Below are 461373 nucleotides of genomic sequence, written 5' to 3'. Positions count from 1 at the left end.
GGGGTAGCTGGCCACGCGCCGCCCGGTGCCGGCATCCCACTCGGTGCTGAGACCCTGGCGCCGGCCAACCTGGAGCTGACTATAGCGCTGCTGGTGCAGGCGCCGCCCATCGGGCCGGTAGGTGGTAATGCTGCCCCCAACGCCCTGTTTACGCACGACGGTGTAGTAGGCGGCCGAGTCGGGGGCGGTAGTGGGGCGGCTCGCACTGGTATAGTACGTGCGGGCCGACGACTGCCCGGCGGCCCGGGTGGGAGCCAACAGAGTACCCAGGAGCAGCGTGCTGCAAAAAAGAAGATGGCGCATGTGGAATCGGGAAGGAAGTGACATCAAACAAGCAGTTGATGCCACTTCCTCCCCGATTCCACACTGCGTTCTATGTCTGATTCTAGCACTTATTTCGCTATTGCCGAGCCCTGCCACCAAGACTGGGCCCAGATGATGCCCACCGAGCGGGGCCGGTTCTGCCAGGCTTGCCGCAAGGAAGTGCTGGACTTAAGCGCCACCGACCCGGCCACGATTCTGAGCATCCTGCGCCATGCGCCCGACGGCAGCGTGTGCGGCCGGCTGCCGGCCCAAGTACTAGCGCACAGTCGGCAGCAAGCCGAGGCCGCCGCCCGCCGCTTTCACTGGCCGGAGCTGAGCGGGGTCCGGCAGTGGCTGGCCGCAATAAGCCTGCCGCTGCTGGCGTCCTCGCCCCTGCCCGCCCGACCCGTAACAGCGCGGCCGGCCGTCGTGGCCCCTGGCCCGACCCTAACCCTACCATCCTGCGTCTCCGCATCTACGACCCGGGCACGGGCCAAGGTCTGGGCTTTGCGGCCATACAGCTCTGGTCGTCGGCAGGCACCTTGCTGCACGCCGCCCAAGCCGAAGCCGACGGTACCTTGCAGCTGCCCCTGCCGGCCGCCGACACGCTACGCCTGCTCGTGCAGGTGCCCGGTTACCATAATGCCGAAGAACTTATTCGTCCCGGAACTGCTGCCGGCACCTTGGCTATTCCCCTGCGGCCCGGCCCATCGAATTGCCCGTAGTTACCAAAGCAATGGAAGCCCCGTAGAGCACCGTACCCTAATAGTCGGGGGCATCAGTTCCTATACGGTCGTGCAAGCCACTCCGCTACAACGGGCAACCAATGCCCCGAAGCGGCTCTTTCAATGGCTGCGCCGTAAGCCCAAGTCAGAGCAGTAAGCACGCTTGGGCAGCGCGCTCTAGCAGTTAAGGTTGCGTAAGGTCAACGCAGCACTTAGTCACAACAAAGCCCTCGGGCCTCGTCCCCACGACGAGCTCCCGAAGGGCTTTGCGTTTATAGCTTATCTCTATTTATGGTTATAGCTGGGCCCGGCGAGCCTCCACCTCGGTTGTGAGCGTCACGTTTTCGGTCAGTTGCTGGGTCAGGCAGTTCAGCTCGTAGCGGCGCTTGAACTGGGCCAGCACGCCGCTGTTGCCGGTGGCCTGCTGCTGGCTGAGCACGTAGATGCGGTACTCTAGGCGCTTGTGTTCCCGCTGGTTCTTCTTTTTCGTGGGCCCGTCGGCCATGCCCGCCAGCAGGGTAGTCAGGGCATTGTACTCGGCGGTGGCTCCGGTGAGTTCGGCACTCTTCTCCGTCGCCCGGCCGTTGCCGACCAGCTGCAAATGCTGCAGCTGTGTCTGGCGGAATTGCAGCTCGGCGCGCTCTTCGGCGGCCTCAGCCAGCACCAGGTCGCAGTCGGCCACGGTGGTCAATAATTCAGTGGGGTAAGCCATTATAGTAGTAAGTAGATAAGGTGGATAAGATGCTGCGGCGTGGGGCTCCGCCAGCGAGGATAAAACGCTGCATATCAACGCGAATATATACCTGTCAGCTTATTTATTTTTACCTACCATTGCGGGTGGAGATGTCCATTCGCGAAGCTGTTCAGGTAGTCAATAGAACAGTCATGCTGAGCCCTGCGAAGCATCTCTACCGCTTCGTTGCAGGCTAATGTTTTCCTAAATTGGGCTACCATGAAACTCAAGAAGCTCAAATCAATTGGTCACAACGCTGCGCACTCGTATTTCAGCACGTTAAGCCACATAGGCCCACAATACACGTGTACTGTGTTGCATCAGTTGGCGCTGCGTAATGGCTTGTTGCAGTTGGAACTCGACGTGTTAAACGTAGAGATGCTCCCGCTCCGAAATGAGGATGTAGAGGTTTCGCTTTTGGATTTTCGGCAGCAATTCTTTGGCCTTCTTCGACAGGAGAATATTCCTGCTGAAGCTGTTACGTCATATAAGCTTGTTGTGGAACGCCTGGGCGAAAGGGCCGATGTTGTAGACTTGCGTTGTCGACCAGAACTGGTAGACATCCACGGCAAGACTCATATCTGTACTGAAGTATGGCAGAAGTATTCCGAGTCGATTGAGGTAGTGTAAGTGCAACGGAAGCGGTAGAGATGCTTCGCGGGGCTCAGCATGACCAGTACGGCTTCTCTGTTGCTTGATCACACGCTCTATACAATAACCTGTGGTTCAACGACACAGTGCGAATCCGTGCCTCTACACCCTAGGGCCCCACTCCTTCAGATACCCGGCCAGCACCGCCGCCTCGGTCCGCAGCCCGGCTAGCCGCGCCTCCAGCAGCCGGTGCTGCACGGGACTGCCCTCGCCTTCCAAAGCGCCTTCGGCCTCGGCCGTCGTGGCTGCTACCCACAGACGGTGGCGCTCGGCATCATCCGGGGCAGCGTAGCCAGCAGCTTCGGAGCAGCCCGTAGCCAGTTGAGGGCGCGCTGGGCCCGGGCCTGCCCCCTCTCCAGCCGCCGGGTGAGCTGCTGGATTTCATACTGCACGGCCGCGGCCCGGGCCTGCAGCGGGAGCAGTTCAGTTGCCGCCAGTGGCGCAGGCGGTGCGGGCGGACCGGGCAGCGGCAGGGCCTGGGTTAGCCAGGCTAAAATTATTCCGGCCGCAGGCGGCAATACCCGTTGCCCGGCTTCTATCTTCGTGACCAGGTGGCGCGACACGCCCAGGGCCCCGGCCAGTTGTTCCTGGGTAAGGCCCAGACCGGCGCGGATAAGAGCCAGGTAGTGCGGGGTGGTGGCTACGCGCATCGGACGGGCCATAAAACTGCTTGTCTCCTTATAGTTCGTTTTTCAAAATAAGGAGACAATTAGCTTGTCTCCTTATTTGCTCTTTACGGGAATTAGGAGACAAAGATTATAAACAAGGCATCATACGGCACGTTTCGGCCTTTTTAGGGAGCTACTGTCATCACTGCACGAGGATTGTAGCAGAGTCGATTAACCCGAGCCCATCATGCAGAGCGTGCGCGAAGCATCTTGCGTGCAATGGTAACTAGTGGCAACCCAACATCAGCACGCGAGATGCTTCGCGCACGCTCTGCATGATGTTCTTTTGGCGCACTGCCTTTCTACTTTGGCGCTCTGTTTCCTCATTTTGTCCTCTCCTCCTAGCATTGCTAGCTTCAGACCGCAGTTCCAGCATAGCTGACGCAGAATATTTGCGCCAACCTCGTAACATTGCAAGTGCTACCTTCTAATAATGCCATGCCTGAACCGGACAACCTCGGCCGTAAGATTCTGAGCTTCTTTATCACGGATGCCGAGCCGGCCCACCCCGGGGCGGCTCCGGGCTCCGCGATGCCTGCCGGCGCAGGCGCTCCGCCGCCCCACCCCAGCCGACCGGGCAGCACGACAGCAAGTTTGCCGAGCACCTGGCCGGCGTGTTGGCCAAGAACAACCCGGCCGGGCCCGACTACTTTGAGTTTCGCGAGACGCTGCGCAGCCTCACTAGCCTGGGGTTGAGCGAGGAAAAGCAGTTTCAAGCTGCTTGGGCCAGCTTCAAGGCCATGGGCGGGTCGGCCAACGTGACGGCGCTGACGTCCACCGGGCAGCACTACCTCACGGCCCTGAGCGCCGACCGCGACGCCTTTGCCAAGAGCGTCGAGGATGCCATCAACGAGCGGGTGGGCGGACTGCAAAAGGAACAGCAGCAGCTGCAGGCCGACAACGAAGCCCTGGCCCGGCAGCTGGCCGAGATTCAGCAGAAGCAGGCCGATAACAACGCCCGCCTGACCGCCATCGGCGGGAAATAACTGAGCAGAGCGGCCGCCTCAACCAGAACCGGCAGAACTACGAGGTGACCTACGCCCACTTCACTCAGCAGATCCAAAACGACCTGACCAAAATCGCGCAGTACTTGCGGTAGAGGTGAAGTTGTGAAATGGTGAAGTTGTGAATTTGATATTCGCACCGCGCAGTGCTGCGCCAGCAGGACGACAACCCACCATTTCGCCATTTCAGAACTTACAACCTCAGAACTTACAACTTCACCATTTCACAACTTCACAACATGGCAAATCCTGACTTTACGCAGCTTGGCGGCTCCACGGAGGCCGAGCGACGCTCCTTCTGGTCGCGCCCCGAGGGCGTGCTGGGCCTGGTGGTACTGGCCGGGCTGGTCGGCACGGGCCTGTTTTACTTTAATGAGGTGGTCAAGTTTCTCATTGAGGTAGCGCAGAATACGTTGCACCTGGCTTTTTTGCTGGGCGCGCTCGGCGTGCTCATCTTTCTGGTGACCAGCCGCGACATCCGCACCGGGCTGTTCTTTCTCTTCAAGACCCTGATGCGCAAGATTACCGGGCTCATCATTCAGCTCGACCCCATTGCCATTCTCAAAATCTACATCGAGGATCTCAAGCAGAAGCGCCAGAAGATGCAGGCCCAGATTGATACCCTGGCCGGGCAGCTGGTGAAGCTCAATAAGAAGATCAACGAGAACAACGAGGAAATCAAGCAGAAATTCGCCGAGGCTAACAAGGCCACCAGCATGGCCGCCAAGCCCGGCATGAAGGAAGCCGCCCAGCTGGCCACCATCGAGGGCGCGGGTCTGCAGCAGATGAACGAGAAGCTGCTGCCGTTGCAGCGCAACATCAAGATGGTGCTGGCCTTCATGGAAAAGGTAAACCAGAGCGCCGACTACATCATCAAGGAAACCGAAATCAAGGTGCGCCTGAAGGAAGTCGAGTACAAGATTGTAAAGGAAAGCTCGAACGCGCTGCGCACGGCCGTGAGCATCTTCAAGGGCGACCCGGATAAGAAGTTTTACTTCGACGAGTCGATGGAATACATCCAGGACGACATGAGCCAGAAGCTGGGCGAAATGAAGCGGGCCATGGATATGTCGATGGACTTTATCAACTCCGTGGACGTGCAGAACGGCATCCTCTCCGATAAGGGCGAGGCCATGCTGCAGGCCTACAACCAGGGCGAGTTCAAGCTCGTGACCCTCGACACCAAGCCCGAAATACCGGCCCCCAGCAGCTCGGAGCCTTACCCCGCCAAAGACGCCGGCTACCGCGACCTACTGAACTAAGCGCGGTCAGCACCCCTGAACGTCATGCAGAGGCATAGCCGAAGCATCTCGCGTGCTGACGTTGTTTTATCTGTCATCCTGAACGCAGTGAAGGACCTTCCTCACCTACCCCACTGTAGCTTTTACCAACGTGACAACGCCCTTGACCACGCAGTTGCCAAACAGCTTCTCACGCTGAAGAAAGCTTTTCACTGAGGGGAGGAAGGTCCTTCGCTCCACTTCGTTTTGCTCAGGATGACAGACAGCAAAAAGTGTCGTCTTGAATACTTCTACACCCCAACTCCTTAAATTCCTTTCTTCATGCAGCGTATTACTCTTGCCGGCCGGCTTATCATCACCCTCGTGGTCGTGGCCGCCGTCTACTTTGGCTTCCGCTACTTCGTGGGCAACAAGGCCGCCGCTCCCGCCACCGCGACTACCGCGCCGGTTTCGCCGGGTGCGGCCCCGGGCACCGAAGCCAGCGGCGACTACTCCACCACTGAGTCCGGCAGTTCGGCTTCTACTCAGACTTCCTCGTCGGCTACGGCAGCGGCGCCGGCGTTTACCTACGAGGCTCCGGCTCCGGTTAACGGCAAGCTCAAGGGCGTGGTAGAGCTGGGGGCCAGCGGCTTCAACTCCTTTATCGTGCGCATCGACAAAGACCGGAACTGGAAGCTGGAAAAAGCCGAGTTCGGCAACAGCCTGGTGATGGAAAACATGTCGTCGGACGACGACGTGCGCAAGGGCCTCAAGTCCTACATTGGCCAGATGCTGGACTACGGCGTGAGCGGCCGCGACATTCACTTCGTGGTCAGCTCCGGCGCTATTAAGGCCTCGGGCACGGCCAAGATTATCAAGGCCCTGAAGGATTTGAACTACGTGGTCAACACCGTAACGCCGGAGAAAGAAGGCGTGCTGGGCTTACGCTCGGTGCTGCCGGCTTCGTTTGCCGACAAGTCGTTCGTGACGGACATCGGCTCGGGCAACACCAAGATTACGTGGATGAGCGGCGGCGCGCCTAAGTCGGTGGAAACCTACGGGGCCAAATACTTCCAGGACAATGTAGCCGACGCTACCGTAGCCACCGACGTGAAAGCCAAAGCCGAGCAGGTGCCCCAGAACCTGCGCCAGACCTGCTTTATCATCGGCGGCGTGCCGTTTGAAATGGCTAAAAAGGTGCGCAACGGCAAGGAGCGCTACACCGTGCTGCAAGCCGCCGACGCCTACCAGCTCGACAACGCCAAGTCGAAAGCCGGCCTGAACATCTACAAGTCCATTGCCGAAGCTACCGGCTGCAAGCAGTTCGTCTTCGACTGGGATGCCAACTTCACCATCGGCTATTTGCTGACCTTGCCGCAGTAAACGCGGGTAATTGGTTTAATGAAAAAGGCGGGGCGCAGGCTCCGCCTTTTTTTGTGCGCTGACGCTATTCAGTTGCCAGGATGTGTTGATTGTTAATCAGAACGTCATGCTGAGCTTGTCGAAGCATCTCTACCGCTTCGTTGCCAGAGTAATCAATACCACTGCGGTAGAGATGCTTCGACAAGCTCAGCATGACCGCCTTTAAAGTCTGTTTGGCTGGTCGTCCACCCGACGGTTCAATCTGACTCTACTCCTGCTTGGGAAAGAGGCTAGCAAAGTACTGGTACAAGGCATTGAACCGCGCTGCTTGCCGTCTATTGCCCGAGTAATGTAATGGCCCAAGCCCTACCTGCACATCTTGGTCTCGCCGGAACCGGACCCAGGCGCTTACATCGTCGGTTCGAAGTGTATGATTTTTGGTTCAGCATACACTGTGTCAATATTGGATAGCTGTACCGACTCAATTGCTGCTTTAGTCAGCGCAAACAGGCTATCCGCTTGCGGGGCCGTAACGGCTGCCTCTATTGTGTCAGAAAGCAACTTTTCTCTCTGCCTTACATTCAGAACAACAAAAAAGGCTTCCCACAAACTGTGGGAAGCCTTTTTGTGAGTGTCGGTACGAACCGCGTTAGTTGTTTTCCGTCATCAGCTTATTGCCCAGCAGCTCACTCTGCGGAATAGGCCAGATGTAGAGCGGACTGGTGTTGGGCACCTCACTGATGGTGCCTTTGCCCGGAATCGTAGCATTGAAGCGCATGATATCAATGTTGCGCAGGCCCTCGGCCAGAAACTCGATGCGGCGCTCCAGCAGAATGGCGTTGACAAACTCATCGGCAGAGCTAAAGCCCGTGTACACGCCCGCCGGGTTGGAACGACCCCGCACGGCGTTGAGCAGGGCCAGGGCCTGGGCATCGCCGGGACCAGCAGTGCGCACGCGCGCTTCAGCCAGGCTCAGCAGCACCTCCGCGTAGCGGATTACCGGGGCGCGGTCGGTGAAGGGCGTGGGCGTGGGGTACTTGGTCACGTAGAAGTCGTTGCCGGCTTTCGTGACGAGGCTCGTGCGGCGCGCATCGTTGGCAGCCCAGGCAGTGGTATTAGCATAGATGCTGCCGGGGGCCGTGTTCAGGCTAAACTCACCGTTGCCCCCCAGGGTGCCGGGCGAGAAGTAGTAGCCCAACTGATTCTGGGTGCCGGGCGCGTTCTGGGCCGTGAAGGGAAACGCCAGAATGCTTTCCCCCGACTCGGTGGTACCAGGCGTAAACACAGAAGCAACGTTTGGCAGCAGGGCGTGGGCCACCCCGGTAGTCGATTTGAACGGGGCCGTAGCCGACACAATCTTATCGGCCTCCTTTACGACGTTAGCGTAATCGCCCATCGACAGGTACACGCGGGTTTTGAGGGCAATAGCCGTGTTGCGGTGGGCCCGGGAGTTGTTCAGGCCAGCCGGCGTCTGCGTCAGGGGCAGCAGCTTCTCAGCGTCGTCTAGGTCGAGCAGAATCTGCTTGTATACATCGGCTACGCTGCTGCGGGCCAAATCATTGCCGGTGTCGTCTTTCTCTGCCCGCAGGCGTAGGGGCAGGCCAGGCTTGCTGCCTTTGCCATCGGCGTAGGGCCGGGCGTAGAGCTGCAGCAGCGAGTAGTAGCTCAGGGCGCGCAGCAGCTTGGCTTCGCCCTGGTAGTACACGGCCGTGGTGGTGGCGTAATCGGCTTTGAACACGGGCGCCACAAACTTGGCTTTGTTGGCTTCGAGGCCCGCCAGAAACACGTTGATCTGGTTGATGGCCGCGTAGCCGGCGTTCCAGAGGGTCACCACGTCGTTGGCCGAGGTGGGGGTCAGCGTGTGGTTCCACACGCTCAGGCCGGTTACCCCGTTCGTATTGCGGTTGATGAAGTCGTCGGCCCGAATGTCGCCGTACACCTGGTAGCGGCCGCCCAGAAAGGTGCCGGCTTTCACAAAGGAATACATGGCATTGGCTTGCAGGTCGACGCGGGTCGGCGTGTCAAACACAACGGCATCGGAAAACTGAGTTCTCGGAATCGGGTCCAGCAGCTCTTCCTGGCAGGAGAATGTGCCCAACGCCAGAAAGGTGGAGCACACTGCAATGGTAAGTTTCTTCTTTACTAGGGTATTCATAAAACGCTGCCGTTAGAAGCCAATGTTGAAACCAACCGTGAACGTGCGGGCCTGGCCCACCGAGTTGCGGTCGACGCCGGCACCGCTGTTGGAGCTTTGCCCCGTGCCGCTGTTGGTAGAGATTTCGGGGTCGATGCCCTTGTAGCGGGTTAGCAAAGCCGCGTTTTGTACCTGCACATACACGCGGGCACTGGAAATGCTGGCCCGGGTCAGCAGGCTTGAGTTCAGGGAGTACCCCAACGACACGTTGCGCAAACGGGCAAAGTCACCTTTTTCCACGTTCGACGACATTACCAGGGCCGAGCCGTTGGATACGTTGTCGCCGTACACCACGCGGGGCCATTCGGCATTAGTATTGGTTTCCGTCCAGCGGTCTTTGATATCCACGTCGTTGTTCCAGAAGCGCTGGTCGTGCAGGCCGGATTTGGTACCGTTGTAGATGTAGTTACCGCCCGAGAACTGCACAAATATCCCCAGGTCGAAGCCTCTGTAGCGGAAGTTGTTGTCGAAGCCGCCGTACCAGGTAGGCAGCGTGGGGCCGAAGAATATGCCGTCTACCTGCTGGGTGGGGGCAGTCGTGTTCTTCCCGTCCAGCGTAGTCCAGCCCGTGCCGGTTGTGCCCTGGTGGTTGTACTGCACGATGGTGCCATCCTTTTTGCGGATCATGCGCTGGCCGTTGGCCGGGTTTACGCCCAACGATTCCACCACCTTGATTTCGCCAATGGAGCGGCCCGCTTCCGTGAAGTTCACCGTTTCGAGGCCGGAAGTGGCGGTGGCAATGCTCTGCCCTTCGAAAGCCAGGCTGAGCACCCGGTTTTTCAACGTGGTCAGGTTACCGCTCACCGTCCAGCTAAAGTTGGTTTTCTGAATGGCATTCACGCGCAGGTTTACTTCAATACCCGTGTTCTGCATCGAGCCAACGTTCGACAGAATGCGGTTGGCGTTGTCGTAGGTACCGACGGCGTCGGGGCCGGGAATGCCTTTGGACGGGGCCTGGGGCACTTCCAGAATCAGACCATCCACCAGGTTTTTGTAGTACGAAACGTCGCCCTCAATGCGGTTATCGAGTAATCCGAATGCCAGAGCAACGTCCGTTTTCTGGCTTTTCTCCCAGGTCAGGGCCGGGTTACCGGCCTTGGTGTAGTAAATGGTAGCCGCGCTGCCATACAGGCCCGAGGCATAGAGCTGCTGAGAAGCAAAGTCGTCGATGCCCTGGTTGTTGCCCACGTTGCCCATGCTACCCGTCAGCTTAAAGAAGCTGATTGGAGCCAGAAAGGACGTGTTTTTCCAGAAGCCTTCTTCCGAGAGAATGTAGCCCAGCGACGCCCCGTAGAAGTTGCCCCACTTATTGTTCTTTGCCCAGGCCGAGTAGCCGTCACGGCGCACGTTCACGGTTACCAGGTACTTTTTGGCAAAGTCGTAGTTCAGACGGCCGAAGTACGAGAGCAGGTAGTTTTCGCCCTGATAGTTGCCGGCTACGGCTACGTTGGTGAAGTTGCCTTGGAAAGTATCGAAGAAGATATCGGCGACGCCCGTGCGGCTGGCCCCCCACCGGTCGATGGTGGTGCGCTGCTGCTCATTGCCTACGAGCAGCGAGAAGTTGTGCTTCTCGCCGAAGCTGCGGTCATACTGAGCCGTATTCTGCCAGTTCCAGCGCTTGTTGGTCCGGAAGTAGTTGAGGGCCTGGCCCCCGGCCCCGGCAACGGCCGAGTAGCCGTCACCCGAAATCGAGGTGTAAAAGGCTTTGTCCTCGAAGGAAATGTTGTTGATGCCAAACGAGGTGCGCAGGTTAAGTCCTTTCAGCACTTCCCAGTTGGCATACACGCTGCCCTGCACCTCATTGCCATCCGACTGGAAGTAGTTGTTCTCCAACTCTACCAGCGGGTTGTAGTAGCCGGGGTACAGCGGTGAGCCGTTGGGGTTGGCCACCGTGTAGCTGCCCGGGTTGATGTTGGCACCCGAGCCAACGCCGTTGCCGGAAGGGTTGATGTTGTAGGTACCATCCGGGTTGCGCGGGGCAATGTTGGGGGCAGCACCAGGGGCAGGCGGCCCAGGCCACCCGTGCCGAAAGCACCGTCGGCTACCGAACCGGAGTTGGGCGCCTGGTTGCGGGTGTTGGAGTAGCCGATGCGGGTACCAATGGTGAAGCTCTTGTAAACTTTGTGGTCGAGGTTGACGCGGGCGGAGGCGCGTTTAAACTCGTTTTTATCCAGCATCCCCTTCTGGTTGGAATAACCCACCGAGGCGTAGAAGTTGGTCTTCTCGGTGCCGCCCGAGAAGTTGACGGTATTAGCGGTTGAGAAGCCCGTACGGTAGATGTAGTCGTACCAGCGGGTATCCACGGGGTTGCCGTCGGCGTCGAAGCTGGGCTTAAAGCCTTCGATGTTGGTAGCAACCGCGCCCAGGGCCCGGCGGTTGGCATTCAGGTTTCGAACGGCTTCGTTCTTGATTTCCATGTAATCAGCCGCGTTGAGCAGCTCATAGAGCCGTACCGGCTTCGACCAGCCGGCCCAGGAGTCGAGCGAAACCCGGCTCTGCCCTTTGCGGCCTTTTTTGGTGGTCACCAGAATAACGCCGCCGGCAGCCCGGGAGCCGTAGATAGCACCGGCCGAGGCGTCTTTCAGCACTTCCATGCTTTCGATATCGGCCGGGTTAAGGTTACTCAGCGGGTTGTTGGGCACGCTGCCCACGGCCGAGCTGTTGCCGGAGAAGGCCGGAATGCCGTCGATTACAATCAGCGGAGCCGAGCTCAGCGTGACCGAGTTGACGCCCCGGATTCGGATAACGGGCGGGTTGTTGAGTACCCCGTTGGGCGTGGTGATATTTACGCCCGACGCCCGACCCTGCAAGGCCTGGTCGAAGCTCTGCACCGGGGCCGCAGCTATTTCCTTGCCGCTGATGGAAGCCACGGAGCCCGTCAGGTCGCGGCGGGACTGCGTGCCATATCCCACAACAACTACTTCGCTAAGCTGCTTGGTGTCTTCGGCCAAGCGCACATTTATCCGGGCCTCACTCCCAACGGCCTGTTCCCGAGGCAAGAAGCCTACCGAGCTAACCACCAGGGTGGCACCGCTTTCCGGTACACTCATTGTGAACGTACCATCCGAGTTGGTGGAGACGCCCGTGGTAGTACCCTTTACAATAACAGTAGCCCCGGGCAGGCCATTGCCCGACTGATCAACTACCTGGCCTGAAATACTCCTATTCTGTGCCGCTACTTGTTGTAGCATCGTCACAGCAAATAGGGGTGTCATGAGTAAAGCTTTTCTCATGTAAAATGGGGTTAAGGGAGAAGGATAGGTAAAAGCACAAGCCCTAATTTATATAGTATTCTCTAAATTACATTACCCTGCCCTTCAATTAACTTCATAATGTTCTCTATTATTTTCAACAACTATTGCATTCAAACTACCATTTCTCTGCTATACCATATTTATAATATATACTATATAGAGTTAGCAAATACACTTATCCGGTTAGCAACTCGTTCCCGGCTTAGAGTCTTCTCTGCGAGCATGGGCTAGCACAACCATTGGCAAGCAGGCCGTACTTTTTTCCTAAAAAGCAATTCCCTCCCGATTCCTGTCATTACCTCAACCGTATATCGACCTTTTTATATACCTTCCCGCGTCCATTTTCTTCTCCCTATCCTTATGCTTATCCCCCGCTTATCCCGCCTGCTACCGCTGGTGTGGCTGATAGTGCTATGCGCCTGCTCCAAGTCGGGCTCCAACAGTGATTCCAGCCCGAGGGCGAGGAAATAAGTCCTTACCAAAATATCGTTTTCACCTTCGATGAGCCCCTGGGCGAAGGCCGCGTGAGCCGCTGGGACACGCTGCAATACGTGCAGTTTGAGCCCGCCGTGCGCGGCAAGTTTAAGTGGACCAGTGACCGGGAATTAACCTTCTCCCCTTCCGAGCCTTTCCGGCCCGCTACGGCCTTCGAAGTCCAGTGGAAGCCGGTGGCCTTGGAAGCACTAAAGCTTAAGAAGGAGCCCCCCCTGAGCAAAACCAAGTTTCACACCCCCGGCCTGCAGATGCACGAGCCTCAGCTGTTCTGGAGCCAGAGCCGGCGGGTGGCGGGCACGGCCGAGATGCGCGCCAACCTGCTTTTCAACTATGCCGTGAAGCCTAGTGACATTCAGCCGTTGCTCAAAATCACGCAGGACGGCAAGCCCGTAGCCTTTGAGGTCGTATCGGCGGAGGCCGACAGCATCGTGGGCGTGGCCCTGACCCAGGACGTGCGCCCAGGCTCCCCCGTGACGCTGGAGCTGGCCCCGGGCCTGCATCCCGTGGGCTCAGACCGGGCCACGACCCAGCCCCTGACGGCACAGGTAGCCGTGCCCGACCAGCAAACCCTGCTCGTGCGCGAAGTAGTAGCCTCCATCGTGGAGGGCGACCCGGTGATTACGGTACTGACCAACCAGCCCGTGTCGGCCACGGAAATCCCCGCCCTGCTCACTGTGGAACCGGCCGTGGACTACTCCGTGGAAGCCCTAGAAAGCGGCTTTACCCTGAAAGGCGGCTTTGATGTAGACAAAACCTACCAGATCAGCTTGCGCAGCGGCCTGCGGGGTTCACTGGGCGGGCAGCTGGCTGAGCCTTTCACTCAAACGGCCGCCTTCGTGGATGAGCGGCCCAGCCTGAGCTTTGCCAACGGCGACAAGGCCATGTACCTCGACGCGCTGGGCACCCGCAACCTGGGCGTGCGCATTGCCGAAATCGAGAAGGTGCAGGTCACCATTGCCAAGGTGTACGCCAACAATATTCAGCAGCTCTTGCGCGGCGGCAAGCAGTACGGCTACGACTACGACGAGGAAGGCGGCGGGGAAGAAGGCGACGGGGGCGAGTACGAAGACAAATCGTACAACTACTACGACGTGGAGCAGCTGGGCAACGTGCTGACCGAGCGCACCTACACCGTGGCCGGCCTGCCCAAGGAAAACGGCCTGCGCCTACTGAATCTGAGTTTCAAGGACCTGGAGTTTACCGGCCCCATGAAGGGCCTCTACGTGGTTAAGATTCAGGACACGGAGCGGCAGTGGCTTCAGGTGAGCAAGCTGGTATCGGTGTCGGATATTGGCCTGATTATAAAGCAGGGTAAAGCCGGCCGCACGCTAGTATTCGCCAACTCCATCCGCAATGCTACGGCGCTCAGCGGCGTGAATGTGCGCTTCGTGAGCTCCAACAATCAGGTCATCAGCAGCGCTACTACTAACAGCGCCGGCGTGGCCGTGTTCGACAGCACTGCCGCTACCAGCCGCTTCCGCCTGACGATGGTTACGGCTCAGCGCGAGTCGGACTTCACCTTCCTCAACCTGCCCACGAGCCGGGTCGAGACCTCGCGCTTCGACGTGGGCGGCCTGCAAAGCAATGCGGCCCGCTACCAGGCCTTCCTCTACGGCGACCGGGACCTATACCGCCCCGGCGACACGATTCAAACCAACACCGTGATTCGCACCGAAGGCTGGCAGGCCCCGCCGGCCAACCTGCCGGTGAAAATCCGCCTGCTGCTGCCTACGGGCAAGGAATACGCCAGCCTGCGCAAGAAACTATCCGCCGACGGCTCCTTCGAGTCGCGCTTTATTCTGCCCGCCGGCATCATGACCGGCCTCTACACCCTGGAAGTGCTGACCGGCAACGACGTGCTGCTTTCCTCGCGCCAGATTTCGGTGGAAGAGTTTATTCCTGACCGCCTCAAGGTGACGGTGAAAGCCGCGCCGACTGTGGTGGGCCCCGGCCAGACGGTAAATGCCAATATCACGGCCCTGAACCTGTTTGGCCCGCCCGCTTCTGACCGCAAGTTTGAGGTGGAGTTCTCGCTCAAGGAAAAGCCCTTTACGCCCAAGAACTACCCTGGCTACACGTTCAGCATCAACTCGGGCCAGAACCAGCCCCGCAGCTACAGCGAGGAAAGCTCCTCAATTTCCGACCGGTTCGAGAAAACCACCCGGGAAGGAACCACCGACGCCAGCGGCAAAGGCACGGCGTCCTACGAAATTCCCGGCTACGAAGACCTGGGTACTCTGGAAGGCGCGGCCTTTACCACGGTGTTTGACGAAAGCGGCCGGCCCGTAAACCGCCTGGCTACCTTCGAAGTGCAAACCCAGAGCGTGATGTTCGGGGTGCAGGACGTGCCCGAGCTGGTCAGTACCCAGCAGCCGCTGACGATGCGCTTCGTGGCCCTCACGCCCAAAGGGCAGCCCACCCGCGCCGACGCCCAGATCAAAGTGGTGCGCCTGCTGTGGGAAACCGTCATTGAGCGGCAAGGTGGCCGGTACCGCTACACCTCCCAGAAGCGCGAGCAGGCCATCCTGACCCAGAACCGCAGCATCAGCTCCGAAACCACGCTCGACTTCACCCCGGCTTCCTCGGGCGAGTACGAGGTGCGCATTGCCCGGCCGGGCGCGGCTACCTACGTGGCCAGCAGCTTCTACGCCTACGGCTACGGCGACACCCAGAGCAATTCCTTTGAAGTTAATAATGAAGGTGAGGTCACGATTGAAGCCGACAAGGAGAAATACCAGCCCGGCGAAACGGCCAAGCTCCTGCTCAAAACGCCCTTCGCCGGCCGGGTGCTCATCACTGTGGAGCGCGACAAAGTGCTCGACCATTTCTACGTGAACACCGATGAGAAGTCGGCGCGGGTGAGCATTCCGATTCGGGGCAACCACGTGCCCAACATCTACGTGACGGCCACCGCCATCCGCGAAATCACCGACAACCGCCTGCCGCTCACCGTGGCCCGGGGCTTCGTGCCGCTGACGGTGGAAAAGCCCGGCGCCAAGCTGCCCGTGGCTTTGACCGTGGCCGCCCAGAGCCGCTCCCAGACCTGGCAGACCATTGAGGCCAGCACCGCGCCCGGCGCGGCCGTCACCTTTGCCGTGGTCGATGAGGGCATTCTGCAAATGAAGGACTACCGCACACCCGACCCCTACGGCTACTTCTACCAAAAGCGCGCCCTGGAGGTGAATGCCTACGACGTATACCCCTTCCTACTGCCCGAGCTGGGCACCAGCTCCTCCGGCGGCGACGGGGCCGACCTCTCCCGCCGCACCACGCCCGTGCCCTCGCGCCGGGTGAAGCTGCTGGCCAAGTGGAGCGGGGTGCTGCGGGCCGATGCTAACGGCAAAGTGCGCTACAAAGTGCGCATCCCGCAGTTCAGTGGGGCCGTGCGCGTCATGGCCGTGGCCTACAAGGGCGACGCTTTCGGCTCGGCCGAGCAAACCATGCGCATCGCCGACCCGGTGGTTATCAGCACCAGCCTCCCACGCTTCCTCAGCCCCGGCGACACGATTGACGTACCGGTAACGCTGACGAATACGACGGGGAAGGCAGCAAAAGCTTCCGTTAGTATTACCACAACTGGTCCGGTTCAATCAATCCAAACCGGTGACGCCATGACGAATGAAGCGCGTTTTGCGTCGTTGCCAGCCAACAAGGAAACGCAGATTCGCTTCAGGCTTTTTGCCGGCCGCAGTCCTCAGACGGTTCCCGCTACCAGTATTATTGGTAATGCCTCAGTTAAAATTACGGTCAGTGCTGACGGCAGCAAGGAGCAGTTCACCGAGGTTGTTGAAATCCCCGTGCGGCCGGCTTCCCCGCTGGAAAAGGTATCCGGCTCGGGGGTAGTAAAAGGTGGTAGCAACCAGGCGTTGAACCTGAAAACGGCTTTTATTCCCTCCACCCTGCGCAGCCAACTGGTGGTGAGCCGCTCGCCGATGACGGAGTTTGCCAAGGATTTGCGCTACCTGCTGCAGTACCCCTACGGCTGCCTGGAGCAAACCGTGTCGGCGGCCTTCCCCCAGCTCTACTACGCTGACTTGACGGCCACGCTCAGCCAGAAAACCGGCAAACAGGCCAAGGGTACGCGCTTCAACCCGAACTACAACGTGCAGGAAGCCATCCGCAAAATCGAGTCCCAGCAGCTCTACAACGGCAGCCTGAGCTACTGGCCCGGCGGCGACTACGACAACTGGTGGGCCACCACCTACGCCGCCCACTTCCTGCTCGAAGCCCAGCGCGCCGGCTTCGAGGTGAACAAGGGCCACCTCGACAAGGTGCTGCAATACCTGCAGGCACGCACCCGCAAGCGCGAAACCGAGGAGTACGACTACTTCGACGTGAGCACCATTGCCCGCCGCAAGGTCATTGCCAAAAAGGAAATTCCCTACAGCATCTACGTGCTGGCGTTGGCCGGCCGTCAGGATGCCGTGGCCTTCAACTACTACAAGTCGAACCGGCAGCTGCTGGCCCAGGACTCGCGCTTCCTGCTGGCGGCGGCCCAGGCCGTGGGCGGCAACCAGAAAGCCTACCGCGACCTGCTGCCCACCACCTTCACCGAAACTGCCGCCCACCGCGCCTTCGACGGCTCGTTCTACTCCCCCATTCGCGACGAGGCCCTGGTGCTCAACTCCCTGCTCGAAGTGGACCCCGGCAATGCTCTGGTGCCCAAGCTCACCCGCCAGCTCAGCCGGCAGGTTAAGCAGGCGTCGTGGCTGAACACCCAAGAACGGGCGTTTTCGCTGCTGGCCCTGGGCAAAGTAGCCCGGCAGAACGCCAAGAGCACCGCTACAGCTTCACTGCTGGCCGATGCCAAGGAAATCGGCAAGTTCACGGGCACCGACTTGACGGTAAACAACGTGGCCAACCGCCAGGTGGCGCTGCGTACCACCGGCACCGGCAGCCTCTACTACTTCTGGGAAACCGAGGGCGTGTCGCCGCTGAACACCGTGCGGCAGGAGGATTCCTTCCTCAAAGTGCGCCGCGAGTTCCTGGACCGCAACGGCAAACCCGTCGGTACGCCTAATTTCCGGCAGAATGACTTGGTGGTGGTGCGCATCACGATTCAGTCGGCCGACGCGGCGGGCGAAGTACCCAACGTGGCCATTACCGACCTGCTGCCCGCCGGCCTGGAAATTGAGAACCCGCGCATCGGGGCCGTGCGCGACATAGCCTGGGCCACGGATGCGGCCACGCCCGACTACCTGGATATGCGCGACGACCGGATCAACCTGTTCACCACCGTCAGCACGGCGCCCAAGGCGTTCTATTACGTAGCCCGGGCCGTGTCCAAGGGCACCTTCCGCCTGGGCCCGGTCAGCGCCGACGCCATGTACAACGCCGAGTACCACAGCTACAACGGAGCCGGCGTGGTGCGGGTAAAGTAACACGTCATCCGTAGCGCGAACTGTGTAGTTCGCGCTACTAAAACTTCTCTAACAACTTCCTTTCTATGGTTAACCTACGCGTCGTTTTAATTTCTTCGCTGGTCATGCTGGTGGGCATGATTTTGTGGATGGGCTACTTCTTCTACTTCCGCACCGACGGCCGCGGCCACCTATTGCAGGAAGCAGAAAGCCCCGAAGCCGCCGCCCGCGGGCAGCAGCTCCTGGCCCGGGCCGACGCCCTTACCAACCAACAGCAGTATGACCAAGCCAAAGCTCTGCTCGACTCCCTGCGCGACGCCGATGCCAACCCCGCCATGTTTATCAGCACCGACGAGCTGATGCAACGCTTCGACACGCTGCGCGTGCGCCGCTCCCGCCAGCAGCCGGCCATGTAGCGCCGCCGGGCTTCTGAGTAGCTCAACCGCAGCCTTTTGCCTGCGGAGCCGTACATATTCCCACTACCAACACCACCGCCGGTTGCAGTTGCAGCCGGCGGTGGTGTTTATAGCCACTACCGTAACGTTCAGCTACTCTCCTTCCGCTATTCTCATGCGCATCCGCCGTTATACCGGGGCCCGCCTCCACGCTGTTCTGCTTCGCTTGGTACTTCTGCTCATCGGCGTGCTGGCCTATACTTCCCTGCAAGCCCAGGCATTACCACGCTCACCGCGGCCGACAACGGCCGGGAAACCCAGCTCAACGTGGGCGACCAGCTCGTTATCCGCCTGCCCACGGCCCAGCCCCGCTACGGGTGGCGACTCGTGCAGGCCTACCCCGGGCAGCTTATTGTGGTGAATAGCCACACCCTACCGGGCCTGAGCAGTGGGGTGCCTGGCGCTCCGGCCACCCACGAGATTCACATGCAGGCCATCGGCCCCGGGGGCTTCGACCTGACCTTTATTTCGGCCACGCCGGGCTCGGGCTACTCCCCGCTGGGCAACTACTTCCACACCTACGTCACGATAAACAAGCCCGGAGTGGCCAAAAACGTGAACGTCACTGAATATGGTAACCACGGCCGGGTCACGGTTAACAAAGGGGACCAGTTGCTCATCAAGCTCGGCACAACCGTGGGCTCGGAATACGCCTGGGAGGTAATTCCTACCGATAACAACATCGTGCAGCTGGTTGGCCAGCAAAAGGAAGAGCCCAAGAAGAGCAAGAAAAAGCCCAAGCCCGGCAGTGCCCAGGAGGTGGCTTTCCAGTTTCAGGCCCTGAACCCGGGCAAAACCACCGTGCGGTTTATCTACCGTAATACTACCGACAACGAAGCTCCACCCTCCCGCGACTTTGAGCTAGACGTAACCGTGCCCGAGCCGCCCCGCTAGCGCACTAATACCGCCCACCACCCCGTATCTTGCCGGCTCGTCCAGTGGCCGTATGGTCCTGGCTAGTTGTTGATACCTGCAATGACACGCGCGGCCCGGGCTCTGCTCCTTTTCTTCCTCTGCGTCGGCCTGCTCTGGGGCCTCGATGCCGCGTTTCCGGTGCCGCCCGCCCCGCAGTACTCGCCGCTGGTGCTGGCTGCCGACGGCTCGGTGCTGCATGCCTTTCTGAACCCGACTCAGAAGTGGCGCATGAAAACCGAGTTGCGCGAAATTACACCGGCCCTGCGCGCTACCATTATCGAGAAGGAAGACCGGTACTTCTACTACCATCCGGGCGTCAACCCATTGGCCTTGGTGCAGGCTGCCGGGCGCAACCTCTTTGGCCGGGGCCGGACCACTGGGGCCAGCACCATTACCATGCAGGTGGCCCGCCTGCTGGAGCCCAAGGAGCGGACCGTGGGCAACAAGCTGCTAGAAATGCTGCGGGCCTTGCAGCTGGAAGCCCACTACAGCAAGGCCGAGATTCTGCAACTCTACCTGAACCTGGTGCCCTACGGCGGCAACGTGGAAGGCGTGAAGTCGGCGGCCCTGATCTACTTCCAGCAGCCCCCCGACTACCTGTCTCTGGCCCAGACCGTGACCCTGGCCATCATTCCCAACCGCCCCCGGGGCTTGGTACTGGGCCAGAACAACGACGCCATCCGGCAGGAACGCAATCGGTGGCTGCGCCGCTTTCAGCAGCAGGGGTTGTTTCCGAACCAGGATATTGAGGATGCCCTGCTGGAGCCACTCGACGTGCAGCGTCACGCGGCCCCCACGCTGGCGCCCCACCTGGCGCGGCGGCTGGTGCGGCAGTTTCCGGGCCGGGCCAGCGTGGCTTCTACTTTGCAGCGCGGCAAGCAAGCCAAGGCCGAAGATTTGACCCGCAACTACGTGCGCCGCCTGCACGAGTTGGGCATTACCAACGCGGCCGTGCTGGTCGTCAACAACCGCACCCGGGCCGTAGAGGCTTACGTGGGCTCAGCCGATTTTCGGGATGCCCTCAACAAGGGTCAGAACGACGGCGTGCAGGCCGTCCGCTCACCGGGCAGCACGCTTAAGCCGTTTCTCTACGCCCTGGCCCTGGACAAAGGCTTGGTGACGCCCAAGCTGCTGCTGCCCGATGTGCCCACCAACTTTGGCGGCTACCAGCCCGAAAACTTTGACAAGCGCTGCAGCGGCGAAGTACCCCTGGACCGCGCGCTGGCGTATTCACTCAACATTCCGGCCGTGCGCGTCCTCTCCGACCTGGGCGTGCCTACCTTCACCACCCAGTTGCGGGCGGCCGGCTTCCGCACCGTGGCCCAGCGCGCCCCCCACCTGGGTTTGAGCACGATTCTGGGCGGCTGCGGGGCCACGCTCGAAGAGCTGACCAACCTCTACGTAACCCTGGCCAACGGCGGCAACTACCAGCCCCTGCAGTGGCAACACCATGAAGCTAAGCAAAGGCCGGCAGCACCCGGCACGGCGCTTTTCTCCGACGGCGCAGCTTTCCTCATCACCGACATCCTGGCCCAGCTCACCCGCCCCGACTTGCCGGTGGGCTACGAAACCAGCATCCGGCTGCCCAAGATTGCCTGGAAAACGGGCACCAGCTACGGCCGCCGCGACGCCTGGAGCATAGGCTACAACAAGGAATACACCATCGGAGTGTGGGTCGGCAACTTTAGCGGGCAGGGCAGCCCCGCCCTTACCGGCTCCGACATTGCCACGCCCCTGCTCTTCGACCTCTTCAATACGCTGGCCTATAACTCGCCCAACAACTGGTTTCAGCCGCCCGCCAGCCTCGATTTTCGTCTGGTATGTGCCGAAACCGGCCGGCCGCCGGGTGAGAACTGCCCCAACCAGCTTATCGACTACTTCCTGCCCGGCGTGTCGTCGGGGTTGCGCTGCCAGCACCAGAAGGAGGTGCTGCTCTCGGCCGACGCGCGGTATGCCTACTGCCGGGCCTGCGCCCCGGCCACGGGCTACCGGCGGGAAATGTACCCGAATCTGCTGCCCGAAGTAGCCGCTTTCCGCGAGGCCCAGGGCATTCCGTACCGGCGCCGGCCGCCCCACAATCCCGGCTGCCAGCTTGTGCGCGGGGGCCGCGAAAAGGCGCCCAGCATCATCTCCCCGCTGGCTAATACCGAGTACGTGCTCAACAAAGGCGAGCAGCAGCAACTGCTTTTGAGCTGCACCACCGACAACGAGGTGCGGCAGGTGTCGTGGTACATCAACGACCAGTTTTTGCGCACTGCACCGGCCACCGAGCGGGTATTTTTCCGCCCGCCAGCCGGGGCCCTCAAGATTTCCTGCGCCGATGACCACGGCCGCAACACCGACATCCGCATTGTGGTCAACGAGCTGTAAGCGGGCAGAAAAAGATAAGTAGCCTCCTCGATGGGCCGGCTTTGCTCAAGCTGAGGCCGGACCGAAAATGCGGTTTCCGTAGTGTCACTGAATGGACCGCTCGACTGGTTTTTTGGCTGGCAGCAGCACAGGGTGCTTCTGATTCTACAATTCTTTATTCCTTGGCTTACGGCAGTACGCGGGGTATTTTATTGTCCACAGTTTACTGCCAATTACCTCGCTGCCAGGATAGGGCTCTACTGCCCACAGGTATGATTCACCTTACCTGAAATAACGCCAAACAGGCCACTACTAGGTTTAAACACAGTAAATCGGCAGAAATTTATAGCCAAATGATATGCTCGTTATTACTTTAAGTAATACACGTAATTTATACTAACACCCGTGTGTACTTCTATCTAATAGCCTATAAAATAGTCCATTACCTGCGTTATTTTCGAGACAATAACACTTCTCCGCGTTATAACTTGCAATTATAAAATTCATGCTATTACCTTTGTACTACCAATTCTTTACCCATCAAAGGATTGTTTTTATACAGAGGCGTGGAGAGACAGGCTCAACGAAGCGCCGGCAACCATCCGCAAATGCGGAACGGTGCCAAGTCCTGACCATATAAAAACAACAACGTCGTGAAAACCTTGTCCAACGCCCGCACTATTTCGCCCACCTCCGCTGCCCTACAGCATGGATGTTGTGGCATGATGTGCTGTCGGTGTTGTTAGCCGGTCACGCCCTTTGCTTTTCCTGCCCGTGCCCCACGCTCCGCTAAGCTGAGCTGTTTTCGCACAACCCTTTTCTCGACTACCGCAGGCTAGTCTGCCTGGATTGGCACAACCCATTTGTGCGCCGGGTGCCCCGAAAGCCGGTAATTCCGCTCCGGAAAAGCCATATTCTCTTCGCATCATGCAAGTAGCCTCAGAGGCGCTGGTTTCGAGCCTGCGCCAGCAGCTCGCCGGGCGTTCTGCCCTAGAAATACTCTCGGAAGCTGCCGCGCAGTTTCCCGGCCAGGCCATTTTCTCGACCTCCTTCGGCCTCGAAGACCAGATCATTACCCACCTGATTTTCGAGCACAATCTGCCCATCAAGGTCTTTACGCTCGATACGGCCCGCAACTTCCAGGAAACCTATTCCACCTGGAATAAGACGCTGCTGCGCTACGGCAAGACCATTGAGCCCTACTTCCCCAGCAGTCGGCCGTTGAGCAACTGCTGCTTGAAAAAGGCCCCAACAGCTTCTACGAAAGCGTGGAAAACCGCAAGGAGTGCTGCGGCATCCGCAAGGTGGAGCCTCTGCGGCGCGCTTTGCTGGGCCAGCAGGCTTGGTTTACCGGCATCCGGGCCGAACAGTCGGCTAACCGGCAGGACATGCACGCGGTGGAGTGGGACGGCGGCCACCAGCTTATCAAGTTTCACCCGCTCTTCGACTGGACCTTTGAGCAGTGCTGGGACTTTGTGCACAAGCACAGCATTCCCTTCAACCCGCTGCACCAGCAAGGCTTCGTGAGCATCGGGTGCGCGCCCTGCACCCGGGCCATCAAGGCCGGGGAGGATTTCCGGGCCGGGCGCTGGTGGTGGGAAGACCAGTCGGCCAAGGAGTGCGGCCTGCACAGCACCCACAACGGCCCCGACCCGGTGGTGGAGCCGGTCAACGCTTCGACTCTGTAACGACTATCCATTCATACATCAGCGGGCAATCGGGCCTGCCGCGGCACTTTAGATTCTCTAGTATGAGTACCCCTCACTTCGATTACCTTGACCGGCTGGAAGCCGAAGCCATTCACATTCTGCGGGAAGTAGCAGGCCAGTTTGAGCGGCCGGCTTTGCTGTTCTCGGGCGGCAAAGACTCGATTGTGCTCACGCGTCTGGCCGAAAAAGCCTTCCGCCCCGGACGTTTCCCATTCCCGCTGGTGCACGTCGATACCGGCCACAACTTCCCCGAAGTGCTTAAGTTTCGCGACGAGCTGGCCGCTGAGCTGGGCGAAAAGCTCATCGTGCGCAGCGTGGAAGACACCATTAAGCGGCAGCGCCTGCGCGAGCCGGGCGGCAAGTTTCCGAGCCGCAACCCGCTGCAGACTTACACCCTGCTCGAAACCATTGAGGAGTTTCAGTTCGATGCCTGCATCGGGGGAGCCCGGCGCGACGAAGAAAAGGCCCGGGCCAAGGAGCGCATCTTCTCGGTGCGCGACGAATTCGGCCAGTGGGACCCCAAGCGCCAGCGCCCCGAGCTCTGGAACGTGTACAACGGCCGGATTCAGAAGGGCGAGAACGTGCGCGTATTCCCGATTTCCAACTGGACCGAGCTGGATGTGTGGCGCTACATTCAGCGCGAGAATATTGCCTTGCCCAGCATCTATTTCGGCCACCCGCGCACCTGCGTGGTGCTGCCCAGCGGCCAGCTTTTGGGCCTGAATGAGCACCTGCGCCTCGACGAAAACGACGAAATCGTGGAGCGGCAAGTGCGCTTCCGCACCGTGGGCGACTCGACCTGCACCGCGGCCGTGGAAAGCGACGCGGCCACCATCGACGACATCATTGCCGATCTGCTGCTAGCCAAAGTCAGTGAGCGGGGCGCCACCCGCCTCGACGACAACATCTCCGAGGCCGGCATGGAAGACCGCAAACGCAACGGCTATTTCTAAGTGGTGAAGTTGTGAGAGGTGAAGTTGCGAATCCCGCATTCCGCTTCACCTGCACGACCATTTACAATTTCACAACCTCACAATCTCACCTCATGGACCTTCTCCGATTTATCACCTGCGGCAGCGTCGACGACGGCAAGAGCACGCTGATTGGCCGTTTGCTTTACGACTCTGATTCCGTGTCCTTGGACGTACTGGCGGCCCTGGAAAACCGTCCCACCGTGCACGGCACCGTGGATTTGGCCTTGCTGACTGACGGTCTGCGGGCTGAGCGCGAACAGGGCATCACCATCGACGTGGCCTACAAGTACTTCACCACGCCGCGCCGCAAGTTTATCATCACCGACGCGCCCGGCCACGTGCAGTACACCCGCAATATGGTCACGGGCGCCTCCACTGCTGATCTGGCCATTGTGCTGGTCGATGCCCGGCAGGGCGTGGTGGAGCAGACCCGCCGCCACTCGCTTATTGCCTCCTTGGTGGGCATTCGGTACTTTGTACTGGCCGTGAACAAGATGGACCTGGTGGGCAACGAGGAATCGGTGTTCGACCAAATTGTGGCCGACTACGCTGCCATTGCCGACCAGCTCAAGCTGCCCAACGTGACGGCCATTCCCATCAGCGCTCTGCTGGGCGACAATATCGTGGCCCGCTCCAAGAATCTGGGCTGGTACACCGGCCCCAGCCTGCTGGAACACCTGGAAAGCGTGCCGGCTTTCGAAGAAGCCTCCATTGCCGAGCCACGCTTTCAGGTGCAGTTCGTCATCCGACCCCAGACCGAGGACTACCCCGACTACCGCGGCTACGCCGGCCGCATTCAGAGCGGAGAGTACCGCCGCGGCGACCGGGTCCACATCCTGCCCAGCGGCCAGGAATCGGTGATTGAGGCCATTGAGGTAGACCAGCGGGAAGTGGAAAGCGCCGCCGCGCCCCAGGCCGTCATTATTCGCCTGACCGACGACGTGGATATTAGCCGCGGCGACTCCATCGTGCCCGTGGGCAGCCAGATCCACGTGGCCAAGGAGGTGGAAGCCACCATTTGCTGGATGGACGAGCGGCCCCTGTGGCCCGGCCGCAAGCTGCTGGTGCAGCACCACTCGGCGGTGGTAAAGGCAGTGGTGTCGGCCATTACTTACAAAGTAAACGTGCGCACCTACGGCCGCGCCGCCACCGAGTCGGCCCAGCTCAACGACATCGTGGGCATCCGCCTCAAGACGGCCGCCCCGCTGGTGGTGGATTCCTATCAGCAGAACCGCGCTACTGGTGCCTTTATCCTGGTGGACGAGCTCAGCGGCGACACGCTGGCGGCCGGTATGGTGGATGCCATGCAGAACAGCTTTGTGCCCGAGCCCCTGGGCTTCACGATTTAGCCGCCGGGTTGAGCAAATAAGAACGTCATGTCGAGCCCTAGCGAGACATCTCGCGTGCTGATGTTGCCAGAGCAATCTGATTACCACGGCACGCAAGATGTCTTCCGCTGGTCGACATGACAATCATCCGAGTTCGAATCATTCATTCTCCCAACGCCATGTCCGACTTTCCCTCACCCCTGCCCCGCCTGACCGTACTCGGTGCGGGCCCCGGCGACCCGGAGCTCTTCACGCTGAAAGGTGTGCGGGTGCTGGGCGAGGCCGACGTGGTGCTCTACGACGCGCTGGCCAACAACGACCTGCTGGGCTACGTGCGGCCCGGCGCCCAGCAGATTTTTGTGGGCAAGCGCCGCGGCATGCGCAGCTACGGGCAGGACGAAATCAACGCCCTGATTGTGGACAGCGCCCGGCGCTACGGCCACGTGGTGCGCCTCAAGGGCGGTGACCCGTTCGTGTTTGGCCGGGGCCGGGAAGAAATGCTCTACGCCGAGCAGCACGGCCTGCTAACCGATTACGTGCCCGGCATCAGCAGCGCCGTGGCGGCAGCCGGCAGCATGGGCATCCCCGTCACGCACCGGGGCAGCAGTGAAGGATTTCAGGTCATTACAGCTACCACGTCCACCGGCGAGCTGTCGGCGGCCGTGACCGAAGCGGCCCGCTCGCGCACCACGACGGTCATTCTGATGGGGCTGAGCCAGCTGGCCGGCATTGTCGAAATCTTTAGCCGGCACGGCCACAGCCAAACGCCAGCCGCTATTATTCAAAACGGGACCTTGCCCACGGCCCAACTGGTGACAGGCTCGGTGGTGCAGCTGCTGGCCCGGGCGGCGGCGGCCGGAATCGGTGCGCCGGCCATTATCATCATCGGGGAAGTGGCGCGCCTGGCTAAGGCTGACGCAGCAGTGCCCGCGGTGTTTACCGAACTGCTTTCCTACGCCGAAATCGCCTGATTTCTCTTAGTGCCTGTCATCCTGCGCAGCTGCCCAGTAAACAGAAACGAAGGGCCTTTATCACCTTCATCAAAAGCCCCATTCAACGCTCCAAAGCCCTTTTGTCAGCAGGTAACAACGACTTGTCACATTAAAAATCCTCAGCGCACCATGGAGGCAGGTCCTTCGCTGGCTCAGGATGACAGACGAAAAAATACCGCCCAAAAACTCGATTTTCTTTTCCCTTCGCCATGAGCCTTCTTTCCCAAGACCAGACGCTGCCCCTGGGCCTCGACGATAACACGTTGCAGCGCCTGACTACGGGCCTCTCTGACCAGCAGCTGATCTGGCTGAGCGGCTACTTCTACGGCCGTACTTCCGCGGGGCGTAGTGAGGTGCAAAACGCAGTTCAGGCTCAGGCTGCCGCAACTGCGGGGGCACCGGCCGCGGCATCCAAGCTCACAATTCTGTACGGCTCCCAAACCGGCAACAGCAAGAAAGTAGCCCAGCAAACGGCCGAGAAAGCCAAGCAGCGCGGCGTGCAGGTTACGGTGCAGGACGTGAACGACTACGCCACCCGCTCCCTCAAAACCGAGCAGCAGCTCTTGCTGGTCGTGAGTACGCAGGGTGAGGGCGAGCCGCCGGTAGCGGCCGAGGAGCTGCACCAGTTCCTGCTCAGCAACCGCGCCCCCAAGCTGCCCGACCTGCGCTACTCGGTGCTGGCCCTGGGCGACAAAAGCTACGTGCAGTTCTGCCAGACCGGCCGCGAATTCGACGAGCGCTTGGCCGAGCTGGGTGCCCAGCGCCTGCTGGAACGGGTGGAGTGCGACGTGGATTACCAGGAAGCCGCCCAGCAGTGGGCCGACCAGGTACTTAACGTCATTGCCGCCGAAGCCAACGCGGATACCTCCAGCAGCCCGGGCTACGCCACAGAAACCTTAGTGGCGCCGGAGCCCGCGGCCTGGTCGCACCACAACCCATTTGAGGCCACGGTGCTGGAAAAGATTCAGCTCAACGGCCGCGGCTCAAGCAAGGAAACCTACCATATCGAGCTTTCCTTGGCCGACTCGGGGCTGCACTACGAGCCGGGCGATGCGCTGTCGGTGGTGCCGCGCAACGGGGAGGCGCTGGTGGCGGAAGTTCTGCAGAAAGCCCGCCTCGACGGCGCCGCGCCCATTCAGCTCTCGGGCGTGGACTTTGAGCTGGGCACGGCACTTACCCAAAAACTCGAACTCTCGGTACTAACCCGCGACGTGCTGGAACGCTACGCCGCCGCCGCTCCGCAGCACAAGCAGCTAGCCGACATCGTGACCGATATTCCGCAGTTGCAGCGCTACGTGTACGGCCGCGACGTGGCGGATCTGCTCAGCGAGTTTCCCGCCGAGTTATCGGCCGAGCAGTTGGCGGCAGTACTACGCCCCTTGCCGGCCCGGGCCTATTCCATTGCCAGCAGCCTGCTGGTTCACCCCGAGGAAGTGCACCTGACGGTGGGCGCCGTGCGCTACGCCGCCCACGGCCGCACCAAGCACGGGGTGTGCTCCTCGCACTTGGCCGACCGGCTCGAAATTGACCATACGGCCCGAGTGTTCGTGGAGCGCAACGAGTACTTCAAGCTGCCCCAGGACGCGGCCACCGACATCATCATGGTGGGTGCGGGCACCGGCGTGGCTCCGTTCCGGGCCTTTGTGGAGGAGCGGGTGGAATTGGGCGCCGAGGGCCGCAACTGGCTGTTCTTTGGCAACCCCAACTTCACCACCGACTTCCTCTACCAGACCGAGTGGCTGCAGCACCTCAAGCGCGGCACCCTGCGCCACCTCGACGTGGCCTTTTCGCGCGACCAGGCCGAGAAAATCTACGTGCAGCACCGCCTGCTGGAAAAGTCGCGGGACGTGTACGGCTGGCTCGAAAACGGGGCCCACTTCTACGTCTGCGGCGACAAGGCCCGCCTGGGTTCGGCTATTCAGGAAGCCCTGAAGCAAGTGGTACAGCGCGAAGCCGGCTGCTCGGCCGAGGACGCGGCCGACTACCTGCGCGCCCTCAAAAAGCAGCGCCGCTACCTCGAAGACGTGTACTAGCCGCCAAACGATGCCGAGCCGTGGCCCTTTGCGGCTCGGCTTTGCACACATCCAAACCGCATCATTTCCATCATGACTACTCTGGGTTGCCCGAACCGATGTTGTCGTAGCCGCGCCTGAAAACCGGGCTGCCCGCCGTACGGCCGTCCCCTTCCTACCTGCTACTGCCTTTCAATCCTGCTTTCCAGCTCATGAGAAAAATAGTTACAACTTCTATCGTGGCCCCGCTTCTGGTGGTGGCCAGTATTGCCCCGGCCTACGCCCAGGACGATATTATTGCCATCAGCGGCGTGGTGCGCGAAACCGGCACCAACCAACCCTTGCCCGGGGTGAGCATCAGCGTGAAGAACGGCACGGCCGGCGTGCTGAGCGACGCCGACGGCAAGTTTGCTTTGAAGTCGAAGCTCAAGTTCCCCTTCACCCTCGTCTTCAACATGCTGGGCTACGACGCCAAGGAGGTGGAAATCGTGAGTGCGACCAGCCCCTTGTCAGTGTCAATGTCGTCGCGAGCGGTGCTCACCAACGAGGTGGTAGTGTCGGCTTCGCGGGTGGAGGAAAGCCGGCTCCGCTCCCCGGTGGCCATTGAGAAGCTCGACATCCGGGCCATCAAGGAAACGCCCGCCCCGAGCTTCTACGACGCGCTGGAAAATGTGAAGGGCGTGCAGATGACTACCAGTTCGCTCACGTTTAAGGTGCCCAACACCCGGGGCTTCAACATTCCGAACAACTTCCGCTTCATGCAGCTCGTCGATGGCGTCGACATGCAGGCGGCCACCCTAGGCGTACCGCTGGGCAACGCCATTGGGCCCACCGAACTCGATATTGCCAGCGTGGAAATCACGCCCGGTGCCGCTTCGGCCCTGTATGGCATGAACGCCATCAACGGCATGGCCAACCTGACGACCAAAAGCCCCTTCACCTACCAGGGCCTGAGCGTGTACCAGAAGCTGGGCGTAAACCACGTGGATGGCATCGACCGGGACCCGAGCGTGCTGACCGAAACGGCCGTGCGCTGGGCTCAGGTGCTGGGCGCTTCGCAACGCTGGGCCTACAAAGTGAACGGCAGCTTTCTGCGCGGGACTGATTGGCTGGCCAATACCCAGATTGACCAGAACCCGCAGAACTTGTCGTCGGCCAACCCGCGCTTTGCCGAGCTCAGCGGAGAGCAAAACCCCGCTGCCGACCTCTGGAACCGCTACGGCGACGACAACGCCGGCAACGTGGCCATCCAGATTCCCTACAACGGCCGCACCGAAACCTTCAACGTGCGCCGTACGGGCTACTACGAGCGGGACCTGACGAACCCCATCGTGCGCAACGCCAAAGTGGACGCCAGCCTGCACTATAAGCTCACCGACAAGCTGGAGCTAAGCTACGGCTACCGCTACGGACTGATGGACGGTGTATTTCAGCGCGGCAACAAGATTCAGCTCGACGGCGTGACGGTGCAAAACCACAAGGTGGAGCTCAAGGGCCAGGACTTCACGGCCCGGGCCTATATGCTTATCGAAGACACTGGCGACTCCTACAACCTCAACCCACTGGCTCTGAACCTGGATTTGCAGAACGGGGCAACCAGCACGACCAACGTGACGGGCACCGGCACGGGCTGGGGCGACAAGTTCCGTACCGCCCTGCTCAGCCAGCTCAACGCCGGAGCTTCCCTGCCCGACGCCATGCAGCAGGCCCGCGTAGCCGCCGATGCCGGCCGCGCTGTGCCTGGCACCGCTGCCTTCAACGAGCTTAAGAGCCAGATTGTAAAAACCAATAACTGGGACAGCGGCGTGAACGTGAAGGGTGCCCCGGTGCCCGGCGGCGCGGCCCTCACCCAGCGCAGCCACACCTACCACACCGAGGCCATCTGGAACCTTGGTCAGCGCATCAGGTTTGCCGATGTGCTGCTGGGCGCCGACTCCCGCCTCTACGAAGTAATTCCAGACGGCAACAACTTCGTGGATTTCAGCAAGCCCCTGGCCGAGCGCACTCAGGCCGGCGGCCAGAACCAGTACTACAAAAAAGTAGGCGGCTTCGTGCAGGCCAGCCGGGAGCTGATCAACAACCGCCTGAAGCTGACGGCCTCGCTCCGCGCCGACTACAACCCCGAGTTTAGTCCTAAGCTTAACCCGCGGGTGGCGGCGGTGTACACGCTGGCGGCCAAGCACAACTTCCGGGCTTCCTACCAGAACGGCTGGCGCTTCCCGTCCTTATTTGAGGCCCTGTCGTTCGTCAACAACGGCAACGTGCGCCGCGTGGGTGGCCTGGCCCGCGTAAATGAAGGCCTGAACTACCTCGACAACTCCTACACCCTGGCCTCGATTTCGACCTTTAACGCGGCCGTCAACCAGGCCGTGGCCGCCGACAACAGCAGCAGCACCACCGACCAGAAACGCACCCGCGCTGCCCTGGCCAACCGCGACCTGCTGCAAGTCGGTAACCTGCCTACTGAGCAGCCCGAGCAAATCAACGCCTACGAGGTGGGCTACCGCAGCGTGCTGTTTGACAACCGCATATCGGTGGATGCCGACGCCTATTATAATGTGTACTCGGGCTTCCTGGGCCAGGTGGAAGTAAGCGTACCCAAAAACGCGGCCGGCGAACAGGTGCAGGTCGGCACCGACGACGCCGTGCTGGCCGCCCTGACCAGCAACCGCGGTGCCCGCCAGGACCGCTACCGGGTGTACACCAATGCCCTGAACAAGTACCACAGCTACGGCTCCACGCTGGGCCTGACCTATAACTTCTTCCAGAAGTTTACCGTGGGCGGCAACGTGAGCTACAACGACATTCGCGCCAACGAGCAGTCCGACATCTTCGTCACGGGCTTCAACACGCCGAAGTGGGCCACCAACCTCAACTTCGGCAACCGCGAAGTGGTGCGCAACCTGGGCTTTAATGTGGTGTGGCGCCGTCAGAGCTCCTTCCTCTGGGAAAGCCCGCTGGCCAACGGCCAGGTGCCCGCCTACCAGACCGTGGACGCTCAGGTAAACGTGCGGATTCCGGCCGTGAAAGCCACCATCAAAGTGGGCGGGGCCAACTTGCTCAACAACCGCTACATCCAGTACGCCGCCGGCCCCACCATCGGTGGCCTGTACTACGTGGCCCTAACCTTTGACAACACGGTAATCCGGTAATAGAACGACAGAAAAGAACGTCATGCAGAGCGCAGCGCAGCATCTCGCGTGCCGTGGTAATTTCAATTACTCCTGCAACGTCAGCCCGCAAGATGCTGCGCTCTGCCTGCCAACGATTTTGCGTCGGTATTCAAGCATCCTAACCCATTTCTCCTATGAAACGCCTGCCGCTGCTTACCATCCTATTGTTCCTCCTGGCCACGGCTCCGCTGCACGCCCAGAAAGAGTATGTGCGGGAGCAGCAAACCTGGCTGGGCGTATTCAACCAGACGCGCTTTTCCCAGCACTGGGGCTCCTGGACCGATTTGCACCTGCGCCTGCACGACCATTTTGTGGAGTCGGCTTTCCAGAGCGTGGCCCGCTTCGGGCTGACTTACTACCTCACCGACGACGTGCGCCTGACCGGGGGCTACGCCTACGTACACCACTTCCCCGACGGGGCCCGCACCATCGCGCAGGCCGAGCACCGGCCCTGGCAGCAGGTGCAGTGGTTCACGAAGTTCCCGAAGGCCCGGCTCATGCAGTGGGTGCGACTGGAGGAGCGGTTCCGCCGCACAATTCGCAGCAACGAGCGGCTCGACGAGTTCGACTTCAACTACCGCACCCGCTACAACGCGGCGTTGTTTGTGCCGCTTAGCAAGCGCGGTTTCGAGCCGGGCGGGGTGCAGTTTCTGCTCAACAACGAGGTGATGATGAATTTCGGCAAGGAAATCCGCCTCAATTACTTCGACCAGAACCGGCTGTTTGCCGGCCTGGTGTATCAGATTAACAAGCACGCCCAGCTGCAGGGCGGCTACATGCACTTGTTTCAGCAGCTGCCGGCCGGCAATGTGTACCGCAACCAGCACACCATCCGGCTTTTCTACTTCCACAATTTCGACTTGCGGCCCGCCGTAGCCACGGCGCCTACGCCTGCTCCTCCTTCCCCTGTAACTCCCCAACCGTAATGGCTGAGACTATCAAGCTGTCCGAAGTCGAGCACGTCAAGGGTGCCAGCAACTACCTGCGCGGCACCATCGACGAGAGCCTGCAAAACCGCGTGACGGGCGCCCTGAACCCGGACGACACCCACCTGATCAAGTTTCACGGCTCCTACCAGCAAACCGACCGGGACCTGGAAAGTGAGCGGAAGCGCCAGAAGCTCGAACCGCTCTACTCCTTCATGATTCGGGTGCGCGTGCCCGGCGGCGTGGCCTCGGCCGACCAGTGGCAGCGCATGGACGCCCTGAGCGACGCCTACGCCAACGGCACGCTCAAGCTCACCACCCGCCAGACTTTCCAACTCCACGGCGTGCTCAAGCGCAACCTGCAGCAAACCATAGCCGGCTTCAACCAGGTGCTCATGGACAGCATTGCGGGCTGCGGCGACGTGAACCGTAACGTGATGTGCAGCTCGAATCCGCAGGAATCGGAGCTGCACCGACAGGTGTACGAGGCCTCGGTAGCCATCAGCAACCACCTCACGCCCCGCACCACGGCCTACTGGGATTTGTGGCTGAACGGCGAATCGACCTACTCCAGCGCCATCAACGAGGGCGAGCAGGAAGACTTCGAGCCGATTTACGGCAAGACCTACCTGCCCCGCAAGTTCAAAATTGCCCTGGCCGTGCCGCCGACGAATGATGCCGACGTGTTTGCCAACGACATTGGCCTGATTGCCATTGAGCACAAAGGTCAACTGCTGGGCTTCAACGTAGCCATCGGCGGCGGCATGGGTATGACGTTCGGGATGCCCGAAACGTACCCGCGCCTGGCCGACGTCATCGGCTTCGTACCAGCCGAGAAAGTGGTAGACGTGTGCGAAAAGGTGCTGACCATTCAGCGCGACTGGGGCAACCGCGAAAACCGCAAGTTCAGCCGCCTCAAGTACACCATCGACAAGTTCGGCCTCGACGCCTTCGTAACCGAGCTGCACCAGCGTCTGGGCTACGAGCTGACTCCAGCCCGGCCTTACCATTTTGAAACCTCCGGCGACGCCTTCGGGTGGAGCGGCGGCAAAGACGGCCAGGCCCACGTGACGCTCTTCATCGAGGGCGGCCGGGTGTACGACAAGCCGGGCTACCTACTCAAAACCGCCCTGCGCGAAATTGCCGGCTTCCACACCGGCGAGTTTCGCCTGACCGGCAACCAGAACCTGACCATTGCCAACGTCAGCCCCAAGCACCGCAGTCGGCTGCAGGCTATTCTGGAGGAACATGGGGTGTGGAGCAAGACCGAAAAGCAGACCGCGCTGCGGCTTAACTCCCTGGCTTGCGTTGCGTTAAACACTTGTTCTCTGGCATTTGCGGAAGCCGAGCGTTATCTTCCGCAGCTCCTCGACCGGATTGACCAGGTCATCCGGGCCAACAACCTGACCGACGACGGCATCCTGATCCGGATGACGGGCTGCCCCAACGGCTGCGCCCGGCCTTACCTGGGCGAAATCGGGCTGGTGGGCAAAGCAATTGGCCGATATAACCTATACTTAGGAGCCAATCACGCTGGTGAGCGGCTCAACAAGCTCTACAAAGAGATGCTCGACGAAGACGGAATCCTGCGGGAGCTCACGCCCCTGCTCGAAGCCTACGCCGCTGAGCGTCAGCCCGCCGAGCGTTTCGGCGACTTCGTTGTTCGCCGCGGCGTCGTGGCCGCTACCACCCACGGGCAGAACTTCCACGCCTAGCCCCGGGTTCTTTCTGCTCCGCCCTCCCGCTCCCGCCTGCCCTTTCTTTCGCCAGCCAATCACCTTTCCATGACCACCTCGCCTCTTCCTACCGAAGTAGCCCTGCCGCCGCTGGCTCCGCCCGGCCCGGCCGCACCGGCGGGCAACAACCTGTTTCCCATCTTCCTCAAGCTCGAGAAGTTTCGGGTGCTGGTGGTGGGCGGCGGAGCCGTGGGCCTGGAAAAGCTGACGGCAATTCTGGGCAATAGCCCGGCTACGGCCGTTACGGTGGTCAGTGAGACGTTTCTACCCGGCATTCTGCTGCTGGCTGAGGCCCACGCGCAGGTGCAGCTGCGCCAGCACGCCTACACCCACGTCGACCTGGTGGGCCACGACATCATCTTTGTGGCCACCGACAACCCCGTGCTCAACCGCGGCATCAAGGCCCACGCCGGGGAGTTGGGTTTGCTCTGCAACGTGGCCGACACGCCCGACGAGTGCGACTTTTACCTGGGCTCCATCGTGCAGAAAGGCGACCTGAAAATTGCCATTTCCACCAACGGGAAGTCGCCCACGGTAGCCAAGCGCCTGCGTTCTGTGTTAGCCGACGCCCTGCCCAACGAGCTGCAGGAAGTGTTGCAGCACATGACCATTATCCGGGGCAAGCTAGCCGGCGACTTTGCCAATAAGGTGAAGTCCTTGAACGCCGTAACGGCCGAGCTGGCCGGCGGGCCGGCGTATGAGTCGCCGGCGGCGGCGCGCTGGCGCAAGATTGCCACGGCCTCCCTGCTGGCTTTTGCGGCCATGCTGGTCTTCAACATTCTCTCGTATTACGTTACCTGGGACCAGGTCTGGGGCGTGGCTACCAATGCCCGGATGTTTTACATCTTCGTGGCCATCGGCTTCGGCGCCCAGATTGTGGATGGTCTGCTGGGCATGGGCTACGGCGTAGTAACGGCCATTAGTCTGATGAGCATGAATATTTCGCCGGCAGCGGTAAGTGCCAGTATTCACACCGCCGAAATGTTTGCCAGCGGAGCCTCGGGCTACCACCACTACCGCTTCGGCAACGTGAACAAGAAGCTGTTCAAAGTGCTGCTGATTCCGGGCGTGCTCGGGGCCGTGACGGGAGCTTACCTGTTGTCGCGCTTCGGCGAAACCTACGGTGCCTACGTGAAACCGCTGTTGGCCATCTACCTGCTGCTGCTGGGGCTGCGCATACTTACCAAGGCCTTTACTAAGCCCGGAGCGCGCAAGAAGCACAAGAAGCTGGGGCTGCTGGCGGCCGCCGGCGGCTTCCTCGACTCCTTCGGCGGCGGCGGCTGGGGCCCTCTGGTAACCAGCACCCTGATTGCCGGGGGCCGCACGCCGCAGTACGTCATCGGCTCGGTCAGCGTCACGGAGTTTTTCGTCACGTTTGCCAGCGCCTTCACGTTTTTTGCCACCATCGGCATTACCCACTGGCAGATTATCCTGGGCTTGGTGGTGGGAGGCATAGCCGCGGCCCCGTTTGCCGCCCGCCTGGCGGGCCGCATTCCTACCCGCTGGATGTTTGTGGGCGTGGGCCTGATGGTAATTGTGTGGAGTCTGTGGGCCCTGCGCAAGCTGTTTATGTAAGCACAGGCTATTAGTACCTTCCTCGCAAGTTATTATTGCGTTATTTACCCCTGATTGCCTTGATGCAAAAGGTTATTCCAAAGCACAGGGAAGTAGTCGGCAGCCATGCTTAGCCATACGTTTGAAGTGCCTCCTGCCAAGACTGGCTCCCTGGATTACCGGCCTGCATGAGTACTACCTGCAGCAGCACCGTAGCTACAAAAGCCCCAGCAAATACCCTGGCAATACCTGCCCTTTTTAGGGGTATAAGTACCAAAGCCAATAAAGTCAGGAAGGGCAAAACCAACGCCAGCGCGTAGAAAATCAGAACACGCGCTATTTGCTCGTCAGCGGGCATGGTATCAACAGATAAACCAGTACCTCGGCCTGGTACTGGTTGCCAGTATAGGTTGCTGGGGCATACTCATGCCCTCCTAAGCTCACCGGCTATGCTATGTCGTGCCAGCCTACGCCGACTGCTGCCCGGATGCTGGCATGGGCTGGGCTTGCAGCAGCCACTCGGTAGCGGTGCCCTCATCAGTAGCATAATGCAGGCGGTAGGGCAAGGCCGACCCGCTGGGCGCCACGTGGGTGTGCCAAAAGTCCTGGGCCCCTGCCAGATGCTCCGGCGACACAAGGTAGCTTAAGTGCAAAGCTCCGCCGAAGCGGCTCGCTACCGTAGGCGCCAATTCCTCAAAAACCCACTTCGTAACGCTGGGATTAAAGCTGGGCCGGCGGCGGGCGTCAACCAGCCAGAACCGGCACTGGTGATGCTCGGCGGCCACTTCTATGGCCTGGTAGATGCGCTTGGCTTCGGTTTCTTCAACCGTATTCAGCCAACGGACCACCATAATATGTAAATCGGGACGGTACGATAAATCGACCAGTGGAGAAGGTGACAACAGGCGCATAGAGGTAGGAAGGTCGGCTCTTTCGAGCCGCATACGTAGCTGGCCCCCGTTGGGATACACTCCCGAAAAACACGCGTGCCGTGCAACCCCCGGGCCGCGCCCCGACTTTGAAACCGTTCTACCCCCGGAGCCGGGGCCGGGCGGGAAAGGGTGAAGCACCACATAACTTTTCCGCAGCACTCCGGTTTAACAGGCTTATGGCCGCCTCCGCTCCTGCTGGGATGGCTGGCAGCAGCAAAACGTGCCCGCTGCCATTTCTCTATTCGCAACGCCGCGCGCCCGGGCCCCAGACCGCCGCGCAGCCTGCACGCCGCCCTATCTTACCGCCACGGCGGGCTCCCACCCCCTCCCGCCCGGCACGCTACTCGTATTTCTGTGCTACCCTGCCCTCCGCAGTGGTCAACACCCGTGTGCGGCTCCCGCCGGAGCTGTTTAGTTTGCCCGCTATGAAAAAAAATCAACAAGCTGTCTGGTCGTTACTTGGCCTTTTTCTGCTTGCTCCTTTCCTGGGTTTGGCCCAGGCTACCGCTCCCCCCACTTCCAGCCAGTACAGCCTGGAGCAGTGCCTGCAGTTTGCCCTGCAAAACCAGCCCCTGCTACGTCAGGCCCGCATCGATGAGGAAGCCAACGAGGCCACCATCCGCATCGGAATGGCCGGCTGGCTGCCCCAGGTAAATCTCAACGCCACCGGCCAGCACTACTTTCAGCTGCCCTACACCGTGTTTCCCAATGCCGAGGGCGTCAACGTGCCCCGGCAGATTGGCCTGCGCAACACTTCTACCGTGGGCATAGGCGCCACCCAGGCTATTTACAACAACGACGTGCAGCTGGCCCTGCGCAGCGCTCGGCCCTCGCGGCAGTTCTACCAGCAGAACTCCACCACCGTGCGCATCGACGTGGTGAGCAACGTGAGCAAGGCTTTCTACGACGTGCTGCTCTCCCAGCGCCAGCTCGACGTGCTCAGTGAGGACATCGTGCGGCTTCAGCGCAGCCTCAAAGACGCCAAGGCCCGCTACGACGTGGGCATCGTGGATAAGATTGACTACAAGCAGGCCGAAATTTCGCTGAACAACTCCATCGTGGCCCGCAAGCAGGCCGTGGAGGCCATCAAGGCTAAGTCGGCCTACCTGAAGGAGCTCATGGGCCTGGCCGGACCCCAACCCCTGACCCTGCAGTACGACACGCTGCGCCTGATGCAAGACGCGGTAGTGGATACGGCCGTGGCCGTGGACGCGGCCAACCGCATTGAAGTGCAGCAATTGCAAACCCAGAAAGTGTTGCAGGAAGCCCAGATCAGCTACTACCGCTGGGGCTTTTTACCGGCGGTTTCGGCCTTCGGCAACTACAACTCGGTGTTTCAGAACAACAACTTCGGCGACTTGTACAGCCAGCGCTTCCCCAGCTCCTACGCCGGCCTGCAGCTGAGTCTGCCCATCTTCCAGGGTGGGCGGCGCCTGCAGAACCTGCGCCGCGAGCGGCTCACCGACCAGCGCATCGATCAGGACATCGTTGCCACCCGCAACCGCATCAACACCGAGTTTGAGCAGGCCCTGGCTTCCTACAAAGGCTACTACGCCGACTACCTCATCGGGCAGCGCAACCTGGCCTTGTCCAAGGAAGTGTACTCGGTGGTGGACTTGCAGTACCGCGAGGGTATTAAGACCTACCTCGACGTGATTGTGGCCCAGACCACTCTACGCACGGCCCAGCTCAACTACTACAGCGCCCTGTTTCAGGTGCTCAGCAGCAAAGTAGACCTACTGCGTGCCCAGGGCAGCCTGCCTATTGCTTATTAGTCCTCCTATCAACTGAACGGTCATGTCGACCGCCGGGAGACAGCTCGCGTGCAATGGTAATTAGATTACTCTGGCAACGTCAGCACGCGAGATGTCTCGCTTTGCTCGACATGACACAATACTCCGCTCTTCCTGCTTACCTGAATATGAAAAAAACGATTCTTGCCCTCTCCTACGCATCCGGCCTGCTGTTCTTGGCTGGCTGCGGCAACAAAGAGGCCGACAAGCCCGCCGGTCCGCCGCCGGCTACGCCCGTAACCCTGGTTTCGGCCCGCGCTACCGATGCGGTGTACTACGACGAATATCCGGCTACCGTGGTGGCCATCAATAACGTGGAGCTGCGCAGCCAGGTAGCGGGCTTCATTACCGGCATCTTCTTCAAGGAAGGCGACGTGGTGACCAAGGGCAAAACGCTCTATGAAATCGACCGGCGCAAGTACGAGGCGGCTTACCAGCAGGCTCTGGCGGGCCTGCGCAGCACCCAGGCCGTAGTACAGAACGCCAAGGTGAACCTGGACCGCTACCAGCGCCTGGCCCAGCAAGACGCCATTGCCCGCCAAATCGTCGATAACGCGGCTACCTCCTACGCCACGGCCCAGAGTCAGGTAGCAGTGGCCCAGGCGGGCGTGGCCGCCGCCCGCACCGACCTGAGCTATTCCCTGATTACGGCCCCGTTCTCGGGCCGCATCGGCATCTCGCAGGTGCGCCTGGGCTCCCAGGTTAGCCCGGGCTCGACGCTGCTCAACACCATTAGCGGCGAGGACCCGATGGGCGTGGATTTCGTGATTACCGAAAGTGACCTGGCCCGCTTTGTAGACTTGCAGCGCACCGCCGGCGGCCGCGGCGACTCTACTTTCCGCCTGGATCTGCCCGACGGCACCCGCTACGACCAGCCAGGCAAGATATTGGCCATCGACCGGGGTGTAAACCAGCAAACCGGGACCGTTCAGATTCGGGTGCAGTTCAGCAACCCCAAGCGCCAGCTCAAAGACGGCATGAGCGCCGTGCTGCGCGTGCTCAACCGGCAGTCGGGCCGCCGCCTTGTGATTCCCTTCAAGGCCGTGGTGGAGCAGATGGGCGAAAACTTCGTCTTCATCGCCGGCGACTCCAGCAAGGCCCGCCAGCGCAAGGTGCAGCTCGGCCCCCGCCTGCGCGACCAGATTGTGATTATGGAAGGCATCAAGGAAGGCGACCAAGTAGTAACCGAAGGCCTGAACCGCCTGCGCGACGGTGGTACTATCCAGGCCGGCACACCGGCTGCCGCCGCTGGTGGCCCGTCGGCGGCAGCTGGCGCCAAATAAAGCAGATCGTCATTCCGAGCCTGCGAGGAAGCTCGCGTGCAATGGTAATCTTAATTACTGCTGCGGTAGACATGCTCCTGCTATGCGGACGCCGCCAGATCCAGCGTGACGTCCTTCTCCAAAAACGCCTAACACCCTCAGCACGCGAGATGCTTCGGCTGCGCCTCTGCATGACGGTCAACCTAGTGGGCAGGCTTTTTAGCAGCACCTGCCACTCGTTAACAGCCCTATCATGATTGCAGAAACCTTTATACGGCGCCCCGTCACGGCCATTGTCACCTCCCTGGTGATTGTGCTGGTCGGGGTGCTGGCCATCCTGAGCTTGCCCGTGGGGCAGTATCCGGAGATTACGCCGCCCACGGTATCAGTGAGTGGTACCTACACCGGCGCCGACGCTCAAACCGTGGAGCAAACCGTGGCCACGCCCGTGGAAGTGCAGGTAAACGGCACGCCGGGCATGACCTACCTGCAAAGCAACAGCACCAGCAATGGGCAGATGAGCATGACGGTGAACTTCGAAGTAGGCACCGACATCAACATCGCCGCCCTCGACGTGCAAAACCGCGTGGGCATTGCCCAGCCTACCCTGCCGCAGGAAGTGCAGCGCCTGGGCCTGGTGGTGCGCAAGCGGAACCCCAGCATTTTGATGCTGGTGGCCATGTACGCCCCCAAAGGCTCCCACAACACGACTTTCCTCGACAACTACGCCAACGTCTTTATCAAGGACGCCCTGCTGCGCACCAAGGGCGTGGGCGACATCGTGAGCAGGGCCGACGACTTCTCGATGCGCGTGTGGCTTAACCCCGACAAGCTCAGTCAACTGGGCGTGACGGCTCAGGAAGTAACGGCCGCCATTCAGGAGCAGAACGCCCAGATTGCGGCCGGCTCCATCGGGGCCCCGCCCGCCCAGACCGGGCAAACGTTCGAGTACATCGTGTTCGTGAAAGGCCGCCTGACCACCACCGAGGAGTTTGGCAACATCGTGGTAAAAACCCGGCCCGACGACGGCTCGGTGGTGTACCTCAAGGATGTGGCCCGCCTGGAGCTGGGCAAGTTCAACTATGCTTCGAACTCCTTCGTGGACGGCAAGCGCGCCGCTTACCTGCTCGTGTACCAGGCTCCCGGGGCTAACGCCCTGGACACCTACGAGAACGTGGTAACGACGATGAACCAGCTGAAAAAGCAGTTTCCCACCGACCTCGACTACGTGATTCCCTTCGAGTCGGCTTCGGTGGTGAAAGTGTCCATCAACGAGGTGCTGCACACCCTGGTCGAGGCCCTGATTCTGGTAATCATCGTGGTGTACCTGTTCCTGCAAAGCTGGCGTTCCACCCTAATTCCGGTGCTGGCCATTCCGGTGTCCATCATCGGCACATTTATCTTCTTTATCCCGCTGGGCTTCACGATTAATACCCTGACCATGTTCGGCTTCGTGCTGGCCATCGGTATCGTGGTCGACGACGCCATTGTGGTGGTGGAAGCCGTGGAGCACAACATGAACGAGCGGGGCCTCTCGCCTCTGGACGCTACGCTGGCGGCCATGCGCGAGATTTCCGCCCCGTTATTGCCATTGCTCTGATTCTGGCGGCGGTATTCGTGCCCGTAGGCTTTATTCCCGGCATCACCGGCCGCCTCTACCAGCAGTTTGCCATTACCATCGCCATTTCGGTGATTATCTCGGCTTTCGTGGCCTTGTCGCTCACGCCGGCCCTGTGCGTGCTGCTGCTCAAGCCCCACAAGCGCGACGAAAACTCGACCGGCCTTGACAAGTTCTTCTACAAGTTCAACACCTGGTTTGACCGGGTGACGGGCAAGTACGGCAACGGCGTGCAGCGCGGCATCAAGAATTCGCGCCTGGTGGTCATTATCCTGCTTTGCATCGTGGCCGGCACGGGACTCCTGTTTAAGAACAAGGCCGGCGGCTTTATCCCAACCGAGGACGAAGGCCGCCTGATTGTGACCTTCAACCTGCCCGAAGCCTCCTCGACCGAGCGCACGGTGAGCACCCTAAACGAGATTATGAAGGAGCTGGGCCAGATCAAAGGCATCCGGCACTACGCGGGCTTGGGTGGTCTGAACGCGGTAAACTTCTCGTCCAAGTCGAACAGCGGCACCGTGTTTTGCCAGCTAGAGCCCTGGGAAGACCGCAAGGACAAGGAAGTACAGCTCCAGGGCCTGATTGCCACGGTCACCCAACGCCTGAGCCGCCTCAAAGAAGCCAACGTGGTGGTTATTTCCCCACCCGCTATTCCGGGCCTGGGCAACACCGGCGGCTTTAGCTTCGTGCTGCAGGAGCGTGAGGCCGGTGGCGACATCAAGAACTTCGACGCCCAGCTCCAGAACTTCCTGGGCGCCCTGCGCAAGCGGCCCGAAATTGCGGCGCCCTTCTCGTTCTTCACCGCCAACACGCCCGGCTACCAGCTCACCATCGACCGGGAGAAAGCCAAGAAGCTCGGCGTTTCCATTTCCGACATTGGCACGGCCCTGCGCACCTACTTAGGCTCGGCTTACGTGAACGACTTCACTGTGTATGGCCGCAACTTCCGCGTCGTGACCCAGGCCGACAGCATGTACCGCGCCGACATCTCGAACCTGGGCCAGTACTACGTGCGCAACTCCTCGGGTGGCATGGTACCGCTCAGCACACTCACCAGCTACAAGCGCACCGAGTCGGCCCCGCTGATTTCGCACTACAACCTGTTCCGCTCGGCCGAAATCAACGGTAATGCCGCTCCCGGCTACTCCTCCGGCGACGCCATTGCGGCCCTGAAAGAGGTGGCCGACCAGAGCCTGCCCCAGGGCTACGGCTACGAATTCTCGGGTCTGACGCGGGAAGAGCAACTGGCCAGCGGGCAAACGGTCTACATCTTCGCCCTGTCCATTGCCTTCGTGTTCCTGTTTTTGGCGGCCTTATACGAAAGCTGGTCGGTGCCCTTCTCGGTGCTGCTGGCCGTGCCCCTGGGCGCTTTCGGCGCTATTTTGGCCCTCACGTTTTTGCCCAAGCTGACCAACAACGTCTACGCCCAGATTGGTTTGATTACCCTGATTGGCTTGTCGGCCAAAAACGCCATTCTGATTATCGAATTCGCCAAAGAGCGGGTGGACAAGGGCATGCCGCTGGTCGATGCCACGCTCGAAGCCGTACGTCTGCGCCTGCGCCCCATCGTGATGACCTCGTTGGCCTTTATTCTGGGCGTGCTGCCGCTGGTATTTGCCTCCGGGGCCGGCGCCCAGAGCCGGCAAACCATCGGCTGGACGGTATTGGGCGGCATGCTCTCGGCTACGATTCTGGCTATTTTCATCGTGCCGGTGTTGTATGTCTTGATTACCCGCCTGGCCTACGGCAAAGCCAAGCTGGCCGAGATGGAAGCCAACTACAAGCCCGACGATGAGCACGGCGGCCACCACGACCAGGACCGCCTCAACCCTGGCCCCGACGACCCCAAGCTCTTGCCCGCGCATTAAGCATGGCCAAAAATAAAATGAGCCGTTAATCGTCCGTCATGCTGAGCTTGCCGAAGCATCTCTACCGCAGTGGTAATTAATTTTACTTCTACAGTAGAGATGCTTCGGCAAGCTCAGCATGACGTTCTGTTTTACCCGAACTAGATTTCCGCCCCATGCCCGATACTCCCGAAGCCTCTCTCCCCACTCCCGCTCAGTTCGATGCCCTGGTTCGCGCCCGGCGCAGCATCCAAACGGTGCAGTTCGAGCCCGGCCGCGTAGTGCCCGACGACATTGTGCAACAAATGCTGGAAAACGCCAACTGGGCCCTACCCACAAGCGCACCGAGCCCTGGCGCTTCGTGGTGTTTAAGGGCGCTGGGCTGGCAAAGCTGGCTGAGTTTCAGTCGGAGCTGTACCGGCAGCAGGCCGGCGAGTTTGTGGACGAGAAGAAAGCCCAGAAGCTGGCCCAGAATCCGCTGCTGGCCTCGCACTTTTACCTGGGCTACGTGGCCCAGCAGCCCGGCCGCAACCTGCGCAAGCCCATTGCGGAGAAAGTAACCTGGGTGACGGAGTAAGACACCACATAAAAAAAGCCCGCTGTACGCAGCGGGCTTTTTTTATGCGGCTAGACGCCGATACTTATTCGACCACGAGGCGGACGGCGTGCTGGCCGGCGCGCACCAAGTACAAGCCGGCTGGCAGCCCCTGCAAATCCAGCGGCGCAGTGCCGGCAGCAAAGCGGCGCAGCACCTGGCCTTGCAGGCTCAGTAGCTCCACCGCGGTGCTGGCCGGGGCGCCCAGCAGCTGCACCGTACCCGTAGCCGGGTTGGGCACTAGCTGTACTGTGACTGGCCCACCAGCAACGAACCGCACTGGCGAATAGCTTTCGCGCCCGTCGTTGTCCTGCTGCACGAGGCGGTAGTAAGCAGCTCCAGCTTCCTGGTCGGAATAGCTGTAGCGGTAGGCGGCAGTGCTGGTACCCTGGCCGGGCACGAAGCCCAGGCGCTGCCAGCTGCGGCCGTCGTAGGATTTCTGCACCCCAAAGCCGGCATTATTCAGCTCCTGGGCGGTTGCCCAGCGCAGCTGCACCTGCGCCGGACTGCTGCGCTGGGCCGTGAATTGTACCAGCTCCACGGGCAGCGGCTGCACCGAGAGCAGCGGGCTCACCCGGTCGAAGCGGGTGCTCAGGGTGGTGGTGCCGTCGCCGAGCTGGCCAAAGTTGTTGGAGCCCGTGCTCAGGAAGCCGAAGCCTTGTGAGGTGCGTGCCAGGGTGTGGTTCTGGCCGGCGGCTACCTGGCGCCAGTCGGTGCGGAGCGTGACTTCCTGCACGGGGCTGTTTTTTTCGACGATGGTGCCGTCGCCGAGCTGGCCGGTGCCGGTGTTATAGCCCCACGTCCACAGCGTGCCGTCGGCGCGCAGGGCGGCGGTATGATAAAAACCAGCACTGACCTGCACCCAGGTGGCAGCACCCAGCTGGGCGGGCGCATTGCGGACCGTCGTAGTGCCGTCGCCGAGCTGGCCGGAGGAGTTGAAACCCCAGGTCCAGAGCGTCCCGTTGGCTTGCAGAGCGGCGCTGTGGTTGTTGCCGGCGCTGACCTGGGTCCAGTTGGTTTCGGTACCAATCTGCACGGGGCTGCTACGCCGGTTGGTGGTGCCGTCGCCGAGTTGGCTGCCGCCGTTGTTGCCCCAGGCCCAGAGCGTCCCGTTGGCCTGCAAGGCTAGGTTGTGGTTGTTGCCGGCGCTGATCTGTACCCAGTTGGTACCGGTACCGACTCGTACTGGGCTGAGGCGTTGGGTAAGTGTTCCGTCACCGAGCTGCCCGTCGACGTTGTAGCCCCAGGTCCAAAGCGTCCCGTTGGCTTTCAGAGCCGCGCTATGGTACTCGCCGGCGCTGACCTGGGTCCAGTTGGTTTCGGTACCAATTTGTACCGGGCTGGTTTTGTCATCCTGGGTACCGTCGCCGAGGCGGCCCTGGCTGTTGTTGCCCCAGGCCCAGAGCGTGCCATCGGCGCGCACGGCCAGCGTGTGGCTGCTCCCGGTGCTCACCTGTACCCAATTGGTAGCGGTACCTACCGGCGCAGGTCGGCTGTTGGCGGTAAAGCTGGTGGTGCCGTTGCCGAGTTGGCCTCTGTTGTTGTTACCCCACATCACCAGCACCCCATTGGGCCGAATGCCGGCACTAAAGGAGCTACGCGAAGCGGCTAGGCTAAGCGTAACCAGGGCCGCATCGGCCTGCTGAGGGGTAGTTACATACCCAGGAGTCTCGTAGCCTAGCCCAAGCCGGCCGGTACCGTTGTCGCCCCAGGTCCAGAGGGTGCCATCGGCCCGAACGGCAGCCGTATTGGCACTGCCGGTGCTGACCTGCGTCCAATTAGTAGCCGTACCGATCTGCACGGGGCTGAATTCACGGGTGGTAGTACCGGTGCCAAGCTGGCCGTTGCCATTGCTACCCCAGGCCCAGAGCGTCCCATCGGCGCGCACGGCCAGCGTGTGCGTATCACCGGCACTGACTTGCGCCCAGGTACTGGTGCCGATCTGCACGGGGCTGATCCGTTGGGTGGTGGTGCCGTCGCCGAGTTGGGTATTTCCATTGCTGCCCAGGCCCAGAGGGTGCCATCGGGGCGCACGGCCATTGTATGAAAGCTGCCGGCACTGACCTGCGCCCAGGTGGCCGTGCCGATCTGGGCCGGGCTGAGTTTTCGTACGAGAGTACCGTCGCCGAGCTGACCGTAGCTATTGTTGCCCCAGGTCCACAGGGTACCGTCGGCCTGTAAGGCTACCGTGTGGGAGGCTCCGGCGCTGACCCGCGTCCAGGTGGTAGCCGAGCCGATCTGCACGGGACTGGTTTTGTTGACCAGCGTCCCGTCGCCGAGCTGACCGCTGTCATTGCTGCCCCAGGCCCACAGGGTACCGTCGGCGCGCACGGCCAGCGTGTGCGTATCACCGGCACTGACTTGGAGCCAGGTGCTGGTGCCGATCTGCACAGGGCTGGTCCGCGGGGTGGTGGTACCGTCGCCGAGCTGACCGTAGCCGTTGTCGCCCCAGGTCCAGAGCGTGCCATCGGCCCGCAAGCCTACCGTGTGGTAGAGTCCCCGCTGACCTGGGCCCAGGTGGCCGTGCCGATCTGGGCCGGGCTGAGTCTTCGTACGATGGTACCGTCGCCGAGCTGACCGAAGCTATTGTGCCCCCAGCCCCAGAGCGTACCGCTGGAACCAAGGGCCATGGTGTTTTCGGAGGAGACATCAACAGACGCCCAGGTAGTAGCGCTGCCTACCTGCATGGGAGCTGGGTGCACGGAGCCAACCGTCTTCCCGTCGCCGAGCTGGCCGAAGCTGTTGTCGCCCCAGGCCCAGAGGGTGCCATCGGCCCGCAAGCCTACCGTGTAGGCAGAACCGGTGCTAACCCGGGCCCAGGTCGTGCCGGTGCCGGTTTGTACGGGTCTGATTCTGTTGGCCAGAGTGCCGTCGCCGAGCTGCCCACCGCCATTATATCCCCATGCCCAGAGGGTGCCGTCGGCCTGCACGGCTAGCGTGTGGTAGTCGCCAGCACTGGCCTGGGTCCACGTGGTGCCCGTGCCAATCTGCACGGGGCTATTGCGCTGGGTGAGCGTCCCGTCGCCGACCTGACCGTTAAGATTGAACCCCCAGGCCCAAAGTGTCCCGTCGGCGCGCAGGGCCACGGTATGAAAGTCGCCGGCATCTACCTGGGTCCAGGTGGTAGCCGTACTGATCTGCACGGGGCTCGTTCTGCGGAAACCCGTCCCGTCGCCAAGCTGGCCGTTGCTGTTACTGCCCCAGGCCCAGAGGGTGCCATCGGCCCGTACGGCCAGTGTGTGCGCGTTGCCGGCATCTACCTGGGTCCACGTGGTGCCCGTGCCGATCTGCACGGGGAGGCTTTTATTTACCAGCGTGCCGTCGCCGAGCTGACCGTTGTCGTTGTTGCCCCAGGCCCAGAGCGTGCCGTCGGTGCGCAGGGCCACGGTGTGAAATCTGCCGGCACTAACCTGCGCCCAGGTGGCCGCCGTGCCGATTTGGGTGGGCGTAGAGCGTCGGGTGGTGGTGCCGTCCCCGAGTTGGGCGTAGTCATTGTTGCCCCAGGTCCAGAGGGTGCCATCGGCCCGCACGGCGGCCGTGTAGCCATTGCCCACGCTGACCTGTACCCAGGTAGTCGCCGTACCGGCCTGGGTTGGCGCGGTCCGGTTGGTGGTAGTACCGTCGCCGAGCTGGCCGTAGTTGTTGCTGCCCCAGGCCCAGAGCGTCCCGTCTGGATGGATAGAGGCCGTGTGGTTGTTACCGGCATCGAAGGTGCCGCTCAGCACCTGGGCTGAAGCCAGGGGCGTGAGCAGCAAGAGCCAGGCCCATACGGTTAGGGCCAGGCGAAAAGAGAAGAAGTGTTTCATGCAATAAGGATAGTGGGCATCCGTCGGATAAGCCGGCAAAGTTCTGCTAAAGAATATTGGCAACCTAGTTACCCGGGGTGTTGCGCTATTGGCTATTTCTGCTAATATTTCCAGGACTTACCGCTACCCTATCCGCCTGGCCCGGGCCCGTTACACACCGTGCTTATCCCCTGCCCCGGCCCTTTTTCTTACTATCTTCTTTCTTCTTATTATCCCATTATGTACGCCGAACGGTACGACAATCATTTCCGCCGCCTGCAAGCCTCGCGCGACACGCTGGCCACCTTTGCCGACTTCACCCTGGAGGCCCTCAAGCCCGCCGCCGTGGACAAGCTCCTGCGCGACGAGCGCCCCGCCCTGCAGGCCGCCCTCGACGCCTTCCGCGGGGGCCTGAGCGGGCGCACCACCGGCCACGGGCAGCGCCAGAGCGGCACCCAAACCGAAGACCAGGCCTTCGAAAGCCTTAAAAAGCTGGTGCAGGCTACCGACAAGAAGCTGCTCCAGCCCCGCTTCTACGACCACCCCACCGAGAAGGCCCTCTTCTACCCCGACAAGCTCAAGGGCCTGACCGAGGCTCCCAAAACCAAGCGCCTGACGCGCTTCACGGCCTACGTGCAGCAGCTGGAAAACCACCCCGACGCGGCCCTGCAGGCTGTCGGTGCCCAGGCCAAAGCTCTTCTCTCGGCCTACACTACCGCCACGGCCGTCAAGAACCAGGGTACTAAGGCCGTAAAAGACACGATATCGGCCCTGGGCCCCGATGCCCAGACCCTGGCCGACGCCCTGTGGGCCGTGCATTGCGCCGCTCTCTACGTGCACCGCCAAGAGCCCGCCAAGGCCCCGGCTTACTTCAACTACGACCTGCTGCCGAAGCGCAACACCCAGCGGACGACTAAAGGCACTAATACGCCTGCTGCTCCGGTACTGGCTGGCTAGCTCTTGCACCGGTGCAAGCTGCCTTCAGCCCGGGCGGCATACGTCCTGCACCGGTGCAGATAGGGTCCGGCCCCGTCGGTATAGGCTCTGCACCGGTGCAAGATGCCCGCAGCCCCCTCGGCAGACGTCTTGCACCGGTGCAGAGAGCCTACTGCCCCTCGGCAAGTCTTCTGCACCGGTGCAAGGACTGTTCAGCCAGGAGGTGCGGCGGGGTACTACGCACAAAAAGCCCGCCGGCTTCGTGCCGACGGGGCTTTTTGTGTGCCTATAACAGGTTGTTACGGCTTAGCTGAGCGTGTCTTTGATGTTGCCGATGATGGTGTCGGTCAGGGTCATCTGCTCGGTTTGGGCGTGGCCTTCGGGCACGGGTGGGGCCAGCTTGGGCTCCCCGCCCAGGGGCTGGGCCTTCAGGATGTGGAACTGGCCCTTGCCGTCGATGGACTGGCCTTCCGTCCAGCGGCCGGCGGGCGTGCTGCCGTCGCCTGAGTTGATGTAGGTGCTTACGAAGGCGTAGTTGAAGTCCTGCACTTCCTGAGACTGAGGGAAGGAGTTCGGGATGGGGTGAATGCCCTGCACGCCGCCCAGCTCTTCGAGCACGGCCAGCCACTGGTTCTGGTGCATCGTGTCGCGGGCAATGAGGAAGCTAAGCATGTCCTTCATGCCGGGGTCGTCGGTCATTTCCCAGAGGCGGGTAGCCAGCACGCGGCCGGTGCTTTCGGCCATTACGTTGGCGTACATGTCGGCGGCGGTGTTGCCGCTGCCTACCACCCAGGAGCCGTTGAAGGGCACCCCGTTGGCGTCGACGGCCATAGCGGCCAGGCCCGAGGAGAGGAAGTGGCGGGGGTCCATGCCACCCATCACAGCCCCGATCATCTTGTCCTTGGCCATCTCGTCCTTCAGGCTCGTGGGGGCGCCTTCCAGGTTCAGGGCCACGGCCGTGGCCAGCATCTCGATGTGGGCCATTTCCTCGGTGCCCGTTTCGAGCAGCATGTCACGGTACTTCACGGGGCCGCGGTTGCCCCAGGCTTGGAACAGATACTGCAAACACACGCGAATCTCGCCCTCGATGCCGCCAATGGCCTGCTGAAGCATGCGGGCAAACGCTGGGTTGGGCTTCTCGACCCGCACTTTGTACTGGAGTTCTCTATCGTGATAAAACATAGTGGTGAAATGGTTTTTGGTAAGAGTGCGAAACCCCGAACTGCCGGGGCTGGACTTCTTTACGGGCCCTTCTAGCCGAATAATGCCCGACAAATACGGGTTTTGCGGTTGGCTGAATACGGAATTGCCTCCGTATTAAAAACCATTATTAGCTTTTGGCTATATAAAGTTCGGGTTGCCCTTAACTTCCTGCCTCTTGCCCTGTTTTGCAGCGCCCACCAGCAGCTCAACCACGCGGCAGCGGTGGTTGCAGTCACCTTTTGCCCGCCCTGCCGACGGGCTTGACACCCTGCGTAGGCCCCGGGCTTAGGGCCGTCAGGTCGAGCAAAGCGCGACATCTAGCGGGCATTAGTATCACTTGTCCTGAGTCCAGCCAAGAACCTTATGATAGGAGCATGAAGCATCACCACCATAGTCACTCCTATCCGGTGACATCCTTGCAGACTCCGGATGGTCGGCAGGAGGCTACTGTGGTTATCCCGCCCGAAGCAAACTAAGCTAACTAGTAAAACCTACCAACCCTTACCACAGTATATACTAAAAAAGTTAGTAATTGTGATTGCAAGCTGCTACCTTAGAGTTCGAATCCAACGCCTCTGCCATGTCTGACTTTGCGTATGCCTATGCCCGCCCTTCCGCGCTGGAAACCCGTCCGGAAGGCAATTCCCTGCTGTTGTCCGCCTTTGCCGAAGAGCAGGCCGCTACTGATACCGGCTCGGCCTGCTTTTTCTGGGGCCGCCTCCGTGACTCCTGGCTGGCAGCCCGGGGCCTAAGCACCTTAGCAAAAGTAGTGGCCTCCCGCTTCGTGCCCCAGAGTGCCGCCCTGCGCGACCCTATCGTGACGGCCGGGGCCGGGCAGCTGCGCTTCGAGGCCTTTTCGTCGTGCAACGGCGTCTACGCCCGCCTCGATTTGAACTCCGAAGCCCTGGACGGAGAGTTTCTGAGCAGCGGCACCACCAACGTCGACTTCAACGAGCCCATGGTCAACGCCCTAGCCCGCATTGCCCGTACCGAGCCGGTTATCCTGTCGGTGGGCGACAAGGAAGTAACCCTGGAGCGGGCCGCCGGCAAGGTAGTGGAGCGCAAAGTGGCCCTGCCCGAGCGGTGGATCAAGGGCCTGACCAGCGTGCAGGCCTACCTGGCCTTGATGGAGGAAAAGCTGCGCCTGACCCGCGTGCAGGCCCTGCAACTGGTGCAAGGGCTGCCGGCCGGCACCGCCAAAACCGACTTTTTCCTGGTGCTGCGCGGCCCCCGCCCCAGCTTCTCGCCCGTGGGCAGCCCCGGGGCCGTGCGGGTGGGCGGCGTGCACCGGCTGCGGCTGCTGGAGGGACTGCTGCCGCTCTGCGAGGCCCTGCGCGTGTTTACCACCCCCGACGGGCAGTCCTCGGCCTTTGTGCTGGAGCTGGGCGGCGGGCAGCGGTTTCTGCTGGCCTTGTCGGCCGACGTGTGGCGGGGCTTCTCGGGGAAGGCAACCAACTCGATACCCTGATGGAGGAGCTGCCCGCCGAGTGGGTGGCGGGGGCCAACCGCCTGTTCCGCGGCAACGAGGTCTTCAACCCCAGCCTGTTTGCCCTGGAAAACAACCTAGCGCCCAACACCGTGGACCGCCTCTGCGCCAGCCTCTCGGCCATGGGTCTGCTGGGCTTCGACCTGGCCGACAACCAGCACTTCTACCGCCGCCTGCCCTTCAAGCTGAACCGCATCCTGAGTTTGAATCCCCGCCTGAAAAATGCCCGGGCCCTGCTCGACGCTGCCGACGACGTGCAGCTGGTAAGCGTGGGCGCCGGGGGCCGCACTGAGGCCCGGGTGCGGGGCACCGACGTGTGGCACACCGTGGTGGTGGGCGGCCCGGAGCCGGCCCGCTGCACCTGTCCCTGGTTTAGCGGGCATCAGGGGCAGCGCGGGCCCTGCAAGCATATTCTGGCAGCCCAAATGCGCTTTGCCTAACTACCGCCGGCTGCCTGCGGGCGGCATCTATTCCGTATTTATCTGACTGCTAACTACCTTGCCGCGTATGGCTGCTGTTGAAACATTCGAACATATTATCCGGCACCAAAGCCCCGGGAGCTGGTTCCCTTCCTGCTGGCCTTGCCCAAAACCGATGTTATTCCGGTCCGGCGCCAAACGACCAAGCTCAAGAAAGAACTGGAGGCCATCGTCCAGCTCAAGCCCAATACCTGGGGCAGCCGCATCACGCGCAACCAGAGTGTGATGCTGTTTTTGAGTGGCCTGCGCACCTATTCCCGCAAGGAAGCTCTGACCAACAACTTCACAGGCTGGTGGCCCGAGCTGACTAATGACACCCACTTCTGGCAGGTTCTGGAGCACACCCGCCCCGACTGGGTGTTTGACTGGCTACAGCGGTGGTCGACCAGCAACCAGTGGTACAAGCCCAGCTACCGGCTGCTGCGCCAGCTCGAAGACCGGCAGATTATTCCTTATGACGCCCGACTCTTCAGCACCTCGGTGCCCGGGCTGATTGGTGATATGTGCAAACCGCTGTGTGAAACCGAACCCGTACCGGCCCAGGCCGAAAAAGTCCTGGCCCAGCAGCTGAGCACCGACCCGGTGCTGCTCACCCGGGACCTGCCGCTGGTGTTCGACTTCGATTCAAGCATCGACTCCCATAGCGGCAGCGTGCAGCTGACCATGGACAAGAAGAAGTGGAACTGGAAAGAGCCCCTTACCTGGCAGACCTGGTCCGAGAAGCACCCGCGCCAGCTGATTACCTGGTTGGATATTATCCGGGAGCTGGTGCAGTCGGGCCACCTCGACCGCGCCGACCTGCTCACCCGCAGTCTGCTGGCCTTGCGCCGCGACTTCCGCCGGCCCTTGCTGACGTGGTTTAAAAACCTGTTTGAGGCCTTGCAGCCCACGGTATCCGAACGGCTGAGCCGGCAAAACGAACTAGTGGAACTGCTGGCCCACCCGCTGCCGCTGGTCGTCAACTTTGCCCTCGACCAGCTCAAGAGCCTCTGGACTGAACCTGACTTCGACGCCGCGCCGCTGCTGCTGTACGCCGAAGGGCTGATGCCCCGGCAGGATTTGAAAACGACCCTGCGGACGTTGCTGGGCGCGTTTGAAAAGCTCGTGAAGCGCCAGCCAACCCTGGCCCCGACCATCGCCCGGCTGGCCTGCCTGGCTCTGACCAATGCCGATGCCGGGGTGCAGGAGCGGGCGGCTAAGCTGCTGGCCGGCCTGCTCGGCGCCAAAAAACCCGTGCTCGATGCCGCCGAAGCCGAGGAAACAACGGCCACCATCGGCCTCTACACCGACCTGCTCAGCGCCGCCGCCCGCACTACCCTGAGCAGCTTCCTGGTAGCGGCCCCGGATTCGGCCCCAACGGCCGCGACTTACCTCCCGCTGCCCGAGTTTGTGCCCGAACTATCGGCGGCTACGGCCATTACCCCAGTAGCCGACTGGCACGAGCTGCTTTTTCTCACGGGCCAGGTGGTGCAGCACAACGAGCCGGCCGCTACCGAGCGGTGGCTCGATGGGCTGCTGCGCCTGCGCGGGCAGTATCCGGCGGACTATGCCCAGCAACTGCGTCCCTATTTATTGCAGGCCCTGCCCTGGAATCTGAAAGGCAAAACCGAAGAAGAAACCGCCACTCTGCTACGCGAGGTTAGCTTCAGCACAGGCCGCAACGGGCGGCGGGAGTTGCTGTCGGCCTTGCTTATCAGCTGGTATCAGGGCTTTACGGAAGCCCGGGTGCGGCGCGTCGGCCTGCACGACCAGCAATACAGCAACCCCGACCCGCTGTTGCGGGTAGAGCAGCAGCGCCTGGCCTCCGTCGAAGAGCAGCTCCGCGCCGGCGCGGCCACCTTGCCGCTGCTGAGCACCCCTAGCCACGCCCCGCACTGGGTAGCGCCTTCGGTGTTGGTTGAAAAGCTGCTGGCTTATGAAGCCGCCGACCGCACGCCCGACGCCGCCGACTTGGCCCTGGCCTTGGCCCGCACGGCTTTCCGGAACGAGCAGGATGCCGCCCCGGCCCGGGCGTTGCTACCACAGGTGCGGCACGCTGAGCTGCGGGCCCTGCTGAGCTGGTTTCTGGCTCCGGCCGTCGTGGTGCAACCTATGCCTCCGCTGCCGCCCGTCAGCGGGGAGGCGGTATCGGTTGTGAAGGCTGTCGTAAAGAAGTTTGGTCAGCTAAATCCTTTCCGGCAGGCCTCCTCCGACTTGCCCCCGACTCCCCTGGCCGAGGCCCTGCCCTGGCTGTGGGCCGTAGCGGGCCGTACCCGCCACCCCGCCGCCGAGCTGCCGGAGTTGCTGCCGCTGACTTCCTGCCCCGGCGTAGCAGCCCCGTGGCAGCCGCAGTGGGAGTTTGTGCAAAAGTCCAACACCTACAAGCAAACCTGGAACAAGGACCAACCGGAAGTAACCGTTGTGTGGCAGGAACTCAACGTTATTACCAAGCACCCCGATAAACGCCCGCCTTCCCCATTGCTGTTGTATTCCCAGCACGCAGGCCTGCGCCTTACCAATCAGTACTATCTATGGTCTATTGTACCGGATGTAGCGTTCCTGCTTACGCTGATGCCTAACAACCCGGCGCCGCTGCACTGGCATTTGCTACGCACTGCCTGCGCCTACCGCACAAACAATCAGGGCGGGGAAGGACGGGGCGTTGTAGAAGCTTTTCTGCACTCCCTGCTGGGCGCCGGCTCCGCCTTTGATGAAAGCACCACCGTGTTGCTAGCCATGGGCCTTGTGCACAACGCGCCGATGTGCCGGGCGCTGGCGCTGGAAGTACTGTTGTCGGCCATTGCCACGGCCCGTCTGCAGCTGGCAGCGCTGGGCGAGGCCTTGGGCAAAACCCTGGCCGTGGAGTTTGCTCCGCTGCAGCGCCTAACCGACCTGCTGGCCCAGACCCGCGCCATCGACCCACTCACCGACGACGCAGTGCGGCAGCTGCTGGATGTGCTGCTGCCAGCCCTACCCGCTGTGCCCCTGCGCAACACCCGCAAGCTCATCGAAACCTACGCCGACCTGCGGGGCCGCACCGGGCAGCCCGTACCGCCGGCCGTGCAAAGCCGCCTGCGTGAGTGGAGCACCTCGGCCACGCTGAAAAAGGCCGCCGCCAGCCTGGTTTCTGCGTAGCAAAGCCCGTATCCTCTCGTACATTTCGTTTTCAACCCTGGCTCGTTTATGAAAACGCTCGTTCTGACCGCCCTACTCGGTTTGTTTGCCCACACTATGTCTGCCCAAAGCATCATTTCGCTCTATTCGGGCACCATTCCTAACTCCATTGCCACCAACCTGCAGGAAAGCACCATGACGGTAGCCAGTGGCGGGGTGCGGGTTTCGGACGTGGTGCAGCCCACGCTGCAGGTGTTTCGACCTGCCAAGGAAAAGGCCAACGGCACGGCCGTCATTATCTGCCCCGGCGGCGGCTACGTGCGCCTAGCCATGGACCACGAAGGCACCGATGTAGCCAAGCGGCTAAACGAAATGGGCATCACGGCCTTTGTGCTCAAGTACCGCCTGCCCAACGACCAAACCCAGCCCGACAAAACCACCGCCCGCTGCTGGACGCCCAGCAGGCCCTGCGCCTAGTACGGCAGCGGGCAACGGAGTTTGGTGTTAATCCGAACCGAGTGGGCATTATGGGCTTTTCGGCCGGCGGCCATTTGGCTTCCACGGCCGGCACCCACTTCACCACCCCGGCCGGCGACACGAAGGACAATACCTCCGTGCGGCCCGACTTCCTGGTGTTGCTCTACCCCGTTATCAGCTTCACCGACAACCTGGCCCACGGCGGCTCCCGCAAAAGCCTGCTCGGCGACGCGCCTACGACCGAGCAAGTTCGGCTTTACTCCAACGAGCAGCAGGTCACGGCCCAGACGCCCCAACCTTTCTGGTGCACGCCGCCGACGACAAAACCGTGGTAGTGCAGAATAGCCTGCGTTTCTACGAAGCCTGCCTGCAAGCCGGCGTACCGGCCGAAATGCACCTCTATCCCAAGGGCGGCCACGGCTTCGGCATGAATAACAAGACCACGAAGGATAACTGGACAGACCGGCTGCAAAACTGGCTCGACGCCAATGGCTGGCTCGTCAAGTAGCGCAGGAGGCCGGTTTTCTGAAGTATAGAAGCGGCAAATCCTGCTGAGCTTTCTTTCCGTATAGGTTTTGGCACTGCGCCGGGCGGCAGCCGTACTGGCACGGTGCTTGCAAAACACCTCATCACAACTGAAGAAGTGTTTCTGAAACCTTAAAGTAGCTAGTCATGAAAAAGGTCAGTTTGATTCTCGCCCTGGTAATATTCTTCTCTGCTGTATACAGCAACCTGGCCCAGGCGCAAAACGGAAAATGGAGCCCTCAGGCTAAAGGTGCAGTTATTGGTGGTCTTGGCGGTGCCGCTGCCGGTGCCATCATTCACAAGCGCAACCGCGCTGTGGGTGGCGTAGTAGGTGGTGTAGCTGGTGCCGGCGTGGGTTATGCCATTGGTAAGCGCACCGACAACAAGCGCAAGGAAGCCGCCCGCGTGGCCGCTGCCAACCAGGCTGCCGCCAACCGCGCCGCCGAAGCCCGCGCCGAGCGTGCTGCTCTGGCCCGCCGCGTAGCCGCCGCCGAAAAGAAAGCTGACCTGGCCGCTCAGGCCCAGAAACAACAGCAGCAGTATCCCGTAGTGGCCAATGGCTTTGCTGCCAACACGCCAATGATGCTGACTGCTGCTAACGGTCCGGTAGCCGCTGGTTACCTGCCCAACGAGTCGTACGGTGACCGTAACAAGGCCTACTCGACCTCGGAAGTTCGTCGCAAGAGCTGGTAAGTCCGGACTTTGCTTAGTTTCGCCGACTCCAGCCCCTGTGCCGGAGTCGGCGAAATTGTTTCCATCCCTCACCAAACCCTTAGACTTTATGAAGTCCCTTCTTTGGATGATGCCCTTGACGGTAGTTCTGGCCTCTTCCTGCACCAAAACCGCGGAAACGCCCGCCACCACGGTAACAGCCCAGGCGCTCAACCAGCAGTTTATCAGCGCCTGGAACAGCAAAAACGCCATTCAGCTCGACACCCTGTTCGCCGACGACGTACACTTCCTGCAGGGTGAAACCCACTTCCAGGGCAAATCGGAAGTATCGAACCGCTGGGTGCGCGAAACAATGGGCACGATTTCCAACCTGCGCCTCAACGTTGCCTCTTCCGGCACCGACGCGCAGACGGCCTACGAAGGCGGCACTTACCAGGTCGACGTAATTCCGACTACGCCCGGCACACCGATGGGCATTGGCGAAGGCAACTTTATCCTGCTTTGGAAAAAGAACCCCAAAGGTGCCTGGAAGCTTAGCTACGCCCAGCTCGAAGGCTTGCCGGTGCGGGTACGGTAGAACCCCTACTATATAAGACGGAAAAAGCCCCGGCAGGATTTGTCGGGGCTTTTCTGTTTTTGGCACAAGCTTGCTTACACTTCCGTGGGCCGCGTCAGATATTCTTCTCCATGGTAGACCACGGCCATGTCCTGCTCTTCTTCCTGAGTAAACAGGCGGGAACGAATCAGAAACCGGACGCCCAGTGGGATTTCCAGAGAGAAGCTCGCGCCCCGGCCCTTCACTACGTCTACCGTGAGTTGGGTGTGTTTCCAGTACTCAAACTGCGAAGCGCTCATGAAAAAGTCACAGCCGTGAATCTGGCCCAGCCACACGTCGTTGGTGCCCACGCGAAACTCACCCTTGGCAAAGCACATGGGCGAAGACCCGTCGCAGCAGCCGCCACTCTGGTGAAACATCAGCGGGCCATGCTCCTCGCGCAGCAGGTCAATGACAGCTTCGGCGGCGGGTGTAACAAGTACGCGGGAGTTGGGGCTGAGACATGGGAATACACATTTGTCATTGCGAGGCAGAGCCGAAGCAATCCGTCCTCTGAAATGTAGAAAGCTTTCTTCTACCAGAAAGCCCTTTCCCGCGTGCAACGAGAAAGGGTTTTCTGGTAGAAGGTCATTGGTCACGAGCAGAGGACGGATTGCTTCGTCATGCTTCCTCGCAATGACAGATGGAAAACTTTCCTGTTAAAAGAAGCCCAGCGGCTTCTGGCTGTAGCTGATGAGCATGTTCTTGTTCTGCCGGTAGTGGGCCAGCATCATCTTGTGGTTTTCGCGGCCGAAACCCGATGCCTTATAGCCGCCAAAAGGTGCTCCGGCGGGGTAGTCGTGGTAGCAGTTGACCCACACGCGGCCGGCTTGAATGGCGCGGGGCACGGTGTAAAGCTCGTGCGCGTCGCGAGTCCAGACGCCGGCGCCGAGGCCGTAGAGCGTGTCGTTGGCAATTTCAATAGCTTCTTCCATGGTTTTGAAGGTCGTCACGGACACTACTGGGCCGAAGATTTCCTCCTGGAAGATGCGCATCTTGTTGTGGCCCCGGAACACGGTAGGCTGGATGTAGTAGCCTTCGGCCAAGGCCCCGTCTTCCTGGTGGTAAGCGTCGCCACCACACAGTACTTCGGCTCCTTCGGCCTTACCGATTTCCAGGTAGCTCAGGATTTTCTCGAACTGGTCGTTGCTGGCCTGGGCGCCCATCATGGTTTCCATATCTAACGGGTTGCCGAGCTTAATGGCTTTCACGCGGGCAATGACGCGCTCCATAAACTCGTCGTAGATGTCTTCGTGCACGAGCATGCGCGAGGGACAGGTACAGATTTCGCCTTGGTTCAGGGCAAACATCACGGCGCCTTCAATGGCCTTGTCGAGGAAGTCGTCGTCGGCATCCATCACCGATTTGAAGAACACGTTCGGCGACTTGCCGCCCAGCTCCATGGTCACCGGAATCAGGTTTTCGGCCGCGTACTGCATAATCAGGCGGCCAGTGGTGGTTTCGCCGGTGAAGGAAGCCTTCTGAATCCGGGGCGAGGACGCCAGAGGTTTGCCCGCTTCCAAACCGAAGCCATTCACGACGTTGACCACACCGGCGGGCAGCAAATCCTGGAGCAGCTCCATGAGCACCATAATGGAGGCGGGCGTCTGCTCGGCGGGCTTCATCACCACGGTGCAGCCGGCGGCCAGGGCCGGGGCCAGCTTCCAGGTCGCCATTAGCAGCGGGAAGTTCCAGGGAATAATCTGCCCAATGACCCCCAGCGGCTCGTTGATGTTCATTGAGACGGTGGTGCTGTTGAGCTCGGTCACGTTGCCTTCCTCGGCCCGAATCACGCTGGCGAAGTAGCGGAAATGGTCGATAACCAGCGGCAAGTCGGCGTAGGTGGTTTCACGGATGGCCTTGCCGTTTTCCACCGTCTCGACGGCGGCCAGGAAAGCCAGGTTTTCCTCGATGCGGTTGGCAATCTTGTTCAGGATGTTGCTGCGCTCGGTAGCGGAGGTCTTGCCCCAGGTTTTGAACGCCTCGTGGGCGGCATCCAGGGCCAACTCAATATCTTCCTTCGAGCTCCGGGCCACCTTACAAAAGGCCTTGCCATCGATGGGCGACGGGTTTTCGAAGTACTGACCCTTCACCGGCGCCACCCATTTGCCACCGATAAAGTTGTCGTAGTGCGATTTGAACTGAGGACGGTCGACGAGGGTGACGGGTTTTTCTAACGTTTCCATGCGGTGAATGTTTATGAGTGATTACTTACTCACAAGATAGCTTCAGAAATTGCCGGAAAAGATGTAGTATTCTCTCAACAAGCTCGGGAATAATCGCAAGTTGCCTTCGCCGTTTTCATCCTACCTCCTGTTGCCATGAATCAACGCCTGCTGCCCGCCCTACACTCGCCCCAAGACCTCAGCACCCTGGTCGAAAACCGCACCCTGTACTCGCTCGACGCCTTTGAGCTCAACATCTTCGAAACCCACCAAACCGCGCAGCGCGTGCCCCTGAGCATGGGCAGCCTGGTCTTGACCACGATGCTGCGAGGCAAAAAAGTAATGCACCTCTCGGGCCAGCCCGCCTTCGATTACCTGCCGGGTGAGTCGGTGATTGTGGGCGAACAGCAGCTGATGGAAATCGACTTCCCCGAAGCCACCCTCGACAACCCCACCCAATGCCTGGCCGTGGCCATTCCCGCCGACACCATCCGCAGCACCGTGGACTTGCTCAACGAGCGGCTACCGCTGGCCGAAGACCACGCCCCTGGCATCTGGACACGCATCATAACGCCCACCTGACCAACACGCCCGAGCTGACCGGCACCCTGGAGCGCCTGATTCACTTGTCGCAGGAAACCCACGCGGCCAAGGACGTGCTGGCCGGCTTCACCCTGCAGGAGCTGCTGATCCGGCTGATGCAAACCAACGCCCGCCAGCTGATTTTCAACCACTACGCCCAGCACCTGACCTCCCACCGCTTTGCCCAGGTGGTACAGTACATCAAGCGCCACTTTACCGAGCAGATTACCGTGGAAAAGCTCAGCGAGCTGGCCTGCATGAGTAAAGCCACGTTTTTCCGCCTGTTCAAGCGCGAATTTGGCCTCACGCCAGTCGAGTACATTATTCAGGAGCGGCTGGCCGAAGCCAAGCGCCTGCTGCGCAACCCGGTAGCCACGGTGGCCGACGTCTGCTTCCGGGCCGGCTTCAACAACCCGGCCTATTTCCAGACGATATTCAAGAAGTACGAGGGTATCACGCCGGGGCTGTATAAAAAGCAGTGCAGTTTGGGTTGAAATCGTGGCTTATTGCAGCCATTAGGGGCAGAACGGTTACTTTCACGCAGAACCACACTCTCCCCTTTCTCTGCTTCCCGTGAAGAAAACCCTGATCCTGAGCGTCAGCTTACTGGCTGCTACGGCCAGCTGGGCCCAGCAAGCGCCCCGCCCGGCGGCCGGCGCCGAGCCCGCCCTCCCCTACCGCGCCACCGATACCAAAATCAACGCGCTGGTGCACACCAAGCTCGACGTGGGCTTCGACTACGCCAAACGCCACCTCAATGGCAAGGCCTGGCTTACGCTCAAGCCCTACGCCTACGCCACCGACTCCCTGCGCCTCGACGCCAAGGGCTTTGACATTAAAACGGTAGCCTTAGTGGATGGCAGCACCCAGACGCCGCTCAAGTACGACTACGCCGACCAGAATAACCTGCGCATCAGCCTGGGCCGGATGATGCCGGTGGGCACGCCCTACACCGTGTATATCGAGTACACGGCCAAGCCCGACGAGCTCAAGGTGAAAGGCAGCGCGGCCATTACCGACGCCAAGGGTCTGTATTTTATCAACCCCGACAGCGCCGTGAAGGGCAAGCCGGTGCAGATCTGGACCCAGGGCGAGACGGAAGCTTCCTCGGCCTGGTTTCCGACCATCGACCGGCCCAACCAGAAGACGACTTCGGAAATCAGCATGACGGTGCCCGCCAAGTACGTCACGCTCAGCAACGGGCGGATGACGGGCTCCACGCCGGCCGGCACCGGGCTACGCACCGACACCTGGAAGATGGAAATGCCCCACGCGCCCTACCTGTTTATGATGGCCGTGGGCGACTTTAAAATCTACGAGGACAAGTGGCGCGACAAGGCGGTGACCTATTATCTGGAGCCCAAGTACGCACCCTTCGCCAAGCAGATTTTCGGCGACACGCCCGAAATGATGGAGTTCTTCTCCAAGCGCCTCGGCGTGGATTACCCCTGGAACAAGTACGCCCAGATTGTAGCCCGCGACTACGTGAGCGGGGCCATGGAAAATACCACAGCCACGCTGCACGGCGAGTTTCTGCAGATGAACGCCCGGGAGCTGCTCGACCGGGAGTACGCCAACAATCAGTCGGTTATTGCCCACGAGCTGTTTCACCAGTGGTTTGGCGACTACGTGACGGCCGAAAGCTGGAGCAATCTGACGGTGAACGAGTCGATGGCTGACATGAGCGAGGCGCTGTGGGCCGAGCACAAGTACGGCAAGGAAGCCGCCGACGCCCACCGCGCCCAGTACATCCGCAACTACCTCAACAACCCCAATAACTACTCCAAGGACCTCGTGCGCTTCCACTATGGCGACAAAGAGGAAATGTTTGACGGGGTAACGTACCAGAAGGGCGGCGCCATTCAGGACATGCTGCGCACCTACCTTGGCGACGACGTGTACTTCGCTGGCCTGAATCAGTACTTGAAACAGAATGCCCTTGGCAACGGCGAAGCCCACCAGCTACGCCTGGCCATGGAAGCCGCCTCGGGCCGCGACCTGAACTGGTTTTTCAACCAGTGGTACTATGGCAGCGGTCACCCCGAAGTCAGCATCGACTACGCCTGGGACGCGGCCAAAAAAGTGCAGAGCGTGACGCTGAAGCAAACCCAGGAAGGGCCCGTGTTTCAGCTGCCGCTGGCCGTGGATGTGTACGTGAACGGCAAGCCCGAGCGCCACATGGTGACCATGCGCCAAGCCACCGAAACCTTCCAGTTTGCGGCCAGCGCCAAGCCCGAGCTGGTCAATGTGGATGCTACCAAGCTCACGGTGTGGCTTAAAAAGGACAATAAGCCCTTGTCGGAATACGTGTACCAGTACAGCCACGCCCCGCTGTTCCTGGACCGGCGCGAGGCTATTATAGCTGCCAAGGACAAGCAGGACGATGCCGCCGCCCGCACCTTGCTGGTAAAGGCTATGTCCGACAAGTTCTACAACCTGCGCTCCGTCGCCATTACGGCCCTGAACCTGGAAAACAAGGCCACCGTGAAAGCCGCAGCTCCGGCGCTACGCAAGCTGGCCGCCACCGATCCGCAGAACTCGGTGCGGGCCAACGCCCTGGACGCCTTGGCTAAGCTCAAGGATAAAAAGGACGAGAAGCTCTTTACCCAGCAGCTCAAGAACGAGTCATACCAAGTGAGCGGGGCGGCCCTGAGCGGCCTGGCCGCCGTAGCTCCGGCTAAGGCGCTAACTCAGGCCAAAGCGTTGGAGGCGACGGAAAATCAGAATATGCTGGCCGCCGTTATCGGGGTGTACGCGGCCCAGGGCGGCGATGCCCAGTGGAATTTCGTACGCGACAAGTTTGACGCAGCCCCGCTACAGGGTCGCTTCGGCTTGCTCGAAGGCCTTTCGAACATGCTCGTACGCCTCGATGACCCAGCCAACTTCAATCAGGGCGTAGACCGGGTACGCGACCTGGCCATTCAGTTTAAGCCCCAGGGAGCCGCCGAGCCCCTCATTGGCCTCTTGCAAAGCGTGAAGCAGCGCAAAACCACCGGTCCCAATGTGCAGCAAGCCCAGCAGGCCATCGACAAAGCCGTGGAGGCTATTCAGCAGGCTAAGTAGATTTCCAGCGGCTTGCTGATTCGCAAAAAGTCCCTTCACTACACAGTGAAGGGACTTTTTTTGTATTTTCTCCACCTGTCATCCTGAGCTTAGCGAAGGACCTTCCTCTTCTACCCCACTACGGGTGGTACCAACACCCAAACCCTTTTTCCTGACAATGACAAAGGATTTTGGGCGCTGAACAAAGCTTGTCACTTAGGAAAGGAAGGTCCTTCGCTAAGCTCAGGATGACAGAATAAATAACATCAGCACGCGAGATGTCTCCCTGGTCGACATGACGGCCTGTGGCCAGACAAGCGGGCTGCTCACCCCTCATAGGAAATAGCGGCTACTTCCACCACTTCCTCTTTCGGACCCAGCTTTAGCGTGACGGTTTTGCCCAGCTTGACTCCGATAACGGCGCGGGCAATGGGCGCTACAAACGCCACTTTGCCGGACGCTACGGAGGCTTCGTCCACGCCAACAATGGTAAACTTTCGCTCAAAACCCACTTTGCCCCACTCTGGGTGCGTAGCGTGACGGTAGCGCCGAAGCGCACTTCCTTGGGCGGCTGGGTTTTGGGGTCGACTACTTTGGCGCTGGCAATGCGGCTGGTCAGGTCGCTGATGCGGCCGTTGTAGACGGACAGCAGCCGGGTTCGGTCGGCGTCGTTGTCGCGGTTGGCTTCGGCCTGGGTCCGCTCGGCCTCAAGCGTAGCAAGTTCCTGCCGCAGTAGCTCCAGGCCCTGAGGCGTGACGTAGTTGGGCGTATTGGGCGGCAAGGCGGCCCGGGGCGGAATAATGGTCGGCGCCTGAACGTCGTCCTCTTTGGTAAATGCGCGGCTCATACTACAGCTAAACGCAAAGGCCGAAAACACGGTTGTTTTCGGCTCTTTTTAGCGGCTAACTTCCTCGCGGTGCCCTTATGACCTCGGGTAATATTGCTCGGCCAGCGCCGCTACCCGTGCGGCCCGGTCCCGGTCATTGGTATCGGCGGCGGCCTGGTAGAGGTGCTGCAGTGTGATGATGTTGACCCCGACTTCGCGCTCAAACAAAGCAGGGTCGTGCTGGCTGTAGTAGGCCAATGACTGCTGAGCCCGGTCAGCAAGCAAATCGAACAGAGCGTGGGCGCGCTTCACCTCACCGAGCTTGACCAGGGGCGCAATCAAATCGGCGCTGTTATAATCGAAGGGAATGGTGTCGTCGGGCATCACGCGCAGGCAGCGCTCCACCACTTGCTTAGCCTTGGCCGGCTCCCCGCTTGGATGTAGGCCTGCGACAACCGCGCAAACTGCTCCCGGTACTGGCTCGTGGTGCGCCGGATGATTTCGTCGTAATACACGTCGGGCCGGTTGAGGTTGCGGTAGGAGAACTTGCGCATCAAGGAGTCGAACAGCAGCTCGGTCGATACCGCGCCAACTTCCCGGGGCTGGGCCGTGGGGTTTTGGGCGGGCAGCACGCGGTAAGCCAGGCCTTCGAGCTGCATATAGTTGTCGAGGCCGGCGTAGTCTTGCTGCGGAATGCTGGTGGACAGGTACACGGGCCGCTGCCAGTTGTTGGTGGCCAGCAAGTCCAGAATAACCAGGGTGTTTTTCTCCAGAGCCTCCTTGCTGGCCTGCCAATGCATGCGGGCTACCAGCTGCTTGTTTCGCTCCTTCGGAATAATGCCCAGGCGGCGCACCGCAGCCGTATCCACGTCGAGGTAGAAGTTGGTAGTAGGATACGAAAGCAGGCTTTTGCCCGACTGGGTCTGCACTTGTAGCAAAGGACTGTTCTGGCGCACCAGCTGCATGAATTCCTTTACGTTCAGCGCCGTTACCGCGGGATTCTCCACGTAGGGCAGGTAGTCGTTGGTGCCCTGGGAATAGTCTTTGTGCGTCAACGACAAGGGCCAGGGCTTCGACTGGTTGGCCGGCTGCTTCATCTGGTCCACGTACCAGTCGGTGTTGAGGTAGCTGAGCACAGCCACGCGCACATCGGGGCGGAAATTTTCCACGTTCTGGGCGTACCACAGCGGAAACGTGTCGTTGTCAGCGTAGGTAATCAGAATGGCGTTGGGTGCCACGCTGCTGAGCATGTTCTTGGCCCAGTCCAGGGCGGCGTAGCGGTTCGAGCGGTTGTGGTCGTCCCAGCCCTGGTCGGCCATAATTCCCGGCACGGCCAACGCCAGCAGCGGAGCCGCCACCAGCCGCAGCCGCTCGGGGCGCAGCACGTAGCGCAGCACTTCCTGCAAGGCCAGCACGCCCAGCCCAATCCAGATGGCAAAGGCGTAGAAGGAACCCGCGAAAGTATAGTCCCGCTCCCGGGGCTCGGTGGGCGGCTGGTTCAGATACAGCACAATAGCCAGGCCGGTCAGCACGAACAGCAACCCCACAACCAAGGCATTACGCCCGTCGCGCTTCACCTGGTAGAACAACCCCAGCAGGCCCAGCAGTAAAGGCAGCGCGTAGAAATTGTTGCGGGCCCGGTTGTGAGCCAGCTCGGCCGGCAAACCGTCGTTGCTGCTCAGGGGCCAAAGCACGCCGGCCTGCTGCACGTCACTTTCCCGGCCCACGAAGTTCCACAGGAAGTAGCGCCAGTACATGTGGCCCAGCTGGTATTGGACCAGAAACGCCAGGTTTTGGGCCATGGTCGGTTTTTGATCGGGCTGCACGCCCACCCAGGTTTGGTAAGCGCGCACGTGGCCCGGCTGGTTGCTGTAGAGGCGGGGCAGCAGCATCTTGTCCTGGTCGCGGTAAATGGTTTCCAGGCGGCGCTCAGCCACCACGTAGGTGTCGTGGCCCTGGGCATCGTGGCTGCGCTCGTAGCGCGGGGCGCCCTGCTGCTGATCCACGGGCTGGGCGTTGAACTGCGGGCCGTAGAGCAAGGGCCGGGAGCCGTACTGCTCCCGCTTGAGGTAACTCACGAAGGACAGCACGTCCTCGGGGTTATTCTCGTCGAGGGCGGGGTTGAAGCCCGAGCGTATCGGCACAATCAGGTAAGTCGAATAGCCAATCAGAATGAACACCAGGCTTAGCAGCGCCGTGTGCAGGCGTACCCGGCCGGTGCGCTGGGCAAACCAGAAGCCCGCCGCAATAGCGCCCACCAGCAACAGCAGGAAAATAACCACCCCACTGTTAAACGGCAGCCCCACGGAGTTGACAAAAAAGACCTCAAAATCTCCCGCCAACGAGGGCAAGCCCGGAATGATGCCTAGTAGAATGGCCAGCACCAAGGCCCCACTCAGGCCCAACGCCAGTAGGCCGCCGCGGGTAGTGGGCTGGCTGGTTTTGCGGAAGTAATACAGCAGGCCCAGGGCCGGCAACGCCAGCAGGTTGAGCAAGTGCACCCCGATGCTGAGGCCAATAACGTAGGCAATCAGAATCAGCCATTTGTCGGAATCGGGCTCGGCGGCGCGGTTTTCCCACTTCAGCATCAGCCAGACCACCACAGCCGTGCACAAAGCCGACATGGCGTACACCTCGGCTTCCACGGCATTAAACCAGAACGAGTCGGAGAAGGTGAAGGCCAGGGCGCCCACCAGGCCCGCGCCCAGAATCTGCAGGGTCTGGCTGCTGGTGGGCTCTACCGAGCTTTCTATACCGCGCAGCACCAGCTTTCGGGCCAGCATCGTGATGGTCCAGAACAGGAACAGCACCGTCAGGGCACTGCTCAGCGCCGAGAGGCCGTTGACCAAAGCCGCGGCCTGGCTAGGGTCGACGGCCAGCAGGGAAGCCAGCCGCCCGAGCAGCAGAAACGTGGGCGCACCGGGCGGGTGAGGAACCAGCAATTTGTTGGCACTGGCAATAAATTCACCGCAGTCCCAGAAGCTTACGGTGGGTTCCAGCGTAAGCAAGTAAGTAGTCAGGGCCAGGCCAAACACCAGCGCGCCGGTCACATTATTGGCTTTTTGATAACTCTTCAACATAACTCGGGGTTAAGTCCTACACGTATTAGCCCGGGCCTGCCAGCGCCGGATACCGCGCTGACAGATGCCAGCCTTCGGGCAAGCGTTGCCTAAGTCCCTCAATTTTCATTGCCGCTTCGCCCCGTCGTTGCGAGCTGAGCTGCTTTTCACCTATGATTTCTTCTGCGCCCCGGCAGCTACCAAGTCTCACCCTCCTGCCCTCACGCCCGGCCTGGTATGGCTCATGGCCATTGCCTGCGGCCTGGTAGTAGCCAACATTTACTATAACCAGCCCCTGCTGGCCGACATTGGCCGCACCTTCCAGCTCACCGACAGCCAGGCCAGTCTGGTGGCCACGCTTACCCAGGTGGGCTACACGCTGGGCTTGTTTTTCGTGGTGCCGCTGGGCGACAAGCTGGAGCGCAAGCGCCTGATTCTGCTTTTGCTGCTGTTTTCGGCCGGTGCTATGGCCGCCGCCGCGTTAGCGCCCTCCTTTCTGCTGCTCATTGGGGCCAGCCTGCTGATTGGCATTTTCTCGGCCGTACCCCAATTGTTGGTGCCCATGGCGGCTCATTTGGCTTCCGATGCCGAGCGAGGCCGGGTGGTGGGCAAAATCATGAGTGGTCTGCTCATTGGCATTCTGGCTTCCCGCACGCTGAGCGGCTACATCGGAGCCCACGGCGGCTGGCGGCTGGTGTTTGGTATCGGCAGCGGCGTGATGCTGGCTTTGGCCGTGGTGCTGGCCGTGAAGCTGCCCAAAGACCAACCCGATTTCGAAGGCACCTACGGCAGCCTGATGAAGTCCTTAGCGACGCTGACCCGCACACTGCCGGTGCTGCGCAAGTCGGCCCTGACTGGCGCTTTCCTGTTTGCTTCGTTTAGCGTGTTCTGGACTACGCTGGTGTTTTTCCTGGAAGGCAGCCCCTATTTCTACAAGAGCGACGTGGCCGGCTTTTTCGGCCTGATTGGCGCATTGGGCGCGTTGGCGGCCCCCTTGGCTGGCAAGTCGGCCGACACGCGCGGGCCGGCTTACGCCATTAATATCGGCATTCTGATGGCCCTGGCGGCGTATCTGGTACTGGCTTTCGGCGGTTACCACTTGGTGGGCCTAATTGTGGGTGTTATCGTGCTCGACATTGGCGTGCAGGCCACCCACATTTCCAACCAGTCGCGCATCTTCTCCCTGGTTCCCGAGGCCCGCAGCCGACTTAATACGATTTACATGACGCTATATTTCATTGGCGGCTCGGTGGGCTCGTTGGTGGGCGGGGTGGCTTGGCACCACTACCAGTGGCCGGGCGTGTGCGGCGTGGGCCTGGCCTTCGTCGCGGCGGCGTGGCTGGTCAACCGGTTTTACGGCAACACCCGTCCCGCCTAAAGCCGGGGAGGAATTACAGCCAAAAGTCGAAGCTTAATACCAAGCAAAAGAGCCGCTCCCGAGTATGGGTAGCGGCTCTTTTATGAACAAACCTCTGTGGATAACTACGCTTCCGCAGCCGCCAGCCGGCTAATGCACACGCGCAGACTTTCCTGCCAATGCGGAATTGTTACTCCCAGCTGGGTTTTGGCCTTGGTCTTGTCCATCACCGAGTAGGCCGGACGCGTGGCTTTGGTGGGGTATTCGGCGGTGCGGATGGGCGTCGTTTTGACCGTGGTTTGGCTGAGCTCGAAGATAGTCGTGGCAAAGTCATACCACGAGGTAACACCCTCATTGCTATAGTGGTACGTTCCGAACTGCTCGTTGCCGCCAGCAATGATGCTCAAAATGCAGCCGGCCAGGTCAATGGCGTAGGTGGGCGTACCCAATTGGTCCCAGATGACGCGCAGCTCATCCCGCTCCCGGCCCAGCTTGAGCATGGTTTTCACGAAGTTGCCGGCGTACTCGGAATACAGCCAGCTGGTGCGCAGCACGAAGTATCGGTCGGTAAACTCCGGAATAACCTGCTCGCCTTCCAGCTTGGTAAGGCCGTACACGCTGATAGGAGCCGTTTCGTCGGTTTCCACCAGCGGCTGATTGCCGGTGCCGGCAAAGACGAAGTCGGTGGAAATGTGAATCAGGATGGTATTGTGTTGGGCGCAGAGCTTGCTCAGGTTGGCTACCCCGTCCCGGTTGACCTTGCGGGCTATATCTACTTCGTCTTCGGCTTTATCCACGGCCGTGTAGGCGGCGCAGTTGATGGCGTGCGTGGGGTGGTGCTCCGCAAAAACGGCTTGTAGTCCATTGTTATCCAATATGTTGGCTTGCGCCTCGGGCAGAAAAACCAGGTTGGTCATGTTTCTTTCCCGGGCTACGTGCGCCAAGCACTGCCCCAATTGCCCGGAAGCGCCAAAAACCAGTATGCTACCCATATTCTACGCCGCTAAGGTGGATGTAAATGCTGTGTCCCGGCCCCACCGCCCAACAAAGGGGCGGCAGAGCCGGGACAAAGTAAAAGGGTTTTAGCCGAGGCGCAAGGTGGACTAAGGCTGGGGCCGCTTATTCCGAATCGGCTCAAACCGGGTTTCCCGCGGCTGTTTTTCGCTCAGATACTTCCAGTAGCGCAGCGGAATGTGCCGCCGGTGCAGCTTCATATTCTTGCGCTCCGGAATGTTGACGTGGTCGAAATACGTTTGCCATAGCACCTTGAATAGCGGCTCCCGCTCGTCGAGCACCGTGGCCGACACGCCCGAGCGGCGCGGGGTGGTAGTGTCGGACTCAAACTGCACAATGTCGGTGCGGTGCAGGTCGTAGTAGAGGCCGTAGTGGCGGCGCTGGTCGTAAATCAGCCAACGCTGGTCGGCGTAGCGCTTGGTGAAATGGGGCGCAATCAGTGGCAGTACGTCGAAATCGGGCTCGATGGTAGCGTGAAACAGCTCGTCGGACGTCTTTTCAAAGCGCACGAAAGCCTCCATCCGGTGCTTTTCCCGCCCCATCTGCTGGGAAAGATGGGCCACGCGCCGCACATTTTCGTCGGTGTAGTTTTCGGCAATGTCCTGGGCGGAACGCATGGCCAAATCAGCGTAACGGAAGATGAGCAACTCTCGGTCGGGCTGCTCACTTAGAAAGGCGTGAAACAGCCGCGTCCGGGCTTCCTCGCGCATGTGGCGCAGCAGCCCGTCCCACACCCGCGCTGCCGTGGCCTCGTGCGTCTCCACCAGCAAAGGTTGAGTAAACAGCCCACCCTGCACTGCGCCTTCCGGCTGAATGCTGTTGGGTGGAGCTTTGCGGTCATAAATCGTGAAGAGCACCGTCATCAACCCATCGAATGAGCCGTCGTAGGTGTAATCCAGCGGTGGAGCTGTGAGGGCCGGGGCCGTTGGCCGCGGCCCTGCCGTCCCGGTTTGCGGCACTTGCTGACGATTCAGGGGCGTGAGGGAACGGCTCATACAGGACAGTTTTAGGCTTCAAAAAACCGCAGCAGCAGCCCGTTCACAGCGTCGGCCTCTTCGTGCTGCACCCAGTGGCTGGCTGGCAGGTACGTCAGCTGGGCCTGCTCGCACAGCATCAGGCTTTTCTCAGCCATTTCCCGCTTCAAAAAAGCATCTTTCACGCCCCAGATAATGTGAACCGGCACCGTAACCCGCCCCGTAGCCAGTTGGCGCGGAGCACGCACGGCGGCCCTATACCAGTTGATCATGCTGCGCATGGCCCGGGGCTGCTGCCAGGCAGTTACGTATTCGGCTAAATCGGCAGTGCTGAACGTGCCCCGCCGACTAGTGCCCACCAGCGCCTGCCGGCCAAATGCCCAGTTGCGCCGCCGCACCAGCCACTCAGGTAGCAAGGGCAGTTGGAAAAAGAAAATGTACCAGCTTTTACGCAACTGCTCCGCGCTCCGCAGCAGCGTGCGGTTCATCACGCTCGGGTGTGGCACGTTCAACATGGCCGCCTTGCGCACCCGCGTCGGGTAGTGTGCCGCCAGGTGCCAGGTCACAGCCGCGCCCCAATCGTGGCCTACCACAAAGGCCTGTTGCTCACCGGCCGCGTCAAGCAAGCCCAGCACGTCCCGGGCCAGCGTGTCGATGCGGTAGTCGGCCACTTGGTGGGGTTTGTCGCTCAGGTTGTAGCCGCGCTGGTCGGGAGCCCACACGCGGTAGCCGGCCGCGGCCAGCGCGTGCAGCTGCCGGTGCCAGGCGTACCAGAATTCGGGAAAGCCGTGCAGCAACACCACGAGTGGGCCGTGCGCGGGGCCGCACTGCACCACGTGCAGGCGGACGCCGTTTGTGTCGATGTAGTGATGTTCGAGTTCGTAGTGCACCCTACGCTTTACCGCTAGCATAGCGCCGGGGTTGCGGTTGGGCTCAGGCTGCTTCGGGCCGTTCGGCCGATTGCGCGTTCTGGGCGCGGGTTTTCTCGTGCAGCTGGCGCACGATGGGTAGCAGGTCGCTGAGCTTGCAGCAGCAAGCCAGGCGGGCTACTTTTTCGGGTTTGGTTTCCTGGATGGCGGCCGACGCGTCGGCACCGCGGTGGGTAATAGTCATCATCGTAGTAGGTTAATCGGTAAGCGTGGGACAGTAGAAAGACTTGGTTTAATGCGTACTAGAGGTTGGTGTAGCTTTTTCACAATTCCTTCTTTCGTCACCAGCCCAGGCACCTTAACTGGCCTGGGCAAACAAATCGAGCTGCTGGGTGACCAGGGCCGAGCGGACCGAGCCGGCGCCAAACAGAATCTGGCGGCGGATGCTCTGCTCGTCGTAGTCGCGGGTTTCGAGAGCCTGACCCTTGCAGGTAATAAAGAACTTGGCCCGCTTGAGCACCACCCCAAACTTGTGCAGGTGGTCGAGGCTGAGCGGCGAGAAGCGGCGGGCCGCCACAATGCGCTTGGCCGAACGGGCCCCCACGCCGGGAATTCGCAGAATCATCTCGTAGTCAGCCGTATTGATGTCGACCGGAAACACGTGGCGGTTGCGCAGGGCCCAGGCCAGCTTGGGGTCAATTTCCAGGTCCAGGAACGGGTGCTCCGGGTCCAGGATTTCATCGGCCTCAAAGCCGTAGAAGCGCATGAGCCAGTCGGTCTGGTAGAGGCGGTGCTCCCGAATCACGGGTGGCTGCGTTACCTGGGGCAGGCGGGCGTCGCCGCTCACCGGAATGTAGCCCGAGTAGTACACCCGCTTCAGGCCGTAGCCCTTGTAGAGCGAATCGGTGAGCTTGATGATCTGGTGGTCATTTTCGGCCGAGGCGCCTACGATGAGCTGGGTGCTCTGACCAGCGGCGGCGAAGTTGGGCACCTTCTTGAACAGGGCCTTTTCCTCCTTGTTCTGGGTGATGCCGTCCCGGATCTGGCCCATCGGGGTCAGGATTTCCTGGTAGTTTTTCTCCGGTGCCAGCGTAGTCAAGCTCAACTCCGAGGGCAACTCAATATTCACGCTGAGGCGGTCGGCATAGAGGCCGGCTTCGGCAATGAGCTCGGGCGAGGCGCCGGGAATGGTTTTGACGTGGATGTAGCCGTTGAACTTATGCTCGGTGCGCAGCTTTTTGATGATGCGCACCAGCCGCTCCATGGTGTAGTCGGAATCCTTGAAGATGCCGGAACTCAGGAACAGGCCTTCGATGTAGTTGCGGCGGTAGAAGTTCATGGTCAGGTCCACGACTTCGTCCACGGTAAAGGCGGCGCGCTTCACGTCGTTGGAGCGGCGCGACACGCAGTAAGCACAGTCGAAGATACAGTAGTTGGTCAGCAGGATCTTGAGCAGCGACACGCAGCGGCCGTCCTCAGTAAACGAGTGGCAGATGCCCATGCCCTCGGCGTTGCCCAGGCCTTTGTTCTCGTTTTTCCGCTTGCCGCCGCTGCTGGAGCACGACACGTCGTACTTCGCGGCATCTGCCAAAATACTTAGCTTTTCCTGAATCCGCTCGTTCATTAGGGGCTGTTTGAGGGCTTAAAAATAGCAGATTGATTCTTTCTGCGCAATACTATACTAAGCTAATTTTTTTAGGAAATGGTTCCCGCCTGGGCCCCTGCGTGGCCACTTTCTGCCCTTCTCCCCTGTTGCGGCCTTTGGCAGCCAACCGGCCGCGCTCAACCTTTTTTTGCTTATCCAGCTCAGCTGTTGCGGACCGCCCCTTCCCTTCGTAACTTGCCGAGTAAGGCTTTGCCGACGGCCCTTGTGCCGGGCCGTTAGCCACCGTGTTGTTGCCGTTTCATGAACCTCTGTGTCTGGTCTGTTTCCGTATTGCTGCGCCGCCTGCCTGGGCTGCTGGCTCTGCTATTGGTGGCGGGCAGCGCCTGGGCTCAGCAGCCGACCAAGCCCGTGGTAACGGACTCGATGCGGACCCAGCCCGAAACCCGGCGCGACTCCCTGCGCCGCCGCTTCGACCAGGAGCGGGTGCTGACGGGCCTGAAGGCGTACACCAAGCGCAAAACCATTGCCGGCAAGGCGGCCTCAGCCATTTTCAACTTCACGGAGCGCAAGGAAGACCAGGTCGGTATCGACGTGGAGCTGCTCGACCGGCAGTTTGATCAGCACAACTACAAAATCGTGCGGCGCATCGATATCCGGGCCCTCGACGCGTTTGGCTACAGCGTCTCGGACCCCACGCGCCAGCCCCGCAATATCCTGGAGCGCACCGGCAACAGCCTGCACGTAACCACTTCCCGGGCCCGGGTGCGGCAGCTGCTGCTGTTTCGGGTGGGCGAAGAGCTGGCTCCCCAGGCCCTGACCGAATCGGAGCGTCTCTTGCGCCAGACCGACGAGCTGCTCGACGCCCGCGTGTTCGTGGACGAGGAAACCACCACTCAGGACAGCGTCGACATCCGCATTATTACCAAGGACGTGTTCAGCATCGGGGGCTCGTTTGAGCTGCGCGACGTGGGCGCGGGCGTTATTGCGGCCCGCGACGTGAACTTCCTGGGCCAGGGCCACCAGATCAACAACCGCTTCGAGTACGGCCGCACCGAGCCCCAGTCGTGGAGCTACGAGGGCAGCTACGTGGTGCCGTTCCGCAACTTTATCAACGGGCAGGTGCGCTACCGCAACGAGTTTCAGTACGAGGAAAAGGCCATTGGCTTCTCCCGCGACTTTTACTCGCTCAACACCCGCTACGCCGGGGCCGTATCCTTGCGCAGCTCCCGCCAGGGCATAGCGGTGACACTGCCTGACAAGCCAACCTTTTACCTGCCCTCCAACTACAGCATCCGGGACGCCTGGCTGGGCCGCTCGTTCCGGCTGCGCAGCTACGATTTGGGCTACGAAAACCCCGCCCGCCTGATTGTGTCGGGCCGGGTACTTAATACCAACTACACGGCCCGCCCCAACCCGGATTACCTCAACTCCACGGTGGTGCTGGGCACGGTGGGCTACAGCGTGCGGCGATATTATAAGGACAAGTACCTGTTCGGCTTTGGCCGCACCGAGGACATTCCGACCGGTACGCTGCTAAGCCTGACGGCCGGTTACGATTTCAACGACCAAGCCAACCGCCACTACTACGCCGTGCGTGCGGCCACCGGCGGCTTCAGTATGCGCAATGGCTACCTGTATCTGAGCGGGGAGTTTGGCTCGTATGTCCGGCAGCGCGACAAGGACTGGCAACAGGGTTTGCTCAGCACCGAAGTGCTGTATTTTACCCGCCTCTACCACACCGGCAACTGGCAGTGGCGGCATTTTTTCTGGAACCGCTCGGCCCTGGGCTTCAACCGCCGCGCCGACGAACAGGGCCTGCTCATCGACGGCAACCGCGGGCTGCGGGGCTTCGAGTCGGATATGCGAGGTACCAGCCGCTTCGTGCTCAACTACGAAACCACCGTCTTTACGCCCGTCTCGTTTCTGGGCTTCCGGGTGGCGGGCGTGGCGTTCGTAGATGCGGCCTGGCTGGCCAATAAGCCCGGGCAGGAATTGCCTTTCCGCAACACGCCCTACACCGGCTTCGGCCTGGGGCTGCGCCTGCGCAACGAATACATTGCCGTGCGCACCGTGCAGCTGCTGCTGGGTTATTACCCCCGCGGCCAAACCAACCCCGGCGGCTTCCGCGTCTTCGAAAACGCCCGCCCTTATTACGGTTTCAGCGACTTCAACTTCGCCCAGCCCAACACGGTGCGCTACGAGTAGCGGTGAAATGGTGAGTTGACGTTCTGAAGGCGCGAGAGGCGCGGCGCTTGAAATCAGGTCTTGTACGTAGTTACAGAAGCACCCGCCCGGCGGATTGCTGCGTTGTAAACGTCTACAATGCCGTCTGACATTTGACTTATGCCGTTGTAAATGTTTACAACGGCATCTGACGTCTGGCGTATGGCGTTGTAAACGTCTACAGCGCCATTCTCCACTTGGGTTACTTCGTTGTAAATGTCTACAGCGCCATCTGACACATGTTGCGGGCACTTGCAGCCATTTGGAGGCCCGGCTAGTCAACCACCGGGCCTGGCAACAGCGCCGCAGCACTACCGCCCCGGATAGGCTACCTTTGCCCCAGAACAACTCACCATTTCACAATTTCACCACTTCACCTCATGCTTGCGCTCGGCGATTTTAACGAACTGGAAGTGGCCCGCGCGGTCGATTTTGGCTTATACCTGACCTCTGACGACGGCGACCTGCTGATTCCGGGCAAGTACGTGCCCGAGGGCACGCAAGTGGGCGACTGGCTGCGGGTATTCGTGTACCGCGACTCCGAGGACCGGCTGATTGCCACCACCCTGGAGCCCTACGTGCGCGTCAACGAGTTTGCGGCCCTGACCGTGCGCGACGTGACGGCGGTGGGCGCCTTCCTGGACTGGGGCCTGGAAAAAGACCTGTTTTTGCCCTACAGCAACCAATGGCGCAACCTGCGCCCGGCCAGCGCGTGACGGTGTACGTGTACCTCGACGAAACCACAGACCGCATCGTGGCCACGGCCAAGTGGGACCGGTTTCTGAGCGAGGAGCCCTTCCCCGGCCAGGCCGGCGACGAAGTAAAGCTCTTCATTGCCGCCGAAACCGACCTGGGCTATTCGGCCATCGTCAACGGCACCCACCAGGGCTTGCTCTATTATAACGAGGTGTTCAAGCCCCTGCGCCTGGGCGACACGCCCACGGGCTACGTGCGCCAAGTGCGGCCCGACGGCAAGCTCGATATCAGCCTGCAGAAGCTGGGCTACGCCGAGGCCCTCGACGCGGCCCAGGTGATTCTGGATGCTTTGCGCAAAGCCAACGGCAGTCTCCCCCTCTCGGATAAAAGTGAGGCCGACGATATTTACCGTCGCCTGGGAATGAGCAAGAAAGTGTTTAAGAAAGCCCTGGGCTCCTTGTATAAACAGGGGCTGGTACAACTGTTGCCCGAGCAGACGCGTCTGGTAGAGGGAAAGTAGCCGGCGCCGGGGATAGTCCCGGGCGGAAATCCTGCGTATGGTAGGCCGGCCTTTCTCTTCGCCGGTCGTACCGCTTTCCGCTCCCTCTGCCCTATGAAACTCCAGAAAACTGCTCTTATTGCCGGCGCCAGCGGCCTCGTTGGCAGCCAGTTGCTGCCCTGCTGCTGGCCTCCGACCGCTACGCCAAAGTCATTGCCGTAGGCCGGCGGCCCATACCAATAGTACACCCTAAGCTAGAGCAGCGCCTGCTGGACATGGACCAGCTGGAGCAGCACCGTCTTTCCCTCATTGCCGACGACGTGTTTTGCTGCCTGGGCACCACCATGCGGCAGGCCGGTTCCAAAGAAGCCTTCTACAAGGTCGACTACCTCTACGTGGTGAAGCTGGCCGCCCTGACGGCGGCCAATTTCGCGGCCCAGTTTATGGTCATCTCGGCCATGGGGGCCGATGCCGGTTCCCGGTTTTATTACAACAAGGTGAAGGGCGAGATGGAGCAGGCCGTGCGGCAGGCCCCATTCCGGGCAATTCATATTTTCCGCCCCTCGCTGCTGCTGGGCGAGCGAACCGAAAAGCGTGCCGGCGAGCAAGTAGGCGCCGTGCTGCTGCGCGTGCTCAATCCGCTGCTGCTGGGGCCGCTGCGCCGGTACCGGGCTGTGCCGGGGGCTGCAGTGGCACGGGCCATGCTGCGGGCCGCTGAAGATGACGGAGGCGGGATTAAAGTGCACTTATCGGATGAAATTGCGGTGGGCCGCATCTTGCGTCGCTAAGTCCGGCTGGGCTGCTTACTTTTGTCCCATATTTCCTTAGCAGTTCCAGAACGTATGAAGTGTATTTCCTCTCTTTTCCTGGTCGTGGTTTTGCTCTGCAGCGCCACGCTGGTATCGGCCCAAAGCAAAAAGAAGTCGTCGGGTGGCTCCGGCTCAAGCTCCGGCTACAGCACCGGCATTGGTCTGCGCGGCGGCGGCTACTCCTCGGGCCTGACCATCAAGCACTTCATGAGCGGTAAAAACGGCGTCGCGCTCGAAGCCCTGGTTACGACGGAGTACAAAGCCCGCGGGCCCGGCTCACGCTGCTGGGCGAAAAGCACAAGGCCATTTCGGACGTGCGCGGCCTGCAGTTTTACTACGGTGCGGGCTTCCACCTGGGTGCCTACCAGGGCCGCTACTACTTCGACGACGTACGCTACTACCGCTACCACAAAAAAGACCAGTACGTAGTGTTCCGGCGCTACGTAACCGACGATGCTACCTACGTAGCCTTCGGGCCGACCTGATTCTGGGCCTGGAATACAAGATGGAAGACCTGCCCTTCGTAGTCGGCATCGACTACAAGCCCTACTTCGAAGTATTCAACGGCTACACCGGCTTCTACAACGACGCGGCCGTGAGCCTGCGCTTTACCTTCTAAGCGAAGCCAAAACCTGAGCAATACACCAGCCGACGTCCCTGGAAAATCCAGGGACGTCTTTTTTTGCTTTCTGCGGCTATTCAAGCAGGCACTATCAGCTACTACGCAGCTCTAGCGCTACTGGTGTAGCATCATCTGACGCGCTGCTTACTGGTTGTCCTTTCGAAAATATCTTCCTTAACGCATACTCATGATAAAATCCTTACTCCTATTGCTGGCTATACTGGGCACTGCCTGGTCGGGAGCCTGGGCCCAGACCACCCCGGTCTCAACAACTTACGAGGCAGTCCCACGCCCGTTTGTGCTGCCCTCCCCGCCCGACAGCCCGTTTTACCCCGCTGACGCAGCCCGGGCGACGACCATACGCCGCCATACCCGCTCGACGGGCTACAACTGGGTTACCGCTTCCAACCAATGGACTCCGGCGCCGGTCAGCACCTCCCTGACTTACACTTCCCAGGGACAACTGTTGCAGGTCGTTTCCGTGGATTCGGCCACGCGGGTGCCGGTTAGCCGCATCACTTACACTTATAACTCGGCCAACTTAGCCACAACTTCTCTGACCGAAAACTGGGTGAACTCGGCTTGGCGAAACACCATGCTATTGACCTGGACCTACGACAGCCAGGGCCGCATGTTGAACCAGATTATTCAAGACTGGACCAACGGGGCATGGGTGAATTCAAACTTGTTCCAGTACCTCTACGATAGTCAAAGGCAGACGGGCTTCTACACCCAGAACTGGACGAACGGGGCCTGGGCCACCATTTCGGGCAGCCAGATGACGACGGTGTACGATTCCCAAAACCGGCCAACTGAAGACACGCAGAGCAATTGGAACAACAGCACCAAAACCTACGTGCTGGCCTTCCGTTACCAGTACACTTACTCCGATAACACGTCGTTGTACAGCAGTTACGTGCAGCAAAACTGGGTTAGCAATGCCTGGGTAAATACTTCCCGCTTCACGGCCTTCCGCTACGACGTTCAGAACCGGACGACCTACTACGAAATGCAGGTGTGGAGCAACAACGCCTGGACTCCCAACATCCGCACCACTACTACCTACACGGCCAACTCCAACGACTACGTAGCGGTAACTCAGAATGTGGTAGGTACCGGCTGGGCCGATTACACCCGCCTGACGCGCACCTACGACGCGGCCGGCGGCCAGCTCAGCAACTATACCGAAACCTGGACCAACGGCGCCTGGCAGCCGACTTCCGGGCAGCGCTACCTCTACGCCTACAATTCCAATAACGACCCAAGCCGACGTTTGCAACAGCGCGTTGACGCTGTCAACCACGTCTTTCTCAACGTCTACAAGTTATACTATTACGACTTCCAGAGCTTCGTGCTGGCTACCCGCCCAAGCAGCCTGGCCGCCCAGACGTCCTTGTACCCCAATCCTGCTGCCCGTACCGCCACACTGCAGCTTAGCGGCTTGCTCCAGAGCGGCGCTGTCAAGGTTATAGTGCTTAACAGCCTGGGCCAACCCGTGCTGCAGCAGGCAGCCCGCGCCCAAGCGGGTGCCCTGAGCTTGACTGTAGACCTGAGCAGCCTGCCCGCAGGTTTGTACTCCGTGCACGTGCAGACGACTGAGGGCTCCGTCGTGAAACGCTTGGTGAAAGAATAAGTATTTCGCTTCCTAGTAAAGCAAAACACCCCGTTGGCAGCTGCCAACGGGGTGTTTTGCTTTGTAAACAAAGAACCCCGAAGCTTACACCGGCCGCAGAACCGGGGGCTCGTCCAAAGCCTGAATCTGGGCTTGGTAAGCGGCCGGCAGCAAGGCGTTGATGGCCCAGCGGGCCACCCGCAGGTGCTGGGTACGGCGGTACACGGGCACCAGGGGCCGCAGCCAAGACCAAGAACTCTGGTGCAGCATTTGGCGCACTACTGCGGGCAACACCAGGCGCTGGGCCTGCTGCAGCAGGCCGTAGCGCAAGCCACCCAGGTGGTGACGGTACTGCAGGAATAGGTCGGTGGTGAAGCGGCTGGGCGAAAGGTCCTGGGCTAGGTGCTCATGGCGGGCCACCAGCCACTGAGCGTGCGAATCGGGTACTTCCACCAGGCCCATGCGCCGCCCCACGCGAGCAAACACGTCGAAGACTTCTTCCCGCTCGGCGGCCGTCAGGGGCCGTTCCAGCAGCTCAAAGGAGCGGATGGAATAATCGATGAGCATATAGAGCACGTCGCGGTAGGCCCAGTCGGGAATGGCGGCCCCGCGCTTGGCTTCCACGGCCCCGTGAATGGCGGCAATGGTATCAATGGCCTGCTCGGCGGCGGCGCGCTCGGCAAAAACGATGCGGCGGGCGTATTCTACCGTCGAAAACAGGCGGCCCAGGGGGTCGGCGGGGAGCTTACCGGTGAAGTAGAGCCAATCCACAGCCTTGTTAAGGGCAAATTCGGCGGCGGCCCCGGCGAAAATAAACAGCACCGTGTCCGATTTGCCCCAGATAGTGCGCACGATGGAGTGCGGCGCGACGAAATAGTCCATGGAATGTAAACTGCCAAACGTGGTAAATAGCTCCGGCTATCCGCGCCGCCGTGCAAGATACGCAGGCTGGCCGCGCGGTGAGTTACGTCGGGGTTCAGACGGCCTCTTATGCAAAAAGCCCCCACTACTTGCGCGGCGGGGTTTTTTAAAGCACTTTCTTGTGGCGTCCGGCACCTACCGGCTCTAGCGCAGCTTGATGCGGTACACGGCGTCGGTCATGCCGCCAAACAGGCCGTAGCCGGGCCGGATGTTGGAAGGCAGGGGCGCGGGCTCGGCAAAGGGGTTGCCCTCACTGTCGTTGTAGCGCTGCCGGGCCACGTAGAAGTTGTAAGTTTCCCGGGTCATGCTGGTCACGTACACCTCCAGGTAGTCGGGGCGCTGGCAGTTGTTAGGCTGCTGGCAGTAGCCGTCGTAGTAGCGCACGTTAGTGGTCAGCGAAAAGCTTTTGCCGTTCACGTTGACATCGGCGTAGGGGTACAAGCCGTAGCTGAAGCCGTTAAACGAGTTGATAGTGGAGAGCTGAAACTGCCCCAGGTCTACTTCCAAGTCACTTTCATCTTCGGCTACCTCTACGCCCGACCAGCCCTGATACTCGGGATTTTGCGAATTGATGGCCCGGGCGAAGGCCACGTAGTAATTAGTGGCGTTGGGGTCGTCAGCCACCGTTAGGGAAAGCTGCCCGTGGACTTCGCTCCCGTTGCTTTTGCTTTCGTTTTTGATGAATGCAGCGCTTTCGATAACCGGCACGGCCGGCAGGGTCAGCGTGCTTTCCACCGTCTCGAAGCCCGGCAACGAGGCCCGCAGCTTGTAGGTGCGGCCTGGCTCACCTTTGAGCTTGAGCGTGGGCTTGTAGTAGCCAATATTGAACGTATCGTAGGGCGCGCTGGGCTCCACCGGCTGAAACCGCTCCACTACCGTACCATTTTCGTCCAGCACCACCACGGTAGCATCTTTGCGGCCCCGGGCCTGCTTGTTGGAAAATATCCGCTGGCTGTTGCTCACAAACAATGTGCGGGTATCGGCCAGCTCATCGTGCTGCCGCGTGGTTTCATAATTGCTCAGAATGTACTTGAGGGCAATGCGCGGAGTGTGCTCGGGCTCGGGCAGGTCGATAACCGTTTCGCAGCCGCCCAGCAGGCCCAGACTGAGCAAGCCCAGGGCCGCAGTGCGCAGGCTCATGTTATATAGCGTAGACATCGGAAGGCGGGTTAGAATTTGAAGCTCTTGCTAAAGGAAGGAATAATGGGGAACAGCGAAATCTGCTTGTATACCGACTTATTCTGGCCGGTCTGGTAGTCGTAGTCGCTGGAGAGGTACATGTAGTAGGGGTTGCGGCGGCTATAAGCGTTGTACAAACTGAAGCTGTTGACGACTTCGCCCCACTTCTTTTTCTTGGTCTTGCTCAAATCCAAATCGAGGCGGTGGTAGGCGCGCATCCGGTAGCTGTTGCGCGGACCGTACTCCTCGTACTGGTCGTAGGGCCCCAGGCGGAAACGGCCTTCGGAAAGCGTCGTGGCGTTGCCGGTGCCGTACACCCAGGTGCCCGAGAGCGTGAAGGTGGGGCTGAACTTGTGCACGATAACCAGGGAGGCGTCGTGGCGGCGGTCGTACTTGTAAGGATACAGCCGGCCCTGATTCAGCTCCGGAAACTTCCGGTTGCTCCAGGCCAGCGTATAACCGATCCAGCCCGTGGTGCGGCCCGACTTCTTCTGCAGGAATACTTCCGTACCGTAGGCCCAGCCCTGGCCGCTGGTTACCTTATCTTCCCATTTGCTGTCGGTAGTACCCAGAAAGCTGGCGCCTTCCCGGTACTCAATCAGGTTTTGCATGGGCTTGTAGTAGGCCTCCAGGCTCAGCTCGTACTCCTCGCCCTTATGCTGCAGGGTACGGGCGGCTCCCAGACTAACCTGCTGGGCGCGCTGGGGCTTGACCTTGGCCGTGGCAGGCACCCACAGATCGGTGGGCAGGCCGATGCCGCTGTTGGTGAGTAGGTGAATATACTGCGTGGTGCGGGCGTAGGAGCCTTTTAGGGCCCAGTTCTCGGTCAGCAGAAAGCGGGCCGCCAGGCGGGGCTCCACCGACGGATAAATCTTGTTGTCTACCAGAAAGCTGTTCAGGCGCAAGCCCCCGTTCACCTTGAGCCGGTCCGTCACGCGGTAGTCGTCTTCGGCGTAGAGGCTGGCTTCGCTGGCTAGGGTCTGCACCCCCGACTCGATATCGGCCGGGCCGCCCCCTTTTACCTGTAGGGCGCCGGGCCGGAAGGAATGCAGAATGTACTGCCCGCCAAACCGGATGTAGTGGTCGGGATTGGGCACGTAGTCCAGGTCGGTCTTGAGGCTTAAATCCCGGATGTTGGACAAGTATTTCAGGGCAAACTTATCTACCCGGGGCTGCCCGTTGTCGATAATCTTGTTTTCCTGCTCGATGCCGACGTTGAATTGGTACTTGCTGTAGGTGAAGTGCGTGTTCATGAACAGTTGGTCGTTGAGCACGTGGTTCCAGCGCAGGGCGGCGGTTAGGTTGCCCCAGCCCAGCCCGTCGTTTTCCTTGTAGTAAGTCCCGTCGTCGTCCTTGTCGTTGTAGCGGCCGTAGAACTTGTCGTAGCCGGTGTAGGCGCTCAGGTAAAGCCGGTCGCGGCGGCTTACCTTCCAGTTGAGCTTGCCATTCAAATCGTGGAAGAAGTAACCCACGGTAGGCCGCTCGTCATAGGGAATACCTTCCTTCGACAGGGCGTAGTTAATCACCGGGCGGGCCAGCAAGTCGATGTAGGTGCGGCGGGCCGAGATGATAAACGAAGCCGTATCCTTTTTAATCGGGCCTTCCAACGTCAGCTTGGAGGCCACAATGCCGATGGCGCCTTCGCCGTGAAACTCCTGCATGTTGCCTTCCTTCATGGAAATATCCAGCACCGAGGACAGGCGCCCGCCATAACGGGCCGGAAAGCCCCCCTTAATCAGCTCCACATTGTTCAGCGCATCGGCATTGAACACGGAGAAAAAGCCGAATAAATGGGCTGCGTTGTACACGGGCGTACCGTCGAGCAGCACCAGGTTCTGGTCGGGCGAGCCGCCGCGCACGTACAGGCCGCTCTGCCCCTCGCCCCCGCTTTGTACGCCGGGCAGCAGCTGCAGCACCTTGAGCACGTCGGTTTCGCCAAACAGCGCGGGCAGGGCCTTGATTTGGCTGATGGGCACGTTGATGGTGCCCATGCGGGTGCTCTGGGCAATTTTTTCCTCTTTGGTTCCCACCACTTCCACGCCGGCTATTTCAGCCGACAAAGGCCGCAGGCGGAAATCGTGGCTCACGCTGCGCTCCGACTTCACGGCGAAGCGCCCCTTCTCGTAGCCCAGATACGACACGAACAGCCGCACGGAGTCGGCGGAAGCGGGCAGCGTTAGGGAGTAGAAGCCGAAGTTGTTGGTGGCCGTGCCCTGGCCGGTGGCTGGGTTCATCACGGCCACGCCAATGAGGTTTTCCCCCGTAGCCAGGTCCCGGACGTAGCCGCTGATGGTAAGTTTGCCGGGCTGTTGGGCCTGGACCGCAGTGGCCCCTGCCAGCAGGCCGCCGAGCAAAAGAAGTGAGCGAATTCGGCTCATAAAAAAGGGTAGATAAGAGCTATAAATGAGTGGCTAAGGAATGAACACCCGCAGGGCAGGTGGGACCGGCAAGCGGCCGGCGTAGTGTAGGATGCGGAAGCGGGCTGGAAGGTTGGCTGGCTGCCTTAGTAAAAATGCCTGCCGTTTGCACTAAACGACAGGCATTTCCGGGTTCATATATAAGGTTAAACTTATTTTTTGCCGGCGTACTCCTGGTTCAGGTGCTTGAGCACCTGGTCGGTGATGTCGATGTCTTTGCGGCCGTAGGCGATGGTGCCGCTGGGGGCTGCAATGAGAATCAGTTTGTAGCCGTTGTCTTTGCCGTACTTCTCGATCTGCTTGTTGATGCGGCCGAGTACTTGCTCAGTCATCTTGGCTTCTTCCTGCTGGGCCTGGCGCTGCAGCTTTTCCTGGGCCATACCGGCCTGCTGCTGCTGGGTCTGCAGTTTCTGCTCGGTGGCGGCGCGCTGCTCGGGCGTCAGGCTTTCGGCCTGCTTCTGGTACTGCTGCACGGCCGACTGAAAGCTGGTTACCAGGGCTTGGTTCTGGCGCTCCCAACCCCTGGCCTTGGCCTCGAAGCTGCGGCGGGCGTCCTGCATGCCTTTGTAGCCTTCCAGCAGCTTGCCCGATTCCACATAAGCTACTTTATCGGTATCGGCTACGGGCACTACCGTGGTAGTGGCAGCAGTGGCGGTGGTGTCGTCATCATCTTTGGCGGCGGGCTGCACTACGGCAGCAGGCGTAGCCGCTGCGGGCGCCACGGCGGGCTTAGAAGAGAAGTGTAGGTAAAACAGTACGATTACGGCCACTACGAGCACGGCGTCGATTATCAGGCGCAGGGGATTGTTCATTCGAGAAAAAAGAGAAAAAGAGAAAAAGCCCGTCAATGGCTGACCAAAGAAACACAAAAAGTGGCAAGCTACCTGCCTATCAAAGCCTTTATCCGTGGTTTTGCTGCCATTCCTGCCCTAGCAGCGCATACACGTATTCGTCGCCCCAAGCGCCCTTAAACCAGACGTGCTGCCGGAAATGAGCTTCCCGCCGCATTCCTACCCTAGCCAGCAACTCGACCGAGCCGTGGTTGAGGCAGTCGGTCACGGCCATTACCCGGTGCAGGTGTAGCTCCCGGAAGCAGTATTCCAGCAGGGCCCGCAATGCTTCGGTGGCGTACCCTTGCCCCTGTTGCGCCGGCGCCAGCGTAATACCGATTTCGGCCAGCCGGGGCTCATCGGCTTGCAGGCACAGGGCACAGTCGCCCAGCAGCTCGTCGGTGTCGGCGCGGGCAATGGCAATCTGAACCCAGGTGCCGGGCGGGCCAGGAATAGTGGCGCCAGCCTGACTGGCCACGAAAGCCTCGGCCTGAGCCGCAGTGTACGGTTCCCAACTCTGGAAACGGGCTACGGCGGGGTTGGCGCGGTAAGCGGCAAAAGCAGGCAGATCAGCAGCCTGAAAAGGCCGCAGCTGCAGGCGGGCCGTACGCGGCAGGGCAGGAACTGAACTCATATGGACAAGGGAAAAATGCTGCCGTCAGTAGCACCGGCGGCAGCGGTGCTTATTCGATTTCTATTTCTTCCGACTCTTCCGGGTCGCCGGGCTTTTCGTTGAACGGCGGATTGCGGGCCAGCCGGGCAGCTTCGGCTTCGTCTACCAAACCCACGTGCAACAAAGCGTCACCCTGGTTGACCACCGGCATGTGGTTGAGCCCGATAATGTAGCCCGCTACCGGCGACTCCAGCCGCACGGCCTGCTCGCCGTAGGGGTCGGCTACGCTGCCGTAGGTCTGGCCTTTTTCCAGGTACTGCCCGTTTTGCACGTGGCTGCGAAACAGACCCGCAAACTTGGCCCGCAGCCAGGTGTGGCGCAAACACACAATGGTAGGCTGAGTCGGCGGGCTGGCTTCGGGCACCATGCCCAAATGATGCAGCACCCGAAACGTGCCGGCAATAGCCATGTCGATTCCGGTCTCATCGAGCCGCAGCGACTCGCCGGCTTCGTACACAATAATGGACTTGCCCTGCTTAAAGGCCGCCTCCCGTAAGGAGCCTGGCCGCAGGGCGGAGTGCAGCGTGAAAGGCGCCCCAAAGGCCTGAGCCAAATCGTCGCTGTCGGGGGAGCCGAGTTGGCAGCGCACCTGCGGGAAGTTGCTGCGGGCCGCGCCGCCGGTGTGAAAATCAATGCCGCAGTCGACCAGGGGCATGATTTCGCGCATGAAGCGGTGGGCCACGCGGCTGGCCAGCGAACCGCGCGGATGGCCGGGAAAGCTGCGGTTCACGTCTTTACCATCGGGCACTTCCCGGCTGAAATTCAGAAAGCCGTAGATGTTGAGGATGGGAATGGCAATGATGGTTCCGCGCAAGGGGTGCAGCAGGTCGCGCCGGACGAGGCGGCGGATGGTTTCGATTCCGTTTACCTCGTCGCCGTGCATGCCGGCCATCAGCAGAACCGTGGGGCCCGGCTTTTCAGAGCGGTACACGTGCACGGGCACGTCGATAACGGTGCCCGAGGGCAGGCGCGAAATAACCAGCCGCGTCAGGACCTGTTCGCCCGGCCGAATCGTAAGGCCGTTGATGAGCATGTTGGCGGGGGCGGCAAACGGAGCTTCCAGCAAAATTGAGGCACGCTAAGGCTGCGTAACCACCGGACGCAGGCCGGGAGCCGGCCCCTTGCCCGCTCAGAAAGCCCGCAAGTTTCAAAAAAATCGGCTAACCCTTGCTGTCAGCCTTTTAGCCAAGCCCGGAAATGACAGCGCCTCTCCCCTTCTCTGGGACCTTTACTACCCCGTAGCTACAGCAACCTGAGCAAATAGTAAGGCCCTTCCGAACTGGTCCCGACGTCCTGAATCGTCCACCCCAGGTGCTGATAGAAGCCCAGGGCCGAACTGTTTTGCTGCAGGCATTTGAGCGTGGCCGGGCGGCCAATTTGCGCTAGGCAAGCCTGCAGCAAGGCTTTGCCCACGCCGCTACCCGCCTGCGCGGGAGCCACAAAGAGAAAGTGAATAAAGTTGTCGGGCGGCCACCAGGCAATAAACCCCACAGGCTGGTCTTGCAACAGCGCCACCAGGATGGTTTCTCCCTGCGTTACCGTATCAAAGTCAGCTAGGGCAAACTGCGCCGAATCGAGCCAGGTGAAGGCCTGCTGCCGGGCGGCTAGGTATAGCTGCCGCAACGGCTCAGTGTGGTGGGGCGCATACTCAGTGATGATACAACCCATATTCAGTAGCAGGTCCGGCCTTTCTCAGCGGCCTACCCCCGTGGCGTGTCCGACTGCGAGTCGGGCATGGGCGCGGGCGTTTTATCTAGGTCGCCGGTAGGTTTGCTTTTCGCCTTGCGCTGAGTTAGGGCTTCGGTATACTCGATGATTTTGCCGGCAATGTTGAGGCCAGTAGCTTTTTCGATGCCTTCCAGGCCCGGCGAGGAGTTTACCTCCAGCACCAGCGGGCCACGCTTGCTTTGCAGCATATCGACGCCGGCAATGCCCAGGCCCAGGGCTTTGGTGGCCAGCAGGGCAGCGGCTTTTTCGGCCCGGGTGAGCTTGACGAGGGTGCCGGTGCCGCCGCGGTGCAGGTTGGAGCGAAACTCGCCTTCCTTGCCTTGCCGCTTCATGGCCCCCACTACTTCGCCGTTGACCACAAAGGCCCGCAGGTCGGCGCCCTTGCTTTCGGCAATGTACTCCTGCACGATAATGCGGGCCTTGAGGTTGTGAAAGGCCTCAATCACCGATTGCGCCGCCTTTTCCGATTCGGCCAGCACCACGCCCAGGCCCTGGGTGCCTTCGAGCAGCTTGATGATGACCGGCGCGCCGCCCACCAGCCCGATCAGCTCGGATACTTCGTTGGAATAGTTGGTAAAGGCAGTCTTGGGCATGCCCACGCCGGCCCGGGACAAAATCTGCATGGAGCGCAGCTTGTCGCGGGAGCGGATGATGGCCTGGCTTTCGACGGCGGTTTTCACCTTCATCATCTCAAACTGCCGCACCACAGCCGTGCCGTAGAAAGTGGCGGAGGCCCCGATACGGGGATAATGGCGTCGAATTTTTCGAGTTTATTGTCGAGATACACAATGCCGGGGGCTCCTTTCTCGAGCACCAGGTTGCATTTCATATGGTCGATAACCGCCACGTCGTGGCCGCGCTGCTGCGCGGCTTCTACCAGACGAGTCGTGGAATACAGCTTCGGCTCACGCGACAGAATCGCAAGTTTCATCGGAAAGGTGTCTTGGAGGATAGAGGGAAAGAGCAGAAGCAGGCTAGCAAAAGTAATTACCCAAAGCGCTTAGGGATGCGCTTGGTTCGCGGTGTGTTGAAATTTAGCCGAAAGATTGCGCCGGGCTACATCCACCACAAACCGGCCGCGGCGTAGCAACAGCCGCCCAATCAGGACCGGATATCTCATATCGGAACGGTCGGATAAGGAGAATTCGGTGACGTAATCTTCGTTGAAGAGGCGGATAACGGTTTGGATGACATAGCGTTCCTGCACGTCGCCGTTGGAGCTCTTGATGTCCCGCAGGCCGAAGTTGGCGAAGTACATGGCGCGGCCGTTGAAGTTGGGATGGGAATCGTCGAGGAGCTGCACGCGCAGAATCTGGCGGCCGTCGGGCAGTTGCTCCACATGGATGTTGGAGCAGTGAATAGCGCCCGTGTAGGCCCCGGTGTCCACTTTGGCCTCCACCCCTTGAATATCAAACTGCGGAAAGTCGACCAACTCCCGGCGGCCCACCACGCGCTTTGGCACTCGCTGTTTTTTCATCGGCAGGCAAGATAGGTCTAATGTGCTGATGTGCGAACGGCAGAACTATGGCATTGCCAGCAGCGCGTCGCTAATAGGCCTCTGAAACGGGTGGAGCCTTCCAAAGTAAAAAGCCCTTTCCTACGGCGTGCAGGAAAGGGCTTTCTGGTAAAAGAACGTTTGTCACTAGCAGAGGACGGATTGCTTCGCTTCGCTCGCAATGACGCATTCCTCTACATTCAGCACATTATCCTTTGTAGCTGATGCGGTAAACGGCGTCGTTCTGGTCGTCGGAGAGCAGCAGGGAGCCGTCGGGCATCTGGAGCAGGCACACAGGGCGGCCCCAGCTGGTTTTGCCCTGCAGCCAGCCTTCGGCAAAGGTTTCGTAGCTGGTGGTTTGCTTGCCGGTGGCATCGAGCTTAACGAGGCTGATGCGGTACCCGATTTTGCTGCTACGGTTCCAGGAACCGTGCTCGGGAATAAAAATCTGGTTGCGGTACTGGGCCGGAAACTGCTTACCGGTATAGAATTTCATACCCAGAGCCGCCACGTGGGGCCCAAGCTTGCGGGCGGGCTTGGTGTAAGTAGCCGCCGAGCGGCCCTGGCTGAATTCGGGGTCGGGCACGTCGCCGGCAAAGAAGTACGGGAAGCCGAAGTGCAGGCCGGGGGCCGCGGCGCGGTTCAGTTCATCGGCGGGCAGGTTGTCGCCGAGTTGGTCGCGGCCGTTGTCGGTAAACCACAGAGCCTTGTCCACCGGGCTCCAGTCGAAGCCGACGGTGTTGCGTACGCCCTTGGCCACGGTTTCGAAGCCGGTGCCGTCGGGGTTCATGCGGTTGATGGTAGCGTAAATAGCTTCTTCCTGCTCACAGGAATTGCAGGGCGCGCCCACCGGCACGTACAGCTTGCCGTCGGGGCCGAAGGCAATGTACTTGTAGCCGTGCCAGTCCTTGTTGGGCAACTGGTTGTAAACCACCACCGGCTTGGGCTTTTGCTTGAGCGTCTTGGCGATGTTGTCGTAGCGCACTATGCGGTTGATTTCGCCCACGTAAAGCGCCCCGTTGCGCACGGCCACGCCGTTGGGCGCATTCAGGCCGGTAGCCACGGTCACGACTTCATCGGCGCGGCCGTCCTTGTTGCGGTCGGGCAAAGCATACACTTTGTCGTCCTTGGTGCCCACGTACACAGTACCGTCGGGGCCCACGGCAAGTTCCCGGGCGCTTTTCACGCCCTGGGCAAAGTAGCTGATAGTAAAGCCGGCGGGCAGCTTGATTTTACTCAGGTTGGCGTCGGCAGCGGCGGTGGGTTTTTCGGCAGTAAAGCCAAAGGCCAGGGGCGCGAGCAGGGCGAGGGGAAGAAGGCGGCGAATCATACTGTTTCAAACACCAACGTCTACCTGAAGGTTGCAGCACAGCCCGGCCCCACACCGCCCGACTAAGGTATTTGTCGTATCCATTCGTCAGCGGAGGTAGCCAAGCCTCTCCAACCAGCTTCTTCCTGTACTGATGTCCAAACCCCTGCGCCTCCTGGGCCGCCTTGTGGCCAGCCTGCTCACCGTTCTGCTTTTGGCCGGTGTAGCCTTTGCCAACCTTAGCCCCGAGCTGGGCGGCAAGCCCACTAAGGCCCAGCGGGCCGCTTACGCCAAGTCGGGCCACTATCAGGACGGCGAGTTTCAGAACCTGGTGCCTACCAGCGTCAGCACGGGCGGCAGCATGATTTCCATTCTTTGGAAGTTTCTGTTCAACAAGGCGCCTAACGTGATGCCCCCGGCTCCCCTACCCCAGCGGCCACTCGACCCGCTCAGCATCAGCAAGAAAACGCCCGAAATGCTGCGCGCTACCTGGTTTGGGCACTCGGCCAGCTTGGTTGAAATAGCGGGCTATAACATCCTGTTCGACCCGATGCTAAGCGTGAAGATGGGGCCGGTGTCGTGGGCCACGCCCAAGCGCTACAACCCCAGCCTGGCTATTACCGCCGAGGAATTGCCCGCCATCGAAGCCGTGCTGATTTCCCACGACCATTACGACCACCTCGACTACCAAACTATCCGGCGACTCAAGGAAAAGGCCCGGAATTTTTACGTGCCCCTGGGCGTGGGTGCCCACCTGCGGGCCTGGGGCGTAGCGCCCGAAAAAGTGCACGAGCTGGACTGGAAGGACTCGGTGCAGCTGCCGGGACTGACTATTGTGAGCACGCCGGCCCGCCATTTCTCGGGCCGGGGCCTCACCAACCGCAACTCTACTTCCTGGAGCTCCTGGGTGCTCAAGTCGGCTACCAAGCGCGTGTTCTACAGCGGTGACGGAGGCTACGGGCCCCATTTCAAATCCATTGGGGCACAACACGGCCCCTTCGACCTGGCGCTGCTGGAATGCGGGCAGTACGACGCGCAGTGGAGCCAGATTCACATGACGCCCGAGCAAAGCGTGCAGGCCGGCCTCGACGTGCAGGCCCGGACGATGCTGCCCGTGCATTGGGGCGCGTTTACTGAGGCCAACCACGCCTGGAATGACCCCATCCTGCGGGCTACTGCCGAAGCTGCCCGCCTAAAACTGCCCATTACCACACCCGAGCTGGGGCAGCCCGTGGTGCTGGGCGCCGGCCCGCTACCGCAGCTGCCCTGGTGGCAGCGGGTAGGTCAATAGTGGCGCGGTGGACGGACTTACCGGCTTTCCCGCTGACGCACCAGCCGCTCGTACTCCCGTTCCGGCTGCTGCCCGCCGAAGCCGCTGTAGGCCCGGATACCGTTCATCAGCACGCCAAAGCCCCAGAACACCGTGGACCAAACCGGCCAGGGAATGAAGCCGAAATGACGACCCACGTAGTGCCCCCGTTGTTGGCATTGGTGAGCAGCCAAATAGCCCAGAGCAGGGCATTTACGGCCAGGTAGGTAAACAGGTGGGTTTTGAATTTAGCGCGGGCTTTGGCCATGCGCCAGAGTTGGGGGTCACGGTTGGTAGCTTCCATGGCGGGTTCAGTGTTTGGTTAATGATTATGCAACGAACCTATTCATTCGCCGCCACATAGTCAAAGCCTAATATACCGGCTTGTGCCGGAAGCTGGTCTGAAGCAGCAAAATTACCGGATGAAGCGTACAGAACTCCAGGCTGGTTCCGCGGAACTACCCGGCTTTTGTACCGAATCAACTGTATCCGTATGTCAGTTACCACCTCCTCTGCCTGGGGCACCCAAACCCGGGCCTTTGGCCGCCTGTTGCTTTACCAGGGTGATATTACCCAACTTGATACTACGGCCATCGTTAACGCGGCCAACTCCACCATCCTTGGCGGCGGGGGCGTCGACGGGGCCATTCACAAGGCCGGGGGCCCGGCCATTGTGGAAGAGTGCCGCCAGATTCGGGTCCAGCGCTACCCCGACGGGCTGCCTATCGGCGAAGCTGTGCTGACCAACGCTGGGGAATTGCCCAGTCAGAAAGTTATTCACACGGTTGGGCCCATCTGGCACGGTGCCACGAGCAGGAACCCGAACTGCTGGCCCGTTGCTACCGTTCCAGCCTGCAGCTAGCCGCCGACCACCACCTCGAAAGCGTGGCCTTTTCCGCCATCAGCACCGGCGACTATGGCTACCCCAAACCCGAAGCCACCGCCATTGCCGTGCGCGAAGTCCGAGAGTTTCTGGAAAGTCATGAGCTACCGAACACCGTCGTATTCGTCACTTTCGACGACGAAAGCACTCGGCTGTATGAGCAGGAATTAGGCAAGTAAAAAACGTGTCATTGCGAGGAAGCATGACGAAGCAATCCGTCCTCTACTAGTGACAAATGACCTTTACTCAGAAAGCCCTTTACTACCGCAATAGTAAAGGGCTTTTCACTTCAGGCAACTCCGCACATTTCAGAAGACGGATTGCTTCGTCATGCTTCCTCGCAATGACATGTTGGCTTACCATTTCACTTCCTCCAGGTGGCGGCGCAGGTAGCTGCCTACGTCGTAGATCAAACCCGCGTGGCCGGCTTCCAGAAGCACCGTGTGGGCGTTGCGAAGGGAAGCAATGAACTCCTGCAAGCCGGCGTGGGGAATAACCCGGTCGTACTTGCCCAGAAAAAACGTGACGGACGTGGGCCGCTGGTTTAGTAAGAAAGCCAGCCGCCGGGTGTCGAATACGAGGTGGCGAAACCCGACCCAGCTGCGGTACACGCGCAGGCGTTTCTCCCGACTTTCCAGCTGCCACTCGGCAAAGCGTACCAGCCCCGAGTCGACCAGCCGGCGCTGGGCCAGCGTGTTAATAAAGCGCAGCAGCCGCTCGGGGCGCAGCACAGCCCGGCCCAGCACGCCCCGCATCCAGGGCGGGTAGGTAGCCAGGGCGTACCAGAACTGGGTTTTGATGCCGTCCGGCGCAATCAGCCAGATCTTTTCCACCTTATCGGGGAAGTGTTCCACGGCTGTCAGGGCAAACTTGGCGCCCATGCTGAAGGCCAGCAGCCCGAAATGTTCGATGTTATGCTCCGACAGAAACTGGCCCAGCAGCTCGCCCAGGCGTTTTTTGCGCAGGGGTGCATCGGCTTTAGCCAACTTGCTCTGGCCGTGGTAAAACAGGTCGAAGGCGTAGAGCGTCACGTCGGCGCCCAGCATGGCGGCCATGCCGCGCCAGTGGCCTTCGTTCTGCCCGTAGCCGTGAAACGCCAGCACTACCCGCGGCCCAGCCCCGTACTTGCGAAAATGCAGCGTGGTTTTCATGGGTCAAGGAAGAATAGACCCGTTAGTACGGCAGAAACCGGCCGGCGCTGGTGGCGGGCCCCACATTTCTTCCTATTTTGAGCTTATCGGCTGCTCAAGCTAGAGCCGGGAAACGCCGCCGGAAACAATGAATTTCATGACGTCACTGCTGGGCAGGTCGAGGTAGCTCACGTTGTCGGCGGGCACGAGTACCAGCTCGCCGGAGAAGTTGTAGGAGTGCGGAAAGTACACGGCCATCAGCGCCTCGCGGTGAATTACGGTCATGCTGGTTTGGGTTACGAAGCCCATCTTGTAGCACTGCGTGGCCTTGTTCATGAGCACCAGCACGGGCTGGTTGAACTTTTGGTTGTCGCCCACGAAGGCGTCGAGCAGGTCTTTGAGGCTGGAGTAGATGATGCTTACCAGCGGCGTGCGGTGCAGAATCCGCTCGGCCAGCACCAGAAAAGGCCGCACCATAAACGACTTGGCAATAAAGCCCACGGCCGTTACCATGGCCACGATAATGAGCAGGCCCAAACCCGGAATGTGGCTGCCGTCCCAGCTCAGGTCAAACATATGGTCGAGCCAGTTGAAGACGGCGACCAGGATGTAAATCGTCAGGCTGATGGGCGCCACGATGAGGAACCCGTTCAGGAAGTAGTTGAAAAACCTGCTCATAGCGCGTAAAAGGCAAAAAAATACCCGGCCAAAACCGGCCGGGCAAGTAACGAAGTTTGCGAGTAGGAAATCAGAGTTTTTAGCTCCGCCCCGGCGCTATACCGGCAGGCTTTCGGCAATCTGCGCAACCCGGTCGGCCACGCGCTGCATCAGCCACATTGGGGTGCTGGTAGCCCCGCAGATGCCCACGCTGTGGGTGCCCTGCAGCCAGGTCTCGTCCAGTTCCTGTTCGTTTTCGATAAAGTAGCTGCGCGGATTCGTCTGATTTACGACGCTGAACAAAGCCTTGCCGTTGGAGCTCTTACGGCCGCTGACGAACAGCACCACGTCGTAGTCCACAGCAAATTTGCGCAGGGCGGGCTCCCGGTTGCTGACCTGCCGACAGATACTGTCATTGGCGTCGAAGGCGTCCAGGCTGCCCCCGGCGGCGGCAATGCGCTGTTCGATGAGCGCCTTCATGTGGTAGAAGCCCGCAGTACTCTTGGTAGTTTGGCTGAACAGGGTCACGGGCCGGGCAAAGTCAATCTGGTCGAGGTCGGCTTCGGTCATCACGATGATGGAGCGGTTGCCGGTTTGCCCGTTGAGGCCGGTTACCTCGGCGTGGCCGGGCTGTCCGTAGATGACAATCTGCCCATTCTGGCGGGTAGTACTGTCGAAGGCGTGCTTCACGCGGTTTTGCAGCTTGAGCACCACCGGGCACGAAGCGTCAATCAACTCGAGGTTGTTGCGCAACGCCAGCTCGTAGGTTTCCGGCGGCTCGCCGTGGGCCCGGATTAGCACCTTGCAGTCGTGCAGGTTCTGAAGCTGCTCCCGCTCGATGATGCGCAAACCCTGCTGGTGCAGGCGCTCCACCTCCATGCGGTTGTGCACAATATCGCCCAGGCAGTATAAAGTCGGCTCGTGCGCCAGCTCGTCTTCCGCCATCTGAATAGCGAATTCAACTCCGAAACAATACCCCGAATTTTTATCTATCGTGACGTTCATGACTCTTCCTTCAGTAGCAAACACGCGGCGCTGACAGCAACATTCGCGCCCTTATTTTTTATAGACCAGCTCCAGAAGCGTTGCGTTCCTCACCGCCCGTAATAGCCAGCACGCTACGCTCAAACAGCCGGGCCGACACACGCTCCAGCACGAAATCAACCTGCTCGTCAATCATCATGTGGGTCGTGTCGAGCAAGACGGCGTCGGAGGCGCGGCGCAGGGGGCTTTCGGTGCGGGTCGAGTCAATGTAGTCACGCTTGCGCAGGTTTTCGACAATTTCTTCGAGCTCTACCTGCTCATTTTTCAGGGCCAGCTCTTCCTGTCGGCGGCGGGCCCGGGTTTCCACGTCGGCAGTCATAAAGATCTTGACCTCGGCATCGGGAAAAACGGTGGTGCCAATGTCGCGCCCGTCCATGACCACGCCCCGCTTGCGGCCCATGCGCTGCTGCTGAGCTACCAGGGTGTGGCGCACGGCCGGAATGACCGACACTTCGCTCACGGAGTTGGAAATGCGCATCTGCCGGATTTCATCCTCCCGAATCACGCCGTCGAGGCAAAGCTCGTTGCGGCCGGTTTTGCGGTTGCGCTTGAAGGCAATATGAATGTCGTGCAGAGCCTGCTCCACGCGGGGCAAATCGTCGAAGGCAATGTCGCGCTCCAGCAAATAAAGCGTTACGGCCCGGTACATGGCCCCGGTATCAATGTAGGCGTAGCCCAGCTCGGCCGCCACGGCTTTGGCCGTGGTGCTCTTGCCGCAGGAAGAGTAGCCGTCGATGGCAATGACGATTTTTCTCATGGCAAAGTCGGTGGGCTGGGGCTGGTAGAATTCACTAAATCCAATTTTTACGACGGGGCACGACGGCCAAGCGTTCAGGTACACCCGCGAAGAATACGGCAACGGACTCTTTTTGGCCATGAGCCAGCTGCTGCGACACGCGGTAGAAGGGGTTAAAAAAATGCTGGCCGCCGATACCGACGCCGGTACTTTTGTCGGGGCCCAGGGCCCACTCGCCCTGGTAAGTACTCACCAGGCACTGGCCCAGAAAGCAGCCCAGGGCCGAAATTACGCCTTCGCGCTCGGCTTCCTTGATGCTGGCGCGCTGCTCATTGATAAACGTATCGAGACGCTCCACACCGACGGCATCGAACTCGTTTACCTGAAGCTGCTGGCGCACGGCTTCCGCGGCTTTGCGCAGGGCAATCAAAGGATTTTCAGAAGACATAGGCTACAGGCTAAGGACGCGGCTGAGCAGCCGTTTGCAAAAATTGCGTAGTTCGAAAATCGGCGTACTGCCGCAGCAGGCGCTCTACCTGCCAACGCCCTACGCGCTTGGCTTGCACCTGGGCTACCAAAGGCGGAGCATCAGCCAGCATTACCAACAGCAAGGGCTGCAGTATGGCCTTTTGCTTAGGCAGCAACACCCAGTCGCCGGCATTTTTGCGCAGCAGCAGCTTATGCGGCCGCATAAACACGCTGATAAGGGAAGTCACCGGCTCAGAAACGTCGACCAACTGCATGCCGGCACCGCGGAACATCTGCCGCCCGAAGGCTACGGGCAGCACGCCCAGCTTGCCAGGAGCCACGCCCGCTACCGTGATTACCGTGTCCGAATCGCTGAGCACAAAGGCCGTCATTTCCTCGGGTGAGTAGGCCCGGTAATAATTGCCGCTCTCGTTCAGATACACCCGGTCGGGCAGCCAGTCGGCAATCTGCACCGGGTGCCAGGCGCCGTCGAGGCCGCGGAACGTGCCGGGCCGGCCACCGGGCTCGTAGCGCAGCGTGGGGTTGCGGGTGCGCTCGTCGTAAGACGTGGGCGGAATAAATGCCGCGTGTGGCCGCCGCTGCCCCAGCCCGACGAAGTGCCCGGCCACCACCAGCACAGCGGCCAGCAGATAGTTGGGGGGCACAGGCACAAGGGCGCGGAAGTAGTTCACAAAGGGAGGACGCGGGTTCAGATCAAACGGGCACGGGGAGGCGGTCCGGCCAAGTATTTTAACCGGATTAGTGACTATCGCAGGGACAAGGGACTTTGCCGAATTTGGCTTTGCGCTTAAAGGAAGCTGTTTTTTTCTGCTGAACGGTGCGCTGGGCACAGCTCGTCAGGGTAAGGCCCGAACCTGCTATCAAGGCGGCCAACAGCAAAGTCACAATCTTTCTCACCGGCACGGATTTTCGGCAAATATACGGTTCTTTACCCGTTCGCCTTTGCTCAAGCTCAACTTTCCCCCTTCTTTCCTGCTGCCCTATGCCCGCCGATTTCAGCCTGCGCGCCAACGTTATCAATCTGTTTTCGAACACCATACTTCCCGGTACTATTCACGTGAGTGGGGGCAAGGTTCAGGCCATAGCCCTGGATTCGGCCGCGGCACCCGATGCCACGCTGCCTTATGCCCTACCCGGGTTTGTGGACGCGCACGTGCATGTAGAAAGTTCCCTGCTGGTGCCGGCCGAGTTTGCCCGCCTGGCCGTGACGCACGGCACGGTGGCTACGGTGTCCGACCCCACGAAATCGGGAACGTGCTGGGCGTGGCCGGCGTGGAATACATGCTGGAAAGTGGCCGGGCGGTGCCGTTCAAGTTCTGCTTTGGCGCGCCCTCGTGCGTACCGGCTACGCCGTTTGAAACGGCCGGGGCCGAAATAACGGCTGCCGACATTGAGCAGCTGTTTCAGAACCCGGAAATCGGCTACCTGGCGGAAATGATGAACTGGCCCGGCGTGCTGCACCGCGACGCCGACGTGATGCAGAAAATTGCCCTGGCCCAACGCTACAGCCGCCCCGTGGATGGCCACGCCCCCGGCCTGCGCGGCGACGATGCCCGCCGCTACGCCGAAGCCGGTATCAGCACCGACCATGAGTGCTTTACGGCCGAAGAAGCCCTGGATAAGCTGGCCGTAGGCATGAAAATCCTGATTCGGGAAGGCTCGGCGGCCCGCAACTTCGAGGCCCTGATTGACCTGCTGCCCGAACACTACGAGCACATGATGTTCTGTTCCGACGACAAGCACCCCGATACGCTGGTGCTGGGCCACATCAACCAGCTGGTGCAGCGCGCTGTGGCCCGCGGGCAAGATGTCCTGAAGGTATTGCGCGTGGCCTGCCTCAACCCGGTGTTGCACTATAAGCTGCCCGTTGGCTTGCTGCGGGAAGGCGACCCGGCCGACTTCATCGTGGTAGACAACCTGCAGGACTTCCTGGTACGCCAGACTTACCTGGATGGCGTTCTGGTAGCCGAAAACGGCGAAACCCGCATTGCCTCCGTGCCCGTGGCCGTCGTCAACAATTTCCACGCCCAGCCCGTCACAGCCCGGGATTTTGCGCTGCCCGCCCCGGCTCCCGCGGCCACGGTGCGCGTTATTGAGTGCTTCGACGGGCAGCTCATCACGGCCCGCCACGACGTAGCGGCCAAGGTTGAAAACGGCTTGGTGGTGCCTGATGTGACTAATGATATTCTGAAGCTGACCGTGGTGAACCGCTACCAGCCCGCCGCGCCGGCCGTGTCGTTCATCACGGGCTTTGGGCTAAAGCAGGGCGCTCTGGCCTCCAGCGTGGGCCACGACTCTCACAACATCACCGCCGTGGGCTGCGACGATGAAAGCCTGGCCCGGGCCGTGACCTTGGTGATGGAAGCCAAGGGCGGCCTGGCCGCCGTGGGTCCCAATGGGGAGGAAATTCTGCTGCCTTTGCCCGTCGCCGGCCTCATGTCGGACCAGCCGGGCTACCACGTAGCCGAAGCTTATGCTGCCGTTGATGCCTTGTCGAAGCGCCTGGGTAGCCCGCTGGGAGCCCCGTTTATGACCCTGTCGTTCATGGCCCTGCTAGTAATTCCCAGCCTCAAGCTCAGCGACAAAGGCCTGTTCGACGGCGAGGCATTCCGCTTTGTGGAGGCTGTGGTATAAAACTGCTCGATTCGAGCCGAACATAAAAAGGCCGCTGCAAGAACTTGCAGCGGCCTTTTATCTAATTCAGTTGTTGAGCTTAGTTCGTTACGAAGCGCTTGTCGAGCAGCTTCCGCATCTTTTCTTCGGTCAGGGGCTTGGCTAGGTATTCTACGCCTTCGTACTTGGCCACCCGGGCCGTATCGGCCGAGTGCATGGAAGTCGTCAGCACGGCCATTACCGTCTTTTCCTTGATGTCGTCGGGTAGCTGGCTGTACTGTTCCAGGAACTCGAAGCCGTCCATACCGGGCATCTTCAGGTCCACGAATACCAGCTGCGGAGCGTCGGGCTCCATTGAGCTGGTCCGGTCCGTGCCATTGCCCCAGAGAAAGTCGTAGGCCTGCTCGGCGCGGGAAAAGGTATAGACCTTATCGGCCACGTCGAGGCGGCTGAGCAGACGGTTATTGAGGAAGCTAGTCGTTTCGTTGTCATCGACCAGCACCACATTGCGCAGTTTCTTAGGCATATGATTGTCCGTTGAAAGCGTAAGCCCTGCCTAACGCAAACAGGGGGATTCTGTTACAACCAGCCTTGCTCGCGCATCCAGTCGTCGTTGTAGATTTTGCCGAGGTAACGCGTGCCATGGTCAGGTAGAATGATGACCATCACGTCCTCCTCTTTCAAATGCTCTTTGGCGTACTCAAGCGCGCCGTGCACCGCCGAGCCACATGACCAGCCCACAAACAGGCCTTCTTCCTTGGCCAGCCGCCGAGTCATCACGGCTGCGTCCTGGTCGGTGACTTTGATAAACAAGTCAATCAGGTCAAAGTTAACATTTTTGGGAAGAATATCTTCCCCAATGCCCTCGGTCTTATAAGGGTAGATTTCGTTTTCGTCGAAAATCCCGGTCTCCTTGTACTTCTTGAATACGGAGCCGTAGGTGTCCAGGCCCACGGTTACCAGCTCGGGCTTTTGCTCCTTGATGTACTTGGCCGTGCCGCAGATGGTACCGCCCGTTCCCACGCCGCAGGCCAGGTGTGTGATGGTGCCTTCGGTTTGCTTCCAGATTTCGGGACCGGTGCTTTCGTAGTGCGCCGCCGTGTTCGACATATTGTCGTACTGGTTGGGATAAAACGAGTTAGGCGTTTCCTGGCTCAGGCGCTTGGCTACCGAGTAGTACGAGCGGGGGTCTTCAGGCGCTACGTCGACGGGGCAAACCACTACTTCGGCGCCGACGGCCCGCAGAATGTCCTGCTTCTCCTTGCTTTGCTTGTCGCTCATCACGAAGATGCACTTGTAGCCTTTGGCAATAGCACCCAGGGCCAGGCCCATGCCGGTGTTGCCGCTGGTGCCCTCGATGATGGTGCCGCCGGGCTTGAGAATACCGGCTTTTTCGGCGTCCTCAATCATTTTCATGGCCATCCGGTCCTTTACCGAGTTGCCGGGATTGAAATATTCTACCTTCGCCAGGACCGTACCCTTGATGCCGTCGGCGACTTTGTTGAGCTTCACCAGAGGCGTGTTGCCGATGGCCTCAACGATATGATTCAAATACATTGCGAGAGAGGTAAGCGGTGTTTTTTTGAGTGAGAGGACCGCAAAGGTACGGATTTGCCGGCGGAGCCCTAAGCCCCGTTCTGCTTTTCCGAACAGGCCGGCTGCGGCGGCCGGCGCAGCTCTAGGCACCGGCAACAACTTCGTAGACTGGACTGGTTCTAGTCGAGCCCAAAAACTCGATCAATGCCTTCTTGGCCTACTGCGTTTGGTCGCCGGAATGATATCCTGACTAGCTTCCTGCTTTCTGACTGACAACCGATTGCGCGGGCGGCTTGCTGCACCCCCAAAAAAGGCTACTTTTGCACACCGGTAGCCAGCAGGCCGCTGGCTCCCACCCCAAATTGATAGTAGCCTTTAACACTTCTCCGAATGAGCGTTCTGGTCAACAAGGATTCCAAAGTGATTGTGCAGGGTTTTACGGGCTCCGAAGGCTCGTTTCACGCCCAGCAGATGATTGAGTACGGCACCAACGTGGTTGGCGGCGTAACGCCCGGCAAAGGCGGCAGCACCCACCTCGACCGTCCCGTGTTCAACACCGTGGCTGAAGCCGTTGAGAAAGCCGGTGCCGACACCAGCATCATCTTTGTGCCCCCGGCTTTCGCCGCCGACGCCATCATGGAAGCCGCTGATGCCGGCATCAAGGTTATCGTAACCATCACCGAAGGCATTCCGACCAAGGACATGATTGCGGTGAAGGAGTACCTGAAAGGCCGCGAGGGCCTGCGCATGATCGGGCCCAACTGCCCCGGCGTCATGACCGCCGGCGAGTGCAAAGTGGGTATCATGCCCGGCTTTATCTTCCAGAAAGGCCGCGTCGGTATCGTTTCCAAGTCGGGCACGCTGACCTACGAAGCGGTAGACCAGCTGACCAAGGCCGGCCTGGGCCAGACCACGGCCATCGGCATCGGTGGTGACCCCATCATCGGCACGACCACCAAGGAAGCCGTAGAACTGCTCATGAACGACCCCGAGACCGAGGGCATCGTGATGATCGGCGAAATCGGTGGTGGTATGGAAGCTGAGGCTGCCCGCTGGATCAAGGAAACCGGCAACAAGAAGCCCGTCGTTGGCTTCATCGCCGGCCAGACGGCTCCTCCCGGCCGCCGCATGGGCCACGCTGGTGCTATCGTAGGTGGTGCCGATGACACGGCTGCTGCCAAAATGGCCATCATGCGCGAGTGCGGCATCCACGTAGTGGACTCACCCGCCGAGATTGGCGACACGATGCTGCGCGTACTAGGCAACAAGTAGATTTTTAAACCCTTTGCGGTTTTCAGCGAAAAAGGCCCCGGTTGTTGCCGGGGCCTTTTTCGCTGAAACTAGCCTCCCTTCAGCCATGATTGCTGCACCAGCCCCTGCTCGGCCTTCCATTTCGGTTGTTATTCCAGTGTATGGCTGTGCCGAGTGCCTACCAGAGCTTCACCGCCGCCTGACTACGGCCTTAACGAGCTTCACGGCTGACTACCAAATTATTCTGGTAAACGACCACAGCCCGGATAATAGCTGGAGCCTGGTCGAGGGGCTGGCGGCCCACGACCCATGCGTGCTGGGCCTTAGTCTGAGCCGCAACTTTGGGCAGCACGCGGCCATTACCGCCGGCCTCGACCGGGCTTCGGGCGAGTGGGTGGTGGTGATGGACTGCGACCTGCAGGACATGCCTGAGGAAATTCCCAACCTGTACGAGTACGCCCGAAGCCAAGGTCTGGATGTTGTATTTGGGCGCCGGGCCGACCGGCAGGATACGGCTACCAAGCAGTGGGGCGGCCAAGCATTTCACCGGGTGCTGGGCTGGCTCGGAGGGCCGCGCCAGGACCCGGCGACGGGCAACTTCGGCATTTTTCATCAGCGAGTGGTGGCGGGGCTGCGGCTACTGCGGGAGCCCACGCGCGCTTTCCCGCTACAGGTGCGCTGGCTGGGGTTTCGGCAAGGCGCCCTCGACGTGCAGCACGCCGCCCGCACCCATGGCAAGAGCAGCTACCGGTTCAGCCAGCTTGTTCGGATGGCATTTAATATAATCCTGGCTTACAGCGACAAACCTCTGCGCCTGCTCGTCAAGTTGGGCACGGGCATCGTGGTTACAACCCTGCTGGGAGGAGTGGTACTAACCACTTGGCGGTGGTCGGCCGGCTGGGGTACCAGATCCTGGGTGGTGGCCGTGCTGCTGAGTTTGTGGCTGCTGGGAGGCCTCATGCTGGCAGGACTGGGCTTGGTGGGGCTTTACGTGGGCCGCACGTTCGAGGGAGTCAAAAACCGGCCGCTTTACGTGGTGCGCGAGGAAGTAGGCACGGCGGCGGAGATTTCCTGAAAACGCTGCAAATAAAAGTTAGGTAAACAGCCTTCTTATTGCATCTATACCTGAACAGTATTGTAAATTGCAAAGAATTGTAGTGGGGCTCACCATTTTACTCCGCTAAGTACATTACTCTCCTCTCTCCGCTTATGTCATTACAGTACAGTCCTTTAGAAAGTGCGCGCTTCGGAATGCGCATTTTGCGCGGCTCTTTTTCCAAAATTGAGCCGTATGAGTTGCTCCGCACTATTGTGGATGAGCGGGCCGATGTGGCCATTCTGCGCCTGCCTACCAGCCAGCAACATCAATTATCCCAGCTAAACCTGCTTCCGTTTCCAACTATAGTAGCCGATACCCTCGTCTCGTTTGATGGTGACTTGCGCGAGTATCCCGCTGCTCCCCTGCGCAACACGCGCCTGGAGGTGCACCACGGGACTATGGCAGACAGAGCCGTACTAGAGGAACTAGTTGACCTTAGCTTTAAAGATTACCGTACCCATTACAACAGCAACCCCCTGTTTGACCCCGAACTGGTGCTGGCCGGGTATAAAGAGTGGGCCCTCAGCGCCCTAGAGCCCGGCGACAAGCGGGTTTGCTTTATATTTTACCTCGACGGACAAGCTGTGGCGTATGCTACCAACGAGGTGCATGAGACGTATGGCGAGGGAATTATCTTTGGGGCCCGTCCTAATATCCCGGCCAAGAACCTGTACGTCGACCTGCTCAACTATACCAAGCAGTACATGCAGGATCAGGGTCTGCGACGGGTTAGAGCCACTACTCAGGTGCAAAACCACGGTGTGCAACGCGCCTGGGCACGCATGGGCCTGTTTCCGGCCCGCTCCTACTGCACCGTGCACATCAATGCGTTGCTTAGTCAGAAAATGGCAGCTAGCGGGATTCAGCTCCCGGCTACCCAGTAACTTTCTCCTCTGCTATTTGCCGCAAAAAAGCCCCAACCTGCAGGCCGGGGCTTTTTTGCGGCAAGTCCTACCGTCTTCCCTCCTGCCCGCCCAGGTTCACGATGATACCGAGCTGAAACACGGAGTTGGCCGCCTTCAGGTACCGCCGGTGACGTAGCCCGAAGTTGCTGCCGCTGATCATTTGAAATTGAATAGGGCCCAGCACGCTGATTCGGGTAAAGCTGATGGGTTCCAGAAACACGTTGTCCTCCATCGGCTGGGGCTTGCCGTCGATGGTAAAATCGTGCAGCTGCACGTAGCTGGCCCGCAGCGCCATGCCGTACGACACGGGCCAGTCCCGGTCGAAAAAGTGCCAGGTCTTGCTTTCCTTCTTGCTGAAATTGGCCTGCAGATAGTACTTCGACAGGTCGCCGTCGAAGGTCTGAGTGACGCCCTCACTGCGCTCGGTGCGCTTACCGTGCCCAAAGCCGTAGCCCCCGTAAAATTCCAGAACCCGCTCGTCGCGCATGCGGGTGAAGTAGCCCAGGCCCAGCTCGCCGAAGTCGTGCTCCTCGTATTTGCGGTTGTTTTTGCTACCGAAGAATGACTGCTTTTTGTCGGAGCGGAGAAAGGAGGCGCTGCCCTGCACCCCGATATGGTCGCCGAGGGCGTAAGCACCCTGCAGGGCGGTATTCTGGCTGAAATTGGTGTGAATGCCCCCGCTGAACTCGCCTTTCTGGGTGAGCAGCGGCGCCTGGGGCGGGGGCGGGAAATACAACGACGAGCAACCGCTCAATCCTACCAAAATACTCAGCAGCCGGAGCCGCAACAAAACCGTCATAGCCGCAAGAAAGGCAGAATAGTCGAAGAAAACACAAAAACCCCGGCGCCCGGGGCGGCTACTCCAGCAGGCCCGCGTATAGAGTTTAATACTTAAGCTCAACAGGGCGCGGGACGGCCGCGTGCGGGCCTCGTTTGTTCTGCCAATTTCTGCTTTTTATGCCTACTTCGTACGATGTTGTAATTATCGGCTCGGGCCAGGCCGGCAACCCACTGGCAACAGCCTTCGCCGAAGCCGGCCGCACCGTGGCTTTGATTGAGGAAAATCATCTGGGCGGCTCCTGCATCAACTACGGCTGCTCGCCCACCAAGGCTCTGCTGGCGGCGGCCGAGCGGGCTCATCAGCTGCGTACTGCCGACGAATACGGTATTCGCAGCACCGAGCCCGAGGTAGACTTTCCAGCCGTTATAGCACGCAAGGATGCCATTGTTCAACGCTCCCGCAAAGGGGTGCGGGCCAACCTGACGGAAGAACACCAAGGCATTACGGTGCTGCACGGCCATGCAGCTTTCAGCGCCCCCGCACCCTGCAGGTGCAGCTAGCCGACAAAACCGCTCAGGAAATCAAAGCGCCGCTCATCTTTATCAACACCGGCACCCGGGCGGCCCTGCCCGAGCTGCCGGGCCTGAGCGACGTGCCGTACCTGACCACCACCGAGCTGCTGGACCTGCAGGAGCTACCCGAGCACCTGCTGATTTTGGGTGGGGCTACATCGGGCTGGAATTTGGGCAGATGTTTCGCCGGTTTGGCAGCAAAGTAACCATCGTGGGCTCGGACACGCACCTGCTGGAGCACGAGGACGACGACGTATGCGCTGCCATGGAGGAAATACTGGCGGCTGAGGGAATAGAATTTGTGCTAGGCGCCAAGGCTCACCACGTGTCGCATAATGCTGAGGGAGTTATTACGCTGTCGGCCCACACGCGCACGGGCGAACGGCGGCTGCGCGGCACGCACCTGCTCATCGCCACGGGTCGGGTGCCCAACTCCGACAAGCTGGGCCTGGACATTATCGGGGTCAAGACGGATGAGAAGGGGTACATCCAGGTCAGTAACCGCCTGGAAACGGCGGCTAAGGGGTGTACGCCCTCGGCGACGTGCACGGCGGACCGCAGTTTACCCACATCAGCTACGACGACTACCGCGTGGTGCGCGACGGACTGCTGCACCGCACGTGGCGCTCGGCCAAGCAGCGGCCCCTGCCCTACACCGTATTTACGGACCCGCAGCTGGGCCGCATCGGGCTCAACGAGAAGCAGGCCCGGGAGCAGGGCATCCGGTACCGGGTGGCCAGCATGCCGGTGCGTACCATTGGGCGGGCCCGCGAAATGGGCCGTACCCTGGGCTTCTGGAAAGTGCTGGTCGATGGGCAGGACCGCGTTATCGGGGCGGCCATTCTGGGGGCGGAAGGCGGCGAAATCATGACCATGTTTCAGCTGGTGATGATGGGCAAGCTGCGCTACCCTCAGCTGCAGAACATGGTTATTGCTCACCCGACCTGGGCGGAAGGGCTAAACAACGTGTTCAGCAAGCTGCAGGACCCTACTCCGTAGGCTGGGCAAGCCGGTGTGGGTAGAAAATGAGGCTGATGCCCAAAACCATCTGCCCCTGCCGAATGCGCCTGTACTCAAACTCGCGGGGTTGCTCTCATCCACGGTAAACGTGCTGATGGGGACGCCGGACAGGCCGCCGGAAGCCTGCACCTGCAGCCAGCGCATGACGCCTTCGTCGCCACCAAACCGCACGAAGAAAAGAGGCTCAATGCGGGTCATGCTGTGCAGGCCGAGCGGCTCGCCATTATAGAGCAGAGACCTGAAGCGGGCCTGGATAATACGGAACGTGGTGCCGGTGGTAAACCACGGGTTGCGGTAGGAGGCGGCTATTTCTCCGAAGATCTTGTTGTAGCGCGCGTTGAAATCGACTAAGTAGGGGTCACCGTTGAAGAGCATGGTTTGCTCGTAGCCGCGGCGGCTGACGGCCTGCCCGAAACCGCCCAGGCCAGTTACCAGAAAGTGCTTGCCCAGGGATAATAGCCACCCAGGCCGACTTCGTACTGCCGGATGCGGAAGTAGGTGGTGTCGTTGGAGTCATTGCGGAAGCCGCCGGCGGCTCGTACCAGCACGTGCTTCAGGGCGAATACGCGGCGGCTCCTTCCCAGCGACCGTTCAGAAAGGTGGTGGCCTGCACCTCGGCCTGGCCTTTGTCGCTCAATTGAGGCGTAGCGGGCAGCATGGGGGCGTAAACGGTGCAGGCGCTTAATAGCAGCGGTAATAATAGCCCACAAGAAGATAAGCGTAGCGTTGAAGGCATAGGTGTACAGTAAGGATAGCAGTAGTTTGCTGAGGTACACCTTAGACCCTATGGGTAGTACTTATGGTTGCACGGGCTGTTTTTTACGCAGCAGCGTGGGCTTGAACACTACGCCGGCGCTAGCCAGCAAGACCGGCCGGCCCGTGCGGTTTTCCTGATAGGTGTTATCCGGTACTGTGCCGGTATTGCGGGCCTGGCCATCGACGGAGAGGCCGCCGGTGAGCTGTATCTGCCAGCGCTGCTGCTCCCCGAAGCCAAAGCGTTGGAACAAGAGCACCTCGTGCCGGGTCATGTCGCGGTTGGCCAGGTTCACAGACTGGGTGGAGTAGGCCGGGGAATACACAAGCTGGTCGAACTGAATGTCGGCCAGACGATATACCACCCCAAACGCGCGGTTCTCTACCTGACGTGTTAAGCCAACCTGCCCGAACAGTTTACGGTAGCGGCCCTGGTATTCGATGGGGAAGAATAGCCACCCAACTGGAAAGGCTTGAAGGACTTGTCGACGTAGGCGTGGCCGCCACCGGCCAAAGCGGTAACCGACCAATGGGGACCTAGATTCCAGTAGGTGCCCACGCCAGCCTCCCACTGCCGGGTGGCGGCATAGGTAGAATCGCCGAGCTTGGGGCGGAAGGAACCGGCGGCCGAGACGAGCAGGTGGGGCAAGGGGCTATGTACTACGCTGGCTTCGAGGCGGCCTTTGGGCTGCAGGCTGGCGACCAGTTCCGTTTCGCCCTGGGCCCGGATGGTGGAAACGGTAGGCTGCATGGGGTATACACGGTGCAGCTGGTAGCCAGCAGCATAGCAAGGGGCAAAACGTAGCGAGGTAAGTAGTAATAGATTTCATGGATGTATGGTGAGGCAGCCGGTGGTGGTGAAGAATGAATCAAACGTACTGCGGCGGCTCTCGCGCTGGAAACGAGATTTTAACTTTATGGGACTTTACAAAAAGCTTGTTTGAGCTGCTAGATGGGGGTAATAAATTTACTTTGTAAGCTTTGATCGGTGTTTTTAGCGGATGGGCATTTGCTTACATTAGACATTGTATTTGCTATTAGGGCGGGTGAATACTTCGTTGGTGGGGGGTGGGGTGAGGTGCTGAATCGGTGCGATTAGTGCCGGGCAGGTGATTTTGGGAGCGGATGGGGGCTTTGGTGTGCTTGTAAGAGACTTTGGGAGGGTGCTGTACGACTTTGGAGTGATGCTATAGAACTTTAAAGTAGGAACATAGGACTTTAAGGCAGTTATGGATGACTTTGGGGCGGTGCTACACGACTTTGGCTTAGTGACACGTGACTTTGAGACGGTGACAGGAAGCTTTGGAGTAGTGATTCGCGACTTTGGGGCAGTAGCACATGCCTTCCGGATAATGACGTGTGACTTTGGTAGGCTAACTGCGGCTTTGTATCCGGTACTATCTGCCTAGTTAGGCCGGGCCAACATGCAGTGGACAGGGATGCGAATGACTTACGATTCAGACCCTTGCTATTAAGCTGAGCTCTGGTATATTCCCGATAGTATAGCATTCATCTAATGTTTATTGAAGTATGAAAAATCGAGAAAGTGCGGTGTTGGAAAGTGCGCAGCGCGTGGGACTGGCACTGGCCAATTATGAGGTGGAGGTAGAAGATTTTGCGCCGCTGAAGGAGGCCAATGAGGCGCGGGCAGAGTTGGTGGCAGCCATTGGGCAACGGGCGGGGGCGCAGCAACAGGAAACGGCCTGGGTGACGACCAGTAAGGAGGAATTGCGGGAAGAGCTGGCGCGGACGGCGGCCACGCTCTCGGATCGGGCGGTGGCGTATGCGCTGAGCGTGGGCGACCTGGGCTGAAGCAGGCGCTGACGCTAACCTACACGGATGTGCGCTACGGACACGCGGCGGAGGATGTGGCCGCCGTCAGGGCGCTGGTGGAGCGGGCGCAGGCGCTACCCGCGGCGGCGCTGACGCGGTTTCGGATTACGGTGCCGGTGCTACAGGCGCCCCTGACAGCAGCTACGGCCTTTGAGCAAGCGGCCGAAAATCAGTGGGAGGTGAAAAGCGGGACGCGGCTGGCCACGCTGGCGCTGCCGGAGCTGCTGACGCGGCTGCGGGCACAGCTGGCGCTAATGGAACGGCTGGTGGCGGGAATGCGGACGGACCCAAATCCGCGTTGGGAGGAGCTGTATCGGGCTTTTCGGGATGCGAATAAGCGGCGGACGGTGCCGACGGGTCGGCCGGCGGCGGAGGGCATCGGGGCCAAGCCGCGGGTGGTGCGCCGGCTCTTGTTGCACCGGCAGGACGGGCAGGCTGTGCGGCTGGCGGATACGAACTATGGGGCGGCCTACACGCTGACGGTGGAAAACCGCTCGGGCAATGCGCTGCTGCTATGGATGGCGCAGAAGGACGGGGCCGAAACGACGCCGCAGACGTGCGCGGCGGGGCAGGTGACGGTGGTAACGCGGGCGGCACTGGGGCCGGAGACGGCGCGGTATCTGGTAGGGCGGTTTGCGGGGAAGGCGGCGGGGAGGCGACGATTGTGGTGCGGCGGGTGGTGTAAGTAGGTACTAGTGCTTTTGGGAAGCAGGCGGGGCGTGGGCGCCGCCTGCTTTTTTGTTTATTTGAGGAATGGAATAAGGAATGTGTATCACTAGCTAACCCTTGAAATGCCTAGAATTTCCGTTTTTATCCAGGTATGGTGCCTCGTTTTATTAATCCTCTTTACAAGCTGTGAAAAGATTGAACCAGGCAATGCATTAGATGCGGAGACAACCAATCTTATTACCTCTCTCGGCTTGTTGGATAAAGACGAACAGATTGTTTATTTCTACTCTAACTATAAGAAAAGTCGTGCAGGCAGCTTTTTCACAGACAAGAGAATAGCACGCTATTGGCTGGAGGACCAACCGGCAAAAACTGAAATTAAATTTTCCTTTTATAAGGATATAGTTTCAATTGATACAGTGTACAAAGTACCTTATTTCGATTGTCCTTATATGATCATTACCTCGAAGAACGGAACGAAATTCAGGGCCTATGTTGACGGAGATACTCAGGAGAAAAGAGCATTCTTTGAAAAAGTAATTTCTTTATGGCGAAAGAGTCACAGTCTGAACCTTCGCTGATACATACTTAAAATGTCACGCGTTACGCTGCGCTAAACCCGCGCCAGACTTAACGTAAAAGCCCCGCGACTTCCGTTGCGGGGGCTTTTGCTTGATATAAATACGAGCAGCTTACTTGGCGTAGGCTACGGCGCGCATTTCGCGAATTACCGTGATTTTGATCTGGCCAGGGTACTGCATTTCCTTCTCGATTTTCTGCGAGATTTCGTAGCTCAGCTCCTGGGCGCGCTCGTCGGTGACGTTGTCGGCGTTGACCATCACGCGCAGTTCGCGGCCGGCCTGAATGGCGTAGCACTGCAGCACGCCATCAAACGACACAGCGGTTTCTTCGAGCTGCTTGAGGCGCTTGATGTAGCTTTCCATCATCTCGCGGCGGGCGCCGGGACGGGAGCCAGAAATGGCGTCGCAGGCCTGCACGAGGGGCGAAATCATGGCCGTCATCTCGATTTCGTCGTGGTGGGCGCCGATGGCGTTAACCACATCAGGGTGCTCCTTGTACTTCTTGGCCATCTCCATACCCAGGATGGCGTGGGCAGCTCGGGCTCCTCGGTGCTTACTTTACCGATGTCGTGCAGCAGGCCGGCTCGCTTGGCGTGCTTCACGTTGAGGCCCAGCTCGGCGGCCATCGTGGCGCAGAGGTTGGCTACTTCGCGCGAGTGCTGGAGCAGGTTTTGGCCGTAGGATGAGCGGAAACGCATGCGGCCCACCATCTTGATTAGCTCGGGGTGCAGGCCGTGGATGCCCAGGTCGATAATGGTCCGCTCGCCGATTTCAACAATTTCCTCGTCGATGTTCTTGCGGGTTTTGGCGACGATTTCCTCGATACGGGCCGGGTGAATGCGGCCGTCTTTCACGAGCAGGTGCAGGCTCAGGCGGGCAACTTCGCGGCGCACGGGGTCGAAGCCGGAGATGATGATAGCCTCGGGGTGTCGTCGACGATGATTTCGACGCCGGTGGCGGCTTCCAGGGCGCGGATGTTGCGGCCCTCACGGCCAATGATTTTACCTTTTACGTCGTCCGATTCGATGTTGAAGATGGACACGCAGTTCTCAATGGCGTGTTCGGCGGCGGTGCGCTGAATAGTTTCGAGCACCACTTTCTTGGCGTCCTTGGTAGCCGAAAGCTTGGCCTGGGCCACCACGTCCTTGATGTAGGAGCTGGCCTGAATCTGGGCTTCGTTTTTGAGCGACTCCACCAGCTGCTCGCGGGCTTCGGCAGCGGTCAGGCCCGAAATTGTTTCCAGCTGCTGCTGCACCTGGCTGAGCTGGGCGTTGAGCGACTCGCGGGTACTTTCCAGCTCCTCTTCTACTTCCTGCTCGCGCTGCTGAAGCTTGGCCAGCTGGGTTTCCAGCGTGGCCCGGCGCTTTTCTTCCTGGGCCTCCAGCCGTTCGCGCTGCTGCTGCGACTCGTTCTGGAGCTTTTCGCGCAGGGCGTCCATGTCCTGCTCCTTTTTCTGAATTTGCTCGAGCTGGCGCTGGGTGGTCAGGGTAAGCTGCTTGATGCTCTGCTCCTGCTCGACCACTCCCTGGCGGCGCTGGGTCAGCTCGGCTTCGAGCTCCTGCTTCTGACGCTTGCTTTCCTGCTCGAATTCGTTTTTAAGTTGACGGAATTTGTCTTTCGACTGCTGAATCCGCTCGTCGCGGGTGCGGGTGGCCTGAGTTTCGGCCTCCTGAATGATCTGTTGGGCGCGGGCTTTGGCGTCGGCTTCGTGGTCCAGGCGGGCCTTGCCGGCCAACTGCCTGCCGACCACGACGCCGACCACAAGGGCAAGCACGGCGGCCAGGATGATATACAAAATGTCGGGCATTGAGCTATGGTTTTAGGGGGTGGGGAAAAACCATAACACGGAAAATACTGCCGACGACGAACGAATGGCGGAGCCGATTGCCCCACCCGATTCGAGTCTGAAACTATGCCGGCGCCAGTGCGTTTAGCCCAGCACCACTCCCGAAAGCAGCTCGTCCAAACGCGCGAGGCGTTCGGTGAGAGCCGCATCGGTGCCGTCCTTTTCCTTGCTGACTTTCAAGCTGTCAGCCATGGTGGACAAGGCAATCATGGCCAGCAGATCCTGCTTGTCCTGAATGCCGTACTGCTCGCGAAATTCCTTGATCCGCTCACCCAAGAGGCGGCCTGCCATGCGCAGGCGCTCCTCTTCCTGGGGTGCTACCCGCATAGGGTAATCCCGGTCGGCAATGCGTATTTTGATGGAAAGTTCGCTCATCGGGAGCAGCAGTCGTGGGATGTAAGGTTTGTTACTCTCTCAAGTAGGCAAGGCACTTATCTATTTCGCGGATATATTCGTTGAGGCGAAGTTTCAGCTCGTTTGCGTTGGCAGGTTCCCCTGCTATGGTATTGACAAGTTTAGCGATATTCTCTTGATTCTGGAAATCCTTCAACTGCCGCTCCCGGTCGCGCACGTCGGCCCGGAGCTGTTGAATGGTGGTCTGGGCATCGGCCAGGTCCTCGCGCAAGCCCTGATAGGCAGCTACTAAAGACGTCACCTGACGCTCTAAGCGGTCTAGTTGGGCAAGTTGCTTGGAAGAGGCCATCGAACAGAAATTTTTGAAGGCTAATGTAAGACGAAGTTACGGGCTCTGGTACTTCGCAGTTAAAGTTGTGCTTTAGGTCTGGAAGTCAACCGCCCTTAACACCAAAAAGGGCCAGGGAGTTTACTTGTGTAGAGTTGCAAATAGCGTAACCTAAACGGTCATGTCGACCAACGGGAGACATCTCGCGTGCAATGGTAACCCGATTACTCTTGTAACCTCAGCACGCGAGATGTCTCCCGTTGGTCGACATGACGTTCCTTAGTGAGCAACGAAGCGGTAAAGATGCTTCGACAAGCTCAGCATGACGTCCTGTTATACTTACTTCCGGATCAGTGCCCCGGCCTGCTTTTCGAACTGGCCGATAAGGCGCTGCATCACGGAGTCGATGGCCTGGTCGGTGAGCGTCTGGGTGGGGTCCTGCAGGGTGAAGCTGACGGAGTACGACTTCTTGCCCGCGCCCAGGTTTTCGCCCTCGTACACGTCGAACACGTTCACGCTTTGCAGCAGCTTCTTCTCGGTACGCTGGGCAATCTGGCGGAGCTGGTCGAAGGTCACGGTCCGGTCGACAACCAGCGACAGGTCCCGGCGCACCTCGGGGAACTTGGCTAATTCCTTCGCGGTGAGCGTGTTTTTGTACTTCTTCATGAGCCAGTCCCAGTCAAGCTCGGCGTACCACACGGCCTGGCTCACATCGAGGCGCTTGAGGATGGCGGGCGACACGGCGCCCAGGTAGGCCACCGGCTGGTTCTGGGCCAGCAAGGTGAGGCCGCCGGCCAGATACGGGTGCTGCACGGACTGGGAAGCGGGCTGGGCAAAGCCGAAGGAGGCCAGAACCTGCTGCACGGCGGCAGCCAGCTGGTGGAAAGTTGCTTTATCCGACTTCTGCTGCCAGGTTTCGGCGGCGGCATTGCCACTCAGGAAGATAACCAGCTTGTTTTTCTCGGTGTACTTGCCCTCGGCTTCGCGGTGGTAGGTTTTGCCGAACTCGTAGAGCTTCAGGTCGCGCTGCCGACGGTTGACGTTGTAGCGGATAATTTCCAGGCCGGAGTGCAGCATGGTGGGGCGCATCACGTTCAGGTCGGCGCTGTTGAAGTTGAGCACCGGCACCAGGGTCTCGTCCTTCTCCCCTTCTTTCTCAAAGTAAAGCGAGTTGGTCAGCGAGTTGGTAATGATTTCCGAGAAACCCTGGCCGCTGAGCAGACGGGCCGTGTTCTGGCGCAGCACTTCGGGGTCGGGGTTGGGGAATTTGGCCAGGTAAGAGGCCGAGTTGTGGGGCCGCAAGGCTACGTGGTTGTAGCCGTAGATGCGCAGAATTTCCTCAATAACGTCGGCCTCCCGGGTTACGTCCACCTTGTGCGGGGGCACGCTCAAGATCCACTCAGCGTGGCCGGCTGCGTCGGTGCTTTCTTCGGCAATGAGAATGTCGAGGTCGGTGAGAATCTGACGGATCCGTTCGGGCGCAATGAACTGGCCCACCAGCCGCTCGACGCGGGGCAGGCGCAGGCGCACGGGCGTGTGGCTGATGGGCTGCAGGTACTCATCCACGATGGGCGCGGCAATAGTAGCGCCGGCTACTTCCTGGAGCAGCAGGGCAGCGCGCTTCAGGGCCACGGGCACCATGTGCGGGTCGGTGCCCCGCTCGAAGCGGAACGAAGCGTCGGTTTTGAGCTGGTGTACCTGGGAGGTTTTGCGCACGGCCGCCGGCTGGAAGTAGGCGCTTTCCAGGAACACGCGGGTGGTAGCGTCCGACACGCCGGAGGTTTTGCCCCCGAACACGCCGGCCAGGGCCATGGGCGCGCCATTGGCATCGGCAATGACGAGGTCGGCGGCTTTCAGGGTTCGTTCGGTACCGTCCAGGGTGATGAACTTCTCTCCTTCCGCGGCCCGCTTCACGATGATTTTGTTGCCCGTAATCTGGTCGGCGTCGAAGGCGTGCAGGGGCTGCCCCAGTTCGTGGAGCACAAAGTTGGTCACGTCTACCACGTTGTTGATGGGCGACAACCCGATGCTGCGCAGGCGGCGCTGCAGCCATTCCGGCGACGGGCCTACCTGCACATTCTCCAGCAGCAGACCGGCGTAGCGCGGACTGGCTTCCGCGTCCTGAATTTCAACCGTAATGTTCTGCTCGGCCGAGGCCGGAGCGTGAAACTGGCTGATGTCGGGCAGCTGGCAGGGCTGGCGCAGCAGGGCGCGCAGCTCCCGGGCCACCCCGTAGTGCGAGGCCGCGTCGGCACGGTTGGGCGTCAGGCCGATTTCGTAAACCGAGTCGGAGCCCAGACCGAAGTACTCGGCGGCCGGCGTACCGTTGGGCAGGTCGGTGTCCAGCTCCATGACGCCGGCGTGGGAAGTGCCCAGGCCAATTTCATCCTCGGCGCAAATCATGCCTTCGGAAGCCGCGCCGCGAATCTTGGACTTCTTGATTTTGAACGGCTCCCCGCTCACCGGGTACAGCTGGGCGCCTTCCAGGGCTACCACCACTTTCAGACCGGTCCGGACGTTGGCCGCGCCGCACACGATATTGCGGGGCGTACCGTCGCCCACGTCCACGGTGGTCAGGCTGAGCTTGTCGGCGTCGGGGTGCTTTTCGCAGGTGAGCACCGTGCCCAGCACCAGGCCGCGCAGGCCGCCGGGGATGCTTTCCAGTTCCTCAATCCCCTCTACTTCCAGGCCGGAGCCGGTAAGCAGCTGGCCGAGTTCCACGGCGGATTTGTCGGTCGGAATCAGGGTGCGGAGCCAGTCGAGGGATATTTTCATCGGTAGAAGTCAATTAGCAAGAAGCTCTGCCCTCAGCAAACAGCTGGGCACGGGCGGGGCAAAGGTACGGATTCGGGCGGGCGGCAAAAACCTAGTGCGAGTGGCCGGTATGGTCTTCCTCGGGGAAGCTTTTCTCCCCGGCCGGAATGGGTATGGCTAGGCGGTTGTCGGCCGGCGGCACGGGGCAGGCATACTCGTTGTTGTAGGCACAGAAGGGGTTGTAAGCCCCGTTGAAGTCCAGCACCACTTCCTTGTCCTGCTCGGCCGGCAGGGCCACGTCGAGGTAGCGGCCGCCGCCGTAGGTGTCGAAGCCGTTGGTTTTGTCGGTAAAGGGCACGAACAGCTCGGGGTTTTCGTCATTCACCTTCAGAAACAAAACCAGCTGCTGGGGTTGCTCATTAAGCGTAAACAAAGCCTTGCCCCAGCGCAAATACTTGTCGGCTTTGCCATCGGTGAGCGGCATGGCAATGGTATCGGGTCGGGCAAACCGCTCCAGCTGGGCCGTCACGCGGAAGGCTTTGTCGGGCGCGAAGTACTGCAGCGAGTCGAAATGGTCGCGCTGCTCGGCGTTGAGCGGCGAGTCCTTCATTCGCCGGAAGGAGTTGTTTTTCTCGGTCCGGGCTTTCTGGATGCCGGTGGCGTATTGGTCGTGGCCCAGCACGAGGTCCTGCAGAAAGTAGGCAAAGACGACCAGCAGGCCCAGGCCGATGAGAAGTTTGGGGTTGATGCGCATAGCAGGCGCAAAGGTAGCACCCAGACCTGGCAAAGCATCTGCCACTAAAGGTTGGAGTCGCCCGTAGTCCAAACCGCACAGTTTGCGCTACGGGCGACTCCAACCTTACAGAATATTCTCGTCGGCGAAGCTGTAGTACCCGTGGTCGGTGTAGATGAGGTGGTCGAGCACGGGCAAATCCAGAAACTGCCCGCCTTCCTTGAGTTTGCGGGTCAGGGCTATGTCGGCGGCCGAAGGCTGGCGGTTGCCGCTGGGGTGGTTATGGACCAGAATGATGCTGCTGGCCAGTTGTTCCAGGGCTTCCTTAAAAATCATCTTGGGGTCGGCCACGGTACCGGCCACTCCCCCGCTGCTCACGCTGGTTTTGCGCATCACCACGTTGGCCCGGTTCAGCAGAATCACCCAGAACTCTTCGTGAGGCAAATCCTGCAGGTTGGGCCGCACCAGGTTGTAGATGTCCAGGGAGCAGGTGATGGTGGTGCGGGCCGCGGCGGCCGTTTCCTTGCGCCGCCTTCCCAGCTCCAAAGCGGCCACGATGGTAATGGCTTTGGCTTCGCCGATGCCCTTGTGGCGCATTAGCTCCTTGACCGATAGTCGGGCCAGCTCGTTCAAGTCATTTTTCACGGCGGCCAAGATTAGCTTGGCCACGTCCACGGCCGAGAGCTTGGCCGTGCCCGAGCCCAGCAGAATGGCCATCAGCTCGGCGTCGGAAAGGGCTGTGCGGCCTTTCTGCATCAGTTTTTCGCGGGGCCGGTCTTCCTCGGCCCAGCTCTTGATGCTGAAGCTGGCGGGGTCTGGTAATACACCGGATTGGCAGCTTCGGCGTCCGGCAAGGATAGTTTTCTGGTCAGATTGTCAAACTCTTGCATAAGGTATACTTGTTGTAGTGACCGGAAAATAAAGTAAAAACCCGATTCCATCGTCTTCGTTGATACACGGGCTTGCTTTAGCAGGCCGTTCCCGGAGCTTTTATCCCCCATATGTTTCGTTCTCTTTCTGGTATCTTCTTTCTGCTGCTGATTCTGGTGGCCGAATGGTACGGCTTTCAGGCCGTGCGCACCGCGCTGCAAAGCGCCACTCCCGTAACCCGCAAGGCGGCCTCGGCCCTGTACTGGCTGCTCACAATCGGCATCTGGGGTCTGGGCTTCTGGGCCCTGATGAACCGCACCCAGCACGCCTCGTTCCGCTCCTACTTCGGGGACTAATGCTGGCTATGATAGCGGCCAAAATCGTGATTCTGCTGCCCCTGCTCATCGAGGATATCGTGCGGGTAGGGCGCTGGGCGTACCAAAAGATGGCCCAGTCCGACGGCACCGCCGGTGGGCCGGCCATTTCCCGCAGTGAGTTTATCAGCAAGCTGGCTTTGGTACTGGGTGCTATTCCCTTCGTAGCCCTGATCTGGGGCATGGTAAAGGGCGGCACCGACTACACCGTGAAACGCGTGACCCTGCGCTTCCCCAACCTGCCCGCTTCCTTCGACGGCTTTACCCTGCTGCAGATTTCGGACTTGCACACGGGCTCCTTTCAGTCGAAAGAGCCGCTGCGCCGTGCTGTAGACATGATCAACAAGCAGAACGCCGACCTAATCTTCATGACCGGCGACCTGGTAAACAACTACGCCCACGAAGTGGAAGAGCACATCGACACGCTGGCCGGCATTCAGTCCAAGCTGCCAATTCTGTCGGTGCTGGGCAACCACGACTACGCCGACTACATCAACTGGAACGAGCAGGGCGGCCGGGCGGCTAAGGAAGCCAACTTGGCTCGTCTGAAGCAGAACCACGCCAAAATCGGCTGGAAGCTGATGCTCGACGAAAGCCACCACATTGAGCGCAACGGTGAGAAAATTGCCGTCATCGGGGTGCAGAACTGGGGTGCCCGCATGGGCTTTCCTAAGTACGGCGACCTGGCCAAGGCTCATTCCCAGGCCGATGCCCCTTCAAAATCCTGCTCTCCCACGACCCCTCCCACTGGGACGGCGAAGTGCATCAGTACGAGGACATTGACCTCACGCTCTCGGGCCATACCCACGGCATGCAGTTTGGCGTCAACCTGTCGTTTCTGAAGTGGAGCCCGGTGCAATACGCCTACAAGCAGTGGGCCGGCCTGTACCAGCGCGGCAAGCAGTACCTGTACGTCAATGCCGGTCTGGGCTTTATCGGCTACCCCGGCCGGGTGGGCTTCCTGCCCGAAATCACCGTGTTTGAGCTACGACGGGCCTAAGCTCAACAATTTTTCTCCGCGAAAAAGCGGCTAGGATTATTCCTAGTCGCTTTTTTTATTTTCCAACTTCACCAGGAGCAACCGGGCAATTTACTGCCGCGTATAGTCCTCAGCAATTTTGATTTCTCTCTCACAACTCTCGACTTCTCTTCTATGAAAAAGACCCTCTTGCTGTTGTCGTGTGCCGGGGCACTCACCATGGCGGCCTGCTCGCAGGAAAAGACGACCGATACCTCTACGACCACCGTAACCGACGGGGCCGAAGGCACGGCAATGAATACCAGTGACATGGATTCGCAGTACCGCACCCGGGCCAATACCATTGCTACCCGCATGGCCTCAGACCTGAAAATTCAGGATACGGCTACGGTTTCGCGGGTGCGAATGGCCTACTACAACCGCGCCCGCCGCATGGCTGAGCTGCGCAACCAGTACACCACAGATACCACCGGCATGGCCGCCGCGATGCGCGAGGCCAGCACAGAAACGGACACGGAATTCAAGTCCATCTTCACCGACCCCACCCAGTACCAGGCTTACGAAACCAACCGCTCGGCCTACGATGAGTCGAACTACATGGACGACAACTCGGCCATGTCGTCGAATACGGATGACTCGAACATGAGCACCACGACTACCACGGAAACGAGCACGACCACCTCGACTGAGGGCTCGTCGGCCAGCGGCTCTGTGTCGGACGGTACGCAGCTGGAAAAGCTCAAGGCCAAGGACGCCGAGGGCAACAAGCTCAAGGTAAAGGACAACGGCAAGGTGAAAACCAAAGCCGCCGACGGTACCAAAACCAAAACGGAGTAGGCATCTGCCAAACCACTGAACTAGCAGATAAAAAGCCCGGTCTGGTCGATCGGGCTTTTTTTATTTCTGTCAGGGTAGCTTCTTTACCAACTTAAAAGCGGGCGTAACCCGGCAGCGGCAAGTGGGACTCTCGCGGCAGACTCTGCACCTTTGCGGGAGTTTTTTCGTTGTTTCGGCACTGCTACCTGCAACGGTGCCCGGGGTTTTGGGCTCCATTGGGAACTACTTTGCCAGTCGTTTGTATTCTTATCCGTTTCGTGAAGGGTTTCTTTCAAGTATTACAGCATTTATGCGCAGCGCGGGCGCTCTGCCTGCTGGCCGGCCTGTGGCTGTGGGCTGGGGTAGCCCTGGCGCAGGTCCGCGTGACGGGTACAGTTTCCGGAGCCAAAGACCGTAAGCCCATTCCCGGGGCGGCCGTCTTTGTACAAGGCACTAACAAGGGCACGGTGGCCAACAACGAGGGCGACTTCAGCATTACTGTATCCAATACCGATACGCTGCTGTTTCGAGCCGTGGGCTTCAAGCCCCAGCGCCTGCCCCTGGACCGCACCGGCCTGTCCCAGATTGTCGTCCAGATTTACTTGGTGCGCGACAGTATTCAGCTCGGGGAAGTGCGCATTCAGGAAGGCCGCCCCGACCGGTCGACGATAAACCGGGCCCTGCGCAATGTGCGCCGACCCACGCCCCAGCCAACGCCGTACGCCGCCCGCCGCCGCCCAAGCCGCTGTTTCCCGTTGATACCATTGCTCCTCGTGACCCGATTCCCACGTTGGCAAGCCCCATCAGCCTGATCTATGACCAGTTTTCCCGGGAAGGACAGGAGCGCCGCAAGATGGAGGCTATTAGACTTCAGGAGAAAGCCGAGGCCGCCGAAAAAGCCCGCCAGAAGTACAACAAGAACTTTAAGGATAACCGCGGCTACGAATGATGCTCGAATGAGGCAAATGTGCTGATGCGCCAATACTTAATGTGTCATTGCGAGCAACGCGAAGCAATCCGTCCTCTGAAATGTACCGAGCATTCCTAAGTGAAAGCCCTTTATTCCAGCAGGAGTAAAGGGCTTTCTGGTAAAAGAGCGGTTGTCACTAGCAGAGGACGGATTGCTTCGCGCTGCTCACAAGGACCCTAAATGACGCCCCTAACAGTCCACCTTGCACAACTTCACCTTTCTCCCCGCGTAAACCTCGGGTATGAGAATTGGGTATCCTTGCGTAAATGAATCGTTGGACTGCACCTCGTCGGCCACGTTTCGACTGGCGTCGTATTCGGCGGAACGGGTAGAGTTGGCCGTAGCGGCCAACCTGATGTGCCTGCAGCGAATTCTGGAGTATAATGTGGCCAACGAGCTGCGGTTTTTCCGGATCAGCTCGGGCATCGTGCCCTTTGGCTCCCACCCCATCAACACTTTTCCGTGGCAGACTCGCTTTGCCGCCGAGTTCCAGGCCATTGGGGACTACGTGAAGGCCCAGCGCATGCGCATCTCCTTCCACCCTGACCAGTTTGTGGTACTCAACTCGCCCAGTGAGGACATCGTGCAGCGCAGTGTGGCCGAGTTAGTGTATCAGGGCTCGATGCTGGACCTGATGGGCCTCGACAGCACCGCCAAGCTGCAGATTCACGTGGGTGGGCTGTACGGCGACCGGGACTTGGCCATCAGCCGGTTTATTTCCACCTACCGTGACCTGCCGGCGGCAGTGCAGCGGCGCTTGGTTATCGAGAACGACGACCGTCTGTTCAGCCTGCGTGACTGTCTGCGGGTGCACGAGGCGGTGGGCATTCCGATTCTGTTCGACAACTTTCACCACGAGTGTCTCAACCATGGCGAGCCGATGGCCGAGGCCTTGCAGCTGGCGGCCAGCACCTGGCACCCGGAGCGCGATGGAGTGTTGATGATGGACTACAGCTCCCAGCAAGTTGGTGAGCGAAAAGGCAAGCACACCAGCACGCTGGAGGAAGAACTGTTCCGCGAGTTTCTCACCCACCTGCACGGCTTGGACGTTGATATCATGCTCGAAATAAAGGACAAGGAAGCCAGTGCCTGCCGGGCCATCAGTGTGTTGCGTGAGCTGCAATTGGTAGCCGCCGAGGCTGGTTCCCCTTCCTGATCTATACTTTCCTTTCCCCTCTTCTTCCCAGCTTCATGGCTAACGAAACCCTGCCCCAAAATCACCTTGCCAATACCATTGCCGCCCTCAAACAAGGGTTGACCAATATCCCCATCAGTGCCGCTATGGACAACACGGAGGCCTGGCAACAAGACTTCCTGCAGAGCGGGATTCCGGCCCTGCAGGATATTGCCCGGGAACTAGGCAACCTGCAGTCGTTGCTGACCGCGCCCAAACTTGATGGCCCCGCCATCGGCCGCGCCCTCAGCCTGCTGGGCTCCCAGACTACGCAGTACGCCTTCCAAGCTGAGTCTGAGCAGCAGGCGGGCATCCGCTCCATCGGCGACCTGCTGCTGCGCCTCGGCACCGACCTGCAAGGCTAGTCTTCCCAATACTTTTTACTTTTTTAACGAACAAAGAAGCCCGTCGGAAGCAGTTCCGACGGGCTTTTCTGTGCATTTCGCGGTCTGAGTTTGGGAGGGCGAATAGAACCTGCGCTACCTGGCGCTTTTCATGTGCACAACTGCTTTCCCGGTTCCAATAATTGCTCGCGCCGAGGTCTTGGAAGCTCGCGCCGAGATGTTGAAAGGGCCCACTGTGGTTAAGAAAGCAGGCGGTGACCATGCTAAGGCAGGGCCTAAGGCTGCGGAAGCCCGGCTCAAGTCTTATGAGGCAGCAGTTGGAGCTATGAAGCTGCACGGCTGGGCTCTGAATGCCCAAAAACGCGCAGCCCCCGCTACCTGAGGTAACGGGGCTGCGGTAAAGATATCCGGGAGGAATTACATGCCGGGCTTGGTCTTAGCCTTAGCCTTCATGTTTTCGTCCTTGGCCTTCATTTTGTTCTTTTTGTCGGCTTTGGTTTTCACCTTGCCGCTCTCCATGGCACCCGAGTTCATGGTCGAACCCGAGGTGGTGCCCGTGCTCATAGTGCCCGAGCCCGAGGTGGTGCCGGTAGAGCCGTTATAAGTGCCCGAGGTAGTACCCGAGCCCATCGAGCCCGAAGTAGTGCCGGTGCTCATCGTACCGCTGGTGGTGCCGGTACCCATGGTGCCCGAGGTAGTACCCATCGTACCGCTGGTGGTGCCGGTAGAACCGCTGTTATACGTACCCGAAGTGGTACCCGTACCCATGGTGCCCGAGGTAGTGCCCATCGTGCCGCTAGTTGAAGAGCCGCTGGTCGACGAACCGCTCGTCATGGAGCCGGAAGTAGAAGTGCCTGATGTTGAAGCACCAGCCGTAGTAGAGCCGGAAGTGGTCTGAGCCGAAGCCGAAGTGATACCAGCAGCGAAAAGGGCGGCGAGAGCGAATGCAGTTTTCATAGTGTGAGAGTGTATGAAGTAGAGAGAAGGAACCGGGATGGTTATCCACGGTAAGGTCTCTTACGGGAAAACTCCTCCGGTGTTGGAAAAAAACCCAGTCATACCCTTAAAGTGCCAGTCTAACAAAGACACCCACAATACAAAAAACCGCCTGGGAAGCTTCTCCCAGGCGGTTTCAGTCACTGTTCAGGCAATGCGGGGCGTAGGGTCGCCGAGTGGCTTAGTTTTGTGCGCTGCCACCTTGAACCCCAAACTTATACACCGTAGTGGAGCGCAGGGTCTGGCCGGGCTGCAGGGTGGTGGAGGGGAACTTAGGCTGGTTGGGCGAGTCGGGGAAGTGCTGGGTTTCCAGGCAGAAGCCCGCGTGCTTGCCGTAGACCCGCCCCCCTTGCCCGTCAGGCTGCCGTCGAGGAAGTTGCCGGTGTAGAACTGTACCCCGGGCTCAGTGGTGCTCACCTGCATCGTGCGGCCCGACGTGGGCTCGTACACGGTGGCCGCCGGGTGCGGCCCTCGCTGGCCGCGTTCAGCACCCAGTTGTGGTCGTAGCCGCCGGGCACCTGGGCAATCCGCTCACCGATGGCGTGGGCCGTGGTAAAGTCGAAGGCCGTACCCTTCACCGCCCGCAGCTCGCCGGTGGGAATCAGGTCGGCATCGACCACGGTGTAGCGGTCGGCGGGCAGCGTGACCTGGTGGGCCAGCACGTCTTGGCTCTGGCCCGCGCTCAGGTTGAAATAGCTGTGGTTGGTCAGGTTGACGGGTGTGGCCTTGTCGGTGGTGGCCGAGTAGTCAATCTGCAGCGCGTCGTCCGGGGTCAGGGTGTAGACCACCGTCACGGTCAAATTGCCCGGGTAGCCTTCCTCTCCGTCCTTGCTTACGTAGGTCAGCGTGAGCGTCTGGCCCGCCGCCGAGCTGCCGGGCTCCGCCTGCCAGATGACTTTGTCGAAGCCCTTGAGCCCGCCGTGCAGGTGGTTGGGCCCGTTGTTATTGGCCAGCGTGTAGGTTTTGCCCTCCAGGGTAAACTGGCCCTTGGCAATGCGGTTGCCGTAGCGCCCAATCAGGGCCCGAAGTAGGGTCCCGACTTCTGGTAGGCGGGGCTCTGATAGCCGCTCACGTTATCGAAGCCCAGCACAACGTCGCCGAGTTTGCCGGCTTTGTCGGGCACGAGCAGGCTGGTTACGATGCCCCGTAGGTGCTGATGGTGGCTTGCAGGCCGTGGGCGTTGGTCAGGGTAAAGAGCTGCACCTCAGTGCCGTCTGAGGTTTTGCCGAAGGAAGCGGATGTGGGCATGATTGGAGTGGATTCAGTTGCGGGGTTGGAAGCCGCGGAGCCAGACTCGGCGGCCGTTTGCTCGGGCTTTTTAGCTTGTTCGCAGCCCGCCAGCAGGCTGGCCATGAGGCTGCCCGCACATAAAGCAGAGCGCAAAGAGAATAGGGAGGTAGTCGTGGATGGTATCATAAAACGCAGAAGTGGGTGAGAAGGCGACGGAACCGGGCTGAAATCAGAAACTTCTTGCCCGGTCAATACTAGAGAATTTTAGCAAAGCCGACCTTAATCTTGAGCTGAAAGTCGCCGATAACCTTGAAAATTTCCTTCAGGCTGACTTCCTCCACCCTGGTCAGGGTCTTGGGGTCCAGGTAGTTGTCAGGCCTGCGTTTGTCGCTGATAATCTGCACGGCCTGCTTCTTGAGGCGCATGCCCATCAGGTAGTAGTACGACTGCAGCAGCTCGTGGTACTCTTTGTCGGAGAACACGCCCTGCTCCTGCAGAGCCGCCAGCCGCTCGCCGGTATTGGTCAGAAAGATGCGGTGCTTGAGGGCGTAGATGCGGGCCAGGTCCACGATGGGCGTCATCGTTTTTTTTAGGTTGAAGACCTGCTGGGAGCCCACGGTGAAGGTGCGGATGTTGCGGAAGAAGGTCAGCGGGGGCTCAAACTGCAGGGCGTTGATGGCCATGTAGTAGAAAAACCGGTCGTGGGGCACTTGCAGCTGCTCGCTCAGAAACGCCTGCAACTCTTCCATAATGGTGGCGTCGCCGTAGAGGTAGCGGCAGTCGAAGAAGGCCGCGAACTGCATCACGGCCTCGGGGTTCGACTCGCTGATCCACTCGGTGTAATTGCGCTTCCAGTGCGACAAAGAGTGCGTCCACTTCGGGTTTTTGGCCATGAAGCCACCCTCGCAAAAGCTGAAGCCGATGTCGTTGAGCTGGTCGGAGACGCGGGTGGCAAACTGCTTGAAATAGGCCCGCACGGCCTCGCGCTGCTCGTTGGCCTTGTCCTCGTAGATAATGGCGTTGTCCTGGTCGGTGAGCAGGGTTTGCTCCTTGCGGCCCTCGCTGCCCAACACCATAAACACGAACTTGGCCGGCGGCGGCCCCAGCTCCTGAATCACGCCCTCGATGACCTTCAGGGCAATGGTGTCGGAAATGCTGGTGATGAGCTGGTTCACGATTTCGGGCTTCACGCCCCGGTCCAGTAGCTGGTACACCATGTCAGGCACCTGCTCCCAGCGCCGCCGCAGCTCGGCACCTGACACGGCCTGCTTTACCGACTGGATAAAGATAAACGGCGACTGAGCCTGGTCGCTGAGCAGCTTGTTGCGGCTTACAAACCCCACGTATGTCCCGGCCTCGCCCTGCACCAGCAGGTAGCGGGTTTTGGTCTGAAACATCAGCAGAATGGCCTCATACACGTAGGCCTGGGCGCTGATGCTGACCACCGGCGCATCGGCAATGGTGCTGACCGGCTGGCGGGCGTCGAGCAGGCCGGCCACCACTTTGTCGCGCAGGGTAATGTCGGTAACGAAGCCGGTGATGTCGCCGCTTTGGGCGTCGGTAATAAAGTAGCAGCTGGTGCGGGCCTCGGCCATGCGGCGGGCCACTTCCTGAATGGGCGTGGTGCCGGGGCAGGCCACGATGTCGCGCAGCTCCACGGCTTCGAGGCGACGGGAATAGAGCTGGTCGGACGCCAGGTAATTCTGGGCCACGCCGCCCTGGTTGAGCTTCACGAAGTGCGCGTACTCGTCGTTGAGCATGCGCTGCCCGTACTTGGTGGTGAAGTACTCGAAGAAGGCCGGGTAGGCCTGGCACAGGCCGCGGAAGTCGCGGCGGTGCAGGAAGTAGACCTTGGTGCCCTTCTTGGCCAGCACCGTGCGCAAGGAGCGTTTCTTATTCAGCAGCACCGAAATTCCGCCGTAGCAGCAGCCCGGTCCGCAGTGCTCCACCAGGCGCTTGGTTTGCTGGCTGTCGTAGAAAAACGTTTCGTACTCCCCGGCCACCACGATGTCGAGCCCGCGCAGCTTGCTCACGTCTTGCATGTAGATAACGGCCTCGCGGGGGTGAGTTACTTCTTCCAGCAGCTCGGCAATTTCCCGCAGCACGTCTTCGGGCAGCAAGTCGAAGGGCTGGACGGTGCGCAGGAAGTCTATCCGTTCGGTCATTGTTAGAGCAGTATAAGGGTGGCGGCCAGCACCAGCAGCAAAAGCAGGATCAGCCCGGCAAGTATAAGCCAATAGCGGGGTTCGGCCGCCGCCGTGGGTTGCCGGAACGGAGCCTGGGCGGCAATGATGGCGTCGGTAACGTCGCCCTGCCGCCACAGCTCGAAAAAGCAGCGGGCTGTGGCGTAGGCATCCACCAGCGCGTCGTGCTGCCGCTCCAGGGGCTCCTGAAACAGCCGCTCGTAGAGCTCCCCAGGCGCAGGTGGGTGCGCAGGCCGCTGCGCACGAAGCGGCCGGTGGTAAGCATGGTGCAAAAGGTGGGCAATACTTCCAGCGGGTTTTCCAGGCCGGCCCGGTAAAAACCCACGCCCAGCATGTGAAAATCGAGCTTCATGAAGTGGGCCACCACCAGGGGCTCATAGCGCAGCAAGTCCTGAAACAGGCGGTGCATGACCTCGTGCCGGGGCTTGCCGTGCTCGAGCAAAAACTCCCGGGTCAGGCCGTGCACGCTCACCGAGGCGGGGCTCACGTCGTAGTCGCTGGGCAGGATGTAGTGGGTTTCGGCCTTGATTTCCGCTCCGTCTTTGGTGTATATCACCCAGGCCAACTGGGCAATGTGGGGCCAGTTGCCCAGCACCGAGTAGGGCTGATTCCAGTCCTGCGGAATGCCGGAGGTTTCGGTATCGACGAACAGCACATACTCTCTCACGGCGGGCAAACGGCTTTTTCTTAGTTCACTACGGGTCGGATGTGGCCCTGGGTATCAAACTCAACCGGCACCACGGCAGCTTGCTTCTGCACGGGTGCATCGTCGTCGTTGCCGAACATAGTACTCCACCACTTGCCTTTCACGTCCTGGAAAAAGACGTTGTGGCCCGCGTAGGGCACCGACACGTAGCGCGGACCGTAGGGGCCTAACAACGTGCTGGATTCGGCCGTCATGCAGTGGTAGCGCTCATAATACCGCTCGGCGCAAGATAGATAATAGCGCCCATTGGCTTTAAACAAATATGCGCCCTCGAAGCCTACGTGATTCAGCTCCTCGGTCTTGCAGGGTCGGTTGGGGTGGTGATGGTCGATGTCGGTATCGGCCAGGGCGCTGCGCAGGGGCACAAAGGGTCCGGTCAGGGCACTCAGGTCGGCATTCATGGGGGCGATGCTGCCGCTGCCGTAAAGGAAGTACACCTTGCCGTCGTCGTCCTGGAACAGGGAGGCGTCGATGCCGGTAGGCGTCAGGGGCGCATCGGGGGTGTTGGTGCTCACGTAGGGCCCTTCGGCCCGGCCGGTGGTGCTTTTGAGCAGACCCGTGCCCAGTCCCGTGACGCAGTAGGCAATAAAGAAGTTGCCGTTGAGGTAGCGGATTTCGGGGCCCACAGAGCCCGGCGGCGGTTGCCGTTCTTCACCGTCCACTGCTTCTGCCAGGTACCGTCGCGCTCAATGCTCCACACCAGGCCCAGCGGCTCCCAGGTTTTCATATCCTTCGACTTCCACACCTTGATGCCTTCGTTGGACACCATGAAGTCGGGGCCGATGGTGCCGGTGAGGTAGTAGGTTTTGTCGGGTCCCAGGCAGATGCTGGCGTCGCGCAGGGGCGTGTCCAAGATGGGCTTCACCGGCGGCATGGGTGGCTCCCCGGTATGCGGGAAATCCTTCACCGTTTTCTTCACGGGCCCAGCGGCCGGGGTTTGGGCTCTGCCACCCAGTTGACTTAACAGCAGACAGACAAGCAAGAGCAGGTTCTTCATCGGGAAGTGAGTTGGTTTTTTTGTCTGGATTCTATAACCCAGAACGTCATGCAGAGGCGAAGCCGAAGCATCTCGCGTGCTGTCGTTACGGGGAACAGAACGTCATGCAGAGCAAAGCATCTTCATGCTGATGTTGCAATGCCATCTGATTACCATTGCCCGCGAGATGCTTCGCTGCGCGCTGCATGAAAGTCGGTTTTACTCCAGCGCACCCAGTATCCCTCTACTTCCGGGCTGGCTCCCAGCCTGCGCCGCCCGCGAAGATGTTTTTGAGCGTGTACTTTTTGGCTTCCTTGGCCGTGAGCTGGCGGGCCCACTTCACGCGCTCCTTGGCGTTGGCGCCGGGGCCGGTGGAGTTGTATTCGGCGTAGTACACCGTTTTCTCATTCTCCGGATTGCGCCAGTTGTCCCAGCCGGCGGGCGTGATGTGGGCGCCCAGCTCGCAGTTGATGAACACGGTTTTGGCATTAGGCCGCCAGGGTCGGCCCAAGTATACTTTTTTAGCCTCGTCGGTAGCCGTGAGCTTGCAGTTCAGCAGCACGTAGCCGTAGCGCTGGTGGGCGGTAGTGGAGGCCGCCGTGATGTAAGAGTTGCGCTTGCTGCGCAGCTCGCAGCCCTCGAATACCACCGTGGCCGTGCCGAAGAGGAAGTCGGTGGTGCCTTCGATGTAGCAGTTCTGGTAGTACTGCCGGCTGTTCTCGACGGCCATATACAGCGTGTCCTGGTTGCCCAGCATCCGGCAGTTGCGGAACGTGGCCCGGTCGCCTTCCACATGCAGGGCCACAGCTTGGCCCACCGGTCCGGCGGAGTTTTCGAAGGTGATGTTCTCGGCCGTAAAGTCGTTGGCCTGCACCAGCACGGTGTGGGAAGTGTAGGTGCTGTGCTTTTCGGCGTCGCCGGAGTAGTCGCCGAAGGTGATAATGACGCCGGTGTTGCTCTCACCCAGCAGCGTCACGTGGGTTTTGTGCGAGGGCACCACCAGCTTTTCCCGGTAGGTACCGTTCTTGATGAAAATCGTGACGGTTACCTGCGACAGATCCCGGGAGGCATTCACGGCCTCCTGAATAGTGCGGTAGTCACCCGAGCCATCCTGGGCCACGGTCATGCGCGTGACTTGCGGTGGCGCGGGCGTTGGGGCGGGCTTGGCGGCTGGGGTAGCAGGAACCGTTGGCGTGGTTTGGGCGCGAAGCTGGGTAGCACTAAGCAGCAGCGTGGCAGCGAGAACAAGCGGGAAAAATTGCATTCAGCAGCTCAATACTTCTATAAAAAGGATAACAGAACCTCATGTCGACCATTCTGCGCTTCAAGCAGAGAGGAACCATCTCGGGCGCGAGGGCAACCGACATGACGTTCTTTTGGCGGGGCAACCAGATAAGCGCTAGTCCTTGGTCGGGTCCCAGTTGCGGAACACTTTTTCGCGGGTGTACTGCTTGGCTTCTTCGTCGGTGAGCTGGTTACTCCAGGCTGCGCGCTGCTTGGGCTGGGCGCCTTTGCCCTTGCTTTGGTACTCGGCGTAGTAGGCGGTTTGCTTGTTGGTTTCCTTGCCCCAATGGTCCCAGCCCACGGCGCTGATTTGTTCGCCCAGCTCACACTTGATGTAGACCGTCTTAGCATAGGGCCGCCAGGGCCGACCCAGCATAAAGCTGCCTGCCGGGGCGTCGCCGGTGATTTTGCAGTTCTGGAACACGTAGCCGTAGCGGGTGCTGTCGGGGGTGGAAGCAGCCGTGACGTAGCCCCCACCCTTCTTGCAGAAGATAGTGCAGTCCTCGAAAAAGGCCGTGCTGGAGCCGAAGATGAAGTCCACAGTGCCCTCGATGTAGCAGTCTTTGTAGTACTGCCGGCTGCCGTAGCCGTAGGTGTAGAGCGTGTCCTGGAAGCCCAGGAAGCGGCAGTTCCGGAACCGGGCTTTGTCGCCGGCCACCCACACGGCCACGGCCTGGCCCACGGGACCCGAGGAGTTTTGGAAGGTGATATTCTCGGCCGAGAAGTCGGAGCCGTAGATGTAGATGCTCGACGAGCCCGAGGTGCCCTTGTCCTCACCGAAGATGTTCTTCTTCTGGTTGTAGTCGTCGTAGGTCAGGATGGTTTTTTCCCGGTCCTCGCCAATAATCTTGACCAGATTCTTGGAGCCGGCCAGGATGAGCTTTTCCTTGTAAACGCCCTTTTTGATGAAGATAGTGGTGACTTTCTTGCGGAAGTCGGGCACGGCGTTGAAGGCTTCCTGCACGGTGCGGTACTGCCCCGAGCCGTCCTGGGCCACCACGAAATCGTAGCCAAAGGCGCGGCCGATTAGCAGCACCCAGCTCAGGCTGAGCAGTGTTAGGAATTTCCTCATGGCGTGGTGGGTTGGGCGTCTTTGCCGGTTTTAGCGGGCGGCACGGCGTTTTTGGCCGTGGGCTTAGCAATGCGCTCCGACAAAAGGGGCAGCTTCTGGGCTACTACCTGGCTCATGACCAGCTGGGCCATCTTGCGGGCGCCTAGCTCACTGAAATGGGTGTTGTCGTTGCGGCCGTAGGGGTAGTTGGGATGGTCGCCGGGCTCAAGCTGCAGAAACAGCAGCTTGGAGTTTTCGACGCCGTATTTCTGCAGCAGCTCCCGGCTCATCTTGTCGAGGTCAATCAGCGGCACCTTTAGCTCCCGGGCTACGTCCACCGTGGCGGTAGTGTAGGGCGCATGGGTTTCCTGCTGCTTGCCTTCCTTGTCGAATTTGCGGCGGGTGACGGGCGTAATTAGCACCGGGTAGCCTTTCTTGGCCCGCGTCTCGGTCACGAACTTGCGCAGGTTCTGGCGGAAGTCGGCTGGAGAGGTATAGCGGTCCGGGTGGGCTTCCGACTCGTCATTGTGGCCGAACTGAATGAAGACGTAGTCGCCTTCCTGCAGGGCGTCCACAATGGGCTGCCAGCGGTTCTCAGCCAGAAACGTGCGGGTGCTACGCCCGTTCTGGGCCCGGTTGTCGACGACCACCGTCGAGTCGAAGAACGTGGGCAGCGGCATGCCCCAGCCGGTTTCGGGGAAGGTCTGCTTGACCTTCTGGGCAATGGTGGAGTCGCCGATGAGGTAGAGCTTGATCTTCTTGGGCGGCGCTCCGGCAAAGGAAAGCAACAGCAGCACGGCCAGGGGCCAGAGGCGTTTCAGCCAGGATGTTTGCATAGCGGGTGGGTTTGGGAACAACAAATAATTATTCTGTCTTCCTGAGCCTGCAAAGGACCTTGCTCTGAGTAGTGACAAAGCTTTCTTCAATGTACTTCCTGTCTAGCCTTGAGCAGAGCTAAAGCACGCTGGTAGTTGGCTTAGTAGGCTAGAAGAGGAAGGTCCTTCGCAGGCTCAGGATGACAAATGAAGAAAGAGGCCCTTGTTTACCGGGCCTGCGCGTCCACAGTCTTTTTGACTTCTCGCTTCACAATACGGTCGGCCAGTTCCAGCTTGAGGGTGCGGATGTCGGCCAGCACGAGCTGGGCCATCTTGCGGGCACCCAACTCACTGAAGTGGGTGTTGTCGTCGCGGCCGGCGGGGTAGTTGGGGTGCTCACCTGGGCTAGGTGGTTGAAGAGCAGCTTAGAGTTTTCGACCCCGAACTGCTGAAGCAAAGCCAGGCTAGTGGCGTCCAGGTCAATCAGGGCTACTTTCTGCTCCTGAGCCACGGTGCGCACAATGCCGGCGTACACGGCGTGGGTTTCCTCGACTTTGCCCGCGGCATCGAACTTGCGGCGGGCAACGGGCGTGAGTAGCACCGGCGTGGCTTTCTTGGCCCGGGTTTCAGTGATAAAGCGCACAAGGTTAGCCCGAAAATCGGCTTCGGGAGTGTAGTTGGCCTTGGTCGGCACCTCGTCGTTGTGGCCAAACTGGATGAAGACGTAATCACCGGGTTTAAGGTCAGCGGCCACGGGCTGCCAGCGGTTTTCGGCCAGGAACGACTTGGTGCTACGCCCATTCATGGCCCGGTTGTCGACGGTGACGGTTTCGTCGAAGAAGTACTTGAACGGCATGCCCCAGCCGGTTTCGGGAAAGGCTTTTTCCTCCTTGTTGGCCATGGTAGAGTCGCCGATGAGGTAGACTTTGATGGCGGCGGGCGGGGCGCCGGTGAAGGCCAGCAAGGCCAGCAGGCAGCACGCGGCGGCCATAGAAAGCACACGGTGAACCATGCAGATCGGGTGAAGGGTGGGATGTGGCAAGTTCGTCTGCGTGTCCCATCCGGGGTGGCCGCCGGCCTGTCAGCCCGCTTGTACCCCGAGCCGGGTTGCGCGTTTAGGCAAGTAAGGCCAATTCCCCGCCAGAAAAGAGGAGCTTCAAGAGTTTATTTGCGCAAACGTTGCCGGGAACGTTGCCACTAGTTACTGTCATTCGGTGTGGCACGAAGCGAACAGACAAGTACTTATTGTTACAAAAAGAACGTCATGCTAAGCTTGCCGAAGCATCTCTACAGCCCTGCTAATCCCTGAGGCATGCACAACGAAGCGGTAGAAATGCTTCGGCAAGCTCAGCATGACGGCCTGAAATTTTAGGATAGGAAAAACAAAAGGCGGCTGCACGAGAGTGCAGCCGCCTTGCTCAAAAGTACCGAAGGTCTTCCCTCCTACCGATGTTACCAGTAAATGGTGTACAGGGCCGTCAGCAGGACGGCAATGACCATGGCGCCGATGGTGAAGCTGCGCTGGGGCTTGAACATGCTGGCATCTACTTCCAGACCTTTGGCTACCACGCCGCGGCTGGTTTCGAACAGACTGATGATGACCATCACGATAATGCAGATGACGAACACGAAGCCCATCCGGTCGAGGAAGGGAATTTCGTAGACGCCGGCCTGGCTTTTCACCGCGAAGCCCAACGGGGCCAGGAACGAGAGGTCCACGAGGCCGGGCAGGAACTTGAACATGATGGAGAGCAAAAAGCCGCCAATGGTGGCAAACAGGGCCGCGTTGGAAGTCGTTTTTTTCCAAAAGAAGCCCAGAATGAACATGGCAAAAATACCCGGCGACACGAAGCCGGTGTATTCCTGAATGTACTGGAAGCCGCCCTTCTTGTCGATACCCAGGTGGGGCGCAATCAGTACGCCCAGAATCATGGCAACTACCACGGCAATCTTACCCACAGCGACAAGCTTCTTTTCCGAAGCGCCTTCGTTGAGAACTTTCTTGTAGATGTCGAGGGTGAAGATGGTGGCAATGGAGTTGGCCTTACCAGCCAGCGAGGCTACTACGGCGGCCGTCAGGGCGGCGAAGGACAGGCCTTTCAAGCCCACGGGCAGAATGTTGAGCAGCACGGGGTAGGCGCGGTCGGGGTTTACTTCCCCATCCTGCATCATCTCGGGGCCGAAGATGTCCTGCTTGAAAAGCACGTAAGCGGCAATGCCGGGCAGCACCACGATGATGGGCATGAGCAGCTTCAGGAAAGCCGCAAACAGAATACCGGCGCGGGCCGTGGGCAGGTCGGCACCGAGGGCGCGCTGGGTGATGTACTGATTGCAACCCCAGTAGTTCAGGTTTACAATCCACATACCGCCGAGCAGCACGGTCAGGCCCGGCAGGTCGATGAAATTGGGGTTGTCCTGCTTGAAAATCATCTGGAAGTGGTCGGCGGCCTGATCCTGCATCAGCCTAAAGCCGCTGATAACACCCGATTCCCCGTAGTGGTGGGCCACCATGTCGAGGGCCAGATAGGTTGTAGCTAAACCGCCCAGAATCAGGAAGAACACCTGAATTACGTCGGTGAAGCCGATTACCTTCATGCCCCCAGGGTGATAATGACGGCAAACACGGCCAGGGCGTACATGCAGAAGGTCAGGTTGAGGCCGGCAATGCTGCTGATGGCAATGGCGCCCAGGTACAGAATGGAGGTCAGGTTGACGACTACGTAGAGCATCAGCCAGAAAATGGCCATAATCATGGCCACGGTGCCGTTGTAGCGTTGGTGCAGGAACTGGGGCATCGTGAAGATGTGGTTCTTCAGATACACCGGAATAAAGAACACGGCCACGATGATGAGCGTGAGGGCCGCCATCCATTCGTAGGTGGCAATGGCCAGGCCCATCTTAAAGCCCGAGCCCGACATGCCCACAAACTGCTCAGCCGAAATGTTGGAGGCAATGAGTGAGGAGCCGATGGCCCACCAGGTCAGGGAGCCTTCGGCCAGAAAGTAGTCCTTGGAGTCGCCTTCCGCCGTACCATCATGGCCGGTTTTGCGACGGTAGATCCAGATGCCGTATCCCGATACAATCAGGAAATAGACAAAGAATACAATGTAATCTAGGGTGGCGAGTTGATTCATTGAAAGCGGTGAAAGAGTAGGGAATTCGAGGTGGAGCGCGGAGCCAGGACCAACTGCACGCGGAAAGGTCGGCTAAAGCTAAGTTTCTGCGCTCTGAGTTCCACCCTTGGGAGTCTAAATAAAGCGGTAAATCCCGGTTTTAACCCTCTCTGAGGCCACATAAACTACCGCAACCGATTGCGTAAACCCTGATCGGCCCTTCCCGCCACCTACTTATTCCCCGGAATCAGCCGCTGCTGCTGCTCCAACGCGGTGGTCAGATCAGGCAGGTCGTAGCGCAGCAGCACGCCCGGCAGCACCAGCGAGTACCAGTCCTTGGCCGTGGGCTGGGCCAGCACTTGCGTAAACGACGTGATGGTACCCGGCCCAAGCCAGACGCCACTAATGCGGGGCGCGAGCAGAGCGGCATGCTGGGCTACCAGCGCCGCCCGGCCCGTGGCGTATAGCTCCACGGGCGCCGGCTGCAGGCGCGGCGTTTGCGCTAGAAAGCGCAACGCCATAAACACATCCACCACGCGCTGCCCCAACAGCGGCTGCCCGGTGTGTAGGGCCAGCAAGGCGTTGCGGTACTCGCTGTTGTAGAACTTCTTGTCGTTGAACTGCTCCGGGTCGGCCGTTTCGCCCAGGCCGCGCAGGTCGGCGAGCAGCACGGCGCAGTTTTGCTGTAGGCAGCTTTGCAGCAGGGCCGTGCTGTCGGCCAGGGTACGTTTGCCGCGCTCGGGCAGCCACAGCACCACTTTGGTCACGGGTGCTTCGCCGGCGGGCAAGGCCAGTAGCGCCGGTAGCGGGACTTCGCCCTCACGCCGGATAATGAGCTTGCGCAGGGTCACGTTGCCTTTGGTCTGGACCTCGCCTTTCCACTCTACCGCCACGGGTGCGTCGAGTTGGGCGGGCAGGCGCAGCTGCTCCCGAATCAGGGCGGGCAGGTTGTGCTGAGCGTCGGCTTTGGGACGGTGGCGGGCCAGCTCGGCCGCCCGAACTAGGTTGCGCTGGGGCAGCAGTACTTCGTCTTTGTAGGCCGTCGAAACCTGCCCGGTGCGGATACTCCACAGCTCCTCGGGTTTCAGAGTAGCCAGGCTTCCCTCCTGCACCGGCTGGTTATCCTGGTAGAGCCAGCGGCGAAACCATTGCACGGCGGCCTCGCGCTTGGGTTGGGAAATGCCGTGCCCGTCGTCGTAGGTAAACAGGCTGACTTTCTCGGGTTGGCCCAGGCCAGTGTACACCTGACGCAGCTCGGCGTAGGTTTCCTGGATGATGTTGTAATCCACGAAGTCGAAGCGGCCGGCCAGGATTTGCAGGGGCTGGGGCGCAAACATGATGGGCCAGTCGGCCACATCGAGGCGGGCCGCGCCGGCGCCGGGAATCATCACGCAGCCGTCGGAAGGGCCGGTGAGTTCCAGGACCCGCTCACCGGTGGCCACGTAGCTGCACAGCGAGGCCACTTTTACCCGCTCGTCGTAGCCGATGAAGTAGGCCGTTTGGGTGGCGCCCCCGGAGTTGCCCAAGGCTCCGATTCGTGCGGCGTCTACTTCGGGGCGGGTGAGTAGGTAGTCGAGGCCACGCACGTTGTCCCAGAGCTCATCGGCCACGCTGCCGGTGCCCAGCAGCGCCGATTCGCTGTTGAGCAAGGTGTGCTCGGTGGTGCCGCCGCGGGTCAGGGGCTTGCCGGCCGCATCTACCAGCTGGTACCGCTCACCCTGCGAAATCGGGTCAATGACGAACACCACAAAGCCGTTTTTGGCGAAGAGAATGGCGGTTTTCTGGTACGACTCGGTGGCTTTCGACTCGGCCTCGTGCCCGCAAAACAGCAGCACGCCGGGCAGCTTCTTTCTGGACCCGTTGGGCACGTAAAGGTTGGCCGTCACGTGGTGCTTGGGCGTGCTTTCGTACACCACTTTCTCGATGCGGTACCCGTCGCGGGGCAGCTGGCCGGTCACGCGGGCTTTGAGGGGTGTTTTGGCCGGCATGGGCCCCAGAATCCGGCGAAAGCGCGCCCGGGCACTGTCGCGGTAGGCCCGCAGGCCCGCCTCCGACTGCCGGGCCTGGGCCAGAGCCGCGCGGCGCCCGTCGTACTGCTGGTGCATCTGCTGCACCAGAGACGTATTGAGCGACACATTGGCTTTCCAGTCGAGCACGTCGTACTGCTTCTGGGCCTGGGCCGGTTGCAGGCTCAGCAGGCCGAGCAAGAGTAGCAGAACGTGTTTCAGTCGTGGGTGCGGCATCGGGAGTCGGGGAAAGAAGTGTTGACCAAAAAAGCCTGAGCAGAAGAATCCACCCAGGCTTTTCGATTAGCAGTACATGTTTGGCTTATCTGCTTAAGCCGAAACCGGCGTGTTCAGCAAGCTGCTGATGGTGGCATACACACCCTGGTTCAGCATCTGACGCAGGTCGGCCGAAACCTGGTCGGCAAAACCCGGCAGCTGAGTCAGATCCTGCTGCCACAGCGTGTGGTTGCGCAGCACGGTGCTCACCAGCTCGGCGGGCGACAGGCGCTGCCAGAGGTCGGCAAAATAGCCGGCTTTTTCGTCCTGAATCGGGTACTCAGCGCCGTTCAGCGCCCCGTACCAGGTGTGCTCCTGCTGGCGGGTGGCGCGCATAAACAGTAAATAAGCCGCAAAGCCCAGGGCCGCGTAGCGCGGGGCCTGCTGCTTCCGCTCGGCGTAGCAGGCCAGCGTGGCCACGGTCCGCATCTGCAGCTTGGCCGAGTAGTTCAGGGTAATGCCCAGCCAGCGGTGCTCGATAAAGGGGTTGCGGAACCGGTCCAGCACCTGCCGGCCAAACTCGCGCGACACGTCCTCGGCCACCGGGTAGGGAATGCCGGCCCGCAAGTCGTCCTGCATGAGGTGGGTAATGAAGCTGCTCAGCACCTCGTCTTCCATGGCGCTGCGCACCGTGTCGACGCCGCTGAGGAAAGCCAGGCCGCAGCTGAGCGTGTGCGTGCCATTGAGCAGGCGTAGCTTGAGCTCCCGAAACAGGTTGATGTCGGGCTGAATCACCACGCCCTTGTCGACCTGCTCAAACGACAGCACCGCCTTCACCTTTTCGTCGCCCTCAATGGCCCAGAGCCGGTACACTTCCGACATCGTGAGCAAATCGTCGGAGTAGCCCAACTCGGCTTCCAGAGCCGCCTGCATGGCTGCGTCGGGTCGACCGGGCACGATGCGGTCCACCAGAGAGTTGCAGCAGGTGTTAGCCGTTTCGAGCCAGTCGATAAACTCGGCTTCCAGCTCATTGCGGTGGGCCAGCTCCAGCAGAATGCATTCCAGCTTGCTGCCGTTGTCGGAAATGAGCTCGGTGGGCACTATCACCAGGCCTTTGGTTTTGTCGCCGCCGAAGGTTTGCCAGCGGGTGTAGAGCACGGCCAGCAGCTTGCCCGGAAACGACTGGGGCGGAGACTGGCGCACATCGTCGGCCACCAGCTGAATGCCTACTTCGGTCGTGTTGGAAATGACCAACTGCAGTTCAGGGCTCTTGGCAAATTCCAGCACCTCGGCCCACTGGCTTTTGGCCGATAAGACCCGGCTGATGGCTGAGCACACCACGTTTTCCTCGACCTGCTGTCCGTCCTCAATGCCCCGGATGCCCAGGGTGTAGAGCCCGCTCTGGCGGCTGAAGGCGTTGATGTCACCACCATCGGTCGACTTGACCACCACGATGCGGCCGTTGAAAATGCCCTGGCGGTTGGCTTTGTCGATGAGGTAGTCGGGCAGGCCGCGCAGCAGCACGCCGGTGCCAAACTGCAGCACTTTTTCGGGCAGCGTCAGCAGGGAGGCCTCGGGCAGCGCTACGGCGGAGTTAGCCTGCCGAGTAATCGTTGGGAGAGATAAGTCATAAAAAAGCAGCGGCTGGTAGACTCTGAGTGGGATACAGCACACTGGCTTGGCTTAAAACAGAGGGGCGTAAACCACAAGCCACGGCCTCCTCGCAGGAAGACCGTGGCCCGGGCATTCGCTTTCCGCATTCAGGCCAGCCAGGTTTAGTAGCTGACGTTCTGCGTGAGCTGGTTATTGGTATTGCGCGCCTCAGCCGGGATGGGCAGCAACTGCCGGGCGGGCTGGTAGCCGGAGGCAATGTCGGCGATGCGGGCTTCGGTTACGCTCCGGCGCCAGGCCACCGCGGTGGTGTTAGCCGGAGGCGTGTCCACCGAGGGCGAAGGCCGGTAGAGCGAGCGGGCCAGCACGTAGTTGCTGATGGGCGGGGTGCCGGTGGCCGGACGCAGGTTGTAGAAGATGTTCAGGGGAATGTTGGCGTACTGCCCGCCCCCGGTCTGGTCGGCAATCCAGCCGCGCAGCGTGGTTTTAATTTCCTGGAAAGTGCTGCCCAGCTTGTTCCAGCGAATCAGGTCATACTTGCGCATGCCTTCGCCGCCAAACTCCAAGTGGCGCTCTTTCATCACGGCAGCCTGAAACTCGCTGTAGCCGGTTGGCACGGCCGGGGCCGTAGCATTCCGGTAGGCCCGGTCACGCACTTCTTTCAACGCAGCGCGGGCAGCGGGCGTGGGGCTGCCGGTGGCTTCGTTTTCGGCTTCGGCAAACATCAGCAGCACGTCCGAGAAGCGGATCAGGGGCCAGTTGTAGCCCAGGGCCTGGGCCGAGCCGCTGCGGATAGTGGGGTTGGTGCTCCACTCCCGCCGGAACTTGCCGTCGTAGGCGGTAATCATGTTGGTCGGAATCTTGGCCGGTATTGCGTTGATAGTATAGGGCGCAATGGTCACGTCCCGGCGCGTATCGGTCGAGTCGAAGGCGTAGAAGTACGTCGGCTGCAATACGATGGCGCCGCTGCTCAGGCCAAGGTTGGCCGAGGCCGCCGTGATGCGCGGCCCGTTGTAGTAGCCCAGCTTGCTGTCGGTGGTCGAGCCGTTAACGGTACCGCCCATGGCCACTTCAAACATGATTTCGCGCTTGGCGTCGCGGCGCAACTCGGCAATGCTGCGGAAGGGCTCCTCGAAGTTCGGGTTCAGGTCGTGCTCCCCGCGCTTGGCCATCAGCTCGGCGCACTCCTGGCGTACGATGTCGTAGAACTGCTTATAGTCCGAAGCACGCTCGGCGGCCCCGGTTTTGGAGCTGGTGTAGTAGCCGGCCCGGTACAGCGCCAGGCGGGCGCGCAGGGCCTTCACGGCACCCTTGGTGATGCGCTCATCGGCGGCAACTTCCGTGCGCCAGGGCACCAGGGTAGCTGCCAGCTCCAGGTCGGCCAGCATCTTGTCCAGAATCTCGTTGCGGTCGGTGCGCGGAATGTTGAAGTCCTGGCCGGTCACGGTGGGCTCATAAGGCGCCGGTACGTCGCCCCAGTTGCGGATCAGCTCGAAGTAGTACTGGGCGCGCAGCGTGAGAGCCTCGCCGTGCAGGCGCTGAATCACCTTCTGGTCGGCCCCGCCGTTGTACTGCGCCATCGTCGGGATGTACTTGATGCAGATGTTGGCGCGCTCAATGCCCTTGTACAACGCGTTCCAGGCGTTGCGCACGTCGGCATTGGTTACGTTCGAGTTGTAGCGGGCAATACCGCGGCGGCCTTCGCCGGCGTCGTCGCCGGTGGGCACGTTCAGGAAGTCTTCCGAGTCGTAGGGGAAGTAGCAGCTGATACGGTTGCCGTAGGCCGCGTCGCCGGCCATGGGCGCGTAGGCCCCGATTACGGCGCTGTAGGCCCCGCTGACGGTGCTGAAAACGGCCTCGGACGTATCAATTGCGGTAGGCTCTACCTCCAGGAAGTCTTTGCAGGCCGTCATTAAGCCCGAGAGGCAGACAATACCCAGGGCAGCCATTGTGGAGCGAAATATGCGTTTCATCGGATGGGTGGGTCAGGTATTAGAAAGTAAGGTTGAGGCCAGCCAGGAAGGCGCGGCTACGCGGGTAGGCGGCGTAGTCTACCCCGGGCGTCAGCGGGGACGAGCGGCGGGTGTTCACCTCGGGGTCGTAGCCCGTGTATTTGGTGAAGGTGTAGAGGTTGTTCACCGTCACGTAGAAGCGGGCCTGACTCAGCTTGGCGTAGCCGCTGATGGACTTAGGCAGGGTGTAGCCCACGGTCAGGTTGTTGATGCGCAGGAACGAGCCGTCCTCGATGGCCCACGAGTGGGGGAACAGCGTGCGCGTTGGCGACCAGATGCTGGCGTTCTGGTTTACGCGGCGGGTGGTTTCGAGGTCGGTAATCAGCACGCCGTTTTCGTCGATCTGGCGGTAGCGGTCCTTCATGATACCCAAGCCGTTGCTAAGCTGGGAGTTGGGCAGGTAAGAAGTCAGCTCAATCTTGTTGGCATTGTACACATCGTTGCCGTACACAAAGTTCAGGAAGATGCTGGCGTCAAAGCTCTTGTAGTTGAACTGCTGATTCAGACCACCGGTAAACTTGGGGTTGGCGTTGCCGATAACCTGACGGTCGTTGGCATCTACCACACCGTCGTTGTTGATGTCTTTCAGGCGGATGGTGCCGGGTGTTACCTGCTGGCCAGCGGCCGAGAAGCCGGTGATGCCGCGGTCCGAAACCACGCCCTGCTTAAGCACCCACTGGCCGTTCACGTAGCCCGAGAAGTCGTCGGCGTCGTAGAAGCCTTTGCCGTTGCCGCTTTCAAAGTCGGTCACGTAGCCGTACATCAAACCTACGGGCTGACCGACGCCTACAAAGTAGTCGGCGGCAATGGCCGTGCTGGCCCAGCCCGAGTACTGCAGCGGCAGTGCCTCGCCGCCCCCGATGCTTTCTACGCGGTTGCGGTTAAACGACACGTTGGCGTTGGCCGTCCAGGTGAAATCCGGGGTTTGCAGGGGGTGCCGCTCAGCTGCAGTTCCACACCGCGATTCGAAGTCGAACCCACGTTGATCAGCTGGGAGATGTAGCCGGTGGTAGCCGGAATAGCCAGGTTGAGCAGCAGGTCGCTGGTTTTGTTGTAATACGCGTCGGCCGTGAACTGCACCCGGTTGTTGAACAGGCTCAGGTCGATACCCACGTTGGTCGAAGCAGTGGTTTCCCACTTCAGGTTGGGGTTAGCCAGCGAGATAGCGGCGGCACCGGGCACAATCTGGTCGTTGATAGCGTAGTTGTTGCCGTTGTTGCCCGTCGAGAACAGCGGGTCGTAGAGGAAGTCGTTGATGCGATTATTACCCGTCAAACCGTAGCTCAAACGCAGCTTCAGGTCGGAAACCGTGGCGGCGTAGGGCTGCATAAAGTCTTCCTGAGAAATGCGCCAGGCCAGCGACACGGCGGGGAAGTAACCCACTTTGTTTGGGCTCTTGAACTTCGACGAGCCGTCGGCGCGGAAGGTGGCCGTCAGCAGGTAACGCTCATTATAGGTGTAGTTGAAACGACCAAAGCCGGAGAGCAGGCGGGAGTTTTCGTTGATGCCGGTAGTAGGAGCCGGTTGGGGCGTGCTCGGGGCGCTGGGGTCGCGCTGGGTAATGTTGTCCAGGGCGCGCTGGGCCGTAATGGCCTTGGGCAGGTAGTAGCTGGTTACGTTCAGGAAGGTGTTCTTCCGGGTGTAGATTTCCTCACCAATCAGAAAGTCGAACGAATGCAGGTCCTTCTTGAAGTTGTAGGCCAGCGTGTTCGACTGGTTGATGGTAATGTTCTGGCCCGTACCGATCTGCACGTAGGGCAGGCTGGCGAAGTTGCGGGTGTTGGGCGAGTACTGGCCGTAGAACAGCTCCCCCCGGTTGTAGGTGTTATCAAAGCCCAGCACCGAGCGCAGGGTCAGGTTCTTCAGGATGTTGTAAGACGCGTTGCCGCTGAAGTTGAACACGCGGCGCAGATCCCGGCGGTACTCGTTGTTAATAGTCAGCACAGGGTTCGACAAGGAGCCTGAAGCGTTGAAGAAGTCTTCCGTGTCGGGGTTTTCATCGATGCTCACTCCCTCGGGCACCTGGCCGGGAATTACCAGCGGCTGGTACACCAGTGTGTTGCGCAGGCGGGAGTTGGTGGTCGAGCCCGTGCCGGCGGCCGAGGTGCCGGCGCCGGTTACGGCCTGGTCGGTGAGGCGGGTGCTGAAGCCTACGCGGAACTTGTCGTTGGCTTTGTGGTCGAAGCGGAAGTTAACCAGGTTGCGGGTGAAGCCCGAGTTGAGCTGAATGCCGTCCTCGTCGTTGCGGGTCACGCTCAGGGAGTAGGTCGTGCCCTTGGCCCCGCCGGATACCGACAGGTTGTGGGTTTGCTGGAAAGCGTCGCGGCCGAATACCCGGTCCTGCCAGTTGATGAACTCCGAGTTGCGCAGCACGCCCAGCGTATCGTAGCCAGCAGTGCCCGAGTAGTCGCGGGTGTCGCGGAAGGTAGAGCTGCCGAAGCGGTTACGGAAGCTGCGGATCTGGTCGGCGCCCGAAATGCGCGACTTCTCGTAGGCGTAGTCGATGTAGTCGGCGGGCTGCAGCACGTCCAGGGTCTTGGTAATGCGGCGGAAACCGGCGAAGCCCGTGTAGGCCACCGTGGTTTTGCCTTCGCGACCTCCTTTAGTCGTGATGATAACCACACCGTTGGCGCCCCGGGCACCATAAATAGCGGTAGCGGCGGCGTCCTTCAGGACGTCAACCGACTGGATATCCTGGGGCGAAATCACCGACAGGGCATTTTCCAGCTGCACGCCGTCTACTACGTACAGCGGCGAGTTGTCCTGGGTAATCGAGCCGCCACCGCGCACCCGGATGCGCACATCCGAGCCGGGCTGGCCTTCCGAAGCCGTAACCTGCACACCAGCCAAACGGCCCGAAAGGGCTTCGGCGGCGGAGTTTACCGGCACGTCCTTGATCTGCTGGGCGCTTACCGACGATACCGAGCCGGTTACGTCGCGGCGGTTTACGGCAGCGTAGCCGATTACAACCACGTCTTCCATCACCTTGGTGTCGGGGCTGAGCTGCACCGTCACGTTGTTGCTGCTGCCCACCGGCACGTCTTTCGACACGAAGCCAATGTAGCTCAGGCGCAGCACTACGTCCTGGGTGGAAGCGGGCAGGCTAATGGAGAACTTGCCGTCCATATCCGTGGAGGCGCCGTTGGTGGTACCCTTCACGACCACCGTCACCCCGGGCAAGGGTTCGTCTTTCTCAGTGGATCGAACGACCCCCTGAATGCTGCGCTGCTGGGCAACTGCATTCAGCGCGACGCTCAGCAGCAGCCAGAGGAACAGTAGGTGCTTTCTCATTTGAAGTAGGTGTGGGAATTTGAAAATGACAATTGGGAAACCGTTTCAGGCCAACTGACGGCGGGTGTGTAAGAACCTACCCCTGGAAAGTTGTAGCCGGCGCAGAACGGTCAAAATGCTTTTTGTACTCCTATCAGTTCAATGAGTCGATTTTGTATTGTTGACCGATTGAATGGTTCTATAAGTTTACACTAACCCCTCGCAAATGGGAACACAGCGGGGGTTTTTATTTGCGCAAACGTTCCCGGCAACGTTGCCGCCATAGCTTTTGTATTTATTTAGTCCAATAATATTATGTTTATAATTATATTTAAAGAGAATTAAGCTCCCGGCGTACGTTTTACGAAACATAGACAAAAATTGAATTATTCCGCACTTATGAGTAATCACTCACTTTCTATCCGGCTTCGACTGCTGTGGGTTTAGCCTGGGCTTCTGCAAATGCAATTGCAGTAGTACCGGGTTCCCGCAGAAACAAAATTTCTCTACTACTTGGCGCGGACCAGCCGGACACGAAAAAAGCCTTCCACTGGCGCAGAAGGCTTTTCAAATTCTCGTTTGGGTCAACTATTCTATCCGGAACCAATCCACATCGGCAGCACCGGCGTCGTTGGTTTTGCCGGCCCGGGTGCAGAACAGGCCTACTTTGGCGCCAATCCACTTGCCCTCCCGGGCCTGAAAGGAGCTGCCTACGGGCTGAAACGTCTGCCCATCGAGGCTGTAGCTGAACTGGCACTTGGCGCCCGGCGTCACGGCCACACGCAGGTACACGGGCTGCTTGGCCGGCACTTCGGCTACGGGTGCGCCGGTGGTTTCGGCACTGCCCTTGTCGGCGTTCTGGCAGGTGGTCTGGCTGAGTTGCAGCTTGCCGCCCTGGTTGGTCACCGAGAGGTAGGCGTAGTCCATGCCCATCATAATCAGGCCGGTTTTCTCGCCTTCAAAGCGCGGCGTAAAGCTCAGCTTGGTCGTGACGGTAAACACCTCGGCCGGCAGCTTTTGCAGCAGCAGGTTGGGCACCTGCCAGAAGTTCTTGAAGCCCTCGGGCACGGGCACCGAGTACAGGCGCAGGAAGCCGGCTCCGGTCGGGAAGGCCCAGCCCACCTGCGGGTTAGCGTGCCACTGCCACTGCAGGCCTAGCTGGTTGCCATCAAACTCATCGGAAGTAGCCGGGGTAGCCATGGCCACTTTGCCCTTGCTGGCGGGCTTGCGGAAGGTAAGTACCGGCTCACCCTTGCCGTCGCCGTCGGTATCGGTACCGATAACGGGCCAGCCGTTTTTCCAGACCATGGGCTGCAGGTGCACCACACGGCCGTAGGGGCCCTGGTCCTGGAAGTGCATAAACCAGTCTTCGCCCGAGGGCGTGTCAATCCAGGCGCCCTGGTGCGGACCGTTGGTCGTGCTTTTGCCCTGGTCCATTACAATCCGGTCTTCGTAGGGCCCGAACACGTTTTTTGAGCGCATCACCACCTGCCAACCGGTGGGCACTCCCCCACCCGGAGCCATAATGTAGTAGTAGCCCTGGCGCTTGTAGAACTTGGGTCCTTCGATGGTCGGGTGGTTTTCGTGGCCATCAAACACCAGCACATCGTCGCCGAGCAGGCTCAGACCATCGGGGTTCATGCGGCTTACGGCTAGCACGCTCTTAAAGCCCGCCCGGCTGCCGGCAAAACCGTGCACGAGGTAGGCTTTACCGTCTTCGTCCCACAGTGGGCAGGGGTCAATCCACCCCTTGGCGGCCTTCACGCACACCGGCGCCGACCATGGTCCGGCCGGATTTTTGGCCTTGGTCACGAAAACGCCCAGGTCCGGGTCGGGGTAGTAGATATAGAACTCCTTTTTGTGGTAGCGGATGGCGGGGGCCCACACCCCGTTACCGTGCTGGGGCAGGTCGTAGCGAGCCTGGGGCGGCTGCTGGGTGAATACCGCCCCGATTATCGTCCAGTTGACTAGGTCCTTGGAATGCAGAATCTGCAAGCCCGGCGCGGCGTTGAAGCTAGACGAGGTGAGGTAATAATCGTCGCCCACACGCACTACATCGGGGTCGGAGTAGTCGGCGTAGAGCACCGGGTTTTTGTAGGTACCGTTGCCCAGGTCGGGCACCCACACCTTGGATAAGGAAGCTTGTTGGGCCGCCGCAAAACGGGGTAGAAAGGACAGGACGGCCACAGCAGCCAGCAGCAGGATTCGGGTGGATTTTACCATTCAAAACTGGTTTTCAACGGAAAGGAAACAGGTTCTATTAAAACGCAAAACGGCCCCGGAGTTGCTTCCGGGGCCGTTTTTCAGAAGGGTTAGTTTCGAACAAACTTGGTAGTCAGGCTCTGAGTGCCACTGCTAAAGCGCAGCAGGTAAGTGCCTTTGGCCAGGCCATCCAGCTTCAGGGGCGTCTGCTCGACCCCGGGCTTGGGGCTGAACGTGGCCACCTTGCGACCATCAAACGAGTAGACGGTAACCTGGGCATCGGCTCCGGCTTTGGGGTGGGTCAGGGTTAGTTCCTGCTGGGCCGGGTTGGGGTAGGCCGTCAGGCCAGCCGCCAAGGCCGCGGCCGCGTGAGTACCCGTAATGATGAGGGGCTCCCCTTTCACCTGCACGTCGCGCAGCAGGCCGTAGCGGCCCGCGCTGCCGCTGCCGCAGCTCCAGTACATCCGAATAGTCAGCGTCTGGCCGTTTTCCAGGCGCACGCCGCTGGCACCGGCCAGGGCCAAACGGTAGTTCTGGTTGGGGCCCGTGTTCTGGTTGTTCAGCACGATGGGCGTAGCAAACCCGCCGTTGGCGGTGCTGTTCAGCGCGCCGGCCGGACCCATGCCGCCCGATACGTCGGTGGAGTCGGCGGTAGTGAAGCCCGTTTTGGAGAAGACCACGGCCAGCTTGGTGTTGCTGTTCGTGTTGTAGAAAGCTGACCACAGCAGCAGAGAGTCGACGCGGACGGCGACACCCTCAGCCTTGATAGTGAACTGCTCGTAGAAGCGGCGGTTCAGGTTGCCGCCCGGGCCACCGACACCCGTGCCCCACGAACCGTCGCCATTTGCCGTGGCGCCAAAGGCCTGACCGTAGCGCGCCGAGTAAGCCGGGATGCCGGCTACCGTGGTGCCGTTGGAAACGTACAGATTGCGCAGCGTAGGCGTGCTGGCGGCCACCCACGGCGACCGGACATTAGCGCTGTCCTGGGCGCTTACCCGCATGGACCACATCTGCAGGCGCTCCGACACCGGCGCGTTGGTATTCACTTTGTTGCCGCTCACTGCTACCGATACGGAACCGGCACCCGGGCTGCTGTGCACGATGTTGCCGGCGTACGAGCCAGTCGTGGTAGCATTGAGCCGCACGCTGATGGCCGTGTTAGGAAGGGCGTTGTTGGTAGGCACCAGTACCAAAGGCGTGGTGGCAGTAAACCAGTTGACGCCGTTGTTGGGCGACACTTCGTAGCCGGCCGGGGGCGTCACGGTCAGGTTGCTGGTCAGGTTGACGGCCGACAGCTGGTAGGTGCGCACGGCCGAAGGACCCGAGGCATACTGGGCAAACGTACCCAGGCTGCCGGTGGTAGTGATGGTGGGCACGCGCGAAACTTCCACCGTGTCGGTGATTTGCGTGGCCAGACCAGCTTTCGAAGCACGGATGTAGTAGAAGTAGGCCGCACCGGCGGCGGGCAGCGCGTCGGAAGTCTGGAAGTTGTAGGTCGTGTCGTTCGGCACCACGATGTCCGTACCGATTTTGGCGTACGTGCCCTTGCGCGTGGTGGCGCGGAACACCTCAAACTTAGCCTGATTCACGGCCCAGGCCAGGTTCCAGGTGAAGGTGGCCGTGGTAGCTCCTTTGGTGCCGCGCAGGTTGGTTACGGCAATGTCGGGGGTGAAGGCGGTGCACACGCTGGGCGCAACGGCGCAGGGGTTCCAGGTACCAAACAGGTTGGCTACCGTGTACTGGGCCGTGTCGGCCGAGGTCAGCTGCTTCGACCAGCTCACGCGCTGGCTCACGTTGATGGGGCGGCCGTCGAACTTGCGGCTGCTGTACTCGGCGTAGGTAATCAGGGCGGTGTTGGTGCCCGCGTCCCACACCTGCCAACCCTCGGGCTTGATGATGCCGGTAGCCATGGTGGTTTTCAGCCACACCACTTTGTTTTCGGCCAGCGGCGAGCTGCCGGTCGAGTTCTGCCAGGGGCGGCCCAGCACGTAGCTGGTCGTGCCGCGGTTGGCTGGAATCGTGCAGCTGCGAAACACGTAGCCGAAAGCCTGACCGGGCTGGGTGTTGGCGGCGGTGATGTAGCTGCCGCTCAGGCCGTCCTGCCGGGTTTTGGCATACACGATGCACCGCTCAAACACGGCCCGGGAGCTACCGAAGATAAAGTCCACGGTGCCGTCGATGTAACAGTCGCGGAAGTACTGGCGCAGGCCGTTGCCGTTAGCCAGCACCGTATCCTGCCCGCCTAGAAAGCGGCAGTTCTTGAACACGGCGCGGTCGGCATTGACGTTGATAGCCAACGCCTGGGGCGCGTCGCCGGTGGTGTTTTCGAAGGTGATGTTCAGGGCCGAGAAGTCGGCGGCATTCACCGTCACCGAAGCCGAGTTGGAAGTACCAAACGTGCCGCCGGCCGGGTTGGGCTTGCCCGAAAAGTCGTCGTAGGTCAGGATGGTGTTGGCCACGCTCTGCCCGATAAGCTGCAGAAACGGCTTGTTGCTGGGAACGTTGATTTTCTCCTTGTACTTGCCGTTTTTGATGTAGATGGTGTAGGCCGTGGTGCGGGCCGTGGGCGCGGCATCAATGGCGGCCTGCACCGTGCGGAACGTGCCGGTACCATCCCAGGCGACTACCGCGTCGTAGGTTTGGGCCTGGGCGGAACTGCTCAGAACAAGGCCGGCCAGCAAAAAGCACAGCGTCAGCCAGTAGCGGAAGACGGGTGCCGCGCCGGAGTGCGTACGGGTTGAATGCATTGGAAAAGGGTTTGGTGGGAACAACTAGAACTTAATAGTAAGGCTATTGCAGAGCACTAGCAGGTTCGGGCCCAGGCTTTATTTGCGCAAACGTTGTCGGGAACGTTGCCGGAACCCGGCACCAGGTCGGAAGAGCGGCTCCTTTTCCCGAACCAAGCGTCGTATCCGAGTGAGTACCCACCTACCAGACAGGGCCGCAGACTCGGCCGTTGGCAACGTTCCCGGTAACGTTTGCACGAATAAAGTCCGCCGCTTCCCGATTCGGCAGCCGCCGATTGAGTAATATCAGCTTCAGATTCCCGGAATCCTGCAATTCAGTTTCCCGCGCGTTCTTCTTTTCTGTTCATTTTCCAGCTGCTCTATGCTTTTTACTTCTACTCCTGCTCAGGGTAAGAAACGCCTCGGTTCCTGGCCGCTCGGCTTGCCGCTAGCTTTGGCACTTACGGCCTCGGCCTCCCTGGCCCAGGCCCAGCTGATTTCTTTTCCCGGCGCCGAGGGAGCAGGCAAATACACCAAAGGCGGACGGGGCACGGCCACGGTGCCGACCACCGTGTTTGAGGTAACTTCCCTGGCCGATACCAACACGCAGGGTACGCTGCGCTGGGCCATCAGTCAGGCCGCGGCCCACCGCACCATCGTGTTTCGGGTGTGCGGCACTATTCACCTCAATTCGGCGCTGAGCTTCAATAAGGCCAACACCACCGTGGCGGGCCAAACCGCGCCCGGTGAGGGCATCTGCCTGGCCGACTACCCCGTGACCATTGGGGCCGACAACGTCATCGTGCGCTTTGTGCGCTTCCGCCTCGGCGACCGGTTCCAAAACAAGGGCATGGTGGATGGTGCCGGCGCCGACGATGCTTTTGGCGGTACGGGCCGCAAAAACATCATCATCGACCACTGCACCATGAGTTGGAGCACTGATGAGGCCCTGAGCGTGTACCGCGGCGACAGCACCACGCTGCAGTGGAACCTGATGAGCGAGCCGCTCGACTACTCCTACCACTTCGAAGCCGGGGACACCGACTTCGAGCGCCACGGCTACGGCGGTATCTGGGGCGGGCGCCACGCCTCTTTTCACCACAACCTGTTTGCCCACTGCCGGGGCCGCAACCCGCGCTTCGAGGGCAGCCGCAACCTGCCGCCCTACACCGCGGGCCAGGAAAACGCCGACTTCCGCAACAACGTCATCTACAACTGGGCTTCTTACAGCACCAACGGCGGCGAGGGCGGCAACTACAACGTCGTCAACAACTACTACAGGTACGGGCCCAGCACTTCGACCGGCAACTCGTCGGGCGTGCCCGTGCGGTCCATGATTATGAACCCGAGCAAGCAAACCAGCGCGCCGGTACTCCCCTACCCCAAGGTATACATGGCCGGCAATTACGTAGATGGCTACCCGGCCGTCACGAACCGCAACTGGCTGGGTGTGGTAATGGCCGGCGGGGCCCGCACCGATACGGCCCAGTCCAAAGTAACGACGCCCTTCGACATTCTGCCCATGCCAACCCAGAGCGCCATTGATGCCTACAATGCGGTGCTGCAGAACGTAGGCGCCGTGCTGCCCGCCCGCGACACGCTCGACCAGCGCATCATCCGCAACGTGCAGGAGCGCAAGGGCCGCCTCATCGACGTGCAGGGCGGCTACATTCACGGCACACCTTACAGCGTGTCGCAAGGCGCCTGGCCCACGCTGACCTGCGGCCCCGCCCCCGCCGACACCGACCACGACGGCATGACCGACGCCTTTGAGCTGGCCAACGGCCTGAACCCAAACAATGCCGCCGACCGCAGCCTGCGTGGGGCCAACGGCTACACCATGCTGGAAAATTACCTCAATGGCATTGCCGCCGTGGTAATGAACACGACAAGCGAGGAGAAAAGCACGAAAGTAAGCCTGGGCGTGTATCCTAACCCCGCCTCCGAGCAGCTGACCGTAACCCACCCCGTAGCGGGCAAAGGTGCCACTGTTACCGTGTTCAGCGTGGAAGGTCGGCAAGTGGCCCAGCTTTCTGCCGCGCCCGGCACCACCAATACGGCTGTGGAAGCCGGTAAGCTGGCGGGCGGCATCTACCTGGTGCGCTACCAGGATGCCAAAACACAGCTCACGACCAAGTTTGTAAAGCAGTAAGCTTTCCTTTTTTTCAAAAAAGCCCGCTGAAGCAATTTTAGCGGGCTTTTTCGCGTCTAGGCCCGGGCGGGTTTGGGAACAAGCTTGTTGTTTATTTTTAATAACTGAATAATAAACAACAAGCTTAGAAAACCGATTGGTTGTTTATTTTTAACAAGCAGACGAATAAACAACAAGCTTCCCTGCACATCCTGCCTTCTTTAGCATAGGCAACGCACTTGTCCCGGAGGCTACGACAGGAATCTTATGGGCGCAGCTCTCATTGCCGTGCTCAGGTCCTGGTTAGAGTAGGACAACGCAGCCGAGGAACCTAGGGCCTTGCCCACCCACTCGCCCCGGCGCTTGGCAGGGAGAAAACACGGATGCAGCCCTTATAAACGACCGGGAACTGGGCAAGCTGGGCGCTATACGGCAGCTTACCTGCCGGGAATGCCGACACGTTACCAACTGAGACCCATGTGCCGCCCGGCCAGGGGAGTACAACTTTCGGGCATTTGCCTCGGGCGGCAGCTATCCAAACGGTTGTGCAAACGAAGCCGGTAGTATTCCGCTGACAATCATCTTGATATGTCGATACATCTATTGCATTTAGCCGGCCTCAGTGCCTATTGTTACAGCGGAATTCCGCCGCCCCTTTACCTACAACCAAAATTCCCATTCAATGCTTAAAAACTATCCTCCGCTTATGGCGGGCCGCACGGCTATGTCCTGTGCGCTTCTCGCCGTCTTGTTGCTCCTCGGCGCGCAACAAACTATAGCCCAAACAATAACCGCCAACCAGATTGGTAACCAGGGCGGCTACACCTACGAGTACTGGAAGGACAGCGGCACCGGCAGCATGACGCTGGGCTCGGGCGGCGCCTTTAGCGTCACCTGGAGCAATATCGGCAACCTGCTGGCCCGCAAAGGCCTGCGCCCTGGGGCCAAAAACCAGACCGTAACCTACGCCGCTACTTACAGTCCCAACGGCAATTCCTACCTGTGCGTCTACGGGTGGTTTACCAGTCCCATGGTCGAGTACTACATCGTGGATAGCTGGGGCAGCTGGCGGCCGCCGGGAGGCACTTCCGTCGGCACCGTTACTTCCGACGGCGGCACCTACGACTTGTACCGCACCCAGCGCGTCAACCAGCCTTCTATTCAGGGCACGGCCACTTTTTACCAGTACTGGAGCGTGCGCACCGCGAAACGCACGAGCGGCACCATCACGGTGGCCAACCACTTCAACGCCTGGCAGAGCCGGGGCTGGACGGTGGGCAGCATGTACGAAGTTTCGCTTACGGTAGAAGGCTACCAGAGCAGCGGTACGGCCAACGTAACGAGCATGAGCATGGGCACCAGCAGCGGCACCACTCCCCCACCTACCGGCGGCGGAGGTTCCAACAACATCGTGGTGCGGGCCCGGGGCACCAACGGCACCGAAAACCTGCGTCTCACCGTCGGTGGCGTGCAAGTCGGTGCCTGGACGCTGGGCACCGACTTGCAGAACTACTCCGTCGCGACCAGCAACACTGGCGGCATCAACGTGGAGTACACCAACGACGCCACCAACCGGGACGTGCAGGTAGATTACATCACCGTGAATGGCTCGACCCGGCAGGCCGAGAATCAGAGCACCAACACGGGCGTGTACCTCAACGGCGCTTGCGGCGGGGCCAACAGCGAATGGCTGAACTGCAACGGCTACATCGGCTTTGGCACCACGAGCAGTACCGGCGGCCGGGCCGCCCTGGAAACTAAAACTGTGGCAGCTGAAGTACCCGCGCCCCGCGGAGTAGTCAGCAAAGCCCAGGTTTTTCCCAATCCCAGTTCTACCGGCCGCTTCATGGTGCAAGTGCCCGCCGGGCCGGCGCAGGTCACTATCCGCAGCAGCAAGGGCAGCATCGTGCAGCAGTTCGATGCCACCGGGCCCGCCGCTGTTCCCGTGCAGCTCGACGCCAAACCCGGCCTGTACTACCTGCAGGTAACCAGCCCCGCCGAATCCGTAGTGACGCAACTGGCTGTAGAATAAGTTTGCTGCAGTAACTCCAGTAGCCCGTTAGCAAAACTCCCGTTGCCGCTCTGCCTGGAGCCGCAACGGGAGTTTTTTGTAGCGTTAAGCCCAGCTGGCTAGCTTAGTAGCTCGTGCAGTACGGTTTGCATGGAAAACACCCGGTTGCCGGCTTCCTGAATCACCAGAGAGTTGGGCGAGTCCAGAATGGCGTCCGATACTTCCACGTTGCGACGCACGGGTAGGCAGTGCAGAAACTTCGCGTCGTTGGTGCCGGCCATATGCTCGGGCGTAAGCATCCAGCTGGGGTCGTTGCTGATTACCTGGCCATAGTCCTTATAGCTACTCCAGTTTTTGGCCTGCACGTAGTCGGCGCCTTCCAGGGCCTTGCGCTGGTCGTACTCGATACGGGCGCCTTTGGTGAACTTGGGGTCCAGCTCGTAGCCTTTGGGGTGAGTAATAACGAAGTCAATCCAGTCGATTTCCGAAAACCAGTCGCAGAACGAGTTGGGTACGCACTGGGGCAGGGCGCGCACGTGCGGGGCCCAGGTCAGCACCACTTTTACCCGCTCCTTCTGCTTGGTTTCGGCCACCGTAATCAGGTCGGCAAACGACTGCAGCGGGTGCAGCGTGGCACTTTCCAGACTGATAACCGGCACCGTAGCGTACTGCATGATCTTACGGAACACGACCTCTTGGTAGTCCTCGTCGCGGTCCTTGAGCGTGGGAAAAGTGCGTACGCCCAGCACGTCGCAGTACTGGCTCATCACGGCAATGGCTTCCTTGATGTGCTCCTGGGTACCGCCGTTCATCACCGCGCCGTCGGCCATTTCCAGGGTCCAGGAATCGGCCCCGGCGTTGAGTACCCAGGCTTGGGCCCCGAGGTTATAAGCCGCTTTGATCGAGCTCAGACGGGTGCGCAAACTGGGGTTGAAGAAAATTAAGCCGACGGTTTTGTTGCGGCCCACGTGCTGATAGCCAAACGGGTCAGCCTTTATTTCCAGGGCTTTGTTGAGCAGAACCCGGTAATCGTCGACGTCGGCGAAGGAGGTGAAATTTTTCATTTGGGGTGGTGTGTCGAAGGAATGTATTAGAACGTCATGCTTCATTTGACGTCCGCGAAGTTGAAGCATCTCTGCCGCCTTATTTGTCATCCTGAGCTTGCGAAGGACCTTACTATGCTGACGCGAGTCGTGCTTATCCCATAAGGTCCTTCGCTGGGCTCAGGATGACAGGGTTAGTTTGATACGGATAAATCTAACTCCTCATACAGCGGAAACAGATGGTAGCCGCAGTGCTCGGTAAAAACAGCTACTTCCCGAAGCTCCGGCGCCTCAATGACGAAAGCATGACGGAATTCAACGTGAGAGCCGTCCTCAAACTGAATACGCACGATGCGGTTCAGTGGAAAATCGGAAGCACCGAGCCGGTCCGACTCAGTGCTTCCTCTGGCTTTCAAATACTCTTGCAGCTTAGTCTTCCAGCGTTCCGGCAAGTCCTCGTGACGCATATCAGTTGACGATGGTTACAGCCTCTTCTCACCGTAGCACACGACGCCAATTTTGTAGAACTGCATGGCCTTTGAAAACGACTGATTACAAATGAGCACATCGGTCGTTTGCAAAAGGGTGCTGACGTTTTCCAGCGCTTCATCCAAGTCTGACAAGTGGGAGTGATGTCGTCCGATTACGACGTACACTTCTCGCTCATCAAACAAGGCATGAGCATACCCGGCGACTTTATCAGCCTTATGCTCATCGGCCTGTTCATGCTTCAAGCCAACATAAATCAACTCGGACCAGGTCAGCCCGGTTAATCGATGTTGGCTTGATATGTAGATGTTCCTTGCATCCATTTTGCAACGATAAGCGAAGCCGGAGCTTTGCGCTACATCGCCTTATACTCGTTCCAGCTCTTGATCTTCAGGTCCTTCATCCCCAGGGTGCAGAAGGCCTGGATAAACGCCTTGGCCAAGCGGGCGTTGGTCAGCAGGCCAACTCCGAAGTCCACGGCGGTGCGGCGGATTTTGTAGTCGTTATCCAGCTCACCCTTCGAGAGGTTCTTGGGGATGTTGATGACTAGGTCAATCTTCTTCTCCTTGAGGTAGGTCAGCACGTTAGGCTCCTGCATTTCGTCGGGCCAGTACAGCAGGCTGCTCGGGACGCCGTTTTCGGCGAAGAACCGGTGCGTGCCCTGCGTGGCGTAAATCTGGTAGCCGCGTTTCACGAGCAGTTCCACAGCCGAGAGCAAGGCCACTTTCGACTTGATGGGGCCGCCGGAAATCAGCACCGTTTTCGCCGGAATCTTGTAGCCCACGCTCAGCATCGACTTCAGCAGCGCCTCCTCGGCCGTGTCGCCGAGGCAGCCTACTTCGCCGGTGCTCACCATATCGACGCGCATTACCGGGTCGGCGCCGGGCAGGCGAGTGAAGGAGAACTGCGGGGCCTTCACGCCCACGAAGGGCAAATCGTAGACCCGCTCACTCTCGTCGCGCTCCACCTTCTTGCCCAGCAGCACCTGCGTAGCCTTTTTAATCAGGTTGTTGCCCGATACTTTCGACACGAAGGGGTAGCTGCGCGAGGCGCGGATGTTGCACTCAATCACGCGGATTTGGCCGGCTTTTTCCAGGAACTGGATGTTGAACGGCCCGCTGATTTCGTAGCGCTTGGCAATCTTCTCGGCAATGATTTTGAGCCGGCGGATCGTGCGCACGTACACCTTCTGGGGCGGGTAGTACATGGTTGCGTCGCCGGAGTGTACGCCGGCAAACTCCACGTGCTCGGAAATGGCGTAGCTCACGATTTCGCCCTTGTCGGCCACCGCGTCCAGCTCAATTTCCTTGGCATCCTGGATAAACTCGGACACCACCACCGGATACTCCGCGCTGACTTCCACGGCCGTTTGCAGGAAGGCTTCCAGCTCGTAGGGATTCGACACGACGTTCATTGCGGCACCCGACAAGACGTAGGAAGGCCGGATGAGCACCGGGAAGCCCACTTCCTGCACGAACTGGTGCATGGCTTCCAGCGAGGTCAGCTCTTTCCAGCGGGGCTGGGCAATGCCCAGCTCGTCCATGATGCTGGAGAACTTGTGACGGTTTTCGGCCTGGTCAATCATGGCCGCCGTGGTGCCCAGAATCGGTGCCTTGGCGTCTTCCAGGCGGGTGGCCAGGTTGTTGGGAATCTGGCCACCGGTGCTCAGAATCACGCCCTGGGGCTGCTCGAAGTCCAGAATATCCATCACCCGCTCGAAGCTCAGCTCTTCAAAGTACAGCCGGTCCGACACGTCGTAGTCGGTCGATACGGTTTCGGGGTTGTAGTTGATGATGATGGTTTTGTAGCCTTCGGCAGAGGCCGTCTGCACGGCATTCACGCCGCACCAGTCAAACTCCACCGAGCTACCGATGCGGTACACGCCCGAGCCCAGCACCACGATGGACTTGCTGGTTTCCTGGGCCAAGTCGTTTTCGGTGCCGTGGTAGGTGCTGTAGAGGTAGTTGGTTTTGGCTGGGAATTCCGCCGCCAGCGTGTCAATCTGCTTGATGACCGGCAGCACGCCCAAAGCTTTGCGGCGGGCCCGAACCAGCAGCTCGTCGGCCTTTACGTCGCCTTCGCCGAGCAGCTTCACGGCAATCTGCTGGTCGGAGAAACCGGCTTTCTTGGCCTCGCGCAGCAGCTGGGTTTCCAGCCCGTCGAGGCCAGTGGCGCGACCTTCGGCCAGTTGGTTACCCAGCTGGAAAATCGTCATCAGGCGCTGCAAAAACCAGTGGTCAATCTTGGTCAGATCGTGCACCTGGTCGAGGGTGTAGCCGGCCTCAAAGGCCAGGTTGATGGCGAAGATGCGTTCCTCGTTCGGCTCACTCAGCAGCTTATCGATGGTAGCCGTATCAACCTGCTCGGGCTTGTTGGCCACGAAGCCGCGCTTGCCGGTATCCAGCATGCGCAGGCCTTTCTGAATGGCTTCCTCGAACGACTTGCCAATGGCCATCACCTCGCCCACGCTTTTCATGGCCGAGCCGATCTGGCGGTTCACACCTTCGAACTTGCCCAAATCCCAGCGCGGCAGCTTTACTACCACGTAGTCCAGGGCCGGCTCGAAAAAGGCCGAGGTCGTCTGGGTTACGCTGTTTTTCAGCTCCGACAGCGAGTAACCCAAACTCAGCTTGGCCGCCACAAATGCCAGCGGGTAGCCCGTCGCCTTGGAAGCCAGGGCCGAGGAGCGCGACAAGCGGGCATTCACCTCAATCACGCGGTAGTCTTCCGACACGGGGTCGAGAGCGTACTGAATGTTGCACTCGCCCACGATGCCCAGGTGGCGGATGGTCTTGATGCCGATGCTGCGCAGCTTGTGGTACTCGCGGTTACTCAAGGTCTGCGACGGAGCCACCACGATGCTTTCCCCGGTGTGAATACCGATGGGGTCGAAGTTCTCCATGTTGCAGACCGTGATGCAGTTGTCATACTGGTCGCGCACCACTTCGTACTCCACTTCCTTCCACCCTTTCAGCGATTCTTCCACCAAGATCTGGTCGGAAGTCGTGAAGGATTTCTGGGCCAGGGCCCGCAGCTCGTCCATGTTGTTGGCAAAGCCGCTGCCCAGGCCGCCCAGGGCAAAGGCCGCCCGTACGATAATCGGGAAGCCGATTTTCTCGCCGGCCGCCAGGGCATCTTCCATCGTCGTGACGGCCACGCTGCGGGCCGTAAACACGCCAATCTGGTCGAGCTTGTCCTTGAAAATGTCCCGGTCCTCGGTGTCGATGATGCTTTGCACGGGCGTGCCCAGCACTTTCACGTTGTACTTCTCAAACACGCCCCCGCGGAACAACGCCACGGCGCAGTTCAGGGCCGTTTGGCCGCCAAAGGCCACCAGAATACCGTCGGGCTTTTCCTTCTTGATGACTTCCTCCACGAAGTAGGGCGTCACGGGCAGGAAATACACGTCGTCGGCAATGTTGTCCGACGTCTGCACGGTGGCAATGTTGGGGTTGATGAGGATGGTGCGGATGCCTTCCTCTTTCAGGGCCTTCAGGGCCTGGGAGCCGGAGTAGTCGAACTCACCGGCCTCGCCGATTTTCAAAGCGCCAGAACCGAGGACGAGAACTTTCTGTGGTTTGTTCATTCTAAGGGTTGGGTAACAGACCGTGGAGTAGGTCGTGTTAAAAGGCTGTCGGGTTTCGTTGTTAGTTAGAATGTTGTGCTGAGCGAAGCTGAAGCATCTTCACCGCTTCATTGGACTCAACTCGATTTCTACGAGAAAATTAGTGTCGGTTAAATAGGATCCGAGCATCGCATTATTCTCAATTCTTCCTGGGTTTTCTTCTGCTTCTATCTGAAAGAAAGTATCAGCACCAACAAAGAATTTGTAACAGAGGCCCTCGGTATCTATTCGGATGATCTTACCAAGTTGCTCGTTGTAAATTGAAAGTATTTTAGCTTCCACTTGCCTTAGCTCGTTATCTTTTGCCGCATCTAATCCAGTCGCAAAACGCATTGAGGAAGATGATTTCACCATAGCAAAAACGGATGTCGCACCAACAGCTAGGGATTGATCAAGCTCATACCATGCGGGCGCCCAAATTGCAGTAGTCTTGTTCATTGCAATGAGATAAACAGACTAAACTCTTTTGACGAGGCGCGAGAGATGCTTCGGTAAGCTCAGCATGACGTTCTTTTCTAGTCGTTCTACTTAGCCGCTTTATAGTCCGCTACGGCTTGCAGGAAGTCGTCGAACAGGTACTCCGTATCCTCGGGGCCGCCAGCGGCTTCGGGGTGGAACTGGGTGGAGAAGAAAGGCTTGGTTTTGTGCTTGATGCCTTCGCAGGTGCCGTCGTTCAGGTTTTCGAACAGCATAGTCCAGTCGGCGGGCAGCGTGGCGGTATCCACGGCGAAGCCGTGGTTCTGGCTGGTGATGTAGCTGCGCTTGGTGCCGGTGAGCAGCACGGGCTGGTTGTGGCTGCGGTGGCCGTACTTGAGCTTGAACGTGTCGCCGCCTGCGGCCAGGCCCATGAGCTGGGAGCCCAGGCAGATGCCGAAGATGGGCTTGTCCTGCCCCAGCGCCGTTTGTAAGTGCTGAATGGTCGGCTCGCACATTTTCGGGTCGCCGGGGCCGTTGCTCAGGAACAGGCCGTCGTAGTCGAGGGTGGTGAAGTCGTAGTCCCAGGGCACGCGGATGAGCTCCACGTCGCGCTCCAGGAAGCAGCGGATGATGTTGGTCTTGGTGCCGCAGTCGACGAGCACGATTTTGTGCTGGCCCGTGCCGTAGCGCTTCACCTCGGTGGGGCTCACCTGGGCCACCAGGTTGTCCTGGTTGGGATCGTGCAGCTCCACGTCTTCCTCGGCCACGATTTTGCCCAGCATGGCGCCTTTCTCCCGCAGGATTTTGGTCAGCATGCGGGTATCCACGCCGAAGATGCCGGGGATGTTGTACTCCTTAAGCCAGTCGCCGAGGCTTTTGGCCGCGTTCCAGTGGCTGTGCTCCTCGGAGTAGTAATTCACCACCAAACCGGCAATGTGAATCTTGTCCGACTCGAAAATCTTGGAAATCGACTCGTACAGCTCTTCGCCGGGCACGCCGTAGTTGCCCACCATCGGGTAGGTCAAAACCAGAATCTGGCCGGCGAAGGATGGGTCGGTGAGGTTTTCGGGGTAGCCGGTCATGGCCGTGCTAAACACTACCTCCCCGGCAGTGGACGTAAACGCGCCGAAGGATTCGCCCTGGATTTCGGTGCCGTCTTCCAGCACCAGCTTTACTTGCTTCATCTATTGATGGAAATTCTAGTGAGTGACTTAGGCTATGCTGGTAGTAAAATCCCCTCCTTAGATGATGCTGCGCATCAAGCAAGGAGGGGATTTCGTTTTTAATCCAGCGCGGAGGCCTGCTGAATGACGTTGACCGATTTCGCTGTTAGCGCATATAGCGCCTGTAGGAATCGGTCAACTTCGGCCTTGGTTATATTAAGTGGCGGGAGTAAACGAAGCACCGTCGGGTCGGAGGCATTCCCCACGAAGATGTGGAAGTCGGAGAGCAGCTTGTCGCGCACGTCTTTGATGGCGAAATCGTACTTGATGCCGACCATCAGCCCCGCCCGCGGATTTCCTCGGCCCCGGCATTGGCTTCCAGCTCTTGGCGCAGATAAGCGCCCAGCTCGGCGGCGTGGTGCAGCAGGTTTTCCTCCTCAATAACTTCCAGCACGGCCAGGGCCGCGGCGCAAGCCAGGTGGTTGCCGCCAAACGTGGTACCCAGCAAGCCGTAGGAAGCCTTGAGCTCGGGCGAAATCAGGATGCCACCGATGGGGAAGCCGTTGCCCATGCCCTTGGCTACCGAAATAACGTCGGGCTGAATACCGGCGTGCTGGTGGGCAAAGAACTTGCCGCTGCGGCCGTAGCCGCTTTGTACCTCGTCGGCAATGAGCAGGGCGCCGTACTGCTTGCAGAGCGCGGCCAGGCCTTGCAGGAATTCGTCGGAAGGCATGACGATGCCGCCCACGCCCTGGATGGGCTCAATGATGGCCGCACAGACGTCACCACCTTGCAGCTGCTTTTCCACGGCGGCCAGGTCGTAGTCCACGAAGGCAATGGCGTGACCAGCGTTGAAGGGCGCGACGATTTTGGGGTTGTCGGTAGCAGCTACCGCGCCCGAGGTGCGGCCGTGGAAAGCGCCTTTGAAGGCAATAACGCGGCTTTTACCAGTATGGAAGGAAGCCAGCTTCAAGGCGTTTTCGTTGGCTTCGGCGCCGGAGTTGCACAAGAACAGCGAGTAACTTTCGTAGCCCGACACCTGCCCGAGCTTCTGGGCCAGCTGCTGCTGAATCGGAATCTGCACCGAGTTGGAATAGAAGCCGATGTTCTGCAGCTGCTCGGTGAGGCGCTGCACGTAGTGCGGGTGGCTGTGGCCGATGGAAATAACGGCGTGGCCGCCGTAGAAATCCAGGTATTCCTGGCCCTTGTCGTCCCAGAGTTTCGCTCCTAGCGCCTTCACCGGCGTGATGTTGACGAGCGGGTAAACATTGAAAAGCTCCATTAGAAAAGCACCGATTTGAGGTTGAGCCCCGTCGTTTCCGGCAGGCCAAAAAGCAGATTCATGTTCTGGACAGCCTGACCCGAAGCGCCCTTCACCAGGTTGTCGATAACCGAGGTGATGAGCAGCTGCTTGCCAAGCTTCTGCACGTGCAGCAGGCACTTGTTGGTGTTGACCACCTGCTTCAAATGTACTTCCTTGTCCGAAACTGTAGTAAAGGGTGCGTCAGCGTAGAACTTCTTATACAGCGCCCGAGCCTCGTCTTGGCTCAGGTCTGAAGGTGTGTAAACGCTGGCAAAGATACCTCGGGCGAAGTTGCCGCGGTAGGGTACGAAGTAGATTTCTCCGCCGGGCTGGCTTTGCAGCTGGGCCAAGCTCTCCCCTATTTCGCCCAGATGCTGGTGGGTGAAGGGCTTGTAGATGGACACGTTATTCGTGCGCCACGAGAAATGCACCGTCTCCGATAAGCTCTGCCCCGCGCCCGTAGAGCCCGTTATGGCCGACACGTGCACGTCCTCCATCAGTTTGCCCGCTTGCGCCAGGGGCAGCAAAGCCAGCTGAATGGCGGTGGCAAAACAGCCAGGGTTGGCAATGCTCTGGGCCTGCTGAATGCGGCCTTTGTTGAACTCGGGCAAGCCGTACACAAACTCCCGGTCGGCAAACTCGGCGTCGGCCTCCAAGCGGAAGTCGTTGCTCAGGTCGATGACGTGGGTCGTGTCGGGCAGCGGGTTTTTCTCCAGCCAGGCTTTCGAGTTGCCGTGGCCCAGGCACAGGAACACGACATCTTCGTCGCCGGCCAGCTCCGAAGCAAATATCAGGTCGGTGTCGCCTACCAAGTCGTCGTGCACTTGGTACACGGGGTTGCCCGCGTTGGACGAGCTGACGATGCCGCTTAGCTCCACAAACTCGTGGTGGAGCAGAATGCGGATGAGCTCCCCGGCCGTGTAGCCGGCCCCGCCCACAATGCCCGCCTTAATTTTCATCGTTGAAAGAGGAGTGAATGCGCAGCTGGTTGCTGAAAATCTTGATAAAGCCCTTGGCATCGCGGCCGTCCCAGGCGTCGTTTTCCTCGCCGTAGGTCGCCACTTTGGAGCGCATCATATCGTACTTCGACTCGATGCCCTGCAGCTCAAACTGGTAGGGCTTCAGGGTCACGAACACTTTGCCCGACACCCGCTCCTGCGACGAGGTAAGCAGGGCTTCGAAGTCGCGCATCACCGGGTCGAGGTACTGAGCCTCGTGCAGCAGTGTGCCGTACCAGTTGGCCACGTAGTCCTTGTGTAGCAGCTGCCAGCGCGAGCTGGTGTGCTTTTCCAGCAGGTGGTGGGCCTTAAGCAGAATCAGCGGGGCGGGCGCTTCGAAGCCCACGCGGCCCTTGATGCCTAGAATCGTGTCGCCCACGTGGGTGTCGCGGCCAATGGCGTAGGTACCGGCTAGCTCGTTCAGGGCCTGAATCAGGGCCACGGGGTTCATGGTTTCTCCATTCAGGGCCACCGGCTCCCCTTTCTCGAAGGTGATTTCGATGCTGGTAGGCTCCGTAACGCTGATTTGCGTGGGGTAAGCCGACTCGGGCAAAGCCTGGTTAGAGGTCAGCGTTTCGACGCCGCCCACGCTGGTGCCCCAGATACCCTTGTTGATTGAGTATTTGGCTTTTTCCCAGCTCATCTCAAAGCCGTGCTGGTTCAGAAAGTCGATTTCGGCTTGGCGCGACAGTTTCAGGTCGCGGATGGGCGTGATGATTTCCGTGTTGGGCGCAATCACTGAGAAAGCCACGTCGAAACGCACCTGGTCGTTGCCGGCCCCGGTACTACCGTGGGCAATGTAGTCGGCTTTATGCTCACGGGCGTACTCAGCCAGCGCCAAGCTCTGGAACATACGCTCCGCGCTGACGCTCAGCGGGTAAGTGTCGTTCTTGAGGATGTTGCCAAAGATGAGGTAGCGCAAACAGTCCTGGTAGAATCGTTGGGTTACGTCGATGACCTCGTGCTTGGTCGAACCCAGCTCGTAGGCCCGCTTCTCGATGGCGGCCAGCTCCTCTTCCGAGAAGCCGCCGGAGTTGACAATAACCGTGTGAACTTCCAGACCCAGTTCGCGGGTCAGGTATACAACGCAGTAGGACGTATCCAAGCCGCCGCTGTACGCTAAAACTACCTTTTTCATTATTGGCCTTGGGGTGTTAGAATCTCAATAGTCTCCTGGGCAACCTTGCCGTACTGGTCCTCGAGCTTGTCGTAGACCATACCGGTGCACAGGCACATTTTGCGCTGGTTTTCCTGCAGAATCGGGTAGTTCTTGCAGCCGGCGCAGCCTTTCCAGAAGTCGTCGCTCTGGGTAAGCTCGGTGAACGTGACGGGGCGGTAACCCAGCTCTGTGTTAATTTTCATCACCGGCCCGCTGGTGGTGATGCCGAAGATTTTGGCTTGCGGGTACTTGGTGCGCGACAACTCAAACACGCGGTGCTTGATGGCGCGGCCCAGGCCTTCCTTGCGCAGCTCGGTGTTGACGATCAGGCCGGAGTTGACGACAAACTTGTTGTCCTCGAAGGTTTCGATATAGCAGAAACCAGCCAACTCATTGTCGACGAAGGCAATAATGGCGTCGCCCCGCTCCATCTTCTTTTTCAGATAGTTAGGGTCACGCTTGGCGATACCCACGCCGCGCGTTCTGGCAGATTCCTCATACCATTGACAAAGGGTTTCCACATACTGCGCATCGGCAGCATAGGCGACTCGTAATACCATGGTCAAAGCTCGGTTAGCTGCCTGCTCTCAGGCAACGGACTCGGAAAGACGAAAAGGGAGAAAAGCAGGCACAACTAGACCGTTGTGCGGCAACCGAGCACGAAGCCGGTATCAGGGAAAAGTGCCAGAATGAGTAATCGACTAGGGAAGGCGGCTGTTTGTCTTGCCGCATTAGTAAGCCTAAAAGAAGGCTTGCCATCAGTACCTATACTGCGTCCTACACTCGCTCGGTCGATTAGTCGTTAGAAACCCTGTTTACGGGTGGCATCGTCGGACAAAGCCACCTCTGAAATTTTTTGCAAACATAAAACCCAGATGTCAGATTGCAAGCTTCTGCAAAAAAGTAAGGCGGTATTGCCTTGGTCATGCGGCTCCGGGGCCCACGAAGCGGCCGGTCAGACTACTTCATTACACTTGGGGTTAGCCAAGTGCGCCTCAGAAAAGTGACATACGCAGGAATCGTCCTTACGTTCACCACGAGCTTCGCGGGCAGGGCCCGGAGCGGATCAAATCGTGGGTGACGGTCGTCGCGACGACTCGGCCCGATACGGTCGTGCCGGCCACTGAGGGACAGGCAGGAGGGCGAATGACGGTCGTCGTGACATGGCTGGGTAGAAAGCGGAATTGGTTTCTGCCGCTTTAAACACAAACGTAGCAAAAACGTTTCAAAAAACCACGGTCTATTTTTCGGGCTTTCCGGCTTATTCGGCCAGGAAAAGCGGGTTTAAAAGCAATAGCACGGGTTTCATCAAACAAGAAACCGTGCATTACCCGGCTGCAGGTTCTACCTTTGCCCCTGAAGCGGTCCTCTCCCACCCGATTTGTTCACTGGCCGCTTTTGGAAGCGGCCCAACCTATCTGCATGCAAGAGGTTCTGAAGATTTTCAAGATTGGCGGCGGCATTATCGACGACCCCGGGCAGCTCCAGCAGTTCTTGGGCGAGCTGGCTAAACTTGACAATAAAATAATGTTGGTGCACGGCGGCGGCAAGGGTGCCAGCCAGATGCTGCAGGAGCTGGGCATCGAGCCTAAGATGGTGCAGGGCCGCCGCATCACCGATGCGGCCACGCTGGACATCGTGACCATGTTTTACGCCGGTAAAACGAATAAGCAGGTCGTGGCCGGGCTTCAGGCCTATGGGGTCAACGCCCTGGGCTTGAGTGGGGCCGACGGCAACGTAATCCGGGCCAGCAAGCGGCCGGTCCGGGAAATCGACTACGGCTTTGTGGGCGACCTGGACGAGCAGAGCATCAATACGGAGCTGCTGCAAAGCCTGCTCGGCGCGGGCCTGACTCCGGTTTTCTGCGCCATTACACATGATGGCCAGGGCCAGCTGCTCAACACCAACGCCGATACTATTGCCAGCTCCCTGGCCCGGGCCCTGGCGCCCTTCCACCAGGTGGAGCTGCACTTCTGCTTCGAGAAAGACGGGGTGCTGGCCGACGTGCAGGACGAGAACTCGGTGATTCCGCAGATAACCCCCGACGAGTACCAGGCACTCAAAGCCCAGGGCGTTATTGCCGCTGGCATGGTACCCAAGCTCGATAATGCCTTTGCCGCGCTGGAAGCCGGCGTGGAGCGGGTTGTCATTGAAAACGCGCTGAAAATCAACGAGCCCGTAAAAACCATTCTATGCCGGAGCTAACTGACCAGCTGGGCGAGGCCGCCATTCAGCTCCTGGCCCGCCTGATTCAGACCCCGTCTTTTTCGCGGGAAGAAGCACCCACGGCTGAGCTGATATTCGAGTTTCTGCAGTACCACGGAGCCCGAGCCCAGCGCGAGATGAACAACGTCTGGGCCGTGAATCAACATTACGATTCGCAGAAACCGACCGTGCTGCTCAACTCCCACCACGACACGGTGAAGCCCGGCGCAACCTGGACCCACGACCCGTTTGGGGCGGTTATTGAGGATGAGGACAAGCTTATCGGGCTAGGTAGCAACGACGCGGGCGGCTGCGCGGTAAGCCTGCTGGCCACATTTCTGCACTTCCAGCAGCGCCCCGACCTGCCCTTCAACCTGATTTGCGCCATTACGGCCGAGGAGGAAGTTTCGGGTGCCAACGGTATCAGCAGCCTACTGCCTCACCTGGGCAAGATTGACCTCGGAATCGTGGGAGAACCGACCCAGATGGAAATGGCCATTGCCGAAAAAGGCTTGGTGGTGCTCGACTGCACGGCCCACGGACAAACCGGCCACGCGGCCCGCAACGAAGGGGAAAATGCGCTGTACAAAGCCGTGGCCGATATCCAGTGGCTGCAGCAATACAAGTTTCCGAAAGTGTCGGAGCTGCTGGGGCCGGTGAAGATGACGGTGACCCAAATTCAGGCCGGTACTCAGCACAACGTGGTGCCCGATACCTGCCATTTTGTGGTAGACGTGCGCACCAACGAGTTTTACTCCAACCAGGAAGTGGTAACCACGGTGCAGGAGCATTTGCAGTCGGAAGTAGTGCCCCGCTCGGTGCGGCTGAATTCGTCCCGCATTGACCCCGACCACCCGCTGGTGCGCAAGGGCGTGGCCCTGGGCCGTAAGGCATTCGGGTCGGCCACGATGTCGGATCAGGCCCTGATGCCGTTTCCCACGGTGAAGATGGGCCCCGGCGACTCGGCCCGCTCCCACACCCCGGACGAGTACATCTACCTGTATGAAATCAGGGGCGGCATTAAGGCCTACATCGAGCTGCTAGAAGGCCTGCAGCTGTAGGCTTAGAACTTAGGCCTGTTGCAGGGTGGCAATGTCAATCTTGCCCATTTGCATCATGGCGGCCATTTTACGCTGCATTTGGGCCGGGTCGTCGCTGCGTAGGAGCTGGGCCATGTTGGCCGGCGTTATTTGCCAGGACAGGCCAAACGGGTCTTTCAGCCAGCCGCACTGGCCCGGTTCCCCGCCGTTGGCCGTCAGCTGGCTCCACAGGGCATCAATTTCCGCCTGATCCTGGCAGCTTACCGACAAGGAAATGCCGGTAGTGAAGGTGAAGTGCGGTCCGCCATTCAGGGCCACGTACTTTTGCCCGGCCAGGGTAAATTCGACCGTCATGACGCTGCCAGCCGCCACGGAAGTACCTTCCGGGTAGCGGGTGATGCTGCGGATGGCAGAATCCGGGAACAGACTGATGTAGAGTTTCGCGGCTTCCTCGGCCTGGTCGTGGAAGGTGAGAAAAGTGGTAATCTTTTGCATGGCGCTGTGTTCCGGTGGGCTGATACCGTAAAAGTACCGCCCCAGCCTACGCCCCAGGCAGTATAAAAACGACAAATACCGGGCAGTTTGCGACACGCCAATTCAGGGCTGGCGCTGACTGAATCCGGCCAGTAAACGTAGTACCGGGAAAGCCCGACAGCCGGGCTTCCCTAGATAATTGACAATGAAGATTTGGGACAAGGGCATTGCCGTTGATAAGAAGATTGAGCAGTTCACCGTGGGCAAAGACCGGGAGCTGGATATGTACCTGGCGCAGTTCGACGTGCAGGCCTCCCAGGCCCAGGCCACGATGCTGGCCCAGGCCGGCCTGATTTCGGCCGAGGAAAACGAGCAGCTCCAGCAGGGCTTGGGGGAACTAGCCGCGCAGATTGCCGCCGGCAGCTTCACCATCGAGGAAGAATTCGAGGATGTGCACTCCAAGATTGAGTACTACCTGACCGAGAAGTTCGGCGACGCAGGCAAGAAAATCCACACCGCCCGCTCCCGCAACGACCAGGTGCTTACCGCCATTCAGCTGTTTCTGAAAGACTATACCGAGCGGGTAGCCGGCAAAACGCTGGAGCTGGTAAACGTGCTGCTGCAAAAGGCCGCTGCCCACCAGGCCGACCTGATGCCGGGCTACACCCACTTCCAAGCGGCTATGCCCAGCTCCTTTGGGCTGTGGTTTTCAGCCTACGCCGAGCATCTGCTGCTGGATCTGGCCTTGTTCGAAGCCGCCTACACCGTAGCCGACCAAAACCCCCTGGGCTCGGGCGCGGGCTTCGGCTCCTCCTTCTCCATCGACCGGCAGCTGACGACCACGCAAATGGGCTTCGGCAACGTGGCCGTGAGCAGCGTGGGCGCCCAGATGCTGCGCGGCAAAACCGAGAAGACCGTGGCCTTTGCCGTGGCCGGCATGGCCGCTACGCTGGCCAAAATGGCCTACGACCTAGTGATGTATAACTCCCAAGACCTGGCTTTTGTGGAACTGCCTAAGGAGTTTACGACCGGCTCCAGCATCATGCCCCACAAGAAAAACCCGGACGTGTTTGAGCTTATCCGGGCGCGGTGCAACTCGTTGCAGGCCCTGCCCAACACGATTACGCTCACCATCAGCAACCTGCCCAGCGGCTACCACCGCGACTTTCAGATTCTGAAGGAGTTGCTGTTTGAGCCGCTCACCCAGTTTCTGGACATTCTGGACATCGTGAACTTTGCCTTGCCCCAGCTCAAAATCAAGCCCGACTTGCTCAACAAGGCGAAGTACGACGCAACCTTCACGGTGGAAAACATCAACCAGCTCATTCAAAGCGGCACGCCCTTCCGCACGGCCTACAAACAAGTGGGCCTAGCGGTGGAAGACGGCTCCTACGCGCCACACAAGGAATTTCAGACCACGCACCTGGGCAGCATCCACAACCTGGGGCTGGAGGAAATCCGGGCGAAGGTGGAGCGGCTGAAGCAAGGCAGCAAGCTGTTTTAAACTGATCTTGCTTTCTTCGGAATGTCATGCTTGATCTGGCGTCTGCGCAGCCGAAGCATCTCTACCGCTTCGTTACAGACATTACCGTTACTATGGCCAGAGTTGAAAATCCTGCGGTTAGCCGAATAATCGGCCACGAGATTATTCGAGCACATTTCGGCTACTGGCCAACTTTCCATGATGCTGAAATCACAAAAGCAGCCTTTGAGGCTAATCCTGGCCACTGGCCTTCGGTAAGGTTTACAATAGCTGCCTTTGAGATGACAGCCGAGGTCGACGCAAAAGGGTATTATCAGCAAGCCAAGCATTGTACCATAGAGCTCTTGTTCGAGGGTGTTCGAGAAATAGAATTTGAAGGCTTCAGTCACCAAAACGTCATTCTCAGCTTAGAATTTGAGCAAAATGAAAGTCAGATTCACTGCACCCTCGATTCCTCCGCTGGCTTGGATGCATTCATTGTGGCTCAACAAGTCTCGGTGCTAAGCTTAACTCCGACGAAGCGGTAGAGATGCTTCGAGCTGCGAACGTCAGATCAAGCATGACGTTCTTGCAACACAAACGATAAACAGTGTCTTTCCCAGCAGCTTCTCCCCTGCTCCGGCCCGACGAAACCAATTTTTCAAACCCGCCTCTCTCCCGGCATTTTCCTGAGTGAATACCCAATCAATTCCCATGAAGATCAAAAAAGCAGTTATTACTGCCGCCGCCCGCGGTCAGCGGTTGTACCCGGTGGCCGACACCATTCAGAAGGCCATGCTGCCGGTAGTAGACGTGGACGGCCTGCACAAGCCCGTCATTCAGATTATTGCCGAGGAGGCTTTTAATAGCGGCATCGAGGAGCTGTGCGTGGTGTGCGCCCCAGGCGACGGGCCGCGCTACGTAGCGGCCTTCACGTCCCTGCGCGACAACCTGATTAAAACTTACCAGAACATCGACTGGGCCCGGCAGCAGGCTGAGAAAATCGACCACCTGCTCAGTCGCCTGCAGTTTGCCGAGCAAACCGAAGCCCTGGGCTACGGACACGCGGTGGCCTGCGCCCGGGAGTTTGTGAACAATGAGCCTTTCCTGCTCCTGCTCGGCGACTACCTCTACGTATCCGACGTGGCGGGCAAGCGCTGCGCGGCCCAGGTACTGGAGCTAGCCGCCCAGCAAGAATGCGCCGTAGCCGCCGTGAATCCTACCATTGAGCACCAGATCAGCCGCTACGGTACGCTCACGGGCAAGCACGTGGCGGGCCAGGCGGGCGTGTACCAGATTGACAAAATCATCGAAAAGCCTTCGTTGAGCACCGCCGAGCTGGAACTGCAAACCCCCGGCCTGCGGGCCGGCTACTACCTCTGCTTCTTCGGCATGCACGTGCTAACACCCAGCATCTTCCCGATTCTGCAAAAGCAGCTGGATGCCGGCTCGACCAACGTGCTGCTGACGCCCGCTTTGCAGGAGCTGGCCGCTACCGAGAAGTACCTGGCCCTGGAAGTGCGCGGCAACCGCTACGACCTGAGCCGCCGCCACGGTCTGCTGCGTGCCCAGCTGGCCCTGGGCCTGGCCGGCGAGGCCCACGACGAAACCCTGACGACCATGGTCGAACTGCTGGCCGAAGCCAATACCCGCAAGTAGAGCCATGAATATTTTCGTCGAAACCATTACCGCTACCGAGCCCGAGAAGCGGAACCGGGACTTTTACGCCCTGAGCCGGAGCCTCTCGGCCCGGGAGCTGCTGCAGAACCTGCGGGAGCTGGACGATTTCCGCAAGGCCACGCCCAACCTCTACGACAAGGTGCGGGCCATCCTGTTTTTGTACGCCGGCTTCCGGTTTTTCCTGCAGGAGTCCAAGGACATTCCGCCCGTGGGCAAGATTCCCTACCACGGCTTTGAGGACTTGCTGAGCCGCCGCTTCGAGCAGGCCATCAGCACGTTTTTGCGGGAGCTGGACGTGCACGGCCCCAACGCCACGCTCTTCAGCGCCCTGGCTGACTCCTACCACCACCTCTCCTTCCAGATTCTGGCCGACCAGGTCCGCAAGAGTGTGCGCTCCAGCAAGGGCAACCAGTGGATGTTCCGCGTAGGCCACCAGGAAGAGCACCCGATTCGGATTCACCCGGCGTTGCTGCAGCGCTCCGACTCGTCGTTGTTCTACCCCGTGCTGCACGAGCACACCTCCGTGCGCATGGACCTTACCCACAGCGGCTGGTCGGATATCTTCTTTCTGGGCATGGACTACCCGAAGGCGCCCGGGTCGTCAACCTGTCGATTGACTTGGGCATGTTCGGGCGCGACAAGGACATTCGCCCCCGCTGCACGCCTACGTGCGCGTCATTCCCGAGCCCGTGCTGCGCCTGACCAGCATCGACCTAAACACGACCAAGGACGTCACGGACCTGGCCGACCTGTTCAACTTCGGCAACGACTACCTGAGCCTGGTAAAGGCCGGGGTTATTGCCTCAGGTTTGATTCCGCCCTCCTTTGAAGGCACCAACCAGAGCCTGACCGAAATCCTGGCGCGCATCGTGGCCCCGGGCATGGGCATCGAGCTGGTGACCAAGGTGAATGACATTCCCAAAGGCTCCCGCTTCGCGGTTTCCACCAACCTACTGGGCTCCATTATCAGCCTGCTGATGCGGGCCACGGGCCAGACCAAAAACCTGACCGGCGGCCTCGACGAGAACGAGCGGCGCTTAGTAGCGTCCCGCGCTATTCTGGGCGAGTGGATTGGCGGCTCGGGCGGCGGCTGGCAGGATTCGGGCGGCGTATGGCCCGGCATCAAGGCCATTCAGGGCACCTTCGCCCAGCCCGGCGACCCAGAGTACGACATCAGTCGGGGCACGCTGCTGCCGCGGCACCGGGTGCTGGATGGCGAGGACGTGCACCCCGAAATCGGGGAGAAAATCATGAAGTCCCTGGTGCTGATGCACGGCGGCATGGCCTCCAACGTGGGTCCGATACTGGAGATGGTGACTGAGAAGTACCTGCTTCGTGGGGCCCAGGAAACGGCCGCCCGCCAGCAGACCAACGAAATCTTCGACAACATCCTGGCTTCCATCAAGGAAGGCGACATTCAGAAGCTGGGCGCCAACACGGCCCGCAACTTCGAGGGGCCCATCAAAACCATCATTCCCTGGGCTTCGACCTACTTCACGGAGCAGATTATTGCCAAGGCCAAGCAGGAATTCGGGGCCGACTACTACGGCTTCCTGATGCTGGGCGGCATGTCGGGCGGCGGCATGGGCATGTTCGTGAACCCCGACAAGTACGAAGACTATAAGGTGCGCGTGCTGGACTTGCTGCGCACGACCAAGCAGGAGCTGTCGGCCGCCCTGCCGTTTGCCATGGAGCCGGTGGTGTACAATTGGAGCATCAACAAGCGCGGCACCTGGAGCACCTTGCACGATGGGAATGAAGCGTTGATGCCGGAGCAGTACTACGCCATTCACGTCTCAGGGCTGGTGAAGCAGGACCCGGAAAGCATTTCCTACCTGCGGCGGGCCGAAATCGACTATTTCACGACCTACTGCGAGCAAAACAACCTGGCCTACCCGCTGCTGCGCACGATTGTGAGCAACCTGTTCAAGGTGTCGGACCCCACGGCCCAGGGCAATCGCAGCCTGGAAAACGACAAGGCCGAGCAGATCAAGCGCGACAACGGTTTCGACTACGTTCAGCACGAAGACATTAGGGAGGAGCTGCAAAAGGGCCGCATCGGCCTCTCGCGCAACCGCCTCCACGCCGAAACGGCCATCGACGACGTGCAGCCAACCGACGTGGTGCAGTTTGCCGACTTGCAGGACGTGACCCAGCTGGGCGAGGACGCCATTCGGGCCGGCAAGGTGGCCGTGCTGAGCCTCGCGGCCGGTGTGGGCAGCCGCTGGACCAAGGGCGCGGGCGTTATCAAGGCCCTGAACCCCTTCGTGGAAATAGGCGGGCGGCACCGCAGCTTCCTGGAAATCCACCTAGCCAAAACCCGCCGCGTGGCCCAGGAGTACGGCGCCAAAATCCCGCACATCGTAGCCACCAGCTACCTTACCCACGCGCCCATTCGGCAGACGCTGAAACAGACCCGCAACTACGGTTACGACGGGGCGGTGTATTTGTCGGAAGGCCGTTCCATCGGGCAGCGCTTCGTGCCCATGGAGCGGGATTTGCGCTTTATGTGGGAGGAAATGCCCCAGGAAACCCTCGACGAAAACAAGCAGAAAGTGCGCGACGCAGTGCGCAACACCATGATAGGCTGGGCTAAATCCAAGGGCGAAGGCACCGACTACGTCGACAACATTGCCGCTCAGCGCTTCTCCCCGCTCGGCCACTGGTACGAGGTGTCGAACCTGCTGCGCAACGGCACCCTGGCCCGCCTGCTGCGCGAAAACCCGGCCGTGGAAACCATCATGCTCCACAACATCGACACGCTGGGGCTGACGTGCACGCGGCGGCCCTGGGCTACCACCGCGCCTCGGGCAACGCGCTGACCTTCGAGGTGATTCCGCGCCGCATCGAGGACCGGGGCGGCGGACTGGCCCGCGTCAACGGGCAGGTGCGCCTCTTGGAAGGCTTGGCCCAGCCCCGGGAAGAGGATGAGCTGGCCCTGAGCTACTACAACTCGATGACCACTTGGATTGAAGTCGACCCGCTGCTCCAGCTTTTCGGCCTGACCCGCGCCGAGCTGCAGGCGGCCGACGACGCCCAGCTGGCCCGGGCCGTGCGTAGCGTAGCACAGCGCATCCCGACGTACGTGACGACCAAGGACGTGAAGTTCCGCTGGGGCCACGGGCAGGAGGACATCTATCCGGTGGCGCAAATCGAGAAGCTGTGGAGCGACATGTCAGCCCTGTCCGACGTGAAGTGCGGCTACATCGTGGTGCCCCGCAGCCGCGGCCAGCAGATGAAGGACCCCGCCCAGCTCGACTCCTGGGTAACCGACGGCAGCAAAGACCACGTGGCGTCCCTGGGCATGTTTGACTAACATCAGAACACCGACTCAGAACGTCATGTCGAGCCGCGCGAGACATCTCGCGTGCTGACGTTGTAATGGTACTGTCATAACGTTATTCTGGCTTCAATAACCGTCAAAATAGCAATCTGCGAGATGTCTCCCGCTGGTCGACATGACAGCCGGAAGCAAGTGACTCAACCAAAAACCCTAAGGCCCCGGCTGGTGTACTTACCGGCCGGGGCCTTTTCCTTTACCAACTATGAAACTCTATTTCCGCCTGATCTGGCTATTGCTCACTGCCCGGCTTCAACCTAAAGTGCCAGTTATGGGTCCCTGCCGGACCACGTTTCGGGTGTGGCCCACCGACCTGGACGTGATGCGCCACCTGAACAACGGCCAATACCTGACCTTGTGCGACCTGGCCCGCATGGACCTGTTGATTCGGTCGGGGCTGCTGGCTAAAATCAAGGACTTTGCCCCGCTGGCGGTGGTAGCGGCCGAAACCATCCAGTTCAGCCGGTCTTTGGAGCCGTTCCAAGCCTTCGAGATTGAAACCCTGCCCCTGGGCTGGGACGACCGGCTGCTATATGTTCAGCAACAGTTTATCCGCCAAGGGCAGGTGGTGGCCACGGCCGTGGTGAGCCTGCGCTTCGTGAAGCGCAAGGGTGGCACCGCCGACCCGGCCGAGGTGCTCGCCCACGCCGGCGAGTCGACCGAGTCGCCGGAGCTGCCCGAGTGGGTGCGGGCCTGGAGTCAGAACATGCGCGAGCTGCGTGCGGCCTAAGGGCGCAGAAACTCTGCCGTAGCCGCCGCGTATGGCTTTACAGGGGACGCCTGCTGTCTTCCGTTAAAACCACCTGCACCATGGCTACTGAACAAGATAATACGGCAAATACCGACGATAAAAAGCACCAGGCCAACTCACCCGGCACCTCCAGCCAGTCGTTGGCCGACTCGGAAATGAGCGTGGGCAAGGGCGCCCTGGATACCGAACCCGGTGATGAGCAGGAAAACAAGGAAGCCGACCGCAACGCCGTGCGCCCCGGCTCGGCCCCAGCCGAGGAAGCGCCCAAAGCTGACTGGGGCGGGCAGTTCGGCAACAGCGTGGAGCCCATCTACCGCGACGATGACCGGCGCGAAAACCAACTGGCCAGCCCCGGCCGCGGCGAATTTGGTCCCCAAGGCTCCGGCGGCACCCAGGGCGGCTACGGCAACCAGTACCGCGCCGACGATGTGTACGGCGGCCAGCTCGGCTCCCAGCCCGTCAACACAGGCGGTTACCAGGGCGGCCGGCCCGAAAACAACACTGGCACCGATGAATACAACCCCCAGGGCAGCACCTTCGGCCACGAGCCTGCCACGCCCCTGGCCGGCACCACCGTCGACCCGCACTACCGCAACGACAACGCCTCCCCACCGCCCCCGATTCGGGCTTTAGCGAGGACTACGGCCATTCTTCCCTGGCCGGCGGCGCTAGCAACAACCAAAGCGGCACCAGCCACGAGCGGAACCAGAGCGCCGACTACAACTACATTCCGTCCCAGAACGATAAGCGCGACGAGCAGCAGGGTACGACCTACAACCCCAGCCCACGGTACACGGCCGCACCGGTGAGTTGAACGGCGCCAATGAGCCCGGCCCGAACCGGGAAGCCGCCACGCCTACCGGCTCCGACTCCCGCACCGGCTACACCCGCCCCGATGGCGAAGCTGGCTACCAGGGCAACAGCGCCGAAGGTATCGGCTCGAAAGGCGGCTCCTACAACGACCCCAACGACTCGTCGAACCCGGCCGCGGCCGACGGGGGCGCCGTGCAGGAAGAATATAGCCGCGACGCCCAGAACGACGCGCCCGTGCCGCCCCACGACAACGGCTCGGACTACGGCACCATGCCCCGCCGCAACGCCGGCCGCGACAACGACGCCGACCGCAGCTAGAGCCTGGCACTTCTTTTTCCCCAGAGGCCGAAAACAAACCGTAACCGGGGCGTTTTCGGCCTTTTGCGTATTGTAGCGCCTGCAAACGCTATGATCACTGTTGCTATGAAAACTGAAAAAGAGAAGATGCTGGCCGGGGAGCTCTACGATGCCCTGGACGCGCAGCTAACCGAGGAACGAACCCAGGCGCGGCTCTTGCTCAAGCAGCTCAACGATTCCCGCGAAGACCAGACCGACGAACGAACCCGCCTGCTCCAGCAGCTGTTGCCCTACGCCGGCGCAGAGCTGTGGATTCAGCCGCCCTTCTACTGCGACTACGGCAGCAACCTGCACCTGGGCGAGAAGGTGTTTTTCAACTTCAACTGCGTGGTGCTCGACGTAGCCTCAGTTACCATCGGCAGCCGGACGTTGTTCGGGCCCAACGTGCAGATCTACACCGCCACCCACCCCATGGACCACCAGATTCGGGCCTCGGGGCTGGAATTTGCCAAACCCATTACCATCGGCGACGACGTGTGGGTGGGCGGCAGCGCCGTGATTTGCCCGGGCATCAGCATCGGGGCGCGCAGCGTGATTGGGGCCGGCAGCGTGGTCACCAAGGATATACCGGCCGACGTATTTGCCGCCGGCAACCCCTGCAAAGTCATTCGCTCTTTGCGGGAGGAAGCCTAACTTCTCGCCTACTCTACTGCTGTGCTTGCTATTCCTTCTAATGAAACAACTCATCCTTTCCGCAGCCCTCACCTTGGGCGTATTCACGGCTTCGGCCCAAACCTTTACCACCATGCGCTGGCTAAATGCTCCTAAGAAGTCGACCGTGACGGCCAACAAAGTGCAGGTGCAGGTAGACGGCGGCACCGACTTCTGGCGCGTGACCCACTACGGCTTCATCCGCGACAATGGCCACTTTTTCTACCAGGAGCAGGAAGGCGACTTCTTAGCCAAAGTGAAAATCGTGGGGCAATACAAGGAACTCTACGACCAGGCCGGGCTGATGATCCGGCTCGACGAGAAGAACTGGATTAAAACTGGCATCGAGTACGTAAAGGGTGTGCAGAACGTCAGCGCCGTCGTCACGCGGGAAGTGTCGGACTGGTCAGTGGTGCCGCGCCAGGACAGCCCCAAGGCCGTGTGGCTCACGCTGCTGCGCAAGGGCGACTACGTGGAAATTCAGTACTCCTTCGACAACAAGGACTTCAAGATGCTGCGCTTGGCCTACTTCCCGCCTACCCCCGGTAAAAAGGTGCAGATCGGGCTCATGTGCGCCGCCCCCGATGGCAAAGGCTTCCCGGTGGAGTTCGAGGATTTCTCCATCGGTCCAGTTCCGGCCGGCACGAAATAGACCCAAAAAAGGCACCCGGTGGGGCGCCTTTTTTCATGTAGTAAAACGCCGGTTCAATAGCTTATTACAATTGTCATCCTGAGCAAAGCGAAGGACCTTATCACGTGAGAACAAATCGTCTACCGGTTATCAGGCCCTTCGCTTTGCTCAGGATGACGGGAAAGTTAGGTTGTCCTATTAGTAACCAACTTAGCGTTGACCCACGCTGCCTTTAGCCTCTTTCGATGTACCCGAGGCACTTTCCGGCGGGCCCAGGTAGCTGGGCTTTACCCCGCCTAAGTCCACCACCAGCTTTTCGAGCACCACGCCGGGGTCTACACGCCAGAACTTGAGCGTATGCTCGCCGGGTTTAGCCAACGTGTGCTTGGAGGTCTTGATAATGATATTTTCGGCCACCGCTTTTTCCCAGGGCCTATTGCCATTATCGGCCACCATGCCGGTGTGCAGGTTAATAATCTGCGGGGCTTCGTCGTCGAACGACACGGCGTAGCGCAGGCCCTCACCCCCAATAAAATTCAGCGTAGGCGCAAAGTAGGCCTGCACGGTAACCGGGCCGGTGCTGGTCAGCTGCACGCGGTACTCCAGGTGCGGCGAGCTGCCGGTGGGCGTTTGGCTCGGCGCAGTGGTCGGGAAGGCCGTGACGCCGGAGAGCGTGCGGCCCAGGTCGGGAATGGTCTGCCACTTGACGTTGCTGCCATCCACGGCCTTCTGGTAGTGCTCGGCTTCGATACTCACGTAGCCATCGGCTTCCACAAAGCCTGCGTCAGAAGTTCGGTTACTACGCGGTTTGGGTCCTGCTGGTGGAATAGTTGGCTCTACAATAGCCTTGATTTTGTCGGTTGGCAGAGTCACTACTTCGGGCATGGCATTTTTCTCCGGCTGCTGCCAGTACGTGTAGCCAATGTGGGTCTGGTCCATCATGTGGTTCCACTTGCCCCCGGCCACGGCGTGGTAGCGCTGCGTGATTTCGGCATCTTTGGCGTAGAGTGCTTTGGCATTATCCGCCAGCCAATCCGTAGTGGAATGCCCTGCTTTGGCGGCTTCCCGGTTCCGGGCCACGGTGTAGTAGAGCTCGTTCAGATTAGCACAGGCCTGGACCGGGTGCAGCACCAGTTGGTAGTAAGCGTCGCGGTACTCGGCGGGCAGCTGCTGGTTGATTTTCTCGGCCTGGGTCAGCAGCTGGCTGTAGTCGGCTACTACCGTGGCCCACTCGCGGTAGTTAGTCAGGCTGTAGGTGTTGGCGTCGAGCAACTCGGGCTTGCGGCGGGAACTATACTTGGCGTATTTGGCCAGAATGTCGGCAATGTCAGCCGCGTACTTGGGGCCAAACTGCCTGGCCGCCCAGTCGCGCGAGTAGTCATCCACCTTGTCGGCGCTGATTCGGTCGGGGTTCCAGGCGTAGTCCAGAAAGAAGCTGATGGGGAACTCCATGGGCTTCAAATCCCCCACGTTGACAATCCAGATCTGGTTGGCGTTGTGCTCGTAGGCCAGGTGCATTTGCTCCCAGATGCGGGCAGCGGGTTCGTATTAAGCCACTTGTAGTTGCGGGGGCCACCCACGTAGTCGAAATGGTAGTAGATGCCGTAGCCGCCGGCCCGGGGCTTTTCCTCCGGCTTGGGCAGCTTGCGGATGTTGCCCCAATTGTCGTCGCACAAGAGCAAGGTCACGTCGTCGGGCACGCGCATGCCTTTGTCGTAATAGTCCTGCACTTCCTTGTAGAGGGCCCAGAGCTGGGGCGTTTGTTCAGCGGGCCTGCCGGTTTCCTCGGCAATGATTTTGCGCTGGTCGACCACGATTTTTTCCAGCAGGGCAATGTTGCTGCCCTCACTCATGGGCTCGTCGCCGTCGCCGCGCATGGCCAGCGTCACGATGCTTTCCTTGGTGCCCATGTTCTTGATGCCCTGCCGCCAGAAGTCCTGGAGCGTCTTTTCGTTGGTCTGGTAGTTCCAGGGGCCAGAGCCGAAGCGCTTCCACTCCTGCTGCGACCGAACCATGGGCTCGTGGTGCGAAGTGCCCATCACGATGCCGTACTCATCGGCCAGCACCGGGCTCTGCTTGTCGTCGTCGTTGAAGGCGTTGCCCCACATAGCGGGCCACAAGTAGTTACCCTTGAGCCGCAAAATCAGCTCAAACACGTGTACGTACATCTTCGAGTTGATACCGCCGAACTTCTCCTTGGCCCAACCACTCAGCGCTGGCGCTTCGTCGTTCAGGAAAATGCCGCGGTACTTCACCTTGGGCGTGCCCTGCGAATGGCGACCAGTGGCTACGTACAGCGCCTTTTGCTGCTTGGTCGGCACATCAGCCCACCAGTACCACGGCGACACCCCGATTTGCTGCGACAAGTCGTAGATGCCGTAAATGGTGCCGCGCTTGTCACTGCCGGCAATAACCAGGGCCCGGTCGACGCCCGGCAGGGGCTTTTCCACGACTTGTAGCACGAAGGTTTCCCACTTCCCCGCCACCTGCGACACGTCGAGCTTTTTGCTGGCTACCAGCCCGTCAATCAGCGGACTTTTGCCGATGGTGCCAATCAGCACGACTTCCTTGCCAGTCGGGGCTTGGTCGGTAGTCAGCGTGGGCGTGAGCTTGGTAACGCGGTTAATGTCGGCCTGCAAATCCCGGGCGGCGCGCAGCACGCCCGGCCAGTCGGCATTACTGGCGTAGAGGTGCGCCGTCTTGCCGGCTGCGGCCAGTGGAAAGCCGTTTTTACCTTTGTCGGTGGAAACGTAGGCAGGCGTGAGTTGCGCGGCTGTTTTTTGAGCCTGAGCGCCGAAAGCAGTAAGCAGCGCCAGCAACACCAGCCAGAATCTGCCGGCCGTGCGGGAGCTATGGAAAGACAGGGTTTTCATCGAAATCGGGTGGAAAAGCGGGCGGAGCTCTTGATTCTTTTTCATCTGTCATCCTGAGTGCAGCGAAGCGGAATGAAGGACCTACCTCTGGGTAGTGACAAGGCCTATTCACTGCAATACGGCCTTCTATAAAAGGGCTCTTCACACTGAATTGGATTTGTCCGAATATGGAGGAAGGTCCTTCGCAGGCTCAGGATGACAGTTCCAATTGTTCTTTCACAACTCCATTAAAACTTCACCACTTCCCAATAAGCCTTCTTGGGCTGCTGGTTCTGGTCGAAGAGCAGCGGGTAGTTTTTGCGGCCGGCTACGGGGTAGGTGTCGAGCCAGGTGTACTTGTCGGAGATGTTCCAGAACGTGACGCCGGTCATGACCTTCTTGTAGTCGCGGAAGACCTTGAAGAACATCTTGTACTGCTCGGCCTGCTTCTGCTCCAGCTCGGGCGTGTAGGCATCCGACTCGCCGGGGCGCTTCTCGCGCTTGTCTTTTTCCCAGGGGTAAATCGACACGTCGAGTTCGGTAATCTGCACCTTCAGACCCAGCGCCGAGTACTGGTCCAGGGCCTGGCGCAGCTCAGCTTCCGTGGGTTCCTGCAACGACCAGTGCCCCTGCAAACCCACGGCATCAATCGGCACTTTGGCATCTTTGAGCTTCTTGAGCAGCTTGAGAATTCGCTCCCGCTTTTCGGGGCGCTCGGTGTTGTAGTCGTTGTAGAAGAGCACCGCCTTGGGGTCGGCCTCGTGGGCGTACTCGAAGGCTTTGGCAATGAAATCCTCCCCGCAGATCTTGTACCACTCCGAGTTGCGCAAGAACTCCTGGGGTTGTCACTGATGGCTTCATTCACCACGTCCCAGGCGTAGATCTTGCCCTTGTAGCGCTTCACCACCGTGAAAATATGGTCGTGCAGACGCTTGAGCAGCACTTCCTTACTCACCTGCTTGCCCGCGGCATCCTTAAACAGCCACTTGGGCGTCTGCTCGTGCCAGAGCAGGTTGTGGCCCCGCACCCGCAGCTTATTGTCCTGGGCAAACTTGACGATTTCATCGGCATCCTTCCACTCGTAGCGGTTTTCCTCCGGGTGAATCGGGCCCATCTTCATGGCATTCTCCGGTGTGATGCTGTTGAAGTGCTGCTTGATCAGCTCCCCTTCCGCACCCTTCAGTCCCGCCGGCGACACGGCCACGCCCATCAGGAAATAGTCTTTGTAATAATCTTTCAGGCCCTTTTCGGGCGCTTTCTGCTGGCTGCTGAATACGGCCAGGCCGGCCAGCAGTAGGCCGGTCGTAGTAAGCTTGCGGAAGGAAGAGGTGGGTTTCATTTCTAGTTCTATATAATTTCGTCTGTCATCCTGAGCCCAGCGAAGGACCTGCCTCCATGTTCTGACAAAGTCAGTTCAATGTGATTAGCTTTCCCCGAAGACAGTATCGCAGTGAATAAACCTTGTCACTTAGGTGAGGAAGGTCCTTCACTCCGCTTTGCTGCGTTCAGGATGACAGAGGATTTTGAGTTGTTCTTTTCAGCTACTTTCTACCGCACTTCCAGCACCACCACCGACTGCGGGGGCAGATCTACGGCCAGGTTGCCGCCGCGCTTTTTGGCCCCTTTGAAGTCGGCCAGCTTCACCTTGTTCGGTTTGTCGAAGGAGTTGTAGTCGTTGACGTTGCCGGAGGTCAGCACGCGGCCCGACACGGTTTTCCAGGTCACGCCGGGCAGGGCCGTTTCCAGCTGCAGCGTCTTTTTCGTGTCGAGGTTGACCAGAGAAATATGCACCGCGCCGCTGGCGTCTTTCGAGGCCGAGGCATTCAGCGCCGGGAGCTTGTCCCCGCTCAGGGTGTACTCAGGGCTGGTGAACTGCAGGGGTAAGTACTGCGCGTTTTGATGCACCTGGTAGAGGTCAAACACGTGGTAAGTGGGCGTGAGCAGCATCTTCTCCTTGTCGGTCAGGATCAGGGCCTGCAGCACGTTTACTGCCTGGGCCAGGTTGGCTCCGCGCACCCGGTCGCAGTGATTGTTGAAGATGTTGAGCGTGGTGCCGGCTACCAGCGCGTCGCGCAGGGAGTTTTGCTGGTACAGAAAACCCGGGTTGGTGCCGGGCTCCACGTCGGTCCACACGCCCCACTCATCTACGAGCAAGGCCACCTTTTTGTCCTTGTCGTACTTGTCCATGATGGCCGCGTGCTTGGTCACCACGGCTTCCATCTTCAGGCAGTTCTTCATCGTGTTGAAGTACTGGGCCTCGTCGAAGCCCGTGGCCGCGCCTTTGCTGCCGGTCCAGCTGCCGGTAGGCAGGGTGTACTGGTGCAGGGTAAGGCCCCACATCTGGTCGAGCGGAATCTTCTTCATGCACGTCTCGGTCCAGTAGGCGTCGTCGCCGTTGGCCCCGCTCACGATGCGCTTCAGCTTGGGGCTGCCCGGGTAGTTGTGGGCAAAGGTGGCGTAGCGCTTGTATACGTCGGTGTAGTAGTCGGCCGTCATGTTGCCGCCGCAGCCCCAGCTTTCGTTGCCGATGCCCCACATAGTCACGCCGTAGGGCTCGGGGTGGCCGTTTTGCCTGCGCTGCTGAGTCAGCGGGGTGTCGGCGTTGGAGTTCAGATACTCCATCCAGTTGGCCATTTCCTGCACCGTCCCGCTGCCGACGTTGGCGGCCAGGTAGGGCTCGGTGCCGAGCAGCTTGCAGAGCTCGAGAAACTCGTGGGTGCCGAAGGAGTTGTCCTCTACCGCGTCGCCCCACCAGGTGTTGATGGTCCGGGGCCGTTGGGCGGTGGGGCCTACTCCGTCGCGCCAGTGGTAGGCGTCGGCGTAGCAGCCGCCGGGCCAGCGCAGGTTGGCCACTTTGATTTTGCGCAGGGCCTCGACGATATCCATACGGATGCGGCCCTGCTTGGGCACGTTCAAGCCGGGGTCCACCCAGAAACCGTCGTAGACGCAACGGCCCAGGTGTTCGGCGAAGTGCCCGTAAATGTCTTTGCTGATTTGCAGCTTCGGGTCTCCGGGCTGCACGGTCAGGCGTACCGTTTGGGCAAAAGTAACGTTAGCCGCGGCCAGCGTAAAGCCGGCTGCCGCCACTAGGCGCTTTAGGTTGAGCATCGAGAGGATTGGGGAATTTCGATGGGGAAAGAACAGAAAGCGCAAAAACTACCCGAGCGGCCGGCCTCCCAACCGGCCGCCCGGGCAGCATTCTTACGCTTGTGTAGCGGTCAGCGGCGCCGACTGCAGCGCGCTCAGCACTGTGCGTAGGCCCTGCTCAGCGTTGTCGCCGAGGTGGATGCGCAGCGTGCGGCGGTTGTAGTCGTGCAACGCCTGCAAGTCACCGGCGGCCTGGGCGTTCTTGAACGTCCCGAAGGAGTACGAACGGCCCGGCAGCGCCAGATCCTGCGGATGGTCGACGGTGAACTGCACGAACAAGCCCTTGTCGGGTCCGCCCTTGTGGTACTGGCCCGTGGAGTGCAAGAAGCGCGGTCCGTAGCCCGAGGTGGTAGCCAAATGCAACTGCTCCTGCACCTGGGTGCGCAGCTCGGCCAAGCCCTTGTTCAGCTCGTCCGACTCAGTCAGATACGCCTGGATGTTGAGGAAGTCGCCGTCCTTGGCCTGCGCAAAGAAGTTCTGGATTACCTCGGCCGCACTGCCGCCCGACACGGCGGAGAAGTACGACACGCCGTTTTCCGTCACCTTAGCCTCGTCGCCGGCGGGCAGGCTGCCCTGCTCCTGCACCACCTTCATCAGGCGGTCGGTAGCGGTTTTGGCGGCCTGCACGTTGGGCTGGTCGAAGGGGTTAATTTCGAGCACGGCGCTGGCTACGGCCGTGGCTACTTCCCAGCGGAAGAACTCACCTCCTAAATCCAACGCATCGTGCATACGGATAGTGATGAGCGGATGCCCCGCATGTAACAGACGCGTAAGCGCCTCGTGGTTTGCTAGGTCATCATTGAATTCATCGCCTTCGTAGCCCACGTACACGAATACGCGGTCCTGACCGTACACTTCCGGCTCGCGGGCGGGCTCGCCGGCCACGGGCAGAATGCCTTTGCCTTCCTTGCCGGTGCTTTCAGCAATGAGCTGCTCCAGCCAGAGGCCCAAATCAGCCAGAGAATTCGGCACAATCAGGGTGAGCTTGTCGCGGCCCTGCTGCGCGAGTACGCCCAGCGCCACACCCAGCTCCAAGCCGGGGTTTTGCTCTACACTGCCATAGGCACCGTTGGCCCGCATCATGCGGATGGCCCGCTCCAGGATTTCGCCGATGGGCAGGCCGTACAGCGCGGCCGGTACCAGACCGAAATACGACAGGGCCGAGAAACGGCCGCCCACTTCGGCAAAGTTCAGGAAGATGCGGCGGTAGCCCTGCTCGGTGGCCGAGGTCACAAACTTGGAGCCCGGGTCGGTAATAGCCACGAAATTCTCGCCGGCCTTGTCGCCCTTGATTTGCTTTACCCGGTCATAGAAATAGTCGCCGAAGGCCAGGGGCTCGGCCGTGGTTCCCGACTTGCTGGCTACAATGAACAGCGTGTCGGCCAGCGGCACTGATTCTTCAATCTGGCGCACCGTGCCGGGGTCCGTGGTATCGAGTACCGACATCGGCAGGCCATTCTCGCCCATCGGGAACGAGGATTTGAACACAATCGGAGCCATTGTGCTGCCGCCCATGCCCATTACTACTACGTGCTTGAAGCCCGCGGCTTTCACGTCATTGACGAACTGCTCGATTTCGGGCACCGCGCCCACCATTGTTTCGGCCACGCGCAGCCAGCCCATGAAGGCCCGGATGCTGTGCTGGCCAGCTTCATCCTGCACCCATAGGTCAGCTTTCTTATCCCAGAAACCGTGGGTAAAGTTCTTGGCGTTGAATTCCTGAATTTTGGCGTCCACGGCAGCCTGGTACTGGCCCAGCTGCAGGGTAGCTTCGGCAACGGTAGAGTCGAGGGAAGTCAGGCGCTTCTTCTCGATGGATTCCATCAGCTTGCCGAAAGGCTCCTTGAATTTCTTGGCGCCGTCCTCTTCCAGGAAGTTGGTTTGCTCCTCGAGGTTGATGCCTAGCTCGGGCAGGCGGCGCAGCACGTCAGCAGCTTTATCGAGGCCTTCCTCCAGGCGGTTGGCGGGCTTACCTTTTTCGCGGAAGATGTCGAGGGTTTCTACCGGCACGGTGTTCACCGTTTTGGGGCCGATGAGGTTCTCGACGTACTTCAGGTCGTCGTACTTGGGGTTTTTGTTGCCGGTGCTGGCCCACAGCAGGCGCTGGGTGTCGGCACCTTTGGCAGCCAGGGCTTCCCAGCGCGGACCGGCAAAAATCTCCTTGTAGATCTGGTAAGCCTGCTTGGCGCTGGCCAACGCTACCTCGCCCACCATCGATTGTGCCAGCTCGCCTTTCTCACCACCTTCGGCGGCAATTTTCTCCAGCAGCGGGTCAATCAGCACGTCGATGCGCGAGAGGAAGAAGCTGGCTACGGAGTCGATGTTCTCGACAGGCAGGCCGGCTTTTACCCGATCTTCGAGGCCGGCCAGGAAGGCTTCGGCTACGAGGCGGTAGCGCTCCAGGCCGAAAATCAGGGTCACGTTGACGTTGATGCCCTCGGCAATGAGGCGGCGAATGGCGGGCAGACCTTCGAGCGTGGCCGGCACCTTAATCATCACGTTGGGCCGGTTTACCGTTTTCCAGAACCGGATGCCTTCCTCAATCGTGCCTTCGGTATCGTTGACCAGCTCGGGCGACACTTCCAGGCTCACGTAGCCGTCGGATGCGTTGTCGTGGCTGTCGTAGAGCGGGCGGAACAGGTCGCAGGCGTGCTGCACGTCGGCCACGGCCAGGGCGGTGTAGATTTCGTCGGTGGTTTTGCCCTGCAGCGCCAGGCTGCGGATGGCCGCGTCGTAGTCGTCGGAGCCGCCGATTGCCTTCTCGAAAATGGCCGGATTCGACGTAACGCCGCGCAGGGCCTCGTCGGTGATGCGCCGCTGCAACTCCCCGTTGATCAGGATTTTGCGACGGATAAAGTCCAGCCAGATACTTTGGTCGAATTGACGGATGTCAACTAATGGATTCATAGGGTTTCAGTTTGAAGTCGCTCCAAAGATGAGGAAACTCCTTCTTTAGGCTTTCACGGAGCCCGTTTATTTTGCTATAAATCCCTGATTTCCTACTAGATATTTTCTGACAAGCCCAGGAAATCATCTGGTGACAGAGGCCGGCGCAGCGTAAGTTAGGGCTACGACGACGGGGCTAAAAAGCAAACAGTGAGGCGTGCCAGCCGGCGGATGTAGCCGCCAACGTCTTCCGAAAAGCTCTCCCTCGATTCGGAAGACGTGCTGGTACGCCTCTTTCTGCTCCCCTCTCCCACACGTCTGTCAGCTGGGTTTCTGCCCAGACTTACAGTAAAATTTGACTGCGGGTGAGAGTCCGGTTGGCCGGCGGGCGTTGCAGCACCCGCCCGGCCAACGTTTCTCACCCACCTTTTTTGATGTTAGATGTACTGGTTGATGATGCTTTCCAGCCACTCCTGCTTACCGCTCTTGGGCGTGGGTTCACCGGTTTCGTGGGCAATTTTGCGCAGGTCTTCCAGGGTCAGTTGGCCTTTCTCGAAGGCAGCGCCGGCACCCGAGTCAAAGGAGGCGTAGCGCTCCTGGCGGAACTTGCGGTAAGCCGACTTTTCCAGGATGGCATCGGCCGTCACCAGGGCGCGGGCGAAGGTGTCCATGCCGCTGATGTGGGCAATGAAAATATCCTCCAGGTCGGTCGAGTTGCGGCGGGTTTTGGCGTCGAAGTTGATGCCGCCGTGCTTGAAGCCACCGGCCTCGAGGATGATGAGCATGGACTCGGTCAGCTCATTGAGGTTGTTGGGGAACTGGTCGGTGTCCCAGCCGTTCTGGTAGTCGCCGCGGTTGGCGTCCATCGAGCCCAGCATGTTGTTATCAGCAGCTACCTGCAGCTCGTGCTCGAACGTGTGACCAGCCAGGGTGGCGTGGTTTACTTCCAGGTTGAGCATGAAGTCGTTTTCCAGGCCGTGCTGCTTTAGGAAGCCGATTACGGTGGCCGCGTCGAAGTCGTACTGGTGCTTGGTAGGCTCGGCGGGCTTGGGCTCAATGAAGAACTTGCCGGTGAAGCCCTGCTGGCGGGCGTAGTCGCGGGCCATGGTCAGGAAACGGCCCATGTGTTCCTGCTCGCGCTTCATGTTAGTGTTGAGCAGAGTCATGTAGCCTTCGCGGCCACCCCAGAACACGTAGTTCTCGCCGCCCAGCGCGATGGTCGCGTCGATGGCGTTTTTCACCTGCGTGGCAGCGTGAGCTACCACCTGGAAGTCGGGGTTGGTGCTGGCCCCATTCATGTAGCGCGGGTTCGAAAACACGTTGGCCGTGCCCCAGAGCAGCTTTACGCCGGTAGCGGCCTGATGCTCCTTGGCGTAGTCCACGATGGTGGCGAGGTTGCGCTCGTACTCGGCCAGCGAGTTGCCTTCGTCCACGAGGTCAATGTCGTGGAAGCAGTAGTAGGGCGTGCCGAGCTTGGTGAAGAACTCGAAAGCGGCGTCCATCTTGTCTTTGGCGCGGCCAATGATTTCGTGGTGGGCGTCCCAGGCAAACTGCTTGGTGCCGGGGCCGAACGGGTCGCCGCCGGTGCCGGTGAAGGTGTGCCAGTACGAAACCGCGAAGCGCAGGTGCTCCTTCATGGTTTTGCCGGCTACTACGCGGTTCTCGTCGTACCACTTAAAGGCCAACGGGTTGTCCGACTCACGTCCTTCAAAGCGGATGGTGTCGATGCCGGTGAAATACTCGGTTTTAGAAAGCGTGTTGGATGACATGCCGAGGGGTGGTTGGTAAGGGTACGATTTGATTGAGAATGGACTGCCAGCGGGTGTAGGCAGCCTGATATTGCTCCTGCAGCTCAGCCGTGGGCTCCAGGGTCAGAATTCGCTCTAGACCGTTGAAGGCCTCATTGGTACTGGCGTAGATGCCAGCTCCGACGCCCGCGCCGCGGGCCGCGCCCTGGGCCGCATCGGTGTTGAGCAGCTCCAATTCTACACCGGCGCTGTTGACGAATGCCTCGCGGAAAATCGGGCTCAAGAACATGTTGGCGTTGCCGGCCCGCACTTTGCGCACCTGCACTCCGGATTCACGCATGATGTCCACGCCGTAGTTTAGGGCGAAGACAATGCCTTCCTGGGCGGCGCGGGCCACGTGCACGCGGCCGTGCTGGTTGAAGTTGAGGCCCCGCAGCTCGGCTTCGAGCTGACGGTTTTCCAGAATACGCTCGGCGCCGTTGCCGAAAGGCAGAAACGTGAGGCCGTCGGAGCCAATTGGGGCCTGGGCGGCCAGCTGGTTCATGTCCTCGTAGCTGATGTCGCCGAGAACTTTGCGCAACCAGCTATTCAGAATGCCCGTGCCGTTCATGCACATCAGGACGCCGTTTTTGGGCTGCTCCGGCGTGCTGTTTACGTGCACGAAGGAGTTGACCCGGGAGCGGGAATCCGAAGTCATGGTTTCGTTGATGCCGTAGACCACGCCGCTGGTGCCGGCCGTGGCGGCTATTTCACCGGCCTGCAGCACGTTGAGCGAAAAGGCGTTGTTGGGCTGGTCGCCGGCCCGGTAGCTGATGGGCGTGCCGGCCGTGAGGCCCAGTTCCTGGGCCGCTTCGGGCGTGAGGTGGCCCTGCACCGAGAAGGTGTCGACTACGTCGGGCAGCAGGGCAGAACTGATGCCGTAATAGTCGAGCAACTCCTGGGCAATGGCCTGCTGTTTGAAATTCCAGAATACGCCCTCGGAAAGGCCCGAAATGGTGGTCTGGAGCTGGTTGGTGAGCTTGAAGGCAATGTAGTCGCCGGGGAGCTGGATTTTGTGAATCCGCTCGTATATGTCGGGCTCGTTTTCGCGCACCCACTTCAGCTTGGAAGCCGTGAAGTTGCCGGGCGAATTCAGAAAGTTGTGCAGGCAATATTCCTGGCCCAGGTCCTGAAACGCCTGGTTGCCGTAGTCTACAGCGCGGCTGTCGCACCAGATAATGGCGGGGCGCAGCACCTCGCCGTCTTTGTCGACGAGCACGAGGCCGTGCATTTGATAGGTGATGCCGATGCCGGCAATAAGAGCCGTGTCGAAGTCGTGGTCGGCACGAAGCTGGAGCGTGGCATTCACCACTTCCTGCCACCACCGCTCGGGGCGCTGCTCGGCCCAGTCGGGCTGGAGCGCGGTTATTTCCATCTCCTTCTTGGGCGAGGTGACCGAGGCCACGCACCGGCCGGTTTCGATGTTGAGCAGCGAGGCCTTGATAGACGAGCTGCCGATGTCGTAGCCGAGGAGGTATTTCATGGGGTTGGATACGGCCTTTACTGCTTTCTATAAAGCAACGGGGCCGGGTGGGGATTTTATGGAGGAAAAGGTCAGGGCTAGCGTCACTGGCGAACAGCTTGCTAGGAGTGGTAATCAGAGCGGCGTCCGACCTATCTACCGGACTTGTTTTCGAAGATAGTGCGCTAAGAGATAGGAAAGCCAATCTAAAAACCTCGTTTCTAGCTCAATTTCGAATAAAAAATACCGAAACCGTTTCCGGAAACGGTTTCGGTAGGTGAGTGTGGCCAAATTATTTTTCCGGAAAAAGTGGCCACTCAATCACTGAATAATGAAAAGAGCAATTAGCGCTTAAGACCGAGTTACTTACTACCCATGAAGAAGGGGCCGGGATGGCTGGCAACGGGTTGAACGACTAACCAGAGTTAGCTCTCAAAAGTCGTTCTATCGTTTCAACCACTCCTAGCCCCTTCTTCATAGGCAGTGAGTAATTCGTTTCTAATCAATAGCTACGCTGCTGCCACTTAGCGTCAAGGTGGCTTGTACTACACTTTTCTTTGCCACCGCTTGGCTGAGTGGCTGGCCACCGCCGGCGAAGAGCAGTACTTTGCCCGGCTGCTGGGCACGCTGCCCCTGCTGGTTGAGCATGGATAGTTGTCGGGGGTGAGGCTAAACTGCACCGTCTTTTTCTCGCCGGGCTGCAGGGCCACCCGCTGGAAGCCTTCCAGCGCATGCAGCGCCACGCGGCCCTTGGAATCGGGGTGGCGCACGTAGAGCTGCACCACTTCGTCGCCGGCCCGCTTGCCGGTATTCTGTACCTGCACGCTCACCAAGACAGGTTTGCCCGTTTCACTCGTGGCAGGCACCTGCAGGCTGGAGTAGGCAAAGGTGGTGTAGCTCAGGCCGTGACCAAAGGGAAACAGCGGCTCGCCCCGGAAGTAGCGGTAGGTGCGGCCGGCCATGTCGTAGTTATCGAAGGGTGGCAGCTGGCTTTCCGACTTGTAGAACGTGACCGGCAGGCGGCCCGAGGGGTTGTAGTCGCCGAAAAGCACATCGGCCAGAGCCGTGCCGGTGGCCTGTCCGCCATACCAGCTGTTGACAATGGCCGGCAGGTTCTGGGCTTCCCAGGGGCAGCCGATGGCGCTGCCGGTCATCATTACGAACACAACCGGCTTGCCCGTGGCGTGCAATACTTTCAGCAGCTCGGTCTGCACTTTGGGCAAGGCAATGCTGGTCCGGTCGCCGCCGCTGAAGCCTTCCACGTTCACCTTCATTTCCTCCCCTTCCAAACGAGGCGAAATGCCACCGACGAAAATAACCGCATCAGCATCCTTCACCTGGGCCCGAATGTTCGGCGCATTCATGGGTATGACGTGGGCAGCGGTAAACTTGAGAATGGTGCGGCGGTCGGTCTGGAAGTACTCCAGCTTGAGGTCGAGCTTTTTGCCGGCCTCCACTTTAAGCACGTGCTGGTTGGTTGAAACGCCGCGGCCTTTCCAGTTGTCGAGTACCAGCTTGTCGTTCACAAAGAGGCGGTAACCGTCGTCGCCGGTGATTTGCAGGGCCAGCTCCTCCGACTTCTGCGGGGTAAAGGAGGCTTGGTAGCGCGCCGACACGTTTTCCGACGGCAGACCGGGTACAATTTTCTGCTTCACGTTGGCCAGGTACCGGTCGAGGCCGGCTTCCTGCTGGGTGGCTACCGGCTGGCCTTCCAGCTCAGTGCCTTTGAAATACTCGGCCTTGAAGCCCGGCTTGCCCTCGTACGCCAGATTTTGGTTGATATCGAAGGTTTCGTAAACGATGTTGCTGGCGTAGTCCACGCCTTGGATGTAGGTAACCTGGGTACCGGCGCCGACTTTGGCCCGGATGCCTTCCAGCGGCGTCACGTTATTGGTCGGGAAGCCGTTGTAGTTGCCGAGTTGGGCGGTTTCGTTGTCGGCGTTGGGGCCCAGCACCACGATTTTCTTCAGGTTTTTGCGCAGCGGCAGAGTGTTTTTCTCATTCTTGAGCAGCACCATCGATTCCTGGGCCATGCGTAGGGCGTGGGCCTGGTGCGGGGCGCTTTCCACCACGCTGAGCGGAATCTGGGCGTACTTCACCTGCTCCACCGGGTCGAACATGCCCAGTTGGAAGCGGATTTTGTAAAGCCGCTTCACCGAGGTATCGAGCTGCTTTTCGGTAATCAGGCCCTTCTGCACTGATTCGAGCAGGGAGTTGTAGGTAAACAGCTTGCCGGTGGCGCACTCAATATCGGTGCCATGCAGTACGGCGTTGGCGGCAGCGGTGGCCGCGTCGGGGTCGGTTTTGTGGTGCTGCCAGAAGTCGTTGATACCGTCGCAGTCGGAGGTGACGTAGCCCTTAAATTTCCACTTGTCGTAGAGAATTTCGTTCATCAGCTTGTCGCTGCCGCAGCAGGGCTGCCCGGCGTAGGCGTTGTAGGCGCACATCACGCCGGCCACTTTAGCGTCCACAATCAGGTCCCGGAACGCGGGCAGATACGTGTCCCAGAGGTCGTAGTCGCTGATTTGGGCATTGTACTCGTGGCGGGATGATTCGGGGCCGCTGTGCACGGCAAAGTGCTTGGCGCAGGCCGTAATCTTGAGGTACTTCGGGTCGTCGCCCTGGAAGCCTTTTACCAGCGCCATGCCGAGCTGCCCAGTCAGGTAGGGGTCTTCGCCGTAGGTTTCCTGTCCCCTCCCCCAGCGCGGGTCCCGGAAGATGTTGATGTTGGGTGTCCAGAAGGTGAGGCCCTGGTAAATGCCCCGCTCGCCGCGCCGCGCATACTCGTGGTGTACTGCCCGGGCCTCGTCGGAGGTGATGGTGGCCATCTGCAGCATGGCGTCCGTGTCGAAGGTAGCGGCCATGCCAATGGCCTGCGGAAACACCGTGGTTTTCATGCTGGTGCGGGCCACGCCGTGCAGGGCCTCGTTCCACCAATTGTAAGCCGGAATGCCCAGCCGGTCGATGGCCGGCGAAGCGTTGAGCATCTGCGACACTTTTTCCGGCAGCGTGAGGCGGCTCACCAGGTCATCCACGCGCTGGTCAATAGGCAAATCGGGGTTGCGGAAGGGAAGCTCGGCTGGCTTAACCGCGGCTGCTTCGGGCGTGGCGGCAGCCTCGGTAGCGGCAGCCGCACTTGGTTGGCGCTGACTGGAGGCGCAGCCCATCAGCAGGGCCAAACCCAGAAAAAGGAAAGGATTTTTCATTCGTTGAATGAGTTGGGTGGTTCCGAATGGGGCAGCAGGACCTACTGCGCCTGGAAAGACGAAGCGGGCAGGCCTTCTTTGTTGGCAAGGTTGGCACCTTCCGGGTTGTCGGCCCAGGCATAGCGCACAACCACGGGGTTAGGCACCTGGTCGTTCCAGACCACTACTTTGTTGCCTTCAATCTTAGCCTGGGCCCACACGAACTTCTTGTCGGGGCCGGCAATGGCGAAGTAGCGCAGGGGCTTACCGTCCTTGGCTACCAGCCCGCCGCCGGTGCTGGTAAACGTGAGCGTGGCTTTGTTGCCGGCTACCTGCATGCTTTGGTATAGCGGACCCGAGGCCACGACTTTTTTGTCGCCGTACGCCACTTTCTGGGCCGCCAACGCCAGGCGCTTGCCTACGTCTTCCTTGTTGAGCGGGTGAATGTCGTTCCACTCGCCCAGGTCCAGGGCCACAGCCATGCCGGTGTTGGGCACGACGAGCGTGCGGCGCTGGCCTTCGCGCACACCCGCCCAATTGCTTTCCGTGGGCTGGTCTTTGACCTGCATAAAGTTGGCCAGCTGAACGTACAGAAAGGGCAAGGTGGGCTGCTGCCAGTGCTTACGCCAGTCCGTAATCAGGGCCGTGAGCAAAGGTTGGTATTCCTCGGGCTTAGCGGTGTTCGATTCACCTTGGTACCACAGCACGCCCTTTATAGTGTAGGGCAGCAAGGGCGCTATCATGCCATTATACAGGCCCCCGGGCTGGTTTTGAAAGGAAGTAGAGCCGGGAGTAGGCGCCGTGGCGGCCCCCAGCTTATACTGCCAGTCGCCACGCAAGTCGAGGGTCTGGCCGCCGGCCGTGAGCCGGTACTGCTTATCGAGCGTGAAGCCGCCGCGCCCACCGTTGTTGATGACGCGTATCACGATGATGTTGCGGCCGGGCTGAAGCAGCGTGGTTGGCAAATCATATTTGCGGGGCGGGTACTGGTAGCCGGTAGTGCCGGCAAACTGCCCGTTGATGTAGACAGAGTCACTGTCGACGATGGTGCCCAGTTCCAGCCGGGCTGGCTTGCCCACCATGCTGGCCGGCACCTCTACTTCCTTACGAAACCATACTACGCCATTCACGGGTCCCAGGCCCTGGTCGGCCCAATAGCCGGGAATTTTCATGGTCTTCCAATCCGCGGCCTGGTAGCTGGTGGCGTACCAGGGTGTGCTGCCTTTGACCACGCCCTGGTCCTGCTGGCGCAAGCTGGTGTACCAGGCGCGGGAGGCGGCCTGGCCCTGGGCAATGGTGCGGGCTACGTAGGTGCTGTCCTTCACTTTCTCGGCGGCTTGGGCGTAGGTGGGGAAGGCTTTCAGTGCGTCGGCGCTTAACCAGGCTTCGGCCGGCGACCCACCCACCGCCGAACGGATAAGGCCGATAGGCACGTGGTATTTGTCGAAGAGCGTCTTGGCAAAAAAATACGCCACACCGCTGAAAGCCAGCACATTTTGAGGTGTAGTCGGCACCCATTTGCCGCCCGCCACATCGGCTTTCGGCCCGCTGAAGGCGTAGCGCAAATCGACGTTGAACTGCCGAATCATGGGGTTATTGGCCTGGGCAACGACGTCGGGGTACTTGTCGCGCAGGCGCGACATAGGTGTTTCCATGTTCGACTGCCCCGAGCACACCCACACGTCCCCGATGAGCACGTCTTTGAGCGTGATGCGGTTGGTGCCCGCAATGGTCATTTCATAAGGGCCACCCGCTTTCATTTTGGCCAAGCTAGCGCGCCACCGGCCGTCGGGGCCGGTAGTAGTGGCGGCGGTTTTGCCGGCCAGCGTCACGGTTACTTTTTCGCCGGGCTTGGCCCAGCCCCACACCGCCACGGGCGCGTCGCGCTGCAGAATCATCCCGTCGCTAACGAGCTTGGGCAAACGTACCTGGGCAACGGCCGGCTGCGCGGCGACCAAAGCCAACAGTGCCGAAGCCTTTAACATGTTGTTTATCATGAGAGTATTAAAGCCATTGGGTTGATCAGGCCGGTGTACAGTACCCTTCCTAAGTAAGCTGTGATTCCAGAGCGAAATCACGGCTGACTTCACCTACTAGGACAACGGTTACACTTACTGTGGATAACCAGGATTCTGCGTTATCCTGCTACTCGCGCGGCCATTTTCTCGCCGCCGAACGAGCTACCAAGCACGGCAAGACTGACTGTGGACTGCCGCGGGGAGGAACCGCAGTAGCCAGTTTCGTTTGCAGGCGACGCTTTGGAAGTCATAAAAGAGGGCACGTGCTTTTTCACGCGTTTCACCAACATGCCGGCACGTACCGATGCATCAAAAAACAAGGGCTTAAAAGAATGGGTGCTCAATACGAGCACCCATTCTTTTAAGCCCTTGCTCGTTAAGTTATTGGTATCTAGGGTTCTGATAAGTAGCTTTTACATCTGCCGACACATCCATACGATCAAGCTGAACCTGCGGAATAGGACGCAGGTAGTGATGCGGCTGAATGGTACGCGTAACGACTATAGGCGTATGATCTCCGTAGTTGGTTCCCCCGATACGGTAGGTAGAAGCCAGCTCGTTCCATTTCTGGGTACGCACCAGATCATACCAGCGATACCCTTCGGCGTAGTACTCACGCGAGCGTTCTGCCAGGATATAGTTGATGTCTATAGTAGCCGGGGTGGCTGAAGTCATGGCAGCGCTATTATCCTGCACCTTGGCCACGTTCCCATTATTATCGAAACGCCACTTGCCGGCCCGGGCGCGAATAACATTAATCAATTCCCGAGCGCCTTGACCCGATTTGGTAGTTGCTCCTTTCACAGCTGCTTCTGCCGCTACAAAGTACAGCTCCGAGAATTTGGCAATGTTGAACGGACGAGTACTGGCAGCATTAGGCTGGCCTAAGCCCGAACCATTATCGGTGCGGTAAGGACCAAGCTTCCAAAGGCCTGGATACACAATCCGGCTTATACCACGCGGCGAAATCACGTAATCCGCGCGGCCGGGCAGCGTTCCTGCTCCTACATTGCTCGGACCTCCTCCGGTAGGGTAGGTAATAGCCGTAGCAGGCTCTTCATTCAGGAAAGTCAGGATTGGGTCCCCTGGGTTAACCGGCAGATTGTTGGCGTTAAGGGGTTCTTTTGGCAGAACGCCACCCGCTTTCGGCCAGTTACCACGATAGACAGTGGTAAAAGTACCATCGTAGCGAGAATCGTTTGTCTTGTCGGCAAAGGTGGTTTCCACTGCGCCAATGGTAGGAGCCATCCGGTTCCAGGGGCGGCCTAGGGCCTGAACTGCTTCCCGCTGAACAGAAGAGAAAGGGCCACGTACCCCTTTGTCGTCTATTCCTGAAGTTCTGAGGTTGGTATAGTTCCAGGTCATCATCCAACCGGCAAAGTTATCCGGGGCCCCACCGCTACCAAAGGTCAGGCTGCCGCCATTGTAGAACTCACTGGATTCGGTATGGTCCGCAAACAGCAGCATTTCAGCGTTGCGGTCATTTGTGGCCACATGTACATCATAGTACGTGGGCTGCAAGCGGAACGGGCCGGGACTCTCAATACCCGCCATGGCCACATCATACGCCTGCTGATAGTAGTACTGGGCGTTACGACCGGCCGGATCTGTTCTGGTAGTCTCCGGATAGGTTGGGATATTGTTCGGGTTTTCCAGCCACCAGGCATAAGTCAGGTAAGCTTTGGCCAGATACAGGCGGGCAGCCGTTTTCGTGACGCCCCCTATCACCCGGGGAGTTGCCGGCAAGTCGGCAACGGCCTGTATCAGGTCAGGAAAAATTGCTTTGGTATACACTTCGGGTACCGTATTGCGGACCGAGGCTCTGAAAGCATTGGTATTGAACTGCAACTCGCCCGCCCCCAAATCCAACGGCACCCCGCCAAAGGTTTGAACCAGCATGAAGTAATCGAAGGCGCGGAAAAACCGTGCTTCGGCAACTAGGGCTGGCGAGATGGTTCCTACTGCGGTGGCATTCTTGATAATACCATTGGCCGTGTTGATGTTCGGGAACGCAGCCGTCCACAATCTATCCGCCCGGCTGTTATTGGCGTTCAGCGCCGCTCGACCGGAGAAGTCCATGGCCAGAAAGTTCTCGTCGGCATCCCGGCCATAGGTTACCTCATCGGTGCCCGTCAGCGTCGCATTGTAGAAGTAAGCGTCGCCGTAGATGTAGCGTAGGTGAGCGTACATGGAGGTCAACCCACCGTTCACGCCTCTTTCGGTCTGAAAGAAGTCGGGCGTGTATATACTCCTGGGTTCTTCGTCCAAAAGGTCGTTGCACCCCGGCGCAGCCATCAATATTAGGGCCGCCCCGATAAAGAATTTTATGTTGAAGCTTTTCATTGTGCTCTTTATTAGAAGGTAAAGTTCAGGCCCACCAGGTAGGTGCGGGTTGCAGGCGAGTTAGTACCTATTGTCAACAGACGAGCCGGAACGCCGGTAGTTACGGCCACGTTTTGGTCGGCGTACGAGTTGGTCTCAGGGTCCATACCCGACTCTTTCTTGTAGGGAGAGAAGATTACAAACGGGTTCTGAGCCGTTGCGTAAACCCGTAGGCGGCTAATGCCGGAGCTTTTCAGCCACGCGTTGTTGTCGAAGTTGTAGCCCAGCGAAATCGTGCGGATCTTCAAATAAGAGGCATCGAAGTACCCCAGCGTGCTGCCATACTTAGGGTTGTCGCCGCTAGCCAGGCCACCAGGCTTGGGATATTTGGCGCCCGTGTTCTCGGGAGTCCAGTAATCCACTTTCACGTTGCCCCGACGACCGTTCATCAGGTTAAGATAGCCCGATGAGCCATACAGGGTACTGTTGAGGATACCGCCGTTCTGGAAAGCACCTACTGCACTCAGATCAAATCCTTTGAACGAAACCCGGGTGTTGAAACCGCCCTGGAACTTCGGGGTCACGTCCAGAACCTGACGGTCTTGCGGGCCAATGGCCCGGGTAGGGGTACCATCTGCGGTATAGTCGCCGGTGTATTTCACCTTGATCATCCCCACGTTTCCGCCGGGCTCCAGGATGTTCCGGTAGGGGTCTCCTTCCTGCCACAGTCCTACTTTCTCGTAATCATAGATTACGTTGATCGGCTTGCCCACAAACCACCAGTTTCCTTCATCCCGCTGCTGCTCACCAGCCAGCGAGGTAATCTTGTTGCGGTTGGCATACAGGTTAGCCCCCACTTCCCAGGTCCAGCCATTGAGGTTCTCCAGAATTACCCCATTCAAAGACAGTTCCACCCCTTTGTTCTGGGTAGACCCAATGTTGGCCGTGTAGCTCTCTACGCCAGAAGTAGGAGGCAGTGGCAAAGGCAACAGAACATCCTCGGTGTTGGTGACATAGTACTCAACGGTACCCGAAAGGCGGTTTTTCAGCACCGCAAAATCCAACCCGTAGTTCCAGGTTTTAGAGAATTCCCAGCCTAAGTTAGCGTTCGGCAACTGGCTTACGAACAGCCCCGTCTGGTAGCCGGTTGGGCCAAAGTTATAGGGTCGGGTAGTCAAACGGCCCAGGGTAGCATAGGGGTTAATGGACTGATTTGACGTGACGCCGTAACCAGCCCGCAGTTTCAGCATATCGATAACAGAGATATCCTGCATAAACGACTCTTTGGCCACGTTCCAGCCTAGCGACACAGCAGGATAGGTTTTCCATTTATTCCCGGGGGAAAGTCTGGAGGAGCCATCCGCCCGGACCGTGGCGGATAACAGATACCGGTCGTCGTAGGAATACATTACCCGCCCCATGTAGGACAACAGACCATATTTTTCATACCGCTGCTCATTATTAAGAGTGGGTATGGTGATTTCGCCGGCGGCCAGTCCCAGGTTGTAGTACTGGAAGGCATCAGAAGGAATATCCCGGGCATTAATCTGCGACCGATTGAAGGTGTTATCGGAGGCAGAGTATAAGGCTATGGCATTTATATTATGCTTTTCAGCAAAGGTGCGGTCATAGGATAAAATGTTTTCGATAGTCCAGTCTCTGGTAACCGAGTTACTGACGGATGCTGTGGAAACTGTAGTAGGGTTCACTGCGGTGATTCCTTGTCCAGTGTAAGAACCACCCTGGCTCTGCCGGTAGTTTACCCCCAGGTTGACCCGATACTTCAATCCCTCTACGCCCGGCATTTTAACTTCCGCGAATAGGGTATTGTAGGTGGCCATAGATCTGGTTTCGCTTAACCACCTGTCACTCAAGTCTTCCACAGTTTCGCGGGTATACACCCACTGCTCATCCAACGGCATGCGGATAGTTCTTTTCAGGCTACCATCCGCATTGTAAGGATTGGCGATTGGCGAGGAGTTCAGGATGCCATATATACCCACATTGGACCCCTCGGATAGGTTATAGGTATTATTGGTAGTGAAACCCAACCGGATGTATTTACCAACGCCCTGGTCAAGGGTTCCACGTACGGAATAACGGGTGTACTGCTGGGTAGGAATTACTCCTTCTTCTTGATAATAACCCGCATTGAAATTATACCGCCCGTTCTCAGTGCCACCCGAAACGCCCAGGTTGTGGTTGGTTTGAATACCTGTTTTATACAACAAGTCCTGCCAATCGGTATCTACATCGTCGGCTTCATCCAAGGCATTCTTATACAGGCCGGCGGCTCTGCGAAGCTCAACAAACTCGGGCCCATTCATCATGGGGTATTTGGCGAAAATTGTTTTTGCACCAACAAAACTGTCGTAGGTTATCTGCGCTTTTTGCCCTTTTTTACCGGTTTTAGTGGTTATCAAGACAACTCCGTTCGCCCCACGTGACCCGTAAATAGCCGTGGCCGACGCATCCTTCAGGATATCTACACTCTGAATATCGTTGGGGTTGATGTCGCCAATCGAACCCGGGAAAGGAATACCATCCAATACCACCAATGGATCATTGCTGGCACCCAGTGAGCGGGTACCGCGTATCCGGATTTGCGTGGCAGCACCGGGCTGAGAGGAGGATTGGGCAAATTCCACACCTGGCAAACGGCCTTGCAGAGCCTGGGTGATGTTAGCTGATGGCACTTCGCGTAAGGCCTCTCCATTGATAGACGCAACCGAGCCAGTTACCGCTTCTGCTCTCTGGGTGCCGTAGCCCACTACCACTACCTCGTTCAGGGCTTTCACGTCGGAGCCCAGCGTCACGTTTACCGTGGGGCCATCGACGGTTACTTCTTTACTGACGAAGCCTACTGCGCTCAGCACCAGGGTGCTGCCCAGGGGCGCCTGCAGGGTAAAGGTACCGTCGGCGTTGGAGGAAACGCCGTTGGTGGTGCCTTTCTGCAGCACCGTCACGCCGGGCAGGGTTTCGCCGTTGTCGGAGCTGGTAATCTTGCCCGAAATGGTTTGCGTGGCTTGGGCCCAGGCCTGGGTAGGCATTAGCACCGCCCCAGCCAGGGGTAGCCCGGAGGCCACAAACAGCGGCCAGCTCAGGCAGAAGGCCGTTTTGCGTATTGGTTGATACATTGGGTGTGGGAGTTTTATGGGGTTTTGAAGTTTCTTGGAATCAGAAGCCGATGGAGTTGCCCCCGTCGACGGGGAGGGACACGCCGGTAATGTAGCGGGCCGCGTCGGAGGCCATAAACACGGCCGCGTTGCCAATGTCCTCGGGCTGGCCAAACTTGCCCATGGGCGTGCGCCGCATGGCCCGGTCGCGGCGGTCGGGGTCGTTGTTCATGGCCTTGCGGCTCATCTCGGTTTCGATAAAGCCGGGCGCAATGGCATTGACGCGCACATTGTCGCCGGAAAACTCGGAGGCCAGCACCTTCACCATGCCTTCCACCGCCGACTTGGAAGCAGCGTAGGCCACTACCCTATCGATGCCGTAGTAGGCGGCCATCGACGAAATCATCAGAATCACGCCGCGCTGCCGCTCCACCATGCGCCGGGCGCAGGCGCGGGTCAGGGCAAATACCGAGTTCAGGTTGGTGTGCAGGATGTTGTGAAATTCTTCGTCAGTTACTTGCAGAGCGGGTTTTTTGAGGTTGATACCAGCATTGTTGACCACGATATCCAGGGGACCGTAGGCGGCTTCGAGCTGCTCCACCATATCATCAATGGAGGCCAGGTCGCAGATGTCGTTGACCATGTAGTGGGCCGATTCGCCCATGGCCTGCACGGCGTCCTTCAGCACTTCTTCGCGGCGGCCGGTGATGATAACCGTGGCGCCGGCGTGCACCATGCACTGGGCAATGGCCAGGCCGATGCCGCTTCCGCCGCCGGTAATTAAAGCCAGCTGCCCTTCCAGGGAAAAGCTATTCTGGTGGGTAAGGGTACTGGTGTGCACGGCGTGGCCGTTCACGTGCGGCATGTTTTTCATGACGGGTATTAATTTGGTATTCAATTCGTTTAGCGCAACTGGTAAATCATGACCAGGCGTTTGATGTCGTCGAGGGTGCGGGTGGGTGGGCTGAACGGAGCCGGAATGGGCTGCTTGGCCACCGACTGGAAGTAGAGCACGCAGGCGTCGCGCCACCAGAGGGCCTCCTTGTGCTGGGTTTGCAGGCGGCCGGTTACGTCGGCGTGGAGTTCGGGGTCAATCTGGGGCTTTACGGCAGCCCACTGCTGCTGCATCCAGGTCACCGAATCAACGCCGGTGTAGTAGCGGGTGCAGAGCTCGTTCCACAAGGTGCGGCCGGTGCTCAGCGGCTGATTCCAGCCCACGTGGTGAAACCAGAGCAGGTAATCGGGCGGGCAGGTTTTGGGGTCGTTCCAGAGTTGCTGCACCTCGGGCTTGTACAAAGCCAGCGCGTTGCTGCCTTTTGCCGTCCGGTCGAAGCCCAGGCCGTTGGCGTCGGCCTTGTGGTAGTACACCGAAGTCCAGTCGGGCCGGGCGCTACTCGACAACCAGGGCTCGGGGCCGTAATGAATGCTCTGGCCCATGATGTGGTGCAAACCCAGCGGGGTAGTGTAGCGCACGTAAATATCCCGGGACTTGACCATCACGTCGGCAATGGTGCGAACAGCCGGCGCGTCATTGGTCAAGCTCATGCGCGTCCATTCCTCAGCAATGGCTTCGGAGGAAAGCGTGTGGTCCCAGGCCAGGCGGCCGAAGGCGTACCAGTTGGCTTGGCCCATAGGGTGGCCGGTCCAGTTGCGGTCCGAGCCGATGTTGGCCACGCCGGCAATGCCGCTAATCTGGTGGTTATCCACACTGCCATCCACCACCTTGGCTACGGTCGAGCCTTTCCCCTTGGCGTAGGTGTCGGCATCAAGGGTTTCCTTGAACATGGGGCCAGGTATACCATATGCGTCGCAAAGCCCAGGTATTCCTGCGTCAGCTGCACTTCCAGCACCAGCGGCGTGTGGGGCATGGCTCCGAACAGCGGGTGAAACGGCTCCCGGCTCTGAAAGTCAATCGGGCCGTTCTTGACCTGCACCAGGGTTTTGGGCTTAAAGCGGCCGTCGAGGGGCTTAAACTCGGCGTAGGCTTCCTTGAACCGGTCCCCGTCGGAGTTGGCTTTGTAGACAAAGGCGCGCCACATGACCAGCCCGTCGTGCTGGCCCAGCGCATCAGCCAGCATGTTGGCCCCGTCGGCATGGTCGCGGCCGTAATCTTGCGGGCCGGGCTCCCCTTCCGAGTTGGCCTTCACCAGAAAGCCGCCGAAGTCGGGAATAGCCTTATAGATTTCGTTGGTGCGGTCCGTCCACCACTGCTTCACCTTGGGGTCGAGCGGGTCAGAAGTGCTCAGCCCGCCGATAACCTTGGGCGCGGCCCAGAGCACCGACATATATACCCGGATGCCGTAGGGCCGCATCACGCCGGCCAAAGCCGCCACTTTCTCAATGTACTCGGGCGTGAGGTAGCGGGCACTGGCATTCACGTTGTTGATTACCACGCCATTAATTCCAATGGAAGCATTGGCGCGGGCGTAATCCTGGTAGCGCGGGTCGAGACGCTCGGGCAGCTCGTACCATTTCCAAATGCTGGAGCCCGCGTAGCCCCGCTCCACAGTGCCGTTGGGGTTGTCCCAGTGGTTGAGCAGGCGGTACTGAATCCGGGGGCTGCTGGTCAGGCTCAGGTTCTTGATAGACTGGCGCGTCTGAAGCTGACGCAGCAAGGCAAATACCCCGTAGAGCACTCCTGATTCCGTGTGGCCGGTGATGACGATATTGCCGCTGCGGGTTGAAACCGAATAGCCATCCTTGCCCAGCGCCTGACCGGAAACGTTTGCGGTAGCATCCACGGAAAGGATGATGCTGCCCTGCCCCTTTTTCGAGGCAGATACTACAGGCACTGGCTGGCCCAGCAGCCCCTGCAGACCCTGCTGCAGCTCGGTGGCTGCGGTTTTCAGAATCGGTGAGCTGCCCGTGCTAATGATAGCGCCGGCTGCTTTCTGGTAGTCTTTGCGCAGCCCGGCATCCGAAATCAGGTCATACTTCAGCCACAGGCGGTACCCGTCGTCGGCCACGCTACGGTGAGCGGCCACGACGAAAGACAACAGGAGCAGAAGGAAGCGAAAGGACATGGGTGGGAAGAAAGAGCGGGAGCGGAAAGGGAGGTTCTAGCGGACAGCCAGAGCGGTAGCGGCGGGAAGCGTAACGGCGGCGGAAGCTTCAGCAGCCAAGGCGTGCCGAATGCCGTGTTCCAGTCCCCGGAGCTCGGCCAGGCCGCGGAGGCGGCCAATAGCGGAGTAGCCGGGGTAGGTTTTCTTTTTCAGGTCGTCGAGCATCTGGTGGCCGTGGTCGGGGCGCATGGGCAGCTGAGCTGCTGCTTCCCCGGCCTGGGCCCGGCGCTGTTCTTCTAGCACCAGCTCACGCACCACGCTGTACATATCCACGTCGCCGGTGAGGTGGTCGGCCTCGTGGAAGTTGCGCGGGTTTTCCTCGCGCTTGGTGGCCCGCAGGTGCACAAAGTGAATGCGGGAGCCGAAGCGGCGCACTACACCGGCCAGGTCATTGTCGGGCCGTACACCCAGGGAGCCGGTGCAGAAAGTAAGACCGTTGGCGGGCTCATCATAAGCGGCCAGCAGCTCGGCCAGATCAGCTTCGGTGCTTACCACCCGCGGCAAGCCCAGCAGCGGATACGGCGGGTCGTCGGGGTGAATGCAGAGGCCGATGCCCACTTCCTGGGCCACTGGGCCTACTTCACGGATGAAATGGTAAAGATTCTGGCGCAGGGCCTGGCTGTCGATGCTGGCGTACTCGTCGAGCAAGGCTTGGAAGCCGGCCAGTTCAAACGCCTCTTCCGAGCCGGGCAGACCCAGCAGCACGGTGTTGGTCAGCTCGGCAATCTGCTCGGGTGTCATCTGGGCAAACTGGGCACGGGCGGCAGTAGCTACTTCGGGCTCATAGTCGGCCTCGGCACCGGGGCGTTGCAGAATGCACAGGTCGAAAAGGGCGAAATCCTGCCACACGAAGCGCAAAGCCAGGGAGCCGTCGGGCATCTGGTAGCTCAGGTTGGTGCGCGACCAGTCGAGCACTGGCATAAAGTTGTAGCACACCGTGCGGATACCGCAGGCGGCCAGGTTGCGCAAGGACTCTTTGTAGTTCTCTATGTAAGTCTCGCGCGTAGGCCGGCCTTTCTTGATGTCTTCGTGCACCGGCAGGCTTTCCACTACGGCCCAGTGCAGGGGCAAGTAACTGGCGTTGTCGGCTTCGATAAGCTGCTGACGGCGCTGGATTTCCTCTACGGGCCACACAGCGCCCACCGGCAGCTGGTGCAAAGCCGTTACCACGCCGGCACAACCAGCCTGGCGAATGTCGAAGAGGGAAACTGGGTCGTGGGGGCCGAACCAGCGCATGGTGTGCAACATGACAGAACGAAGCAAAAAATACAATTTCTTGTGTACTCCCCACCCTAACAGGCCTTAGAGCGGTACAAGCCGGAAACAGCTGCATAGGTCGATCCGGTCCTTAAAGATAAGGTAGGTAGACCTATCAAAAACAAGTCAAAAACCGCCATAACTAGCTGATTTCGAAATAAAAATACCGAAAACGTTTCCGGAAACGTTTGTGATAGGTATCTTTGCTACAGCATAGCACAAAAAATATTTAGTACATTATCTTCGAATAATGAAACGGTAAGCCACCCGCTCTGCTACCATCCCACCCGGCTTATTGTTAAAAAATACCATTTATCATGATAAAGTGCGTTAAATGCAAGCTGGCCGACGATGTCATGAAGGCCGGTTTCATCCGCGGCCGCCAACGATTCTTCTGTAAGGCCTGCGACTACCACTTCACGGAAGAGAAATCGGCGCAGGTGCCGGAGCGCAAGCGCCACCAGACCACCATCAGCGACGTGGCCAAGGCCCTGGGCGTGGCTTCTTCCACCGTGTCGCGAGCGTTAAACGGGCACAGCGACATCAGCCCCAATACCCGCCAAGCCATTCTGGAAGTGGCCCGTCAGCTCGACTATCAGCCCAACCTACTGGCCCAAAGCCTGAAAAGCAGCGAAACCTACACCATCGGCGTCCTTATTCCCGACATTGAGCGGCCGTTTTTCGCTACCGCCGTCAGTGGCATTCAGCAGGTCGCGGCCGAGTCGGGCTACCGGGTAATGATCTGTCAGTCGAAGGAGTCGTACCAGACGGAGGTGAGCAACGTGCAGGCTCTCATTGCCAGCCGTGTAGATGGGCTGCTGATTTGCCACTCCCGCGAAACCGAGAACTTCGACCACGTGCGCGCCGACGCCTGCCGGGGCATTCCGGTAGTGCACTTCGATAGGGTCTGCAACGAAGTAAACAGCGCCCAGGTGATGCTCGACGACTGGGGCGGCGCCTTTGCCGTAACCGAACACCTGATTTTGGAAGGCTGTGAGCGTATTGCCATTCTGGCCGGCCCCGATGCTTTACTCATCAGCAAGCAGCGCATCGGGGGCTACCTCAACGCCCTGCACCACTACGGCATCGAGCCCCGGGAAGAACTGCGCATCAACACGGACTTTCGCTCTGAATCGGCGGTGGCGGCCCTGGACAAGTGGCTGGCCCTGCCCGAGCCGCCTGACGCCATTTTTGCGGTAAACTACACCAACGCGCTGGACGTAATTCAGGCCCTGAAGCAGCGGGGCATTCGCATCCCCGAAGATATTGCTGTAGTAGGCTACGGCGACGAATTTCTGGCCTCGATGATTGAGCCGGCCCTGACAACGGTCGACCTTCACCCCTACCGCATCGGGCAGCAAGCCGCCCGCCTGTTTCTGGATCAGGTGCGGCTCAAGGAAAACTTCAAACCCCGCACCTACGTGCTGTCGGGCGACTTGGTCATTCGGCAGTCGTCGCTCAAAGGGAAAGGCCCGCTGTTCCGGCTGAGTATCTAAGAGTTGTAGCGCAAACTTTGTAGTTCGCGTGCTCCGCGCCGTTCGACCTATTTTTGGTCATACGCTTATCGTTGGGCCACGCGCACTACAAAGTTCGCGCTACTTATTTCTACTCAAAGCCACTGCCGCCACTGTCCTGGGTGTGGTCGGGACGCTTGCGCTGGGGCTCCTGCTTGCTATTACCGAAACGGTAGGTGAAGCCCAGGAAAGCAATGCGCGACTCCCGCTTGTTGCGGCTTACCGCGTCGAGGCCGGGGCCGTAGGCGTCGAAGTTGAAGCGCAGGGTGTTGAACACGTCCGAGACGCGCAGGGAAATGGTGCCCCGGTCCTTGAGCACGGTTTGCTTGGCGGCAAAATCGGTGTTGAAAGCCGTCTGGCGCCGCCCCTGGGCCGTTACCACCGGGGAGCGGTAATTGACCGACACCTGGAAATCGAGCTTTTTGGTGGGCGACACCGTCGTGTTCAGGCGAGCCGTGTACACGAAGTTGCTGTTGTTGATGTCGGTGCTGGGGCCGGAGCCCTTGATGATGCGGCGGAAGCCCGAGGCATTGGCGTTCAGCTTCCAGATTGGCGTCAGCGTGGTGCTGCCCACCAGTTCCAGGCCGTAGTTGGTTTCGTCGCCCAGATTGAGGCGGGTGCTGCTCGTGACCTGGTTGCCGGTGAGCGGGTCGATGAGCACCTGGCGAAAGTCCTTGATGGTCTGGGTTTCGAGGCTATAAAAGGCCGTGGCCGTAACGGAGCTATTGGCCCCAAAAAAGCGCTGGTTGCCCAGTTCCAGCGAGTGAATGTACTCGGGCAGCAACAGCGGGTTGCCGGTGCGCAGGTTGAGCTGGTCCGACCGGTCGGTGAAGGGGTTCAACTCGCCCTGGTCGGGGCGCTGCACCCGGCGCGAGTAACTCAGGCGCACCTGCTGCTCCTTGCTCACGTCGTAGGTCAGCACGGCGCTGGGAAACAGGTTGAGGTAGCTGCGCCGGAACTGCTCCCCAGTAGACAGCTGATTACCATGAGTATTGGTTTGCTCTACGCGCAGGCCGGCCTGGTAGGAGAGGTTGCCCACCGCGTTGGAGAAGTTACCGTAGGCAGCCTGAATGTATTCCTGGTAGAGAAAGTGGTTCGAAGGGTCAAACTTCAGGGGCGCGGAGCTGCGGAACAGGTAAGTGTTGTCGTACTGGCGCAGCACGCTCTTGGCCCCGGTTTCGACCCGGCCCTTCTCCCCTACCGGATGGACGTAATCTACCTGTCCAGAAGCCTGATTTACTTGGTTTTTGAACTCCTGCTGCTGCTCGGTGGTGCTGCCGTCGGTGAGGTAGTAGAGGCGGGAGCCAATGGTATTGCGGCTGCTGATGGGCGTGTACACGGCACTGGCCGTCAGCTCCCGGCCTTTCTGGCCTTCCCAGGTGCGGCGGTAGTCCAGGCTTAGGTCGGCGGAGCGGTTGTGGCCGGCGCCGTTGTTGTAGCGGTTGCTGGTACCCAGGGCCACCGGGGTGTTTTCGGCCAGGTTGGTTTGGCGGGCCAGAATATCGTCGATGGAGGAGCTGCGGTTCAGGCGCGGCTGCACCGAGAAGGTGAGCGTCTGGGTCGGCGTCAGGTTGTAGTCCACGCCAACGCGCACGGCGTGGGAGGTGTTGTAGCCCACGCCGCTGCGGTTTTGCAAAAGCTGCAGGGTTTCGGCCCGGCCGGTGGTGCTGTTGGTGGTCGTGGTTTTCTGGTCCAGGGAGCCGTAGCCGGTGCGGCGGTCCTGGCGGAAGTCGTAGCTACTGAACACGTTGAACTTGCCCTTGTGGTAGTTCAGGCTCAACGAGGTGTTGTACTTGTCCTTGGTGCCCACGTTGACGGTAGCCAACCCGTTCCAGCCTTCGTTACGCTCCTTTTTGAGCACAATGTTCATAATGCCGGTGGCGCCTTCCGCGTCGTAGCGGGCCGAGGGGTTGGTAATAACTTCCACGCTTTCAATCTGGCTGGCCGGAATCTGGTCCAACGACGTGGCCCGGCCCCCACCGGCCGCCCCGCTGGGCTTGCCGTCGATGTAGATGGTCACGTTGCTGGAGCCGCGCAAACTCACCGAGCCGTTCTGGTCCACCGTCACCGAGGGCACGTTCTGCAGCACGTCGGAGGCGGTGCCGCCCACGCTGGTCAGGTCCTTGCTCACGTTGATAACCTTCTTGTCGAGGTTGTTGACGACTACCTGCCGCTCACCCTGCACCACTACGTCCTGGAGCTGGGTGGCAGTAGGCCGCAGCCGCAGCGTGCCAAGCTGCACCGTGGGCGCGGCGGCCGTTACCGATACTTGCTTGCGGCCGGCGCGGTAGCCCAGCACCGTGGCCCGCAGGGTGTAATTGCCCGGCGCTACTTGCTCTAAGACAAAGGCGCCGGCCTCGGTCGTCTGGGCTCCGGCCACAAAGCTGGAATCCTGGGCCCGCAGCAGCACCACGTTGGCAAACGGCACCGGCTGGCTGCTCACCGCGTCGAGCAGGGTGCCGCGCACCGTGCCCGCCAACTGCGCCCGGGCCACGCCCGCCATACCCAGCAATACAAACAGCAGCGGCAAGGCCGGCCGCCACGAACGTGTCAGACTCTTAAACATGCTAAAATAAATTTATCAGGCCGGTAGTAGCGGCGCGAACAGGCAGGCAACAAGCCGGCAGGCAAAACCCTTTTTCTTTCTTCTCAGCTACCCCGCGTATCGGCGCTGCCTTGCCAAAACCCAGCCGTTGGGTCAAAGCTAGGAGCTGAATCTGTCCCTATTCTGAAGCCGGGCTCAGGAGGCTGGGTCACTGACCGGCCACATTCATCAGGGTTGCAATCTGGCCGGATCTTCACTCGCCAAAGACCACGCGCAGGGTGTGCACCGAGTCGGGAGCCGAGAAGGTGTAGCTGACCGAGTAGCCGTAGTAGCGGCAAATCTGCTCCACGATGGACAGCCCCAGGCCCGGCGACTCCGACGAGGCGTTGAGCTTGCGAAACCGTTCGAAAAAGCGGGCCGGCTCTCCCGCCAGCGCCGGTCCGGAGTTGCTTACGCTCAGGTAGTCATTGGTTAATTCCCAATGCAGTGTTCCCCCACGATGGTTGTGCTTAATGGCGTTCTGCAGCAGGTTGCCCACCAGCGACTCAGCCAGGGCGGGGTGCATCAGCAGCGCCGGGCGGCTGGGCACGTGCTGCGTTACGGTCAGGGCTTTGTCGTCGATGAAGTCCTGGAGTAGGCGCAGGCGGTTTTCCACTACCGCATCAAGCTGCACCGGCACGGCCTGCGGGAACTGGCGGTTTTCAATCTTGCTCAGCAGCGTCAGGGCCTGGTGCAGGCGGGAAAGGCGCACCGTGGCGCTGTACAGGTCGCCGACCAGCTCGGCGGTGGCGGGCTGCAGCTCCTGGGCCTGTACCAGCTGCTCGAGCTTGGCCTGCATAATGGCCAGCGGGGTGCGGGTTTCGTGGGCGGCGTTTTCGGTAAAGGCCTTCAACGACTGGTAATCGGCTTCCAGGCGCTGACCCATCTGCAGCAAAGCCTGATTCAGCTCCGAAAACTCATCGATGGGCGTGCGGGCCGGCAGGGCCAGCACGGGCTCATGCTGCAGGTCGTAGCGGCGCAACGCGGCCAGCGTGTGCTGAAACGGGCTCCAGATGCGCCGGGCCAGCCAGCGGTTTAGCAGCCCCAGACTCAGCAGCAGCAAGCCCAGCACCGTAAGCATCACCGTGAGCACCAGGCCCACCATGTCCTCGGTTTCGAGCAATGATTTGCGCAGCGTCACCCACTGCGGCGGGCCCGGCCCCTTCACCCGAAAAGCCAGCTGCCGGTAGGGCACCAGCACGTTTTCGGTAGGGTCGAGCAACACGGTGTCGCGCAGGCCCTCGGGCTGGGGCTCGGAACTCAGAGCTACTATATCGAGTAAACCGCTCGTGAGCCGGCTACTGCGCATAATTTCGCGCTGCTGATTCACTAGCTGCTCATCTACTTCTATGCGCAGCGCCAGGCTGATGCCATAATACAGCACCACGCTGCCGAGGGCAAACACCAGCGTGGCCAGCAGCAGATAGTAGCGGTTGGTGGTAGCTAGCAGCTTCACTCGGTGCTGAGCTTATAGCCCATGCCGTACATGGTCCGGATGTAGTTATCCAGGCCCTTTTCCTGCATTTTCTTGCGCAGGTTTTTCAGGTGGGTATAGATAAAGTCAAAGGAATCGGCCGTGTCGGCGTCGTCGCCCCAGAGGTGCTCGGCAATGCTTTCCTTAGTCAGTACCCGGTTGGGGTTGGCCAGCAGAAACAGCAGCAAATCGTACTCCATGCGGGTGAGCGTAAGCGGCTCGTCGCGCACCAGCACCAAGGCCTGGTCGGGAAATACGCTCAGGTCGCGAAACAGCAACTGGCGCTGCCCCTGAAACTGCCGCCGCCGGATAATGGCCTTGAGGCGGGCGTTGAGCTCGGCCAGGTGAAAGGGCTTGGCCAGGTAGTCATCAGCCCCAATTCCAGGCCCAACACTTTGTCGTCGAGCGAGTCGCGGGCTGAAATGATGAGCACCCCGGCCGGGAGCTGTCGGCCTTGAGCGTGCGCACCAGGTCCAGGCCGTTGCCGTCGGGCAGGGTCAGGTCAATCAGCACGCAGTCGTAGCTGTAGAGCTTGATTTTCTCGTGGGCCGAGCGGTAGCCGTCGGCCGTTTCGCAGACGTAGCCGTCGTGGCGCAGGTATTCTACCATGGAGCTGCGCAGGGCGGGCTCGTCTTCCACAATCAGAATCTTCATACGCTACGCCAAGTCAGGACCCAAAATCTTTAATCAGACCCAAACATCGGGGAAGATTCTGAAGCAAAAATGAGTTTTACCCGAGCCCGCCTAGTGCAGCTGCCAGGTAAAGCGCAGGCCCGCGCCCCCGGCCAGATTGCCCGTGGGCGTGTAGCCGGTTTGCCAGGTGGGCGAAAAGCTCATGCCCTCGCGCAGCAGCGGCTTGCGGCCCCAGCGGTTGCGGTGGGTTAGGTAAGCCAAGTGGGCCGACAGAATGCCAAACCCCGCGCCGGCTACCACGTCGCTTTGCCAGTGCTTGGTATTAATCATGCGCAGGGCCGCCACGCTGGTGGCAATGGCGTAGGCGCCCACGCCGTACCACTGGCTTTTGTCGCGAAACTCGGTGTGCACAATGCTGGCCGCCAGAAATGCCTGCGCCGTATGGCCCGACGGAAAGGAAAGGTTGTCGGAGCCGTCGGGGCGGGGCTCCTTCACCAGGTTTTTCACCGCGAAGACGGTCGTGAGCATGATGGCTTCCCCTTTCAGAAGCACGAGCATGGTGTTGAGCCGGTCGTCGCGCGACTCGACGCCCGCCAAGGCCACCAGCCCCAGCTCGGCGTATGGCGCAAAAATCAGCAGGTTGTCGAGCTTGGTGCGGTAAGTCGGGAACAGCTTGTGAATGTCGCGGTTGGCCTGCTCGTTGGTGTAAAAGCCGTTGTTGTTGGCGTGCAGAGCCCCGTAGGTAATCAGCACGGCCGGCACGATGGTAGCCTTCACCAGCTTGCCCTTGTACCACGGCTTGGTCACAACGGGCGGTACGCCAGCGGGATTTTCAAACTTATGCGTTGTATCGGCCGGTGCACTTACCGGGGCGTAACCTGAGAAAAAGCGGGAAAAACGGAGGCGGCCCATACCGCCACGAGGGCAGCACTGCGGGCAATTAGACTAGGCATAAGGCAGAAAAGCGGGAAGAAACAGAGTGGTGAGCGGGAATAAAAAGCTAAAAAACAACCTTTCGGCGGTATACGCAGCGGTTCTGAAGGAATTCTGAGCAAGCCCGAGTAGTCGTGGGCAGAGGCGTGCTTACGCGCAGCGGCCAACTTATGATTAGCCGAACAGGATATTTTAACGTCAACTTCCCCGCCCTGCCTGCGTTGAAAGAACCCTGCTCTTCCCGCCTCTTTTCCACTTGCTATGAAAACAGTAATCATCTCACTGGCAGCTGCTCTGCTAACGGGCAGCTCCGCCGTAGCACAGTCGGCCGCTGCGGCCTACGAATGGCAGCAGCCCACGGCCACGTACACGCTGCCCAAGGAACTGCAGGAAGTCTCGGGCATTGCGTTGCTCTCTAATCAGCGCCTGGGCTGCATTGAAGACCAGACCGGTACCATCTACATCTACAATTTGACCAGTAAGAGCGTCGAGTCCACGCTGAAATTTGGTAAGAAAGGCGACTACGAGGACCTAGCCCGCCTGCCCGGCGCCTGGCTGGTGCTGCGCTCCGACGGTACGCTGTTCAAGTACAACGACGACGGCACCACCCGCTCCTACCCCACCGGCCTGACGGCAGCCAACAATCCCGAAGGCCTGGCCTATGATGCCACTTCCAAGACCCTACTCATAGCCTGCAAAGGAGCGGCCGGCGTGGGCCAGCCCGACCAGAAACGCGCCATCTACCGCCTCGACCCCAAAACCTACCACGTACAGACCAAGCCCGCCTTCGTGCTCGACGTAGCCGAGCTCATTGGCCTGGACCGGCGTCAGAATTCAAGCTCGGCCATCAACCGGTTTGCCCCGTCGGCCGTGGCCGTGCACCCGCTTACCCGCCACATCTTCGTGCTGGCAGCCAGCGGCAACGCCCTGGTGGAATTGGATGCCCAGGGCACCCCGCTGAGCGTGCAAAAGCTGCCCCGCAAGCAGTTTCCGCAGCCCGAAGGCCTGGCATTTGCGCCGAATGGTGACCTGTACATTTCCAGCGAAATCGGCGACAATGGCCAAGCCGGGACCATCCAGTTTTTCCGGGCCTCTCCTATTGCGGCCAACAAGTAAGCCTACCTCTCCGGGGCCAAACAGCTTTTAAACAGAACGACCTGCTGAACTTCAGCAGGTCGTTCTGTTTTCTGGCAACTGCCCTTAGCCTGAAGCGGCTTAGTTGGCCGCCGAGCCGTTGCTTAGCGTGAAGCTGGCGTCCTGGGTGTCGCGGGAGTTGGGCCCTACGAATACCTGGAAGGCGCCGGGCTCGGCTACCCACTGCAGGTCGTTGTTGTAGAACTTGAGGTCGTCGGTGGTCAAGTGGAAGGTGAGCGTGCGGCTCTCGCCCTTCTTGAGCATCACCTTCTGGAAGCCTTTGAGCTCCCGCACCGGCCGCGACACCGAGCCGGCCACGTCGCGCAGGTAAAGCTGGGCGACTTCCTCGCCGTCGTAGTTGCCGGTGTTTTTCACGGTTACTTTCACGTCGAGGGTGCCGCCCAGGCTCATGGTGCTGGCGCTCAGCTCGGGCTTGGAATAGCTAAACGTGGTGTAGCTCAGGCCGTAGCCGAACGGATACAGGGGCTCGTTGGAAATATCCAGGTAGCGCGACTTGTACTTATCCAACGGCTGGTCGTTGAAGGGGCGGCCGGTGCTTTTGTGGTTGTAATACAGCGGCACCTGACCCACGCTCTGCGGAAAGGTCATCGTGAGCTTGCCGGAAGGGTTGTAGGCGCCAAACAGTACGTCAGCAATGGCGTTACCGCCCTGAGTGCCCGCAAACCACGTCTCCAGGATGGCGTCGGCGTTCTGGTTTTCCCAGTTCAGCGTCAGCGGCCGACCATTCATGAGTACGACCACCAGGGGCTTGCCAGTTTTCTTCAACGCCTTGAGCAGTTCCAGCTGCTGACCGGGCAGGCTAATGTCCGAGCGGCTGGCGGCTTCTCCCGACATGCCCTGCGACTCGCCCACTACGGCTACTACCACGTCGGCGCCCTGGGCGACTTTCACGGCCTCCTGAATCAATTCTTCCGAGCTGCGTTTGTCGATGTTCAGCGCCCCGCTGAAAGCGTTGAGGCGGTCAATCAGCAGTTGGTCGTCGGTGATGTTGGCACCCTGGGCCGTCACGATTTTCACGCCGCTGCCGGCCACGTTGCGGATACCTTGCTCCACGGAAACGGCCTGCTTCCAGTCGCCGGCCGCGCTCCAGTTGCCGAGCAGGTCGTGCTGCCGGGTAGCCAGCGGGCCCACCAGCGCAATGGTGCCCGACTTTTTCAGGGGCAGGGCGTTTTTGTCGTTTTTGAGCAGCACGAAGCTTTTGCGAGCCACGTCGCGGGCATCGTCGAGGAACTCCTTTTTCATCAGCGTAGCCTTGGCCCGCTTCTCACTTACGCCGCGGTACGGGTCCTGAAACAGGCCGAGCTTGTACTTGCCTTCCAGAATACGGCGGCACGAGAGGTCAATGATTTCTTGCTTTACGGTTCCGTCCTTGAGGTTTTGGGCCAGATTCCGCAAGTATACCTCGCCCACCATGTCCTGGTCGGCACCGGCGTTCAGGGCCATAGCCGACACCTGAGCCTCGTTGCCCACCCCGTGGTTGATCATCTCGGGAATGGCGGTGTAGTCGGTGGCTACGAAGCCTTTGAAACCCCACTGCTTGCGCAACAGGTCCGTCAGCAGCCACTTGTTGCCGGTGGCCGGAATGCCGTTGATGTCATTAAACGAGGACATTACCGAGCCCACCCCGGCCTCAATGGCGGCTTTGTAAGGCGGCAAGTACTCGTTGTACATGCGCGGCAGGCTCATGTCGGTGGTGTTGTAGTCGCGCCCGGCCTCGGCTGCTCCGTAGAGGGCAAAGTGCTTGAGGCAGGCCATAACGGTGTTGTTCTTGCTCAAGTCCGTGCCCTGATAGCCGCGCACCATGGCCCGGGCAATCTGGGAGCCCAGGTAGGGGTCTTCCCCAGCGCCTTCGGCCACTCGGCCCCAGCGCGGGTCGCGGGCAATATCCACCATGGGCGAAAACACCCAGTGCAGCCCGTCAGCCGCCGATTCTTCGGCCGCTACCCGGGCACTGCGCTCAATGGCCGTCATATCCCAGGAAGCCGACAAGCCCAGCGGAATGGGGAAAATGGTGCGGTGCCCGTGAATTACGTCGTAGCCAAACATCAGCGGAATGTGCAGCCTCGACTCCTTGAGGGCCATATCCTGGAGCTTGCGTGCGGCCACCGGCGTATAGGTATTGAACACGCCCCCGACCAGGCCCTTGCGGATGTTTACGTCCACATCCTTGCTGACTACCGGACCGGTCACATCGAAGCCGACGGTAATCAGGTTGAGCTGGCCGATTTTCTCTTCCAGCGTCATCTTGCTCATCAGGTCATCGATAAACCGCTGCATTTTCTGCTCATCGGTTGTGCTGGAAGCGGCGGCCCGGGCGGCCTTCTGGGCGTGCAGCGCCGGGCTCAGCAGCAGGCCCAGCGACAAAAGCACGGCGGTACGAAAAGTACGTTTCATGGAAAAGGAAGAAGTAGGAAATTGAAGACACCACCAGCTACAGCTACTCAGCACCAGTTTACGGCACGTTTCGTTGTTATCTATCCGTCAGGCCCACCTGGCCCAGCACCAGCAGTGAGCTTACGCCCGGCCCAGAAGCCGCAAAATGGCCGGGATGAGAGTTGACAGTCTGGGAATACGATTCAATTGGGAATGAAGCCACGCAGACTAGCGGTCTGGCAGCACCGGGGCTGGGCCCAGAATGGGCGAACCGGGGCAGTGGTTGGCAGGTGCTTCAGCCGTAGTTGGCAGCCGATTTTGGGCTTGTGCCACGGGCCTTTGCTAAGGCAGCGGCAGCGCTGCTTGGGCGGCCGGGCCGGGTTTTAGTCTAGAAATATCCGCCTGGGCAGCGGCAGTTTCTACTAGTAATTAACAGCTTTTCAACTGCTCAGGCAAGCGGCTGGCCTCAGATAATCGAAGGGTGGAACTCTGCCGCTTGGCAATCAATATGTTCCGCCCGTTCTTACTTGAATTCAAGTAGAATACGGTTTGTCGGTCCACCATTTTCAGTCCGTAAAGACACTTTATATAGAGCTACTCAATGGCCGGAAATCGAAATCTTGCACCGTTCCAAACTTCCTCGAAAACCTTCTTCGGTGCCGTTATAGCCGAGCTATTAATCGCCTTACTGCCGGGTAAGTCAGGGTAAATTTCAGAGTTATTGGTTGGTCGCACAATCGGCTAAATCCGGGCATTTGGTGGGTGCTAGGGCTTGGGTTGACTACAGTTGTACCCGGGCAGCTGAGCAGCCTTGATTAAAAGTCGACAAGTTGCAAAAAACACCTTGACGCTCTGCAAAAGCCATGTTACAGAGTTGAAAGGCTGCTTATATCACGTGTTACGTAAGTGTATAGCTGCTAAAATTGTCCTAGCAACCGCTTCAGCTGCTTCCGGCATTAGGAAGCTACACCTAGCTGCCCAGCGTAGAGGCGCGTACCACCAGCTCCGACTTCAGCACCAGGCTTTGCGCCGGCGAGATTACCCGGTTTTTGCTGATGGCTTGGAAGAGAATTTTGGCGGCTTCCTTGCCAATCGAGTAAGCCGGCTGCGTGATAGTCGTAAGGGCCGGCTGAAGCAAAGAGGCAATTTCTAAATTCGAAAAGCCGATGATTTTAATGTCGCCGGGAATACTGCGGCCCAGGTTGCGGCAGGCCTCGTAGCTGTTGGTGGCCTGACTTTCGACGGAGGCAAAAATGCCGTCTACCTCCGGCCGCGTAGCCAGCAGCTGCTGAATCCGGGCAATTTCCTGAGCCTTGGTTTCCTGAGCCGACACGAGTACCAAGCTCTCATCGAAGACTATATTATGGTCGGCCAGGGCCTGGATGTAGCCTTCCTTGCGGCCGCGGCCGATGGAGAGATTCTGCGAAACGGTGAGGTGAGCAATATGCCGGCAGCCGGCTTCAAGCAGGTGCTCGGTAGCCTTGTAGCCGCTTTCAAAATCGTCGGTGGTGACCTTGGCCGTGGGCATCTCGTCATAGACCCGGTCGAAGAACACGATGGGAATACCCCGCTCCCGCAAAAACTCCAGGTGGCCGAAGTCCTCACTTTCGCTGGCCACCGACAGCAGCACCCCATCCACCCGGCCACTAGCCAGCAGGCGGGCCATGGCCAGCTCCCGCTGGTAATCCTCGTGGGTCAGGTAGATGAGCACGTGGTAATTGTTGCCCCGGGCTACTTCCTCAATGCCATTAATTGCCAGGGAAAAAAAGTGGTTGGCCACTTCCGGAATCACGACTCCGATGGTCTTGCTTTTCTGGCGTCGCAGGCTGCTGGCGTAGGGGTTGGGCTCGTAGTTGAGCTTGTTGGCCAGCGCCCGCACCCGGTCTTTGGTGGGCTGCGAGATGTCGTACCGGTCGTTGAGGGCCCGCGAAACGGTGGCCACCGACAGGTTCAACTCCTGGGCAAGCTTCTTCAGATTGATGGGTTTCATGGCTCAATCTAGGCAGGTTGTTTCTGGGAACGAAACCAGGCTCAGGCTCCGGAAGATTTTTACGTAACATTCTCACTTTTCCGCACTCCAAAGCCTACTCTTACCCGTTGACGAGGCAGTGCCGCAAAAGACCGCATCCAGTTAATTACCAGATATATACCTATTAAAATAACAAGTATAGTCATACTCACCGTTTGGTGAGTGCGAATGGATAAGTTCCGTAAACGTTTACGTAAATAAACCTACGGGTAGCGCATTTTAAGCACGCAGACTTTGCGGAGATTACCACCCTGATTCCCCCAAAGCCGCACACATCATGCAAAAAATCCTACCCATTCTGGTGCCATTGGCCCTGGCAGTAACGCTGCCGGCCTATGCCCAAACCCGCCAGGCAACCGGCCAGGTGCTCAACGCTACCGACCGCACTCCCCTGCCCGGCGTATCGGTGGTGCTGAAGGGCACAACTACCGGTACCGCCACCGACCCCGACGGCCGTTTCAGCCTTCCCTTGCCCGCCGACGGCAACCCCGTTCTGATTTTTTCCTTTGTGGGTTTTGAGCCCTACGAGGTTAAAGTCGGCGACAACGGCACCGTTCCGACGGTACAGCTGCGGGAGAAAACCACCGAGCTCAACGACGTGGTGGTCGTGGGCTACGGCTCCCAGCGCAAGCGCGATATTACGGGCTCGGTAGCGTCTATTTCGGCCGAGCAGGTAGCCGAAACGCCCATTGCCCGCGCTGACCAGATTCTGCAGGGCCGGGTAAGCGGCGTGCAGGTTACGCAAACCAATTCGGAGCCGGGCGGCAACGTTTCCATCCGCATTCGGGGTACCAACTCCATCAACACCGGCAACGAGCCGCTGTTCGTGGTGGACGGCTTCCCCGGTGCCGGCGACCTGAACTCCATCAACCCCTCCGATATTGAAAGCATCGAGGTGCTGAAGGACGCCTCGGCCACGGCCATCTACGGCTCCCGCGGGGCCAACGGCGTGGTGCTCATTACCACCAAGAAAGGCAAGGTCGGCAAGGGCACCATCAACTTCGAGGCGTACACCGGCGTGCAGATCGTGCGACATAAGTACGAGCTGATGAACGCCCGGGAATTTGCCCAGTACCTCAACGACGTCAACGCCGGCTCCACTACCCTGCCCCAGCCCTACACCCAGGAGCAGATTGATGCCCTGGGCGAGGGTACCGACTGGCAGGACGCCATTCTGCGGCCCGCCCGCCTGAGCAACTACCAGCTGGGCTTCAACGGCGGCACCGAGGAAACCCGCTACAATCTGAGCTTCAACCTCTTCGACCAGGAAGGCATCATCCTCAACTCGGGCTTCAAGCGCGGCACGGTGCGGCTCAACCTCGACAAGAAAATCAGCCAGAAGCTCAGCTTCAACTTTTCAAGCCAGGTGGCCGGCACCTTCGAAAAGCGGGCCTTCGTCAACTCCCAGGGCGGCTCCTTTGGCGGGGCCTTGCTCGACGCGCTACGCTTCAGCCCCATCAACCCGGTGCGCGACGAAAACGGCAACTTCACGTACTCCAACACCCCGCTGCCCTACGTGGAAGACGTGGGCAACCCGGTGGCCTTTGCCGAAAAAGTGAAGGACCACCGCACCACGGCCCGGGGCTTGTTCAACGTGGCGGCCAACTACGAGCTGCTGCCCGGCCTAACCTTGCGCGTGAGCGGCGGCCTGGATTACAACAACCAGCAAACCGACGTTTTCCGTCCTTCCGACGTGTTTCTGGGCCGCCTCACCGGGGGCTCAGCCAACCGCACGCAGCAAAACCGCTACAGCTGGCTCAACGAAAACACGCTGACCTACGACCGGAAAATCAATAACAACAATGCCCTGAACGTGGTGGTGGGCATTTCGGAGCAGCAGTTCTACGGCAACGACTTCAACTCCTCGGTCAACAACTTCTTTACCAACACCCTGGGCTCCGACAACCTGGCACTAGGAGCCAACATTCAGACGCCCAACTCGGGCAAGTACACCAACACGCTAGCTTCCTATTTCGGCCGCGTCAACTACCGCCTGTTCGAGAAATACCTGTTTACCGTGACCATGCGAGCCGACGGCTCCTCGCGCTTCGGGGCCAACAACAAGTGGGGCTATTTCCCCTCCGCCGCCTTCGCCTACCGCCTCATCGATGAGCCGTTTATGAAGGACCTGACTTACTTGAGCGACTTGAAGCTGCGCGTGGGCTACGGCGTGACCGGCAACCAGGAAATCAACAACTACCAGAGCCTGGCCCGCTACGACGTGGGTTCCTACGCCGCCGGAACGACCCGCCTCGTGGGCCTGGTTCCGGCCAACATCGGTAACCCCGACCTGCGCTGGGAATCGACGGCGGCCTCCAACGCCGGTATCGACGTGGCCTTTCTGGAAAACCGCATTTCGATTACGGCCGACGCCTATTACAAGAAAACCACCGACCTGCTGCTGCGCGTGGCCACGCCCCGCACCACCGGCTACGGCGACATTCTGCTCAACGCGGGCAGCGTGGAAAACAAAGGCTTCGAGTTTGCCTTGAACACCACTAACTTCGACACCGAGGCGTTTGGCTGGAAAACCAACCTGAACTTCTCGCTTAACCGCAACAAGGTGCTCGACCTGTATAGCGTGACCGAGCTGCCCGTGGGTGCCTCTAGCTCCAGCCTGTTTGTGGGCGCGGGCCTGGGCAACACCAGCATTCTGCGCGAGGGTGAGCCTATCGGCTCGTTCTACGGCTACGAGTTCGACGGTATCTGGCAAACCCAGGAGGAAATTACGGCCAGCGGCACCAAAACCGCCGTCCGCCCCGGCGACCCGCGCTACAAGGACCAGAACGGCGACGGCTCCATCACGGCCGCCGACCGGGTGATTATCGGCCGAGCCCAGCCGAAGTTTATCTACGGCGTCACCAACGGCTTCTCCATGGGCGGCTTCAACCTGAGCATTTTTATTCAGGGGGTGCAGGGCCAGGACGTGCTGAACCTGAACCGCTACGAGCTCGAATCGGGCATTACGACTACCAACAAGCTCAAAACTGTGGTAGACCGTTGGACCGGCCCGGGCACCAGCAATACTATTCCGCGGGCGGGCAGCACCATCCGCCGCAGCACCGGTATCGTGAGCGACGTGCTGGAAGACGGCAGCTTCGTCCGCCTCAAAACCGTGACCCTAGGCTACACCCTGCCCAAGTTCAGCAAGGTGCTCAAGCAGGCCAGCGTGTACGTGACGGCCCAGAACCTGGTGACCATCACCAACTACACCGGCTACGACCCCGAGGTAAACTCCTTCGGCCGCGACAACCTGAGCCTGAACACCGATTACAACGCCTTTCCCAGCACCCGCAGCTTCACGGCCGGCGTCAAGATTGGCTTCTAACCACCGCAGCACTCCCACCTGAGATGAAAAAGTCTATCCTGTTTGTAAGCCTGCTTTCCCTGGGTTTGAGCCTCGCTTCCTGCGAGAAGTTCCTGGAGGAAAAGCCCTACGACTTTCTGTCGAGCGAAAATTTCTACCAAAACGAGGGCGACGCCGTAGCTGGCCTCAACGGCGCGTTCAATTCCCTGCTGCCCCAGACCTACTTCGGCCGCACGGGCTGGCAAATCACCGAACTGCCCGCCGACCTGATCCGGGTAGGTTCCAGCACCGACGAGCGGGCCCAGCTCTCGCGCTTCACCTTCACGCCCACGAACACCGAAATCAGCAGCTGGTGGAACAACACCTACCGCATGATTAACCGGGCCAACGACGTCATCGAAAAGGTGCCCGGCATTGGCATGGACGTCACGCGCCGCAACAACATCGTGGGCAATGCCCGCTTTCTGCGCGCCATGGGCTACTTCGATTTGGTGCGCTGCTTCGGCGACGTGCCTCTGCTGACCAAGACGGTAAAGGGCCCCAACGACGACTTGCGCCCCAGCCGCACGCCTATTGCCCAGGTCTACGAGCAAATCATTGAGGACTTGAAGTATGCCGAGGCCAACTGCTTTACCGAAGACAAGATTGCGCCCACTGAGAAAGGGCGGGTGTCGAGCGGAGCGGCTACGGCGCTGCTGGCTAAGGTCTACATCACCCGCGCTACCACCAAGGCATCCCAGGGCGATGACAACAAGAACGGCCTCGACGCCTGCAACCGGGTGATTAACTCCAAGCTCTACAGCCTGCTGCCCGTGTACGGCGACGTATTCAACCCCGACAAGGAAAACGGCCCCGAGCACATCTTCTCCATCCAGTTTGATTTGCCCCCGAACACTGGCAGCATCATCGTGCGGCAGTTCTTGCCGTCCCAACTCCAGGGCTTGGGCACCTTCACAGTCGAGGACAGCCTGGTGCGCTCCTACGCCGCCAACGATGTGCGCCGGGCCTGGAACATCAGCAACCAGGCCGGAACCACTACCCTGCCGCGCTACTACTTCAACAAGTTCCGCGACGATAAGCGCATCGGCAACGACGCTCGCACCAACTACCTGATTACGCGCTACGCCGACATCCTGCTGCTGCAGTCGGAAGCCCTGAACGCGCTGAACCCCGGCGACCCCACCAAGTACCAGGGCATCAACGCGGTGCGGGTGCGGGCCGGCCTGGCTCCAATTCCGACTTCCAAAGTGACCAGCAAAGATGCATTCGTGGACCTGCTGGTGCGGGAGCGGGGCTGGGAGCTGGTGCAGGAAGGCCACCGCTGGTTTGACCTGGTGCGCCTGAACCGCCTCAAGCAGCGCGAAAAGGCCGTGTTCAACCGCGACATCGACGACCGCTACCTGCTCTTCCCGATTCCGCAGCAGGAGCTGATTCTCAATACCAATCTGACCCAAAACCCGGGCTACCCCGGGCAATAACAAATGCGCACAAATCACAAGCTCTGGCTTGGGGTGCTGGTGGGGCGATACTCGTAGCACTAGCCGGGGCCGCGCAGGCGGCCCCGGTGACGCCCTTTCTGCTCCTCGACCCCAGCGCCCTGGCATCCTATAAAACAGCCTATCAAAAAGGCAGCGCGGCTGAAGCCAAACAGGTAAAAACCCTGCTCAGCAAAGCCGACCAAGCCCTGCAGCACGGCCCCTACACCGTGACCAGCAAGCAGCGCGTGCCACCCAGCGGCGACAAGCACGACTACATTTCGCAGGCCCCCTACTGGTGGCCCGACCCCAGCAAGCCCGACGGCAAACCCTACCTGCAGAAGGACGGCCTGGTAAACCCCGAAACCAAGGCCCTAAAGGACGATGAGAACCTGGCCGCCATGAGCCACGATGTAAAGGACCTGGCCCTGGGCTACTACTTCTCCAGCAATGAGCAGTACGCGGCCCACGCGGCCAAGCTGCTACGCACCTGGTTTCTGGACCCGGCCACGCGCATGAATCCCAACCTGAACTTCGGGCAGGGCATTCCCGGCACCAACGACGGGCGCAGCTTCGGCATCATCGAAAGCCGCCACCTGGTTTACATTCCCGATGCGCTGGCGTTGCTCAGCGGCAGCAAAAGCGTGTCGCCGGCCTTGGTGAAAGACCTGAAAGTCTGGTACGCGCAGTACACCCAGTGGCTCACGACCAGCAAAATCGGGCAGGAAGAAGGCCAGAATAAAAACAACCACGGCACCTTCCACGACGTGCAGGTTGTCGACTTCGCCCTGTTCATCGGCAACAAGGACCTGGCCCGCAAAACCCTCGAAACTCACACCTTGCCTCGCCTGCCGGTACAGTTTGCCGCCGACGGCTCCCAGCCCCTGGAGCTGGCCCGCACCCGGCCCTGGAACTACGTGAGCATGAACCTGCAAGGCTGGCTGCAGCTAGCCGTGCTGGCCCCTCAAGCCGGCGTGGACTTGTGGCACTATACCAGCCCGAGGGCCGCAGCCTAAGCCAAGCAGTGGCCTGGTTTCAGCCCTACCTGCTGAAGGAAAAGCAGATGGAGCGCCAAGACGCCGTACCGCCCGGCAACAACGCCATTCTGACCATTTACAACCGCGCCAGCCCCGAGTATCCGCTGCTGAAAGCCGACCAGGTTTTTGCCCAGTATCCGGAGTTTGTGCGTACTCCCTGGGCCATTTGAACGGTTCGTCAGTTATCCTTCGCCCGGCTCAGGATGACTGACGAAGCAAGCCTGGCAACCGGCCTCAACTTCAACCGAATTCCTAGCGTTGCGCTGTGCTACGCGTCCATTTCACAAGAACATGAGTGAGAATTTTTCCCTGCAGGATAAAGTAATAGTCGTTACGGGCGGCACCGGGATTCTGGGCCAGTCCTTCATCGACGGCATCGTGGAAGCCGGCGGCACGGTCGGGATTCTGGGCCGCAACGCCGAGGTAGCCCACGAGCGGGCTATGGCCATCAACGCCAACGGGGGCCGGGCCTTGGCTCTGGTGGCCGACGTGCTGAATGAAGACCAGCTACGCGCCGCCTGCCAGCTGATGATGCAAACCTTTGGCCGCATCGACGGGCTGGTAAACGCGGCGGGCGGCAACGGCGCCGACGGCGTGCTGGCTCCCGACGATGACGTGTTCAAGATGAACCTGGCCGGCATGAAGCGGGTGATGGAGCTCAACGTGTGGGGCGCCATTCTGCCTACCCAGGTGTTTGGCGAGGCCATTGCCGAATCCGAGCGGGGCAGCATCGTCAATATCTCCTCCATGAACTCCAAGCGGGCTATTACCAAGGTGCTGGGTTACAACATGGGCAAAGCGGCGCTGGACTGCTACAATCAGTGGTTTGCAGTGGAAATGGCCAACCGCTACGGCGACAAGCTGCGCATGAACGCCCTGGCTCCCGGCTTTTTTCTGACCGAGCAAAACCGCAGCCTGCTCACTACCCCCGACGGCGGCTTCACGGCCCGCGGCGAGTTGGTTATCAAGCAGACGCCCTTTAAGCGCTTCGGTCACCCCGACGAGCTTAAGGGCGCTCTGGTGTGGCTGCTCAGCGACGCCTCCCGCTTTGTCACCGGCTCCATGATTTGCGTGGACGGCGGGTTCTCCATCTTTGGGGCGTATAACTCGTCACAAAACAATGGACAACAACAAACAATATTCGCTGGAGCAAACCATGCGCTGGTTTGGCCCCCAGGACCCGGTCAGCCTGGCCGATATCCGCCAGGCCGGCTGCACGGGCGTCGTCACGGCTCTGCACCACATTCCCAACGGGCAGGTATGGACCGTGGCCGAAATCATGGCGCGCAAGGAGCTCATCGAGCAGGCCGGTCTGCGCTGGAGCGTGGTGGAAAGCGTGCCGGTGCACGAGGCCATCAAAACCCAGAGTGCGGGCTTCGAAACGTACATCCAGAACTACCAGGAAAGCCTGCGCAACCTCGGCGTCTGCAGCATCAGCACGGTTACCTATAACTTCATGCCCGTGCTCGACTGGACCCGCACCGACCTGAGCTATGAAGTAGCCGACGGCTCCCGGGCCCTGCGCTTCGAGCGGGCCGCCTTCGTGGCTTTCGACGTGCTGCAGTTGCAGCGCCGCGGGGCCGAGCAAGAGTACTCCGACGACGAGTTGGCCAAGGCCCGCCGCCGCTTCGAAGGCATGAGCGAGGCCGAACGGCTGCTGCTGCAACGCAACATCATTGCCGGTTTGCCCGGCTCCGAGGAAAGCTTCACGCTCGGGCAGTTTCAAGAGGCTCTGGACGCCTACCAGAACGTGGACGCGGCCCGGCTGCGGGCCAATCTGATTCACTTTTTGCAAGCAGTAGTACCCGTGGCCGAAGCCAGCGGCGTCAACCTGGTGATTCACCCCGACGACCCGCCCTACCCTATTCTGGGTTTGCCGCGGGTAGTCAGCACCGCCGCCGACCTGCAGGCCTTGTTCGACGCGGTGCCTTCGCCCAGCAACGGCCTCTGTTTCTGCACCGGCTCCTTCGGCGTGCGGCCCGACAACGACCTGCCCGCCATGGTGCGCCAGTTTGCCGACCGGATCAACTTTATCCACTTGCGCAGCACCCGCCGCAACGCCGACGGGGACTTTTTCGAGGACAACCACCTCGAAGGCGACGTGGACATGTACCGCGTGATGCGGGAACTGGTGCACGTCACGCAGCAACGCCAACTCAGCATTGCCATGCGCCCCGACCACGGTCACCAGATGCTCGACGACCTGCACAAGAAAACCAACCCCGGCTACTCGGCCATCGGGCGCCTGCGCGGCCTGGCCGAGCTGCGCGGTCTGGAATTGGGGATTAGAAGAAGTATGAACGAGAGCTGAAAGCGAATTCCAGCGCGCCACCAAGCTTAAGACCGAATAACACCAGAGTGAGAAGTAACCAGTTAATCGTCGTTTTCCTGCTGCTAATTGGCCTGCAACCTGCTTTTGGGCAGCGCAGCCAGCGGCTGAATGCGAATTGGGAATTCGTCCGCCAGGATCTGGGGGGCGTGTGGGAAGCAGTGCGGCCCGTGGGTGCAGGAAACCCGAGAGCGTCCCGTTGTGGGAGAGGGTGACGCTGCCGCACTGCTTTAACGCCCAAGATGCGGTGGACCCGAACGTAAACTATTACCAGGGCCCCGGCTGGTACCGCACTCAACTAACAGTGCAAAACCCCTACGCCAACGGCCGCACCCTACTTCATTTCGAAGGCGCGGGTCAGAAAACCGAGGTATACATCCACACCACCAAAGTAGGCAGCCACGTGGGCGGCTACGATGAGTGGACCGTGGATATCACCCAGGCCATTGCCGATTTTCAAAAGACCGAAGCCTACCTGAAGCAGTTCAAGGGCCAGATTCCGCTCAGCATTCGCTGCGACAACTCCCGGGACCTGGAAATGATACCCTCCGACCTGTCGGATTTTAACCTCTACGGCGGCCTCTACCGCTACGTAAACCTGCGGTACCAGCCGGCCGTGGCCCTGAGTCGCCTCGTAGCTAAAGCTGAGGTTGACAAAGCCGGCAAAGCGGGTATGCTCACGGTAAAAGCCTCTTTCCCCGAAACCGTAGTTAGTGGCTCGGCTCCGTACTCCGTGCGCCTGCTCGACCCGCGCGGCAAGCAGGTAGCGCAATTTAAGGGCAATCTGCCGCTCAAAGCCGGCGAAGCGGACCTGCACCGGTTTGCGGTGAAAAGCCCCCAGCTTTGGTCGCCCGACTCGCCCCAGCTCTACACCGTGCAGGTCACGGTGGGGGCGGGCTCCGAGGCCCATCAGCAGAGCGAGAAGGTCGGTTTCCGCCACATTGAGTTTGTGGAGAAAGGACCGTTTATGCTCAACGGCCAGCGCCTGCTCTTGCGCGGCACCCACCGCCACGAAGACCACGCCGGCGTAGCCGCAGCCATGACGGAGCCCCAGATTCGCCAGGAAATGGTAATGATGAAGCGCATGGGCGTGAATTTTATCCGCCTGGGCCACTACCAACAGTCGCGCATTGTGCTCAACCTCTGCGACTCGCTGGGCATCACCGTCTGGGAGGAAATTCCCTGGTGCCGCGGCGGCCTGGGCGGGCCCGTATACCAGCAGCAGGCCAAGCGCATGCTCACCAACATGATAACCCAGCACTTTAACCACCCCAGCATCATCATCTGGGGGCTGGGCAACGAAAACGACTGGCCGGGCGACTTTCCCGAGTTCGACAAGCAGAAGATCCGGGCCTTCATGACCGAGCTCAACGACTTGTCGCACCAACTCGACGCCTCCCGCTACACCGCCATCCGCCGCTGCGAATTCTGCAAGGACATCGTTGACGTGTATTCGCCCTCCATCTGGGCTGGCTGGTACCGCGGCATCTACACCGAGTACAAGGAAACCAGCCGCAAGGAGTTTGAGGGCGTGAAGCGCTTCCTGCACGTGGAATGGGGCGGCGACTCGCACGCAGGTCGGCACTCGGAAAACCCCGACAACGCCCTGGCCAAAATAACGGCCGGCCAAGGTGCCGACGAGCGTTCCGGCGACGCATCCCTGTTTGGTGGCAGCGCCCGGGTTTCTAAGGACGGTGATTGGAGCGAAACCTACCTCTGCAACCTCGTCGACTGGCACCTGAAAGAGCAGGAAACCATGCCCTGGCTCAGCGGCGCGGCTTACTGGCCCTTCAAGGATTTCAGCACCCCCGTACGCCCCGATAATCCCGTGCCCTACATGAACCAGAAGGGCGTGGTAGAGCGGGATTTCACGCCCAAAGAGGCCTTTTACGTGTTTCAGTCGTACTGGACGCCCCAGCCCATGGCCCACATCTACGGCCACAGCTGGCCCGTGCGCTGGGGCGAGGAAGGCGAGCTAAAAATGGTGAAAGTGTACTCTAACTGCGCCAAGGCTGAGCTGTTCGTGAACGGTAAAAGCTACGGCGTGAAAAAGCGCAACAGCCAGGATTTTCCCGCCGCCGGCCTGCACTGGAACGTGCCCTTCGTAACGGGCCAGAACCAGGTGAAAGTCGTGGCCAAACAGGGCAAGCAGACGGTGCAGGACGAAATCAGCTTCCGCTACCAAACCCAGAAATGGGGCAAGCCCACCAGGCTCACCCTGGAAAAAGTGGCCGACACCAACGGCCTGACCACCGTCGAAGCCAAGCTCTACGACGCCCAGGGCGTGCAGTGCCTTGACGCGGCCAGCTGGCTGGAATTCTCCTTGGCCGGCGCGGGCCAGTTGATGGATAACCTTGGCACCAGCAGTGGGTCACGCAAGGTGCAGGCCTATAATGGCCGGGCTATTATTCGCCTCCGAGCTACGTCGGGCCAAACCAGCGTAGCCGTCCAGTCGCCGGGTCTGCCGGCCGTGGTACTGGCTCTATGACCTTACGCTGTAGAGACGCATACTTGCGTCTCCCGCTTGAATGATAAGTAGTAGGCTACCACAACGCAAACAACGATTGAGACGCAAATATGCGTCTCTACACTCCGACACAAATGCCCAAACAACTGCTTAGCTGCCTGCTTCTGGCCTTGCTTCTGGCCTCACCTGCCGCCGCGCAGCGCATCATGCAGTCAATCAACTCCAACTGGCTATTTCGCAAAGACGACGCGCAAAGCACTGTGGCCTCGGTTTCGGCGGCTACCAGTTGGGAGAAAGTCAGCCTGCCCCACACCTGGAACGCCGCCGACGTACTCGACGATGAGCCGGGCTATTACCGGGGCACGGGCTGGTACCGCAAGACCCTGCAGGTGCCGGCCAGTTGGCAGCAAAAGCGGGTGTACCTGTACTTTGAAGGCGCCAATCAGGAAGCCGAATTGTACGTGAACGGGCAGCTGGCCGGCCGGCACGCGGGTGGCTACACGGCCTTCAGCTTTCCGGTCAGCCAGTTTCTGAAGTTTGACGGTTCCAATCCAGCGGCGGCCGAGGTGTTGGTCAAGCTCTCCAACCGCCACAACCCCGACATTCCGCCCCTCTCGGCTGACTTCACCTTTTTCGGCGGCATCTACCGCGACGTTTACCTCGTGGCCGCCAGTTCGGTCCACTTCGACCTCGACAATTACGCTTCCAACGGCACCTTCGTCACCACGCCCACCGTCTCGAACGACGCGGCGGAAGTGGTGCTAAGTGGAGCGTTGCGCAATGAGTCATCCAGTTCGCGCAAAGTGACGCTGCTAACCCAAGTCTTAGACGCGGCGGGCAGAATCGTGGCCCGGCAGCAAACTTCGATTACGCTGAAGGCCGGAGAAAACCGCAGTTTCCGCCAGCCCCTACCCCGTCTGAAGCAGCCCCACTTATGGTCGCCTACCGACCCGTACTTGTACCGCGTGATGTCGACTATTTCCGAGGGCAAAACCCAGCTGGACGAAGTCACGAATCCGCTGGGGCTGCGCTGGTTTCGGTTTGATGCGGCCCAGGGCTTTTTCCTGAACGGGCAGCCGCTCAAGCTCATCGGCACCAACCGCCACCAGGACGTAGCGGGCCTGGGCAACGCGTTGCCAGATGCCTTGCACGAAAAAGATGTGCTCCTGCTCAAACAGCTCGGCGGCAATTTCCTGCGCATTTCTCACTACCCCAGGACCCTACCGTGCTTCAGGCCTGCGACCGGCTGGGCATTCTGACCTCGGTGGAAATCCCGGTGGTGAATGCCATTACCGACTCCGAGGGCTTTCTCCAGAACTGCCGCACCATGCAAACCGAGATGATCCGTCAGGGCTTCAACCACCCGTCGGTCATCATCTGGGCCTACATGAATGAGGTGCTGCTCCGATTGCCCGAGGGCATCAAGCGCGACAACGAGCCGGGCCGGGCCTACCTCAAAAAGGTCAACCAACTGGCCCAGCAGCTCGACGATTTGACCCGGCGCGAAGACCCTAGTCGCTACACCATGTGCGTCAACCACGGGGCCTTTGAGCTGTACCAGGAAGCCGGGCTGACCAAGATTCCGCAGCTCGTGGGCTGGAACCTCTATCAGGGCTGGTACTCAGGCGAGCTGCAGGGCTTTGCCGACTACCTCGACCGCCACCACCGCGAGTTGCCCGACAAGCCCCTGCTCGTTACCGAGTACGGCGCCGACTCCGACGAACGGCTCCACTCCTTCCAGCCCCGGCGTTTTGATAAAACCACCGAGTACGCCAACGCCTACCACCAGTTTTACCTCAAAGCCATTCTCGACCGGCCCTTCGTGGCGGGCAGCAACGTGTGGAACCTGGCTGAGTTCAGCTCCGAAACGCGCCAGGAAGCTAATCCGCACATGAATACCAAGAGTCTGCTCACCGCCGACCGCCAGCCCAAGGACGCCTACTATTTCTACCAGGCCCACCTGCTCAAAACGCCCTTTCTGCGTATCGGTAGCCGCAGCTGGAACCTGCGCAGCGGCCTTGCCGCCAGTGCTGATTCGCTGTTTTGCCGGCAGCTGGTAGAAATCTACACCAACCAGCCCGCCGTGCGCCTCTTGCTCAACGGCCGGGATTTGGGCACCAAAACCGCCGAGTTTGGCGTGGCCCGGTTCAATGTGCCGTTTACGAATGGCATGAACCAGCTCCGGGCCCAAGTTGCCGGTCAGCCGGTGGAAGACCAGGCCGACATTGAGTTTCAACTGCTGCCAACGCAACTGACTTCCAGCAAGCTGCCCTTCACCGAGCTCAACGTCAGCCTCGGCGACGCCCGCACTTTCACCGACGCCAAGCTGCACCAGGTGTGGATGCCCGAGCAGGAATACACGCCTGGGGGCTGGGGCTACGTGGGTGGCAAGGTCTACAAGCTGCCCGGCGAGCGGCTGCCCTACGGCTCCGACCGCGACATTCTGGGCACGGGCTACGACGCCCTCTACGAAACTCAGCGCGTGGGCCTCAGCCAGTTTCGCCTCGACGTGCCCGACGGCGAATACGAGGTGACGCTGCACTTTGCCGAGCTCGAAGCTGCCCCCGCCGCCGAGCAATTGGTGTATAACCTGGCCGGCAACAGTGCTGCCGCTGGTGCCACCCCGAAAGCCGGCCGCAGCTTCTCAGTGTTGGCCAACGGCGTGGCGGCCCTACCCAATCTGAGTACTGCCACTACGCTTCCCGCCCTGCAGGCCGTCAGTTACAAAGTGCCTGTGTCGGCCCGCGGCGGCCGGGGCATCATCCTCGACTTCCAACCCCAAACCGGCGAAACCATCCTCAACGGCCTGCAGGTGAAACGCCTCAATTAGCCGCTTGTTCTTCTATCAAGAACGTCATGCAGAGGCGCAGCCGAAGCATCTCGCGGGCTGCCGTTGCTAAATCGTATGTCATCCTGAGCTTTGCGAAGGACCTTCCTCACCTACCCTACTACCGTCTGAGCACTGCGCCCGGCAGCTCAAGACTTAGTTCGGCATGTTGCTTTAACCTTGCCCGAACATGGAGGCAGGTCCTTCGCAGGCGTACGCCAGATGGAGGATGACAGCCAATTTTTCATCCGCTTTACCGCTCCGCTCCTTCCCAACTTCTTGCAATGCTTTTTCCTTCCCCCAAAACGCTTCTATTTCTCACCGCTCTGCTAGCCGCCGCCTCCCCACGCTAGCCCAGAAAAAAGCCCTGACGCCCGCTGCCATTGAGCAGCGCATCACCGAGCTGCTAAGCCAGATGACGTTGGAGGAAAAAGCCGGACAGCTCACCCAGTACTCGGGCCGGGAATTGACCGGGCCGGCCAGCACCCGCAAAACCGATTTGCTCAACAGCATCCGCGGCGGACAGGTGGGCTCCATGCTGAACGTGAAGGGCGTGCAGGACACCCGCGCCATTCAGGCCGAAGCCCTCAAGTCCCGCCTGCACATTCCGCTGCTCTTCGGCCTCGACGTGATTCACGGCTACCAAACCGTGTTTCCCGTGCCCCTGGCCGAAGCCGCTTCCTGGGACATGGCCGCCATCCGCCAGTCGGCGCACGTGGCGGCCCGGGAGGCGGCAGCTGCGGGCATTCACTGGACGTTTGCGCCCATGGTCGACGTGGGGCGCGACCCGCGCTGGGGCCGGGTCATGGAAGGCGCTGGCGAAGACACTTACCTGGGCTCCCAGATTGCTCGGGCCCGGGTCCTGGGCTTTCAGGGCGAGAGGCTGGGCGGCACCGATGCCGTGATGGCCTGCGCCAAGCACTTTGCCGCTTACGGGGCCGCCATTGCCGGCCGCGACTACAACGCCGTAGACCTCAGCCCTCAGCAGCTCTGGGAAGTATACCTGCCCCCGTTCAAAGCTGCCGTCGATGCCGGAGCCGCTACGTTTATGAACTCGTTTAATACGCTCAACGGAGTGCCGGCTACGGGCAGCAAGTACCTGCAGCGCGACATTCTCAAAGGCCAGTGGCAGTACCCGGGCTTTGTGGTATCTGACTGGGGTTCGATTCGGGAAATGGTGAGCTGGGGCTACGCTTCCGACATCAGTGAGGCCTCGCGGCACGCCATTACGGCCGGCAACGACATGGATATGGAAAACGACGCCTACTTCGACGCCCTGCCCAAGCTGGTGCAGCAAGGCAAGGTCGACGTGGCCCTGGTCGATGATGCCGTGCGCCGCATCCTGCGCAAGAAGTTCGAGCTGGGCCTCTTCGACGACCCTTACAAATTCTCCGACGCCAAACGCGAAAAGAAAGTATTCAGTGACCCACAGCACCGCGTAGCCGCCCGCGACGTGGCCCGCAAATCCATGGTGCTGCTCAAGAATGAGCGTAATGCCTTACCCCTGGCCGCGCAGGGTAAAATTGCTCTGATTGGCCCCCTGGCCAAGTCCAAGCGCGACCTGGCCGGCGGGTGGACCGTCATTGCCGACACCACCCAGATTGTTTCGGCCTTCGAGGGCATCAGCCAGCGGGCCGGCAAAAAAGCCCAACTGCTCTATGCCAAGGGCTGCGACGCCACCGGCGACTCCGGCGCGGGCTTCGCCCAGGCCGTGGAAACGGCTAAGCAGGCTGACGTAATCGTGCTGTGCCTGGGCGAAACCTGGGACATGAGCGGGGAAGCCAAGTCCCGGGCCGACATCAGTTTGCCCGGCGTACAGGAAGAACTTTTTCTGGCCCTCAAGGCCACCGGCAAGCCCATTGTGGCCGTGCTTTTCGCCGGCCGCCCGATGATTTTCAACGCTATTGCCGACCAGGCCGACGCTATTCTCTACGCCTGGTTTCCGGGCTCGGAAGGCGGCCGCGCCCTGTCCGACGTGCTCTTCGGCGACTACAACCCCGCCGGCAAGCTGCCCAGCACCTTCCCCCGCCTGATGGGCCAGATTCCGATTTCCTACCAGCAGTACAGCACCGGCCGCCCCGTCGTCGACCCCAAGAACATCCGCTACCGCTCGGCCTATATCGACGCGCCCAACACCCCGCGCTACGCCTTCGGCCACGGCCTGAGCTACACTACTTTTAAGTACAGTGACCTGAAAGTAAGTCAGCCGCGGATGACGGTTGCCGAAACTGTGCAGGTGAGCTGCACGCTGACCAACACCGGCTCCCGCGCTGGCGAGGAAGTAGTCCAGCTCTATCTGCGCGACAAAGTAGCTTCCGTCGTGCGGCCCTCAAAGAGCTTAAGGACTTCCGCAAAATCAGCCTCAAGCCCGGCGAAAGCCAGACGGTGAGCTTCACCATCAGCCGCGACAAACTCGCCTTCTACAACAACGACCTGCAGTGGACCACTGAGCCCGGCGAATTCCGCCTCATGCTCGGCTCCGCCTCCGACGACATCCGCCTCGATGCCGACTTGACGCTGGCTGACTAATGAAAGTCAACTGATGGTTCAACCCTGTAGAACGTCATGTCGAGCCAAGCGAGACATCTCGCGTGCTGACGTTGCCAGAGAAACTGTCATGCTTGATCTAGCGGCCGCGCAGCCGAAGCATCTCTCCCGCAATGGTAATTTCGGACGCCTGCGCAACGAAGCGGTAGAGATGCTTCGACAAGCTCAGCATGACGTTCTGTTTTAGCAAACCCGCCCGATACCAATGAACCGCAATACATTTTTCCTTTTCCTGCTTTTCCTACTTAGCACGGTAGTGGGCCAGTCGGCGGAAACAGTGGGCAAGCCCGATAATAAATTACGCCGCCAGGCCATCGAAACCCTGCGCCGGCAGGTGCTCACCCAGGCCGCCTGGGCCCTGCAGCAGCAGCCCGTCACGGTCACGGCCAGCACTTCGCCCCGTAGCGCCGGCACCGCGCACGACTTCTTCTCCGAAGGCGACTACTGGTGGCCCGACCCGCAAAACCCCGCCGGACCCTATATCCAGCGCGACGGCCTCACCAACCCCGACAACTTCGTGGCCCACCGCCAGGCCATGATTCGCTTCAGCCGCATCATCGGGGCCCTGGCCTCGGCCTACGAGCTCACCCACGACGAGCAATACGCCCGCCACGCCCTGCTCCACCTGCGCGCCTGGTTTCTGGACCCGGCCACGCTCATAAACCCTTCCCTGAACTTCGCCCAGGCCATCAAAGGCCGCTTCACCGGACGCGGCATCGGGGTCATCGACACGATTCAGCTCATGGAAGTGGCCCAGGGCGTGCTGGTACTGCAGAGCTCCAAAGCCTTCGGCAAAGACGACGTGGCCGGCATCAAAAGCTGGTTTGCCCAGTACCTGACCTGGCTCACGATGCACCAGTACGGCAAGGACGAGATGAATGCCCAGAACAACCACGGCACCTGCTGGGTGATGCAAGTGGCCGCCTTTGCCCGCCTCACCGGCAACCAGGAGCTGCTCGATTTCTGCCGTACGCGCTACAAAACCGTGCTACTGCCCACCCAGATGGCCGCCAACGGTAGCTTTCCCCTGGAAACCAAGCGCACCAAGCCCTACGGTTACTCCCTCTTCAACCTGGACGCCATGACCATGATCTGCCAGATCCTGAGCACCCCGGCCAACGACCTCTACGCCTACCAAACGCCCGACGGCCGCGGCATCCGGCGCGGCATCGAGTACCTCTATCCCTTCGTGGCTGACAAAAGCAAATGGCCCTTTCCCCAGGACGTTATGTACTGGGACAACTGGCCCGTGGCCCAGCCCTTCCTCGTATTCGGCGCCGTGCAGTTCAAGCAACCCGACTGGCTGCAAACCTGGCAGCGTCTCGACCACCAGCCCGAGGTCGAGGAGGTCATCCGCAACCTGCCCGTGCGCAACCCCATTATATGGCTGAACTAGCATGGTGCCGACACCCAGCAGAGCGTCATGTCGAGCCCTGCGAGACATCTCGCCTGCTGATGTGGCCAAAGCATCTGTCATCCTGAGCCTAGCGAAGGACCTTGTCACGCTTGAACAAGTCGTTCCACTGTCATCAGGTCCTTCGCTCTGCTCAGGATGACAGCCGATTTTTGATTCTACCCCGAAACTCCCACCCCATGCCCTTCCGCTTCCTCACCCTCGGCCTGACCTTCCTCTCCACCGCCGCCTTTGCCCAGGATGCGCTGACCAAAAAGACCGTGCGGCTGGCCGAAACCCAGGCCACAACCATGCTGCAGGAGCTGCCTAAAGCCATAGCTCAGAAATCAGTGGCTGCGGGTAAGCCACCACTCGTGTCGCCGCGCAGCCTCACGCCTACCGGGGAGCTCATCGTGGTGCCCTCCCGCGACTGGACCAGCGGCTTTTTCCCGGGCTACCTGTGGTTTTTGTACGAGCTCAGCGGGCAGCCCAGGTGGATGGCGGAGGCCAAAACTTACACGGCCAACATCGAGCCCGAGAAAACCAACGGCGGCACCCACGACATGGGCTTCAAGGTATACTGCAGCTTCGGTACCGGCTACCGCCTGACCAAGGATGCGGCCTACAAAGACGTGATTCTGCAGTCGGCCCGCACGCTCAGCACCCGGTTTTACCCCAAGGTCGGTACCCTGCTGTCCTGGGACCACAGCCGCGAAAAGTGGGCCTTCCCGGTCATCATCGACAACATGATGAACCTGGAGTTGCTCTTCGCCGCTACCAAGCTCAGCGGCGACTCCTCGTTCTACAAGATTGCTGTGAGCCACGCCAATACCACCATGCACAACCATTTTCGACCTGACTATAGCTCCTACCACGTCGTGGACTACGACTCGGCCACGGGCAAGGTAGTAAAGCGCACCACCCACCAGGGCGCAGCCAATGAGTCGGCCTGGGCGCGGGGCCAGGGCTGGGCCCTGTACGGCTACACCATGTGCTACCGCGAAACCAGGAACAAGGCCTACCTAGCGCAGGCCGAAAACGTGGCCCGCTTCATCCTCAACCACCCCAACCTACCCAAGGACCTGATTCCCTACTGGGACTTCAACGCCCCCGGCCTGCCCAACGAGCCCCGCGACGCCTCGGCCGGCGCCCTGATTGCCTCGGCCCTCTACGAGCTCAGCACCTTCAGCCCCAACGGCAAGCTCTACCGCGCCAAGGCCGATAAAATGGTCAAGAGCCTAGCCAAGTCGTACGTGGCTCAGCCCGGCGGCAGCCGGGGTTTCCTGCTGCTGCACAGCACCGGGGCCAAGCCTTCCAACAGTGAAATCGACGTGCCGCTGAGCTATGCTGATTACTACTTTATGGAAGCTCTGGTGCGGCGGCAAAGCCTGCTCAACGGCAAGGGCATCCCGGGCTTGTAAAAACGGCCCAAGGCGGTGATTTTCGGGTTTTAAGAGGCTTTCTACGTAATCGTTTACGCAAATAAACCTCTCATAGTAAGGATGTTTACCCGCTAAAACCTCTCATTTTCCGGCTCCTAAGTAGCTACTAGGTTTTTGCGCTTTTGTTCCCCATCCTTAACCCCACCAAAACCCATGAAGTACCCCTCATTCCGCGCGGGCCTGGCCCAGCTCGGCCTGGCCCTGGCATTCGCCGTTGCGTCCGGCTGCCAGGAAAAAGAAGCTGCTGCTCCCGACACCGCTGAAGCCGCCGCCGACTCCACCATCACTACTTTCCGCCACCCCGGCGTGGTCAACAGCAAAGCCAGCCTGGACCTGGTAGCCGCCCAGGCCAACGCCGGCGACGCCACCCGCACGGCCGGCTACAATAAGGTGGTGGATTACATGAATCAGTACGCTGTGCCCACCTCTTTTCCCAGCGTGGTGTACGTAGTGGGCAGCGGAGGCAGTCCCACCGAAGACCAGATCCGGCGCGACGCAATTCTGGCCTACGCCTGTGCCCTGCGCTGGGTGAAAACCGGCAACGCGACTTACGCCAACCAGGCCAAGCAGATTCTGAACGGCTACGCCTACAACTTTCAGCGCTACAGCACCTCGCCCAAGCCCGACGGCAGCCCTACCGAGTTCCGGCAGACCTACCTGGAAGCCGCCTGGGTGGCCCCAACGTTCGTCGCGGCCGGCGAAATTATCCGCTACTACCAAGTAAACGGCACCGGCGCGGCCTGGTCGGCCACGGACGTGAGCAAGTTTTCGGATTTCCTGAATAACCTCAAGAACAACTACGTCAACAACGTACCGGGCGCCATCAACGACATCAACAACTGGCAGGCCTCCTACGCCTACGCCAAAATGGCCCTGGGCGTGTGGTTCAACAGCACCGCCGTCTACGACTCGGGCTACGACTATCTGTTTCAGATTCTGCCCCAGCTCTTCTATTCCGATGGCGCGGTGAAGGAGCAGCGCGACCGAGACTGTATTCACCCGCAGTACACGCTCACGGCCCTGACTTACGCCGCCGAAACGGCCCGCATCCAGGGCAACGCAGCCATTTACGAGGCCAACGGACAGCAAATCAAGAACGGCTGGAATAAATATGAAGACGCCGCGGCCGGCAACTACACCCGCAACTGCAGCGGCACCCAGATTTTCCCCGGCATCGAAACGGCCTACAACTACTACGGCACCAGCAAGCTGGCCTCCCTGCGCGACCGGCAAGACCCCTACGGCGTGCCCGGCGACAAAACCTTCCTGGGCTTTACCTCCTTCACCCACCGCAGCATCGGGCGGTAAATATTAATTGGTTTGGTACAGAAAAGGCTGCCCTTTTGGGGCAGCCTTTTTCTGCATTATAGCCAAGCCAACGAGTGTCTGCTTTTGCCTGGGATGCTACTGATTTCTCAGGTACCGCAGTTCTGTGCGTAGAACTGGCCTTTACCTTTAAGTCACACAGCGTATAATAAAAGTAACAAACCTCCTGCACACAGTACAGGAGGTTTGACAAAAGTGACGAAGCAAGGAGTGCCTTGTCTAGGCTACCGAAGCAAAGAGTAGAATTTTAGGCACCTGTCCGCACGTCGCGGCTCCGGCTGGCTTGGCCACCTTTACGACCCGCGGCCCGGGCTTCTTCGGAGGTGAAGCGGTGGCCGCGGCCACTCTCGTGCGAGGCCTTACCGCCTTCGCTGGCAATTCGGCGCTGCGTTTCCGGATCCATTGCGGCAAAGCCGCGAGGACGCTTGGCAGGAGTTTCGGAGGCTTTTTTGGTCGTGCGGGTAGTGGGCATAACAGTAGCGTTGGTGATGTGAGACAAGTGAGCCATGTAACCCTGGTTAGGGCTTCTGAGGGCTCTAACGGCCACACACAGTACCTTGGACGATCTTCAACGAGCAAATACCAAGTTATACCTCGTAAATCACGCTTTTTAACGAGCACCTCTGCGGGTTTATCTCGACAATACAAATAAGTACGGATGAGCTAGGCTACTGCTCAGCTAATACGTATTAACAACCCGCACCTTCCGTATTAAACGATATTGACCAAGGCTAATTTGGCTGCTGCTTGGTAACAGGTACGGACAGCGTATTCACGCTTCTGTCGAGTAGGCCTTGCTAACTGCTTATAGAGTAGCTTATGGCCGCTGTAAGCCGGTCCTCAAGGGTAAACCCGTATCGGTTTCCCAATATCCGCACTTACCGAGGGTTGCTGGTATTTATACGGACTGTCAAATTGCCCGTTGGTCGCCTCATTGAGGTTGTTCACCTAATTTAGCCTTCGATTACTGCGTTACGCAATCCGCTGAGCTTGCTGCTGCACTAGGGTCTATGGACCTTTGCATATGCACTTCCTCCTAGTTTTATGGCTAAGTCAGCACCCTGGCCTGGTACTGACCGAACAAGGGAGCTATCAACTCTCTCTCGACGCCTTACTACTTACTCACGACGCGGGCCAGGACCTCCTGCCCTACGAACGCAGCCTTTTACAACGGGTAGCAAAGCAGCAGATGACCGTTGGCCACATGTTGGCCTATCTGCGCGAGCAAGATCAGGCCTAGCTTTCAGATTCTTTTCCGCTAGAGAAGAACCTAGTAGAGGCGTGATTTTATGCTCTTTACCAGAGCCAAGCTGCGCAAAAAAATACGGTTGTGTGTAGTCTGAAAGGCGTGCTACCGGATAACGCCGAAAGCAAAGCCGGGAATGTCTACTACCCGACCGTTTGCGCGAACAGCCGACCTTGTAAAACTGATTTAGCAGAAGTTATAAAGTCTTGCTTAGTAAGCCTCCAACACCACGTCCGGCAACAGGGTCTTAGTGGGTCGTTGTCTTACCAGTTGCTACTTCGGTGTCGGTACCGCTGGCCCATGCCCGGGCCTGGGCTACGTCGGTAAACAGACGCTGCTCGAAAGGAGCCAACTCGTATGCCGCGCTGTGCATTTGCTTGATCAGCAACTGATTCAGCGGATCTTCCGCCTCAATTCGGGCCAAGCGCCGGAGGCCAACGCGGACCAGCTCCGGCATTATTTCCGAAGCAATCCACTCCATATCAGCCGGACGCACGGGGCCGAGCAGGCGGTCATCAGCTACCCAGCCGGTAATACGGTGCTCCCGGGCCCAATCCAGCGCTTCGGCCACTGCCTGCCGAAATACCGAACTCGTAACGAAGCCCTGCCATTGAGCTTCCAACGCCTTTGAGGGGCCTTCGTGCAGGTAAAGATTAAGGAAGGGATATTGGGCAAGCAGAAGCATACAACTGGGACGGGCAGGGCGTGAGGGGGTCAAAGGTAAACCCTATTTCGCTAGAGGTTATGAACTATACTGGTTAAACCTTCAGCAGGTTAGAAACAGCGAAAGGCAAGCCTGCCGAGTTGCTTTCTATGCGCTGCAGCCGCTAGAATTCTTTGCAGTGCTGCTATCTTTTAACACAAGTAGAAGTAGTAAACCCTATAAATTTAAAACCCACCCTACAGTGCTGTAAGGCGGGTTTTTTTAAGTAATTATCCACTCAGTTTTGTTCTAGCCAATGGCTGGTACTTCTTCTCTAGGAAATAAGCAGTCGCAACAACTATAGCCAGTACAGCAGGTATCGAGCCGAGTAGGTTAGGGCTGTTCCCTGCTAGGCTGGAATCCGCTTAAAGAGGAACATTATAGGGTAATGAACCAAGTACAAACCATACGAAATACTGCCCGTTACATTCAGCCTATTGATAATAGTTTGGCTCTGAGTATTTATCCAGAGTCCCAGAAAATAGATAGCCACGGACAGCAACTACATAGCACAGTACAGCAGGTTGAGTTCATCCGTTACCCGGTGTTTATAAAGTAGCAGAAGGATAAGCCTGGTATCAGCATCAGCATACCTACAAACAGGCGGCCGAGGAAATTCTTACTAGTAAACACGAGCAGGATAAGTAGACAGAAGGGCAAAGTAAAGCTCGACGTGAGCATTTTCGACGATACCAACAAGCAGGTGCGGGAAGGCGGCAAAACGCACTTGGTCGACGAACTCGCCGTGGACTTATAGAATCTATATCGGGCAATACAATAACTGCTGGCTCTGCTATCAAGTAGCATCGGGTTTACCATCCTTTTCAGCTGGCACCCGTGGGGAAAGTGCTTCTGAGTTCCGGGAACTTCGAAAGGTAAACCTGTTTCTTGAGCTCAATCCGGTCCGTAAGACCACTTTGCCATGCCTGTAGACATGCGTGGGCAGTAGTTCAGGAAAAGGAGCTCTTATTTGTACGCATAATTAGTCCAGCCGCCGTCTACCAATAGCTCCGTGCCGGTGACAAAGCTGGCCTCATCGGAAGCCAAGAATAAGAAGGCGTTGGCCAGTTCCTCTGGCTGACCTAATCGTTGCAAGGCCGTCGAGGAGGCAAAATGGGTCAACACTTCTTCCGGTGCAGCTAGCACTAATTCCGTCGCAACCGGTCCTGGGCTAACCACATTTACGCGGATTTTTCTTCCCGCCAGTTCATTCGCAGCAACCTGCGCGATTTTGTTTAAGGCGGCTTTGGTCGCCGCGTACACGCTCGTGTTCAGGGTGGCGGCCGTTGCGGACGCCGAAGAGGTGAACAATACCGATGCCCCATCCGCCAGATACGGCAGCAGCTTCTGCAACGTGAAGTAATGGCCTTTCACGTTGGTATTGAATTGGGCATCAAACTCCGCTTCCGTGGTCTGCGCAATCGACTGAATGCCCACGATGGCGGAATTTAACAGCAGCACATGGATAGCTGCGCCATTTTCCTTCACGGCTTGTTCCAACGCGGCGATACCGGCCAGACCGGAGGTGTCGGCCACCACGGTTCTTACGTTAGGATTGTTGAGTTTGGCCGCTGCGGCCTGCAGGTTTTCTTCCCCTCGGCCGGTTATCCAAACCGTAGCCCCGGCCGTGAGAAAGGCCTGGGCGGCCGCAAATCCAATACCGGTAGTGCCTCCGCAAATAATGGCGTTTTTTCCTGTCAGATGCATGGTAATAAAGTTTGGTTAGTTGACGGGTCAAAGGTAGACTACCCTTGTTCTGTTTAGTAACTTTGTAACTAAAAAGAACAGTAACATCGGTGTAACCAAGTAACATGACCATGTCCCCACACGAAGACTTTCAGACAAGACGTAAGCACCTGATGCGAACGGTTCAGGACGCAATGGATGTGCTGAATGGGAAATGGAAAATTGCCATTATTGCCTCGCTGTGCTGTTTCACGAAGCGTCGGTTTTCCGATATCCTGAATGATGTCGTTGGGATTTCCAATCGAATGTTGAGCAAAGAATTAAAGGAGTTGGAAATCAACCAGGTGATCAAGCGTAGCGTGTTAAATACGCAGCCCGTAACGGTTCACTACGAGCTTACCGAACATGGCAAAACGCTACAACCCCTGATCGAAGGGTTAGCGGATTGGGGAGTGATACATCACAAACAAATAGTGGGTACGTAACGCGTCAGCTAGGAGCGTCTATGGCCGACTGATAGAGAGGGCTCCAACAGTCGCCGCTTCCGAGCGGTGGCTTGCGGGTTTAGCGAGGAGTTGCGAGCCGGCTGCGCCTGGCATAGCCGGTTGGGGGCTCCAGTGTGGGAAGTAGCCCCATGACTGGGCTCGTAGGAAATTATCACGGCCGAAGAATTACCAGCGGTACGCCTTCTGAATGGGCCGACAGGGTTTTAAAACGCACGAGTGAGAAAGCATACATGCTTTCGATTCAAACCAAAAGAAATTCAGTTTAAGGGTGGTTTACGTTTACTAAGAGGACGCCAGCAATAGTAAAAAAGTGTTCTGGCCATAAGCCAGAACACTTTAGAAAATTTGGGTAAGCACCAGATGACTAGACTTTTTACTTCGATCTATTGGCAGTAAACAAAAAAAGCCCTTCTCGTTGCCGAGAAGGGCTTTTCTGTGGAGCTGCAGGGAGTCGAACCTTGTATCTATATGCGATTGAATGTGACAGGAGAATACCTCCAAATGGGTTAATGAGGGGCTATAATCTGCTATGGAGTGGCATTCAGTAACAATTTGATGCAAGTTCTGTACCCCTATTTGTACCCCAGATCAAATGTACTAGCTTTGCTTACTACATCAGTTTACGATCTAAATGGCCAGCCTCAGCTTCCACCTAAAGCGCCCCCAGGGCGACAAGCCTACTTCCATTTTTATCCTGTTCACCGCGAACGGGAAACGGACCAAGGTCTATACTGACCTTAAGATTCTACCAGTAAAGTGGGATACGGGAGAGCAGCGCGCTAAGACTTATAGGCAGGGTAATGCCAATCAGGTGCTCAACGATACGCTTGACCTGTTCCGTGAGCAGCTACTGGAGTTCTATGCCGATCAGCGTGCTAAGGGCCTAGTACCCGACGCACAAGCCTTACGAGCCGCAATAGAACCTAAAGAGGTCAGCGCAGTTCCCGAGAAAGCAGATGCTCTCCATGCCTTTGCTGACTGGATAGACTACTGCAGCCGTAGCAAGCGCCCAAACACTATCAAAGTCTACCGAACCGCGCTACGCCACTTGCGCGAGTTTGGTCAGTACACGAAGCACCCTATTGACTTTGACTACTTCAACTTGGGCTTTGCTGACAAGTTCACCTCGTACCTAATGGACCAACGGGAGTTAGCAGACTCAGCTATACACAAGAACCTAGCGACACTAAAGAACTTTTTGGGCTATGCCCAAGATCGTGGCTTACACACTAATACGGCTTTTAAACGGTTCACCTGGCGCCGCCGTGAACCGTCTATTTTGACCCTTACGGCTCACGAGCTCCGTGCTATTGCCGACCTGAACCTCCCCGATGGCTCTTACCTAGACAATGCCCGTGCTCTCTTCTTGCTCGGGTGCTACACTGGCCTGCGCTATTCCGACATCAGCACCTTGCGGCCAGAGCACATCTTCGAAACCTCATTACGAATCACCACCCAGAAAACTGCTGAGGACCAAATCATCCCTTTAAGACCCGAGGCCCGTCGTATTGTCGCTCGCGTTCAAGCTGGGCACGTTCGTCCAATCAGCAATCCAAAGCTTAACCAGTACGTGAAAGAGTTAGCCCAGCTGGCCGGTATTGACCGCGAAGTAGAACGCGTGCGATACAGCGGCGGAAAACGCTTGGCAGAACGAGCCCCTAAGTACGCTTTCGTCACTACCCACACTGCACGACGCACTTTTGTAACCCTTGCTCTGGAAGACGGTATTGAGATGAGCCGGGTGATGAAAGTGAGTGGCCACCGTACCTGGGCGGCGTTTAAGCGTTATGTAAACGTTACTGATGAGTCAGCCGCTGATGCATTCGCCGCGGCTTATGGTCAATAATTTTTCAGCTGCTATTCAGACCATTAGCGGCGAAAATCAGACCTTCAGAGGCTTTTTTTTGGAAGTAATGCTCTCGCCTTTAATTTTGTAAGAGAGAGTACAAAAGGTGCTCGCACAAATTTGTTGCCCTAAGGGGCCAATGACTTCCCTACCTTACCTCCATCACGACGTCCTTAAGACTCGTGACGGCATGTTTGCTCCCTCCCAGAGCGGCGCTAGCATGCTATCCGGCCTCATTCAGGCCCTCTCTCCTCTTATCGAGCAAATCGTCGAGGAAAAACTTGCAGTTCGGCTGGACTCACTTACCCAGCAGTATACTGTTACTCAACCTCCTAATGAGTGGTTGACAGTTAAAGAAGCTGCCCTATTCTTTGATGTTGTCCCGCAAACCATTCATCGGTGGTCTAAGAAGGGCACTATCTCTCGTTTCAAACTTGAAGAGAAGGGCACGACGTACTACAGCAAAGCTGAGCTTAATGCTGCTCTTAAGCAGCAGGTACGTCCTGACGGTACACGTAAGCACGCTCGTCGCCAGTTTCAGAAGAGCGCCGTCTAGGCCATCACCGAGAGGTGCCTTTTTGAAGATTTATTTTCAGAAAAGCACCTTTCGGTGAGATACGCCGCAAAAAGTTAAATCCCACGTAGTGGTAGTGCTTCGACCACACTATCCGTGGTTCTCAGCAATGCTGACAATACCCAAGAACTTGGATGTACAGGCTCTTTTGGAGCAGTTCCATCCGTATGAAATCGATCAGGTCGCCACATTTAATGTTGACCACCTCATCTACATTCTAGACTTTCTCACCGCTGCCCCTCTGCGAAACAAAAAAAACGCAGAACAGATAATCGATGGGTTTGTGCCTATGACTGCTCACTCCCTCCAACGAGTAGTTTCACACTATAATGCCTACTTGGCTTACCTCAAAAGAGCAGGAGTAATTGAAGTCTACAAGAACGGAACGTTTCAACCGGGCACTGCTGAGCTGCCAGGCAAAAGCAGGAAATATCGATTCACAGAAGCGTATCGCCAGCAGCCAATCCGCTTTGTCGAGGTGACTACTAAAGCGTTTAAAAGGCGTATGAGTGCCCTCCGCAGCAGAGAGTGGCGCAGCCTTCGGGGCCGTGATTATAAGCACTTGTTGAAATACCTAGAGGCTGATGGCCGGTTACAGATAGACGCAGACGCCGCCCGGCAGTGGAATCAAGAACGCCTAAACTTGCTGCAGTTGCGCCCCGAATTGCGTAAAGTAAAAAAACGCATCAACTCGGCCTATCAACGCGCTGACGCCTACGTTGACCCAATCGAACAATATAACCACGCGGAATACAGTATCGGGCGCCTAGAGCACCAGATATGGGACGTGGTTATAGATGATAAGGTGCACCGGCTTCATAGCCCCCTGACCAACATGCACAGCGGCCTACGTCACTTCCTCAAATATGATGGAGAGGAATTAGTATCACTGGATATTGCGAACAGCCAGCCCTATCTGGCAACCCTGCTCCTACGCCCAGGTTTTTATAGCAAGCCAGACCAAGTGCTCCCACGCCTTTTTTTTGAAGTAGAAGGAGTACAAATAAAACAAGAGAGGGAAACCCACCAATTAACCCATCCTTACCTTATTCTACAAAATACAGGCTTTGACCCTGATGCACAAGACATTAAGACCTTCAACAACCTCACCTCCAAGGGACTCTTGTACCAGTACTTGCAGGACAAGTTCAGAGCCCAACTAGGGGTAGCCAACTGCGGAAGGAGGCAAGTAAAGGAAACTGTATTTGAAGTTCTGTTTGCCAAAAACAGGTACACCTCTGATCGGAAAAAACTGTTTGAAACCCTATTCCCGTCGGTTTCTCAAATTTTTATAATGCTTAAAGAGAAGGACAACACTATGTTGCCCCGCCTGCTCCAGATGCTCGAATCCCACATTGTTCTGAGAAGAATCTGTGGGCTTATTGCAAAAAAGCATCCTAATGCACCACTGCTTACTATCCACGATAGTATCGTTACGACCCTTCCTTATGCGGAACGGGTGGAAACCATCATGAAAAAAGAGCTTGAGAGGCTCGTTGGCTTAGCGCCAACGGTTAAGCGGGAATACTGGCAGGCGGCTACAGCCTGGGCTATTTTAGAGGAGATGCGAAAGGCAGCACATTGTCCAGTTACGGAGTTAAGTAAGCCGAAGCTACGAACTGCTTTGAAGAAGCCGGTCGCATGGACTTCCTGTGCCAGTGAAGTGGTATAATGGATCGGAATGAGTGTTTCATTGCTTGGTGACCAAGTTGACTCGTTTTAGCCATTATTTTATCTTGTTATGTACCTGAAAATCGAGAAACAGGACCCCTAGAATGAAGATTGTATTGACAATTACCGAAACAAGTAAAAAGTGTCAATACGCGCTGATATGACATCTTATGAGTGCAAAAAAGGAGTCAAGGTATTATCCCTTTACACTACTGGATTTTCGGATTGTAGCTGTTCCGAGTGTGCGCGCAGCTCTGTTTTTTTTCAAACTGCTACTCTCTGTAAGACCGAATACATATGCAGAGGTTAATCCATTGATTATAAACATTTTATTCTCGGAAAACCCAGAAATACCTTGACGAGCTGTCTCGTAAGGGGAAAGCAGAAAGTAGACCCACCCGGTCTGACAATTACGTTTCTATTTGCCTTCATTCCCCTGGTGTTTATCAGCTGGTCAACACTAGGGGGACTTTCTGAAAAAATTTCATCAAATTTTGCTCCGCAAGCTAGCGCACCTGGGCCGCTTGGATGAACATATAGGAAGAACCCAAGGTAGTATTGGGCCATTACTCTTGCTCCCTCATTTCATTTACATTTATTAGGGGGCATCTCAGAAAACGAAAAAAGCGCGTTAAGGAATTTGACCGAAGGGGTGCTTACAAACTAATCAGTCAACTTGCTGGCAGCGACTTTTTGGTGGCTGTCAATGACGACACGGCAGTGGCGCAGGTATTTGTAAAGCGTAACCTTGGAAATGCGTAGGCGCTGGGCAACCTCGTTGACGCCCAGTTGCTGCTCTTTGTATAGGGCCTCGGCAACGATGGCCGTGCGCTCGGCTTTTTATGAGAGCCCCCACCGACGACCAGAGATGGGGCCCGTGCCCAGGCGGCGGCCAAGCTGGCGTAGGTCCGTTCCCAAATTAGCTCCTGCTCAAATTCGGCCAGCGAGGCAAGCAGGTTAAATACGAGCCGGCCCTGGGCCGAGGTCGTGTTAATGGCATCCGTGAGCGAAATCAGGCCCACGCCTTTGAACTCCAGTTCGGCCACCATGTCCAGCAGGTGCTTAAGTGAGGGACCCAGCCGGTCTAGCTCCGGTCAGGGTGTGACTACGAAAGTTCACCTGCCCTTCTGCAACAAGTTGACCCAATACGTTTTTTGACCGACTACACGGTGTAGGGCTAGTTACGTGGTGTCATGCCCTGCGAACAATCCTACTTCTCAGTAAGCGAAGTGGGTTCACCCATCGCGAGTGTCGCCAGGTGGGCAGCCACAGGCTCGGCAAGCGCATCACTGTCGGGGTCGCGCGGCTGCCAGCCTAACCCATTGCCTTCCGGCGGGGGAGCAGGTCACGCTGCTGATCGGGCAGCAGGCTCAGCTGTGAGGGCGTCAGCACGCGTTGGCGCCCCAACTCAAACTGAAGTTGTACCTAGTACAGCTGCGGTTCCCGCTGCGGACTATCAGGAGCGTAGGTGTGCAGCACGTGGTCACGCCGGGTGAACAGGTGCTCCTGAGCAGCGCGCAGCCGTAGGTACTCGGCTTCGTTAAGGTGCGCCACCCGAATCAACGGATGGGTCGCTATGGTGGCCTCATAAGCAAACTGCAGATAGCTGGGGGAGCCTGGCCGTGTAAATAGGAGGTCTGTCCATAAACGGGCACACCAAAGCAGCCCAGTAGGAGTAACAGGGAAAGAACGCGTGACATTAGGTAATAGTTGGTGAGAAACGGAGGTACAACCTGCTCTATGATTGCACTCAGCTTAGAATAAATTGCCCTTGTACAACAGCCGGGCCGGTTGAAAACGTTTCTTTGGCAACCGTAATTCTTTTCAGAGCGGAAAAGTAAGCTTCGCTTTTTCTCGTTATTAGGAACGAAAAGACTCTCTGGGAAGGCTTCACTTTTCAAGACGTGCTTCAGCGATATGCGTGCTGCTGGTCTTCTGATCACCGGTGCCAGTGGGGTAGTTGCGGGGCAACGACACTCAATCCCGATAGACAGCTACCTAGGTTGTTGCCAATGCGTGCGTGAACAGGGATACCCCCACATCTACGTAAACTCCGCAGCATCTTTCCGGTAGAGGCCGTAATGCATTGCGTTTTTCCCAGCCGGACCTTTGGCAAAGCGTATCGATGCGCTTTCTTTTGGTCCTGGTATGATGCACGACTCCCGCTTTGGCCCTACAGCGCAAACTGCCGCACAACGGGCGTTTGTCTTGCACATGATGCAGACGGTGATGCCCCGCTTGAAAACCAACGCCACGCCGGCCGCCCAGCAACTGTACGCCCGGTATGTGGCTGGCGAATTGAGCTGGCTGGAAATGCGCCAGAGACTGAACCCAGGTACCTGACGGCACAGCCCCCGAATCCGCAGACTGGCCTGGACTACCGCTGGCCTTTGCACGCTTCTATTCAAAGAACGATATTTTGCGTACGTGTACGGTAATAGCCAGTTAGGTCGGCTCTCACAGGCCTTTGTTGCCAACGACGTGCATGCGTAAGAAGAAACCCACTCTGCCCGAGCCAATGAACCGGCTTGCTTCCCCCTTCCCTATTGGGGATGCCTCGGAGAGTGCGACCGATGCGGAATCTTTACTCCAGCACTTGCCCTGGGGCGTGGTGGTGCTCAGCGCCCAGGGCACGGTGATGCGCCTCAACCAGCAGGCCGCTACCTGGTGGGGCGCACCGCAACAGGATCTGCAGGGCCAGCCCCTGGAACAAGGGCTTGGGAAAGGGCTGCTGCCCGCCGACCTCCAACAGGCCTTGCAGCAGGTGACCAGCAGCGACCAGCGGCCCTTCCGAGAGTTTTTTTTGCCCCACTGCCAGCAATGGGTTACGATGGCCAGTGCCCGCCACGCCGACAATTGGGTGGTATACTGGCAGGATATTACGGCGCAAAAGCACGGTGAACACCTGCACCAAGCCCAGCAAACGGCCAGCGACACCCTGCTGCGGCGCACCGAGGCCGTGGCTAACATCGGTAGCTACGAGCTGGAGCTGGCCACGGGTCACCTGTATTTTTCCGATGGCCTGTTTCGGCTGTTGGGTGAGGAGCCCGGCGCCTTTACGCCCACCTCGGCACTACTTGACGCCCGCTCCCACACCGAAGATATTGTATTAGTCGAGCAGGTGCTGGCCCGGGCCGTAGCCGACCGCCGACCTTACTCCTACCAGCGCCGCATCTACCGCCCCGATGGCCAGCTGCGCCTGTTAGAAGCGCATGGCCGGGTGGAGTGCAATGAGCTGGGCCAGCCGGTGAAGCTGCTGGGCCTGGTGCAGGACATTACCGAGCGCCAGCAGGCGGCTCAGGAATTGCTGCGGGTGAAAGACGAGCTAGCCCAGCGCGCCGCCGAGAGCTACGCCACGCTCTACAACACGATGGACGAGGGTTTCTGCGTGCTGGAAGTGCTCTTCGATGAAGCGCAGCAGGCAATTGATTATCGTTTTCTCGACGTCAATCCTGCCTTTGAGAAGCACACCGGCTTGTACAAAGCCCAGGGCAAAACCATTCGCGAGTTGGTGCCCACCATCGAGCCCCTGTGGGCCGACGTGTACAGCAGGGTATCCCGCAGTGGTGAGCCAAGCCGCTTCGAGGCAAATGTGGAATCGATGAGTCGCTGGTTCGACATCAATGCCTTCCCCATCGGCACGCTTCCCGACCGGCACGTGGCGGTACTTTTCACCGATATTACTGCCCGCAAGCAAACGGAACAAGCCCTTCGCGAATCGGATGACCGGTTGCGGCAGGCGGTAGAGTTAGCTCATCTGGGCATTTGCTCCTGGGACTACCGGCAGCACCTCATGCGCGGCAATGACGAACGGTTCCTTATGCTGGGTCTGGACCCTAGCCAGGAAGTGCTGCCATTGGCCCAGGCCATGGCGCTTACCCACCCCGATGACCGGGCGATGTGGGCCTCCATCCACCACCAGGTAGAGACGCGGGGCGAATTTCAGGCGACGTACCGCATCGTGCGCCACAACGATGGCGTGGTCCGCTGGCTTTCGGAAGTGGGCCGCGTAGTGGAGTGGCAGCGCAACAAACCCATGCGCGTCAGCAGCGTGCTGCTCGACGTAACGGCCCACCACGAAGCGGCCGAAGCCCTGCGGCGGTCGGAGGAGCAGTTCCGCCTGCTTGTCACCGCCACGTCGGATACCGTGTACCGGATGAGCCCCAACTGGACCCACATGGAGCACCTGATCGGCAAAGACTTCCTGGCCGATGCCCTAAGCCCGACGCCTACCTGGACGGAAGAGTACATTCCCACCACGGATCAGCCCCGGGTGCAGGCGGCTATTGCCGAGGCCATTAGCCGAAAAATTCCGTTCGAGCTGGAGCACCGCGTGTTACGAGCCGATGGTACGGTAGGCTGGACTCATTCGCGGGCCATTCCCGTGCTCGACGAACAGAATACCCTTACCGGCTGGCTAGGCGCCGCCAGCGACGTAACCGCACGCAAGCAGGCCCAACAGCAACTGCTCGCCTTCAACGCCGACCTGGAGCGGCAAGTACTGGAGCGCACCCGGGCCCTGGTGGAAAGCCAGGCTCGGCTGCAATCGGTATTCGATTCGACTACCACCGCCGTCACGCTGCTGCGGGCCGTGCGCGACGGGCAGGGCTTGCTCGTGGATTTCGAGTACGTGCTGGTCAATGCCGTCACCCAGGCACGCTACCCTGGCCAGTCCCTGATTGGGCAGCGCCACGGCGAGTTGCACCCGGGGTCCTACCATACGGTGATTTTGGAGCGATTCGTAGCTGTGGTCGAAACCGGCCGGCGGGCAGACTTCGAGGTCTATTACGACCACGAAGGCTACAACCACTGGTTTCGATTGGTGGGAGTCAAGCTAGGGGACGGCCTGCTTTATACGGCTGAAGACATCACGGCCCGCAAGCTGCTCGAACAGGCCCAGATCAAGAGCTATACTCTGCTGCAGGAGTCGGAAGCGGTGGCCGGCATGGGCAGCTGGGATTATGACCTGGGTACGCAGCAGCTGATGTGGTCCGACGGCCTCTACCGCCTTCTGGACCGTCCCGTGGGCAGTCCTGTCCGCCTCCAACACTTTCTCGATGCCGTGGTAGACGACGACCGGACCACAGCCGGGCACTTAATTCGCATCCTTACGGCCGGCACCAGCAGCTTCGACACGCTGCTGCGGCTGCGCGTGGGCGACGAGGTGAAAACCGTGCGTTTTAAAGCCGTCCTGCTTCCCGCTGCGCCGGGAGCGCCGGAGCGGGTACTGGGCGTGTGCCTGGACGTGAGTGACGTGCAACGGCTGGAAGCCGAGAACCTAGCCCTCAAACTGGACCAGCACAAAGAGCTGCTGCTGGCCATTCTGCAGGCGCAGGAAAACGAGCGGCAGCGCTTAGCCGAGGTGCTGCACAACGGTCTAGGCCAGGTACTGTACGCCACCAAGCTGCACCTCGACCAGCTGGGTACGCCCACGCTGCTGGCCCTGCCGGCCCTGGCCAGCCTGCATCAACAAACCGCCCGCCTGCTGGCCGACGCCATGCAGCAAACCCGTACGCTGGCGCACGAGCTGGTACCGACGTCGCTCGTCGAGTACGGCCTGGCCGCGGCGGTGCGCGACGTCTGCCGGGATTTATCCACGCCGCAGCTGCGCGTTGAGTGTCATATCTGGGGGGAGCCGCAACACCTTCCCCAGCCGATTCAGGTGACTTTGTTTCGCCTCGCCCAGGAGCTGGTGCACAATATCGTCCGGCACGCCGGGGCCTCGCAGGCCACGCTGGAGCTGGAAATCTTGCCCAACGGGGTCAGCCTGCGGGCTGAGGACAACGGCCACGGGTTCGATGCGCAGGAGGCTGCCGAAGGCCTGGGCCTGCGCACTGTCCGTGATGCGGTGGCCCTGCTGGGAGGTACCGTGGCCATCGACTCTTCGCCCGAGTTCGGTACCCACATTCGCTTGCGCATTCCCCTACCCTTATTCTCCTAGCCATGATTCGCATTTTCCTCGTGGACGACCACACCCTTATCCGCGACGGTCTGCGGGCCCTGCTGCTGGCTGACCCGCAATTCGAAGTGGTGGGTGAGGCCAGCAACGGGCAGGCCTTGCTGGACCAGTTGGCAACGGTGGACGCCGACGTGGTGCTGCTAGACCTGAACATGCCCGTGCTTGACGGACTGGCTACCACGCACCGCTTGCGGGAGGAGTATCCGCACCTGCGCATCCTGCTGCTCTCGATGATGACCCACGAGCGCACCATCGGGAGGCGCTGGCGGCGGGGGCGCACGGCTACGTACTCAAAAACGCGGATAAGCACGAAATTGTATCAGCGCTGCTAAGCGTTGCGGCGGGCAAGCGGTTTTTGTGCTCGGAAATTGGCTTGGGCCTGCTGGAAAAGATTTTGGTACACGAGCCAATTCAATCCGAGGTGGTTTCTGGGGTTCCGTTGACGCATCGGGAGCGAGAAATCCTGCTGTTGGTGGCCGAAGGACTCACGAATCAGCAAATGGCCGACCAGCTCTTCACCAGCCGGCGCACCGTGGAGACGCACCGCCAGAACCTGCTGGAAAAAACCGGCGCCCGCAACACCCCCGCCCTGATCAAGTACGCCATGGAGCGGGGCTTGCTCAAGCCCTGACGGACCGCTTTCGTGCTGCTTGGTCCACCGGGCTAATTACCTCAGTATCGCCTATACCCCTTTCGATTCTGGTACCATGACTGTATCCCGGTATAAATACGGGGATACAATCGGGTATCTACCTTGGTAAACCGGGTAGGTATGCGGAGAAGAGCAGGGCCGGAAAACCGTTCCTTTGTGTAAGTGCCTGGGAATCTTGTTTCAATCCAGTAGCCCTGCCGGAAGAGCGCCTTCTGGTTTTACCTGCCGCGGCACCCTGTCTTGGTAGTTCACCCAGCGCTTTCGTGTAGTTGTATGCAAAAACTCTTTGAGCCTTCAGCCGCCGCGCCCAGCGCGGTGCCCGCGGTACTACCCGTGAACCTCGCTGCCTTAACGGCCGAGCAATTGGCTGACCTGCAGCTAGCGCCACCGGCGCAGCTGCTCATCGACTGCCGGTGGCTTCCCTTGCCACATCCCTTGGGCATCGGTCATTTTGTGACGCAGCTCTTGCAGCTGCAACGGCCCGGAACCGGTGTCTGGCTGTGCAACGTCCATCCGGTGTTATCCCGCTGCATCCATTCTCTTCAACTGGGAACCATGTTCCATTTGAACGGATAAAGAAATGTTGTTGCACTGCTAGCATCAAGCTGGTATTCGTGCTTGATCCAGAAAACACCATGACCCAGCCCCTTGCCAGCAAACAGCCGAAGTCATACCGGGACATTATCGTCATTGGGGCATCCACCGGTGGGGTGGCGGCGCTGATGGAGCTCGTCAAAGCCCTGCCGGCCGACTTTCCCGCACCCATTTTCGTGGTAATGCATATGCCGGCGGACTCCCCCAGCCTACTGCCGCAACTGCTCAACTCGGTGGCTGCCCTCCACGCCCGGCATCCGCAGGATGGGGAGGAAGTGGAGCCGGGCATCATTTACGTGGCCCGGCCCGACCACCACTTGCTACTCGAAGGCAACCGGGTCTTGGTGACACGTGGCCCCAAGGAAAACCGGTCCCGGCCCTCCATCGACGCCCTGTTCCGCTCGGCGGCCTATACCTACGGCCCCCGGGTCATTGGGGTAGTACTCACCGGCTACCTCGACGACGGCACCTCCGGCCTGTGGTCGGTGCAGCGCATGGGCGGACAGGCCCTCGTGCAAGAGCCCCACGATGCCGAGCAGCCCTCAATGCCCACCAATGCCCTGGAATTCGTGGCGGCCGATTACGTGGTGCCTCTGGCCCAAATGGGAACTTTGCTCGTCCGCCTCACCCAGGAGCATGCCCCGGCAAAAACCCGCTTGTCTGCCGCGGAGCTGGACCTGCTCAAAATCGAGCTGACCATTGCCAAGCAAGGGGGCGGCTTCGAGCTGGGCATCATTGACAAAGGCAAGCTCACCCCCTTCACCTGCCCCGATTGCCACGGCGCGCTGACGCAGCTCATCGAAGGCCAGCTGATCCGCTACCGCTGCCACACGGGCCACGCCTACACCGTCAGCGCATTGCTCAGTGAGGTTACCCAATCCGTGGAAAGTATGCTTTACCAGTCCATGCGCGGGCTGGAAGAAACCAAGATGCTGCTCCAAAACCTGGGGCAGCACTTCGCCGATGACCAGCAGCAGGCCGTGGCCAAGCTGTTTTACCGCAAAGCCGATGAAACCGGCCAGCAGGCCCGCGTCGTGCACGAGTCCATCCTGAAGCACGAGGCCCTGAGCGGTGACTTGCAGTTTGAACGCAAGAAGTTACGCTAAGCTCATGAGAAAAGCCGCGCATACCGCCCGTACGGGCCGTGTTGATACCCGCTGCCCTTCTGGTACAATGACCTGCTACCCCACGGTGGCTAGCCTACAATCTGCAGCTCCAGCGGCTACGCACGAAAGAGGCATAGCCGTTTGAACAGTTATCCTATGCCCGTATCTGACCACGAACTAGTGCAGCGCTTGACGAATCGGGAGGCGCGGGCCATGACCGTGTTTTACCAGCAATTTGGCCGGGCGCTACACGGCACCGTACTGCGCGTGGTGGGCAACCCGCAGAGTGCCGAAGACGTGTTGCAGGAAAGTCTGCTCAAGGTCTGGGTGTCGATTGCCTCGTACGACGCGGCCAAAAGTCAGCTTTTCACCTGGGCCGCTGCCATTTGCCGCAACGCGGCAATCGACCATCTGCGTAGTGCTCGTTACCATTTGATCAAGCGCATGGCAACCCTGGAAGACACGACGGGCCGGCAATTTATTGCGCCCACGGAATTTAACCCCGAGCACATTGGTGTGCCAGAGCTCCTCCTCGGACTCCGGCCCGAGTATCGGCAGGTCCTGGACCTGCTGTATCTGCGCGGCTACACGCAGGCGGAAGCTGCCGAGGAGTTGCGGGTGCCTTTGGGTACAGTCAAGACTTGGTCCATGGGGGCTCGGCAACGGCTGTCTCGTCTAGCACTTTAAGACATAAACCCATGACGTGGGTTAGGAATCTTAATAAAGAAGTGACCTACCCGAAACAGTAGCCAAGGCTTTTTGTATGTTCAAGAAGACGACACCTCTATCTCAAGCTGATTTCATGCAACACGCAGGGCACCCCACGCTGGCAGAGGAAATTGTCGCCGCTGAAATAGCTTATTTTCGCCAGGTTGACTTATGCCCTCTGCGTAGCGAGGAGCAGCTAAGCCGCAACGAATTGCCGGAGTACGCCCCTATTCAGGCCTTCGCCACGAATTGCCCGCTAGCCATTGCGCGCACCATACTCGAGCGCAATGGCTATTCACTGCACCACTATATGGCCCGTCATCTAACGCCCGAAGCGTGGTCAATCTGGCGGGCAGGCAGCTTGCTGCTTGGCTCCTAAGGAGAGCCTGTGCGTTCATCCGGTGGGACGAACTAGTCCCGGTACGTGCTTTTTAACAGGTATTATACCAGCCCTACCCAATTTCTTGCGCGTCGCCGTTCACGTGATGCTCCTCTTTCCATCATTTCCGCCAGCTTCACGAAGCAAGAGCAGACGAAGTATCCTAGGCGGGATTGTACCTTGGGTACAGGCTGATCATGCCTCCTCTAGGCGATACGAGTAGGAATGCGTCGCAGCACAGGGGCGAGAAGGAGAAGCTCCCTGGTGCAGCAGGTGGACGAGGCTTCTGCACGCACGCTACGGTGCGTCGGATGATAGAGGGGCCGCCGGTATAGCGGCTCCGGAGTCCGTTGAAGGGATAGAATACAGCGGTACGCCAAAGGCTTGCAGCAGGGCTTGTATATGCTCTTCCTGCACGTCGGGGCTGGGAAACGGAATAGGAGTAGCCTGCAGCACCACATCGATGTCCGTAGCTGCTACGTGGCCAAACCCCATCGACCAGTCCGCAAAGCGCCGTACCGGTTCGGGCCCTTCGCCAATGGTCACGATGCGCTGGTGGCGGACGTCCTGTTGAATGCGCGCGTAGAGGGTGCGTACTTCCTCTTGCGGACCTTCCAGGACCTGCACGAAGTGTCCCTCGCTGTATAAGAGCAAACCCGTAATCCGGTGCTGGGCGTTATACGCGCGACTCCACTCCAGTAGCTGCTGTAGGTGCTGCTCTGCCATTGGCCCAACGGCTTGGCTACGGTAGAGCAACTGATAGATGCTCGTGTCCAGTAAGTGCAACACCTCGTCTAAGGTGAGGTGGCCCCGCTGGTAGTTTTCCAGCAAGTGCCGCTCGTAGCGACGCGGCGCCAAGGAGGTATTAGTTGTCATAGAGACGGCCCAGGCGACGGCCCGCTGGCGTTGCGCTTCGGTGTAGAGCATAGGGAGAAGTAGAATAAGGAGAAGCTGTCCTATACCTATACGGTGCTCGTACTCGCTATATATACCAGTTTTGACGCCGCAAATACGGATTTTCCATCTTGTTCTTTATAGCGAAATAAGCAACCCGCTGGTGAAACCATGAAGCGGGATTCATTTGGAGTTAAGAAGGGCGGGCTGACACACTTGTTACTATATACCGTTCGATTAGCAAAAAGAAGCTTCCCTTCGGGCCTACTGCTGAACAGCAGATTAGCTGTACTCTGAACACGGCCCCGTTTGACGTGAGGGGTACGACGGCCGCCTCCAGTAGGGGCTGCCCCGGTCATTGCTGTCCGTATTCGCCTAACAGCAGGCAATAGCATAGCACGGACGAGCCCGGCACTACCCCAAGGATGTGCCAAAGATCATGCGTGGCAAAGAGCATATCCGCGTAGCGATTCAATTGCATGCCGGGTACCTGGGAAGAGAGTTAAGCGCAGTCTCCATAGTGGGCTTCGGAGTAAAGAGCTCGTTGATAGGACAAAATTAGACTTCCCAGTGCGAGCACATTTTGTTAAAAAGGTCGAATCTACTTTGTTCAACTGCTCACTGTTCCTTGCTATGTAGGGCCAGACTGATCTAACCCCTGGCCGCTAGATAAAATGCGCTCTAGTTCAGCGAAACGGTGGTCTCGTCGTCAACGAGCAGGGTACCCGAAATAGCGGCCCTGGGAAACGGGGAAGAGAGTTACGCGGTGCGGCCGGAGGCGTGGGGCAGATGGACGAGAAAGGTGGTGCCCGCCCCCAGCTGGGACTGTACTTCGATGCGGCCGCCCGCGTTTTCGACCATGCGCTTGACCATGTAGAGACCGATGCCGGTGCCTTCGACGTGGTCGTGGAAACGCTGGAACATGGTGAACAGGCGCGGCAGGTGGGCTGGATCGATGCCCAACCCATTGTCGTGCACTTCGAGCACGGTTTGTTCAGCGTGCACATGGGCCCGTACTTCCACATGCGGCGGGCGGCTGGGGTGGCGGTATTTGACGGCGTTGCTGAGCAAGTTGTAGATGATGCTGCGCAGGTTCTTCTCGGAAAACTGCACGGGCGGCTGCGCCGATACGTCGATGAACAGCGTGGCACCGGCCGCCTGTAGCTGGGGTAGCAGGTCCTGGCGCACGTCCTCGACCACGTTGGCCAGGTTGACCAAGGTGGAAGGAGGAGTGTGCTCTTTCTGGAGCTTGGACACGTCCGTCAGGTGGGCAATGGTGCGCTTGAAGCGTTCCACCGACTCTAGCATGCGGGCCAAGGTAGGGCCGACCTTCTCCTCCTGGGCCACCTGTTCGGGCAACTCCCCCTGCAGCAAGTACAGCAACCCCTCAATGTTGGAGATGGGGGACTTCAAATCGTGGGAGGCCGTGTAGATGAAGTTGTCCAAGTCCACGTTGGTACGGGTGAGCTGCTCGTTGGTCGTCGTTAGCTCTGCGGCCAGGCCCTGGGCCTGCTGGCGGGCCTGGACCTGTTCGGTGACTTCAAAGGCAAAGACCAGCACGCCGTCGGGCTGCCCGGCTGCGTCGCGGCGGGCCTGCTGGATGTAGTTGAAGTAGCGGTCTTCCAGCTGCCCGTCGACGGGGCGGGCAATAGGAATCAGCAGCGCCTTTGCCTCCAGTGTGACGCCCTGCTCATACACGGTTCGAAAGCCCTGGTACACAGTGTGGTCGGCAATTTCGGGCATGGCCTCGAGCAGAGGAAGGCCCAGCAGCCGGCGGCCAGGAAACAGGGCCTGGTAGCCCGGATTGACCAGCTCGTACACCAGCGCAGGGCCGGCCAGGATGCAGATGGCAGCGGGTGCCTGCATGAACAACTGCTCCAGGCGCTGCTGTTGTGCCGCCCGCTCCTGCCGGGCCAGCACCTGCTCGGTGACGTCGAAGGCGAAGATGGACACGCCAGCCACGGCGCCATCTTCCTGGTAGGCCTGGTAGGTGAAGTTGAAATAGTAGGGCCGGGGCGGCTCTCCAATGGCAGACGGGGGCGTGAAGGGCTGCTCGGAGCCAAAGTAGGTTTCCCCCGTCTGGTAGACCTGGTCGATCAGCACCTTAAAGCCCTGGGCTACCAGTTCGGGGGCAGCCACCGCCAGGTCGAGGCCCACCAACTGACGGTCGAGGAAAAAGGCCTGGTAGGCGGGGTTCACGTATTCATACCGGTGGCCGGGGGAGCGCAGCAGGGCCACCGCTGCCGGGGTCTGCTCGAACACCTGGTACAGGGCCTGCCGCGCCTGAGCCTGCTCCTGGACGGCCGCCAGCACCTGCGTCTGCAGAGCCTCGGCCTGGTGGCGGGCGCGCACCCGCTCGGTCACGTTGAGGGCCAAGCTCATCACACCTTCTATGTGCCCAGATGCGTCGTATTTAGGCTGCAGCGTCAGGTCGTAGTACTCGTCGTGCTGTTCTCCCCCAGGGTAGAGGTTGTCGAAGCGCTGGGTGGTTTCACTGACGTGCACGGGTTGGCCGGTGCGGAACACGCGGTCAAACGGCTCGTGCTGCGCTTCGGGCAGTTCGGGCAGGGCCTGGCGGCGGGGCAGGCCCTGCAGCAAGCGGCCAGCCAGCAGGGCCTGAGTGCGGGGGTGCACCAAGGTCCAAATGTGGTCGGGGCCCTGGAAGAGGTTGATCTCGGCCGGGGCCTGGCTGAAGAGGCGCAGCAGGCGGTTGCGCTGCTCCACGGCGACGGCGCGGGAGTGCTCCGCGTCCTGGGTGCGCTCCTGCACCCGGTTCTCCAGCTCCTGGTTGAGCTCCTCGACCTGGCGGCGGGCGCGTACTTGCTCGCTCACGTCGTAGGTGAAGTCCATGACCCCATCAATGTGGCCCTGTACATCGCGCAACGGGTGCAGGGAGATGTTGAGAAAGACCTGCACCGGCTGCCCGTTGCCGTGAAAGTCGAACCAGCCTTCCATTTCCCAGAGGTAGACCGGCTCGCCGGTCCGGTACACCTGGTCAAACAGGGCCACAACTCCCAACTCGACGGCCTCCGGGATCCCCTCGCGAAACGGCCGGCCGAGGAAGGAGCGGTGGGGAAACAAGCTCTGATAGGCGGGGTTAACGAATTGGTAGATGTGGTCGGGCCCTTGGTACACGGCAATGTAGGCGGGCATCTGCGTGAGCACCTCGTGGAAGCGTTGGCGCTGCTGTTCGGCCACGGCGTGGGCCGCCTGCTCCGCAGCCTGGCTCGTGCGCAGCAGCAGTTCGGCCTGGCGGCTGGCGGTGATGTCCTGGACAGATTGAATGATGAACTGCACCTGCCCGGTGGCATCGAGCACGGGCGTATGGCGCGGCAGCCAGTGGCGCTCCAGGAACCGGCCGGGCTGGGTTCGGTCGGGCACATCGTAGTGCTGCGGGGCCATCTCGTGCGGCTTGCCGGTGGCCAGCACCGTTTCCAGGGAGGCGCGCACATTGGCCATACCGTTGGCCTCGGGCGTCGCGGGGTTGTCGGGGAAAGCGTCGAAGATATACTGCCCCACAATGGCCTCCCGCTTGGTGAGCGCTGCGGCCAAGTAGTCGTCGCTGGCACCGAGAATGATCCATTCGGGGATAGCAGCAGGGTGGCCCCGGGTTGGGCGTTGAAGACGGGCAGCAAGTCAAGTGGGGTAGAGTCCGTAGGCATTCAAGCAGCGTTGAGGTCAGAGTGGCAGTACGAAAGCCGAGGGTATAGAGCGAAGTTTCCGGGAAAAGAAACGAGCGGGCCAGCTGGTCCGCCCGTTTTATTCGTGCCCATAATGGGAGATGTTTTTTCGTTTCCTGAGGCATCCTTACCTACCCTTTCGATGCTAGTTCACAAAAAGGGTCCGAAAAGCAAAAGGAGCATATCTCTAATGGCAACCACATCAAAGAGAACCGTCGCGTAGGCGGCGGCGCGACCTTTTGCGTATACACGGACCCTGCGCTGCTACCTTGATGCTCCTTTCGGTGGCTCTTCCTACATCAATATTCTGTCCCTTTTATGGCTTCCTCCCCGTCCATTCCAGCGTCGTCCGGCTCCGAAAAGAAGCAAGTCCAAGCCCTACAGCAGAAAAACACCCGCCTACGGCAACAGAAGACGGCCGCCGAAGAGCAACAAGTAGAGCAGCAGCGTTACGAGCGCAGCCAGGAGCGGTTTCGGACGGTGTTCGAGAACTCGCCGATGGGCCAGAAAATCATTGACCCGGACCTGCGTATCCGCCAGGCCAACCAGGCGCTGGCTACCATGCTGGGCCTGAAAAACCCGAAGAAAGTGGAAGGGCGCAGAATCATTGAATTTGCCCACCCCGACTTTGTCCAGGATTGGGCAACGTTACAGGAGCAGCTCTGGGCGCATAAAAAGCCCTGGTTTGCGCTGGAAACCTGCCTAGTGCGCGTGGATAAATCCTCGTTTTGGTGCCGGGTCACCTCGGTGCTCTTCCCCGATGAAGAAGGCGAGCTGGGCTACACCTCCTTGGAAGACATCACCGAGCGCAAGGAAATGGAACTGGCTAACCAGAAGTTGTACGACACGCAGGAAACGATGCTGCATCTGGCGGCCCATGACCTGAAAAACCCTATTGTGCACATCCGCATGGTGATGCATCTACTACGGACCCACGCCGGCGTGCGCGGCATCGAACCGGAAACAGACCGGCTGGATGTGGAGAAGCTATTGGGCGTGGTGGAACAGGCCTGCGGCACAGCCGACGCGCTGCTGCGCGACGTGCTGTTTCTGGGGCAGCTGGAGGCTGACCGCTCTAGAAAGCACCGCACCGACCTGGGGGCTCTGCTCGACAAACGCCTGCAGGCGTTTCGTCTCGCGGCCCAGGAAAAAGAAATCCACCTGCACTTAGAGTTGCCCAAGACCCCCATTCACGCCAACATCCACGCCGACAAGTTTGGGCGCATCCTCGATAACTTGCTTTCTAATGCCCTGAACTTCACGTTTGCCGGGGGCACCATCCGCGTGGCCCTGCGCCAGCTTAAAAACAGTATCCGCCTAGTCGTGAAGGACACGGGACTGGGCATTCCTGAAGCGCTGCAGCCGCATGTGTTCGACAAGTTCAGCAAGGCCGCCCGGCCAGGCCTGTACGGGGACACCACCACGGGCCTGGGCTTGTTCATCACCAAGCAGATTGTGGAAAAGCACCAGGGCAAAATCTGGCTGGAAAGCCGCGAAAAAGAAGGTACCACCTTTTTTATCGAGCTACCCTGACGCGTGGGGTGACCTAGTATTGTGCGACCGGAGGTAACGAACACCGGCTTCGTCCTGCCTTTCCCGTGGCCCGGCGGCAAGCTGCAGGCACCGTCCTACTAAGGACGCATTATTCAGCAAAACGGTCTTATAAACGAACAATCGGCAGAGTGTAAGTCCAAGTTGAGGGGGATACCAATGACACTTTATAGGTGAATCGACACCTCCATCAGATACCTCTACCGTACCTGCGCCCTGTGCCTCGTCGTTTCACCTTGTCCGCCGCCAAGCGAGAGCAGTAGCTGGCCCTGCCAAGTTCATCCGCCAATGCACACTCAGCGAAACCAACCTGGCATTGATTCACCAGCACCAAGTCGCAGCCAATCATTTGGACGTCGCCGTCCAGCTTTACTACCTGCGGCATCAGGGCCTAGTGCTGGGTCTTAAGCAGAAACCCGCTCATTACCTGTCAGAGCTTGTCGCCTGCCAACCTTAGCTCTCCTATATGCACTGGGATACCTATGTACACGCTGTGATAGGCTGTCCTTGTCGCCGGAGAGCACCACGATTTTGGTGATGCCGTCGGCCTGCAGTTAGCGCTCCAGGAGCAGAGCTGCTTTTACCACTAAATGTTGGGGCAGGCTTCCGGTTAGGGCAACTAGCCGTTTTTAAGCTCATCTACTTCCTCAATTCCGGGACAGTTCATTAATTCCTGTAGAGGAATTTCAAATGCACGCGTGAGGGAAATGAGGATGTCAAGAGTCACCGAGAACTTGGCTAACTCAAGGCGTTGGATGGTGAGCTTTGAAACATCAGCCATATCAGCTAGAGCCTGCTGGCTAAGTTGTCGTTGCTCCCGCAGCCGGCGCACGTGAAGCCCAAAAACTATAAGACCGGCCGGATTTTTCACCAGCGCAAGGTCTACTAGGCTTCAAAGCGTTTAGATACATATGTGTATCCAAATCAAGGAAAGATCAGTAGCTTTGAGTCTAACTTGTTTAGCTATATGGTAAAAACGGCCTCAGAACTATCGCGGCGTGAGCTTGACGACCTTTGTACACAGTATCAGAAGCAGTTGGAAGGTCCAATGCAGCGGCAACAGCTTGCCATCAACTGCGCCAGCGACTACTTCAGCGGCATTCCTGAGCCTGAACGGACTCCTGAACTGTCCGCTCTACAAGAAATCTTCTCGGAAGTCGCGGGAGACCCATTGTGGAAATACCTGCTCGATGACCTGGAAATCATGAGAGAGGAGTTTGAGACGCCAGAGTTGCAAAACGAGTTCTGGTTCGACTTTCAGCATATAATCTATGTGCGGGCGTGCCTAATGAACCTGTACTACCCCCTAGCGCAGGAAATGGCGACGCAGTATGGTTTCAAACTGCCTGAAGAGGCAAACACATTCCTCATTCAGGCACAGCCGATGCCTAACGCCTTGGCCTCATCGCCCTTGTTAAGGCAGACAGATGAGGGTACCTATGTAGGTCTATAAACGCTTGTACTATTCAATGAAACTTTTACGCACAGCTTTTTTTGCAACATGGCCCTATATGATAGGGGTGCTCTTCTTTCTTATTGAATGGAGTATTGGTGCAGTTATACTGACTTACTTCTTACAGTGGCTCGGTTGTGGAGTTACTATGCAGCGTGTTGTAGCAACTATTTGGTTGTTGCTAGCTTCCTTTAGGGCAGCAGCGCGCCACAGCCGGCAGAAACGCAACACGCTGTTGCAGATGTATATAGATGGCGAAATAGATACTCACCCCGACGACATGAAGTAGAGTTGAGATTCGTAAGGGCCAGATGGAAAATAGACCCACCCGGTCTGACAATTGCGTTTCCATTTGCTTCAATCCCCCCTATTTTTACCAGCTACTCCGCGCCAGTGAGTAACGGTCTTGATACATATACTATCTAATCTATCTACTAATAGCCAGAAGACAATTCCCCTAGTGATTATGCAATATTCTATTATAGGTTAAGGCCGCAGGTAAGCTAATTGGCGTTTTACACCTGTTCTGTTGATGCGGAGCTGTACCATTTGAGCACTGGCCTGATAGTGCTCCATAATTTTGGCATTGTCCCAACCCCTGCTCAGCGCAAACAGCAACGCTGCCCGCGGTAACAATAGCGTCCACCCTAAGCAGTCGGCTTCTAATTCTTGCTCTTCTGGGTAGAGCCGCATGTAATCGGGTAAGTTCTTGCCGGTATCGACAGCGGATAACTTGTGACCGCAAAGAATGTGCGCAACCTCGTGCATAACATTGCTTTGCTGGCGTGCCGGCGGATGCACCCCGTTGTGGACAATAAGGTGTGAGGATTGCTGGGATGGGTGAAACGGCATGGTAAGGGCCGACCAATGCTTTCCGCTGGGGTGGCACAGTACCGAAAGACTCTCCAGGGAAAGGCCATCCATCTCTTGAACCACGACGACTTTTATGCGCAAGTGTTCGCAGAGACGAAAGGCACACAATGGCTCATGCGACCGTAATCCAAGTTCGTGGCGCAAGGATTCTGCTTTTCGCTCTGCTTTTGCAGCGAAACCGTGGGGGAGTTTGGACTTGGCGACCACTGAGACGCTATTTCATTAGTGCCCGTGGGCTTCTTGGCTCACCTGCCGATAGGCAAGTTGTATCATTTCTATCAGCGCTTGTGCCGTAGCCTTTGGCAAAACGCGGTCGGCCCGTAAGTGGGCTACAATTTTATCACTTCCGGCAGCCGCTGATTCTTTGGTTTCTGTGGCTTCGTCGGTAATGGTAAAAGTATCGGTAGGGACGTTCAGCCATTTGCAGAGCTGCAAGAAGGTATTCACGTCTGGAACGGAGCCTTGCTCAATTCGGGAGAGAGTGGAGGCGCTGACTTCGCCTATCTCCTGGGCTACTGCTCGTAGCCCGCGACCCGCTCGCTTGGATTTCACCATCGCGGCAAGTTTGTCAGTGTCAAGTTGTACGCTCATGATGGGTTAGTGACATTGTTGCGCAAAGAAAACATTTGTTTCACTAATGGAACAATTGCTGAAAGTGTTTCGTTCATGAAACAGACGTGTCGCAGAGTAGACAAGCATATTTATTATACGCATGCCAAAATGCAACGGCGGCTTTTTTCCTGTACAAAACAAACCCAAATAATTTGAAATGGATTCTGCCCCTCCTTCGCTGAACCAGCCTTTCCGCATTCTGTCCCTTGATGGTGGAGGAATCCGTGGCCTTTATACCGCTCGATTCCTAGCCGACCTAGAATCGCAACTGCAACGAGATGGCCAAGAACACACTTCTCTCTATCAGCACTTCGACTTAATCTGTGGTACCTCTACCGGCGGCATTATCGCTTTGGCGCTGGCATTAGGCATGCCGGCTCGGGAACTCGTGCACCTGTACTCGCACCACGCCAAGGACATTTTCGGTGCTGGCCGGAATCTTGTTTCCTGGCTAGGTACAGCTCGGTACTCCAATAAGAAACTGGAGGCGCTGCTGAAGGAAAAGTTTGCCCCCTACTCTCCAGATGGAAACACCCGACTGGGACACGCCCGCACACGGGTTTGCATTCCGGTGTTCAACGCTGTGTCGGGCAAAGTGAGCGTGTACAAAACATGTCACCACAAAGACTTCATCCGTGACTACCAGATGCCAGCTTATCAAGTTGGCATGTCTACGGCCGCTGCCCCCACCTATTTCGACCCCTATAGCCCGCGTTACCTCGCCGATGTAACGGGAGAAGAGGTTATAATTAGCCACAACGTAGATGGCGGCATTTTCGCCAACAACCCCGCCCTTATCGGCCTGACCGAGGCCCATGGCTGCTTGGCTGTGCCGTGGGCCAATATTCGACTGCTCTCCATCGGCACCGGACGGCAGGCCTTCACGGAGCGCCCCGAGCAGCGGCGGTGGGGTCTGCTTTACTGGGCCAACAAAATGCGTATCCTGGACATGATACTTCATGCTCAGGCCGACCACACCGATAGCGTCTGCCAGGTGCTTAGCCGGGGAGCCGGCCGAGAGGCCCCGCAAGCTTTTTTGTACGAGCGGGTTCAGTTCGACTTTCTCAATAAACAGGAATACGTCGATCTGGACACCACTTCCCCAGCAAAGCTCACGGCTTTGCAGGAGCGGGCCAGCAACCAGTTCCGCGAACGGGGCCGTCGCATTATTGATAATTTCTGTGCTGAGCCAACAGCTGCGTTTGCTCCCTGCCGCTCACTGAGCCAGCCCACACTAATAGCTGCTTAACCACTGATTCCGTTTTTATGGCCAACTGCAACAAGTTGTTTCTGGACTTCAACCAGAACCTGAACGTGCTCAGCACGAAGAAAACCAAGCTCAGCACTTCCAAAAAGGAGCTTCGCCGCAAAATCACCGACCACTTTAAGGAACACCATCCCGACTACAAGCCGAAGTTCTTCACTCAGGGCTCGCAGAAGCTGGGAACGGTGATTCGCATCCACGACGACACCTGTGACCTGGACGACGGTGTGTACTTTCTGTGCAAGCCCGACGTGACGGCTACCACCTTGCAGCGCTGGGTATACGAGGCCGTCAAAGACCACACCAGCGAGCCGGCACAGTGGCGCAAGAAATGTATTCGAGTAACCTATAAGGCCGATTATCACATCGACTTGCCCGTTTACTACATGCTGGAAGACGAGGACCATCCTCATCTGGCAGTGAAGAACGAAGGTTGGGAAGACAGCGACCCCAAGGAGTTTATCACGTGGTTTCGCAAGCAGCGCGATGCCAAGGGCCAACTGGTGCGGTTGGTGAAGTACCTGAAATCGTGGTGCGACTGGTGTGCCCACAAGATGCCCAGTGGGTTGTGCATGACGGTGTTGGCGGAACGCAACTTCGTGGCCAATGGCCGCGACGACTGCGCCTTACGCGCCCTCCTTAAAGCTATTCGGAGCGACCTAAAACGAGAATGGAAGTGCACAATGCCCACCACGCCCCAAGATGACTTGCTGAGCAAATACTCTGACGAGCTGAAGCGGAATTTCTTCGATGCGCTCGACGAGTTTATTGAGGATGCTGACGAGGCGGTAGACGACGAAAAAAACCAGTTGAGCGCCAGCAAACTTTGGCGGCACCATCTGGGCTCACGCTTCCCTGACGGGCTCGATGAGGACGTGGATGCCAAAGAAGCCAAGCTGCGCGCCTCGGCCGTGCTCATCAACAGCGGGCGCGCAGCCACAACAGCTGCTGTCGGTATTACCACACACGGCCACGGAGTACCTAACCAATCACACCGCTTCGATGGGGGGCGTCGTTTTCATCCATTGGCACGACAGGGCAAAGACTGGTTTGCCGTATTTCATCGTGAAAAGCAGTTGGTCGAACGGCACTATCCAGCTTTTCGGTGCCAGCTGAAGCGCAATGCATTGAGCTGTCGTGGGGAGGTTTCCTCGCCCGGTGGCGAAGGCACTTACCGCATCAAGATTGACTACGCTCCTGGCCGGCCCCCAAAAGTGTTCGTGCTCAATCCAGGTATTGAGTACCGGCACCACGCTCTCACACACTTCTATCCAGCCGACAATAGCCTGTGCCTTTACTATCCCGGCGACCTGGCCTGGTCTGACAAACACCATCTGTATGATAAGACTATTCCGTGGCTCGCCGAGTGGCTGGTTTTCTACGAGCTGTATCAGATTACGGGTCGTTGGGAAGGCCCGGCAGTGGAGCATTACCAACACAGTTAGAAACCACCCATTACAAATAGCTTACTCGCTCTCGTTTTTCACGAGTTGTACCCCTGTATGTACCCCAGAAACCAAGAAACCCGCCCTACAATGCTGTAAGGCGGGTTTAAAGTGGAGCTGCAGGGAGTCGAACCCTGGTCCAGACAAGGAAACCGTCGAGCTTTCTACGTGCGTATCTACGCTTGGATTTTCATCAAACTCCGGGCGCGCATCAGGCCCGTAGAGTTTGCTTAGATGCGATTGTTTTTCGCTAGAAAGTCACACCCCCTTTCTAACTATCTTTTACTTACGACGCCCCGAACTCACCCGTGTAAAAGAGAACGGGTGCGGGACGATGACATTACCTAGTACCTAGACTAAGCAGCCATGGCGTAGCTATACTCGCCAGTTATTGTTCGAATGATTTGGTCGCAGAAGATCCATTCAACTCCTGGCACGCTTACTCGCGACTTGCGCAAGCTGTCAATTCCGGTCAGCCCCAAATGGTAAAGAACGATGCCCCCACAAGTAGCGGGGTGCGAATGTACGCATTCAAGGGTAATAACGTTCTGTTATCTGCAATTTGTTCCCTTCCAAAGACCGTCTTTTCGGGGTACCTTTGCAGGAAGGAGTATGGAAAATTTCGTCGTTTCGGCCCGTAAATACCGTCCTGCCACGTTCAGAAGCGTGGTGGGCCAGCAGCACGTGACTACCACGCTGCAGAATGCCATTACCAGCAAGCACCTAGCCCAGGCCTTCCTGTTTTGCGGCCCGCGGGGCGTGGGCAAAACCACCTGCGCCCGGATTCTGGCCAAGACCATCAACTGCGAGTTCGTAGAGGAGCACGTACGCCAGGGCCGCCCCGTGTCGGAGCTGCTGCGTACCCAGCCTGATATTGTGCCGGCTGCCTTGCATAAGGCTGCCGATCCGGATAACACACCATTTGAACTCGAAGCCTGCGGGCAGTGCGCCTCCTGCCGGGCTTTCCAGGAAAACGCCTCGTTTAACGTGCACGAGCTAGATGCGGCTTCTAACAACTCGGTGGAAGACATTCGCAGCCTCGTGGAGCAGGTGCGCTACGCCCCGCAGCAGGGGCGCTTCAAGGTGTACATCATCGACGAGGTGCACATGCTGTCCAACGCGGCTTTCAACGCCTTTCTGAAGACGCTGGAGGAGCCGCCAAACTACGCCATTTTCATTCTAGCTACCACCGAGCGGCACAAGATTATCCCCACGATTCTGTCGCGCTGCCAGATTTTCGACTTCAACCGGATTCGAGTAGAGGACATTCGCGGGCACTTGCGCCACGTGGCTACCCAGGAGAAAATTCAGGCCGAAGACGACGCCCTGCACCTGCTGGCCCAGAAAGCCGACGGCGGCCTGCGCGACGCGCTAAGCATGTTCGACCAGATGGTGACCTTCTCGGGCCACAATCTGACTTACAAGGACGTGGTGCAGAACCTACACATCCTTGACTACGAGTACTACTTCCGGCTGATTGACGCCTTACTGCGGGAAGACCTTTCCCAGACGCTTTTGCTGCTGGACGAGGTAGTGCAGAATGGGTTCGATCTGCACAACTTCGTGGTGGGCGCGGCTGAGCATTTGCGCGGTTTGCTTGTGTGCAAAGATCAGGTAACGGTGCAGTTGCTGGAAGTTTCGGAAGGCATTCGGGCACGCTACGTGCAGCAAGCCCAGGCAGCTCCACTGGCCTTTTTGCTCTCAGCCCTGAATCTAGTGAGTCAGTGTGACCGCGAATTCAAGCAGGCCAAGAACCAGCGCCTTCACGTAGAGCTCATGCTGATGAAGCTGGCCTACCTGAACGGGGCGGTGCAGTTTGCCCGCGAAATGACTCCTTCGTCCAACGGCGAGGCTAAAAAAAAAACTAGTGTAGCGCCCGTTGCCCCCGCATCGAACGGCTCAGCGGCTCCGGTCCTAAACGGAACTACCCCCGCAGCTCCGGCCGTAAACGGTACACCCGCCCCCGCCCCTAATAACGCCCCGCGGGCCGTAGCAGCTAGTGCGCAAACCCCGGCCCCGGTTGCACCGCCTGTGCCCGTCGTGACGGCCCCCGCCGACCCGGAGCCGATAGTGCCCATCGTAAGCGGAATTGAGGAGCTGCACGACACGCCCAGCATCGAGGACGACGTGGACGCGGTGCAGCCCACCGGGCAGTTTCGCGACACGAGTCCGCACGTGGAAATCGGGGCCCCCAGCTTTGAAGGCCACGAGCCGGAAGGACCGCGCCGCATTGCGCCCATGCTCAAACCCCTGAGCCCGGCAGCAAAGCTTATTCCCAGCCTCAAGGACCTCAAGGCCCAGGTAGCCCAGCAGGTCTCGGCCAGCCAGGCCGGGCCAGCGGTAGTGGAGGAAGAGCCCACGGGCCCCATTACCGGCTTGCCAGCTATTGATGAGGAAAAGCTGCTGCTGGTCTGGAACGAAATCAAAGAGTCGCGGCGGGCCGAGCGCATGACCGAGTACGTGCTGCTCAACCGCCCCATTATGGTCGATGAGCAGCACGTCGTTCACCTCACCGTGGACAATCCCGTGCAGCTCGACCAGTTCAACGACTTCCGTGCGGAGCTGCTCACCGAGTTGCGCCGCCGCACCGGCTACCCGCGCCTAAACGTGCAGGTGGTGCTGGCCGAAAAAGCGCCCACCGGCCGCATGCTCTACACCTCGGCCGATAAATTTGAGTACCTCTCGGAAAAATTCCCGGTGCTGCTCGCCATGAAGCAACGCCTGGGCCTGGATACCGACTAATAAGGTACCGTTAGTAGATAGTAGCGCGAACGTTGTAGTTCGTGTGCCAGCACGACGCTAATGGCGCGAGGCACGCGAATTACAACGTTCGCGCTACTAGCGTTTTACCCCTTTCTAATCCAACCTATCGGCTTCAGTGCCGCCACGTCGGCTAGGCGCCGCACCTAGTTAGCGCCTAACGTGCTGCTGGCTACCCAAAACAAGCCGGGCTTACATACTAATTATTCCGGACTTTGCGCCCAACTTAAAAACCACTCATAGTCAACCCAATAGCGCAATGCGTTTTTAATTGCAATACCGGCCGCCTATCTTTGAAACCTTGTCCTTACGCCTCGCTTTCTGCCCTGGGAATTTCGTGAAAAAACCCTTTCTGCTTCTTTTTCCGGCCATTGCGGCGCTTGGGCTAACCACCCAGTGCCAGACGAGCAAGCCAGCCTCCACTGCGGCGGCTACCATTGCTCCGACCCCAACGGCGCCGGCGCAGCAGAAAGAGTACAAGTACGAAACTGTGGAGGGCGACCCACTTAAGGCCCGCATCTACACCCTGGACAACGGCCTGACCGTGTACTTGTCGGACTACGACGACGCGCCGCGCATTCAGACCTATCTGGCCGTGCGCGCCGGCTCCAAGAACGACCCGCACACCGCTACCGGCCTGGCCCACTACCTCGAGCACATGGTGTTCAAGGGCACTTCCCGCCTGGGTACCCAGAACTGGGCCGCCGAAAAGCCCGAGCTGGATAAGATTGAGGCCCTGTACGAGGTCTACCGTTCCAAAACCGACCCCACGGAGCGCAAGAAGCTTTACCACCAGATCGACTCGATTTCGAGCGTGGCGGCCAAGTATGCCGTAGCCAACGAGTACGACAAGGTGATGGGTGCCATCGGCTCCAAGGGCTCCAACGCCTACACCTCGGTCGAGCAGACGGTTTACCAAGAGGATATTCCCTCGAATCAGATTGAGAAGTGGGCCGCCATTCAGAGTGAGCGGCTGGGCGAGATGGTGCCCCGTCTGTTTCACACGGAGCTGGAAGCCGTGTACGAGGAGAAAAACAGGGGCCTCGACAACGACTTTAGCAAGGAATACGAGGCCCTGAACGCCAGCCTGTACCGCAAGCACGAGTACGGCACCCAGACCACCATCGGGACCATTCAGCACCTGCAAAACCCCTCGATTACCGAAATCAAGAAGTATTTCGGCCAGTACTACGTACCCAACAACGTGGCCCTGTGCCTCTCGGGCGACCTGGACTACGACCAGACTATTCGCATCATCGACCAGTACTTCGGTAAGCTCCAGAGCAAGCCGGTGCCGGCCTTCACTCCCGCCCAGGAAGCCCCCATTGCGGCCCTCGTGGTAAAGGAAGTGGTGGGCCCCGATGCGGAAAACGTGATGCTCGGCTTCCGCTTCCCCGGCGCGGCCACTCACGACGCGCTGGTACTGCGCATGATCGACAAGATCCTGACCAACGGCCAGGCCGGCCTGATTGACCTGAATCTGAACCAGCAGCAGCGGGTGCTGCAGGCCGCCTCGTTCACCGACATCAACAACGACTACTCCTCCCACGTACTCTACGCCACCCCGCGCCAGGGCCAGACCCTGCCCCAGGTGCGCGACCTGCTGCTCGGGCAGCTGGAGCTGGTGAAAAAGGGCAGCTTCCCCGACTGGCTGATTCCGGCCATCATCAACAACGAGAAGCTGCAGCGCACCAAGAGCTACGAAAGCAACGAGGCCCGCGCCGGCGCCTTTGTGGCCGCGTTTGTATCGCGCCAGAGCTGGAAAGACATCCTGCAGCAGTACGAGGACTTCGGCAAAATCACCAAGCAGGAAGTGCTGCGCGTAGCCAACCAGTACTACGGCAACAATTACGCGCTGATTTACAAGAAAACCGGCAAGGACACGAGCACGCCCAAAGTGGTGAAGCCCGCCATTACCCCGGTGCCCGTCAACCGCGAAGTGGCCTCCAGCTTCTACCAGGAAGTGGTGAGCAAGCCCAGCCCCGAGCTGCAGCCGGTTTTCGTCGATTACAAAAAGGATATTCAGGAGTTCAAGCTTGCTTCCGGCATTCCGGTGTACTACACCCGCAACACCGAAAACGAGCTGTTCAACCTGTACTACATCCTAGACCTGGGCACCAACAACGACCCCAAGCTGGGTCTGGCCGCCGACTACCTCCAGTACCTGGGCACCGACAAGTACTCGGCCGCTCAATTGCAGCAGGAGTTCTACAAGCTGGGCTGCTCCTTTGGCGTGAGCAGCGGGCAGGACCGCGTCTACGTCAGCCTCGGCGGCCTCGACAGCAACTTCGAGCCGGCCCTGCAGCTTTTCGAAAGCCTGCTGGCTAACCCCAAGCCCGACGCCAAAGCCCTCAAGGATATGGTCGACGGTGTGCTCAAGGCCCGCAAGGATGCCAAGCTCAACAAGCAGGTTATCCTGACCCAGGCCATGCTGAACTTCGCCAAGTACGGCCCCCAAAACCCCTTCACCAGCCAGCTGAGCGAGAAAGAACTCAAGGCCCTGAAGCCCGCCGACTTAACTGCCCTGACCAAGAAGCTGACTAGCTACCAGCACCGCGTGCTGTACTATGGCCCACGGCCTGCTACCGATGCAGAGCCTGCCATTGTTAAAGGCGGCACGACGCCAGAAGCGCCCAATGGCGTGCGCTACCCCGGCCTGCTCTGGACGCTCAACAAACTGCACCGCGTCCCCGCCAAGCTCACCCCCGTACCGGCCAACAAGGACTTTGCTGAGCAGCCGCTCAAAGACCGTAAGGTGTACTGGGTAGACTACAACATGGTGCAGGCTGAAATCCTGTTCCTGACCCGCGGCGACGTGTACGACAAGGCCCTGGTACCCACCGTGAGTCTCTACAACGAGTACTTCGGCGGCGGCATGGGCAGCATCGTGTTTCAGGAGCTGCGCGAGTCCAAGGCCCTGGCCTACTCGGCTTCGTCGCGCTACGCCAGCGCCGACAAGCTGGGCCGCTCCAACTACAACCTGAGCTACATCGGCACCCAGAGCGACAAACTCGGCGAGGCCATGGCCGGTATGGAAACCCTGCTCAACGACCTGCCCGTGGCCGAAGCCAACCTGCAGATTGCCAAGCAAAGCATCCGTAACAGCATTGCCACCGAGCGCATCACCAAGTCCGACATCCTCTTCAGCTACGAGCGCGCCAAGCGCCTGGGCCTGGATTACGACCTGCGCCGCGACGTGTATGAGCAAACCCAGAATATGAGCTTCGATGACCTGAAGAAGTTTCAGCAAGCCAAAGTCAAAGGCCAAAGCCAGACCATCCTGGTCATCGGCTCCAAAGACCGTCTCAACTTCAAGGAGCTGGCCAAGTACGGCCAGGTCCAGCAACTCACGCTGAAAGAGATTTTCGGCTATTAAAGTATCCGCTATGTCCCCACGTCTCTCATCCTGAGCAAAGCGAAGGACCTTATCACCGCAGCACGAGTCGTTGTTATGAGCATCGTTCTGGCGTGATAAGATCCTTCGCAAGCTCAGGATGACAGGACCGGAGCCGGCGGGTTTATTACCTCTAACAACAACTCAAACACCCTAAATAACTGTCAATTCGCAACTGACAACTTTTAACAATGGCAGAGAACAAAATCACCATCAAAGGCGGTAAGCTGAGCGTACCGGATCAACCCGTAATTCCTTTCATTGAGGGCGATGGTACCGGTCCGGACATTTGGGCCGCTTCCGTGCGCGTATTCGACGCCGCAGTAGAAAAGGCTTACGGCGGCGCGCGCAAGCTGATGTGGAAAGAGGTGCTGGCGGGCGAGAAGTCGTTCAAGCAAACCGGCAACTGGCTGCCCAACGAAACCCTGGATGCCTTCCGCGACTACCTCGTGGGCATCAAAGGCCCCTGACCACGCCCGTAGGCGGCGGTATCCGCTCCCTGAACGTGGCCCTGCGCCAGGAGCTCGACCTGTACGCTTGCCTGCGCCCCGTGCGCTGGTTTGAAGGCGTGCCTTCCCCCGTGAAGCGTCCCGAGCTGACCGACATGGTGATTTTCCGCGAAAACACCGAGGACATCTACGCCGGCATCGAGTACATGAACGGTACGCCCCAGGCCCAGAAAATGCTGGAATTCCTGCAGGACGAGATGGGCGTGAAGAAAATCCGCTTCCCCGAGTCGTCTTCGTTCGGCATCAAGCCGGTTTCGAAGGAAGGCACCGAGCGCCTCGTGCGCGCCGCCATCGAGTACGCCATCAGCCACAACAAGCCTTCGGTGACCATCGTGCACAAAGGCAACATCATGAAGTTCACCGAAGGTGCCTTCAAGACTTGGGGCTATGAGCTGGCTGAGCGTGAGTTCGGCGACAAAGTATTCACCTGGGCCCAGTACGACAAGATCGTGGCCAAGCAGGGCCAGGACGTAGCCGATGCCCAGCAGAAGGCGGCCCTGGAAAGCGGCAAGATCCTGATTAAGGACAGCATCGCCGATGCTTTCCTGCAGCAGATCCTGCTCCGCCCCGCCGACTACTCGGTAATTGCTACCCTGAACCTGAACGGCGACTATATCTCCGACGCCCTGGCGGCCATCGTAGGCGGTATCGGCATTGCGCCCGGTGCCAACATCAACTACATGACCGGCCACGCCATCTTCGAAGCTACCCACGGCACTGCTCCCAAGTACGCCGGCCTCGATAAGGTAAACCCCGGCTCGGTGATTCTGTCCGGCGCCATGATGCTCGAGCACCTGGGCTGGCAGGAAGCCGCCGACCTGATCTACAAAGGTCTGGAAGCCGCCATTGCCTCGAAGCGCGTAACCTACGACTTCGAACGCCTCATGGAAGGCGCTACCCTGCTGAAATGCTCGGAGTTCGGCGACGAGATTATCGCCCGGATGTAAGGGTGCCTTTACTCCCTACCTAAGGTAAGGAACTACTGAATTTAACAAGGAAGCAGATATAGGCCAAAACTTATATCTGCTTCTTTGTTAATAGTGCTATATCTTAGCAAAAAACATAAGATTTTGTGAAAACTTGGAAGAAAGCAGCCGTAATCGACTTGTTCTGTGGAATAGGTGGGTTAACTCATGGCTTTGTTATGGAAGGATTCAATGTTGTTGCTGGTATCGATTCCGATGAAACCTGCAAGTACACTTTTGAAAATAATAACAATTCAAAATTTATCTGTAATGATATTACCAAGGTAACATCAAATGAAGTATTGAGCCTTTTTCCTAAAGACTCAATCAAAATACTTATTGGCTGTGCTCCGTGTCAATCTTTTTCGCGATATACATCTGGAAATAGAAATTCTGATGATAACAAATGGAGTCTTTTGTTATACTTTGCTAAGTTAATTGAGGATATTCAACCAGAGATAGTATCAATGGAAAATGTACCACAATTAGCTAAATACAATAAAAACGGCGTTTATAGTGATTTTATTAAAACCTTAGAATCAAACGGCTATCATATATCTGATCCAAAAAAAATAGTTTATTGTCCTGAATACGGCATACCACAAAATAGAAAAAGGCTTGTATTACTTGCATCAAAGTTAGGACCTATTGATTTGATACCTCCCACAAGAAGTAAAAATAATCTACCCACTGTAAAAGAGGCAATTGGAGATTTACCTTCTATTATGGACGGGCAGGTATGCGAATCAGACCCAATTCATCGAGCACAAAAGCTTTCGAAGCTGAATATAACAAGAATGCAGCATACAAAAGAAGGCGGTAGCTGGCGAGAGTGGCCAGATGAATTAATGCTTGAATGCCACAAGAAACTCACAGGGAGCAAATTCAATGATGTGTATGGTAGAATGCGTTGGAATGAGCCATCTCCTACAATGACTACTCATTGTATTGGCCTAGGCAATGGAAGATTTGGTCATCCGGAACAGAACAGAGCTATTTCTCTGCGAGAAGCCGCCATTTTACAATCCTTCCCGAGAAGTTATAACTTTTTAAGTTACCCTTCCAACAAGATAATTTCAAAAGATATTCAACGCCATATCGGAAATGCTGTACCTGTAAAACTAGGCCAAGCAATTGCAATTAGTATAAAAAAACACCTAACAGGATTTAACGCTAAGTAAATGGAAAGAGAATTCTCAACTGAAGAAATTTCAAGCAAGACAGAAGCAGAGATCGTGGCTGCAGAAGAACAAATCAAGTCCTTCCAGATACCATATGAATATGACACTAAAGAATACCCAATCGACGTAATGTTATTCAGATTTAATTCTAATGCTCCTGAAAAATCAAAAATAAGAATCCCTGGTTATCAGCGCAGTTTCATTTGGCGTGACGAAATGAAATGCCGTTTTATTGAGTCTTTATTCATGGGTGTCCCAATCCAACCTCTGTTCGCTGCAATTTTAGATAAAGATGGTACCCTTGAACTAATAGATGGTTCGCAAAGAATAAGAACTATTGAAGCTTTTGTGAATAACGAATTCACACTCAATGGTCTTAAAAAACTAACATACTTGAATGGATTCAAGTATTCAGATTTACCAGAGTCTAGAAGAAACAAGTTTGAACTTATTAATATTAGGCTTCACGTAATCAGTGACAAAGCCGAAGAAGGTGTAAGACACGATATATTTGACAGGATTAACACAACAGGAGAACGTGCTAAACCAGCTGAAGTTCGCAAAGGCGCGTTTGCAGGTGACTTTTATAAATTTATTGAGCAATGTACCAAAGATGAGTTATTTAAGGAATTATGCCCAATTTCAGAGTCAGCTAGAAAAAGAGGTGAGGCAGAAGAATTGGTTTTAAGATTCTTCACCTACTCCGAATTTGGCACTAACAGAAAAGAACGAGGAAGCAGAGTACTAGACTCTTACTTAATTGAGAAAAACAATGGATTTGATATAGATAACAAAACCTTAATTTTTAATAATATGCTTAATTTTGTTCGTGATAATTTCCCCCTCGGTTTTAGAAAGACACCTAACGCCAATTCTACTCCCCGAGTTAGGTTTGAGGCAATATCTTTAGGAGTCCACTTCGCATTAGAGGAAGAACCTAAGTTAGTTCCCAAATCTATGGATTGGTTAAACTCACTTGAATTTAATGAGGTAACAACGTCAGATTCCAGTGGAAACGCAGGTAAATTAAAAAAGCGTGTTGACTTTGTCAAAGATTGCTTGGTCAACAAAATAAAGCCCACAGATTTGCATTATGAAGGAAACTAAAGATGATTTCAACAAAAGGAAAAGCGAAATAGAAAAATACTTTTCACTTTTAGAAATACTAGATGAAGATAACATAAATATAAACTATGAAAACAAAAGCGGAATTCATAAAATAGAAATAGATACAGAAACAATAAAAATACTAAAAGCAAATGGATACTTATTGATATATAATCTACTAGAGGCAACCTGTAGAAATTTTTTGATAGCTATATTAAAGGCTATTCAAGAAAAGAACCTGCCCATAAATTCACTTTCTGAAAAAACACAGGCACTATGGCTAAAGCAGAAAGCAAAGGGTCTGAACGACCCGTATATAAAGGACAAGACAATTGAATTGAGATTACACAGCTTAGTTAAAGAAATAATAGATGAAACTAAAATAGAATTTAAGGAAATAATACTCAGAGCAAAAGAGGACGACAAAGACTTATTCCAACTATCAGGAAATATAGATGCAGAAAACATAAGAATATTAGCTGACACTTATGGATTTAACAGCAAAGTAGGGGGAGAAAAGGAGAAGGCAGGAGCTATATTAGTAGATATTAGACGTATGCGAAATAGATTAGCACACGGAAGAATTACATTTGCAGAATGTGGAAAAGACCTTTCCGTTGCACAGATCATAGGATATAAAAACAACGCTATATCTTATATTGAGGGAATATTGAACAACATTGAGCAGTATATTAACGATGAAGGTTTTAAAAAAACAGTATCCTCACCTGTTGAAGCCATAGCAGAGTAAAACTCAGTATGCGCCAAATTAATATTTAATAATTTGAATTTATTATTTACGCTCCCCAAAAAGGGCACCCATTTGGGTGCCCTTTCCATTTCCACTTCTCCCTATTATGCTTCCCGCTCCGTCCTCACCCGCTTCAGCAGCTGCCGCAGCGTGTAGTTCGTCCGCGCCTTCACCTTATCCGTCCGCCCATACAGGCTTTTACCATCGGCCAGCACCTCCTGCATCAGCGCGTAGAGGTGGTTCAGGGTCGTGGTGTTCTCGGCGGTGAGGCCCTGGCTGCCGGTCTGGTGCAAGTCCTGCAGGGTCGTGTCCTGGGTCAGGTCGGTGTAGAGGCTGCGCAGGGCGTCGGTGTCGGCCTGGGGGTGGCCCTTGGCTTGCAGGGCTTCGCGGTTGGCGTCCAGGTTCTGGAGCAGGGTGTTGAGCCGGGCCTCCAGGCGCTCCATGTCGCCGGAGCTGCGGGCCTGCCGTACTTCCTTGATGCCGAAAGCAGCGGCCGGTACCGTGAGGCCCTGGGCCCGGCGCACCCGCGCTTCGAGGTGGTCGAGCAGTTGGGGCAGCTTGGCCGAGGTGCTCTTGATGCGCTGCGTAATCAGCTGCGCCTGGGCCCGACTGATGCGGGTGCTTGTCAGGGCTTCGGCCGCGGCCAGGCGGGCGGTGTAGTCGGCCAAAAACTTCGGGCCGTACTCCTCGGGCAGCAGTTGCTTAAACTCGGCCAGGTCGCGCGCCACATGGCCTTGCAGCAGGCGGGCCAGGGGTAATAATTCTTCCCGCCGGAAACTGAAATTGGGAACAGGTTTACTCATACAACACGATAGAAATTAGAGGTTTAACATAGCCGTAAACTACTAGTATTTCTGACGCTGTTGCCACCTACGGTTCCGTTTATTTTACACCGTCCGATACGGCTTCAGAACTGTCCGATTCCTCTTCAAGACCGTCCGATAAGCTTTCGGGGTGTCCGAGACCGTCCCAGGACCGGCTGATAGGCTTTCAGGGGCGTCCGATTTTGTTTCAGGGCCGTCCGATAAGCTTTCGGGAGCGTCCGATACGGCTTCAGGGGTGACCGAAATGCTTTCCAGGCCCCCGGAGCCACTTCAAAGCCCATTGGAGCTGCTGCCAGGGTGTACATATATGGGCGCACTGCGGCCCCTACTCTTTATTTCCTTTCTGACGAGGTCGAGAGACCTCCTTCCCAGGCTTGCTACTCGCTGCTTACCAAGCTTTTAGACAACGACAACGGAAGGGTACAACCCGTAGCTTTATTGAGATTATTTCAACACAAACAGATTACTTTTGATGATATTTCAATCAAACAGGAACTATCTTGAAAATTATTCTGCTTATTTGGCAAATCCTCACCAAACCAAACCTAATTCTCCCATGAAAAAGACTCATCTCTCCCTCCTGCTGCTCGGCGTGGGCATGACTGCCTTCTCCAGCTGCTCCAAAGAACAGGATGCTGCTGCCCCGCTGCCACAGCCGCCGTGCAGAACGCCAAAGTGGAAGAAGCCTACCCCAGCCAGACCGGCCCGGTCCAGGTGAGCAAGATGGGCGTGTACCAGCAAATCAACGGGGAGAATATCCTGGAAGGTGATATTATTCTGACGGCCAGCCAGGTGAATCCCACCGGCCCACAAACCGAAAGCGCCGGCCGCAACACCGGCAAGTGGCCCAGCGCCGTGGTGTACTACACCATCGATGCCGCCCTGCCCAGCCAGAACCGCGTAACCGACGCCATTACTCACTGGCAGACCTACACGCCCGTCCGCTTCGTGAAGCGCACCACCCAGGCCAACTACGTGACCTTCCGCGTGGGCTCGGGCTGCTCTTCTAACATCGGCATGATTGGCGGCCGGCAGTACATCAACCTGGCCTCAGGCTGCTCTACGGGCAACACCATCCACGAAATCGGCCACGCCCTGGGCCTGTTCCACGAGCAAACCCGCAACGACCGGGACAACTACGTGAACATCCTGACCCAGAACATTCAGTCCGGCTACGAAAACAACTTCACCAAGTACGGCGTCTCGGGCTACAGCGGCACCGACTTTGGCGCCCTCGATTTCGGCTCTATCATGATGTACGGCTCGTTCTCCTTCTCTTCGAACGGCCAGCCCACCATCACCAAGAAGGACGGCTCTACCTTCGACATCCAGCGCAGCGGCCTTTCCGCCGGCGACCGGGCCGGCATCGACACGATGTACTAAGCCCAGCGCTGATCCGCGCCGTAGCTGCAACTGCGGCATAAAAAAGGGCACCCGGTTGCGGGTGCCCTTTTTTTATGTGTGCTAAGCAGTTACTCCTGCTTGCCGTCCATTGATTTCAGACGGTTGTAGGTCTGCTTGGAATGCTGATACTGGCGCTCCACGGCCTGGCGCACCGCGCCGCGCAGGGTATTGTCGCTCAGAGCATCTTCGTAGGCTTTGATGGCCCACTCCTCACCGTAGATGTTAGAGCCCAGAATGGCTTTTTCGTCGGCCCCGGTAATGGCGGCTTTGGCATCCATCCAGGCGCGGTAGAACTTGCCTTTCACCGTGGTGCTGTCCTGACGGCCGCCGCCCTGCTGCCGCAGGAAGCCGTTGAGCTCGTTGGCAAACTGCTGGCTCTGGCTTACCAGCTGCTTATAGTAGCCGGTGTTCTGGGGTCCTGGCTTTCATCGACAGCGCGCTGGTAGCCCTCAATCCGGTCATTCACGAAGTAGAGCAACTCATTGAGCGTGTCAACCTGGGCGTCGGAGCCGGCTCCGGCAGCTTTCCCAGACTTGCTCTTGTTGCTGCGCAGCAAAGCTGCTGCACCCACGGCCAGCAGGGCGCCGCCTACTACTTTCTGGGTTGTGGTCATGCGGCCGAGCATGTCGCCCACACTGCCTTTATTGATCCACTTGCCGGCCTGGCTCAGCAGGGAACCATCAGCGTTGGAAGAGCCCAGGGAGGCGGAATTATACGAAGAGGCGCTGCCGCTGCGAGTAGGTTGGTTAGACTTGGTCATGACAAAGAATAGGTTGGTGAAGTTAGGCTAGGCTTACGGCTCCCGTTCTCAATGAGTTAGGATGAGCTTCATAATTTACCCGGCGGCCGGGCCCCACACCGACCCGCTTTCAGGTCCGGCGGCCGTACCTTGCGGCCTCATTAGTTGCTACTCGTATGCTTTCATCTTGGTGGCGGACGCCCTTGGGCCGCCTGCGCATGGTTGGGTTTCTGGAAGGCGTCTCGTTTCTGGTCTTGCTGGGCATTGCCATGCCCTGAAATACCTGGCCGGGCAGCCCGAGGCGGTAAAGGCCGTGGGCATGGCGCACGGTGTACTGTTTGTGCTGTATGTGCTGCTGGTGCTGCAGGTGAGCATCCTGCACAGCTGGTCGTGGGGCAAGGCGCTGCTGGCCTTAATCGTGTCGTTTCTGCCTTTTGGTACTTTCTGGGCCGAGAAGAAGCTGTTTCAGGAGTAGTATTGGGCAGAATCAGGTGAATTTGCGGACCTTGGCCTGCGCTATGCTATTCTGCCTTTTATTCTGCCTACCTCATGCCTGACGCCCTCCTTGCTTTGTCCTTGCCCCTGGTTTCGGTGCGCGTAGGCCAGCCCGAAACCTTAACTGCTGCCGGGCCCGCGCCCCGCGCCTGGACCTCCGCCATTCGCAAAGCAGAAATTACCGGCCCCGTGTGGCTCGACGGCCTGAACCTGACCGGTGATTTGCAGGCCGACCAGAAAAACCACGGCGGCCCCGATCAGGCTCTGTGCGTGTATCCCGGAGCGCACTACCCGTTCTGGAGCACTCAGCTAAGCCAACCCATGCTGCCCGGCAGCTTCGGCGAAAACCTGACCCTGGCCGGCGACGCCACCGAACACGACGTGTGCCTGGGCGACATTTTCCGGCTGGGTGAGGCCCTGGTGCAGGTTTCCCAGCCCCGCTCTCCTTGCTACAAGCTGGGTTTGCGTTGGCAAACGCCGCTGCTGCCCAAGTGGCTGCAGGACTCGGGCCGCACCGGCTGGTATATGCGCGTGCTGCAGCCCGGCTACGTAGCCCCCACCGACGCGCTGGAACTTGTGGAACGCCCCTACCCCGCCTGGCCCCTGACGCTGGTCAACAGTGTGAAGTATGAGCAGCGCGAAAACCTGGCTTTGGCCGCCGAGCTGCTAGCCTGCCCAGCCTTAGGCGGACAGTGGCGCCGCAAGATGCAGGGCCGGGTGGCCGGCACCGCCCCGCTCTACGACGATGCCAACCGCCTGGAAGGGCCCGCCGCCACCTGAGCAGCCGAGCTGAGCTGTATCCTTTTAGCAGCAAGTAAGCCCCGACTCCTGTATATTTGGTAGACGTTCCGTGGCTAATCGGCTGCGGCGTCTTTCCAGCCTTGAATCGACTTGTTTTCTTTTTTCTGCCTTACCTGTGGCCGGCCCTGGCTTTGCTGACCGGCTGTGCCCCGTCGGAAAGCCAGCAGCCGACGTACCGCATCGGGTTTTCGCAGTGCAGCACGGCGGGTCCGTGGCGGCAGGCTATGCTCGACGGGATGAAGCGGGAGCTAAGTTTTCACCCCGACGTGGAGCTGCGTATGCTCGATGCCCACGACAACAGTCAGGTGCAGCAGCAGCAGATCCGGGAGTTGGTGCGGGGCGGTATTGACTTGCTGATTGTGTCGCCTTACGAAGCCGGACCAGTGGCCCCGGCCGTGGAAGAAGCCTTCCGCCGCGGGGTACCCGTCGTATTGCTAGACCGGCGCACCACGTCGCCACATTATACGGCCTACGTGGGGGGCGACAATCTGGAAGTGGGCCAAACAGCGGCCCGCTATGCCGCCCGGCTGCTCAACCGGCACGGCGACATCATCGAAATCCTGGGTACCCCGGGCTCTTCGGCTACTTCGGAGCGCCACCAGGGGTTTGCCCAGGGCCTGCAGCAATATCCCAACCTGCGCGTGGTCAGCCAGGTAACCGGCGACTGGACCGAGAAAAAGCTACCTGCCCTGACCAAGGCCCTACAAGCTCACCCCGGGGTGGCGCTCATCTTTGCCCACAACGACGGGATGGGACGGGCTGCCTACGAGGCTTGCCAACAGCTGGGCCTAGCTCAGAAGGTAAAAATCATTGGGGTAGATGGACTGGCCGGCAAGAACGAAGGCCTCGACCTGGTGCAGCGCGGCTTAGAAACGGCCTCGGTACTGTACTCGCCCGGCGGGGAAGATGCCATTCGGACGGCCCTCAGCATTCTGCACAAACAGCCCTACAAGCGGGAAAACACGCTCGGCACCATCGTCATCGACTCGACCAACGTGCGAACGATGCAGCAGCAGACCGACAAGATGCTGACCCAGCAGGAAGACATTGAGCGGCAGCAGGGCCTGCTCCAGCGCCTTCAGGCTACCTACGCCAGTCAGCAAACGATTCTGTATGGCTTACTGGCTACGCTACTCGGGCTACCGTGCTGGGGATGATGGCCTGGAACTCGGCCCGCAAAAACCGGCAGATCAACCACCAGCTGGCCTTGCAGAACGCCGAGAACGACAAGATCAACCACCAGTTGGTTGAGCAGAACGAGGAAATCAGCCAGCAGCGCAACCAGCTCGAAGCCCTGGCCGAGCAGGCCCGCGCCGACACCGAAGCCAAGCTGCGCTTCTTCACCAACTTCTCCCACGAGCTGCGCACCCCTCTGACCCTGATTCTGGGCCCGGTAGAGGAACTGCTCACCGGCAGCCCCGAGCTGAGCCCAGCCCAGCGTCAGGATTTGGCTTTGGTGCGGCGCAACACCCAGCGCCTTCTGCAGCTGGTGAATCAGCTCCTAGACTTCCGCAAAATCGAGGTGGGCAAAATGGCGGTGCGCGCTTCGGAAAGCAACCTGGTAGCCTTCGTGCGCGACATCGTGGATGCCTTTGAGAAGCCCGCCCGCCTGCGCGGTGTGCGCCTGCGCTTCTTGGCCGCCGAGCCCGTGCTAGTGGCCTGGTTCGACGGTAATATCCTGGACAAGGTTTTCTTCAACCTGCTCAGCAACGCCCTGAAATTCACCCCCGACCAGGGCCAGATTACCATCAGCCTGCAGCGGGGCGACCAGCAGACCCTGCGCGTGAGCATCGCCGATACTGGCCGGGGCATCTCGGACCAAGACCGGGCCCATATCTTCGAGTGGTTTTACCAAGGCGACCAGGGCGCAGTGGCCAAGGGCTCGGGTATGGGCCTGGCCCTGGCCCAAGGGCTGGTACGCCTGCACCAGGGCCAACTTACCTTCAGCAGTCAGCCCGGGCAGGGTAGCACCTTTGTGGTGACCTTGCCCCAGGAGCTGCCCGAGGAGTTGCGGTCCATTGAGCCGGCCGCTCCCACCCTGCTTACCCTGGACGAGCCCGAGGCCCTGGCCTCTGAGTTGGGACCCGGTACGGAGGTGCTGCCTCAGGAAAGCGGGAGCGAAACCCTGGTGCTGGTCATTGAGGATAACCCAGAGGTCAACGACTTTCTGGCCCGCAAGCTGCGCGCAGACTTCCGGGTGCAGACGGCCACCGACGGGCACAGCGGCTTCCGTTTGGCTACCGACCTAATTCCGGACCTGATTGTGTGCGACGTAATGATGCCCGGCCTGAGCGGGCTCGAAGTCGTGACCCAGCTGCGGGCCGACTGGCGCACCAGCCACATTCCGGTGGTGCTGCTTACAGCCCGCAACGCGCCCGAGCAGCAGGTAGAAGGCGTGCAGGCTGGAGCCGACGTGTACCTGACCAAGCCTTTCAACCCGGCCTTTTTGCTGGAGAGTGTGCGCACACTACTGGCCAACCGGGCCCGGCAGCGGGAGCATGTGCGCCGGGAGCTGAGCGTAGATACGGCCACGGTGCCGGCCAATAACCCCGACCAGAAATTCCTGCAGGACCTAACCGCCATTGTGGAAGCGGGCCTGACCAAGACTGACCTAAGCGTTGAGGATATTGCCCGTAGTCTGAGCATCTCCCGCATGCAGCTCTACCGCAAAGTCAAGGCGGTGCTGGGCACGGGTGTCACGGACTTCATTCAGAGCCTGCGCCTGACCAAGGCCCGGGAGCTGCTGCTCAACGAAGCGCTAACGATTTCGGAAGTTGCCTACGAGCTGGGCTTCTCCTCCCCGTCTTACTTCTCTACTAGCTTCAAGGCGCGCTACCAGATTTCGCCCTCCGAGTTTCGGGCCCTGCACATTGCCCCGCAGCACTGAAATATTATCAAAAGCCCTGTAACAAAACTGCAACCGGCCCCTGACAGGGTCGGTTTTTTTGTGTTTTATAATTCAGAATTTCAAGTAGTTACACCTGTTTTAACCGGTGAACGAATTTTGAAATAAATCAGCAAGCCTTTGCTGGTGCAGACGTGGAATTTTGTGCAACCCGACTACTCTACTGCGTCCCGCAACTGCAAACGTTTGCAGCCCTGCCAAGGCCGGTGCTGAGCCCCGGGAGAATCCTTCATCACCCCACAGTCTTACTCCACACTTCGGACGCCTGCGTCACCCCGCTTTGTCGGCGGGCTCGTTGGCAGCCAACTTTTCTGCTCCCTCTCCCTTCACTTAACCCACATTACTATGCCGTTTTTACTACAATTCCCCACGGCTCTCGCCCGCTCCGGCTGCTGCTGACCCGGCCCTGAGCAGCGTTCTGCTGACGAGCCTGGCGGCAGCCCACCCTCTGGCCAGCCCGGCTACTCCCCACGTTTGGGCGGCCATTCCAGAGCGCACCACGGCGGTGAAAGATTTGTACTCTGCGTTTTTAGTAACGGCCCCGGTTAGTGGCCGCGTGGTCGACGCCAACGGCGAAGGCATGCCCGGCGTGACGGTGGTCGTGGCCGGTACCAACCTGGGTGGCGCCACCAACACCAATGGCGACTACCTGATTCCGGACGTACCAGCTGGTGCTCAGACCCTGGTTATTTCGTCGGTGGGCTACATCACCATGCGGGTGCCTATCACGGTAGTCGACGGCCAGCCAACGGCAGTAGGCAGCACCACGCTCAGCGAAGACGTGCAGGCCCTGAAGGAAGTAGTGGTAGTAGGCTACGGCACCCAGTCGCGCCAGGAACTGACCACGGCGGTATCCTCGGTCACTTCCAAAGCCATTGAGCGTCAGCCCGTAGCTGGTTTCGACCAGGCTCTGCAGGGCCAGACCCCGGGCGTACAGGTAACCTCGCCGAGCGGGGCCCCGGGTGCCGGTATCAACGTGCGGATTCGCGGCAATAACTCCATCACTATGAGCAACTCCCCGCTCTACGTGGTTGACGGGGTGCCTATTCTGCCGACCTACGACCGGGAGCTGAGCATCGGCAACCAGAAGCCTAACCCGCTGAACAGCATCAACCCCAACGACATCGAGAGCATCGACGTGCTGAAGGACGGCGCCGCAGCGGCCATTTACGGCCTGCGCGCTTCCAACGGGGTAGTCGTGATTACCACCAAGCGTGGCAAAGTGGGCAAGCCCCAGCTGGGTTTCAGCATGTATTTCGGCCAGCAGCAGCTGCGCAAAAAGATTGACCTGCTCAACGCGCGCCAGTTTGCCGAGTACTACAACGAAGCCCGCGCCAACGCCAGCACTCCGCTCGGGCCGGCCTACACCGACCTGGACAACCTGCCCGCCAACACCGACTGGCAGGATGAAATGTACCGCAAAGCAGCCATTCAGAGCTACCAGCTGAACGTGAGCGGCGGCACCGACAAAACCCGCTACTACGTATCGGGTGGCTACTTCAAGCAGGACGGTATCATCCTCAACTCGGGCTTCGAGCGTTTCAACTTCCGGCTGAACCTGGATCAGCAGCTGGGCAACCGCTTCCGCTTCGGGACCAACATCAACCTGAGCCGCACCAACAACAACGGTAGCGTACGCAGTGAGCAGGGCCTGGGCAACTCTGGCACCGTGCTCGGCGCCCTGGCCCAGATTCCGACCGTGCCGGTGTACAACGCCGACGGCTCCTACGCGCTGAACCCCTTCTCGCTGTCGGACAACCCCATCGGCAACCTGCTGGAAACCCACAACAACGCCCTGATTTACCAAGGGCTGGGCAACGTGTACGGCGAGGCCGACATCCTCGACAACTTGAAGCTTCGCACTTCGTTCGGCATTGACTTCCGGACCCAGCTCGAAAACCAGTTCATTACCCGTGAATATCCCGGCACCTCGCGCTCCACGCCCGAGCAAAACCTGAAAGGCAGCGCCGCCACTGGCACCAATATTCAGAACATCTGGCTGTGGGAAAACACGCTGACCTACGACCCCAAGCTCGGTGACCGTCACCGCCTGACGCTGCTGGGCGGCCAGTCGGTGCAGGAGTCGAACCGCTTCACGTCTGGGGCCTCCTCGCAGGGCTTTGCCTCCAATGCCAGCCCTTACGTCTCGGCCGGCGCTACCCGCACCGGAACCAACAGCTACGAGGATGAGTGGGGCCTGATGAGCTACTTTGGCCGCGCCATCTACAACTACGATGAGCGCTACCTGGCTACCGTCAGCTTGCGGGCCGACGCCTCTTCCAAATTCGAGGGCAAAAACAAGTGGGGCTACTTCCCTGCCGTATCGGCGGCCTGGCGCGTGGCAAAAGAATCGTTCTTCCCCGAGAACCGCGTCGTATCCGACCTTAAAGTCCGCGGTAGCTACGGCGAAGTAGGTAACCAGGAAATCTACACCTACTCCCGCTTCAGCACCTACGACACCGGCTCCAACTACGCCGGCGCCAGCGGCTCGAGCATTGTGGGCGGCATTCGCCCCGGCCGCATCGGCAACGTCGACCTGAAGTGGGAAACCACGAAGCAGTTCAACGTGGGCCTGGACCTGGGCTTCATGCAGGACCGCGCCACGCTGACCTTCGACGCGTACCGCAAGCGCACTACCGACCTGCTGTATGATGTACCGATTGCCCCCAGCACCGGTGCTCAAAACCTGGTTGTAACTCAGAACCTGGGCGAGGTTGAGAACAAAGGCGTTGAAATTGGCCTGAACACGACCAACGTGCAGAGCAACGAGGGCGGCTTTAGCTGGACCACGAACGTAAACTTCACGCTCAACCGCAACAAGCTTATTCAACTGGGTCAGCAAGTCAACGAGCAGAACGTGTTGGTGGACCGGGAGGTAATCGGCAACAACAACATCCTGCGCAAAGGCCAGCCCCTGGGCGTCTTTTACGGCTACGTAGCCAACGGCATTTTCCAGTCGGCCGACGAGATTAAGAACTCGCCCAAGCAGGACAACGCCAAGCCCGGCGACGTGCGCTTTGCCGACATCAACAATGACAACGTCATTAACGATAAGGACCGCACCATCATCGGCAATCCGAATCCAAAGTCCCTTGCTGGCGTAACCAACACGTTCACCTTCAAAGGTCTGGAATTGTCGGTATTCTTCCAGGGCAGCTTCGGCAACGACATTCAGAACCTGAACCGCCAGGCTATTGAAAGCGTCGTAGGCCCGGTAAACCAGAGCACGGCCGTGCTGAACCGCTGGACGCCAACCAACACGAACACCAACATTCCGCGTGCTTCGACCGAGGATCTGAACCAGAACAACCGGTTCTCGACCCGCTTCGTGGAAGACGGCTCCTACGTGCGTCTCAAGAATCTGACGCTGGCCTACAACCTCCCCACTACGCTGCTGCAGAAAGCTCACTTCAGTGGCCTGCGCCTCTACGTGACCGGCCAGAACCTGCTGACCTGGACTGACTACTCGGGCTACGACCCAGAAGTAAGCTCCGACCCCTTCTCCAGCACCCAGTTCGGCCGCGACTTCGGCACCTACCCCCAGGCCCGTACTTACACCATCGGTCTGAACGCCAGCTTCTAACTGCTCCCCTCTCCCGACGACTCCCATGAAAAAGATATTCATTCCCGTTTTTGCCTTAATGCTGCTGGGTAGCTGCAATGTGCTCGACAAAGAGCCGCTGCCCACCGTGTCTCCCGTTACCTTCTTCAAAACCGGCGACGACGCCGAGGCTGCCATTACGGCCGTCTACGACGCCCTGCAGGGTACCGGCCTCTGGAGCCAGGACCTGATTGTGGCCGGCGAAATGCCTTCCGACAACTGCACCAGTGCCAACGGCGACGTAGGCCCCATGGAGCGCCTAGCTTGGACGCCCACGACCAGCCAGGTCAACAACATCTTCCGCGACTGCTACATCGGTATCAACCGCGCCAACGCCGTTATTAAGTACGTCGGCGGCATCTCGATGCCCGGCCAGCGCCGCGACGAGATTCTGGGCGAGGCCTACTTCGTTCGGGGCCTGCTGTACTTCAACCTGGTGAAACTCTACGGCGGCGTGCCGCTGCGGCTGGAGCCCACCGAAAGCGGCACTCCGCAGGCCGTTTCGATGCCCCGGGCTTCGGCCGAGGCCGTGTATGCCCAGGTAGTGTCGGACCTGACCCAGGCGGCTGAAAAAGCGCCGGCTGCTAAAAACAACCGCGCCAGCCGGGCTGCTGCCAGCGCCATTCTGGCCCGCGTGCAGCTCACCCAGCGCCAGTGGAGCCAGGCTTTGGCTGCCGCCAACGCGGTACTCGCCAACAAGACCTACTCGCTGAACAGCAGCTTCAAGTCGCTGTTCCCGGCCAACAACGCCGCCGAGTCGCTCTTCGAAATCCAGAACTCGGGCGCTACCGACGGCAACAACATCCTGCCCGACCTGCTGCTGCCTAACCCGCCCGCTACCTACTCGTTCCCGAAGTTCAACATCCCAACCCAGGAGCTGGTGCAGCTCGGTTTGTCGGACCCCGCCGATAAGCGCTGGGCGGCCATTGGCCCCGTGTCGGGCGGCATCGACCACGCCAGCTACGTAGACGGCGGCCCCGGCACCGGCAACGACAACGGCCCCTTCGTGTACAAGTGGCCCGGCAACCCCAACGCCTTCAACAGCCCCGACAACACGTATGTCATCCGCTTGGCCGAGGTGTACCTGACCTATGCTGAAGCCGCCAACGAGCTGGGCAACCCGGCTTCCGACGTGCTGGAGAAGCTGAACGCGGTTCGCCGCCGCGCCGGCCTGGCCGACTTCCCGGCCGCCGGAGCCACCAAGGAATCCCTGCGGGCTGAAATCGACAAGCAGCGCCGTCTGGAGCTGGCCTTCGAAGGCGAGCGGTGGTACGATTTGCTGCGCTACGCCCGTCACACCCAGGCCGACCCCTCGGCCCGGCACGCCAAAACGGCCCTGGACATGATTGAGCAAATCCGCGGCACCCGCGACGCAAACTACCTGCTGTTCCCGATTCCGCAGGGAGAACTCAACAACAACGCCCAGATTTCGCAAAATCCTGGGTATTAAGCTCGGTCGGGGGCGCTGCAACGCCCCCGACTTTGTTTTGCGCGACCAAGGGGAGGCCTGGTCGTGCGAAGCCGGGGCCGGTTTCGGTGTGGGAGAGAAACGAAACCGGCCCGCAGGCTTCACCTGCTGCCTGCTCCCTTAGCCTCCGGCGGCACAGATCTGCCGCGTATTACTGCTCTCCGCTTACTTTTTCCTTTTCGCATGTTCCGCACTCTTTCCTTATCCGCCTCTGCCCTTTCCCTGCTGCTGGTGCTGGGCCTGAATTCCGGCTGCCAGCGGGTGCCCCAGGCCAACTCGGCCAGTGGCCGCGGCGCGGCTTTCTGGCTGACGACGACGGATAAAACTTCCCTGTTTCAAAACCAGGCCGCTCAGCCCTGGAGCGACGCCCAGCCAACGGGCGCCGTTATTGACATCGACGAAAAACAGACTTTCCAGCCCATCGACGGCTTCGGCTACTGCCTTACCGGCGGCTCGGCCGAGCTGCTGCACCGCATGGGCACAACGGAGCGCAAGGCCCTGCTGCAGGAGCTTTTCGGCACCGACGGCAACCATATCGGCGTGAGCTACCTCCGCCTGAGCATCGGGGCTTCCGACCTCGATGCACAGGTTTTCAGCTACGACGACCTGCCGGCCGGTCAAACCGACCCCCAGCTTACCAAGTTCAGCCTGGCTCCCGACGAGCCCCACCTGATTCCGGTGCTCAAGGAAATTCTGGCCATCAACCCCAAAATCAAGATTCTGGGCTCCCCCTGGTCGCCGCCCACCTGGATGAAAACCAACGGCGAATCCAAGGGCGGCTCGCTGAAGCCTGAGTTCTACGACGCTTACGCCCGCTACTTCGTGAAGTACGTGCAGGGCATGAAGGCCAAGGGCGTGCGCATCGACGCCATCACGGTACAAAACGAGCCCCTGCACCCCGGCAACAATCCCAGCTTGCTGATGCTGGCTGAGCAGCAGGCCGAGTTCGTGAAAAAGAACCTGGGCCCGGCGTTTCAGCAGGCCAAGCTCGACACGAAAATCATCGTGTACGACCACAACTGCGACAAGCCCGAGTACCCGCTCACCATTCTGAACGACCCCGAAGCCAAGAAGTACGTGGACGGCTCGGCCTTCCACATGTACGCCGGGCAGATTGACGCCCTGGGCAAGGTGCACGACGCCCACCCCGACAAGAACGTGTACTTCACCGAGCAGTGGGTAGGCTCGAAAAGCAAGTTTGCCGAAAACCTGCCCTGGCACGTGCGCACCCTCATCATCGGGGCCACCCGCAACTGGAGCCGCACCGTGCTGGAGTGGAACCTGGCCGCCGACCCGCAGCAGAACCCGCACACGCCCGGCGGATGCACCGAGTGCCGCGGCGCTCTGACCCTGGACGGCAACAACGTGACCCGCGAAGACGCCTACTACATCATTGCCCACGCCAGCAAATTTGCCCGCCCCGGCTCGGTCCGCATCGGCTCAACGCTACCCGACAAGCTACCCAACGTGGCTTTTAAGGCCCCAATGGCGACAAGGTGCTGGTAGTACAGAACGACAGTCCTGCGGCCCAAACCTTTAGCGTACGCCACCAGGGCAAGGCCTTTGCCACTACCCTGCCCGCCGGCGGTGTAGGTACCTACGTCTGGTAGCACCTTTTTTCCTGACTCTTCTTTTACACCCCTATTCCCAAAATTCCCATGAAAAAAATCTTTACTCTCTCCGCCGTAGCCGCTCTGACGGCCGCTTCCTTGGGCGCTCAGGCCCAGATTACCGTGGATGGCACCCTGGCTGCGTCCGAAATCGGGACGGGCGCGGGCAAGTACCAGCTGGTGGGCACCTACACCGGCACGCACTCGGCCGCCGACCGGGGCCTGAAAGCCCTGTACATGGGCACCACGGCCACCACGCTGAACATCATGGTCGTGGCCTCGCCCGAGAAAGGTGACTACAACGCCCTACTGCTCTACCTGGACGCGCCCAACAAAACCGGCGTAGCGGCCAATACCCGCTTGCCTATCGGCTCCGATAATACGTCCCAGTTTAATAGCCAGCCCACGCTGGATATGCCCGTCGACTACGGCTTCCGCCTGACCGTGTCGCCTTTCGCCACCAACGGCAGCGGCGACGTGTACCACAGCAAAATTGACTATACGGCCAACCTCAACAGCGCTGGCAAAGCCCCGACGTGTACTTGGGCTCGACCAATAAGACTGGCGCGGCCTTCACCATTACGGATGCTAACAGCGGCGTGGTAGGCGGCAAAGTGTCCTACAAAACCAGTGCGACGGGTAGCGTGGCGGCTAACACCACCACCGGCTGGGAAATTGAGTACCCGCTGGCGGCCCTGGGTGGAGCTTCGGCCAATGACATTTTCCGGGTGATGGCAGCTTATGTGGCCGATAAGGGCGAGTTCTACTCCGACGTGCTGCCCCAGATTCCGGGCCAGAGCGCCGCGCTGGGCGCCAACCCCGACTTCAGCTCGATTCCGGGCCGGCAGAGCTACGCCTACCAGGTGGGCACGGGCGTGCTGGCCAGCCGCTCGGCTTCGGAAGCCTTGCAAGCTGCTGCTTACCCCAACCCCGTGGCTGCCAACAGCCGCCTGACCTACACCGTGCCCGCCGCTACCTCCGTGGCCGTGGACGTGTACAACAGCCTAGGTCAGAAAGTACTGAACCTGCTGGACGCCGCCCAGGCCTCCGGGCTCATACCCTGGCCCTGGCCCCACTGCGCCAGTTGCCGGCCGGTTCTTACCTGGTTACTCTGCGGGTAGGAACTGAGCTAAGCACCCGCCGCGTAGTGGTCGAGTAACCCCCCATTTTTTGGCCGGCCCGTTTCCGGGCCGGCCTTCATTTTTTCTGCTATTGTTATGCGCTTTTCCACTTCCGCCGCCCGCCGCCTTTGCCTGGCCCTAAGTTATCTGCTGCTGCCGGCAGCCCTGCTTACGCAGTGTACCTCCGAGAATGAGGACTCGCCCGCACCCGGTGGCACTACGGGGGCACCACCGGCGGCACGGGAGGCGGAGGTGGCAATCCGCCGGTAACGGGCCCCTCGCAGGTAGCCCTGTGGCTGACCACGCCCGACAAGGCCTCGTTGTTTCAGAAGAGCACGGCGGTTTTGAACTTCCAGGCTCCGACCAGCTCCAACCCGACCATCGTGGTGGATACCACCAAGACCTACCAGTCGATTGACGGGTTCGGCTACACGCTCACGGGCGGCAGCGCCATGCTGATCAACCAGCTGAATGCTACCACCAAAGCGGCCCTGCTGCAGGAGCTTTTCGCCACCGACAACACCAACATCGGCACCAGCTACCTGCGCATCAGCATCGGGGCTTCCGACCTGGACGCGCGGCCCTTTACCTACGACGACCTGCCGGCCGGACAGACCGACCCCCAGCTCGACAAATTCAGCATTGCCCCCGAGAAGACCGACCTGCTTCCGATTCTTAAGAGCATTCTGGCTATCAATCCCAGTCTGAAGATTCTGGGGTCGCCGTGGTCGGCGCCGGCCTGGATGAAAACCAACGGCAACCTGAAAGGCGGCTCCCTGAAGCCCGAGTACTACGGAGTGTATGCCCAGTACTTTGTGAAATACCTTAAAGCCATGCAGGCCGAGGGCATCACGCTCGACGCGGTGACCCTGCAAAACGAGCCCCTGCACGGGGCAACAACCCCAGCATGGTCATGACGGCCACCGAGCAGGGCGAGTTTATCAAAAACCACGTGGGCCCGGCTTTGCGGGCGGCGGGGCTGAACACCAAGATCATCCTCTACGACCACAACACCGACCGGATTGATTACCCCATGGCCATTCTGGCCGACCCGGTTGCCAGCCAGTACGTGGATGGCTCGGCGTTTCACCTCTACGCCGGCAACATCAATGCCCTGACCACGGTGCACAACGCCTTCCCTACCAAGAACGTGTACTTCACCGAGCAGTGGGTGGGCGGCCCCGGCAACTTCGCCGCCGACTTCGCCTGGCACGTCAACACCCTGGTTATCGGGGCTACGCGCAACTGGAGCAAGAACGTGCTGGAGTGGAACCTGGCCGCCGACCAGAACTACGGTCCTTACACCGACGGCGGCTGCAACACCTGCCTGGGTGCTTTGACCATCAACGGCAACAGCGTGACGCGCAACACGGCTTACTACACGGTGGCCCACGCGGCTAAGTTTGCCCGCCCCGGCTCGGTCCGTATCGATACCAACGTGCCCAGCAGCTTGTCGAACGTGGCCTTCAAAAACCCCGACGGCAAGAAGGTTCTCATCGTGCAAAACGGCAGCACCCAGTCGCAGAGCTTCGACATTCAGTACCGTGGCAAGGTGGTAACTACCGCGCTCAGCGCCGGGGCCGTGGGCACCTACGTTTGGTAGCCGACGCGCTTTTCCTGCTCTCTTTCATGTAACCTCCTCAATTACCGCCCTCCGCTCCCCCTCCGCCCTGCTCACACCTGTTTCACTACGCTGCTCTTCCGCCCTTTACCGGGGAAATTTCCACAACCTTAACCTTTTACGCGTATGAAAAATGTTACCAGATCCTTGCTCGGATTGGTGGCCGCGGGCCTGAGCCTGCATCCTGGTTCCCTAATGGCTCAGAGTGTGAGCTCCTGGATGACGACGGGTGACCAAAGCAAGCTGCTGCAGCCCCAGGCTGCCGTAAACTTCGGGGCCAACTCGGGCACGGCCGCAACCACCATCACGGTAAACGAGGGCACCACCTACCAAAGCATGGATGGCTTCGGGGCCACCATGACGGGCTCCTCGGCCTACGTGCTGAACCGCAACATGTCGGCCACGCAGCGGGATGCCCTGCTCAACGACCTCTTTACCGGCAGCGGCATCCGCCTGAGCTTTTTGCGCCACACCATGGGCGGCTCCGACTTCTCGGCCCAGGGCGACTTCACCTACGATGACCGCCCCGCCGGGCAGACTGACGCCAGTCTGACGTACTTCAACCTGAACAACGACCGGGTTGACCTGATTCCGATGCTGAAAGCCGCTCGGGCCAAAAACGGCGCCATCAAGCTGATGGGCTCCCCGTGGTCGGCCCCGGCCTGGATGAAGGAAACCGGCAATCTGCGCGGCGGCGGCTGGCTGAACGTGGCCTGGTACCAGGCCTACGCCAACTACTTCGTGAAATACGTGCAGGGCTATGCCGCCGAGGGCCTCCCGATTTATGCCGTAACCCTGCAGAACGAGCCGTTGTATGCCGCCCCGTACATGGCCATGCGCATGGACCCAGGCAACCAGGCAGCCTTCCTGAAAAACAACATCGGGCCGGCCTTCCGCAACGCGAATATCAATACCAAGCTCATTGTGTACGACCACAACTGGGACCGGCCGGACTACCCGATGGATGTATTTGCGGATGCCGCCGCGGCTCAGTACGCGGCCGGCTCGGCCTTCCACGGCTACTCCGACACCAACGGCATTCCGAACATGACCACCGTCCACAATGCCTACCCCAGCAAGGACATCTGGTTTACGGAAGCCACCGGCTCGGTAAACGGCAGCTTCTCGGGCGACCTGCGCTGGCATGTGGGCAACTTCCTGATTGGCAACACCCGCAACTGGAGCAAGAGCGTGCTGACCTGGAACCTGGTTCTCGACCAGAACAGCGGCCCGAAAAACGGCGGCTGCAATGATTGCCGCGGCGTGGTAACGGTGAACAACACCAACGGCAGCGTAACGCGCAACCCGGAATACTACGCCCTGGGCCACGCCAGCAAGTTTGTGGACCCCGGCGCGGTGCGCATTGCGACCAACTCGGTAGCCGGTGGCATCGAAAACGTGGCTTTCCGCAACCCCGACGGCTCCAAAGTCCTGATTGCCTTGAACAATGGCAGCTCGCAAAGCACGTTTAAAGTGGTATGGAACAACCAGGCCTTCACCTACACCCTGCCCGCCGGCGCAGTAGCTACCTACAAGTGGAGCGGCGGCACGGTAACGCCCACGCCCAGCGGCCCAACCGTGGGGCGCATCTACCAGATCAGCTCCAAGAACGGCGGCAAAACCATGGAAGTCTCGGCTAACTCTACCGCCAACGGCGGCCGGGTGCAGCAGTGGGGCTGGGCTAACACGGCCAGCCAGAAATGGAAGCTCGTCGACGCAGGTAGCGGCTACGTGCGCATCGTGAACCTGAACAGCAACAAGAGCCTCGACATCGTGGGGCCCAGCACGGCCGACGGCGCCCTGATTCACCAGTGGGACTGGGCCAGCGTTGACAACCAGTACTGGCTGATTACGGCCAACGGCGACGGGACGTACCGCATTGTAAACAAGTATAGCGGTAAAGCCCTCAACGTGCAGAATAACTCCACGGCCGACGGCGCGGCCATTCAGCAGTGGACCTACGGCGGCGGCGACAACGAGCGGTGGTGGTTTACCGACCAGGGTGCGGCCCGCCCTGCCCTGGCCACGACCAGTGCCGCTGCCGATGCGCGTCTGCAGCTTTATCCTACCACGGTAGCCTCCGAACTGAACTTCGACTACACGGCCGACCAGCCGCAGCCCTTGCAGATAACCCTGGTGGATATGCTCGGCAAAACCGTATTGCAACGCCCTGATGCCCTGGCCAAAACCGGCCTGAACTCCTTCTCGCTGAACGTGGCCGCCCTGCCCAGCGGGGTGTACGTACTGCGGGTAGGCACTGCCGAAGGGCAGCTGCAGCGTCGCCTGGTTATCAGCCGCTAGCCTGATTTTTTGTACCCGTGGCCCGTCGGCATCCCGCAGCCGGCGGGCCACTTATGCGGTCCTCCCCGCGCATCTTTTTTTCCATTATGCTCAATAAGCTCCTTCCCTCCCTGCTGCTCTCCGCCCTGAGCGTAAGCAGCGCCCTGGCTCAGAATGCCGTCAGCCCGGCCCGCAACTTCAAAGCGTATTCGGTAGCCGGCAAAAAAGCCCAGGTGTATGCCACCGTAGCCGGCTCCGACCAGCGCCTGGCCACGGCCGGCAGCCTCAGCTTTCAGCCCTCGCCCCAGCCCCTGGAGTCTCAGGTGTGCGTGTTCGTGGATCCGACCAAGACGTTTCAGACCCTGCTCGGTATCGGCGGGGCCCTGACCGACGCCTCGGCCGAAACCTACGCCAAGCTCAGCAAGGACCAGCAGCAGGAGTTCATGCAGGCTTACTACAGCCCCACCAAGGGCATTGGCTACACCCTGGCCCGCACCACTATTGCCAGCTCCGACTTCAGCACCGCACCTTACGACTACGTAGCCGACAAGGACGAGAGCCTGAAGACCTTTAGCGTTAAGCACGACGAGCAATACCGCATTCCCTTTATCAAGCAGGCCATTGCCGCCGCCGGCGGTAAGCTGACGATGTACGTGGCCCCCTGGAGCCCACCGGCCTGGATGAAGGACAACAGCAACCGGTTGAAGGGCGGCAAGCTGCTGCCCCAGTACCGCCAAGCCTGGGCCGACCACTACGTCAAGTTTATCAAGGAGTATGAGCGCCAGGGTATTCCAATCTGGGGTTTGAGCACCCAGAACGAGCCCATGGCCGTGCAGACGTGGGAATCCTGCGTATTTTCGGCCACTGAGGAGCGCGACTTTATTAAGGAATACCTGGGCCCTACCCTGAAAAAAGGCGGCTTGGGCGACCGGAAACTCATTGCCTGGGACCACAACCGGGACCAGGTGTACCAGCGTGCTAGCACCATTCTGGACGACCCCAAGGCCGCTCAGTACGTGTGGGGCGTGGGTTACCACTGGTACGAAACCTGGACCGGCAGCCAGATGATGTTCGACAACGTGCGCCGCGTGCGCGAAACCTACCCCAACACCAACCTGCTGCTCACCGAGGCCTGCATCGAGAAGTTCGACTTCAACAAAGTAAACGACTGGGCCCTGGGCGAGAAGTACGGCATGTCGATGATTAACGACTTCAACAACGGCAACGTGGGCTGGACCGACTGGAACGTGCTGCTCGACGAGCAGGGCGGCCCCAACCACGTCAAGAACTTCTGCTACGCTCCTATCATCGGCGACACCCGCACGGGCAAGCTGCTCTACACCAACATCTACTACTACATCGGCCACTTCTCCAAGTTCATCCGGCCCGGTGCCAAGCGTATCGTGAGCTCCTCCAACCGGGACCACCTGAGCTCCACGGCCTTCATCAATACCGATGGCAAAGTGGCCGTGGTGGTGATGAACGACGGTGACCAGAAGCAGGAGTTCCAGCTCTGGATGCAGGGACAGTCGGCCCCGGTGGTAAGCCAGGCTCACTCCATCATGACTTTCGTCATCAACTAACTACTAGCTCCCGGCTGTGCCGTGGCTGGGCGGGCTCCGTAAGGGGTAACTGCCCAGCCACGGCACAGCCGCAACCAGTGGCTCCGAAACCGAGGTGAAACCCGCCTCTTCTCTCCCTGCCGATTGTAGCGCCTTTTTTCACCCAGCATGCCTTTGGTTCTTCAAACGGCAGCCCGATTGCGCACTTTTCCGGTTATATCAGGCATGAACTCACTTCGAAAACGTACGACTCCGGCTTGGGCCCTGGCGCGCCGCCTGCTGCTGACCGCGGGCCTGCTGGTTCCGGTGGTAGCTTTGGGCCAGCAGGCCGCTCAGCCCCCACCGACTACGCCAACCTGCAGCGCTACGCCGCCGCCAACGAGCGGCTGCCCCCGCCGCCGGCTAGTCCGGCCCGGGTGGTCATCATCGGCAACTCTATTACCGAGGGCTGGGTGAAAGAAGATTCCGCCTTTTTCAAGGGCAAGCCCTACGGCTACATCGGCCGGGGCATCAGCGGACAAGCCACCGACCAAACTCTGCTGCGCTTTCGCCAGGATGTGGTGAATCTGCGGCCGGCCGTAGTGGTCCTTATCGTGGGCACCAACGACATAGCCGAAAACCGCGGCCCTTACGTGCCCAAGCGCACCATGGAAAATATCATGAGCATGGTCGAGCTGGCGCAGGCCCACCGCATCCGGGTGGTGCTGGCCTCGGTGCTGCCCGCCACCGACTTCTGGTGGCGCAAAGGCCTGAACCCGGCCTCCAAGATTCTGGCCCTGAACCAGCAGCTCAAAGCTTACGCCGACCAGCAGCGCCTCACCTACCTCGACTTCCACTCGGCCATGACCGATGAGCAAGGGGGTCTGAAAAAGGTGTACGGCGAAGACGGCGTGCACCCCAACCTGGCTGGCTACCGCGTGATGGAGCCCCTGCTCAACCAGGCCGTGGCCCAGGCCCTGAAACGTAAATAGCGGCCTTTCCCGGACTACTTTCTCCTTTCCACTTCCTTTTTCGCCTCCGTATGGCCCTTGTTGCCCCTACTTCCACCAGTGCTAGTGCTGCCCCCACTGGCACCGACCAGCCCACGCCGCGCTACACGTCGGCACTGGCCTCGCTGACGGTGCTGTTCTTCATGATGGGCTTTATCACCTGTCTCAATGACATCCTGATTCCTTACCTCAAGGGCCTCTTCACGCTCAGCTACGCCAAGGTCAACCTGGTCAACTTCTGCTTCTTCGGCGCCTATCTGGTCATGGGCGTGCCCGCCGGCTGGCTCGTCAAGCGCCTGGGCTACAAGGGCGGCATGCTCGTGGGCTTCCTCATTGCCGCCGCCGGCTGCTGCCTGTTCTTCCCCGCCGCCGAGAGCCGCACCTTCGCCCTGTTCCTGGGCGCCCTGTTCGTGCTGGCCACCGGCGTGGTCACCCTGCAGGTGGCTGGCAACCCCTACGTGGCCATCCTGGGCCCGCCGCACACGGCGTCCTCCCGCCTCACGCTCACGCAGGCCTTCAACTCGCTGGCTACCACCATTGCCCCCGTGCTGGGCGCGCGCCTGATTCTTTCCCACCTGCCCGACCTGAGCCAGCTCACCCCGGCCCAGACGGCGGCCCTGGACATCACGTCGGTGCAGTACCTCTACCTGGGCATTGCCGCCGTGCTGGTGCTCATTAGCCTGCTGCTGGCCTTCCTCAAGCTGCCCCAGATTGCCCACGCCCCGGCCCCGGCCGGCGACACGCAGCGGGCCTGGCATTTCCGCCACCTGGTGCTGGGCCTGGTGGGCATCTTTGCTTACGTGGGGGCCGAGGTGGCCATTGGCTCGCACATCGTCAGCTACCTGGGTCAGCCCGAAGTGATGGGCATGGCCGCCCGTGACGCGGGCGAGCAGGTGGCCTTCTACTGGGGGGCGGCCATGCTGGGGCGGTTTGCCGGCATTTTTGTGCTGCGGGCCGTGCGGCCCGGGCGGGTGCTGGCCGTCACGGCCGTGGGCGCGGTGCTGCTCGTGCTCCTCTCCATCAACACCAGCGGGGCCGTGGCCATGTGGAGCTTGCTGGCCGTGGGCTTGATGAATGCGGTGATGTTCCCAGTCATCTTCACGCTGGCCGTGGCCGGGCTGGGGCGGCACACGGAGGATGCCTCGGGCCTGCTCTCGGCTGCCATCGTGGGCGGGGCCCTGATTCCGCCGCTCTTCGGCCTGCTTGCCGACAGCCAGAGCGGGGGCGGCGGGGTGCATGCCCTGCGCCTGGCCTTTCTGCTGCCCGTGCTCTGCTACCTCTACATCCTCTGGTACGGCTTGAAGGGCCACGTAGTCCGGCAGCCGGCGCAGTAATCCTAAGCCTTCGTTTTTTATCAACCTTATCCTTTATACTATCATGGGGCGCCAACGACAGACCCTCCATTTAACCACCCGGCAGCGCCAGCAGCTCGACGACTATCTGCGGCAAGAAGGCTTACTGCCGCTGCAACACAACCGGGCCCAGGTACTGCTGTACTGGGCCGCAGGCCACTCGGCTGCTACCTGCGCCCAGCACCTGGGCACCACCGAAGACCGGGTGTACGCCATGCGCCGGGCCTACCGCCGCCTGGGTCTTACCGCCTACCTGGCAGCCTCGGTGCAGGGCGGCGCGCCTACCAAGCTTACTCCCGCCGCGGAGGCCGTCCTCACTCATCTGGTAGCCGACGAGCCGCACGCGTCCTGGAGCTTGCGCCAGCTGGCTGAGTTTCTGGTGGGGCCGGCTACGCGCCCTCCATCAGCTACGTCACGGTAAGTAAGGCTCTGAAGCGGATTCGGCAAACGGGACCAACGGCCGTTGCCTGCCAGTAGCGGCTCGCACCCGCCTGTTGATTCCACAAAAAAGGGCACCTTACTAGGTGCCCTTTTTTAATTCTCTTCCAAACCAATTGTATCCCTTCTCCACTTTAGGTACTGGGCGGGGCACCGGCCAAGCAGTTCAGCCTAGTCCCTAGCAGTACTCTGGAGTTCAATTGTCTGGGGAAAGGTAGCAGGCTGCGTAGCGCTTTTGAAGTTTATTACACCAACCCCGGCTTATCCGGTACCAACCGGCAACGAAGAGCTTAAAACCCGACTTTAGCGGCCAAACAAAGCGGCCAGCAGCGGCTCATCCTGGCAGTACACGTCGGCATAAAACTGCAGGCGGCCGTTGTCGGCCTGGCAGGTGTAGTAGCGAATCTGCAAGGGCAGGCCCTGGGCCAGGTCGAAGCGGCACTTCTCGCGTTGGGCAATGCTGCGGTGCACGCTCGGCAGGGCCGCCTGCTGGTTTTCGCGCCGCAGCAGATACGTGGCCAAGGCCAATGGCTTTTCCACCCGCACGCAGCCGTGACTCAGGGCCCGCTGCGGCCGTTGAAACAGGCTGCGCGCCGGGGTATCGTGCAGGAATACGGCGTGCTGATTGGCGAAGTAAAACACGATGTTGCCCAAGGCATTGTGCCGCCCGGCGGTTTGCCGAACAGTGTAAGGGAATGCCTCGGGCGTCACTTTGCTCCAACGCACGTGCCAGGGGTTTACCAGCCGGTTGCGGTAGTCGTAGAGGCGGTAGTGGTTGTCGTAGAGGAAGCCGGGGTCGTCCCGCAGCTGGGGCAGCATTTCCTGCACGGCAATGCTGTAGGGCACGCGCCAGTCGGGAGCCGTAACAAACACGATAAGCCGGCTGGTGAGCGTGGGCGTGGGCGTTTCGGGCTTGCCCACCACCACGCGGTGGCTTTGCACTACCCGGCCAGCCTTTAATATCTGGAGCCGAAACGCCGGAATATTGACCAGAGCCACCTCGCCCGTATCGGCAACTGACGTTTCCAAGCGCAGCCGCTCCAGGTTCACCGCGACCCGGCGGAAATCAGCCTCGTTGCCGGCCCGGTGCAGCGTGTCGGCCGCCAGCTGACGGCTCCAGGCCTGCTGCACTTGGTGGTACAAGACGCCGGCGGGCTGGCACTGCAGCAGGCTGGGCCCAAGCGCCGCCGCGGCCAGAGCCTGCTCCAGGGCGACGGTAGCCTGCTGGGCCGTTTCGCCCGTCAGGGACGCAGGCTGCAGGGTCTGGGCGTCGAGCTGGCCGGTACGCAAGTGGGCCGCGTAGCGCAGCAAGGCGTCGGTAAGGCGCAGCTCGTAGGTAGCCAGTTGCCGACTCCGGGCGTCGGCGGTGGGCGCCGTAGCCAGCGAATCGGGCAGGGTGGCCAGCTGCCGGTAACCATAGACCGCCGGACTTAGGCCAAACTCCCGGGCCCGACCCACTAGCTGCACCGCCTCCTGGGCCGGGGCTGTCCAGCCGGTGGCGTGTTCCGTCCAGGCAGGCTCGAAACTGCGCCGGGCGTAAAAACTTTGAACTACGGCCCCCGCCTGCAGCCCCAGCCGGTCATAGGTAGCCAAAGCGCCCAGAGCAGCCGTATCGAGCAGAACCCGCAGGTAAAGCCCCGCCGAGGGGCTGTCGGTAGCGGCCCGGCCCGGCTTGCCACCACGGGCCGCCACGCTGCCGAGGGGCTGTAAAAGCACGCAGCTGGCCAGAAGCAAGCCCAGCAAGGCAGACGGCACACAACTTCTTTGTCCATGCAGCATCGGAAGTATGGCCAGAAGGTGGATAATGCCGGGCGGGTAAAGCGTACAGGCTACAAGCGCGGTAACAACGTCGTCCTGAGCCGTGAAGCAGCTAGCCGGCTCTACGTAAGATACGCAACAAAACCCTGACAGTCAAGCCTTATTCGGGAGTATTACCGGCCTGCGCCTGCAACACCCGGGCTGTAACCAGCAGTTGGCCCAAATGGCGCATGGTGTGCTCGGCGGCGTGCACCAACAGGCCCAGCACGGTAGACGGCAGCTGGGCCCGGCCCACGCCGCACGCCTGGGTCAGCGCAGCTTCCGGCGTGGCAATGAGCTGCGCCAGAGCTTTGTCTACCTGCTGGTTGAAGGCTGTTACTAGGTCGGCGGCAGTTGTATTAGGGGTGGCAGGCTGACCTTCCTGCTCCAGGGCTAGCAGCTGCGCCGGCGTCAGAGCCTCGCCGCGGGCGTAGGTTAGCAGCCGGTCGAGCACGCCGCTCAGGTGCTGCAGGTGAAACCCCACCGAAGCCACTCCGCCCGGACGCTGCCAGAGCAGGCCAGCGGGAAAGTCAATCAGCAAAGTATTGAGCTCTTCGCGGGCCTGCAGCAGGGCGTGGGCCACGGGCTGTAGCAGCGGGGCACGTCGGGCAGGGGCCCCGGAGCCAGACTTCCAGAGGGTTGGTTGAGGACATAGCTTGCTAACCGCGAAAGGATATTCTTGTTAGAACGCGTAATTGTTTGCTTTTTGCTGATTCGGAACGCTTTTCTTCACCGCCCAACCCTTCCTGTTTTTGGTTGGTGCTTACCTTTTGCCCATGTTGGAAGTCTCGCAGCGTGGCCACGCTATGCCGTTGTCGCCGTACCGCCGGCTCACTCCTTTTGCCGAGGCCGCCAAGCAGCGCGGCGTGCGCGTGCATCATCTCAACATCGGTCAGCCCGACATTGAAACCCCGCCCACAATGATGGCCGCCGTGCAGCAGGCCGACATCCGGGTGCTGGAATACAGTCCCACGGCGGGCTACCTGAGCTACCGCCGCAAGCTGGCCGACTACTACCAGCGCGTGGGCATCCAGGTCGGGGTCGAAGATATTCTGGTGACGGCGGGCGGCAGCGAGGCCATTTTCTTTGCCCTGATGAGCTGCCTCAACCCCGGCGACGAGCTCATCATTCCCGAGCCGTTCTACGGGGCCTACACCGCTTTTGCCGTGGCTGCCGACGTACGCATCGTGCCCGTTACCTCATCCATAGCCGACGGCTTTGCCCTGCCGCCCATCGAGGAGTTTGAGCGCCGCATCACGCCCCGCAGCAAGGCCCTGCTGCTGTGTACGCCCAACAACCCGACTGGCTACGTGTACAGCCGCCAGGAACTCGAGCAGCTCAAGGACCTGTGCGTGCGCCACGACCTATACCTGTTCAGCGACGAAGCCTACCGGGAGTTTTGCTACGACCGGGAGTACGTCAGCGCCATGCACCTGGAGGGCGCCGACGACCATATCGTGGTGCTCGACACCATTTCCAAGCGCTACAGTGCCTGCGGGGCGCGCATTGGCGCTTTCGTGACCAAGAATAAGGCCCTGCAGCAAACCGCCTTCAAGTTTGCCCAGATGCGGATAAGTCCGCCGGGCCTGGCCCAGGTGCTGGCCGAGGCCGCCTCCGAACTGCCCGACACCTATTTCGACCAAACCAAGGCCGAGTACCTCAACCGCCGCGACCTGATGGTGCAGCGCCTGCGGGCCATGCCCGGCGTGGAGTGCCCCGTGCCCGGCGGCGCGTTCTACGTCATGGCCCACCTGCCTGTCGACGACTGCGACACGTTCTGCCAGTGGCTGCTCGAATCGTTTTCCTACGAAAATGAAACGGTGATGCTCACGCCGGCCAGCGGCTTTTACGCCACCAAGAACCTGGGCAAGCAGCAGGTGCGCATGGCTTACGTGCTCAACTGCACCCACCTGGACCGGGCCCTGACCTGCCTGGAGCAAGCTCTGCTGGTATATCCGGGCCGGGAAATAGCCGTGCCCGAAGCCGCCCTGGACCATAATTGACACACTTCCCAGCTTCCCGGCGCGGGCATCAACTCGGTCATCGGTAACGGCGGCCGGTGAGCAGCACTCAAAATAAAACCGCTTCTATCCCGGATAGAGGCGGTTTTGTCGTTTTATAGTGCCAATTTCAAGAACTGGTACCGGCCCGGCCGCTTTTTTCTTTTTCGCTCTTCCCTCTATGCCTACGCTTTTTTCCCGCCTGACTGCCCTTTCCGCCCTGTCCCTAAGCCTGCTAACGGGCGGTGCTCCAGCGGCTACGGCTCAGCAGCGCACGCCCAGCCGCTTCATGACCGACAGCCTGGACCGCTACATCGAGCGGGGCATGCGGCAGTGGCAGATTCCGGGCTTGGCCGTGGTAGTGGTAAAAAACGGCCAGGTGGTGGTCAGCAAGGGCTACGGCGTACGGGCTGTGGGCAAACCCGAGCCCGTGGACGCCAACACGCTGTTCATGATTGCCTCCAATACCAAGCTGTTCACTGGTACGGCCCTGGCCAAGCTCGAAGACGACAAGAAACTTTCCCTCGATGACCGGGTCACCAAGTACCTGCCCGGCTTCCGCCTCTACGATTCCGTCTCGACCCGCCTGGTGACCGTGCGCGACCTGATGGGCCACCACTTCGGCACCAAGACTTTCCAAGGCGACTTCACCTTCTGGGACTCCGACCTGAGCCGGGCCGAAGTAGTGAACCGCATGCGCCTGCTTAAGCCCAACGGGCAGTTTCGCAAAGACTACGGCTACTGCAACGCCGGCTTCGTGGCAGCGGGCCAGGTGATTCCGGCAGCCACCGGCGGCACCACCTGGGACGACTACGTGCAGCAAAACCTGCTCCAGCCCCTGGGCATGACCAGCACCTACACCGGCACCGCCGGCTTTGGGCAGCGGCCCAACATTGCCCTGCCCTACTCCAACACCTTCGGCCCCCTGGCCCTGATGCCCTTCGACCATATCGACAACATCGGGCCCTGCGGCAGCATGGTTTCCAACGTGACGGACCTGGCCAAGTGGCTGCGCTTTCAGCTCGACAGTGGCCGGTACGAGGGCAAGCGGCTGATGAGCTGGGCCTCATTGCGCAAAACCCGGGACCCCAATACCTTGCTCTCAACCCGCAAGTCGGGCATGCTGCCCACCCACTACATGACCTACGGCCTGGGCGTATTCACGGCCGACTACGCTGGCAGCCAGGTATTCTGGCACACGGGCGGGGCCACGGGCCAAGTGAGCAACGTGTGCTTTGTGCCCGAAGAGCAGCTCGGTATTGCCATTCTGACCAACAACGACAACCAAAGCTTCTTCGAGGCGCTGCGCTACCAGATTCTGGACAGCTACCTGGGCGTGCCCTACGTGAACCGGAGCGCGGCGTACCTGCAGGGCGCCAAAACCGGCGACCGGGAAACCTACACCGCCGTAGCCAAGCTGCAAAAGCGCGTGGATCAGAAAAAGAAGCTGCCGCTGACGCTGGATGCTTACACCGGGCAGTTTACCCATCCGCTGTTTGGCCCTATCACCATTGCTAAAAAAGGTAAGCAGCTGGTGGTGAGCTTTTCCAACCACCCCAACCTGACGGCTACCCTCGACTACATGGACGGGCAGGAGTTCCGGGCTACCTATTCCAACCCGAGCTACGGCATTTTTCCGGCCATCTTCAAAGTGGACGGTCAGCAGGCGGCCAGCGTCGAAATGCGCATCAACCCCTTCATCGAGTACGATTCTTACCTGTTCAGTCGTTTGTAAGGCGCCCTCCGGCGGTTTGACCACGGGTAGGGCGGTACCCGGTTTCCAACTTTAGTGCGCGTACTATGCGGTGGCGTTTGTTTTTCCTGACTTTCGGGCTGGGTGGCGGTTTGGCCGTGGCCCAAGAGCCGGCCACACCTCCGGCCTCTCCTACTCGTACCAGTCTGACGCTTAAGTTCAACGGGCAGCCCGTAGCCGTCGACACGGCTTTTTCGCGCCTGGAAGTAACAACCGGCGTCAATAAAGTACTCAGCCTAAACCTGGTGCGCACCGACAGCCCCGACGACCAGGGCCTGACTATTCTGATTGACCAGTTCCCTCTGGCCCCGGGTCAGTATCGGTTTAAGGAAATTCTGAGCGGGCACGTGCGCGACGCCTCTTACCGGCAGGGCTCCACCACGGCGTATTCTACCGCTTGCGGCCTCAACGACGGCGTGGTGCAGGTGCAGGCCCTCGACGCCCAGCGCCACTTGATTCGGGGCACCTACCGGGCCGTGCTCTGCGAGGCCGAGGCCCGGGCCGGCGGTAAGCGCCGCCGCTTCACAGTCGAAGGCAGTTTTCAGGGGCGCTACGCTCTTCAATAAAACCCAGTAAGTGCGGCGCCGATTTCCTCCTGCCGGTAGCCAGCCCGGCTTTGGGGCAGAAAGAAACGCTTTCTGCCGCTAGCACTTGGGCTAGTAGCAAACCTATTCAAGATCAGGCGCTTTCATTTTTTTATCGGCGCAGTTAAGGTACAAGTTCACAAAATGCAACAGGGTAGCAGGGCCCAAAAACAAGGGTTGTGTGAAGTGCAGCGTCATAGCGCTATGTAATACGTATTATTATATTTTTTATTAGAATAAGATTAATTATACTGCATAAGAAAACAGGCAGCTTCCTATTCTGTCGAGCTTTAAACTCAGAGCCGCTCCCTAGCCTCCGTTGCCGAGTTCTTTTATACAACCGTTCTGCTCTTTTTTCCTACGCTTATGCAGAAAACGCTACGGAACCTGGTACTCGGGCTGTTGCTGCTAATCGGCAAGGCTGCTGCCGCCACTCCTACCACCGCCATCTACGTCAGCGGCCACCCCGACGACTGGCAGCTCTTTATGAACCCCGACGCCTACCAGGACCTCACGAGTCCGGATACCCGGGTGGTGTTCATTTACCTGACTTCCGGCGACCAGGACCTGCGGGAAGGCGGACAGGGCACGATGCCGCTGTATCTGGCCCGGGAAAATGGGGCGCTGCGCTCCACCAGCTTTGCCTCCAACCTGGCGCAGTCGGACAGCTCCAGGCTGAACTCCCTGCACCCGAGCGAGTCGGTCCTCATCAACCAGCACCGCGTCACACGCTATGGCTACAAGAATGCCGTGCACTACTTTTTGCGCCTGCCCGACGTGGCCAACTGGCAGAGCATTACTTACCTGGACCAGTTTCACAGGCGCCCCCTGCCCCTGCGCACCATCGACGGGACCACCACCTACACCAACTGGGCTGATCTGCAGGCAACCGTGCGGGCTATTATCGTAGCGGAAAGCCACGGGGCCCGCAACTTTCGCCTCAACGCCCTGGACCCAGACGTGCGCTACAACCCCGAGGACCACCCCGACCACCGCAATGCCGGCAGTATTGCGGTAGAAGCCTGCCACGGCCTGAAGGCCCGAATCAAGCTGTTTCAAGGGTATGCCACCGGCCTGTATCCGGAAAACCTGACGGAAGAGGAAAAGCTCAACGAGTCGGCCCTGTTTGCCCTGGCTGCCAGCGCCTCCACCGAGGCCGGCTACGAAAACACCTGGGAATACTGGCACAAAGGCTTCATCGGCAAAAACTACTACCGGCTCTACTTCGACCCCGGAAGTCTGCAAGCCAGCGGCCTTCCTTCCTTCGACGGAATACCCGTGACCCAGGGCACGGCCAGTTCCTTTTCGCTCGAGTACATAGCACTACCGGGCCACTCCGACGCCGACCAGAACATGGTGATGCAGGCTTTCGACCGGGCCAGTGAGCTTATATCCTACCACAAGCGGCATTTCAACAACATGCACCTGGCTATTTATGCCTCGCTGCTGCTGGGAGGCTTCTTTCTGGGCCTGCTGGTCATGAAGCGCCGCTACGCCCCGGTAGCCACGCCCGTGCTGCGCCACGCCAACGCCTAGCGACCTTGCCCACAACGCCCGGAGCCCGCCCCTGCTGACCAGGGACGGGCTTCGGGTTTATTACCCTTTCTTTTCTAAAGCGTTGTCCGGGTACGAACCGGTATTTCTCTCGCAGTCGGGTTAGGGCATGAACGAAAAGAAGGAAAGGCAGGCCGCCGCCGGTGCTTATCTTGGCCCGCCTACGGCCCCGGCACCCCGCCCGGCTACTACTTTCTGCGTGATGCTCGCCTCCCTTCCCGCTCCCGCCGCCCGTCAGTACCTGGGCTGGCTTCTGATTTTTGTGGTCATTAAGCTAGTGCTGCAGTACTTGGTTATTCACCCCGTGTATGAGCTGCACCGCGACGAATTTCTGCACCTGGACCAGGCCAACCACCTGGCGGCCGGCTACGTGTCGGTGCCGCCCCTGACGGCCTGGGTAGCCCGCCTGATTCAGTTGCTGGGCAACTCCGAGTTCTGGGTGCGGTTTTTTCCGGCTTTGTTTGGCGCCCTGACCATGAGCGTGGTGTGGGCGGCGGTGCACGAGCTGGGCGGCGGCCTCTATGCTAAGATTCTGGCCGTCAGCGCCGTGCTGCTCTCGGCCATTTTGCGGCTCAACCAGCTGTTTCAGCCCAATTCTTTCGACGTGCTGGCTTGGACTTCGGCCTACTACTGCCTGCTGCGACTGGTGCGGGGCGGGCAAGGGCGCTGGGCCGTGGGCCTGGGCGTGGCCGTGGGCCTGGGCATGCTCAACAAGTACAACCTCGTGTTCTGGGCCGCCGGCGTGGTGCCCGCGCTGCTGCTGACGCCCGCGCGCCGCCTGCTATGGCAGCCCCACACTTATTTGGCAGCGCTGGTGGCCCTGCAGGTGTTCTTGCCCAACCTGCTCTGGCAGTATCAGCACCACTGGCCGGTGCTCTGGCACATGCAGGAGCTGCAGAAAAGCCAGCTGGTGCACGTAGACCGGGCCGATTTTCTCAAGGAGCAGCTGCTGTTTTTCCTCAATAGCCTGGTCGTGCTGGGGGCGGCGGCAGTGGGGCTGGTGCGCTACCGGCCGCTGCGGCCCTACCGGTTTGTGGGGCTGGCAGTCCTGTTTTCTTTGCTGCTGTTTGTGGCCATGCAAGCCAAGGGTTACTACGCCATTGGCCTCTACCCGATTCTGCTGGCCATCGGCAGTGTGTACCTGGAACATGTGCTGCAATACGGCTGGAAACGCTACCTGCGCCCGGTAATGCTGGTGCTGCTGGCCCTGCTGTTTCTGCCTCTGCTCTGGCTGGCTTTCCCGCTCAAAACGCCCGAGCAGATCCGGCAAAACCCCGCCGCCTACGAAAAAATCGGGCTGCTGCGCTGGGAAGACGGCAAGAACCACGCCCTACCCCAGGATTTTGCCGACATGATCAGCTGGCGGGAAATGGCCAATCTGGCCCGGCAAGGCTACCAGCAGCTCACGCCCACCGAGCAGCAGCACCTGCTCATTATTACCGACAACTATGGGGAAGCCGGAGCCCTGAACTTTTACAACCACGGCCGTATGCCCGCCGCCGTGTCGTACAACGCCGACTACGCCTACTGGTTTCCCAGCCTGGAAAACGTGCAGGTGGTGATGCTGGTGACCGAAGACCCGCTGGAGGCCGATGATGCCGTGCACTTTGCCTCCAGCACGCTGGTAGGGAAGGTCCAGAACCCTTTGGCCCGCGAAAAGGGCACCGCCGTGTATGTACTACGCCAGCCCGACTCGGCCATTATCGAGGAAGTGCGGCAGCAGGTACAGGACGAGCAGCGTCGGATGCGCGGTTTACCGTAGCGCCGGTTTCGAGCATTTCCACCACCTGCTCCCGCAGCCGCCGCATCGACTCGTGGGAGAAGCGGCGCTGCAGCATTCGGCCAAACAGCTTAAAGCCCAGCCAGTAGAACGGGTTGCGGATGCGGCCCACCTGGGAAAAGGCGTGAATGTGAAACACGACTCGCCCGGTAGCCAGGTTTTTGTGGATGGTAAACTCAATCTGCCCCGCTCGAAGTGGCCTTCGAGGGTGTAGTAGTTGTAGCCCCACACCTGCTCCTGGGTGCCGTCGGGCAGGGTGCGGGTTTCGTCGGTTACGCCGCCAACGCGCACCCCAAACCAGAAGGTGAAAATCAAAAACTGCCCCCGCAGCACCATGGTCCGGTTTTCCAGGGGCGTGTCGGGCACGAAGATGCCGGTAATCAGGTCGGAGGGTGGAAAGGTGTAGTTGCGCAGCACCTGCTGGGCCGCCCGCCAGGACCCGTGCTCGGCCGGTGGCCCGGGCTGCTCGGCTGGCAGTTCGGTTTCGTAGTCATCGATGCGCCAGCCGTTGTCGGCGGTGTACTCGGCCGTGCGCTCCAAGTCGAAGTTGACCTGGGCCTTGCTAAAGGATTCGAGCCGGGCCCGCTGCACTTCCCACAGCGGCGGCGTGTTGGTGGCAGCTGAATTAGGCATGGGCTTGGGCTTCGGCGGAGTCTTTGTCGTGCTCAATGGTTTCGACCTGCACCGGGCCGCGGGCGTGGCCCCCGCTGGCCTGGGCTACTTTCTGGCAAAACAGCTCCCAGGTTTGCTGCTGCACCTGCTTGCCCATGCCCAGCGTGTCGTAGGTAAAGGCCACGAGTCCGTCGCGGGAGCGGGCCCAGGAGTGAATTTCGAAGCGCAGCGCGTCCTTGCCCAGCGGCTCGACCGAAAACTTGATGCGGCCCGCCTCGGGTGGTTTTCCAGGGTCAGAAACTCGAAGCAGTCCTCGGTTACTTCCGTGACGCGCACCGAGCCGTTCCAGGGACCCAGAATCTTGATGGAAAACTCGTCGCCCTTGCGCAGGCCCTGCTCCTGGCCTTTTACTTTCTCAAACTGAGCCAGCAGGTCGGGCGAGTAGTGGGCAATGTTGTTCTGAATGGCTTCCATAAGCTGCCCGGCAGTGAGGGCAGGCTTCTCAATATCGATGTAGTAGCGCCGCTCAAACAAGGGGCCGGAGCCGGTGCTGGCGGGTTGCGCAGGTTTTTTCATGACGAATGCCGGGCCGCGGAATACGTGAAACCCGCGGCCCCTGCCATAACGCGGGGCCGTGGGCCGGGGTTGGGTTTTGGTGCTTGCGGCGGGAGCCCCGGCATTTCCCACTACTTTTGCGGCCACCTCACCAGCTCTGCCCTTCTGCCGCATGCGCACTTCCCGGCTTACTCAGTTTTTGCTCTCGACCCGCTTTGTGGTGGCCCTCTACGCGGTGCTGACCGTGCTGGTCAGCTTTCAGCACTACTTCAAGGGCACGATCAACAACTACCTGATCTTCGTCAAGCCGTTTTTCAACCTGATAGCAGGCAAGAACCTGTACCTGGAATACCCGAGTACTACTACGATACCTACAAGTACAGTCCGGTGTTTGCCCTGTTTATGGGTCTGTTTGCCTGGATGCCCAACTGGCTGGGGCTGCTGCTCTGGAACGTGCTCAACAACACGATGCTCTACACCGCCGGGCGCCGCTTGTTTCCGGAGGTACGCCGGCAGCTGCTGTTTCTGCTGGTCGTGTTCATTGATGTCATGACGGCTTTGCACAACAGCCAGGCCAACTGTCTGCTCGTAGGCCTGATGCTGTGGACCTACCTCAACCTGGAAAACCGCAAGCCGATGTGGGCCGGACTGTGCCTGGCCCTGGCCTTCCTGATCAAGGTATACGGCATCGGAATTGGGCTGCTGTTTCTGTTTTATCCCGGCTTTTTCCGCAACAGCCTCTGGGCCGCGCTTTGGGTTGTGGTGCTGGGCTTCACGCCGCTGCTGGTAGTGAGCTGGCCCGAGTTTCAGATGATTTACGTGGCCTGGTACGACATCGTGCGGGCCTCGGCTACGGGTGTGCAGCTCTCCCTGATGGGCGTGCTCGACACCTGGTTTGGCCTGCATGTGTCGAAGGGGCGGTGCAGCTGGCCGGACTGGTGGCGCTGCTGCTGCCCCTGGGCTACTGGCACCGCTGGGGCGAGACGCACTACCGCCGCCTCTACGTGTCGTCCATCCTGATTTTCGTGGTAATATTTAACCAGATGGCCGAGTCGCCCACCTTTATTATTCCGGTGGTGGGCTTCGTGCTGTGGTTTATGCACTACCGCCGCAGCACCCCGCTGGCCTGGCCGCTGTTCATTTTGGTGGCCCTGTTCACCTCGTTATCGGCCACGGATATTTACCCCCACTTCATCCGCGACGGGTTCTTCGATGCCTACAAAATCAAGGCCGTGCCCATGATCCTGGCCTGGTTTGTTATTCAGGGCCAGCTGTTGTTCTACCCCCGCTGGCGCGAGCGGCTGGCCGCCTCGGCCGAAGCCAATGAACAGGAAGCCCAAGCTGCCCAAGCCGCTATTCAATAGAACGACCAGTAGCGCGAGCTTTGTAGTTCGCGTGGCCCGCGCCTCTACAACGATTGTCGTTCAGGCCCGCGAACTACAAAGTTCGCGCTACTGCTTCCCTCTCACGCATTGCCAAAGCCCCGTCCCTGCCGTATAGCAGCTGGCGGGGCTTTTTGATGCGCCAAAAATCCTCCGCCCGACAACTCACCACTTCACCATTTCACCATCTCGCCCTTGTACCGCCCTACCACCCGCCCGCCGACCCCCAGCTTGTGCGCGAGCTAACCCAGACCCAGCAGGAACTGCGGACTCACGTGCGCCTGCTGCCTCTGTCACACGAGCCCGCGTTTATTGCCGGCTGCGACTCATCGTTTCCAACCCCGAAACCATTCTGTCGGTGTTCGTGGTGCTGCGATTTCCGTCCCTGGAGCTGGTAGAGAAGGTATATCACACCGGGCCGGTAGAGGTGCCCTACGTGCCGGGCTTCCTCTCCTTTCGGGAGGCGCCCAACGTGTTGAAAGCCTACGAAAAGCTCCAGCAGAAGCCCGATATCATCATGGTCGACGGGCATGGCATTGCCCACCCGCGCCGCATGGGTATTGCGGCCCACATCGGCGTTATGCTGGACATGCCCAGCTTTGGGGTGGCCAAGCAAAAACTGACCGGCTCCTTTACCGAGCCGGATATTGCCAAGGGTAGCATCAACCCGCTTACCGACAAAAGCGGGGACCTATTGGGTGAAGTTATCCGCTCCAAGGACAAGGTCCTGCCCCTGTTCGTGAGCCCCGGCCACCGCTGCGACCAGGCCACCGCCACCCGCCTGACGCTGGCTTGCCTGCGCGGCTACAAGCTGCCCGAGCCCACCCGCCTGGCCGACCACTGGGCTGAGGAATTTAAGAAGGAGCTGCGCTAAGCCCCCTCCCTTGCCACAGCCAAAGCAGGCTCCCACACACGCTTGCAGGTAGCCGCAGAACCTGGGGCATGCACTCCCCAACAACTGCGGATATTGGTCACAGTCGTGACAGACCTTCGGGAAAAGGCCGAAATGCTTGTCACGACTATGACAGGTACTCATGAAAAGCCGGGAGTGTCCATCACAGTCGTGACAGGCACTCATGAAAAGCCGGGAGTATCCGTCACGACTGTGATGGGCACTCGGGAAAAGCCAGGGGTATCTGTCACGACTGTGGCGGGCCTTCGGGAAAACAGCGTCTTATTCACCACAGGTAAAAGCCAGAGCCGGACCGAGCGACGGACCCAAATGGTTTGGCGGGCAGCAAAAAGCCCGTTTGGCGGCTTGCCAAACGGGCTTTATTCGCCTCGCTAATCACGCTACACTTGACTATGCACTGTCGGATAAGTCACGCCACTCTATAAGTTAAGTCCTGCTACAGGCTGGTTACCAGCTCCCGCCAGGCGTCCTGCTCGGGAATACCGGGTTTGCGCTTGCCGAAGAACAGCAGCAAGTTGCGTCCCTGGGCATCGTAGAGTTCCATGGAGTGCACCAGGCCCTCGGTCGTGGGCTTTTTTACCAGCCAGGTTTCGGCCACGTCGCCCAGCTTGAGGTGGAGGTTGAAGTCGGGGTCCAGCACGTTGTACCAGGGCCCGGCCATTACCAGGTGCTGCACCGGCCCGGTATGAATCTGGATGCAGCCGCGGCTGGCCACAAACAGCATGATGCTCAATCCGCTGGTAGCGGCGGCTTCCAGGCCGCGCACGATGGCCCGGTTGTCGAGGCGTTGCACCAACTCGGGCGGGCCCAGGCGCAGGGCCTGGGTGCGGCTCACCCCATAGGTGCGCAGCAGTCCGAAAAAATCGTGGGTATCGGTCAGGGCGCGCCAAGCGTCCCGAAAGCCAGTTACGTCGATGTCCGCATCGGGCGTGTCGGCGGCTCCAGTCGGGGTGGGCAGGGTAGCCAGCGCGGGGCTTTGGTCGGCCGCCCGAAACCGGCTAACCAGCTCCTCGTAAGCTCCCGCGTTGCTGTCCTCGGTCAGGTAGATTTTGTGCACTGCTTCCCCATCCTGGGCAAAAAACTGCAGGCTGCGGCGCTCATTCTCGTTCACGGCAAAGCCGAAATGCCAGTGCGTGATGAACAGGCGCAGGTCGATGTCCTCGCCCAGCACCAGCCCCATCGGCCCCTTCACCGACACCTTTTCGTAGGTTCCTTTGCGCTCGTGCACCACGCTGTCGTTGCGGGTAAGGGCCATTACCCGGCCCAGCGTGGGTATCTGGCCGAGCAGGGCCGCAAAGTCGGCCGTCAGGCGCACCACGGCAGCATTGGGCTGGCCGCTGCACTGCGTAGCCAGCAGTTCGGCTTCACTGGTTTCCAGGTGCCGGGCCGCGTCACGGATGCGGCTTTTGGGGTTGTCAAGCTTGAACTGGGCCCAACGCTCAGCGAGGGTAGCCACGCTGGTGGGCAGATCGGTAACGGACATACGCAGAAGGAGAAAGGGGTTTTACAAGGAGAAATGCGCCTCGGAACGGGTTAACGCCCGGGGCCGGGGCACGATAAGCGGGCAACTCAGGCTGGGGTGCGGCAGCAGCTCTACGGCAATGCCAAAGGCCTGCTCGATATGGGCTGAAGTGAGTACGGCCACCGGCGCCCCACTGGCTACCACGCCGCCCTGGTGGAGCAGCAGTACCTGGTCGGCATACTGGGCGGCCAGGTTTAAATCGTGGAGGACGGCCACCACCCGAAGCCGCGCTGCACCAGCGTGCGAGCTACGTCGAGGGTGTGGTGCTGGTGGTTGAGGTCGAGGCCGGTCAGGGGCTCGTCGAGTAGCAGAAAGCCGCGCTTTGCCTCCCACACCTGGGCCAGGATTCGTGCCAGCTGGGTCCGCTGCTGCTCCCCGCCCGAGAGCGTGGGGTAGCTGCGCTCGGCCAGGGCACTGAGGCCCACCGTCGCCAGGGCCTCGGCCACAATAGCGTGGTCGTGGGCGCTGGGCTGGCCCTGGAAGTACGGGTAGCGGCCCATCAGCACCAGCTCCCGCACCCGAAAAGCCAACGACAGGCTGTGCTGCTGGGTAAGCACGGCGCGGCGCCGGGCCAGCATAGGAGCCGGAATACTACTCAGGGGCTGCCCCTCAAACTGCACCTGCCCGCCGCTGGGCGTCAAATCACCGCTGAGCAACCGCAGCAGCGTAGATTTGCCCGCGCCGTTGGCCCCCACAATAGCCAGCAGCTCGCCCGGGCGGGCCTGCAAGGACACGTCGCGCAGCAGGGCTTTGCGGCCGGCGTGGTAGCTCAGGTGTTGAATGTCGAACATGGAAAGGAAGCTTAGGCCAGGCGCTGCTGTTTTTCGCGCAGCAGAATCCAGAGGAAAACCGGCGTACCGAGCAAGGCAGTGAGAATACCAATGGGCAGTTCGGCCGGGGCTACCACCGTGCGGGCCAGCATATCGGCCAGGGTCAGCACCAGGGCCCCGCCCAAGGCCGCGCCCGGCAGCACCATGCGGTGGTCGGGCCCGGCGGCCAGGCGCACCAGGTGGGGCACCACCAGGCCCAGAAATCCAATGGCCCCGGCCACCGCCACCGACGTGCCCACGGCCAGCGTCGCCAGCACAATCAGCTGCCGTTTCAGGCGCGTGACGGGCAGCCCGAGGTGGGCCGCCTGCTCCTCGCCCAGAGCCAGCAGGTTCAGCGACTTACCCAGCCGGGGCAGCAGCAGAATGGGCAAGGCCAGCAGCGGCAAAACACCCAGCACCGTAGGCCAGGAAGCTCCACCCAGGCTACCCAGGCCCCAGAACGTGATGCTGCGCAGCTGCTCGTCGGTGGCCGCGTAGGTGAGCAGGCCGGTGAGGGCCCCGGCCAGGGCGTTGATGGCAATGCCGGCCAGCAGCATAGTAGCTACCACGGCCCGGCCGCCTTCCTTCGAGAGGTTGTAGACCAGCACCGTCGTACCGCAGGCGCCTACGAAAGCCGCCACGGCCAGGGCGTAAAACCCCAGCCACTCGCGCAGGGCCGAGAGCAGCGTTACCTCCAGCACAATGGTGGTAACGGCCGCCAACGAGGCCCCGGCCGATATACCAATCAGGCCCGGGTCGGCCAGCGGGTTGCGAAACAAGCCCTGCATGGCCGCCCCTGCCAGCCCCAGCGCCGCCCCGATAAGCACGCCCAGGCACACCCGCGGCAGTCGGATTACCCAAAGCACGGCTTCCTGCTGGGGCTCGAAGGCTAGCCCGGTGCTTAGCCCAGCCTTGTGCAGCAGAATGCCCAGCACCGCTGGCACGGGCACGCGCATGGCCCCCGCCCCGGCACTCACCAGCACCACCCCGATGAGCAGCAAAGCCAATACCGGCAGCACCAGTCGCTGCCGCAGCTCGGGGCGGTTTGAGGCCGGCAGAGCAGGCGTGGTAGTAGAAACAGGACGTTCGGCTACAGCAGGCATAGAGAAGGCTAGGTGGTGGTTGAAGAAAGTCGGGCTACTTGCTTAGCTGCTGAGCCAGTTCCGTGGTGGCCTGGCCCAGGCGCGGTCCGAAGCCCGAGAGCAGCTGCCCGTCCATTTCGATTACCCGGCCCGTGCGGCCGGCATTGGTTTGGGCCACGCCGGGCACTTGCAGCAGGCCCGCCTTGCCGCCCAGGCTTTGCAAGCCGCTGTCGAAAAGCAACAGCACGTCGGGGTTGGCCGCTACCAGGGCTTCGGCCGTCAGGGGTTTGAAGTCGGAGAAGCCGGTAGCCGCGTTTTGCCCGCCAGCCAGCCCGATTACCTTTTCCAGGGGCGTATTCTGGCCGGCCACCATCATGGTGCCGGTGCCGCGGGCGTAGATGAACAGCACTTTCGGCGCCTTGGCGGGCTTGCGGGCTTTGGCCAAATCCGAGTCGAGCTTTTGCAGCAAAGCCGGCGCCTTGGCCGAGGCCTGAAAAGCTGCGGCCACCTGCTGAATCAGCTTTTTGGTACCCGCCACCGAGTATTCCTGGGTGAACAGCTGCACTGTAATACCGGCCGACTTGAGCTGACTGGCCACTTCAGGCTTCAGCGACTCTACGGTGCCCACCACAATAGTCGGGCTCAGGGCCAGCACGCCTTCGGCCGAGATGTTGCGGTTGTGGCCCACCTTGGGCAGCTTGGTCAGGGCGGCGGGAAACGTGCTGGTCACGTCCACGCCCACCAGCTGACTTTGCAGGCCCAGGTCGCAGATAATTTCGCTCACCGTACCACTCAGGGACACAATGCGCACCGGGGCGGCAGCGCGGCTCAGGCCGCTGAGCAGCAAAAGCCCCAGCAAGAGGGCGGCCCGGAAGAAAGTTGAAAATCGGGAAAGCATGGTAGGGAGAAAGAAGGAAAGAAAGTAGTGCCAGCAACAAACCACCCGGTGAAACGCGCCTCACCTAGTAGCCATCAGGCGGCCCGTGCTGGACTTCATGCGGGTTATTGCAGGTTGCGGCTGCCGTCGGGCTGGTACACATAGCGGAAGCTGTAGTAGCCGCTGGGCTCGGTGCCGGTGGGCGTGGCCGGGGCTCCTTTGTAGTAGTTGGTCACCTCCAGCTTGGCGTACTTGCCGGCGGCGGTCCGGATTACCAGCACTTTGCCGGCAATGGGCGACACCACGTGGGTTGTCGGGTTGTAGTTGTACCAGCCCTTGCCCGAGCCGGTGGGAATGGCCTTGGCAGCCGCCGCGTCCACGGCGTAGTCGGTTTCGGGGGCCGTGGTCAGCTCCGCAAACAGGCCGCTTTTCACCTGAGCCCCGCCCTGGCCCGGGCCGCTGCTGCCGCCGTTGGTCAGGATGGTCGTGCCGCGGAAGGCCAGGTCCCACTTGGTGCTGGCCGAGTCGGTGTGGGGCACTTCCTTGCCATCGGCCAGGCTGAAGAAGGTGTAGTGCCGGGGCGTGCCGGGCTGGCCGGTGCTGGTGGGAGTAGCGGGCTGGGGTGCCAGGCTGCTCACGGCTTGCACTTGCAGCGCGGGCTTTACCGCCGCTTCGGCTTGCTCGTCGTCATCGTTGCAGGAAGTCAGGCCGAGTGTAGAAATAGCCACAGTGGCCAGGGCGGCCCGCAGAAACAGGTGATTCATGGTAGTTGAGTAAGGGGTAAAGCAGGAATAAAAGCCGCATTCAGGGGCGCCGGCCCAGCTCCAGCGCGAGGCTGGCGTAATACAGGCGGCCGGGCAATGTGCTGATGTAAGCCGGGTTGGTGTAGTTCAGCGCGTTGTCGATACCGGCCTGCAGTCTCAGGCGCTGCCGGAAGGTTTTGGTGGCGGCCAGGTTCAGCAGCCAGTAGCCGGGCACGTACTCACCGGCAGCGTCCAGGATGGTGTTGCCGTTCAGGTCGCCGAAGCCGTAGCGGCCCCGGTAAAGCCCCCGCGCACTGGCCGACCAGCCCGCCCGGGTGTTTTCGTAGAAGGCCTTGACGTTGAAGGAATGCCGGGAGCGGTTATACAGGCCGCCGTAGTCCTGGGGCTTTACCCGCTGGGTTTCCTGGGTTTGCGGGTCTTTGCGGAATACCTCCCCGGCCGCCAGCTTCTCCACTACGCTCTTGTCTTTGGCAAACAGCAGCTGGTAGCCACCGCTGAGCGTAAGTTGGGGTGTGAGTTGGTAACGGCCATCGGCTTCCAGGCCCTGGGTGTAGGCCCGCGTCACGTTGCGGTAAGAGTACACGGCCTGCCCGTTGGCTTTCAAGGCCACCGTCGCGGTTTCAATCAGGTTGCGCAGGTCGTTGCGGAAAGCATTGACGGTCAGGCGCGTTTTCTCGTTGGGGTCCAGCTGCAAGCCCAGGTTGTAGGCCAACGAGCTTTCGGCCGTTAGGCCACTGGCCTGGGCCAATACTGCCTCGTACACCACTGGCTGCCCGGTTTCGGCGTCCACAGCCAGTTGGCCTTGCCCGGCGAGCTGCGCCACTTTGGCCCGAACCTGATTGGTGCCAAACACGCTGTAGCCCACCACCGGATTGGCAAAATTCAGGTAGAGCTGGCGAAAATCGGGGGCCCGGTAGCCCCGGCCCGCCGAGCCCCGCACCGCCAGCCACGGCCGCACCTGGTAGCGCCCCGACACCTTGGGACTAAACTGCCCGGCGTACTGACTGTGTCCGTCGTAGCGGGCCCCGAGCACCAGGTTCAGGCGTGGCGTCAGCAGCCAGTCGTACTGCCCGTACCCGTAGTGGGCGCGTAGCTGCTGCCGCTGCTCGTAGCGCGTGGCTTCCACCGTTTCGAGCAGGTAGCCCGCCCCGCCGGTCAGGGTTTGGTTGGGTTTAAGCTGCCAGTCGGCCTGCAGCTCGGGCCGGGTAAAGGTCTGGTGGAAGTACGATTCGTCGTAGAGCTGCCCGTCGGGGTGGTAGGTATACTTTTCCCGGGTCCGGTAGCCGCTGTGGTAGAGCCGGGCCGTGGTCAGGAGCTGGTCGCTGAAGCGGTGAGTGAGTACCGGCGAGAGGTTGTAGTCGTACTGTCGGGAGCGGGCCTGCACGGCTGCCGGGCCGCCAGTTTCACCCGTGACAGTCAGCTCACTGGCCTGGCTTTCGGTGAAGTACCGGCCCGTCACGCTCAGCGTCGTTTTTGGGCTGAGCTGGTAGCTCACCCGGCTTTGGGCCGTGTAGCTGGCGAAGGGCGGCACCGTGGGCCCGTTGCTGCCGGCACTCAGGGTATAGCCCCGGGAGCTGTAGCGGTTCACAAATAAGGTTAGGCCAGCCCGCTCCCCTTTCGCGTTGAGCGTGCCGCCCGCGTCCAGGGTGCCGTTGGTGCCGTAGCGCAGACGCACGTTGCCGCGGGTACCGGGCTGGGGCTTTTCGGTAATGATGTTGACCACGCCGGCCAGCGCCTCAGAGCCCCACAAAGCCGAAGCCGGCCCTTTCACCACCTCCACCCGTTCGATATTGCCCACTGCTACCCGCGAGAGTTCCAGCGTGCCGGCCGTGCGCCCAATCAGGGGCTCCCCGTCCACCAGGATCAGGGTGTATTCGGGGTTGAGGCCCTGCAGCTGAATGCCCTGGCCGTGGTCATTCACGGTGGTTAGCCCGGTTTGCTCGCCCAGCACGTCGCCCAGGCGCAGCGCCCCCATGGCCTTTATTTGGGCCTGCCCCACCACCGTCACTGGAATCGGCACCTCGGTCAGGTTTCGCTCGGTGCGCGTGGCTGTCACCACCACCTCCCGCAAAGCCAGGTGGCGCATGGTGCTGTCGGCTGGCGCGGGACCAGGCTGCTGGGCCCACGCCCGGGCCGGGCAAGCAAGCAGAAAGCAGAAGGTGGCGGCGTATCGCATAAACAGTAGAGCACAGCAGGCTGGGTGGCGGCATTTATTAGAAAAGCCACCGGCTTAGAACCTACCCGAATCATTCTTTTTGTTTAGACAAATTCTAAACAGCGCTCAAATGTATAGCGTTACGAATAGCCTGCAAGGCTTATTTAGAATAATTTTAAATAAAGTTGTTTTTGCTAGGTTCCCTCCCCTACCTTCGCCTTACTGACCGCCCGCCACCGCTGGTTCGCAGTTTGCGAATCGCGAATTCTGACCTTCTAGCCCCGTTTTTCAGATGCGTAAGCACAACGGTATGCGGCCCCAGGATGTGGTAGTGCTCCTGCGGATTCTCACATTTTCGACTACCACCTGGCAGGGCAAAGACCTTGCGGCAAGCCTGCTCATCAGCCCCGCCGAAATTTCGGACGCGCTACGCCGCTGCCAGTACGCCCGCCTGCTCCAGGCCGACGGGCGCACCGTACAGCAGCAAGCCCTGCTGTGGTTTTTGCTGCACGGCCTGCCCTATGCCTTTCCGGCCCACCCCCACGACTATGTGCAGGGCCTGCCCACGGCGTGGAGCGCCTTGCCCGAGCTCAGCCGCCTGCGCAGTTCCTCGGAGCCGGCCTACGTGTGGCCCGACCCGGAGGGCCCGGCCTGGGGCTTATCCGTGAGTCCGCTCTACCCCACCACTCCGTCCGCGGCCCGCCTCGATGCCGGCTGGCACGAGTTGTTGGCTCTAGTGGATGTGCTACGCCTGGGGACTTTGCCCCAGCGCGAAGCGGCCTATGAGCTGCTCAGCCAGCGGCTGTTAAGCCACCCGGTACAGTAACCATCAACGACTGTTTGGAGCTGGCCCCAATCAGCTGATGGCCGCATTTTCAAATGCGGCGCGCAGGGCGGCCAGGGAGCGGCCTGCTTCCAGGGGCAGATTCAGCAGACGGGCCACCGCTTCAAAAACCGGCCGGGGCGAGGTAGACTCATGCATAATGCCGCGGTCCAGGGGCTGCTGCTGCGACTTGGACAGCTTGCCGCCATCCGGGCCCGGCAACAGGGAGTGGTGTACCAGGCGGGTCTGCAGAAAAGGGCTGGTGTCGGGCGTGAAGCCGGCCAGCCAGCGTTGAGCCGCCGTGCTGGGCAGCAAATCCACGCCCCGCACGATGAGCGTCACGCCCAGGCGTACGTCGTCCACGATGGAGCCAATCTGGTAAGCCGGCAGCCCGTCCTTTTTGCGCACAACAAAGTCGCCCAGTTCCCGGGACAGCTCCAGGGCCACCGGACCCAGCCACAAATCCGTGAAGCTGACAATGGTTGAAGCTCCCACGTGGGCCCGCCAGGCCGATTCCGGCGCTTCAAAATCCAGGTTTTGGGGCTGGCAGCTGCCGGAGTAAATCCCGCCGTTGGCCTGACTCTGAATCTGGGTGCGGGAGCAGCGGCAGGCGTACAGCAGCCCCGGCTTTTGGCGCAGCGCCTGCAGCAAGGCCTCGTACTCGGCCAGGTGATGCAGCTGGGAAAAGTTGCGCTCAAAGTCCTCGGGGCCGCTGGGGCCGTGGTCGTAGTCGATGCCGAGCCAGTCGATGGTGCGGAAGATATTTTCCAGGTAGGCGGGCCGCAGCCGGGCCCGGTCCAGGTCGTCGATGCGCAGGTGCAGCACCCCGTAGACCCGGCGCACAATTAGCCAGGTAAGCAGGAAGTTAACGGCATTTCCCAAGTGTAAATACCCGCTGGGCGTGGGAGCCAGGCGCGACACAACGGGGGCAGAATACGGCATAATGAAAACGAGCGGGGCTTACGGCTTTAGGCCGGAGAAAAATGGTTAAAGTATATTTTATTAGATATTTTATATAGAATAACAGAGCCCGATTAAACGCGAAATACGCTTCCCGGTTTAACCGGCCTAACGCCTGAGCTATGAAATACGTTTTACTGTTGGTACTGCTGCTGCCGCTGTGGGCCACGACGCCCGCCGGGGCTCAGCAGCTGTACTTTCCGCCCGCAACGGGCACTACCTGGGCCACCGTGTCGCCCCAGAGCCTGGGCTGGTGCTCACCGGCTCAGGATTCACTACTGGCTTTTTTGGGGCGTAAGAATACGAAGTCCTTTCTGATTCTCAAAGACGGCCGCCTGGCGCTGGAGCAGTATTTTGGCACCTACACCCAGGACTCGGTCTGGTACTGGGCCTCGGCGGGCAAGTCGCTCACGGCGGTGCTGGTGGGCCTAGCTCAGCAGGAAAGCATCCTGAGCCTGGAGGATTCGGTTTCGCGCCACCTTGGCCGGGGCTGGACCACGGCTCCCGCTGCCAAAGAGCGGATGATTCGCCTGCGTCACCAGCTTAGCATGACCACCGGCCTCGACGATACGCCGCCCCTGCCCTGTGATAATGAAAGCTCCACGGCGGCCTGCCTGCGCTACCGCACCGACGCGGGAACCCGCTGGGCCTACCACACCGGAGCTTACCGCCTGCTGCAGGACGAAATAGCCCGGGCCAGTGGCCAAACCATTAATCAATACACCAACCAGCGCCTGGCCAGCCGCATTGGTATGGGCGGAGCGTGGCGCAACTACGTGTACTACAGCCGGGCCCGCGACATGGCCCGGTTTGGGCTGCTCGTGCTGGCCCGCGGCAACTGGAACGGCACCGTTCTGCTGCGCGACACGGCTTATTTCCGCCGCATGACCACCCCCTCCCAGACTTATAACCGCGCGTACGGTTACCTCTGGTGGCTCAACGGGCAAACCAGTTATATGCTGCCCCAGAGCCAGTTCACCTTTAGCGGGCCGCTGGTGCCCACGGCCCCGCCCGACATGTTGGCCGCGTTGGGCAAAAACGACCAGAAAATCTACGTGGTGCCCAGCCTGGGCCTGGTGGTAGTGCGCCAGGGGCAGTCGGCCGAAGCTCCCAAGCTGGCTGTGTCGTCGTTCGACACGGAGCTGTGGCGCTACATTATGAACCTCTACTGCCAGCCGTTAGCTACTACATTAGCTCGGCTCAGAACCCGGGTGGAACTGTACCCCAACCCGGCCACTCAGGAGCTACGGGTGCAGCCCGGTATGATGGTAGCAACGGGCCAGCAGCTTCGGTGCCTGGATAGGCTGGGGCGCGAAGTCAGTCGGCAGCCGCTGCCGGCCTCGGGCCTCACGCTCCCGGTTGCGGCCTGGCCGGCGGGTTTGTACGTGGTGCAGGTGCTCAACGAACAGGGAGCAGTGCTCAGCTCCCAGCGCATGTTTAAGCAGTAGCTGCTCTAACCGGCTGTTACTAGTCGGCCGCCGGTGTTTTGCGGGCTGCTTTGCGGCTTTTGCTCTGGTTAATTACCGCCCGGTTCTGGATTCCCCAGGCCTGAATGGCTTGAATAACGGGCTCCAACGACTGTCCGCACTCCGTCAGGCTGTATTCCACCGTGGGCGGCACGGTGGCAAAAGCTTGCCGGCTCACAATGCCGTGGGCTTCGAGCAGCTTGAGCTCCTTGATGAGCATGCGGCTGGTAATGCCCTCCACGTCGCGCTCCAGCACTTTAAAACGCATGGTGCCGTGCCGCAGCAGGCTGTGAATAATGGCAAACTTCCACTTGCCCTCCAGTACGTCAAGGGTTTGCCGGAACGGACAATCCGCAATTATTTTTTCCTGACTTATGGCCATAATCAATTGATTGTCTGCATTAGTTACAGATAGTATATTGATATACCTACATGTAACTACTAGCAAAAGTATAGTGAAAGAGTGAACTTTCGGCCATAATATATGTATGTACATAAGTTAGCTGCCGGCTAATATTTCACCTCCCGACTTCACATCCCCTTTTGTCATGCAAACTGTTCTGCACAAAGCCGAATCCCGCGGCCACGCCAGCCATGGCTGGCTCAACTCCTACCACACTTTCAGCTTCGCCGGCTACTCCAACCCCAGTCGGGTGCACTTCGGCGTGCTGCGCGTGCTCAACGACGACACCGTAGCCGGTGGCATGGGCTTTGGCACCCATCCTCACGACAACATGGAAATCATTTCCATCCCGCTGTCGGGCGACCTGGAGCACAAGGACAACATGGGCAACCACGGCATCATCCGCCGCGGCGACGTGCAGGTGATGAGTGCCGGCACGGGCGTGGCTCACAGCGAGAAAAACCACAATAAAGACCAGGAAGTAAAGTTTCTGCAGATCTGGGTGTTTCCCAACCAGCGCGGCGTAAAGCCCCGCTACGCCCAGCAAAGCTTCCGGGCCGAAGACCGCCACAACCAGTTCCAGCAGGTGATTTCGCCCTCGCCCGACGATGCCGGCGTCTGGATTCACCAGGATGCCTGGTTTAGCCTAGGCGACTTTGACCCCGGTTTCAGCACCGAGTACCAGGTTAAAAAAGCCGGCAACGGGGTGTATGCCTTCGTGCTGGAAGGCGACGTAACCATCAATGGCCAAAAGCTGAATCGCCGCGACGGACTCGGCATCTGGGACACCGACTCGCTCAGCATTCAGGCCAACAGCCAGGCCCAGCTGCTGCTCATGGACGTGCCCATGTCCCTATAAAGCGTTGTTGTCCGTATCTATTTTGCCGTATTCTTGTTAGTGCCCTGAAGCCGCCAAGTTTAGCTTGGCGGCTTCTTTTCCGCTTTTCTTCCTTGTCATGAAAACTGCCACCACCACTTATCCCGTCCACGAGCTGATTCGCAACCGCTGGAGCCCCCGCTCCTTCTCGCCGCAGCCCGTAGCCCCCGAAACATTGGGCCAGCTGTTTGAAGCGGCTTCCTGGGCCGCCAGCGCCATGAATGAGCAGCCCTGGCGCTATATCTACGCCCACCGTGCCGACACGGAAGCTTTCCAAAAAATGGTGGACTGCCTGATGCCCGGCAACCAGCCCTGGGCCAAAAATGCCGCCGTGCTCATTCTGGCCCTGGCCAAAACCCAGTACGACAACGGTACGCCCAACGGGGCCGCCCTCCACGACCTGGGCCTGGCCAACGGCAACCTGATTCTGGAAGCCACGGCCCTGGGCCTGCACGGGCACTTTATGGGCGGCTTCCACCGTGACAAAGTACAGGAAGCCTTTCAGCTGCCCGAGACGCTGCAGCCGGCCGTCATCATTGCCCTGGGTTACCAGGCCGAAGCCGAGCTGCTCGAAGAGCCTTTCCTAAGCCGCGAAAAAGCGCCCCGCCAACGCAAGAGCGTCAGTGAAATTGCCTTTGAGGCCCAACTTCCCAGCTAACAAAAACCGCCATGAATCACCGCATCATCCGGGCCGCCGAGCGGGGCCTTAAGGACATTGGCTGGCTGCAAAGCAACTTCTCGCTGAGCTTTAGCTCCTACTACAACCCCGAGCGGACGGGCTTCGGCCTGCTGCGCGTGTTCAACGACGACTTTGTAAAGCCCGGCAACGGCTTTGGCTTGCACGCCCACGCCAACATGGAAATCATTTCCGTGATGCTGGCCGGCCGCATGAACCACATCGACTCGATGGGCTACCGGGAGGAAGTGGCCACCGACTCGGTGCAGATCATGAGTGCCGGCAGCGGCCTGCGCCACGAGGAGCATAACATCGGCGACGACGAGGTAAATTTCCTGCAGATCTGGATTGAGCCCAAGCTCCAGAATGTGACGCCGCGCTACCAGAAACGCAGCTTTCCGGCCGAGAAGCGCAAAAATCAGCTCACCACCATCGTCAGCAATGAGGAAGGCACGGCCCACGTCTGGATCAACCAGAACGCCAAGCTTTCTTTGGGCTATTACAACGCCGGGCAAACAGTGGACTATGCGCTGAAGCCCCTGAACAAGTGCGTGTTCGTATTCGTGATGGAAGGCAGCCTGACGGTGAACGGCCAGTCAATCGGCCGGCGCGACAGTATCGGGCTATGGGACACCGACCTGGTCAGCATCACGAGTGAAGCCGAAAGCAAGTTCATTATCATCGAAGCGCCTATCAACCACTAGCCATGCCCACGCTCACCGGCCGTAGCGGCGCCGAGCCCTACTTCACGCGCATCACCTCCGACACCGGCCACGAGCTGGTAGCCGACGAGCCGCTCGACAAGGGCGGCCAAAATCAGGGGCTTACGCCCGGTGAGCTGTTGGCGGCCTCGCTCAGCGCCTGCGTCTGCATTACGGTGCGCATGTACGCCCAGCGCAAGCAGTGGCCGTTAGCCAACGTAGAGGCCCAGGTTTCCTTTGACCGCAACGAGCAGCACATGGTAACCCGGCTCGACTGCGTGCTGCAGCTGGCTGGAGAGCTTACCGATGCGCAGCGCCAGCGCCTGCTGCGGGTAGCGGAGCTTTGCCCCATTCACAAAACCCTGGTAAGCGCCATTCCCATCAGCACCCAGCTGGCCTAAGCGCCTGTACGGCGTGCTTCCGAAGCCCCGCCCCGGTCCCGCGACTGGGGCGTTTTTTGTTTGAATCAGCGCTAGGCGCCACCTGCTGAACGGAGCCGACGCGGAGGTGGCAGAAGGGATAAAAAATCGGCGCTCAAACCATTTTTTTTAACCTGCCAGAGCGGAGTTATCGCAAAGCTCAACCGTAGACCAATAGCGGAAATACGAATTCACTGCCCAACCAGTTGAAATCAACTGATAGGACAAATCCTGCAATCTGCTGGCTACTTGGCTTTCTTTATTAAAATTTTAAAATACTTATAATCATAATATTAACCACCTTTTTACCTTCCTTACAGAGGTGTATCCTGGAGGCTAAGCTCTTCGCTAATAAGACGAAAGCTGGAGCAGCAGCCCTTAACCTCGACACTCGTCCAAGCCAGCAGCAGCCCTAGTGTTTAGCTACCGATAGGATACAACATAGATCAGATAGTAACGGGGAGAACAACCTTATCCGGCGGGGTCAGGTATATAGCGACACCACCATAAAGGGTAACCACACTTTCCTCCACTTCTTTCTATTATATGCGACTACATCTTACCACCCCAAAGCCTTGGTGCTGGGGTTAACGCTGCTAGCCTTCGGGCCACGCGACGGACACAGCCAAAACTCCGAAAAGAAAACCGGGCTTAGCCTCTACGGATCCACCCTGCAGTACCACGGCGACCTGGGTTCCGAGTGGTTCAAGAATGACAAGATTGAGTTCGGCGCGGGCCTCAAGCTGGGCCGCTACATCAACCCCGGCCTCGACCTGGGCCTGGACTTGAGCTACGGCGACATGGCTTTCTCAGCCGATCCGCCCAAGAACGCCATCAATGCTTTCAGCGGCTTCCGGGCCAACGTGGTAAACATTGGCATTCCCGTGACGCTGAAGCTGAATAACGGCTGGGCCTTTAAGGAAGACGCCTTCTTCGCGCCTTACCTGAGCCTGGCTCCCGGCATTTTCTTCGCCAGCACCGACCGGTTTAAAATCAACGGTGGCGCACCCGACAACCGCGACCTTTACGCCTTCGACATTCATGGTGCGGCTGGTATTCGCCTGAACTTCTCCTCCAGCGTGTCGGCTTTCGTGCAAACGGGCCAGCACTACATCCTGACCGACCAGGTGGATGGCATTACGCTGAAGGGCAACATCAATGACCGCTACCTACAGCACACGGCCGGTCTGACCTTCAACTTCGGTAAGACTATCGATACCGACGGCGACGGCGTGAGCGACAAGAAAGACAAGTGCCCTGGCACGCCCACCGGCGTGGCCGTGGACGCCAACGGCTGCCCACTTGATGGCGACGGCGACGGTGTTCCGGATTATCAGGACAAGTGCCCCACCGAGAAAGGCCTGGCCGCTCTGGAAGGCTGCCCCGACCGCGACGGTGATGGTGTGCGCGACGGCGATGACGCCTGCCCCGATACCCCCGGCAAAGCCGAGCTCCGCGGCTGCCCCGACGCTGACAATGACGGCGTAATCGACTCGGCCGATAAGTGCCCCGATACCCCAGCTGGCGTGAAAGTAGATGCTGCCGGTTGCCCCATTGATACCGACGGCGACGGTGTTCCGGATTACCAGGACCGCTGCCCACAACGTCCCGGCCCAGCCTCGAACAAAGGCTGCCCAGAAATGAAGGTTGAGGAGAAGAAGAAGCTCCAGGAAGCCACCAAGTACATCCAGTTCGAATTCGATAAGGCGACCCTGAAGCCGATTTCGTTCCCGACCCTGAATGGCCTGGTTGAAATCCTGAATGCTTATCCCGACTACTCGCTGGGTATTTCGGCCCACGCCGATAACAAAGGCGACGACGCTTACAACCTGCGTCTGTCGGATGCCCGTGCCGCCTCGGCCCGCACCTACATGCTCAGCAAGGGTATCCCTGCCGACCGGATTGTGTCGCACGGCTACGGCGAAACCAAGCCGATTGCCGACAACGCTACCGAAGCTGGCCGTGCCATCAACCGCCGCGTAGAGTTCGATGTATACCTGCCCGGTGACCCGAACCCTGCCGAAACGAAGTATGGTCCTGCCCCCGAGATTCCTGCCGCGCCAGTGAAAGCTGCGCCCGTGAAGAAGGCTCCGGTGAAAAAGGCTCCCGTAAAGAAAGCCGCTCCGGCCCGTCGTAAGTAACTCCGGTATCTGCCTTGTGCAGAGTGAGTATCTCAAAGAGGCCAGCTCCCGTAGCTGGCCTCTTTTTTTGTGCCTTATTTTTTGGGTACCCAAAGCCGCTGCCGCAAATAAGGAATTGCACTTTTTACCTTGTTCAGCTTTTGGTGACTAATTCATCAATTGGTAAAATCCACTTCTAAATATTCTGTATTTTTGTAGCATCGGTAAAAACTGGCCTGGTTAGCTGTCTGTCTTATCGTATCTTACACAGCTTTTTTCATTTCTCCTCTGGAACCACCTTCTAGTTCTCTATGAAAATATTGTACTTTTTTAGTGCCGTCATGTTTTGTAGTCGGACTAGCTCGGCTCAGGACGTGACGTACCAGACTCCTCCCAAGTCTATTGCGGCCCTGGCCGACGCGCCCAGCACGCCCCGGGTGAGCGTGTCGTCCAACGGGCAGTGGATGCTGCTGCTTGATAACCAAGACATGCCTACCATTGCCGAATTGTCGCAGCCCGAGTTGCGGATTGGTGGACTGCGCATCAACCCCAAAACCAACGGCCCGAGCCGCATCATTTATACCACCAAGCTTCGCCTTAAGCACCTGCCCGACGGCAAGGAGCTGCTGGTGCAGGGCTTGCCGGCCAAGGCCCGCATTACCGAAGTCACCTGGTCGCCGGACAATACCAAGGTAGCCTTCACGCACACCTCCGACCGGCATGTGGAGCTTTGGCTGCTGGACGTGGCCTCGGCCTCGGCCCGCCTGATGCCCAACCTGTTTTTGAACAGCGTATTCGGCAAGTCCTACGAGTGGGTATCGGACAGCCAGACGCTGCTGGCCCGCGCCATTGTGGGCGGCCGGGGCGATACGCCAATTCTGAGCCCCGTTCCCATGGGTCCGACGGTGCAGGAAAACATCGGCAAAAAGGCTCCTGCCCGCACCTACCAGGACTTGCTGAAAAACCCGACCGATGAGAAGCTGTTCGAGTTTTATGCCACGGCCCAGGTAGTGAAAGTAAGCGTGACGGGCCGCATGCAGCCGCTGGGCCAGCCCGGCATCGTGCAGCAGGCTTCGCCCTCGCCCAATGGCCGCTACGCGCTGGTTAAGTACCGGCACCGCCCCTATTCCTACACGCTGCCCTACACCGATTTTCCGCTGCAGGTGGATATCCTGAGCATGGAAGGCCTGGTGGTGAAAACCATGGCCGACCTGCCCCTGGCCGACAACGTGCCCAGCAGCTTCGACGCGGTGCCTACTGGCCAGCGTGGCCACAACTGGCGGGCCGACGTGCCTTCGACCCTATACTGGGTAGAAGCCCAGGACGGCGGCGACCCAAAAACGGCGGCTCCGGTGCGCGACAAAATCTTCACCCTGGCCGCTCCTTTCGAGAATGAGCCCCAGGAGCTGGCGGCACTGCCCCTGCGTTTTCGTGACGTACTCTGGGGCAATGCTAACGTGGCCCTGGTAGAAGGCTACCGCTGGGCCGACCGCAAGGAAATGACCTGGACGCTGAACCCGACCACCAAAGCCGCCCCGGTAGTGCTGTTCGACCGGTCGTCGCAGGATACCTACACGGCCCCGGGCACGCCCTACACCGTGCGCAACCTGACCGGCAATGAAGTGCTGGCCACCGATACTAAGGGCGAAACGCTCTATTTTATCGGCAACGGCGCCTCGCCGGAAGGCGACCGGCCCTTCGTGGACGAGCTGGATGTAGCCTCCAAGAAAGCAACCCGCTGGTGGCGCTCCGAAGCCCCGTTTTACGAAGTGCCCGTCACCATTCTGGATTTGAACAAGCGCCTGCTCGTAACGCGGCGCGAGTCGCAGCAGGAAGCGCCCAACTACTTCCTGCGGGAGGTAAAAAGCGCCAAGCTGACCCCGCTTACCAAGTTTACCAACCCCTACGTGGCCGTGGGCAACCTGACCAAGCAGGTGCTCAAGTATAAGCGTGCCGACGGCGTGGACCTCACGGCCAACCTCTATCTACCCTACGGCTACAAGAAGGAGGACGGCCCGCTGCCCACGCTGATGGAGGCTTACCCCGTTGAGTTTAAGAACAAGGCCAACGCCGGACAGGTGAAAGGTTCGCCCTACGCCTTTACCCGCCTGAGCTGGGGCTCGCCTATTTACTGGGTTACCCAGGGCTACGCAGTTCTGCAGGGCACCAGCATTCCGATTGTGGGCGAAGGCTCAAAGGAACCCAACGATACCTACGTGGAGCAGCTGACGGCCAGCGCCAAGGCCGCCATTGACGAAGGAGTGCGCCTGGGCGTGGTAGACCGGAAGCGGGTGGCCGTAATGGGCCATTCCTACGGTGCCTTTATGACAGCCAACCTGCTGGCCCACACCGACCTGTTTAAGGCGGGCATTGCCCGCAGCGGCGCCTACAACCGCACCCTGACGCCCTTCGGCTTTCAGGCCGAGGAGCGCACCTACTGGGAAGCCCCGGAGGTGTACAATACGATGTCGCCTTTCACGCACGCCGACAAGATCAAGACGCCGCTGCTGCTGATTCACGGCGAGGCCGACAACAACTCGGGCACGTTCCCGCTGCAGAGTGAGCGGTTTTACAACGCCCTGAAGGGCCACGGCGCTACGGTACGCTACGTGGTGCTGCCCTTCGAGGCCCACGGCTACGCGGCCCGGGAATCCATCATGCACACGCTCTGGGAAATGAACACCTGGCTTGACAAGTACGTGAAGCAGCCCGCCGCTGCCGAAGCTCCCGCCACGCCCGAGCAAAGTGCCGTTGGTGCCAAAACGGAAGGCAACTAGTTTCTTCTCTATTTATAAAAAAGCCCCGCTTTGTGAAGAGCGGGGCTTTTTTGTGTAAACGAACTGCCTTAGCCGTGACGAGGTCCGAGGCAGTAGTCGCGCATTTGCAGCCCGTTGCGGATGGCCGAGGTATCGATGTCGTTGTTGAAGTAGATATAGGCCTGCTTTACCTGCGGCTCCTGCTTTATTCGTTCGGCCAGCTGCACCAGTTCTTGTTCCGAGTAGGGCGACTTATACAGCTCCGGAATGCCGTGCAGCCGATAATACAGGGTTGGGGCATTGGCAATGACATCGGTGGGCAGCAGCGGATGACTCTGCCCACAGAAGCTGATGTTGCGGCGGGCCAGCTCCTGAAACACGTGCCCCTCCCACCAGCTTGGGTGCCGGAACTCGATGACGTTGGTAAAGGCCGGGTCCAGGCTTTCGACGATTTTGTGCAGGCGCTCCTCGGAATAAGCCGTGCGGGGCGGCAGCTGAAACAACACCGGACCCAGCTTTTCGCGCAGCCCTTCCTGCATGGTGCCGTAAAAGTCGGCCAGCAACTGGGCGCAGTCGTTGAACTGCTTGTAGTGGGTAATCAGGCGGGGCGCCTTGGTGGCAAACACAAACTCCGGCGGGCTGATGTTGTACCAGTTCTCCACGAAGGAAAGCTGGGGAAACCGGTAGAAGGTCACGTTCAGTTCCAAGGTGTTGAAATGCTGGCTGTAGAACTCGAACCAGCGGCGCTGAGGCAACTTTTCGGGGTAAAAGGAGCCGCGCCAGTGCCGGTAGTGAAAGCCCGAGCAGCCAATAAACCAGGAATCCATAGGCAGGAGGATGGGGTAGAAAAGTCTGGATTCTATACGCGGTTTACCGGGCTTCAGCCAACCGCAACCTTATCCGTAGGCGTTGCGTTTTAAGCGCATAGTTCTATTGCATCACCTTTAAATTCAAACGTCATGAAAACGTTCAAGATATATCTGGTCATGTTGCTGGCCTTTTTCATGCTGAGCACCACCGTCAATTCGGCTCAGGCGCAGGACGCTCCCAAAAAGGGCTGGAGCAAAAAGGCTAAAGGTGCTGCCATTGGTGGCGGGGCCGGGGTAGTCGGCGGGGCCATAGTAGGCGGCACGAAGGGCGCCATAATTGGTGGCGTAGCCGGGGCCGCCGCCGGTGGCTTGATTGGCCGTAAGAAAGACAAGAAAAAAGACCCGGTGCGTCACGCCGAGTATACGCGCAAAGACTAACCCAGCCTAGCGCATTGCATCGTAGCAAAAGAGCCCGCAGCACAAGCCGCGGGCTCTTTTTATGTCCTACTAAAGGACTTTCGAAAAGAACTGGCAATACATCAATCCCTGCTACTGCTTGGTAAAGCGGTGGTATACCACGCCGCTACCTTGCCCAATAGCTACCAGATACACCCCGGCCGGCCAGCCAGCAATATTAATTTCCACACTGCCCGGCGTAGCACTCCGCAGCGTGGCCGGACGGTGCCGACCCAGCATATTCGTCACCCGAACCTGGGCCAGGTCAAGCGGCTGGGTACTTTGCAGGGTCACTACTTCCCGGGCCGGATTGGGATATACCTGCACCGCTGCAGTAGAAGCAGCGCCGGCTGCTGTGGAAAGCGGGGTGCTGAACTGGCTTAAGCGGTAGCGACGCAAAAACCGCCATATTTCCCGGCTGGCGTTTATGTCGCGGTTGGTTACGCCGATGGTAACCGCCGCGCCCGGCCAGGTGTGCCCCCGTCGATGATTTTGTAATGCTCGACTACGCTGCCGTTGCGGCCCCCGCTGTACACGTAGCGCTCTGCCGTGCTGCCATCGGTAGTGTTGGTATTAGGCACCGCCGTTACGACGGGGGTGGTGGAGCAGCCATTAAAGCGCACCCAGTAGTCGACGACGGCTGGAATGGGGGTAAACAGGATGTTGCCGTTGTAGGGCACGGTGTTGTCGGCCGTGCCGTGAATTTCGATGACGGGTACCGGATGCTGGGGCGTGCACGCGCCAAGACGGCTACGCACGATGCTGCCGGTTACGGAGCCGATGGCGGCCACGCGGTTGCTAAGCTTACAGGCCAACTCGTAGCTCATAAAGCCCCCGTTGCTCATGCCGGTGCTGTATACGCGGTCCGCATCAATGCTGTAGCGGGCCTGCAGGCTGGTGAGCAGGTCAGAGAGAAAGGCTACATCATCGACTCCCCGGAACTGGGGCCACGAAGGTGTTCCAGAACCGGCTGCCGTTGGCGTCGGTGGTGCCGTTGGGGTGCACGATGAGTAAGTTAGCCGTGTCGGCAATAGGCCGGAAGTCGCCGTAAAACTCCTGTTCCAAGTTGCTGGAGCCATAGCCGTGCAGGTTGAAAAGCAAAGGCACGGGTTTGCTGGCAGAATAGCTGGCGGGTATGTACAGCCGGTAGTCGCGGGTGATGCCCCCGCTGACGATGCTACCCGTTACGGTGGTCTGGGCCTGGGCCGCGGCGGACAATGTGCACATTAAAGCGGCAGTGTATAGCAGTTTTTTCATTAGAATACAGCAGGTTACAGGAGTAAAAGAAGGCATTGCGCAGCTCGACAGAGCCGGTGGGGACTGGCGATTACTCTTTACGGCTATTCCCCGGCCATCAGTTGCTGCATCTTTTTGGCGTCGCCCACGCCTACCCCGCCGATGCCGTTGTTGAAGAACAGATAGACCTGCTCAAGCTTCGGAATAGCGGCAATTTCGGCCGCTATGCGCTGCAAAAATTCCACGCTGTACTCCGACTTATACAGCTCCGGCACCCCGTGAAACCGGTAGTAGAACAAGTTGGTGGTAGCCAAGGCCTCATCGGGCAGGGGTAGCGGGTGGCTCTGGCTGACAAAGGAAATCTTCTGCCGGCTCAACTCCTGAAACACCTCCCCTTCCCACCAGCTCGGGTGCCGAAACTCCACCACGTTTTCGAAGCTGGGGTCGAGGTTATCGACCAGGCGCTGAAACAGCTCCTCGGTGTACGCGGCTTTGGGCGGCAATTGAAACAGCACCGGCCCGAGCTTGTCCTGCAGCCCTTCCCGAATGGTGGCGTAGAACTCGGCCAGAACGGGTTCAGCTTCGGCGTTGAACGTCTTGTAGTGCGTCACCTGCCGCGGGGCCTTCACGGCAAACCGGAAGTCGGGCGGACTCTGCTGGTAAAGCTTCTCGAAGAACGACAGTTCCGGCATGCGGTAGAAGGTTACGTTCAGCTCCAGGGTGTTGAAGTGGGTGCAGTAGAACTCAAACCACTTGCGCGGGGGCACGTCGGGCGGGTAAAACACGCCTTTCCAGTCACGGAAAGAGAAGCCGGAGCAGCCGATGTAAGTAGCGGGCATAAGCAGAAGTTGGGTGAAAATGGCTTTTACGCAAGCCCAGGCTATTTTACCGTTTGGCGGTACGTCTGCAGCACCCCGGCACACGGGTAGCGGGAGTAGCAATCCGTCTTACATTTGCTGACCTAGTAGGCTACCTATGTAGCTGGGCGGCCAGCAGTATTTTCTCACTCTCTTACTTAATGTACTATGCCAGACACGTGGACCAGCCGATGGGATGAACGATATAGCACCGAGGAGTTTGCGTATGGCGTGCTGCCCAACACTTATCTAAAAGAGCAGCTGGATCTGCTTTCCCCGGGAAAGATTCTGTTTGCGGCCGAAGGGGAAGGGCGCAATGCCGTATATGCCGCCAAGCAAGGCTGGACGGTTTCGGCATTTGATATCAGTATTGCCGGGCAGCAAAAAGCCCTGAAGCTGGCTGATACGAATAAGGTCACGCTGGACTACCGGGTAGGTGAGCTACCGGCCCTGGGCTTTGCCCCGGCCCAGTTTGACGCTCTGGCCCTGATTTATGCCCATTTCCCAGCCAGCATCAAATCTGCCTACCACCAACAGCTCAGCCGTTACCTGCGGCCGGGAGGCGTGGTCATTTTTGAGGCATTCAGTAAAAACCACCTCGCCTATCTGGCCCGCAACGAGAAAGTAGGCGGCCCAAAGGATGTTGAATCCTTGTTCTCCCCAGAGGAAATCCAGGCTGATTTTGCCGGGTACGACGTTCTGGAGCTGACAGAACAGGAAGTTGAGCTGACCGAAGGCCTGTACCATAATGGCCTGGGGTCAGTTATCCGGTTTGTGGGCCGGAAGAAATAACCCATCCGCTAACCGCCTGCTACCAAGCACCTAGAACATGATAAAAAGTATTACACGAGCAAACCTGTTTATTCTATTGCTTTTAATCGGCTTTTCAGCAAACGCCCAACGCAAAAATGCTAAACTTGACAGCCTAGTAAATGCTTATGCCTCGATTAACAAATTCAATGGCACGGCCCTGGTTGTACAGGATGGCAAAGTAGTTTATGAGAAGAATGTCGGTTATCAGAATGCAGCCACTAAAACACTTATCACCCCGAGTACGGTATTCCCTATTGGTTCACTAACTAAATCCTTTACGGCTTTAGTGGTACTGAAGCTTGCTGAGGAAAACAAACTATCCGTAAACGACCCTATCAGCAAGTACATTGCTGACTACCCCAGAGGCCATGAGATATTAATAACACATTTGCTTACACACACCTCCGGTATCTACGAAATATTTCGAAATCCTGAATTTGTTAAGCAGCTAACTACTACGCGGATTTTCAGCCATGAAGAGAAAATGGCTTTCTTTAAAAACAATCCACTGGATTTTGAGCCGGGCAGCAAGTTCAGCTATTCAAACTCTGGGTATGACTTATTGGGCATTATCATCGAGAAAGTTGCTCGCTCTACCTACCCAGAAGCAGTAAGCAAGTATATTCTTAGACCTCTGCGCATGAATAGCAGTGGCTTTGACCTTGAGAAGATCAACGGCAGAAACAAAGCCGTGGGATATTCCTATCTATCAGCTACAAAGCAAGTTGAAGCTAAGCCCTGGAATCCAAGTTTGAATTTCTCATCCGGAGGCCTGTATAGCACAACGGAGGATTTATTGAAGTTCTACAATGGGTTGAGCAACTTCAAAATAATTTCCAAGGAGTCGTTTAACCAGGCAACCACTCCGTTTTTGAAGCGATATGGCTACGGGTGGTTCATCGACCAGATACACGGGGAAAAAGTAATTAACCACGGTGGCAATATCGAAGGCGGCACCAGCTACTTCCTGCTGATGCCCGAACAGAAGATAGGCATTATCCTTTTAAATAATATTACCTCAACGACTTTAGAAAAAACAGGCAACTCTATATACGCAGCTTTGCGAAACATGCCTTATAGTATTCCAAAACCTAAGAAGGAACTCAAGCTGGATGAGCAGACCTTACTGAAATACACTGGCACCTTTGAAGTATCTAAAAACTATAAGGTAGAAATATCTAATGACTCTGGCAAGTTATTTATGAAAGTTAACGATGAGAACAGAATGTTGATATCAGCAGAAAGTGAAAGCACTTTTTTCATTAACGATGCGGACATCGTGCTTGAATTTATTTCCAAAGGCGACAAGGTTGTTCAGCTCAAGATAAAGCAAGGTTTATCAACGAAAATAGCCGACAAATTAGGTTAAATCACACGTAAAGCTTGCACTACCAAGCAAAAACGCCCCGGAACCACTCAGGTTCCGGGGCGTTTTAGTTATTGCTTAAGCCGCTTATAACAGCAGTTTCTCAATTGAAACGGGCAGGTTGCGGATGCGCTTGCCAGTGGCATGGTAGGCCGCGTTGGCAATGGCGGCAGCCACGCCCAGCAGACCTACTTCACCCAGGCCTTTAATACCCAGCGGGTTCACCTTGTCGTCTTCCTCCTCCACGAAAATCACGTCGATGTCGTGGATGTCGGCGTGCACAGGAATGTGGTATTCGGAATAGTTGTGGTTCATGTAGCGGCCGAAGCCGTGGTCCATTACGCTTTCCTCCATCAGGGCCATGCTGATGCCCCACACCACCGAGCCCAGCACCTGACTGCGGGCCGTTTTGGGGTTCAGGATGCGGCCGGCGGCCACGGCATTCACCACGCGCGTGACGTGCAGAGTGCCCAGCTCCGGGTCTACCTTCACCTCCACAAAAACCGCGTTGTGCGCGTGCAGGGAGTGAATGGCTTGGTTAACAGGGTTGGGCATCATCGTGTTTTCCACCTCCAGCTTTTCTTCCCCGCTGGCGGGCAGAATGTCGCGGATAACCACGGCCTGGGTGATGTCGGCATTGAGCCGGATCTGGCCGTTGACGAACTGCACATCCTCGTAGCTGGCACCTTTAAGTGGGCTATCTTCCATCTTCTGGGCCAGCTTGAGCAGCTTTTCGCCCAGCTTGTCGCAGCACTCCTTCACGGCGTTGCCTACTGAGGCGGCCGTCCAGGAGCCGCCCTGCACTGGGGCTTCGGGCAGGGTAGTATCGCCGAGCTTGAAGGTCACGGCTTCCAGGGGCAGGCCCAGGGTTTGGGCCGCAATCTGGGTGATGATGGTGTAGGTACCGGTGCCGATGTCGTTGGCTCCGCTGAGCACAGTGAGGTGGCCGTCGGCATTCAGCGTGACCTTGGCGGCGCACTTCTGCATGCTGGCATCCCAGACGCCGGTAGCCATGCCCCAGCCCACCAGCAGGTCGCCGTCGCGCATGGAGCGGGGCTCCGGATTGCGTTTGTCCCAGCCGAATTTGGCCGCGCCCTCGTGGTAGCACTCGCGCAGCTTTTTGCTGGAAAACGGCCGCTTCAGGTTCTGGTCGCGCTCGGCGTAGTTACGCAGGCGAAACTCCAGCGGGTCGAGGCCGGCTTCGTAGGCCATTTCGTCCATGGCGCACTCCAGGGCAAACGAGCCGGTGGCGGCCCCGGGGCACGCATGTCCTGGGGCGTGTACACGTCGACTTTGGCCAGCTGGTAGGTTAGCTTCACGTTGTCGCACTGGTAGAGCATGCCCGACCAGTTGACCACGTTTTCGGTGTAGTCCTCAAACTGCGAGGTCTCGTGCAGAGCGTGGTGGTGCAGGGCGGCCAGGGTCCCGTCGGGATTGGTGCCCAGCTCCATGTACTGCAGGGTGTGGGGCCGGTGGCCGAAGCTGAACATCTGCTGGCGCGTCATCGAAACGCGCACTGAGCGTTTCAGCTCCAGGGAGGCCAGCACCGCCATAAACAGCTGGTACTGCGGCCGCAGCCCCGAGCCGAAGCCCCCGCCAGTGTATTTGGAAATAACCCGGGCCTCGTCTTTGTTCAGCCCAAACACCTTCATGACGTACTGCTGGGAGTTGAAGGCGCCCTGCGTTTTGTCGTAAATCGTGAGCTTCTTGTCGCCGTGGTACTCCACCGTGGAGGCAAACATCTCCATCGGGTTGTGGTGCTGGGCCAGATGGATATATTCACCCTCGACGCGGTGAGCCGCGTTTTTGAGCTCCTCATTCGGGTTGCCCCGGGCGCGGGCGGCGGTACCCAGCCCGTTTTGCCCCGCCCCGGCTCGAAGCCGTCGTCGCGCTTGGTTTCCAGGTCGGTGTCGTGCTTAACTACGTCGTAGTCGATGCGGAGCAAGCTGGAGGCGTAGCGGGCAATTTCGAAGGTTTCGGCTACCACCAGGGCCACGGGCTGCATGCTGTACTTCACCTCATTGCCCTGCAAGGGCCGGAAAGGCGAGCCGCCGGGGGCTACGTCGTCTTTGTAGCTACGGTCGAACCAGGCCAGCGTAGGCACGTTTTCGTGGGAAAAAACCTGCAGTACGCCTGGAATAGCCAGGATTTCGTCGGCGTGAATCTTCTTGATCTTGCCTTTGGCAATGGGGCTGCTCACCGCCACGCCGTACGCCAGGCCCGGCACATTGAACTCAGCGGCGTACTTGGCGGCACCCGTTACTTTGGCCGGCCCGTCGACGCGGTTAACGGGTTTGCCGATATAGTTGGTCGTGCTCATGGATTCGAGTTGGTAAAGATGTCGGCGGCTTTCTGGGTACCGGCGGTGGCTTGCTTCAGGGCCCGCACAATGGCGCGCTTGGCCAGCTCAATCTTGAAAGTGTTGTGGCCGTAGCCTTTGGCATCCTGCACCATAGCGGCAGCTGCCCGGCGGAAGGTATCCTCAGTGGCCGGCTGGCCTTTGAGCATATCCTCCACGGCCGGGTTGCGCCAGGGCATGTGGGCCACGCCGCCCAGGGCCAGGCGAGCATCCTTGATGGTGGTGCCATCGAGCTGCAAAGCGGCGGCTACCGACACCAGCGCAAAGGCGTAAGACTGCCGCTCGCGCAGCTTGAGGTAGCTGAAGTGCTGGCTGAAGTCCTCGTTGGGCAAGTCAATAGCCGTTACGATTTCGTCGGGCGCCAGGGTATTGTCGAATTGGGGCGTGTCGCCGGGCAGACGGTGGAAGTCCTCGAACTTGACGGTCCGCTCCCCGTTGGTGCCGCTCACGCGCAGGGTAGCTTTCAGCGCGGCCAAGGCAATGCACATATCTGAGGGGTGGGTGGCAATGCAGTGCTCACTGGTGCCCAAAATGGCGTGAATACGGTTGAAGCCGCCGATGGCCGAGCAGCCCGAGCCGGGCTCCCGCTTATTGCAGGGTGTGGCCGTGTCGTAAAAATAGTAGCAGCGGGTGCGCTGAAACAGGTTGCCGCCGTTGGTAGCCATGTTGCGCAACTGGGGCGAGGCGCCGGCCAGAATGGCCTGGTTGAGCAACGGGTAGCGCTTCTGTACCTGCTCGTTCCAGGCCGTGTCGGCGTTGGTAGCCAGCGCGCCCAGACGCAGGCCGCCGTCGGGGGTGTTTTCAATGGCCTTCAGCGGCAGCGGATTGATGTCGATGAGGCGGGTAGGCCGCTCCACGTTTTCCTTCATCAAATCCAGAATATTCGTGCCGCCGGCAATGAACTTGACCGTGTTGTCGGCCGCTTTTTCGCGCACGGCCGCGTCTACGGCGGCGGCGCGGGAGTAGGTGAAGCTATTCATGGCCTTGGGCTTTGGGCTGGTTCAGCACTTCTTCGATGGCCGACACGATGTTGGTGTAGGCGCCGCAGCGGCAGAGGTTGCCGCTCATCATTTCCCGGATTTCGGCCGTGGTTTTAACCTTGCCCTCGGTGAGCATGCCCACGGCCGAGCAGATCTGGCCGGGCGTGCAGTAGCCGCACTGGAAGGCGTCGTGGTCGACGAAGGCCTGCTGCAGCGGGTGCAGGTTTTCTTCGGTGCCTAGCCCTTCAATGGTCGTGATGTCGGCGCCTTCTTTCATCACGGCCAGCGTGAGGCAGGAGTTGATACGTTTGCCGTCGACGAGCACGGTACAGGCGCCGCACTGGCCATGGTCGCAGCCTTTTTTGGTGCCGGTCAGGTCGAGGTACTCGCGCAGGGCGTCGAGCAGAGTGGTCCAGGGCGCTATTTCCAGCTGCCGCTCCACCCCGTTGATCTTCAGCGTGACGGTGCTGGTGGCGGGTGGTGGGGCAATAACCGGATGGCCCAAGGAGGCTTGGGTGGTAGGTGAACTCATAAAATGGCGCGGATATAAAAGTGAAAGAATAGAGCAGCACGAAGGGTTCACGGACCGGCCAGAAGTGCCTGCTTCCGGCAACGGGCCAAGCTGAACCCTATTCTGCTTACGCCCGGAACTAGGTCCGTGTTGGGCCAGCCAGACTACTTTTCGTGGTTTTTGTCTTATTTATACTGATTATAGTTTAACCCCGCGCCCACGTCATTCCGGCACCAATACCGCTGAGCAGCAAGCGTAAACTGGCGGCCTCTGCAGCTGACAACGTTCCCGGCAACGTTTGCATGAATATATATTCTGCTATTCCTCTAAACGGCGGCCTGAAGCCCGACCTTAAGCAAACCGGGCTCAGCAGCAGCTCTTTGCTGCTCCCAGTGCCTTCTGGTCCCGTCCTTTAATTCCCACCAGTTCTTTATGAAGAAATCCTTACTCACCGCCCTGCTCGCCCTGGGCAGTGCTGCCCCGGCTGCTTTCGGGCAAACGGCTCCTTTCGGTCCCATCGGCTTCGTCACCCAGACTACTGGCATCACCGGCGGGGCAGGCGGCACTTCCGTGACCGTGAGCACCGGCACGGCCCTGATGGCGGCCATTGTGGCCAACAAAAGCAACGCGCCGCTGACCATCTACATCAACGGGGTGATTACGCCGGCCAACACGCCCACGACCTACGACAAGATTGAAATCAAGGACCGCAACAACATTTCCATCATCGGCGTGGGCAGCAGCGGGGAATTCAACGGCATCGGGCTCTACGTGCGCCGGGCCAGCAACATTATTATTCAGAACATCAAGGTGCACCACGTGCAGCTCGGCCCCAAGGACTGCATCGGCATCGAGGGCCCGGCCAACCACATCTGGGTAGACCACTGTGAGCTGTACAATGTATACCAGGGCGTCGGCGTGGACGATTACGACGGCCTGCTCGACATCAAGGACGACGCGGAGTACGTGACTTTTTCCTGGAACTACCTGCACGACGCCTGGAAAGCCAGCCTGAGCGGCTACACCGAAACTGACACCTACAACCGTAAGGTCACTTACCACCACAACCGGTTCGAGAACATCAACTCCCGCCTGCCGCTGTTTCGTGGGGGCACGGGCCACGTGTTCAACAACTACTATAAGGACATTGCCTCCACCGCCGTCAACTCCCGGGTCGGGGCCTGCGTCAAGATTGAGAACAACTACTTTCTGAACACCAAAAACCCCTACGTCTCGGCCTACAGCAGCGTGGTGGGCTACGGCGACATCTCGGGCAATACGCTCGTGAACAGTCCCTTTCAGTATTCCAGCGACACCTACCAGCTGGGCGCCTGCACCCTGCCCATTCCCTACCCCTACGCCTCAGTGCTGAACACCGCCGCCGAGGTACCGGCCGTGGTGTTGGCCGGGGCCGGTGTGGGCAAGCTCGGCACGGTAACGGGCGTAACCAAGCCGGTGGCCGAGCAGCTGGAAGTGTTTCCCAACCCGTTTAAAGGCCAGGGCACTTTCGCGGTAAACCTGCCGGGCCCGAGCCGGGTGGGTATTACGCTCTACACCCTGGAAGGCCGCAAAGTAGCCGAGGTAGCCACACCCGATAAGGTACTGAGTGCCGGCGCCCACCGCTTCGACTACCGCAACGCCGGCCTCACGCCCGGCCTGTATTTCTACGTGGTGAGCACCGAGCAGGGCTCCTACTCGCAGAAGCTGGTGGTGCAGTAGGTAGCCAATGTCCTCGTTTCCGTTTGCCTGGCAGCGGCAGCCCCACCCGGGGCTGCCGCTGTTTGCTTGGTGGGCACCAAGCTCAGCCTAAGAGGGCCGGGCCCGCCAAGCTGATGCAGGAGCTTGCGGCCAGACCCGGCGCAAGGCGCAACCAAGCCGGCGTAAGCTAGTAAACGACCTTACTACGGCCGCTTCGGCGCCTCTACCCGCAACCTGGCATTTCATGAGCACCATCGTCACGCTGACCCTGAACCCGACCGTCGACAAAAGCACGACGGCCGACCAGATTATTCCCGACCAGAAAATACGCTGTGCGGCTCCCAAGTTTGAGCCCGGCGGCGGGGGCATCAACGTGTCGCGGGCGTTGAAGCGGCTCGGTACGGATTCTCTGGCGGTTTTCCCCGTGGGCGGCCCCAGCGGTACGTTGCTGCGCGAGCTGCTTACTCAGGAGCAGATCCGGCAGGCCCCAGTGGAGATGCACAGCCGCACCCGGGAAAATTTCATTGTGGTAGACGCGGCCAGCGGGCAGCAGTACCGCTTCGGCATGCCCGGTACGGCCCTTACGGCCGAGGAGCAGCACCAGATTCTGCAGACGCTGAAGCACATCGACCAGCTTCCTGAATTCCTGGTTATCAGCGGCAGCCTGCCCCGGGCGTGGAGCCAGAATTTGTGGTAAAAGTGGTGCGCGCGGCCAAAGAGCGGGGCGTGAAAGTAGTAGTCGACACCTCGGGGCCGGCCTTGCACCGGGTGCTGGAAGAAGGCGTGTACCTGGCCAAGCCCAACGTGGGAGAGCTCAGCAAAATGGCCGGCGTGGATGAGCTCGACAACGAAGCCGTGGCCGAAGCTGCCCACCGGCTGGTGCGCGAGAGCAAGTGCGAAATCGTGGTGGTGTCGTTGGGGCCGCAAGGGGCCTGCGTAGTTACCAAAGACCTGGTAGACCACGTGCCGGCCCCGGCCGTGAAGCGCCGCAGCACCGTGGGCGCCGGCGACAGTATGGTGGCTGGCCTGGTCTACGGCTTGAGCACGGGCCTTTCGGTGCGCGAAGTGGTCCGCCTGGGCGTGGCCTGCGGCTCGGCGGCTACGATGAACCCCGGCACCGAGCTGTTCCGGCGCGACGACGTGGACAAGCTCTACCGGTGGCTGCTGCAAACCATGCCCGCGGCGGCGGCGTAATGTCCGACTCGATTCCTAGCCTGTTTCCTAGCCTGTTATCTCCGCCTATGTCTACTATCCGCACGTTTTCCGCTCCTTCTGAAGAATCCCTGTGGCCGCAGGTCAGCGCCGACCTGGCCCGGGAGCCCGACCTGCTGGAATACTCGGCGCGCCTGGAGCAGCGCGGCCTGACGGTGCTGGTGGATATCGACGTGGACCTGGGCGGAGGCTTCGAAGGCGGAATGTCTACAACCACGCTTACGGCCTCGGTACCCGGCAATCCGGCCCTGCGCTTTGCCCTTCACGAGCAGGATTGGGTGCACGAGTTGGGCAAGCTCCTGGGTCTGACCGATGTGGAACTGGGCGACCCGGCCCTGGACGATGCCTTCATCATTACCACCAATGACGCCGACGCGCTGCGGCAGCTACTCACTCCCGGCATCCGGGAAGTGCTGCTGCGCCACGCCGATACCCTGCGCTTTTCCCTGGCTCCCGCCGACGATGCCGCCGATGCGCCCCTGCTGCTCACCTTCGCGGTTGATGACGCAATACTAGACCCCTCGGCGCTGCGGGAAGTGTATCACGTCGTATTCGAGGTGCTGGAGAAGCTGGCAGCAGTCCCGGGCTTGGAGCCGGCCGCGTCGCACTCGTAAACTGGTCTTTGGAAATCCTAGCTCAAACAGCCTTTAATCTGCTACTTTCTCTTACCGCAACTACCGGCCGATTGGGCAGGTAGGCGCAGCCGTACCGAGCCCCACTTGGAGCCAGCTTTTTCTTGGTAATCTTACGGCGGCAATAGTTATCTACCCTGTTTATTCCGCTATGAAGCTGCTGCGTACTTCGTTGCTTGCCCCGCTCCTGTTGACCTTTGGGCTGTGCCTTATAACGAGTAGCGGCGGGTCGGCCCCCAGCTTGGTCGCACCGGAGAAAGACTTCGAAACTTTCTGGCGCACCTATAAAGACCACTACGCCTTTTTCGGTCTTCACCAGCTCGACTGGGACCAGGTGTACGCCAAATTCCGCCCTGTCGTCACGGCCCGCACCACGCCGGCCGAGCTGGAGGCCACGCTGATTGAGATGGTCAAGCCCCTGGAAGACGGGCACATTACCATAGCCCGGGGCGACAAATTTATTTATAAGGGCACTTCCCGGCGGCATTCCTACAAGCAGGAGTTCAAGGAAGTCCAGCAGGATTATTGGCAAACGGCTTACCAAAACCTGCAAGCCGCCGGCTTCGAGCCGGTGCGGGGCAGCGGGCCCACCGTGGGCAAATACCAGACGCTATACGTGGCCAAATCCAGCCAAAACCTGGGTTACCTGCGCCTGACGCGCTGCTTTGCCGAGCTGAGCGGGGTGATGGGCACTACCCGGCAGGAAAAGCAGGATCAGCAGCGCCTGCTCGGCCTCTTCGACGCGGCCCTGCGGGAACTAAGCGGCTGCCGGGTCCTGATTCTGGATCTGCGCGGCAACGGCGGCGGCCACAGCGGCAAGGAAATGGCCAGCCGCTTTGCTCTGAGTCGGCGCCTGACTCACTTCACGGCCGAACGGCAGCCCGGCGGCTATGAGCAATTTACGCCCTTGCAGCCTTACTACCTGGCGCCCAACCCCGCGCTTACCTACCAGAAGCCCTTGCTGATCCTGACCAACGACGGCACGGCCAGCTCGGCCGAGGAACTAGCCTTAGCTCTCTATCAACAACCCAACGTGACTACGATAGGCGACGCCACGGCCGGCATGTTTTCGGATATGTACCAGGCCCGCTTGTCGGGCAAAATCAGCTTTACCCTTTCTCACCAGCGCTACTTCACGCCCGATACCACCCTGCTCGAAGGCCGGGGCGTGCCGGTAAAAGAGCTGGTGCCCTACTCCCGCCCCGACCTGGCTCAGCACCACGACCCGGTTATTGCCCGAGCGCTGGCTCTGACACGCTAAGGCCTCGTACTGCTGCCTCTCCGTGCCGAACTGCGGCGCGTTTTTGCGCGTTAGTTCCTAACTTACCGTGACTCTCCGAACTTTCTTTAGTATGTCTCCCGCTTTGTCGACGCCGCCCGAAACCCGAATGCTCACCCGCAAAGAAATCGAAGCGCGGGCCCAGGCCGTTCTGCAGCAGGCCAACGCCGCCGGCACGTTGCCCATCGACCCGGTGAGCCTGGCCCAGCAGCACGACATTACGGTGCACAACGCCGAGTTTGCCCAGGACAACCTCTCGGGCATGATTACCAAGCAAAGCACGGGCACCATTATTCTGGTGAAAGGCTCGGACCCGGCCAGCCGTAAGCGCTTCACTATTGCCCACGAGTTGGCCCACCACTTCCTGCACCTGAACCAGGCCGCCGGCTCTTTTGTCGACAACACCATCAACCTGTTTCGGGAGCAGTTCTCAGACCACGCCCCGGACGCTGACCGGGCCCGCGAAATCGAGGCCAACCGCTTTGCCGCCGCCCTGCTCATGCCCGAGCCGCTGATGCGCCGCGAGTTTGCTCACAACCCCGACATCGACTATCTGGCCTGGCGCTTTGGGGTGTCGGAGCAGGCCATGGGCTACCGCATGGCGGAACTAGGCTTGCGCTAACCTATGGCCGACCTACTGCAAACCCTGCCCCCTGAGCTGCGCAACCAGGTAGCCGCCGTGGGCGAGCAGGTAAACCCCGGCGAGCTGGAATCCTTTGAGCGTGTAACCCGGGCCCGCGACCAAAGCTACAAGCTCCAAACCCTGGTTACGGCCTGGAAACAGCAGCACGAGGCCGAGCGCAGCCTGCGCCAGAAAGTAGCTTGGTGCATTCTCGGGCCCTGGCCTTCCAGATTCTGCTGGTTAACACTTGCTTTTTCCTTATCGGCTTTAATGTGCTGCACGTCGATGCGGACCTGTCGAAGATCTTCGTGCTGGCCGTCTTTGCCGAAATCGTTTCCATGGTTCTGATTGTGCTGCGTTATCTGTTTCCACAGGTTGGCACCGAATTCCTGCAGCTAATCAAGGAGCTGTAATGCCGAAAAACCACACATTGCACAATTACCATATAGAGTATAAATAAACTATTCTTAATATACGATATTATATTGGTAAATTTATATTATATTTTTATAACCTGTTATGTCCAATGCATTGATATTCATTATTTTATTCGTATGCTAAAACCATTAACCTGATATTAAAGTAGCTACCAAATACCCGAATAATGAAGATTTCCTATTAGGTTTGTTAGATATAAGCTTTTCACTTTTCTGGTAAAGCTTCGCCATTCTACTGCTTACCTAATGAAAACATCTTCTCTACTCAAATCAGGATTCCTGCTCACCATGCTGCTTGAGGCCCAGGCCAGCCAGGTGCTTGCAATGCCCGCCAGTCCTGCCGTAGCTGCACTTACCCAGCCTGCCTTACGTGCTGCTAGTGTGGATGTAACGACCACCCTGACCGGCCCTACCACCCTGGGCGCGGGGTATCGTCGGGGACGTACACGGTGACGTACAGCAACAGTGGCCCCGGTGATGCGTTCGATGTGACCCAGAAAGTGGCTCTGCCCGCCGGCTCCAGCATGACGGCGGCCCAGCGCGCTGCCCTGCCCGGCACGGCTACCTATGACCAGGCTGCGAACGTCATCGATTTCGGCACTACGGTGCTGGCTGACAACAGCTCGAAAACCTACACGTTCAGCTTTACGGTGCCCACCACCCAGGGCTCCAGCTTTCTGACCAGCACCGTTGGAACCAGTTCTAACCAGGGTGCCAACAAGAACGCCGACCAGACCCGCCTGAACGTGACCATCACGGCCGGCAACTTCTTTGTGGCTAATGACGACAGCAATGAGGTACCGGCTAACGGCAACAAGACGGGCAACATTATCCTGAACGACCCGAACCCGGCCAACCTGCCCAACAGCAGCTTCAGCGTGCAGTTGGTCACCGGCCCGACCCACGGCTCCCTGACGCTGAACCCCGACGGCAGCTACAGCTACACTCCCACCGCCAACTACCTGGGCCCCGACAACTTTACCTACCAGGTCAATGTGCCCTCCACCACGCCGCCCAACTCGAACGTGGCGACGGTGAGCCTGAACGTGTACGACGCCAGCCTGGTGTGCCTCAGCGGCACGGGTACCAACCTGCTGAAGAACCCGAGCTTTACGGACGGCAACACCGGCTTTACTTCCGCCTACGGCTATGCCGGTACGGGCGCCACCAGCCTGCAACCCGAGGGTAAGTATATGGTTGGAACTGAAGCAGGCAACTATCATAACAACTTCTCGGGCCACGGCCGCACGGGCGCCGGCGACAATTTCATGATGGTGAACGGCTCGGCCGACCTGAGCGTCGTGTATTCCCAGACCGTGGCGGTGCAGCCCAACCGGTATTACACCTTCTCGGCTTACGCCTCGAGCGTGAATACCGGCAACCCGGCCCAGCTCGGCTTTGTGATTAACGGCAAGTCGACCTCGTCGGTAACCACGCTGACGACCGAGGCGAATGTCTTCACCCGGATTTCCGACCTCTGGTTTTCGGGCAGCAACACCTCGGCCGTGATTGAAATCCGGGATGTAAACAAAGTAGCCAGCGGCAACGACTTCGGCCTCGACGACATCTATATCGGCACCTGCACCGTGTCGCTGACGGTAAACGACGTGCGCAATGCCAAGATGAACAACAAGGCTGCCGCCGCTAGCATTGCCCCCATGAGTGCCACCGTAACGAGTGGTCCGCCCGTAGGCAGCTTCACTATTCAAACCCTGCCCGCTCCCGCCAGCGGCATTTTGTACCTCAACGGCGACGCCGTGCTGCCGGGCCAGGTTATTCCGCTGGACCAGGCCGATAAGCTGACCTTCGACCCCGCCGACGGCTACGTGGGCAACGCCACCTTCACCTACAGCGGCACCGATACCAGCGGCTCGGGCAGCAACAACACGGCTACCTTCACTATTCCCGTAGACAGTACCCCGCTGCCGGTAGAGCTCACCGCCTTTGACGTCCGTCGCCTGGGCAACCTCGACGCTCAGCTCACCTGGCGCACGGCCCAGGAGCTGCACAACGACCGTTTCGAGATTCAGCGCAGCGTCGACAAGGAAGGCTTCACGCTGGTGGCTTCCGTAGCTGGCCAGGGCACCAAGACCAACGCCACGAACTACACCTTCACCGACCGGAATGCGGCCAACCTGGGCCGGACCGTGTACTACCGCCTGCGCCAGGTTGACAAAGACGGCACCACCTCGTATTCGCCCGTGCGCACGGTAACCTTTGAAGGTTCGCAAACGCTGAGCGTGTACCCCAACCCCACCACCGGTTCGTCCACGCTTGATTTGCGCGTGCTGCCCGCCAGCAGCTACCAGGTCACGCTCATCGACGCCACGGGCCGCCAGGTGCTGAGCACTGCTCTGCTGGGTGGGCGGCAGCACCCGCTGCTGCTCGAAGGGTTGTCGCGCGGCACTTACTTGCTGGTGGTGCGTGGCAACGGCGTCAAGCTTAGCCAGCACCTGGTGCGGGAATAGCCTGACCAGATTGTTTAAACCATAAAAAAGCCTTTACCATGCGGTAAAGGCTTTTTTTATGACTACCGAGTCGGCAGGCTACGGCTGCTTGGCAGCTACGGCCGTAGCCGTGTAGTCGGTAAAGACACCATCCAGACCCAGGGCGTAGAAGTTCTGGTACTCGGCCTTGGGGTCGTTGTTGTACTCCTTGAGCAGGTAGCGGCTCTCATCCCGAAACGTGTACGCATGCACAAAAAGGCCGCGCTGGTGGGCCCGCTCGATGAGGGAGGTAGCCGGCAGCTTTTTGTCGGGGGTGTAGGGCTGCACGTAGGGCTTCCAGGGTCCGATGCCTACGGCGTAGGTTTTCACGAAGTCCAGGCCCGCGTCGGAAGTCAGGTCCAGGAAGGTGCGCGCGTCGCCGGCTACCACGAAGTCGTAGGGCTGGGCGTAGGGCGCCTTCATCACCAGGTTGCCGGTGGCGTCCACGTCGTCGGCATCCAGGAGCTGCACCAGTTTCAGCGGCGACTTCTGGTGCAGGACACGCAGGTTGCCGACCTCGAACGACTGCACGTACACCGGGGCCTCCTTGCTGTTCCAGCCCGCCGCCGTCAGGGCGGCCAGCAGCTTGTCGGTCAGGGGCAAACCTAGCTGCTCGTGAAACGTGGGGTGCTTGGTTTCCGGATACACCCCAATAACCCGCCCTTTGGCCGTGCTTTGGGCTTTGGCCAAGTCGATTACTTCCTGAAATGTTGGAATCAGAAACTGCCCGTTGTACTGCTGGCTCCGGTCGGCCATGGCCTGCTTGGCCCGCAGCATCTTGATTTCGGCCAACGTAAAGTCGCTGGCAAACCAATCCTCGTAGGCCACGCCATCCACCATTTTCGTGGTTTTGCGACCCGCAAACTGGGGCAGCTCGGCCACGTTGGTCGTGCCCGACAGCATAGGCTCGTGCCGGCACACCAGCACCTGGTCCTTAGTCAGCACCACATCCGACTCGATATAGTCGGCGCCCTGGTCAATGGCCAGCTGGTAGGCTTCCAGCGTGTGCTCGGGCCGCAGCCCGGAAGCCCCACGGTGGGCAATAATGAGCGGGGCTTTGCCGTCGAGGGTGCGGTAGGCGGGGGCCGTCGACTCGTCGGAATCAGTGTCCTGGCAGGCCGTCAGGCCAGCCCAACCGAAAACGGTTAGCAATAGCAGAGCTTTTTTCATGGGGCGTAGTAACTACTAGTACGCCACAAAGCTGACGCCCCAACATCACCCCTGAATTAACGCCCGGTTATCAAATTGGCACCGCCAGCCCGCTGCTACGCCAGATGCTGATACAGCATTCCGGCCGCGGCCAGCAGCAAGGGCATATCAGTGGTACGCTCCTCGCAGCGCTGCATGTCGTAGTGGCACAGCGTGCCAAAAGCCCGGCCCTGGGTGTCCCGAATCAGCACCCCGCAGTAGGATATTACGGGCGTGTTGATGATGCCCTTCGCGCGCGAATCCGTGGTGGCATCAGCAATTTCCAGGGGAGCCTGCTGCCGCCCGACCAAGGAGCAGTAGGTTTCGCCCATGGGCGCGTCGCCGCCCTTTTCCAGCGCGGGCTGAAACCGGTCGAACAAGGCCACGTTGCGCAGCATGTCCCCGTCGAAGCGAAAAATGCCGGTGTATTGGTGCGGAGTACGGTTGTTCAGATACCGCAGGGCTGCATGAACGCCCTGCCGCTGAAGCACATCGGTGAACTCACCTATTTCACGCTTCATCAGGGCATCATCGGTAGCGGGGGAACTGTTCATAACTACGGGCCAAGGTGTGGGAGCGGCCCCGGAAACGGGAGCCGGCAGGCAGGTTGAAAACTCTAACGGGCCGCCAAGATACGACACGGAGCCTTGGCAAGACTCCGTTGCGGCTCCCCGCCCCCACACCTAAGCTGATATGCTGCCTGCTCCTTGGGTTGCTGCCATCTACGCCTCCACGGCTAGCTCCGTCGTCACGGCAATGCGGTTCCAGCCATTGATCAGAACAATTGCCATCAGTGCCTGAGCTACGTACTGCTCGCCGAAAATGGTCACGGCCTGCTGGTAGGTAGCATCCGAAACCCCGCTCTGGCTAATCAGCGTAACTTCTTCGCAGAGGGCCAGCAGGGCTTTTTCCTCGGGTGTAAACAAGCTTGTTTCGCGCCAGGCCGAGAGCAGGTATAGCCGCTGCTCGGTTTCACCGTCTTTACGGGCTTCTTTGCTGTGCATATTGATGCAGTACGCGCAGCCATTAAGCTGGGAAGCACGCATTTTTAGTAGGTGCTTGTGGGAAGCGCTGAGTCCGGTGGCGGCCAGGTACTTTTCCAGATTATACATGCCTTTCCAGGCTTCGGGCTCGAGTTGTTGCAGGTTGAATCGCATGGTCAACAAATGGTTAGGGTTGAAGTATGCGACAAAGGTGGGGCCCATCCGACCCGATTCTCCTTAATCTAGATTAAGAAACGCCGGGCTGCTACGAATGCTCCACCCGCGCCCGGATCTTGCTCAGAAACTCCGGCGTAAAGCCCAGAAACGAGGCCAGCATGTACTGCGGCACCCGCTGCACAAACCCCGGCCAGGCCTGGCTGAAGTGGCGGTAGCGCTCCTCCCCCGACATGCTATACAGGAACTTGATCCGGAACAGTGCCGCGGCGGCGGCCCGCTGCAGCACCAGCCGGAAATACCGCTCCAGCTGCGGCAGCTGCCGAAACACTTCCTCCTGCACTTCCTGGGAAAACACGACCACCTGCGTGGCTTCCACGGCCTGAATGTTGAACTCCGAGGGCCGCTGCAGGTCCAGGCTGGCGTAGTCGGTCAGCCACCAGTTCTCGATGCCGAACAGAATGGTTTGCTCGGTGCCTTTCTCACTGACCAGATAGGTGCGCAGGCAGCCCCGCAGCACAAAGTAATTGGCCCCGCACACCTGCCGCTCCCGCAGCAGCAGTTCCTTGCGCTCCACGGTTTGCACCCGCAGATACGAGCAGAGCAGGGCTGCTTCGGCGTCGGTCAAAGTCACGTAGCGGGCAATATGGGCAAGCAGGGGCGCGTACATAGCTAAGCAGGCGGCTAGAGTGAGCAATACCCGAAGGTACACGGCTGCTTCATCTTCTTAATCTATCCCAACCAGCTCTTAAGGCAGCAGCGCAGCACACAGGAAAGCCTTGAATGCCAGTCAAGCTCGGGTATTGAGCACCCTAGCCCGAATTCACTGACCAAGTTCCGCATCCTGCCATCCTGCATCCCGCACATGAGGCCCAGCCCTGCCAGACTACTTCTCCGCCAGCAGCGGGGCCTTGTGCACGTACGCGTCGCCCCGCAGACTATCGACCATAAACCGCGCGAGTTGCCGCCGACTAATCCCGAACGGGGCGGGCGTCTGCTGGTAGCGCACCACCAGCTCCCCCAGCTGCTCCTTATCATTCAGGGCCACGGGGCGGGCAATAACCCACTCCAGGCCCGAGAGCCGCAACAGCTCTTCCTGGGCCGCGTGGTCGGCAAAGACGTGCCGGAAGTTGGTCAGCCGAATCATCAGCCGCATGTACCAGGGCGCGTACGGCCGGGAGTCGCCGGCTCCAATCGAGGACAGCGTAACGATGCGCCTCACCCCCAGCTCCCACATGGCCGCCACCGTGTGTTGCATCACCGTAGCCAGGGTGTGGGGCGGGTAATCTTCTTCACCGAAAACGACTCAGCCTCACTTAACGCGCTCAGGGCACTTACCACGGCCTGGCACCCTACCATTGCTTGGCGCACGGCCTTGGGGTCGGTGGGGGAGCCGGCTACTACCGTCAGGTGGGGCGAAGTGCGCGTGAGCTTGGCCGGGTTGCGAACCAGGGCCGTTACGGCGTAGCCCTGGGCCAAGGCATAGTCCAGAAGTAGGCCGCCGGTGCGGCCGGTGGCTCCGTAGAGCAGGATTCGTTGCATTACTAAAAGTCAAAACGGTGATACGAGCTGCAAACCTATCGGCCGTGTGTGCTAGGTTTGCTACCGGTTCCCTCTAGGATACCGCTTCCCTTTACACTACCACCCTATGGATTCCTGCCCCGGCAACGGCCCCAAAAGTCAGTACCAGGCCGTCCGCGACACGCTCGACGTCGTCAGTGGCCGCTGGAAGCTCGTCATCCTGGCAGCCCTGTTCGCACGGCCCTTCCGCTTCCGCGAGTTGAGCCGCGAAATCGGCATCACGCCCCGCATCCTGACCAAGGAGCTTCAGGAGCTTGAGCAGCACCAGCTCGTCAGCCGCACTGTGCTCGATACCCGCCCCGTCACCGTCGAATACGCCTGCACGGCCCACAGCCGCACCCTGCTGCCCGTGGTACAGGCCATGAGCGACTGGGGCTACCTCCACCACGAAGTCGTGGTGGGCCAGAAGCGTCCCGACGACCCCGCCCGGCCTTCCAATCTGGGGGCCCACTAGCAAAAAGCCGCTCAACCACAGCAGTTACCACCTTCGCCCGTATAAGGCGGCAAGGCCCCGTTCACGCAACGGCCCTAACTTGCGGCCCGGTTGCGCTGCGCCCCCACGCACACCTCCTCCGAAAACGAACATCGAGTAACGAACACAACACCTATGGCTTCAGGTTTTTTTGCGCTCTTAGATGACATTTCCGCTCTGGTCAAAGTAAGCGCGGCCAGCCTGGACGACGTGCCGGCCCAGGTCGCCAAAACCACTGGCAAAGTCTCCGGCATTGTCATCGACGACACGGCCGTGACGCCCAAGTACGTCGTCGGCCTGGACCCCTCCCGGGAGCTGTCCATCATCTACCGGATAGCCAAAAAATCCCTGGTCAACAAAATCCTGATTCTGAGCCCGGCGGCCCTGCTGCTGGGCTACTTTGCCCCCTGGGCCATTACCCCCATCCTCATGCTGGGCGGGTCCTACCTCTGCTTCGAGGGCTACGAAAAGGTCCACTCCATGTTCAGCACCCACCACGACGTGGACGTGGAAAGTGAGCAGGTCCAAACCATTACCCCCGAGGAGCTCGAAGAAGAGCGGGTAGCCAGCGCCGTCCGCACCGATATCATCCTGTCGGCCGAAATCATGGCCATTGCCTACAGCCAGGTTACCGGCCAGCCCATCATCAACCAGATTGCCGTTATGCTGGCCGTAGCTGTCTTTATCACTGTGGCCGTGTATGGCTTCGTGGGCCTCATTGTGAAAGCCGACGATATCGGCGTGCACCTGGCCCAGGACAAATACGGGCCTGCCACGCGCAAATTCGGCCGCGGCATGGTCAAGTTCATGCCCCACTTCCTGAGCATCCTCAGCTACGTCGGCACCGCCGCCATGCTTTGGGTAGGCGCCGAAATCATCCTTCACGGCATTCCCTACACCGCCCACCTGCTCCACGAGCTCGAACTTTCCCTAGCCAACATCCCCGCCCTGGGCTGGCTGGCCAAGGTGCTGGTCTGCGCCGTAGCCGGCCTGCTCATCGGCTTCGTGGTCGAAAAGCTGGTGTTGCTGGTCAAGAAAGTGCTCGGCAAGGATAAACAAGCGGCCCACTAGCCTTACTCCCTGAAAACGCAACGAGCCCCTGGTTTCGACCAGGGGCTCGTTGCTATATATAGCCCTCCGTCTGCCACACCGGTTCCACAGGCCCCCGGCGCCTCAGCAGCCTATTGACCTAGGCCCCTCAGGAGGCGGCCCTTCCCAGCCCTTCCAGTACCAGGCGCTGGTGGTGCCGCACGTGGTACAGCGTGAAGTAGAGCATCTGGCGCAGCGTCAGTTTGCCCAGCGCCGGATGAGGCAGCAGCAAGGTATCCAGCTGCTGTTCCGAATAGCCCGCCGCCCGCCTTACCAGCCGTGCCACCTCGGCCCGCAGCTTCTCGGGCAGCTCCCGCTGCTGGTCTGCTCCCACTTCGTCCGGCACAAATCCCTCCGTGGCCTTGAATCCTCCCGCCAGCACCTGCTGATAGCGCGACACGAGCTCCTCGTAAGACCCGGCCGGCGCATCGGTCCGGCCAAATAGCAAGCCCTGCACCATGCCCGGCAGCATCAGCGCCCCGCCCACCCGGCTCACCCCCCGGATAATGTGGTCCAGGTGCTGGCCGGCATTCCATTTCCCCGGAGGCTTCAGCAAAAAGTCGGGGGCTCCAAGGGCTTCCACGGTCCCGGCAAAATCCTCGTGGGCAGCGGTAAGCGCCTCTAGTAGCTGCGGCGTAGTCATGGTAGAACGTGAATAATTGGTTTGTGCAATAGTACACAGTTTCCGCTCGTGCATCTCAGCAACCCAAAACTGGTTGCAAATCCCGACCTACGGTCACCAAAACCCCGCGGTGTGGTCACCAAAATCCCGACCTACGGCCCCAACGACCCGCGGCCTCGCCTCAGTCGTCCGCGGTCCGGTTTCGAGGCTCCGCGGTGTAGTCCCAGTCGTTGCGGGTGTGGCCTCAGTCGTCCGCGGCGTAGTTTCAGGGCTCCGCGGTACGGTTTTGGGGCTCCGCGGTATGATTTCAGTCGTCCGCGGCCTGGTTTCAGTCGTTCGCGGCACGGTCACACTTTTTCAACCGTACGGTTGTGCTAATCCCACCAAATTCCGCTATTCTTAACTGTCTATTCTGCCCTATTCTACCAGTCCCTATTCCAACGCCCGGTATCCTTCTTTTTATCTTTCTACGCCTTCTACCAGTATGCTTACCACCAAACAGGACAACCGCCTCACCGCGGCCGAAAACGTAGCCGCCGCCCTCACCCAGGACGCCACCCCCTACGCCCACGACAAAGCCCTCCAGCAAATCAGCCAGCAGCTGACCGTCCTGCTCGACGCCCTGCGCCCCCTGCGTCAAAAAGGCATCCGGACCGCCAGCCAAGGCTCCACCAAAACCAAGGGCCAGCGCCGCGAGCAGCTCGCCACCAGCGCCGCCGAAGTAGCCGGCGACCTGTACTCCTACGCCACCGACCAGCAAAACCGCGCCCTGCAAACCAGCGCCGACTACAACTACTCCAGCTTCCGGAAGATGCGCGCCACCGCCCTCACCGACCTAGTCCAGCACCTCTACGACGAAGCCGAAACCCACCAGCAAGCCCTCCTCGACTACGGCCTCACCCCCGCCCGCCTCCAGGAGCTAAAAGACGCCCTCACCGCCTTCACCGGCACCAAAAACGAGCCCCGCCAGCACATCACCGAAGGCAAAGCCGCCCGCATCCTCATCAAGGACCAGTTCAGCCAGCTCGCCACCCTGCTCGAAGACCGCCTCGACCGCAGCCTGCGCAAATACGCCCGCTCCGCCCCCACCTTCTACCACCGCCTCACCGCCGCCCGCCAAGTCATCGACCGCCCCGGCAAACAGCAAGGCGGAACCGAAGACCCCTCAACAAACCCCTAGTAACTCCCCTCTCTGTCATCCTGAGTGCAGCGAAGCGGAACGAAGGACCTCTTGCGTATTGAATAAAAACGTGGCGAAGCGTAGGAAACTTCCTCTCTGCGCCGCGTTTTTCGTTTCTTACATTCTCTCCCACTACTCCCCGGCTATGAAACTCGCCCTCGAACTCGAATTCCCCGACGACCAAGCCGCGAATGTGCTGCGGCTGCTCCAAAATACTCCCCACATCACGGCCCGTATCCTCACGCACCCGGCATCTGTGCCTACCTCTGTTTCTAAATCAGAAACGGAGCTGGAAGCATTATTTCAGCAGGTAGCCGGCTCCTGGCAATCCGATGAAAACGGCGACGAGCTGAACATCCAGCTCCGCGAGGCCCGCCAAGATCAACCCCGTGATATCGAGCTATGAGCCAGTACCTGCTCGACACCAACATCTGTGTTTACCTAACCAAAAACGAATTTGACTTGGTAGCCAAGCTGCGGCAGGTGGGGTACGCCAACTGCTTTCTTTCCGAGATAACCATTGCCGAAATGCTATATGGCGTGGCCAACAGCGCCCCCACCAAGCAGACCGCCAACCGCCAGTCCGTTCAGCATCTGCAACAAGCCTTCGCTGGCCGCATTCTTCCCATCACCAACTGTCTCGAAGTCTACGCCCAGCAGAAAGCTCACCTCAAGCGCATCGGCCGCCTACAAGGCGAGTTTGATATGCTCATTGGCTCTACCGCCCTAGCCCACGGCCTCGCCCTAGTTACCCGCAACACCCGCCACTTCACGGAGCTAAGCGGTATTCAGCTGAAAAACTGGATTGATGAGCCAGCTCATTTATAATATTAAACATATAAACAATTCATCTAAAGTAAAACAAAATGGGCATTCACCCGGAATCCAAGCACCCAAAAAAATCAATTCGGTTAAAATACAACCGAAAAAAAATTCATTTAATAAACGCCTTAGAGCAGTTTATATTAATGGCAGAACAATTATTAGATGAAAATAAAAATGGAAGAACTTATAAAAGAAGGGAATCTGAACACTTACTCGAAGAAAGCAAAAAGTTACTAAACCTATTTCCTAACAAGGATCGTCAAACAAAAGAAATTACAGATGACGATCATGATAATTTTATTAAAATGCTCGATGAAGCTTATAAGAACACACAAAGAATGAAGATTGATTTAGAAGAAAGTGCTGATCAGTATGAGAGGATGATGGAAGAATTAAAGATTGAAAGGGATAAACTGAACAAAAAAAACAATCCTAACAAATAGACATTAACTACTTACTCGCTTTACACATGAGCTGTATCTTATTTGCTAGGCATAAATGCGCAACAACGACAAAAAGACATTTGACCCTATGTTTTAATCACCTGGAATCCGCCAAAACGTCAGCAAAACCACTTCTGCACCCCGTTTGCTAGTCCCCTCGTAGAACTTCCTAACCCGAAGCCTACCTAAGACTCAGCAAGCCATGAACTTTAATAACTATACCATCAAGGCACAGGAGGCCGTGCAGAAGGCCACTGAAATTGCCGGGGCAACCAGCAGCAGGCCATTGACACCGGCCACCTGCTGAAGGGCCTCTTCCAGAGCGACGAGAACGTCCTCTCGTTTCTGGCCAAAAAGCTGGGCGTCAACCTCAACATCCTCACGCCCCGCCTCGATACCATCGTCGCCGGCTACCCCAAAGTAAGCGGCGGCTCGCCCTACCTCTCCAACGAAGCCGCCGCCGCTCTGCAGCGCGCCACCGGCTTCCTCAAGGAGTTCGATGATGAATACGTATCGGTAGAGCACCTGCTGCTGGGCCTGCTCGGCGGCAACGACGCCACCGCCACCCTGCTCAAAGACACCGGCTTCAACGAGAAAGACCTCAAAGCCGCCATCAAGGAGCTGCGTGGGGGTCGCAAAGTCACTTCCCAGACTGCCGAAGACCAGTACCAGAGCCTCAACCGCTACGCCCGCAACCTCAACGAGCAGGTGCGTACCGGCAAGATGGACCCCGTTATCGGCCGCGACGAGGAAATCCGCCGCGTCCTGCAGATTCTGTCCCGCCGCACCAAGAACAACCCCGTCCTGCTCGGCGAGCCCGGCGTCGGCAAAACCGCCATCGTCGAGGGCCTGGCCCAGCGCATCGTGGCCGGCGACGTGCCCGAAAACCTCAAGGACAAAATCATCATGTCCCTCGACATGGGCCTGCTCATTGCTGGGGCCAAGTACAAAGGCGAGTTTGAGGAGCGCCTCAAGTCCGTCATCAAAGAAGTAACCGACTCCGAAGGCCAGATCATCCTGTTCATCGACGAGATGCACACCCTGATTGGGGCCGGGGCCGGCGGCGAAGGCGCTATGGATGCCGCCAACCTGCTCAAGCCTGCCCTGGCCCGCGGCGAGTTGCACTCCATCGGGGCTACCACGCTCAAGGAGTACCAGAAGTACATCGAGAAGGACAAGGCCCTGGAGCGTCGTTTCCAGGCCGTCATGGTCGATGAGCCGACCATCGAGGACGCCATCAGCATCATGCGCGGCATCAAGGAGAAGTACGAGCTGCACCACGGCGTGCGGATTACGGACGACGCCGTTATTGCCGCCGTGGAGCTCAGCAGCCGCTACATCACCGACCGGTTCCTACCCGACAAGGCCATCGACCTCATGGACGAAGCGGCAGCAAAACTCCGCATCGAGCTCAACTCCATGCCCGTGGAGCTGGACGAAGTGCAGCGCCGCATCATGCAGCTGGAGATTGAGCGCGAAGCCATCCGCCGCGAAGAAAACCACGACCGGGAAAACGTGCTCAACAAGGAGCTCAGCGAGTTGACGGCCAAGCGCGACTCTCTGAAAGCCCAGTGGGAAAACGAGAAGTCCGTTCTGACCAACATCCAGGAGCAGAAGGAAGCCATTGAGCGGTTTAAAGTCGAAGCCGAGCAGGCCGAGCGCCAGGGCGACTATGGCCGGGTGGCCGAGCTGCGCTACGGCAAGATTCAGGAAGCCGAAGCCAAGCTCAAAACCCTGCAGGACGAAGCCAACGCCAACAAGGACGGCGGTTCCATGCTGCAGGAAGTAGTAACCCACGAGGACATTGCCGAGGTAGTAGCCAAGTGGACCGGCATTCCGGTAAGCAAGATGCTGCAGTCGGACCGTGAGAAGCTGCTCAACCTCGAAGCCGAGCTGGGCCGCCGCGTCGCCGGGCAGAGCGAGGCCATTGCCGCCATTTCGGATGCCGTGCGCCGTTCCCGCGCCGGCTTGCAGGACCCCAAGCGCCCCATCGGTTCGTTCATCTTCCTGGGCACCACCGGCGTGGGTAAAACCGAGCTGGCCAAGGCCCTGGCCGAGTACCTGTTCAACGACGAGAACAGCATGGTCCGCATCGACATGAGCGAGTACCAGGAGCGCCACGCCGTGTCCCGCCTCATCGGGGCGCCTCCCGGCTATGTGGGCTACGACGAAGGCGGCCAGCTGACCGAGGCCGTGCGCCGCAAGCCCTACTCGGTGATTCTGCTCGACGAAATCGAGAAAGCCCACCCCGACGTGTTCAACATCCTGCTCCAGGTGCTCGATGATGGCCGCCTCACCGACAACAAAGGCCGGGTGGCGAACTTCAAGAACACCATCATCATCATGACCTCCAACACGGGCGCCGACATCATTCAGAAGAACTTCAAGGAGCTCAATGAATACAACCACGACGAGGTGGTAGACCGCACCCGCGAGGAAGTAGTAGAGCGCCTGAAAGGCCACATGCGCCCCGAGTTCCTGAACCGCATCGACGAAATCGTGATGTTCCAGCCCCTCAAGCGCCGGGAGATTCGCAAGATTGTCGACATCCAGTTCAAGCAGATTCAGCAGCGCCTGGAAGAAGCCGGCATCCGCCTTGAAGCCACCGACGAAGTGCTCGACTTCCTGGGCGAATCCGGTTTCGACCCGCAGTTTGGGGCCCGCCCGCTGAAGCGCGTGCTGCAGCGCCTGGTGCTCAACGAGTTGTCGAAAGACATCCTCTCGGGCCGCGTAACCAAGGACGCCGTGGTGGAAGCCGTGCTGGAAGACGACCACATCCGCTTCGTCAACGTGGACGTGGAAATTCCCGGCGTGTAAGCCCGGTATTTCTGAGTTAAGCAACCCAAAAAAGCCCCGCCGACTTAGTGCAGACGGGGCTTTTTTATTTCATCCTTCCTTATGCAAACTCTTAAGCGTTACCTACGGATGCTGGGCCTGATAGCCATGTTGCTGCTGGCAGCGGCCGGCGTAGGCCTCACCGGCGCCGCCCCGATTCACCAGAAACGGGAACGGTACATCGATACTGATCCGAAAACGGAGCAGGTCGACAAGAAGGAAGAGCAGGATGATAATGAACTGGGTCAGGAGTAGCTTCCGGCACCCGGACCCAGGTGTAGCAACAAGCCCCGCTGGCAGCGTGCCGGCGGGGCTTAATTTATTAGCTCCCTAGAAAATGCTTCGGATTTAACCGTTCCCGGACGTAGGGCGGCAGAATCCCCGACTGTTCGTAGAGCCTTATCGTCTGCTCCTCTTTTACCTTACTAAAGCGGGTCAGCTTGCCGATACCGATACCCGCCGGAACGCCCCGAATAAACCGATGAGGACTGCCGTACCGGCCGTTGTACTGGAAAAACTCTCGGAGCTATTACTGTTGGCCGCCACGGTAGCTATTCGCAGCGCAAAAGCACTACCTACTCCGGTCCATATCCAGCCTCCGGTCCGATGCTGGTGAAAAACCTTCCGCACTGCCCGGGCTGTATCAGCATGAGTATAAGCTACAGGCAGAGGTTGCTGGGCGTACACAGGGTAATGAAGGATAAGTACTAGTACTGCACTAAGTAATGCCTTTATCATGTTTTCTTCTGGCTAAGAGTTGCTAACCGGCAAACCTAGCTGTTCTGCACGTAAGCTAGGCCAAACAGTTTTGAGCTTCTTCTCTGCTCATCCAAACCATTAGGCATATTCTATGCCTGCCAGAACTAGTACCCTGCTGCTGGCCGCAGCCGGCAAGGGCCTCACCGGCGCTGCCCCGATTCACCAGAAGCGGGAACGGTTCATCGATACTGATCCGAAAACGGAGCAGGTAGATAAAAAGGAGACGCAGGAGGAGGATGAGCTGGACCAGGAGTAGACTACCAGCGCCACGATGAAAGCAATAGACCTCACCGCGCTGTCCTGATGGTGATAGGCCATTTTGATGTCGAAACACCAGCAGGAGCTAGGCGCTGCTAGTTGCTTTTCGGCTGCCTGATCTGCTTGGTCAGCCAGTCGCCAATTGCCGATAAAGCAGCAGGTGAAATGGATTCGGGGTTGTCGTAAGGGGAAAGCGTGGTGCCAGCCGGAATAGTCTGCAGGAAGTGCGTAACCTGGGGTACGACCACCGTAGTGAGCTGGGTGCCGCCCGACGCAGGAAAAGCAGCCTTCAGAGCCGGGAACTGGGTAGTGGCTGGGGCTTCGGTGTCGAGGGCACCGGTAACGGCCAGTACGGGCACCCTGATCTTGCGCAAATCAGGCCGCGGGTCCTGCCGCAAGATATCCTGCACCGTAGGTTGCAGGTAGGTCGGGGCGAAGTAAGCCAGCTCCTCCGGGCTGATGCCCTGCGCGGGAATTGGCCGCTGCAAGGCCGCAAGGGCCGCGGCTTCATTGGGCGAGGCGGCAATGATGTTTAGCACGGCTTCACATACTAGTTGTGTTTTAAGGATATCCGCTCGGCCAGTCGTATCGGCCTTGTTTAGATGCGGGGCCATCTGGGCCCGCAAGCGGGCTTTGTATACCTCTACCAGCGGTTCGGCCAGCCCGCTGAGCAGGACCACACCGGCCACTCCAGAATCCTGCGCGGCCACGCGCGCCACCTCCAGGGAGCCTTGACTGTGGCCCATAAGGAAGATGCGCTGCGCGTCGATGTGCCTGTTGGCCCGCAGGGCCGCAACCGCCGCCGCTACATCCGCGGCAAAATCGGTGGTCGTGGCCGAAGCAAAGTGCCCCGTCGATGCTCCTACCCCACGCTCGTCGTAGCACAATACGGCAAAACCTCGGCGGGCCAGGTCATCGGCCAGCACCCGAAAAGGTTGGTGCCCGAATTGCTCGCCGTGGCGGTTGTGGGGGCCCGAGCCTGAAACCAGCACCACGGCCGGCACCGGGCGGCGACCTTTGGGCAGGGCAAGGGTACCGACCAGCTGGGTTACGGCGCTGCCGCCGGCAAAGCGTACAACGGTTTCCCGGTAGGGCAACGGCAGCCGCGGCGCCTGCAGGCGCACGGGGGCGTCCAACTGGCGCTGCCCGGCTGAAGCTGCAGCGGCAGCCGCTGGCCAGCAAGCAGCAGAAAGCCACGGATTTGGCGCGCATCAGCCGACAACCGCCCCACGTACTTTCCCGGCAGAGTGCTGACGACTAGGCGCAGGCTATCATCGCCGGGCCCCTGCAGGAGCGAGTCAACCTGCACGCTGTGCATACCCATCGTAGGCAGGTCCAGGGTGGCACGCCGGGCGCCACCTGTTCGCCGCAGCGGGTCTAAATGGATGATGACGGGCGTGGTAGTACCAAAAACAATGGCGGAGCCGCTCCAGACGCCCTCAACACGCCCCTTCACCTGGGCCCGGGCCAGCCCTGCAGTCAGCATGCCTGCACTCCACCCAATTACAATTAGAAACAGGCGTGTGCTCATAGCCAAAGTGTTAAACTGACCGAAGCAAAATAGGCGCGGCCGATGAAACAAGCAAAAGCTAGTATTCCAAACCGCCGGACGCAAACTACTACCAAAGGTCCGCGAGCTAAAGTTCGCGCTACCCGGCTTGTAAACTGCCGCTGATAAGCCACCGCAAAAAGCCTGTTATTACTTTACTGGCGGGCTTTTTGCGCCTTTCGGCCACCATCATTCACTTGTATTCCTATGAAGAAGATCTTACTGTTAACGGGCTTGGCTCTCAGCCTCTGGGGCAGTCCAGCATTAGCGCAAACTAGCTCTGCCAACACCGCTGTTGTGCGCATCCGCGAAACGGGCGGATGGGGCAATGTGATAGTTACCTACGGGACAGGCAAAACCGAAATGTCGGAGCTGCAAAGAAGCCCGGGCAAAAAGGGGCAGATAACCAACGCCGAGCAGCTTCAGGGAGTCCTCGACAAGCTGATGGCGGCTGGCTATGTATTACAGGGCTCCTTCAGTAGCACCGATACCAGCACGCTGATTTTTCGCAAACCGTAACTGAGTCCGTCTATTTCACAAAAAGCCTTGCCGACACCACAGCGGCAAGGCTTTTTATTCTTCTAGCCTTATGGAACGCCTCAAGCGCACCCTTCGCCTGCTGAGCCTGATAGCCATGCTGCTAGCCGCCGGCGTGGGCCTGACCGGCGCCGCCCCGATTCATCAGAGGCGAGAGCGGTTTATCGACACTGATCCTAAGACGGAGCAGGTGGATAAGAAAGAGAAGCAGGATAGCGACCTGGGCCAGGGGTAGCGCCTGATTCATAGCAGCAACAAGCCCCGCTGGCAGCGTGCCGGCGGGGCTTTTTGTGTGCATTGGATACTGGAGGCTGTTACCGGCCGGATGTCCCGGCTGGCTGGCGCTGCTCCCGCTCCATCTGCTGGCGCAGGGCTTCCCGCAGGTAAGCGGCCTCCTGAAAATGACTGGCGTTGAGCTGGCTGCGGTACCTGGCCGGAATGGGCTGGCCGGCGGCGTAGGCTTTGTCCACGGCTACCAGGTGGGCCCTGTTGAACTTGCTGGCGTGCAGGATGAAGCCGACAATTGTGCCGGCCACTAGTGCGCTTCCCAGAGGCGGCGAAACGGCTTCGTCGGCCACCGTTGTCTGACCATAGGCGTCGGTGGTAGAAATGGGCAAGGCCAACGTCATACCCGCTATAAACGGGATGGTATAGAGCCAGCCAGCGTAGCGGCGCTTCCGAAAAAGGCTCAGCAAGGCTCCGGTGGTATCGGCCTCGGCGGCTTTGGGGGCGTAGCGCGGCAGGTACCAGTTGTTGAACAGCAGTACGGCTCCCGAATCCGGAGCAGCGGCAGGGGCGCTGGCAGTGGCAGATGACTGCGCGGAGGCAGCAGGACCAAAGGCCAACAGGACCAGCAACAGCAAGAAAGGCGAAAAGCGCATAGACTTAGGGAGCAGGCGCAACGGGTACGGGTTTGTAGTTGATGATAACCTGGTCGAAAAACCGCGGTTTCAGCTTGCGCCGCAGGCTGCGTGGCAAGGGTTGTCCGGCGGCGTAGGCCGTGAGCTGCTGCTCAAGATGAGCATTACTATAGTGCAGCATCTTGCCCAGGCCATAGCCCAGAAAAGGAGCGGTAACGAGCAGCACAGCCCCGATATTGGCACTTTGCTGCTCCACCACTATGCCGTTGGAGGTGGTAGTGCGGCCGCCGCCCACCGCCAGCCGTGCGGCCGACAACGCACCGCCGACTATCCAGCCGGCGCCGCCCGCCTGCCGCTTGCTGTAAAGGTTGACGATGGCCTGGGCCGTATCGTTGTGCAGGTACTTGTTGCGGAGTTGTTGCTTGAATGTTTCGGCCGGCAGATTGACGGGAGCCTGGCCCAACGATAGATAAGGCAACAGCAACAAAGACCCACTGGTCAGTAATCGTAATAGCATAAAATCAGCAGCGTGAAAACTAAGTAAATGTGCAATATAGCTTTTGAAGCACGATACTCTGTCGTCTCTTTTCAAAGTATTCCTGGCCGAGCAGGAAGCCCGCTGGGTTTGCCTGGCGGGCTCTTTGGCACCAAGCATCGGCCCCGGCCACCGCAATTTTATTTAATCTCTTCTATCTCAAGCCCGTATGCCCAGGTAACTAAACCGTTCACGTTTACCTAACCTGCTATGCCTCACTTCTCCCTACCTGCCAAGACCAAGCTTTTTTACGTCGCTCGTGGGCTGCGCTATGCCCTGCTGGCTGCCCTGCTGACCGCTTGCTCCGACGATGATGAACCCGACACCATCCCGGCCAACCCGGCTAAGATAACAGTGCCCCAGGCGGCTCTGCACCCCGAAGGCATTCAGTACGATGAGACCAGCAAGCGTTTTCTGGTCAGCTCCCGCACCAAGGGCCAGATTGGTGCGGTGAAGGACGACAGTACCTACGCCGTATTTGCCGACGAACCCCGCCTGATTTCCACCATTGGCCTGAACCTCGACGCCGGCCGGCAGCGCCTGCTCGTAGCCATCTCCGACAACGGTGCCAACACGGCCCGCTCGACCCCCGCCACGCTGCGGCAGCTGGCCGCTTTGGCAATTTTCAACACCACGAGCGGCGCCCTAAGCAGCTACATCAACCTAGGTACCCTGCGGCCCGGCATGCCCCATTTCGCCAACGATATTGCCGTAGATGCCCAGGGCAACGCCTATATTACGGACAGCCTTTCGCCCATCATCTACAAGGTGGACGCCCAGGGCGTGGCCTCGGTATTTCTGGAAAACGCCCAGTTCAGCGGTGGCACCGGCTTCGGCCTAAACGGCATCGTATTTCACCCCGACGGCTACCTGCTCGTGGCCAAGGCCAATGACGGGTCCTTGTTCAAAGTACCCATCAGCAACCCCGCGGGCTTTACCAAAGTAACTGTCACCCAGAGCCTGGTGGGTGCCGACGGGCTGCTGCTCTTCGATCCGCAGACATTGCTGCTGGTATCGGGTAGTCAAACCACGGTATTCCGCCTGACGAGTACCAATGCGTGGGTATCGGCGGCCGAAGCGGGCAAGTTTGCTACCGGTGCCGTGAGCCCCACCACCATCACCCGCCGCACCCCGGGCGACGCCTACGTGCTGTATCCGTACCAGGCCACTTCGCCCCGTTTCGCCATTACTAAGGCTGCTTTTTAGGTGTATACCACAGCTGTTGCAAATACCAAAAGCCCCGTCGGAATAATCCGGCGGGGCTTTTTAGAATAATGTGACTGAAAATTCTGGCTTAAAGCTGGCCTTACGGATGAGCGACTAGTGAATCTTGCGGGCAGCTTTGCGGAGCTCCCGGTTACGCTCTTCGCGCCCGGCTTCGAAATGGCGGGGCTTGAGCAGGACGCGCACGTTGGCCGGAATAGGAGCTCCGGCCTCGCAGGCAGTCCGAATAGCGGCCAGCTTGGCCTTGGTGTAGGGCGAATTGTGCACAATCATATACGTCAGGCTCCCGACGACCAGCCCCAAACCCGCCGCTATGGCCCGGCCGAGGCGGATTTATCCTCAAACTGTCCGGTATACATGTTGTAGTCTTTGCCGCTGCTGCCGGTCATGAGGCGGGCGGCGGGCAGCACAGCCAGCAGCGGAATCTCACCGCCCAGGCGCCGGCTGGCAAACAGTCCTGCAACGGCATCCAGCGAATCGGCCATGGTATAGCCCGCAACAGCTGGCCGGGCGGCCGGAGCAGCGCCAGTGGCAGAGTCGGGAGAAGTGCCGGAGGCCGAAGCGGCGACGACCGGAGCAACAGTTCCCGCCGTCAGGGTATCGACGATGATGGCCGGCCAGGTCTTGTTGCCGGGTACGGGACGGCTGATGCCGCGCAGATGTCGGCGGTACTTTTTGGCCAGCGTACCAGTCTTGGCGTAATCGGTAAGCACAATTTGCTCCCGGCTCAGGTTGTAGCGCCGATGCTTGTTGATACCCAGCCAGGCCGGCAGTACGCCCACCATCCCCACTATTCCGGCAGCCAACAGCGTATTGCCCGTGCCCGAAGGCGGTGTTTGAATCCAGGCTACGGTGTAGATACCGGTCATGGCAATGCCGAAGGTGCTAAGCAGTGCGCCGCCGGTGCGGCGTTGCACAAACAGCTCGTGAACGGCGTAGGCCGTGTCTTTGCGGGTCAGCACGACGGCGGGAACATCCTTGGCGGACTTGCGGGCACTCTGGGCCTGCGCTAGCCACGGCGGGAAAGTAGTAACCAGAAAAAAGGTAAGCAGAAAAAGTAAACGTTGGGGCATATAGTAGCAGTAGACAGAAAGCAAAGGTCTTCCAAAAGTACAAGAACCTGCCCAGCCTTAGGACGTTTACAGCAGAGTTTTCTGGTTAGAATGCACGTCACCACACGGTGAGTAACCAGTCTGAACAGCCTGCTAAAAATCAGGCAGTTGCTTGCCCGTAAGCAAATTGGCTTTAATAAAGCATAAATACTATATAACAGATTTCCCCGCTGGCTTTCTTTCGACCGGTTTTGCTATAGCAGGCCCTTTAACAAAGCAAGCCGGAAGTCTGCCGGGCCCTGAATAAATCCGGCTTTTAAGAGTCTGAACGCACTTTTTAGAGGAATTGCATAAATCCGGGCGGCCGGTGTACCCTTTCTTCTTGGTTGCCGTACTGGCATACGCGGCCGACTTGAACCTGAGCAGCTGCAAAGAGGACTTTTTCTGTATTTCCACCACATTCTTCTCCATTCCCCACCCCTACTTCCAGTTTGTATGACTGCAATCTTACCTTACCGCCATCTGTCTGGCACAGATGGGCGTACCCTTGCTATGCGGCAGCGGCCCACGGGCTGGCGGCTGCTGTGGGTGCTGCTGCTGGTGTTGGCCAGCTCCCACCTCGGCTTTGCCCAAACTACTACCACCGGTCGGCTGCAGTGGTGGCCGCTGAAGGTCAACAGCCAGGATAGCGCCGCCGTGCGGGCCACCGGCATTTTGCCCAGCAGCGCTACGCTGCGCAATTTCTACCTCTCCGACGTAACGCTGGGCACCGCCATTAAGCCATATTCGTCGGCTTACGGCGCCGCCTTCGGCTCCTCGCCCAGCGGCGACGGTTCGTTTGTGCCCCTGCCGGGCAGCAACCTCAACCGTATATACTACGTGCAGTTTACCGTGACGGCGGCGGCCAACGCCACGGTACGGGCCGACTCTCTGGTATTCTGGTCGGCATTTAATAACACAGCCAGCAACCTGAAGCTGGCCGTGGCTTACTCCAAGACGGGCTTCAGAAGCGACTCCATGGAAGTAGCCGGCGGCGGCACCGGCCCCATTGGTCCGCTGACGACCCGTACGACCACTCCGGGAACCGGCACGGGCACCTTCGCCGACCCCATTTTCCTGCGCAACCAGAACACGGGCCCTAACCAAAACTATCGTGTGGCTTTGGCTTCGGCCAGCGGCGTCACCATCACCGGCGGCCAGACGCTCACTATTCGGTTGTATTATGCCAGCGGCAGCTCTTCCTCCGGGCGCTACGCCCTGCTGCGCGACGTGCGCGTGGCCGGCCAGGCCAGCACCAGCTCCAACTGCAACGCGGCCTTTACCTACTCTGCGGCCAGCTTCTGCACCAACGGCACCAACCCGACGCCTACCATCAGCGGCACTACGGGCGGCACGTTCAGCTCGACTTCGGGTTTGAGCATCAACGCCAGCACCGGGGTTATCAACCTGGCGGCCAGCACGCCCGGCACCTACACCGTGACGTATGCCACCAGCGCCAACTGCTCCAGCACGGCTACGGTTACCGTCACGGCTGCTCCTACCGCAACGTTTGCCTACGCCAATTCTACCTACTGCCAGGGCGACGGCGCCACTCCCGTGCCTACTGTAGCGGCCGGGGCTACCTCAGGCACGTTCAGTTCCACTGCGGGTTTGAGCATCAATGCCAGCACCGGCGCTATCAATCTGGTGACGAGCACGCCGGGCACCTACACCGTGACCAACACGGTAGCGGCTTCGGGTACTTGCGCGGCCGTTACGGCTACTTCCACGGTGACCATCAGCCCGGTTTCGACGGCCACGTTCAGCTACGCGGCTACCTCGTATTGCCAGAGCGGCACCAACCCGACGCCGACCATTACTGGCACCACGGGCGGTACCTTCAGTTCGACTTCGGGCCTGAGCCTGAATGCCAGCACCGGCGCTATCAACCTGGCGGCTTCTACGCCCGGCACCTATACCGTGACGTATCGGGTGGGTGGTGCCTGCCCTTCCAGCAGCACCCAAACCGTCACGATTACCTCGGCGCCGCTGGCTACCTTCTCGTACGCCAATCCTACGTATTGCGTATCGGGCTCTACCAACCCCGTGCCGGTGTTTGCTTCCGGCGCTACTGCCGGCACCTTCTCGGCTACTCCCGGCGGTCTGACCCTGAACGCCGCGACGGGCGCAGTTACGCTGAGCAGCAGCACGCCGGGTACCTACACCGTGACCAACACCGTGACCGCCTCCGGTAGCTGCGCCGCCTCTTCGGCCAGCACCCAGCTTACCATTCAGGCTACGCCAACGGCCACGCTGACGGCCGGCGGCCCAACGACGTTCTGCCAGGGCGGCTCGGTAGTGCTGACGGCACCCACCACGGCCGGCGCCACGTACCAGTTCCAGCTCAACGGAGCCGACATTGCCGGAGCGACGAGCAACACGTACACGGCCACCGCCAGCGGCAACTACTCCGTAGTGATTCGTACGTCAGGCGGCTGCTCGGCCACTTCGGCGGCAGTAGCCGTGACGGTGAATCCCGCCACGACGGCCACGTTTAGCTACGCAGCTGCTACTTTCTGCCAGAGCGGCCCGAATCCGACAGCTACCGTAACGGGCACTGCGGGCGGCACCTTCAGTTCGACTTCTGGCTTGAGCATCAACGCCAGCACGGGCGCTATCAACCTGGCCGCTTCTACGCCAGGCACCTACACCGTGACGTATAGCGTGGGCGGAACCTGCCCTTCTTCGGCTACCCAGACGGTAACCATCACCAACGCCCTGTCGGCCAACTTCAGCTACGCGGCCGGCACCTACTGCGCTGGTAGCACGGGTACAGTAGCCCCAACCCTGGCCACGGGTGCTTCGGCCGGCACGTTCAGCTCCACTGCGGGCTTGAGCATCAACGCCAGCACGGGCGTTATCAACCTGGCTTCCTCCACGCCCGGCACTTACACCGTGACCAACACCGTGGCCGCCTCGGGCAGCTGCGCCGCTTCTTCGGCCACCGCTACGGTCACCATCACGGCCACGCCAGCTCGCCCAACGGTGAGCGTGCAGTACAACGGTCCGACCACTACGCTGACCTCGAGTGCGGCCACGGGCAACCAGTGGTACCTCAACGGGGTGGCCATTGCCGGCGCTACGGGCCAGACTTACGTCGTCAACTCGGCCGCGCAGTACGGCTCTTACACGGTGGTTACGACCAATGGTGGCTGTGCCTCGGCCCCTTCCCTGGCCCTGGTGGTCACCTCCAGCGTCAAGCCCCTGGCTGGCTCCAGCCTGAGCGTGTACCCCAACCCCACCCACGACGGTCAGCTTACGGTAGAACTGACGGGATACACCAAAGCAGTAAGCCTGAGCGTGCTCAACTCGCTGGGCCAAGTAGTGTACTCGGCCACGGTGCCCGCCGCCACGCAAAAGCAGGCCCTGGACCTGACTCAGCTGCCTGCTGGTATCTACATTCTGCAGGCCAAAACGCAGGGTGGTCTTGATACCCGCCGTATCGTCAAGGAATAACCTTTTGTCCCGAACAAAGCCGGAAAGGCCTACTGCAATACAGTAGGCCTTTTTCTTTGCTTTTGGCCGCTCCGCGCAGCATCCTGCTTCGCCCGGCAAGGGTTGCTTTCTGCTCAGTTTCTCGCTCTAGTACCACCGGCCACAGTGGCCAGCAAGATGGGCAAGGCAGGCTCTTTTCCTACCTCGCTCGGCTGGGTCCGGCATAGAATATTTCCGGCATTTTTGTTTTGCACGCGGCTTGTAGAAAAGCTCGACAATTTATTTTCAGATATTGGTCCTCTTATAATTCAAATGCCTCGGAAAGGTCTCATATTTACACAAGCACCGCTTCCCTGACTTTTCCAAGTTTATTAAAACTAGCTGTTTGAGTAACGGCCAACGGTGCCCTGTATTCTATTTACTATCTGCTTCCGGCTTCACTTGTGTAGTCGCGCAGCCGGCTTTTGGGCTTGCGCAACGGGGCAGGGTCTCTTCCTCTTGCTTCCATCATTTTTCCATTTCCCACCTATCATCACCTTTATGCACGACACATTACTCAAAACTGCCAAGGCGCAGCCGACACTGGCGGGCCGCCATACCTGGCGCCCCTGCTGACGGCCGCCCTGGGCTTCTGCACCCTGGTGGGTGCGCAGGCGCAAATGCGGAGCCTGCCCCCTACCCCAGCCGCGCAAAGCATAGAGCGCCCGGCTACTACCCGTACCAGCGCGGCGCGTGTGGAGCTGCCAGCCCGAACCCTGGCTCTGCGCCAGATTACGGCGGAAATCAGCTCGACGGCAACCGGGGGCAGCTGGAGCGACCCCACTACCTGGGTGGGCGGCGTAGTGCCCACGGCTACCGACAACGTAACCATCGTGGCCGGTGCCACCGTGACGCTGGACGTGGCCGCGACCTGCGGCGGACTTACGGTAGCGGCCACGGGTACGCTCCAAACCTCGGCCACTACGGCCTATACCCTGCAAGTAGCCGGCAACGTTACCAACAACGGCACGCTGGATCTGAGTGCCAGCAGCAGCATCGGTTCAGACCTACGCTTTACCGGCGCGGGCAACGCTACCTTCACCGGTACCGGCACCACCGACTTGCAGACTATGTCGCTGGCCAAATCGGTGCGGGCAGACATTGTGGAAATGATTCTGCCTTCCCTTTCGGTGAAGGGCAGCGCCACGGCTACCGATGGCTTCCTCTCAACGCGCATTACCACCAACACAGTGGATGACATGACCGGAACGCTCAAGATTTCGGGCACCAATACGGTCACGAACCGCGTGTTCAGCAACGCGGCCTCGTACGTCATTCCCGCAACCGGGGGCTTCTGGCTCAACAACGCCAACTTCACCGTAGCCAGCCAGACCGGCTCGCCCGTCGTGAACGGCTTGCTGCGCATTTCGGCCGGTACCTTCAACGTGGGCAACTCCATCGGCAACTCCATCAACTTCGGTGCCGGCTCGGTCTACACCATGGAAGGCGGCACGCTGAGCACGGTAGGTCGTTTCAGCAGCTTTACCAGTGCTACGGCAGCGGCGTCCATGACCTTCACCCTGAGCGGCGGTACTATCAACGTTGCCACTGTGGGCAACGCCTCGGGCACGCCCTCGTTTGGCGTAAACGGGACCACCACTATTTCGGGCGGTACTATCAACCTGGTGCAGCGCAGCACCGCTACCACCCCGCTCGACTACTACGTGGCGGGCACGTATAACTACACCGGCGGCACGGTGAACGTGGGCGTGGGAGCTACGGCTACCAACTTCGATTTCCGCATCCGCGGCACCTTCCCCAACCTGAACATTGACAACACGACCAACGCCAAGACGGCCGTGCTGCAGGGCCAGACCATCGTGTACGGCACCACGCTGATTACCACCGGCTCGACCCTGACTCTGAATGCCAACACCCTGCTGCAAGTTGGCGCTACGGTGACCAACAACGGCACTTTGAACGGCACTGGCTCGGCCACCAGCTCGACCGGGGCCACGGTCAACAGCACGCTCTACTTTATTGGTAGCGTACCGCAGACCTACGGCGGCACTGGCACGGCCACGACTCCGCTCCGCGTGCTGACCATCGACAACAACGGCGGCGGTGTCACGCTGAGCAGCCCGATTGTGGCCGCCCGCGTGAACATGTTTACGGGCAACCTCAACGGAACCAGCAACCTGACCATCGGCGACGGAACGGCGGTGTTCAACGTCATCCAGATCGGGGTGACGGCCAACACCGGCACCAGCGGCTCGTTTGCCAGCGCCCCCACCTTCAACCTGGGCAGCGGTGCGCTACAGCTGATTTATGCTCCTGAGATGACCAACCGCACCACCGGCTTCGAAATTCCGGCCAGCCGCGTGGTAGATGTTATCAGCATTAGCAACCCCGCTGGCGTAACACTGGCTGGCGGCCCCGTAACCGTGCCCGGCGTCTCGAATGCTTCGCTGATTCTGACCAATGGTGTACTGACGACTTCGGCAGCTAGTACGCTGGTACTTGGCCCCAGCGCCGGTGCCATTCCTACGGGCTCGGCTACGAGCTACGTGAAAGGCCCGCTGGGCATTAGCGTCAACAGCGCTACCGCCGTTAGCCGCACCTTCGCCGTGGGCGACGCGGCCGGCTGGCGCCCCGTAGTAGTGGGCGGCATCACGACCAGCGCCAACCAGGTGCTTACGGCTACGGTTATCAACGGCGCTTCCAATGGCAGCGTAGTGGCTCCGGTTTCCAACCTGAACCCCACCCGCTACGTGCGGATCGAAAACTCGGCTAACCTGCCCGCTACGGCCACGGTACAGCTCAGCTACGGTGCCGACGATGTGGTGGGCAACCCGGCTACGGCAGTAGTAGCCCAGGCTGCTACGGCTGCTGGCGCGTATGCCTCCATTGGGGGCACGGCCGTTACCACGCCCGCCACGGGCCTGGTTTCGACCCTGAACATCACGCCCGGCAACGACTTCTTCGCCCTGGCCAACACCGAAGGCGGTACGCTGACCAGTTCGGTTAGCGCAGTGTGCGCAGGCTCCAACTCGGGCACTATCACGCTGACCAACTACGTAGGCACCATCGTGACTTATGAAGTTAACACTGGTTCGGGCTTTACGCCTGTTTCACCCCTTAACAACACGGCGACGCTGACCTTCACCAACCTGACGGCCACCACCACGTTCCGTGCTGTGATTCTGACCAACGACGGACGCCAGATCAACTCGGCTCCCGTGACGGTGACGGTAAACCCCGCTACGACGGCCACGTTCAGCTACAGCAGCGCCACGTTCTGCGTCAGCGGCACCAACCCGACGGCTACCGTAACCGGCACTGCGGGCGGCACGTTCAGCTCGACTACGGGCCTGAGCATTGATGCGGCCACGGGTGCTATCAACCTGGCTACCTCCACGCCCGGCACCTACACGGTGACGTATAGCGTAGGCGGCACTTGCCCGTCTTCGGCTACCCAAACGGTAACCATCACAGCGGCTCCGGTAGCTGCCTTCTCGTATGCTGCTACCAGCTACTGCGTTACGGGTACGAACCCCGCGCCAGTAGTACCCGCCACCAGCACTGCAGGCACGTTCAGCTCTACTACGGGCCTGAGCATCAATGCAACGACCGGTGTAATTAACCTGGCGGCCAGCACGCCCGGCACCTACACCGTGACCAACACGGTAGCCGCCGCCGGCGGTTGTGCCAGCATTACGGCCACTACTACCGTAACCATCACGGCTCCCGCTACTGCCGGCTTCAGCTACGCCGCCGGTACCTACTGCGCCGGCAGCGGCTCGGTAACGCCGACCCTGGCCACGGGTGCTTCGGCCGGCACGTTCTCGTCGACCACGGGCCTGAGTCTGAATGCTACTACCGGCGCCGTTGACCTGACAGCTAGCACGCCCGGCACTTACACCGTGACCAACACCGTGGCCGCTTCGGGTGGCTGCGCGGCCGTAACTTCTACGGCTACGCTTACCATTACGCCCCTGCCAGCCCGTCCGACGGTGAGCGTGCAGTACAACGGTCCGACCACGACCCTGACCTCGAGTGCGGCCACAGGCAACCAGTGGTACCTCAACGGGGTGGCCATTGCCGGTGCTACGGGTCAGACTTACGTGGTCAACTCGGCTGCGCAGTACGGCTCTTACACGGTGGTCGTCTCCGCTGGCGGCTGTGCCTCGGCCCCTTCCCTGGCCCTGGTGGTCACCTCCAGCGTCAAGCCCCTGGCTGGCTCCAGCCTAAGCGTGTACCCCAACCCCACCCACGACGGCAACCTGCGCGTAGAGCTTAACGGCTACAGCCAGGCCACCGAGCTGACGGTAATCAACGCCCTTGGTCAAGTAGTATTCACGACTAAGGTAGAAGGCAACAGCAGCGCCCGGACCGTGCAGCTGGACCTGACCACTCAGCCCGCGGGAGTGTACCTGCTGCGCGCCAAAACGCAAGGCGGCCTCGACATCCGCCGTATCGTCAAGGAATAACCCTTTGTTCCGAACAAAGCTGGAAAGGCCTACTGCGCTGCAGTAGGCCTTTTTCTTTTCCCGGTCTTAGGCTCCGCAACCCGAACCGTAGGCTGCGGCGCCGCCCGGCGGTTTCTGTTTTTTGGGCGTAGCGCCGTAGCTTTACTTCCATGTCCGTCTTTCAGACTTACCTGCAGCTCGGGTTTTTCCACATTTTCAACCTGCAGGCTTATGACCATCTGGTGTTTCTGCTGGCTTTGTGTGCGCCCTATGCCGCAGCCGAGTGGCGGCGAGTGGTAGCCTTGGTAACGAGCTTTACCATTGGGCACTCCATCACGCTGGCCCTGGCCACGCTGGGCTTTGTGCAGTACAACGCTAAGCTGATTGAAATTCTGATTCCGGTAACGATACTCATTACCAGCCTGCTCAACCTGCGGCAGGCCGGGCTGGATACGCGGCGTGAGCCCCTGCTGTGGGCCCTGCCCAATCTGCTGGCGGCGGTTTTCGGTCTGATTCACGGCCTGGGCTTTTCCAGCTACCTGCGCGAGCTGCTGGGCCAGAGCAGCCGCCCGGTGGCCGAGCTGCTGGCCTTCAACATCGGCGTAGAGCTGGGTCAGCTGCTTATTGTGGCCGTGATTCTGCTGGTGGGCTTCGTGGTGCTACGGGCGGTGCGGGTAGCGCGGCGCGACTGGATACTCGTAGTCAGTGGCGCGGCGGGCGGAATTGCCCTGGTGCTGTTGCTGCAAAACCTTACTGGCTAAGAAACTATGCCTTGCCGATGCAGCGTTTCGCTCCCATTCCTGTCTTTGACTTTCTAAGTGCTGAGTGCAGCCGTGTACTGCGCTGATTTTCTTGATCTTTCGCTTCTACTTATCGTTTCTATGTTCAGAAACTTACTTCTGGCCGCGGGCCTGGCCACGCTGACGGCGGCCCCGCTGCTGGCGCAGAATACCAACTCCGGCACCGACAAGTTTCAGCAACTCGACCAACTGCTGCCCACGCCCAACTCGTTCCGGACGGCCTCCGGGGCGCCCGGCGCCGATTACTGGCAGCAGCGCGCCGACTATAACATCCGCGTCAGCCTGGATGACAATACACAGTCCATTAAAGGCTCCGAGGATATCACCTACACCAACCTCTCGCCCGACGTGCTGACCTACCTCTGGGTGCAGCTCGACCAGAATATCCTCGACAAGAACTCCATTACGACTTCCACCCAGGTGGCGGAGGTGAAGGATAAAATGTCGTTTCAGGCCATGGAGTACCTGATGCGCTCCGACTTCGACGGTGGGTTCAAGATTGAGTCGGTGGCTATGAAGGGTGGTAAGGCTCTGAAGCACACCATCAACCACACCATGATGCGCGTGGACCTGCCCCAGCCGCTGCGGCCCAAGCAGGCCGTCACGTTCAGCATCGCCTGGCACTACAATATCAACGACCAACTCAAATTCAGCCAGCGCAGCGGCTACGAGTTCTTTCCCGACGATAAAAACTACCTCTACGAAATTGCCCAGTTCTACCCCCGCATGGCCGTGTATAACGACGTGCGCGGCTGGCAGCACAAGCAGTTTCTGGGCAGCGGCGAATTTACCCTGCCCTTCGGCGACTACCGCGTGAGCATCACGGCCCCGCCGACCACGTCGTGGGCGCTACCGGCGTGCTCCAAAACCCCGACCAGGTGCTGACGGCCACCCAGCGCAAGCGCCTGACCCAGGCCCGGGGTGCCAAGAAGCCGGTGCTTATCGTAACCCAGATGGAAGCCGAAATGGCCGAGCAGAAACGAGCCAAAGGCACCAAAACCTGGACCTACGCCGCCAAAAACGTGCGTGACTTCGCCTGGGCCTCGTCCCGCAAGTTTATCTGGGACGCCATGGAAATCGAGCAGGCCGGCAACCCGGTGCTGTGCATGAGCTACTACCCCAAGGAAGGCAATCCGCTGTGGGGCAAGTACTCGACCGAAGTCGTGGCCCACACCATCAAGACCTACTCCAAGCACACCATCGACTACGAATACCCCGTGGCTATTTCGGTGCACGGCCCCGTAGGCGGCATGGAGTACCCGATGATCTGCTTCAACGGTGGCCGCCCCGAGAAGGACGGCACCTACTCCGCTGACCGGAAATACGGAATGATTTCGGTGATTATCCACGAGGTGGGGCACAACTTCTTCCCCATGATTATCAACTCCGACGAGCGGCAGTGGTCGTGGATGGACGAGGGCCTGAACACTTTCGTGCAGTACCTTACTGAGCAGGAATGGGAGCGGAATTACCCCTCGCGCCGCGGGGAGCCCAAGAACATTGTGGAGTACATGCGGACCGACAAGAGCCTGCAAACCCCAATTATGACCAACTCGGAGTCGGTGCTGCAGTTCGGTCCCAACGCCTACGCCAAGCCCGCCACCGGCCTGAACATTCTGCGCGAGACGGTAATGGGCCGGGAATTGTTCGACCACGCCTTCAAAACCTACGCCCAGCGCTGGGCCTACAAGCACCCCGAGCCGGCCGACTTTTTCCGCACCATGGAAGACGCCTCCGGCACCGACCTCGACTGGTTCTGGCGCGGCTGGTTTTACACCACCGACCACACCGACCTGAGCCTGGAAGGCGTGAAGTGGTTTACGGTCGACTCCAAAAACCCCGAAATCGAGAATGCCAAGCGCCGTGAGATGCTCAATAGCGCCCCCCAGACCCTGAGCCAGCAGCGCAACCTGCAGGACATCAAGAAGACGGTGGTCGACGAGAAGCCCGACCTGAAGGACTTCTACAACAACTACGACCCTACCGCCACCACCGACGCCGACCGGCAGCGCTACCAGCAGTACGTCAGCACGCTCAAGCCCGAGCAGCAGGAGCGCCTCAACGCGGGTCTGCACTTCTATGAGCTGGATTTGCGCAACGTGGGTGGCCTGACCATGCCGGTTATCGTGCAGATGACCTTCGAAGACGGCAAAACCGAAATGCTGAACATTCCGGCCGAAATCTGGCGCAAAAACAACGAGCACGTGACGAAGGTGGTCATTACGCCCAAGCCCGTGGTCAGCTTTATTCTGGACCCCTTCCAGGAAACGGCCGACACCGACCTGAGCAACAACAGCTTCCCCGCAAGCTGGCTCCTTCGCGCTTCGAGCTGTACCAGCAGCAGCAGCAGGTTGCTCCCAACCCGATGCAGCAGAGCACCACGCAGCAGGCCCGGCCCACCGGCGGAGGCAGCACGGGCGGCACCAACTAGGCGCTAAGCGCAGCATATCTGAAAAGGCTGGGCTTAATTGCCCGGCCTTTTTTTTGTGCCATGCAACCATTTGGGCTCGGCGGGGCTCCTGCCCGAGCAGAGTACCCATCTTCTACCATAACCCGGCTTCTGCATGCAACACTTTTTACCTACTCTTAGGCTATTCACCCTTCTGGCCCTGTCGGCCTGCACCACTGAGAACTGCATTGATCCGGCCCGCAGCCCGCTTGCTACGCCGGTAAGGTAATCGGGAGCACCTGCATGGATGGCTTGCTGATTGAGGTCGACAGCCAGTTTCCAATTGGCAAGCCCTACGGTCCGCACACCAACCTAGTAGCGGCCGTGAACGTGGAAGGCGGCGACCCTTACACCCTCCAGGGTCAGGGGTTCAAGTCCGGCGAAACTATTTATTTCAGCTACGACTTGGCACCAGGTGGCCGGGAGGCATTTTGTCCCCAAAACACGATACCCTTACCCGTGCCGCACCTTAGGCTGACCAATGTAGGTGCCACAACTTGCCAGCAGGTTAACTTCGGCCAGTAATATCTACTACTGCCCGGCAGTATTGCAGAGCTAGTAGCTAGGCTTCATACCTGATATGGGATATGGACTTCGGGAATACACGCGGATTTGCTGGCTAATTAGTAGCGTAGTTGGCGACCAGAAATTATAGGCCCTGCGCTGGCAGCTCGATTCTTAGCGGTTCTTTGCACTTTCTAGATACCACCAGGCCCTACTTCAATGCCTACCTCCGTCATTCCCTTCCAGGTCACCGACTGGACCCAAATTCCCGCCACCGAGCACCCCGGCGAAACCGGCGTGGCCTACTGGCGCACGATGCAGCTGGGCAGTTTAAGGGTACGAATGGTAGAGTATTCGGCGGGCTATAAGGCCGACCACTGGTGTAAGAAAGGTCATTTACTCTTCGTAACTGAAGGCGAGCTGCTGACCGAGCTGGCCGACGGACAAACGTTTCGGATGACGCCGGGCATGTCCTACGAGGTGTCGGATGAGCTGAGCTCCCACTGCTCTTCCACCGAGCTGGGCGCCAAGCTGATTATTGTGGACGGCGGCTTTCTGGCTGGCTGAAACGCAGTATAGCGAACGGTGGTGACGCAGGCCGCAGTAACCGCTGTCGTATGTGCCGCTATTCTTCAGTTATCGGGTGCTGAAAGCCAGCTGTTTTTTTGTGCATCTTGTAGCCCTTATGAGAGCATTGCTATTACGCACAGCCCTGTTTGCCTTTCTCTTCTGCGGCGGAATTTCGGCACAAGCACAGGAATTTCTGAATGAGCGCACGATGAAGCTAATGGAAGTTTCACGGGACTCTTCCTATGGCTATGAGCCGGATAACCCAATTAAGATAGGGCGCGCAAAACATAATATGGGCTTCTATTTAAATGCCCTAAAAGGCCCCCGCGATTTAAAATTTCATGTAGATAAAATACAGTATAAAATTGATGAGAAGCGCGATACACTAACGCAGGTAGATCTATCATTTGAAGGGTATAAGAATGCCGGCGCCGTGACGCTTTTCTTTCTGCCGAAGCAGTTTGAGCAACCCAAAGCCCCGTTGATGTTCAGGTTCAAAACAGTCGCCGATTTACCTGTGGCAACTCGGTTTCCAACCGATAAAATCGTAAAAGCAACCGCCTGCACACCCAAAAACTTATTTGCCCCCGCGGCCGATAGTCCCTTATCCTCGCCGGATATGCTGGCAAAGCGTTTGGGCACATTGCCCCCACAACCCGATTCGTATCCGGTATTTACTGGTGGTAAGGAAGCGCTGCAGAAATATTTTGACGCGCATCCGTTGACGAGTGAGATGGCCCAAAAGGCGGCCTTTATGACAAGTATTCTATTTTTGGTAACCTGTGAGGGCAAAGCAGGCGGCTACCTCATTCTAGCCGATGTAGACGGGCGCGGTGAATTTGAAACCTTAGTCAACCAAGTACTGGGACCGGTAAATGAAATGCCGCAACAATGGAAACCTGCTACCAAACGGGGTAAACCAGTAGATTCCTACCAAATTCTGAAGTTCTTAGTAGCAAAAGGGAAAATAACCAACGTTACGTACCAATAATCTTAAACCTTCAACCTCATGGGAATTCTTGACGGCCTGCTGGGCAATGCTTCCGAAAACGACGCGCAGGAACTTCAGCAGGAGCTGACGCAGATTCTGGCCACCGGGGAGCGGATTGAAAAAGCCTACGCCATCATCCGCGACCAGATCATCTTCACCAACAAGCGCCTGATCCTGGTGGATAAGCAGGGCGTGACGGGCAAAAAGCGGGAAATCCTGAGCGTGCCCTACCGCAGCATCGAGCGGTTCTCCATGGAAACCACCGGCCACTTCGACCTCGATGCCGAACTCAAAATCTGGATTCGCGGCCAGGCCGAGCCCGTCAGCAAAAACTTCCGCGACGACCGCAGCATTCACGACATCAGCCGCGCCCTGGCTGAGTATGCGCTGTAAATGGTGAGTTGGTGAACTTGTGAGTTTGTTGCTCGGCTGACACTTGCCTGTGTCATTGCGAGGCGCAGCCGTGGCAATCCGTCCTCTGCGCAGCACGAATCGTCCTTCTACCAAAAAGCCCTTTCCCGTAGCAAACAGGAAAGGGCTTTTACATTAGAACGCTTGGCACATTTCAGAGAACGGATTGCTTCGGCTTACGCCTCGCAATGACAGGAAAGAATAAGCCTTTCACGCCAGTCGAATGAAAAACTCACCACTTCACCATCTCACCATCTCACCATCTCACCGCTACGCGGCTGGGGTTTGGATGGCGGGCGGCGTGGGGTTGTACTGGGGCGTACCGGTAGCGTGTTCGGCTTTTTTCTTGCCCTGGTCGTCTTTCACGTCGCGGCGGCTGAAGGGACGGATGATCAGGCGCAGAGCCTGGTCGGAGCTGAAGTAGCTGAAGGCCCAGTCGACGAAGGCCACCACTTTGTTGCGGAAGCCCACGAGCGTCATCAAGTGCACAAACAGCCAGGTAAACCAGCCAAGAATGCCGCTGAAATGCACGTCTTTGGGCAAGTCTACCACCGCCTTGTTGCGGCTTACGATGGCCATTACGCCCTTGTTCTTGTACACGAACGGCACTGGCGCCTGACCTTTAATGATGCGCTGCAGGTTGTCGCCGAGCAGGTCGGCCTGCTGCTGGGCCACGGGCGCCAGCATGGGCAGGCCGCGAGGCATTTCCTCGGTTACCATGTTGGCCACGTCGCCGATGGCAAACACGTTGGGTAGGCCCTGCACCTGGTTCCACTGGTTCACGTTGATGCGCTTGTTGCGCGCTACCAGCTCCTCGGGAATGCCCGGTACCGCGGCCCCGTTCACCCCGGCAGCCCAGATCAGGTTTTCAGTCGGAATAAAGTCGGTTTCGGAGTAGTAGGCCCGGCAGTTCTCGTAGCCTTTGATGTGGGTATTGAGCCGCACTTCCACGCCCAGTTCCTGCATGTAGCGCATGGCATCCTGCTGCGACTTCACTGACATCGGGCCCAGCAATTCCGCCCCGGCTTCTACCAGGATGATTTTCATCTTGCTCAGATCCAGCTCGGGTAGTCTTTGGGCAGCACGTGCTTGCGCATCTCGGCCAGGGAGCCGCTGATTTCTACGCCCGTGGGGCCGCCGCCCACCACCACGATGTTCATCAACGCCTGCTTTTCCTCGGGATTCTCCGTCAGCAGTGCCTTTTCGAAGTTCTGGAAGATAAAGCTGCGCAGGTTCAACGCATTCGGGATGCTCTTGATCTGCATGGCATTTTTCTCCAGGCTTTCAATACCGAAGAAGTTGGTGAGGGAGCCCGTGGCCAGCACCAGGTAGTCGTAGTGAATGTCGCCGACGCTGGTGTGCACCGTGTTGCTGGCGGTGTCTACGCGCTGCACGTCGGCCATGCGGTAGAAGAAGTTTTTCTGGCCGGCAAAGATCTTGCGAATTGGGTAGGCAATGCTGTCGGCTTCCAGGGCCCCGGTAGCCACCTGATACAGCAGGGGCTGGAAGTTGTGGTAGTTGTTGCGGTCAATAACGACCACCTGCACCGGTGCGTCGCGTAGGGATTTGGCCAGACGCAGGCCACCGAAACCACACCCCACGATGACGACGCGGGGCTGAGTTGAAACCGGAAGATTCGTATCCATAGGATTTTGCTGAAAGGAACGAGCCAAGGTAAGCGCTTTTATATAGCGGCCACGGCATCCTTGGCCTTTACCGGAAAACGACCGTTCTGGTTACCGTTGAGCTGGTTTTGCTGACTCCGGTAAGGGCCTAAAAATCAGAAAGCCCGCTGCGGAGCGGGCTTTCGGTACCGGGGCAGCAGAGCCGATTAATAATCGACGCCTTCTTTCTTCTTGAATTCGCCCTGCTTGATCTGGTTGATGAGCTGCAGCCAGCTGAAGGGGTTCAGCAGCGGGTTGTTGGTTTGGGGCGTGGGCGCGGTGCCCATGCGCCGGGCCTGGTCGTACTGCTGGTTCTGCATGGTCTGGCGGTAGTTGCCCATGCTGGTTACCGGCGCATTGTTGAAAATGCGGCGCAGCACCTGCTCGTTCAGGTTGTCGGCCATGGCCGAGCCCCGTTCCTTGGGCAGCTTCAGGGCCAGAAAAGCGCGCTTAAACTCCTTTTCGGTGGCGTAGGGAAAGATGCGCACCTCGGGCAAGATCGTCGCGTCTTCCTTGAGCTGCACAATGACCGAGTAGCTCTGACGCTGGTAGTCAGGCGGAATCACCACTGTTTGGTTGCGGTAGCCCAGGGAGCGAATCACGATACTGTCGCCGGTGAGTACGGGCAGCGAGAAGTAGCCATAAGCGTTGGTAGCCGTGCCGCGGCCGGCTTTGGGCACAAATACCGTGGCGCCGGGCACGCCCAGCAGGGAGTCGCCGGTGGCAATGATACCCGTGAACTGCACCACGCGGCGCTGCCCCTGGGCCTGGGCCCGCGTGGGCTTCAACCCCAGCAGGGCCAGCATGACCAGCCCTACAACCAGCCAGGAAAAAGGAATTCGAACACTACCAGACATACAAGGCATTACAGACTACAATAATACGGCTCTTTGGAGGTGTAAGCCCGGGTTGGTGTAAATTTGTTCCCACCCCGGCCCACGGGCCTGCTTCGCCTTTCAGACAAAAGATGCGCCTAAAACACTTCAGCGTTGCATTTGGTCAGCAACTATTCAAAGCTTTTGGGGACGACTCGCGCGTGCGCATCCTGCATTTGCTGTGGCGCAACCAGGAAATGTGCATTTCCGACCTGGAACAGGTGCTCGATTTCACCCAAACCAAAACGTCCCGGCAATTATTGTATCTAAAAAATGCAGGTTTGGTGAATTTTCGGCGACTCGACAACTGGGCTTTCTACTTTATCAAAGACGAAGTAGCCGATTTGGTGGTCCAACTGTTGGCCTTCATGGAAAAGGACGCCCAGCTCACCCGCGACCAGCAGATTTACCAGACGCTGTGGTCGAACCGGGAGCTGGCCGCGTACAAGCTCCAAAACCGCCGCTGGACCGGCATGCCCTAAACCGCGCGCCACTGGCTTACTCTCTACGCAACCTTCCCTTATGACGCTGGCCTACCACCTGTTTGTGTGCAACAACCAAAAAGACGAAATCGGCAAGGACGTGGCCCGCGCCCTCAAAATTGAAATCAAGAAGCAGGGCCTCAAAAGTCTGCTCCTGGGTGGCGTAAAGCACAAAACCCGGGTCCAGACCTGCAACTGCCTCGACGTGTGTAAGCACTGCAAGAAAGGCCCCGGCGCGGCCGTCATCATTTACCCCGAGGGCACGCTCTACGGCGACGTAAAGCCCAAGGACGCGGCCGACATCGTGCAGAATCATTTGCTCGACGGCCGGGTTGTAAAAAGACTGTTGCTCGACTAACATGTATTATACTGCTGGCTACTACTTGGTCATTCCCAAGCATGAGCAAGGAACGGTCAACGGCCATACTTTCACAAACCGTTCTTGGTCAGTCAGCACATACATCAGCCACGTTTATCCTGGCATTTGGGGCTTCAAATGGGCATATAGCAACCGACAAGTTCCCAAAGCCTATAGCCCATTGCCGGAGGAACTAGCCAGTCTGCACACTTGGATTGAAGCCGAGTTTGGGCAAGGCAATTACGGTTGGCCGGGCTTTTTTCTTAGTCAGGAAAAGGCCTTTGAATTCAAACACAAGTTCTTAGCGGCATTGCCCGGGGTGAAGCTGCTGGGAATATTTCTGCACGAAGAGTACTACGCCGCCGCTTTGACTTGGCTTCAGCCCAATAATGGCACTGAATGGACCGACCTACGTACCCTATTAGGTCAGCAGGTGGTGGAACCAAGCGCCGGAGAGGAAATTGGTTTTGATTTGTTAGGACTGCTGGACTTTGGCGGCTACGAACCTTTTTCCTACCACGTACTGGAAGCTGAATACCAACATACCTTTGGCATCGCGCTGAATACATACGGCTTATTCACAAAGCCGGCAGACTGCCAACAGGTAGCTGCTTACACTGATACTATTGCCGATGAACCCGCATTCTGGCTTCCCTTTAAAGTGAAGCTATTTGCTTGTCATTCCTGAGCTTACACTTTTATGAAGCCTTACCGCCACCTCTTCTTCGACCTGGACCACACGCTCTGGGACTTTGAGAAGAACGCCGAAGAAACCCTACGCACCCTCTTCGACCTCCACGACCTGGGCCGCTTCGGCACGTTCACCGTCGAGGAGTTTATCAGCCGGTACCGCGATGTGAACCACGCACTGTGGCGGCTGTATCAGAATAACAAAATCAGCCAGCAGCAGCTACGTAGCATCCGGTTTGTGCGCACGCTCAGCAAGCTCGGCGTGGATGAGGCCGACGTGCCTTTCAACATCTCCCAGCAGTTTACCGATATACTACCGCAGAAGTCGGCCGTGTTTCCCTTCACCCACGAGGTGCTCGACTACCTGCAAGGCAAGTACACGATGCACTTGATTACCAATGGCTTCAAGGACATTCAGCACATCAAGCTCACCTCCTCGAAGCTGACTGACTACTTTCAGGAAGTAATTACCTCCGAGTGCAGCGGCTTTCTCAAGCCCGACGCCCGCATGTTCCGCCATGCCCTGGAACGCACCGGAGCCACCGCCGCCGAAAGCCTGATGATAGGCGACAATCTGGAGTGCGACGTGCTGGGCGCCTACAATGCGGGCATCGACCAGGTGTACTTCAACCCGGACAAGCGCCGCCACTTTGCCAGCATTACCTACGAAATCAGCTGCCTAAGCGAGCTGCGCGACATTCTGTAAAACGCCCCGCCCCGAAAGTGTGGTTTCGGGCGGGGCAAGATTCTTCAACTGGTAGTAAACCTGCTTACAGCAGCGCCCGGTCCCAGCTCAGCTCCTGCTCACTGATGGCCGAGAGCAGCACCAATCCCACACCTACCAGGCCCTGGCGCAGGTCATGCTCGCGGTGCTGGTAAAAGCCTGTGTGCAGCTCGTGGGTCAGCCAGCTGCGGGTCTGGGTTAGCCAGTGGGTGTAGCCTTTGCGGTAGGCCTCGTGCCCGCTGAGCTGATAGAGCTTGCGGTAGAGATGGGCCACACCGGCCGCGCCGGTGCCAAACTCGGCCGTGGTGACGGCGGTAGCGCGCACGTCGGTGCGCAGCAGCGTATTGAGGCCCACCAGTTCGGCCAAGCGCACCAGCTCGGCATCTTGCAGCAACTCGTAGCCTTTGTAGAAAAGCAAGGCCTGGCCCAGGTCACCGGCGCGCCAGCTGAGTTCGTTGCTGAAGGTGGGGTCGTCTTCCTGGTCGTGCCCGATCTGGTCGGGAAAGATGGCGAACTTCTTCTCCGAGAAATCGACCTCCCGCTTGGCCGCCAGGATGTAGAGAATTCCCTGCCGTACCTGCTCCATAATGCCCGCGCGTAGGGTTCCGCGCTCGGCCAGCTGTACTAGCAGCAGCAGCTCCCCGGCCAGCCCGTCGGCCAGGCCCAGGCGCGTAGGCGCCGCGCCCGGTTCTGGCCCGGCCGCAGCGCCTCCCGGAAAGCCCAGAACTTTTTCGGCCAGCATCCGCTCCACCAGCCCCGTTACCTGCTGCCATTGGTCGGCAGTCAGCTGCTCCGGCAAACGCAGGTAGAAGTAGCGCACGATGCGCAGCAAGGCAGTCCGGTTAAGGCTGGCATTTTCAAGCAGCGTGGTAGCTTCGGTAAGCAGACGCACGTCCCACTCGGCAAGTGGGTCCGCGGTTTGCTTGTCGAGCACGGCGTGCTGCACCAATTCGGCGTGGAGCCAGGCCAGCATAACTACCTCGTCCAGCTGCGAAGCAGCCCACGGGTCGGCTCCCCGGGGCACCAGCAGGACCAGCAGCTGACTAAGCAGTTCTTTGGCCCGCAGGGCATCCTGCTCCTGCCCAAAAGCCCGGTACACGGCATAGTAATACGCGGCGTAGCCCAGCAACTCGGCAATACTGGTGCCGGCCCGGCTCTTATTGGCAATAATGCTGTGGATATCGCGCCAGCCGGTCACCAGGCTGTCTTTGTCCTTATGCACCGATGATAAATAAGGCTTCACCATTTTACTATTCGTGAAAGGAGAGTAAACGTCAAGCCCGGCTCTGCTACTTATCTCCGAAATAAGGGTAATCGATAGGTACTTATAGTGACTCGTGAAAGAGCCCTTGTGCCGGCGCACAAGGACTTCTTCCCTCCGTCTAAGGCTGTTGTGGTGAGTCCAGTCGGGAAACCGGGAGCGTTAGCAGCTCGAGCCGGTAAAGATGCCCGTCAGGATCACAGTGGCGCAGGGCAGGCTTGAGGTTTCGCCGTCGTCACTGAGCAGGAAGTTGGCCTGGGTGGAAGGCTGCTTGCTGAACACGGTGATGGTAGTTTTCTTGAAGTCGAATTTGGCGGTCGTGTCGAGGTTTTTCATAGGAATTCAGAGCAAGAAGTGGTGAGTATGAAAGTATTGTTGTGATGCGCTGTAGAGTGAAACAAACATACTAGCAGGGTTCGGAAGCTGGTAAAATATTACACCAACCCAGGGTTCAGATACACCAACCCTGAATTTTCGCGGTACCTTCCTGCCTGGTTCCGCCTCGCTTTTTTTCTTTGTCCGCTGCGCAAGCATCTTGCTTCCGCCAGCGGCTCATCTGACGAATTCGCATGCTCTCCCGTCCATTCAAGGCTAAGTCTGTTCTAACCCATCTGCTCATCTGGATAGGCTACATTGGCTACGAGTCGGCATTTCTGCTGATTTCGAACAATCTAACTATTAATTTTTGGGAGACGGGCCTCTATTTCTCCCTTTTTGCCTTCCTGTTTTATGTCAACAGCTTAGTACTGCTGCCGTACTTCTTTGCCCGCCGCGCCTATGCGTCCTACGCCGCGTCAGTCTTGCTGCTGCTGGCCTTTTACGGGGCGCTGCGCTACGCCACCACGGTTTACGTGCTGCCCCAGGTTACCCAGGATCTGCACTATCCTTACACCACGGCTAAGCTGTTCTGGGGAATCACGCTTTATCGGGGAGTATACTTTCTGCTGCTCAGCTTCGGCTACTGGTTTTCGCGCAATGCCGTCCGGCTCGAAAAGCAGAAGCGCCTCAACGAGGAGCAGCTGCGCACCGCCGAGCGCAGCCTGATGGAAGCCGACCTGGCCTTTCTTAAAAGCCAGATCAACCCCCATTTCCTTTTCAACGCCCTGAATTTCCTATACGCCCAGGCCTACCCCCACTCCGAAGACACGGCCAAGGGCATTCTGCTGCTGTCGGACATCATGCGCTACGCCCTCAAAGACGACGACAACAACGGCAAGGTGATGCTGGAAAAGGAGGTGCAGCACCTGCAGAACTACATTGCCATCAACCAGCTGCGCTTCAGCAACCGCCTGCAGATTCGCTTCGAGGTAATCGGCAGCCTGCAGTTTCTGATGATTCTGCCCCTGATCCTGATAACCTTCGTTGAAAACTGCTTTAAGCACGGCGAGCTAAACGACCCGGACGCGCCGCTGCTTATTCAAATCAAAACCGAAAACAACCGGCTGCACTTTTTGACTTCCAACAAGAAACGGCATGGTCCCAAGGAGAAAACCACGGGCATCGGACTTGTAAATACTCAGAAAAGATTGGACCTTGTTTATCCGGACCGCTATACGCTGGTCGTAACCAACGACCCGGAGTTCTACACCTGCCAACTCACCATTGACCTCTAGCCCTATGATTTCCTGCCTGATAGTGGATGACGAACAGGGTGCCATTGACATTCTAAAGACCTTCATCGAGAAAACGCCTTTCCTGACGCTGGCAGGCAGTACTACCAACCCAATTGAGGCCCTGAGCATGGTGCAGGACCAGGCCATCGACCTGATTTTCCTAGACATCCATATGCCCCAGATTTCGGGTCTGGACTTCATGCGCCTACTTAAAGGCAAAAGCAAAGTAATTCTGACTACCGCCTACAGCGAATTTGCCGTGGAAGGCTTCGAGCTGGAAGCCCTCGACTACCTGCTCAAGCCCATTGCCTTCGAGCGGTTCCTAAAAGCCGCCCAGAAAGCCCTGAACACCTCCATGGATAGCACCGCGCGCTGGCAGCCGGCCGAGAAAGAGGATGACTACATTTTCGTGAAGACGGAAAGCAAGGGCAAGATGACCAAGGTCAACTTCGACGAAATCGTGTTCGTGGAAGGAATGAAAAACTACATTTCCATCAATACCGCCGACGACCGAATTGTGACCTTGCTGAATATCAAGGACCTGGAAGACCGGCTACCGCCCAAAAACTTCATGCGGGTGCACAAGTCCTACATCGTGTCCTTAAACAAAATCAAGGCCCTGGACGGCAACCAGATTCTGTTTAAGGACATGAAGGCGTACGTTCCCCTGGGCGAAACCTACCGCAACGCCTTTTTCGAGGCGTTGCAGGAAAAGGTAATGGGCGGCAAAAAGTAAGCGCTAAGCTGTAATCTGCGCGCTCTTCTGCAGGGCCTGCTGCGACTGATACTGCCGGTGCAGAAAGTCGTAGAGCACCATTTCGTGCAGGCGGGCATCCACTGGAATCAGGCGGTTGAGCAGCATGTGAATGTAGCTACCGAGCAGGCTAGGCAATTCCACATCCAGCTCTCCGCGCCGGTTTAGGCCATTGATCTGCTGGGCAATGTAGCGTACGCGCTGCTTGTGAGTGGTACCGCCCGTGAGTTCCTGCTGCCACAGGGCCTGCTGAATCGTGGGGCGGAAGCTGCGGTACTTGGCGTCGAGCTGCAGCTTCAGGCTTTTGTCCATGCCAAACTCGCGGCCGAAGCTTTCCTTGAGCGAGTGCAGCAAACTCAGCTTGTCCGCCAGCGGGTAGTCGAAGGCATCGAGCAGCTCGTCAATCTGGTGCAGGCCCCATACCCAGAGGTTGGCGCTGTCGTCGCCGGCGGTTTCGGCCATCATGGCCAGCACGGCCCGGCTGTCCTCGAAGAACAAGGATTCGGACAGTTCCATGCTGCTCGAGCCGTAGCGTTCCAGTTCGCGCCGGTAGGTGTCAATCTGGGTTTTCCAGATGTAGCCGTTGCTCACGTAGGGCTGCACACAGGCATTCACCAAGTGCACGATGTTGCCGATGCGCTGCACGTCGGGCAGGTGCAGCCGCAGGCGGATGTGGTTGTCCGGGTCGGCGTAGCGGATGAAAAACCACTTGTCAATCAGCCCTTGCCGCAGCAACTCCTCGGTCAGGGGCCGGATAACGTCGATCAGCACCCGGTCGGCCACTTTCTGCCCGCAGTAGAACTTGTAGTACAGCCACTCGGAGCCCATCGAAAACTCCCTGACAACCTCGGCCTGCTGGCTGGCCTGGGTTTTGCCCAGAGCCGTGTAGCAGGGCGCCTTGCGCAGCAGCAAGGCCACCAGCTGATGCACATAGGCCCGCCCCTGGGCGTCCTGCACGGGGCTGGCGTCCCCTGCAAATAGGAATTCCTTGAGCTTAACCATGGGCCGGCTGCGAATAGCGGCCAGCCACACGGCCACGCTGGTCGGGTTGTCGGCGTCAACCAGCAGCTCATTATCGCCGTCGGCCAGGGTAAAGAAGCGCGGCAGCTGCCAGCGGCGGCGGAATTCGAGCAGGCTTGCCTCCATATCGGCCGCGGAAGCCGCGAGCAGGTCGCGCAGGTCGGCGCGGTCGAGTTGCCAGGAGGCGGGCTGCAGCACTACCTGGCGGAAGGTAAGGCGGGGCAAAAATTTGGCGTAGAGCGACACCGCGCTCCACGAAAAGCCCAACTGGTGCTGCAGACCCTGGGTTTGCAGGTCGCACAAAAACTCGTAGACCGGCAGAGCCTGATGGCCGAAATTGTGGGCCGTACTCAGGCGGGGCACGATAATCTGGTTGGTAACCTTGGAACGGAGTACCAGCTGCTGGCCCTGCATGGCCAGAGTCAGGTCCTGCAGCCGGATCTGGCCTTCCACCGGCCGGCCCGATTGCGCCAGGTAGGGAATTTCGAAGTCCCGAAAGGCAGGGCGCAGCAGGATGTTGCCCACACGACTTACCGGCAGGTGGGCAATTTCGGCAAAGATTACGGCCGGGTTCTGGTCTTGCTCATGACGGGTCACTTCCCGGATAATCTGCTCTACACGGCCGTCGGCGTGGGCAAAACGGCCCAGCAGGTTGACGGCGCTGGAGCCGCCCGCATTTTCAAGCAGGATACGGCCTTCATCCAGCAGACGAAACATGACCGGCAGCGATGGGGGCAGTGGATTAGCTACGGCCGTGAAGCCCTGCACCTCGGCCCGGGTTATTTCCACGCTGTACTGATGGTTGCGGTCGGCCTCGCGCAGCTTCTGGTACATGAAGTGCTGCACCTCGTTTTGGCGCAGGGAGCGGGCCTTGCTGCTTTGCCCGCTCAAGGCCAGATCGTGCACCAGCGGTGAGTAGGTGCTTTTGCCAAAGTCGGAGTAGCGCAGGCCGCTTTCATTGTCGAGGGCTTCGAGCAAGGGCACGGCCTGGCCTTCGTAGCGGGCCTGAAACCGTTCTTTAAAGTCTTCGAGCCGCTCGTTGCGGTGGGGCGTGGCCAGGTAAGTCAACACGTCCAGGGCTTCGAGCAGCTGCTCCTGCACGGCGGCACTAAGCGTGGCCCCCGGCTGCAGCCCGCGGATGGAATCGGTCTGAAACAGCTTGTTCTTCTGGATCGGGATACCCAGGGGCAGCAGCGCGTCCACGATTTGCTCGTAGGCGGCGGCCGGGTTTACCGCGTTCTGGTCGAGCGTACCAAGCAGCTCCGCTACGTGCTTCAGGGTGTTTTGCAAAGACTGGATACCCGCATCGGGTGCCGCAGCCTGCAGGCGGGCCAGCACGGTTTGCAGGTGGGTGTAAAACTCGGGTCCCGTAACGGTTGGCTCCAGCTCACTGACCAGCACCTGAGCCTGAATCAACTGCTCTATGTAGGCCTGGGCGGCGGGCAGCTCGTCGTCGTTGTCGGCCAGCAATTGGGCCAATGCCAGGCAGGTCAGGCCTTCCCTGCTAGCTTCGATAACCTGCAGCAAGGTGCTGGTAGCGGCGGCCGAGCTGATCTGGTGCACCCGCTCTTCCTGCACGAAGCGGTGCTCGATGTAGCGCACTTCCTGCCCGATCTGGTAAATGCTGGTGTTGGGAAAATACCGGATCCGCTCCTTCACAGCCGACAACTCCGAAATTTGGTACGCCAGGGCGCACAGGTAGTGCATGTCGAGCCGGGTGTGGCGGGAGTTGTGCTCGGGCGCCAAAACCATGCGGCTTTCCGGGCCCCAGCTGAGCACGGAACACCCTGCAAACAGCCCAAACGGTGTGCAACGGCTGCTCATGCGGGCGTAGTAGCGCGCTACGGTACTTTGCAGCTTCTCAATTTTCCTGGGGTCTGTGAACTCCCCGCTCTGCCACTTGCGGCACTCCTGGCACAAATCGGGGGAGGCCAGGTACAGAGCTTCCATAAACCCGGCATCCTGGAGCTGGCTTTGCAGCTGCGCCCCATCAAAGCTGCTGTCGAAGGGGGCGGCTGGGGTACGAAGGACCAAATTGGGATGAAAATGGTAGAGGTGTTTCATAAGCAAATAGCGCAATAAGTGGGATGGCGAAGCAGAGAGGAAACGTACCAAACCGGCGGGCAGCCGAAGGCTTGGATTTCCACAGCATCAAATTGCACAAAACATTTTCACCAACAAAACGTAAGGCGCCCACTATCTTTTGCGACTATCCTCCGGCCGAGGACCGGAGCAGGCTAAAAATCAGCCTAGTAATAGGAAGACAGCAAAACCCATCGGACCTTGCGCCTTTTCCTTTCTCCCCACTTTCGATGGTTCAGCTTATTGGCCTTTCCGGCAAGCGCGGCAGCGGCAAAGACACCGTGGCCCGCCTGCTACAACAGCTTCAGCCTGAGCGCAACTGGCAGATCCTCTCCTTCGGCGACGCCATCAAGGCTGTGTGCGCCACGCTGGCCGGCGAAGAAACCGCCCCCTACTACCAGCAGCGCGGCAAGGCCGAGCTGCTGCCCGATTTTGGCCGCACCCGCGGCGAGATGCTGCAGCAAGTAGGCGGAGCGCTGCGGGCCTGGGACTACGAAATCTGGGTCAAGGCCTTCTTTGCCCGCCTGCCGCCCGGCCAGTGCGTGCTCGTGCCCGACGTGCGCTTTCCCAACGAGGCCCAGCCCATTCTGGACCGAGGCGGCATCATGCTGCGCGTGGAAGGCGACCCGCTGAAGCAGCAGGGCGACGGTACCCGCGACGACAACCACCCCAGCGAAACGGTGATGGACACCTACGGGCAGTTTACGGCCGTGCTGCACAACGTGGGTTCGCGCGAGCAGCTGCGGCGGCAGGTGGAGCAGCAGGTGCTGCCGCTGCTGTAATTTGGCTGGCCCGACCAGGGTGTCGGAAGCCGTTGCACGACCTACAAGGTCCTAAGACACGTGTCGGATGGTGTTGTAAACGTTTACAATGCCATCCGACACGTGGCTTGGGGCCGTTGCACAACTTACAAGGCATTAAAATAGATATCGGAGGCCGTTGTAGATGTTTACAATGCCCTCTGAAACGCAGCACAGTCCGTTGTCCATTCTGCAACAGCCTCCGCTGCTTAGTGGGCCCTATTCGGGGTGAGCTGCCGGGCAACCGCGGCGCCGCCACGCGGCGAAACGCGGCGGGGCGTTACCTTTGCCTTACCACCCCTTCGAAAACATACCTCCAACCACTCCCCGCTATGGCCAACGGCTTTTTCAACGTCCCGACCCCGATCAACGAACCCGTCAAAGGCTACGCGCCCGGCTCCAAGGAGCGTGCCGAGCTGCAGCAGGCTCTCAAAGACCTCAAGAAGCAGCAGGTCGATATTCCGATGCACATCGGTGGCCAGGAAGTTCGCACCGGCAACACCCAGCGCATCAGTCCGCCCCACGACCATCAGCACACCCTGGGCTACTTCCACGAGGGCGACGCCTCGCACGTGCAGCAGGCCATCGACGCCGCCCTGGCTGCCCGCACCCAGTGGGCTGAACTGCCCTGGGAGCACCGCGCTTCCATCTTCTTGAAAGCCGCCGAGCTGCTGGCTGGCCCCTACCGGGCCCGTATCAATGCCGCCACCATGCTGGGCCAGAGCAAGAACGCCTATCAGGCAGAAATCGACGCGGCCTGCGAGCTGATCGACTTTTTCCGCTTCAACGTGTTCTTCATGCAGGAAATCTACAAGCAGCAGCCCGAGAGCCTGCCCGGCATGTGGAACCGCCTGGAGCAGCGCCCCCTCGAAGGCTTCGTGTTTGCCCTGACGCCGTTTAACTTCACCTCCATTGCCGCCAACCTGCCCGCCTCGGTAGCCATGATGGGCAACGTGGTGGTGTGGAAGCCCGCCTACACCCAGATCTACTCGGCTCAGGTGCTGATGGAGCTCTTCAAAGAAGCTGGCGTGCCCGACGGCGTCATCAACCTGGTGTATGTGGACGGCCCCGTCACCGGCGACGTTATCTTCAACCACCGCGACTTTGCCGGCATCCACTTCACCGGCTCTACCGGCGTGTTCCAGAACATCTGGAAGACCATCGGCCAGAACATCCACAAGTACAAAAGCTACCCGCGCATCGTGGGTGAAACAGGCGGCAAGGACTTTATCCTGGCCCACCACTCGGCTCACCCCCGGCAGGTAGCCACGGCTATTACCCGCGGCGCTTTCGAATACCAGGGGCAAAAGTGCTCGGCGGCCTCCCGCGCCTACATTCCCAGCAACATCTGGGACGAGGTGAAAGGCTATGTGCAGGAAGATCTGAAGTCCATCAAGATGGGCGACGTGGAAGACTTCTCCAACTTCGTCAACGCCGTTATTACCGAGGCTTCCTTCGACAAGCTGGCCCGCTACATTGATGCCGCCAAGGCCGACGACTCGGTGGAAATCATTGCCGGCGGCGGCCATGATAAGTCGAAAGGCTACTTCATCGAGCCCACGGTGATTGTGACCAAGAACCCGCAGTACGTGACCATGTGCGAGGAGCTGTTTGGCCCCGTGCTGACCCTGCACGTCTACGATTCCCAGGATTTCGAAAAGACCCTGGACCTGGTGGACGGCACCTCGCCCTACGCCCTGACCGGCGCTATCTTCGCTCAGGACCGCTACGCCATTGACCTGGCCTCGAAAAAGCTGGTGCACGCGGCCGGCAACTTCTACATCAACGACAAGCCCACCGGCGCGGTAGTTGGTCAGCAGCCCTTCGGCGGGGCCCGTGCCTCCGGCACCAACGACAAGGCCGGCTCCATGCTAAACCTGCTGCGCTGGGTGTCGCCGCGCGCCATCAAGGAAACCTTCGTGACGCCCGTCGACTACCGCTACCCCTTTATGGGCGTGGACACCGGCGAGAACCTGAACATTACGGGTCAGGGCGGCTTCTAAGCTGTTTTTTAAGTCAACGAAAAGGCCGCTTCGGGACTCCGGAGCGGCCTTTTCGTTGACTTATGACAAGGTAACTGCTGGATTCAGCAGCTACTACATCAGCGGCAGTAGCCAGTCGAGCAGCAGCACACCCGCCAGCCCGACCACCGACACAATGGTTTCCATCACCGTCCAAGAGCGCAGCGTGTCGCGCACGGAAAGGTTGAAGTACTCTTTGAAAAGCCAGAAGCCCGCGTCGTTGAAGTGCGACAACAGCAGGCTGCCCGCCCCGATGGAAAGCACCATCAGGTTGGGGTTGGCGTGCGACTGGGCCATGGTGGGCAGCATCACGCCAGCGGCCGTCAGGCCGGCAATGGTGGCCGAGCCCAGACTCACCCGGATGGCGGCGGCAATCAGCCAGCCCAGCAGCAGCGGCGGCACTCCGGTATCGAGCAGACCCGCGGCTATGGCCCCGCTGATGCCACTGGCCACCAGCACCTGCTTGAAGGCTCCCGCCCCACCGATGATGAGCAGAATCAGCGCTACATCCTTCACCGAGGCCGAATACGCGTCCATTACCGCCGCCAGGCTCTTGCCCTGCCTAGTGCCCAGGGTAATAGTAGCAACGCCAACGGAAAGCAGCATAGCTACCACCGGCTCGGCCAGAAACGTCAGCACCGGGGCCGCGGCGTTGCCGGCGGGAAGCACGGCCTGCAAGCCCAGCACCGGGGCCAGCAGCAGTACGGGCAGCAACGACGACAGAAAGCTGTTCAGCCGGCCCGGCAAGGCGCTTTCGGGGCGGGTATCGGCCACGAACCCCGCCAGGGGCACGGCTACGATATTGCGCAGCGTGTGCGCGTACACGGGCCCGGCCAGGATAATGGCCGGTATGGCAATGAGCAGGCCGTAGCAGAAGGTCAGGCCCAGGTCGGCGTGAAACTGGGCCACCAGGGCCGTGGGCGACGGGTGAGGCGGCAAAAACCCGTGCATCACGGAAAGCGCCGCCAGCATGGGCAGGCCTACGAATACGGCCGGCAGCTTGTACTTGTAGACCACCGAGAAGATGAGCGGTATCATCAGTACAAAGCCCACGTTGTAGAACAGCGGAATGCCGATGATAAAGCCCACGACCATGAGCGTCCACTGAATGTAGCGGGTGCCGAAGGCGCTGATTAGGGCGGCGGCAATCTGCTGGGCAGCCCCGCTTTCGGCCACGATTTTGCCCAGCATAGCGCCCAGCACAATGACAATAAGCACCGAGCCCAGGGTTTCGCCCAGGCCCTGCGACACGGCCCCTAGCAGCTTAGCCGTCGGCAGGCCCAGGGCTAAACCGACCCCGAGCGAAACCAGCAGAAACGCCAGAAACGGATGCACTTTCGCCCAGCTGATGAGCCCAATCAACGCCAGCACGGCCAGTAGCAGAATCAGAAAGGGCATACGGGAAACTTACTTGGGCTAAATAAAGTCAAGGGCAATGGTGGACATTAAGCTGGCGAATCGGCCGGGCTGAAGTGAGCAACTATCCGGCTTACCAGGTATTCCGGGGCGGCATCGATGGGCAGGCGTAGCGCATAGGCCGGCCGCTCCAGAGTGGCAAACTGCGAGTCTAGCAGCGCCGGGTTCATGTAGTGGCCTTGCCGCCCTTCCAGCCGCCGGCGCACCAGTTCCAGCGAACCATCCAGGAGTGTCCAGGCAATAGGCTGAGAAGCAGCGGCGCTGAGCTCCTGACGGTACTTTTCCTTCAGGGCGGAGCAGGCCAGCACAGCGCCTTTGCCCTGGCTCCACTCCTGAATGCTGGCAGCCAGGCTGGTTAGCCAGCCCTGTCGGTCGTCGTCGGTGAGCGGGGTACCGCCCTGCATTTTGGCTATGTTTTCGGGCGAGTGAAAGTCGTCGGCATCAAAGAATGACAGGCTGAGCTTCTGGGCTAGCAGGCGGCCCACGGTGGTTTTGCCACTGCCCGATACGCCCATAATGATGAAGACCTGGCTGGCTGACATGAATTGCGGGAAAGTTGGGAAGTGGGTTTGAACGGAAAGGAAGCTGGATCCAAGGTACGTACCGGCTAGCATTGACCGGCCGCGGGAGCTACGGAAGATGCTGCCCTTGCAGAGGCAACCTCTTCCGCAGCTCATTCACGCACCACTCCACTGCCGGACCACCCACTCAGCCAGCAGCCCATTTTTCACCAATTATTACTAACCATCAATCTAATACACACTATGTTTTATTCTACCGGCACGGTCACGGCCTGCCCGGAATAGCTAACGGTTTGGCCCGCGGTCTGGGTTAGGTTAGCAGGTACAGGCCGGGCTTTGCTGACGGCCACTACCCGAAACGTGCGCTGGGTCGTCATGCCCGGAAACGCGCCCTGCCGGGCCCCGATGGTCAGGGTTTTGGCCTTTTCGTCGTAGCGCAGGGGAATGGTGGCAAAGGCACCCTTTTCGTAGTTGTAGTTCACGTCCTCGTCCTCGTAGAGCGTAAACTGCCCGTCGCGGCCAGTGTAGACGTAGAGCGTCAGCGGGTCGGCAGGCTTTTCGGCGGCGTACTGGATTTCGGGGCCAAAAGGCAGGATGGCGCCTTCGGGCACAAACAGCGGCATGCGTTCCAGCGGAGCGGCTTCCACAATCTGCCGGCCGCCGGCCTGGTGCTGGCCGGTATAGAAGTTGTACCACCCCGTACCGGCGGGCAGATACAGGGGCTTTTCCCGAGCCTGGTACTCGGTAATGGGGCTGACGAGCAAGCTGGGGCCGCACATAAACTGACTGCCGATGCTGCGCACGTTGGGGTCGGCGGCGAAGTCCATCTGCAGGCCCCGCATCAGGGTGTAGTTTTCGTGGTGCACCCGGCCGGCTAGGGAGTAGAAATACGGCATCAGGCGGTAGCGCAGTTGGTCGTAGTAGAGCATGCTTTGGTAGGCTGGATGCGTCTCGGGCGCAATGTTGAACATCTCCCGGAAGGGAAACTGCCCGTGCACCCGAAACAGCGGACAAAAGGCCCCAAACTGAAACCAGCGCGCCTGCAGCTCCCGCCACTCTTCCAGGTCCTGGGCGTTGGGCTTTTCGTAGCGCCGCTCCACGGCAAAGCCGCCGATGTCGGTGGTCCAGTACGGAATGCCCGACAACGACAAGTTCAGGCCGGCCGGAATCTGGTTCTTGAAGTCTTCCCAGCGGGAGCCAATGTCGCCGCTCCAGATGGCCGCCGCGTAGCGCTGGGAGCCGGCGTAGCCCGAGCGGGTCAGCAGAAATACGCGCTGATTGGGCGCCGTTTGGCGCTGCCCCTCGTAGATTCCCTTTGCATTCTGAAGCGGAAAGCCGTTGAAATACTGGGTGGCCGAACCCAACGCTGTGGGCGTCATCAGCTCCTTGCGGGTGGGCACCGAGGTGTTAGAGTAAATGTCGGGCTCGGAGGCGTCCATCCACCAAGCGTCGATGCCCTTGGTGAAGAGCTTGGTGTTCATCAAATCCCAGAACGCCTGGCGGGCCTGGGGTTGAAGGCGTCGTAGAACGTGGACGTGTAGCCGGGCGCAATCCAGTCTTTGGTGCGGTTGGCAATGTTGCGCGGGTAGAGGTAGCCTTTGCTTTGAAAGTCGCGGTAAGCCGGGATGCCCTCGTAAAACTTGGCCCACACCGAAATCATGAAGTGCAGGTTCTGGTCGTGCAGGGTTTTAATCAGCCCGTCGGGGTTGGGGAAGCGGCTGGGGTCAAACTCCTGGCTACCCCACTCGGCGGGCTTCCAGTACGACCAGTCGAGCACGATATTGTCGATGGGAATGCGGCGCTTGCGAAACTCGGCGGCCACGTCCAGCATTTCCTGCTGGGTTTTGTACCGTTCCCGACTTTGCCACAGCCCCATAGCCCAGCGCGGCACCATCGGGGCCTTGCCCGTGAGCTGCCGGTAACCGCTGATGACTTCGTCCAGGGTCTGGCCGTGCACGAAGTAGTAGTCCAGACTTTGGCCGGCTTCGGAGGCCAACCCGTACTCGTGCTGACTCTGGCCGAGCAACGGACTCAACCATTTCAAACCCAAATAGGATTCGTCGCCGTCGGGGTTCCACTCGATTCTGATGGGGTATTTACGGCCGGCTTCCAGCTGCAAGGCTACTACCGCCGTGCCCGGGTTCCAGGCCTGCCGCCACTTCTCCACTTGCAGCTTGCCGTCGAGGTAGAACTTGACGTAGCCCGCATTCTTGAGCAGGAAGTGGTGTAGCCCCGCCGTGCCCGACTCAATCGAGCCTTCCCAGCTGACTAGCGTATTACCCAGCTTGAGGCCGGCCGGAAAGTTTTTCTGGTCCTCCAGGTACTCGTAGTTCAGCACCGATTCGGGCCGCTGCACCAGCACTTCCGCCGGCTTGTCCTTGCGCACATACGTGGCCGTGAGCCAGCCCTGGGTGCCTTCCTTGGAATAAAGCTTGAGCGAGGACAGCGGCTGGTAGTCGCGCGTATCCCCGACTTTGGTGATGGAGTAGTTGTCCCAGAGCAGGCCGTAGTTACGGCTTGACACGAGGAAGGGTACGGCTACGTCGGTGTTGTTCTGGGCCAATTCCACCTGCTGGCCGCGGTAGTTCATCGTGCCGTTTTGGTGCTGACCCAGGCCGTAGAGCCCCTCTCCTTCCGGCGAGTCGAAGACCTGCTCCAGCTGGTAGAGCGGGTGCCCGTCGGCTACGATGGGCCGGAAGGTTTTGCCCCCACCCGGCCGCTCCTGCAGAATGGTGCGGCCCTGAGAATCGGTGAAGCTAACCTCGCCGGTACTGAGCGACACGGTAGCCCGCAACGCGCCGGTGCTAATGGTGCCGAGGCCTTTTTTTTCCTTGTATTGCCACTTCACGGCGGTAGGCTGCTGCGGCACCACCATCAAGCTGGGCGGCGCGGCAATTACCTCCTGCGGACTAGCCTGCACGCGGATAATCTGGTCGGATACTACCTGCAGGCGCACCGTGCGCGGGTCGTTGTCGTTGCGGCGCGGCAGATGCACCACAACGCCGTCTGCCTGCCGCTGCACCGTGGCTTTTTGGGCCAGGGCAACGGCAGGCAGCAGGATAGCGCCACTTAAAAGAAAAACACGGAAATAGGAATTGACCATAGAAGGCGGATAAGTAGGCCTACCCAAAACCGTCCGTTTTCTTCCGCCACCCAAGCACGAGCAGACGTACCCAGCGGCGGAAGAAATTGGACGGCCAGGGTTTGCTTACAGGGTCACGTTGCCGGTGAGACGAATGTCGCGGGAGGAGCTACCCACCAGCACGTCGAACTTGCCGGGCTCCAGGACCCACTGCTTTTTACCCTCGTCGTAGTACTGGAAGGCATTCGAATCGAGGTTCACCGTTACGGTTTTCGACTCGCCGGGCTTGAGGAAAACCTTGTCGAAGCCCTTAAGCTCCTTCTCGGGGCGCTTCACGGCAGCCTGCTCGTCGTGCACGTACACCTGCACCACTTCGGCCCCGGCGGTTTTGCCGGTATTGGTCACCGTCAGCTTCACGGTGGCGCTCTGCTTACCGGGCGTTACGGTTAGCTTGTCGTACTTGAAGGTGGTATAGCTCAAGCCGTGGCCGAAGGCAAACTGCGGAGCTACTTTGTAGGTGTCGAAGTAGCGGTAACCCACGAAGATGTCGTCCTTATAGAACTGCTTGAGCGGGTTGCCGGGCGTGCTGGGGTATTCGCCAATCTTGTGGGCCGGCGAGTCTTCCAGCTTCACGGGGAACGTCAGGGGCAGCTTGCCCGAGGGGTTCACGTCGCCAAACAGAATGTGCGCCAGGGCGTTGCCGCCTTCCATACCGGGGTACCAGGCTTCCACAATGCCTTTGGCCTGACCGGCCCAGGCCGACACATCAATCGGGCCGCCGCCGAGCAGCACCACTACGGTGTTGGGGTTGGCTTTAAGCACAGCCTGTACCAGCTCATCCTGGCCGAAGGGCATGTTCATGTCGGGCTTGTCCACGCTTTCGGCGTCGTAGGCGTTCTGGTCCCACTTGCTGTAGTCGTAGCCGTGAATCCAGCCGCCCACGATGATGGCTACTTCCGAGGCTTTGGCCGCGGCTACCGCTTCGGCAATCAGCTTGGCATCAGCTTTCTGGCCCGGGGCCACGGTGTAGCCGGGCGCGTAGGTAATCTTAGCCTTGGTGCCCAAGGCATTTTTCAGGCCCTGCAGGGGAGTAATTTCATACTTGGCTTTCACCTGGGCACTGCCGCCACCCATGGCGTTTTCGCGGGTGGCATTGGCCCCGATAACGGCCACACTTTTCACGGTTTTCTTCAGGGCAGAATGTTGCCGTCGTTTTTGAGCAGTACAATGCCTTCCTCAGCTACTTTCAGGGCCGTGGCCTGGTGCTGCTTGGTGTTGTAGGAGCCGGCTTTGCGTTTAGCTCCATCCAGCATGTTGGTAGCGTACATCACCCGTAGAATGCGGCGTACTTTGTCGTCGAGCAGGGGCTGCAGGCTGGGGTCTTTCTTGATGGCGTCGAGGGCGGCATTGCCCAGGAAAAACCGGTCGTATACTGTTTCACTGAGCTTTTCCTGGTTGATGCTGCCCGAGGTCTGGGACGTGCCCTGGTAGGCCAGCACCAAGTCGGTGCCCATTTCCAGGTCGGTGCCGTTGCGCAGGGCGTTCTGGGTGTTGTGCACCGAGCCCCAGTCACTCATCACCACGCCGTTGAAGCCCCATTCCTTTTTCAGAATGTCGTTCATCAGGTAGGCGTTTTCGGTGGCCCAGGTGCCGCGGAACTTGTTGTAGGAACCCATCAGCGTGTTCACCCCGCCTTCCTGCACGGCAGCCTTGAAGCCCGGCAGGTAGATTTCGCGCAGGGCCCGCTCGCTCATGTCCACGTCCACGTCGTTGCGGTGAATTTCCTGGTTGTTGGCCGCGTAGTGCTTCACGCAGGCCGATACGCCCTGGTCCTGCACGCCTTTGATGTAGCCCACCACCATTTTCGAGACTAGGAAGGGGTCTTCGCTCAGGTACTCAAAGTTGCGCCCGTTCAAGGGGGCCCGGATGATGTTGATGCCGGGGCCCAAAATCACGTCTTTGCCGCGGTAGTTGGCTTCCGCGCCCAGCACCGAGCCGTAGGCGTAGCCCAGAGCCGGGTTCCAGGTCGAAGCCAGGGTGTTGTTGGTGGGCAGGTAGGTGCCGGCGTCGTCCACGCCTTTCTGGGCCGTCCAGCCGCGGCCGTGCTCGAAGCGCACCCCGTGCGGGCCGTCGGAGGTTTCCAGTTCGGGAATATTGAGGCGCTCCACGCCACCCGAGTTGAACGACGATACGGCGTGCACCATCTTGATTTTCTCTTCCAGAGTCAGCTTGCTGAGCAGGGCATTAACCTTGTCGTCATTAGCCGTGAGTCGGGCCTGCTGGTTTTCCTTGGGGGCCGGCTTGTCGGTCGTCGGGCCCGACTTGCTTTGGGCAACGTACATGCTCATCATCGCAGAACAGACTGTGGTGCCCAGCAGGGCCGCAAAACGGGGGATTTGTAAAGCATAGAAGTAAGCGGAAAGAAGGTATGCAGAGTGGATTTTTGCCCGAATCGTAATCAGGGCGCCGGCAGGGAAAAGCAGCGCCCGTTGCCAGACGCCACTTTTCCCACCAAACGGAGCCCCCGGCGGGCAGTTACAACCCAGCCGGTGGATTAATAGCCCGGATTCTGGCTTAGGTTCGGATTCACGTTGCGCTCCGACTGCGGAATGGGCAGCAGGTTGTTGAAGTCCTTAGCGGGTTTGCCCTGGGCATTCATCGTCTTGACGAGATTGTCGGTGCGCTTCAGGTCGTACCAGCGGTCCATTTCGAAGGCCAGCTCGTAGCGCCGCTCCCGCAGCACGGCCGCGTTGAAGTCAGGCGTAGCTGCCGTGAGGTCCTTGGCCGAAGGCGCATTGAGAGGGAAGCCGAACGCCCGGCGCCGCACCTTGTTGATGGCATCCAGGCCTTCGGGAGTTGGACCCACGGCCTCGGCCAGGATCAGGTACACCTCGGCTAGGCGCAGTATCGGCACGTTCAGGGGCGAGTCCCAGTTGTTCACGTTTACGGTGCCCACAAAGAACTTGCGGATGTTGAAGCCGTACGGGTCGCCGACGAGCGAGGCCGGCTGCACCTGCCCGTCGGGGTATTTGTCGCCGGGCACGAACACCGTGGGACCCTTGCGCAGGTCGCCGGGCTCGAAGCCGTCCACAAATTCCTTTTCCGGGATGTTGAAGCCGTACCCACCCGACGATACCACGTACGGGCTACCAAAGAAGCGGGCGCCCCAGAACTCGTTCATTACCGAGCCGGGGCCGTCGGTCGTGTAGCTGCTCAGTCCGTTTTTAAACTGCACCTCAAACAGCGACTCCTGCCCGTTCTCATTTTCTACCTTGAAATTGTCGCCGAAATTGGTCCACAGGCTTTTGCCGGAGCCGGCAATAACAGCCCGGGCCTGCACGGCGGCTTCCGGCATTTTCTTCTCGGTCAGGTACACCTTGGCCAGCAGGGCCGTGGCCGACCATTTCGTGGCCCGTCCCACGTCGTCGCCCGAATAGGATGCGGGCAGCTTGGTAATGGCGTCGAGCAGGTCTTTTTCAATCTGGGCATATACCTGGGCGGCAGGCGTGCGGCTCAGGCTGGCCGCTTCGGCGGCCGTGGCCGGGGGTGTCAGCACCAGCGGCACGTCGCCGAAGCCCCGCACGAGGTAGAAGTAATACAGGGCCCGCAGGAAGGCGGCCTCGCCCAGGCAGCGGTTCTTGATGGCGGCATCCATTTCAATGGCCGGCACGCGGGTCAGTACCTGGTTGGCCTGGCCCACACCCAGGTAGGCGCGCTGCCAGTGACTGGTCACGAGCGGGTTGGTGGCCGGAATGGTAAAGTTGTCGAGCTGCTGAAACTCGATGCCGTCGGCGGCCCCACCCCACCCAAGTAGGAGTTGTCCGACATCACGTCGCCGATACCCCAGAGCGAGTAGTTGTACATCCCGTTTTGCTGCAGCTGGGAGTACACCGCGTTGGTGGCCTGAATAGCGTCGTTCTGGGTTTTATAAAAGATTTCGGTGGTAACGGCATTGCGGGGCTGCAATTCCAGGAAGTCCTTGCCGCAGCCGCTGAGCAGGCTCAGGGTGCCCAGGGCCAGAATCAGCGCGCGTTTGGGTAAGCGTTGGGTAGTGGGTTTTTGTAACATGGTCATCACGTTTGAGGGGAGAAAAAGGCAACTCGGCCGGCCGCTGGCTTAAAAGCCGATGTTGATGCCGGCCAGGAAGGTGCGGGCCTGGGGATACACGCCCCGATCGACGCCGAAGCTGCCGCCCTGATTGCCCAGCTCCGGGTCGAAGCCTTTGTATTTGGTGAAGGTTAGCAGGTTCTGGCTGCTCACATAGACGCGCACCCGCTGGGTGTAAATCTTCTTACCCAGTTCCACGGGCAGCGTGTAGCCCAGTGTGAGCAGTTTCACGCGCATATAGGAGCCGTCCTCGATGTAGTGGGAGGAGATGCGCAGGTTCTGGTTAGGGTCACCGGCTACGGCGCGGGGAATGTCGTTGCTCGTGCCGGCGCCGGTCCAGCGGTCCAGGGTAATCGTGCTGGCGTTGGAAGCGCCGTAGAGGCCGCCCTCGGTGTAGTAGCGGTTCAGGTTATACACGTCGTTGCCCTGGGAGCCCTGCAGGAAGATGTTCAGATCGAAGCCCTTAAAGCCCAGCGTGTTGTTCAGGCCATACGTGAAGCTCGGGTTCGGGTCGCCGATAAAGGTGCGGTCCTGGTCGTTGATGATACCGTCGTTGTTGAGGTCCTTGAAGCGGATGTCGCCGGGGGCCGTGCTCTTAGTCGGGTCGGTACCGGCCACCTGCACGGCGTGGTTTTTCACGTCCTCGGGAGTCTGAAACAGGCCATCAGCCACGTAGCCGTAGAAGGAGCCGAACGGTACACCAGCCTCGTAGCGCACCAGGTTACCCCCGCCCCGGGTGTTTTGCCCGTCGAAGGGCTTGCCAGCACCGAGCGAGGTAATTTCGTTGCGGTAGGCACTCACGTTCAACGAAGTAGTCCAGCTCAGCCCGCCAGCATCCCCGGCGAAGTTGTTGGAGGTAATGGCCAAGTCGATGCCGCGGTTGGTAGAGGCTGCCGCGTTGGTGTTGATGCTCTCACTGGTACCCGACACGTAGGTCACCGGCACGGCCGCAATCAGGTTGGGTGAGGTGCGGCGGTACAGGTCGACAGAGCCCGAGAGGCGGTTTTTCCACAGCCCCACGTCGATACCCACGTTGAACTGCTCGTTGTTTTCCCAGCGCAGGTCCGTGTTCTGCAAACGGGTTGGGGCGCCGCCGATTACCTGCAGCTGGTTGCCAGTACCGAACACATAGCCCGTGCCGGGCACGCCGTTGTTGGACTGCGGCGTCGAGTTGACGGTGGTCAGGTAGGCAAACGTGCCCGCGTTGAGCGGATTGCCCACCCGGCCATAACCCACGCGCAGCTTCAGGTTGCTTACGTACGCGTTGTCTTTCAGGAACTCTTCCTCCGAGAGGCGCCAGCCGGCCGAGGCCCCGGGGAAGAAGCCAAACTGGTTGCCAGGCGCAAAAGCCGAGGAACCATCGTAGCGCAGAATGGCCTGGAACAGGTATTTACCGGCAAACTCGTAGTTAGCCCGGCCAAAGTAGCTGGCCAGGCGGGTCCGGCTGTTGCCGCCGTTGTTGCTGAGCTGGGAGTTTACCGGCCCACGGTCCAGAATTGTTAGGTTGTTGGTGCTGTAGCCGGTGCGGGCACCGCCGAGGTAGAAGTTGTCGAACTGCTGGGCCGACTGCCCCAGCAGCAAGCTAAACTGGTGGTTGTTGCCAATAAGCTTATCGTAGGTCAGCGTGTTCTCAATCAGGTAGCTCGGGCTGTAGTTGGAGCTGCTGTTGGCCGTGGCCTGGGAAGTCGGGTACTTGGAAGAACCGACAATGGAGGGAAAAAATTGGTCACCCTGCAAAAACTGCAGGTCGGTGCCCACGTTGGTGCGCAGGCGCAAACCTTTCAGAGGCTCCAGCTCGGCGTAGAACGTGGAAGTTACCCGGTTGCGGTTGTTCCGGATCTGAGGCCGGCGGGCGGCTGTCACGGGGTTTTCCTCGCCGTAGTTGTCGGCGCTGGTAAACTCGTAGTAGGTACCGTTCGGGTTGAAGGCCGGCGCGGTGGGCGGGGCTTGCAGAGCCAGCTGGATAACGCCCGAAAACTCGTTGTTTTCGTTGTTTAGGGGCTGTTCTTCCTGGTGGGTCAAGCCCAGCGTATTACCGATTTTGAGGACTTTGCTGAGCTGCACTTCCCCGTTGGCCCGCAACGTAAAGCGCTGAAAGCTGGAGTTGATAATGGTGCCGTCCTGCTGGAAATAGCCGGCGCTGGCGGCGTAACGGGCTTTTTCACTGCCCCCGTGGCCGACAAAGCGTAGTTCTGAATCTTGGCCGGCCGGAAAATCTCGTCGAGCCAGTTGGTACCGGTTCCCAGGGAGCTGGGGTTGGCGTATTTCGGAATCACGTCGAGGCCCCCGTTGCGGCGGGCTTCGTTGTTGAGCTGGGCAAACTCCTGGGCGTTGAGCAGCGGAATCTGCCGCCACACCTGCTGGGTACCCACGTAGGCATCCAGGTTGATGCTCGACACGCCGGCTTTGCCCCGCTTGGTAGTTACAATAACAACGCCGTTGGCGGCCCGTACCCCGTAAATAGCCGTGGCCGAGGCGTCCTTCAACACGTCGATGCTTTCAATGTCGTTGGGGTTGATGCTGTTCAGCTCGTTACCCGTGGCATTGCCATTGCCATCCACTGCCGAGGGCAGCGGAAACCCGTCCACCACATACAGCGGGGAGTTGTTGCCGGCCGAGGTAATGCCCCGCACCCGCACCGAAGTGCCGCCCGTACCCGGCGAGCCTGAGTTGGATACCACCTGCACACCGGCTGCCCGGCCCTGAATGGCCTGGGCTGCGTCGGATACGGGCTGCGCGGCTACGTCGCGCCCCGACACCGAAGCCACGGCGCCCGTTACGCTCTGCCGCTCCTGGGTGCCATAACCTACTACTACTACTTCTTTGAGCGCCTGCGCGTCTTCGCTCAGCGTCACGTTGAAGCTGGTAGTGGCTTCCGTTACGGGTACTTCCCGGCGCGAGTAGCCCACAAAGCTGAATACCAGCACGCTGCCTTCGGGCACTTCCAGGCTGAAATTACCGGTAGCATCGGTACTAGTGCCCACCGAACTCCCCTTCACCACCACCGTAACGCCCGGTAGCCCTTCCCGTTAGCCTGGGTAACCCGACCGGCCACGCGGACGTTGGCCACCTGCTGGGGCTGCAGGCTCGTTTCTGGTGCTGGCCGCAGCGGAGCCGCCGAAGCCACAAACGTTTGCAGGCTACTAGCAGTAAGCAGCGCCGCTCCCTGTAAAAGGATTTTCCTGTGTGATTGTGAAAGCATAAAGGTGGGATTTTAAATGGGAGTTAGTGGACAAAAGCAGGCAAAGAGGTGCCAGTCAAAAAGCAGTGCAGCTTTCGAGTCAGAATAGAGGGAGCAGAAACAGATAATAGTATCGTCGGAAAGTTCAATCTACCGACGCGTACGGGCACGATTATTCAGGCCGGAAAATTTCGGCTTTTGAATTAGGGCAAACAGGTGTGGGGAGAGCCTTTTTCGGGCCCTCAGAGGAAGTATGCTCAGATTAAGCTCCATAAATTAGGAGCTAGCTGTGCAGCTTAAAAACGGCGTCATTGCCAGTCAACAAGGCGGCCGTAGAGCGGAAAAAGTACTAGTAAGGACTGGGCTGGCTTAGCAGGCTCTGTTTAGAGCCCTGAGCAGCGGTGCGTCGCCGGGGAAACCAGCGGAGAGTTCTGCATACGATGGGGGTTAGCAGTGGAAATTTCAGCAGGTCGGAAGTAGAGGATAAGCAGGAAAACGGGAACTTGCGTATCGAAATCAGGCAAGCCGACGCAGTTCTTCTGCAGTGTCTACGGGCCGAATATAGAAACATTTGTTTACAATGCGTAAATTCTACGCAATAAACTTTCGCTTATGAATACGCGTCAGGACGTCCTGGATTTTGTGCATCATGGCGCAGAGCGGTTTTTGCCCCATCTTTCCATCGACTGCGCCATCTTTGGCTACCACGACCACGAGCTCAAAACGCTGCTCATTCGGCACCACGGCCAGGAAAACTGGAGCCTGCCGGGCGGCTACATCGGGCGGCACGAAACCCTGACCGACGCGGCCCACCGCATTCTGGCCGAGAAAACCCAGCTCACCGGTTTGTTCTTGCAGCAGTTCTACACCTTCGGCGACAGCGCCACCCGGATGAACGACATCAAGACCGAGCAGACGCACAACACGACCTACTCCAAGGTGGGCGTCAGCCTCAGCCCCGGGCACTGGCTTTCCGAGCGCACCTTGTCCATTGGCTACTACGCCCTGGTCGACTACCTGCAGGTGGTTGTGACGCCCGAGTTTCTGGTCGACGAATATTGCTGGCTGAACGTGGCCGATATTCCCGAGCTGGTGTACGACCACAACGAGATTATCCAGAAAGCTCTGCTAACGCTGCGGGCTCATATTTTTCAGCAGCCCATTGGCTACAACCTGCTGCGGGACAAGTTTACCCTGCCCGAAATTCACTCCCTCTACGAAACCATCCTGTGCCGGCAGATTGACCGGCGCAACTTCCGCAAGAAGCTCCTCACCCTGGGCCTGATCCGGCAGCTCGACGAGCAAAAGAAAATCGGGCCCCACCGTTCCCCTTTCCTCTACGAGTTCGATCTGGAAAACTACAGCCGGGCCCTGGAAGACGGCTCTATATTGACTTTCTAGTCAGCAGCTATAGAGTGCCGCCTAGTTGGTACTTAGTAAAAGGCCGCTTCGGAATTCCGAAGCGGCCTTGTCATGTGTCAGATGCGTTGGTAAACAACCGAGACAGTACAGCCAAGCTTTTGCTGAAACCTATTTATAAAGGCTTCGGTCAGATCGGGCAAGTTCCAGAATCTAAAGCCTAGGTCACTGAAGCCCCACACCGGCGTGAAGCGGAACAAGTGAATATCAGCGGCGGTGTTGCAAACCGGACAGACAACATCATTAGTGTGGCCCTGGTACCAGTCATCAATAAAGCTCCAATCCTCCGCCGCAAGGTCCTGGTCGCAGCTTGGGCAGATCAGCTCTTCCACCCCATTGCCGCCCGTGTCAAAAACCTGCCGTTCGGTAACGATTTCGAGCCCGTTTACGGCTAGGTCAAATGGCCCCCGTTTAGCTGAGCCAATCACGGCCCTTGCTCCCTCAGCTATAGCGTAGCCTCCTGATGCGCTTAAAACACAGTCGGAAAGTGTAGGCTTTATAATGTCCTCGGCAACAAGCCAGTTCAGAATTTCTTTTGCCTTATCCTCTTTACCGGGATAAGCTGACAGAGCTGGAACAATCGTAGTACTATGGTCACTCATGTATCCTACTCGTTGCTATTCGCCCAGCGGCTGGGCCCATATCGGTGTGCTATCAATTTCATCTTCGGCGTAGCGTACACGTCGCCTTCGTAGTTGCCATGCAGCTAAGAGGGTTGATATATGCCAAGCAATTTCCTGTCGTGTAGGGCTGGGGCGGCAACTGGGCCAGACCCACATTAATAAAACCTAATTTGTCCAAATATACGCCATTGCGAACCAGGGCCCGCAGAACCTTTGTTCCCAAAGCTCTAAGCCCTACCTTTGCCCCTCAATGCCTGTTTATACGGGCCTTTAACTGCTGAATCGTATGCTTCTCGCTGTAACCACTAATTACCAGCCGGTTGATTTTCTGCCCATTGTGGTGCAATTCGGCCTGGCCATTGCCTTCGTGGCCTTCGCCATGATTGTGTCTCACCTCGTCGGCCCAAGCGGCAGAGCACGGTGAAAGACGCTTCTTTCGAGTGTGGTATCGAGTCGGTGGGCAATGCCCGCACCCCGATTTCGATTAAATACTTCCTCACAGCCATCCTGTTCGTGCTCTTCGACGTGGAAGTAATCTTCATGTACCCCTGGGCCGTGAATTTCCGCACCCTGGGCTGGGACGGATTCCTGCAGATGATTGTGTTCCTGGCCCTGCTGATGGCAGGTTTTGCCTATGTCATCAAAAAGGGCATCCTGAAGTGGACTGGCACGCACGCCTAAGTCCAATTCAACCAAACTTTTGCCGGCGCGCTGGTGTTCGGATTAAGGGTATAATGCCCCTCCAAACTGAAAAATCTCATGAGCGATATTCGTGTTCCTGAAATAAAGATGGTGGACGCCCCGAGGGTGTGGAAGGCGCTGGCTTTTTCGCAACCTCGCTGGAGCAGGTCGTGGGCATGGCCCGCGCCAACTCCCTGTGGCCTTTGCCCTTCGCCACTTCCTGCTGCGGCATCGAGTTCATGGCTACCATGGGCTCCCACTACGACATCTCCCGCTTTGGCTCGGAGCGTCCTAGCTTCTCGCCCCGGCAGGCCGACCTGCTGATGGTGATGGGCACCATCGCCAAGAAAATGGCGCCCATCGTGAAGCAGGTGTACGAGCAGATGGCCGAGCCCCGCTGGGTACTGGCCATGGGCGCCTGCGCCTGCTCGGGTGGTATCTTCGACTCTTACTCCGTGCTGCAGGGCATCGACCGGATCATTCCCGTCGACGTGTACGTGCCCGGCTGCCCGCCCCGCCCCGAGCAGGTGCTCGACGGCCTGATGCGGGTGCAGGACTTGGCCCGCACCGAATCGATTCGTCGCCGCAACGCGCCCGAGTACCAGGCGCTGCTGGCTTCTTACAACATCAAGTAGTTTGGACGCTGGCCCTTTCGGTACTCTGCCGGAAGGGCCAGTTTCTGCCTCTTAGCTTCTCTTACAGGAATGGCTGAAAATACTCCAGAATCTGCGGCAGCACCCCAGGAAGCGGCGGCCCCGCAAGACCCGCAAGCGGCCAAGAACGCTCAACTGCTCGCGCTGCTGCACCGCTTGTTCGGCGCCGACACGTTTACCGACGTGGAGGAGCCCTACGGCCTGCTGACGGTAACCACGACCCGGGAGCGGATTCACGAAATCATTGCCGGCCTGCAGCAGGACCAGGAGTTGCAGCTCAACTTCCTAACCACGATGTGCGGCATCCACTACCCCGAAAACGAGGGTAAGGAATTGGGCATGATTTACCACGTGCACAGCCTGGTAAACAACCTGCGCCTGCGCATCAAGATGTTCTTCCCCATTGCTGACCCAGTCGTGCCCACGCTCACCGACCTCTACGCCACGGCGAACTGGATGGAGCGTGAGGCCTACGACTTCTATGGCATCATCTTCACGGGCCACCCCAACCTGATCCGCATCCTGAATGTGGAAGATATGGACTACCACCCCATGCGCAAGGAATACGCGCTGGAAGATGGTACCCGCGAAGACAAAACAGACCTTTTCTTCGGCCGCTAGGCCCCTGGTTACTATATCATGGCAGTAAACGACTCGCTGGAAGGCACGCATAAAATTATTCAGGAAGCGCGGGAGCAGCAGCATAACAGCGGCCTGATTCCGACGCTCAACGACTTCAGCCAGGAGTTGACGACCCTCAACCTGGGTCCGACGCACCCGGCCACGCACGGCATTTTCCAGAACATCCTGCAAATGGATGGGGAGCGGATTATTTCGGGTGTGCCCACTATTGGCTATATCCACCGGGCTTTTGAGAAGATTGCCGAACGCCGGCCCTTCTATCAAATCACGCCTCTCACCGACCGGATGAACTACTGCTCGTCACCCATCAACAACATGGGCTGGCACATGACGGTAGAGAAACTACTCGGCGTAACGGTGCCCAAGCGCGCCCAGTACATGCGCGTTATTGCCATGGAGCTGGCCCGCATCACCGACCATTTGATCTGCAACTCGATCCTGGGCGTAGACACCGGGGCCTTCACGGGCTTTCTGTACGTGTTCCAGGAGCGCGAGAAGGTGTACGAGATTTACGAGGAAATTTGCGGCGCCCGCCTGACTACCAACATGGGCCGCGTGGGCGGCATGGAGCGCGACTTCTCGGATGTCGCCATCCAGAAGCTGCGCGACTGGCTCAAGACTTTCCCGGCGGTGATGAAGGAGTTTGAATCCATGTTCAACCGCAACCGCATTTTCATGGACCGCGTGGTGAACGTGGGGCCGATTACGGCGGAAAAAGCGCTGAACTACGGCTTCACCGGCCCCAACCTGCGCGCCGCCGGCGTCGACTACGACGTGCGGGCCATGAACCCCTACTCTTCTTACGAGGACTTCGAGTTTGAAATCCCCGTGGGCACCAAGGGCGACACCTACGACCGGTTTATGGTGCGCAACGAGGAAATCTGGCAGAGCCTGCGCATTATCAACCAGGCTTTGGAAAACCTGCCTGAAGGCCCCTTCCACGCCGATGCACCGCACTATTACCTGCCTCCCAAGCAGGCTGTCTACAAGAACATGGAGGCCCTGATCTACCACTTCAAAATCATCATGGGTGAGATTGAAGCGCCAGTGGGCGAGGTGTACCACTCCGTGGAAGGCGGCAACGGCGAGCTGGGCTTCTACCTGATTTCCGACGGGGGCCGCACGCCCTACCGCCTGCACTTCCGCCGCCCCTGCTTCATCTACTACCAGGCTTACCCCGAAATGGTGGTGGGAAGCAGCCTCTCCGACGCCATCGTGACCTTGTCGTCGATGAACGTTATTGCCGGCGAGCTGGACGCGTAGTTTTTTGCTGAATTTGACTTTATGGAATCGACAACCGCGCCCGTGAAACCCCAGTTTTCGGAAGCTGCCAAGGCTGAAATAGACCGTATCTGCAAGCAATACCCGGAGGAGCGCCGCAAGTCGGCGATGCTGCCGGTGCTGCACATTGCCCAGGCCGAATTCGGGGCTGGGTAGCCCCCGAGGTGCAGGACCTGGTGGCCGAGGTATTGGGCGTGAAACCTATCGAGGTGTACGAGGTTTCGACCTTCTACACCATGTTCAACCTCAAGCCGGTGGGCAAGCACGTGCTGGAAATCTGCCGTACGGGTCCCTGCCAGCTGCGTGGCTCCGATGAGCTGACGGCCGAACTGGAGCGTATCACCGGCGCTAAGGTTGGCGGCGGTCCTTCGGCCGATGGCCTGTTTACCTTGAAAGAGGTGGAATGCCTGGCCGCCTGCGGCTTTGCCCCCGTGGTGCAGGTGCGCGAGAAATACTACGAGCAGCTGGACACCGAAGCTTCGGTAAACGCCATGCTCAGCGAGCTGCGCAACATGGTGCACCGTCCGGCTCTTCCTTGGGAAGAAAAAGGCCTGCCTAACGCCGTAGCCAACAATTAACCTCTTTCAGCTTACCGCTCAGACACTATGGGACGCAAACTGCTGACCGAACATATTAACGTTGAAGGCATCGACACCTTTGAAGTATACCGCAAGCATGGCGGCTACCGCTCGGTGGAGAAGGCCCTCAAAACCATGACCCCCGACGAGGTGGTGGAAGAGGTGAAGAAGTCGGGCCTGCGCGGCCGCGGCGGCGCCGGTTTCCCCACCGGAATGAAGTGGAGCTTTCTGGCCAAGCCTGAAGGCGTGCCGCGCTACCTCGTTTGCAACGCCGACGAATCGGAGCCGGGCACCTTCAAGGACCGGCAGCTGATGTCGAAACTGCCCCACCTGCTGGTGGAAGGCATGATTACCAGCTCCTACGCCCTGGGCGCCAATACTTCCTACATCTACATCCGCGGGGAGTTGTTGTACGTGCTGCGCATCTTGGAAAAGGCCATTGCTGAAGCTTACGCGGCCGGTTTCCTAGGCAAGAACATCCTGGGCTCGGGCTACGACCTGGATTTGTACGTGCACCCCGGTGGGGGCGCCTACATCTGCGGGGAGGAAACGGCTTTGCTTGAATCCCTGGAAGGCAAGCGCGGCAACCCCCGCAACAAGCCCCCATTCCCCGCCGTGCAGGGCCTCTACGCCCGCCCCACGGTGGTGAACAACGTGGAGTCCATTGCGGCCGTGCCGGTTATTGTCAACGACGGTGGCGACGAGTATGCCAAGATTGGCGTGGGCCGGAGCACCGGCACCAAGCTGATTTCGGCCTGCGGCCACCTCAACAAACCCGGTATCTACGAAATCGAGTTGGGCGTGCCGGTCGAGGAATTCATCTATTCCGATGAGTACTGCGGCGGCGTCTGGAAAGGGCGCGACCTGAAGGCTGTCGTAGCCGGCGGTTCGTCGGTACCGATTCTGCCCAAGGAGCTGATTCTGAAAACCGCCGCGGGTGAGCCCCGCTTGATGACCTACGAGTCGTTGTCGGATGGCGGGTTCGTGACGGGCACCATGCTGGGTTCGGGTGGCTTCATTGCCATGGACGAAACCACCTGCATCGTGCGCAACACCTGGAACTTCTCGCGCTTCTACCACCACGAGTCGTGCGGGCAATGCTCGCCCTGCCGTGAGGGTACGGGCTGGCTGGAGAAAATCCTGCACCGCCTCGAGCACGGCCACGGCAATGAGCGCGACATCGACGTGCTGGCCAGCGTGGCCAAGCAAATCGAAGGCAACACGATTTGTCCGCTGGGTGAAGCCGCTGCCTGGCCGGTTTCGGCCGCCATCCGTCACTTCCGCGACGAATTCGAGTGGCACGTGCGCTACCCCCAGGAAGCTACCCGCCCCGGCGCTGTGTTTCCCGGCAAAGCGGTACTGGCTTAATTTGTACTAACTGACATTTCACTTCCGCCCTTAGGAAGCTCTGAATAATGGCTAAAATAACATTTGACGGCATCGAGGTTGACGTTCCGGACGGAACCACCATCCTCAACGCGGCCCGCACCATCGGCGGCGGCATCGTGCCCCCGGCCATGTGCTACTACACGCCGCTGAAAGGTTCGGGCGGCAAGTGCCGCGCCTGCCTCGTGCGTGTGGCGGCCGGCTCGGCCAAAGACCCCCGCCCCATGCCCAAGCTGGTTGCCTCGTGCGTAACGCCGGTGCAGGACGGCATGGTGGTCGAGAATACGACGTCCGAGCAGGTGCTCAACGTGCGCAAGGGCATCGTGGAAATGCTGCTCATCAACCACCCGCTGGACTGCCCCGTGTGCGACCAGGCTGGGGAGTGTGACTTGCAGAACTTCGCCTTCGAGCACGGCGTGAGCACCACGCGCTACGAAGAGGAGCGCCGCACCTTCGAGAAAATCGACATCGGTCCGCTGATTCAGCTGCACATGACGCGCTGCATCCTGTGCTACCGCTGCGTGTTCACAGCCGACCAGCTCACCGAGAAGCGCGTGCACGGCGTACTGGGCCGCGGCGACGCCGCCGAAATTGGTACCTACATCGAGAACATCATCGACAACGAGTTTAGCGGCAACGTCATCGATGTGTGCCCGGTGGGCGCGTTGACCGATAAAACCTTCCGTTTCAAACAGCGCGTGTGGTTTACGAAACCCGTAAATGCCCACCGTGACTGCGAAAACCCCAAGTGCTGTGGCAAAGTGGTGCTCTGGTACAAAGGCAAGGACGTGCTGCGCGTAACGGCCCGTAAGGACCAGTACGGCGAGGTGAAGGAGTGGATTTGCAACACCTGCCGCTTCGATAAGAAGGAAACGTCCGACTGGACGCTGGAAGGCCCGGCCCACATCGACCGTTCGTCGGTTATTTCGGCCAACCACTACGAGCTGCCCGTGCTCAATGCCCAGGTTATTGCCGACTTGCCAGAAAGCTCCGTCCGCGACCTGGAACAGAATCCTCCCATGCGCTTAGGTAACTAATCTGATGATCGAACTACCAACCTTAGGCTGGCAATCCATTGTTATCCTCGTCGTTTTCGGCGTTTCGTTGCTGATTGCTACGTATTGCACCTACGCTGAGCGGGTTATTGCGGCCTTCCTGCAGGACCGCGTTGGCCCGGACCGCGCCGGTCCTTTTGGCTTGCTGCAGCCCTTAGCCGATGCAGTGAAGCTCTTCACCAAAGAAGAGTTCTTCCCCGCTGGCGCCAACCGGGCGCTGTTCGTGCTGGGCCCCTGCCTGGCCATGATTACGGCCCTGATGTCGTCGGCGGTAATTCCGTTTGGCAACGTGGTGCAGTTCGGCAACAACGTATTCAACCTACAAGGCATCGAAGTCAACATCGGCATGCTCTGGGTATTTGGCATTGTGTCGTTGGGCGTGTACGGGGTGATGATTGGCGGCTGGGCCTCCAACAACAAGTTCTCCTTGCTCGGCGCCATCCGGGCCGGCTCCCAGAACATCAGCTACGAACTGGCCATGGGCATGTCGCTCATCGCCGTGCTGATGATTTCGGGCACCCTTTCGCTGCGGGAAATCACCTTGCAGCAATCGGTAGCCGGCGAGTGGCACTTCTGGAACATCGTGAAACAGCCCCTGGGCTTCATCATCTTCCTGGTATGCGCCTTCGCCGAAACCAACCGCACCCCTTTTGACTTGCCCGAGTGCGAAACCGAGCTGGTAGGTGGCTACCACACCGAGTATAGCTCCATGAAAATGGGTCTGTACCTGTTTGCCGAATATGTAAACGTCTTCGTGGCCTCGGCCGTGATGAGCGTGCTCTACTTCGGGGCTTCAACTTTCCCTTCCAGTACGAGCTGCGCGACTGGCTGGTATCGGCCCAGGGCTGGGAGCTGATGTCGGCTCAGAACCTGATTTCCGTACTGGGCCTGCTGTTGCTGTTCGGCAAGATCTTCGCCTTCATCTTCTTCTTCATGTGGGTGCGCTGGACTCTGCCCCGCTTCCGCTACGACCAGCTGATGCGCTTGGGCTGGACCATCCTGATCCCGCTGGCCATTTTCAACATCCTGCTCACCGGCGGCCTGATTCTGGGCGGTGTTATTAAGTAATCGAACCTATGCAGTCCTTAAGCAATAGAGCGAAAAAGCTGGAAGCCAAGCCCATGACGCTGGCCGAGCGGGCCTACCTGCCGGCCATCTTCCAGGGGTTGAGCATCACCATGCGCCACTTTTTCCGGGCGGCTACCAAAAAGCAGGTGACCGTTCGGTACCCCGAAGAAAAGCGCCCCTTCTCCCCCATCTTCCGCGGCCTGCACGTGCTCAAGCGCGACGAAGTAGGCCGGGAGCGGTGCACGGCCTGCGGCCTCTGTGCCGTAGCCTGCCCCGCCGAAGCCATTACGATGGTGGCCGGTGAGCGGAAAAAAGGCGAGGAAAACCTCTACCGCGAGGAGAAATACGCCGTCAGCTATGAGGTGAACATGCTGCGCTGCATCTTCTGTGGCCTGTGCGAAGAAGCCTGCCCGAAAGCTGCCGTATATCTGCAGCCCGACAAGATGGCCCCGCCCCGCTTCGAGCGCGACGAGTTCATCTACGGCAAAGACCGTCTGGTAGAGCCCGTTGATCCGGACGCTCGCAGCATCCGCGGCATTCAACTCACGCCCGAGCAGGCCGAGGCCTTGCGCCAGAAAACCAGCCAGCAAGCTGTAGCTGCCCGCTAATCGAATACTTCCTGCCATCTTGAAGCCCTGCTTTCGGATGGCCGGTTTTACCTTTTCACATTCGCGCTACTTTCCGCCAATGGCCTCTTCTTCCCTGTTTTTCTTCCTGTCGTTTGTGGCTTTGTTTGCGGCCCTTGGCGTAGTACTGGCCAAAAACCCGGTACACAGCGTGCTGTTCCTGATTCTGACGTTCTTCTCGCTCTCGGGTCACTACCTGATTCTGAACGCGCAGTTCTTGGCCGCCGTCAACATCATCGTGTACGCCGGTGCCATTATGGTACTGTTCCTGTTCGTGATTATGTTCCTGAACCTGAACGCCGACACGGAACCCCACAAATCGACTTTATCGAAGGTAGCGGCGGCGGTGGCCGGGGCTTGTTGCTGGTCGTGATGGTGGCTGCCCTGCGCGATGTGCAGCCCGGCACCACGTTCAACGCGCCGGTGTTCAACTCGCAGATTGGTATGGTAAGCCAGTTGGGCATGATTCTCTACACCAAGTACCTGCTGCCCTTCGAGCTGGCCTCGGTGCTGTTCCTAGCCGCTATGGTTGGAGCCGTAATGCTGGGTAAGCGCGAAGCCGGAGAAAGGAATTTCTAAGCAAGAGCTTCTTTTAAGAAACAAAAAGCGGCGCCTGAAGCATCAGGCGCCGCTTTTTGTTTCTTAGCATCAACTTTTTAAATATGAGAGCAGCGCTTCTTACTTTTTTGGCTTGTAGTTATGCTCTGCCTGTATTGTGTCAGACTTCGCGTTCGACCGAGAGTAATGTTAAATCTCCAGTGCTGAGCATACACTACTATGTAAACAATAAAGAGAAGCAGCGTAGAGTAAAAGCAAAGGACATAACACTATGGTCTCGCACGCACCGCTACTTGCTTCGGGATAGTGCTGGCTTGCTTTTGCTTCCCTTTGTAGCAAAGAATGACACGCTGGACTTGTCAATAAAACTCGGGCGCCAGAGCTTTTCCATGGAGCGTATTCCAGGTTGGCGCTTGCAGCCGGGCGCTACTGTTTGGCTTGGCCAGATTGATGATTTCAACAAGGTTGTCTCAATAGCCAAGGAAGATAAAATGCTGCCCACAGAAGCCGACTACGCAGTGTTGAACAGCAGATATAGACTAGCTGACTATAACGTAATTGACTTGCCCGATACCGTTCTTCATAAGCAAGTAAAGTACATTATCATTAACGGTTATGGACAGGGAACACTGCTGGAGTCGTGGTGGGTAGCGTCAAAGTAGATTTTATGGGAGCGGCTCCGGCCCCTCTTATTTCCGGGGCATTTTTGGTAATCATTGTTATAGCTGAGCGCGTGACAACGGAAAGCTTCAGGTTAATAAAATTCGCCCATCTTTATCCCCGAACGACTGCACCTACCTGTCCCGCTTATGAAGTTATTGGCATCTATTAGCCGCGGAGCCCTTTTACTCACCGTCATGGCCTGTTCAAGTGCAGACGTGCCTTCTCAGGAAATAGAAGGCTACAGCTTCGTCAGAAATCCTAAGGGTACCTCAGCCCAGGAAGCGGTAGCCATGATTCTGGGTCAGGTGAATGCGGAACAAGCTCAACAGGCCGCTGCCGCTGGTGAAAATCAGTACACGGGCGTAGGACAAGTGAACGAGGATGGAACGGTGGAACTGCCCCACCCTACCGATACCGACTACCTGATTGTCACGGATAGCGCCGCGTTCCAACACGTGCTTGAAGCCCAGGACGTAGTATCGGCTCAACCCAACCAGGCAGCTCCCGCTGATTTCAAGCACGAGTTTGTTGTGCTGCTGATTCACCCGCCCGTAGCGGCGGCCGGAGCCACGTTTCACGATGAGCTAGAAGCGGAAGCCGCAGCGGATAACACGGTCCGATTAGTGCTTTCGTCGACTTCCAAGCCTGCTACCGCTTTGCAGGGAGTGAGCTATGGCGAGCCTGAATACCAGGTCAGCATGTATAAGCTGCCTAAAAAGGACTTCAAACGGGCCAGCATTGTGTTTGCGGAACAGGAGGATGCCAAGCCAGTGTACGTACCGCTGTAGAACACAGTAGCTGAGTTATAGCTCCACAGTTATCCGAACACAATTATGCTAACTACATAATATTATTTTTTCATCAATAATTTATCCTTAAATTAGAAAACACTTTACTGTGCTTTTCTATGCTGCAGGCGAAAACCGTAGCTGAAGCAGTCAATCAGCTCTTTACAGAGGAACAGCTCCGACACCTCAGCCCAATTGCTGGACAGAACTCAGCTGTCGTAAAGCACGCGCTGAATGAGCTTGTTTCGCTGGTTATCCGAAGCTTACAAGACCGAATAAGCCGTCCCAACGGGGAAGAAGCGCTGTGGACGCTCACCCAACAGGCTCACGCAAACGGTACTCTTGCGCAGTTACGAGCTTGTGAGTTGGACCTAACTCAAGGCCGGGGTACCGGATTGATGCAAGGCTTGCTCGGGGAAACCTACCAAACTACCATCCAACGGATTTCGGGAGCTGCCAGCCTATCCGAAGCGGCTACTACAACGCTCCTGGAAGTTGCCGTAGCGGCCGTGCTTGGCACACTCGGTGAGCACGCCGCCGACCAACAACTGACGGCAAGCCAGCTTTGCCAGTGGCTGCTGGTGCAACCACGCGTAATTAACGTGGCGCAGGCTCCGGAACCGCCGTTGGCCAAACCAGCGTCGGCAGCCGATTCTTCTTCAACAGAGCCCACCGCCACCATTGAGCCCGAGCCGCTGCAGCGCTTCACGGTGGCCGGCGCCGGAACCTGGGAAAAGGTAGGTGGCGGCATTACGTTCACGCCGGGCAGTGCGGGTTCACAACCAGCCAAGCGGGAAAAGCTGCCCGTAGCTGCGTGGCTGCTGACGCTGCCCCTGGCAGTACTGAGCTACCTGGGCGGACAATATCTGCTTCGCCCCGCTGAATCAGTCGTACGCGCCGAAACGCAAAGCCCGGTGGGCACACCGGCCGTGCCAGTCAGCAATGTGGTGCCTTCGACGCGCAGCGCACCGCCAAAACCCGCGGCTCCAACTACAGAGGAGTTCCAGGCCGGTCATTACGACCCGGATACGGATACCTATATCTACCATACTGGCCAGCCCTTGGTGCTTACTTTGCCCGACGGCAGCCGCCAACGCGTGGGCACCAACTCGACCGAGTACCAGCTTTACCGACTCCTCGCCGACCCTATTCAGGCTGTTGAGTCGTCTGCTTCGCCGGCGGCGCTGCTCAATATGGACCGGGTATATTTTACTCCGGGCCGCGCCACGCTCACGGCCGAGTCGCAGGAGCAGCTGCGTAACGTGGCAGCTATTCTGCGGGCCTTTCCCCGCGCCCAGGTGCGAATAGGGGCCATACGGATACCTCCGGCGACGAGCAAGCCAATCAGGAGCTAAGCCAGCAGCGGGCCCGGGCGGCACGCTACGCCCTGCTCGCCCTGGGTATTTCGGGCAGCCGCCTGCAGGCCGAAGGATACGGGGCGCAGCTGGCGGCAGCTTCTAATTCAGGCCCCATCGGCCGGGCTCTAAACCGGCGCTTGAGCCTACAAGTGGTTAGCAAAACCTGGAGCCCGTCTTCGGCTGCCAATGTTCCAGTCCACAAGGTGCCCCCTCCTTTACGCCCGGCTCCGGCTGTAGTCAGCCGAAAGGCAGAGCGGCTGGAAACCCGGGTTCCACGCTACCGCCGAACCAAGTTTGGCCGGTGGATGCAGCGTCTGGGCAAGCGCCTTAAGGGAGAGAAATCTGTTCGGCACAGTCGCTGAAATCAACGCGGCGCTGGCTGCTAACTGAGCCACAATTAGTCTGAACTCTTACTTTCTTGCTCCTGCTTGCGCTGGTACTCCGCAATAGTGTCGAGAACCCGCTCGGGGTGTACATCCTGGGTCAGCTCGGGAATTTCGGGGTCCTGGGCCTCCTGAATATCCATTTTCTGCGCTATTTCCCGCACCAGAATCACCAGTCGGGTTATTTCATGCTCGCTAAGTAAGCTGACCTGCAGGTTTAGGTCGGCGCGCTTATCGGCCAGGGCAGCCATACGGTTCTGGCTGATGAGCACGAAAGTGGACAGAAAGATGGCTTCCACGGAAGCCTCCATGGCTAGAATTACCAGCGACGGGTCAAAGGGCTTAAGACCAAGCCAGCCTACGTTCCACAAAATCCAGCCGGCAAAGAACACCAGGTGAATCAAGACGAAAGCCATGCTGCCTGTAAACTTGGTTACGGCGTCGGCGGTGCGGTCCTGCCAGGTTCTGCTTTTCTCTTCCCGCTGCTGCCGCTGCAACAGGGCTTCGATATTGCGCTCCACCACTTGGGCCATTCCCCCGGGCGCGGCAGGCGGAGAGTCGGGAGAAGAATTGGGAACAACCATAGGGCTACAAAATATGCTGCTCCGGTATACGAAAAGCCCGGAAATGACAGCTGCGCAGTAGTTGATATCTTTTTGCAATCCCAAGAAAGTCAGCGCCTTTATTGGCTTTCTTGGGTTTGACACATAAAAAAAGCGGCCCCCGAGCTACTCGGGAGCCGCTTTCCAACATAGTATTCGCCACCGGCCCACGCTACAGCCATGAGCAGGCAGCTGCGGCTATTCCACGGGCGCGTTGAAGGCGGTTTCGGTCGACTGTCGGCGCATCCAGGCGGGTGGGCCACAGCTGGCGCGCATCTTCTGGCGGAATTTCTCCTGCTCCTCCGGGGTCATGCCGGCCATGCGACTTTCCATTTTCTGTTTCCAGTCGTTTTTGTGCTGCTGCCACTTGCGGCTGAAGCCCGGCCGGCCGGAGCCGCCCCGGAAGCCGGTGAGCAGGCGGGTAAGCAGCAGCAGGCCCAGGGTTTGCCAGAAATTGATGACCGGACCGTGGAAAAGCTCGGGCACCAGCCAGTTCCACAGGCTCATCGTGAGGTAGCCCATTACGGCCACGAACAGGATACCGAGGAGAATAAATTTGAGGACGCGAAGCGGCCAGTTATGACGATCCATATGCGGGGTGGGGAGAGACTTAGTCGGTAAACAAATTGGTGTAGAGCACCTGTAGGCGCTGGCGCAGGTGCTGCACGGCGTAGTGCTTGCGCGAAATCAGGGTTTTGAGCGGCACCCCGGTTTCCTCGGCCAGCTCCTTGAAGCTCTTGCCTTCCAGCTCGTGCCACACGAACACGTCGCGCTGATTTTTGGGCAACTCGTCCAGGGCTTCGGCCAGGGCCTCCATCAGGGTTTCGCGAAGCAGCCGGTTTTCGGGGGCGTCGTCATCGGCGGGCAGCACATCGGCCAGCAGCAGGGAGCCTTCCTCATTGTCGTCGGCGTAGCGCAGCATTTCCTCTTCCAGCGACGCCGTTTTCTTTTTGCGGTAGAGGTCGGTGATGCGGTTGCGGGCCACGCGGAACAGCCAGGAGGCTACTTTTTCCACGGGCTTGAGCATCCGGTAGCTTTCGACCAGCTCCCCGAAAACATCCTGCAGAATATCTTCGGCGTCGTCCGGGTCGGGCACGCGGCGGCGGATGAAGGCCAGCAGCCGACCGCGCTGTTCCTGCACGGCCTCCTGAATCTGCCGGTCCTGTCCTCTCATTGTGCCTATGGGCAAGGCTTTAAGTGCTAGTGCGTCCATTCTGACTAAACAGACGCGGAAGGCGGAAAAATACTTTATCGGCGCGAGAATATTTTGCGGGATATAGGGCGAAGTGCCGCTTGAAAAAGAATGTCTTGCCAACCACAGCGGCGTGACTCGTGGGCAGTGGTAATCAAGGCCCTTACCACAGCGCTATGCAAGATGCTTCACCGCGCTTGGGCCGGCAAGGGCATTAATTGTTTCTAATTCCTGCCTTACCACCTTCAGGCAGGCTGCCGGAACGGCCGGAACTGTACTTTTCCCTGTGGATTTACCGATTTTCAGGATACCTTTGCCAGCTAATTCACCCCAGCTGAGCTTTGGCTGGGCCTCTTTGCCTTGTCCGCTGACCCCACTGCATGGAACAGACCATCCCGGAAGTCATTCGCACCGTCCCGCTTGAGTATTACATATACTTCGCCACGGCGCTATTTGCCATCGGCGTAACGGGCGTGCTAACCCGGCGCAATGCCATTATCATCTTTATGTGCGTGGAGCTCATGCTCAATGCCGTAAACGTGCTGCTGACGGCTTTCTCCGCTTACCGCTCCGACCCCAACGGACAAATTTTCGTGTTTTTCATCATGGCCGTGGCCGCTGCCGAAGTCTCGGTGGGCCTGGGCATCATCGTGATGATTTACCGCAACTTCCAGAATACCGACGTCAATCTGCTTAACCGTCTTAAGTGGTAATGATAACTCGCCTGTCATGCTGAGCCTGCAAAGGACCTTATCACGCTAGAACGACCCGTTCAACCGCATAAGATCCTTCGCAGGCTCAGGATGACAGACGATTTTCTTATAGCATACTCTTTATGCAAGAAACTGTAATACCCGCAGCCGGCGCCCCTTTCTCCACGCTGCTGTACGTGCTGATTCCGCTGCTGCCGTTTTTGGGTTTTCTCATCAATGGCCTGCTGAACAAAAAACTCTCGGGCACGGTAGCCGGCGCCATCAGCAGCCTGATGGTCTTGGGCTCCTTCCTGATTTCGGTAACGCTGTTCTGGGAGTTCCTGCACCCCACGGCTCAGTGGCTGGCGCCCGGCGCCACAGCCCACCAGGCGTACACGGTGAAGCTCTTCGACTGGATTACGGTCGGCACGATGCAGATTCCCTTCACCTACCAGATTGACCAGCTCAGCCTGGTTATGCTGCTGCTGGTGACGGGTGTGGGCTTCCTGATTCACGTCTACAGCATCGGCTACATGCACCACGACGAGAATGTAGGCAAGTTTTTCGCCTTCCTCAACCTGTTCGTGTTCAGCATGCTGGTGCTGGTAATGGGCGCCAACTTCGTGATTCTCTTCATTGGCTGGGAAGGCGTGGGGCTCTGCTCCTACCTGCTCATCGGCTTCTGGAACAAGGAAACGGCCAACAACAACGCCGCCAAGAAGGCCTTCATCATCAACCGCGTCGGCGACCTGGGCTTCCTGCTCGGTATCTTCCTGATTTACCTGACCTTCGACTCCGTGCAGTACGGGGAGGTTTTCTACAAGGCCTCGACCCTGCAAATCGGCACGGGCGTCGTGACGGCCATTACCCTGCTGCTCTTCGTGGGTGCCATGGGTAAGTCGGCCCAGCTGCCGCTCTACACCTGGCTACCCGACGCCATGGCCGGCCCCACCCCAGTTTCGGCTCTGATTCACGCCGCTACCATGGTAACGGCCGGTATCTATATGGTGCTGCGGGCCAACGTACTCTTCACCCTGGCCCCCGACACGCTCCACGTTATAGCCTGGATTGGCGGCATCACCGCCCTGTTTGCCGCCACCATTGGTCTGGCCCAGAACGACATCAAGAAAGTACTGGCTTACTCCACGGTTTCCCAGCTCGGCTACATGTTCCTGGCTTTGGGCGTTATGGGCTACAGCACTTCGCTGTTTCACGTCCTGACCCACGCCTTCTTCAAGGCCCTGATGTTCCTGGGGGCCGGTTCCGTGATTCACGCCATGAGCAACGAGCAGGATATTCGCCGCATGGGTGGCCTGCGCAAAGCCCTGCCGATTACCTTTCTCACCTTCTTTATTGGCTGCCTGGCTATTTCGGGCATCCCGCCCTTCTCGGGTTTCTTCTCGAAAGACGAAATCCTGGAGCACGCCTTCCAGCACAACAAGATTCTCTGGGGCATCGGTTTGCTGACGGCCTTCCTGACGGCTTTCTACATGTTCCGCCTGCTGTTCCTGACTTTCTTCGGCGAGTTCCGTGGCACCGAGGAGCAGAAGCACCACCTGCACGAGTCGCCGGCTTCGATGACGCTGCCGCTGATTATCCTGGCTGTTTTGGCCGCCGTGGGGGCTTTATGGGTGCCCCGATGTTCCTGGGCAAGCACTACCTGGCTGATTACCTGGCCCCGCTGTTTACTTACTCGAAAGCCCTGAACCCCGAGGCCTTTGCCACGGAGCTGGACCACAGCACGGAGCTGATGCTCATTGGCCTGTCGGTAGCGGCCGGCGTGCTGGGTATCCTCTTCGCCTACGTGCAGTACGTGAGTCGCCGGGTGCGCCCGGCCGAGGACGATGCCCAACGCTCGGCCCCGGAAAGCCTGGTCTACCACAAATATTACATCGACGAGCTCTACAATACCCTCTTCGTGCAGCCCGTCATGGGCTTGTCGAAAGGCCTGTACCGCTACGTGGAGCAGGGCATCATCGACCCCATCGTCAATGGCTTCGGCCGCGTCACGCTGGGCGGCGGGCAGCTGCTGCGCTACGTGCAAACCGGCTACGTAGGCCTCTACCTGATTCTGATGGTCGTCGGCATCGTGCTGATTCTGGCTTTGAACGTCTTCCAATTCTAACGCTTTCCTCTGGACGGCCGGCGTGGAAGATTTCCCCGGCTTCATCTGCATCTGAATAAAGTATGCTGACTGCCTTTTTACTCTTCTTTCCCGTCGCGGCGGCCCTGTTGCTGCACTTTGCCAAGGGCAATGCGGCCCGGGTAATGGCCCTCGGCGCGGCCCTGCTGGAATTCGCCGTGGCCGTATTTGCCGCCGTGTCGGCTTCCACGAATATGGCCCCGGGCAATACCCAGGCTGCTTATTCCCAGTTTGGGGTCAACCTGCCCTGGATAGCCTCCGCCGGCATCAACTTCCACATTGGCATGGATGGGCTAAGCCTGCTGCTGGTGCTGCTCACCACGTTTCTGGTGCCGCTCATTATCCTGGCTTCCTTCCGCCACGACTACCCCAATGCCTCGGCTTTCTACGCCCTGATTCTGTTCATGCAGACCGGCCTGATTGGCGTATTCGTGTCACTGGATGCCTTCCTGTTTTACTTCTTCTGGGAGGTAGCCCTGATTCCGATTTATTTCCTGGCCGGCGTCTGGGGCTCGGAGCGCCGCATTGCCGTCACCTTCAAGTTCTTCCTGTACACCATCATCGGCTCGCTGTTTATGCTGGCCGCCTTCGTGTACCTCTACTTCCAGACCGGGGCCAACGGCGGCGTCCGTTCCTCCGACATTGCTGCTTTCTATAACCTGACCTTGTCGGCCGGGGAGCAGGCTTGGCTGTTCTGGCTGATCTTCATTGCCTTCGCCGTGAAGATGCCGATTTTCCCCTTCCATACCTGGCAGCCCGACACCTACACCGAAAGCCCCGTGCCCGCCACCATGCTGCTCTCGGGCATTATGCTCAAAATGGGTATCTACGGTACGCTGCGCTGGCTGCTGCCGGTGGTGCCGCTGGGCACAAGCCAGTGGGGTAAGCTGGTGATGATTCTCGCGGTTATCGGCATTATCTACGGCGCTATCATCGCCATCCGCCAGCAGGATATGAAGCGGCTTATTGCTTATTCGTCGTTGTCGCACGTGGGCCTGATGGCCGCCGGCGTATTCTCGCTCACCTTCATGGGCCTGCAGGGTGCCGTGATTCAGATGCTGGCCCACGGCGTGAACGTGGTCGGCATGTTCTTTATCGGCGACATTATCCAGCGCCGCACCGGCACCCGCCAGATTGCCGAGCTGGGTGGTCTGACCAAGCACACGCCGCTTCTGTCGGTTTGCTTCCTGGTGCTGCTGCTAGGCACGGTGGCTTTGCCGCTGACCAACGGCTTCGTGGGTGAATTCCTGCTACTGGCTGGCGTGTATCAGTACAACCCCTGGCTGGGCGCCGTGGCCGGTGTTACCATCATTCTGGCGGCCGTGTATTTGCTGCGCATGTTCCAGCGCGTGATGCTGGGCCCCGAAACCTCCTTTACTTCGACCATTCAGGACCTGACCGGCAGCGAGCTGGCCGTGCTGGTACCCCTGATTGTGCTGGTGTTCTGGATTGGCCTGTTCCCCAATACCTTCCTGCGCATCTCGGAGCCTGCCGTGCTGCAGATCATCACGCAAATCGCTAAGCCCTGATCCCGACGACATGACCTCCATCATTCTGCTCTCCGTTCTCGGCATCGTTAACTTGTTCTTCGGGTTCCTGAAGTCTAACAAGATCCTGCTGCCCGCTGCTATGGTCATTCTGGCCCTGGTGTTCGGGGTGAACCTCATTGATTGGAATGCCGACGCCCAGTCGTATTTCAATAACATGCTTACTATCGACCGGTACTCGGTGGCCTTCACCGGCATCGTGGTCCTGACGACGCTGCTGCTGATTCCTTTTTCGGAAAAGTACGTGCGTGACGGGCAGGAAAACCTGGCCGAATATTACTCCCTGCTGCTTTTCTCGCTCGTAGGCGCCATTATGATGGTGAGCTATGACAACCTGCTCATGCTGTTTGTCGGCATTGAAATTCTGAGCGTGTCGATGTACGTGGTGGCTGGTTCGGACAAGCGCAACGTGCGTTCTAACGAGGCGGCTTTGAAGTACTTCCTGATGGGCTCGTTTGCCACTGGCATCCTGCTCTTCGGCATTGCGCTGGTGTACGGTGCTACCGGCACCTTCCAGCTCACCCAGATTAATGCCGGCATTGTAAATCCCGCCAATGCTTCACTGCAGCCCATGCTCTACATCGGCATGCTGCTCATGTTCATTGGTATCAGCTTTAAAGTTTCGGCCGCGCCCTTCCACTACTGGACGCCCGACGTGTACGAAGGCACGCCTACCTTCTTCACGGCCTTCATGAGCACGGTGGTAAAAACCGCTGGTTTCGCCGGTTTCTTTAAGCTCCTGATGGCAGCCTTCTTCGCCGCCAAAGGCTTCTGGGTTCCGACCATCATGGCCATTACCATCCTGACGCTGCTTATCGGCAACGTGGGTGCTGTGGCTCAGACGAGCATCAAGCGGATGCTGGCGTACTCCAGCATTTCGCACGCCGGCTACTTGTTCATCGGTCTGGTAGCCGTGAACGGCAAGCTTTCGGCCAACGCTATTTTCTTCTACTCCCTGGCTTACTCCATTGCCACGGTAGCGGCCTTTGCTGTGCTCAAGCTGGTTTCGGATCAGCGGCAGCGCGAGGATTACGCCAGCTTCAACGGCCTGGCTAAGACCAACCCGCTGCTGGCTTTCGTGATGACCGTGGCCATGCTCTCGTTGGCCGGCATTCCGCTCACCGGCGGTTTCTTCGGCAAGTTCTTCACCTTCGGCGCGGCTATTGACCGGGGCTACATTGGCTTGGTGGTATTCGCCGTCGTTATGTCGATGGTGAGCATCTACTACTACCTGCGCCCCATTATTGCCATGTATATGCAGCCAGCCGAAGACGAAACTGTCGCTCCTATTCAGGTGAGTGGGTTCCAGTCGGCGGTGCTGGTGCTGCTGGCTTTGCTGACGGTGCTGCTGGGTGTCCTGCCGGGCCTATTTAGCGAAGTATTCAAGTAAGCCGGAATCCATCCGGTTAGCTAACAGAAAGAGCGGCTCGCGGGCCGCTCTTTCTGTTTTTCTGCCCGTTGCGCCAACGCTTATTTCTGGGTGACCCGGATGCTGATCCGGCGGTTCAAGGACCGGCCCAGGGGTGTGGCATTGCTGGCTACGCCGTACTTGCCGCCGTAGCCTTTGGCTTCCAGCCGACCCACTCCTATTCCCATGGCTACCAGCTCCGACATAGCTGCGTTGGCCCGCTCCTCGCTGAGCTTCATGTTGGCCATCCAGTGGCCGGTGCTGTCGGTGTAGCCGCCAATCTTGACGTGCGCATTGGGAAAGCTCTTCAGAATGCTGGCCACGTTGCGCAGCTGCTGCCGCGACTCATCGGTGAGCGTGGCCTTGCGGGCATCGAAGTTCACCCGGTCAAAGTTGATCCAGCCCTTGGTCCGGTTTACGGGGTCCACCTGCAAAGTAGGGCTGGCCAGGAAGGTGTAAAGCCGGTTTTCCGTGGAGTTGACGCCCACCGTCTGGCTGGTGCCGTCTATCATTGTCAGGGTCACGGGCCGGCCCGGGTCGTAGATGTAGGTGTCGAGAGCCGCATCGTAGTGCCCGCCGGGAGCAGTCGGCAAAATCGACTCGGCACTGAGTTTAGAGCCAGCCGCGTTATTCTCTACCGGAGCCGCCACGGCGCTGGTCAAACCCAAGGCGGCCGGACTCACCCGGCCAGTTCCGGACTGATTGCGCATCACTAAGTACTCGACGCCTGCTCCCAGCAAGACCAGGGCCAGAACCCAGGCCCAGCGGGAGGCTGGCGGAACTGGTACTTCGACTGGTGCGGCAGTGGGTGCGCTGTAGGTGTGGCCCCCACCCACTGGAGCCCAGGTGCCTGCGCTCGGCTCAAGTTTAGTGCTGGCTACTTCCTGGGGCCGCGCCGGGCGTGCCGCATCGGGCTCGGCCTGGAAAGGACTCACTGAGCTGCCAGGCAGCATGGCTTCGAGCACCTGACTCCGCTGGCTTTTCAGAAAGCTAAAAAGCTCCTCGGGGTTCATGTCGTGCAGGGCCGCGTAGCCTGCCAAGCGGTGCAGTACGGCCTGAGCCACGATAGCCAGCAGCGTTTCTACCGACGAAGGCTTGATGGCCGTGGCCGTGGCAATACGGGCCACGGTGGCCCCGTAGGCTTCCCCGAGCAAGGCCCGCATCAGGTCGGAGCGACGGTGCAGGGTGTCGGCCGTGAGCAGGTTGGGCAGCACGCCCGATTCGGCGGCTTCGTGGGTTAGGGTCCAGAGGACTTCCGGACCACCGGGCCGCTCGGCGCGACCCATGAAACTACTGAGAACAAGTGGAGTAATCTTACCTAACGCTTTGCGCACTCCCTCCTCACTCTCGCCCACCACTACGCTGGTTTGGCTTACGGTATTACCCGTAAAGTACGTTTCGACTTCTTCCAGTAGGTTCTGATGCATACTCGTAAAGTTTTAACGTGGTTGATAGTTAATAGTACTAATTTTTATTCAAATAGTAATACATAGTTCCAAGTATAAAATTCTACGACTCAACCTGTTCAGCGCTAAGCCCCCTGAAAAGCAACCGCCCAGCCCCTGCGTGCAAGGGCTGGGCGAACTGTACTATAGGCTGCGAGAACGACGCTATACGCGCTTCATCACGGCACTTATCCCGTCGGCGTAGATGACGGCCTCGTCGGCAAAGGGCTGTTCGCCGCGGAATTTCTGCAGGAGCCGGGCCGTGGTAATAATATCCTTCTGGCAGTAGTGCACAATGCGCGGCAGGTCGTTGTCGGTATAGTACACGCGGGCTACGTCGGCGCCGGTAATGTCATCTTTGGGCGTGGGAATGTTGAACATGGCCGCCAGCAACGACAGCGACGTGTAGGATTTCCGGTCACCGAACTTCCAGAGCTCCATCGTGTCGAGGTGGGCAATTTCCCAGGGCTTCTTGCCGGCTACATCGAGCTGGGGCGGCAGCGGCAGCCCATTGATGAGCAGGCGGCGGCCCAGGTAAGGAAAGTCGAACTCCTTGCCGTTGTGGGCGCAGAGCAGGTAGTTAGGCTTGCGCGCCAACAGGGCCGAAAACTCGCGCAGCATCGTTACCTCGTCGTGGTCAGCGAAGCTTTTCACCCGGAAGCGCCACTGCTCCTCCTGCTTGTCGAAAGTGAAGCAGCCCACCGAAATGCACACCACCCGGCCAAACTCGGCGTAGATGCCCGCCTGCTCAAACAAGGAGGCCGCTTCGAGGTGGGACGGCATTTCTTCCACGTCAAGACGCGATGAGCTCCAGCCTTTTTCGCGGCGTAGGGCGTGGCATTTATGCTCCCAGAGCAGGCGCAGCATGTCGTTCAGCTCATCGTGGCAGCCTACGCAGGGGACTGTTTCGATATCGAGAACGAACAGTTGCTCCAAGGAAGTATTGCGTAAAATCTGCATAGCGAGGCGCTCCAACCGGTATTTGAATTCCGAAGATAACCGCCCGGAGCAAGAATCGTCTTAAAAATCTGCGACTCCAGCTCAGAAAGAGCAAACTGCCGGCTGGCCCTAGAGCCGTAAAAACTACGCCGCCCGACTTCCGGCGGTGTGAGACCGGAAATCGGGCGGCGGATGTCGGAGAGCCTGGCGCGCGGGAAGAAGGCCGCTGCTCAGGCTAGGGCCGGACGGCCTCTCAACCAGAGACCTACTAACACTATCAGCACTTGGCGGCGTGGTTTTGGCATGGCTCCCGACAATTTGGAGGTAACACCCAATGGCTCTGCTTGCCCTCTGCATGACGGATTCGGCAGGGTCATTGGTCGTACTCAAGGTGCTGCTTTTTGGCCCGCTAGTCAATCACATGATCATGTGATTACCCGGAAGTAAAAGCCTTAGGTCAGGCCCTGGCGCAGAGCTTTCGATACAGCTTCTGTCATGGAGCGCACGTGCAGCTTTTCGTAGATTTTCTTGATGTGGGAGCGAACCGTGTCGATGCTGATGCCCCGGTCGGCGGCAATCATCTTGTAGCTGTAGCCTTCTACCAGCAGCCCCAGGATTTCCTGCTCCCGGGCGCTCAGGTTGGCCGGCGACTCATCCGTGGCGGTAGCTACCGGCGGTTTGGAGCGCGGAAACAGGCGCAGCACCTGCCGGGCAATGGCGGGCGTCATGGGGGCGCCGCCGAGCCGCACCTCCCCGATGGCGTCGAGCAGCTTCACGGGAGGCGTCTTCTTGAGCAGGTAACCATCGGCGCCGGCACAGATGGCTTCAAACACCCGGTCGTTGTCCTCAAACACGGTCAGCATCACCACGTTTACCTGGGGCGCGGCCTTCTTAATACGCTTCAGACCCTCAATACCGTTGATGCCGGGCATATCGATGTCCATCAGAATCACGTCGGGCGTGAGGCGGGCCACGTCGGTGGTAGCCTGGGTGCAATTGCCTAGCGCCCCCACCAGCTCTAGCCCCTGCGAGCCGGCGAGCAACTGGCTAAGGCTGGCCCGCAGGTCAGAGTTGTCTTCGTAAATCAGGACGCGCGTGGGGGTTTCCATGGGGTACAGCTAGAGGGTTTGGCAATGGCAAAGATACGGGGCTAACGGCCCTGCTTGCGCCTACATAATAATGTGAGCAGCTTGCTCGCAGTTGAACTGCCCACAGGGTTGCCAACTCAGAATCAGCTTTATAGCGGCACGCTCAGCTGCAGCACCGTGCCCTGCCCAGGCGCGGTCTGAATATCGAGTACGCCCTTCATGACCGCCGCCCGGCTACGCATATTGGTCAGCCCGTTGCCGCCGCCCTGGGCCGGAGCCTGGGGTCGAAGCCCACACCATCGTCCTGCACGGTGAGTACCAGGCGGTGGTTTTCGTAGCGGAGGGAAATGGCAGCCTGGGCACACTGGGCGTACTTGGCCAGGTTGTTTACAGCTTCCTTGAACAACAAAAAAAACTCCCGCCGGGCCCGCATGTTCAGCCGCAGACCGGTTACGGAGGGTCGGCGCGGAAGGTGAAGTCGATGCCGCGGGCTTCGAGCACGTCGGAGGCGAAGCTGCGCATGCGGGCCACCACGTCTTCCATCGAGTCGTGGGCCGGGTTGATGGTCCAGACGATGTCGTCCATGGCGTCGAGCATGCGGCGGGAAGAGTCGCCAATCTGGTCGAGCAACGCCGTGGCCTGCTCGGTGCGCTGATTATGCTGGTGGGTGCGGGCAATCTGGCTTAGGATAGAGATGCTGCTAAGCGTGGAGCCCATGTCGTCGTGCAGGTCGCGGGCAATGTTGTGCCGCACCCGCTCCAGGGCCAGCAGCTGCCGCACCCGCAGGCGGTAGGCCAGAAACAGCAGCCCGAAAAACACCCAGCTGATCAGCACCCGAAACCACCAGGTGCTGTACCAGTGCGGCTGCACCACGATGGTCAGGGCCGTGCCCTGGGGTTCCAGATACCGTCGTTATTGGTGGCCCGCACCCGGAAGGTATAGGTGCCCGGGTCGAGGTTGGTGTAGGTGGCCTCGCGCTTGGTACCAGCTTGCACCCAGTCGGGGTCGAAGTTTTCGAGCATGTAGGCGTAGCGGTTTTTCTCCGGCAAACGGAAGTTCAGGGCCGCAAACTCCAGGGAGAAGAAATAGTCGCTGGGGCCAGCTCAATGCGGCGGCGCACGGTAATGCTGGTATCGAGCTCTACGAGCTGGTTGAACTTGCGGAAGCCGGTAAGCACCACCGGGGTGGCACGGCGTTGGTGCGCACGGCAGCCGGGTTGAAGCTGACCAGCCCCTGCACGCCGCCAAAGTACATTCGACCCGTGGGACTGGCGAAGTAGCCGCCGGCGTTAAACTCATCGAAGGGCAGCCCGTCCCGGTTGTCGAAGGTGTAAAACTGCCCGCTGGAGGGTGTGAAGCGGGCCAAGCCCTTGTTGGTGGATAGCCACAGATTATTCTGCCGGTCTTCCAGAATGCCGTATACCACGTCGTTGGGCAGGCCCTGGGGCTCCCGAAACGTGGTAAACACGCCCCGCTTGGGGTCGTCGAGGCGGCAGAAGCCACCGCCCTCAGTGCCCACCCACAGCCGCCCGGTGTGGTCTTCCAGGATAGAGCGTACGAAATTGCTGCTCAGGCTGCGCGGGTTCCGGTCGTCGGTTCGGAAGGCGGTGAACCGGCCCGTGGCGGGATTGTAGCAGCACAGCCCGCCCCGCCGGTGCCCACCCAGATCAGGCCGGCGCGGTCCTGATGTACCACGCGCACAAAGTTGTTGCTCAGGCTGTGTGGGTCGCCGGGCACGTTCCGGAAGCTGGTAAAGCCGTTTTGGGCAGACTCGAAGCGGTTCAGCCCGCCCTCGGTGCCCACCCAGAGCCGACCTTGGGGGTCCTGGTAAATAGTGCGGATAAAATCCTCGCTGAGGCTGGTTTTCACGGCCGGGTTGTGGCGGTAGTGCACGAAGCGGGTGGCGCCGGGCTCCAGGCAGTCGAGGCCCTGGCTCTGGGTGCCCACCCACAGGCGGCCGGCCCTATCAAGGCACAGGGCGCGCACGAAGTCTTCGCTCAGGCTACCGGGGTCCTGGGGGTTGTGCCGAAACTGGCGGCGCTGCCCGGTAGCGGGGTTGTAGCTCACCAAACCCACACTTTCGGTGCCCACCCATACTATGCCGCCGGCTCCTTCACACACGGCCCAGACCGGCCCGTTGGGGTTGCCGGCCAGCCCGGGGTAGGCCGCAAAGGCGCTGGGCCGGGCCTCGAAGCTGCTGATGCCGCCTTCCGTTCCGGCCCAGAGTAGCCCCGAGCGGTCCTGGAATACCGACAGGACGACATTATCGGGCAACGTATGGGCTGAGCCGCTCTGGTGCCGGTAAGTGGTAAAGACCTTGGCAACCGGGTTGTAGCGCACCAGCCCCTTGTTAGTTCCAATCCAGACGTCTTGCTGCTGGTCGAGAAACAGGGCCCGGATGGCCTCGCCGGGTCCGGCCGCCTGCTGCCCCAGGGCCTGCCGGCTGCCCGTGGCGGGCAGATACCAGAGGCCGTCGGTTTCGGTGCCCACCCACAAGCCGCCCTTGGTGTCGGGCTGCAGGGCGGTAATGGCGCTGGTGGCGGTCCAGCGCGGGTCGGCCTCCAGCTGGCCGGTGCGGGCATCGAGGCGACTAAGGCAGCCTTCCCCAGTGCCTACCCACAGCGCCCCGGAAGACGACTCAGTGATGGTGCGCACCGAGTTGCGCCGCAGATTCTCGGGAAAAGTAGCCGCGTGCGTGAAGCGCTGAAAATGGTTTTTAGTGGGCTGAAAGCGGTGCAGACCGCCTTCCGTACCGGCCCACACCTGGCCTTGCCGGTCGCAGTACACCACGCGCACGAAGTTGTCGGCCAGGCCGTTCACGTCGTTGGGCTCGTACTCAAAGGCGCGGAAACGGCCCGTCACGGGGTTATAGCGGCAGAGTCCGCCCCGCCGGTGCCCACCCACAGCTGGCCCTGCTTATCCTCGGCCAATGATAAGATGAAGTTGCTGCTCAGACTGCCCGCGTGTTGGGGGTCGTTGCGAAACACCCGAAACTCGACGCCGTCGTAGCGGCTGAGCCCATCCTGGGTGCCAAACCAGAGGAAGCCCTGCCGATCCTGCACGATGCCGTACACGCTGTTTTCCGACAGGCCCTGGGCCGCCGTGAGCGTGCGAAAAGTCAGGGAAGAGGACGTTTGGGCGGAAGCGGCGAAGCTTAGCAGGCCGATAAGCAGGCTTAGCCAGCTGCCGCGCCGCCACGCGCTATCAGAGTAAGTCATAAGGCAAGCCGCAACAAGCAGCCCGCAATGATACTGCGGGGAACCACTTCCGGCCAAAGATGACCTGGGCAAGAGTTTGCAACCGAGGAATTTCCGACCAAAAAATTGTTTGAGCTTGCCTAGCAGCTAGACTGGCGCCCGGCCGTCCGGGCCCTTACCTTGCGTAACTATTCACAGCGGCAACTAGAGCGTTTTGCACAGGGCATACTGGTGGAATTGCTTTCTACTTTTAATGTATTGCCGCCTTACAGCAGACCAGCACTCAATACAGCCTATGAGCCAGCATCTACCCCTTATCAGCTCCACCGAAACCGGGCTGCTTGGCGTACGGCATCTGAAGCGTTTCTGGGCCCAGACCCTGGCCAAACGCACCGGCCGGGGCAGTGAGCTTACCGAGCAGGAATGGCGGTTTGATAATCTGCTGCTGAATGGGCTGGGCCTGCCGCTGGAAGAAACGACGCGCTACCTGCTGCAGGTTGCCCCAAGCTTCGACGATTTTGAGCAGTGGGTTCTGGCTAAAAACGACGGGTGGCTTGCTCCCCAGCAAATTGAGCGACTGAACAGCATCTTCTCGGGCCAGCCTTACGGGGAGGAGTTGCAGGCTTATCTGCTCACAATCGAAGCCCAGGAAGATGTGCTCAGCGCCGAGGACCTGCGCTTCTGGGACGAAAACGGCTACGTCATCGTGCGCCAGGCCGTTTCCCGGGAGCAGGCCCGGGCCACCGAGCAGGCCGTGTGGGAAACCCTGGGCATGCACCCCGACAGCCCGCTTCCTGGTATGAAAAGCCCATTGGGAAAGGCATCATGATGGATTTCTACCACCACCCTACCCTGCTGGCCAACCGCCGGTCCATGCGGATTCAAAAAGCCTTTGCCCAAATCTGGGGCACACCCGACCTGTGGATGACCACCGACCGCACGAGCTTTAACCCGCCCGAAACCGCCAATTTGCCTTTCCAGGGCCCCCACCTGCACTGGGATATGAGTTTGCAGCCGCCCTTCCACTTCGGCACCCAGGGCCTGCTTTACCTCTGCGACACGCCCGCTGAGCAAGGCGCTTTTTGCTGCGTACCGGGCTTTCACCGTCAGCTGGAAACCTGGCTGGCCCAGCTGCCCGCCGGCACCGACCCGCGCCAGGTAAACCTGGATGCCCAGGCTGTACCCATTGCCGCCCAGGCCGGCGACCTAGTCATCTGGCACCACTTCCTGCCCACGGCAGTAGTCCCAACCGCGGCACCTACCCGCGCATCGTGCAGTATATGAACATGTATCCGGTGGAGTTTCGGGAGAACGTGGCCTGGTTGTAAAGAGGGTAAAAGCAAAAGCGGCACCTGAAATATCAGGTGCCGCTTACAGACTTAATCATTCATTATGACTTGCATTCACACGAGTTATCCAAACTTCCAATTCTTCTCTGCTTATATCGAGTAGTGTAAGGCGAATTTTCTCAAGGTATTTTTGCTGATCAACTGAATAGAGCGCTATATATGTTTCTTGTAGTTTCCCATGCCTCTCAATTCGTACATCAATTTGTGCCCGAGGCCAAAAACCACTATGAGGCGTCCAAACGCCTGCTTCGGCTAGCTTGAATTTGGGGCTTCGGTTAACCAGGAGGTAGCTGCCTGAAACGGAGAGGACTATTCCTAAAGCTCCCGCCCTGTCTCTACTTTGATGTTTGCCGAACTCAGTGCCGAATTGTAACCAAAGGAAAAAGCCCCCAGTTATAAGACTTACAATTGCCCAGCGCCACGAGTAACGTACGGTCCTGTCATACCACTCAGGCGCTTCCAGTAGGTATGTAAAGCTCACTACCTACTTCTTCTCCACCGCTGTGGCAATGCTCAACTCCTTGAGCTGAGCCCCGGAAATGGGAGAGGGCGAGTCAATCATAACGTCGCGGCCGGAGTTGTTCTTGGGGAAGGCAATGAAGTCCCGAATCGAGTCGGCGCCGCCGAAGAGGCTGCAGAGACGGTCGAAGCCGAAGGCAATGCCGCCGTGGGGCGGGGCGCCGTACTCGAAGGCGTCGAGCAGGAAGCCGAACTGGGCCTTAGCTTCCTCATCCGAGAAACCGAGCAGGCTGAACATGCGGGCCTGCACGCCCCGGTCGTGGATGCGGATAGAGCCGCCGCCCACTTCTACACCGTTAATGACCATGTCGTAGGCATTGGCCCGCACCTCGCCGATGGTGGCGGGGTTGTCGAGCAGGGCTACGTCCTCGGGCTTGGGCGAAGTGAAGGGGTGGTGCATGGCAAAGTAGCGGCCTTCCTCCTCGATGTATTCCAGCAGCGGGAAATCAACCACCCACAGCGGCGAAAACACGTCCTTGTCGCGCAGACCCATACGCTGCCCATTTCCAAGCGCAGCTCCGAGAGGGCCTTGCGGGTTTTGTTGGGCTCCCCAGCCAGAATTAGCAGCAGGTCGCCGGGCTGGGCGTTGAAAGCGGCTTTCCACTTCTGCAGCTCGTCCTGGGAGTAGAACTTGTCGACCGACGACTTCACATTGCCGTCGGGCTCTACGCGGGCGTACACCAAGCCGGTGGCGCCCACCTGGGGCCGCTTCACAAACTCGGTCAGTTCGTCGAGCTGCTTGCGGGTATACATGGCCGAGTTGTGGGCGTTGATGCCGACTACCAAACCAGCCGCGTCGAACACGGGGAAGCCCTGGCCTTTTACCACGTCGTTGAGTTCCACAAACTTCATTTCAAAGCGCGTGTCGGGCTTGTCGTTGCCGTAGTAGCGCATGGCGTCGGCGTAGGTCATGCGGGGCAGGGTCCCGATTTCCAGGCCTTTCACTTCCCGGAACAGGTACTGCACCAGGCCTTCGAAAGTACTCAGGATGTCTTCCTGCTCCACGAAAGCCATTTCGCAGTCAATCTGGGTGAATTCCGGCTGCCGGTCGGCGCGCAGGTCTTCGTCGCGGAAGCACTTCACGATCTGGAAGTACCGGTCGAAGCCCGACACCATCAGCAGCTGCTTGAAGGTCTGGGGCGACTGGGGCAGGGCGTAAAACTCGCCGGGGTTCATGCGCGAGGGCACCACAAAGTCGCGGGCTCCTTCGGGCGTGCTTTTAATCAGCACCGGGGTTTCTACTTCGATAAACTGCTGCCCGTCGAGGTAGCGGCGCACGGCCTGGGCCATGCGGTGGCGCAGCATCAGGTTGTTGCGCACCGGGTTGCGGCGCAAATCGAGGTAGCGGTACTTCATGCGCAGGTCGTCGCCGCCGTCGGTTTCGTCCTCAATCAGGAAGGGCGGCAGCTTGGCCGGGTTCAGCACGTTGAGCGTCTCCACCCGGATTTCGATGCCGCCGGTGGGCATCTTGTCGTTTTTGGAGTGGCGCTCGGCTACTTTACCCGTTACGCTCAGCACAAACTCGCGGCCCAGCTCCCGGGCCTGGGCCCGCACCTGCTCGGTTTCCACGCCTTCTTCCAGGGCCAGCTGGGTGATGCCGTACCGGTCGCGCAAATCAATCCAGAGAATGCCGCCCTTGTCGCGGGTGCGCTGCACCCAGCCGGCGAGGGTTACGGTTTGGCCAATATGGTCGGGGCGAAGTTCGCCGCAAGTGTGCGTACGGAGCATAAACTAGGGATATTCGGGATGAAGAAAGCGGGACGCTCGGCGCAAAGATAGGATTCATGGGCGCGTGCGCCACATCTAGAAAGCAATGCCCCCGAATTTGCCAACCAGACGCTCGGCACACTGCCCGCTCCCGCTTTTCGTTATCATTTCGGGTAGCGTAAATGATTACGACAAGACGAACCGTGCTACCTTCGTGGCCTGGGCAGCCGGGCGCGTCGCCTTTTAGAAAATTGGCCCGGATTCTGCAATGCGCCTTCCCGACACTGCTATACCGCTTTCTCCCCTCCATCTGCATATGAAACGTACCGTTCTTCTCGCCGCCGCAGCCCTGTTTACCTTCTCCGCGGCCCAGGCCCAGACGAAAGTTAAGACCAAGTCGAAGTCGGAAACCGGTGCCTCGGTGAAAACCAAAACGGAAGCCGACGCCGAGCCCGTGACCCTGAATGGCCCTATCAAGCGCGTAGAAACCCTCTCGGGCATCGACGTATTCCCGGCTTCGGGTGGGCAAACTATTATGCTTAGCTTCACCCAGCAGTTTACCAAGCCCGGCACGCTGGTGATGACCGACTACAAGAACAAGCCCATCTACACCACCGAGTTGGACCCGGCCAACAACACCGGCGCGCCGGTTGACCTGGGCCGCATTCCGGCCGGCACCTACATGGTAGAGGCCAAAACGGGCAACTACGTGTACTGGAAGAAGGTCCGTATTAAGTATCCTTCGGCGCCAGTTTCGAAAAAGCGTCGCTAGGAAGCTTCAGGGCCATTTTCCGCCTCCGAAATCGTTCTGGTTTCGGAGGCGTTTTCTTTCAACCGGCTTCCCGGAACAGACCCGCGTGGTTTGCGCGTTTTACCCTAAACTCTTCCGCGGGGCGGCTCATTTGCGGCCGCCCGGTTACCTTGCCGCTCTCTTATGAAAACATCCACTTTGCTGGGGCGCCTCGCCGCTCTACTGCTGGTAATCGGGTTGCTTGCGGCCTTTGCCGGCCCCAAGCTCACTAAAACGACGGTTGGCAAAAACATTACCATCGGGGTGCCGGCCGGCTTTACCACGCTGCCCGACGACGGTATAGCGGCCAAATATCCCGCTGCCCGCCGGCCCCTGGCCGTGTTTACCAACCCCAGTGGCCGCGTGGATTTGAGCGTGGCCCAGAAGCCCACCACCTTCACCGACCGGGACTACGGCCTGCTGCTGAAAATCTACAAGTCCAGCATCCAGAACATGTACTCCAAGGTTGAATTCCTGTCCGAGGACATTCGAACCATCAACAAGCGCGACTTTATTGCCTTCGAGTTCGTCTCATCGGTGGCCGACAACAAGCGCGGTAGCAACCTGGCGCCCATCCGCCGCTACCAGTTTGTGCAGTACGCCATTCAGGGCGACCAGCTGCTGGTCTTCACCTTCAACTGCCCCGCCGAAGAGCAGCCCCAGTGGCGCCCCACCGCCCAGGCTTTGATGCAGACCATTACGGTGAAAAAGTAAGTTGACACCTTCGTGGCCTGGCGAGCAGCGCGAAGCCATCCGTCCTCTGCGCAGTACGACTCTTTCTTTTACTAGAAAGCCCTTTACTATCTCGGTAGTAAAGGGCTTTTCACTTACGAAAACTTTCTCCACTTCAGAGGACGGATGGCCGCGCTTCGCTCGCCATGACAGATTCTGTCACCTTTGCACTTCAGTACCTTCTTCCCTTTTGAAATCATGACTCTTTCTCTGTATTCCGACGAGCACTACATGCGGGAGGCGCTGAAACAGGCGCGCTACGCCTTGCAGGAGGAGGAAATTCCAATTGGGGCCGTGGTTGTGATGGACAAGCAGATTATTGCCCGGGCCTACAACCAAACCGAGAAGCTGCGCGACGTGACGGCCCACGCCGAAATGCTGGCCCTGACGGCTGCGGCCAATTACCTGGGCAACAAGTACCTGGCCGACTGCACGCTTTACGTCACGGTGGAGCCCTGCGTGATGTGCGCCGGGGCCAGCTTCTGGGCCCAGGTGAAGCGCGTGGTGTACGGGGCGCCCGAGGAAAAACGCGGTTTTCGGCGGCATGGCAACCTATTGCATCCCCGCACCGAGTTGGTTACCGGAATCCTGGGTCAGGAGTCGGCCGAACTCATGCGGGAGTTTTTCGCACAACGCCGTAAATAATCTACTTTTGGCCGCGCTGCTGCCCCGGTCCACAACCATATGGACGGCATCGGAGTTAATACCTAGCCTCTTCCACCCGCATACATTCATCCAACTTAACACCCCTACTTTATGGCTTTCGAACTGCCCCAACTTCCTTACGCCTACGACGCGCTAGAGCCCCAAATCGACGCGCAGACGATGGAAATTCACCACACCAAGCACCATCAGGCCTACGTTACCAACCTCAACAACGCCATTGCCGGCACCGACCTGGAAGGCAAGTCGCTGGAAGAGCTGATGCACAACATTGCCTCGGCCCGGCGGCCGTGCGCAACAATGGCGGTGGCCACTGGAACCACTCCCTGTTCTGGACCATTCTGGGTCCCAACGGTGGCGGTGAGCCCACCGGCGCCATCGGCGAAGCCATTACTTCGGCCTTCGGCAGCTACGAGAAGTTCAAGGAAGAATTCACCAAAGCCGCCACCACGCGCTTCGGCTCGGGCTGGGCGTGGCTGTGCAAGCAGGCTGACGGCTCGGTACAGATCTGCTCGACGCCCAACCAGGACAACCCGCTGATGCCCGACACCGGCTGCAAAGGCACGCCCGTGCTGGGCCTCGACGTGTGGGAGCACGCCTACTACCTGAAGTACCAGAACCGTCGCCCCGACTACATTGCGGCCTTCTACAACGCCATCAACTGGGACGAGGTGAACCGCCGCTTCGCCGAAGCCAGCTAGTTCTTGGCTTTGCAACCAGCAAAAAGCCCGCTTCATAACTGGAGCGGGCTTTTTTTATGTAACGTAACCCTCGGTTTACGCCGAATCCGGGGGCTTGAGGTAGCGCTGCAGGGACTGAACGTAGGCTTCAAACGCGGCCACGCCCTGGGGCGTAATGGCGCAGCGCGTAAGCGGGTAACTGCCGCTGAATTCCTTGGTCATGGTCAGGTAGCCCGCGTCCTTGAGCTTGCCGATCTGCACGCTCAGGTTGCCGGCGGTGGCGCCAGTTTTCTCCTTCAAAAAGGTAAACTCAGCCTCGCGCACACTGAGCAACAGCGACATTACTGCCAGCCGAAGCTGGGAATGCAGCAGCGGGTCGAGGTCCTCAAACGGCGCGGCCACGGCGGAAACGAGCTTTGAGCAGATGCCCGGGAATAATATAGGCCACCAGCACGGCCGCAGCTACCAGCAGGAGCTGGGTGGCAAAGTCGACCCGAAACGCCAGTGTCGCCAGCAGCCAGCAGGCCGCTCCGCCCAGCACCAACGGCCGAAACCGTAGTGCTCCACCAGTGGCAAACGTACCCAGGCCATACAAACCGATAATGAGCGGGTAAACTTTGCTCCAGCCCTCGGTAGAACCCACGCCCAGGAGCATGAGCATCAGGACCCCGAACCCCGACCACAGATACACCATAAAGTCGCCCTGGGCGGTGCGCACCTTTTCGCGCCGGCCGCGGCGCACCCCGTTTACAAAGGCCGCCACCGAGCCCAGGCCCATTAGAATAGGCCAGACCAGCCAGGGCTTATTGTAACCGGTTTGCAGCAAACCGTAATGCACCAGCGTAGCGGCCAGCACCAGCCAGCCCCAGAGCAGCAGGTCGAAGGAATTGTCGCTCAGGTCCTGCTTGGCCTCCCGAATCATCTGCTGAATCAGGTGCAGGCTTTCCGGTCCGGTCAGCGGTTTGTCAGTGGTTTCCATAAGGGGATTAGGCAAAAGGCAGGGGTAAAACTACAGAGAAGAGGACGAGAGCAACTCAAAAAACGGATTACAACGAATTTCCTGGGACTGACTGGGCCGGTGGGCAAGACATTTGGGCGCGGGCTCTGCCTTAACCGGCCGCGCCTTCAGCGTAGGCTCTTGGCTCTGGCGCCGCTCCCGACTCAGCAGCCCCAGCAACCATACCAAACCCCCACTTGCCAGGAGCAGCAGGCCCAGCAACTGACCGGGTAGCACCCAACCCAGCACAACGCCTCCGGTTAGCCCCACCGACGCTCCAACGATGACGCCTCCGCGGAAGGTCAGCCGGTTTTTCAGCTGAAAGCCAGCCAGGGTTTGCGCAGTAATCATGGCAATTGACAGCAAGTAGTGAAAGTCAGCAACGGAAACTAGCGCCGGGCGGCAGCGCGCAGTACGGCCCGGGCACCAGCAAAGCGGCCGCCGCAGTAGCCAGCAAAAGCAGCATCTGGTCAGTTGGTGCCTGGAAGCGCAAAGCCAGAGTGCCGAATACCCAGGCCGCCGCCCCGCCAAAAATCAGGGTGCGCAGCTGCAGGATGCCGCCGGCCACGAAAGTGCGCGTACCAATGGCAAACAGCATCAAGGGCAGCACCGTGGACCAGCCCAGCTTGGGCACTAGAGCCGGTAGTACGGCCAGTACTACCCAGGTAGCCAGGCGCAGCAACCGCACCGCCTCGCCCTGCCCCGAACGCTCGGGCAGCCGGTAGCCGCGGTAGAAGTGAAAGGCAAAAGCCGTGAGGCCGGCGCCGGCAATGGCCACGCGGAACGGCAGGCCCTGCAGGTTCGGCACGGCGGCCTGTACCAGAGCCGCCGTGCCCAGAGCCGTACCCCAGAGCAAGTAGTCAGTAGCGTTGGTAGCCAACTCCTGGGGCGTGATAGGCAGCGGCTGACCAGCGGCAGAAGCGGGAGCGGAAACGAAAGTGGTGGCGGTCGACATAGTGCTAAAGGGTTGAGGTTGTGGATGTGTGCTTGAGTGATACAAACATAAACTAGTTTACATTATAAACTACATCACAACGCAAACTTTTTTTTCAACGGCCTTCCTGTTCACCGTAGCCAATCTGTCATCTAGTACCTTTTCCTGCTGATTCGAAGCCTTTGACAGGAACCTAAAACGCCCTTTTGCTTCTTTCTTATAGCGGCTCCAGGGGTGCAGCAGACCCTACTATATAGCTGCATTGGCATGCTGCCCGCCGAGTTAACCAAACCTTAACTGGTAATTCCCCAGGCCGATAATCTTGTATATTTAGGAGCAAAATTCCCTCCCTCCCGTTTTTTAATTGAATTGCATGAGTACGAAGTTGCGTCTCACTATCCTGAGCTTCTTACAGTTTTTCATCTGGGGCTCGTGGCTGATTACCATTGGCGCGTATTGGTTTCAAACCAAACAGTGGTCGGGCGAACAGTTCGGGGCCGTGTTTGCTACCATGGGCATTGCGTCCATCTTCATGCCCTCCCTCATGGGTATCGTAGCCGATAAGTGGGTAAATGCCGAAAAGCTCTACGGCGTGCTCCACCTGCTAGGCGCCGTCGTGCTGTGCACCGTACCCTTGGTCGACTCTCCCGGCACCATGTTTCAGGTTATCCTGCTAAACATGTTTTTCTACATGCCCACGCTAGGCTTGTCCATTGCCGTGTCGTACTCAGTGCTTAAAAAAGAGGGCTTCGACGTGGTGAAGGACTACCCGCCCATCCGCGTATGGGGCACCATCGGCTTCATTGCCGCCATGTGGACGGTTAGTCTGCTGGGTTTCGAGAAGTCGGCCAATCAGTTCTACGTGGCTGCTGCTGCGGCTTTCATGCTGGGTCTGTACTCCTTTACCCTGCCCAAGTGCCCGCCTACGGCCAAGGATACGCCCAGCCGCTCCCTGATTGATGTGCTGGGCCTGAAGTCGTTTGCCCTGCTGCGCGACCCGAAGATGCTCACCTTCTTCCTGTTTGCCATGCTGCTGGGCGCCGCTTTACAGCTCACCAATGCCTACGGCGATACTTTCCTGCATGACTTGCTGCCTCCTAACAGCGTGACCACTGAGGAAATGCCCTTGGCCGAGGTGCTGCGGTATTTGGTTGCGCATCCGATAGATGCCCTGAAAACCCACCCGGCCATTATCATGTCCATTTCCCAGATTTCCGAGACGCTGTTTATCTTGGCTATCCCCTTCTTCCTGCGTCGTTTTGGCATCAAACAAGTGATGCTCTTCAGCATGATAGCCTGGGTGCTACGGTTCGGACTGTTTGCTTACGGCGACTTAAACGCGGGCCTTTGGATGATTATCCTCTCGTGCATCGTGTACGGCATGGCGTTCGATTTCTTTAACATCTCCGGCTCGCTGTTCGTCGAAACCCAGACGCAGCCCAGCATCCGAGCCAGCGCGCAGGGCTTGTTTATGATGATGACCAATGGTTTTGGGGCAGTCCTAGGCTCCCTGGTTAGCGGTTATGTTATCGAACAGTATTTTACCGCCGCTGATGGAGTCACCAAGGATTGGCAGGGTATCTGGCTGGCGTTTGCTGGCTATGCCCTGGCCATTGCCGTGCTGTTTGTCGTTTTATTCCGCCACAAGCACACGCCCCAGGAAGCGCAAAACACCGAGCACACCGAGCCCTTATTGTCGGCCGAACCGGCCTAACCACCCATCGGAATTAACTACCCGCGCCCCGGTGGCCGCAAGCACTGCGGCGGCCGGGGCGCGGCTTTTCCCAGTTTCCCTATAGTCTATGCCACAACCACTACCCTCCCCTACAATTCCCTCACCCGATCTGACTTCCATGTTTGAGCGGGATTCTTACTTCCAACCCACGGCCTGGTTTTACGGCGCCTTCGGCCGGCTGCCGCAGCAGCTGTCCTATCAGTTGTCGTCGGCTGCCGCCCGACAGCTGGTATTGGGTGAACTGGCTCAGCAGCTCGATATGGAAGCCGCCACGGTGGCCCGCCTGATGTACATGGAGAAAGTAGGTCAGGAACCCGAAATCGGCTTGCTGGCCGTGCTGCTGGCCCCTCACTTGTTGCTACTGTTCCGCGGATACGGCCTCTACGGCGACCGGGGCGCTCATCTCTACTACTCGCCCCAGGCTGACCCAGAGGCGCTGGCCCGGGTGCAGGCCCTGCTCCTGGCGCAGCTGGAAGCCGGCCAGCAGGAACGTCAGCGCATTCACGTGCTGCGGTTGGCTTACAACGACCTGGAGTTTACCCCGCTCGACATCCGGGTGCCGGAGCTTAACCTGAGCACCCACTACAACGACGACTTGCTGCCCACTCACGAGACCATTGTGCAGCGCCTGCAGCAGCCTCAGGACAAGGGTATCGTTATTCTTCACGGGCCGCCCGGCACCGGCAAAACCAGCTACATTCGCCACCTCTGCGGCCTTACCGATAAGCCCAAGCTGTTTATACCGCCCAGCCTGGCGGCCCGCATTGCCGACCCGGAGTTTATCAATCTGCTGCACGACAACACCAACTCTATTCTCATCATCGAGGATGCGGAGTCTTTGCTCATGAAGCGCGACGCGGCCGGCGGCACTCCCAGCGCCGTCAGCAACCTGCTCAACCTCTCCGACGGGCTGCTGGCCGACGGGTTCCACATTCAGATTATCTGCACCTTCAATACCGACCTGACCCGCATCGATAGTGCTCTGCTGCGGAAAGGCCGCCTGATTGCGGCGTACCATTTTCAGCCTCTGCAGCAGGAAAAAGCCCAAGCCTTGGCTTCTTCGCTGGGCCAGGCTGAGCCCGTAACCGAGCCCATGGCTCTGGCCGATATCTTTAACCGCGACACGCCCTCATTCGAAGCCGTTCCGGCTCCAGGGCGCATCGGCTTTTCCCGCTAGACGGGTATTTGGTATACCAGTAGTATAAAATCAGTTTAAGCTTAGTTTATTTTCAGCACACAAAAAATCCCGCTTCACAGCTTGTGAAGCGGGATTTTCAATAGTAAGCGAAGCCAAGATGGTAAAAGAGCAGCTATCTTAGCTCACTTTATTTGCTTAGAACTGCTCGTCGGCGCTGAAGTAGAAGTCGCCTTCAATCTGGGCGTTTTCGTCGGAGTCCGAGCCGTGCACGGCGTTGGCTTCGATGCTCTTGGCGTACTTCTTCCGGATGGTGCCTTCAGCGGCCTGGGCGGGGTTGGTAGCGCCAATCAGGGTGCGGAAATCGGCTACGGCATTGTCCTTCTCCAAGATGGCAGCTACGATAGGGCCCGAGGACATGTACTTTACTAGGTCGCCATAGAAGGGGCGCTCCTTGTGCACGGCGTAGAATTCACCGGCGCGCTCGGCGGTCAGCTGTACTTTTTTCAGGGAAACGATGCGGAAGCCACCCTCTTCGATCATCTGCAGGATGCCACCAATGTGGTTGTCCTGCACCGCGTCGGGCTTAATCATCGTGAACGTGCGGTTAGTTGCCATTCGGAAGAAGTTTTATAAAGTTGAAAGTAAAATCAGGAGTTAGCCTGCCGGGGCAGATTGTGGCCGCAAAAGTAGCCGAATCTGCGCAGTTCAGTACAATACTCCGCAAATAACGACCTCATCAGCTAGGGTACGAGCCCGCTACCACCACTTTTCTTTTGCTTGCTTCACCCCTTGTTTTAGCGGTTTGCGGGGCCGATTCCGCCTTTCTGAAGCTGCACCGGCGGGCCGCCCTACGGAATAGCGGCCCGTAGGTTACCTTTGTGCGAACCCAAAGCCCAGCAAGCTTTGTTAGGTCCTCGGCGATTATCTGCGGAATATTTCCGACTTTTGCCGCCTTGCTTCCGGCCTAAACCACCGAATTTCAGCCACCTATCAGTAGGCAATGTCCACTATCAGCGAACTGAAGGAGTTGCTCGCGCAGCCCCGGCAGATTTTCATCACTACTCACCACAAGCCCGATGCCGACGCACTCGGCTCCTCGCTGGGCTTGGCGGGATACCTCCGCAAAAAAGGCCACCAGGTCACCGTTGTCACGCCTTCCGACTATCCGAGCTTCCTGTCCTGGATGCCCGGCAACGACGAGGTAGTGGTGTACGATGCCCGGCAGAACGACGCGCAGGTGAGGGAGATTATCGGCACGGCCGAGGTCCTCTTCTGCCTCGACTTTAGCTGCCTGGGCCGCATCCACGAGATGGGCGAGTATATCCGCACCGCGCCCGGCACCAAGGTCCTCATCGACCACCACCTGGAGCCCGAGCAGTTTGCCGACCTCGACTTTTCAAACCCCAAAGCAGCGGCCACGGCCGAGCTGGTGTTTGAGGTAATCCGGGACCTGGGCGACCAGGACATGATTGACGTGGGTATCGGCGAGAGCCTGTATGCCGGCATTATGACCGACACGGGCTCGTTCCGCCACCCCAGCACCTCGCGCAACGTGCACCTGATCATTGCCGAGCTGCTCAACGCCGGTATTGACCTCTCGTCAGTGCACCGCCGCATCTACGACTCGCACTCCGAAATGCGCCTGCGCTTCCTGGGTTTCGTGCTCAAGGACAAGCTCACGGTGCTGCGCGAGTACAACACGGCCTACATTGCCATTACCCAGGACGAGCTGCGGCAGTACCAGTCCAAAACCGGTGATACCGAGGGCCTGGTCAACTTCGCGCTCAGCATCGAGGGCGTCGTGTTTGCGGCCGTGCTCATCGACCGGGGCCAGGCGGTGAAGATTTCCTTCCGCTCGGTGGGCGACTTCTCCGTCAACGAGTTTGCCCGCAAGAACTTCAATGGCGGTGGCCACCACAACGCGGCCGGTGGCATCAGCCACGAGGCCCTGGAGCCCACCGTGCAGCGCTTTCTGGACCTGCTGCCCGAGTACCAGACGCAGCTCGTGACGGCGCCTTTGGCGGTTGCGCCCCCTTCGGTGTAACTTGCCTCAAAATATACTTTTTCCAACCCTTCTCTTTTCATGTTCCTTCAACGCAATTTTCTGAGCCTGGCCCTCGCTGCCGGCGTTCTGGGCCTGGCCTCCTGTAATAAGGGCGGTGGTGACTTCACCAAGACCAAGTCTGGCATCGAGTATAAAATCTTCAAAAGTGAAGGCGGCAAGTACAGCGACAAATCGGTAGCAGCCGAGGGCGACGCCACGTACAAAGACCGGCTGGGCAAGATTCTGGCGCTGAATGTGGAGTACCGCACGGCCAAAGACTCGGTCCTGTTCAACTCCCGCAAGCAGCAGGGCATCCCGATGCGCATCAAGCTGCAGGAAGTAACCACCAAGGGTGGCATTGAAGAGGCCCTGGCCCTGCTGCAGCCCGGCGACTCGGCCGTGTTCAAGTTCAACGTGGACACCATCTTCGCCAAGTCGTTCAAGCAGCCCGTGCCGCCGTTCATGAAGAAGGCCGGCAACACGATGAGCATGTACGTGAAGGCCGACAAGCTGCAGACTGAGGAAGAGGCCATGGCCGACCAGAAAGTGCAGATGGAAGAGCAGCAGAAGAAAATGATGGCCTACGCTGAGCAGCAGCTCAAGAAGGACGACGTGATTCTGCAGGAGTACATCAAGAAAAACAACCTGACGGCGCAGAAAGACCCTTCGGGCGTGTACTACGTGGTAACCAAAGCCGGCAGCGGCGCCAAGCCTACGCCCGGCCAGACGGTTTCGGTGCTGTACGAAGGCAAGCTGCTCGACGGCAAAGTGTTTGACTCGTCGGCTAAAATGGGCAATAAGCCAATCGAATTCCCGCTGGGTGTGGGCCAGGTAATTCCGGGTTGGGATAAGGGCATTGCCCTGCTCAACAAAGGCACCAAGGCTACCCTGCTGATTCCCTCGTCGCTGGCCTACGGGCAGCGCGGCGCCGGCGCCGACATCCCAGCCGACGCGCCCCTGCGCTTCGACGTGGAACTCGTGGACGTTAAATAAGGAACGCGACTACATAACCGAGCCGCCGTGCTTGCGCCCTGGGGCCGGGCGCGGCGGCTTTTTTGCTTTTAGGCCTATGCTACACCGTTTTTTCTCCCGCTCCCTGCCCAGCCGCGTGCTGGTGCTGCTGAGCACCCTGAGCCTGCTCGCAGCCTGTCAAAAAGAAGACGAGAAGGATTACACACAAATTGACGAGGGCATCATCAAGCAGTACGTGGCCGATAACAAGCTCACGGACGCCCAGCGCCAAGATTCCGGCCTGTACTTTGTGCCCACAAATAAAACCACCGGCGTGCAACCCAATGCAGGTCAAACGGTCTCCGTGTTGTACACGGGCATGCTGCTGGATGGTACTGTTTTCGACGCTACCTCTAAGCGCGGCAACACGCCCTTCAGCTTTAAGCTAGGGGCGCGGCAGGTGATTACGGGGTGGGACGAAGGCATTGCCCTAATGAACAAAGGCAGCAAAGCCACCCTGCTGATTCCGTCGCGGCTGGCCTACGGCTCCCAGGGCGCGGGCGGCGGCACCATTCCGCCAAACACCGTGTTGCGCTTCGACGTGGAACTGGTGGATGTAAAGTAAATCCCAACTCCGGGCCCGCCCGGCGTTTTTTAGTACCAGAGAACAAGCATAACGAGATGAAAACAATGTTCCCCCGCTCGATAGTTACCCGCCTGGCGGTGTGGCTGCTGTTGGCCGCTCCCCTGCTACTGGCTTCCTGCAATACGGATTCCGACGCAGTGAAAGCCGCTAAAGCCCACGAAGAGGAATTCCGCAAGGTGGATGACGCCCTGATTCAAGCCTACTTCACGCGTCACAACATCAGCAGCAGCAACTACCAGCGTACGGAGTCGGGCTTGTACCTGGTAAAGATTAAGGATGGCAGCGGTGAGCTGATCAAACCCGGCAACAAGGTACAGGTGAAGTACATCGGCAGCTATATCCGGGAAGCGTACGAAGACCAGATTTTCGACAAATCCTACGGCAACCGTACCCTCTGCGAGTGCACCGAGGTAGTAGTCGGTCAGGGCCAGGTTATCCGGGGCTGGGAAGAGGCCCTGAAGCTGATGCGCCCCGGCGACCAGAAGCAGGTCTTCATTCCCTCTTACCTGGCTTACGGGCAGTACGGCAGCAACAGCATTCCCGGGATGAGCCGCTGCAGTTCTATATGGAAATCAAGCAGGTTCAGTAAGCCGGGCGCATGCACAGCATCTGGCTTTTTTCCACGGGCCTGAGCGCAATGCTCACGCTGGGTCCGGGCCGCGGGCCCACGCCCAAACTGCCCCACCCCGCCCCGCCATGCTGGCCGACACCGTGCTCAGCCAACGAACCGCCAGCGGGGTGCGCTACACCGTCCGGCAGCCAGGAACGGGCCCTCAGGCCCGGATCGGCGACCGGATGTTGGTGCACTACACCGGTTTTTTGCCCGACGGCCACATCTTCGACTCGTCGGTGGGCCAGGGCAAGCCGTTGCGGTTGCGCGTAGGCCGGGGAGAGGTTATTCCGGGCTGGGATGAAATCTTGCTGCTCTTGCCCCAGGGCAGCCGGGCCCGGGTCTGGATTCCGGCCGCTCTGGCCTACGGTGCCCGGGGCGTGCTTAATCCCGACGACGACTCGAAGTTTATCGTGCCGCCTAATACCAACCTGGTGTTTGAGTTGGAAATCGTGAAAGTCCGTTAAAACCGTAAACCATAAAAAAACGCCTGCCAGAGAATGGCAGGCGTTTTTTTATGGTTTACAGTCAGCCATGCGAGGTGCTGACCAAGTACGCGGCTTTTTACTCGGCCAGCACTTCCGACAGAATATCCAGGGAGCGGATGTCACCCAGCTTTTCGATGTGTAGCTGGTAGTAGCGGATAACCACATCGAGCAGTTCGCGCCGGATGCGGCCGTTGGGAATAGTGGAGTGCTCGGGCGTGCGGAGCAGTTCGTTGAAGTACTGGTCGAACTCCCGGAAGCGGAGAGCGGCGGGGCTGGCCCCCGAAGCGGTAGCGGGAGCTGCCGAGGCAAAAGCAACCTGACTGGTAATTTCCTCGCCCGACTCAACCCCAAACCCGAGGTAGCTGGCCAGCTCCAGCAGGAATACCAGGGCGAAGTTTTCGAACCCCTCCCGCTGCTGGTCAAAGCGCACGATGGAGTCGTGCAGGAAGTGGAACAGAGGCTCGTTTTCCTCTTCTTCCAGCAGGGTGCGGCTCACTATTTCTGACAGAAAAAGCACTACGCTGCTTTTCTGCACGTCGTAGGGCAGGGTGCTGAACGGCAAGGCACACCGATACTCGGAAAGCCGGGTGATACCGCCCTGCCGCGAGGTGTAGGCCACCAGATCCAGCAGGGTGAAAGGCTGAAACAGGGCAATGCGGCCCGGCGGCTTGGCCTTGCGCACGCCGTTGATAATATACGTCTGCAAGCCCAGCCGCTCGGTGTAGATGCGGGCAATGATGGACGTTTCGCGGTACTTGATGTAGTTCAGGACAATGCCCCGGGTCTTGATCAGCATGAACAGGAAGGCTGGTAGCAGCGCCCAGGCACTCTGCCCGGGCGCACAGGAAACAAACACCACCGGGCCGCGGATAACTCCCGCCGCCCGCTCTGAAGGCCGGTATTTATTTCTGCACTACGGCAATTTTGCTGATGCAGCCGTTTTTGCCATCCGCATCCGAGGAGAGCAGCAGGTACACCCCCGACTGCACTTTACGGCCGTTGTAGTCGGCCAGGTTCCAGACCACCGTGCCGCCGTTGGCCTTGGTCTGGTACACGAGCTTGCCCGTTACGTCCGTAATCTTGACCATCCCGTTGTTGGCCAACCCGCTGATACCGACCTGCCCGGTGAAGTCGGTGCGCACCGGGTTGGGCGACACCTTCGCACAGTCGGGCTTGCCTTCCGTAATGGAAGCGGCGCCACGGAACGACACCAGGCCCCCGTCGGTGCTGACAAATACCTCCCCGGTTTTGTCGTTTACTTCCACCTCCACGATGCTGTTGGAGGGTAGCGGACTGTTTTCGGTGGTGAAATGCAGCAAATCCTCGTCGGCATCTTCGGTGAAGAGCCACAGGCCCCGGTCGGTGCCGAACCACTTGCGGTTGGCCCCGTCGACGGCTATTGTCTTCACTACCTCGTCGCGCAGGGCCCGGAAGCCGGTGGAAATGCCAGTGCGAATAAGGGGCTGCTGAAGGCTACCGGCGTTGGTGGAGAGAAATACCGTGCTGGGGTCGTTGAAAACGGCTATTCCCTTGGCCGTAGCCACCCAGATATTGCCTTTGCGGTCCTTGGCTAGGTCGTATATATAATCATCGGGCAGCTCACTGTTGACGGCATTGAACGACCGGTAATACTGATTAACCGGGTCGTAGGCAATCAGACCACCGCCAGAGCTTGTGTTGAGGAGCTTGCGCGACTGGGACACCCACACGTAGTCATTATCATCAATAACAATGCGGTCCAGTCCTTCAAAGCCGGAAAGATAGGGCATGGTTTTCCAGGTATTGGTGGCGGGCAAGTACTGATGCAGCCCCGAAATACCCGGCAATTCCGTATGGCGGTTTACCACCCACACGTTGTCCTTGGAATCCTTGGCCAGGTCGGTGATCCGGACATAGTTCTGATAAGTGGTCTGATAATCCTTTTCACCAGGTCGTAAGGAAGTCTGCAGCGGGGAGCCCGGCGTGCCTTGCGTGAAATGCTCGAATTCCCAGGGGCCTTTCCACTTCAGCAGGCCGTTGCCGTAGGTGGCAATGTAGAGCGTGCCGTCCTTGGTGCGAACTCCGCGGGTAATATCCTTGAACCTAGGGAACGAAGCCGTCGGGGTGAAGCCCTCATTGGTGAAATTGGTCCATTTGCCGTCTTTGTACTCAAAGAAGCCACCACCCCACTCCTGCTGCACGTACCGGTCGTCATACCCACCACTAAAGACATCTACCGTGTTGGAGCGGGCATCGGCCAGGATGCTGTACGAGCGGCTGTAGGCTGGGGCGTTGGTAACAAAACTTTCTACCTGCTTATTGGCCGAGAGCTTCACTAGCCCATTGCGCGAGTCAGCCACGTAAAAATCACCCTCCTTACTTTGTATTACGGCAACCGGAAACGGGCTTTGCTCCGTTGTGAGCAGACGCTCTACGGTGCCGTTGGGCTTGATGAGCATGATTTTGCCATCACCAACGGCTAGCAGCCCAGCAGCCGAAGCATTCAGCTGCTGATACCGGTCGCCCACGTACACGGTGTAATTAGGCTGCCAGATAGTAGTAGGGTCGCAGTTATAGCACAGCAGGTTGCCGGCATCAACGCCGGCGTACACTTTCTTGTTGTAGGTAGTCAGGGTACGGTAGCGGGCCGTGGCCGCGCTGGCCGAGGGCAAATCGATGGTCCAGCGCCGGTAGTCGAGCAGGTTTTCGGTGAGCTGCCCGCGCATTAGCCCAGCGGAAGTAGCCGCAAACAGCGTGTTGTCCAGCACCGTAGTGGCGTACACCGTCACGGGCGCACCACCGGGTCCAATGTTGCCGTAGGTTTCCCGGATTTCGTGCCGGGCCATATCCACGACCACCAAGCCAAAGCCGGCACTTAGATACGCCCGGCCCTGACTGAAGCTGACCTGGGTAACGGTCTTGTCGCCGGTAATGGTTTTGCGCCGAATGGCATTGAGGTTGAGAATACTGCCGTCGTCCCCGATGATATCCAGGTTGCCGTTGCGGTACACCACCAGCAGCTGCTTGGTCGTAGGGTCGTAGCCCAGCGTGCTCACCCCTACGTCGTGCAGCCCATCCCGGCTGGAGAGCAGCTGCGTGGTGTTCAGCTCTTTATCGTAAAAGAAGAAAGCCTCCTCGGTGGCCACGTAGATGCGGTTGCCGGCTTCGGCCAAGGCCCGGGCCCGGTTGTTGGGCAAATACAGCTGCCAGTCGCCGTAGCCGGCCGTGTTTTGCGCTACGGCCCCGCTGATAGCCAGCAGGAGCAGAAAGAAGGTACCGGACCACCGGCTGACGCGTAGCAGATAATTCATTGGCAAAAGGAAAAAGCCTACTTAAGGTATAAAATCAGGTACCTAACGCCGAGCCGGGCTGATTAGTGCTTTGCGGCGGTGACTGTGGGCTCCGTCGTTTTTTCCTTCATGCCTTCCAGGAAGCAGGCCCGGCAGCGCGCCTCGTACGAATCGGTTTCGCCCAGCAGGATCTTGTCGTCGGAAGCGGCAATGCGGAAGGAATACGTGGCCAGCTCGCCGCAGCACACGCACACGGCGTGCACCTTGGTTACAAACTCGGCAATGGCCATCAGCGTGGGCATGGGGCCAAAAGGCTTGCCCATAAAATCCATGTCGAGGCCGGCCACGATGACGCGGGTGCCGCGGTTGGCCAGCTGGGTGCAGACCTCCACCAAGGACTCATCAAAGAACTGGGCCTCGTCGACGCCCACTACGTCGCAGGCGCCGGCCAGCAGCAGCATTTCCTGGGCAATGGGCACGGGCGTGGAGCGGATGCTATTAGCGTTGTGCGACACCACGTTATGGTCGTGGTAGCGGGTATCGAGGGCGGGCTTGAATATCTCGACGCGCTGCCGGGCAATTTTGGCCCGGTTCAGCCGGCGAATGAGCTCTTCGGTTTTGCCCGAAAACATGGAGCCACAAACAACTTCAATCCAGCCCCGGCGGGGCGTATCGCGGCTCGTGCCGACGCGGGGTTCTATAAACACGGTGGTAGCAGTTGGCGGTGGTCGGAACCCGGCGGGCAGGCTCCAGTTGGAACCTCTAAAGTACGAGTTTCAGGGCGGAGCCTCAAACGCCCAGCTCTGGGCTTTTCACTACTACAAAGATTATCAACATCTTATACCTGAGCAGTCTTTTGCGGGCCAGGCGCCGGCACCGTCGAGTGTCTTTTCTAAATACTGAAAAGTCTGGAACGGACTGGCCGCCGGGCCGTACCTTGTCAGCAGTATCCCGCCTCCACCGCTTCATGGATACTACCCCTGCTCATGTTTAGCCCCAGTGACTCTGCCGAAATAGAAATGAATGCCCTGCGAGAAGAAATCCGGCAGCTGCGCCAGTATCAGGCCGCGGCGCAGGAGCTGGCGCAGCAGCGGGAACAGCACGCGCAAAGCCAGCGGCGCTTCCGGACGGTGTTTGAGAATTCGCCCCTGGGCCAGAAAATCATTGCCCCTGACCTGACCATCCGGCAGGCCAACGCGGCCCTGGCTGATATGCTGGGCGTGGGCAGTGCCGGTGCGCTGGTGGGCCGGCGCATTCTGGACTTTGCGCACCCGCATCACCGCTACGACTGGGAGCTGCTGCAGGAACGCCTCTGGGGCACAAGACGCCAAGCTTCTCGCTCGAAACCTGCCTGGTGCGCCCCGACGGCTCCTCGTTTTGGTGTCGGGTCACTTCGATTCTGTTCGAAGATGAAGCCGGCCTGATGGGCTATACTACTTTGGAGGATATTTCGGAGCGGAAGGCAGCTGAGGAAACCCTCAAGCGCCTGTACGACGCGCAGGAAACCATCATGCATCTCATTGCCCACGACCTGAAAAACCCGCTGACCAACATTCAGATGCTGGTGGAGGTGCTGCAGCGCGACGAAACCCTGCTGAGCACCTGCCCGGCCAATACGCAGAAGGAAACCAAGGCCTTTTTGAGCATGATAGAGCAAGCCTGCACCGATGCCAATGCCCTGCTCAAGGACGTGCTGTACCTAGGCGAGCTGGATGCCAAACGCATGGAAAAGCAGCGCGTCAATATGAACGACTACCTGGACGCCCGCCTGCTGGTGTACCGGGTGGTAGCCCAGCAGCAGGGCATCGAGCTGGTGCTGGAGCTGCCGGCCGAAGTAGTGGAGGCTCACATTCATCCCGGCCGCTTCAGCCGCGTCCTGGACAATCTGCTAACCAACGCCCTGAAGTTTACGCCCCGGGGAGGCCACATTTACGTCAGGCTACAGGAACAGCAGGGCCGGGTTCACATTCAGGTGCAGGATACCGGCCAGGGCATACCGGCCGAGCTGCAGGAGCACGTTTTCGACAAGTTCAGCACGGCCGCGCGGGAGGGTCTCTATGGTACTGCCACCACTGGGCTGGGCCTTTTCATCACCAAGCAGATTGTGCTGCTGCACGGGGGCAAGATCTGGCTGGAAAGCTTTGAGCACAAAGGCACTACCTTCTTTATCGAGCTTCCCTGAGCCAACAGCTTGGCGGCTTTATTCGGAGTAGTGCTGGTGGGGTAGCTGGGTGGCCTCGGGTACGCGCCCGGTTACGCTGCCCGCGGACAGGCGCGTCTGGCACGTGAGGCGCTCGTGGGGCAGCAGGCGGCCGGCCGTACGGTAGCGTAACTCCGCGTCGGTGGGCGGACTGAGCAGCTCCAGGCCTTCGGTGACTTCCAGGCGGCAGGTGGTGCAGCGGCCTTTGGCTCCGCAGGCGTGCATCCAGTCGAAGCCGGCGGCGTGCAGAGCGGCGAGCAGCGTAGCGCCGGTGGGCACCGAAACTACGGCGCCAGGCAGGTTTTGCACGGTTAGAGTGGGCATCTTTGCGTAAATTGCCCGTTGAACCAGGCTTTCAATGAAAGACAAATATAGCTCCGCAAAACGCGAACAATACGGTCAGCGGCTGGCCGCTCAGCTTTGTGCCCAGCACTTTGGCCCCGCTCCTACCGCCACCCTAGACGGACCGGCGGTGCTGCGCTTTACGCCTATCCGGCAGGTAAACCTGTTTGTGGTGCAGCAGCTGCTCACGCAGTGGACGGCCGAAATGGCCCGCTTGCGCAGCCCTTACTTCGACTTTGAGGCCGCCGACGTGCGCCAGGCCCTGACCCAGTTTATGAACACCCTCTCGCGCCGCATCAAGCTGGGCCGGGCGGCGTTTGAACCCCTGCTGGCCCGGGCCATCAGCGACACGCTGGGCGTGGCCGTCGACCCGCAACAGGCTTTCGAGCAGAAGCTGCTAGGCACCCAGCCCACTGTGACGGCTGAGCAGCTGCGTGACTCGCTGCGTTACCTGGACCTGGACAAGGCCTTTTTTCAGGGCTTTATCGATACCCTCGCCCCGGGCACCACGCTGGAGCGGGACGCTGTCTTGACCCGTTTCAACCTCTACCAGGAAGCTAACCCCAAGGACCACTCGGTTCTGGAGAAAGTCGTGGAGGAGTTCAGCCAGTTGCTGCCACTTTCTGTTGCCGACCTAGAGGAACAGGCTGCGCCCGTAGCTGCTAAAGCACCCGAGGCAGCTCCCGCCACGCCTGCACCTGCCCCGGTGGCAGAAGAAGCTCCCGCCGTTTCCGCTGCCCCAAGCGCACCTGAGTCCGCTACACCGCCTTCTTTCGTTGCCCCCGCGGCTCCTGTTTCTGTTCCAGTTACGTCGGAGCCCGAGCCGGCCCGCCGCTCTTTAGCCGAAACCGTAGCTCCAGCCGGCGTGCCGCTCTACGAGAAGCTGAAGGCCGAGCGCCCGGCTTCGGCCCCACTCAGCGAAACGCTACGAGCCGAACGCACCAGCACCACGCTGGCTGAGAAGTCGGCGCCCAAGGTGGAGTCGCTGCGGGAGGCCATTTCCATCAACCAGCGCTTCAGCTTCATCAACGAGCTGTTTAACGGGGAAAACATGGAATACCACACCGCTATTCAGCACCTCGACACGCTGCCCACGGCCGACATTGCCAAGCGCTACGTGACGGAAGATCTGGCCACCAAATACGGCTGGGTGCGCAAGGAAGAGCACATCAACAAGCTGCTCAAGCTGCTGGACCGCAAGTTTGCCTAACCCCCGAGGCGGCGTGCTTACCCCGGTGGCCTCCGTGTTGGCTTCTTCCCAGCTGCGCTGGCGGCAATTGCTGCTCGTGTACGTGCTGGCCGTGGGCGTGCTGGCCGGCAGCGCCTACACGATGTACGTGCACTACGACTTTTCCCATTCCCTAGACACGCGCAGCTACCTAAGCATGGCCCGGGGTGAGTTTCGGGGCGTCAGCATCACGCGGCGCTACCGGGTACCGGTGCCGGCCGTGGCGGGCGCCGTAGCCTGGCCCGTAGAGCAGGTGTACGCCCGAATCTGGCCCCAGCGGGCCGCCACCGAGTGGCCCCTGCGGCTGGCCTTTTACCTGGTCAATACTCTGGTGCTGGCCGGAGCTGGCCTGCTCATTTTCCGCAGCTGCCTGCTTTTCGGGGCTTCGCCGGCCGCCGCAGCGCTGGCCCTGGTGGCTGTGCTAACCAGCCGCTGGGCGGTGTACACGGCCGGTTTGCCCCTGGTGGATAGTTTGTACCTGCTCGTGTTTGCCCTGGCGTTTTATGGGGCGCACAGTGGCTCAGCAGCGGCCCTAGTGGCCTGTATTCTGCTGGGGCCGCACGCCAAAGAGTCGTTTATTTTTCTGGTGCCGTGGCTGCTCTGGTTTGCCCGTCCCGCCCTGTCCTGGCCCGGCAGCTGGCCTGGCTGGCCGTGTCGGGAGCCGTGGCCTATGGCGTCCGGCACTGGATTGATGCGCAAGTGGGCGCCCCGCCCCAGGAAAGCCTGAACAACGCGCTAAACCACTTTCACAATCTTGCTTATTCCCTGCGGCGGCTGCTGTCGGTGAAGGGGGCCGGGGAAATCTTCAGCATTTTCGGTTTTTTCTGGCTGGTGTTGCTGGCGGGGTTACGCCGTGATACCTCACGGTGGCTGCGGCCCGTGGGCCGGGGCGGAGTGGCCCTGCTAGCCGTGGTGCTTATTCACATGCTGCTCTCCGGCGACTTGGGCCGCATGGGCTACCTGGCTAGCCCCGTATTTGCCGTGGTATTTTCCTTGGTTTTAACCCGGCACCCGGCTTTCCGCTGGCTGATTTCCTGCCCCTCGGACACTGAAAACCGGCCCGTTTAGCGGATTTCAGTCAGGTAATACGGTCCGAATGCCGTGGGAAAAGAGTCTACCTTTTGGGTCCGGAAACCCCGTAGCAGCTCGGCATTCTGGTTGCCGTACACCAGCTGAGCGCGGTCCAGCAGCTGCGGGCCATCAAGCCCGGTTGTAAAAACCCGGTGCCCAGCGCGCAGCTGAGTGCGCAGCCACTGCCGGAACCGGGCCGGCGACTGGCCGGGACGCTGCACCAGCAGCGTAGGCGTGGGCAGCACGTTGGGGGGCGCTACAGCCTGGCCGGTGCGGTAATGCAACTGATTGAGCGTCAGGTTGTGGTTATCAAGCAAAAACCAGCTGGTGGGCTTTAGCAGAATCTGCCGGTATAACGCGCTGGCGGCTTGAATACCGGTATTTGTGAAGCGCAGATAATGGCTGGGAACCAGGCCAAAGGCCAAATTCCAGCCCAGCAAGGCCAGGCCCAGCGTGGCTACCGTCCGGGCCGGCAGCCACTGCAGCCCGGCAGCCGCCGCCACGGCCAGCAGCGCGGGTACCATTACCATAAACTCGGCATTGCCCTCGGAATACACCGCGAATAACAGATGTAAGCCCAGAATCAGCAGGTGAGTGCGCACCACGGGCTGCACTGCTGCCCCGGGCTCGGTCACCGGCGCCGGCCGCCGAAAGTTCCGCCATAGCTGCCACGAAGCGTAGGTCCCTAAAAGCAGAAAAGCCAGCACCACCAGCCACAGTGCCGGATACAGCCGCAGCAAGGCCAGCGTGGAGCCGTGCACCTGTACAAACGTGCGCCCTAAGTTGACCACCGAAAGCAGTAAGCCGTGCCCCGATACGCTGCCCGTGGCCGTGCCCGCATAATAATCGTGAAACACGAAGCGCCACAGAGCCGGCAAGGTGAGCGGCTGCTGCCAGTAAGGCAAGGCCGCTACGTAAGCCGCGGGCACCAGCAAGGCCGGCAAAGCAAACAGCAGCAAGGCTCGTAGCTTAGCCTTGAGAGCGTAATACCCTGTGCCCAGCAGCAGGCCCAGCCACCAGCAGAAGTGAATCTGGTGAAACAGGCAGGCCAGGGCCGCCCAGAACCCGGCTAGTACTAAATGGCGCGTTTTCAGCCCGCCCAATTGGTAGCGCGCCCAAGCCAGGCTGCCCAGCAACGACAGCAGCACGGGCAGAACGTAGGCTTCGTTTTCGGTGGCAAAGCGCAGCACGCCGAAGCTGGCGCCAGCCAGCAGCAGCCAGGGCCATACCTTTTTGTCGGCGGGCAGCACCAGGTGCAGCAACTGCCGCAGCACCAGCAGAATGGTCCCGGCGGCCAGCGCATTTAGCAGTTTGAGGGCCGCCAGTTCATCCAGCTCCCAGCCCACCGTGTGCAAAGCCTTGGCCCAGAGCCAGCCCGCGGCGTTGTAGAGCAGGTGGTGGGGCAGCAGCAATTCGTGCCCGTGGCGCACGCAGGCTGCGTAGTACCAGGCATCCAGCGTCGAGTTGCTGGTGCCCAGCCACAGACACAGCCCGGTCAGGAGGCCGATAACTATGAATTCCGAGTTCTGAAGTATGAATTGGCGCAGCCGCCCCGGAGAGAATTCAGAACTCATAATTCACCATTCAGAATTACCGAACCAAGTCCTGTTTGCGGTAGGCGTCGATGGCCAGCAGGATGAACAGCAGCACGGTGAACGACCACAGCGAGGAGCCACCGTAGCTGAAGAACGGCAGCGGAATGCCCACCACCGGCGCCAGCCCGATAGTCATACCGATATTGACAGCAAAGTGGAAGAACAGGATGCTGGCCACGCAATAGCCGTAGGTGCGCCCAAACACCGATTTCTGGCGCTCGGCCACGTACAGCACCCGGCCCAGCAGCGCCATAAACAGCACGATAACCACTGTGGTACCCAGCCAGCCGCCTTCCTCGCCGATGGTACAGAAAATGAAGTCGGTGCTTTGGGCCGGCACGAAGTCGAACTTGGTTTGGGTGCCCTGCAAAAAGCCTTTGCCGGCAAAGCCGCCCGAGCCGATGGCAATCTTGGACTGCGTCACGTTCCAGCCCACGCCCAGCGGGTCGGCTGAGGGGTTGATGAGCACCTCAATGCGCTTGCGCTGGTGGTCCTGCAGCACGTTGTTGAAGAAAAAATCCACGCCGAAGACCATGCCAATAACTACCGCCCACACCGACAAGGACAACGGCAGATGGTGGCGCAGCACCTTGGGGTTGGCAGCAAAAACCAGGGCCAGAATGACGGTAAACGCTCCAACCAGCCACAGCTTAGGAACCAGCAGCGCCAGAATCAGGATGATGGCACCGGCGGCCAGAATCACCAGAATCAGCGGCGACATTCCCTCGCGGAAGTAGGCCAGCAAAAAGGCGGCAAACACCAGGGCCTGCCCGGTTTCATTGGCGGCCAGAATGAGCACCGGCGGCAGCAGCGTGAGACCGGCCAGCACGGCCTGGTCACGGAAATTCTGTTGGCGCAGATTGATGCTGGCCATGTAGCGCGACACGGCCAGAGCCGTGATAAACTTGGCAAACTCGGCCGGCTGCAGCCGCATGGGCCCCAGCTCGAGCCAGGAGCGCGACCCGCCAATGGGCCGGGCAATAAACGGCGTGATGATGAGCAGCGCTATCATGATGCCGTAGAGCACGAAGGCAAACGTGTCGTAGGCCTTGTAGTCGATGACGACGAGCACCACGATGAGCACCACGGCGGTACCTATCCACAGGATTTGCTTGAACCAGTCGAAGGCCATGAGCTGCTGGAAGCTCAGGTTGCCAAATAGGCTGCCGTTGGTGGGCACATCGGGCGAGTAGCTGGCCGCATACACCGTGAGCCAGCCCAGGCCCACCATCAGGGCGTAGATGCCAACGGTGACCCAGTCGAGGCTGCGGCTATAGCGGGCGGGTAGAGCCATACTTAGCGGTGTTTTACGAATTTATCGGCACTGCCCTGCAGCCAGTATTCCCACCGTTTGCGCACCACTTTGCCCCGCAGGTACTTCTCAATCATGAGCGAAGCCAGGGGCGCGGCCGAAGTGCCCCCGAAGCCGGCGTTT

At 59.4% G+C, this 461373-nt stretch carries 388 protein-coding genes, 1 other RNA gene, 35 pseudogenes and 1 riboswitch (2 of these 425 only partly in view); of the genes and pseudogenes, 229 read left to right on the top strand and 195 right to left on the bottom strand.

The window, feature by feature from the left end:
• On the bottom strand, positions 1-303 hold the beginning of the coding sequence (locus MUN79_RS10625) for an energy transducer TonB (protein WP_244677628.1). Its footprint begins 513 nt before the window's first position; only the first 303 of its 816 coding nucleotides appear in the window; it begins with the start codon at positions 301-303; its stop codon lies beyond the left edge, outside the window.
• A 350-nt stretch (positions 304-653) separates the two neighbouring features.
• Here MUN79_RS10625 and MUN79_RS10620 point away from each other — a divergent pair, with 350 nt between their 5' ends.
• Complete coding sequence (locus MUN79_RS10620) at positions 654-1028, top strand: peptidase associated/transthyretin-like domain-containing protein (protein WP_244677627.1); 375 nt, start codon at positions 654-656, stop codon at positions 1026-1028.
• A 295-nt stretch (positions 1029-1323) separates the two neighbouring features.
• On the opposite strand, the gene MUN79_RS10615 is transcribed toward MUN79_RS10620, so the two are convergent.
• Complete coding sequence (locus MUN79_RS10615) at positions 1324-1740, bottom strand: hypothetical protein (RefSeq protein ID WP_244677626.1); 417 nt, start codon at positions 1738-1740, stop codon at positions 1324-1326.
• Positions 1741-1980: 240 nt separating this feature from the next.
• Between MUN79_RS10615 and MUN79_RS10610 the strand changes: the two genes are divergently transcribed.
• Entirely contained in the window at positions 1981-2391 is a 411-nt protein-coding gene (locus tag MUN79_RS10610) for a polysaccharide deacetylase family protein (protein WP_244677625.1), read from the top strand.
• 269 nt (positions 2392-2660) lie between these two features.
• On the opposite strand, the gene MUN79_RS10605 is transcribed toward MUN79_RS10610, so the two are convergent.
• On the bottom strand, positions 2661-3074 hold the full coding sequence (locus MUN79_RS10605) for a helix-turn-helix transcriptional regulator (protein ID WP_244677624.1): 414 nt from the start codon (positions 3072-3074) through the stop codon (positions 2661-2663).
• 620 nt (positions 3075-3694) lie between these two features.
• Between MUN79_RS10605 and MUN79_RS30880 the strand changes: the two genes are divergently transcribed.
• From MUN79_RS30880 to MUN79_RS10590, 3 genes are all read left to right on the top strand, one after another.
• The gene (locus MUN79_RS30880; RefSeq protein WP_311136709.1) at positions 3695-4066 is read left to right on the top strand and encodes a hypothetical protein; all 372 of its coding nucleotides are present in this window, start codon (positions 3695-3697) and stop codon (positions 4064-4066) included.
• Between the two features lie 257 nt (positions 4067-4323).
• A complete protein-coding gene (locus MUN79_RS10595; RefSeq protein ID WP_244677623.1) occupies positions 4324-5346 on the top strand; it encodes an Atg14 domain-containing protein in 1023 nt (340 codons plus the stop codon).
• Between the two features lie 300 nt (positions 5347-5646).
• Complete coding sequence (locus tag MUN79_RS10590; RefSeq protein WP_244677622.1) at positions 5647-6687, top strand: hypothetical protein; 1041 nt, start codon at positions 5647-5649, stop codon at positions 6685-6687.
• A gap of 628 nt (positions 6688-7315) precedes the next feature.
• On the opposite strand, the gene MUN79_RS10585 is transcribed toward MUN79_RS10590, so the two are convergent.
• The 3 genes from MUN79_RS10585 to MUN79_RS10575 are packed head-to-tail and all read right to left on the bottom strand — an operon-like array spanning position 7316 to position 12075.
• Positions 7316-8821: a RagB/SusD family nutrient uptake outer membrane protein gene (locus MUN79_RS10585; protein ID WP_244677621.1), complete on the bottom strand. Its 1506-nt coding sequence runs from the start codon at positions 8819-8821 to the stop codon at positions 7316-7318.
• Positions 8822-8833: 12 nt separating this feature from the next.
• Positions 8834-10750 (bottom strand): SusC/RagA family TonB-linked outer membrane protein, encoded by a 1917-nt coding sequence (locus tag MUN79_RS10580; RefSeq protein WP_244677620.1) that lies wholly within the window; start codon positions 10748-10750, stop codon positions 8834-8836.
• Complete coding sequence (locus MUN79_RS10575) at positions 10696-12075, bottom strand: SusC/RagA family TonB-linked outer membrane protein (protein ID WP_244677619.1); 1380 nt, start codon at positions 12073-12075, stop codon at positions 10696-10698. Before MUN79_RS10575 ends, MUN79_RS10580 begins: the two co-directional genes overlap by 55 nt.
• A 563-nt stretch (positions 12076-12638) precedes the next feature.
• On the opposite strand from MUN79_RS10575, the gene MUN79_RS10570 reads away from it, so the two are divergent.
• The 13 genes and pseudogenes from MUN79_RS10570 (at position 12639) to MUN79_RS30875 (ending at position 36113) form a co-directional block, all read left to right on the top strand.
• A complete protein-coding gene (locus tag MUN79_RS10570) occupies positions 12639-17990 on the top strand; it encodes an alpha-2-macroglobulin family protein (RefSeq protein ID WP_244677618.1) in 5352 nt (1783 codons plus the stop codon).
• 65 nt (positions 17991-18055) lie between these two features.
• Positions 18056-18385 carry a hypothetical protein gene (locus tag MUN79_RS10565; RefSeq protein WP_244677617.1) on the top strand — a complete coding sequence of 110 codons (330 nt, stop codon included), beginning with the start codon at positions 18056-18058 and terminating at the stop codon, positions 18383-18385.
• Positions 18386-18691: 306 nt separating this feature from the next.
• Positions 18692-19318 carry a protease inhibitor I42 family protein gene (locus tag MUN79_RS10560; RefSeq protein WP_244677616.1) on the top strand — a complete coding sequence of 209 codons (627 nt, stop codon included), beginning with the start codon at positions 18692-18694 and terminating at the stop codon, positions 19316-19318.
• Between the two features lie 81 nt (positions 19319-19399).
• A complete protein-coding gene (pbpC, locus tag MUN79_RS10555) occupies positions 19400-21709 on the top strand; it encodes a penicillin-binding protein 1C (protein WP_244677615.1) in 2310 nt (769 codons plus the stop codon).
• 530 nt (positions 21710-22239) lie between these two features.
• Positions 22240-22331: riboswitch (SAM riboswitch) on the top strand.
• A 284-nt stretch (positions 22332-22615) separates the two neighbouring features.
• Positions 22616-23376, top strand: a pseudogene (locus MUN79_RS10550) (phosphoadenylyl-sulfate reductase).
• Positions 23377-23438: 62 nt separating this feature from the next.
• Positions 23439-24350 carry a sulfate adenylyltransferase subunit CysD gene (cysD, locus tag MUN79_RS10545; RefSeq protein WP_244677614.1) on the top strand — a complete coding sequence of 304 codons (912 nt, stop codon included), beginning with the start codon at positions 23439-23441 and terminating at the stop codon, positions 24348-24350.
• A 92-nt stretch (positions 24351-24442) separates the two neighbouring features.
• Complete coding sequence (locus tag MUN79_RS10540) at positions 24443-25720, top strand: sulfate adenylyltransferase subunit 1 (RefSeq protein ID WP_244677613.1); 1278 nt, start codon at positions 24443-24445, stop codon at positions 25718-25720.
• Between the two features lie 116 nt (positions 25721-25836).
• On the top strand, positions 25837-26670 hold the full coding sequence (gene cobA, locus MUN79_RS10535) for a uroporphyrinogen-III C-methyltransferase (RefSeq protein WP_244677612.1): 834 nt from the start codon (positions 25837-25839) through the stop codon (positions 26668-26670).
• Between the two features lie 230 nt (positions 26671-26900).
• A complete protein-coding gene (locus tag MUN79_RS10530) occupies positions 26901-28724 on the top strand; it encodes an assimilatory sulfite reductase (NADPH) flavoprotein subunit (protein ID WP_244677611.1) in 1824 nt (607 codons plus the stop codon).
• Positions 28725-28915: 191 nt separating this feature from the next.
• Positions 28916-31855, top strand: a complete 2940-nt coding sequence (locus MUN79_RS10525) for a TonB-dependent receptor (protein ID WP_244677610.1) — start codon at positions 28916-28918, stop codon at positions 31853-31855.
• A 155-nt stretch (positions 31856-32010) separates the two neighbouring features.
• On the top strand, positions 32011-32802 hold the full coding sequence (locus MUN79_RS10520) for a DUF2490 domain-containing protein (protein ID WP_244677609.1): 792 nt from the start codon (positions 32011-32013) through the stop codon (positions 32800-32802).
• Positions 32802-34517 carry an assimilatory sulfite reductase (NADPH) hemoprotein subunit gene (gene cysI / locus MUN79_RS10515; protein WP_244677608.1) on the top strand — a complete coding sequence of 572 codons (1716 nt, stop codon included), beginning with the start codon at positions 32802-32804 and terminating at the stop codon, positions 34515-34517. Before MUN79_RS10520 ends, cysI begins: the two co-directional genes overlap by 1 nt.
• Before the next feature lie 69 nt (positions 34518-34586).
• On the top strand, positions 34587-36113 hold the full coding sequence (locus tag MUN79_RS30875) for a TSUP family transporter (protein WP_311136708.1): 1527 nt from the start codon (positions 34587-34589) through the stop codon (positions 36111-36113).
• Between the two features lie 109 nt (positions 36114-36222).
• On the opposite strand, the gene MUN79_RS10500 is transcribed toward MUN79_RS30875, so the two are convergent.
• Both MUN79_RS10500 and MUN79_RS10495 read right to left on the bottom strand, forming a co-directional pair.
• The gene (locus MUN79_RS10500; RefSeq protein WP_244677607.1) at positions 36223-36450 is read right to left on the bottom strand and encodes a hypothetical protein; all 228 of its coding nucleotides are present in this window, start codon (positions 36448-36450) and stop codon (positions 36223-36225) included.
• A 109-nt stretch (positions 36451-36559) separates the two neighbouring features.
• Positions 36560-37003 (bottom strand): hypothetical protein, encoded by a 444-nt coding sequence (locus MUN79_RS10495; RefSeq protein WP_244677606.1) that lies wholly within the window; start codon positions 37001-37003, stop codon positions 36560-36562.
• 446 nt (positions 37004-37449) lie between these two features.
• Here MUN79_RS10495 and MUN79_RS10490 point away from each other — a divergent pair, with 446 nt between their 5' ends.
• The 4 genes and pseudogenes from MUN79_RS10490 (at position 37450) to MUN79_RS10475 (ending at position 44121) form a co-directional block, all read left to right on the top strand.
• Positions 37450-38799, top strand: coding sequence for a TolC family protein (locus tag MUN79_RS10490; RefSeq protein WP_244677605.1), 1350 nt, complete (start codon positions 37450-37452; stop codon positions 38797-38799).
• 146 nt (positions 38800-38945) lie between these two features.
• On the top strand, positions 38946-40100 hold the full coding sequence (locus tag MUN79_RS10485; protein ID WP_244677604.1) for an efflux RND transporter periplasmic adaptor subunit: 1155 nt from the start codon (positions 38946-38948) through the stop codon (positions 40098-40100).
• A 232-nt stretch (positions 40101-40332) separates the two neighbouring features.
• Positions 40333-43565, top strand: a pseudogene (locus tag MUN79_RS10480) (efflux RND transporter permease subunit).
• 343 nt (positions 43566-43908) lie between these two features.
• Entirely contained in the window at positions 43909-44121 is a 213-nt protein-coding gene (locus tag MUN79_RS10475) for a hypothetical protein (RefSeq protein WP_244677603.1), read from the top strand.
• A 64-nt stretch (positions 44122-44185) separates the two neighbouring features.
• Here MUN79_RS10475 and MUN79_RS10470 read toward each other — a convergent pair whose 3' ends face one another.
• The 3 genes and pseudogenes from MUN79_RS10470 to MUN79_RS10460 form a co-directional block, all read right to left on the bottom strand.
• The gene (locus MUN79_RS10470; RefSeq protein ID WP_375378251.1) at positions 44186-46096 is read right to left on the bottom strand and encodes an RCC1 domain-containing protein; all 1911 of its coding nucleotides are present in this window, start codon (positions 46094-46096) and stop codon (positions 44186-44188) included.
• Positions 46097-46149: 53 nt separating this feature from the next.
• A pseudogene (locus tag MUN79_RS10465) lies at positions 46150-46617 on the bottom strand (RCC1 domain-containing protein); the annotation flags it as partial.
• Positions 46618-46619: 2 nt separating this feature from the next.
• Positions 46620-47945: an RCC1 domain-containing protein gene (locus MUN79_RS10460; RefSeq protein ID WP_244677602.1), complete on the bottom strand. Its 1326-nt coding sequence runs from the start codon at positions 47943-47945 to the stop codon at positions 46620-46622.
• 219 nt (positions 47946-48164) lie between these two features.
• Between MUN79_RS10460 and MUN79_RS10455 the strand changes: the two genes are divergently transcribed.
• Positions 48165-48881, top strand: a complete 717-nt coding sequence (locus MUN79_RS10455; RefSeq protein WP_244677601.1) for a hypothetical protein — start codon at positions 48165-48167, stop codon at positions 48879-48881.
• A 285-nt stretch (positions 48882-49166) separates the two neighbouring features.
• On the opposite strand, the gene MUN79_RS10450 is transcribed toward MUN79_RS10455, so the two are convergent.
• The gene (locus tag MUN79_RS10450) at positions 49167-50042 is read right to left on the bottom strand and encodes a manganese catalase family protein (RefSeq protein WP_244677600.1); all 876 of its coding nucleotides are present in this window, start codon (positions 50040-50042) and stop codon (positions 49167-49169) included.
• 601 nt (positions 50043-50643) lie between these two features.
• On the opposite strand from MUN79_RS10450, the gene MUN79_RS10445 reads away from it, so the two are divergent.
• From MUN79_RS10445 to MUN79_RS10410, 8 genes and pseudogenes are all read left to right on the top strand, one after another.
• Complete coding sequence (locus tag MUN79_RS10445; RefSeq protein ID WP_244677599.1) at positions 50644-51531, top strand: hypothetical protein; 888 nt, start codon at positions 50644-50646, stop codon at positions 51529-51531.
• Complete coding sequence (locus tag MUN79_RS10440) at positions 51489-51989, top strand: SWIM zinc finger family protein (protein WP_244677598.1); 501 nt, start codon at positions 51489-51491, stop codon at positions 51987-51989. The genes MUN79_RS10445 and MUN79_RS10440 overlap by 43 nt, the downstream gene beginning before the upstream one ends.
• Positions 51990-52073: 84 nt before the next feature.
• Positions 52074-55142, top strand: coding sequence for a DUF6493 family protein (locus tag MUN79_RS10435; RefSeq protein ID WP_311136772.1), 3069 nt, complete (start codon positions 52074-52076; stop codon positions 55140-55142).
• Positions 55143-55190: 48 nt separating this feature from the next.
• Positions 55191-55598, top strand: a complete 408-nt coding sequence (locus MUN79_RS10430) for an alpha/beta hydrolase (RefSeq protein WP_244677596.1) — start codon at positions 55191-55193, stop codon at positions 55596-55598.
• Entirely contained in the window at positions 55568-55933 is a 366-nt protein-coding gene (locus tag MUN79_RS10425; RefSeq protein WP_311136771.1) for an alpha/beta hydrolase, read from the top strand. The genes MUN79_RS10430 and MUN79_RS10425 overlap by 31 nt, the downstream gene beginning before the upstream one ends.
• Positions 55882-56106 (top strand): annotated as a pseudogene (locus MUN79_RS10420) (alpha/beta hydrolase); the annotation flags it as partial. The gene MUN79_RS10425 and the pseudogene MUN79_RS10420, both read left to right, overlap by 52 nt.
• A 164-nt stretch (positions 56107-56270) precedes the next feature.
• A complete protein-coding gene (locus tag MUN79_RS10415; protein ID WP_244677595.1) occupies positions 56271-56816 on the top strand; it encodes a YMGG-like glycine zipper-containing protein in 546 nt (181 codons plus the stop codon).
• An 88-nt stretch (positions 56817-56904) separates the two neighbouring features.
• Entirely contained in the window at positions 56905-57372 is a 468-nt protein-coding gene (locus tag MUN79_RS10410) for a YybH family protein (protein ID WP_244677594.1), read from the top strand.
• Between the two features lie 74 nt (positions 57373-57446).
• Here the strand turns inward: MUN79_RS10410 and MUN79_RS10405 are convergent, their stop codons facing one another.
• Complete coding sequence (locus tag MUN79_RS10405; protein WP_244678309.1) at positions 57447-57884, bottom strand: DUF779 domain-containing protein; 438 nt, start codon at positions 57882-57884, stop codon at positions 57447-57449.
• 165 nt (positions 57885-58049) lie between these two features.
• Positions 58050-59576 (bottom strand): aldehyde dehydrogenase family protein, encoded by a 1527-nt coding sequence (locus MUN79_RS10400; protein WP_244677593.1) that lies wholly within the window; start codon positions 59574-59576, stop codon positions 58050-58052.
• A 135-nt stretch (positions 59577-59711) separates the two neighbouring features.
• On the opposite strand from MUN79_RS10400, the gene MUN79_RS10395 reads away from it, so the two are divergent.
• The 3 genes from MUN79_RS10395 to MUN79_RS10385 all read left to right on the top strand — a co-directional run bounded on the left by MUN79_RS10395 (position 59712) and on the right by MUN79_RS10385 (position 63200).
• Positions 59712-60137 carry an AraC family transcriptional regulator gene (locus MUN79_RS10395; RefSeq protein WP_244677592.1) on the top strand — a complete coding sequence of 142 codons (426 nt, stop codon included), beginning with the start codon at positions 59712-59714 and terminating at the stop codon, positions 60135-60137.
• 44 nt (positions 60138-60181) lie between these two features.
• Entirely contained in the window at positions 60182-60631 is a 450-nt protein-coding gene (locus tag MUN79_RS29980) for a helix-turn-helix transcriptional regulator (protein ID WP_511177084.1), read from the top strand.
• A gap of 79 nt (positions 60632-60710) precedes the next feature.
• On the top strand, positions 60711-63200 hold the full coding sequence (locus MUN79_RS10385; RefSeq protein WP_244677591.1) for a M1 family metallopeptidase: 2490 nt from the start codon (positions 60711-60713) through the stop codon (positions 63198-63200).
• A gap of 305 nt (positions 63201-63505) precedes the next feature.
• Here the strand turns inward: MUN79_RS10385 and MUN79_RS30870 are convergent, their stop codons facing one another.
• From MUN79_RS30870 to MUN79_RS10370, 4 genes are all read right to left on the bottom strand, one after another.
• Positions 63506-63658 (bottom strand): GreA/GreB family elongation factor, encoded by a 153-nt coding sequence (locus MUN79_RS30870; protein WP_311136707.1) that lies wholly within the window; start codon positions 63656-63658, stop codon positions 63506-63508.
• On the bottom strand, positions 63640-64026 hold the full coding sequence (locus MUN79_RS10380; RefSeq protein WP_311136706.1) for a GreA/GreB family elongation factor: 387 nt from the start codon (positions 64024-64026) through the stop codon (positions 63640-63642). The genes MUN79_RS30870 and MUN79_RS10380 overlap by 19 nt, the downstream gene beginning before the upstream one ends.
• A 75-nt stretch (positions 64027-64101) precedes the next feature.
• A complete protein-coding gene (locus MUN79_RS10375) occupies positions 64102-64413 on the bottom strand; it encodes a hypothetical protein (protein ID WP_244677590.1) in 312 nt (103 codons plus the stop codon).
• Entirely contained in the window at positions 64389-67085 is a 2697-nt protein-coding gene (locus MUN79_RS10370; protein ID WP_244677589.1) for a glycosyltransferase family 117 protein, read from the bottom strand. The genes MUN79_RS10375 and MUN79_RS10370 overlap by 25 nt, the downstream gene beginning before the upstream one ends.
• Before the next feature lie 64 nt (positions 67086-67149).
• Here MUN79_RS10370 and MUN79_RS10365 point away from each other — a divergent pair, with 64 nt between their 5' ends.
• Positions 67150-68442: an MFS transporter gene (locus MUN79_RS10365; protein WP_244677588.1), complete on the top strand. Its 1293-nt coding sequence runs from the start codon at positions 67150-67152 to the stop codon at positions 68440-68442.
• A gap of 104 nt (positions 68443-68546) precedes the next feature.
• On the opposite strand, the gene rfbD is transcribed toward MUN79_RS10365, so the two are convergent.
• The 5 genes from rfbD to MUN79_RS10340 all read right to left on the bottom strand — a co-directional run bounded on the left by rfbD (position 68547) and on the right by MUN79_RS10340 (position 72902).
• Complete coding sequence (gene rfbD / locus MUN79_RS10360) at positions 68547-69413, bottom strand: dTDP-4-dehydrorhamnose reductase (protein WP_244677587.1); 867 nt, start codon at positions 69411-69413, stop codon at positions 68547-68549.
• Positions 69414-69524: 111 nt separating this feature from the next.
• Positions 69525-70430 carry a TIGR03915 family putative DNA repair protein gene (locus tag MUN79_RS10355; RefSeq protein ID WP_244677586.1) on the bottom strand — a complete coding sequence of 302 codons (906 nt, stop codon included), beginning with the start codon at positions 70428-70430 and terminating at the stop codon, positions 69525-69527.
• Between the two features lie 11 nt (positions 70431-70441).
• Positions 70442-71320, bottom strand: a complete 879-nt coding sequence (locus MUN79_RS10350) for an alpha/beta fold hydrolase (protein ID WP_244677585.1) — start codon at positions 71318-71320, stop codon at positions 70442-70444.
• 22 nt (positions 71321-71342) lie between these two features.
• A complete protein-coding gene (locus MUN79_RS10345) occupies positions 71343-71525 on the bottom strand; it encodes a hypothetical protein (RefSeq protein WP_244677584.1) in 183 nt (60 codons plus the stop codon).
• A gap of 111 nt (positions 71526-71636) precedes the next feature.
• Positions 71637-72902, bottom strand: coding sequence for a putative DNA modification/repair radical SAM protein (locus tag MUN79_RS10340; RefSeq protein WP_244677583.1), 1266 nt, complete (start codon positions 72900-72902; stop codon positions 71637-71639).
• Between the two features lie 282 nt (positions 72903-73184).
• Here MUN79_RS10340 and MUN79_RS10335 point away from each other — a divergent pair, with 282 nt between their 5' ends.
• The 6 genes from MUN79_RS10335 to MUN79_RS10310 all read left to right on the top strand — a co-directional run bounded on the left by MUN79_RS10335 (position 73185) and on the right by MUN79_RS10310 (position 79366).
• On the top strand, positions 73185-75089 hold the full coding sequence (locus MUN79_RS10335) for a BamA/TamA family outer membrane protein (protein ID WP_244677582.1): 1905 nt from the start codon (positions 73185-73187) through the stop codon (positions 75087-75089).
• 398 nt (positions 75090-75487) lie between these two features.
• Positions 75488-75823 (top strand): S1-like domain-containing RNA-binding protein, encoded by a 336-nt coding sequence (locus MUN79_RS10330; RefSeq protein ID WP_244677581.1) that lies wholly within the window; start codon positions 75488-75490, stop codon positions 75821-75823.
• On the top strand, positions 75793-76323 hold the full coding sequence (locus MUN79_RS10325) for a CvfB family protein (RefSeq protein ID WP_244677580.1): 531 nt from the start codon (positions 75793-75795) through the stop codon (positions 76321-76323). The genes MUN79_RS10330 and MUN79_RS10325 overlap by 31 nt, the downstream gene beginning before the upstream one ends.
• A gap of 254 nt (positions 76324-76577) precedes the next feature.
• A complete protein-coding gene (locus MUN79_RS10320) occupies positions 76578-77090 on the top strand; it encodes a Rossmann-fold NAD(P)-binding domain-containing protein (protein WP_244677579.1) in 513 nt (170 codons plus the stop codon).
• A gap of 335 nt (positions 77091-77425) precedes the next feature.
• On the top strand, positions 77426-77596 hold the full coding sequence (locus MUN79_RS10315) for a hypothetical protein (RefSeq protein ID WP_244677578.1): 171 nt from the start codon (positions 77426-77428) through the stop codon (positions 77594-77596).
• 324 nt (positions 77597-77920) lie between these two features.
• Positions 77921-79366, top strand: coding sequence for a T9SS type A sorting domain-containing protein (locus MUN79_RS10310; RefSeq protein ID WP_244677577.1), 1446 nt, complete (start codon positions 77921-77923; stop codon positions 79364-79366).
• 84 nt (positions 79367-79450) lie between these two features.
• On the opposite strand, the gene MUN79_RS10305 is transcribed toward MUN79_RS10310, so the two are convergent.
• From MUN79_RS10305 to MUN79_RS10260, 10 genes and pseudogenes are all read right to left on the bottom strand, one after another.
• Complete coding sequence (locus tag MUN79_RS10305; RefSeq protein ID WP_244677576.1) at positions 79451-80227, bottom strand: oxygenase MpaB family protein; 777 nt, start codon at positions 80225-80227, stop codon at positions 79451-79453.
• A gap of 183 nt (positions 80228-80410) precedes the next feature.
• Positions 80411-81424, bottom strand: a complete 1014-nt coding sequence (locus MUN79_RS10300; protein ID WP_244677575.1) for a DUF4249 domain-containing protein — start codon at positions 81422-81424, stop codon at positions 80411-80413.
• Between the two features lie 11 nt (positions 81425-81435).
• Positions 81436-83823, bottom strand: a complete 2388-nt coding sequence (locus tag MUN79_RS10295) for a TonB-dependent receptor (RefSeq protein ID WP_244677574.1) — start codon at positions 83821-83823, stop codon at positions 81436-81438.
• Between the two features lie 191 nt (positions 83824-84014).
• Positions 84015-84674 (bottom strand): OmpH/Skp family outer membrane protein, encoded by a 660-nt coding sequence (locus MUN79_RS10290; protein WP_244677573.1) that lies wholly within the window; start codon positions 84672-84674, stop codon positions 84015-84017.
• Positions 84675-84762: 88 nt separating this feature from the next.
• Positions 84763-85326: a GNAT family N-acetyltransferase gene (locus tag MUN79_RS10285; protein ID WP_244677572.1), complete on the bottom strand. Its 564-nt coding sequence runs from the start codon at positions 85324-85326 to the stop codon at positions 84763-84765.
• Positions 85327-85375: 49 nt separating this feature from the next.
• On the bottom strand, positions 85376-86431 hold the full coding sequence (locus tag MUN79_RS10280; protein WP_311136705.1) for a succinylglutamate desuccinylase/aspartoacylase family protein: 1056 nt from the start codon (positions 86429-86431) through the stop codon (positions 85376-85378).
• 176 nt (positions 86432-86607) lie between these two features.
• Entirely contained in the window at positions 86608-87033 is a 426-nt protein-coding gene (locus tag MUN79_RS10275; RefSeq protein ID WP_244677571.1) for a GNAT family N-acetyltransferase, read from the bottom strand.
• A gap of 32 nt (positions 87034-87065) precedes the next feature.
• Positions 87066-88024: pseudogene (gene rimK, locus MUN79_RS10270) on the bottom strand (30S ribosomal protein S6--L-glutamate ligase).
• Positions 88025-88093: 69 nt separating this feature from the next.
• Positions 88094-88570 (bottom strand): ATP-dependent zinc protease family protein, encoded by a 477-nt coding sequence (locus MUN79_RS10265; RefSeq protein WP_244677570.1) that lies wholly within the window; start codon positions 88568-88570, stop codon positions 88094-88096.
• A gap of 226 nt (positions 88571-88796) precedes the next feature.
• Positions 88797-89918 carry a PQQ-dependent sugar dehydrogenase gene (locus MUN79_RS10260; RefSeq protein WP_244677569.1) on the bottom strand — a complete coding sequence of 374 codons (1122 nt, stop codon included), beginning with the start codon at positions 89916-89918 and terminating at the stop codon, positions 88797-88799.
• Between the two features lie 133 nt (positions 89919-90051).
• Here MUN79_RS10260 and MUN79_RS10255 point away from each other — a divergent pair, with 133 nt between their 5' ends.
• On the top strand, positions 90052-91188 hold the full coding sequence (locus tag MUN79_RS10255; protein ID WP_244677568.1) for an MBL fold metallo-hydrolase: 1137 nt from the start codon (positions 90052-90054) through the stop codon (positions 91186-91188).
• A 106-nt stretch (positions 91189-91294) separates the two neighbouring features.
• On the opposite strand, the gene MUN79_RS31805 is transcribed toward MUN79_RS10255, so the two are convergent.
• Entirely contained in the window at positions 91295-91474 is a 180-nt protein-coding gene (locus tag MUN79_RS31805; RefSeq protein ID WP_375378249.1) for a 2TM domain-containing protein, read from the bottom strand.
• A gap of 225 nt (positions 91475-91699) precedes the next feature.
• Between MUN79_RS31805 and MUN79_RS31800 the strand changes: the two are divergent.
• Positions 91700-92268: pseudogene (locus tag MUN79_RS31800) on the top strand (O-acetyl-ADP-ribose deacetylase).
• 177 nt (positions 92269-92445) lie between these two features.
• On the opposite strand, the gene MUN79_RS10240 reads toward MUN79_RS31800, so the two are convergent.
• The 6 genes from MUN79_RS10240 to MUN79_RS10215 all read right to left on the bottom strand — a co-directional run bounded on the left by MUN79_RS10240 (position 92446) and on the right by MUN79_RS10215 (position 96795).
• Entirely contained in the window at positions 92446-93240 is a 795-nt protein-coding gene (locus tag MUN79_RS10240; RefSeq protein ID WP_244677566.1) for an alpha/beta fold hydrolase, read from the bottom strand.
• Between the two features lie 99 nt (positions 93241-93339).
• On the bottom strand, positions 93340-93897 hold the full coding sequence (locus MUN79_RS10235) for a DUF502 domain-containing protein (RefSeq protein WP_244677565.1): 558 nt from the start codon (positions 93895-93897) through the stop codon (positions 93340-93342).
• Positions 93898-93993: 96 nt separating this feature from the next.
• Positions 93994-94881, bottom strand: a complete 888-nt coding sequence (locus MUN79_RS10230; RefSeq protein ID WP_244677564.1) for a 4-hydroxy-3-methylbut-2-enyl diphosphate reductase — start codon at positions 94879-94881, stop codon at positions 93994-93996.
• 58 nt (positions 94882-94939) lie between these two features.
• Positions 94940-95677 carry a (d)CMP kinase gene (gene cmk / locus MUN79_RS10225; RefSeq protein ID WP_244677563.1) on the bottom strand — a complete coding sequence of 246 codons (738 nt, stop codon included), beginning with the start codon at positions 95675-95677 and terminating at the stop codon, positions 94940-94942.
• A gap of 34 nt (positions 95678-95711) precedes the next feature.
• Positions 95712-96104, bottom strand: coding sequence for a hypothetical protein (locus MUN79_RS10220; protein ID WP_244677562.1), 393 nt, complete (start codon positions 96102-96104; stop codon positions 95712-95714).
• Positions 96105-96114: 10 nt separating this feature from the next.
• A complete protein-coding gene (locus MUN79_RS10215; protein WP_244677561.1) occupies positions 96115-96795 on the bottom strand; it encodes a hypothetical protein in 681 nt (226 codons plus the stop codon).
• 332 nt (positions 96796-97127) lie between these two features.
• Here MUN79_RS10215 and ade point away from each other — a divergent pair.
• Positions 97128-98779 (top strand): annotated as a pseudogene (ade, locus tag MUN79_RS10210) (adenine deaminase).
• A gap of 79 nt (positions 98780-98858) precedes the next feature.
• Here ade and MUN79_RS10205 read toward each other — a convergent pair.
• Both MUN79_RS10205 and MUN79_RS10200 read right to left on the bottom strand, forming a co-directional pair.
• Positions 98859-99284, bottom strand: coding sequence for a response regulator (locus MUN79_RS10205; protein ID WP_244677560.1), 426 nt, complete (start codon positions 99282-99284; stop codon positions 98859-98861).
• 56 nt (positions 99285-99340) lie between these two features.
• Positions 99341-100315: pseudogene (locus MUN79_RS10200) on the bottom strand (PLP-dependent cysteine synthase family protein); the annotation flags it as partial.
• 369 nt (positions 100316-100684) lie between these two features.
• Here MUN79_RS10200 and sucD point away from each other — a divergent pair.
• From sucD to MUN79_RS10185, 3 genes are all read left to right on the top strand, one after another.
• Positions 100685-101566: a succinate--CoA ligase subunit alpha gene (sucD, locus tag MUN79_RS10195; protein ID WP_244677559.1), complete on the top strand. Its 882-nt coding sequence runs from the start codon at positions 100685-100687 to the stop codon at positions 101564-101566.
• A gap of 85 nt (positions 101567-101651) precedes the next feature.
• The gene (locus MUN79_RS10190) at positions 101652-102620 is read left to right on the top strand and encodes a glycosyltransferase family 2 protein (RefSeq protein ID WP_244677558.1); all 969 of its coding nucleotides are present in this window, start codon (positions 101652-101654) and stop codon (positions 102618-102620) included.
• Between the two features lie 176 nt (positions 102621-102796).
• A complete protein-coding gene (locus tag MUN79_RS10185) occupies positions 102797-103528 on the top strand; it encodes a GNAT family N-acetyltransferase (RefSeq protein ID WP_244677557.1) in 732 nt (243 codons plus the stop codon).
• Positions 103529-103595: 67 nt separating this feature from the next.
• Here MUN79_RS10185 and MUN79_RS10180 read toward each other — a convergent pair whose 3' ends face one another.
• A complete protein-coding gene (locus MUN79_RS10180) occupies positions 103596-104348 on the bottom strand; it encodes a hypothetical protein (protein WP_244677556.1) in 753 nt (250 codons plus the stop codon).
• Positions 104349-104506: 158 nt separating this feature from the next.
• On the opposite strand from MUN79_RS10180, the gene MUN79_RS10175 reads away from it, so the two are divergent.
• From MUN79_RS10175 to MUN79_RS10160, 4 genes and pseudogenes are all read left to right on the top strand, one after another.
• Positions 104507-104890 (top strand): FAD-dependent oxidoreductase, encoded by a 384-nt coding sequence (locus MUN79_RS10175; protein WP_244677555.1) that lies wholly within the window; start codon positions 104507-104509, stop codon positions 104888-104890.
• The gene (locus MUN79_RS10170) at positions 104881-105108 is read left to right on the top strand and encodes a hypothetical protein (RefSeq protein ID WP_244677554.1); all 228 of its coding nucleotides are present in this window, start codon (positions 104881-104883) and stop codon (positions 105106-105108) included. Before MUN79_RS10175 ends, MUN79_RS10170 begins: the two co-directional genes overlap by 10 nt.
• Positions 105081-105365, top strand: a pseudogene (locus MUN79_RS10165) (FAD-dependent oxidoreductase); the annotation flags it as partial. The gene MUN79_RS10170 and the pseudogene MUN79_RS10165, both read left to right, overlap by 28 nt.
• Before the next feature lie 62 nt (positions 105366-105427).
• Complete coding sequence (locus MUN79_RS10160) at positions 105428-105901, top strand: oxidoreductase dimerization domain-containing protein (RefSeq protein WP_244677553.1); 474 nt, start codon at positions 105428-105430, stop codon at positions 105899-105901.
• Here MUN79_RS10160 and MUN79_RS10155 read toward each other — a convergent pair.
• The 3 genes from MUN79_RS10155 to MUN79_RS10145 form a co-directional block, all read right to left on the bottom strand.
• Positions 105860-106297, bottom strand: a complete 438-nt coding sequence (locus MUN79_RS10155) for a hypothetical protein (RefSeq protein ID WP_244677552.1) — start codon at positions 106295-106297, stop codon at positions 105860-105862. The two genes, MUN79_RS10160 and MUN79_RS10155, sit on opposite strands and share 42 nt — an antisense overlap.
• A 422-nt stretch (positions 106298-106719) precedes the next feature.
• Positions 106720-107040: a hypothetical protein gene (locus MUN79_RS10150; RefSeq protein WP_244677551.1), complete on the bottom strand. Its 321-nt coding sequence runs from the start codon at positions 107038-107040 to the stop codon at positions 106720-106722.
• A gap of 29 nt (positions 107041-107069) precedes the next feature.
• A complete protein-coding gene (locus MUN79_RS10145) occupies positions 107070-107426 on the bottom strand; it encodes a hypothetical protein (protein ID WP_244677550.1) in 357 nt (118 codons plus the stop codon).
• An 800-nt stretch (positions 107427-108226) separates the two neighbouring features.
• On the opposite strand from MUN79_RS10145, the gene MUN79_RS10140 reads away from it, so the two are divergent.
• The 3 genes from MUN79_RS10140 (at position 108227) to MUN79_RS10130 (ending at position 109758) form a co-directional block, all read left to right on the top strand.
• On the top strand, positions 108227-108487 hold the full coding sequence (locus MUN79_RS10140; RefSeq protein ID WP_244677549.1) for a hypothetical protein: 261 nt from the start codon (positions 108227-108229) through the stop codon (positions 108485-108487).
• Between the two features lie 29 nt (positions 108488-108516).
• The gene (locus MUN79_RS10135; protein WP_244677548.1) at positions 108517-109197 is read left to right on the top strand and encodes a hypothetical protein; all 681 of its coding nucleotides are present in this window, start codon (positions 108517-108519) and stop codon (positions 109195-109197) included.
• A gap of 102 nt (positions 109198-109299) precedes the next feature.
• Complete coding sequence (locus tag MUN79_RS10130) at positions 109300-109758, top strand: hypothetical protein (RefSeq protein ID WP_244677547.1); 459 nt, start codon at positions 109300-109302, stop codon at positions 109756-109758.
• A 111-nt stretch (positions 109759-109869) separates the two neighbouring features.
• Here MUN79_RS10130 and rny read toward each other — a convergent pair.
• From rny to radC, 6 genes and pseudogenes are all read right to left on the bottom strand, one after another.
• Positions 109870-111565 (bottom strand): annotated as a pseudogene (rny, locus tag MUN79_RS10125) (ribonuclease Y).
• A gap of 123 nt (positions 111566-111688) precedes the next feature.
• Complete coding sequence (locus MUN79_RS10120; RefSeq protein WP_100334524.1) at positions 111689-111979, bottom strand: cell division protein ZapA; 291 nt, start codon at positions 111977-111979, stop codon at positions 111689-111691.
• Between the two features lie 31 nt (positions 111980-112010).
• Complete coding sequence (locus tag MUN79_RS10115) at positions 112011-112307, bottom strand: hypothetical protein (protein ID WP_100334523.1); 297 nt, start codon at positions 112305-112307, stop codon at positions 112011-112013.
• 318 nt (positions 112308-112625) lie between these two features.
• A complete protein-coding gene (gene pheT / locus MUN79_RS10110; RefSeq protein WP_244677546.1) occupies positions 112626-115061 on the bottom strand; it encodes a phenylalanine--tRNA ligase subunit beta in 2436 nt (811 codons plus the stop codon).
• Positions 115062-115152: 91 nt separating this feature from the next.
• On the bottom strand, positions 115153-115794 hold the full coding sequence (locus MUN79_RS10105) for a DUF1684 domain-containing protein (protein ID WP_244677545.1): 642 nt from the start codon (positions 115792-115794) through the stop codon (positions 115153-115155).
• A 105-nt stretch (positions 115795-115899) separates the two neighbouring features.
• Positions 115900-116631, bottom strand: a complete 732-nt coding sequence (radC, locus tag MUN79_RS10100) for a RadC family protein (RefSeq protein ID WP_375378248.1) — start codon at positions 116629-116631, stop codon at positions 115900-115902.
• 143 nt (positions 116632-116774) lie between these two features.
• Between radC and MUN79_RS10095 the strand changes: the two genes are divergently transcribed.
• The 8 genes from MUN79_RS10095 (at position 116775) to MUN79_RS10060 (ending at position 121321) form a co-directional block, all read left to right on the top strand.
• Positions 116775-116999 (top strand): hypothetical protein, encoded by a 225-nt coding sequence (locus MUN79_RS10095; protein WP_244677544.1) that lies wholly within the window; start codon positions 116775-116777, stop codon positions 116997-116999.
• A complete protein-coding gene (locus MUN79_RS10090) occupies positions 116999-117859 on the top strand; it encodes a metallophosphoesterase (protein ID WP_244677543.1) in 861 nt (286 codons plus the stop codon). Before MUN79_RS10095 ends, MUN79_RS10090 begins: the two co-directional genes overlap by 1 nt.
• A complete protein-coding gene (locus MUN79_RS10085) occupies positions 117829-118017 on the top strand; it encodes a metallophosphoesterase family protein (protein ID WP_244677542.1) in 189 nt (62 codons plus the stop codon). Before MUN79_RS10090 ends, MUN79_RS10085 begins: the two co-directional genes overlap by 31 nt.
• Before the next feature lie 153 nt (positions 118018-118170).
• A complete protein-coding gene (locus tag MUN79_RS10080; RefSeq protein ID WP_244677541.1) occupies positions 118171-118833 on the top strand; it encodes a hypothetical protein in 663 nt (220 codons plus the stop codon).
• 257 nt (positions 118834-119090) lie between these two features.
• Positions 119091-119624, top strand: coding sequence for a carboxypeptidase-like regulatory domain-containing protein (locus MUN79_RS10075; RefSeq protein ID WP_244677540.1), 534 nt, complete (start codon positions 119091-119093; stop codon positions 119622-119624).
• Positions 119603-119761, top strand: coding sequence for a hypothetical protein (locus MUN79_RS10070; RefSeq protein WP_244677539.1), 159 nt, complete (start codon positions 119603-119605; stop codon positions 119759-119761). Before MUN79_RS10075 ends, MUN79_RS10070 begins: the two co-directional genes overlap by 22 nt.
• A gap of 262 nt (positions 119762-120023) precedes the next feature.
• Positions 120024-120938 carry a UV DNA damage repair endonuclease UvsE gene (gene uvsE / locus MUN79_RS10065; protein ID WP_244677538.1) on the top strand — a complete coding sequence of 305 codons (915 nt, stop codon included), beginning with the start codon at positions 120024-120026 and terminating at the stop codon, positions 120936-120938.
• Between the two features lie 35 nt (positions 120939-120973).
• On the top strand, positions 120974-121321 hold the full coding sequence (locus tag MUN79_RS10060; RefSeq protein WP_244677537.1) for a hypothetical protein: 348 nt from the start codon (positions 120974-120976) through the stop codon (positions 121319-121321).
• Positions 121322-121717: 396 nt separating this feature from the next.
• Here MUN79_RS10060 and MUN79_RS10055 read toward each other — a convergent pair whose 3' ends face one another.
• The 19 genes and pseudogenes from MUN79_RS10055 to MUN79_RS09965 all read right to left on the bottom strand — a co-directional run bounded on the left by MUN79_RS10055 (position 121718) and on the right by MUN79_RS09965 (position 147739).
• The gene (locus tag MUN79_RS10055) at positions 121718-122257 is read right to left on the bottom strand and encodes a hypothetical protein (RefSeq protein WP_244677536.1); all 540 of its coding nucleotides are present in this window, start codon (positions 122255-122257) and stop codon (positions 121718-121720) included.
• 220 nt (positions 122258-122477) lie between these two features.
• Positions 122478-122719 (bottom strand): annotated as a pseudogene (locus MUN79_RS32350) (aldose epimerase family protein).
• On the bottom strand, positions 122710-123270 hold the full coding sequence (locus tag MUN79_RS31790) for an aldose epimerase family protein (protein WP_375378246.1): 561 nt from the start codon (positions 123268-123270) through the stop codon (positions 122710-122712). Before MUN79_RS31790 ends, MUN79_RS32350 begins: the two are co-directional and overlap by 10 nt.
• A gap of 160 nt (positions 123271-123430) precedes the next feature.
• Positions 123431-123679 carry a hypothetical protein gene (locus MUN79_RS31785; protein WP_244677535.1) on the bottom strand — a complete coding sequence of 83 codons (249 nt, stop codon included), beginning with the start codon at positions 123677-123679 and terminating at the stop codon, positions 123431-123433.
• A gap of 101 nt (positions 123680-123780) precedes the next feature.
• Positions 123781-125691 carry a DUF294 nucleotidyltransferase-like domain-containing protein gene (locus MUN79_RS10040; protein ID WP_244677534.1) on the bottom strand — a complete coding sequence of 637 codons (1911 nt, stop codon included), beginning with the start codon at positions 125689-125691 and terminating at the stop codon, positions 123781-123783.
• Between the two features lie 49 nt (positions 125692-125740).
• Positions 125741-126397, bottom strand: coding sequence for a 3'-5' exonuclease (locus MUN79_RS10035; RefSeq protein WP_244677533.1), 657 nt, complete (start codon positions 126395-126397; stop codon positions 125741-125743).
• A 20-nt stretch (positions 126398-126417) separates the two neighbouring features.
• Positions 126418-127310: pseudogene (locus MUN79_RS10030) on the bottom strand (family 43 glycosylhydrolase).
• A 346-nt stretch (positions 127311-127656) separates the two neighbouring features.
• Positions 127657-128676 (bottom strand): pectinesterase family protein, encoded by a 1020-nt coding sequence (locus MUN79_RS10020; protein ID WP_244677530.1) that lies wholly within the window; start codon positions 128674-128676, stop codon positions 127657-127659.
• Positions 128677-128811: 135 nt separating this feature from the next.
• Positions 128812-129768 carry a pectinesterase family protein gene (locus tag MUN79_RS10015; protein WP_244677529.1) on the bottom strand — a complete coding sequence of 319 codons (957 nt, stop codon included), beginning with the start codon at positions 129766-129768 and terminating at the stop codon, positions 128812-128814.
• Positions 129765-130583 (bottom strand): rhamnogalacturonan acetylesterase, encoded by an 819-nt coding sequence (locus MUN79_RS10010; RefSeq protein WP_244677528.1) that lies wholly within the window; start codon positions 130581-130583, stop codon positions 129765-129767. Before MUN79_RS10010 ends, MUN79_RS10015 begins: the two co-directional genes overlap by 4 nt.
• 247 nt (positions 130584-130830) lie before the next feature.
• A complete protein-coding gene (locus MUN79_RS10005; protein ID WP_244677527.1) occupies positions 130831-131574 on the bottom strand; it encodes a rhamnogalacturonan acetylesterase in 744 nt (247 codons plus the stop codon).
• Between the two features lie 440 nt (positions 131575-132014).
• Positions 132015-133696 (bottom strand): annotated as a pseudogene (locus MUN79_RS10000) (sodium/sugar symporter).
• A gap of 209 nt (positions 133697-133905) precedes the next feature.
• The gene (locus MUN79_RS09995; RefSeq protein ID WP_244677526.1) at positions 133906-135882 is read right to left on the bottom strand and encodes an alpha/beta hydrolase family protein; all 1977 of its coding nucleotides are present in this window, start codon (positions 135880-135882) and stop codon (positions 133906-133908) included.
• Positions 135883-136011: 129 nt separating this feature from the next.
• Positions 136012-137571, bottom strand: a complete 1560-nt coding sequence (locus MUN79_RS09990) for a tagaturonate reductase (protein WP_244677525.1) — start codon at positions 137569-137571, stop codon at positions 136012-136014.
• A 101-nt stretch (positions 137572-137672) separates the two neighbouring features.
• Complete coding sequence (locus MUN79_RS09985) at positions 137673-139481, bottom strand: RagB/SusD family nutrient uptake outer membrane protein (RefSeq protein WP_244677524.1); 1809 nt, start codon at positions 139479-139481, stop codon at positions 137673-137675.
• 19 nt (positions 139482-139500) lie between these two features.
• The gene (locus MUN79_RS09980; RefSeq protein ID WP_244677523.1) at positions 139501-140412 is read right to left on the bottom strand and encodes a SusC/RagA family TonB-linked outer membrane protein; all 912 of its coding nucleotides are present in this window, start codon (positions 140410-140412) and stop codon (positions 139501-139503) included.
• Entirely contained in the window at positions 140388-142811 is a 2424-nt protein-coding gene (locus MUN79_RS09975; protein ID WP_244677522.1) for a SusC/RagA family TonB-linked outer membrane protein, read from the bottom strand. The genes MUN79_RS09980 and MUN79_RS09975 overlap by 25 nt, the downstream gene beginning before the upstream one ends.
• A 567-nt stretch (positions 142812-143378) precedes the next feature.
• On the bottom strand, positions 143379-145013 hold the full coding sequence (locus tag MUN79_RS09970; RefSeq protein ID WP_244677521.1) for a glycoside hydrolase family 43 protein: 1635 nt from the start codon (positions 145011-145013) through the stop codon (positions 143379-143381).
• An 89-nt stretch (positions 145014-145102) separates the two neighbouring features.
• Positions 145103-147739, bottom strand: a complete 2637-nt coding sequence (locus tag MUN79_RS09965; RefSeq protein WP_244677520.1) for a pectinesterase family protein — start codon at positions 147737-147739, stop codon at positions 145103-145105.
• Between the two features lie 361 nt (positions 147740-148100).
• Here MUN79_RS09965 and MUN79_RS09960 point away from each other — a divergent pair, with 361 nt between their 5' ends.
• Together MUN79_RS09960 and MUN79_RS09955 are read left to right on the top strand one after the other, a co-directional pair.
• The gene (locus tag MUN79_RS09960) at positions 148101-149870 is read left to right on the top strand and encodes a T9SS type A sorting domain-containing protein (RefSeq protein ID WP_244677519.1); all 1770 of its coding nucleotides are present in this window, start codon (positions 148101-148103) and stop codon (positions 149868-149870) included.
• Between the two features lie 727 nt (positions 149871-150597).
• Positions 150598-151881 (top strand): glycoside hydrolase family 11 protein, encoded by a 1284-nt coding sequence (locus tag MUN79_RS09955; protein WP_244677518.1) that lies wholly within the window; start codon positions 150598-150600, stop codon positions 151879-151881.
• 98 nt (positions 151882-151979) lie between these two features.
• Here the strand turns inward: MUN79_RS09955 and MUN79_RS09950 are convergent, their stop codons facing one another.
• The 10 genes and pseudogenes from MUN79_RS09950 to MUN79_RS09905 form a co-directional block, all read right to left on the bottom strand.
• Positions 151980-152924, bottom strand: coding sequence for a Rossmann-fold NAD(P)-binding domain-containing protein (locus MUN79_RS09950; protein WP_244677517.1), 945 nt, complete (start codon positions 152922-152924; stop codon positions 151980-151982).
• 173 nt (positions 152925-153097) lie between these two features.
• On the bottom strand, positions 153098-153370 hold the full coding sequence (locus MUN79_RS09945; protein WP_244677516.1) for a hypothetical protein: 273 nt from the start codon (positions 153368-153370) through the stop codon (positions 153098-153100).
• A 15-nt stretch (positions 153371-153385) separates the two neighbouring features.
• Entirely contained in the window at positions 153386-153715 is a 330-nt protein-coding gene (locus MUN79_RS09940) for a hypothetical protein (RefSeq protein WP_244677515.1), read from the bottom strand.
• Between the two features lie 32 nt (positions 153716-153747).
• Positions 153748-156978 (bottom strand): carbamoyl-phosphate synthase (glutamine-hydrolyzing) large subunit, encoded by a 3231-nt coding sequence (carB, locus tag MUN79_RS09935; RefSeq protein WP_244677514.1) that lies wholly within the window; start codon positions 156976-156978, stop codon positions 153748-153750.
• A 99-nt stretch (positions 156979-157077) separates the two neighbouring features.
• Positions 157078-157455, bottom strand: a complete 378-nt coding sequence (locus MUN79_RS09930) for a hypothetical protein (RefSeq protein ID WP_244677513.1) — start codon at positions 157453-157455, stop codon at positions 157078-157080.
• An 86-nt stretch (positions 157456-157541) separates the two neighbouring features.
• Complete coding sequence (gene carA, locus MUN79_RS09925) at positions 157542-158618, bottom strand: glutamine-hydrolyzing carbamoyl-phosphate synthase small subunit (protein WP_244677512.1); 1077 nt, start codon at positions 158616-158618, stop codon at positions 157542-157544.
• Between the two features lie 98 nt (positions 158619-158716).
• Positions 158717-159879: pseudogene (locus MUN79_RS09920) on the bottom strand (aspartate aminotransferase family protein).
• Positions 159879-160859, bottom strand: a complete 981-nt coding sequence (gene argC, locus MUN79_RS09915) for an N-acetyl-gamma-glutamyl-phosphate reductase (protein ID WP_244677511.1) — start codon at positions 160857-160859, stop codon at positions 159879-159881. The pseudogene MUN79_RS09920 and the gene argC overlap by 1 nt, the downstream one beginning before the upstream one ends.
• A complete protein-coding gene (gene argG, locus MUN79_RS09910) occupies positions 160849-162039 on the bottom strand; it encodes an argininosuccinate synthase (protein WP_244678305.1) in 1191 nt (396 codons plus the stop codon). Before argG ends, argC begins: the two co-directional genes overlap by 11 nt.
• Positions 162036-162617 (bottom strand): GNAT family N-acetyltransferase, encoded by a 582-nt coding sequence (locus MUN79_RS09905; RefSeq protein ID WP_244677510.1) that lies wholly within the window; start codon positions 162615-162617, stop codon positions 162036-162038. Before MUN79_RS09905 ends, argG begins: the two co-directional genes overlap by 4 nt.
• 862 nt (positions 162618-163479) lie before the next feature.
• Between MUN79_RS09905 and argB the strand changes: the two genes are divergently transcribed.
• Positions 163480-164262, top strand: coding sequence for an acetylglutamate kinase (gene argB / locus MUN79_RS09900; protein WP_244677509.1), 783 nt, complete (start codon positions 163480-163482; stop codon positions 164260-164262).
• Positions 164250-165323: a M20 family metallo-hydrolase gene (locus MUN79_RS09895; protein WP_244677508.1), complete on the top strand. Its 1074-nt coding sequence runs from the start codon at positions 164250-164252 to the stop codon at positions 165321-165323. Before argB ends, MUN79_RS09895 begins: the two co-directional genes overlap by 13 nt.
• A 9-nt stretch (positions 165324-165332) precedes the next feature.
• Here MUN79_RS09895 and MUN79_RS09890 read toward each other — a convergent pair whose 3' ends face one another.
• The gene (locus MUN79_RS09890; RefSeq protein WP_244677507.1) at positions 165333-165797 is read right to left on the bottom strand and encodes a VOC family protein; all 465 of its coding nucleotides are present in this window, start codon (positions 165795-165797) and stop codon (positions 165333-165335) included.
• Positions 165798-165981: 184 nt separating this feature from the next.
• On the opposite strand from MUN79_RS09890, the gene argH reads away from it, so the two are divergent.
• The 11 genes from argH to MUN79_RS09835 all read left to right on the top strand — a co-directional run bounded on the left by argH (position 165982) and on the right by MUN79_RS09835 (position 175482).
• A complete protein-coding gene (gene argH / locus MUN79_RS09885) occupies positions 165982-167280 on the top strand; it encodes an argininosuccinate lyase (RefSeq protein WP_244677506.1) in 1299 nt (432 codons plus the stop codon).
• A 26-nt stretch (positions 167281-167306) separates the two neighbouring features.
• A complete protein-coding gene (locus tag MUN79_RS09880; protein WP_244677505.1) occupies positions 167307-167786 on the top strand; it encodes an Imm50 family immunity protein in 480 nt (159 codons plus the stop codon).
• Between the two features lie 166 nt (positions 167787-167952).
• Positions 167953-168897 (top strand): UTP--glucose-1-phosphate uridylyltransferase, encoded by a 945-nt coding sequence (locus MUN79_RS09875; protein WP_244677504.1) that lies wholly within the window; start codon positions 167953-167955, stop codon positions 168895-168897.
• Positions 168898-168901: 4 nt separating this feature from the next.
• The gene (locus tag MUN79_RS09870; protein WP_244677503.1) at positions 168902-169747 is read left to right on the top strand and encodes a hypothetical protein; all 846 of its coding nucleotides are present in this window, start codon (positions 168902-168904) and stop codon (positions 169745-169747) included.
• A gap of 52 nt (positions 169748-169799) precedes the next feature.
• A complete protein-coding gene (locus MUN79_RS30855) occupies positions 169800-171740 on the top strand; it encodes a UTP--glucose-1-phosphate uridylyltransferase (protein WP_311136769.1) in 1941 nt (646 codons plus the stop codon).
• On the top strand, positions 171692-172234 hold the full coding sequence (locus MUN79_RS09860) for a hypothetical protein (protein ID WP_244677502.1): 543 nt from the start codon (positions 171692-171694) through the stop codon (positions 172232-172234). The genes MUN79_RS30855 and MUN79_RS09860 overlap by 49 nt, the downstream gene beginning before the upstream one ends.
• Before the next feature lie 229 nt (positions 172235-172463).
• Positions 172464-172988: a thioesterase family protein gene (locus MUN79_RS09855; RefSeq protein ID WP_244677501.1), complete on the top strand. Its 525-nt coding sequence runs from the start codon at positions 172464-172466 to the stop codon at positions 172986-172988.
• An 80-nt stretch (positions 172989-173068) separates the two neighbouring features.
• Positions 173069-173818 (top strand): hypothetical protein, encoded by a 750-nt coding sequence (locus tag MUN79_RS09850; RefSeq protein ID WP_244677500.1) that lies wholly within the window; start codon positions 173069-173071, stop codon positions 173816-173818.
• A gap of 1 nt (position 173819) precedes the next feature.
• Positions 173820-174140: a hypothetical protein gene (locus tag MUN79_RS09845; RefSeq protein ID WP_244677499.1), complete on the top strand. Its 321-nt coding sequence runs from the start codon at positions 173820-173822 to the stop codon at positions 174138-174140.
• A gap of 105 nt (positions 174141-174245) precedes the next feature.
• Positions 174246-174812, top strand: a complete 567-nt coding sequence (locus tag MUN79_RS09840) for a sugar O-acetyltransferase (RefSeq protein ID WP_244677498.1) — start codon at positions 174246-174248, stop codon at positions 174810-174812.
• Positions 174813-174852: 40 nt separating this feature from the next.
• Entirely contained in the window at positions 174853-175482 is a 630-nt protein-coding gene (locus tag MUN79_RS09835) for a DUF1349 domain-containing protein (protein WP_244677497.1), read from the top strand.
• 189 nt (positions 175483-175671) lie between these two features.
• On the opposite strand, the gene MUN79_RS30850 is transcribed toward MUN79_RS09835, so the two are convergent.
• From MUN79_RS30850 to uxuA (MUN79_RS09770), 14 genes and pseudogenes are all read right to left on the bottom strand, one after another.
• Complete coding sequence (locus MUN79_RS30850) at positions 175672-176346, bottom strand: hypothetical protein (RefSeq protein WP_311136768.1); 675 nt, start codon at positions 176344-176346, stop codon at positions 175672-175674.
• Between the two features lie 444 nt (positions 176347-176790).
• A pseudogene (locus tag MUN79_RS30845) lies at positions 176791-178334 on the bottom strand (glycosyl hydrolase 115 family protein); the annotation flags it as partial.
• 227 nt (positions 178335-178561) lie between these two features.
• A pseudogene (locus tag MUN79_RS09825) lies at positions 178562-179523 on the bottom strand (endo-1,4-beta-xylanase).
• Positions 179524-179861: 338 nt separating this feature from the next.
• Complete coding sequence (locus MUN79_RS09820) at positions 179862-181421, bottom strand: alpha-N-arabinofuranosidase (RefSeq protein WP_244677496.1); 1560 nt, start codon at positions 181419-181421, stop codon at positions 179862-179864.
• A gap of 93 nt (positions 181422-181514) precedes the next feature.
• Positions 181515-184367: a bifunctional transaldolase/phosoglucose isomerase gene (locus tag MUN79_RS09815; protein ID WP_244677495.1), complete on the bottom strand. Its 2853-nt coding sequence runs from the start codon at positions 184365-184367 to the stop codon at positions 181515-181517.
• 416 nt (positions 184368-184783) lie between these two features.
• On the bottom strand, positions 184784-186115 hold the full coding sequence (xylA, locus tag MUN79_RS09810; protein ID WP_244677494.1) for a xylose isomerase: 1332 nt from the start codon (positions 186113-186115) through the stop codon (positions 184784-184786).
• A complete protein-coding gene (locus MUN79_RS09805; protein WP_244677493.1) occupies positions 186093-187616 on the bottom strand; it encodes a xylulokinase in 1524 nt (507 codons plus the stop codon). Before MUN79_RS09805 ends, xylA begins: the two co-directional genes overlap by 23 nt.
• Positions 187617-188140: 524 nt before the next feature.
• The gene (locus MUN79_RS09800) at positions 188141-190801 is read right to left on the bottom strand and encodes a glycoside hydrolase family 3 C-terminal domain-containing protein (protein WP_244677492.1); all 2661 of its coding nucleotides are present in this window, start codon (positions 190799-190801) and stop codon (positions 188141-188143) included.
• 41 nt (positions 190802-190842) lie between these two features.
• Positions 190843-192702, bottom strand: coding sequence for a sialate O-acetylesterase (locus tag MUN79_RS09795; RefSeq protein ID WP_311136703.1), 1860 nt, complete (start codon positions 192700-192702; stop codon positions 190843-190845).
• Between the two features lie 477 nt (positions 192703-193179).
• Positions 193180-195141, bottom strand: coding sequence for a RagB/SusD family nutrient uptake outer membrane protein (locus tag MUN79_RS09790; RefSeq protein WP_244677490.1), 1962 nt, complete (start codon positions 195139-195141; stop codon positions 193180-193182).
• Between the two features lie 11 nt (positions 195142-195152).
• A complete protein-coding gene (locus MUN79_RS09785; protein ID WP_244677489.1) occupies positions 195153-198257 on the bottom strand; it encodes a SusC/RagA family TonB-linked outer membrane protein in 3105 nt (1034 codons plus the stop codon).
• 40 nt (positions 198258-198297) lie between these two features.
• Positions 198298-199101 carry an SDR family NAD(P)-dependent oxidoreductase gene (locus tag MUN79_RS09780; protein WP_244678303.1) on the bottom strand — a complete coding sequence of 268 codons (804 nt, stop codon included), beginning with the start codon at positions 199099-199101 and terminating at the stop codon, positions 198298-198300.
• Between the two features lie 38 nt (positions 199102-199139).
• Positions 199140-201259, bottom strand: a pseudogene (locus tag MUN79_RS31780) (alpha-glucuronidase family glycosyl hydrolase).
• Between the two features lie 36 nt (positions 201260-201295).
• Positions 201296-202546 carry a mannonate dehydratase gene (gene uxuA, locus MUN79_RS09770; protein ID WP_244677488.1) on the bottom strand — a complete coding sequence of 417 codons (1251 nt, stop codon included), beginning with the start codon at positions 202544-202546 and terminating at the stop codon, positions 201296-201298.
• Positions 202547-202872: 326 nt separating this feature from the next.
• On the opposite strand from uxuA (MUN79_RS09770), the gene MUN79_RS09765 reads away from it, so the two are divergent.
• Positions 202873-204051 (top strand): LacI family DNA-binding transcriptional regulator, encoded by a 1179-nt coding sequence (locus MUN79_RS09765; RefSeq protein WP_244677487.1) that lies wholly within the window; start codon positions 202873-202875, stop codon positions 204049-204051.
• Between the two features lie 109 nt (positions 204052-204160).
• Here MUN79_RS09765 and MUN79_RS09760 read toward each other — a convergent pair whose 3' ends face one another.
• The 4 genes and pseudogenes from MUN79_RS09760 to MUN79_RS09745 all read right to left on the bottom strand — a co-directional run bounded on the left by MUN79_RS09760 (position 204161) and on the right by MUN79_RS09745 (position 209672).
• Positions 204161-206635 carry a TonB-dependent receptor gene (locus MUN79_RS09760; protein WP_244677486.1) on the bottom strand — a complete coding sequence of 825 codons (2475 nt, stop codon included), beginning with the start codon at positions 206633-206635 and terminating at the stop codon, positions 204161-204163.
• Between the two features lie 232 nt (positions 206636-206867).
• Positions 206868-208109, bottom strand: coding sequence for a sensor histidine kinase (locus tag MUN79_RS09755; RefSeq protein WP_244677485.1), 1242 nt, complete (start codon positions 208107-208109; stop codon positions 206868-206870).
• Positions 208106-208781: pseudogene (locus MUN79_RS09750) on the bottom strand (response regulator transcription factor). Before MUN79_RS09750 ends, MUN79_RS09755 begins: the two are co-directional and overlap by 4 nt.
• A gap of 90 nt (positions 208782-208871) precedes the next feature.
• Complete coding sequence (locus MUN79_RS09745; protein WP_244677484.1) at positions 208872-209672, bottom strand: phosphatase PAP2 family protein; 801 nt, start codon at positions 209670-209672, stop codon at positions 208872-208874.
• A 282-nt stretch (positions 209673-209954) separates the two neighbouring features.
• On the opposite strand from MUN79_RS09745, the gene MUN79_RS09740 reads away from it, so the two are divergent.
• Positions 209955-210809 carry an SdiA-regulated domain-containing protein gene (locus tag MUN79_RS09740; RefSeq protein ID WP_244677483.1) on the top strand — a complete coding sequence of 285 codons (855 nt, stop codon included), beginning with the start codon at positions 209955-209957 and terminating at the stop codon, positions 210807-210809.
• Positions 210810-210908: 99 nt separating this feature from the next.
• On the opposite strand, the gene bglX is transcribed toward MUN79_RS09740, so the two are convergent.
• Both bglX and MUN79_RS09730 read right to left on the bottom strand, forming a co-directional pair.
• The gene (gene bglX, locus MUN79_RS09735; protein WP_244677482.1) at positions 210909-213242 is read right to left on the bottom strand and encodes a beta-glucosidase BglX; all 2334 of its coding nucleotides are present in this window, start codon (positions 213240-213242) and stop codon (positions 210909-210911) included.
• Between the two features lie 949 nt (positions 213243-214191).
• Entirely contained in the window at positions 214192-215211 is a 1020-nt protein-coding gene (locus MUN79_RS09730) for a LacI family DNA-binding transcriptional regulator (RefSeq protein ID WP_244677481.1), read from the bottom strand.
• 316 nt (positions 215212-215527) lie between these two features.
• On the opposite strand from MUN79_RS09730, the gene MUN79_RS09725 reads away from it, so the two are divergent.
• From MUN79_RS09725 to MUN79_RS09660, 14 genes and pseudogenes are all read left to right on the top strand, one after another.
• On the top strand, positions 215528-218578 hold the full coding sequence (locus MUN79_RS09725; protein WP_244677480.1) for a SusC/RagA family TonB-linked outer membrane protein: 3051 nt from the start codon (positions 215528-215530) through the stop codon (positions 218576-218578).
• Positions 218579-218601: 23 nt separating this feature from the next.
• Positions 218602-220035, top strand: a complete 1434-nt coding sequence (locus MUN79_RS09720; RefSeq protein WP_244677479.1) for a RagB/SusD family nutrient uptake outer membrane protein — start codon at positions 218602-218604, stop codon at positions 220033-220035.
• Positions 220036-220121: 86 nt separating this feature from the next.
• On the top strand, positions 220122-221048 hold the full coding sequence (locus MUN79_RS09715) for an alginate lyase family protein (RefSeq protein ID WP_244677478.1): 927 nt from the start codon (positions 220122-220124) through the stop codon (positions 221046-221048).
• Positions 221015-221239, top strand: a complete 225-nt coding sequence (locus tag MUN79_RS09710; protein ID WP_244677477.1) for a hypothetical protein — start codon at positions 221015-221017, stop codon at positions 221237-221239. The genes MUN79_RS09715 and MUN79_RS09710 overlap by 34 nt, the downstream gene beginning before the upstream one ends.
• Positions 221240-221360: 121 nt before the next feature.
• Positions 221361-222146 (top strand): annotated as a pseudogene (locus tag MUN79_RS09705) (SDR family oxidoreductase); the annotation flags it as partial.
• 43 nt (positions 222147-222189) lie between these two features.
• Positions 222190-223380, top strand: coding sequence for a mannonate dehydratase (uxuA, locus tag MUN79_RS09700; protein WP_244678302.1), 1191 nt, complete (start codon positions 222190-222192; stop codon positions 223378-223380).
• 265 nt (positions 223381-223645) lie between these two features.
• The gene (locus MUN79_RS09695; RefSeq protein ID WP_244677476.1) at positions 223646-225886 is read left to right on the top strand and encodes a glycoside hydrolase family 2 TIM barrel-domain containing protein; all 2241 of its coding nucleotides are present in this window, start codon (positions 223646-223648) and stop codon (positions 225884-225886) included.
• Positions 225887-225975: 89 nt separating this feature from the next.
• Positions 225976-228039: pseudogene (locus MUN79_RS31775) on the top strand (glycoside hydrolase family 2 protein).
• A 167-nt stretch (positions 228040-228206) separates the two neighbouring features.
• Complete coding sequence (locus MUN79_RS31770; RefSeq protein ID WP_375378245.1) at positions 228207-228695, top strand: malectin domain-containing carbohydrate-binding protein; 489 nt, start codon at positions 228207-228209, stop codon at positions 228693-228695.
• Between the two features lie 226 nt (positions 228696-228921).
• Entirely contained in the window at positions 228922-231081 is a 2160-nt protein-coding gene (locus MUN79_RS09680; protein ID WP_244677473.1) for a glycoside hydrolase family 3 N-terminal domain-containing protein, read from the top strand.
• Positions 231048-231221, top strand: a complete 174-nt coding sequence (locus tag MUN79_RS09675; protein WP_244678301.1) for a fibronectin type III-like domain-contianing protein — start codon at positions 231048-231050, stop codon at positions 231219-231221. The genes MUN79_RS09680 and MUN79_RS09675 overlap by 34 nt, the downstream gene beginning before the upstream one ends.
• A 274-nt stretch (positions 231222-231495) precedes the next feature.
• Positions 231496-232635, top strand: coding sequence for an alginate lyase family protein (locus MUN79_RS09670; RefSeq protein WP_244677472.1), 1140 nt, complete (start codon positions 231496-231498; stop codon positions 232633-232635).
• A 170-nt stretch (positions 232636-232805) separates the two neighbouring features.
• Complete coding sequence (locus tag MUN79_RS09665) at positions 232806-234053, top strand: glycoside hydrolase family 88 protein (RefSeq protein ID WP_244677471.1); 1248 nt, start codon at positions 232806-232808, stop codon at positions 234051-234053.
• Positions 234054-234227: 174 nt separating this feature from the next.
• Entirely contained in the window at positions 234228-235382 is a 1155-nt protein-coding gene (locus MUN79_RS09660; RefSeq protein WP_244677470.1) for an alginate lyase family protein, read from the top strand.
• A gap of 265 nt (positions 235383-235647) precedes the next feature.
• Here the strand turns inward: MUN79_RS09660 and MUN79_RS09655 are convergent, their stop codons facing one another.
• From MUN79_RS09655 to MUN79_RS09645, 3 genes are all read right to left on the bottom strand, one after another.
• Positions 235648-235908: a KGG domain-containing protein gene (locus MUN79_RS09655; RefSeq protein ID WP_244677469.1), complete on the bottom strand. Its 261-nt coding sequence runs from the start codon at positions 235906-235908 to the stop codon at positions 235648-235650.
• 985 nt (positions 235909-236893) lie between these two features.
• Positions 236894-237331, bottom strand: coding sequence for a hypothetical protein (locus tag MUN79_RS09650; protein ID WP_244677468.1), 438 nt, complete (start codon positions 237329-237331; stop codon positions 236894-236896).
• Positions 237332-238315: 984 nt separating this feature from the next.
• Positions 238316-239056, bottom strand: a complete 741-nt coding sequence (locus MUN79_RS09645; protein ID WP_244677467.1) for an SDR family oxidoreductase — start codon at positions 239054-239056, stop codon at positions 238316-238318.
• A 110-nt stretch (positions 239057-239166) separates the two neighbouring features.
• On the opposite strand from MUN79_RS09645, the gene MUN79_RS09640 reads away from it, so the two are divergent.
• From MUN79_RS09640 to MUN79_RS09625, 4 genes are all read left to right on the top strand, one after another.
• Entirely contained in the window at positions 239167-239520 is a 354-nt protein-coding gene (locus MUN79_RS09640; RefSeq protein ID WP_244677466.1) for a winged helix-turn-helix transcriptional regulator, read from the top strand.
• 652 nt (positions 239521-240172) lie between these two features.
• Complete coding sequence (locus MUN79_RS09635; protein WP_244677465.1) at positions 240173-241387, top strand: site-specific integrase; 1215 nt, start codon at positions 240173-240175, stop codon at positions 241385-241387.
• A gap of 190 nt (positions 241388-241577) precedes the next feature.
• On the top strand, positions 241578-241943 hold the full coding sequence (locus tag MUN79_RS09630; protein WP_244677464.1) for a helix-turn-helix domain-containing protein: 366 nt from the start codon (positions 241578-241580) through the stop codon (positions 241941-241943).
• Positions 241944-242091: 148 nt separating this feature from the next.
• Entirely contained in the window at positions 242092-243633 is a 1542-nt protein-coding gene (locus MUN79_RS09625; protein WP_244677463.1) for an S-layer homology domain-containing protein, read from the top strand.
• Between the two features lie 670 nt (positions 243634-244303).
• Here MUN79_RS09625 and MUN79_RS09620 read toward each other — a convergent pair.
• Both MUN79_RS09620 and MUN79_RS29975 read right to left on the bottom strand, forming a co-directional pair.
• Complete coding sequence (locus tag MUN79_RS09620) at positions 244304-244681, bottom strand: recombinase family protein (protein ID WP_244677462.1); 378 nt, start codon at positions 244679-244681, stop codon at positions 244304-244306.
• Between the two features lie 376 nt (positions 244682-245057).
• Positions 245058-245186, bottom strand: coding sequence for a hypothetical protein (locus tag MUN79_RS29975; protein ID WP_262923019.1), 129 nt, complete (start codon positions 245184-245186; stop codon positions 245058-245060).
• Between the two features lie 555 nt (positions 245187-245741).
• Here MUN79_RS29975 and MUN79_RS09615 point away from each other — a divergent pair.
• The 8 genes from MUN79_RS09615 (at position 245742) to MUN79_RS09580 (ending at position 253030) form a co-directional block, all read left to right on the top strand.
• Positions 245742-245975, top strand: coding sequence for a hypothetical protein (locus MUN79_RS09615; RefSeq protein WP_244677461.1), 234 nt, complete (start codon positions 245742-245744; stop codon positions 245973-245975).
• 142 nt (positions 245976-246117) lie between these two features.
• The gene (locus MUN79_RS09610; RefSeq protein ID WP_244677460.1) at positions 246118-249573 is read left to right on the top strand and encodes a PAS domain-containing sensor histidine kinase; all 3456 of its coding nucleotides are present in this window, start codon (positions 246118-246120) and stop codon (positions 249571-249573) included.
• A gap of 2 nt (positions 249574-249575) precedes the next feature.
• Complete coding sequence (locus MUN79_RS09605; RefSeq protein WP_244677459.1) at positions 249576-249923, top strand: response regulator; 348 nt, start codon at positions 249576-249578, stop codon at positions 249921-249923.
• 89 nt (positions 249924-250012) lie between these two features.
• A complete protein-coding gene (locus MUN79_RS09600) occupies positions 250013-250222 on the top strand; it encodes a response regulator transcription factor (RefSeq protein WP_244677458.1) in 210 nt (69 codons plus the stop codon).
• A 294-nt stretch (positions 250223-250516) separates the two neighbouring features.
• Positions 250517-250819: a hypothetical protein gene (locus MUN79_RS09595; protein ID WP_244677457.1), complete on the top strand. Its 303-nt coding sequence runs from the start codon at positions 250517-250519 to the stop codon at positions 250817-250819.
• Between the two features lie 38 nt (positions 250820-250857).
• Entirely contained in the window at positions 250858-251943 is a 1086-nt protein-coding gene (locus MUN79_RS09590) for a chemotaxis protein CheB (RefSeq protein ID WP_244677456.1), read from the top strand.
• Positions 251944-252099: 156 nt separating this feature from the next.
• A complete protein-coding gene (locus tag MUN79_RS09585) occupies positions 252100-252630 on the top strand; it encodes an RNA polymerase sigma factor (RefSeq protein WP_244677455.1) in 531 nt (176 codons plus the stop codon).
• 76 nt (positions 252631-252706) lie between these two features.
• Positions 252707-253030: a hypothetical protein gene (locus tag MUN79_RS09580; RefSeq protein WP_244677454.1), complete on the top strand. Its 324-nt coding sequence runs from the start codon at positions 252707-252709 to the stop codon at positions 253028-253030.
• Between the two features lie 297 nt (positions 253031-253327).
• On the opposite strand, the gene MUN79_RS09575 is transcribed toward MUN79_RS09580, so the two are convergent.
• Positions 253328-253957 (bottom strand): BLUF domain-containing protein, encoded by a 630-nt coding sequence (locus tag MUN79_RS09575; RefSeq protein WP_244677453.1) that lies wholly within the window; start codon positions 253955-253957, stop codon positions 253328-253330.
• Positions 253958-254683: 726 nt separating this feature from the next.
• Positions 254684-257500, bottom strand: a complete 2817-nt coding sequence (locus MUN79_RS09570) for a PAS domain-containing protein (protein ID WP_262923055.1) — start codon at positions 257498-257500, stop codon at positions 254684-254686.
• 422 nt (positions 257501-257922) lie between these two features.
• On the opposite strand from MUN79_RS09570, the gene MUN79_RS09565 reads away from it, so the two are divergent.
• Both MUN79_RS09565 and MUN79_RS31765 read left to right on the top strand, forming a co-directional pair.
• Positions 257923-259137: a PAS domain-containing sensor histidine kinase gene (locus tag MUN79_RS09565; protein WP_244677451.1), complete on the top strand. Its 1215-nt coding sequence runs from the start codon at positions 257923-257925 to the stop codon at positions 259135-259137.
• A gap of 187 nt (positions 259138-259324) precedes the next feature.
• Entirely contained in the window at positions 259325-259612 is a 288-nt protein-coding gene (locus MUN79_RS31765) for a DUF4158 domain-containing protein (protein ID WP_375378244.1), read from the top strand.
• A 162-nt stretch (positions 259613-259774) separates the two neighbouring features.
• Here MUN79_RS31765 and MUN79_RS09560 read toward each other — a convergent pair whose 3' ends face one another.
• Complete coding sequence (locus tag MUN79_RS09560; RefSeq protein WP_244677450.1) at positions 259775-260026, bottom strand: helix-turn-helix domain-containing protein; 252 nt, start codon at positions 260024-260026, stop codon at positions 259775-259777.
• 96 nt (positions 260027-260122) lie between these two features.
• On the opposite strand from MUN79_RS09560, the gene MUN79_RS09555 reads away from it, so the two are divergent.
• Entirely contained in the window at positions 260123-260608 is a 486-nt protein-coding gene (locus tag MUN79_RS09555; RefSeq protein WP_244677449.1) for a hypothetical protein, read from the top strand.
• A gap of 486 nt (positions 260609-261094) precedes the next feature.
• On the opposite strand, the gene MUN79_RS09550 is transcribed toward MUN79_RS09555, so the two are convergent.
• Both MUN79_RS09550 and MUN79_RS09545 read right to left on the bottom strand, forming a co-directional pair.
• Complete coding sequence (locus tag MUN79_RS09550; protein WP_244677448.1) at positions 261095-261688, bottom strand: ImmA/IrrE family metallo-endopeptidase; 594 nt, start codon at positions 261686-261688, stop codon at positions 261095-261097.
• Positions 261689-261703: 15 nt separating this feature from the next.
• Positions 261704-262072: a helix-turn-helix domain-containing protein gene (locus MUN79_RS09545; protein ID WP_244677447.1), complete on the bottom strand. Its 369-nt coding sequence runs from the start codon at positions 262070-262072 to the stop codon at positions 261704-261706.
• Between the two features lie 178 nt (positions 262073-262250).
• Between MUN79_RS09545 and MUN79_RS09540 the strand changes: the two genes are divergently transcribed.
• Together MUN79_RS09540 and MUN79_RS09535 are read left to right on the top strand one after the other, a co-directional pair.
• The gene (locus MUN79_RS09540) at positions 262251-263342 is read left to right on the top strand and encodes a CBASS cGAMP-activated phospholipase (protein WP_244677446.1); all 1092 of its coding nucleotides are present in this window, start codon (positions 262251-262253) and stop codon (positions 263340-263342) included.
• Positions 263343-263359: 17 nt separating this feature from the next.
• Positions 263360-264802 (top strand): CBASS cGAMP synthase, encoded by a 1443-nt coding sequence (locus MUN79_RS09535; RefSeq protein ID WP_244677445.1) that lies wholly within the window; start codon positions 263360-263362, stop codon positions 264800-264802.
• Positions 264803-264911: 109 nt separating this feature from the next.
• On the opposite strand, the gene ssrA is transcribed toward MUN79_RS09535, so the two are convergent.
• Positions 264912-265282: a transfer-messenger RNA gene (gene ssrA / locus MUN79_RS09530) on the bottom strand.
• Between the two features lie 132 nt (positions 265283-265414).
• On the opposite strand from ssrA, the gene dnaX reads away from it, so the two are divergent.
• The 6 genes and pseudogenes from dnaX (at position 265415) to MUN79_RS09495 (ending at position 275469) form a co-directional block, all read left to right on the top strand.
• Positions 265415-267544, top strand: coding sequence for a DNA polymerase III subunit gamma/tau (gene dnaX / locus MUN79_RS09525; protein ID WP_244677444.1), 2130 nt, complete (start codon positions 265415-265417; stop codon positions 267542-267544).
• 355 nt (positions 267545-267899) lie between these two features.
• Positions 267900-270938, top strand: coding sequence for a M16 family metallopeptidase (locus MUN79_RS09520; protein ID WP_244677443.1), 3039 nt, complete (start codon positions 267900-267902; stop codon positions 270936-270938).
• A gap of 209 nt (positions 270939-271147) precedes the next feature.
• Positions 271148-272412 (top strand): annotated as a pseudogene (gene icd / locus MUN79_RS09510) (NADP-dependent isocitrate dehydrogenase).
• A 125-nt stretch (positions 272413-272537) separates the two neighbouring features.
• Entirely contained in the window at positions 272538-273611 is a 1074-nt protein-coding gene (locus MUN79_RS09505; protein WP_244677440.1) for a DNA cytosine methyltransferase, read from the top strand.
• Positions 273612-274718 carry a DUF262 domain-containing protein gene (locus MUN79_RS09500; protein ID WP_244677439.1) on the top strand — a complete coding sequence of 369 codons (1107 nt, stop codon included), beginning with the start codon at positions 273612-273614 and terminating at the stop codon, positions 274716-274718.
• Positions 274705-275469 carry an MAE_28990/MAE_18760 family HEPN-like nuclease gene (locus tag MUN79_RS09495; RefSeq protein WP_244677438.1) on the top strand — a complete coding sequence of 255 codons (765 nt, stop codon included), beginning with the start codon at positions 274705-274707 and terminating at the stop codon, positions 275467-275469. Before MUN79_RS09500 ends, MUN79_RS09495 begins: the two co-directional genes overlap by 14 nt.
• Positions 275470-275573: 104 nt before the next feature.
• On the opposite strand, the gene MUN79_RS09490 is transcribed toward MUN79_RS09495, so the two are convergent.
• Complete coding sequence (locus tag MUN79_RS09490) at positions 275574-276272, bottom strand: hypothetical protein (RefSeq protein ID WP_244677437.1); 699 nt, start codon at positions 276270-276272, stop codon at positions 275574-275576.
• A 681-nt stretch (positions 276273-276953) separates the two neighbouring features.
• Between MUN79_RS09490 and MUN79_RS09485 the strand changes: the two genes are divergently transcribed.
• Positions 276954-277676, top strand: a complete 723-nt coding sequence (locus tag MUN79_RS09485; RefSeq protein ID WP_244677436.1) for a M12 family metallopeptidase — start codon at positions 276954-276956, stop codon at positions 277674-277676.
• 89 nt (positions 277677-277765) lie between these two features.
• Here the strand turns inward: MUN79_RS09485 and MUN79_RS09480 are convergent, their stop codons facing one another.
• Positions 277766-278086 carry a PA2169 family four-helix-bundle protein gene (locus MUN79_RS09480; RefSeq protein ID WP_262923054.1) on the bottom strand — a complete coding sequence of 107 codons (321 nt, stop codon included), beginning with the start codon at positions 278084-278086 and terminating at the stop codon, positions 277766-277768.
• Positions 278080-278457 (bottom strand): hypothetical protein, encoded by a 378-nt coding sequence (locus MUN79_RS09475; protein ID WP_244677435.1) that lies wholly within the window; start codon positions 278455-278457, stop codon positions 278080-278082. Before MUN79_RS09475 ends, MUN79_RS09480 begins: the two co-directional genes overlap by 7 nt.
• 298 nt (positions 278458-278755) lie before the next feature.
• Between MUN79_RS09475 and MUN79_RS30830 the strand changes: the two genes are divergently transcribed.
• The 18 genes from MUN79_RS30830 to MUN79_RS09395 all read left to right on the top strand — a co-directional run bounded on the left by MUN79_RS30830 (position 278756) and on the right by MUN79_RS09395 (position 298662).
• Positions 278756-278911, top strand: a complete 156-nt coding sequence (locus MUN79_RS30830) for a DUF3817 domain-containing protein (RefSeq protein ID WP_311136702.1) — start codon at positions 278756-278758, stop codon at positions 278909-278911.
• A gap of 74 nt (positions 278912-278985) precedes the next feature.
• A complete protein-coding gene (locus MUN79_RS09465; protein ID WP_244677434.1) occupies positions 278986-279711 on the top strand; it encodes an MOSC domain-containing protein in 726 nt (241 codons plus the stop codon).
• A 101-nt stretch (positions 279712-279812) separates the two neighbouring features.
• A complete protein-coding gene (locus tag MUN79_RS09460) occupies positions 279813-280889 on the top strand; it encodes a substrate-binding domain-containing protein (protein ID WP_244677433.1) in 1077 nt (358 codons plus the stop codon).
• Entirely contained in the window at positions 280886-282619 is a 1734-nt protein-coding gene (locus MUN79_RS09455; RefSeq protein WP_244677432.1) for an ATP-binding protein, read from the top strand. The genes MUN79_RS09460 and MUN79_RS09455 overlap by 4 nt, the downstream gene beginning before the upstream one ends.
• Positions 282620-283151: 532 nt before the next feature.
• On the top strand, positions 283152-286220 hold the full coding sequence (locus MUN79_RS09450; RefSeq protein ID WP_244677431.1) for a SusC/RagA family TonB-linked outer membrane protein: 3069 nt from the start codon (positions 283152-283154) through the stop codon (positions 286218-286220).
• 25 nt (positions 286221-286245) lie between these two features.
• The gene (locus MUN79_RS09445; RefSeq protein ID WP_244677430.1) at positions 286246-287688 is read left to right on the top strand and encodes a RagB/SusD family nutrient uptake outer membrane protein; all 1443 of its coding nucleotides are present in this window, start codon (positions 286246-286248) and stop codon (positions 287686-287688) included.
• 201 nt (positions 287689-287889) lie between these two features.
• On the top strand, positions 287890-289212 hold the full coding sequence (locus MUN79_RS09440) for a glycoside hydrolase family 30 protein (RefSeq protein ID WP_375378217.1): 1323 nt from the start codon (positions 287890-287892) through the stop codon (positions 289210-289212).
• Complete coding sequence (locus tag MUN79_RS31760) at positions 289203-289316, top strand: glycoside hydrolase family 30 beta sandwich domain-containing protein (RefSeq protein ID WP_375378216.1); 114 nt, start codon at positions 289203-289205, stop codon at positions 289314-289316. The genes MUN79_RS09440 and MUN79_RS31760 overlap by 10 nt, the downstream gene beginning before the upstream one ends.
• 48 nt (positions 289317-289364) lie before the next feature.
• Positions 289365-289922: a hypothetical protein gene (locus MUN79_RS09435; RefSeq protein ID WP_244677429.1), complete on the top strand. Its 558-nt coding sequence runs from the start codon at positions 289365-289367 to the stop codon at positions 289920-289922.
• Positions 289859-290437, top strand: coding sequence for a T9SS type A sorting domain-containing protein (locus MUN79_RS09430; protein WP_244677428.1), 579 nt, complete (start codon positions 289859-289861; stop codon positions 290435-290437). The genes MUN79_RS09435 and MUN79_RS09430 overlap by 64 nt, the downstream gene beginning before the upstream one ends.
• Positions 290438-290533: 96 nt before the next feature.
• Positions 290534-290707 carry a hypothetical protein gene (locus tag MUN79_RS09425; RefSeq protein ID WP_244677427.1) on the top strand — a complete coding sequence of 58 codons (174 nt, stop codon included), beginning with the start codon at positions 290534-290536 and terminating at the stop codon, positions 290705-290707.
• Positions 290708-290781: 74 nt separating this feature from the next.
• Positions 290782-291354 carry a glycoside hydrolase family 30 protein gene (locus MUN79_RS30825; RefSeq protein WP_311136701.1) on the top strand — a complete coding sequence of 191 codons (573 nt, stop codon included), beginning with the start codon at positions 290782-290784 and terminating at the stop codon, positions 291352-291354.
• On the top strand, positions 291351-292040 hold the full coding sequence (locus tag MUN79_RS30820) for a glycoside hydrolase family 30 protein (protein WP_311136700.1): 690 nt from the start codon (positions 291351-291353) through the stop codon (positions 292038-292040). The genes MUN79_RS30825 and MUN79_RS30820 overlap by 4 nt, the downstream gene beginning before the upstream one ends.
• A 144-nt stretch (positions 292041-292184) precedes the next feature.
• Complete coding sequence (locus tag MUN79_RS09415; protein WP_244677426.1) at positions 292185-294359, top strand: RICIN domain-containing protein; 2175 nt, start codon at positions 292185-292187, stop codon at positions 294357-294359.
• A gap of 86 nt (positions 294360-294445) precedes the next feature.
• The gene (locus MUN79_RS09410) at positions 294446-295921 is read left to right on the top strand and encodes a glycoside hydrolase family 30 protein (RefSeq protein WP_244677425.1); all 1476 of its coding nucleotides are present in this window, start codon (positions 294446-294448) and stop codon (positions 295919-295921) included.
• 236 nt (positions 295922-296157) lie between these two features.
• Positions 296158-296871 (top strand): GDSL-type esterase/lipase family protein, encoded by a 714-nt coding sequence (locus MUN79_RS09405; protein WP_244677424.1) that lies wholly within the window; start codon positions 296158-296160, stop codon positions 296869-296871.
• Between the two features lie 50 nt (positions 296872-296921).
• Positions 296922-298223: a sugar MFS transporter gene (locus MUN79_RS09400; protein ID WP_244677423.1), complete on the top strand. Its 1302-nt coding sequence runs from the start codon at positions 296922-296924 to the stop codon at positions 298221-298223.
• 43 nt (positions 298224-298266) lie between these two features.
• Entirely contained in the window at positions 298267-298662 is a 396-nt protein-coding gene (locus MUN79_RS09395) for a COG3415 family protein (protein ID WP_244677422.1), read from the top strand.
• A gap of 320 nt (positions 298663-298982) precedes the next feature.
• Here MUN79_RS09395 and MUN79_RS09390 read toward each other — a convergent pair whose 3' ends face one another.
• A complete protein-coding gene (locus MUN79_RS09390) occupies positions 298983-300395 on the bottom strand; it encodes a L,D-transpeptidase family protein (protein ID WP_244677421.1) in 1413 nt (470 codons plus the stop codon).
• 202 nt (positions 300396-300597) lie between these two features.
• Entirely contained in the window at positions 300598-301059 is a 462-nt protein-coding gene (locus tag MUN79_RS09385; protein WP_311136699.1) for a DinB family protein, read from the bottom strand.
• A 193-nt stretch (positions 301060-301252) separates the two neighbouring features.
• Here MUN79_RS09385 and MUN79_RS09380 point away from each other — a divergent pair, with 193 nt between their 5' ends.
• The 5 genes from MUN79_RS09380 (at position 301253) to MUN79_RS09360 (ending at position 308129) form a co-directional block, all read left to right on the top strand.
• Complete coding sequence (locus MUN79_RS09380) at positions 301253-302479, top strand: pyridoxal phosphate-dependent aminotransferase (protein WP_244677420.1); 1227 nt, start codon at positions 301253-301255, stop codon at positions 302477-302479.
• 178 nt (positions 302480-302657) lie between these two features.
• Positions 302658-304211 (top strand): serine hydrolase, encoded by a 1554-nt coding sequence (locus MUN79_RS09375; protein WP_244677419.1) that lies wholly within the window; start codon positions 302658-302660, stop codon positions 304209-304211.
• A 65-nt stretch (positions 304212-304276) separates the two neighbouring features.
• Positions 304277-304795 (top strand): hypothetical protein, encoded by a 519-nt coding sequence (locus MUN79_RS09370; RefSeq protein ID WP_244677418.1) that lies wholly within the window; start codon positions 304277-304279, stop codon positions 304793-304795.
• Between the two features lie 384 nt (positions 304796-305179).
• Positions 305180-306349 (top strand): PIG-L family deacetylase, encoded by a 1170-nt coding sequence (locus tag MUN79_RS09365; RefSeq protein WP_244677417.1) that lies wholly within the window; start codon positions 305180-305182, stop codon positions 306347-306349.
• Between the two features lie 220 nt (positions 306350-306569).
• Complete coding sequence (locus MUN79_RS09360; RefSeq protein ID WP_244677416.1) at positions 306570-308129, top strand: glycosyltransferase family 39 protein; 1560 nt, start codon at positions 306570-306572, stop codon at positions 308127-308129.
• Here the strand turns inward: MUN79_RS09360 and MUN79_RS09355 are convergent.
• The 3 genes and pseudogenes from MUN79_RS09355 to MUN79_RS09345 form a co-directional block, all read right to left on the bottom strand.
• Positions 308068-308780, bottom strand: a pseudogene (locus MUN79_RS09355) (DUF1990 domain-containing protein). The gene MUN79_RS09360 and the pseudogene MUN79_RS09355 overlap by 62 nt on opposite strands.
• Positions 308773-308916 carry a hypothetical protein gene (locus MUN79_RS09350; RefSeq protein WP_244677415.1) on the bottom strand — a complete coding sequence of 48 codons (144 nt, stop codon included), beginning with the start codon at positions 308914-308916 and terminating at the stop codon, positions 308773-308775. The pseudogene MUN79_RS09355 and the gene MUN79_RS09350 overlap by 8 nt, the downstream one beginning before the upstream one ends.
• On the bottom strand, positions 308865-309335 hold the full coding sequence (locus MUN79_RS09345) for a hypothetical protein (protein WP_244677414.1): 471 nt from the start codon (positions 309333-309335) through the stop codon (positions 308865-308867). The genes MUN79_RS09350 and MUN79_RS09345 overlap by 52 nt, the downstream gene beginning before the upstream one ends.
• A gap of 24 nt (positions 309336-309359) precedes the next feature.
• Here MUN79_RS09345 and MUN79_RS29970 point away from each other — a divergent pair, with 24 nt between their 5' ends.
• From MUN79_RS29970 to MUN79_RS09330, 3 genes are all read left to right on the top strand, one after another.
• The gene (locus MUN79_RS29970; RefSeq protein WP_262923018.1) at positions 309360-310334 is read left to right on the top strand and encodes a glycosyltransferase family 87 protein; all 975 of its coding nucleotides are present in this window, start codon (positions 309360-309362) and stop codon (positions 310332-310334) included.
• Positions 310253-310678, top strand: coding sequence for a hypothetical protein (locus MUN79_RS09335; RefSeq protein WP_244677412.1), 426 nt, complete (start codon positions 310253-310255; stop codon positions 310676-310678). Before MUN79_RS29970 ends, MUN79_RS09335 begins: the two co-directional genes overlap by 82 nt.
• A gap of 382 nt (positions 310679-311060) precedes the next feature.
• A complete protein-coding gene (locus MUN79_RS09330) occupies positions 311061-311570 on the top strand; it encodes an endonuclease V (RefSeq protein ID WP_244677411.1) in 510 nt (169 codons plus the stop codon).
• 475 nt (positions 311571-312045) lie between these two features.
• Here the strand turns inward: MUN79_RS09330 and MUN79_RS09325 are convergent, their stop codons facing one another.
• The 7 genes and pseudogenes from MUN79_RS09325 to MUN79_RS09295 form a co-directional block, all read right to left on the bottom strand.
• A complete protein-coding gene (locus tag MUN79_RS09325; protein ID WP_244677410.1) occupies positions 312046-313092 on the bottom strand; it encodes a hemin-degrading factor in 1047 nt (348 codons plus the stop codon).
• Positions 313093-313113: 21 nt separating this feature from the next.
• Positions 313114-313350, bottom strand: a complete 237-nt coding sequence (locus MUN79_RS09320; protein ID WP_244677409.1) for an ATP-binding cassette domain-containing protein — start codon at positions 313348-313350, stop codon at positions 313114-313116.
• Positions 313326-313892, bottom strand: a pseudogene (locus MUN79_RS09315) (ATP-binding cassette domain-containing protein); the annotation flags it as partial. The pseudogene MUN79_RS09315 and the gene MUN79_RS09320, both read right to left, overlap by 25 nt.
• A gap of 41 nt (positions 313893-313933) precedes the next feature.
• Complete coding sequence (locus MUN79_RS09310) at positions 313934-315043, bottom strand: FecCD family ABC transporter permease (protein WP_244677407.1); 1110 nt, start codon at positions 315041-315043, stop codon at positions 313934-313936.
• 34 nt (positions 315044-315077) lie between these two features.
• On the bottom strand, positions 315078-315920 hold the full coding sequence (locus MUN79_RS09305) for a heme/hemin ABC transporter substrate-binding protein (protein ID WP_244677406.1): 843 nt from the start codon (positions 315918-315920) through the stop codon (positions 315078-315080).
• Positions 315921-316024: 104 nt separating this feature from the next.
• Positions 316025-316663, bottom strand: a complete 639-nt coding sequence (locus MUN79_RS09300) for an HmuY family protein (RefSeq protein ID WP_244677405.1) — start codon at positions 316661-316663, stop codon at positions 316025-316027.
• Between the two features lie 40 nt (positions 316664-316703).
• Entirely contained in the window at positions 316704-318839 is a 2136-nt protein-coding gene (locus tag MUN79_RS09295) for a TonB-dependent receptor plug domain-containing protein (RefSeq protein ID WP_244677404.1), read from the bottom strand.
• Positions 318840-319110: 271 nt separating this feature from the next.
• On the opposite strand from MUN79_RS09295, the gene MUN79_RS09290 reads away from it, so the two are divergent.
• On the top strand, positions 319111-319644 hold the full coding sequence (locus MUN79_RS09290; protein ID WP_244677403.1) for a hypothetical protein: 534 nt from the start codon (positions 319111-319113) through the stop codon (positions 319642-319644).
• 30 nt (positions 319645-319674) lie between these two features.
• Here the strand turns inward: MUN79_RS09290 and MUN79_RS09285 are convergent, their stop codons facing one another.
• Positions 319675-320583 (bottom strand): glutamate--tRNA ligase family protein, encoded by a 909-nt coding sequence (locus MUN79_RS09285; protein ID WP_244677402.1) that lies wholly within the window; start codon positions 320581-320583, stop codon positions 319675-319677.
• A gap of 140 nt (positions 320584-320723) precedes the next feature.
• Here MUN79_RS09285 and MUN79_RS09280 point away from each other — a divergent pair, with 140 nt between their 5' ends.
• Positions 320724-322049, top strand: a complete 1326-nt coding sequence (locus MUN79_RS09280) for a serine hydrolase (protein WP_244677401.1) — start codon at positions 320724-320726, stop codon at positions 322047-322049.
• A gap of 19 nt (positions 322050-322068) precedes the next feature.
• Here MUN79_RS09280 and MUN79_RS09275 read toward each other — a convergent pair whose 3' ends face one another.
• The gene (locus tag MUN79_RS09275; protein WP_244677400.1) at positions 322069-322449 is read right to left on the bottom strand and encodes a winged helix-turn-helix transcriptional regulator; all 381 of its coding nucleotides are present in this window, start codon (positions 322447-322449) and stop codon (positions 322069-322071) included.
• Positions 322450-322615: 166 nt separating this feature from the next.
• On the opposite strand from MUN79_RS09275, the gene MUN79_RS09270 reads away from it, so the two are divergent.
• The 6 genes from MUN79_RS09270 to MUN79_RS09240 all read left to right on the top strand — a co-directional run bounded on the left by MUN79_RS09270 (position 322616) and on the right by MUN79_RS09240 (position 330040).
• Positions 322616-323329, top strand: coding sequence for a pirin family protein (locus MUN79_RS09270; RefSeq protein ID WP_244677399.1), 714 nt, complete (start codon positions 322616-322618; stop codon positions 323327-323329).
• A gap of 97 nt (positions 323330-323426) precedes the next feature.
• Entirely contained in the window at positions 323427-324005 is a 579-nt protein-coding gene (locus MUN79_RS09265) for a nitroreductase family protein (RefSeq protein WP_244677398.1), read from the top strand.
• 11 nt (positions 324006-324016) lie between these two features.
• The gene (locus MUN79_RS09260) at positions 324017-324727 is read left to right on the top strand and encodes a pirin family protein (protein ID WP_244677397.1); all 711 of its coding nucleotides are present in this window, start codon (positions 324017-324019) and stop codon (positions 324725-324727) included.
• 2 nt (positions 324728-324729) lie between these two features.
• Positions 324730-325125, top strand: a complete 396-nt coding sequence (locus MUN79_RS09255) for an OsmC family protein (RefSeq protein WP_244677396.1) — start codon at positions 324730-324732, stop codon at positions 325123-325125.
• A gap of 596 nt (positions 325126-325721) precedes the next feature.
• Complete coding sequence (locus tag MUN79_RS30815) at positions 325722-327284, top strand: OmpA family protein (RefSeq protein ID WP_311136766.1); 1563 nt, start codon at positions 325722-325724, stop codon at positions 327282-327284.
• Between the two features lie 320 nt (positions 327285-327604).
• The gene (locus MUN79_RS09240; protein ID WP_244677395.1) at positions 327605-330040 is read left to right on the top strand and encodes an alpha/beta hydrolase family protein; all 2436 of its coding nucleotides are present in this window, start codon (positions 327605-327607) and stop codon (positions 330038-330040) included.
• 68 nt (positions 330041-330108) lie between these two features.
• Here MUN79_RS09240 and MUN79_RS09235 read toward each other — a convergent pair whose 3' ends face one another.
• Positions 330109-330846 (bottom strand): DUF72 domain-containing protein, encoded by a 738-nt coding sequence (locus MUN79_RS09235; protein ID WP_244677394.1) that lies wholly within the window; start codon positions 330844-330846, stop codon positions 330109-330111.
• Positions 330847-330978: 132 nt separating this feature from the next.
• On the opposite strand from MUN79_RS09235, the gene MUN79_RS09230 reads away from it, so the two are divergent.
• Positions 330979-331266 carry a YMGG-like glycine zipper-containing protein gene (locus MUN79_RS09230; protein WP_244677393.1) on the top strand — a complete coding sequence of 96 codons (288 nt, stop codon included), beginning with the start codon at positions 330979-330981 and terminating at the stop codon, positions 331264-331266.
• Between the two features lie 111 nt (positions 331267-331377).
• Here the strand turns inward: MUN79_RS09230 and MUN79_RS09225 are convergent, their stop codons facing one another.
• The 4 genes from MUN79_RS09225 to MUN79_RS09210 all read right to left on the bottom strand — a co-directional run bounded on the left by MUN79_RS09225 (position 331378) and on the right by MUN79_RS09210 (position 333359).
• Complete coding sequence (locus MUN79_RS09225; RefSeq protein WP_244677392.1) at positions 331378-331683, bottom strand: T9SS type A sorting domain-containing protein; 306 nt, start codon at positions 331681-331683, stop codon at positions 331378-331380.
• Positions 331684-331724: 41 nt separating this feature from the next.
• The gene (locus tag MUN79_RS09220; protein ID WP_262923017.1) at positions 331725-332315 is read right to left on the bottom strand and encodes a CE1 family esterase; all 591 of its coding nucleotides are present in this window, start codon (positions 332313-332315) and stop codon (positions 331725-331727) included.
• A complete protein-coding gene (locus tag MUN79_RS09215; RefSeq protein ID WP_244677390.1) occupies positions 332209-332541 on the bottom strand; it encodes an alpha/beta hydrolase family protein in 333 nt (110 codons plus the stop codon). The genes MUN79_RS09220 and MUN79_RS09215 overlap by 107 nt, the downstream gene beginning before the upstream one ends.
• A gap of 83 nt (positions 332542-332624) precedes the next feature.
• Complete coding sequence (locus tag MUN79_RS09210; RefSeq protein ID WP_244677389.1) at positions 332625-333359, bottom strand: DUF72 domain-containing protein; 735 nt, start codon at positions 333357-333359, stop codon at positions 332625-332627.
• 186 nt (positions 333360-333545) lie between these two features.
• Between MUN79_RS09210 and MUN79_RS09205 the strand changes: the two genes are divergently transcribed.
• Positions 333546-334169, top strand: coding sequence for a class I SAM-dependent methyltransferase (locus MUN79_RS09205; RefSeq protein ID WP_244677388.1), 624 nt, complete (start codon positions 333546-333548; stop codon positions 334167-334169).
• 37 nt (positions 334170-334206) lie between these two features.
• The gene (locus MUN79_RS09200) at positions 334207-335559 is read left to right on the top strand and encodes a serine hydrolase domain-containing protein (RefSeq protein ID WP_244677387.1); all 1353 of its coding nucleotides are present in this window, start codon (positions 334207-334209) and stop codon (positions 335557-335559) included.
• A gap of 84 nt (positions 335560-335643) precedes the next feature.
• Here MUN79_RS09200 and MUN79_RS30810 read toward each other — a convergent pair whose 3' ends face one another.
• From MUN79_RS30810 to MUN79_RS09185, 5 genes and pseudogenes are all read right to left on the bottom strand, one after another.
• The gene (locus MUN79_RS30810) at positions 335644-336777 is read right to left on the bottom strand and encodes a xanthine dehydrogenase family protein molybdopterin-binding subunit (protein ID WP_311136698.1); all 1134 of its coding nucleotides are present in this window, start codon (positions 336775-336777) and stop codon (positions 335644-335646) included.
• The gene (locus tag MUN79_RS30805; RefSeq protein WP_311136765.1) at positions 336696-337331 is read right to left on the bottom strand and encodes a molybdopterin cofactor-binding domain-containing protein; all 636 of its coding nucleotides are present in this window, start codon (positions 337329-337331) and stop codon (positions 336696-336698) included. The genes MUN79_RS30810 and MUN79_RS30805 overlap by 82 nt, the downstream gene beginning before the upstream one ends.
• 206 nt (positions 337332-337537) lie before the next feature.
• Positions 337538-337876 (bottom strand): annotated as a pseudogene (locus MUN79_RS30800) (xanthine dehydrogenase family protein molybdopterin-binding subunit); the annotation flags it as partial.
• The gene (locus MUN79_RS09190) at positions 337873-338895 is read right to left on the bottom strand and encodes an FAD binding domain-containing protein (protein ID WP_244677386.1); all 1023 of its coding nucleotides are present in this window, start codon (positions 338893-338895) and stop codon (positions 337873-337875) included. The gene MUN79_RS09190 and the pseudogene MUN79_RS30800, both read right to left, overlap by 4 nt.
• Positions 338888-339427, bottom strand: coding sequence for a (2Fe-2S)-binding protein (locus MUN79_RS09185; RefSeq protein ID WP_244677385.1), 540 nt, complete (start codon positions 339425-339427; stop codon positions 338888-338890). The genes MUN79_RS09190 and MUN79_RS09185 overlap by 8 nt, the downstream gene beginning before the upstream one ends.
• Before the next feature lie 411 nt (positions 339428-339838).
• Between MUN79_RS09185 and MUN79_RS09180 the strand changes: the two genes are divergently transcribed.
• The 9 genes from MUN79_RS09180 to MUN79_RS09145 all read left to right on the top strand — a co-directional run bounded on the left by MUN79_RS09180 (position 339839) and on the right by MUN79_RS09145 (position 347754).
• Positions 339839-341125, top strand: a complete 1287-nt coding sequence (locus tag MUN79_RS09180; protein WP_244677384.1) for a pectate lyase family protein — start codon at positions 339839-339841, stop codon at positions 341123-341125.
• A 223-nt stretch (positions 341126-341348) separates the two neighbouring features.
• Positions 341349-341801, top strand: a complete 453-nt coding sequence (locus MUN79_RS30795; RefSeq protein WP_311136697.1) for a 1-phosphofructokinase family hexose kinase — start codon at positions 341349-341351, stop codon at positions 341799-341801.
• On the top strand, positions 341780-342298 hold the full coding sequence (locus tag MUN79_RS30790) for a 1-phosphofructokinase family hexose kinase (RefSeq protein WP_311136696.1): 519 nt from the start codon (positions 341780-341782) through the stop codon (positions 342296-342298). The genes MUN79_RS30795 and MUN79_RS30790 overlap by 22 nt, the downstream gene beginning before the upstream one ends.
• Positions 342299-342345: 47 nt before the next feature.
• Positions 342346-342930 (top strand): hypothetical protein, encoded by a 585-nt coding sequence (locus tag MUN79_RS09170; protein WP_244677383.1) that lies wholly within the window; start codon positions 342346-342348, stop codon positions 342928-342930.
• Between the two features lie 169 nt (positions 342931-343099).
• Complete coding sequence (locus MUN79_RS09165) at positions 343100-344209, top strand: S41 family peptidase (RefSeq protein ID WP_244677382.1); 1110 nt, start codon at positions 343100-343102, stop codon at positions 344207-344209.
• Positions 344210-344300: 91 nt separating this feature from the next.
• Complete coding sequence (locus MUN79_RS09160) at positions 344301-344849, top strand: ImmA/IrrE family metallo-endopeptidase (RefSeq protein ID WP_244677381.1); 549 nt, start codon at positions 344301-344303, stop codon at positions 344847-344849.
• A 203-nt stretch (positions 344850-345052) separates the two neighbouring features.
• Positions 345053-345262, top strand: a complete 210-nt coding sequence (locus MUN79_RS09155; RefSeq protein WP_244677380.1) for a hypothetical protein — start codon at positions 345053-345055, stop codon at positions 345260-345262.
• A gap of 270 nt (positions 345263-345532) precedes the next feature.
• Entirely contained in the window at positions 345533-345739 is a 207-nt protein-coding gene (locus MUN79_RS09150; RefSeq protein WP_244677379.1) for a hypothetical protein, read from the top strand.
• Positions 345736-347754 carry a cadherin-like domain-containing protein gene (locus MUN79_RS09145; RefSeq protein WP_244677378.1) on the top strand — a complete coding sequence of 673 codons (2019 nt, stop codon included), beginning with the start codon at positions 345736-345738 and terminating at the stop codon, positions 347752-347754. The genes MUN79_RS09150 and MUN79_RS09145 overlap by 4 nt, the downstream gene beginning before the upstream one ends.
• A 78-nt stretch (positions 347755-347832) precedes the next feature.
• On the opposite strand, the gene MUN79_RS09140 is transcribed toward MUN79_RS09145, so the two are convergent.
• From MUN79_RS09140 to MUN79_RS29960, 6 genes are all read right to left on the bottom strand, one after another.
• The gene (locus MUN79_RS09140) at positions 347833-348942 is read right to left on the bottom strand and encodes a glycerophosphodiester phosphodiesterase (RefSeq protein ID WP_244677377.1); all 1110 of its coding nucleotides are present in this window, start codon (positions 348940-348942) and stop codon (positions 347833-347835) included.
• A 95-nt stretch (positions 348943-349037) separates the two neighbouring features.
• On the bottom strand, positions 349038-349514 hold the full coding sequence (locus MUN79_RS09135; RefSeq protein WP_244677376.1) for a hypothetical protein: 477 nt from the start codon (positions 349512-349514) through the stop codon (positions 349038-349040).
• A gap of 168 nt (positions 349515-349682) precedes the next feature.
• Positions 349683-350117, bottom strand: a complete 435-nt coding sequence (locus MUN79_RS09130; protein WP_311136764.1) for a carboxymuconolactone decarboxylase family protein — start codon at positions 350115-350117, stop codon at positions 349683-349685.
• 91 nt (positions 350118-350208) lie between these two features.
• The gene (locus MUN79_RS09125; protein WP_244677375.1) at positions 350209-350787 is read right to left on the bottom strand and encodes a Crp/Fnr family transcriptional regulator; all 579 of its coding nucleotides are present in this window, start codon (positions 350785-350787) and stop codon (positions 350209-350211) included.
• 216 nt (positions 350788-351003) lie between these two features.
• Complete coding sequence (locus MUN79_RS29965; protein WP_262923053.1) at positions 351004-351375, bottom strand: NAD(P)-dependent oxidoreductase; 372 nt, start codon at positions 351373-351375, stop codon at positions 351004-351006.
• On the bottom strand, positions 351375-351659 hold the full coding sequence (locus tag MUN79_RS29960) for an NAD(P)-dependent oxidoreductase (RefSeq protein ID WP_262923016.1): 285 nt from the start codon (positions 351657-351659) through the stop codon (positions 351375-351377). The genes MUN79_RS29965 and MUN79_RS29960 overlap by 1 nt, the downstream gene beginning before the upstream one ends.
• Positions 351660-351765: 106 nt before the next feature.
• Between MUN79_RS29960 and MUN79_RS09115 the strand changes: the two genes are divergently transcribed.
• Positions 351766-352152: a winged helix-turn-helix transcriptional regulator gene (locus MUN79_RS09115; protein WP_244677374.1), complete on the top strand. Its 387-nt coding sequence runs from the start codon at positions 351766-351768 to the stop codon at positions 352150-352152.
• Positions 352153-352305: 153 nt separating this feature from the next.
• Positions 352306-353241, top strand: a complete 936-nt coding sequence (locus tag MUN79_RS09110; protein WP_244677373.1) for a DUF808 domain-containing protein — start codon at positions 352306-352308, stop codon at positions 353239-353241.
• A 127-nt stretch (positions 353242-353368) separates the two neighbouring features.
• Here the strand turns inward: MUN79_RS09110 and MUN79_RS09105 are convergent, their stop codons facing one another.
• A complete protein-coding gene (locus MUN79_RS09105; protein WP_244677372.1) occupies positions 353369-353902 on the bottom strand; it encodes a DinB family protein in 534 nt (177 codons plus the stop codon).
• 463 nt (positions 353903-354365) lie between these two features.
• Between MUN79_RS09105 and MUN79_RS09100 the strand changes: the two genes are divergently transcribed.
• The 7 genes and pseudogenes from MUN79_RS09100 to MUN79_RS09070 all read left to right on the top strand — a co-directional run bounded on the left by MUN79_RS09100 (position 354366) and on the right by MUN79_RS09070 (position 360179).
• Positions 354366-355061 carry a hypothetical protein gene (locus MUN79_RS09100; protein WP_244677371.1) on the top strand — a complete coding sequence of 232 codons (696 nt, stop codon included), beginning with the start codon at positions 354366-354368 and terminating at the stop codon, positions 355059-355061.
• 145 nt (positions 355062-355206) lie between these two features.
• Complete coding sequence (locus tag MUN79_RS09095) at positions 355207-355467, top strand: hypothetical protein (RefSeq protein ID WP_244677370.1); 261 nt, start codon at positions 355207-355209, stop codon at positions 355465-355467.
• Positions 355464-355889, top strand: a complete 426-nt coding sequence (locus MUN79_RS09090) for a type II toxin-antitoxin system VapC family toxin (RefSeq protein ID WP_244677369.1) — start codon at positions 355464-355466, stop codon at positions 355887-355889. Before MUN79_RS09095 ends, MUN79_RS09090 begins: the two co-directional genes overlap by 4 nt.
• Before the next feature lie 38 nt (positions 355890-355927).
• Positions 355928-356329, top strand: a complete 402-nt coding sequence (locus tag MUN79_RS09085) for a hypothetical protein (RefSeq protein ID WP_244677368.1) — start codon at positions 355928-355930, stop codon at positions 356327-356329.
• Positions 356330-356531: 202 nt separating this feature from the next.
• A pseudogene (clpB, locus tag MUN79_RS09080) lies at positions 356532-359146 on the top strand (ATP-dependent chaperone ClpB).
• 81 nt (positions 359147-359227) lie between these two features.
• Positions 359228-359419 (top strand): hypothetical protein, encoded by a 192-nt coding sequence (locus tag MUN79_RS09075; RefSeq protein ID WP_244677367.1) that lies wholly within the window; start codon positions 359228-359230, stop codon positions 359417-359419.
• A gap of 595 nt (positions 359420-360014) precedes the next feature.
• The gene (locus MUN79_RS09070) at positions 360015-360179 is read left to right on the top strand and encodes a hypothetical protein (RefSeq protein ID WP_244677366.1); all 165 of its coding nucleotides are present in this window, start codon (positions 360015-360017) and stop codon (positions 360177-360179) included.
• Positions 360180-360276: 97 nt separating this feature from the next.
• Here the strand turns inward: MUN79_RS09070 and MUN79_RS09065 are convergent, their stop codons facing one another.
• Together MUN79_RS09065 and MUN79_RS09060 are read right to left on the bottom strand one after the other, a co-directional pair.
• Positions 360277-361305, bottom strand: a complete 1029-nt coding sequence (locus MUN79_RS09065) for an alpha/beta hydrolase (RefSeq protein WP_244677365.1) — start codon at positions 361303-361305, stop codon at positions 360277-360279.
• Positions 361230-361712: a hypothetical protein gene (locus MUN79_RS09060; RefSeq protein WP_244677364.1), complete on the bottom strand. Its 483-nt coding sequence runs from the start codon at positions 361710-361712 to the stop codon at positions 361230-361232. Before MUN79_RS09060 ends, MUN79_RS09065 begins: the two co-directional genes overlap by 76 nt.
• Positions 361713-361937: 225 nt before the next feature.
• On the opposite strand from MUN79_RS09060, the gene MUN79_RS09055 reads away from it, so the two are divergent.
• Both MUN79_RS09055 and MUN79_RS09050 read left to right on the top strand, forming a co-directional pair.
• Positions 361938-362249, top strand: a complete 312-nt coding sequence (locus MUN79_RS09055) for a hypothetical protein (protein ID WP_244677363.1) — start codon at positions 361938-361940, stop codon at positions 362247-362249.
• Positions 362250-362319: 70 nt separating this feature from the next.
• Positions 362320-362502, top strand: coding sequence for a hypothetical protein (locus tag MUN79_RS09050; protein ID WP_244677362.1), 183 nt, complete (start codon positions 362320-362322; stop codon positions 362500-362502).
• Positions 362503-362581: 79 nt separating this feature from the next.
• On the opposite strand, the gene MUN79_RS09045 is transcribed toward MUN79_RS09050, so the two are convergent.
• The gene (locus MUN79_RS09045) at positions 362582-363148 is read right to left on the bottom strand and encodes a hypothetical protein (RefSeq protein ID WP_244677361.1); all 567 of its coding nucleotides are present in this window, start codon (positions 363146-363148) and stop codon (positions 362582-362584) included.
• Positions 363149-363152: 4 nt separating this feature from the next.
• A complete protein-coding gene (locus tag MUN79_RS09040; protein WP_244677360.1) occupies positions 363153-363644 on the bottom strand; it encodes a hypothetical protein in 492 nt (163 codons plus the stop codon).
• 228 nt (positions 363645-363872) lie between these two features.
• Here MUN79_RS09040 and MUN79_RS09035 point away from each other — a divergent pair, with 228 nt between their 5' ends.
• The gene (locus tag MUN79_RS09035) at positions 363873-364868 is read left to right on the top strand and encodes a hypothetical protein (RefSeq protein WP_244677359.1); all 996 of its coding nucleotides are present in this window, start codon (positions 363873-363875) and stop codon (positions 364866-364868) included.
• A 114-nt stretch (positions 364869-364982) separates the two neighbouring features.
• Here the strand turns inward: MUN79_RS09035 and MUN79_RS09030 are convergent, their stop codons facing one another.
• Both MUN79_RS09030 and MUN79_RS09025 read right to left on the bottom strand, forming a co-directional pair.
• A complete protein-coding gene (locus tag MUN79_RS09030) occupies positions 364983-365159 on the bottom strand; it encodes a hypothetical protein (protein WP_244677358.1) in 177 nt (58 codons plus the stop codon).
• Positions 365160-365197: 38 nt separating this feature from the next.
• Entirely contained in the window at positions 365198-365959 is a 762-nt protein-coding gene (locus MUN79_RS09025; RefSeq protein WP_244677357.1) for a hypothetical protein, read from the bottom strand.
• Between the two features lie 474 nt (positions 365960-366433).
• Between MUN79_RS09025 and MUN79_RS09020 the strand changes: the two genes are divergently transcribed.
• The 8 genes and pseudogenes from MUN79_RS09020 to MUN79_RS08985 all read left to right on the top strand — a co-directional run bounded on the left by MUN79_RS09020 (position 366434) and on the right by MUN79_RS08985 (position 379567).
• Positions 366434-369433 carry a beta strand repeat-containing protein gene (locus tag MUN79_RS09020; RefSeq protein WP_244677356.1) on the top strand — a complete coding sequence of 1000 codons (3000 nt, stop codon included), beginning with the start codon at positions 366434-366436 and terminating at the stop codon, positions 369431-369433.
• 713 nt (positions 369434-370146) lie between these two features.
• Entirely contained in the window at positions 370147-373881 is a 3735-nt protein-coding gene (locus MUN79_RS09015) for a beta strand repeat-containing protein (RefSeq protein WP_244677355.1), read from the top strand.
• Between the two features lie 149 nt (positions 373882-374030).
• Positions 374031-374621 carry a HupE/UreJ family protein gene (locus MUN79_RS09010; protein ID WP_244677354.1) on the top strand — a complete coding sequence of 197 codons (591 nt, stop codon included), beginning with the start codon at positions 374031-374033 and terminating at the stop codon, positions 374619-374621.
• Between the two features lie 120 nt (positions 374622-374741).
• A pseudogene (locus tag MUN79_RS09005) lies at positions 374742-377091 on the top strand (M1 family metallopeptidase).
• A gap of 261 nt (positions 377092-377352) precedes the next feature.
• A complete protein-coding gene (locus tag MUN79_RS09000) occupies positions 377353-377634 on the top strand; it encodes a hypothetical protein (RefSeq protein WP_244677353.1) in 282 nt (93 codons plus the stop codon).
• A gap of 198 nt (positions 377635-377832) precedes the next feature.
• Positions 377833-378180, top strand: a complete 348-nt coding sequence (locus MUN79_RS08995) for a DHCW motif cupin fold protein (protein ID WP_244677352.1) — start codon at positions 377833-377835, stop codon at positions 378178-378180.
• Positions 378181-378232: 52 nt separating this feature from the next.
• The gene (locus MUN79_RS08990; RefSeq protein WP_244677351.1) at positions 378233-379174 is read left to right on the top strand and encodes a hypothetical protein; all 942 of its coding nucleotides are present in this window, start codon (positions 378233-378235) and stop codon (positions 379172-379174) included.
• Positions 379175-379192: 18 nt separating this feature from the next.
• Positions 379193-379567 (top strand): PH domain-containing protein, encoded by a 375-nt coding sequence (locus tag MUN79_RS08985; RefSeq protein WP_244677350.1) that lies wholly within the window; start codon positions 379193-379195, stop codon positions 379565-379567.
• Between the two features lie 288 nt (positions 379568-379855).
• Here MUN79_RS08985 and MUN79_RS30785 read toward each other — a convergent pair whose 3' ends face one another.
• The 3 genes from MUN79_RS30785 to MUN79_RS08975 all read right to left on the bottom strand — a co-directional run bounded on the left by MUN79_RS30785 (position 379856) and on the right by MUN79_RS08975 (position 382106).
• The gene (locus tag MUN79_RS30785; protein WP_311136695.1) at positions 379856-380632 is read right to left on the bottom strand and encodes an NAD(P)/FAD-dependent oxidoreductase; all 777 of its coding nucleotides are present in this window, start codon (positions 380630-380632) and stop codon (positions 379856-379858) included.
• Positions 380633-380637: 5 nt separating this feature from the next.
• Positions 380638-381231, bottom strand: coding sequence for an NAD(P)/FAD-dependent oxidoreductase (locus tag MUN79_RS30780; protein WP_311136694.1), 594 nt, complete (start codon positions 381229-381231; stop codon positions 380638-380640).
• 185 nt (positions 381232-381416) lie between these two features.
• A complete protein-coding gene (locus MUN79_RS08975; protein WP_244677349.1) occupies positions 381417-382106 on the bottom strand; it encodes a carboxypeptidase-like regulatory domain-containing protein in 690 nt (229 codons plus the stop codon).
• A 110-nt stretch (positions 382107-382216) separates the two neighbouring features.
• On the opposite strand from MUN79_RS08975, the gene MUN79_RS08970 reads away from it, so the two are divergent.
• The 4 genes from MUN79_RS08970 to MUN79_RS08955 are packed head-to-tail and all read left to right on the top strand — an operon-like array spanning position 382217 to position 384360.
• A complete protein-coding gene (locus MUN79_RS08970) occupies positions 382217-382606 on the top strand; it encodes an ArsR/SmtB family transcription factor (protein WP_244677348.1) in 390 nt (129 codons plus the stop codon).
• A 40-nt stretch (positions 382607-382646) separates the two neighbouring features.
• On the top strand, positions 382647-382964 hold the full coding sequence (locus MUN79_RS08965) for a (2Fe-2S) ferredoxin domain-containing protein (RefSeq protein ID WP_244677347.1): 318 nt from the start codon (positions 382647-382649) through the stop codon (positions 382962-382964).
• A gap of 1 nt (position 382965) precedes the next feature.
• On the top strand, positions 382966-383652 hold the full coding sequence (locus MUN79_RS08960) for a hypothetical protein (protein ID WP_244677346.1): 687 nt from the start codon (positions 382966-382968) through the stop codon (positions 383650-383652).
• A gap of 12 nt (positions 383653-383664) precedes the next feature.
• Positions 383665-384360: a YjjG family noncanonical pyrimidine nucleotidase gene (locus tag MUN79_RS08955; protein WP_244677345.1), complete on the top strand. Its 696-nt coding sequence runs from the start codon at positions 383665-383667 to the stop codon at positions 384358-384360.
• 64 nt (positions 384361-384424) lie between these two features.
• Here the strand turns inward: MUN79_RS08955 and MUN79_RS08950 are convergent, their stop codons facing one another.
• Entirely contained in the window at positions 384425-385624 is a 1200-nt protein-coding gene (locus tag MUN79_RS08950; protein WP_244677344.1) for a lanthionine synthetase LanC family protein, read from the bottom strand.
• Positions 385625-385801: 177 nt separating this feature from the next.
• The gene (locus tag MUN79_RS08945) at positions 385802-385975 is read right to left on the bottom strand and encodes a hypothetical protein (RefSeq protein ID WP_244677343.1); all 174 of its coding nucleotides are present in this window, start codon (positions 385973-385975) and stop codon (positions 385802-385804) included.
• Between the two features lie 233 nt (positions 385976-386208).
• On the opposite strand from MUN79_RS08945, the gene MUN79_RS08940 reads away from it, so the two are divergent.
• Both MUN79_RS08940 and MUN79_RS08935 read left to right on the top strand, forming a co-directional pair.
• Positions 386209-387252: a sensor histidine kinase gene (locus tag MUN79_RS08940; RefSeq protein WP_244677342.1), complete on the top strand. Its 1044-nt coding sequence runs from the start codon at positions 386209-386211 to the stop codon at positions 387250-387252.
• 4 nt (positions 387253-387256) lie between these two features.
• Positions 387257-387988: a LytR/AlgR family response regulator transcription factor gene (locus tag MUN79_RS08935; RefSeq protein ID WP_244677341.1), complete on the top strand. Its 732-nt coding sequence runs from the start codon at positions 387257-387259 to the stop codon at positions 387986-387988.
• A gap of 3 nt (positions 387989-387991) precedes the next feature.
• On the opposite strand, the gene MUN79_RS08930 is transcribed toward MUN79_RS08935, so the two are convergent.
• Positions 387992-391090: a lantibiotic dehydratase gene (locus MUN79_RS08930; protein ID WP_244677340.1), complete on the bottom strand. Its 3099-nt coding sequence runs from the start codon at positions 391088-391090 to the stop codon at positions 387992-387994.
• 248 nt (positions 391091-391338) lie between these two features.
• On the opposite strand from MUN79_RS08930, the gene MUN79_RS08925 reads away from it, so the two are divergent.
• On the top strand, positions 391339-391890 hold the full coding sequence (locus tag MUN79_RS08925) for a hypothetical protein (protein WP_244677339.1): 552 nt from the start codon (positions 391339-391341) through the stop codon (positions 391888-391890).
• A gap of 350 nt (positions 391891-392240) precedes the next feature.
• On the top strand, positions 392241-393911 hold the full coding sequence (pruA, locus tag MUN79_RS08920) for an L-glutamate gamma-semialdehyde dehydrogenase (protein ID WP_244677338.1): 1671 nt from the start codon (positions 392241-392243) through the stop codon (positions 393909-393911).
• 93 nt (positions 393912-394004) lie between these two features.
• On the opposite strand, the gene MUN79_RS08915 is transcribed toward pruA, so the two are convergent.
• The 10 genes and pseudogenes from MUN79_RS08915 to MUN79_RS08870 form a co-directional block, all read right to left on the bottom strand.
• Positions 394005-395327 (bottom strand): gluconate:H+ symporter, encoded by a 1323-nt coding sequence (locus MUN79_RS08915; protein WP_244677337.1) that lies wholly within the window; start codon positions 395325-395327, stop codon positions 394005-394007.
• A 47-nt stretch (positions 395328-395374) separates the two neighbouring features.
• Complete coding sequence (locus tag MUN79_RS08910) at positions 395375-395887, bottom strand: gluconokinase (RefSeq protein ID WP_244677336.1); 513 nt, start codon at positions 395885-395887, stop codon at positions 395375-395377.
• 227 nt (positions 395888-396114) lie between these two features.
• Entirely contained in the window at positions 396115-396489 is a 375-nt protein-coding gene (locus tag MUN79_RS08905) for a DUF5110 domain-containing protein (RefSeq protein WP_244678297.1), read from the bottom strand.
• A pseudogene (locus MUN79_RS08900) lies at positions 396469-398969 on the bottom strand (TIM-barrel domain-containing protein); the annotation flags it as partial. The pseudogene MUN79_RS08900 and the gene MUN79_RS08905, both read right to left, overlap by 21 nt.
• A gap of 105 nt (positions 398970-399074) precedes the next feature.
• A complete protein-coding gene (locus tag MUN79_RS08895; protein ID WP_244677335.1) occupies positions 399075-400130 on the bottom strand; it encodes a glycoside hydrolase family 3 C-terminal domain-containing protein in 1056 nt (351 codons plus the stop codon).
• 8 nt (positions 400131-400138) lie between these two features.
• Positions 400139-401290, bottom strand: coding sequence for a glycoside hydrolase family 3 protein (locus tag MUN79_RS08890; RefSeq protein WP_244677334.1), 1152 nt, complete (start codon positions 401288-401290; stop codon positions 400139-400141).
• A 212-nt stretch (positions 401291-401502) separates the two neighbouring features.
• Positions 401503-402681, bottom strand: a complete 1179-nt coding sequence (locus MUN79_RS08885; protein WP_244677333.1) for a RagB/SusD family nutrient uptake outer membrane protein — start codon at positions 402679-402681, stop codon at positions 401503-401505.
• Entirely contained in the window at positions 402678-403016 is a 339-nt protein-coding gene (locus MUN79_RS08880) for a hypothetical protein (RefSeq protein ID WP_244677332.1), read from the bottom strand. The genes MUN79_RS08885 and MUN79_RS08880 overlap by 4 nt, the downstream gene beginning before the upstream one ends.
• Before the next feature lie 48 nt (positions 403017-403064).
• Positions 403065-405410 (bottom strand): SusC/RagA family TonB-linked outer membrane protein, encoded by a 2346-nt coding sequence (locus tag MUN79_RS08875; RefSeq protein ID WP_244677331.1) that lies wholly within the window; start codon positions 405408-405410, stop codon positions 403065-403067.
• 71 nt (positions 405411-405481) lie between these two features.
• Positions 405482-406069, bottom strand: a pseudogene (locus tag MUN79_RS08870) (TonB-dependent receptor plug domain-containing protein); the annotation flags it as partial.
• Positions 406070-406848: 779 nt separating this feature from the next.
• Here MUN79_RS08870 and MUN79_RS08865 point away from each other — a divergent pair.
• The gene (locus MUN79_RS08865) at positions 406849-407637 is read left to right on the top strand and encodes an NUDIX hydrolase (protein WP_244677330.1); all 789 of its coding nucleotides are present in this window, start codon (positions 406849-406851) and stop codon (positions 407635-407637) included.
• Between the two features lie 77 nt (positions 407638-407714).
• On the opposite strand, the gene MUN79_RS08860 is transcribed toward MUN79_RS08865, so the two are convergent.
• Positions 407715-408257, bottom strand: a complete 543-nt coding sequence (locus MUN79_RS08860) for a hypothetical protein (RefSeq protein ID WP_244677329.1) — start codon at positions 408255-408257, stop codon at positions 407715-407717.
• A 307-nt stretch (positions 408258-408564) separates the two neighbouring features.
• Between MUN79_RS08860 and MUN79_RS08855 the strand changes: the two are divergent.
• The 15 genes and pseudogenes from MUN79_RS08855 to MUN79_RS31755 form a co-directional block, all read left to right on the top strand.
• Positions 408565-408959, top strand: a pseudogene (locus MUN79_RS08855) (NADH-quinone oxidoreductase subunit A).
• Positions 408960-409087: 128 nt separating this feature from the next.
• Positions 409088-409594 carry an NADH-quinone oxidoreductase subunit B gene (locus MUN79_RS08850; RefSeq protein WP_375378215.1) on the top strand — a complete coding sequence of 169 codons (507 nt, stop codon included), beginning with the start codon at positions 409088-409090 and terminating at the stop codon, positions 409592-409594.
• A gap of 69 nt (positions 409595-409663) precedes the next feature.
• The gene (locus tag MUN79_RS08845) at positions 409664-410233 is read left to right on the top strand and encodes an NADH-quinone oxidoreductase subunit C (protein ID WP_244677328.1); all 570 of its coding nucleotides are present in this window, start codon (positions 409664-409666) and stop codon (positions 410231-410233) included.
• A gap of 18 nt (positions 410234-410251) precedes the next feature.
• A complete protein-coding gene (gene nuoD, locus MUN79_RS08840) occupies positions 410252-411517 on the top strand; it encodes an NADH dehydrogenase (quinone) subunit D (protein WP_244677327.1) in 1266 nt (421 codons plus the stop codon).
• 42 nt (positions 411518-411559) lie between these two features.
• Positions 411560-411691 carry an NADH-quinone oxidoreductase subunit NuoE family protein gene (locus MUN79_RS29955; RefSeq protein WP_262923015.1) on the top strand — a complete coding sequence of 44 codons (132 nt, stop codon included), beginning with the start codon at positions 411560-411562 and terminating at the stop codon, positions 411689-411691.
• Positions 411692-411699: 8 nt separating this feature from the next.
• Positions 411700-412113 (top strand): NADH-quinone oxidoreductase subunit NuoE family protein, encoded by a 414-nt coding sequence (locus MUN79_RS08835; protein ID WP_244677326.1) that lies wholly within the window; start codon positions 411700-411702, stop codon positions 412111-412113.
• A gap of 27 nt (positions 412114-412140) precedes the next feature.
• The gene (nuoF, locus tag MUN79_RS08830; protein WP_244677325.1) at positions 412141-413481 is read left to right on the top strand and encodes an NADH-quinone oxidoreductase subunit NuoF; all 1341 of its coding nucleotides are present in this window, start codon (positions 412141-412143) and stop codon (positions 413479-413481) included.
• Positions 413482-413528: 47 nt separating this feature from the next.
• Positions 413529-414536: an NADH-quinone oxidoreductase subunit G gene (locus MUN79_RS08825; protein WP_244677324.1), complete on the top strand. Its 1008-nt coding sequence runs from the start codon at positions 413529-413531 to the stop codon at positions 414534-414536.
• A 4-nt stretch (positions 414537-414540) separates the two neighbouring features.
• Positions 414541-415622 (top strand): annotated as a pseudogene (nuoH, locus tag MUN79_RS08820) (NADH-quinone oxidoreductase subunit NuoH).
• Positions 415623-415675: 53 nt separating this feature from the next.
• Positions 415676-416230 (top strand): NuoI/complex I 23 kDa subunit family protein, encoded by a 555-nt coding sequence (locus MUN79_RS08815; RefSeq protein WP_244678295.1) that lies wholly within the window; start codon positions 415676-415678, stop codon positions 416228-416230.
• 79 nt (positions 416231-416309) lie between these two features.
• Positions 416310-416827, top strand: a pseudogene (locus MUN79_RS08810) (NADH-quinone oxidoreductase subunit J family protein).
• Between the two features lie 83 nt (positions 416828-416910).
• Complete coding sequence (locus tag MUN79_RS08805) at positions 416911-417468, top strand: hypothetical protein (RefSeq protein ID WP_244677323.1); 558 nt, start codon at positions 416911-416913, stop codon at positions 417466-417468.
• Positions 417469-417663: 195 nt separating this feature from the next.
• The gene (locus MUN79_RS08800) at positions 417664-418257 is read left to right on the top strand and encodes a hypothetical protein (protein WP_244677322.1); all 594 of its coding nucleotides are present in this window, start codon (positions 417664-417666) and stop codon (positions 418255-418257) included.
• Positions 418258-418376: 119 nt separating this feature from the next.
• On the top strand, positions 418377-419612 hold the full coding sequence (locus MUN79_RS08795; protein ID WP_244677321.1) for a DUF937 domain-containing protein: 1236 nt from the start codon (positions 418377-418379) through the stop codon (positions 419610-419612).
• Between the two features lie 11 nt (positions 419613-419623).
• Positions 419624-419977, top strand: a pseudogene (locus tag MUN79_RS31755) (hypothetical protein); the annotation flags it as partial.
• Between the two features lie 35 nt (positions 419978-420012).
• On the opposite strand, the gene MUN79_RS08790 reads toward MUN79_RS31755, so the two are convergent.
• From MUN79_RS08790 to MUN79_RS08780, 3 genes are all read right to left on the bottom strand, one after another.
• A complete protein-coding gene (locus MUN79_RS08790; RefSeq protein WP_244677320.1) occupies positions 420013-420582 on the bottom strand; it encodes a DUF1003 domain-containing protein in 570 nt (189 codons plus the stop codon).
• Between the two features lie 216 nt (positions 420583-420798).
• Positions 420799-421191, bottom strand: a complete 393-nt coding sequence (locus MUN79_RS08785; RefSeq protein WP_244677319.1) for a DUF1682 domain-containing protein — start codon at positions 421189-421191, stop codon at positions 420799-420801.
• A gap of 19 nt (positions 421192-421210) precedes the next feature.
• Entirely contained in the window at positions 421211-421774 is a 564-nt protein-coding gene (locus MUN79_RS08780; protein WP_244677318.1) for an RNA polymerase sigma factor, read from the bottom strand.
• A gap of 398 nt (positions 421775-422172) precedes the next feature.
• Here MUN79_RS08780 and nuoK point away from each other — a divergent pair, with 398 nt between their 5' ends.
• The 4 genes and pseudogenes from nuoK to MUN79_RS08760 all read left to right on the top strand — a co-directional run bounded on the left by nuoK (position 422173) and on the right by MUN79_RS08760 (position 427564).
• On the top strand, positions 422173-422505 hold the full coding sequence (gene nuoK / locus MUN79_RS08775) for an NADH-quinone oxidoreductase subunit NuoK (RefSeq protein WP_100339108.1): 333 nt from the start codon (positions 422173-422175) through the stop codon (positions 422503-422505).
• A 122-nt stretch (positions 422506-422627) separates the two neighbouring features.
• Positions 422628-424609: pseudogene (gene nuoL, locus MUN79_RS08770) on the top strand (NADH-quinone oxidoreductase subunit L).
• Positions 424610-424671: 62 nt separating this feature from the next.
• Entirely contained in the window at positions 424672-426156 is a 1485-nt protein-coding gene (locus tag MUN79_RS08765; protein WP_244677317.1) for a complex I subunit 4 family protein, read from the top strand.
• A gap of 10 nt (positions 426157-426166) precedes the next feature.
• Positions 426167-427564: an NADH-quinone oxidoreductase subunit N gene (locus MUN79_RS08760; RefSeq protein WP_244677316.1), complete on the top strand. Its 1398-nt coding sequence runs from the start codon at positions 426167-426169 to the stop codon at positions 427562-427564.
• A gap of 80 nt (positions 427565-427644) precedes the next feature.
• On the opposite strand, the gene MUN79_RS08755 is transcribed toward MUN79_RS08760, so the two are convergent.
• From MUN79_RS08755 to MUN79_RS08715, 9 genes are all read right to left on the bottom strand, one after another.
• Positions 427645-429009, bottom strand: coding sequence for an OmpA family protein (locus tag MUN79_RS08755; RefSeq protein WP_244677315.1), 1365 nt, complete (start codon positions 429007-429009; stop codon positions 427645-427647).
• A 183-nt stretch (positions 429010-429192) separates the two neighbouring features.
• A complete protein-coding gene (locus MUN79_RS08750) occupies positions 429193-429987 on the bottom strand; it encodes a 3'-5' exonuclease (protein ID WP_244677314.1) in 795 nt (264 codons plus the stop codon).
• A 431-nt stretch (positions 429988-430418) separates the two neighbouring features.
• Positions 430419-431075, bottom strand: coding sequence for a response regulator (locus MUN79_RS08745; RefSeq protein ID WP_244677313.1), 657 nt, complete (start codon positions 431073-431075; stop codon positions 430419-430421).
• Between the two features lie 226 nt (positions 431076-431301).
• On the bottom strand, positions 431302-431487 hold the full coding sequence (locus MUN79_RS08740) for an ATP-binding protein (protein WP_244677312.1): 186 nt from the start codon (positions 431485-431487) through the stop codon (positions 431302-431304).
• A gap of 17 nt (positions 431488-431504) precedes the next feature.
• Complete coding sequence (locus MUN79_RS08735) at positions 431505-431927, bottom strand: histidine kinase (protein ID WP_244677311.1); 423 nt, start codon at positions 431925-431927, stop codon at positions 431505-431507.
• A gap of 5 nt (positions 431928-431932) precedes the next feature.
• On the bottom strand, positions 431933-432103 hold the full coding sequence (locus MUN79_RS08730) for a triple tyrosine motif-containing protein (RefSeq protein WP_244677310.1): 171 nt from the start codon (positions 432101-432103) through the stop codon (positions 431933-431935).
• Positions 432104-432194: 91 nt separating this feature from the next.
• Positions 432195-432572: a two-component regulator propeller domain-containing protein gene (locus MUN79_RS08725; RefSeq protein ID WP_244677309.1), complete on the bottom strand. Its 378-nt coding sequence runs from the start codon at positions 432570-432572 to the stop codon at positions 432195-432197.
• Between the two features lie 50 nt (positions 432573-432622).
• A complete protein-coding gene (locus MUN79_RS08720) occupies positions 432623-433915 on the bottom strand; it encodes a ligand-binding sensor domain-containing protein (RefSeq protein ID WP_244677308.1) in 1293 nt (430 codons plus the stop codon).
• Positions 433912-434271, bottom strand: a complete 360-nt coding sequence (locus tag MUN79_RS08715) for a ligand-binding sensor domain-containing protein (RefSeq protein ID WP_244677307.1) — start codon at positions 434269-434271, stop codon at positions 433912-433914. Before MUN79_RS08715 ends, MUN79_RS08720 begins: the two co-directional genes overlap by 4 nt.
• Positions 434272-434545: 274 nt before the next feature.
• On the opposite strand from MUN79_RS08715, the gene MUN79_RS08710 reads away from it, so the two are divergent.
• Together MUN79_RS08710 and MUN79_RS08705 are read left to right on the top strand one after the other, a co-directional pair.
• Entirely contained in the window at positions 434546-435079 is a 534-nt protein-coding gene (locus MUN79_RS08710) for a phytanoyl-CoA dioxygenase family protein (RefSeq protein WP_244677306.1), read from the top strand.
• Positions 435076-435534, top strand: a complete 459-nt coding sequence (locus MUN79_RS08705) for a phytanoyl-CoA dioxygenase family protein (protein WP_244677305.1) — start codon at positions 435076-435078, stop codon at positions 435532-435534. Before MUN79_RS08710 ends, MUN79_RS08705 begins: the two co-directional genes overlap by 4 nt.
• A gap of 549 nt (positions 435535-436083) precedes the next feature.
• Here the strand turns inward: MUN79_RS08705 and aspS are convergent.
• A pseudogene (gene aspS / locus MUN79_RS08700) lies at positions 436084-437846 on the bottom strand (aspartate--tRNA ligase).
• A 295-nt stretch (positions 437847-438141) separates the two neighbouring features.
• Between aspS and MUN79_RS08695 the strand changes: the two are divergent.
• The 4 genes and pseudogenes from MUN79_RS08695 (at position 438142) to MUN79_RS08680 (ending at position 440711) form a co-directional block, all read left to right on the top strand.
• On the top strand, positions 438142-438597 hold the full coding sequence (locus MUN79_RS08695) for a T9SS type A sorting domain-containing protein (protein WP_244677304.1): 456 nt from the start codon (positions 438142-438144) through the stop codon (positions 438595-438597).
• Positions 438598-438759: 162 nt separating this feature from the next.
• The gene (locus MUN79_RS08690) at positions 438760-439329 is read left to right on the top strand and encodes a DUF1795 domain-containing protein (protein ID WP_244677303.1); all 570 of its coding nucleotides are present in this window, start codon (positions 438760-438762) and stop codon (positions 439327-439329) included.
• A gap of 216 nt (positions 439330-439545) precedes the next feature.
• Positions 439546-439992: a nucleoside deaminase gene (locus tag MUN79_RS08685; RefSeq protein WP_244677302.1), complete on the top strand. Its 447-nt coding sequence runs from the start codon at positions 439546-439548 to the stop codon at positions 439990-439992.
• Between the two features lie 111 nt (positions 439993-440103).
• Positions 440104-440711, top strand: a pseudogene (locus tag MUN79_RS08680) (superoxide dismutase).
• Positions 440712-440786: 75 nt separating this feature from the next.
• On the opposite strand, the gene MUN79_RS08675 reads toward MUN79_RS08680, so the two are convergent.
• The 4 genes from MUN79_RS08675 to MUN79_RS08660 are packed head-to-tail and all read right to left on the bottom strand — an operon-like array spanning position 440787 to position 442642.
• A complete protein-coding gene (locus tag MUN79_RS08675; protein ID WP_244677301.1) occupies positions 440787-441092 on the bottom strand; it encodes a winged helix-turn-helix domain-containing protein in 306 nt (101 codons plus the stop codon).
• On the bottom strand, positions 441076-441669 hold the full coding sequence (locus MUN79_RS08670) for a hypothetical protein (RefSeq protein WP_244677300.1): 594 nt from the start codon (positions 441667-441669) through the stop codon (positions 441076-441078). The genes MUN79_RS08675 and MUN79_RS08670 overlap by 17 nt, the downstream gene beginning before the upstream one ends.
• Positions 441670-441699: 30 nt before the next feature.
• Positions 441700-442038, bottom strand: a complete 339-nt coding sequence (locus MUN79_RS08665) for a hypothetical protein (protein WP_244677299.1) — start codon at positions 442036-442038, stop codon at positions 441700-441702.
• 25 nt (positions 442039-442063) lie between these two features.
• The gene (locus MUN79_RS08660; protein ID WP_244677298.1) at positions 442064-442642 is read right to left on the bottom strand and encodes a hypothetical protein; all 579 of its coding nucleotides are present in this window, start codon (positions 442640-442642) and stop codon (positions 442064-442066) included.
• Positions 442643-442994: 352 nt separating this feature from the next.
• On the opposite strand from MUN79_RS08660, the gene MUN79_RS08655 reads away from it, so the two are divergent.
• Positions 442995-444335 carry a nucleoside permease gene (locus MUN79_RS08655; RefSeq protein WP_244677297.1) on the top strand — a complete coding sequence of 447 codons (1341 nt, stop codon included), beginning with the start codon at positions 442995-442997 and terminating at the stop codon, positions 444333-444335.
• 88 nt (positions 444336-444423) lie between these two features.
• Positions 444424-445533 carry an AAA family ATPase gene (locus tag MUN79_RS08650; RefSeq protein WP_244677296.1) on the top strand — a complete coding sequence of 370 codons (1110 nt, stop codon included), beginning with the start codon at positions 444424-444426 and terminating at the stop codon, positions 445531-445533.
• A 156-nt stretch (positions 445534-445689) separates the two neighbouring features.
• Here MUN79_RS08650 and MUN79_RS08645 read toward each other — a convergent pair whose 3' ends face one another.
• Positions 445690-446109, bottom strand: coding sequence for a nucleoside-diphosphate kinase (locus tag MUN79_RS08645; protein ID WP_100339127.1), 420 nt, complete (start codon positions 446107-446109; stop codon positions 445690-445692).
• A 385-nt stretch (positions 446110-446494) separates the two neighbouring features.
• Between MUN79_RS08645 and MUN79_RS08640 the strand changes: the two genes are divergently transcribed.
• The 5 genes from MUN79_RS08640 to MUN79_RS08620 all read left to right on the top strand — a co-directional run bounded on the left by MUN79_RS08640 (position 446495) and on the right by MUN79_RS08620 (position 450212).
• Complete coding sequence (locus MUN79_RS08640) at positions 446495-447538, top strand: DHH family phosphoesterase (RefSeq protein ID WP_244677295.1); 1044 nt, start codon at positions 446495-446497, stop codon at positions 447536-447538.
• Positions 447539-447577: 39 nt separating this feature from the next.
• Complete coding sequence (locus MUN79_RS08635) at positions 447578-448531, top strand: FKBP-type peptidyl-prolyl cis-trans isomerase (RefSeq protein ID WP_244677294.1); 954 nt, start codon at positions 447578-447580, stop codon at positions 448529-448531.
• Between the two features lie 76 nt (positions 448532-448607).
• Positions 448608-449114, top strand: coding sequence for an FKBP-type peptidyl-prolyl cis-trans isomerase (locus MUN79_RS08630; RefSeq protein WP_244677293.1), 507 nt, complete (start codon positions 448608-448610; stop codon positions 449112-449114).
• A 56-nt stretch (positions 449115-449170) separates the two neighbouring features.
• A complete protein-coding gene (locus MUN79_RS08625) occupies positions 449171-449767 on the top strand; it encodes an FKBP-type peptidyl-prolyl cis-trans isomerase (RefSeq protein WP_244677292.1) in 597 nt (198 codons plus the stop codon).
• Positions 449768-449831: 64 nt separating this feature from the next.
• Positions 449832-450212: an FKBP-type peptidyl-prolyl cis-trans isomerase gene (locus tag MUN79_RS08620; protein ID WP_244677291.1), complete on the top strand. Its 381-nt coding sequence runs from the start codon at positions 449832-449834 to the stop codon at positions 450210-450212.
• 97 nt (positions 450213-450309) lie between these two features.
• On the opposite strand, the gene recO is transcribed toward MUN79_RS08620, so the two are convergent.
• The 3 genes from recO to MUN79_RS08605 all read right to left on the bottom strand — a co-directional run bounded on the left by recO (position 450310) and on the right by MUN79_RS08605 (position 454209).
• Entirely contained in the window at positions 450310-451092 is a 783-nt protein-coding gene (gene recO / locus MUN79_RS08615; protein WP_244677290.1) for a DNA repair protein RecO, read from the bottom strand.
• 43 nt (positions 451093-451135) lie between these two features.
• Positions 451136-453523, bottom strand: a complete 2388-nt coding sequence (porZ, locus tag MUN79_RS08610; protein WP_244677289.1) for a type IX secretion system anionic LPS delivery protein PorZ — start codon at positions 453521-453523, stop codon at positions 451136-451138.
• Positions 453524-453585: 62 nt separating this feature from the next.
• Positions 453586-454209: a thymidine kinase gene (locus MUN79_RS08605; protein ID WP_244677288.1), complete on the bottom strand. Its 624-nt coding sequence runs from the start codon at positions 454207-454209 to the stop codon at positions 453586-453588.
• Between the two features lie 279 nt (positions 454210-454488).
• Here MUN79_RS08605 and MUN79_RS08600 point away from each other — a divergent pair, with 279 nt between their 5' ends.
• Positions 454489-454926, top strand: coding sequence for a PAS domain-containing protein (locus tag MUN79_RS08600; RefSeq protein ID WP_244677287.1), 438 nt, complete (start codon positions 454489-454491; stop codon positions 454924-454926).
• On the top strand, positions 454857-455684 hold the full coding sequence (locus MUN79_RS08595; RefSeq protein WP_244677286.1) for a sensor histidine kinase: 828 nt from the start codon (positions 454857-454859) through the stop codon (positions 455682-455684). The genes MUN79_RS08600 and MUN79_RS08595 overlap by 70 nt, the downstream gene beginning before the upstream one ends.
• Positions 455685-455702: 18 nt before the next feature.
• Here MUN79_RS08595 and MUN79_RS08590 read toward each other — a convergent pair whose 3' ends face one another.
• A complete protein-coding gene (locus MUN79_RS08590; protein ID WP_244677285.1) occupies positions 455703-456026 on the bottom strand; it encodes a 2Fe-2S iron-sulfur cluster-binding protein in 324 nt (107 codons plus the stop codon).
• 34 nt (positions 456027-456060) lie between these two features.
• Between MUN79_RS08590 and MUN79_RS08585 the strand changes: the two genes are divergently transcribed.
• The 3 genes from MUN79_RS08585 to MUN79_RS08575 are packed head-to-tail and all read left to right on the top strand — an operon-like array spanning position 456061 to position 458340.
• Positions 456061-457254, top strand: a complete 1194-nt coding sequence (locus MUN79_RS08585; protein ID WP_244677284.1) for a DUF8457 domain-containing protein — start codon at positions 456061-456063, stop codon at positions 457252-457254.
• Positions 457247-457999, top strand: coding sequence for a hypothetical protein (locus tag MUN79_RS08580; RefSeq protein WP_244677283.1), 753 nt, complete (start codon positions 457247-457249; stop codon positions 457997-457999). Before MUN79_RS08585 ends, MUN79_RS08580 begins: the two co-directional genes overlap by 8 nt.
• Positions 457936-458340 carry a hypothetical protein gene (locus MUN79_RS08575; RefSeq protein WP_244677282.1) on the top strand — a complete coding sequence of 135 codons (405 nt, stop codon included), beginning with the start codon at positions 457936-457938 and terminating at the stop codon, positions 458338-458340. The genes MUN79_RS08580 and MUN79_RS08575 overlap by 64 nt, the downstream gene beginning before the upstream one ends.
• Here the strand turns inward: MUN79_RS08575 and MUN79_RS08570 are convergent.
• The 3 genes in view from MUN79_RS08570 to MUN79_RS30775 are tightly spaced (at most 16 nt apart) and all read right to left on the bottom strand, a layout consistent with a single transcriptional unit that may run on beyond the window.
• Positions 458337-459917 (bottom strand): hypothetical protein, encoded by a 1581-nt coding sequence (locus MUN79_RS08570; protein WP_244677281.1) that lies wholly within the window; start codon positions 459915-459917, stop codon positions 458337-458339. The genes MUN79_RS08575 and MUN79_RS08570 overlap by 4 nt on opposite strands.
• A gap of 16 nt (positions 459918-459933) precedes the next feature.
• Complete coding sequence (rodA, locus tag MUN79_RS08565; RefSeq protein WP_244677280.1) at positions 459934-461232, bottom strand: rod shape-determining protein RodA; 1299 nt, start codon at positions 461230-461232, stop codon at positions 459934-459936.
• A 2-nt stretch (positions 461233-461234) separates the two neighbouring features.
• Positions 461235-461373, bottom strand: partial view of a penicillin-binding transpeptidase domain-containing protein gene (locus MUN79_RS30775; RefSeq protein WP_311136692.1) — the end only. It continues 332 nt past the right edge of the window; 139 of the gene's 471 nt are visible here — the last part of the coding sequence; its start codon lies off the right edge, out of view — the gene reads right to left on this strand; the stop codon is at positions 461235-461237.

Source organism: Hymenobacter cellulosilyticus (assembly GCF_022919215.1).
GTDB lineage: Bacteria > Bacteroidota > Bacteroidia > Cytophagales > Hymenobacteraceae > Hymenobacter > Hymenobacter cellulosilyticus.
Note: the sequence above shows the minus strand (reverse complement) of the source record. Positions and strands in the feature narration are given on the sequence as shown.

What these genes read in the sequence shown, in the direction of transcription:
- xylA (WP_244677494.1), bottom strand. Translation starts at nt 186,115, where the DNA reads ATGTCATCCAACACGCTTTCTAAAACCGAGTATTTCACCGGCATCGAC.
- MUN79_RS10605 (WP_244677624.1), bottom strand. Translation starts at nt 3,074, where the DNA reads ATGGCCCGTCCGATGCGCGTAGCCACCACCCCGCACTACCTGGCTCTT.
- MUN79_RS09365 (WP_244677417.1), top strand. Translation starts at nt 305,180, where the DNA reads ATGCAGAAAACGCTACGGAACCTGGTACTCGGGCTGTTGCTGCTAATC.
- MUN79_RS08650 (WP_244677296.1), top strand. Translation starts at nt 444,424, where the DNA reads ATGCCACAACCACTACCCTCCCCTACAATTCCCTCACCCGATCTGACT.
- MUN79_RS09165 (WP_244677382.1), top strand. Translation starts at nt 343,100, where the DNA reads ATGAAGCTGCTGCGTACTTCGTTGCTTGCCCCGCTCCTGTTGACCTTT.
- MUN79_RS09030 (WP_244677358.1), bottom strand. Translation starts at nt 365,159, where the DNA reads ATGATTGTGCACAATTCGCCCTACACCAAGGCCAAGCTGGCCGCTATT.
- MUN79_RS10285 (WP_244677572.1), bottom strand. Translation starts at nt 85,326, where the DNA reads ATGAGTTCAGTTCCTGCCCTGCCGCGTACGGCCCGCCTGCAGCTGCGG.
- MUN79_RS09295 (WP_244677404.1), bottom strand. Translation starts at nt 318,839, where the DNA reads ATGCGATACGCCGCCACCTTCTGCTTTCTGCTTGCTTGCCCGGCCCGG.
- MUN79_RS10590 (WP_244677622.1), top strand. Translation starts at nt 5,647, where the DNA reads ATGCAGCGTATTACTCTTGCCGGCCGGCTTATCATCACCCTCGTGGTC.
- MUN79_RS09050 (WP_244677362.1), top strand. Translation starts at nt 362,320, where the DNA reads ATGGAACGCCTCAAGCGCACCCTTCGCCTGCTGAGCCTGATAGCCATG.
- MUN79_RS08910 (WP_244677336.1), bottom strand. Translation starts at nt 395,887, where the DNA reads ATGTCAGCCAGCCAGGTCTTCATCATTATGGGCGTATCGGGCAGTGGC.
- MUN79_RS10005 (WP_244677527.1), bottom strand. Translation starts at nt 131,574, where the DNA reads ATGGTTCACCGTGTGCTTTCTATGGCCGCCGCGTGCTGCCTGCTGGCC.
- MUN79_RS09620 (WP_244677462.1), bottom strand. Translation starts at nt 244,681, where the DNA reads ATGGTGGCCGAACTGGAGTTCAAAGGCGTGGGCCTGATTTCGCTCACG.
- MUN79_RS08785 (WP_244677319.1), bottom strand. Translation starts at nt 421,191, where the DNA reads ATGGATCGTCATAACTGGCCGCTTCGCGTCCTCAAATTTATTCTCCTC.
- MUN79_RS08965 (WP_244677347.1), top strand. Translation starts at nt 382,647, where the DNA reads ATGACGCTGGCCTACCACCTGTTTGTGTGCAACAACCAAAAAGACGAA.
- MUN79_RS09275 (WP_244677400.1), bottom strand. Translation starts at nt 322,449, where the DNA reads ATGGCCATAAGTCAGGAAAAAATAATTGCGGATTGTCCGTTCCGGCAA.
- MUN79_RS09395 (WP_244677422.1), top strand. Translation starts at nt 298,267, where the DNA reads ATGGGGCGCCAACGACAGACCCTCCATTTAACCACCCGGCAGCGCCAG.
- MUN79_RS10430 (WP_244677596.1), top strand. Translation starts at nt 55,191, where the DNA reads ATGAAAACGCTCGTTCTGACCGCCCTACTCGGTTTGTTTGCCCACACT.
- pbpC (WP_244677615.1), top strand. Translation starts at nt 19,400, where the DNA reads ATGACACGCGCGGCCCGGGCTCTGCTCCTTTTCTTCCTCTGCGTCGGC.
- MUN79_RS09805 (WP_244677493.1), bottom strand. Translation starts at nt 187,616, where the DNA reads ATGAAATACCTCCTCGGCTACGACATCGGCAGCTCGTCTATCAAGGCC.
- MUN79_RS09535 (WP_244677445.1), top strand. Translation starts at nt 263,360, where the DNA reads ATGGCCAACTGCAACAAGTTGTTTCTGGACTTCAACCAGAACCTGAAC.
- MUN79_RS09045 (WP_244677361.1), bottom strand. Translation starts at nt 363,148, where the DNA reads ATGCGCTTTTCGCCTTTCTTGCTGTTGCTGGTCCTGTTGGCCTTTGGT.
- MUN79_RS10290 (WP_244677573.1), bottom strand. Translation starts at nt 84,674, where the DNA reads ATGAACAATCCCCTGCGCCTGATAATCGACGCCGTGCTCGTAGTGGCC.
- MUN79_RS10400 (WP_244677593.1), bottom strand. Translation starts at nt 59,576, where the DNA reads ATGGAAACGTTAGAAAAACCCGTCACCCTCGTCGACCGTCCTCAGTTC.
- MUN79_RS09190 (WP_244677386.1), bottom strand. Translation starts at nt 338,895, where the DNA reads ATGAATAGCTTCACCTACTCCCGCGCCGCCGCCGTAGACGCGGCCGTG.
- MUN79_RS09680 (WP_244677473.1), top strand. Translation starts at nt 228,922, where the DNA reads ATGACAGCCAATTTTTCATCCGCTTTACCGCTCCGCTCCTTCCCAACT.
- MUN79_RS10500 (WP_244677607.1), bottom strand. Translation starts at nt 36,450, where the DNA reads ATGCCCGCTGACGAGCAAATAGCGCGTGTTCTGATTTTCTACGCGCTG.
- MUN79_RS08795 (WP_244677321.1), top strand. Translation starts at nt 418,377, where the DNA reads ATGCTGCAGGCGAAAACCGTAGCTGAAGCAGTCAATCAGCTCTTTACA.
- MUN79_RS09930 (WP_244677513.1), bottom strand. Translation starts at nt 157,455, where the DNA reads ATGAACAAGACTACTGCAATTTGGGCGCCCGCATGGTATGAGCTTGAT.
- MUN79_RS10460 (WP_244677602.1), bottom strand. Translation starts at nt 47,945, where the DNA reads ATGAAACACTTCTTCTCTTTTCGCCTGGCCCTAACCGTATGGGCCTGG.
- MUN79_RS10575 (WP_244677619.1), bottom strand. Translation starts at nt 12,075, where the DNA reads ATGACACCCCTATTTGCTGTGACGATGCTACAACAAGTAGCGGCACAG.
- MUN79_RS31805 (WP_375378249.1), bottom strand. Translation starts at nt 91,474, where the DNA reads ATGGCCAAAGCCCGCGCTAAATTCAAAACCCACCTGTTTACCTACCTG.
- MUN79_RS09765 (WP_244677487.1), top strand. Translation starts at nt 202,873, where the DNA reads ATGATAAAGTGCGTTAAATGCAAGCTGGCCGACGATGTCATGAAGGCC.
- MUN79_RS09090 (WP_244677369.1), top strand. Translation starts at nt 355,464, where the DNA reads ATGAGCCAGTACCTGCTCGACACCAACATCTGTGTTTACCTAACCAAA.
- MUN79_RS09440 (WP_375378217.1), top strand. Translation starts at nt 287,890, where the DNA reads ATGTTCCGCACTCTTTCCTTATCCGCCTCTGCCCTTTCCCTGCTGCTG.
- MUN79_RS10610 (WP_244677625.1), top strand. Translation starts at nt 1,981, where the DNA reads ATGAAACTCAAGAAGCTCAAATCAATTGGTCACAACGCTGCGCACTCG.
- MUN79_RS09115 (WP_244677374.1), top strand. Translation starts at nt 351,766, where the DNA reads ATGGATTCCTGCCCCGGCAACGGCCCCAAAAGTCAGTACCAGGCCGTC.
- MUN79_RS09400 (WP_244677423.1), top strand. Translation starts at nt 296,922, where the DNA reads ATGGCCCTTGTTGCCCCTACTTCCACCAGTGCTAGTGCTGCCCCCACT.
- MUN79_RS10345 (WP_244677584.1), bottom strand. Translation starts at nt 71,525, where the DNA reads ATGATGACTATTACCCACCGCGGTGCCGACGCGTCGGCCGCCATCCAG.
- MUN79_RS09820 (WP_244677496.1), bottom strand. Translation starts at nt 181,421, where the DNA reads ATGCTCAACCTAAAGCGCCTAGTGGCGGCAGCCGGCTTTACGCTGGCC.
- MUN79_RS30855 (WP_311136769.1), top strand. Translation starts at nt 169,800, where the DNA reads ATGGGCATCGAGCTGGTGACCAAGGTGAATGACATTCCCAAAGGCTCC.
- MUN79_RS09270 (WP_244677399.1), top strand. Translation starts at nt 322,616, where the DNA reads ATGCAAACTGTTCTGCACAAAGCCGAATCCCGCGGCCACGCCAGCCAT.
- MUN79_RS08970 (WP_244677348.1), top strand. Translation starts at nt 382,217, where the DNA reads ATGCGCCTAAAACACTTCAGCGTTGCATTTGGTCAGCAACTATTCAAA.
- MUN79_RS08620 (WP_244677291.1), top strand. Translation starts at nt 449,832, where the DNA reads ATGCTGGCCGACACCGTGCTCAGCCAACGAACCGCCAGCGGGGTGCGC.
- MUN79_RS08930 (WP_244677340.1), bottom strand. Translation starts at nt 391,090, where the DNA reads ATGAAACACCTCTACCATTTTCATCCCAATTTGGTCCTTCGTACCCCA.
- MUN79_RS08660 (WP_244677298.1), bottom strand. Translation starts at nt 442,642, where the DNA reads ATGTCGACCGCCACCACTTTCGTTTCCGCTCCCGCTTCTGCCGCTGGT.
- MUN79_RS09645 (WP_244677467.1), bottom strand. Translation starts at nt 239,056, where the DNA reads ATGCATCTGACAGGAAAAAACGCCATTATTTGCGGAGGCACTACCGGT.
- MUN79_RS09085 (WP_244677368.1), top strand. Translation starts at nt 355,928, where the DNA reads ATGGGCATTCACCCGGAATCCAAGCACCCAAAAAAATCAATTCGGTTA.
- MUN79_RS08915 (WP_244677337.1), bottom strand. Translation starts at nt 395,327, where the DNA reads ATGCCCTTTCTGATTCTGCTACTGGCCGTGCTGGCGTTGATTGGGCTC.
- MUN79_RS10240 (WP_244677566.1), bottom strand. Translation starts at nt 93,240, where the DNA reads ATGAAAACCACGCTGCATTTTCGCAAGTACGGGGCTGGGCCGCGGGTA.
- MUN79_RS09895 (WP_244677508.1), top strand. Translation starts at nt 164,250, where the DNA reads ATGCCGGAGCTAACTGACCAGCTGGGCGAGGCCGCCATTCAGCTCCTG.
- MUN79_RS08570 (WP_244677281.1), bottom strand. Translation starts at nt 459,917, where the DNA reads ATGAGTTCTGAATTCTCTCCGGGGCGGCTGCGCCAATTCATACTTCAG.
- MUN79_RS09035 (WP_244677359.1), top strand. Translation starts at nt 363,873, where the DNA reads ATGCCTCACTTCTCCCTACCTGCCAAGACCAAGCTTTTTTACGTCGCT.
- MUN79_RS08765 (WP_244677317.1), top strand. Translation starts at nt 424,672, where the DNA reads ATGCTGACTGCCTTTTTACTCTTCTTTCCCGTCGCGGCGGCCCTGTTG.
- MUN79_RS09170 (WP_244677383.1), top strand. Translation starts at nt 342,346, where the DNA reads ATGTCTACTATCCGCACGTTTTCCGCTCCTTCTGAAGAATCCCTGTGG.
- MUN79_RS09660 (WP_244677470.1), top strand. Translation starts at nt 234,228, where the DNA reads ATGAAGTACCCCTCATTCCGCGCGGGCCTGGCCCAGCTCGGCCTGGCC.
- MUN79_RS10320 (WP_244677579.1), top strand. Translation starts at nt 76,578, where the DNA reads ATGGACCAGCTGGAGCAGCACCGTCTTTCCCTCATTGCCGACGACGTG.
- MUN79_RS31770 (WP_375378245.1), top strand. Translation starts at nt 228,207, where the DNA reads ATGCCCGAGCAGGAATACACGCCTGGGGGCTGGGGCTACGTGGGTGGC.
- MUN79_RS09350 (WP_244677415.1), bottom strand. Translation starts at nt 308,916, where the DNA reads ATGGGCAAGCAGGTGCAGCAGCAAACCTGGGAGCTGTTTTGCCAGAAA.
- MUN79_RS10040 (WP_244677534.1), bottom strand. Translation starts at nt 125,691, where the DNA reads ATGACCGAACGGATAGACTTCCTGCGCACCGTCCAGCCCTTCGACTTG.
- nuoD (WP_244677327.1), top strand. Translation starts at nt 410,252, where the DNA reads ATGGCAGTAAACGACTCGCTGGAAGGCACGCATAAAATTATTCAGGAA.
- MUN79_RS10305 (WP_244677576.1), bottom strand. Translation starts at nt 80,227, where the DNA reads ATGGACTATTTCGTCGCGCCGCACTCCATCGTGCGCACTATCTGGGGC.
- MUN79_RS08740 (WP_244677312.1), bottom strand. Translation starts at nt 431,487, where the DNA reads ATGCGGGCCCGGCGGGAGTTTTTTTTGTTGTTCAAGGAAGCTGTAAAC.
- MUN79_RS08935 (WP_244677341.1), top strand. Translation starts at nt 387,257, where the DNA reads ATGATTTCCTGCCTGATAGTGGATGACGAACAGGGTGCCATTGACATT.
- MUN79_RS08585 (WP_244677284.1), top strand. Translation starts at nt 456,061, where the DNA reads ATGAAAGACAAATATAGCTCCGCAAAACGCGAACAATACGGTCAGCGG.
- MUN79_RS09725 (WP_244677480.1), top strand. Translation starts at nt 215,528, where the DNA reads ATGCAAAAAATCCTACCCATTCTGGTGCCATTGGCCCTGGCAGTAACG.
- MUN79_RS10355 (WP_244677586.1), bottom strand. Translation starts at nt 70,430, where the DNA reads ATGAGCCGTTCCCTCACGCCCCTGAATCGTCAGCAAGTGCCGCAAACC.
- MUN79_RS08745 (WP_244677313.1), bottom strand. Translation starts at nt 431,075, where the DNA reads ATGGAAACCCCCACGCGCGTCCTGATTTACGAAGACAACTCTGACCTG.
- MUN79_RS09465 (WP_244677434.1), top strand. Translation starts at nt 278,986, where the DNA reads ATGCCTGACGCCCTCCTTGCTTTGTCCTTGCCCCTGGTTTCGGTGCGC.
- MUN79_RS30780 (WP_311136694.1), bottom strand. Translation starts at nt 381,231, where the DNA reads ATGGATACGAATCTTCCGGTTTCAACTCAGCCCCGCGTCGTCATCGTG.
- MUN79_RS09475 (WP_244677435.1), bottom strand. Translation starts at nt 278,457, where the DNA reads ATGACCAAGTCTAACCAACCTACTCGCAGCGGCAGCGCCTCTTCGTAT.
- MUN79_RS08780 (WP_244677318.1), bottom strand. Translation starts at nt 421,774, where the DNA reads ATGAGAGGACAGGACCGGCAGATTCAGGAGGCCGTGCAGGAACAGCGC.
- MUN79_RS09125 (WP_244677375.1), bottom strand. Translation starts at nt 350,787, where the DNA reads ATGTACGCGCCCCTGCTTGCCCATATTGCCCGCTACGTGACTTTGACC.
- MUN79_RS08805 (WP_244677323.1), top strand. Translation starts at nt 416,911, where the DNA reads ATGAGAGCAGCGCTTCTTACTTTTTTGGCTTGTAGTTATGCTCTGCCT.
- MUN79_RS10410 (WP_244677594.1), top strand. Translation starts at nt 56,905, where the DNA reads ATGAAGTCCCTTCTTTGGATGATGCCCTTGACGGTAGTTCTGGCCTCT.
- MUN79_RS09605 (WP_244677459.1), top strand. Translation starts at nt 249,576, where the DNA reads ATGATTCGCATTTTCCTCGTGGACGACCACACCCTTATCCGCGACGGT.
- MUN79_RS09235 (WP_244677394.1), bottom strand. Translation starts at nt 330,846, where the DNA reads ATGGATTCCTGGTTTATTGGCTGCTCGGGCTTTCACTACCGGCACTGG.
- MUN79_RS10145 (WP_244677550.1), bottom strand. Translation starts at nt 107,426, where the DNA reads ATGCAGCCTACCGTTTCCACCATCCGGGCCCAGGGCGAAACGGAACTG.
- uxuA (WP_244678302.1), top strand. Translation starts at nt 222,190, where the DNA reads ATGGACAACAACAAACAATATTCGCTGGAGCAAACCATGCGCTGGTTT.
- MUN79_RS08685 (WP_244677302.1), top strand. Translation starts at nt 439,546, where the DNA reads ATGACTCTTTCTCTGTATTCCGACGAGCACTACATGCGGGAGGCGCTG.
- MUN79_RS08985 (WP_244677350.1), top strand. Translation starts at nt 379,193, where the DNA reads ATGGGAATTCTTGACGGCCTGCTGGGCAATGCTTCCGAAAACGACGCG.
- rodA (WP_244677280.1), bottom strand. Translation starts at nt 461,232, where the DNA reads ATGGCTCTACCCGCCCGCTATAGCCGCAGCCTCGACTGGGTCACCGTT.
- MUN79_RS10540 (WP_244677613.1), top strand. Translation starts at nt 24,443, where the DNA reads ATGGACCTTCTCCGATTTATCACCTGCGGCAGCGTCGACGACGGCAAG.
- MUN79_RS30850 (WP_311136768.1), bottom strand. Translation starts at nt 176,346, where the DNA reads ATGCCCGAAGTAGTGACTCTGCCAACCGACAAAATCAAGGCTATTGTA.
- MUN79_RS09985 (WP_244677524.1), bottom strand. Translation starts at nt 139,481, where the DNA reads ATGAAACGCATATTTCGCTCCACAATGGCTGCCCTGGGTATTGTCTGC.
- MUN79_RS10330 (WP_244677581.1), top strand. Translation starts at nt 75,488, where the DNA reads ATGCTTGCGCTCGGCGATTTTAACGAACTGGAAGTGGCCCGCGCGGTC.
- MUN79_RS10490 (WP_244677605.1), top strand. Translation starts at nt 37,450, where the DNA reads ATGAAAAAAAATCAACAAGCTGTCTGGTCGTTACTTGGCCTTTTTCTG.
- MUN79_RS08640 (WP_244677295.1), top strand. Translation starts at nt 446,495, where the DNA reads ATGTCCACTATCAGCGAACTGAAGGAGTTGCTCGCGCAGCCCCGGCAG.
- MUN79_RS30820 (WP_311136700.1), top strand. Translation starts at nt 291,351, where the DNA reads ATGACGGCCACCGAGCAGGGCGAGTTTATCAAAAACCACGTGGGCCCG.
- MUN79_RS09650 (WP_244677468.1), bottom strand. Translation starts at nt 237,331, where the DNA reads ATGCTTCTGCTTGCCCAATATCCCTTCCTTAATCTTTACCTGCACGAA.
- MUN79_RS10310 (WP_244677577.1), top strand. Translation starts at nt 77,921, where the DNA reads ATGATAAAATCCTTACTCCTATTGCTGGCTATACTGGGCACTGCCTGG.
- MUN79_RS08825 (WP_244677324.1), top strand. Translation starts at nt 413,529, where the DNA reads ATGGCTAAAATAACATTTGACGGCATCGAGGTTGACGTTCCGGACGGA.
- MUN79_RS09095 (WP_244677370.1), top strand. Translation starts at nt 355,207, where the DNA reads ATGAAACTCGCCCTCGAACTCGAATTCCCCGACGACCAAGCCGCGAAT.
- MUN79_RS08590 (WP_244677285.1), bottom strand. Translation starts at nt 456,026, where the DNA reads ATGCCCACTCTAACCGTGCAAAACCTGCCTGGCGCCGTAGTTTCGGTG.
- MUN79_RS09130 (WP_311136764.1), bottom strand. Translation starts at nt 350,117, where the DNA reads ATGCGATTCAACCTGCAACAACTCGAGCCCGAAGCCTGGAAAGGCATG.
- MUN79_RS09185 (WP_244677385.1), bottom strand. Translation starts at nt 339,427, where the DNA reads ATGAGTTCACCTACCACCCAAGCCTCCTTGGGCCATCCGGTTATTGCC.
- nuoK (WP_100339108.1), top strand. Translation starts at nt 422,173, where the DNA reads ATGGAACAGACCATCCCGGAAGTCATTCGCACCGTCCCGCTTGAGTAT.
- MUN79_RS30785 (WP_311136695.1), bottom strand. Translation starts at nt 380,632, where the DNA reads ATGAAAATCATCCTGGTAGAAGCCGGGGCGGAATTGCTGGGCCCGATG.
- MUN79_RS08960 (WP_244677346.1), top strand. Translation starts at nt 382,966, where the DNA reads ATGTATTATACTGCTGGCTACTACTTGGTCATTCCCAAGCATGAGCAA.
- MUN79_RS09635 (WP_244677465.1), top strand. Translation starts at nt 240,173, where the DNA reads ATGGCCAGCCTCAGCTTCCACCTAAAGCGCCCCCAGGGCGACAAGCCT.
- MUN79_RS10020 (WP_244677530.1), bottom strand. Translation starts at nt 128,676, where the DNA reads ATGCAATTTTTCCCGCTTGTTCTCGCTGCCACGCTGCTGCTTAGTGCT.
- MUN79_RS09285 (WP_244677402.1), bottom strand. Translation starts at nt 320,583, where the DNA reads ATGCCGTATTCTGCCCCCGTTGTGTCGCGCCTGGCTCCCACGCCCAGC.
- MUN79_RS09950 (WP_244677517.1), bottom strand. Translation starts at nt 152,924, where the DNA reads ATGAAAAATTTCACCTCCTTCGCCGACGTCGACGATTACCGGGTTCTG.
- MUN79_RS10180 (WP_244677556.1), bottom strand. Translation starts at nt 104,348, where the DNA reads ATGACGGTTTTGTTGCGGCTCCGGCTGCTGAGTATTTTGGTAGGATTG.
- MUN79_RS10190 (WP_244677558.1), top strand. Translation starts at nt 101,652, where the DNA reads ATGATTGCTGCACCAGCCCCTGCTCGGCCTTCCATTTCGGTTGTTATT.
- MUN79_RS08600 (WP_244677287.1), top strand. Translation starts at nt 454,489, where the DNA reads ATGTTTAGCCCCAGTGACTCTGCCGAAATAGAAATGAATGCCCTGCGA.
- MUN79_RS10130 (WP_244677547.1), top strand. Translation starts at nt 109,300, where the DNA reads ATGCCTAGAATTTCCGTTTTTATCCAGGTATGGTGCCTCGTTTTATTA.
- MUN79_RS10090 (WP_244677543.1), top strand. Translation starts at nt 116,999, where the DNA reads ATGCTGGCTATGATAGCGGCCAAAATCGTGATTCTGCTGCCCCTGCTC.
- MUN79_RS08630 (WP_244677293.1), top strand. Translation starts at nt 448,608, where the DNA reads ATGCTACACCGTTTTTTCTCCCGCTCCCTGCCCAGCCGCGTGCTGGTG.
- MUN79_RS09555 (WP_244677449.1), top strand. Translation starts at nt 260,123, where the DNA reads ATGGTAAAAACGGCCTCAGAACTATCGCGGCGTGAGCTTGACGACCTT.
- MUN79_RS09150 (WP_244677379.1), top strand. Translation starts at nt 345,533, where the DNA reads ATGAAAACATCTTCTCTACTCAAATCAGGATTCCTGCTCACCATGCTG.
- MUN79_RS09785 (WP_244677489.1), bottom strand. Translation starts at nt 198,257, where the DNA reads ATGTATCAACCAATACGCAAAACGGCCTTCTGCCTGAGCTGGCCGCTG.
- MUN79_RS10325 (WP_244677580.1), top strand. Translation starts at nt 75,793, where the DNA reads ATGGCGCAACCTGCGCCCGGCCAGCGCGTGACGGTGTACGTGTACCTC.
- MUN79_RS10450 (WP_244677600.1), bottom strand. Translation starts at nt 50,042, where the DNA reads ATGTTTTATCACGATAGAGAACTCCAGTACAAAGTGCGGGTCGAGAAG.
- MUN79_RS09540 (WP_244677446.1), top strand. Translation starts at nt 262,251, where the DNA reads ATGGATTCTGCCCCTCCTTCGCTGAACCAGCCTTTCCGCATTCTGTCC.
- MUN79_RS09850 (WP_244677500.1), top strand. Translation starts at nt 173,069, where the DNA reads ATGGCTACTGAACAAGATAATACGGCAAATACCGACGATAAAAAGCAC.
- MUN79_RS08645 (WP_100339127.1), bottom strand. Translation starts at nt 446,109, where the DNA reads ATGGCAACTAACCGCACGTTCACGATGATTAAGCCCGACGCGGTGCAG.
- MUN79_RS09260 (WP_244677397.1), top strand. Translation starts at nt 324,017, where the DNA reads ATGAATCACCGCATCATCCGGGCCGCCGAGCGGGGCCTTAAGGACATT.
- MUN79_RS08950 (WP_244677344.1), bottom strand. Translation starts at nt 385,624, where the DNA reads ATGGTGAAGCCTTATTTATCATCGGTGCATAAGGACAAAGACAGCCTG.
- MUN79_RS09500 (WP_244677439.1), top strand. Translation starts at nt 273,612, where the DNA reads ATGGAAAGAGAATTCTCAACTGAAGAAATTTCAAGCAAGACAGAAGCA.
- MUN79_RS10565 (WP_244677617.1), top strand. Translation starts at nt 18,056, where the DNA reads ATGGTTAACCTACGCGTCGTTTTAATTTCTTCGCTGGTCATGCTGGTG.
- MUN79_RS08710 (WP_244677306.1), top strand. Translation starts at nt 434,546, where the DNA reads ATGAGCCAGCATCTACCCCTTATCAGCTCCACCGAAACCGGGCTGCTT.
- MUN79_RS08995 (WP_244677352.1), top strand. Translation starts at nt 377,833, where the DNA reads ATGCCTACCTCCGTCATTCCCTTCCAGGTCACCGACTGGACCCAAATT.
- MUN79_RS09720 (WP_244677479.1), top strand. Translation starts at nt 218,602, where the DNA reads ATGAAAAAGTCTATCCTGTTTGTAAGCCTGCTTTCCCTGGGTTTGAGC.
- MUN79_RS08890 (WP_244677334.1), bottom strand. Translation starts at nt 401,290, where the DNA reads ATGTACGTTGCCCAAAGCAAGTCGGGCCCGACGACCGACAAGCCGGCC.
- MUN79_RS09075 (WP_244677367.1), top strand. Translation starts at nt 359,228, where the DNA reads ATGCAAACTCTTAAGCGTTACCTACGGATGCTGGGCCTGATAGCCATG.
- MUN79_RS09580 (WP_244677454.1), top strand. Translation starts at nt 252,707, where the DNA reads ATGTTCAAGAAGACGACACCTCTATCTCAAGCTGATTTCATGCAACAC.
- MUN79_RS10055 (WP_244677536.1), bottom strand. Translation starts at nt 122,257, where the DNA reads ATGAAAACTGCATTCGCTCTCGCCGCCCTTTTCGCTGCTGGTATCACT.
- MUN79_RS10205 (WP_244677560.1), bottom strand. Translation starts at nt 99,284, where the DNA reads ATGCCTAAGAAACTGCGCAATGTGGTGCTGGTCGATGACAACGAAACG.
- MUN79_RS09455 (WP_244677432.1), top strand. Translation starts at nt 280,886, where the DNA reads ATGATGGCCTGGAACTCGGCCCGCAAAAACCGGCAGATCAACCACCAG.
- MUN79_RS09640 (WP_244677466.1), top strand. Translation starts at nt 239,167, where the DNA reads ATGTCCCCACACGAAGACTTTCAGACAAGACGTAAGCACCTGATGCGA.
- MUN79_RS30795 (WP_311136697.1), top strand. Translation starts at nt 341,349, where the DNA reads ATGAGCACCATCGTCACGCTGACCCTGAACCCGACCGTCGACAAAAGC.
- MUN79_RS09025 (WP_244677357.1), bottom strand. Translation starts at nt 365,959, where the DNA reads ATGCCCCAACGTTTACTTTTTCTGCTTACCTTTTTTCTGGTTACTACT.
- MUN79_RS08905 (WP_244678297.1), bottom strand. Translation starts at nt 396,489, where the DNA reads ATGCCGCTGTTTGTGCCCGAAGGCGCCATCCTGCCTTTTGGCCCCGAA.
- MUN79_RS09610 (WP_244677460.1), top strand. Translation starts at nt 246,118, where the DNA reads ATGCGTAAGAAGAAACCCACTCTGCCCGAGCCAATGAACCGGCTTGCT.
- MUN79_RS10520 (WP_244677609.1), top strand. Translation starts at nt 32,011, where the DNA reads ATGAAACGCCTGCCGCTGCTTACCATCCTATTGTTCCTCCTGGCCACG.
- MUN79_RS10060 (WP_244677537.1), top strand. Translation starts at nt 120,974, where the DNA reads ATGGCTAACGAAACCCTGCCCCAAAATCACCTTGCCAATACCATTGCC.
- MUN79_RS10595 (WP_244677623.1), top strand. Translation starts at nt 4,324, where the DNA reads ATGGCAAATCCTGACTTTACGCAGCTTGGCGGCTCCACGGAGGCCGAG.
- MUN79_RS08670 (WP_244677300.1), bottom strand. Translation starts at nt 441,669, where the DNA reads ATGGAAACCACTGACAAACCGCTGACCGGACCGGAAAGCCTGCACCTG.
- pruA (WP_244677338.1), top strand. Translation starts at nt 392,241, where the DNA reads ATGGCCAACGGCTTTTTCAACGTCCCGACCCCGATCAACGAACCCGTC.
- MUN79_RS08845 (WP_244677328.1), top strand. Translation starts at nt 409,664, where the DNA reads ATGGCTGAAAATACTCCAGAATCTGCGGCAGCACCCCAGGAAGCGGCG.
- MUN79_RS09945 (WP_244677516.1), bottom strand. Translation starts at nt 153,370, where the DNA reads ATGCGTCACGAGGACTTGCCGGAACGCTGGAAGACTAAGCTGCAAGAG.
- MUN79_RS09360 (WP_244677416.1), top strand. Translation starts at nt 306,570, where the DNA reads ATGCTCGCCTCCCTTCCCGCTCCCGCCGCCCGTCAGTACCTGGGCTGG.
- MUN79_RS08705 (WP_244677305.1), top strand. Translation starts at nt 435,076, where the DNA reads ATGATGGATTTCTACCACCACCCTACCCTGCTGGCCAACCGCCGGTCC.
- argC (WP_244677511.1), bottom strand. Translation starts at nt 160,859, where the DNA reads ATGAAAATTAAGGCGGGCATTGTGGGCGGGGCCGGCTACACGGCCGGG.
- MUN79_RS09780 (WP_244678303.1), bottom strand. Translation starts at nt 199,101, where the DNA reads ATGCCGCACGTGAACGGCCACGCCGTGCACACCAGTACCCTTACCCAC.
- cmk (WP_244677563.1), bottom strand. Translation starts at nt 95,677, where the DNA reads ATGAGAAAAATCGTCATTGCCATCGACGGCTACTCTTCCTGCGGCAAG.
- MUN79_RS10255 (WP_244677568.1), top strand. Translation starts at nt 90,052, where the DNA reads ATGTCCAAACCCCTGCGCCTCCTGGGCCGCCTTGTGGCCAGCCTGCTC.
- MUN79_RS10395 (WP_244677592.1), top strand. Translation starts at nt 59,712, where the DNA reads ATGAATCAACGCCTGCTGCCCGCCCTACACTCGCCCCAAGACCTCAGC.
- MUN79_RS10120 (WP_100334524.1), bottom strand. Translation starts at nt 111,979, where the DNA reads ATGAGCGAACTTTCCATCAAAATACGCATTGCCGACCGGGATTACCCT.
- MUN79_RS10105 (WP_244677545.1), bottom strand. Translation starts at nt 115,794, where the DNA reads ATGCGCATCAACCCCAAACTTCTCATCGGCCTGGGCCTGCTGGTCGTC.
- MUN79_RS10095 (WP_244677544.1), top strand. Translation starts at nt 116,775, where the DNA reads ATGTTTCGTTCTCTTTCTGGTATCTTCTTTCTGCTGCTGATTCTGGTG.
- MUN79_RS08695 (WP_244677304.1), top strand. Translation starts at nt 438,142, where the DNA reads ATGAAACGTACCGTTCTTCTCGCCGCCGCAGCCCTGTTTACCTTCTCC.
- MUN79_RS08945 (WP_244677343.1), bottom strand. Translation starts at nt 385,975, where the DNA reads ATGAAAAACCTCGACACGACCGCCAAATTCGACTTCAAGAAAACTACC.
- MUN79_RS09410 (WP_244677425.1), top strand. Translation starts at nt 294,446, where the DNA reads ATGCTCAATAAGCTCCTTCCCTCCCTGCTGCTCTCCGCCCTGAGCGTA.
- cysI (WP_244677608.1), top strand. Translation starts at nt 32,802, where the DNA reads ATGGCTGAGACTATCAAGCTGTCCGAAGTCGAGCACGTCAAGGGTGCC.
- MUN79_RS09815 (WP_244677495.1), bottom strand. Translation starts at nt 184,367, where the DNA reads ATGAATCCATTAGTTGACATCCGTCAATTCGACCAAAGTATCTGGCTG.
- MUN79_RS08790 (WP_244677320.1), bottom strand. Translation starts at nt 420,582, where the DNA reads ATGGTTGTTCCCAATTCTTCTCCCGACTCTCCGCCTGCCGCGCCCGGG.
- MUN79_RS08690 (WP_244677303.1), top strand. Translation starts at nt 438,760, where the DNA reads ATGAAAACATCCACTTTGCTGGGGCGCCTCGCCGCTCTACTGCTGGTA.
- MUN79_RS10295 (WP_244677574.1), bottom strand. Translation starts at nt 83,823, where the DNA reads ATGAGCCGAATTCGCTCACTTCTTTTGCTCGGCGGCCTGCTGGCAGGG.
- MUN79_RS08750 (WP_244677314.1), bottom strand. Translation starts at nt 429,987, where the DNA reads ATGCAGATTTTACGCAATACTTCCTTGGAGCAACTGTTCGTTCTCGAT.
- MUN79_RS09205 (WP_244677388.1), top strand. Translation starts at nt 333,546, where the DNA reads ATGCCAGACACGTGGACCAGCCGATGGGATGAACGATATAGCACCGAG.
- MUN79_RS09230 (WP_244677393.1), top strand. Translation starts at nt 330,979, where the DNA reads ATGAAAACGTTCAAGATATATCTGGTCATGTTGCTGGCCTTTTTCATG.
- MUN79_RS09265 (WP_244677398.1), top strand. Translation starts at nt 323,427, where the DNA reads ATGAAAACTGCCACCACCACTTATCCCGTCCACGAGCTGATTCGCAAC.
- MUN79_RS09425 (WP_244677427.1), top strand. Translation starts at nt 290,534, where the DNA reads ATGCGCTTTTCCACTTCCGCCGCCCGCCGCCTTTGCCTGGCCCTAAGT.
- MUN79_RS08940 (WP_244677342.1), top strand. Translation starts at nt 386,209, where the DNA reads ATGCTCTCCCGTCCATTCAAGGCTAAGTCTGTTCTAACCCATCTGCTC.
- MUN79_RS09870 (WP_244677503.1), top strand. Translation starts at nt 168,902, where the DNA reads ATGAATATTTTCGTCGAAACCATTACCGCTACCGAGCCCGAGAAGCGG.
- MUN79_RS09415 (WP_244677426.1), top strand. Translation starts at nt 292,185, where the DNA reads ATGAAAAATGTTACCAGATCCTTGCTCGGATTGGTGGCCGCGGGCCTG.
- sucD (WP_244677559.1), top strand. Translation starts at nt 100,685, where the DNA reads ATGAGCGTTCTGGTCAACAAGGATTCCAAAGTGATTGTGCAGGGTTTT.
- MUN79_RS09575 (WP_244677453.1), bottom strand. Translation starts at nt 253,957, where the DNA reads ATGCTCTACACCGAAGCGCAACGCCAGCGGGCCGTCGCCTGGGCCGTC.
- MUN79_RS09255 (WP_244677396.1), top strand. Translation starts at nt 324,730, where the DNA reads ATGCCCACGCTCACCGGCCGTAGCGGCGCCGAGCCCTACTTCACGCGC.
- MUN79_RS09020 (WP_244677356.1), top strand. Translation starts at nt 366,434, where the DNA reads ATGACTGCAATCTTACCTTACCGCCATCTGTCTGGCACAGATGGGCGT.
- MUN79_RS10340 (WP_244677583.1), bottom strand. Translation starts at nt 72,902, where the DNA reads ATGAACGAGCGGATTCAGGAAAAGCTAAGTATTTTGGCAGATGCCGCG.
- MUN79_RS09745 (WP_244677484.1), bottom strand. Translation starts at nt 209,672, where the DNA reads ATGGGCCGCCTCCGTTTTTCCCGCTTTTTCTCAGGTTACGCCCCGGTA.
- MUN79_RS08715 (WP_244677307.1), bottom strand. Translation starts at nt 434,271, where the DNA reads ATGACTTACTCTGATAGCGCGTGGCGGCGCGGCAGCTGGCTAAGCCTG.
- MUN79_RS08635 (WP_244677294.1), top strand. Translation starts at nt 447,578, where the DNA reads ATGTTCCTTCAACGCAATTTTCTGAGCCTGGCCCTCGCTGCCGGCGTT.
- uxuA (WP_244677488.1), bottom strand. Translation starts at nt 202,546, where the DNA reads ATGTTGCACACCATGCGCTGGTTCGGCCCCCACGACCCAGTTTCCCTC.
- MUN79_RS10175 (WP_244677555.1), top strand. Translation starts at nt 104,507, where the DNA reads ATGCCTACTTCGTACGATGTTGTAATTATCGGCTCGGGCCAGGCCGGC.
- MUN79_RS29965 (WP_262923053.1), bottom strand. Translation starts at nt 351,375, where the DNA reads ATGCAACACACGGTGGCGGCCATGTGGGAGCTGGGGGTGAGGCGCATC.
- MUN79_RS09290 (WP_244677403.1), top strand. Translation starts at nt 319,111, where the DNA reads ATGCGTAAGCACAACGGTATGCGGCCCCAGGATGTGGTAGTGCTCCTG.
- MUN79_RS09380 (WP_244677420.1), top strand. Translation starts at nt 301,253, where the DNA reads ATGTTGGAAGTCTCGCAGCGTGGCCACGCTATGCCGTTGTCGCCGTAC.
- argB (WP_244677509.1), top strand. Translation starts at nt 163,480, where the DNA reads ATGCAAGAGGTTCTGAAGATTTTCAAGATTGGCGGCGGCATTATCGAC.
- MUN79_RS09565 (WP_244677451.1), top strand. Translation starts at nt 257,923, where the DNA reads ATGGCTTCCTCCCCGTCCATTCCAGCGTCGTCCGGCTCCGAAAAGAAG.
- bglX (WP_244677482.1), bottom strand. Translation starts at nt 213,242, where the DNA reads ATGAAACGTACTTTTCGTACCGCCGTGCTTTTGTCGCTGGGCCTGCTG.
- MUN79_RS08955 (WP_244677345.1), top strand. Translation starts at nt 383,665, where the DNA reads ATGAAGCCTTACCGCCACCTCTTCTTCGACCTGGACCACACGCTCTGG.
- MUN79_RS10230 (WP_244677564.1), bottom strand. Translation starts at nt 94,881, where the DNA reads ATGAACGTCACGATAGATAAAAATTCGGGGTATTGTTTCGGAGTTGAA.
- MUN79_RS09280 (WP_244677401.1), top strand. Translation starts at nt 320,724, where the DNA reads ATGAAATACGTTTTACTGTTGGTACTGCTGCTGCCGCTGTGGGCCACG.
- MUN79_RS09345 (WP_244677414.1), bottom strand. Translation starts at nt 309,335, where the DNA reads ATGAAAAAACCTGCGCAACCCGCCAGCACCGGCTCCGGCCCCTTGTTT.
- MUN79_RS10455 (WP_244677601.1), top strand. Translation starts at nt 48,165, where the DNA reads ATGTACGCCGAACGGTACGACAATCATTTCCGCCGCCTGCAAGCCTCG.
- MUN79_RS09070 (WP_244677366.1), top strand. Translation starts at nt 360,015, where the DNA reads ATGCCTGCCAGAACTAGTACCCTGCTGCTGGCCGCAGCCGGCAAGGGC.
- MUN79_RS29960 (WP_262923016.1), bottom strand. Translation starts at nt 351,659, where the DNA reads ATGCAACGAATCCTGCTCTACGGAGCCACCGGCCGCACCGGCGGCCTA.
- MUN79_RS09880 (WP_244677505.1), top strand. Translation starts at nt 167,307, where the DNA reads ATGCTTGATCTGGCGTCTGCGCAGCCGAAGCATCTCTACCGCTTCGTT.
- MUN79_RS09855 (WP_244677501.1), top strand. Translation starts at nt 172,464, where the DNA reads ATGAAACTCTATTTCCGCCTGATCTGGCTATTGCTCACTGCCCGGCTT.
- MUN79_RS09905 (WP_244677510.1), bottom strand. Translation starts at nt 162,617, where the DNA reads ATGGTATTACGAGTCGCCTATGCTGCCGATGCGCAGTATGTGGAAACC.
- rfbD (WP_244677587.1), bottom strand. Translation starts at nt 69,413, where the DNA reads ATGGGTAGCATACTGGTTTTTGGCGCTTCCGGGCAATTGGGGCAGTGC.
- MUN79_RS08860 (WP_244677329.1), bottom strand. Translation starts at nt 408,257, where the DNA reads ATGAGTGACCATAGTACTACGATTGTTCCAGCTCTGTCAGCTTATCCC.
- MUN79_RS08760 (WP_244677316.1), top strand. Translation starts at nt 426,167, where the DNA reads ATGACCTCCATCATTCTGCTCTCCGTTCTCGGCATCGTTAACTTGTTC.
- MUN79_RS09000 (WP_244677353.1), top strand. Translation starts at nt 377,353, where the DNA reads ATGGATGGCTTGCTGATTGAGGTCGACAGCCAGTTTCCAATTGGCAAG.
- MUN79_RS10445 (WP_244677599.1), top strand. Translation starts at nt 50,644, where the DNA reads ATGTCTGACTTTGCGTATGCCTATGCCCGCCCTTCCGCGCTGGAAACC.
- MUN79_RS30875 (WP_311136708.1), top strand. Translation starts at nt 34,587, where the DNA reads ATGACCACCTCGCCTCTTCCTACCGAAGTAGCCCTGCCGCCGCTGGCT.
- cobA (WP_244677612.1), top strand. Translation starts at nt 25,837, where the DNA reads ATGACAATCATCCGAGTTCGAATCATTCATTCTCCCAACGCCATGTCC.
- MUN79_RS08865 (WP_244677330.1), top strand. Translation starts at nt 406,849, where the DNA reads ATGAATACGCGTCAGGACGTCCTGGATTTTGTGCATCATGGCGCAGAG.
- MUN79_RS09875 (WP_244677504.1), top strand. Translation starts at nt 167,953, where the DNA reads ATGAAGATCAAAAAAGCAGTTATTACTGCCGCCGCCCGCGGTCAGCGG.
- MUN79_RS10615 (WP_244677626.1), bottom strand. Translation starts at nt 1,740, where the DNA reads ATGGCTTACCCCACTGAATTATTGACCACCGTGGCCGACTGCGACCTG.
- MUN79_RS09160 (WP_244677381.1), top strand. Translation starts at nt 344,301, where the DNA reads ATGTCTCCCGCTTTGTCGACGCCGCCCGAAACCCGAATGCTCACCCGC.
- MUN79_RS10530 (WP_244677611.1), top strand. Translation starts at nt 26,901, where the DNA reads ATGAGCCTTCTTTCCCAAGACCAGACGCTGCCCCTGGGCCTCGACGAT.
- MUN79_RS08665 (WP_244677299.1), bottom strand. Translation starts at nt 442,038, where the DNA reads ATGATTACTGCGCAAACCCTGGCTGGCTTTCAGCTGAAAAACCGGCTG.
- MUN79_RS10155 (WP_244677552.1), bottom strand. Translation starts at nt 106,297, where the DNA reads ATGCTCTTCAACGGTGACCCCTACTTAGTCGATTTCAACGCGCGCTAC.
- argH (WP_244677506.1), top strand. Translation starts at nt 165,982, where the DNA reads ATGAAGATTTGGGACAAGGGCATTGCCGTTGATAAGAAGATTGAGCAG.
- MUN79_RS10185 (WP_244677557.1), top strand. Translation starts at nt 102,797, where the DNA reads ATGCGCATTTTGCGCGGCTCTTTTTCCAAAATTGAGCCGTATGAGTTG.
- MUN79_RS10485 (WP_244677604.1), top strand. Translation starts at nt 38,946, where the DNA reads ATGAAAAAAACGATTCTTGCCCTCTCCTACGCATCCGGCCTGCTGTTC.
- MUN79_RS09060 (WP_244677364.1), bottom strand. Translation starts at nt 361,712, where the DNA reads ATGAGCACACGCCTGTTTCTAATTGTAATTGGGTGGAGTGCAGGCATG.
- MUN79_RS09110 (WP_244677373.1), top strand. Translation starts at nt 352,306, where the DNA reads ATGGCTTCAGGTTTTTTTGCGCTCTTAGATGACATTTCCGCTCTGGTC.
- cysD (WP_244677614.1), top strand. Translation starts at nt 23,439, where the DNA reads ATGAGTACCCCTCACTTCGATTACCTTGACCGGCTGGAAGCCGAAGCC.
- MUN79_RS10235 (WP_244677565.1), bottom strand. Translation starts at nt 93,897, where the DNA reads ATGAGCAGGTTTTTCAACTACTTCCTGAACGGGTTCCTCATCGTGGCG.
- MUN79_RS09730 (WP_244677481.1), bottom strand. Translation starts at nt 215,211, where the DNA reads ATGAAACCCATCAATCTGAAGAAGCTTGCCCAGGAGTTGAACCTGTCG.
- MUN79_RS09495 (WP_244677438.1), top strand. Translation starts at nt 274,705, where the DNA reads ATGAAGGAAACTAAAGATGATTTCAACAAAAGGAAAAGCGAAATAGAA.
- MUN79_RS10260 (WP_244677569.1), bottom strand. Translation starts at nt 89,918, where the DNA reads ATGATTCGCCGCCTTCTTCCCCTCGCCCTGCTCGCGCCCCTGGCCTTT.
- MUN79_RS09100 (WP_244677371.1), top strand. Translation starts at nt 354,366, where the DNA reads ATGCTTACCACCAAACAGGACAACCGCCTCACCGCGGCCGAAAACGTA.
- MUN79_RS10080 (WP_244677541.1), top strand. Translation starts at nt 118,171, where the DNA reads ATGAAAAAGACCCTCTTGCTGTTGTCGTGTGCCGGGGCACTCACCATG.
- MUN79_RS09210 (WP_244677389.1), bottom strand. Translation starts at nt 333,359, where the DNA reads ATGCCCGCTACTTACATCGGCTGCTCCGGCTTCTCTTTCCGTGACTGG.
- MUN79_RS09215 (WP_244677390.1), bottom strand. Translation starts at nt 332,541, where the DNA reads ATGAAAAAACTGCTATACACTGCCGCTTTAATGTGCACATTGTCCGCC.
- MUN79_RS08755 (WP_244677315.1), bottom strand. Translation starts at nt 429,009, where the DNA reads ATGCATCAGAACCTACTGGAAGAAGTCGAAACGTACTTTACGGGTAAT.
- MUN79_RS09630 (WP_244677464.1), top strand. Translation starts at nt 241,578, where the DNA reads ATGTTTGCTCCCTCCCAGAGCGGCGCTAGCATGCTATCCGGCCTCATT.
- MUN79_RS09370 (WP_244677418.1), top strand. Translation starts at nt 304,277, where the DNA reads ATGCGGTGGCGTTTGTTTTTCCTGACTTTCGGGCTGGGTGGCGGTTTG.
- MUN79_RS09310 (WP_244677407.1), bottom strand. Translation starts at nt 315,043, where the DNA reads ATGCCTGCTGTAGCCGAACGTCCTGTTTCTACTACCACGCCTGCTCTG.
- MUN79_RS09300 (WP_244677405.1), bottom strand. Translation starts at nt 316,663, where the DNA reads ATGAATCACCTGTTTCTGCGGGCCGCCCTGGCCACTGTGGCTATTTCT.
- MUN79_RS09760 (WP_244677486.1), bottom strand. Translation starts at nt 206,635, where the DNA reads ATGTTTAAGAGTCTGACACGTTCGTGGCGGCCGGCCTTGCCGCTGCTG.
- MUN79_RS08815 (WP_244678295.1), top strand. Translation starts at nt 415,676, where the DNA reads ATGACGCTGGCCGAGCGGGCCTACCTGCCGGCCATCTTCCAGGGGTTG.
- MUN79_RS09965 (WP_244677520.1), bottom strand. Translation starts at nt 147,739, where the DNA reads ATGCATTCAACCCGTACGCACTCCGGCGCGGCACCCGTCTTCCGCTAC.
- carA (WP_244677512.1), bottom strand. Translation starts at nt 158,618, where the DNA reads ATGAAGCAAGTAAAGCTGGTGCTGGAAGACGGCACCGAAATCCAGGGC.
- MUN79_RS10335 (WP_244677582.1), top strand. Translation starts at nt 73,185, where the DNA reads ATGAACCTCTGTGTCTGGTCTGTTTCCGTATTGCTGCGCCGCCTGCCT.
- MUN79_RS08625 (WP_244677292.1), top strand. Translation starts at nt 449,171, where the DNA reads ATGAAAACAATGTTCCCCCGCTCGATAGTTACCCGCCTGGCGGTGTGG.
- pheT (WP_244677546.1), bottom strand. Translation starts at nt 115,061, where the DNA reads ATGAAAATATCCCTCGACTGGCTCCGCACCCTGATTCCGACCGACAAA.
- MUN79_RS09105 (WP_244677372.1), bottom strand. Translation starts at nt 353,902, where the DNA reads ATGACTACGCCGCAGCTACTAGAGGCGCTTACCGCTGCCCACGAGGAT.
- MUN79_RS10370 (WP_244677589.1), bottom strand. Translation starts at nt 67,085, where the DNA reads ATGTTGAAGAGTTATCAAAAAGCCAATAATGTGACCGGCGCGCTGGTG.
- MUN79_RS10085 (WP_244677542.1), top strand. Translation starts at nt 117,829, where the DNA reads ATGCAGTTTGGCGTCAACCTGTCGTTTCTGAAGTGGAGCCCGGTGCAA.
- MUN79_RS08655 (WP_244677297.1), top strand. Translation starts at nt 442,995, where the DNA reads ATGAGTACGAAGTTGCGTCTCACTATCCTGAGCTTCTTACAGTTTTTC.
- MUN79_RS08975 (WP_244677349.1), bottom strand. Translation starts at nt 382,106, where the DNA reads ATGTCTGGTAGTGTTCGAATTCCTTTTTCCTGGCTGGTTGTAGGGCTG.
- MUN79_RS09445 (WP_244677430.1), top strand. Translation starts at nt 286,246, where the DNA reads ATGAAAAAGATATTCATTCCCGTTTTTGCCTTAATGCTGCTGGGTAGC.
- MUN79_RS09740 (WP_244677483.1), top strand. Translation starts at nt 209,955, where the DNA reads ATGAAAACAGTAATCATCTCACTGGCAGCTGCTCTGCTAACGGGCAGC.
- MUN79_RS10115 (WP_100334523.1), bottom strand. Translation starts at nt 112,307, where the DNA reads ATGGCCTCTTCCAAGCAACTTGCCCAACTAGACCGCTTAGAGCGTCAG.
- MUN79_RS10415 (WP_244677595.1), top strand. Translation starts at nt 56,271, where the DNA reads ATGAAAAAGGTCAGTTTGATTCTCGCCCTGGTAATATTCTTCTCTGCT.
- MUN79_RS09055 (WP_244677363.1), top strand. Translation starts at nt 361,938, where the DNA reads ATGAAGAAGATCTTACTGTTAACGGGCTTGGCTCTCAGCCTCTGGGGC.
- MUN79_RS09305 (WP_244677406.1), bottom strand. Translation starts at nt 315,920, where the DNA reads ATGCTTTCCCGATTTTCAACTTTCTTCCGGGCCGCCCTCTTGCTGGGG.
- MUN79_RS10015 (WP_244677529.1), bottom strand. Translation starts at nt 129,768, where the DNA reads ATGAGGAAATTCCTAACACTGCTCAGCCTGAGCTGGGTGCTGCTAATC.
- MUN79_RS09010 (WP_244677354.1), top strand. Translation starts at nt 374,031, where the DNA reads ATGTCCGTCTTTCAGACTTACCTGCAGCTCGGGTTTTTCCACATTTTC.
- MUN79_RS09940 (WP_244677515.1), bottom strand. Translation starts at nt 153,715, where the DNA reads ATGGATGCAAGGAACATCTACATATCAAGCCAACATCGATTAACCGGG.
- MUN79_RS09585 (WP_244677455.1), top strand. Translation starts at nt 252,100, where the DNA reads ATGCCCGTATCTGACCACGAACTAGTGCAGCGCTTGACGAATCGGGAG.
- MUN79_RS09375 (WP_244677419.1), top strand. Translation starts at nt 302,658, where the DNA reads ATGCCTACGCTTTTTTCCCGCCTGACTGCCCTTTCCGCCCTGTCCCTA.
- MUN79_RS08880 (WP_244677332.1), bottom strand. Translation starts at nt 403,016, where the DNA reads ATGTTACAAAAACCCACTACCCAACGCTTACCCAAACGCGCGCTGATT.
- MUN79_RS09180 (WP_244677384.1), top strand. Translation starts at nt 339,839, where the DNA reads ATGAAGAAATCCTTACTCACCGCCCTGCTCGCCCTGGGCAGTGCTGCC.
- MUN79_RS09975 (WP_244677522.1), bottom strand. Translation starts at nt 142,811, where the DNA reads ATGAGAAAGCACCTACTGTTCCTCTGGCTGCTGCTGAGCGTCGCGCTG.
- MUN79_RS09655 (WP_244677469.1), bottom strand. Translation starts at nt 235,908, where the DNA reads ATGGCTCACTTGTCTCACATCACCAACGCTACTGTTATGCCCACTACC.
- MUN79_RS30810 (WP_311136698.1), bottom strand. Translation starts at nt 336,777, where the DNA reads ATGGACGAAATGGCCTACGAAGCCGGCCTCGACCCGCTGGAGTTTCGC.
- uvsE (WP_244677538.1), top strand. Translation starts at nt 120,024, where the DNA reads ATGAGAATTGGGTATCCTTGCGTAAATGAATCGTTGGACTGCACCTCG.
- MUN79_RS10300 (WP_244677575.1), bottom strand. Translation starts at nt 81,424, where the DNA reads ATGTCTACGCTATATAACATGAGCCTGCGCACTGCGGCCCTGGGCTTG.
- MUN79_RS08800 (WP_244677322.1), top strand. Translation starts at nt 417,664, where the DNA reads ATGGCCTGTTCAAGTGCAGACGTGCCTTCTCAGGAAATAGAAGGCTAC.
- MUN79_RS09325 (WP_244677410.1), bottom strand. Translation starts at nt 313,092, where the DNA reads ATGTCCGTTACCGATCTGCCCACCAGCGTGGCTACCCTCGCTGAGCGT.
- MUN79_RS09040 (WP_244677360.1), bottom strand. Translation starts at nt 363,644, where the DNA reads ATGCTATTACGATTACTGACCAGTGGGTCTTTGTTGCTGTTGCCTTAT.
- MUN79_RS10275 (WP_244677571.1), bottom strand. Translation starts at nt 87,033, where the DNA reads ATGGGTTGTATCATCACTGAGTATGCGCCCCACCACACTGAGCCGTTG.
- MUN79_RS10220 (WP_244677562.1), bottom strand. Translation starts at nt 96,104, where the DNA reads ATGTCTTCTGAAAATCCTTTGATTGCCCTGCGCAAAGCCGCGGAAGCC.
- MUN79_RS10365 (WP_244677588.1), top strand. Translation starts at nt 67,150, where the DNA reads ATGCCAGCCTTCGGGCAAGCGTTGCCTAAGTCCCTCAATTTTCATTGC.
- MUN79_RS10495 (WP_244677606.1), bottom strand. Translation starts at nt 37,003, where the DNA reads ATGCGCCTGTTGTCACCTTCTCCACTGGTCGATTTATCGTACCGTCCC.
- MUN79_RS10585 (WP_244677621.1), bottom strand. Translation starts at nt 8,821, where the DNA reads ATGAATACCCTAGTAAAGAAGAAACTTACCATTGCAGTGTGCTCCACC.
- carB (WP_244677514.1), bottom strand. Translation starts at nt 156,978, where the DNA reads ATGAACAAACCACAGAAAGTTCTCGTCCTCGGTTCTGGCGCTTTGAAA.
- MUN79_RS10525 (WP_244677610.1), top strand. Translation starts at nt 28,916, where the DNA reads ATGAGAAAAATAGTTACAACTTCTATCGTGGCCCCGCTTCTGGTGGTG.
- MUN79_RS09435 (WP_244677429.1), top strand. Translation starts at nt 289,365, where the DNA reads ATGAAAAAAATCTTTACTCTCTCCGCCGTAGCCGCTCTGACGGCCGCT.
- MUN79_RS10350 (WP_244677585.1), bottom strand. Translation starts at nt 71,320, where the DNA reads ATGCTAGCGGTAAAGCGTAGGGTGCACTACGAACTCGAACATCACTAC.
- MUN79_RS30830 (WP_311136702.1), top strand. Translation starts at nt 278,756, where the DNA reads ATGGCGCACGGTGTACTGTTTGTGCTGTATGTGCTGCTGGTGCTGCAG.
- MUN79_RS08925 (WP_244677339.1), top strand. Translation starts at nt 391,339, where the DNA reads ATGGTTCAGCTTATTGGCCTTTCCGGCAAGCGCGGCAGCGGCAAAGAC.
- nuoF (WP_244677325.1), top strand. Translation starts at nt 412,141, where the DNA reads ATGGGACGCAAACTGCTGACCGAACATATTAACGTTGAAGGCATCGAC.
- MUN79_RS09835 (WP_244677497.1), top strand. Translation starts at nt 174,853, where the DNA reads ATGAAACAACTCATCCTTTCCGCAGCCCTCACCTTGGGCGTATTCACG.
- dnaX (WP_244677444.1), top strand. Translation starts at nt 265,415, where the DNA reads ATGGAAAATTTCGTCGTTTCGGCCCGTAAATACCGTCCTGCCACGTTC.
- MUN79_RS09595 (WP_244677457.1), top strand. Translation starts at nt 250,517, where the DNA reads ATGCAAAAACTCTTTGAGCCTTCAGCCGCCGCGCCCAGCGCGGTGCCC.
- MUN79_RS09200 (WP_244677387.1), top strand. Translation starts at nt 334,207, where the DNA reads ATGATAAAAAGTATTACACGAGCAAACCTGTTTATTCTATTGCTTTTA.
- MUN79_RS09970 (WP_244677521.1), bottom strand. Translation starts at nt 145,013, where the DNA reads ATGGTAAAATCCACCCGAATCCTGCTGCTGGCTGCTGTGGCCGTCCTG.
- MUN79_RS09840 (WP_244677498.1), top strand. Translation starts at nt 174,246, where the DNA reads ATGAAAACTGAAAAAGAGAAGATGCTGGCCGGGGAGCTCTACGATGCC.
- MUN79_RS09240 (WP_244677395.1), top strand. Translation starts at nt 327,605, where the DNA reads ATGTTTTGTAGTCGGACTAGCTCGGCTCAGGACGTGACGTACCAGACT.
- MUN79_RS10380 (WP_311136706.1), bottom strand. Translation starts at nt 64,026, where the DNA reads ATGAGCCGCGCATTTACCAAAGAGGACGACGTTCAGGCGCCGACCATT.
- MUN79_RS10265 (WP_244677570.1), bottom strand. Translation starts at nt 88,570, where the DNA reads ATGAAAAAACAGCGAGTGCCAAAGCGCGTGGTGGGCCGCCGGGAGTTG.
- MUN79_RS09800 (WP_244677492.1), bottom strand. Translation starts at nt 190,801, where the DNA reads ATGAAAAATCCTTTCCTTTTTCTGGGTTTGGCCCTGCTGATGGGCTGC.
- MUN79_RS09545 (WP_244677447.1), bottom strand. Translation starts at nt 262,072, where the DNA reads ATGAGCGTACAACTTGACACTGACAAACTTGCCGCGATGGTGAAATCC.
- MUN79_RS09140 (WP_244677377.1), bottom strand. Translation starts at nt 348,942, where the DNA reads ATGAAAAAAGCTCTGCTATTGCTAACCGTTTTCGGTTGGGCTGGCCTG.
- porZ (WP_244677289.1), bottom strand. Translation starts at nt 453,523, where the DNA reads ATGAATTATCTGCTACGCGTCAGCCGGTGGTCCGGTACCTTCTTTCTG.
- MUN79_RS09135 (WP_244677376.1), bottom strand. Translation starts at nt 349,514, where the DNA reads ATGAACAGTTCCCCCGCTACCGATGATGCCCTGATGAAGCGTGAAATA.
- MUN79_RS09790 (WP_244677490.1), bottom strand. Translation starts at nt 195,141, where the DNA reads ATGAAAAGCTTCAACATAAAATTCTTTATCGGGGCGGCCCTAATATTG.
- MUN79_RS09960 (WP_244677519.1), top strand. Translation starts at nt 148,101, where the DNA reads ATGCTTTTTACTTCTACTCCTGCTCAGGGTAAGAAACGCCTCGGTTCC.
- MUN79_RS09490 (WP_244677437.1), bottom strand. Translation starts at nt 276,272, where the DNA reads ATGAGTAAACCTGTTCCCAATTTCAGTTTCCGGCGGGAAGAATTATTA.
- MUN79_RS09890 (WP_244677507.1), bottom strand. Translation starts at nt 165,797, where the DNA reads ATGCAAAAGATTACCACTTTTCTCACCTTCCACGACCAGGCCGAGGAA.
- MUN79_RS10010 (WP_244677528.1), bottom strand. Translation starts at nt 130,583, where the DNA reads ATGCAAACATCCTGGCTGAAACGCCTCTGGCCCCTGGCCGTGCTGCTG.